At 38.3% G+C, this 461,373-nt stretch carries 413 protein-coding genes, 6 tRNA genes, 5 pseudogenes and 2 riboswitches (1 of these 426 cut by a window edge); of the genes and pseudogenes, 241 read left to right on the plus strand and 183 right to left on the minus strand.

Annotated elements, in window-relative coordinates; translation table 11 throughout:
* The 4 genes from H9N25_RS21350 to hisS form a co-directional block, all read left to right on the plus strand.
* Positions 1–145: the 3' portion of a translation initiation factor gene (locus H9N25_RS21350; RefSeq protein ID WP_190327168.1), read on the plus strand. 230 nt of this gene lie to the left of the window's left edge; only the last 145 of its 375 coding nucleotides appear in the window; its start codon lies beyond the left edge, outside the window; it ends in the stop codon at positions 143–145.
* 212 nt (positions 146–357) lie between these two features.
* On the plus strand, positions 358–558 hold the full coding sequence (locus tag H9N25_RS21355; RefSeq protein WP_190327169.1) for a hypothetical protein: 201 nt from the start codon (positions 358–360) through the stop codon (positions 556–558).
* Positions 548–1,168, plus strand: coding sequence for a LytR/AlgR family response regulator transcription factor (locus H9N25_RS21360; protein ID WP_190327170.1), 621 nt, complete (start codon positions 548–550; stop codon positions 1,166–1,168). Before H9N25_RS21355 ends, H9N25_RS21360 begins: the two co-directional genes overlap by 11 nt.
* A gap of 150 nt (positions 1,169–1,318) precedes the next feature.
* Positions 1,319–2,851, plus strand: coding sequence for a histidine--tRNA ligase (gene hisS, locus H9N25_RS21365; RefSeq protein ID WP_190327171.1), 1,533 nt, complete (start codon positions 1,319–1,321; stop codon positions 2,849–2,851).
* Between the two features lie 106 nt (positions 2,852–2,957).
* Here the strand turns inward: hisS and H9N25_RS21370 are convergent, their stop codons facing one another.
* Complete coding sequence (locus H9N25_RS21370) at positions 2,958–3,695, minus strand: class I SAM-dependent methyltransferase (protein ID WP_190327172.1); 738 nt, start codon at positions 3,693–3,695, stop codon at positions 2,958–2,960.
* A gap of 157 nt (positions 3,696–3,852) precedes the next feature.
* Here H9N25_RS21370 and H9N25_RS21375 point away from each other — a divergent pair, with 157 nt between their 5' ends.
* Positions 3,853–5,151: an MFS transporter gene (locus H9N25_RS21375; RefSeq protein WP_190327173.1), complete on the plus strand. Its 1,299-nt coding sequence runs from the start codon at positions 3,853–3,855 to the stop codon at positions 5,149–5,151.
* Positions 5,152–5,507: 356 nt separating this feature from the next.
* Here the strand turns inward: H9N25_RS21375 and H9N25_RS21380 are convergent, their stop codons facing one another.
* Positions 5,508–5,888, minus strand: coding sequence for a VOC family protein (locus tag H9N25_RS21380; protein WP_190327174.1), 381 nt, complete (start codon positions 5,886–5,888; stop codon positions 5,508–5,510).
* A gap of 130 nt (positions 5,889–6,018) precedes the next feature.
* Here H9N25_RS21380 and H9N25_RS21385 point away from each other — a divergent pair, with 130 nt between their 5' ends.
* The 4 genes from H9N25_RS21385 to H9N25_RS21400 all read left to right on the plus strand — a co-directional run bounded on the left by H9N25_RS21385 (position 6,019) and on the right by H9N25_RS21400 (position 10,389).
* Positions 6,019–7,299 carry a replication-associated recombination protein A gene (locus tag H9N25_RS21385; RefSeq protein ID WP_190327175.1) on the plus strand — a complete coding sequence of 427 codons (1,281 nt, stop codon included), beginning with the start codon at positions 6,019–6,021 and terminating at the stop codon, positions 7,297–7,299.
* A gap of 66 nt (positions 7,300–7,365) precedes the next feature.
* Complete coding sequence (locus H9N25_RS21390; protein ID WP_190327176.1) at positions 7,366–8,838, plus strand: DUF5687 family protein; 1,473 nt, start codon at positions 7,366–7,368, stop codon at positions 8,836–8,838.
* A 2-nt stretch (positions 8,839–8,840) separates the two neighbouring features.
* Complete coding sequence (locus tag H9N25_RS21395; protein ID WP_190327177.1) at positions 8,841–9,533, plus strand: ABC transporter ATP-binding protein; 693 nt, start codon at positions 8,841–8,843, stop codon at positions 9,531–9,533.
* 178 nt (positions 9,534–9,711) lie between these two features.
* Positions 9,712–10,389 carry an OmpA family protein gene (locus H9N25_RS21400; RefSeq protein ID WP_184464836.1) on the plus strand — a complete coding sequence of 226 codons (678 nt, stop codon included), beginning with the start codon at positions 9,712–9,714 and terminating at the stop codon, positions 10,387–10,389.
* Positions 10,390–10,914: 525 nt separating this feature from the next.
* Here the strand turns inward: H9N25_RS21400 and H9N25_RS21405 are convergent.
* Positions 10,915–11,259, minus strand: coding sequence for a hypothetical protein (locus tag H9N25_RS21405; protein ID WP_167296109.1), 345 nt, complete (start codon positions 11,257–11,259; stop codon positions 10,915–10,917).
* Positions 11,260–11,363: 104 nt separating this feature from the next.
* On the opposite strand from H9N25_RS21405, the gene H9N25_RS21410 reads away from it, so the two are divergent.
* The 3 genes from H9N25_RS21410 to H9N25_RS21420 are packed head-to-tail and all read left to right on the plus strand — an operon-like array spanning position 11,364 to position 14,091.
* Complete coding sequence (locus H9N25_RS21410) at positions 11,364–12,401, plus strand: Gfo/Idh/MocA family oxidoreductase (RefSeq protein ID WP_190327178.1); 1,038 nt, start codon at positions 11,364–11,366, stop codon at positions 12,399–12,401.
* Between the two features lie 8 nt (positions 12,402–12,409).
* Positions 12,410–13,183 carry a M90 family metallopeptidase gene (locus tag H9N25_RS21415; RefSeq protein WP_167296111.1) on the plus strand — a complete coding sequence of 258 codons (774 nt, stop codon included), beginning with the start codon at positions 12,410–12,412 and terminating at the stop codon, positions 13,181–13,183.
* A gap of 17 nt (positions 13,184–13,200) precedes the next feature.
* The gene (locus H9N25_RS21420; protein WP_167296112.1) at positions 13,201–14,091 is read left to right on the plus strand and encodes a DUF6263 family protein; all 891 of its coding nucleotides are present in this window, start codon (positions 13,201–13,203) and stop codon (positions 14,089–14,091) included.
* A 124-nt stretch (positions 14,092–14,215) separates the two neighbouring features.
* Here the strand turns inward: H9N25_RS21420 and H9N25_RS21425 are convergent, their stop codons facing one another.
* The 5 genes from H9N25_RS21425 to H9N25_RS21445 form a co-directional block, all read right to left on the minus strand.
* Positions 14,216–15,202, minus strand: a complete 987-nt coding sequence (locus tag H9N25_RS21425; RefSeq protein ID WP_190327179.1) for an alpha/beta fold hydrolase — start codon at positions 15,200–15,202, stop codon at positions 14,216–14,218.
* A gap of 127 nt (positions 15,203–15,329) precedes the next feature.
* Positions 15,330–16,172, minus strand: coding sequence for a GIN domain-containing protein (locus H9N25_RS21430; RefSeq protein WP_167296114.1), 843 nt, complete (start codon positions 16,170–16,172; stop codon positions 15,330–15,332).
* A 4-nt stretch (positions 16,173–16,176) separates the two neighbouring features.
* Positions 16,177–16,551, minus strand: a complete 375-nt coding sequence (locus H9N25_RS21435) for a GntR family transcriptional regulator (protein ID WP_190327180.1) — start codon at positions 16,549–16,551, stop codon at positions 16,177–16,179.
* A 15-nt stretch (positions 16,552–16,566) separates the two neighbouring features.
* Positions 16,567–17,370 (minus strand): hypothetical protein, encoded by an 804-nt coding sequence (locus tag H9N25_RS21440; RefSeq protein ID WP_190327181.1) that lies wholly within the window; start codon positions 17,368–17,370, stop codon positions 16,567–16,569.
* A gap of 3 nt (positions 17,371–17,373) precedes the next feature.
* Positions 17,374–18,201, minus strand: coding sequence for an ABC transporter ATP-binding protein (locus tag H9N25_RS21445; protein ID WP_167296117.1), 828 nt, complete (start codon positions 18,199–18,201; stop codon positions 17,374–17,376).
* 212 nt (positions 18,202–18,413) lie between these two features.
* Between H9N25_RS21445 and H9N25_RS21450 the strand changes: the two genes are divergently transcribed.
* From H9N25_RS21450 to H9N25_RS21460, 3 genes and pseudogenes are all read left to right on the plus strand, one after another.
* The gene (locus tag H9N25_RS21450; protein ID WP_167296118.1) at positions 18,414–18,809 is read left to right on the plus strand and encodes a DoxX family protein; all 396 of its coding nucleotides are present in this window, start codon (positions 18,414–18,416) and stop codon (positions 18,807–18,809) included.
* A gap of 2 nt (positions 18,810–18,811) precedes the next feature.
* A pseudogene (locus H9N25_RS21455) lies at positions 18,812–19,801 on the plus strand (aldo/keto reductase).
* A gap of 95 nt (positions 19,802–19,896) precedes the next feature.
* Positions 19,897–20,976 carry an NADH:flavin oxidoreductase/NADH oxidase gene (locus H9N25_RS21460; protein WP_190327182.1) on the plus strand — a complete coding sequence of 360 codons (1,080 nt, stop codon included), beginning with the start codon at positions 19,897–19,899 and terminating at the stop codon, positions 20,974–20,976.
* A 129-nt stretch (positions 20,977–21,105) separates the two neighbouring features.
* Here H9N25_RS21460 and H9N25_RS21465 read toward each other — a convergent pair whose 3' ends face one another.
* On the minus strand, positions 21,106–23,418 hold the full coding sequence (locus H9N25_RS21465; RefSeq protein WP_190327183.1) for a TonB-dependent receptor: 2,313 nt from the start codon (positions 23,416–23,418) through the stop codon (positions 21,106–21,108).
* A gap of 623 nt (positions 23,419–24,041) precedes the next feature.
* On the opposite strand from H9N25_RS21465, the gene H9N25_RS21470 reads away from it, so the two are divergent.
* From H9N25_RS21470 to H9N25_RS21490, 5 genes are all read left to right on the plus strand, one after another.
* Complete coding sequence (locus H9N25_RS21470; RefSeq protein WP_190327184.1) at positions 24,042–24,614, plus strand: TlpA family protein disulfide reductase; 573 nt, start codon at positions 24,042–24,044, stop codon at positions 24,612–24,614.
* 113 nt (positions 24,615–24,727) lie between these two features.
* A complete protein-coding gene (locus H9N25_RS21475) occupies positions 24,728–25,231 on the plus strand; it encodes a GNAT family N-acetyltransferase (protein WP_190327185.1) in 504 nt (167 codons plus the stop codon).
* Complete coding sequence (locus tag H9N25_RS21480) at positions 25,231–25,713, plus strand: MarR family winged helix-turn-helix transcriptional regulator (RefSeq protein ID WP_190327186.1); 483 nt, start codon at positions 25,231–25,233, stop codon at positions 25,711–25,713. Before H9N25_RS21475 ends, H9N25_RS21480 begins: the two co-directional genes overlap by 1 nt.
* 63 nt (positions 25,714–25,776) lie before the next feature.
* Positions 25,777–26,835, plus strand: a complete 1,059-nt coding sequence (locus tag H9N25_RS21485; protein ID WP_167296125.1) for a nucleoid-associated protein — start codon at positions 25,777–25,779, stop codon at positions 26,833–26,835.
* A gap of 135 nt (positions 26,836–26,970) precedes the next feature.
* Positions 26,971–27,534 carry a transposase gene (locus H9N25_RS21490; RefSeq protein ID WP_223833467.1) on the plus strand — a complete coding sequence of 188 codons (564 nt, stop codon included), beginning with the start codon at positions 26,971–26,973 and terminating at the stop codon, positions 27,532–27,534.
* Between the two features lie 143 nt (positions 27,535–27,677).
* Here H9N25_RS21490 and H9N25_RS21495 read toward each other — a convergent pair whose 3' ends face one another.
* From H9N25_RS21495 to H9N25_RS21520, 6 genes are read right to left on the minus strand one after another with little or no spacing between them, the layout of a single operon-like run.
* Positions 27,678–28,982 carry a DUF58 domain-containing protein gene (locus tag H9N25_RS21495; protein WP_330221062.1) on the minus strand — a complete coding sequence of 435 codons (1,305 nt, stop codon included), beginning with the start codon at positions 28,980–28,982 and terminating at the stop codon, positions 27,678–27,680.
* Positions 28,983–29,006: 24 nt separating this feature from the next.
* The gene (locus H9N25_RS21500) at positions 29,007–30,065 is read right to left on the minus strand and encodes an AAA family ATPase (protein WP_223833468.1); all 1,059 of its coding nucleotides are present in this window, start codon (positions 30,063–30,065) and stop codon (positions 29,007–29,009) included.
* Positions 30,046–31,236, minus strand: a complete 1,191-nt coding sequence (locus H9N25_RS21505) for a DUF4350 domain-containing protein (RefSeq protein WP_190327187.1) — start codon at positions 31,234–31,236, stop codon at positions 30,046–30,048. Before H9N25_RS21505 ends, H9N25_RS21500 begins: the two co-directional genes overlap by 20 nt.
* Positions 31,233–31,961 carry a DUF4129 domain-containing protein gene (locus tag H9N25_RS21510; RefSeq protein WP_190327188.1) on the minus strand — a complete coding sequence of 243 codons (729 nt, stop codon included), beginning with the start codon at positions 31,959–31,961 and terminating at the stop codon, positions 31,233–31,235. The genes H9N25_RS21505 and H9N25_RS21510 overlap by 4 nt, the downstream gene beginning before the upstream one ends.
* Position 31,962: 1 nt before the next feature.
* Positions 31,963–32,847 (minus strand): hypothetical protein, encoded by an 885-nt coding sequence (locus H9N25_RS21515; protein WP_190327189.1) that lies wholly within the window; start codon positions 32,845–32,847, stop codon positions 31,963–31,965.
* 1 nt (position 32,848) lies between these two features.
* Positions 32,849–33,802 (minus strand): stage II sporulation protein M, encoded by a 954-nt coding sequence (locus H9N25_RS21520; RefSeq protein WP_190327190.1) that lies wholly within the window; start codon positions 33,800–33,802, stop codon positions 32,849–32,851.
* A 200-nt stretch (positions 33,803–34,002) separates the two neighbouring features.
* Between H9N25_RS21520 and H9N25_RS21525 the strand changes: the two genes are divergently transcribed.
* Positions 34,003–34,746 (plus strand): RDD family protein, encoded by a 744-nt coding sequence (locus H9N25_RS21525; protein ID WP_169502641.1) that lies wholly within the window; start codon positions 34,003–34,005, stop codon positions 34,744–34,746.
* Here the strand turns inward: H9N25_RS21525 and H9N25_RS21530 are convergent.
* The 5 genes from H9N25_RS21530 to H9N25_RS21550 all read right to left on the minus strand — a co-directional run bounded on the left by H9N25_RS21530 (position 34,743) and on the right by H9N25_RS21550 (position 37,809).
* Positions 34,743–35,069, minus strand: coding sequence for a DUF2752 domain-containing protein (locus H9N25_RS21530; RefSeq protein ID WP_190327191.1), 327 nt, complete (start codon positions 35,067–35,069; stop codon positions 34,743–34,745). The two genes, H9N25_RS21525 and H9N25_RS21530, sit on opposite strands and share 4 nt — an antisense overlap.
* A gap of 6 nt (positions 35,070–35,075) precedes the next feature.
* Positions 35,076–35,564, minus strand: coding sequence for a DUF5684 domain-containing protein (locus H9N25_RS21535; RefSeq protein ID WP_167296134.1), 489 nt, complete (start codon positions 35,562–35,564; stop codon positions 35,076–35,078).
* 86 nt (positions 35,565–35,650) lie between these two features.
* A complete protein-coding gene (locus H9N25_RS21540) occupies positions 35,651–36,376 on the minus strand; it encodes an SGNH/GDSL hydrolase family protein (protein ID WP_190327192.1) in 726 nt (241 codons plus the stop codon).
* A 45-nt stretch (positions 36,377–36,421) separates the two neighbouring features.
* Complete coding sequence (lipB, locus tag H9N25_RS21545) at positions 36,422–37,150, minus strand: lipoyl(octanoyl) transferase LipB (RefSeq protein WP_407947442.1); 729 nt, start codon at positions 37,148–37,150, stop codon at positions 36,422–36,424.
* An 11-nt stretch (positions 37,151–37,161) separates the two neighbouring features.
* Positions 37,162–37,809, minus strand: a complete 648-nt coding sequence (locus H9N25_RS21550) for a 4'-phosphopantetheinyl transferase family protein (RefSeq protein WP_167296137.1) — start codon at positions 37,807–37,809, stop codon at positions 37,162–37,164.
* Between the two features lie 71 nt (positions 37,810–37,880).
* Between H9N25_RS21550 and dcd the strand changes: the two genes are divergently transcribed.
* From dcd to H9N25_RS21580, 7 genes are all read left to right on the plus strand, one after another.
* Complete coding sequence (gene dcd, locus H9N25_RS21555) at positions 37,881–38,417, plus strand: dCTP deaminase (protein WP_167296138.1); 537 nt, start codon at positions 37,881–37,883, stop codon at positions 38,415–38,417.
* A 715-nt stretch (positions 38,418–39,132) separates the two neighbouring features.
* Positions 39,133–40,035 carry a hypothetical protein gene (locus H9N25_RS24770; protein ID WP_223833469.1) on the plus strand — a complete coding sequence of 301 codons (903 nt, stop codon included), beginning with the start codon at positions 39,133–39,135 and terminating at the stop codon, positions 40,033–40,035.
* A gap of 26 nt (positions 40,036–40,061) precedes the next feature.
* Positions 40,062–41,822, plus strand: coding sequence for a carboxypeptidase-like regulatory domain-containing protein (locus H9N25_RS21560; RefSeq protein WP_223833470.1), 1,761 nt, complete (start codon positions 40,062–40,064; stop codon positions 41,820–41,822).
* 98 nt (positions 41,823–41,920) lie between these two features.
* A complete protein-coding gene (locus H9N25_RS21565) occupies positions 41,921–42,682 on the plus strand; it encodes an enoyl-CoA hydratase/isomerase family protein (RefSeq protein ID WP_169502638.1) in 762 nt (253 codons plus the stop codon).
* 165 nt (positions 42,683–42,847) lie between these two features.
* Complete coding sequence (locus H9N25_RS21570) at positions 42,848–43,729, plus strand: SDR family oxidoreductase (RefSeq protein ID WP_169502637.1); 882 nt, start codon at positions 42,848–42,850, stop codon at positions 43,727–43,729.
* 65 nt (positions 43,730–43,794) lie between these two features.
* A complete protein-coding gene (gene purD / locus H9N25_RS21575) occupies positions 43,795–45,066 on the plus strand; it encodes a phosphoribosylamine--glycine ligase (protein ID WP_167296141.1) in 1,272 nt (423 codons plus the stop codon).
* 11 nt (positions 45,067–45,077) lie between these two features.
* The gene (locus H9N25_RS21580) at positions 45,078–45,584 is read left to right on the plus strand and encodes an SMI1/KNR4 family protein (RefSeq protein WP_190327194.1); all 507 of its coding nucleotides are present in this window, start codon (positions 45,078–45,080) and stop codon (positions 45,582–45,584) included.
* 66 nt (positions 45,585–45,650) lie between these two features.
* Here H9N25_RS21580 and H9N25_RS21585 read toward each other — a convergent pair whose 3' ends face one another.
* From H9N25_RS21585 to H9N25_RS21595, 3 genes are all read right to left on the minus strand, one after another.
* Positions 45,651–46,277: a peroxiredoxin family protein gene (locus H9N25_RS21585; RefSeq protein ID WP_190327195.1), complete on the minus strand. Its 627-nt coding sequence runs from the start codon at positions 46,275–46,277 to the stop codon at positions 45,651–45,653.
* Complete coding sequence (locus H9N25_RS21590) at positions 46,238–46,804, minus strand: DUF4369 domain-containing protein (protein ID WP_190327196.1); 567 nt, start codon at positions 46,802–46,804, stop codon at positions 46,238–46,240. The genes H9N25_RS21585 and H9N25_RS21590 overlap by 40 nt, the downstream gene beginning before the upstream one ends.
* Positions 46,805–46,962: 158 nt before the next feature.
* A complete protein-coding gene (locus H9N25_RS21595; RefSeq protein ID WP_167296144.1) occupies positions 46,963–48,144 on the minus strand; it encodes a formimidoylglutamase in 1,182 nt (393 codons plus the stop codon).
* A 71-nt stretch (positions 48,145–48,215) separates the two neighbouring features.
* Between H9N25_RS21595 and H9N25_RS21600 the strand changes: the two genes are divergently transcribed.
* Together H9N25_RS21600 and H9N25_RS21605 are read left to right on the plus strand one after the other, a co-directional pair.
* Entirely contained in the window at positions 48,216–49,178 is a 963-nt protein-coding gene (locus H9N25_RS21600; protein ID WP_190327197.1) for an NAD-dependent epimerase/dehydratase family protein, read from the plus strand.
* Entirely contained in the window at positions 49,178–50,479 is a 1,302-nt protein-coding gene (locus tag H9N25_RS21605) for an HAD-IB family phosphatase (protein WP_190327198.1), read from the plus strand. Before H9N25_RS21600 ends, H9N25_RS21605 begins: the two co-directional genes overlap by 1 nt.
* Positions 50,480–50,541: 62 nt before the next feature.
* On the opposite strand, the gene H9N25_RS21610 is transcribed toward H9N25_RS21605, so the two are convergent.
* On the minus strand, positions 50,542–51,831 hold the full coding sequence (locus H9N25_RS21610) for a voltage-gated chloride channel family protein (protein WP_190327199.1): 1,290 nt from the start codon (positions 51,829–51,831) through the stop codon (positions 50,542–50,544).
* Between the two features lie 19 nt (positions 51,832–51,850).
* A riboswitch (Fluoride riboswitch) is annotated at positions 51,851–51,913 on the minus strand.
* Positions 51,914–51,977: 64 nt separating this feature from the next.
* Here H9N25_RS21610 and H9N25_RS21615 point away from each other — a divergent pair.
* Together H9N25_RS21615 and H9N25_RS21620 are read left to right on the plus strand one after the other, a co-directional pair.
* Positions 51,978–52,943 carry a tryptophan 2,3-dioxygenase family protein gene (locus H9N25_RS21615; protein ID WP_190327200.1) on the plus strand — a complete coding sequence of 322 codons (966 nt, stop codon included), beginning with the start codon at positions 51,978–51,980 and terminating at the stop codon, positions 52,941–52,943.
* A 145-nt stretch (positions 52,944–53,088) separates the two neighbouring features.
* Positions 53,089–54,153 (plus strand): branched-chain amino acid aminotransferase, encoded by a 1,065-nt coding sequence (locus tag H9N25_RS21620; protein WP_167296149.1) that lies wholly within the window; start codon positions 53,089–53,091, stop codon positions 54,151–54,153.
* A 168-nt stretch (positions 54,154–54,321) separates the two neighbouring features.
* Here the strand turns inward: H9N25_RS21620 and H9N25_RS21625 are convergent, their stop codons facing one another.
* The 5 genes from H9N25_RS21625 to H9N25_RS21645 form a co-directional block, all read right to left on the minus strand.
* Complete coding sequence (locus H9N25_RS21625; RefSeq protein WP_169502631.1) at positions 54,322–54,786, minus strand: DUF4920 domain-containing protein; 465 nt, start codon at positions 54,784–54,786, stop codon at positions 54,322–54,324.
* Positions 54,787–55,110: 324 nt separating this feature from the next.
* On the minus strand, positions 55,111–56,487 hold the full coding sequence (radA, locus tag H9N25_RS21630; protein WP_190327201.1) for a DNA repair protein RadA: 1,377 nt from the start codon (positions 56,485–56,487) through the stop codon (positions 55,111–55,113).
* Positions 56,488–56,883: 396 nt separating this feature from the next.
* A complete protein-coding gene (locus H9N25_RS21635) occupies positions 56,884–58,434 on the minus strand; it encodes an Rne/Rng family ribonuclease (protein ID WP_167296152.1) in 1,551 nt (516 codons plus the stop codon).
* A gap of 278 nt (positions 58,435–58,712) precedes the next feature.
* A complete protein-coding gene (locus H9N25_RS21640; protein WP_167296153.1) occupies positions 58,713–59,591 on the minus strand; it encodes a tetratricopeptide repeat protein in 879 nt (292 codons plus the stop codon).
* A gap of 9 nt (positions 59,592–59,600) precedes the next feature.
* Positions 59,601–59,903, minus strand: a complete 303-nt coding sequence (locus tag H9N25_RS21645) for an HU family DNA-binding protein (protein WP_025143406.1) — start codon at positions 59,901–59,903, stop codon at positions 59,601–59,603.
* Between the two features lie 170 nt (positions 59,904–60,073).
* Between H9N25_RS21645 and mutY the strand changes: the two genes are divergently transcribed.
* Together mutY and H9N25_RS21655 are read left to right on the plus strand one after the other, a co-directional pair.
* Positions 60,074–61,135, plus strand: coding sequence for an A/G-specific adenine glycosylase (gene mutY / locus H9N25_RS21650; RefSeq protein ID WP_190327202.1), 1,062 nt, complete (start codon positions 60,074–60,076; stop codon positions 61,133–61,135).
* A 56-nt stretch (positions 61,136–61,191) separates the two neighbouring features.
* On the plus strand, positions 61,192–61,629 hold the full coding sequence (locus H9N25_RS21655; protein WP_167296155.1) for a single-stranded DNA-binding protein: 438 nt from the start codon (positions 61,192–61,194) through the stop codon (positions 61,627–61,629).
* 132 nt (positions 61,630–61,761) lie between these two features.
* Here the strand turns inward: H9N25_RS21655 and H9N25_RS21660 are convergent, their stop codons facing one another.
* Together H9N25_RS21660 and H9N25_RS21665 are read right to left on the minus strand one after the other, a co-directional pair.
* On the minus strand, positions 61,762–63,192 hold the full coding sequence (locus H9N25_RS21660) for a DUF4270 domain-containing protein (RefSeq protein WP_190327203.1): 1,431 nt from the start codon (positions 63,190–63,192) through the stop codon (positions 61,762–61,764).
* A 22-nt stretch (positions 63,193–63,214) separates the two neighbouring features.
* Positions 63,215–64,039: a glycogen/starch synthase gene (locus H9N25_RS21665; protein ID WP_223833471.1), complete on the minus strand. Its 825-nt coding sequence runs from the start codon at positions 64,037–64,039 to the stop codon at positions 63,215–63,217.
* A gap of 149 nt (positions 64,040–64,188) precedes the next feature.
* Here H9N25_RS21665 and panC point away from each other — a divergent pair, with 149 nt between their 5' ends.
* From panC to H9N25_RS21685, 4 genes are all read left to right on the plus strand, one after another.
* Positions 64,189–65,034 (plus strand): pantoate--beta-alanine ligase, encoded by an 846-nt coding sequence (panC, locus tag H9N25_RS21670; protein ID WP_167296158.1) that lies wholly within the window; start codon positions 64,189–64,191, stop codon positions 65,032–65,034.
* Between the two features lie 160 nt (positions 65,035–65,194).
* Complete coding sequence (gene panD, locus H9N25_RS21675; RefSeq protein WP_055909206.1) at positions 65,195–65,545, plus strand: aspartate 1-decarboxylase; 351 nt, start codon at positions 65,195–65,197, stop codon at positions 65,543–65,545.
* A 4-nt stretch (positions 65,546–65,549) separates the two neighbouring features.
* Positions 65,550–66,527, plus strand: coding sequence for a lysylphosphatidylglycerol synthase transmembrane domain-containing protein (locus tag H9N25_RS21680; RefSeq protein WP_167296159.1), 978 nt, complete (start codon positions 65,550–65,552; stop codon positions 66,525–66,527).
* Positions 66,528–66,841: 314 nt separating this feature from the next.
* Positions 66,842–67,981 (plus strand): acyl-CoA dehydrogenase, encoded by a 1,140-nt coding sequence (locus H9N25_RS21685; RefSeq protein ID WP_190327204.1) that lies wholly within the window; start codon positions 66,842–66,844, stop codon positions 67,979–67,981.
* 65 nt (positions 67,982–68,046) lie between these two features.
* On the opposite strand, the gene H9N25_RS21690 is transcribed toward H9N25_RS21685, so the two are convergent.
* Positions 68,047–68,391 (minus strand): phage holin family protein, encoded by a 345-nt coding sequence (locus tag H9N25_RS21690; protein WP_167296163.1) that lies wholly within the window; start codon positions 68,389–68,391, stop codon positions 68,047–68,049.
* A gap of 18 nt (positions 68,392–68,409) precedes the next feature.
* Between H9N25_RS21690 and H9N25_RS21695 the strand changes: the two genes are divergently transcribed.
* The 7 genes from H9N25_RS21695 to H9N25_RS21725 all read left to right on the plus strand — a co-directional run bounded on the left by H9N25_RS21695 (position 68,410) and on the right by H9N25_RS21725 (position 75,668).
* Entirely contained in the window at positions 68,410–68,841 is a 432-nt protein-coding gene (locus H9N25_RS21695; protein WP_190327205.1) for a hypothetical protein, read from the plus strand.
* 121 nt (positions 68,842–68,962) lie between these two features.
* Positions 68,963–69,427, plus strand: a complete 465-nt coding sequence (rimP, locus tag H9N25_RS21700; protein ID WP_167296165.1) for a ribosome assembly cofactor RimP — start codon at positions 68,963–68,965, stop codon at positions 69,425–69,427.
* A 2-nt stretch (positions 69,428–69,429) separates the two neighbouring features.
* Positions 69,430–70,674: a transcription termination factor NusA gene (nusA, locus tag H9N25_RS21705; protein ID WP_167296166.1), complete on the plus strand. Its 1,245-nt coding sequence runs from the start codon at positions 69,430–69,432 to the stop codon at positions 70,672–70,674.
* Positions 70,675–70,736: 62 nt separating this feature from the next.
* On the plus strand, positions 70,737–73,829 hold the full coding sequence (infB, locus tag H9N25_RS21710) for a translation initiation factor IF-2 (RefSeq protein ID WP_190327206.1): 3,093 nt from the start codon (positions 70,737–70,739) through the stop codon (positions 73,827–73,829).
* A 64-nt stretch (positions 73,830–73,893) separates the two neighbouring features.
* Positions 73,894–74,175, plus strand: coding sequence for a DUF4143 domain-containing protein (locus H9N25_RS21715; RefSeq protein ID WP_223833472.1), 282 nt, complete (start codon positions 73,894–73,896; stop codon positions 74,173–74,175).
* Positions 74,176–74,580: 405 nt separating this feature from the next.
* Positions 74,581–75,042: an acyltransferase family protein gene (locus H9N25_RS21720; RefSeq protein ID WP_190327208.1), complete on the plus strand. Its 462-nt coding sequence runs from the start codon at positions 74,581–74,583 to the stop codon at positions 75,040–75,042.
* Between the two features lie 197 nt (positions 75,043–75,239).
* Positions 75,240–75,668 (plus strand): hypothetical protein, encoded by a 429-nt coding sequence (locus H9N25_RS21725; protein WP_190327209.1) that lies wholly within the window; start codon positions 75,240–75,242, stop codon positions 75,666–75,668.
* A 2-nt stretch (positions 75,669–75,670) separates the two neighbouring features.
* Here H9N25_RS21725 and H9N25_RS21730 read toward each other — a convergent pair whose 3' ends face one another.
* The gene (locus H9N25_RS21730) at positions 75,671–76,675 is read right to left on the minus strand and encodes a glycosyltransferase family 2 protein (protein ID WP_190327210.1); all 1,005 of its coding nucleotides are present in this window, start codon (positions 76,673–76,675) and stop codon (positions 75,671–75,673) included.
* Positions 76,676–76,876: 201 nt separating this feature from the next.
* Between H9N25_RS21730 and H9N25_RS21735 the strand changes: the two genes are divergently transcribed.
* A complete protein-coding gene (locus tag H9N25_RS21735) occupies positions 76,877–77,986 on the plus strand; it encodes a glycosyltransferase family 4 protein (RefSeq protein ID WP_190327211.1) in 1,110 nt (369 codons plus the stop codon).
* A gap of 35 nt (positions 77,987–78,021) precedes the next feature.
* On the opposite strand, the gene H9N25_RS21740 is transcribed toward H9N25_RS21735, so the two are convergent.
* The 6 genes from H9N25_RS21740 to H9N25_RS21765 form a co-directional block, all read right to left on the minus strand.
* The gene (locus H9N25_RS21740; protein WP_190327212.1) at positions 78,022–79,152 is read right to left on the minus strand and encodes a glycosyltransferase WbsX family protein; all 1,131 of its coding nucleotides are present in this window, start codon (positions 79,150–79,152) and stop codon (positions 78,022–78,024) included.
* 51 nt (positions 79,153–79,203) lie between these two features.
* Positions 79,204–79,998, minus strand: a complete 795-nt coding sequence (locus H9N25_RS21745; RefSeq protein WP_190327213.1) for a DUF5672 family protein — start codon at positions 79,996–79,998, stop codon at positions 79,204–79,206.
* Positions 79,999–80,008: 10 nt separating this feature from the next.
* Entirely contained in the window at positions 80,009–81,175 is a 1,167-nt protein-coding gene (locus tag H9N25_RS21750; RefSeq protein ID WP_190327214.1) for a glycosyltransferase, read from the minus strand.
* An 8-nt stretch (positions 81,176–81,183) separates the two neighbouring features.
* Positions 81,184–83,001 carry an ABC transporter ATP-binding protein gene (locus H9N25_RS21755; RefSeq protein ID WP_190327215.1) on the minus strand — a complete coding sequence of 606 codons (1,818 nt, stop codon included), beginning with the start codon at positions 82,999–83,001 and terminating at the stop codon, positions 81,184–81,186.
* Positions 83,002–83,258: 257 nt separating this feature from the next.
* Complete coding sequence (locus H9N25_RS21760) at positions 83,259–84,320, minus strand: glycosyltransferase family 4 protein (protein ID WP_190327216.1); 1,062 nt, start codon at positions 84,318–84,320, stop codon at positions 83,259–83,261.
* A 48-nt stretch (positions 84,321–84,368) separates the two neighbouring features.
* Positions 84,369–85,244, minus strand: coding sequence for a glycosyltransferase family 2 protein (locus tag H9N25_RS21765; protein ID WP_190327217.1), 876 nt, complete (start codon positions 85,242–85,244; stop codon positions 84,369–84,371).
* Positions 85,245–85,302: 58 nt separating this feature from the next.
* Here H9N25_RS21765 and meaB point away from each other — a divergent pair, with 58 nt between their 5' ends.
* Entirely contained in the window at positions 85,303–86,202 is a 900-nt protein-coding gene (meaB, locus tag H9N25_RS21770) for a methylmalonyl Co-A mutase-associated GTPase MeaB (protein ID WP_190327218.1), read from the plus strand.
* 43 nt (positions 86,203–86,245) lie between these two features.
* On the opposite strand, the gene H9N25_RS21775 is transcribed toward meaB, so the two are convergent.
* Both H9N25_RS21775 and H9N25_RS24780 read right to left on the minus strand, forming a co-directional pair.
* Positions 86,246–87,175 (minus strand): M24 family metallopeptidase, encoded by a 930-nt coding sequence (locus H9N25_RS21775; protein WP_223833473.1) that lies wholly within the window; start codon positions 87,173–87,175, stop codon positions 86,246–86,248.
* Between the two features lie 17 nt (positions 87,176–87,192).
* Positions 87,193–87,534: an aminopeptidase P N-terminal domain-containing protein gene (locus tag H9N25_RS24780; protein ID WP_223833474.1), complete on the minus strand. Its 342-nt coding sequence runs from the start codon at positions 87,532–87,534 to the stop codon at positions 87,193–87,195.
* Between the two features lie 171 nt (positions 87,535–87,705).
* Between H9N25_RS24780 and H9N25_RS21780 the strand changes: the two genes are divergently transcribed.
* The 8 genes from H9N25_RS21780 to H9N25_RS21810 all read left to right on the plus strand — a co-directional run bounded on the left by H9N25_RS21780 (position 87,706) and on the right by H9N25_RS21810 (position 99,784).
* Positions 87,706–89,049, plus strand: a complete 1,344-nt coding sequence (locus tag H9N25_RS21780) for an OmpA family protein (RefSeq protein ID WP_190327219.1) — start codon at positions 87,706–87,708, stop codon at positions 89,047–89,049.
* A gap of 97 nt (positions 89,050–89,146) precedes the next feature.
* Entirely contained in the window at positions 89,147–89,284 is a 138-nt protein-coding gene (locus H9N25_RS25360) for a DUF6728 family protein (protein WP_317039670.1), read from the plus strand.
* Between the two features lie 11 nt (positions 89,285–89,295).
* Positions 89,296–89,676, plus strand: a complete 381-nt coding sequence (locus tag H9N25_RS21785; RefSeq protein ID WP_167296181.1) for a RidA family protein — start codon at positions 89,296–89,298, stop codon at positions 89,674–89,676.
* Between the two features lie 2 nt (positions 89,677–89,678).
* The gene (locus H9N25_RS21790) at positions 89,679–90,581 is read left to right on the plus strand and encodes an EamA family transporter (protein WP_190327220.1); all 903 of its coding nucleotides are present in this window, start codon (positions 89,679–89,681) and stop codon (positions 90,579–90,581) included.
* A 6-nt stretch (positions 90,582–90,587) separates the two neighbouring features.
* Entirely contained in the window at positions 90,588–92,693 is a 2,106-nt protein-coding gene (recG, locus tag H9N25_RS21795; protein ID WP_190327221.1) for an ATP-dependent DNA helicase RecG, read from the plus strand.
* Positions 92,694–93,136: 443 nt separating this feature from the next.
* Positions 93,137–96,409: a SusC/RagA family TonB-linked outer membrane protein gene (locus H9N25_RS21800; protein ID WP_223833475.1), complete on the plus strand. Its 3,273-nt coding sequence runs from the start codon at positions 93,137–93,139 to the stop codon at positions 96,407–96,409.
* A 33-nt stretch (positions 96,410–96,442) separates the two neighbouring features.
* A complete protein-coding gene (locus H9N25_RS21805; RefSeq protein WP_190327222.1) occupies positions 96,443–98,317 on the plus strand; it encodes a RagB/SusD family nutrient uptake outer membrane protein in 1,875 nt (624 codons plus the stop codon).
* A gap of 180 nt (positions 98,318–98,497) precedes the next feature.
* Positions 98,498–99,784: an MFS transporter gene (locus H9N25_RS21810; protein ID WP_223833476.1), complete on the plus strand. Its 1,287-nt coding sequence runs from the start codon at positions 98,498–98,500 to the stop codon at positions 99,782–99,784.
* 323 nt (positions 99,785–100,107) lie between these two features.
* Here the strand turns inward: H9N25_RS21810 and H9N25_RS21815 are convergent, their stop codons facing one another.
* The 3 genes from H9N25_RS21815 to H9N25_RS21825 all read right to left on the minus strand — a co-directional run bounded on the left by H9N25_RS21815 (position 100,108) and on the right by H9N25_RS21825 (position 105,398).
* Complete coding sequence (locus H9N25_RS21815; RefSeq protein ID WP_167296185.1) at positions 100,108–100,323, minus strand: PLDc N-terminal domain-containing protein; 216 nt, start codon at positions 100,321–100,323, stop codon at positions 100,108–100,110.
* 19 nt (positions 100,324–100,342) lie between these two features.
* Positions 100,343–102,094 (minus strand): ABC transporter ATP-binding protein, encoded by a 1,752-nt coding sequence (locus tag H9N25_RS21820; protein ID WP_190327223.1) that lies wholly within the window; start codon positions 102,092–102,094, stop codon positions 100,343–100,345.
* A 100-nt stretch (positions 102,095–102,194) separates the two neighbouring features.
* Entirely contained in the window at positions 102,195–105,398 is a 3,204-nt protein-coding gene (locus tag H9N25_RS21825; protein ID WP_190327224.1) for a TonB-dependent receptor, read from the minus strand.
* Between the two features lie 439 nt (positions 105,399–105,837).
* Between H9N25_RS21825 and H9N25_RS21830 the strand changes: the two genes are divergently transcribed.
* Both H9N25_RS21830 and H9N25_RS21835 read left to right on the plus strand, forming a co-directional pair.
* Positions 105,838–107,001, plus strand: a complete 1,164-nt coding sequence (locus H9N25_RS21830; protein WP_190327225.1) for a hypothetical protein — start codon at positions 105,838–105,840, stop codon at positions 106,999–107,001.
* Between the two features lie 17 nt (positions 107,002–107,018).
* Positions 107,019–107,654, plus strand: a complete 636-nt coding sequence (locus tag H9N25_RS21835) for a hypothetical protein (protein WP_190327226.1) — start codon at positions 107,019–107,021, stop codon at positions 107,652–107,654.
* A gap of 163 nt (positions 107,655–107,817) precedes the next feature.
* On the opposite strand, the gene H9N25_RS21840 is transcribed toward H9N25_RS21835, so the two are convergent.
* Together H9N25_RS21840 and H9N25_RS21845 are read right to left on the minus strand one after the other, a co-directional pair.
* The gene (locus H9N25_RS21840) at positions 107,818–109,140 is read right to left on the minus strand and encodes an amidohydrolase family protein (RefSeq protein ID WP_223833477.1); all 1,323 of its coding nucleotides are present in this window, start codon (positions 109,138–109,140) and stop codon (positions 107,818–107,820) included.
* A complete protein-coding gene (locus tag H9N25_RS21845; RefSeq protein WP_190327227.1) occupies positions 109,130–112,150 on the minus strand; it encodes an amidohydrolase family protein in 3,021 nt (1,006 codons plus the stop codon). Before H9N25_RS21845 ends, H9N25_RS21840 begins: the two co-directional genes overlap by 11 nt.
* A gap of 112 nt (positions 112,151–112,262) precedes the next feature.
* On the opposite strand from H9N25_RS21845, the gene H9N25_RS21850 reads away from it, so the two are divergent.
* The 10 genes from H9N25_RS21850 (at position 112,263) to H9N25_RS21895 (ending at position 120,397) form a co-directional block, all read left to right on the plus strand.
* Positions 112,263–112,709, plus strand: a complete 447-nt coding sequence (locus tag H9N25_RS21850; RefSeq protein WP_167296189.1) for a cytochrome B — start codon at positions 112,263–112,265, stop codon at positions 112,707–112,709.
* Between the two features lie 372 nt (positions 112,710–113,081).
* A complete protein-coding gene (locus tag H9N25_RS21855) occupies positions 113,082–114,479 on the plus strand; it encodes an anthranilate synthase component I family protein (protein WP_190327228.1) in 1,398 nt (465 codons plus the stop codon).
* Positions 114,480–114,531: 52 nt separating this feature from the next.
* Entirely contained in the window at positions 114,532–115,122 is a 591-nt protein-coding gene (locus H9N25_RS21860) for an anthranilate synthase component II (protein WP_167296190.1), read from the plus strand.
* A 118-nt stretch (positions 115,123–115,240) separates the two neighbouring features.
* A complete protein-coding gene (trpC, locus tag H9N25_RS21865) occupies positions 115,241–116,023 on the plus strand; it encodes an indole-3-glycerol phosphate synthase TrpC (protein WP_190327229.1) in 783 nt (260 codons plus the stop codon).
* Positions 116,024–116,100: 77 nt separating this feature from the next.
* Complete coding sequence (gene hflX / locus H9N25_RS21870; RefSeq protein WP_190327230.1) at positions 116,101–117,291, plus strand: GTPase HflX; 1,191 nt, start codon at positions 116,101–116,103, stop codon at positions 117,289–117,291.
* Positions 117,292–117,381: 90 nt separating this feature from the next.
* A complete protein-coding gene (rbfA, locus tag H9N25_RS21875; protein WP_167296193.1) occupies positions 117,382–117,759 on the plus strand; it encodes a 30S ribosome-binding factor RbfA in 378 nt (125 codons plus the stop codon).
* Positions 117,760–117,764: 5 nt separating this feature from the next.
* On the plus strand, positions 117,765–118,394 hold the full coding sequence (gene trhA, locus H9N25_RS21880; RefSeq protein ID WP_190327231.1) for a PAQR family membrane homeostasis protein TrhA: 630 nt from the start codon (positions 117,765–117,767) through the stop codon (positions 118,392–118,394).
* 6 nt (positions 118,395–118,400) lie between these two features.
* A complete protein-coding gene (locus H9N25_RS21885; RefSeq protein ID WP_190327232.1) occupies positions 118,401–119,087 on the plus strand; it encodes a peptidoglycan DD-metalloendopeptidase family protein in 687 nt (228 codons plus the stop codon).
* Positions 119,088–119,353: 266 nt separating this feature from the next.
* On the plus strand, positions 119,354–120,007 hold the full coding sequence (locus H9N25_RS21890) for a TonB family protein (RefSeq protein WP_169502609.1): 654 nt from the start codon (positions 119,354–119,356) through the stop codon (positions 120,005–120,007).
* Positions 120,008–120,397, plus strand: a complete 390-nt coding sequence (locus H9N25_RS21895) for a hypothetical protein (RefSeq protein WP_167296197.1) — start codon at positions 120,008–120,010, stop codon at positions 120,395–120,397.
* On the opposite strand, the gene H9N25_RS21900 is transcribed toward H9N25_RS21895, so the two are convergent.
* The gene (locus H9N25_RS21900) at positions 120,386–121,258 is read right to left on the minus strand and encodes a diacylglycerol/lipid kinase family protein (protein ID WP_190327233.1); all 873 of its coding nucleotides are present in this window, start codon (positions 121,256–121,258) and stop codon (positions 120,386–120,388) included. The two genes, H9N25_RS21895 and H9N25_RS21900, sit on opposite strands and share 12 nt — an antisense overlap.
* 57 nt (positions 121,259–121,315) lie before the next feature.
* On the opposite strand from H9N25_RS21900, the gene H9N25_RS21905 reads away from it, so the two are divergent.
* Complete coding sequence (locus tag H9N25_RS21905; protein WP_190327234.1) at positions 121,316–122,287, plus strand: App1 family protein; 972 nt, start codon at positions 121,316–121,318, stop codon at positions 122,285–122,287.
* A 313-nt stretch (positions 122,288–122,600) separates the two neighbouring features.
* Here the strand turns inward: H9N25_RS21905 and H9N25_RS21910 are convergent, their stop codons facing one another.
* Entirely contained in the window at positions 122,601–122,969 is a 369-nt protein-coding gene (locus H9N25_RS21910) for a YccF domain-containing protein (RefSeq protein WP_190327235.1), read from the minus strand.
* A gap of 106 nt (positions 122,970–123,075) precedes the next feature.
* Here H9N25_RS21910 and H9N25_RS21915 point away from each other — a divergent pair, with 106 nt between their 5' ends.
* Positions 123,076–123,429 (plus strand): hypothetical protein, encoded by a 354-nt coding sequence (locus tag H9N25_RS21915; protein ID WP_169502607.1) that lies wholly within the window; start codon positions 123,076–123,078, stop codon positions 123,427–123,429.
* A gap of 155 nt (positions 123,430–123,584) precedes the next feature.
* Here H9N25_RS21915 and H9N25_RS21920 read toward each other — a convergent pair whose 3' ends face one another.
* Positions 123,585–124,784, minus strand: coding sequence for a DUF1501 domain-containing protein (locus H9N25_RS21920; RefSeq protein WP_190327236.1), 1,200 nt, complete (start codon positions 124,782–124,784; stop codon positions 123,585–123,587).
* A 136-nt stretch (positions 124,785–124,920) separates the two neighbouring features.
* Positions 124,921–126,363, minus strand: a complete 1,443-nt coding sequence (locus tag H9N25_RS21925; RefSeq protein ID WP_190327237.1) for a DUF1800 domain-containing protein — start codon at positions 126,361–126,363, stop codon at positions 124,921–124,923.
* A 73-nt stretch (positions 126,364–126,436) separates the two neighbouring features.
* Between H9N25_RS21925 and aat the strand changes: the two genes are divergently transcribed.
* On the plus strand, positions 126,437–127,069 hold the full coding sequence (gene aat / locus H9N25_RS21930) for a leucyl/phenylalanyl-tRNA--protein transferase (RefSeq protein ID WP_190327238.1): 633 nt from the start codon (positions 126,437–126,439) through the stop codon (positions 127,067–127,069).
* Between the two features lie 2 nt (positions 127,070–127,071).
* Here aat and H9N25_RS21935 read toward each other — a convergent pair whose 3' ends face one another.
* The 8 genes from H9N25_RS21935 to dapF form a co-directional block, all read right to left on the minus strand.
* Entirely contained in the window at positions 127,072–127,674 is a 603-nt protein-coding gene (locus H9N25_RS21935; RefSeq protein ID WP_190327239.1) for a TMEM175 family protein, read from the minus strand.
* Positions 127,675–127,781: 107 nt separating this feature from the next.
* Entirely contained in the window at positions 127,782–128,564 is a 783-nt protein-coding gene (locus H9N25_RS21940) for a 3-keto-disaccharide hydrolase (RefSeq protein WP_190327240.1), read from the minus strand.
* 64 nt (positions 128,565–128,628) lie between these two features.
* Positions 128,629–128,946: a YgaP family membrane protein gene (locus H9N25_RS21945; protein ID WP_184465033.1), complete on the minus strand. Its 318-nt coding sequence runs from the start codon at positions 128,944–128,946 to the stop codon at positions 128,629–128,631.
* Between the two features lie 134 nt (positions 128,947–129,080).
* Positions 129,081–131,972 (minus strand): DEAD/DEAH box helicase, encoded by a 2,892-nt coding sequence (locus H9N25_RS21950; RefSeq protein ID WP_190327241.1) that lies wholly within the window; start codon positions 131,970–131,972, stop codon positions 129,081–129,083.
* Between the two features lie 240 nt (positions 131,973–132,212).
* On the minus strand, positions 132,213–133,613 hold the full coding sequence (locus H9N25_RS21955; RefSeq protein ID WP_190327242.1) for an efflux transporter outer membrane subunit: 1,401 nt from the start codon (positions 133,611–133,613) through the stop codon (positions 132,213–132,215).
* A 10-nt stretch (positions 133,614–133,623) separates the two neighbouring features.
* Positions 133,624–136,800, minus strand: coding sequence for an efflux RND transporter permease subunit (locus tag H9N25_RS21960; protein WP_190327243.1), 3,177 nt, complete (start codon positions 136,798–136,800; stop codon positions 133,624–133,626).
* A gap of 48 nt (positions 136,801–136,848) precedes the next feature.
* Positions 136,849–138,018: an efflux RND transporter periplasmic adaptor subunit gene (locus tag H9N25_RS21965; RefSeq protein WP_167296209.1), complete on the minus strand. Its 1,170-nt coding sequence runs from the start codon at positions 138,016–138,018 to the stop codon at positions 136,849–136,851.
* 416 nt (positions 138,019–138,434) lie between these two features.
* The gene (gene dapF / locus H9N25_RS21970; protein ID WP_167296210.1) at positions 138,435–139,217 is read right to left on the minus strand and encodes a diaminopimelate epimerase; all 783 of its coding nucleotides are present in this window, start codon (positions 139,215–139,217) and stop codon (positions 138,435–138,437) included.
* Between the two features lie 315 nt (positions 139,218–139,532).
* Here dapF and H9N25_RS21975 point away from each other — a divergent pair, with 315 nt between their 5' ends.
* Positions 139,533–141,083 (plus strand): trypsin-like peptidase domain-containing protein, encoded by a 1,551-nt coding sequence (locus tag H9N25_RS21975; protein WP_167296211.1) that lies wholly within the window; start codon positions 139,533–139,535, stop codon positions 141,081–141,083.
* A 59-nt stretch (positions 141,084–141,142) separates the two neighbouring features.
* Here the strand turns inward: H9N25_RS21975 and H9N25_RS21980 are convergent, their stop codons facing one another.
* Positions 141,143–141,487, minus strand: coding sequence for a four-helix bundle copper-binding protein (locus tag H9N25_RS21980; RefSeq protein ID WP_190327244.1), 345 nt, complete (start codon positions 141,485–141,487; stop codon positions 141,143–141,145).
* Positions 141,488–141,752: 265 nt separating this feature from the next.
* Here H9N25_RS21980 and H9N25_RS21985 point away from each other — a divergent pair, with 265 nt between their 5' ends.
* Positions 141,753–142,256: a hypothetical protein gene (locus H9N25_RS21985; protein WP_190327245.1), complete on the plus strand. Its 504-nt coding sequence runs from the start codon at positions 141,753–141,755 to the stop codon at positions 142,254–142,256.
* A gap of 281 nt (positions 142,257–142,537) precedes the next feature.
* Positions 142,538–142,729, plus strand: coding sequence for a cold-shock protein (locus tag H9N25_RS21990; protein WP_010599638.1), 192 nt, complete (start codon positions 142,538–142,540; stop codon positions 142,727–142,729).
* Positions 142,730–142,818: 89 nt separating this feature from the next.
* Here H9N25_RS21990 and H9N25_RS21995 read toward each other — a convergent pair whose 3' ends face one another.
* Complete coding sequence (locus tag H9N25_RS21995; protein WP_190327246.1) at positions 142,819–143,940, minus strand: TlpA family protein disulfide reductase; 1,122 nt, start codon at positions 143,938–143,940, stop codon at positions 142,819–142,821.
* A 237-nt stretch (positions 143,941–144,177) separates the two neighbouring features.
* Here H9N25_RS21995 and H9N25_RS22000 point away from each other — a divergent pair, with 237 nt between their 5' ends.
* The 3 genes from H9N25_RS22000 (at position 144,178) to H9N25_RS22010 (ending at position 147,737) form a co-directional block, all read left to right on the plus strand.
* On the plus strand, positions 144,178–144,858 hold the full coding sequence (locus H9N25_RS22000; protein ID WP_190327247.1) for a succinate dehydrogenase cytochrome b subunit: 681 nt from the start codon (positions 144,178–144,180) through the stop codon (positions 144,856–144,858).
* 17 nt (positions 144,859–144,875) lie between these two features.
* On the plus strand, positions 144,876–146,855 hold the full coding sequence (locus H9N25_RS22005; RefSeq protein ID WP_167296216.1) for a fumarate reductase/succinate dehydrogenase flavoprotein subunit: 1,980 nt from the start codon (positions 144,876–144,878) through the stop codon (positions 146,853–146,855).
* Positions 146,856–146,966: 111 nt separating this feature from the next.
* Positions 146,967–147,737 (plus strand): succinate dehydrogenase/fumarate reductase iron-sulfur subunit, encoded by a 771-nt coding sequence (locus tag H9N25_RS22010; RefSeq protein WP_109929539.1) that lies wholly within the window; start codon positions 146,967–146,969, stop codon positions 147,735–147,737.
* Positions 147,738–148,235: 498 nt separating this feature from the next.
* Here the strand turns inward: H9N25_RS22010 and H9N25_RS22015 are convergent, their stop codons facing one another.
* The 7 genes from H9N25_RS22015 to H9N25_RS22045 all read right to left on the minus strand — a co-directional run bounded on the left by H9N25_RS22015 (position 148,236) and on the right by H9N25_RS22045 (position 154,425).
* Positions 148,236–148,634 (minus strand): energy transducer TonB, encoded by a 399-nt coding sequence (locus tag H9N25_RS22015; protein ID WP_190327248.1) that lies wholly within the window; start codon positions 148,632–148,634, stop codon positions 148,236–148,238.
* A 26-nt stretch (positions 148,635–148,660) separates the two neighbouring features.
* Complete coding sequence (locus tag H9N25_RS22020; protein WP_190327249.1) at positions 148,661–149,290, minus strand: TonB-dependent receptor plug domain-containing protein; 630 nt, start codon at positions 149,288–149,290, stop codon at positions 148,661–148,663.
* 5 nt (positions 149,291–149,295) lie between these two features.
* Entirely contained in the window at positions 149,296–151,281 is a 1,986-nt protein-coding gene (locus H9N25_RS22025; protein ID WP_190327250.1) for a M56 family metallopeptidase, read from the minus strand.
* A complete protein-coding gene (locus H9N25_RS22030; protein WP_147227562.1) occupies positions 151,278–151,655 on the minus strand; it encodes a BlaI/MecI/CopY family transcriptional regulator in 378 nt (125 codons plus the stop codon). Before H9N25_RS22030 ends, H9N25_RS22025 begins: the two co-directional genes overlap by 4 nt.
* Before the next feature lie 210 nt (positions 151,656–151,865).
* Complete coding sequence (locus tag H9N25_RS22035) at positions 151,866–152,507, minus strand: response regulator transcription factor (protein ID WP_190327251.1); 642 nt, start codon at positions 152,505–152,507, stop codon at positions 151,866–151,868.
* A 4-nt stretch (positions 152,508–152,511) separates the two neighbouring features.
* Positions 152,512–153,279 carry a sensor histidine kinase gene (locus H9N25_RS22040; RefSeq protein WP_167296221.1) on the minus strand — a complete coding sequence of 256 codons (768 nt, stop codon included), beginning with the start codon at positions 153,277–153,279 and terminating at the stop codon, positions 152,512–152,514.
* Positions 153,280–153,975: 696 nt separating this feature from the next.
* Positions 153,976–154,425 (minus strand): hypothetical protein, encoded by a 450-nt coding sequence (locus H9N25_RS22045; RefSeq protein ID WP_167296222.1) that lies wholly within the window; start codon positions 154,423–154,425, stop codon positions 153,976–153,978.
* A 318-nt stretch (positions 154,426–154,743) separates the two neighbouring features.
* Between H9N25_RS22045 and H9N25_RS22050 the strand changes: the two genes are divergently transcribed.
* Positions 154,744–154,974 carry a response regulator transcription factor gene (locus H9N25_RS22050; RefSeq protein WP_167296223.1) on the plus strand — a complete coding sequence of 77 codons (231 nt, stop codon included), beginning with the start codon at positions 154,744–154,746 and terminating at the stop codon, positions 154,972–154,974.
* 98 nt (positions 154,975–155,072) lie between these two features.
* Here the strand turns inward: H9N25_RS22050 and H9N25_RS22055 are convergent, their stop codons facing one another.
* From H9N25_RS22055 to H9N25_RS22070, 4 genes are all read right to left on the minus strand, one after another.
* Positions 155,073–156,641 carry a M28 family metallopeptidase gene (locus H9N25_RS22055; protein ID WP_223833478.1) on the minus strand — a complete coding sequence of 523 codons (1,569 nt, stop codon included), beginning with the start codon at positions 156,639–156,641 and terminating at the stop codon, positions 155,073–155,075.
* Positions 156,642–156,760: 119 nt separating this feature from the next.
* On the minus strand, positions 156,761–157,558 hold the full coding sequence (locus H9N25_RS22060; protein WP_190327252.1) for an ABC transporter permease: 798 nt from the start codon (positions 157,556–157,558) through the stop codon (positions 156,761–156,763).
* Position 157,559: 1 nt separating this feature from the next.
* Positions 157,560–158,468 (minus strand): ABC transporter ATP-binding protein, encoded by a 909-nt coding sequence (locus H9N25_RS22065; protein WP_190327253.1) that lies wholly within the window; start codon positions 158,466–158,468, stop codon positions 157,560–157,562.
* Between the two features lie 5 nt (positions 158,469–158,473).
* Positions 158,474–158,644, minus strand: coding sequence for a hypothetical protein (locus tag H9N25_RS22070; protein ID WP_190327254.1), 171 nt, complete (start codon positions 158,642–158,644; stop codon positions 158,474–158,476).
* Positions 158,645–158,993: 349 nt separating this feature from the next.
* Between H9N25_RS22070 and H9N25_RS22075 the strand changes: the two genes are divergently transcribed.
* Both H9N25_RS22075 and H9N25_RS22080 read left to right on the plus strand, forming a co-directional pair.
* Entirely contained in the window at positions 158,994–160,025 is a 1,032-nt protein-coding gene (locus tag H9N25_RS22075) for a sensor histidine kinase (protein WP_223833479.1), read from the plus strand.
* A gap of 60 nt (positions 160,026–160,085) precedes the next feature.
* A complete protein-coding gene (locus tag H9N25_RS22080) occupies positions 160,086–160,835 on the plus strand; it encodes a LytR/AlgR family response regulator transcription factor (RefSeq protein ID WP_169502595.1) in 750 nt (249 codons plus the stop codon).
* Between the two features lie 74 nt (positions 160,836–160,909).
* Here H9N25_RS22080 and H9N25_RS22085 read toward each other — a convergent pair whose 3' ends face one another.
* The 4 genes from H9N25_RS22085 to H9N25_RS22100 form a co-directional block, all read right to left on the minus strand.
* The gene (locus tag H9N25_RS22085) at positions 160,910–161,674 is read right to left on the minus strand and encodes a lysophospholipid acyltransferase family protein (protein ID WP_167296228.1); all 765 of its coding nucleotides are present in this window, start codon (positions 161,672–161,674) and stop codon (positions 160,910–160,912) included.
* 322 nt (positions 161,675–161,996) lie between these two features.
* Positions 161,997–162,551 carry an NUDIX domain-containing protein gene (locus tag H9N25_RS22090; protein WP_167296229.1) on the minus strand — a complete coding sequence of 185 codons (555 nt, stop codon included), beginning with the start codon at positions 162,549–162,551 and terminating at the stop codon, positions 161,997–161,999.
* A gap of 219 nt (positions 162,552–162,770) precedes the next feature.
* A complete protein-coding gene (locus H9N25_RS22095; protein ID WP_223833480.1) occupies positions 162,771–165,008 on the minus strand; it encodes an outer membrane beta-barrel protein in 2,238 nt (745 codons plus the stop codon).
* A gap of 56 nt (positions 165,009–165,064) precedes the next feature.
* Complete coding sequence (locus tag H9N25_RS22100) at positions 165,065–167,548, minus strand: TonB-dependent receptor domain-containing protein (RefSeq protein ID WP_190327255.1); 2,484 nt, start codon at positions 167,546–167,548, stop codon at positions 165,065–165,067.
* 240 nt (positions 167,549–167,788) lie between these two features.
* Between H9N25_RS22100 and H9N25_RS22105 the strand changes: the two genes are divergently transcribed.
* The 3 genes from H9N25_RS22105 (at position 167,789) to H9N25_RS22115 (ending at position 169,948) form a co-directional block, all read left to right on the plus strand.
* The gene (locus tag H9N25_RS22105) at positions 167,789–168,715 is read left to right on the plus strand and encodes a 2-hydroxyacid dehydrogenase (protein ID WP_190327256.1); all 927 of its coding nucleotides are present in this window, start codon (positions 167,789–167,791) and stop codon (positions 168,713–168,715) included.
* 158 nt (positions 168,716–168,873) lie between these two features.
* Entirely contained in the window at positions 168,874–169,332 is a 459-nt protein-coding gene (locus H9N25_RS22110; protein ID WP_190327257.1) for a hypothetical protein, read from the plus strand.
* 139 nt (positions 169,333–169,471) lie between these two features.
* Positions 169,472–169,948: an OsmC family protein gene (locus H9N25_RS22115; protein WP_190327258.1), complete on the plus strand. Its 477-nt coding sequence runs from the start codon at positions 169,472–169,474 to the stop codon at positions 169,946–169,948.
* A gap of 68 nt (positions 169,949–170,016) precedes the next feature.
* Here H9N25_RS22115 and H9N25_RS22120 read toward each other — a convergent pair whose 3' ends face one another.
* Entirely contained in the window at positions 170,017–171,897 is a 1,881-nt protein-coding gene (locus tag H9N25_RS22120) for a M1 family metallopeptidase (RefSeq protein ID WP_190327259.1), read from the minus strand.
* Between the two features lie 334 nt (positions 171,898–172,231).
* Here H9N25_RS22120 and greA point away from each other — a divergent pair, with 334 nt between their 5' ends.
* Together greA and H9N25_RS22130 are read left to right on the plus strand one after the other, a co-directional pair.
* Positions 172,232–172,705, plus strand: coding sequence for a transcription elongation factor GreA (gene greA / locus H9N25_RS22125; protein ID WP_047798983.1), 474 nt, complete (start codon positions 172,232–172,234; stop codon positions 172,703–172,705).
* A gap of 75 nt (positions 172,706–172,780) precedes the next feature.
* Positions 172,781–173,179: an HIT family protein gene (locus tag H9N25_RS22130; RefSeq protein WP_169502587.1), complete on the plus strand. Its 399-nt coding sequence runs from the start codon at positions 172,781–172,783 to the stop codon at positions 173,177–173,179.
* 57 nt (positions 173,180–173,236) lie between these two features.
* On the opposite strand, the gene H9N25_RS22135 is transcribed toward H9N25_RS22130, so the two are convergent.
* Complete coding sequence (locus H9N25_RS22135) at positions 173,237–174,097, minus strand: hypothetical protein (protein ID WP_190327260.1); 861 nt, start codon at positions 174,095–174,097, stop codon at positions 173,237–173,239.
* 174 nt (positions 174,098–174,271) lie between these two features.
* Here H9N25_RS22135 and H9N25_RS22140 point away from each other — a divergent pair, with 174 nt between their 5' ends.
* Entirely contained in the window at positions 174,272–174,913 is a 642-nt protein-coding gene (locus tag H9N25_RS22140; RefSeq protein WP_223833481.1) for an RNA polymerase sigma factor, read from the plus strand.
* Positions 174,910–176,094, plus strand: coding sequence for a porin family protein (locus tag H9N25_RS22145; protein WP_190327261.1), 1,185 nt, complete (start codon positions 174,910–174,912; stop codon positions 176,092–176,094). The genes H9N25_RS22140 and H9N25_RS22145 overlap by 4 nt, the downstream gene beginning before the upstream one ends.
* Before the next feature lie 6 nt (positions 176,095–176,100).
* Here H9N25_RS22145 and H9N25_RS22150 read toward each other — a convergent pair whose 3' ends face one another.
* The 6 genes from H9N25_RS22150 to H9N25_RS22175 form a co-directional block, all read right to left on the minus strand.
* Positions 176,101–176,382, minus strand: coding sequence for a GNAT family N-acetyltransferase (locus H9N25_RS22150; RefSeq protein WP_167296240.1), 282 nt, complete (start codon positions 176,380–176,382; stop codon positions 176,101–176,103).
* A 6-nt stretch (positions 176,383–176,388) separates the two neighbouring features.
* Positions 176,389–177,279, minus strand: coding sequence for a pirin family protein (locus tag H9N25_RS22155; protein WP_190327262.1), 891 nt, complete (start codon positions 177,277–177,279; stop codon positions 176,389–176,391).
* 531 nt (positions 177,280–177,810) lie between these two features.
* Positions 177,811–178,911 carry an NADH:flavin oxidoreductase gene (locus tag H9N25_RS22160; RefSeq protein ID WP_167296242.1) on the minus strand — a complete coding sequence of 367 codons (1,101 nt, stop codon included), beginning with the start codon at positions 178,909–178,911 and terminating at the stop codon, positions 177,811–177,813.
* A gap of 11 nt (positions 178,912–178,922) precedes the next feature.
* Positions 178,923–179,225 (minus strand): ArsR/SmtB family transcription factor, encoded by a 303-nt coding sequence (locus H9N25_RS22165; RefSeq protein WP_190327263.1) that lies wholly within the window; start codon positions 179,223–179,225, stop codon positions 178,923–178,925.
* 502 nt (positions 179,226–179,727) lie between these two features.
* Positions 179,728–180,261 (minus strand): hypothetical protein, encoded by a 534-nt coding sequence (locus tag H9N25_RS22170; protein ID WP_190327264.1) that lies wholly within the window; start codon positions 180,259–180,261, stop codon positions 179,728–179,730.
* A 95-nt stretch (positions 180,262–180,356) separates the two neighbouring features.
* Positions 180,357–180,755, minus strand: a complete 399-nt coding sequence (locus H9N25_RS22175; protein WP_190327265.1) for a winged helix-turn-helix transcriptional regulator — start codon at positions 180,753–180,755, stop codon at positions 180,357–180,359.
* 411 nt (positions 180,756–181,166) lie between these two features.
* On the opposite strand from H9N25_RS22175, the gene H9N25_RS22180 reads away from it, so the two are divergent.
* Both H9N25_RS22180 and H9N25_RS22185 read left to right on the plus strand, forming a co-directional pair.
* Positions 181,167–182,045 carry an oxidoreductase gene (locus H9N25_RS22180; RefSeq protein WP_190327266.1) on the plus strand — a complete coding sequence of 293 codons (879 nt, stop codon included), beginning with the start codon at positions 181,167–181,169 and terminating at the stop codon, positions 182,043–182,045.
* A 125-nt stretch (positions 182,046–182,170) separates the two neighbouring features.
* A complete protein-coding gene (locus H9N25_RS22185; RefSeq protein ID WP_190327267.1) occupies positions 182,171–182,974 on the plus strand; it encodes a helix-turn-helix domain-containing protein in 804 nt (267 codons plus the stop codon).
* 62 nt (positions 182,975–183,036) lie between these two features.
* Here the strand turns inward: H9N25_RS22185 and H9N25_RS22190 are convergent, their stop codons facing one another.
* The 4 genes from H9N25_RS22190 to H9N25_RS22205 all read right to left on the minus strand — a co-directional run bounded on the left by H9N25_RS22190 (position 183,037) and on the right by H9N25_RS22205 (position 186,246).
* Entirely contained in the window at positions 183,037–183,261 is a 225-nt protein-coding gene (locus H9N25_RS22190) for a CDGSH iron-sulfur domain-containing protein (protein ID WP_167296247.1), read from the minus strand.
* 84 nt (positions 183,262–183,345) lie between these two features.
* On the minus strand, positions 183,346–184,029 hold the full coding sequence (locus H9N25_RS22195; protein ID WP_190327268.1) for a GNAT family N-acetyltransferase: 684 nt from the start codon (positions 184,027–184,029) through the stop codon (positions 183,346–183,348).
* A 78-nt stretch (positions 184,030–184,107) separates the two neighbouring features.
* The gene (locus H9N25_RS22200) at positions 184,108–184,890 is read right to left on the minus strand and encodes an alpha/beta fold hydrolase (protein ID WP_190327269.1); all 783 of its coding nucleotides are present in this window, start codon (positions 184,888–184,890) and stop codon (positions 184,108–184,110) included.
* A gap of 102 nt (positions 184,891–184,992) precedes the next feature.
* On the minus strand, positions 184,993–186,246 hold the full coding sequence (locus tag H9N25_RS22205) for an ROK family protein (protein ID WP_190327270.1): 1,254 nt from the start codon (positions 186,244–186,246) through the stop codon (positions 184,993–184,995).
* 225 nt (positions 186,247–186,471) lie between these two features.
* On the opposite strand from H9N25_RS22205, the gene H9N25_RS22210 reads away from it, so the two are divergent.
* From H9N25_RS22210 to H9N25_RS22250, 9 genes are all read left to right on the plus strand, one after another.
* On the plus strand, positions 186,472–187,758 hold the full coding sequence (locus H9N25_RS22210) for a Gfo/Idh/MocA family oxidoreductase (protein WP_190327271.1): 1,287 nt from the start codon (positions 186,472–186,474) through the stop codon (positions 187,756–187,758).
* Positions 187,759–187,781: 23 nt separating this feature from the next.
* On the plus strand, positions 187,782–191,255 hold the full coding sequence (locus H9N25_RS22215; protein WP_190327272.1) for a DUF1080 domain-containing protein: 3,474 nt from the start codon (positions 187,782–187,784) through the stop codon (positions 191,253–191,255).
* A 26-nt stretch (positions 191,256–191,281) separates the two neighbouring features.
* Positions 191,282–192,739, plus strand: a complete 1,458-nt coding sequence (locus H9N25_RS22220) for a Gfo/Idh/MocA family protein (RefSeq protein ID WP_223833482.1) — start codon at positions 191,282–191,284, stop codon at positions 192,737–192,739.
* An 8-nt stretch (positions 192,740–192,747) separates the two neighbouring features.
* Positions 192,748–193,833 carry a Gfo/Idh/MocA family protein gene (locus H9N25_RS22225; protein WP_190327273.1) on the plus strand — a complete coding sequence of 362 codons (1,086 nt, stop codon included), beginning with the start codon at positions 192,748–192,750 and terminating at the stop codon, positions 193,831–193,833.
* Positions 193,834–194,058: 225 nt separating this feature from the next.
* Positions 194,059–197,787 carry a tetratricopeptide repeat protein gene (locus H9N25_RS22230; protein ID WP_190327274.1) on the plus strand — a complete coding sequence of 1,243 codons (3,729 nt, stop codon included), beginning with the start codon at positions 194,059–194,061 and terminating at the stop codon, positions 197,785–197,787.
* A gap of 266 nt (positions 197,788–198,053) precedes the next feature.
* The gene (locus H9N25_RS22235) at positions 198,054–198,452 is read left to right on the plus strand and encodes a winged helix-turn-helix transcriptional regulator (protein ID WP_167296256.1); all 399 of its coding nucleotides are present in this window, start codon (positions 198,054–198,056) and stop codon (positions 198,450–198,452) included.
* 312 nt (positions 198,453–198,764) lie between these two features.
* On the plus strand, positions 198,765–199,817 hold the full coding sequence (gene rsgA, locus H9N25_RS22240) for a ribosome small subunit-dependent GTPase A (RefSeq protein WP_167296257.1): 1,053 nt from the start codon (positions 198,765–198,767) through the stop codon (positions 199,815–199,817).
* 256 nt (positions 199,818–200,073) lie between these two features.
* A complete protein-coding gene (locus H9N25_RS22245) occupies positions 200,074–200,643 on the plus strand; it encodes a Crp/Fnr family transcriptional regulator (RefSeq protein ID WP_167296258.1) in 570 nt (189 codons plus the stop codon).
* An 80-nt stretch (positions 200,644–200,723) separates the two neighbouring features.
* A complete protein-coding gene (locus tag H9N25_RS22250; RefSeq protein WP_223833483.1) occupies positions 200,724–201,200 on the plus strand; it encodes a DoxX family protein in 477 nt (158 codons plus the stop codon).
* Between the two features lie 87 nt (positions 201,201–201,287).
* Here H9N25_RS22250 and H9N25_RS22255 read toward each other — a convergent pair whose 3' ends face one another.
* The 3 genes from H9N25_RS22255 to H9N25_RS24785 all read right to left on the minus strand — a co-directional run bounded on the left by H9N25_RS22255 (position 201,288) and on the right by H9N25_RS24785 (position 203,378).
* Positions 201,288–202,289, minus strand: coding sequence for an NADP-dependent oxidoreductase (locus H9N25_RS22255; RefSeq protein ID WP_167296260.1), 1,002 nt, complete (start codon positions 202,287–202,289; stop codon positions 201,288–201,290).
* 21 nt (positions 202,290–202,310) lie between these two features.
* Complete coding sequence (locus H9N25_RS22260; RefSeq protein ID WP_167296261.1) at positions 202,311–203,078, minus strand: SDR family oxidoreductase; 768 nt, start codon at positions 203,076–203,078, stop codon at positions 202,311–202,313.
* 81 nt (positions 203,079–203,159) lie between these two features.
* Entirely contained in the window at positions 203,160–203,378 is a 219-nt protein-coding gene (locus tag H9N25_RS24785) for an SDR family NAD(P)-dependent oxidoreductase (protein WP_223833484.1), read from the minus strand.
* 96 nt (positions 203,379–203,474) lie between these two features.
* Here H9N25_RS24785 and H9N25_RS22270 point away from each other — a divergent pair, with 96 nt between their 5' ends.
* A complete protein-coding gene (locus H9N25_RS22270; RefSeq protein ID WP_167296262.1) occupies positions 203,475–203,888 on the plus strand; it encodes a winged helix-turn-helix transcriptional regulator in 414 nt (137 codons plus the stop codon).
* 72 nt (positions 203,889–203,960) lie between these two features.
* Here H9N25_RS22270 and H9N25_RS25190 read toward each other — a convergent pair whose 3' ends face one another.
* The 7 genes from H9N25_RS25190 to H9N25_RS22300 all read right to left on the minus strand — a co-directional run bounded on the left by H9N25_RS25190 (position 203,961) and on the right by H9N25_RS22300 (position 206,113).
* The gene (locus tag H9N25_RS25190) at positions 203,961–204,083 is read right to left on the minus strand and encodes a hypothetical protein (protein WP_255524518.1); all 123 of its coding nucleotides are present in this window, start codon (positions 204,081–204,083) and stop codon (positions 203,961–203,963) included.
* Positions 204,084–204,147: 64 nt separating this feature from the next.
* Positions 204,148–205,197: an alpha/beta hydrolase family protein gene (locus H9N25_RS22275; RefSeq protein ID WP_167296263.1), complete on the minus strand. Its 1,050-nt coding sequence runs from the start codon at positions 205,195–205,197 to the stop codon at positions 204,148–204,150.
* 52 nt (positions 205,198–205,249) lie between these two features.
* On the minus strand, positions 205,250–205,441 hold the full coding sequence (locus tag H9N25_RS22280; protein ID WP_167296264.1) for a hypothetical protein: 192 nt from the start codon (positions 205,439–205,441) through the stop codon (positions 205,250–205,252).
* Between the two features lie 188 nt (positions 205,442–205,629).
* Positions 205,630–205,701: transfer RNA gene (locus H9N25_RS22285), tRNA-Glu, on the minus strand.
* Positions 205,702–205,732: 31 nt separating this feature from the next.
* Positions 205,733–205,808: transfer RNA gene (locus H9N25_RS22290), tRNA-Met, on the minus strand.
* 89 nt (positions 205,809–205,897) lie between these two features.
* A tRNA-Glu gene (locus tag H9N25_RS22295) sits at positions 205,898–205,969 on the minus strand.
* A gap of 71 nt (positions 205,970–206,040) precedes the next feature.
* Positions 206,041–206,113 (minus strand) — tRNA-Met (locus tag H9N25_RS22300).
* A 113-nt stretch (positions 206,114–206,226) separates the two neighbouring features.
* Between H9N25_RS22300 and era the strand changes: the two genes are divergently transcribed.
* The 4 genes from era (at position 206,227) to H9N25_RS22320 (ending at position 209,912) form a co-directional block, all read left to right on the plus strand.
* Positions 206,227–207,123 (plus strand): GTPase Era, encoded by an 897-nt coding sequence (era, locus tag H9N25_RS22305; protein WP_086548844.1) that lies wholly within the window; start codon positions 206,227–206,229, stop codon positions 207,121–207,123.
* A 16-nt stretch (positions 207,124–207,139) separates the two neighbouring features.
* Positions 207,140–207,646, plus strand: a complete 507-nt coding sequence (locus tag H9N25_RS22310; protein ID WP_190327275.1) for a TlpA family protein disulfide reductase — start codon at positions 207,140–207,142, stop codon at positions 207,644–207,646.
* Positions 207,647–207,800: 154 nt separating this feature from the next.
* Positions 207,801–209,102: a ribosome biogenesis GTPase Der gene (gene der / locus H9N25_RS22315; RefSeq protein ID WP_167296266.1), complete on the plus strand. Its 1,302-nt coding sequence runs from the start codon at positions 207,801–207,803 to the stop codon at positions 209,100–209,102.
* Positions 209,103–209,402: 300 nt separating this feature from the next.
* Positions 209,403–209,912: a GNAT family N-acetyltransferase gene (locus tag H9N25_RS22320; protein WP_167296267.1), complete on the plus strand. Its 510-nt coding sequence runs from the start codon at positions 209,403–209,405 to the stop codon at positions 209,910–209,912.
* A 69-nt stretch (positions 209,913–209,981) separates the two neighbouring features.
* Here the strand turns inward: H9N25_RS22320 and blaB1PEDO are convergent, their stop codons facing one another.
* The 5 genes from blaB1PEDO to H9N25_RS22345 all read right to left on the minus strand — a co-directional run bounded on the left by blaB1PEDO (position 209,982) and on the right by H9N25_RS22345 (position 214,946).
* Positions 209,982–210,698, minus strand: a complete 717-nt coding sequence (gene blaB1PEDO / locus H9N25_RS22325; RefSeq protein WP_167296268.1) for a PEDO-3 family subclass B1 metallo-beta-lactamase — start codon at positions 210,696–210,698, stop codon at positions 209,982–209,984.
* Between the two features lie 68 nt (positions 210,699–210,766).
* Positions 210,767–211,273, minus strand: a complete 507-nt coding sequence (locus H9N25_RS22330) for a GNAT family N-acetyltransferase (RefSeq protein WP_167296269.1) — start codon at positions 211,271–211,273, stop codon at positions 210,767–210,769.
* 106 nt (positions 211,274–211,379) lie between these two features.
* The gene (locus H9N25_RS22335) at positions 211,380–211,976 is read right to left on the minus strand and encodes a short chain dehydrogenase (RefSeq protein WP_167296270.1); all 597 of its coding nucleotides are present in this window, start codon (positions 211,974–211,976) and stop codon (positions 211,380–211,382) included.
* A gap of 76 nt (positions 211,977–212,052) precedes the next feature.
* A complete protein-coding gene (locus tag H9N25_RS22340) occupies positions 212,053–213,186 on the minus strand; it encodes a histidine decarboxylase (RefSeq protein WP_167296271.1) in 1,134 nt (377 codons plus the stop codon).
* Positions 213,187–213,338: 152 nt separating this feature from the next.
* Positions 213,339–214,946 (minus strand): S41 family peptidase, encoded by a 1,608-nt coding sequence (locus H9N25_RS22345; protein ID WP_167296272.1) that lies wholly within the window; start codon positions 214,944–214,946, stop codon positions 213,339–213,341.
* 190 nt (positions 214,947–215,136) lie between these two features.
* Between H9N25_RS22345 and murQ the strand changes: the two genes are divergently transcribed.
* The 9 genes from murQ (at position 215,137) to H9N25_RS22390 (ending at position 225,354) form a co-directional block, all read left to right on the plus strand.
* Entirely contained in the window at positions 215,137–215,940 is an 804-nt protein-coding gene (murQ, locus tag H9N25_RS22350) for an N-acetylmuramic acid 6-phosphate etherase (protein WP_190327276.1), read from the plus strand.
* 107 nt (positions 215,941–216,047) lie between these two features.
* Entirely contained in the window at positions 216,048–216,614 is a 567-nt protein-coding gene (locus H9N25_RS22355; protein ID WP_167296274.1) for a hypothetical protein, read from the plus strand.
* 37 nt (positions 216,615–216,651) lie between these two features.
* The gene (locus H9N25_RS22360; protein ID WP_190327277.1) at positions 216,652–217,407 is read left to right on the plus strand and encodes a Bax inhibitor-1/YccA family protein; all 756 of its coding nucleotides are present in this window, start codon (positions 216,652–216,654) and stop codon (positions 217,405–217,407) included.
* 113 nt (positions 217,408–217,520) lie between these two features.
* A riboswitch (SAM riboswitch) is annotated at positions 217,521–217,624 on the plus strand.
* Positions 217,625–217,757: 133 nt separating this feature from the next.
* A complete protein-coding gene (gene metH / locus H9N25_RS22365) occupies positions 217,758–221,459 on the plus strand; it encodes a methionine synthase (RefSeq protein WP_190327278.1) in 3,702 nt (1,233 codons plus the stop codon).
* Positions 221,460–221,533: 74 nt separating this feature from the next.
* Positions 221,534–222,487, plus strand: coding sequence for a methylenetetrahydrofolate reductase [NAD(P)H] (metF, locus tag H9N25_RS22370; protein ID WP_190327279.1), 954 nt, complete (start codon positions 221,534–221,536; stop codon positions 222,485–222,487).
* 135 nt (positions 222,488–222,622) lie between these two features.
* On the plus strand, positions 222,623–224,014 hold the full coding sequence (locus H9N25_RS22375) for a pyridoxal phosphate-dependent decarboxylase family protein (protein ID WP_190327280.1): 1,392 nt from the start codon (positions 222,623–222,625) through the stop codon (positions 224,012–224,014).
* A gap of 45 nt (positions 224,015–224,059) precedes the next feature.
* On the plus strand, positions 224,060–224,362 hold the full coding sequence (locus H9N25_RS22380) for a hypothetical protein (RefSeq protein ID WP_190327281.1): 303 nt from the start codon (positions 224,060–224,062) through the stop codon (positions 224,360–224,362).
* A gap of 77 nt (positions 224,363–224,439) precedes the next feature.
* Positions 224,440–224,853, plus strand: coding sequence for a tail fiber domain-containing protein (locus tag H9N25_RS22385; RefSeq protein ID WP_190327282.1), 414 nt, complete (start codon positions 224,440–224,442; stop codon positions 224,851–224,853).
* A gap of 141 nt (positions 224,854–224,994) precedes the next feature.
* Positions 224,995–225,354: a hypothetical protein gene (locus H9N25_RS22390; RefSeq protein WP_190327283.1), complete on the plus strand. Its 360-nt coding sequence runs from the start codon at positions 224,995–224,997 to the stop codon at positions 225,352–225,354.
* Positions 225,355–225,565: 211 nt separating this feature from the next.
* Here H9N25_RS22390 and thrC read toward each other — a convergent pair whose 3' ends face one another.
* The 4 genes from thrC to thrA form a co-directional block, all read right to left on the minus strand.
* The gene (gene thrC / locus H9N25_RS22395; protein ID WP_190327284.1) at positions 225,566–226,873 is read right to left on the minus strand and encodes a threonine synthase; all 1,308 of its coding nucleotides are present in this window, start codon (positions 226,871–226,873) and stop codon (positions 225,566–225,568) included.
* A gap of 85 nt (positions 226,874–226,958) precedes the next feature.
* Complete coding sequence (locus H9N25_RS22400; RefSeq protein ID WP_190327285.1) at positions 226,959–227,891, minus strand: homoserine kinase; 933 nt, start codon at positions 227,889–227,891, stop codon at positions 226,959–226,961.
* Positions 227,892–227,906: 15 nt separating this feature from the next.
* Positions 227,907–228,365 carry a DinB family protein gene (locus H9N25_RS22405; protein WP_190327286.1) on the minus strand — a complete coding sequence of 153 codons (459 nt, stop codon included), beginning with the start codon at positions 228,363–228,365 and terminating at the stop codon, positions 227,907–227,909.
* Between the two features lie 4 nt (positions 228,366–228,369).
* A complete protein-coding gene (thrA, locus tag H9N25_RS22410) occupies positions 228,370–230,823 on the minus strand; it encodes a bifunctional aspartate kinase/homoserine dehydrogenase I (RefSeq protein ID WP_190327287.1) in 2,454 nt (817 codons plus the stop codon).
* An 890-nt stretch (positions 230,824–231,713) separates the two neighbouring features.
* Between thrA and pckA the strand changes: the two genes are divergently transcribed.
* The 28 genes and pseudogenes from pckA to H9N25_RS22550 all read left to right on the plus strand — a co-directional run bounded on the left by pckA (position 231,714) and on the right by H9N25_RS22550 (position 257,431).
* Complete coding sequence (pckA, locus tag H9N25_RS22415; protein ID WP_190327288.1) at positions 231,714–233,309, plus strand: phosphoenolpyruvate carboxykinase (ATP); 1,596 nt, start codon at positions 231,714–231,716, stop codon at positions 233,307–233,309.
* A gap of 299 nt (positions 233,310–233,608) precedes the next feature.
* Positions 233,609–234,439 carry a MotA/TolQ/ExbB proton channel family protein gene (locus H9N25_RS22420; protein ID WP_025146310.1) on the plus strand — a complete coding sequence of 277 codons (831 nt, stop codon included), beginning with the start codon at positions 233,609–233,611 and terminating at the stop codon, positions 234,437–234,439.
* Positions 234,440–234,518: 79 nt separating this feature from the next.
* A complete protein-coding gene (locus H9N25_RS22425; protein ID WP_190327289.1) occupies positions 234,519–235,133 on the plus strand; it encodes a biopolymer transporter ExbD in 615 nt (204 codons plus the stop codon).
* A gap of 3 nt (positions 235,134–235,136) precedes the next feature.
* Positions 235,137–235,643 carry an ExbD/TolR family protein gene (locus tag H9N25_RS22430; RefSeq protein ID WP_167296287.1) on the plus strand — a complete coding sequence of 169 codons (507 nt, stop codon included), beginning with the start codon at positions 235,137–235,139 and terminating at the stop codon, positions 235,641–235,643.
* Between the two features lie 18 nt (positions 235,644–235,661).
* Complete coding sequence (locus tag H9N25_RS22435; protein WP_184466467.1) at positions 235,662–236,480, plus strand: energy transducer TonB; 819 nt, start codon at positions 235,662–235,664, stop codon at positions 236,478–236,480.
* 6 nt (positions 236,481–236,486) lie between these two features.
* Positions 236,487–236,714 carry a hypothetical protein gene (locus H9N25_RS22440; RefSeq protein WP_029274767.1) on the plus strand — a complete coding sequence of 76 codons (228 nt, stop codon included), beginning with the start codon at positions 236,487–236,489 and terminating at the stop codon, positions 236,712–236,714.
* Positions 236,715–236,722: 8 nt separating this feature from the next.
* Positions 236,723–237,634, plus strand: coding sequence for a PstS family phosphate ABC transporter substrate-binding protein (locus tag H9N25_RS22445; RefSeq protein WP_167296289.1), 912 nt, complete (start codon positions 236,723–236,725; stop codon positions 237,632–237,634).
* 145 nt (positions 237,635–237,779) lie between these two features.
* Positions 237,780–239,501, plus strand: a complete 1,722-nt coding sequence (locus H9N25_RS22450; protein WP_190327290.1) for a tetratricopeptide repeat protein — start codon at positions 237,780–237,782, stop codon at positions 239,499–239,501.
* 82 nt (positions 239,502–239,583) lie between these two features.
* Entirely contained in the window at positions 239,584–239,955 is a 372-nt protein-coding gene (locus H9N25_RS22455) for an NADH-quinone oxidoreductase subunit A (protein WP_190327291.1), read from the plus strand.
* A 207-nt stretch (positions 239,956–240,162) separates the two neighbouring features.
* A complete protein-coding gene (locus H9N25_RS22460) occupies positions 240,163–240,705 on the plus strand; it encodes an NADH-quinone oxidoreductase subunit B (protein WP_108197409.1) in 543 nt (180 codons plus the stop codon).
* Positions 240,705–241,205 carry an NADH-quinone oxidoreductase subunit C gene (locus H9N25_RS22465; RefSeq protein WP_167296292.1) on the plus strand — a complete coding sequence of 167 codons (501 nt, stop codon included), beginning with the start codon at positions 240,705–240,707 and terminating at the stop codon, positions 241,203–241,205. The genes H9N25_RS22460 and H9N25_RS22465 overlap by 1 nt, the downstream gene beginning before the upstream one ends.
* Positions 241,206–241,208: 3 nt before the next feature.
* Positions 241,209–242,423 carry an NADH-quinone oxidoreductase subunit D gene (locus H9N25_RS22470; RefSeq protein ID WP_131028078.1) on the plus strand — a complete coding sequence of 405 codons (1,215 nt, stop codon included), beginning with the start codon at positions 241,209–241,211 and terminating at the stop codon, positions 242,421–242,423.
* Positions 242,416–242,931, plus strand: coding sequence for an NADH-quinone oxidoreductase subunit NuoE family protein (locus H9N25_RS22475; RefSeq protein WP_190327292.1), 516 nt, complete (start codon positions 242,416–242,418; stop codon positions 242,929–242,931). Before H9N25_RS22470 ends, H9N25_RS22475 begins: the two co-directional genes overlap by 8 nt.
* A gap of 76 nt (positions 242,932–243,007) precedes the next feature.
* The gene (nuoF, locus tag H9N25_RS22480; RefSeq protein WP_057931423.1) at positions 243,008–244,375 is read left to right on the plus strand and encodes an NADH-quinone oxidoreductase subunit NuoF; all 1,368 of its coding nucleotides are present in this window, start codon (positions 243,008–243,010) and stop codon (positions 244,373–244,375) included.
* Between the two features lie 143 nt (positions 244,376–244,518).
* Positions 244,519–245,529 (plus strand): 2Fe-2S iron-sulfur cluster-binding protein, encoded by a 1,011-nt coding sequence (locus H9N25_RS22485; protein WP_167296295.1) that lies wholly within the window; start codon positions 244,519–244,521, stop codon positions 245,527–245,529.
* Positions 245,529–246,584, plus strand: coding sequence for an NADH-quinone oxidoreductase subunit NuoH (gene nuoH, locus H9N25_RS22490; protein WP_190327293.1), 1,056 nt, complete (start codon positions 245,529–245,531; stop codon positions 246,582–246,584). The genes H9N25_RS22485 and nuoH overlap by 1 nt, the downstream gene beginning before the upstream one ends.
* Before the next feature lie 2 nt (positions 246,585–246,586).
* The gene (locus H9N25_RS22495) at positions 246,587–247,090 is read left to right on the plus strand and encodes a NuoI/complex I 23 kDa subunit family protein (RefSeq protein WP_090504254.1); all 504 of its coding nucleotides are present in this window, start codon (positions 246,587–246,589) and stop codon (positions 247,088–247,090) included.
* A 130-nt stretch (positions 247,091–247,220) separates the two neighbouring features.
* Entirely contained in the window at positions 247,221–247,724 is a 504-nt protein-coding gene (locus tag H9N25_RS22500) for an NADH-quinone oxidoreductase subunit J family protein (protein WP_108197414.1), read from the plus strand.
* Positions 247,724–248,053, plus strand: coding sequence for an NADH-quinone oxidoreductase subunit NuoK (gene nuoK / locus H9N25_RS22505; protein ID WP_055908793.1), 330 nt, complete (start codon positions 247,724–247,726; stop codon positions 248,051–248,053). The genes H9N25_RS22500 and nuoK overlap by 1 nt, the downstream gene beginning before the upstream one ends.
* Positions 248,054–248,066: 13 nt before the next feature.
* Entirely contained in the window at positions 248,067–249,968 is a 1,902-nt protein-coding gene (gene nuoL, locus H9N25_RS22510; RefSeq protein ID WP_407947443.1) for an NADH-quinone oxidoreductase subunit L, read from the plus strand.
* 20 nt (positions 249,969–249,988) lie between these two features.
* Positions 249,989–251,451: pseudogene (locus H9N25_RS22515) on the plus strand (complex I subunit 4 family protein).
* 3 nt (positions 251,452–251,454) lie between these two features.
* Complete coding sequence (locus H9N25_RS22520; RefSeq protein ID WP_190327294.1) at positions 251,455–252,825, plus strand: NADH-quinone oxidoreductase subunit N; 1,371 nt, start codon at positions 251,455–251,457, stop codon at positions 252,823–252,825.
* Between the two features lie 47 nt (positions 252,826–252,872).
* Positions 252,873–253,532, plus strand: coding sequence for a DedA family protein (locus tag H9N25_RS22525; protein ID WP_190327295.1), 660 nt, complete (start codon positions 252,873–252,875; stop codon positions 253,530–253,532).
* A 2-nt stretch (positions 253,533–253,534) separates the two neighbouring features.
* The gene (locus H9N25_RS22530; protein ID WP_025146339.1) at positions 253,535–254,086 is read left to right on the plus strand and encodes an inorganic diphosphatase; all 552 of its coding nucleotides are present in this window, start codon (positions 253,535–253,537) and stop codon (positions 254,084–254,086) included.
* Between the two features lie 68 nt (positions 254,087–254,154).
* Positions 254,155–255,510 carry a hemolysin family protein gene (locus H9N25_RS22535; RefSeq protein WP_456238508.1) on the plus strand — a complete coding sequence of 452 codons (1,356 nt, stop codon included), beginning with the start codon at positions 254,155–254,157 and terminating at the stop codon, positions 255,508–255,510.
* Positions 255,511–255,518: 8 nt separating this feature from the next.
* Positions 255,519–256,223, plus strand: coding sequence for a 16S rRNA (uracil(1498)-N(3))-methyltransferase (locus H9N25_RS22540; RefSeq protein WP_190327296.1), 705 nt, complete (start codon positions 255,519–255,521; stop codon positions 256,221–256,223).
* An 86-nt stretch (positions 256,224–256,309) separates the two neighbouring features.
* On the plus strand, positions 256,310–256,927 hold the full coding sequence (locus H9N25_RS22545) for a DUF4159 domain-containing protein (RefSeq protein WP_167296640.1): 618 nt from the start codon (positions 256,310–256,312) through the stop codon (positions 256,925–256,927).
* A 3-nt stretch (positions 256,928–256,930) separates the two neighbouring features.
* Positions 256,931–257,431 carry an acetyl-CoA carboxylase biotin carboxyl carrier protein subunit gene (locus H9N25_RS22550; RefSeq protein WP_190327297.1) on the plus strand — a complete coding sequence of 167 codons (501 nt, stop codon included), beginning with the start codon at positions 256,931–256,933 and terminating at the stop codon, positions 257,429–257,431.
* A 176-nt stretch (positions 257,432–257,607) separates the two neighbouring features.
* On the opposite strand, the gene H9N25_RS22555 is transcribed toward H9N25_RS22550, so the two are convergent.
* Positions 257,608–259,287, minus strand: coding sequence for an SUMF1/EgtB/PvdO family nonheme iron enzyme (locus tag H9N25_RS22555; RefSeq protein ID WP_190327298.1), 1,680 nt, complete (start codon positions 259,285–259,287; stop codon positions 257,608–257,610).
* A gap of 684 nt (positions 259,288–259,971) precedes the next feature.
* Here H9N25_RS22555 and porV point away from each other — a divergent pair.
* Both porV and ispF read left to right on the plus strand, forming a co-directional pair.
* Positions 259,972–261,159 carry a type IX secretion system outer membrane channel protein PorV gene (gene porV, locus H9N25_RS22560; protein ID WP_190327299.1) on the plus strand — a complete coding sequence of 396 codons (1,188 nt, stop codon included), beginning with the start codon at positions 259,972–259,974 and terminating at the stop codon, positions 261,157–261,159.
* 21 nt (positions 261,160–261,180) lie between these two features.
* Positions 261,181–261,660, plus strand: a complete 480-nt coding sequence (gene ispF, locus H9N25_RS22565; protein WP_190327300.1) for a 2-C-methyl-D-erythritol 2,4-cyclodiphosphate synthase — start codon at positions 261,181–261,183, stop codon at positions 261,658–261,660.
* 6 nt (positions 261,661–261,666) lie between these two features.
* On the opposite strand, the gene H9N25_RS22570 is transcribed toward ispF, so the two are convergent.
* The 11 genes from H9N25_RS22570 to H9N25_RS22620 all read right to left on the minus strand — a co-directional run bounded on the left by H9N25_RS22570 (position 261,667) and on the right by H9N25_RS22620 (position 273,933).
* Entirely contained in the window at positions 261,667–262,125 is a 459-nt protein-coding gene (locus H9N25_RS22570) for a DUF1440 domain-containing protein (RefSeq protein WP_190327301.1), read from the minus strand.
* 139 nt (positions 262,126–262,264) lie between these two features.
* On the minus strand, positions 262,265–265,669 hold the full coding sequence (locus tag H9N25_RS22575) for a glycosyltransferase (RefSeq protein WP_190327302.1): 3,405 nt from the start codon (positions 265,667–265,669) through the stop codon (positions 262,265–262,267).
* Between the two features lie 428 nt (positions 265,670–266,097).
* Complete coding sequence (locus tag H9N25_RS22580; RefSeq protein WP_190327303.1) at positions 266,098–266,967, minus strand: pirin family protein; 870 nt, start codon at positions 266,965–266,967, stop codon at positions 266,098–266,100.
* A 70-nt stretch (positions 266,968–267,037) separates the two neighbouring features.
* Positions 267,038–267,568 carry a YceI family protein gene (locus H9N25_RS22585; protein WP_190327304.1) on the minus strand — a complete coding sequence of 177 codons (531 nt, stop codon included), beginning with the start codon at positions 267,566–267,568 and terminating at the stop codon, positions 267,038–267,040.
* A gap of 179 nt (positions 267,569–267,747) precedes the next feature.
* Positions 267,748–268,335: a Crp/Fnr family transcriptional regulator gene (locus tag H9N25_RS22590; protein WP_190327305.1), complete on the minus strand. Its 588-nt coding sequence runs from the start codon at positions 268,333–268,335 to the stop codon at positions 267,748–267,750.
* 12 nt (positions 268,336–268,347) lie between these two features.
* Positions 268,348–268,506, minus strand: coding sequence for a FeoB-associated Cys-rich membrane protein (locus H9N25_RS22595; protein WP_082458743.1), 159 nt, complete (start codon positions 268,504–268,506; stop codon positions 268,348–268,350).
* A gap of 201 nt (positions 268,507–268,707) precedes the next feature.
* The gene (locus tag H9N25_RS22600) at positions 268,708–269,895 is read right to left on the minus strand and encodes a hypothetical protein (RefSeq protein ID WP_190327306.1); all 1,188 of its coding nucleotides are present in this window, start codon (positions 269,893–269,895) and stop codon (positions 268,708–268,710) included.
* A gap of 99 nt (positions 269,896–269,994) precedes the next feature.
* Complete coding sequence (locus H9N25_RS22605) at positions 269,995–270,822, minus strand: type 1 glutamine amidotransferase (protein WP_190327307.1); 828 nt, start codon at positions 270,820–270,822, stop codon at positions 269,995–269,997.
* 7 nt (positions 270,823–270,829) lie between these two features.
* Positions 270,830–271,930 (minus strand): carboxylate-amine ligase, encoded by a 1,101-nt coding sequence (locus H9N25_RS22610; RefSeq protein ID WP_167296311.1) that lies wholly within the window; start codon positions 271,928–271,930, stop codon positions 270,830–270,832.
* A 28-nt stretch (positions 271,931–271,958) separates the two neighbouring features.
* Positions 271,959–273,038, minus strand: coding sequence for an ATP-grasp domain-containing protein (locus tag H9N25_RS22615; RefSeq protein WP_190327308.1), 1,080 nt, complete (start codon positions 273,036–273,038; stop codon positions 271,959–271,961).
* A 187-nt stretch (positions 273,039–273,225) separates the two neighbouring features.
* Positions 273,226–273,933, minus strand: a complete 708-nt coding sequence (locus H9N25_RS22620; RefSeq protein WP_167296313.1) for an esterase family protein — start codon at positions 273,931–273,933, stop codon at positions 273,226–273,228.
* Between the two features lie 182 nt (positions 273,934–274,115).
* Between H9N25_RS22620 and H9N25_RS22625 the strand changes: the two genes are divergently transcribed.
* Positions 274,116–274,928: an alpha/beta hydrolase gene (locus H9N25_RS22625; protein ID WP_190327309.1), complete on the plus strand. Its 813-nt coding sequence runs from the start codon at positions 274,116–274,118 to the stop codon at positions 274,926–274,928.
* A 104-nt stretch (positions 274,929–275,032) separates the two neighbouring features.
* On the opposite strand, the gene H9N25_RS22630 is transcribed toward H9N25_RS22625, so the two are convergent.
* Entirely contained in the window at positions 275,033–275,710 is a 678-nt protein-coding gene (locus H9N25_RS22630; protein ID WP_190327310.1) for a TIGR02117 family protein, read from the minus strand.
* Between the two features lie 142 nt (positions 275,711–275,852).
* On the opposite strand from H9N25_RS22630, the gene H9N25_RS22635 reads away from it, so the two are divergent.
* Positions 275,853–276,299: a VOC family protein gene (locus H9N25_RS22635; RefSeq protein ID WP_167296316.1), complete on the plus strand. Its 447-nt coding sequence runs from the start codon at positions 275,853–275,855 to the stop codon at positions 276,297–276,299.
* A 3-nt stretch (positions 276,300–276,302) separates the two neighbouring features.
* On the opposite strand, the gene H9N25_RS22640 is transcribed toward H9N25_RS22635, so the two are convergent.
* Positions 276,303–276,662, minus strand: a complete 360-nt coding sequence (locus H9N25_RS22640; protein ID WP_190327311.1) for a DUF4180 domain-containing protein — start codon at positions 276,660–276,662, stop codon at positions 276,303–276,305.
* 227 nt (positions 276,663–276,889) lie between these two features.
* On the opposite strand from H9N25_RS22640, the gene typA reads away from it, so the two are divergent.
* The 7 genes from typA to H9N25_RS22675 all read left to right on the plus strand — a co-directional run bounded on the left by typA (position 276,890) and on the right by H9N25_RS22675 (position 284,623).
* Positions 276,890–278,695: a translational GTPase TypA gene (gene typA / locus H9N25_RS22645; RefSeq protein ID WP_167296318.1), complete on the plus strand. Its 1,806-nt coding sequence runs from the start codon at positions 276,890–276,892 to the stop codon at positions 278,693–278,695.
* A 255-nt stretch (positions 278,696–278,950) separates the two neighbouring features.
* The gene (locus tag H9N25_RS22650; protein WP_190327312.1) at positions 278,951–279,511 is read left to right on the plus strand and encodes a Crp/Fnr family transcriptional regulator; all 561 of its coding nucleotides are present in this window, start codon (positions 278,951–278,953) and stop codon (positions 279,509–279,511) included.
* Between the two features lie 63 nt (positions 279,512–279,574).
* The gene (locus H9N25_RS22655; protein WP_167296320.1) at positions 279,575–280,153 is read left to right on the plus strand and encodes an NAD(P)H-dependent oxidoreductase; all 579 of its coding nucleotides are present in this window, start codon (positions 279,575–279,577) and stop codon (positions 280,151–280,153) included.
* Between the two features lie 157 nt (positions 280,154–280,310).
* Positions 280,311–281,237, plus strand: a complete 927-nt coding sequence (locus tag H9N25_RS22660) for a lysophospholipid acyltransferase family protein (protein ID WP_190327313.1) — start codon at positions 280,311–280,313, stop codon at positions 281,235–281,237.
* 89 nt (positions 281,238–281,326) lie between these two features.
* Entirely contained in the window at positions 281,327–282,241 is a 915-nt protein-coding gene (locus H9N25_RS22665) for a lysophospholipid acyltransferase family protein (RefSeq protein ID WP_190327314.1), read from the plus strand.
* A 30-nt stretch (positions 282,242–282,271) separates the two neighbouring features.
* Positions 282,272–283,462, plus strand: a complete 1,191-nt coding sequence (locus tag H9N25_RS22670; protein WP_190327315.1) for a serine hydrolase domain-containing protein — start codon at positions 282,272–282,274, stop codon at positions 283,460–283,462.
* A gap of 117 nt (positions 283,463–283,579) precedes the next feature.
* Positions 283,580–284,623 (plus strand): hypothetical protein, encoded by a 1,044-nt coding sequence (locus H9N25_RS22675; protein ID WP_190327316.1) that lies wholly within the window; start codon positions 283,580–283,582, stop codon positions 284,621–284,623.
* Positions 284,624–284,723: 100 nt separating this feature from the next.
* Here the strand turns inward: H9N25_RS22675 and H9N25_RS22680 are convergent, their stop codons facing one another.
* From H9N25_RS22680 to H9N25_RS22695, 4 genes are all read right to left on the minus strand, one after another.
* Positions 284,724–285,284, minus strand: a complete 561-nt coding sequence (locus tag H9N25_RS22680) for a type 1 glutamine amidotransferase domain-containing protein (protein WP_190327317.1) — start codon at positions 285,282–285,284, stop codon at positions 284,724–284,726.
* 74 nt (positions 285,285–285,358) lie between these two features.
* Positions 285,359–286,048, minus strand: coding sequence for a hypothetical protein (locus H9N25_RS22685; RefSeq protein WP_190327318.1), 690 nt, complete (start codon positions 286,046–286,048; stop codon positions 285,359–285,361).
* Between the two features lie 3 nt (positions 286,049–286,051).
* A complete protein-coding gene (locus H9N25_RS22690) occupies positions 286,052–286,798 on the minus strand; it encodes a glycosyltransferase family 2 protein (RefSeq protein WP_167296327.1) in 747 nt (248 codons plus the stop codon).
* 126 nt (positions 286,799–286,924) lie between these two features.
* Positions 286,925–288,205, minus strand: a complete 1,281-nt coding sequence (locus tag H9N25_RS22695) for a glycosyltransferase (protein ID WP_190327319.1) — start codon at positions 288,203–288,205, stop codon at positions 286,925–286,927.
* Positions 288,206–288,279: 74 nt separating this feature from the next.
* Here H9N25_RS22695 and H9N25_RS22700 point away from each other — a divergent pair, with 74 nt between their 5' ends.
* The 3 genes and pseudogenes from H9N25_RS22700 (at position 288,280) to H9N25_RS24790 (ending at position 293,939) form a co-directional block, all read left to right on the plus strand.
* Complete coding sequence (locus H9N25_RS22700) at positions 288,280–291,474, plus strand: S41 family peptidase (RefSeq protein WP_190327320.1); 3,195 nt, start codon at positions 288,280–288,282, stop codon at positions 291,472–291,474.
* Positions 291,475–291,663: 189 nt separating this feature from the next.
* On the plus strand, positions 291,664–292,413 hold the full coding sequence (locus H9N25_RS22705) for a class I SAM-dependent methyltransferase (protein WP_190327321.1): 750 nt from the start codon (positions 291,664–291,666) through the stop codon (positions 292,411–292,413).
* Between the two features lie 252 nt (positions 292,414–292,665).
* Positions 292,666–293,939 (plus strand): annotated as a pseudogene (locus H9N25_RS24790) (rhomboid family intramembrane serine protease).
* A 6-nt stretch (positions 293,940–293,945) separates the two neighbouring features.
* Here the strand turns inward: H9N25_RS24790 and H9N25_RS24795 are convergent.
* Positions 293,946–294,362: a discoidin domain-containing protein gene (locus H9N25_RS24795; RefSeq protein ID WP_223833486.1), complete on the minus strand. Its 417-nt coding sequence runs from the start codon at positions 294,360–294,362 to the stop codon at positions 293,946–293,948.
* Between the two features lie 101 nt (positions 294,363–294,463).
* Positions 294,464–295,396, minus strand: a complete 933-nt coding sequence (locus H9N25_RS24800; RefSeq protein ID WP_223833487.1) for an alpha-L-fucosidase — start codon at positions 295,394–295,396, stop codon at positions 294,464–294,466.
* A gap of 163 nt (positions 295,397–295,559) precedes the next feature.
* On the opposite strand from H9N25_RS24800, the gene H9N25_RS22725 reads away from it, so the two are divergent.
* Together H9N25_RS22725 and H9N25_RS22730 are read left to right on the plus strand one after the other, a co-directional pair.
* Complete coding sequence (locus H9N25_RS22725; protein ID WP_190327324.1) at positions 295,560–296,237, plus strand: hypothetical protein; 678 nt, start codon at positions 295,560–295,562, stop codon at positions 296,235–296,237.
* Between the two features lie 58 nt (positions 296,238–296,295).
* The gene (locus H9N25_RS22730) at positions 296,296–296,703 is read left to right on the plus strand and encodes a hypothetical protein (RefSeq protein ID WP_190327325.1); all 408 of its coding nucleotides are present in this window, start codon (positions 296,296–296,298) and stop codon (positions 296,701–296,703) included.
* Positions 296,704–296,760: 57 nt separating this feature from the next.
* Here H9N25_RS22730 and H9N25_RS22735 read toward each other — a convergent pair whose 3' ends face one another.
* The 7 genes from H9N25_RS22735 to fumC all read right to left on the minus strand — a co-directional run bounded on the left by H9N25_RS22735 (position 296,761) and on the right by fumC (position 301,766).
* The gene (locus H9N25_RS22735) at positions 296,761–297,528 is read right to left on the minus strand and encodes a ThuA domain-containing protein (protein WP_190327326.1); all 768 of its coding nucleotides are present in this window, start codon (positions 297,526–297,528) and stop codon (positions 296,761–296,763) included.
* 40 nt (positions 297,529–297,568) lie between these two features.
* Positions 297,569–298,003 carry a low molecular weight protein-tyrosine-phosphatase gene (locus H9N25_RS22740; RefSeq protein ID WP_190327327.1) on the minus strand — a complete coding sequence of 145 codons (435 nt, stop codon included), beginning with the start codon at positions 298,001–298,003 and terminating at the stop codon, positions 297,569–297,571.
* A gap of 2 nt (positions 298,004–298,005) precedes the next feature.
* Positions 298,006–298,428, minus strand: coding sequence for a hypothetical protein (locus H9N25_RS22745; protein WP_190327328.1), 423 nt, complete (start codon positions 298,426–298,428; stop codon positions 298,006–298,008).
* Positions 298,429–298,550: 122 nt separating this feature from the next.
* Positions 298,551–299,357, minus strand: a complete 807-nt coding sequence (locus H9N25_RS22750; protein WP_190327329.1) for a S1/P1 nuclease — start codon at positions 299,355–299,357, stop codon at positions 298,551–298,553.
* 1 nt (position 299,358) lies between these two features.
* On the minus strand, positions 299,359–299,874 hold the full coding sequence (locus tag H9N25_RS22755) for a fumarate hydratase (RefSeq protein ID WP_190327330.1): 516 nt from the start codon (positions 299,872–299,874) through the stop codon (positions 299,359–299,361).
* A gap of 7 nt (positions 299,875–299,881) precedes the next feature.
* Positions 299,882–300,232: a hypothetical protein gene (locus H9N25_RS22760; protein ID WP_167296340.1), complete on the minus strand. Its 351-nt coding sequence runs from the start codon at positions 300,230–300,232 to the stop codon at positions 299,882–299,884.
* Between the two features lie 136 nt (positions 300,233–300,368).
* On the minus strand, positions 300,369–301,766 hold the full coding sequence (gene fumC, locus H9N25_RS22765) for a class II fumarate hydratase (protein WP_167296341.1): 1,398 nt from the start codon (positions 301,764–301,766) through the stop codon (positions 300,369–300,371).
* Between the two features lie 199 nt (positions 301,767–301,965).
* Here fumC and rsgA (H9N25_RS22770) point away from each other — a divergent pair, with 199 nt between their 5' ends.
* From rsgA (H9N25_RS22770) to H9N25_RS22830, 13 genes and pseudogenes are all read left to right on the plus strand, one after another.
* The gene (rsgA, locus tag H9N25_RS22770) at positions 301,966–302,886 is read left to right on the plus strand and encodes a ribosome small subunit-dependent GTPase A (RefSeq protein WP_190327331.1); all 921 of its coding nucleotides are present in this window, start codon (positions 301,966–301,968) and stop codon (positions 302,884–302,886) included.
* Between the two features lie 90 nt (positions 302,887–302,976).
* The gene (locus H9N25_RS22775) at positions 302,977–303,930 is read left to right on the plus strand and encodes a Smr/MutS family protein (protein ID WP_190327332.1); all 954 of its coding nucleotides are present in this window, start codon (positions 302,977–302,979) and stop codon (positions 303,928–303,930) included.
* Between the two features lie 169 nt (positions 303,931–304,099).
* The gene (locus H9N25_RS22780; RefSeq protein WP_167296344.1) at positions 304,100–304,399 is read left to right on the plus strand and encodes a hypothetical protein; all 300 of its coding nucleotides are present in this window, start codon (positions 304,100–304,102) and stop codon (positions 304,397–304,399) included.
* Positions 304,400–304,536: 137 nt separating this feature from the next.
* Entirely contained in the window at positions 304,537–308,013 is a 3,477-nt protein-coding gene (locus tag H9N25_RS22785; protein WP_190327333.1) for a preprotein translocase subunit SecA, read from the plus strand.
* Positions 308,014–308,236: 223 nt separating this feature from the next.
* Positions 308,237–308,614, plus strand: coding sequence for a PEGA domain-containing protein (locus tag H9N25_RS22790; RefSeq protein WP_147227821.1), 378 nt, complete (start codon positions 308,237–308,239; stop codon positions 308,612–308,614).
* A gap of 265 nt (positions 308,615–308,879) precedes the next feature.
* Positions 308,880–309,323, plus strand: coding sequence for an SPOR domain-containing protein (locus H9N25_RS22795; RefSeq protein WP_167296347.1), 444 nt, complete (start codon positions 308,880–308,882; stop codon positions 309,321–309,323).
* Positions 309,310–310,492, plus strand: a pseudogene (locus H9N25_RS22800) (M20 metallopeptidase family protein). The gene H9N25_RS22795 and the pseudogene H9N25_RS22800 overlap by 14 nt, the downstream one beginning before the upstream one ends.
* A 107-nt stretch (positions 310,493–310,599) precedes the next feature.
* Entirely contained in the window at positions 310,600–311,541 is a 942-nt protein-coding gene (locus H9N25_RS22805) for a hypothetical protein (protein ID WP_167296349.1), read from the plus strand.
* A 109-nt stretch (positions 311,542–311,650) separates the two neighbouring features.
* On the plus strand, positions 311,651–313,219 hold the full coding sequence (locus H9N25_RS22810) for a serine hydrolase (RefSeq protein ID WP_190327334.1): 1,569 nt from the start codon (positions 311,651–311,653) through the stop codon (positions 313,217–313,219).
* A 77-nt stretch (positions 313,220–313,296) separates the two neighbouring features.
* Positions 313,297–313,896, plus strand: a complete 600-nt coding sequence (locus H9N25_RS22815) for an SGNH/GDSL hydrolase family protein (RefSeq protein ID WP_223833488.1) — start codon at positions 313,297–313,299, stop codon at positions 313,894–313,896.
* A 127-nt stretch (positions 313,897–314,023) separates the two neighbouring features.
* Positions 314,024–316,003 carry a DNA primase gene (gene dnaG, locus H9N25_RS22820; protein ID WP_167296352.1) on the plus strand — a complete coding sequence of 660 codons (1,980 nt, stop codon included), beginning with the start codon at positions 314,024–314,026 and terminating at the stop codon, positions 316,001–316,003.
* Positions 316,004–316,080: 77 nt separating this feature from the next.
* Entirely contained in the window at positions 316,081–316,446 is a 366-nt protein-coding gene (locus tag H9N25_RS22825; protein WP_167296353.1) for a YraN family protein, read from the plus strand.
* A complete protein-coding gene (locus tag H9N25_RS22830; protein ID WP_190327335.1) occupies positions 316,424–317,506 on the plus strand; it encodes a glutaminyl-peptide cyclotransferase in 1,083 nt (360 codons plus the stop codon). The genes H9N25_RS22825 and H9N25_RS22830 overlap by 23 nt, the downstream gene beginning before the upstream one ends.
* An 88-nt stretch (positions 317,507–317,594) precedes the next feature.
* Here the strand turns inward: H9N25_RS22830 and H9N25_RS22835 are convergent, their stop codons facing one another.
* From H9N25_RS22835 to H9N25_RS24805, 3 genes are all read right to left on the minus strand, one after another.
* On the minus strand, positions 317,595–318,125 hold the full coding sequence (locus tag H9N25_RS22835; RefSeq protein ID WP_190327336.1) for a DUF4251 domain-containing protein: 531 nt from the start codon (positions 318,123–318,125) through the stop codon (positions 317,595–317,597).
* 97 nt (positions 318,126–318,222) lie between these two features.
* Entirely contained in the window at positions 318,223–318,855 is a 633-nt protein-coding gene (locus H9N25_RS22840; protein ID WP_167296356.1) for a prealbumin-like fold domain-containing protein, read from the minus strand.
* 90 nt (positions 318,856–318,945) lie between these two features.
* Positions 318,946–319,890, minus strand: coding sequence for a TfoX/Sxy family protein (locus tag H9N25_RS24805; RefSeq protein ID WP_223833489.1), 945 nt, complete (start codon positions 319,888–319,890; stop codon positions 318,946–318,948).
* A gap of 89 nt (positions 319,891–319,979) precedes the next feature.
* On the opposite strand from H9N25_RS24805, the gene H9N25_RS22850 reads away from it, so the two are divergent.
* From H9N25_RS22850 to H9N25_RS22865, 4 genes are all read left to right on the plus strand, one after another.
* Positions 319,980–320,588 carry a ribonuclease HII gene (locus tag H9N25_RS22850; RefSeq protein WP_167296359.1) on the plus strand — a complete coding sequence of 203 codons (609 nt, stop codon included), beginning with the start codon at positions 319,980–319,982 and terminating at the stop codon, positions 320,586–320,588.
* A gap of 21 nt (positions 320,589–320,609) precedes the next feature.
* The gene (locus H9N25_RS22855) at positions 320,610–321,812 is read left to right on the plus strand and encodes a glycosyltransferase family 4 protein (RefSeq protein ID WP_190327337.1); all 1,203 of its coding nucleotides are present in this window, start codon (positions 320,610–320,612) and stop codon (positions 321,810–321,812) included.
* Positions 321,813–322,011: 199 nt separating this feature from the next.
* Complete coding sequence (gene gcvT, locus H9N25_RS22860; protein WP_190327338.1) at positions 322,012–323,091, plus strand: glycine cleavage system aminomethyltransferase GcvT; 1,080 nt, start codon at positions 322,012–322,014, stop codon at positions 323,089–323,091.
* Positions 323,092–323,179: 88 nt separating this feature from the next.
* Entirely contained in the window at positions 323,180–323,896 is a 717-nt protein-coding gene (locus H9N25_RS22865) for a 2-phosphosulfolactate phosphatase (RefSeq protein ID WP_167296362.1), read from the plus strand.
* Here H9N25_RS22865 and H9N25_RS22870 read toward each other — a convergent pair.
* The 4 genes from H9N25_RS22870 to gldB all read right to left on the minus strand — a co-directional run bounded on the left by H9N25_RS22870 (position 323,893) and on the right by gldB (position 327,857).
* Complete coding sequence (locus H9N25_RS22870; RefSeq protein WP_190327339.1) at positions 323,893–324,810, minus strand: outer membrane beta-barrel protein; 918 nt, start codon at positions 324,808–324,810, stop codon at positions 323,893–323,895. The genes H9N25_RS22865 and H9N25_RS22870 overlap by 4 nt on opposite strands.
* A 73-nt stretch (positions 324,811–324,883) precedes the next feature.
* Positions 324,884–325,678 (minus strand): M12 family metallopeptidase, encoded by a 795-nt coding sequence (locus H9N25_RS22875; protein WP_167296364.1) that lies wholly within the window; start codon positions 325,676–325,678, stop codon positions 324,884–324,886.
* Between the two features lie 313 nt (positions 325,679–325,991).
* A complete protein-coding gene (locus H9N25_RS22880; RefSeq protein ID WP_167296365.1) occupies positions 325,992–326,762 on the minus strand; it encodes a patatin-like phospholipase family protein in 771 nt (256 codons plus the stop codon).
* Between the two features lie 60 nt (positions 326,763–326,822).
* On the minus strand, positions 326,823–327,857 hold the full coding sequence (gene gldB, locus H9N25_RS22885; protein WP_190327340.1) for a gliding motility lipoprotein GldB: 1,035 nt from the start codon (positions 327,855–327,857) through the stop codon (positions 326,823–326,825).
* Between the two features lie 30 nt (positions 327,858–327,887).
* Between gldB and H9N25_RS22890 the strand changes: the two genes are divergently transcribed.
* Together H9N25_RS22890 and H9N25_RS22895 are read left to right on the plus strand one after the other, a co-directional pair.
* The gene (locus tag H9N25_RS22890) at positions 327,888–328,562 is read left to right on the plus strand and encodes a porin family protein (RefSeq protein ID WP_190327341.1); all 675 of its coding nucleotides are present in this window, start codon (positions 327,888–327,890) and stop codon (positions 328,560–328,562) included.
* A 49-nt stretch (positions 328,563–328,611) separates the two neighbouring features.
* On the plus strand, positions 328,612–330,252 hold the full coding sequence (locus H9N25_RS22895) for an NAD+ synthase (RefSeq protein ID WP_190327342.1): 1,641 nt from the start codon (positions 328,612–328,614) through the stop codon (positions 330,250–330,252).
* A gap of 154 nt (positions 330,253–330,406) precedes the next feature.
* Here H9N25_RS22895 and H9N25_RS22900 read toward each other — a convergent pair whose 3' ends face one another.
* The 8 genes from H9N25_RS22900 to rsmI form a co-directional block, all read right to left on the minus strand.
* Positions 330,407–330,823 carry an OsmC family protein gene (locus tag H9N25_RS22900; RefSeq protein WP_086548955.1) on the minus strand — a complete coding sequence of 139 codons (417 nt, stop codon included), beginning with the start codon at positions 330,821–330,823 and terminating at the stop codon, positions 330,407–330,409.
* 213 nt (positions 330,824–331,036) lie between these two features.
* Complete coding sequence (locus H9N25_RS22905) at positions 331,037–331,786, minus strand: M57 family metalloprotease (RefSeq protein ID WP_167296370.1); 750 nt, start codon at positions 331,784–331,786, stop codon at positions 331,037–331,039.
* A gap of 141 nt (positions 331,787–331,927) precedes the next feature.
* Complete coding sequence (gene lspA, locus H9N25_RS22910; protein ID WP_190327343.1) at positions 331,928–332,434, minus strand: signal peptidase II; 507 nt, start codon at positions 332,432–332,434, stop codon at positions 331,928–331,930.
* Between the two features lie 6 nt (positions 332,435–332,440).
* Positions 332,441–332,902 carry a DinB family protein gene (locus H9N25_RS22915; protein ID WP_190327344.1) on the minus strand — a complete coding sequence of 154 codons (462 nt, stop codon included), beginning with the start codon at positions 332,900–332,902 and terminating at the stop codon, positions 332,441–332,443.
* Positions 332,895–333,173: a hypothetical protein gene (locus H9N25_RS25365; protein ID WP_330221064.1), complete on the minus strand. Its 279-nt coding sequence runs from the start codon at positions 333,171–333,173 to the stop codon at positions 332,895–332,897. The genes H9N25_RS22915 and H9N25_RS25365 overlap by 8 nt, the downstream gene beginning before the upstream one ends.
* The gene (gene lnt / locus H9N25_RS22920; RefSeq protein WP_330221065.1) at positions 333,170–334,519 is read right to left on the minus strand and encodes an apolipoprotein N-acyltransferase; all 1,350 of its coding nucleotides are present in this window, start codon (positions 334,517–334,519) and stop codon (positions 333,170–333,172) included. The genes H9N25_RS25365 and lnt overlap by 4 nt, the downstream gene beginning before the upstream one ends.
* Positions 334,520–334,623: 104 nt before the next feature.
* Positions 334,624–335,277 carry a PH domain-containing protein gene (locus H9N25_RS22925; RefSeq protein ID WP_167296374.1) on the minus strand — a complete coding sequence of 218 codons (654 nt, stop codon included), beginning with the start codon at positions 335,275–335,277 and terminating at the stop codon, positions 334,624–334,626.
* Positions 335,278–335,315: 38 nt separating this feature from the next.
* Positions 335,316–336,029 carry a 16S rRNA (cytidine(1402)-2'-O)-methyltransferase gene (gene rsmI, locus H9N25_RS22930; RefSeq protein WP_190327345.1) on the minus strand — a complete coding sequence of 238 codons (714 nt, stop codon included), beginning with the start codon at positions 336,027–336,029 and terminating at the stop codon, positions 335,316–335,318.
* 98 nt (positions 336,030–336,127) lie between these two features.
* On the opposite strand from rsmI, the gene serS reads away from it, so the two are divergent.
* A complete protein-coding gene (gene serS, locus H9N25_RS22935; RefSeq protein ID WP_190327346.1) occupies positions 336,128–337,399 on the plus strand; it encodes a serine--tRNA ligase in 1,272 nt (423 codons plus the stop codon).
* A gap of 253 nt (positions 337,400–337,652) precedes the next feature.
* On the opposite strand, the gene H9N25_RS22940 is transcribed toward serS, so the two are convergent.
* The 5 genes from H9N25_RS22940 to fabV all read right to left on the minus strand — a co-directional run bounded on the left by H9N25_RS22940 (position 337,653) and on the right by fabV (position 341,824).
* Positions 337,653–337,967: a hypothetical protein gene (locus H9N25_RS22940; protein WP_190327347.1), complete on the minus strand. Its 315-nt coding sequence runs from the start codon at positions 337,965–337,967 to the stop codon at positions 337,653–337,655.
* A gap of 98 nt (positions 337,968–338,065) precedes the next feature.
* Positions 338,066–338,752: an SIMPL domain-containing protein gene (locus tag H9N25_RS22945; protein WP_190327348.1), complete on the minus strand. Its 687-nt coding sequence runs from the start codon at positions 338,750–338,752 to the stop codon at positions 338,066–338,068.
* A gap of 587 nt (positions 338,753–339,339) precedes the next feature.
* Positions 339,340–339,792 carry a cold-shock protein gene (locus H9N25_RS22950; protein ID WP_190327349.1) on the minus strand — a complete coding sequence of 151 codons (453 nt, stop codon included), beginning with the start codon at positions 339,790–339,792 and terminating at the stop codon, positions 339,340–339,342.
* A 202-nt stretch (positions 339,793–339,994) separates the two neighbouring features.
* Entirely contained in the window at positions 339,995–340,534 is a 540-nt protein-coding gene (locus H9N25_RS22955) for a GNAT family N-acetyltransferase (protein ID WP_190327350.1), read from the minus strand.
* A gap of 96 nt (positions 340,535–340,630) precedes the next feature.
* On the minus strand, positions 340,631–341,824 hold the full coding sequence (fabV, locus tag H9N25_RS22960; RefSeq protein ID WP_190327351.1) for an enoyl-ACP reductase FabV: 1,194 nt from the start codon (positions 341,822–341,824) through the stop codon (positions 340,631–340,633).
* Positions 341,825–342,163: 339 nt separating this feature from the next.
* Here fabV and H9N25_RS22965 point away from each other — a divergent pair, with 339 nt between their 5' ends.
* Together H9N25_RS22965 and H9N25_RS22970 are read left to right on the plus strand one after the other, a co-directional pair.
* Positions 342,164–342,871, plus strand: coding sequence for a DUF2490 domain-containing protein (locus tag H9N25_RS22965; RefSeq protein ID WP_190327352.1), 708 nt, complete (start codon positions 342,164–342,166; stop codon positions 342,869–342,871).
* A gap of 85 nt (positions 342,872–342,956) precedes the next feature.
* Positions 342,957–343,847: a hypothetical protein gene (locus tag H9N25_RS22970; protein WP_223833490.1), complete on the plus strand. Its 891-nt coding sequence runs from the start codon at positions 342,957–342,959 to the stop codon at positions 343,845–343,847.
* Between the two features lie 107 nt (positions 343,848–343,954).
* On the opposite strand, the gene H9N25_RS22975 is transcribed toward H9N25_RS22970, so the two are convergent.
* The 5 genes from H9N25_RS22975 to H9N25_RS22995 form a co-directional block, all read right to left on the minus strand.
* Positions 343,955–344,731 (minus strand): nucleotidyltransferase domain-containing protein, encoded by a 777-nt coding sequence (locus tag H9N25_RS22975; RefSeq protein WP_190327353.1) that lies wholly within the window; start codon positions 344,729–344,731, stop codon positions 343,955–343,957.
* 86 nt (positions 344,732–344,817) lie between these two features.
* Entirely contained in the window at positions 344,818–345,264 is a 447-nt protein-coding gene (locus H9N25_RS22980; RefSeq protein WP_190327354.1) for a DinB family protein, read from the minus strand.
* Positions 345,265–345,497: 233 nt separating this feature from the next.
* On the minus strand, positions 345,498–346,229 hold the full coding sequence (locus tag H9N25_RS22985; RefSeq protein ID WP_190327355.1) for a head GIN domain-containing protein: 732 nt from the start codon (positions 346,227–346,229) through the stop codon (positions 345,498–345,500).
* Between the two features lie 125 nt (positions 346,230–346,354).
* On the minus strand, positions 346,355–348,010 hold the full coding sequence (locus H9N25_RS22990; protein ID WP_190327356.1) for a M1 family metallopeptidase: 1,656 nt from the start codon (positions 348,008–348,010) through the stop codon (positions 346,355–346,357).
* A gap of 191 nt (positions 348,011–348,201) precedes the next feature.
* Entirely contained in the window at positions 348,202–350,073 is a 1,872-nt protein-coding gene (locus H9N25_RS22995) for a CocE/NonD family hydrolase (RefSeq protein WP_190327357.1), read from the minus strand.
* 240 nt (positions 350,074–350,313) lie between these two features.
* Here H9N25_RS22995 and H9N25_RS23000 point away from each other — a divergent pair, with 240 nt between their 5' ends.
* The 10 genes from H9N25_RS23000 to H9N25_RS23045 all read left to right on the plus strand — a co-directional run bounded on the left by H9N25_RS23000 (position 350,314) and on the right by H9N25_RS23045 (position 361,749).
* Positions 350,314–351,150 (plus strand): DUF6515 family protein, encoded by an 837-nt coding sequence (locus tag H9N25_RS23000; RefSeq protein WP_190327358.1) that lies wholly within the window; start codon positions 350,314–350,316, stop codon positions 351,148–351,150.
* 196 nt (positions 351,151–351,346) lie between these two features.
* Positions 351,347–352,507: an esterase-like activity of phytase family protein gene (locus H9N25_RS23005; protein ID WP_190327359.1), complete on the plus strand. Its 1,161-nt coding sequence runs from the start codon at positions 351,347–351,349 to the stop codon at positions 352,505–352,507.
* Positions 352,508–352,531: 24 nt separating this feature from the next.
* Entirely contained in the window at positions 352,532–353,197 is a 666-nt protein-coding gene (locus H9N25_RS23010; protein WP_190327360.1) for an HAD family hydrolase, read from the plus strand.
* Positions 353,198–353,619: 422 nt separating this feature from the next.
* Entirely contained in the window at positions 353,620–354,171 is a 552-nt protein-coding gene (locus tag H9N25_RS23015; protein ID WP_190327361.1) for an outer membrane beta-barrel protein, read from the plus strand.
* 268 nt (positions 354,172–354,439) lie between these two features.
* Positions 354,440–355,063 (plus strand): DUF2306 domain-containing protein, encoded by a 624-nt coding sequence (locus H9N25_RS23020; protein WP_190327362.1) that lies wholly within the window; start codon positions 354,440–354,442, stop codon positions 355,061–355,063.
* Positions 355,064–355,394: 331 nt separating this feature from the next.
* On the plus strand, positions 355,395–356,801 hold the full coding sequence (gene lpdA, locus H9N25_RS23025) for a dihydrolipoyl dehydrogenase (protein WP_190327363.1): 1,407 nt from the start codon (positions 355,395–355,397) through the stop codon (positions 356,799–356,801).
* 194 nt (positions 356,802–356,995) lie between these two features.
* Positions 356,996–358,543 carry a choice-of-anchor I family protein gene (locus H9N25_RS23030; protein ID WP_190327364.1) on the plus strand — a complete coding sequence of 516 codons (1,548 nt, stop codon included), beginning with the start codon at positions 356,996–356,998 and terminating at the stop codon, positions 358,541–358,543.
* A gap of 418 nt (positions 358,544–358,961) precedes the next feature.
* The gene (gene thiD / locus H9N25_RS23035) at positions 358,962–359,780 is read left to right on the plus strand and encodes a bifunctional hydroxymethylpyrimidine kinase/phosphomethylpyrimidine kinase (protein WP_190327365.1); all 819 of its coding nucleotides are present in this window, start codon (positions 358,962–358,964) and stop codon (positions 359,778–359,780) included.
* Positions 359,777–360,430 carry a TenA family protein gene (locus tag H9N25_RS23040; RefSeq protein ID WP_169502545.1) on the plus strand — a complete coding sequence of 218 codons (654 nt, stop codon included), beginning with the start codon at positions 359,777–359,779 and terminating at the stop codon, positions 360,428–360,430. The genes thiD and H9N25_RS23040 overlap by 4 nt, the downstream gene beginning before the upstream one ends.
* Positions 360,431–360,540: 110 nt before the next feature.
* Positions 360,541–361,749, plus strand: coding sequence for an MFS transporter (locus H9N25_RS23045; RefSeq protein WP_169502544.1), 1,209 nt, complete (start codon positions 360,541–360,543; stop codon positions 361,747–361,749).
* A gap of 370 nt (positions 361,750–362,119) precedes the next feature.
* Here the strand turns inward: H9N25_RS23045 and H9N25_RS23050 are convergent, their stop codons facing one another.
* The 5 genes from H9N25_RS23050 to H9N25_RS23070 all read right to left on the minus strand — a co-directional run bounded on the left by H9N25_RS23050 (position 362,120) and on the right by H9N25_RS23070 (position 369,499).
* Positions 362,120–362,923, minus strand: coding sequence for a hypothetical protein (locus H9N25_RS23050; RefSeq protein ID WP_190327366.1), 804 nt, complete (start codon positions 362,921–362,923; stop codon positions 362,120–362,122).
* A gap of 207 nt (positions 362,924–363,130) precedes the next feature.
* Positions 363,131–366,325: an efflux RND transporter permease subunit gene (locus H9N25_RS23055; protein ID WP_167296399.1), complete on the minus strand. Its 3,195-nt coding sequence runs from the start codon at positions 366,323–366,325 to the stop codon at positions 363,131–363,133.
* A 64-nt stretch (positions 366,326–366,389) separates the two neighbouring features.
* Positions 366,390–367,457, minus strand: a complete 1,068-nt coding sequence (locus tag H9N25_RS23060; RefSeq protein WP_167296400.1) for an efflux RND transporter periplasmic adaptor subunit — start codon at positions 367,455–367,457, stop codon at positions 366,390–366,392.
* A gap of 2 nt (positions 367,458–367,459) precedes the next feature.
* Positions 367,460–368,800, minus strand: a complete 1,341-nt coding sequence (locus H9N25_RS23065; protein ID WP_169502541.1) for a TolC family protein — start codon at positions 368,798–368,800, stop codon at positions 367,460–367,462.
* 87 nt (positions 368,801–368,887) lie between these two features.
* Positions 368,888–369,499, minus strand: coding sequence for a TetR/AcrR family transcriptional regulator (locus tag H9N25_RS23070; protein WP_167296402.1), 612 nt, complete (start codon positions 369,497–369,499; stop codon positions 368,888–368,890).
* Positions 369,500–369,666: 167 nt separating this feature from the next.
* Between H9N25_RS23070 and H9N25_RS23075 the strand changes: the two genes are divergently transcribed.
* From H9N25_RS23075 to H9N25_RS23110, 8 genes are all read left to right on the plus strand, one after another.
* Entirely contained in the window at positions 369,667–370,101 is a 435-nt protein-coding gene (locus tag H9N25_RS23075; RefSeq protein WP_223833491.1) for a sterol desaturase family protein, read from the plus strand.
* A gap of 140 nt (positions 370,102–370,241) precedes the next feature.
* Positions 370,242–371,828, plus strand: a complete 1,587-nt coding sequence (locus H9N25_RS23080; protein ID WP_190327367.1) for a vitamin K epoxide reductase family protein — start codon at positions 370,242–370,244, stop codon at positions 371,826–371,828.
* A gap of 154 nt (positions 371,829–371,982) precedes the next feature.
* Positions 371,983–372,261: a hypothetical protein gene (locus H9N25_RS23085; RefSeq protein WP_190327368.1), complete on the plus strand. Its 279-nt coding sequence runs from the start codon at positions 371,983–371,985 to the stop codon at positions 372,259–372,261.
* A gap of 139 nt (positions 372,262–372,400) precedes the next feature.
* Positions 372,401–374,587, plus strand: a complete 2,187-nt coding sequence (locus tag H9N25_RS23090) for a peptidase domain-containing ABC transporter (protein WP_190327369.1) — start codon at positions 372,401–372,403, stop codon at positions 374,585–374,587.
* A 26-nt stretch (positions 374,588–374,613) separates the two neighbouring features.
* Positions 374,614–375,897, plus strand: coding sequence for an HlyD family secretion protein (locus tag H9N25_RS23095; protein WP_190327370.1), 1,284 nt, complete (start codon positions 374,614–374,616; stop codon positions 375,895–375,897).
* A gap of 89 nt (positions 375,898–375,986) precedes the next feature.
* Positions 375,987–376,193 carry a hypothetical protein gene (locus tag H9N25_RS23100; protein WP_190327371.1) on the plus strand — a complete coding sequence of 69 codons (207 nt, stop codon included), beginning with the start codon at positions 375,987–375,989 and terminating at the stop codon, positions 376,191–376,193.
* A 128-nt stretch (positions 376,194–376,321) separates the two neighbouring features.
* Positions 376,322–377,338, plus strand: a complete 1,017-nt coding sequence (gene murB / locus H9N25_RS23105) for a UDP-N-acetylmuramate dehydrogenase (RefSeq protein ID WP_190327372.1) — start codon at positions 376,322–376,324, stop codon at positions 377,336–377,338.
* A 128-nt stretch (positions 377,339–377,466) separates the two neighbouring features.
* Positions 377,467–377,997, plus strand: a complete 531-nt coding sequence (locus H9N25_RS23110; protein WP_057931296.1) for an RNA polymerase sigma factor — start codon at positions 377,467–377,469, stop codon at positions 377,995–377,997.
* A gap of 374 nt (positions 377,998–378,371) precedes the next feature.
* Here H9N25_RS23110 and H9N25_RS23115 read toward each other — a convergent pair whose 3' ends face one another.
* Positions 378,372–379,853: a phytoene desaturase family protein gene (locus tag H9N25_RS23115; protein WP_190327373.1), complete on the minus strand. Its 1,482-nt coding sequence runs from the start codon at positions 379,851–379,853 to the stop codon at positions 378,372–378,374.
* Positions 379,854–380,070: 217 nt separating this feature from the next.
* Between H9N25_RS23115 and H9N25_RS23120 the strand changes: the two genes are divergently transcribed.
* The 3 genes from H9N25_RS23120 (at position 380,071) to H9N25_RS23130 (ending at position 381,907) form a co-directional block, all read left to right on the plus strand.
* On the plus strand, positions 380,071–380,601 hold the full coding sequence (locus H9N25_RS23120; protein WP_190327374.1) for a hypothetical protein: 531 nt from the start codon (positions 380,071–380,073) through the stop codon (positions 380,599–380,601).
* 1 nt (position 380,602) lies between these two features.
* Positions 380,603–381,292 carry a lycopene cyclase domain-containing protein gene (locus tag H9N25_RS23125; protein ID WP_190327375.1) on the plus strand — a complete coding sequence of 230 codons (690 nt, stop codon included), beginning with the start codon at positions 380,603–380,605 and terminating at the stop codon, positions 381,290–381,292.
* Between the two features lie 372 nt (positions 381,293–381,664).
* On the plus strand, positions 381,665–381,907 hold the full coding sequence (locus H9N25_RS23130; RefSeq protein ID WP_167296409.1) for a cytochrome b5 domain-containing protein: 243 nt from the start codon (positions 381,665–381,667) through the stop codon (positions 381,905–381,907).
* On the opposite strand, the gene H9N25_RS23135 is transcribed toward H9N25_RS23130, so the two are convergent.
* Positions 381,894–382,721 carry a helix-turn-helix domain-containing protein gene (locus H9N25_RS23135; protein ID WP_190327376.1) on the minus strand — a complete coding sequence of 276 codons (828 nt, stop codon included), beginning with the start codon at positions 382,719–382,721 and terminating at the stop codon, positions 381,894–381,896. The genes H9N25_RS23130 and H9N25_RS23135 overlap by 14 nt on opposite strands.
* Before the next feature lie 85 nt (positions 382,722–382,806).
* Here H9N25_RS23135 and H9N25_RS23140 point away from each other — a divergent pair, with 85 nt between their 5' ends.
* Genes H9N25_RS23140 through H9N25_RS23150 form a run of 3 tightly spaced genes read left to right on the plus strand, consistent with a single transcriptional unit; the run spans position 382,807 to position 386,792 of the window.
* A complete protein-coding gene (locus tag H9N25_RS23140; RefSeq protein ID WP_190327377.1) occupies positions 382,807–384,144 on the plus strand; it encodes a TolC family protein in 1,338 nt (445 codons plus the stop codon).
* Between the two features lies 1 nt (position 384,145).
* Entirely contained in the window at positions 384,146–385,204 is a 1,059-nt protein-coding gene (locus H9N25_RS23145) for an HlyD family secretion protein (protein ID WP_190327378.1), read from the plus strand.
* Positions 385,197–386,792: an MFS transporter gene (locus tag H9N25_RS23150; protein WP_190327379.1), complete on the plus strand. Its 1,596-nt coding sequence runs from the start codon at positions 385,197–385,199 to the stop codon at positions 386,790–386,792. Before H9N25_RS23145 ends, H9N25_RS23150 begins: the two co-directional genes overlap by 8 nt.
* A gap of 211 nt (positions 386,793–387,003) precedes the next feature.
* Here the strand turns inward: H9N25_RS23150 and H9N25_RS23155 are convergent, their stop codons facing one another.
* Complete coding sequence (locus tag H9N25_RS23155) at positions 387,004–387,924, minus strand: PfkB family carbohydrate kinase (RefSeq protein ID WP_167296414.1); 921 nt, start codon at positions 387,922–387,924, stop codon at positions 387,004–387,006.
* A gap of 144 nt (positions 387,925–388,068) precedes the next feature.
* Between H9N25_RS23155 and H9N25_RS23160 the strand changes: the two genes are divergently transcribed.
* Positions 388,069–388,145, plus strand: a tRNA-Asn gene (locus H9N25_RS23160).
* 100 nt (positions 388,146–388,245) lie between these two features.
* On the opposite strand, the gene H9N25_RS23165 is transcribed toward H9N25_RS23160, so the two are convergent.
* Positions 388,246–389,148, minus strand: a complete 903-nt coding sequence (locus tag H9N25_RS23165; RefSeq protein WP_223833492.1) for a PhzF family isomerase — start codon at positions 389,146–389,148, stop codon at positions 388,246–388,248.
* A gap of 280 nt (positions 389,149–389,428) precedes the next feature.
* Between H9N25_RS23165 and H9N25_RS23170 the strand changes: the two genes are divergently transcribed.
* Positions 389,429–389,551, plus strand: a complete 123-nt coding sequence (locus H9N25_RS23170) for a hypothetical protein (protein WP_255524660.1) — start codon at positions 389,429–389,431, stop codon at positions 389,549–389,551.
* 227 nt (positions 389,552–389,778) lie between these two features.
* Here H9N25_RS23170 and H9N25_RS23175 read toward each other — a convergent pair whose 3' ends face one another.
* The 8 genes from H9N25_RS23175 to H9N25_RS23210 form a co-directional block, all read right to left on the minus strand.
* Positions 389,779–391,152, minus strand: a complete 1,374-nt coding sequence (locus tag H9N25_RS23175) for a TlpA family protein disulfide reductase (RefSeq protein ID WP_190327380.1) — start codon at positions 391,150–391,152, stop codon at positions 389,779–389,781.
* Between the two features lie 48 nt (positions 391,153–391,200).
* On the minus strand, positions 391,201–392,694 hold the full coding sequence (locus tag H9N25_RS23180; RefSeq protein ID WP_190327381.1) for a PKD-like family lipoprotein: 1,494 nt from the start codon (positions 392,692–392,694) through the stop codon (positions 391,201–391,203).
* Positions 392,695–392,713: 19 nt separating this feature from the next.
* Positions 392,714–393,478, minus strand: coding sequence for a DUF4843 domain-containing protein (locus H9N25_RS23185; protein ID WP_190327382.1), 765 nt, complete (start codon positions 393,476–393,478; stop codon positions 392,714–392,716).
* 15 nt (positions 393,479–393,493) lie between these two features.
* Positions 393,494–394,153 (minus strand): RagB/SusD family nutrient uptake outer membrane protein, encoded by a 660-nt coding sequence (locus H9N25_RS23190; protein ID WP_190327383.1) that lies wholly within the window; start codon positions 394,151–394,153, stop codon positions 393,494–393,496.
* A complete protein-coding gene (locus tag H9N25_RS23195) occupies positions 394,135–394,914 on the minus strand; it encodes a RagB/SusD family nutrient uptake outer membrane protein (RefSeq protein WP_190327384.1) in 780 nt (259 codons plus the stop codon). The genes H9N25_RS23190 and H9N25_RS23195 overlap by 19 nt, the downstream gene beginning before the upstream one ends.
* Positions 394,915–394,926: 12 nt before the next feature.
* On the minus strand, positions 394,927–398,016 hold the full coding sequence (locus H9N25_RS23200) for a SusC/RagA family TonB-linked outer membrane protein (protein WP_190327385.1): 3,090 nt from the start codon (positions 398,014–398,016) through the stop codon (positions 394,927–394,929).
* Complete coding sequence (locus tag H9N25_RS23205; RefSeq protein WP_190327386.1) at positions 398,009–399,106, minus strand: FecR family protein; 1,098 nt, start codon at positions 399,104–399,106, stop codon at positions 398,009–398,011. Before H9N25_RS23205 ends, H9N25_RS23200 begins: the two co-directional genes overlap by 8 nt.
* Positions 399,107–399,217: 111 nt before the next feature.
* Positions 399,218–399,757, minus strand: a complete 540-nt coding sequence (locus H9N25_RS23210; protein ID WP_190327387.1) for an RNA polymerase sigma factor — start codon at positions 399,755–399,757, stop codon at positions 399,218–399,220.
* Positions 399,758–400,081: 324 nt separating this feature from the next.
* Here H9N25_RS23210 and H9N25_RS23215 point away from each other — a divergent pair, with 324 nt between their 5' ends.
* From H9N25_RS23215 to H9N25_RS23240, 6 genes are all read left to right on the plus strand, one after another.
* Positions 400,082–400,405 (plus strand): ArsR/SmtB family transcription factor, encoded by a 324-nt coding sequence (locus tag H9N25_RS23215; RefSeq protein ID WP_167296643.1) that lies wholly within the window; start codon positions 400,082–400,084, stop codon positions 400,403–400,405.
* 5 nt (positions 400,406–400,410) lie between these two features.
* A complete protein-coding gene (locus H9N25_RS23220) occupies positions 400,411–400,878 on the plus strand; it encodes an SRPBCC domain-containing protein (RefSeq protein ID WP_190327388.1) in 468 nt (155 codons plus the stop codon).
* A 6-nt stretch (positions 400,879–400,884) separates the two neighbouring features.
* Positions 400,885–401,265: a DoxX family protein gene (locus H9N25_RS23225; RefSeq protein ID WP_190327389.1), complete on the plus strand. Its 381-nt coding sequence runs from the start codon at positions 400,885–400,887 to the stop codon at positions 401,263–401,265.
* A gap of 18 nt (positions 401,266–401,283) precedes the next feature.
* The gene (locus tag H9N25_RS23230; RefSeq protein WP_190327390.1) at positions 401,284–401,556 is read left to right on the plus strand and encodes a hypothetical protein; all 273 of its coding nucleotides are present in this window, start codon (positions 401,284–401,286) and stop codon (positions 401,554–401,556) included.
* 12 nt (positions 401,557–401,568) lie between these two features.
* Positions 401,569–402,153, plus strand: coding sequence for a YdeI/OmpD-associated family protein (locus H9N25_RS23235; protein WP_190327391.1), 585 nt, complete (start codon positions 401,569–401,571; stop codon positions 402,151–402,153).
* A gap of 673 nt (positions 402,154–402,826) precedes the next feature.
* Positions 402,827–403,393 (plus strand): DUF4256 domain-containing protein, encoded by a 567-nt coding sequence (locus H9N25_RS23240; protein WP_190327392.1) that lies wholly within the window; start codon positions 402,827–402,829, stop codon positions 403,391–403,393.
* Positions 403,394–403,400: 7 nt separating this feature from the next.
* On the opposite strand, the gene H9N25_RS23245 is transcribed toward H9N25_RS23240, so the two are convergent.
* Positions 403,401–403,901, minus strand: a complete 501-nt coding sequence (locus tag H9N25_RS23245; protein WP_190327393.1) for a GNAT family N-acetyltransferase — start codon at positions 403,899–403,901, stop codon at positions 403,401–403,403.
* Between the two features lie 446 nt (positions 403,902–404,347).
* On the opposite strand from H9N25_RS23245, the gene H9N25_RS23250 reads away from it, so the two are divergent.
* From H9N25_RS23250 to H9N25_RS23295, 10 genes and pseudogenes are all read left to right on the plus strand, one after another.
* Positions 404,348–407,599: a TonB-dependent receptor gene (locus H9N25_RS23250; protein WP_190327394.1), complete on the plus strand. Its 3,252-nt coding sequence runs from the start codon at positions 404,348–404,350 to the stop codon at positions 407,597–407,599.
* Between the two features lie 685 nt (positions 407,600–408,284).
* Entirely contained in the window at positions 408,285–408,443 is a 159-nt protein-coding gene (locus H9N25_RS23255) for a hypothetical protein (protein WP_167296429.1), read from the plus strand.
* A gap of 261 nt (positions 408,444–408,704) precedes the next feature.
* Entirely contained in the window at positions 408,705–409,274 is a 570-nt protein-coding gene (locus H9N25_RS23260) for a helix-turn-helix domain-containing protein (RefSeq protein ID WP_167296430.1), read from the plus strand.
* 222 nt (positions 409,275–409,496) lie between these two features.
* Entirely contained in the window at positions 409,497–410,387 is an 891-nt protein-coding gene (locus H9N25_RS23265) for an alkaline phosphatase (RefSeq protein WP_190327395.1), read from the plus strand.
* A gap of 256 nt (positions 410,388–410,643) precedes the next feature.
* A pseudogene (locus H9N25_RS23270) lies at positions 410,644–411,863 on the plus strand (DUF5690 family protein).
* A 219-nt stretch (positions 411,864–412,082) separates the two neighbouring features.
* Complete coding sequence (locus H9N25_RS23280; protein ID WP_190327398.1) at positions 412,083–413,243, plus strand: TIGR03364 family FAD-dependent oxidoreductase; 1,161 nt, start codon at positions 412,083–412,085, stop codon at positions 413,241–413,243.
* 103 nt (positions 413,244–413,346) lie between these two features.
* Positions 413,347–415,842 (plus strand): SusC/RagA family TonB-linked outer membrane protein, encoded by a 2,496-nt coding sequence (locus tag H9N25_RS23285; protein WP_223833493.1) that lies wholly within the window; start codon positions 413,347–413,349, stop codon positions 415,840–415,842.
* 44 nt (positions 415,843–415,886) lie between these two features.
* A complete protein-coding gene (locus tag H9N25_RS24810) occupies positions 415,887–416,573 on the plus strand; it encodes a hypothetical protein (RefSeq protein ID WP_223833494.1) in 687 nt (228 codons plus the stop codon).
* A 10-nt stretch (positions 416,574–416,583) separates the two neighbouring features.
* Entirely contained in the window at positions 416,584–418,008 is a 1,425-nt protein-coding gene (locus H9N25_RS23290) for a SusD/RagB family nutrient-binding outer membrane lipoprotein (protein WP_223833495.1), read from the plus strand.
* A gap of 343 nt (positions 418,009–418,351) precedes the next feature.
* Positions 418,352–418,428, plus strand: a tRNA-Asn gene (locus tag H9N25_RS23295).
* Between the two features lie 136 nt (positions 418,429–418,564).
* On the opposite strand, the gene H9N25_RS23300 is transcribed toward H9N25_RS23295, so the two are convergent.
* Positions 418,565–419,539: a helix-turn-helix domain-containing protein gene (locus H9N25_RS23300; protein ID WP_190327399.1), complete on the minus strand. Its 975-nt coding sequence runs from the start codon at positions 419,537–419,539 to the stop codon at positions 418,565–418,567.
* Positions 419,540–419,720: 181 nt separating this feature from the next.
* On the opposite strand from H9N25_RS23300, the gene H9N25_RS23305 reads away from it, so the two are divergent.
* Positions 419,721–420,905, plus strand: coding sequence for an FAD-dependent oxidoreductase (locus tag H9N25_RS23305; protein WP_190327400.1), 1,185 nt, complete (start codon positions 419,721–419,723; stop codon positions 420,903–420,905).
* Positions 420,906–420,986: 81 nt separating this feature from the next.
* Here H9N25_RS23305 and H9N25_RS23310 read toward each other — a convergent pair whose 3' ends face one another.
* Positions 420,987–421,706, minus strand: a complete 720-nt coding sequence (locus tag H9N25_RS23310; protein ID WP_190327401.1) for a LytR/AlgR family response regulator transcription factor — start codon at positions 421,704–421,706, stop codon at positions 420,987–420,989.
* A complete protein-coding gene (locus H9N25_RS23315; protein ID WP_208398988.1) occupies positions 421,703–423,376 on the minus strand; it encodes a histidine kinase in 1,674 nt (557 codons plus the stop codon). The genes H9N25_RS23310 and H9N25_RS23315 overlap by 4 nt, the downstream gene beginning before the upstream one ends.
* Before the next feature lie 109 nt (positions 423,377–423,485).
* On the opposite strand from H9N25_RS23315, the gene H9N25_RS23320 reads away from it, so the two are divergent.
* A complete protein-coding gene (locus tag H9N25_RS23320) occupies positions 423,486–425,861 on the plus strand; it encodes a TonB-dependent receptor domain-containing protein (RefSeq protein ID WP_190327402.1) in 2,376 nt (791 codons plus the stop codon).
* Positions 425,862–426,101: 240 nt separating this feature from the next.
* Here the strand turns inward: H9N25_RS23320 and H9N25_RS23325 are convergent, their stop codons facing one another.
* Positions 426,102–426,515 (minus strand): VOC family protein, encoded by a 414-nt coding sequence (locus H9N25_RS23325; protein ID WP_167296440.1) that lies wholly within the window; start codon positions 426,513–426,515, stop codon positions 426,102–426,104.
* A 261-nt stretch (positions 426,516–426,776) separates the two neighbouring features.
* Here H9N25_RS23325 and H9N25_RS23330 point away from each other — a divergent pair, with 261 nt between their 5' ends.
* Positions 426,777–427,931 (plus strand): aspartyl protease family protein, encoded by a 1,155-nt coding sequence (locus tag H9N25_RS23330; protein ID WP_190327403.1) that lies wholly within the window; start codon positions 426,777–426,779, stop codon positions 427,929–427,931.
* A 126-nt stretch (positions 427,932–428,057) separates the two neighbouring features.
* On the opposite strand, the gene H9N25_RS23335 is transcribed toward H9N25_RS23330, so the two are convergent.
* Entirely contained in the window at positions 428,058–428,672 is a 615-nt protein-coding gene (locus H9N25_RS23335; RefSeq protein ID WP_169502520.1) for a hypothetical protein, read from the minus strand.
* Positions 428,673–428,881: 209 nt separating this feature from the next.
* Between H9N25_RS23335 and H9N25_RS23340 the strand changes: the two genes are divergently transcribed.
* The 5 genes from H9N25_RS23340 to H9N25_RS23360 all read left to right on the plus strand — a co-directional run bounded on the left by H9N25_RS23340 (position 428,882) and on the right by H9N25_RS23360 (position 434,465).
* Entirely contained in the window at positions 428,882–429,700 is an 819-nt protein-coding gene (locus tag H9N25_RS23340) for an SDR family NAD(P)-dependent oxidoreductase (RefSeq protein WP_190327404.1), read from the plus strand.
* Between the two features lie 75 nt (positions 429,701–429,775).
* Positions 429,776–430,666 (plus strand): helix-turn-helix domain-containing protein, encoded by an 891-nt coding sequence (locus tag H9N25_RS23345; RefSeq protein ID WP_167296444.1) that lies wholly within the window; start codon positions 429,776–429,778, stop codon positions 430,664–430,666.
* A 275-nt stretch (positions 430,667–430,941) separates the two neighbouring features.
* The gene (locus H9N25_RS23350) at positions 430,942–432,003 is read left to right on the plus strand and encodes a sensor histidine kinase (RefSeq protein WP_190327405.1); all 1,062 of its coding nucleotides are present in this window, start codon (positions 430,942–430,944) and stop codon (positions 432,001–432,003) included.
* Positions 432,000–432,692, plus strand: coding sequence for a LytR/AlgR family response regulator transcription factor (locus H9N25_RS23355; RefSeq protein ID WP_190327406.1), 693 nt, complete (start codon positions 432,000–432,002; stop codon positions 432,690–432,692). The genes H9N25_RS23350 and H9N25_RS23355 overlap by 4 nt, the downstream gene beginning before the upstream one ends.
* An 18-nt stretch (positions 432,693–432,710) precedes the next feature.
* Positions 432,711–434,465 carry a CocE/NonD family hydrolase gene (locus tag H9N25_RS23360; RefSeq protein WP_223833496.1) on the plus strand — a complete coding sequence of 585 codons (1,755 nt, stop codon included), beginning with the start codon at positions 432,711–432,713 and terminating at the stop codon, positions 434,463–434,465.
* Between the two features lie 225 nt (positions 434,466–434,690).
* Here the strand turns inward: H9N25_RS23360 and H9N25_RS23365 are convergent, their stop codons facing one another.
* The gene (locus tag H9N25_RS23365) at positions 434,691–435,479 is read right to left on the minus strand and encodes an AraC family transcriptional regulator (RefSeq protein WP_190327407.1); all 789 of its coding nucleotides are present in this window, start codon (positions 435,477–435,479) and stop codon (positions 434,691–434,693) included.
* Positions 435,480–435,572: 93 nt separating this feature from the next.
* Between H9N25_RS23365 and H9N25_RS23370 the strand changes: the two genes are divergently transcribed.
* The 14 genes from H9N25_RS23370 (at position 435,573) to H9N25_RS23435 (ending at position 459,613) form a co-directional block, all read left to right on the plus strand.
* The gene (locus H9N25_RS23370; protein WP_223833497.1) at positions 435,573–436,730 is read left to right on the plus strand and encodes an SDR family oxidoreductase; all 1,158 of its coding nucleotides are present in this window, start codon (positions 435,573–435,575) and stop codon (positions 436,728–436,730) included.
* A gap of 37 nt (positions 436,731–436,767) precedes the next feature.
* Positions 436,768–438,303, plus strand: coding sequence for a SulP family inorganic anion transporter (locus H9N25_RS23375; protein WP_190327408.1), 1,536 nt, complete (start codon positions 436,768–436,770; stop codon positions 438,301–438,303).
* A gap of 537 nt (positions 438,304–438,840) precedes the next feature.
* Entirely contained in the window at positions 438,841–441,855 is a 3,015-nt protein-coding gene (locus H9N25_RS23380) for a SusC/RagA family TonB-linked outer membrane protein (RefSeq protein WP_190327409.1), read from the plus strand.
* 31 nt (positions 441,856–441,886) lie between these two features.
* The gene (locus H9N25_RS23385) at positions 441,887–443,404 is read left to right on the plus strand and encodes a RagB/SusD family nutrient uptake outer membrane protein (protein ID WP_223833498.1); all 1,518 of its coding nucleotides are present in this window, start codon (positions 441,887–441,889) and stop codon (positions 443,402–443,404) included.
* Between the two features lie 10 nt (positions 443,405–443,414).
* Positions 443,415–444,611: a fasciclin domain-containing protein gene (locus tag H9N25_RS23390; protein ID WP_223833499.1), complete on the plus strand. Its 1,197-nt coding sequence runs from the start codon at positions 443,415–443,417 to the stop codon at positions 444,609–444,611.
* A 36-nt stretch (positions 444,612–444,647) separates the two neighbouring features.
* Entirely contained in the window at positions 444,648–445,736 is a 1,089-nt protein-coding gene (locus H9N25_RS23395; protein ID WP_190327411.1) for a DUF5007 domain-containing protein, read from the plus strand.
* A gap of 21 nt (positions 445,737–445,757) precedes the next feature.
* The gene (locus H9N25_RS23400; protein ID WP_223833500.1) at positions 445,758–448,907 is read left to right on the plus strand and encodes a SusC/RagA family TonB-linked outer membrane protein; all 3,150 of its coding nucleotides are present in this window, start codon (positions 445,758–445,760) and stop codon (positions 448,905–448,907) included.
* A gap of 11 nt (positions 448,908–448,918) precedes the next feature.
* The gene (locus H9N25_RS23405) at positions 448,919–450,442 is read left to right on the plus strand and encodes a RagB/SusD family nutrient uptake outer membrane protein (RefSeq protein ID WP_167296453.1); all 1,524 of its coding nucleotides are present in this window, start codon (positions 448,919–448,921) and stop codon (positions 450,440–450,442) included.
* Positions 450,443–450,579: 137 nt separating this feature from the next.
* Positions 450,580–451,218, plus strand: a complete 639-nt coding sequence (locus tag H9N25_RS23410) for a hypothetical protein (protein ID WP_190327412.1) — start codon at positions 450,580–450,582, stop codon at positions 451,216–451,218.
* 33 nt (positions 451,219–451,251) lie between these two features.
* Positions 451,252–452,871: a DUF5008 domain-containing protein gene (locus H9N25_RS23415; protein WP_190327413.1), complete on the plus strand. Its 1,620-nt coding sequence runs from the start codon at positions 451,252–451,254 to the stop codon at positions 452,869–452,871.
* Positions 452,872–452,893: 22 nt separating this feature from the next.
* Complete coding sequence (locus H9N25_RS23420; RefSeq protein WP_190327414.1) at positions 452,894–454,597, plus strand: DUF4983 domain-containing protein; 1,704 nt, start codon at positions 452,894–452,896, stop codon at positions 454,595–454,597.
* A gap of 30 nt (positions 454,598–454,627) precedes the next feature.
* Positions 454,628–456,070: a PA14 domain-containing protein gene (locus H9N25_RS23425; RefSeq protein ID WP_190327415.1), complete on the plus strand. Its 1,443-nt coding sequence runs from the start codon at positions 454,628–454,630 to the stop codon at positions 456,068–456,070.
* A gap of 12 nt (positions 456,071–456,082) precedes the next feature.
* Positions 456,083–456,928 (plus strand): PKD domain-containing protein, encoded by an 846-nt coding sequence (locus H9N25_RS23430; protein WP_167296458.1) that lies wholly within the window; start codon positions 456,083–456,085, stop codon positions 456,926–456,928.
* 255 nt (positions 456,929–457,183) lie between these two features.
* On the plus strand, positions 457,184–459,613 hold the full coding sequence (locus H9N25_RS23435; protein ID WP_407947461.1) for a glutaminase family protein: 2,430 nt from the start codon (positions 457,184–457,186) through the stop codon (positions 459,611–459,613).
* Positions 459,614–460,253: 640 nt separating this feature from the next.
* Here H9N25_RS23435 and dinB read toward each other — a convergent pair.
* A complete protein-coding gene (gene dinB / locus H9N25_RS23440) occupies positions 460,254–461,354 on the minus strand; it encodes a DNA polymerase IV (RefSeq protein WP_190327417.1) in 1,101 nt (366 codons plus the stop codon).
* Between the last annotated feature and the right edge of the window lie 19 nt (positions 461,355–461,373).

A 461,373-nucleotide genomic window follows, 5' to 3' on the forward strand; every position in this document is an offset into this window, starting at 1 on the left:
CAAATGTGGTGTAGGTGGCTCTGTTAAAGACGGAGAAATCATGATCCAGGGCGATGTACGCGATAAAGTAATGGGCATCTTGCAGAAGGATGGGTATAAAGTGAAGAAAGCCGGGGATAGTATAATATGGTTAAATTATAATTAAAAGCGGTGTCATCCTGAGCGTAGTCGAAGAATCTTTTTTAGCATTCATCGCGAGTATGAAAGATTGCTTCGTTGTTCCCCCTCGAAATTGACGTCCTCTTAAGATACTAAAAAACTCCCTCTTAATCCTCATCAAAACCTACCCAATACTCAATATTGGTTTTTAAATGTATACCGAGAAACTACTTTCGCTAAACATTTAAATCAATCAATATGAAACAGTTATTATTTTTATTCTTTTTTATCATTTCTTTCGGCCTACAGGCTGCCTATGCAGAATTTTTGAATCTTGGTGCGGCAGAAATAATAATGCTTTTGGTTGTAGGCTTTTTTGCTTTGACCTTCGTTGTAGGCTTTATTTTTTTATGTTTATACCTAATTGGACGTGTTAAGTCTGCTAAAAATGAAAAATAAGATAATCTTTGGGTTGGTTTTTATCCTTGCCTACGATATTCAGATTGCCTACGCCGATTTTCTAAATATGGGGAGTGCGGAAATAATAATGCTCCTGGTTGCAGGCCTTGTCTTTTTTGGATTTTTTGGTGGCATTTTTATGCTGATCTACTTTTTGATTAAAAAAAATCGTAATACGCCGTTAAACGCTGCTCCGAATACAGTAGCCATAAACTTTGTATCTCCACTTGCTTATCAAAACCCTACAGTTGAGGAAAAAAGTGGTAAAAAAGAAACCATAAAAGTAAATGCCAGAATTGCTTTGCCTCAACAGAACGAAATCAGGTATGTTAATATTGATGAAATTATAAGGTGTGAAGCGGATAACAATTATACCAACTTCTTTTTTAGCGACGGCGGTCAGCTGCTGATTTCAAAATCATTAAAAGAATATTCAGATCTGCTTAAACCACAAGGTTTTGTGCGGACACATCAAAGCCATTTGGTTAACCCGAAATTTGTGAAAAGTTGGCTTAAGGAAGATGGTGGAACGCTTTTAATGGATAGTGGCGATAAAATTCCGGTGAGTAAACCAAACCGGGAATTGGTGAAAGAAATTTTGGGAAAGTAGTTTTTTCTTTGATCGTCATTGCTGAGAAGGCTTTTTCAGCCGGCGAAGCAATCTTACAACAACTGATTCGTGCTTAAGATTGCCTCGTCGTTCCTCTTCGCAATGACGAAACTTTATTTTTAAACATTACATTTTTGTACTTTTGCGGCTATGTCAGTTATTAAACCCTCATTAGCAAAAGGTACCCGCGATTTTACTCCGGTTGAAATGGTAAAACGCAACTTTATTTACGATACCATTAAAACGGTTTTCAGGAAATACGGTTATGCCGAAATCCAGACTCCAAGTTTCGAAAATCTTTCAACTTTAACCGGAAAGTATGGCGATGAAGGCGACAAACTGATTTTTAAAATTTTAAATAGTGGGGAATATTTGAGCCAAAAAGTTTTAGATAAAGTTAGTCATCTAAAAAAAGAATTTGAAGATGCACAAGGCTACCTTGCTGAAAATGATGATTCTAATCCTGACAAAATAGTAATAGGAGGAAATGCTTCTGTAGTATTTGGAAATAATGAAGAGTTTACTAAACTACAACGAGCAATATCCCTTTATAAAAATATAAGTAAAACTGTTCTTACAGATATTTCCGAAAAAGCCCTTCGTTATGATTTAACTGTTCCCTTTGCCCGTTACGTGGTGATGCATCAAAATGATATTACTTTACCATTCAAAAGATTTCAAATCCAACCTGTTTGGAGAGCAGATAAGCCTCAGCGAGGTAGATACCGCGAATTTTATCAGTGTGATGTGGATGTGGTAGGCTCAAAAAGTCTATTGAACGAAGCTGAATTTATTTTAATCTACAATGAAGCTTTAAGCAAACTGGGCTTGAAAGATTTCAGCGTAAAAATCAACAACAGAAAAATTTTATCAGGTATTGCTGAGATTATTGGTAAACCAGATTTAATTATAGACATGACAGTAGCCATCGATAAACTGGATAAAATCGGTTTAGATGGTGTAAGTAAAGAACTTTTAGAGCGCGGTTTTACCGAACAGGATTTAGAAAAACTTCGCCCGGTAATTTTGTTAGAAGGTTCTAATGAAGAAAAACTGGCCAGCTTGAAAGAAGTTTTAGCTCAATCAGAAACCGGTTTAAAAGGTATTGCCGAAATAGAACAGGTTTTTGAATATGTAGATAGCCTGATTGCTTATGGTTTGCCTTTAACGGCTAAATTGGAACTCGATATCACTTTAGCACGCGGCTTAAATTACTATACCGGCTGTATTTTCGAAGTTAAAACCAACGAAGTGGCTATGGGCAGCATTGGTGGTGGTGGTCGTTACGATGATTTAACCGGTATGTTCGGTTTAAAAGATTTAACGGGAGTTGGTGTTTCTTTCGGTGCCGACCGCATTTATGATGTATTGGAAGAACTTAACCTTTTCCCTGCCTCAGCAGAAGTTGGCACAAAAGTGTTGATCAGCAATTTCGATGCAGAAGCTGAAAAATATGCTTTGCCGATTGTTCAGCAATTTAGAAATGCAGGGATTTCAGCAGAGTTGTACCCAAGTTCTGCGAAACTAAAAAAACAAATGGCTTATGCAGATGCGAAGAACATCCCTTATGTAATTTTAATTGGTGGTGATGAGATTGCTAGTGGCGAACTTACGTTAAAGGATATGCAAAGCGGTGAGCAGAAGAAACTTACTGTTTTGGGTATTCTGGAGTTGTTGAAATAACGTCGGTTTTCACCGCAAAGTATACAAAGGTTTTCGCAAAGAAGCGCAGAGGATCGGTTATGTACCCGCTTTGTGCACTTTGCGCTTGCCTTCTTTTCCTTTGCGGTTAAGCGAGTCTCCCAATCCGCAATAAAACCGGGAAACGAACATCTTTCTCCGCATCATCGCCGCAGGCTTCTTTTAGTTCTGTAAACATATACTCTAATGGGTTGCGTTCATTCGCCTTTTTATAATGCTGCAAAGAAGACCAGGTATTTAAATAGCCAATTAACTGGTTAAAATTCCAGGTGGTTTTAATCTGAAAATGAGGAGCAATGATCTCTTCAAAGGGAAATGGGATGGTTTTATAACCTTCTTCAATATAACGGCGTTCGCTATCCCAATATTTACCCAAAATATCTTCGTAAAGTTTATGTACAGCCTTATCCACTTTTTTATCGATAAACATTAGTCCATAACCAATCACTGCAAAAAGGCCATCTGGTTTTAGTGTTCTTTTTACTTCGGCGTAAAATGCCTCAAAATTAAACCAATGGATGGCCTGCGCTACGGTAATTAAATCGAAACTATCATTACCAACCGAGGTTTGTTCGGCAGGTTCAACTTTGTAGGTAATATTTGGCAATTGTAAAGCATTTTTTAATTGATTTTCGCTGATATCCGTTGCATAAACGGCATCGAAATGTTGGGCCAATACACGGGCAACCTGGCCGTTTCCTGTAGCACAATCCCACGCTGTTTCTTTGTTTTTTACCATGCTAAGCAGATAATCGTACATTTCCTGTGGATAAGTTGGTCTGTAAATGGCGTAATCGGCAGATTGGGTAGAAAAGTTATCTTTCATTGTTGTAATGATGAAATTCTGAATGTTGGATGGTGAGAATGGCGTCAAGTTGAGAAATAATCCCGTTCTTTCTTTATAAAATTATTATATTTTTGATTAACAACTACTGTTGATTTAAGTTTCATTCATTCAATATTCAACACAATTATTTTCTAATATGGAAAAAGCATTACAACAGGACGGAATTAAGGATGTAGAATATAGGCTGAAATCTATATTTGGTGGTTCAGTTGGTAATCTTGTGGAGTGGTACGACTGGTATACCTATTCTGCTTTTGCGCTTTATTTTTCTCCTGTCTTTTTCCCGAACAGTAATCCTACTGCCCAATTATTAGATACCGCAGGTATTTTTGCTGTAGGTTTTTTAATGCGGCCTATTGGTGGCTGGCTGTTTGGCAGTATTGCCGATAAATTAGGCCGAAAACGTTCGATGACACTTTCTGTACTGATTATGGCAATAGGATCATTAATTATCGGTTTAACCCCAGGTTACAAACAGATTGGAATTGCAGCCCCATTATTGCTCGTTTTTGCCAGATTAATCCAAGGTTTGAGTACTGGTGGCGAATATGGAACTTCTGCCACTTACCTCAGCGAAATGGCCACCAAAAAACACCGCGGATTTTATTCAAGCTTTCAGTATGTAACCTTGATTGGTGGACAGCTGTTGGCTTTGGGTATCCAGTTAATCTTACAGAACTGGTTGCTTACACCTTCCGAACTACATGAATGGGGCTGGAGGATTCCATTTTTTATCGGCGCCATACTCTCTTTTATTGCTTTGTATCTGCGTAGACATATCGACGAAACCTCGGCGTTTAAAAGCAAAAACTCAGCAGACAAAAAAGGGGGCATTGCGGTACTGATGAAATATCCAAAGGAAGTTTTTACCGTAGTAGGCTTAACTTTGGGCGGAACGATTGCCTTTTATACATTTAGTACTTACATGCAGAAATTTCTGGTCAATACGGTCCACCTCAGCAAAGAAACCTCCACAACTTTGTCGTTTATTTCGTTATTGGTTTTTGCCATTATGCAGCCGCTGTTTGGACTGTTATCTGATAAAATCGGGCGTAAACCTTTATTAATCGGTTTTGGTGTGTTGGGCAGTCTATGTACCTATCCAATTTTAACAGGCTTGGCAGGAGAAACCAATACCACTATCATATTCTTGATGATGATTGGCGCTTTGATCATTGTGAGCGGGTATACGAGCATCAACGCAGTAGTTAAGGCAGAGCTGTTTCCGGCCGAAATCAGGGCTTTGGGCGTAGGCTTACCTTATGCCTTAACTGTTGCCATTTTTGGCGGAACTGCAGAATATTTTGCGCTATGGTTTAAAAATATCGGACACGAGAGTTATTTCTACTGGTATGTAACCGGATGTATTTTAATCTCCCTGATTTTATATACTACTATGAAAGATACGAAACACCATTCGAAGATTGAAGATTAGACTTTTTGTACCATCTGTCGTCATTTCGAGCGGAGTGCAACAGAATGGAGAAATACCCATTGTTAAATGTAATTGCAGATTTCTCGAATAGTTTAATCATTTTTTAAAACCGTTATTTTTTGGAAAGCAGTTGCGGTAGCCTTTGGGCAAGAGCAGTCCCGCTCCCGCTTCTGCCATGAAATATCGGCATCTCGCTTTGATTGGGTTTAGGTGGCCAAATGCTGCTGCTATAGGTGGAATAAACCCAACAGTAGCGAAAATCCTTTTTGTTGATCCTTCGATAAACTCAGGAAGACAGGCACAAAAAGATTGTAGCGAATGGCGGGGCCGGCGGAACCGAAGCACTTTCTAGGAGCCTACAAATAATTACTCACTTCAATTAAATTCATATCCGGGTCACGGAGGTAAATAGAGATAATTTTCCCATTGGCGCCGGTGCGTTCTACGGGCCCTTCCTCAATTTCGATGCATTTTTCTTTAAGTTCCTGCATCACCTCACGTAGTGGAAGATCGGTAATAAAACAAAGATCAGCTGTGCCGGGCATGGGTTTGAAAGCTTTTGGTTCAAACTCACTTCCATATTGGTGCAGGTTAATTTTCTGATTCCCAAATTTCAAAGCCTTTCTGTTTTCGCCAAATTCAACAATTTCCATCCCTAAGGCAAGGCTGTAAAACTTACAGGTGCTTTCTAAATTGGCAACCGTTAATACAAGATGATCTAAGTTTTTAATGTCCATAATAATTAAATTAGAACTAAAGCATTCGTCCTTTTGTTTTAGTTAAATCAATATTAAGGATTTATGCTTGCGATATTTGGTTAGTAAATTATCGACAAACAAAATACTCAATTTTTATATATTTACCATTATGCAAAACCTGCCTCCTTTAGCCGAACGTATGCGCCCTCAAAATCTAGATGAATATGTTGGTCAACAACATCTGGTTGGAGAAGGTGCGGTGTTACGCAAGGCGATAGAGAGCAGTCAGCTACCCTCCATGATTTTTTGGGGACCTCCAGGCGTAGGTAAAACAACTTTGGCCTATATCATTTCGCAGGCATTAGATCGTCCGTTTTTTAACTTAAGCGCCATTAACAGCGGTGTGAAAGATATTCGGGACGTAATCGATCGGGCCGCACAGCTGAAGGATAGTTTTTTAGGCCTACCCATTTTGTTTATCGATGAGATTCACCGTTTTAGCAAATCGCAACAAGACAGTTTGTTGGGTGCGGTAGAGAGGGGTTTGGTTACCTTAATTGGCGCAACAACCGAAAATCCATCTTTTGAGGTGATCTCCGCTTTACTTTCCCGTTGCCAGGTTTATATTTTAAAATCCTTAACCGAAGCGGAGCTAGCGGGTTTATTGGAAACAGCCATTAAAAAAGATAGCATTCTCTCAGAGAAGAATATTTCCATAAAAGAACATGAGGCCTTAATTCGTTTATCGGGTGGCGATGCAAGGAAATTATTAAATGTGCTCGAAATTGCCATTAACGGCATTGGTGGGAATAAAATCGTACTCACAAACGAAAATGTGCTGGCACACGCACAGCAGAACCTTGCGCTGTACGATAAAGCGGGAGAGCAGCATTACGATATCATTTCGGCCTTTATTAAATCCATCCGTGGCAGCGACCCGAATGCAGCCGTTTATTGGTTGGCCCGGATGATAGAAGGAGGCGAAGATCCACTTTTTATTGCCCGTAGGTTATTGATCCTGTCTTCAGAAGATATTGGCAATGCCAACCCTAATGCCCTGCTTTTGGCCAACAACTGTTTTACCGCAGTAAATGTAATTGGCTACCCGGAGGCGCGGATCATCTTGTCGCAGTGTGTAACCTATCTGGCCAGTTCGCCTAAAAGTAATGCATCTTATGAAGCCATTAACAAAGCACAGGCTTTGGTTAAACAAACAGGAAACCTACCTGTACCGCTGCATATCCGCAATGCACCAACCAAACTGATGAAAAATATCGGCTATGGGAAAGATTACCAATATTCGCACGGATATGAAGGTAATTTTTCGCCACAAGAATATTTTCCAGAAGAATTAAGCGGTACCAAACTTTACGATCCGGGGAAAAACGCTGCAGAAGAGAAACTGCGCGAAAAGCTAAGGCAAAATTGGAAAGACAAATACAAATATTAGTGTAACATTTTCTCTCAAATACATACTAATAGATATATTGACTAAAATCAAACACCTAAACTAAATATGCTGAGTACTTTTTTAAGCCATCAAAGAAAATCTTTCTGGCGTTCGCGAAACAGGGGCAGTAGCATTGCTGGCCAAATTGTTTTGGGTTTTTTTATGCTATATTTTTTCATATTGGCACTTGGTGCCGGTTTTGGCATGTCTCATTTATTGGCCTACTTTTTCCCAAATCAAGATGTAATTAAAAGCTTCAATGGCATTATTCTCTATTATTTTGCATTCGATTTTATCATGCGCATGCAGTTTCAGGAGTTGCCAACGTTGAGTATCATTCCGTACCTGCACCTCAAAATACAAAAGAGTAAGATTATTAAGTTTTTAAATGTTAAGGCACTGTTCTCGGCATTTAACCTTTGGCCATTTTTTATCTTTCTTCCGTTCTGTTTCATCAAAATTGCACCGAGCCTTGGTGCAGTTACCACCATCATGTATATCGTTTCGATATTTTCGATTATGATCTTTAACAATTATATGGTGTTGTATATCAAGCGGAAATCGATCACCAATACACTTTATACCTTCTTGGGCTTGGTTGTTATTGCTACGTTTGCTGCTTTAGAATATTATAAGATTATTTCAATCATGGCCGGTTCCGATTTTGTGTTCAGGGCCATTGCAGCTCATCCTTATTATGCTTTTGCATTTACTTTGGCTGCTATAGGTATATTTTATTTCAACTCCAGTTTCTTGCGTAAAAACCTATATGTAGAAGAATTAAGCAGCAAACAGGAGAAGAAAGGCAGTACCGATTATGCTTTCCTGAACCGTTTTGGCAAGGTTGGCGAACTGGCTGCTTTAGAGTTAAAATTAATTCTCCGTCACAAACGCCCCCGCTCCGCGGTTATTATGGGGTTCTTTTTTCTCTTTTACGGGTTTATTTTTTATAAGGAAAAAGCAATAAATCACAATGCTTTCGGGCAAATGATGTTTGGTGCTATTTTCATGACAGGTGTTTCTATCATTATTTATGGCCAGTTTATGTTTGCATGGCAAAGTGCCCATTTTGATGGAATATTAGCCAATAAAATCAATTTTAAAGATTACATCAAGGCTAAGTTTTTACTATTTACCATTGGCTGTACCATTATTACCTTATTAGCGAGTTTTTACGGATTTTTAAGTCCGAAGCTATTACTCTTACACCTGGCTGCTTATTTATATAACATCGGTTTTGGAACGGTAGTGGTGCTTTATCTTGCTACCCTAAATTATAAAAGATTAGATATTACCAAGGCGGCAAGTTTTAATTACCAGGGCACAGGCGCTACACAATGGCTGTTAATGTTTCCTTATGCGCTTACCCCAATATTAATTTATGTGCCATTTGGTATACTCAACAAGCCTTATTGGGGATTGGTTGCCGTTTCTGTTTTTGGCCTTGCGATGTTATTGTTACGCGGCTTTTGGGTGAATTATATTGCAAAAAGATTAGAGTTACAACGTTATAAAATAGCCGAAGGCTTTAGAGAATAATTATGATTTTAGAAGTTAAGAATTTACAAAAAGTTTATGGCGATAAAACCGTTGTAAACATCGAAGATTTGCAGATTGCTGCTGGCGAAACCGTTGGCTTAGTTGGAAATAACGGCGCTGGTAAAACCACTTTCTTCCGAATGCTTTTAGATTTAATCCGCCCAACTAATGGCGAGGTTTTATCAAAAGGCGAAAATGTAATGCACAACGATAACTGGAAGAATTATACTGCATCATTTTTGGATGAAGGTTTTCTGATCGATTATTTAACCCCTGAAGAATATTTTATTTTTATTGGAAGTTTAAATAACTTAAGTGTAGCTGATGTTTCGGCTTACCTGAGCCAATATGGCGAGTTCTTTAATGGAGAAATATTAAACAGTGGAAAATACATCCGCGATTTTAGTAAAGGAAATCAAAATAAAGTTGGTATTGCAGCTGCACTGATGCAAAAGCCAGAAATTTTAATTTTAGATGAACCTTTTGCTAACCTCGATCCAACTACACAGATACGTTTAAAGAAACTACTGAAAGAGCAAACAGGCAACATGACTACCTTTATTTCTAGTCACGATTTAAATCATGTTACCGATGTTTGTAACCGTATTATCTTAGTTGAAAAAGGGCAGGTAATTAAAGATTTTAAAACAGACGAAAATACATTAAAGGAATTAGAGAATTATTTCTCTGCCTAGTTTTTGTACTAAGAATGATACATTATAGAAGAGTCTCCATTTATCGGGACTCTTTTTTTATATGTGTATTGTTTGTGTTTTTAGTGAATTTTGGTCAAAATGGACAGAAAATACAGTTTGGTTACTTTTTGGCATTGTGTTTGAATATAACGGGTAGAAATTATAAATCTAGATTATTATGAGTATTTCAAAAGTAAGAATAGCAACATTAAGTATAGGGTTAGCAGTAGGATCGATGGCATTCCAAAGTTGTGATAGTTTAACTAAAACACAAAAAGGAGCTGGTATTGGTGCTGCAGCTGGTGGTGTTATTGGTGCATTGATCGGTAAAAAAGCCGGTAATACAGCAGTAGGAGCCCTAATTGGTGGTGCTATTGGCGGTACAGCGGGAGCTTTTATCGGCCGTAGAATGGACAGACAGGCAGCTGAAATCCAGAAAGCTATTCCTAACGCAGAAGTTATTCGTGAAGGTGAAGGAATTATTGTGAAATTTGATAGTGGTATTTTATTCGATTTTGATAAAACCGCTTTGAAAGATGCAGCTAAAACAAACATCCAGAGTTTAGCTTCTTCATTAAATCAATATCCTGATACTGATATTAAAATTATTGGCCATACCGATAGCCGCGGTACCGAACAATATAACATGGGCCTATCTGAAAGAAGGGCAGCAGCAGTAAAAGCTTACGCTGTTTCGCAAGGTGTTCCTTCAAATCGTTTAGTTACAATTGGTAAAGGTTTTTCTGAACCAATTGCTGATAACGAAACTGATGCTGGCCGTGCAGCTAACCGTCGTGTAGAGATTGTAATCGTTGCCAACGATGCATTAAAAGCAACTGCACAAAAACAAGGATAATACCGCAATTTCCCTCTACCTATGAGGTCATTATAAATGCAGCCCTGGTGTACATTCACCGGGGTTTTTTTGTGTTTTGTGATGTTGCTGCTGTGCGACAAATGGCATAAACGGTTGCGCGCGCCCTATTATCTAACACAAGGTTGTATATTCCTGTTGGTTTTGAAAAGCAGGTTACTGTGTGTATCGGTTTCGATAGTCCCGCCATTCGCTTTACCTCTCTGCGTTCGGTGCCCGCTGCTGTCGGGTTTGGTTAACTTAAGGCGGTGGCGCTTGGGGAGGGTTGGATTACTGCGCTGGCCGTGGGGCAACTTTGTAAGTTTTTCTAGCACCTGCAACCCTAAATAGCTGCACCAGCCCCCCGAATTTAAACGGGATTGAAGCGGCATCCTCCGTTCCGGTTTTTCATCGGAATCGGAGATACAGCGAAAAGCCCGGCTGATATTAAAAAAAGTAGATGGCCCTGCTTTCCAAAACCTATAAATAGATCGTGTCGGATGGTAAGATCCAACACCACGATAGGTTCTAAGAATAAATATCTTCGAAATAACTTACCACAAGCGATTTCATCAGCATTTCCTGCTCAAGCATGGTATAAGGTGGAATGGCTTTAATTAATTTCCAATGCGGCCAGCCGTCCTGATCTAGGCCCTCTAGCTCATAGAATCCCATTTCACTCAATAAACGACAGGTAGCAATATGCATCAACTCTTCTTTTTGGCGTTTGCTGTATTTCTTTGGCCCTTTGCCCAGCTCCTGAACGCCGATTAAAAAAAGCATTACTTTTAAATCAGGAAAATCAGATTCAAATTCCTTTGAAATCCTTTCCTGTAAAACTTTCCACTTGGCATTAATCTCCGACGGCTTCATATCTGACAAAGATAAGGTAAAAAGGTGTAAGGCCTAAGTAAAAGCTTTGCGGTTTTAACTTAAAGCTTGATTGGTAATTGTATTTTTAACTACATTTATAACCTATGGATACGAATATCAATAAAACAATTAATGCGGGTTTATTAGCTTATGGCATGTCAGGAAAAGTTTTTCATGCTCCTTTTTTGCAGGGACACAGCGGATTTAATTTAAAGGCAATAGTAGAACGCAGCCATAAAAACGCAGTGAATGATTATCCAAATATTACAAGTTATAATAGTGTTGATGAACTCTTGAATGATGAGGAAATAGCGTTAGTGGTAATTAATACCCCAAATAACCTGCATTATGAACATTCGAAAGCTGCATTAAATGCACATAAACATATTCTGGTTGAAAAACCATTTACGGCAACGGTTGCACAAGCAAAAGAACTTTTTGAACTTGCCGATAGTGTAGGAAAGCAAATCTTTTTTTATCAGAACCGCCGTTGGGACAGCGACTTTACCTCAGTGAAAAAGGTAATTGAAAGTGGCAAGCTGGGGAAACTGATTGAGGTTCATTTACGTTACGATCGTTACCGCAATGTAATCGGGCCAAAGGTATTTAAAGAAAATCCGGTAGAGGCTAGCGGACTTTTATACGATTTAGGCCCACATCTGTTAGATCAGGTGATCTGTTTATTTGGCAAACCTTTAAGTTACCACAAAATTTTAGGTAAAAATAGGGTAGGTACTTTGGTTGATGATTACTTTTCGATCCAGCTAAGTTATCCAGATAGTTTGAATGTTTTTGTTACTTCGAGTATGTTGGTGGTAAGCCCGCAGGCAGGATTTGTTTTACACGGCATGAACGGAAGTTTTATTAAACAGAGAACCGATATTCAGGAAGAGCAACTTTTGGCGGGTATGAAATTAAGCGATCCGGCTTATGGTATCGAATCTGAAAGCAAAGATGGTGTGTTAACTACTATTGATGCAGATGGCAATAAAACGGAGGAAACCATTCCTTCCGAAGTAGGTAGCTATCTGCCACTTTTCGAAGCTGTTTATCAAGGCATTGTTAACAATAAGCCTTATCCTGTGACCCGCGAAGATGTTTTAACACAAATGGAAATTATAGAAAGCCCCATAACCGCATAAGCCTGATCATGAATTCTCTCCCATTTGTATACCTGATTCCAATTTTTTTGATTGCCCTTTATTTAATCCTGAAGAAAAAGAAAGTTGCGATAGAGCCTTTAACCGATGTTGATAAAAAAATACTCGACGACTATGTAGGCTATTACCATAATCTGGATTCGACAGATAAACTGAGGTTTGAAGAGAAAGTAGCTGCATTTTTCAGTACGGTTAAAATTGAGCCGGTAGGTTTAGAAATGACCACACTGGATGAACTGCTGATTGCCTCTAGTGCTGTGATCCCGATTTTTGGTTTCGACGATTGGCAATACAAAAACTTAACCAGCGTTTTGTTATATCCCGATGCCTTTAACAAGGATTTTCAGTTTGAAGGGGGTGAAAGAAACATTATGGGTATGGTGGGTACAGGTTATATGAACGGGCAAATGATTTTATCTCGATCGGCACTGCGCCATGGTTTTTCTAAAAGTGCAGGGAAAGAGAATACCGCAATCCACGAGTTTGTGCACCTTTTAGATAAATCAGACGGTGCAACAGATGGAGTACCCGAAAATTTAATGGCCCATGAATATACTTTGCCCTGGATTAAAATGATGCGTGAGGAAATTGAAAAGATTGAAGAAAATAAATCGGATATTAATCCTTATGCCATCACGAATGAGGCCGAATTTTTTGCCGTAGTTTCAGAATACTTTTTCGAAAAGCCCGAACAGCTTAAAGATAAGCACCCTGAATTGTACTTTCAGTTAAGCCGTATTTTTGCGCAACAGCCTGCAGGTTAAAAATGATAAATTAACAAATGAAAATATTTGCAACAGTTATCTGTAGTTTGATCGCCATCAGCGCCTTTGCGCAGAAAACCTATGTGCTAAGGCAAAATTACCCGACAGGGAATAAGTATAACTTCTCGTTTATTTCAGATCAGCTTATTAAACAGAAAATTGGTAGTAGGAGCATTAATTCAACGCAAGCCATCGGTACCGATTATACTTTTGATATCACAGAAGGGCACAATGGCGATAAAGATATAAAGGTAACCTACAACAGGTTGTTTATGAAATCGACTGCAATGGGGAATACCATGAACCTGGATTCGGATGAGGCAGACAGTACCAAAAAAGGTCCGTTTGCAGGTTTTAAAGGCGCATCTTTTTATATGACAGTAGCTTCAAACGGCGGAATTAAAACCGTAGCTGGCATTGACATGATGCTAGATCGCGTAGCGGCAAAAATGACTACCGATACGGTTAAGCTGAAGGCCATAAAAAGTGCATTAGGAAAGCAATTTAGTGCCGATATGGTTAAACAAACCATGGAATCGTCTTTTAAAATCTATCCCGAAAAATTGATCAAAATAGGCGATAGCTGGACCGTTGATACCAAAATGCAAATGAGCATGCCCATTGAAACGATTACGCAATACACATTAAAAGAGGTAAAGGATGGTGTTGCCATTTTGAGTGTAAAGGGAAGCTTAATTTCGAAAGGAAATTTTGAAGTGATGGGCAATCACATGGAAACCGATTTAAAAGGTACAAACTCCGGAGAAACAGCTGTCGATTTAAAAACGGGTATAGTATTGAACAGCCACTTGCGCGTTGAACTTTACGGCAAAATGAAATCGATGGGGCAGGACATCGATTTCGAAATGCAAGGCATTAATAAAATTGTAGGGAAAGAGGTTAATTAGAAATTAAGTTCGCTATTCCTGCTGTCAGTCTGAGCCTGTCGAAGACCCTTATTCTTAAAAAAATCACGAAGATTTTCCTTCGACAAGCTCAGGATGACATCTTTTTTGATTTGACTTCTTCGTATTACAAACTACCTGTTAATGCCACTAAAAATTCAGTCGGAATTTCGATATGTGGAATGTGGCCACAAGCATCAAACTCAATAATCTTAGCACCAATAATTTTGGCTGCGGTTTGCTTTCCCAAAAGTTTATACTGACCGTGTAAAGCCTGTTGATCTGGCGTAAGCAGGCCTTTGCCGACGATTGTTTTGTCTTCCTTACCAATAAACAAAACAGTAGGTACCTTTAAATTCTGAAATTCGTATACTACAGGCTGTTCATAAATCATGGTATAAGTTAACGCGGCAACTTTAGCCCAGCGCGGGTAGTCGGAACTATTGGTTACCCCTCCCGCAATGCCCACCAGGTATTCGTATTCAGGTTTCCAATACGTAAAATAAGAGCCTTGGTAATACTTTCGTACGCTCTCAGCAGTGGTTTTAAGTTCCGTTTGATACTGTTGCGCAGTAGTGATATAAGGAATGAAAGTTTTATAATCTTCCAGTCCGATTGGATTTTCGAGCAAGAGTTTTTCAGTTGTTTCCGGGTACATCAAAGCAAAACGCGTAGCCAGCATACCGCCCATACTATGACCTAAAACCACGGTTTTTTGAACGCCTAAGGTATCTAGCAGTCGTTTATTCCAGCTAGCCATTTGGTGGAAACTGTAATGGATAAATGCTTTAGATGATTTACCAAAACCAATCTGGTCAGGTACGATTACACGATAACCGATGTTGGTTAAGGCTTTAATTACATTGCCCCAGTAATAACCTCCAAAATTTTTCCCATGGAAAAGGATTGCCGTTTTTCCATTGGCTGCTGCAGTTGGTGCAACATCCATATAAGCCATTTTAATATCCTGGTCTTCGGTATTAATAGGAAAGTATTTAACGGGATACGGGTATTTAACGTTATCAAGGGTGATAGATAGCGTATCTATTTTTTGTGCATGTACAAGGGTAAAAACGAACAGGCTGAGGGCAAGTAAAAGAAAATATCTCTTCATGATTGGTAATGATGTAAAAACTAAAAAGCTAATTGGCCCAAGTTAGACTTTTGCCAATTAGTTAGCTTAAAAATCATGCCCTTTTTACATAATCAGCAATTAAATGTAAGTGCCATGGCGATTTGAATTAATCTTTGAGCATCTGTTTCAAATATTTTACGGGCATCGCAATGGTTGTTTCATCTGATAGACTACCAGAAATTTTATCGATATTAACTTTGTCAATCTTAATTTCCGATTTTTCGAAAGTATTAATCGTTAAATTGCCAATGTTGCTTTTATCTTCTTCTCCTCCGAGATCAACGGTTGAATTCTTGCATCTTATATTTAACTTTTTATAAGAGTTGTTTTCCGAATAAAAAGTTGTACTATCCAGGTTGATGTTTAACTGTTTAATGTCGGGTTGATTAATTACTTTGCTCGATTTTCCATTATTTGTAAATAATGTAATGGGCGAGCCAAAACTGAGCTGGCCGGCATTTTTCATGTTAATATTTAAAGAATCACTTTTGGCTGTTAAAATCAGCTCTGAAGAATTAGTTAAATTGAGTTCGTCAACATTCCGACAATATACCAGTATTGTTATATCTGATCTATGATGGTGCGATGGCTGTGCTTTATCATCAAAATAAATTTGTAGTACGCCCACATTGTTTACACTAAAATTGATGGCGTCTTTCATCTCAGTAGGTACTTTTACCCCGAATACATCGCTTTTAATAAAATGTATCTGCAGAGCATTACCTCTAGCATCTGGAATGTTAATACTGGTAAACGGATTTTTTATAGGTACGGCAGTTCTGCCTTGGCTTTCCTTATCAAAGGGCTCCGCGTTTATTTCTTGTTCTTCAACAAAGCCACCACTAGTTGATGGCTTATAATTTATTTTGGCATTTATGGCCACAACAATTATTGGAACAATAATGAACAGTGCAGCAAGGGTGATTAATAATTTATTGCTTGTTTTCATTTTTTTAGGCGTTAAAATTTTCTTTTACAAACATTTTGTATTGGCTTTCCAGTTCATCAAAACCAATGTTAAGCAGGTAAATATTCCTGAAAAAGGTTGGCAGTTCATCTGTTATAAACTGTTGTTTGCGGTAGTTTCTTACATTGTCTATTGCCGCTTCCTCTACAAAAAAACCAATTCCTCTTTTATTGTTGATGATGTTCTTGTTTTGTAGCAGCTCGTAGGTACGCATTACCGTATTAGGATTTACTTCCATTTCTACGGCCAGTTCCCGCACCGAAGGAACTTTTTCATCGGCTTTCCATTTTCCGAGCAAAATATGTTCACAAACGTATTCTGCAATTTGAAGGTATATCGCCTTGTTATCTCTAAATTCCATATCTATACCTTTTAATTAAACTTCTTTTTCTTTTAAGCGGACGTAAGTAATTATCCAGATAAATAAGGTGACTAAGATGCTAGCCACAAATAGTATTATGAATACAAAGTCTCCTTCATTTGTGCCTGTATTGTACTTACCTTCCAGTAACCATTTCGCAGTTTTAAAGCCTAAAAAGATCACAAGTGTGAATAAGGCTGTTAAGGATAGAGCGGTTTTAACGTAATGAAAGCGATTAAAATAAACGGATCCCAGAAGAAAAATGCTAGAGAAGAAAAGTGGAAAAGCAAATAGGAATTTAGACCTGTTATCGACGGTTAAATCATCATAAAAAGAGCTAAAGCTCACCAATGTTAGTTTATTGGTGTTATAATCGAGCGCTTTTTGATTTTTCCATAGTTCGTTGATATAGTTAAGAAATATAGAATCAACTATATAAAAAATAAGTAGGTAACTTACTAAGCTGAGAATTACGGAGAAAAGAATTGCGCAAAAGAATTTCTCGGTAACAGAGGCTGGTGTCATTAATTCCATAATTGCTTTCGGTTTTTGCCCTAACGCACTAAAATAGGTGCTGGCTTCAATTGTTAAAAACAAAAAACCGATCGAAAGAAAAACAGGCATACGAAAGGCTAATTGAGCATGGCCGTTATCATTCCATACAAAATTTGATTGGTTGAAACGAGGGATGTTAAAGAGATAGAAGCCCACTACAATTACGGTAAGCACTATCAAACTCATCAAATAAATTTTTCCAAACTCCAGCCACTGTCTTTTAAGCAATAAGCCAAATCGATTGATATTAAATGTGTTGTTCATTGCTTAGCTGAATAAAGGTTTAAATTTGATTTTTTCTGCAAGTATGGCATTGAAAAGTAGCTCCATATCTAATTTGCTTTCTTCCTGGTGATAGTTGGGCATTACCGCATTATAACCAGAAAGTGATGCCTCTGCATAAATGATGCTATCATCGATTTCTTTGACTTTCTTAAAGGTTAACTTTGCTGTAATTTCTTCTACTGAAGCTTTAAGCGCAACGTCATTTTCGTCAAGCATAATCACCGTGTCGATCAAATTGTCCAAATCCCTAACCTGGTGCGTAGAGATGATGATACAACGTTCATCTGTCATAGCAGAAGCCATAATTTTTCTAAACTGAGCTTTAGAAGGAATGTCTAAACCGTTAGTAGGCTCATCCATAATCACCAGTTTCGCCTGTGTAGCCAGGCCAAAAGCAATAATTACTTTTTTCTTCTGCCCGTAGCTCATGTTAATGAGTTTCTGTTCAACAGGAATATCAAATTCCTTAATCAGATCTGTAAAATAATCATGATCGAAATTTTTGTAAAATGGAGCGTTTGCTTTTAAATAGGCTTCAATTTTTACTGAAGGCAAATAAAATTCTTCTGGAATAAAACAAATCTGCTCTAAAAGCGCAGGTTGTCTTTTGGCGGGGTTAAAGCCCATCACCTCTAATGTGCCACTCTGTGCATATACCAAACCGGCCAGGTTTTTTAATAGGCTCGATTTACCGGCTCCATTTTTTCCAAGCAAACCGTAAATATGGCCATTGCTTAACCGCATGCTCATATTTTTAAATAATGGCTTATGCTTGCTGTAGCCAAAATTAAGATTGTTAATATTTATCATATCTACTGTATTAGTTAAATAATACACTAATGTATGTTGTTGTTTGATGATCTCCAAATTATTTTGAAAAAAGTTTTGGGCTGAGCGAATAGGGGTTAGCGTTTTCACACTCATCGCGCTACGCCACGGGAAGGTAAAATATCAGTCTAATAATTGTTGCATTAAAACATCCTTAATGTGGAGATTGTATGTTTGTAGTATATTGATATAGTATGGATACAAAATGGGCATATTTACTTAGTCGCTTGGCAATAGGATTGAGTTTTTTCGGACATGGTTTGGTGCGTTTACCAAAACTTGCAGGTTTTAGTGGCTGGATGGTTGGGCAATTTTCGAAATCATATTTACCTGATACATTGATTATTCCCTTTAGTTATATTTTGCCGTTTGCCGAATTTATAGCAGGCTTAATGATCATATTGGGCTTATTTACTAGGCAAGGCTTATTATTTGCCGGAGTGATTTCGTTAGCACTGATTTTCGGAACAACGGTAATTGAAAATTGGGATGCGCTGCCTTCTCAACTCATCCATGTCGCATTTTTATCGGTACTACTTGCTTACCTGTCGCATAACAGTTATGCGGTTGACAAAATCATTAAAAAATAATTATGGAATACAGAAAAATTGGAAATTCAGATTTAGCACTTTCGGTAATCACATTCGGCGCCTGGGCAGCTGGAGGCTGGATGTGGGGAAGCACAGATAGAAACGATGCAATTAACGCAATTAAAGCAGGTTACGATTTAGGGGTTACATCAATCGATACCGCTCCAATTTACGGTTAGGGAGATAGTGAGGAAATCGTAGGCAATGCAATAAAAGGGATCTCGCGCGATAAATTACAACTGGTAACCAAATTCGGGATGCGTTGGGACCTGGCCAAAGGCGATTTCGGCTTTAAGAGCAAAAACAATGAGGGAAAAGATATCGATATTTATAAATATGCCGGAAAAGAAAGTGTGATTTATGAATGTGAGCAATCTTTAAAACGCCTGGGTACTGATTACATAGATCTTTACCAGATCCACTGGCCAGATACAACAACACCGATAAACGAAACTTTCGAAGCCGTGAGCAGGTTAATTGAACAGGGTAAAGTACGTTATGCAGGCGTGTGCAATTATAATGTGGCACAATTAAAAGAAGCAGATCAGACTTTAGAAATTATTTCCAACCAGATTCCATTTAGCATGGTAAACCGCGGTGTTGAGGAGGAAATTGTTCCATATTGTATTGAAAAAAATAAATCAGTTTTAGCTTATAGTCCGATGGAGCGCGGTTTATTGACCGGAAAAATGACTGCCGATTATAAATTTGAAGAAGGTGATCACCGTCAAGGGAATAAATTTTTCTCGCCAGAAAGTATCGAAAAAACAAATGCGTTTTTGGCTAAAATAAAACCGTTGGCCGACGAGAAAAATGCTACTCTATCTCAATTGGTGTTACGCTGGACGGTTGAACGCCCAGGCATAACCATTGCTTTGGTTGGCGCAAGGAATGAAAAGCAAGCTGTACAAAATGCAGAAGCCATAAACGTAAAATTAAACGCTGAAGAAATTCAGTTCATCAATACCGAATTAAAGAACGCTGGTTTTTAAACTTCAACCGCAAAGAAAGGAAGGAACACAGCGGTTAAAGTCTTCGATTTCTTTGCGAAAAAACTTTGCGTCCTTCGCAGTTAAACAAACAATATATGTCTAAATTATTTTCTCCTTTTACCATAAAGGATGTAACCTTAAAAAATAGAATTGTTATTTCACCCATGTGCCAATATTCTGCTGTTGATGGCTTTGCCAACGATTGGCACCTGGTGCATTTAGGAAGCCGTGCCGTTGGTGGTGCAGGTTTAATTATCCAGGAAGCTTCTGCAGTAACAGCCGATGGGAGAATTACCTATGCTGATTTAGGTATCTGGAAAGATGAACATGTAGAAAAACTGAAACAGATAGTTTCTTTTATTCATAATAATGGTGCTATCGCTGGCGTCCAATTGGCACATGCAGGTAGAAAAGCCAGTTGCGAAGTGCCCTGGAATGGCGGCGAGCAGTTAGCTGCAGGTGAAAATAGCTGGAAACCAGTTGCACCATCTCCAATTTCTTTTAAGCCAGGACAGGTTGAACCGCATGAATTAACGATTTCAGAAATTCAGGATATTGTTTTTGCTTTCAGAGCGGCGGCAAAACGGGCCCTTGATGCCGGCTATAAAGTAGTAGAAATACATGCTGCACACGGTTATTTACTACATCAGTTTTTTAGTCCATTGAGCAATAAACGTACAGATGTTTATGGTGGAAGTTTCGAAAACCGGATTCGTTTGGTAATCGATGTGGTTGAAGCCGTACAATCGGTATGGCCAGAGAACTTGCCTTTATTTGTTCGCATTTCTGCAACGGACTGGACGGAAGGCGGCTGGAACGAGAACGATTCATTACAATTAGTGGCTGTGTTAAAAGATCGCGGTGTAGATTTAATTGATACCTCATCTGGAGGAAATGTACCTGATGCTTTTATTCCTGCAGGACCAAACTATCAGGTTCCTTTTGCTGATAAGATTAGAAATGAAATTGGGATTTATACAGGTGCAGTAGGTGTAATTGTTGAGGCGCAGCAGGCAGAAGAAATTTTGGAGCAGGGCAAAGCTGATTTGATTTTTATTGCCCGCGAATCGTTACGTGATGCTTATTTCCCTACGCATGCAGCGCAAGTGCTTGGCGATGATACCGAATGGCCAAATCAGTATGTTAGGGCTAAGAGGGATACGTTTAAGAAATAATCATTGGTTCCAAAAAAGGGAAAAAGCCGGCATTTGTCGGCTTTTTCCCTTTTAAATCAATTATGATGTGGCTGGCACATAGAACCTCAATCCAATATAAATGGATGCCCGGTTTTTTTCTATTGTTTGTTATTTTACCAGTGTAAAAGGAACATACAATCCGAAAGTGATATTTCTGCCGGTATTATAAACACCTAAATTAGGATTCTCCTGATCAAAACGGCCTGGTTTAAATCTGCTTAAAGCATCGTAATATTTCTGATCTAACAGGTTATTGGCCGAAACAGATAGTTTGATTGGCTGTTTGCCTAAATTAAATGTAGCACCGATGCCTGCGTTTAATAGCGTATAACCACTGGTTGGCGTTTCAAAAACATCATCCACACGGGTTTGTTTAAATGCCGAGTTGATACCCACAGAAAGATATGCATCATTTGTGCCTTTAAGTTTAGGTTCGAAACGTAATTCATTTCTCAATGTTCCGGCAGGAATAAATGAAAGCGGTCTGTTTAACGTATTGTTCTGTGCATGAACGTATCCAAATGTATTTTCGAAGTGGATAAACGGAACAGGGTGGATGGTTAAACTTGCTTCAGCACCGTAAAGATTCGCGTTTACCTGTCCGTAACGGTAAACATCATAAAGTGTACCGTCAGCTACTCTTTGTTCGCCATTGTTGGAGGCATAAATATAATTGTGGATGTAATTGTTGTAAATACTTGCACTTGCACTTACAATTTTTCCTTCGTATTCCAAAGCAGCATCAACCTGGTAACTGCGCTCAGGACTTAAACCTGAGTTACCGATTTCGTATCTAAATGTACCTTCATGTACACCGTTCGAGCCTAGCTCTGCAGGGTTTGGCGCACGGAATGCAGAACCTGCATTGGCTTTAAAATTCAGCTCATCATTAAACTGATGGGTAAAACCCAATGCGCCACTTACATTGGAAAACTTATTTTTGAAAGGTGCAAAAAGCTCTTCTCCATCATCAAACAATTGTTTTCCGTTGTTTTTTCTAAAATCGTAACGGGCACCAATACTAAAGGTGCTATTTTCCCAATTTTTCTTCGCATAAGCAAAAGCACCTAAACCAAAAGTATCATAAGCTGGAATTAAAAATTCTGTTCCTTTATTTTGGCTATGTGCATCATCTACACTTACACCAAAAACGGGCTGCCATCCATTAGTTTCGTGGATATAGTATTTCAGGTCTGCGTTGTAAGTTTTAAGGTCGAAGAATAGGGCAGGATCTGGTCCATCTAATTCACGACGTTGGTTTTGTTGATAACCAAAATCAGCTTTCAAATTACCGTTACCAATAATGAAATTGTTATTTAAGGCGATTTTAAAGTGTCGGATATCTTGGCGAGGGTATTCTAACGCACGGTTTTTATAATCATCGTTGGTAAAAGCACTACCGTCTTCTTTCACAAAATTTCCATTGTCGTCTAAAGTTGGCTCATAAAAGCCAATATTGTTATGAAAGTTCGAAACATTTAAGTGGGTATAACCCCAGCTTTTATTTAAACCTACCATACCACTTAAATCGGTTTCGTTAAAGCCCGAATTAGGGAAGTAACCTGTTGGTGTTTTAAAAGAGTAAGCATTTTTATACGTTCCACGGGCTCTCCAAACAAATCCGTTTTCGTTACCATTTAACATTAACGAGTTAGCAGTAAGGCCATTATTGGTAGAGTAATTGGTAATAAATTCACCTTTAATCTGCCCTTCGGGTGCGGTACTTGGCTCTAATAGGTTAATTACGCCACCTAGTGCATCAGAACCGTACATTAACGATGCTGCGCCACGTAAAACTTCAACGCGGTCTGATTTAAACTGATCAATTTCAATACCGTGCTCATCGCCCCATTGCTGTCCTTGTTGTTTTATACCATCATCTAAAGTTACAATTCTGTTATAGCCCAAGCCTCTGATTACAGGCTTGGAAATAGATGGGCCCGTAGTAATTTGTGATACACCGGGTATTTTAGTTAACGCATCAATTAAATTGGTTGAAGGCTGTAAAAGCTGATCTTTGCCAATTACGGCAGAAGAAGCACTATTTCTTTTGCTGGTACTGCTGATCAAACTTCCGGTAATTACAATCTCCTTTGTTTCTATTGCAGTAGGTTGTAAAGAAAACGCTAATCCAGTTGCGCTGGCAAAGTTTACCACCTGTGTAGCTGTTTTATAGCCTACATAATGTACCTCAACCAGATAACTTCCTTTTGAAGGAAGGTTATTCAACGTAAATTCTCCGTCATTGTTGGTTACTGCCGAAACTTTTAAATCAGGAATAAAAATGGTTGCACCTGGCAACGTTTGTTTAGTGCTTGCATCAATAACCTTACCTGTTATATTCTTTAAAGCGGCAGCAAAAACGGTGCTGCTTAATAATGTATATAGAATTACTAAGCCAATAAGCTGTAATTTTTTCATGTGTTGTAGTAAATAAAAATGATTGAAAAACCAAAGCAATAGCATAATGAAGCTGGTTTTAGTTTCTCATATAAATAATTTGATTAAGCACGGATGCGCTTGAAAAGAAAAAATTAAGCTAAAGGGGGACCTCGTAAACAAGTACGCTTTATTTCGGTAAAGGCATTCTTTAAGGTAGACTCGGTTCGGCTAAAAATTTTGGCTGATAAGAAGATTCTGTAAATGTGGTGCGTTTGCACATAATTTTTTTCAAAACTAGCATTACAGATTAAACAGGTATCGCCATGGGCCTGCACATGGCTAACATGTTTACAGTTGACCTCTTTCTGCACAACCGGAAGCGAGTTATGGTGGTGAAGTACACTCCAAGGAGTTAAAGCAATAGCAAATACGATCAGCATAAATGCCGATAAATATTTGTTAATGTTTTGTCTATGCTTTTTCAACAGGCCAAAAGTAGTAATTCCTAAGCAATTATATATATTTACAAAGTAACATTGTATTTATACTGCTATGACCTGAGATCTAGTCGATGGTTTAATCAAAAGAAGATATAAATCTTAAAAAATTATAGCCATACCAATTATAAACCTATTTCCGTTATTGGTTGAAATAAAGAATTAATGAAATTTATCAGGAAAAATATATTCAATGCGCTATTGCTCATCATGCTTTTGGTAATTGTTTTTGTACCTGATGCAAAAGCATTTTTAATTAGGGGATTAATGGAAATCGGTTTTTATTCGCCAGAAGTTGAACACCCAATGGCAAGCACGATGGGCCTTAATGGAATTCAGTTTAAGGATTTAAAAGGAAACGTGATTGATCTTGGCGATTTAAAAGGGAAAGTTATTTTTCTTAATTTCTGGGCAACCTGGTGTCCGCCATGTAGGGCCGAAATGCCTTCGATTAACAAGCTTTACGCACAATTTAAAAACGATAAAGATATTGTATTCATTTTTGCCGATGCTGACGGAGATTTTGCGAAATCAGGCAAATTTATGTCCGATCGTAAATATGAAATGCCGGTTTATAAAGTAGAAAGCGATATTCCTGAAAAAGTATTTACTGGCGCTTTGCCTACAACTGTTATTTTCGATAAGCAAGGTAGATTGTCTTTCAGGCATGAGGGTGTGGCTAATTATGCAGATAAAAAGATTGTCGACTTCCTTAATAAATTAAAGAATACAAAATAACTTATGCAGTAACCAAAACATTCCTGATTCCTCCTAGAATTTGAGGTTCAAATGATATTTCTATTTATAATATATGTAGTTAACTACATATATTTGTTGGATAATATTTAGCAATGCAAAACGACTTTAAAATTGAACGGTTAGATAATCAATTCTGTGAAGCGATTATTGGGTTAATTCTGCCCATCCAACAAATAGAATTTAATGTAGATATAGACCTGGCAGCACAGCCAGATTTGTTGGATATCGAAAAAAACTACGATGGCTCTGGCGGTGCCTTCTGGGGTGCAAAATTAAATGGTGAATTGATTGGAACTATTGCTTTAATTGCCGTACCTGAGCATCAATCGGGGGCAATCAGAAAAATGTTTGTGAAAAAGGAATTCCGAGGGAAAGATTTGGGCGTTGCACAGGCTTTATTGAAAACACTGTTAGCCTACTGTGAGGGTAATAATCTGAATGAGGTATATTTGGGCACTAAAGACATATTGCAGGCGGCCTGCCGTTTTTATGAACGTAATGGATTTAAACCAGTTGCAATGGAAAATTTACCGGTTTACTTCCCCCGGATGGCTGTAGACAATGTTTTTTATAGCCTGGACTTAAAATCTGTTTAATGGAACAAAATGTAATTGATGCTTCTGGCTTATTGGCCATTTCTACCCGCTTGCAAAGGCTCAGCGATCAGATCCGTAAAGATGGCCTGTTGATTTATAAAGCATTCGGAATTGATTTTCAACCCAAATGGTTCCCTGTGCTTTATACTTTATATAAAAAATCAACCATGAATGTGGTTTCGCTGTCAGATGAAATCGGTTATGCACATCCTTCTACCATCAGTTTGTTAAAAGAATTGGAAAAGGAGAAACTGATCCGGTCTAAAAAAGATAAAGTAGATACCCGTAAACGTTTGGTTGAGCTTACAGAAAAGGGCACGGCACTTCTTTCTACCATGGAGCCTGTTTGGGATGTGATTATTAAAGCAACAGCAGAAATTACGAATACTCAAAATAACTTAATGAAGGCCATAGATGAAGTTGAAGCAACCTTAAGAGAAAAAAGCTTCTTAGAAAGAGCAGAGGTTTATATTAAGAAATGAGTGAAGGATAGAATGATTGAATGACGGAGAAGGTTAACCAATGATTTTACTATTTTTGCTCCCATGATTTCATTTTTCGAGGCTTCACTTAAGCAACTTTCTATCCACCATACAGGCAATAAATTGCTTGAAGAGTATTATAAATTATCTGATGCACCTTTAAAAATTGATGACGAAATACTGGGAAACCTGCTGATGCAGTATTTCTTAAAGCCTTTCGAAAAGGTAAATGAAGTCTACCGTTTTTATCATCCTAATGATAATTTAGAACTGAACGAAGTATTCCATTTTGCGCATGAAATTTTCGAAAACAATGAGCTTTTTCACGAAGATTCGCAGCAACTCGCCAAACATTTATACGATGTTGCCAACCACCCAAAAATTAAATCGGGTGAATTATATGTAGCTTATTTCGAAAAAGTGCAGATAGAAGGGGAGCAGTTGGACGTAATCGGCGTTTTTAAATCCGAAACAAAAGATACTTACCTAAAAGTTTACCCTGAACAGGATGGCTTTAATGTAAGTTACGAGCAAGAAGCCATCAGCATTAATAAACTGGATAAAGGCTGCCTGATTTTTAACGTTGATCAAGAAGAAGGTTACAAAGTGGTGGTGTTGGATCAATCGAAAAGCAGCAACGATTCTGCCGTTTACTGGAAGGATGAATTCTTGAAGCTGAAAATCAGGAACGATAGTTATAACCAGACCAATAATGTGCTGGGAGTTTATAAAAATTTCGTCACGCAGAAGCTGGATGATGACTACGAAATCAGCAAAGCTGATAAAATAGATCTCTTAAACCGCTCGATGAAGTATTTCAAAGAGAAAGAAACCTTTGATATTGAAGAATTCGGTAATGAGGTAATTGGCAACGCTGAAGGGATAGAATCGTTCAAAAATTACAAGAAAAACTATGAGCAGGAGTTCGAAAGTCCGATAGCTGATCATTTTGAAATAGCCGAATCTGCTGTTAAAAAACAGGCCCGTGCCTACAAAAGCGTGTTAAAGCTGGATAAAAACTTCCACATTTATATCCATGGCAATAAAGATATGATCGAAAAAGGTTACGACGATGATAAATCGATGAACTTTTATAAGGTGTATTTTAGGGAAGAGGAGTAGGTTTTAGTCTATAGTCCATAGTCTTCAGTCATGAGTCCGACTTTGGACTACAGACTAAGGACTCATGACTAAATCCCATTTCCTCGGTCTGTGTCCCCACAGACCGAAACTGAATTTTATTTTCTATTTTTAATAATGGAAAACAAAAATATTTTCAAACAAGACCGCAACTCAAAAATGCTTTTGGATGGAGTATATTTTTGGACAGACACGGTTAAAGATTGGAAAAAAATCTTTTCTATCGATAAGTATAAATTAATTTTAATCGATACTTTTAGGGAACTTGTAAATAGAAAAAAGGTTGTTGTTTATGCTTTTGTAATTATGCCAAATCATTTGCACTTGGTATGGCAAATGATAGCGTTAAATGGAAAAGAAATGCCTCAAGCAAGTTTTAATAAATTTACTTCCCATCAAATTTTTCAGGACTTAAAACTTCATCACTTTGATATATTACCATATTTTAAAGTATCTGATGGAGAAAGAAATTTTCGTTTATGGCAAAGAGATCCATTAGCTATTCTTATGGATACTCTGGATAAGCTTGAACAGAAAATAGACTATATCCATCTCAATCCATTACAGGAAAGATGGCAATTGTGCGAGAGGCCGGAAGATTACGAATGGTCATCAGCAAAATTTTATGAAACTGGAATAGATAATTTTGGCTTTTTAACTGATTATAGGGATCTTCTGTAGCTTTATTTCTATTTCGGTCTGTGAGGACACAGACCGAGGATTAGCGTGAGCTTGATCATCGGTTGTGAAGTCGATTTTGGACTCGGGACTGAAGACTTAGGACTAAATCCTTTGCTGTGCCTTTAACGCCAAATACTGATTAATCACATTAACAGTAAGTTTTTGGGGAGGGTAAGGATGGCTAAAATGCCATGTTTGTTGAGTTCCTTAACCATTAGTTTTTTCTCGTAGATAAATTTCTCGGCAATGGTTTTATGGTAAATGCCTTCTACATCTTTTGCAGGTTCTGTACTTAATTCTTTTAGTTCTGTATTTTCGAAAAATACCACAACCAATAAGTGATATTTAGCGATTCTTTTTAAGTAAGGCAACTGTCTTTGTAGGGCAGACAAACTTTCGAAATTGGTAAAGAAAACCAAAAGGCCCCTTTGTTTCACGACTGATCGTACCGCAGAATATAATGCCTCGAGATTACTCTCCAGGTATCTTGTTTTTTCTTTGTAAAGCACATTCATGATACTGCCAAGCTGAGAAGCTTTACGATCTGCTGGTACAACAGCGCCGATATTTTCAGATATGGTAATTAAACCTGCTTTATCTTCTTTGAGCATGGCCACCTTCGAAAGTGCAACCGTAGCATTTATGGCGTAATCGAGTAGGCTCAAACCTTCAAAAGGCATACGCATTACACGCGATTTATCAATAATACAATAAATATTCTGCGATTTCTCGTCTGTATAGGTATTTACCATTAAGCCACCTTTTCTGGCCGTCGCTTTCCAGTTAATGGTGCGGATATCGTCGCCTCCAACATAATTTTTAATCTGGTCAAATTCACTGCTTTGTCCAACTTTCCTGATTTTTTTAATCCCAAATTCTGTTAGATAGCGTGAAGCGGCCATCAATTCGTATTGGCCGAGATTAATAAACGAAGGAAAAACAGGCAGGATCTTGGCACCATCAAAATTATAACGGCGGTTAATTAAGCCCAGGGGCGAGCTGATGTACGCTCTAATAAAGCCAAAATCATATTCACCACGTTTTGTTGGACGCAGGTTGTAATAGATCGATTTTGCTTCAGCAGGTTTTAGGTGAAGTTTAAAATCTTTATCCCGGAGTTGAAACTGAAAAGGCACTTCATCAATCACCCTGGCATTTATCCCAAAACCATAACTGTTCCTGATCTCGATCTGTATCGGATTTTCATCGCCATTACTCAAACGTTTCGAAGTAATTCTTTTGGCATCAATCCCTTGGGTATTTCGGTATAGAATAAAAATATCTATAAAAAATAAAACAAATACGGCGCCAGTGGCAATTTCAGGGATATCGCCCAGCCAGGCAAAAAAGAATTTCAACAAAAAAAGTACAATACAGCAGCCTAAAACCGCGAATAAACGATCGGTTAGGAATAGATTGTTATAATATTGCTGAAAGATTTTTTTCAATGTATGGTTAATTGTAAATATTGGTTAATCGGTTAATTGTTTAAACGGGTTAACTGTAGTAGCCAACGGTAAACTGAAAATTGTCGACTGATAAATATAAACTAGCCTACCTTGGCACTTCAATTTTTTAATGATCTGATGTATAATATCGGTTGTGGTTAAGCCTTCCATTTCTTTTTCTGGTGATAATAATATCCGGTGAGCCAATACTGGGCCCGCAACTGCAATAATATCTTCAGGTGTAACAAAATCGCGGTTTTGAATAGCAGCAAAGGCTTTTGCACTATGTGCAATCGCTAGTGATGCTCTTGGCGAAGCACCCAGATAAAGTGATGAATTGTTCCGGGTTTCGTTTACGATTTTAGCGATAAACTCCAATAATTTTGGTTCAACAAATAAACTGCGGATGATTGCCCTAGCCTCTTTTATCTGTTGAACAGACAATACAGGTTTTACTTCGTTTAATAATGTTTTATTAACTAAGGTGTGTTGAGCCAGCAAAATTGCGGTTTCCTCCTCTAGCGAAGGGTATTTAATCTCTATTTTGAATAAAAACCTATCCAGCTGTGCTTCAGGGAGGCGATATGTTCCTTCCTGCTCAATCGGGTTCTGTGTGGCCAATACCATAAAAGGCTCATCCATAATATAAGTATGCCCATCAATGGTTATCTGGCGTTCTTCCATTACTTCGAACAAAGCCGATTGGGTTTTTGCAGGCGCACGGTTAATCTCATCAACAAGAATAATATTGCCAAAAATAGGACCCTTCCTAAATTCGAAATCTCCTGTTTTGGTATTAAATATCGGGGTTCCTAAAACATCTGAAGGCATTAAATCGGGGGTAAACTGTACTCTCGAAAATTGCGCATCTATCGATTTTGCAAGCAGTTTTGCGCTGAGTGTTTTGGCTACTCCGGGTACGCCTTCAATTAAGATGTGCCCGTCGGCAAGCAAACCAACAATTAAGAAATCAATAACCTGTTTTTGGCCGATAATGATATTTCCAAGTACATTTCTGATTTGATTTACCGCTTCATTTAAGGCACTTAAATCGGTACGTGGGTTAAACTGTTCTTGTTCCATTGCTTTGCGTATTTTTATAAAACTGTTCTATGCTTTCGTTTAAATTAATCAATTGGGTATCGCTTAAATCGCCCATTGTTGGCGTTTGGATAAAATGTTTGGTCAGGGTTTTGGCCAGGGCTTCGTTAATGCCTGTTTTCTCCATGAGTACCTGAGCAAATTTGCTGTCGATATCGTTGGTCTTTAGATAATACCTGCTCCTTAAGTACTCCATAAAGTAATTGATCTTTTTTAAGGCTATATCGAGGTTGTTCCGCTCGTGGTAATAAACACTGCCCACCACATTAACAAAGGCCAATGAAGAATTGGTAAGTGGATCGGCGATTGGGATAATTCTTTGCCTGCGCTTAATGTCGTACAAGACAAAAATTATCAAGCTAAATATGGCCAGATAATAGGCGAACTTCAGTTCAGGATGTTTAAAGAATACCCTGAGCATATCGGTAGTAGTGTTCTTTTGTGCAGAAAAATATTCATCAAAAATGAGCTGCTTATTTCCGTGCAAATAACTTAAGGTTTTAGCGGCATATTCTGCACCATATTTATTCAGCAGGTTAAAATTAGTGTAAAAACCTGGCTCGGCAATCAGGTAAAGATTACCCTTACCGTAAGTATAGCGGATAAAATTAGGCTTGTTATCGGCATTTATCCCAAGTATTGTAGTTTTACTGGTATCAACTTTACTAAAATACTGGCTGCCAATCCCTCTTTCAAAGCCGTAGTTTGCATCTGTTTTTAATTCTGGATTGGTAAAATTTAAGGTGCTTCCTTCGGGAGACATTGTGGTAGAAGTTTGTATTTTAAGTTCCTTACTTATTTTTCCTAAATCGTAAGTAGCAATAAATACATCATTACCTGTGCGCATATATTTTATCAACTGCTCAAGATCAGTTTTACTAATGTCTGTCTTTTGCGCAACAATTATATAAGCGGCTTTATTGAATTTTTTAGATTTTAAAGTGGTGTAAACAGCAGTTTTTGACTGTTGAACACTTGCCGATGGCAAAATATCTTTGATTCTATTGTATAAAATATATGTTCCGTAAGGGATTTTATCTTTAGTAGCATATGTTGGCGCCCAGTTTGTTGGCGTAGGCTTGTTATACTGCGCAATTAAATAACCCAAAATTAGAATGGAACCAATAATCAGATATAATTTGTAGCCCTTCATTTAATTTGGTTGTTAAACTGGTTAAACGATTGCTTAATAGGGTCGAATTTCACCTCATCAATAGGGAAATCGCCATACCAGATATAATCGAACTGTAGGGTAAGCTGGCTAAAATCGTTTCTCAGCTCTGGCTTACTAATTTCCATTAAATAATTATAATTGGTTTTATCGGGCTGCCATTGGATAATTTCAGCATCACTCAATTTTTTTAAGGCTCTCAGGTACAAAAGCCTAACAGCCAAACGGAATTTTCTTTCGGCAACTAATCGTTGTAATTCTTGTTCATAATCTATCTCGTGGATGTTTTCGGTAATTACATCATATGGAAGGATTGTTTCTTTCGGTTTTTTAGTAAAGATTTTTTCAGCACCGATAACTTTAACCACGATAAATATGATCAGCGCTATGCCAAGGCCTATAAAAATATACCTGGAAAAAATGTTAGATGCTGCTCCTTGAAAGAGGTCGCCGACTAAATTCCAGAACCATAACCAAAATTTATCCCAAAGTGATAGCTGTTGCTGGCCTATTTCGTCGTACTGAAACTCTTTTTGCTCTTTATAATTGCTTATGGCCTCTTTATCAAATTTTGATGCCACAACCTTACTGCTATCGGTTTTAATTACAGCAGTTACAGGCTTGGGTTTAGCCGTCTGCGCCTTGTTGATTACCGGAATAAAAAACAAAAGAGAAACAAAAAGATATCGGAATAGTGCACGCTGCATTTTAATATTCTTCAGGTCTGGTATCTACAGGTTTTTCGGTATTGCCAAAATTAGAAATCCGTTCCATTAGGCCGGTGTTTTCTTTTTGTTCAACCAAACTGAAATAAGCCAATGAAATGGTAATAATGGGAATGATGGTAAATACCTGGCATAACGACTGCAAAACAGTTGTAATCATGGTAAGTGTTAAAGACATATGTGGGGTTTTATGCGTAAACATACCAATCATATTGAATAAACTTGTAGGTAAAACAATCATGCTCATACAGGCATAAACAATAATCCATACTACGATCAGCGTACCGAAAGTAATCCAGAAATTATCTTTAATAATTTTGAAGCTCCTGTTAAATGAATAACCTAATGAACCATTTTCAATTACCATTATCGGGAACATCATGGCCACATAGGGGAATAGCCAGAAGCCAGGTACAAGGCAAAACATAAAGGCAATACATAACAGGATAATTAATAGGATAGAACTGCCAAAAATCCTGAAAAAATAATATTTAAAGTATCCCCATACTTCATCGGTGGTTGGCGTTTGGTTCCCTTTCTGCACGTATATAGCGATATAAGATAGTATGGCGACACTCATACTGGCATATGTTGCTAAAGAGAATAAAATAGATAGGAAATACTCTAATCCATATAAAGCTGAAAAACCTAAGCCTTTGGTATTCCTTCCATTACCAATGGTATTGATGATGTTAACCATTTTGTATTGTTGCAATAACATGGTTAACATACTAGCCAGTACAAATAAGCCACAAAATGTGAAATATATTTTAATGAGTGGCTTAAAATTTTGACGCATGAAGGTAAAGGTGTCGTTGATCACCTGTCCGAAATCTCTTCTTTTCTTAAATTCAATTTTCCCTAGCATGTTAATTTAGTGTTGCTTGTTTATTGTAGATTTTTATGGGGTATATAAATACATACCAAATAATGAAAGCTGCAGAAGATAACAGAATGAACATGCTTAGCCATAAAGGCATTTCAGTATGTCGGGTAACGAAACTTTCAAAGAATGCCGCAACTATAAAAATCGGTATCAGGCCAATTACAATTTTCAATCCATCTTTGGCCCCTTTTAAAACTGAAGCCATACGGGTATAGGTTTTAGGGAATAAAAGGCTATTGCCCAAAATTAAACCAGCTGCACCAGCCAAAACAATTGCCGATATTTCTAATGTTCCGTGAATCCAGATCACCAGAACCGATTGAAAACCCAAGCCCTTGCTAAAGAAGAAATATTGAAACGAGCCCAGCATTACTCCATTTCTGAATAATGAAACAATGGAGCCAAATGAAAATATAATACCCAAAACAAAGGTATAAAGCGCAACATAAATATTATTGACCCCAATTTGCATGAACATCATAAACTCATTACTTTGTTTATAAACCCCGAACGGATCGCCTTTGGCAATGTTTTCGTTGGTCATGTTTACATAACCATCACCCATAATCAATCGTACAAAAGTGTCGTCGTATTTGGCCGATAAAGCACCAATGGCACAAGAAACCAAGAAAAATGCCAATGCATAAAATACCTGTTTTCTGTGTTGTAGGAATATTAAGGGGAGTTCTGTTTTCCAGAAATGGATAAACCGGTTCGACTTTTCCTTTTTGTTTTTGTAAACCGACTGATGTAATTTAGAAGCTAAGCCATTAAGATAGGCTGTTGTTTTCGAATTAGGATAAAACGTTTTTGAGTAAGCTAAATCGTTAGTGATTTCGATAAACTGGTTGGCCACTTCATCAGGATTTGCGGGTTGCATGGAATCATAATGTTGCCACTTCTTCGAATTCTGTTTAACAAATAATGCTTCTCTCATTTATAGACCTTACCAAATCTTGGGTTAAAATAGCTAATTTTTTACGGAAATGAAACCAATATTGTTTTCAAATTGCTTAACCCACCAGAACAAATATACGTAGATGAACAATCCAAATATGAAAATATAAGAAAACTTTAGTTTAAAAAAAATAAAGATCAATCTACCGCTATTATCTTTAAAAAAAATTATGTTTGAATATGGATAGCATCAGAATTAGCACGGCTCAAAATATTGATATTGATTACGAAATTGCTGGCCTGGGCGAGCGTATAGCCGCAAGATGTATAGATCTGGCTGGATTTCTAATTCTTGCTATAATTACCCTGGTGATAATGGGAGCTGCCCAAATGGCAATGTCTGGAAGTGCTGCAATAGTTATTTTCTTTATTTTCCTGGCAATTTTTGCTTTCTACGATCTGGTTTGCGAAATCACCATGGATGGCCAAACTTTGGGAAAGAAGGTGTTAAAGATAAAGGTAATAAGCATTGATGGTACACAGCCAACCATTGGGCAGTATATTTTTAGGTGGTTATTTCGAATGATCGATTTTGGCTTTCCTTTTGGCTGGGGCGTTGTTGCACTGGTTTCTGTAGTGGTAACAAAAAATCATCAACGATTGGGCGATATACTGGCTAAAACAACGCTAATCAAAACTAAACCAAGAACCGAATTTTCTAATGTGGCCTTCAGTTTTAATTTACCTGAAGAATATGAACCACAGTTTAAGGAAGTACTGCACTTAAATGACAGAGATATAGAGCTTATTCATGAGGTGTTGACTGGTTATTACCAAACCGGAAATGCCGATTTAATTTATGCCATGGCAGCCAAAACCAAGGAACACATTTTTGTAACTATTCCGGGTGGGATGAACGAGTTACAATTTTTAGAGACCGTATTAAAGGATTATAATCACCTTACAGCCAATATGAGTGTTTAGCTAAAAAACATTTTGTGTAAATAGCTGATCATTACAAAATTACCAATTACGATAACCAATATTCTAAAGATAAAAGAACGTTGTTTGACTTGAAGTTTATATAGTAAGCCAGCTGAGATAAACAAAAACAACAGCGGAATGGTAGGCGGATAGAGCGACCAGCTTTTTGATAAATCACCTTGAATAAGGGCGATAAAAGATCTTTGAAAGCCGCAACCCGGACAATCGATTCCTGTTAAAGCTTTAAATGGGCAGGGGATTAAATGATTTTGCAGCCAATCAACCAGGTTGATTAAGCTGCAAAATATAAATATGATAAACATCCAGAATTAAACTGTAGGTGGAGGAGTATCGTTTGGAGTGTCTTGATTGCCGAATGGTTTGTTAAATGGATTATTTGGGTTATTGAAAGGATTGTTGCCAAAACCACCATTTTGTGCTTCTGCTGCCGATGGCCCTAAGTATTTAGCATCACTAAAACCTAAAATTGGCCAAAAAATGTATGGAAAGATAACCAAACCGACAGTAAAACCTTCTGATTTGCCAAAGCTCTTGCTTAGTAGGTTCGTTGCCCAAATTCCGAATACAATGTTTACGCAAGGGATAAGCATCCATAAAATCCAGATCATTGGTTTACCAATAATTTCAAGCAAAATAATTAAGTTGTAAATGGGGATAATAGCAGCCCAGCCTGGTTTTCCAGCTTTTTCGAAGGTTTTCCACATTCCGGCAATCAACAAAACAATTACCGCCAGGTAAATAATTCCGCCTACCAGACCAATACCTGCGGCTAGTCCACTTGATTCATACTCATTCATAATTTACTGTTTTTAAAGGTGATTAATTTAAATAGTTGAACTAAAATAAATTTTTTAATTTAAAAACAGCATAAACAAACGTTTAATTATTTCGATACATTGGCCACTTTTGGTAATAAAGCAGTTGCCCATTCTGTATACATTTTAGCACTTGGGTGCAATCCATCGCTCGCCACCAACGATAAATCTGTTGCAGCATTTCGAGATGCAGGGGTAATGTTGGTATAATTTACCCCTGCTGAAAGCGTGATTTCTTGGTTTGCAGCATTAAAGCTATCAATTTCATTAGCAATCGTTTGTGCGTTTCGCCCTGAGTTTTTACCGAAGGGCGTAGCCCCCCAATCTGGAATAGAAACTACAAAAACCTTATTCTTGTTACCTCCTGCAAAAGCGATTGCTGTTTGTAACAATTCTGTGAATTCCTTTTTGTAAGTGTTTATTGGGTAACCCCGGTATTGATTATTTACGCCAATCAAAAGCGTAACAAAACTATAGGTTCCTGTTAAATTCTCTTTTTTTATACCCGCCTGAAGTTCGTCTGTTGTCCAGCCGGTTACCGCAATAATTTTTGGATCAGCTATGCTGATGCCTTGAGTTTTTAATAAACTTTGAAGCTGATAAGGAAAAGATTCTGCCTGTTTAACCGATTCGCCAATGGTATAAGAATCGCCAAGTGCGAGGTAAGTGAAATTACGTTCTCCATTTGGTGAAACTGTTGATCGATCGATAATTGGTTCAGTAGGCATAGGCTGTTGTTTTGTACAGCCCGAAGTTAAGAAAGAAATTAAAATGGCGCTTAATAAAATCTTCATAGCTTAATCTACGAATTAGCGCTCGGTTTAGTTTTATCCAGTCAATTAAATCAGCTGCATTTTAAAGAGTTCGGCAATATGATTCTTTAATTTTCCTTTTACCTCTTCCATATCGAGATGATAACCGAGTTCTTTTGCTAAAGAAGTTACCGCTTTATCATCAATGCCACAGGGCACAATATTTTTAAAATAATCTAAATCTACATTTACATTAAAGGCAAAACCATGCATGGTAACCCAACGGCTGCAACGAACGCCCATGGCGCATATTTTACGGGCCTTTTCGTTATCGGCATCTAACCATACCCCTGTAAAACCTGGATAACGGCCAGCTTCTATTCCATAATCCTTTAAGGTAAGAATAACGGCTTCCTCTAGGGTACGTAAATATAAATGGATGTCGGTAAAGAAATTATCAAGATCAAGAATCGGGTAACCCACGATCTGTCCTGGGCCATGATAAGTGATGTCGCCACCGCGGTTTATTTTATAGTAAGTCGCATGTTTATCCTTTAATCCCTGGTCATCTAATAATAAATTTTCGGGATGCCCGCTTTTGCCTAAAGTGTACACATGTGGGTGCTCACAAAATACCAGATGGTTTGGCGTAGACTTATTGGTGTTGTTTACGCGGTTTTCTGTTTTAATGGCTACCGTTTTATTTAGTAAATCTTCCTGTTTATCCCATGCTTCCTGGTAGTCTGTTAAGCCCCAGTCTGCAAAAGTAGTTGGCACTAAACCTGCTGCAATTGCTTTTTCCGCTGTATCGTTCATCTCCATTTATTTTAAGAATTGCTGGCAACATAGCCTAGCATGTAACCGTCTTTTGTTTTAAAGTAATTAACGGTCAGCTCCCGCGTACCCGTTGGTAGCTCTACCAATGCATTTAAAGAGCCTTCGTTTTTTAACTTAAAAGGTTTAATATGGATATGTTGTTTAAATTCTAAACCTTTTTTTCCGTGCCATTTATAAATAGCCTCTTTAGCACACCAGGCCACGTATAAGCCATCGGTATTATCTCCGATCTGTTTTTGGGCAAGCTCTACATCGCTTAAAAACTTATGCTTAATGCTTTTTATTTTGTGCTTAATCATTTCAATATCAACACCCACAGCATGCTCTTTACTAATCATTACGGCAGCATAATCATAAGAATGGCTTAACGAAATATGATAATCGAAATTCACCAGATAGGGCTTGCCATGTTCATCAAACTGGCAATCGATATACTCGGTAGTATTCAGCATTGTTCTCAATAACAACCTTGTGCTTAGCCAATGTAATAACCGCTTACCACTGTTTAATGATGAAATAATATCATGTTCATGCTGCTTAAGCTGCAGTCCGGCCAACAATTCTTCTTCTGTTTCCTCAATTTTCCAAATTGCTAAAACAGCATGCTGATCAATATTTTTGTTGTAAATTATTGGCATTGATTAAATTGGAAATTACATGCAAAATTATCTTAAATAAATGATAATTTAGGCCAAAAATACGTATAAAAATGATATTATCTGATAGCAGGATATTAGAAGAAATTGAGAAGGGAACAATCATCATAGAGCCTTTTAAACGCGAATGTTTAGGAACCAACTCGTATGATGTTCATTTAGGTAAATACCTGGCTACATATAAAAGTCGTGTGCTCGATGCGAAGGCGCACAACGAAATCGAACATTTCGAAATTCCTAAAGATGGTTATGTCCTTTACCCAGGAACCCTTTATCTTGGTGTTACTGTAGAATACACCGAAACACACGGGCATGTGCCTTTTTTAGAAGGTAAAAGCAGTACCGGCCGTTTAGGCATCGATATCCATGCCACAGCAGGTAAAGGTGATGTTGGTTTTTGTAACACCTGGACATTGGAAATTTCGGTAGCACAACCTGTAAAAATTTATGCCGGAATGCCTATTGGCCAATTGATTTATTTTGTTGTTGAAGGTAAGATTGAAACAATGTATAATTCAAAAGGTAACGCTAAGTACAATAATAAAACCACCAGGCCGGTAGAAAGTATGATGTGGAAGAATAGGTTTTAGAGATTGCTTAATCGGTTAGTAGCCAATAGCTTATTGAAAGATGGTATCTTTTTCTTTTTTGGAAATTAACAGGCAGTGTGCTGTGGCTGCGGTAGTCCCGCCATTCGCTGTGGTCCCGATGGAAGAATCGAAAGCCGCCGCTGCTGTCGGGTTTTATGATTGGCGGTCTGCTTTCAGGCATTAAACCTTGTTCCTAAACCCGATTGCAGCGAACACGGAGTGCAACGCAGTAAAGCGTAAAGCGGGGCTGCCAACCTCCAAGCACCACAGGCCACTCATTTCCTAATCCTAAAGCACTAATATCACCTGAAGCGCAATGCTTCAGCACAACAAAAAGTTTCTACCTGTTTACGCTTCGCTTTCTCGTGCCTTGTTGCTGTAGGGTAACGCTGCAACGGGAGGAGGTTACAGCAGTATTTCATGTGTTGGGTTGCAAGGATTACAACCCCTTGTTTTTAAACCCGATTAAAGCGAACGGGACTGACGTTGTCAAATGCTTTAGACCATTCGTTTCTAAACTACTTAACATGTGACAATTCTTCATCTAAATGAAAATTAGCTTATAATGACCTTCATAGCGCTGCCATTTAATAAATAAAGCAAATTTGTAGTGGTTAACTAAAAACTTAGAAGTCCAACTAAATTTCATGGTAACTTCATAAAAGTATGCCCTAGGTTTTGTACCTTGACACGTATTTATTTGTTACCTAACCACATGAAACTCAAAATTACTCTCGCAATCAGTTTTCTATCTCTGCTTATTGTTTTTGGTGCATTTAAAATGGATGATGATCCGTTTAGCCAGCTCTTACAAAAACTAGAAGATTATACCAGTAAATATCCTCAAGAAAAGGTTCATTTGCATTTAGATAAGCCTTATTATGCCATTGGAGATGATATTTGGTTCAAAGCTTATGTTGTGAATACTAAGACTTCAGCGCCTTCGGGCATTAGCAAGATCCTGTATGTAGAGCTCATCAATGAAAAAGATTCGCTAAAAAAATTGGTTAAATTACCCATTATGGGAGGGATTACCTGGGGCGATTTTAAGCTAACAGATTCACTTGGCGAGGGCAATTACAGAATTAGGGCATATACCAATTACATGCGTAATTTTGGCACTGAATTCTTTTACGATAAGACAATTAAGATCGGAAATAGCTGGGCTAACAAAGTTTTTACAAAAACTTCTTACAATTTTACCAAAGAGAACAATGCGGATAAAGTAACTGCAACAGTTCATTTTGAAGATAAAAATGGTGTTGCTTATAGCGAAAATGAAGTAAATTATGAAGTCCAGTTAGATTATCGTACCGTTACAAAGGGTAAAGTTAAAACCAGTTTAACGGGTGATGCGGTAATTAGTTTCACAAACAATCAATCTTTCCAAAATAAATCAGGGAAGATTATTGCTACCATCACGCTGGATAATAAACAAAAAGTAATCAAATCTATTCCGATCACTTCCACGTCTAACAATGTTGACGTACAGTTTCTGCCAGAGGGAGGGACATTTGTTGAAGAATTGCCACAAAAAGTTGCCATTAAAGCGGTTAATGCCGATGGCCGCGGCGAAGATGTAGAAGGAAGTATAATAGACGAAGGGGGAATGAAGTAACCAGTTTTGCCACCAATTATTTAGGTATGGGTAACTTTGTATTTAACAATCAGGCCGGCAAGTCATATGCGGCAAAGGTTAAATTTAAGGATGGATCAGAAAAAACCTTGAAACTACCTGTGGCCGTTAAAAGTGGTTATGCACTTTCGGTAAATGCTTTAGATACAGGTAAAGTGGTGGTAAAAATTATGGCAAGTGCCGATCTTGTGAATGGCGATGAACTTAAAGTTGTGGCACAGCATGGTGGCAATGTATATTATGGCTCGAAAGCTAAAATGGATAAACAGGTACTAGTGGCCAATATTCCAAAAAAGAACCTGCCAACCGGTATTGTGCAGTTTACTTTATTTTCGAGCAACAATCAGCCTTTGGCAGAGCGATTGGTTTTTATTAATAACAAGGCCGAGTTAATTGACGTATCGATTAATACATCAGGAGTTTCTAGTTCGAAAAGAGGAAAAGCAGCTTTTACTTTTAATGCAACTAATGATAATAAACCCGTTTTAGGCAGTTTTTCGGTTGCTGTAACCAACGCAGCAAAAGTAACACCTGATGAAGATAATGAGTCGAATATACTCACCTCGTTGTTACTTACGTCTGATCTGACCGGCTACGTAGAAAAACCGAATCATTATTTTTTAAAAGATGATCTACAAACACAAAAAGAACTCGATAACCTAATGCTTACCCAGGGCTGGAGAAGATTTCTTTGGAAAAACATTATCAATAATGTTGGTCCGAATATTACCTACAAGCCCGAACAGTCTATTACCATTAGCGGAACGGTAACAAAAGGAAATAAGCCCGTGCCTGGTGGTAAGGTAATGCTAATGGCTACGAAAGGAACCATGTACATTTTGGATACGGTAACAAATGCCGAAGGAAAATTTGTTTTCGATAATTTAAGTTTTGGCGATAGTACAAAATTTGTGGTGCAGGCAAGAACTAAAACAGAAAGGAAATTTGTAGATATTAATCTTGATATTGTTCCGGGACAGATTGTAACCAAGAATAAAAATGGAGCCGATATCGATATCAATGTGAATAATACTTTGATGAAATATATTAAAGAAAGTGATAACTATTTTAATGAGATGACCCGTTTAGGTTTGCTGGAGCGGACCATTAAACTCGAAGAGGTTACGATTACCGAAAAGAAAAACCCGGCGAAAAATTCATCGAATTTAAATGGTGCGGGTAGGGCCGATTTTATTATGACAGCCGATCAGTTATCCACTTGTGTTACCTTATCTCAATGTTTACAGGGTCGTTTGCCAGGTGTAATATTTAGAGGGAATGTGCCATATCTGATGCGGAGCCAAGACACGCCAATTCGTATTGTTGTTGACGGGATGCAGATGGAGGCCGATTTTCTGGATAACGTTACCCCTATGGATGTAGAATCTATTGAGCTGTTAAAAAGTATCGGTAATACGGCAATTTATGGTTCGCAAGGCAGTGGAGGTGTAATTATTATCACCACTAAACGTGGCGACGGGGGAAGAAGTACTGCTCGTTATGCACCAGGTATTGTAACCTTTAATCCAAAAGGATTTACGATTTCAAGAGAGTTTTATTCTCCAAAATATGATGCGGCAAGCTCAAGCAGCCGGACTGATTTAAGAACCACTATTTATTGGAACCCACAGGTTGTTACAGATAAAGATGGGAAAGCACAATTCGAATTTTACAATGCAGATGAGCCTGGAACCTACCGCGTAGTAATAGAAGGAATAGATGCATTAGGGCATTTGGCAAGAAAAGTTTATACTTATGATGTTAAATAGATAAAAATAGATAAATTTGAATTAGTATGCATGCATAGTTTATGCTGTAGTGTATTTATCTTGATACTAGATTCTTAAATCTTGATACTATTTAAAATATGAATACAATAAAAGTAAGTGTTAAAGATCGCTTGGCAACTATCACATTAGATAGAGGGAAATCGAATGCCTTAAACCGCGAGCTGATTACCGAGCTTGATGATATACTTAAAAATATTGCCGCCGATGATAACATTGGTGGTGTAATTTTAACGGGAACAGCGCCTTTCTTTTCTGCAGGATTGGATTTGGTAGAACTTTATAACTATAACGAAGAAGAAGCTAAATCTTTCTGGCAGTTATTTTTGGGTTTTACAGCCAATATGGTTTCTTTTAAAAAACCAATGGTAGCTGCAATTAGTGGCCATAGCCCGGCTGGTGGATGCGTAATGGCTTTAGCCTGCGATTATCGGGTAATGGCAGAAGGCCAATATATTATTGGCTTAAACGAGGTTCCGGTAGGTATTATCGTACCCAATAGTATTTTTCACTTGTATGCCTTCTGGATCGGTAAAGCCGAAGCTACCCGCAGTTTACTTTCTGGTAAGTTGTATAATCCCGAAGAAGCTTTAAAGGTTGGCCTGGTAGATGAACTGGTAAAGAACGAAAGTTTGTTAACAGCAGCCGAACGCAAGATTAAAAAATACATGGAGCTTGAAAGCAATACCTGGTCGCAAAGTAAATTAAATATCCGCGAGGAATTAATTACTGCCGTAAGTGCCGATCAATCTGCTACTTTAGAAAAAATGTTAGCACAGTGGTGGTCGCCTGCAACGCGCCATATCTTAAAAACAATTTTAGCCAACCTGCAGCGGAAGTAGTTTTCAGTTCATAATTGATCGTTTTCAGTTTCTGGTGATTGCACCGCAATTAACCTACTCGAACAGTTAACCATCCCCAGCAATTTGGCAATATAACAATATCAACATTTAACCCGTTTAGCAATTAACCGATTTAAACAGTTAACCAATTAACCAACTTTAATTATGTTCAACTATAACTCACCAATGCTCCGAGAAGACGCTTTAAAAGGAAAAACCATTGTAATTACAGGTGGTGGAACGGGGTTGGGGAAAGCAATGGGCGTATATTTTTTGAAATTAGGTGCCAACCTGGTAATTACAAGCAGGAAGCAGGATGTACTGCAAAAAACTGCCGATGAAATGGAAGAAAAAACAGGTGGCAAAGTATTAGCCGTTGCCTGTGATGTTAGAGAAGTAGCACAGGTAGAAAACGTATTGGCCAAAACCTTAGAAAGATTTGGTTCGGTTGATGTATTATTGAACAATGCTGCAGGTAATTTTATCTCGCCAACGGAACGCTTATCAGCCAATGCATTTTCATCTATTATCGATATCGTTTTAAAAGGGACGGTTAACTGTACGCTTACATTTGGTAAACATTGGATTAAGGAAAAACAAGCGGCAACAGTCTTAAATATAATTACCACTTACGCATTTACAGGCTCAGCTTATGTTGTGCCCTCGGCCTGTGCAAAAGGTGGTGTTTTAGCCCTAACAAGGTCTTTAGCCGTAGAGTGGGGTAAATATGGTATCCGAACGAATGCTATTGCTCCAGGTCCGTTTCCAACCAAAGGTGCCTGGGAGCGTTTATTGCCAGGTGATTTAGCCAAAAAATTTGATTTTAAAAATCGTGTGCCTCTGAAAAGAGTTGGCGATCATCAGGAACTCGCCAATTTAGCGGCATTTCTGGTGAGTGATTTTTCAGGTTACATTAATGGCGAAGTAATTACCATTGATGGTGGCGAATGGTTGCAGGGAGCGGGGCAGATGAATGGTTTGGAAGCCATCCCGAACGAAATGTGGGATATGCTCGAACAAATGACAAGAAGTGCTAAGGGAAGCTAGTATTTGATGACAAGTCTTATTACTTGATACTCGCTACTTGTTACTAAAATATTATCTTTGCCCATATGAATATCTTACTTTTAGGTTCAGGCGGCAGAGAAAGCGCATTCGCTTGGAAAATGAGCCAGTCTTCGCACTGTGATAAACTAATTATTGCTCCAGGTAACGGTGGTACAGGGGCTTATGGTACAAATATCAACATCAATGTAAACGATTTTGATGCCATTAAAAAAGTAGTGCTTGCCGAAAACATCGAACTCGTTGTAGTAGGTCCGGAAGAACCTTTGGTAAATGGTATTCACGATTTTTTCCTTGCCGACAAAGCCATTGCGCACATCCCGGTTATTGGTCCTAAAAAAGAAGGTGCTATCTTAGAAGGAAGTAAAGATTTTTCTAAACAGTTTATGGAGCGCCATGGCATTCCTACTGCAGCTTCAAAATCTTTCACACCCGAAACTTTGGAAGATGGCCTAGCTTATCTGCAAAACCATGCTTTGCCGGTTGTTTTAAAAGCAGATGGTTTGGCAGCAGGTAAAGGTGTATTAATCTGTACCGAAACCATAGAAGCTCAGGAGGAATTAAAACTGATGCTTGGCGGTAAATTTGGTGCAGCTGGGGCAACAGTAGTAATCGAAGAATTTTTAAGCGGAATAGAACTTTCGGTATTTATTTTAACTGATGGTGAAAATTATATTACACTACCTTCTGCTAAAGATTATAAACGGATTGGTATTGGCGATACAGGTTTAAATACCGGTGGTATGGGCTCGGTTTCTCCGGTTCCTTTTGCCACACCAGAATTTTTGGCTAAAGTAGAAGAACGCATTATTAAACCAACAGTTGATGGTTTAAAGAAAGATAATATCGATTACACTGGTTTCATCTTTTTCGGACTGATTAAAGTAGGTGAAGAGCCATTTGTAATCGAATACAATGCACGTATGGGCGATCCTGAAACAGAGAGCGTGATCCCTAGAATTGAAAACGACTTGGTAGAGTTGTTTTTAGCTACTGCCAACAAACAATTAAACCAGGTAAGTTTGGTTATTTCTGAACAAACAGCTGCTACTGTAATGATTGTGGCAGGTGGTTACCCGGGCGATTACCTGAAAGGTAAAGCCATTACAGGAATCGAGAACTTACGTCATTCGAATGCATTCCATGCCGGCACGTTGTTAGAAAATGATGTGGTGAAAACAAATGGAGGAAGGGTAATTGCAATTACCAGTTTACAAAAAGATTTGTTTACTGCTTTACAATCTGCAACCGCTGATGCTGGCAGGATTTATTTCGATGGAAAATATTTTAGAGAAGATATAGGTTTTGACTTAGTTTAAAAGGATATAAGTTGAAAAAAGTACTCAAGAAGATTTCCGAAACAGCAATTAAACAAGGGGAGTTTAGTTTTACAACCGAGCAGGTCGAAGCAAAATGGCTAGGTAGCCAACCTGCCACCTTAGCCGAAATACAAGAAGCTGAAACAAAACTAGGGTTAACGCTACCATCGGATTATAAAGACTTTCTACTAATTACCAATGGGTTTACTACGCCAAATGAAAACGTTGACCCATCGTTTTCCAAAATAAGCGATATAGCGTTTTTAAAAGATGTTGATCCACAGCTGATCGAGATTTGGACAGAAAACGATGAGTTACTAGAAGTGGCTATTAAACTTGCCAGAAGTATTATTGTTGGTGGAGTAGACGAAGAGCAATATTTCCTTTTAATCCCTCCCATAAGCGAAAATGCCGATTGGGAATACTGGAAATTCGCATCATGGATACCTGGAGAAGACCCTTACGAAGGGCTTGAAAATTATTTCATTAACGTATTGGATTTTTTAAAATCTTCTTAATACGTTTTCCTATAAAACAAAGAAAGCCCCAATCAAAATTGGGGCTTTCTTTGTTTTAATGCTTTTTTATTTCGATTTACTTCCTAATAATTCTTGAAGTTTATCTTGTAAAGCCTGTTCCCTTAAGCCTTTAGCAATAATTTTGCCTGTTGGATCAATTAGGAAATTAGCCGGGATTGATTGGATGCCATACATTTGAGCCACTTCATTGTTCCAGCCGTTCAAATCAGATACATGTGTCCAGGTTAACTTGTCGGCCTCGATGGCTTTTTGCCACGCTGCTTTGGTTGTTCTGGTGTTTCCTCCATCCAATGAAACACCCAATACAGTAAAGCCTTTATCTTTAAATTTATTATAGGCAACAACTACATTAGGGTTTTCTTTACGACAAGGGCCGCACCATGATGCCCAAAAATCTACCAGTACGTATTTACCTTTAAAATCAGATAATTTAACAGGTTTTCCGGCGGTATCAACTTGAGTAAAATCCATAGCCATGGCACCTACAGCAGTTTTTCTTCCAGCATCGAATATTTGAGCAATTTTTTTACCGTTCGAAGTTGCCTTCAATTCTGGTGATAATGCAATAAAAGCCTTCTCTGCAGCAGCAGCCTGATCAGGATCTGAAGTCAGCTGGCTAATTGAAGTTAAGCTTATAAATGATTTTGGATTGCTGTTAGCAAACTGTAACAATAATGGGGCATCGCTGCAGCTTCTTTGTCATAACGAGCACCTAAAGCCTCCATAACGGCCTTGTCTTGTTTTTGCTGCGGCGTATAAGCCGCATATTCTGCATTAATTGCGGCAAGCTTATCTGCTACAGGTTTAGTTAATGCTTTTAATTTCTTTGCATCGTCATTAACTGGCGAACCGGTAATTGTTGCTTTCTTTAAAGAATCTGCCGCAGTCAGCTTTATGTTTCCTGGTTCTACATATAGCGATAAAGCATCTAATTTCTCGCCTTGTGCCGGACGGTTTACGTAAGGGTTTTTGTTTAAGAAAAGACTTCCTTGCGCAGGGCTCAACAATGATCCTTTAAATGCAAAGGCACCATTTGTTACTGTTGCAGAATCGGTGACATTTTTGCCGTCACCTTGATAGATCAGATAAACCTTATCTCCGGTTTTCAGTCCCTTTATATCGCCACTAACTGTAAATGGCTTTTGTGCCAAAGCTGCAAGAGGCAATAGTGCCATTGCAGATAATAATATTTTTTTCATGAGGTTAGTTTAATTCCGTCCAAATATAGAAATCTGTACGGCTAAAACGTAAATAGCTGTGTAAAATTATGAGATTTATTCGTTTAATTATTTAACGCCCAATAACATTCCTCATATATAATAGGATTTTTCTAATCCTACTTTGAACTTACATAAGTTTAGTTTAATTTTTGGTAGGTTCTCCACCATAAATCAGGCATTTCGCCATTAACAGCAGTCTGGTAATCATCGTATCGGCAAGGTACCAGATGGTAACGTTCGTTTTTAGATTGTCCTGATGGATAAGGGACCTGCATCCACCAACGGTCTGATTTTTTGCTTTTTACGAACATCATTTCTCCCGAACCATCTTTTAAACTGGTTCTGTAGATCATAAACTGCGATTTCGGAGTTAGTGGAAAATCCTTTTTACGGGCGTAATATCCATCCACAAAATACCATACCATTTGAGCAAGTAAAAAGGCTGTTTGTCCGTTGTTATCATAAGCAGGATTAAACTCGTAAAAACCAATTGAACTTAACTTATCGTTCATGCCTGCATAACGGGCTATGCGACAGGCCTCTTCGCCATCAAAACCATTTGGGGTGGTATTCGCATTTGCAGCAGCATCGGCAGATCGGATAGCACCAATATCAAAGCTAATCATGTTTGCATTGCGAATAATGGGCTCTGTTAAGGTAATATCCTGGGCAAACTCGCCCAAACGATGTACATCAAAATACAATTTGTCCATTACACTCAAACTTTCTTGATTTACAAAATAAGTTTGATAGCCCACATTGCTAAAATTGAAAAGGTAATTGGGTTGATGTAAGAAAATCTTGTTTAGGTAACAATCCGATCGGGTAGCAATTCCCTCATGGTCATCGTCGCCAATATCAAATTGATTATCAATAACCACCAGGTCTACTTTTTGTTCTAAATCTTCATAACCAAGGTATTGGCCATAGGTGAGGTCCTGTCCACCGCCAATAATGATCGGAATAATGTCTTTTTTGATTAACTCAGAAACCACCATTTTGATGGCAATGTAAGTGTCGGCAATGGTTGCGCCGTGTTTAATATTACCTAAATCGACAATCCTGCTATTAAAAGCACCTTCGTTGAGTTTGTAAAATTTCTCTCTAAAATAATCGGGTGCCAGGGCAGTGCCTTCATTGTTAACGGCACCTCTTCCATCAAGTACCCCAAAAATTGCCAGATCGTAAGTGTGTTCCTCAAAATCGGGAAACGATTCGGTGTAAATCTGTGCTTTTAACCCCAGCTGGCTTGTAAAAAATCCTTGCTTAGGTGTAAAACTATCGGGGTTTATAGGGGAAAAGAAATCCGTTAATGACATATATTTAAAACTCTCGGCTCAAATATCTATTTTTGAATGCGTATTTCCACATATAGCCCGAAAAAAATAAAATGATACTGGTAACCGGAGGAACTGGATTTTTAGGATCTGAATTAATTAAGCAGTTAACCGATAAGGGTTTAGCTGTTCGGGCCTTGAGACGGGAGCACTCTAAAATCCCTGCATTGATCGAAAATATTCCTTTGATTGAATGGTTTGAGGCCGACATTAATGAACCTTCTACTTTAGAAGATGCCTTTACAGGGATTACCAAAGTTTACCATTGCGCTGCATTTGTATCCTTTAATCCGAAAGATAAAAAGCAGCTTTTTCATGTAAACATAGAAGGCACTTCGAATATTGTAAACCTTTGTGCCGAAAATAATTGCCGTTTATTGCATGTAAGTTCAGTTGCTGCATTAGGAAATGCTAAAAAAGGCAATAAAATTACTGAAAAAGACTTTTGGGAATACGATGCCAAAGCTCATGCCTATGGTTTATCGAAATACGAGGGCGAAATGGAGGTTTGGCGGGGCATCACTGAAGGTTTAGATGCTATTATTGTCAATCCATCGGTAATTATCGGTAAAAATGCAGGCTTTGAAGGGAGCGGAGCAATTTTTAAACTGGTAAAAGGTGGTTTTCCATTTTATACAGATGGGGCTTCGGGTTTTGTTGATGTTGAGGACGTAGCCAAAGTGATGATTCTGTTAATGGATTCCGAAGTTTCGGGAGAGCGGTATATCATTTCTGCCGATGATTATCATTACAAAGAGCTGTTCGGCGAAATTGCGCAGGGTTTTGGTGTTAAGGCACCAGCAAAAGAAGCAAAACCATGGATGCTTGGAATAGCCTGGAGGGCGCTAAAATTCGCATCCATATTTACTGGCAAGCAACCTTCCATCACCAGAGATGCTGCAAAGAGCAGTTTAACCTTAAGTTATTACGATAATAATAAAGTAAAAGCGGAAACAGGCATTACCTTTAAGCCGGTTGCCGAAAGCATAAAAGAAATTACCCAACATTTAAGATAATGCCCAAACAAAAAGCCTATTACATCATCGATTTTGATAGTACCTTTACACAGGTAGAAGCACTTGATGAACTTGCCCGAATTTCGCTAAAGAACCACCCAGATAAAGAGGCGATTTTCCAAAAAATTGAAGATTACACCAATTTTGCCATGGAAGGAAAACTTTCCTTCTCCGAAAGTTTAGCCCAACGTGTTAAGCTTCTTGAGGCTAACGAAGATCATTTAAAGCAGCTTATTAAACATTTAAAAAAGAAAGTATCTACTTCTTTTTCGCGTAATGCCGAGTTTTTTAAGAAACATGCCGATGAGGTGCTGATTGTTTCTGGCGGGTTTAAAGAATTTATTACCCCTGTAGTGAGCCAATACCACATCAAAAAAGAAAATATTTATGCCAATACCTTTGTAACTACTGGCGATGGTAAAATTATAGATTATGATCATGCCAATCCTTTAAGTGAGGAAGGTGGTAAAGTAAAATTACTGCAGCATTTAAAACTCGAAGGCGAGTTATTTGGTATAGGTGATGGTTATTCTGATTTCCAGTTGCGAGAAAGTGGTATCATCAATAAATTTTTTGCATTTACCGAGAATATAGCCCGTGAAAGTATTGTTTCTAAAGCAGACCATGTAACACCAAGCTTCGACGAGTTTTTGTATGTAAACGATCTGCCACGCGCAATTTCTTATCCTAAAAACAGAATCCTTTGCCTGGTAATTGGTGAGGTTGACCCCATAACGATTTCTATCCTTAAAAATGATGGTTTATCAATTAGACATAAAACTTCATTTGAAGATAAATACGTAAAGGATGTGGGTATTATTCTTTTAGCTAATGGTGAAAAAATAAACGCAGAACAATTAAAAAACGCTGCCAAACTAAAAACTATCGGTTATTTAGGTAATGCGAAAAATAAAATAGACCTCGATTTATGTACCAAACAAGGTATTGTTGTTTTCGATGACCCTAAAAATAATCCACGTAATATCGATTTTATCCCGAAACGGGTTGCCGATTTTATGAATACCGGGGCAACTTATTTAAGTAGCAATTTTCCTAACTTACAATTGCCAAAAATTGATAAATCGCACCGCTTAATTCATATTCACAAAAACGTTCCGGGTATTATGGCCAAAATCAATACTGTTTTTGCAAAACACGACATCAACATTGTGAGCCAGTTTTTAATGACCAATTCTGAGATTGGTTATGCCATTACCGACATCAATACGCAGTATGATAAACAATTGTTTAAATCATTGAAAAAGATTGAGCATACCATAAAGTTTAGGGTGTTGTATTAATAATAGTCGACTAAAGGCTTTGACAACCTTCTTTGCATTGCAAAGAAAGTTGTCAAAGTTAGCTACCTCAAAAACTGATGCCTCTTTAGCAACAAATGTTTAGGTGCCCCTACGGTTTGTGAGCGATAAATCCCCGTATGGCCTGAAAATAAGTAAGCAGTAACGCAAGCTAAGGCGATATAAATTCCCGATGATACACCAAATAGCTCTACGCCCATAAAAATACAAGCCAAAGGGGTGTTTGCTGCCCCTGCAAAAACAGCCACAAAACCCATTCCTGCTAGCAGGCCAAGAGGTAAGGGGATAAAGAAACTCAAAAAACTACCGAGTGTGGCCCCAATAAAGAAAAGTGGAGTAACTTCGCCGCCCTTAAACCCTGCACTCAGGGTAAATGCAGTTAAAAACAATTTGATTGCAAATGTGTAATACGCTTCTTGTTTTACAAAAGATTCTGAAATGACAGGGATGCCCAAACCGATATATCGTGTATTTCCGATTAGGTAAATAATGCCAATTAAAACTAGTCCACCAATAAATGGCCTTAACGGTGGGTATTTAATTTTACTGAAAAGGCTTGATAAGCCATGGTTTAAGGTAGAGAAAGATCTTGCCGTGAGTCCAAATAATACTCCTGCACCTAAAGATAATAATAAATTGATCGAATTTATTTCCGGTACCAGGGAAATTGAATAATGGGTATGTCCAACACCCCAAGCCTTGCAGGCATAATCGGCAATAATTGCTGTAATAAATGAAGGAAGAATGGAACCATAAGTTAAACTTCCAATAACGAAAACTTCCAATCCGAATACGGCGCCTGCCAAAGGTGTTCCGAAAACAGAGGCAAAGCCAGCGCTGATGCCGCAGATGAGGATCACTTTTCGATCTCTGACTTTAAGTTTAAACAGTTTCGTAAACTGGTCTGCAAAGGCCCCTCCAATTTGCACAGCTGTACCCTCTCTTCCAGCCGATCCGCCAAATAAATGGGTTATAATTGTCCCCGCAAAAATAAGTGGCGCCATAATCAGGGGAATCACATTCTTGGGCGATTGTAATTCCTCAATTAAGAGGTTATTACCCTTTACAACTGCTGCGCCCCAATAATGGTAGGCCAGACCAATAATTATACCCGCAATTGGTAAAAAGGCGATCATCCAAATGTGCTGCTCACGGTAGTTGGTTGCCCAGTTTAAAGTTTCTAAAAACAGGGCAGAGGCAGAGCCAATAATCCCACCCAATATCGCAGAGATTAACAGCCACTTTAAAGTGCTCATTAAGAGTAATCCGAAGTCGAGTTTAATAAAATGTTTGATAGACAGAAGAAATCCTTCTGTTAGTTTTTTAACAGGCATTTGAATTCAATTTTAAATAAAAATCGTAGGAGTCATCAGCCTGTTTTGGCGGTTTTGGCGGTACTCCATCGCCATTGTTCCAAATGTATAAAATTTAGTTATTTGTTGCAAAATCTTTATCACCTTTGTGCAGCTAACTTTAAACCATGGATTTTACACCCGAAATAAAAGACAAACTCCACCAACTACAGGAAAAGTACACAGCAATGGGGCAAGATATGGCATCGTACCTCGATGGACTTTTATATGCCGATTTCTTAACCTATTGGGATTACATTCATTTGGATACTTTGCTGAGTTTGCAGAATCCTAAAACACCAATACCTGATGAAGAGATTTTCATCATGTACCACCAGATTACCGAACTTTATTTTAAACTTGCACTGCACGAATGCAGGCAGATTGCGGAGCATGAAAATTTGACTGTCGAATTTTTTACTGCACGGGTAAAACGGATCAATGCTTATTTTAATGCCTTAACTACCTCTTTTGAGGTGATGGTTGATGGTATGGAGAAAGAACAGTTCCTGAAATTCCGGATGTCGTTATTACCTGCCAGTGGATTCCAGTCAGGCCAGTACCGGATGATCGAGATCTGTGCTACAGATTTCATCCGATTAGTAGACAAAACAAAACGAGAAGAACTAAGTACCGCAACAATAGAAGAACAATTCGAAAATATTTATTGGAAATTCGGTGCAACAGAACTGGCTTCGGGCAAGCAAACTTTAACCCTAAAGCAATTTATTAAAAAGTATTCAGTTCAATTTTTGCAACTGGCCAAAGACCGTACTTTAACTAACTTCTCGGCTTTATATCATCAATTACAGGCCAATGGAGCCGATGTTTCTGCCCTTGCTGAAGAATTACGTAAGCTGGATTTATATGTAAATGTAGAATGGCCGTTGTCGCACTACAAATCGGCTGTACGTTATTTAGAGAAAGATCCCGTTGATATTGCTGCAACTGGTGGAACTAACTGGCAAAAGTATCTGCCTCCGCGTTTTCAGAAGAGAATCTTTTATCCGTTTCTATGGACCGATGTGCAAATGGAAGAGTGGGGTAAAGGCTGGGTGCTTAGTGTACTTAAAACACTCAAAAACAAAGATTAATATTGCAAAAAGCTATTAAAAAAGCCTGTTTTTTCTTAATTTGCGCAAAATAATTAATGACAGAATGAGTGAGTTATTGAATTAGAGAATGAGTGGGGAGAACACTCAATCATTCGATCATTCATCCATTCAAAATTCAAATACAATGACCGAGACATTAGATATAAAAATCACTAAAACAGATCAAACACGTTTGACTGTTACTGATTTTTCACAATTACCGTTCGGTAAGGTTTTTACCGATCACATGTTTACTGCCGACTATGAAGATGGCGAGTGGAAAAATTTACAGATTCTTCCTTATGGGCCGATTCCGATGAGCCCTGCAATTTCCGCACTTCATTACGGACAGGCAATTTTCGAAGGATTAAAGGCTTATCGCCAGCCAAACGGAAAAATTAGTGTCTTCCGTGCTGATAAAAACTTCGAACGTTTTAACAAATCAGCAGCGAGAATGTCGATGCCAGGCATTCCCGAAGAAATTTTTATGCAAGGTTTGGCTGCATTGATTAACGTTGATGAGAAATGGGTACCTAATCAGGAAGATTATGCTTTATATATCCGTCCGGTAATGTTTGCAATGGATCCCTATTTAGGTGTTAAGGCATCTGATACCTATAAATTTGCTTTGTTAACTACACCAACTGGTCCATATTACAGCAATGCATTAAAAGTTAAAATCGAAACTGAATTTACCCGTGCAGACGAAGGTGGTGTGGGTTTTGCCAAAACTGCTGGAAATTATGCGCGTTCGTTATATCCTTTCGAGCAGGCTAAAAAAGAAGGCTACGATCAATTGATCTGGACAGATTCGGTAACACATGAGTTTATTGAAGAAGCTGGAACAGCCAACTTGCTTTTTGTAATTAATGGTAAACTGGTTACGCCATCAGTTCGCAGTACTGTTTTAGATGGTGTAACGCGTGATACCATTATTAAATTGGCTAAAGATGCTGGGATAGAAGTAGAAGAACGCAGGGTTTCTGTTAAAGAAGTAATTGAAGGAATCGAAAACGGAAGCTTAACCGAAGCTTTTGCCGCAGGAACTGCAGCTACAGTAACGCATATAGGCGAAATGGGCTATAACGGTCAGATCTATAAATTAACTGATCCATCAACAAGACATATTTCTAATGGTATTGCTAAAAAACTGAACGATATCCGTTACGGCTTAGCACCTGATGAATTTGGTTGGAACTGGGTTTTATAATACGAAACCTTAAAAAGAAACCCCGATGTATATTCTGCATCGGGGTTTCTTTTTTTGTATTATCGTCATGCTGAATTTATTTCAGCATCTTAAGACCCTGAAATAAATTACCTTCGGTGAGCTCGCTAAGGCTCGGTTCAGGGTAACGATAGTGGGAAGAGGATATTCTTATTTATCCAAAATCACCACGCCTTTGGCTTCGAATGCCAGTTCCTTTTTAGGATCGGTAATTTTAGCTACTTCTTCAGGAGATTTTTTAGCGTCTTCGGCATAATGGCGTAAAGTTTCTACTGAGATGGTCTGTTTCTTCGCTAAGCCATCCAAAACCACTTTTTTGCCAACAATATCCATTGGCATAAAGAAAGCGTAATCTTTAAAAGTTACCCGCATTGGATCGCCATTAGGCATTTCTAATGTCATCCAACAGCCTTTTTTCTTACATACATCTACTACCTTACCTTCGATTTTCATATCGACAGTTTTTTTATCACCCATAGCAGCTTCCATTTTTGCAGCTGGTTTTACATCGCCTGGTTTAACTTCTTCTCCAAATTTTTGACCAGTATATGCGGTTTGGGCAAATGAAAATGCCGTAAATAGGCAGAAGCCCAAACTTAGAATGATTTTTTTCATGATTTTATAATTATCCGGTTATGATCTACTCAAAGTTATTTAAAATTTTTCTAAGTAGTGAAAACAAAAAATCCTCGCTAACATCCGTTAACGAGGAAAATCATCCCTATAATTGTATAAATCAAATTCTATGATTTACATATTAATTTTATAGGCAAACCAAAAACCAAAACTTTAATCTTTGCTTTGGTTATGATTAATATTCTTGTATTCAGTAAGTTATTTTTTTTATGCTGGTTTTATTAATAATCAAAGATGTTGTAGAAACGTAGAATATTATCTTCTTTGTGAGGAATGTTGTTGAGTTATTTCCCCACTCCTTTTTTATCCAAAAACAAGACCGAATACTTCTTCTATTTTACTCACTGCTTTAATCTCAAGGTTGTATTTTTCTGTTGCAATGCCTTTCAAATTGTATTTAGAGATGTAAATGGTTTCGAAACCCAATTTATCTGCTTCAGCAATGCGTTGTTCGATTCTGTTTACTGCTCTTATTTCTCCAGATAGACCTACCTCTGCAGCAAAACAATTTTTTGAAGACACTGGGATATCCTGATGCGATGATATAATGGCAATTAATATAGCCAGGTCAATCGCAGGATCTTCAACTCTAATTCCACCGGCGATATTTAAGAAAACATCTTGCGTACTTAACCGAAAGCCGCAACGTTTTTCTAAAACAGCTAAGAGCATATTCATTCTCTTGGTATCAAAGCCTGTTGCAGAGCGCTGAGGGGTGCCATATGCAGCTGAGCTTACCAAGGCTTGTGTTTCGATTAACATCGGCCTGGCGCCTTCTAAAGTGGCAGCTATAGCAATTCCGCTCAACTCTTCGTCTCGCTGTGATAACAAGATTTCAGAAGGATTGGAAACTTCTCTTAAGCCACTGCCTTGCATTTCGTAGATACCCAATTCTGCTGCTGCACCAAATCGATTTTTGATAGATCTTAAAATGCGATAAACATGGTGCCTGTCGCCTTCAAATTGCAAAACCGTATCAACCATGTGCTCGAGTATTTTAGGCCCTGCAATAGCACCATCTTTAGTGATATGGCCAATTAAAAAAACCGGCACACCGGTTTCTTTTGCAAAACGTAATAGTTCTGCGGTACATTCCCTTACCTGCGATACGCTGCCAGGCGTTGAATCGATATGTGCGGAGTGCAATGTTTGAATCGAATCAACCACCAGGATTTCAGGCTCAAGGATCTCGACCTGCTTAAAAATATTCTGGGTCGAAGTCTCAGTTAGGATATAGCAATCAGATGATGGACTTTCTTTAATCCGTTCGGCCCGCATTTTAATCTGTTGTTCGCTTTCTTCACCAGAGATATAGAGCAGCTTTTTGCCTTTTAAATTTAAAGCCAGTTGCAGCATTAAGGTCGATTTGCCGATGCCCGGTTCGCCACCAATTAAAACAAGCGAACCTTCTACCAGTCCACCGCCCAATACGCGATCGAGCTCTTTATCGCCAGTTAGTATTCTACGTTCTGTTGATGATTGAATCTCGTCTACCTTACTCGGTTTGCTAAGCTTTCGGCTGGTATTGTCGGTTTTCCAGGTAGGTACCGATGCCGGGCTTTTCTCTACGATCTCTTCAACAAAGGTATTCCATTGGTTACATGATGGACATTTACCCAACCATTTTGCCGATTCGTAGCCGCAGCTCTGACAGAAAAATGCACTTTTCGATTTTGCCAATTGATTAAAATTTTAGATTACGAATTTAACCTTTCAGGATTGAAAGTGTTTTTATTTTTTTGAACAATTAATCCTTTGCCCGAATTGCATTTTACTTCAAACCCCGCAGGTTTTCAAAACCTGCGGGGTTTGAAACATCACTATGAAATGCAGCGCCATTGTTGATAAACCTGATAGAACGGAAAGCCCGGAGCGAAGAATGAGTGAGGACTTGGAGGTATAGCGGGGCTAAGTGACCAAAACGCACTGGACAGTTGTTTTCCAAAAATATTGACCGCCTAAGTCATCTGAGCGCAACTTAGCGAGTCGCTTAATTAATATTGCAGGTTTGAATATGCTTAAACAAGAAAAGCCCGGATTTAAAAAATCCAGGCTTTCTGCTAAATGAGTTTTGAGTTATAATTTAATCTCTTCATCTTTTGCAGAGATGAAGTGAAACTCGGTTAAATAATATGATGATTGTGCCTTAACTTTAATCCATTGGCCATATTTAAAGAACCAGCGGCGTTGAAGGTTGAAAATGCCTTTTGTAATGTAAGCTTCGATGTATGGGTGTACGCAAAGTGTTACGCCTTTTTCATTCTGCTCTCTTAAGATATAATTAAGGTTGTTCTCAATATCATCCATTAAAACGATACTCGCTTTAATTTCTCCGGTCCCATCGCAGGCCGGGCATTTTTCTACCGTAACAATATTCATTTCCGGACGAACACGTTGTCTGGTAATTTGTACCAAACCAAATTTGCTTGGAGGCAAAATAGTGTGTTTGGCTCTATCCAATAACATCAGCTCACGCAAATAATCGAATAGTATTTTACGGTTTGTTGGTTTGTGCATATCGATAAAATCGATTACCACAATACCGCCCATATCGCGCAAGCGCAGTTGACGGGCAATTTCTTTAGCCGCCTCTTTGTTTACCTGTAAAGCATTCTCTTCTTGATTTTCTTTACTGGCAGTACGGTTTCCACTGTTCACGTCTATCACGTGGAGTGCTTCAGTATGCTCTACAACAAGGTAAGCACCACCTGGTAAGTTTACTGTTTTTCCGAAAGCATTTTTAATCTGCTTTTCTACACCAAAATGATCGAAGATGGGTTCTTTCTGTTTGTACAGTTTAACGATTTTTTCCATTTCAGGAGAAATATCGTGAACATAAGAACGGATATCATCGTACAGCTCTGGTGTACTTACGTAAACGTTTGTAAAATCAGGGTTCAGAATATCACGGATTAACGTTGATGATCTGTCCATTTCTCCCCAAACTCTTTTTGAAGGCTCGGTAGATGGCACTTTTTTAATGAAGTTTTCCCACTTAGCAATTAAATCTAAAAGATCTTTTTGCATTTCGGCAACCCCTCGGCCTTCAGAAACGGTTCTGATAATAACCCCAAAATTTTGAGGTTTAATACTTTCAATAATCTTTTTTAAACGATTACGTTCGGTATTACTTTTAATTTTTTTTGATACAGATATGGTATTGGAGAATGGCACCAGTACCACATACCTGCCGGCAATCGAAATGTCGGAACTTAAACGCGGACCTTTTGTAGAAATTGGTTCTTTAGCAATTTGTACAGGTAGGAGCATGTTTTTACTCAGCACATCAGAAATTTTGCCTGCCTTATTAATATCGGCTTCTAGCTTTAAATTATCTAATAATGTGCCTGTAACCGAGCCATTACGCTTGATCTTCGTTAGCTTAATTAAAGATTGCACCTGAGGGCCCAAATCAAAGTAATGCAAAAAAGCATCTTTTTCATAACCAACATCCACGAAAGCAGCATTCAGTCCAGGCATAATTTTTTTAATGCGGCCTAAATAAATATCGCCTACGGCGTAGTTAGTATTGATTTGTTCTTTGTGAAGCTCAACAAGTTGTTTGTCTTCAATCAACGCTATGGTAACTCCGGCAGGAGTCGAATTGATAATTAATTCTTTTACCAACAGCTACAGATTTAAGGCTTTCGCCTATTAACAAATGGATAGTAAATAAAAACAGTGATATAGCCAAAAAGCATACAATAAAAAAATCATATAATTATTTAAACCTCATAGTGCTTACTATGAGGTTTAACTGGCTTTATCAAAATAAGAAACTATTTTTTCTTATGTCTGTTTTTTCTTAAACGTTTTTTACGTTTGTGGGTAGCCATTTTATGTCTCTTTCTTTTTTTACCGCTTGGCATAGTTTTAAGTTTTAAATGTTTTTATTAATCTGTTAATTAATTTTTATTCTTTAGTTCAGCCACCTTCTTATCAATGAATGAAGATAAGGTTGAGTTAGCCGCTAATTTTTTGCTTGATAGGTAAGCATTTACTGCTTCTTTATTTCTGCCTAAATTTTCTAAAGCTGTTCCTAAATAAAAATAGGCTTCAGGGGTTGGAGCAACGGCAATTACGGTGTTAAAACGAGGAATTGCTTTATCAAACTGACCTGATTTTATCGAGAACAACCCTAAATTCATATTCGCCTTTACATTTTTAGGTTCTTTGGCAACAACTTCTAACAACATTGCAATACCCTGCATTGGTGCGCCTAAGCCGTTTACAATAGTTACACCTAAGCCTGTTTTAGCCTCAATGTTTGTAGAGTCTTTCTCTAACGCATTTTTATAAGATAGATTGGCTTTCTGCAATAAAACAGGCTGCGCGATGCTATCTTGTGTGCTTTCAAAAGCTTTTATAAATTGATTACCGGCAGCTAACCACGATTTTGATGATGGTTCGCCTTCGGCCACAATTTCTAAATACAGTGCAGACGGAGTAATTTGTTCAACATCGTCCCATTTCTGAGCCAGTTGTTTAGCAAGTTCAATCTTTTCTGCACCGTTTGCGCCTTTGTAGCTGTTTTCTAAAGCTGTAATATCTGTAGCCAAATTTTTATTGATTACATTTTTTGCAGCAGTAGATGAAGTTTCGAGGTTTAGTACCGAGGTTGTTGATGGAGAACCTGCTCCGGCCATTGGGCCACTTGAAGGCATTTTTCCATTTTCTTCTGTTGGTTTAACCAAACCCTTAATGTCTCTTGTAAATAAGAATGCAACAAGTAATACAATCGCTCCAATAACAATGGTTTGTTTAGATCTGATGTTGCTATTCATATATAAGACTTAGGCTTCTACGTTAATTTTTTTTGAATTACTTTTCACTTTATCAACAAATACTTTTGCTGGTTTAAAGCTAGGTACGAAGTGTTCTGGGATAATTATTGCAGTGTTTTTTGAGATATTTCTCGCAGTTTTTTGCGCTCTCTTTTTAACAACAAAGCTTCCGAAGCCTCTAACGTATACATTTTCACCGCCAATCATGCTGGTTTTGATAACCTTGAAAAATGCCTCAACTGTTTCCTGTACATCAACCTTCTCAATTCCGGTTTTTGTTGATATTTCTGAAATAATATCTGCCTTAGTCATATTTTATTATTTATTATATTATTATGTTTTAATATTACTACTGTTTTGGGGTTGCAAAAGTATTGCTTTTTAATGAGATAGGGAAATAAAAGATGATTTTTTTATCACTAGACTTATCAGGCAATTGCAAGTTTTTTTTTAATCGGATAAATAGACCGTAATTTGCAGCAATGACATTTCAAAATGAACTCATCAATTGGTACCTGATAAACAAAAGAGATTTGCCCTGGAGGCATACCAATGATGCTTATACCATCTGGTTATCAGAGGTTATATTACAGCAAACACGGGTAGAACAAGGGCTCCCGTACTTTAATAGGTTTTTAGAAAATTTTCCTACCGTTGCAGATTTTGCCAATGCTACCGAGGCCAAAGTTTTAAAGCTTTGGCAGGGCTTGGGTTATTACTCGAGAGGTAGGAATATGCATGCAACTGCTCAGATTGTAGTGAAAGATTACCAGGGAATCTTCCCAAATCTACATGATGAACTCTTAAAATTGAAAGGAATTGGAGAGTATACAGCTGCCGCAATCTCTTCTTTTTCATCTGGTGAAGCACGTGCTGTGGTAGATGGAAACGTATTTCGGGTGCTCTCCAGGTTTTATGGTTCAGCTACGCCAATAAACACTCCAGCCGGAAAAAAAGAGTTTTATACATTAGCTAATGATTTGCTGTATAAAGAAGACCCTGCCTTATATAATCAGGCTATTATGGAGTTTGGGGCCATGCAGTGTAAACCAAAATCGCCCAATTGCGGCATTTGCCCGCTTAGCCAGGAGTGTTATGCTTATAACCACGGCCTGGTAAATGTACTTCCGGTTAAAATTCGAAAAGCCGAGCAAAAACACCGGTACCTTAATTATTTTATTTGTGTTGAAGATGATAAAGTATTAATCAGGGAGAGACAAGCGGGAGATATATGGCAGCACTTATATGATTTCCCCAGTTTAGAAACAACCGAAAAATACGAGTGGAGCAATTCATCATTCGTCGATCAGGTAAAATCTGTATTCGGAAATAAGGCCGATTTTGCATTTATAAAAACCCAAAAACATATATTAACACACCAAATTATCCATATACAATTTTTTGCATTAAAAAATTATATATTTAACTTTAGTAAGCAAAAGGAACTTAATTGGGTTTCTTTAACTAAGTTAGATGAGTTACCGCAACCAAAAGTAATCCATGATTTTGTTCTGGAATATTTTTATAAAGACAAAATGGAGTAACTAACCATCTTATTCGGTGCGCATTTACAAAACGAAACAACTAACCAAAAATATTTATGTCTGGGATTAACAAAGTTATTTTAGTAGGCCACTTAGGCAAAGACCCTGAAGTGCGACATTTAGACGGTGGCGTAACAGTAGCCAGCTTTCCATTAGCTACATCGGAAACATACAACAAAGACGGTAAGAGAGTAGAACAAACAGAATGGCACAATATTGTGTTATGGCGGGGATTGGCTGAAGTAGCTTCCAAATACCTGCAGAAAGGAAAGTTGGTTTATATAGAAGGCAAGCTAAGAACGAGATCCTTTGAAGATAAAGAAAAGGTTAAAAAATATGTAACAGAGATTGTAGCAGAAAACTTTACCATGTTGGGTAGAAAAAGTGATTTCGAGCAAAGTCCAACAACACCAACGCATCAAAGCGCTGAGACTAAAATTGATGATGAATTTACAATTGGCCCATCAGATGAAAATGGAGATCTTCCGTTTTAATTTTAAGGGCTTAAATGAATAAAAAAAAGCTACCTGATGAGAGGTAGCTTTTTTTATGCGCTAAAATGAAGATGCAAAAAAAAACTCCTGCCGGTTTTGTTGGCAGGAGTTTTTTGATCAATACTAAAATAGTTAATTAATTTTAGTGTAGTAAATATTTAGCTTTATCTTATTTGCAGTTGCATCGCTAGCACCTATAATCGATCTTTCAGCAGATGTGGCACTGGATACTCTCTGAAAGTCGGTATAAGATGTAGGGGCTAAAAATGTGCCGTAATCTTCAATATTTTTATCAATCAGGCTCTGAACATAGCTGGTTACAATAAAGATATAACGTTTCTTTAACGAATCGAAATAACCGCCAAATAGTGCTGCCCCACCAGAAGCACTGCTTGAAAATGTGGTATAATCAGGTATATCGGCAGCTTGATGGGCAATATCCCAACGATATAAAGAAAGTCGCTGTGCGGCATTAAAAGGGTATGCTGGCGCACTTTCACCTAGCTCTACTACTAATTCTGCCTTATTGATAATTGCTTTCCCGTAAGTACCCTTAAAATTTGTCAATTCTGGGAACGTTAACTTGGTTTTTACGCCAGCTAAACCTTGTAAATAAGTTACGCTATATGGAGCCGAAGGATTTGGGGTTGTAATCTGATCCTGTACGGGTGTTCCGGCATAATCGTGTTTAATATTAGCAGCAATACCGGAAATTACATTTGCCGTTTGTGCACCATTCGTAACCATCCTTCCGATAGGGAAATTTACACTTGTAGTATCTACACCGTTTGATGAGTTGGTTTTTTTCCAAACCAGTTGAAGGTAAGAGTCAGCTCCCGAAAAGTTAATAAATGCAATCCCTCCAACACCAGTAGAAGAGGTTTTATTAATCTGTGCGTATAAACCTTTAAATGATTCTATAAATTTAGTGTCTGTTGCAGTTCCTGCAGTACCTAAGTTTAATATGGCATTTTGTATAAATGCCTTGTTTAAAGGGATTCTAATCTGCGCAGGCACGGTTTTTAAGGTATCAGCTTTGCCTGGAACAATATCTAATACTTTTCTTTTGGTATTTGGCGCCAGCTTACCCGTAAAGTTACCTAAAAGCGTATTGTTAATCGATTGTACATCAGAGCTTTTATAAGTAGTAACCTTATTGGCTAACTGATAAACATCAATACTGTATTTAGAATTGGTGGTATCACCGTAAAATTTGGTTAATGTAGATGTTGTATCAATTTTTAATACCAAAACTGCCGAGTCTAATACAGGAGAAGTACCGAAATCGTAACTTGTACTCACCGGGTAAACCGTTAATGCTAAAGCGGCTTCGGTTTTTCCAAAGACAGGGTCTACCATATATCCCAGCGGATAACGGTTTAATCCATAGGTATTGGCAGGATCTTCTTGTACAAGTTGAGACTTAACCGGAGATACGACCAAGGTTCCGGTAATGGCTGTAGACGGATCAACATCTAAACCCACACCATCGGGATTTTTGCATGATGCAAAAAGAAAAAGACCTATCAACAGGGTTAATAAGTCTTGTTTTGTAAATTTCATATTTAAAATAATAATACCTTAATTAAGCAAGTGAAACCAGTTCATCATTCGAAATTTCTTCATAAAAAGTATAGAAGTTTTCGAAATTCTCGGTTAAGTTAAAAGCTAATGTTGGCTTATTGGAATCTTTAACAAATTTTAACACATCTTTATCTAGGTTTTCATCTGCTAAAACTACTGCATCTGAGTGTGTTATCGCGCCAATGTGCATGCTGTCGCAATCAGATGGTAAGAATGCTTTCGTATCATCTTCAGTCATATTGGCCATTACTGCTTTCTTAGAAAAATTAGCATTTAATTTCTCCGTAAAGCCGTCCTCATAAATAGAATATACTACTTTAGAATTTTTAAAAGTAGGATCGTTTTTATAAGTCGTTTTAATATAAGCAGGGACTAATGCGCTCATCCATCCATGACAGTGAACGATATCTGGCGCCCAGCCTAATTTTTTAACAGTTTCCAATGCACCTTTACAGAAGAAAATCGTACGCTCGTCGTTGTCGTCGAAGAATTTTCCGCTCGCATCTCTAAATACTTGTTTGCGCTGGAAATATTCTTCATTGTCTAAGAAATAAACTTGCATGCGTGCAGCTGGGATGGAGGCTACTTTAATGATTAAAGGATTATCGTTGTCATCGATAATGATGTTCATTCCTGATAAGCGGATTACTTCGTGTAAACGATTTCTTCTTTCGTTGATGTTGCCAAATTTAGGCATCAAGATACGGATTTCGAATCCTTTTTCTTGCATTGCTTGTGGTAATTGGCGTGTGATTTCAGAAATTTTAGTAAGCTCGAGGAAAGGCGACATCTCGTGTGTAACAATCAGCAGCTTCGTTTTTGCCATCTCCATATTCTAAGAAAATATTAAGTTAAATAAAAGATAATGAGCTGCAAAGGTAAGCATAATAATACTATTTATCAATATAGCAAGCATTTGTTTGGTTTCGTTTAGATTAATTTACACCTTTACGGCTTTAATTTAGTTTGTCCAAATTGGAAATATTTAAAACCAAAGCAGCGCTTAAGGCTTTTTTAAAACCCTTAAAAGCATCAGGTAAAAAAATAGCACTTGTGCCTACCATGGGTGCCTTGCATAATGGCCACATATCGTTGATAAAACTGGCTCAACAGAATGCCGATATCATTATCTGTAGCATTTTTGTAAATCCAACGCAATTTACAGACCCTAAAGATTTAGAGAAATACCCGCGCCCTATAGAGCATGATTTAGCTATGTTAGCAGATGTTGGTTGTAACGGGGTGTTTATGCCTAATGTAGATGAGATGTATCCTGCCGGGGCCGATGAGGCCTGGCACATTGATTTGGGGAATGCCGAATTTCTATTGGAAGGCGAATTTAGGAAAGGCCATTATCAGGGCGTAACGCAGATTGTAAAAAAATTGTTTGATGCTGTTGAACCCGATGTGGCCATGTTCGGACAAAAAGATTTCCAGCAGGTATTAATGATTAAGAATATGCTGGCTTATTTTAAGCTGCCTATTACTATTATTACCTGTCCGATTATCCGCGAAGCCGATGGTTTAGCCATGAGCAGCCGAAATATCCATTTATCGGCCGATGATCGCAAGCATTCGCTCGTGCTGAGTAAATCGCTGCAGTTCGTTATCGATCATTTTAACGAATATTCACTGTCAGAATTAGAAGATAAGGCCAAATCATTCTACCATAATATAGATGGCGTGGAACTCGATTATTTTACAATAGCAAATGGCGATACGCTAGAACCAGCCAAATCAAAACATGAAAATAACCTGATTGCACTCGTTGCTGCAAAAGTAGGTTCGACCAGGCTGATCGATAATATGATAATTAAATAGAATCAAGACATCAGTATCAAGAATCCAAAGCCAGCTGAAAAAATCTTTCTTGGTGTTCTTTGTGTGGTTCTTTCTTTTAGCTTTAAGCTTTGGTCTTTCAGCTTTCTAGAAACTCCAAACTGATGACTGAAAACTCCAAACTGATTACTAACTTTGCCGAATGGTTATCACAATATTAAAATCGAAAATACACCGTGTTAAGGTAACACAAGCCGAATTGAACTACGTAGGCAGTATTACGATAGATGAAGATTTGATGGATGCAGCTAACATTATCGCTAATGAAAAGGTGCAGATTGTAAATAATAATAATGGTGCACGTTTCGAAACTTATGTAATTAAAGGCGAACGCGGTACCGGAACCATCTGTTTAAATGGTGCAACAGCCCGTTTGGCACAACTAGGCGACATTCTCATCATTATGTCTTACGGCTCATTGCCGATAGAAGAAGCCAAAAAATACAATCCAATATTGGTTTTCCCTGACGATAATAACCACTTGCTAAAATAACCTTGTGATATTCGACCTCAAAACAGCGCTAAAATATATCATCCTGTTTTTAATCGGGATAGGGGTTTTATATTTAGCTTTTAGAGGTCAGGATTTAGGAAAGATCTGGCAGGAAATTAAAACCGCCAACTACTTTTGGGTAATTACTTCTGCATTTGCAGTATGGATTGCTCATGTGTTACGTGCTTTGCGATGGCAAATGCTGTATAAATCCATTCATTACAAGGTGAGTTTCTGGAATGCCTACCATGCCGTAATGATCGGCTATCTGGCTAACCTCGCTTTACCGCGCTTCGGAGAGATTGGCCGCTGTTCGGTTATCCAAAAAGCCGAAAAGGTGCCCATGTTTGCTTCTATAGGTACCGTAATTACCGAGCGGCTATTTGATGTGCTGATGCTTTTTCTTACCAGTTTGGCGATGCTGGTTTTTCAGTATGATATTGTAGCCGATTTTCTTTATCAAACCATATATCTTAATCTTGTTAAAAAATTAAGTGCGATTAACTATTTGTGGTTGGTTGGTTTGGGTATCGTTATTCTGCTGCTCGTTGCTGTTGCAATATATTTTCTCCGTCAAAAATTTAGTAAAAAATTCTTACGCATTTTTGTAAGTCTGCGCCAGGGATTTGGCTCGTACAGTAAGTTAAAACGAAAAGGATTATTTTTAACTTATACACTAGGGATATGGCTTTTCTACTCACTTTCTATGTATTTCGCCTTTTCATCTATTCAAGCTACTTCGGGATTACATTTTAATGCTGCATTTACTGCAATTGTTTTCTCTGGCTTTGCTATGGCAGCCCCTGTTCAGGGTGGTATTGGTGTTTTCCACTGGATGGTTGCCCAGTCGCTGGTACTTTATTCCATTTCTTTTAAAGATGGGCTGGCTTACTCAACCATTATTCACTCTTCGCAGGTACTGCTTATTTTAATTTTAGGCAGCCTGAGCCTGTGTAAGATCTTATTCAATAGAACGCTATAAGTTTATTCTCCATGTTCTGATAAGGCTACTATAAGGGGTATTAGCTTAACCGGTTAAAGAAAATTAAATTGGATATAAGACGGGTTTTCTTTGGGCATAATTCTAATAATTCCGTCTGAGATCCCAATAAGGTCCGATGAAAGTCCGAAGAAGATCCGTCTTAATCCTTATGCTGTCTATAAGTTTTTCTCCTTTTTTAAGATTGTTTAATAAATTATAAAAGTACCACGAGATAAAATAAATTACTATGCAGCCATAGTAATTTCAATCAGAAATGCTACATTTGATTTACTAACCTTTTATACATAAATGTTATGCATTTTGAATTAACTGAAGAGCAATTAATGATCCAGCAGGCTGCCCGCGATTTTGCGCAGCAAGAATTAAAGCCTGGGGTAATTGAAAGAGACGAACATCAGAAATTTCCGGCAGAGCAGGTAAAAAAACTTGGAGAGCTTGGTTTCTTGGGGATGATGGTGAGCGAAAAATATAACGGAAGCGGACTCGATGCCATTTCTTATGTTTTGGTAATGGAAGAGCTTTCTAAAATCGATGCTTCTGCCTCTGTAGTGGTTTCGGTAAACAACTCATTGGTTTGTTATGGATTAGAGGCCTATGGTAGTGAAGCCCAAAAAGAAAAATATTTAAAACCATTGGCTGCGGGAGAAAAAATCGGTGCTTTTTGTTTGTCGGAGCCCGAGGCTGGTTCTGATGCTACCTCACAACGCACAACTGCAGAGGATAAGGGCGATTATTATTTACTAAATGGTACAAAAAACTGGATTACCAATGGTGGTACTGCATCAACTTACCTGGTGATTGCACAAACTCATCCTGAATTAAAGCATAAAGGTATAAACGCTTTTATTGTAGAAAAGGGAATGGAAGGTTTTACCGTTGGACCAAAAGAAAATAAACTCGGCATCCGCGGATCTGACACACATTCGTTGATGTTTAATGATGTTAAAGTGCCGAAAGAAAATAGGATTGGTGAAGATGGCTTCGGTTTTAAGTTTGCCATGAAAACATTAGAAGGGGGAAGGATCGGTATTGCCGCCCAGGCTTTGGGTATTGCACAAGGTGCTTTCGAGTTAGCTACACAGTATGCTAAAGAACGTAAGTCATTCGGGAAACCAATTTCTGAACATCAGGCTATTGCTTTTAAACTGGCCGATATGGCTACGCAGATTGAAGCTGCCAGATTATTGGTTTATAAGGCAGCATGGTTAAAAGATCAGGGCTTGCCTTACACTCAGGCTGGTTCTATGGCCAAACTGTTTGCTTCAAAAGTGGCTATGGATGTAACTATTGAAGCTGTACAGGTGCATGGCGGTTATGGTTTTGTAAAAGAATACCATGTAGAGCGTTTAATGCGCGATGCTAAAATTACCCAGATTTACGAAGGAACTTCTGAGATCCAGAAAATGGTGATATCGAGAGAAGTGATTCGTTAGTCCTCAGTCTGAAGTCGGTAGTCCTTAGTCTAATTGACTCAAGACTGCCGACTCTGGACTCAAGACTATTCCTTCTCCCCAACTACAGCACTAAATACCGCTTTAATCAAAGCTACTACAATTGCCAAAAACGCAGCTGCAATAAAGCCCGAAGTGTTAAAAGAGGTCATCATATTATCAACCAATAAGATCATCAAAACGGTAATGATAAATGATACCAGTCCAAGCGTTAAGAAATTGATTGGAAAAGTTAACAGCCTTAGGATGAATCCAATCGTTGCGTTTGCAAGTGCAATCAGCACTGAGGCGATAATGGCATTTCCGAAGCCATCAATAGCTACCCCTGGTACTAGCTTTGCGCCTATAAAAAACGCCAGTCCTGTTAAAAGGATTTCGATAATAAATCTCATAATTGTTTATTTTTGTAAATGTTTAAATGCTTTTTTAAATACCTGGCCGCAATTGCTGTTGTCTTATTTGCACCTTCATGTTCAAATACAAACAACAGACCAATAATTAAGTTTTCGAGAGATAGTTCATCAATAATAATTAAAAATATTGATGAGGCGAGCCTCTTACAGGTTAAAAATGCCTATAGGGCTAATGCAGACACACTTAATTTGGTTTCTGTTTTGATAAAACCGGGCGATTTAGACAGTATACAGGATGAACTGGAAGTGCCTGGCAAGGTTAAGGTACTGGGCGATTCAGTCGTATTTAATCCCGATCAGCCTTTTCTTAAGGGTAAAGAATATCTGGTTGAGAGTTACATCGGAATAAAATTTGCAACTGTTGGCGATCTGATTAGGGGGGATGGTAAGCAGAATTTAAAAGCACAGCAACAAACACTTAAACGGTAATAATCAGCATAATAATTAGTACAGGTGTTTGATTTTTTCTAAAAAATTACTACATTTGCATCGTAATCGAAGAAAAGAGAAGGGGACAGTGTCCCCTTTTTCTATGAAATCAGGTTAAAATATGCAGGTAGAAAAGAGAGTTGCAGCCCTCGTTGAGGAAAAAATAGCAGATCGGCCAGAGCTGTTTCTGGTGGAGGTGAAAATGTTGCCAAACAACAAACTAATTATCCATGTTGATGGCGACGAAGGTATTAGCATACAGGATTGTGTAGCCATTAGTAGGCATGTTGGTTTTCATCTCGAAGAAGAAAACGTGATAGAGCAGGCTTATAATTTAGAAGTTTCTTCGCCCGGTGTTGGTGAGCCTTTGAAATTAATCCGCCAGTACAATAAAAATATTGGCCGTACGGTAAGCATTAAGCTAAAAGAAGGGTTGAAAAAAGAAGGAAAACTGCTGGCAGTTACAGAAAATAATCTGCTGATTGAAGAATCGGTTAAAGAAAAAGGGAAAAAGGCGGTAGCAATTCAAACAGATGTTCCGTTTAATGATATATTAGAAACAAGTGTGTTAATTTCATTTAAGTAAAAATGAGTACTACAACAATTAATTTGATCGACTCTTTTCAAGAGTTTAAAGATTTCAAAAATATAGATCGCCCAACGGTGATCAGTGTGCTGGAAGAAGTTTTTCGTAGCATGTTGCGTAAAAAATACGGAACAGATGAAAACTGTGATGTGATCGTGAATCCGGATAACGGAGATTTGGAGATCTGGAGAACGAGGAAAGTAATGGAGGATGGTTTTTCTGAGGATGATGATTTAGAGATCGAGCTTGCTGAAGTTTCTAAATTGGATAACACTTTAGAAGTTGGTGATGATTATGTAGAACAGATTACCTTAGAAAGTTTTGGCCGTAGGGCAATTTTAGCTGCCCGCCAGACTTTGGTATCTAAAGTATTGGAATTGGAGAAAGATGAAATCTTCAAAAAATATAAAGACAGGGTAGGCGAAATTGTAACTGGTGAGGTTTATCAGGTTTGGAAGAAAGAAACTTTGGTTTTAGATGATGAAGGTAACGAACTTTTAATGCCTAAAACAGAGCAGATTCCTGCTGATTATTTCAAAAAAGGCGATTCTGTAAGAGCAGTAATCTCTAAAGTGGAAATGATCAATGCTAACCCGAAAATTATCATTTCGAGAACAGCACCAGAATTTTTGCAGCGCCTGTTCGAACAGGAGGTTCCAGAAATTTTCGATGGTTTAATTACCGTTAAGAAAATTGTTCGTGAACCAGGAGAACGTGCTAAAGTTGCTGTTGAATCGTACGATGACCGTATCGATCCGGTTGGAGCATGTGTAGGTATGAAGGGATCACGTATCCACGGTATCGTTCGCGAGTTGAAAAACGAAAATATTGATGTGATTAACTTCACTAATAACATTTCATTATACATTACCCGTGCTTTGAGCCCGGCAAAAATCACTTCCATTAAATTAGATGATGAAACCAAACATGCATCGGTTTACTTAAAACCAGATCAGGTTTCATTGGCAATTGGACGTGGCGGACACAATATTAAACTGGCTGGTAAATTAACCGGTTACGAAATTGATGTATACCGTGAAGCTGGAGAAGAAAGCGATGAGGATGTTGATTTAGAAGAATTCTCAGATGAGATTGATAGCTGGATCATTGATGAATTAAAGGCTATCGGTTGCGATACTGCTAAAAGTGTATTAGCACTTACAGTGGAAGATTTGGTAAAACGCACCGACCTTGAAGAGGAAACCATTAAAGAAGTGGTTCAAATTTTGAAGTCAGAATTTGAATAAGTGGTGTAATTGCCAAATAAACACTACTTTTGTATTAAATAAAAAACAATAACAGGAGCTAAATGTCAGACGACAAACCAATCATTTTAATTAAAGCTATTAAAGAACTTAATATAGGCATGGGTACGGCCGTTGAGTTTTTAAACAAAAAGGGATTCTCTGCCGAGAAGAGCCCTATGTTTAAACTTACGGGAGACATGTATAATGCCTTATTAAAAGAGTATCAGGGAGATAAGATCGTAAGAGAAGAAGCCAAACAAATAGTGATTGGTAAAATACGTCGTGACGAGCCTGAGACTGAAAAGCCAGTAGAAGCGCCGAAGAAAAATACCGATTTTGAGAAAAATGAAGAGATTTTAATTAAAAATGCTCAATCATTTACCCCTCCGGTAGAGAAACCAAAGGTTGTAGAAACACCTAAGGTAGAAACGCCAACACCAGCACCTGCGGCAGCAGTAGAGCCAGTAAAAGAAACTAAGGCAGAAGGTAAAGTTGAAGAGACCGGACTACCAGGAGTTAAAATTGTAGGAAAGATCGATTTAAATGATCTTAACTCAAAAACACGCCCGGCTAAGAAAGAAGAAACACCTGCTGCACCAGCGCCTGTTGTAGAACCGCCAGTGGTTAAAGCGCCAGAACCTGTAAAGCCAGTTGAACAACCTAAAGTGGAAGAAAAACCGGTTGAGGTTAAAAAGGAAGAAGCTCCTGTTGCACCTGCACCAGTTGCAGAAACACCAGTGGTTAAAGCAACTGAGCCAGTAAAACCAGTTGAACAACCTAAAGTGGAAGAAAAACCAGCTGAAGAAAAACCGGTAAATAACGAGCCTGAGGTTATCAAAGCACGTACCGTTAAATTAACTGGTCCGAATATTATTGGTAAAATTGTTTTGCCAACAACTCCAGATAGAAGAAACGGTCCGGTAGCATCATCTAGCGATAGTGAAGCCGCTAAACGTAAGCGTAAACGCAAAAAAACACCTGGAGCTCCTGGTCAACAAGGCCAACATGGTGGTCAAGGCCAGCAAGGACAGAATAATCCTGCAGGTCAGGGCCAGGGCGGCGCGCCAGGACAGCCTCGTCAACCTTATCAAGGTAACAGACCAGCTGGTGGTACACCATACCAAGGTAACAGACCAGCCGGACAAGGCGGAACTCCTTATCAAGGAAATAGGAATAACAACAATAACAGACCAGGTTTCCAAAATAGGAATGCTACACCAAGCGGACCTAAAGAAGAACCTACTGAGAAAGAAATTCAAGATCAGATCAAAGCAACACTTGCTCGTTTAAGTGGTGCGGGTAAATCGGGTAAATTTGCACAGCGTGCTAAATTACGTCGTCAGAAACGTGATGATGTAGCATCAAATGCAGAAGAGGCCGCAAACGAGCTTGAATCGCAATCGAAAATATTAAAAGTAACAGAATTTGTTACGGCTAATGAGTTAGCGAGCATGATGGATGTACCGGTTACCAAAATTATTGGTACTTGTATGAGCCTTGGTATGTTCGTTTCCATTAATCAACGTTTAGATGCTGAGACCTTAACCATTGTTGCCGATGAGTTTGGTTACGAAATCCAATTCGTTAAACCAGATGAAGAAGAAGATAATGTAATTGAGGAAGAAGATAACGAAGAAGATTTAATCGAAAGAGCTCCGGTTGTTACGATTATGGGGCACGTAGATCATGGTAAAACCTCGTTGCTGGATTATATCCGTAAAGCGAATGTGGTAGCTGGTGAAGCGGGTGGTATTACCCAGCACATTGGTGCTTACATGGTAACTACTCCTTCTGGTAAAAAAGTAACTTTCTTAGATACACCAGGTCACGAAGCCTTTACGGCGATGCGTGCACGTGGTGCTAAGGCGGCAGATATTGCCATTATTGTTATTGCTGCGGATGATGCAGTGATGCCTCAAACAAAAGAGGCGATTAATCACGCGCAGGCAGCAGGTGTACCATTGGTATTTGCTTTCACTAAAGTAGATAAACCAGGTGCAAATGCAGATAAAGTACGCGAGCAATTATCAGTAATGAATATCTTGGTTGAAGATTGGGGCGGTAAATATCAGTCGCAGGAAATCTCAAGCAAAAGTGGCTTAAATGTTGATTTACTTTTAGATAAAGTATTATTAGAAGCTGAATTATTAGAACTGAAAGCAAATCCGAATAAGAGAGCTACAGGTACTGTAATTGAGTCGGCTTTAGATAAAGGACGTGGTATTGTAACTACGGTATTGGTTCAGGCAGGTACATTAAGAGTTGGAGATCCAATCTTAGCAGGTAGTTACAGCGGACGTGTAAAAGCATTAACCAATGAGCGTGGTGCTAAAGTAGAATCAGCAGGTCCATCACAACCAGTACAGGTGTTGGGTATGCAAGGTGCACCTACAGCAGGTGATCGATTTAATGCTTTAGAAAGTGAAACCGAAGCACGTGATATTGCAAACAAACGGATGCAGTTACAACGCGAGCAGGGATTACGTACACAGAAACACATTACATTGGATGAGATCGGTCGTCGTTTAGCTATCGGTAACTTTAAAGAGCTTAACATCATTGTTAAAGGTGATGTGGATGGTTCGATCGAAGCTTTAGCCGATTCATTGTTGAAATTATCAACTGAGCAGATTCAGATCAATATCATCAGTAAGGGTGTTGGTCAGATTTCAGAGTCTGATGTATTGCTAGCTTCAGCTTCTGATGCGATTATCATTGGTTTCCAGGTTCGTCCATCAACAGGTGCACGTAAACTTGCAGAAGCGGAGCAGATTGATATCCGTTTATATTCTATCATCTACGATGCAATCAACGAGATTAAATCGGCGATGGAAGGTATGTTAGATCCAGAATTTGAAGAGAAAATTGTGGCTAACGTTGAGATCCGCGAAACATTCAAAATCACTAAAGTGGGTACCATTGCAGGTTGTATGGTATTGGATGGTAAGATTACCCGCAACAGCAAGATCCGTATCGTTAGAGATGGTGTTGTAGTGTATACAGGTGAACTGGCATCGTTAAAACGCTTTAAAGATGATGTGAAAGAGGTTAGTAAAGGTTACGAGTGTGGTTTAAACATCCAGAACTTTAACAACATCGAAGTTGGCGATATCGTAGAAGCTTACGAACAAGTAGAAATAGCTAGAAAACTGTAATTCTTTAAAAGAAATATATTCTTAAGTGGCCTTTTAAGGCCACTTTTTTTGTGCTAATAAATTTTTGACCTTAAAAATATCCGATAATTTTAAGTTGCTGCTCAAATTGAGGCAGCTTTACTATGCCGCTCATCTGCACATTTGGCGTACTGCCGATGGTAACGAAGTAGATTTTATTGTAGAAAAACACTTAAACAAGGGAATTGCTTATAAGGTGAAGTATAACGATGTTCAGCTTAAGCCAACCAAGTATAAAAAATTTCTGGGAGCCTATCCTGATTTCGATTTAGGATGTGTTTGTAAGATACTGACAAAAAATAATTCGATAGCGGCTATCAGGTTATAGCTTGTTAATGGAAAGATAAACCAACTTATCGGCATCAATAATATTGATGCCCTTTTTGTTGAAGAGAAATTATTTTGTTCTTTTTAAAATCAGATTGTATGATGATCTCGTAAATCGGCATATCATATAAATCGGCAATTTTATTTAATTGCGACATCAGCTGTAAAAAAGACAAACCAATCATAAGTGAAGAAAAAATTGTTTCACCAACTACAGGAACAAGGACTGAATTTATGCTTGATTCTATTTCTATTAAGAAAATGATGTTAAGTTAAAGTATTTGAATCATACGATATAGTTGATTATTACTGTAATATTTTACGTACATAAATGTTAAAAGAGTCCTGAATTAATTCAGGACTCTCTTTTTTATAGATATTTGCCCATCAACTACCAAAACATTGAATGAATACTGAATTAACGAAAGAAGTTACGCCTGTAAAAAAGAATTTTGATTTTGTTAACACCATTAGGTGTATCTCCATGATGGGTATTGTATTTGAACACAGCCACATAGTTCAGGCACCGATGTATAATACATTGAGTTCAACCATTACTGAAGCAGGTGTGATACAGTTTTTTAAATTCTCCACAATAGCATTTTTCTTAATTGGTGGTTTCTTGATAAACCATAAATTTCAGGAATATTCAGCGGGTCAATACCTGAAAAACAGATTCAAAAATACGGTAAGGCCATGGCTTTTTTGGATGTTTGTTTTTATTGCCGTTACAATGTTGGATAGATGGGTTGCCCATAGCAAAGGAAGCGATAGAGATTTAATGTTTACCGATTTTGGGGCCTATATTTCTGACTTTGTTTTTAGGGTGCTATTTTTTAGCCCTTATTGGTTTATCCTTAATTTTTAATCTGTATTAGTTTATTATTGTTATTTAAAAAATACCTTTACAATTATTGGCTAGGTATATGCTTCGGCATCATTTCTCTTGTATATAGTGTAAATTTATATTTTAATTGGTTCGAAACAACGCATACATCGGCTTTATTCGGTTTTGTTTTTTATCTGTGGCTGGGGGTATATTTAAACAAATACTATGCAGCAGTAATGAAGTTTGTAAAAAGTACCCGATGGGTAACATGGGGGCTTTTATTGATTTTAACCTTTGCTTTAGGAATTTGGGAATCGGTACACCTGATTGAATTAGGAAGTAAAGATGCCTATAATACACTGAGAATATCCAATATTATCTATTCATTTGTGGCATTTGGTGTTCTGTTAAAAATAGGAAATATTAAAATACTCGATCGCCTTAAGCCCCGCGAAACTACCTTCGGAATCTACTTGTTACATAGTATTGTTATAGAAAGGTTTTTGCCTTTGATTTTCCAACCACTGAAATTAGATGTTCAGCATTATAATGTGCTCGAGAATACTGCTGTGTTAATCATTCGGTTTATCATAGCATATTCTGTTAGCTATTTGCTATCTGCGTTAATTATTAAAACCAAAATGAAATGGACTGTTGGACAATAGCTTTAGTTCAAAACTGTTTTAATACTGTTTTTAAGTGCCCGTCTAAATTTTTTAAAACTGAAGTAAGCGGTTTCAAGTATCTTGCTTTTTAGATACCATTTTAGCGTAAATTCATCAATTTGACTGGATGTTAAAATCGCTATCCATTTATTAAATAAATACCGATTAAATATTTCTGGATTATATCTTTTGGAAATCTTGTTGGCTAGTGTAAGCTCATAGAATAGGAGCAAATAATCATTTAAGTGCTTTTTGTTAAGCGCCCAATTAAATAATTCTACATGTAGGTTTAGCCATCTTTCGTTATAAAGCAAACCTATGCGCTCTTGCATATGGCTAATGATCTTTCTTTCATTTGCTAGCCTTGTATCAGTATTTAGTGTAGAAGTATTGTTACTGTGTATACGGTAATCGATAAGGGTATTATCTAGATTAGCGACTTTATACTTTTCAGACATTCTTATAAATAGATCGAAATCTTCTGATATACTATAATTTTGATAGCCATTTATGCTGATAAAAGCACTGGTTTTGAACATCGTTGTAGAATTTACAAAAGGATTGCCGAATAACATAAACAAATCAACGTAATTGATTGGCACCATTAGCTTATCTCCAGTTTTATTATTCTGGTCGTCGATAATTGAGGCATGACCTCCACATAGCGCAATTTCTGGGTTAGCCAAAAGAAAGTGGTATTGGATTTTCAGACGATCTGAATGCGCAATATCATCAGCATCCAATATAGCTATATATTCGCCCCGTGCAAGTGTTAACAAGCGGTTGCGGGTATAAATTAATCCCTTATTTCCGTCATTGTGTACCAATCTGATTCTACTATCATTAAAAGAATCAACAATAGCAGCAGTATGGTCAGTAGAACCATCGTTCACAACAATCAATTCGAAATCAGAAAAACTTTGGGTTAATATGCTGTTTATAGATTGTTCGATATAATTAGCCTGATTATATGCGGCCATAAAAACAGTTATTATAGGTTTTCCCATTATTTTTCTTGTTGTTTATAATTTTTCTAGCCTTGGTTCGCTAAAATAAGAGATAACGAACGTGCTAAGAAATGATTATCCCAAATATACCAACAAACTAAATATTGATGTGTAATTACGATTAAATAAAGCCAATACATGTTTTTATTCTTTAAATTGCGCCTAATTTAAATTGAAGGAGCTTTTTAATTAAAGGATTAGATGAAGAAAATATTGTTTATAAGCCATAACTTGGGCAGAACGGGTTCAGAAATGCTACTTTGGTATTCTTTGATGAATTTAAACAGAGAAAAATTTTTGCCACTATTGTTTACAAAGGGGAAAGGCGTGTTAATCGATACTTTGCCAAGTGAAATTCAACATTTTCTGCCTTATAGAGAAAATCCTAAAAGATCTTTAAGGCTTCTGAGATCAGTCTTAAAAAAAGTTAAAATTGATTCTTTAGAGTATCAGTTGAATTATATCACCAAGAAAAATAATGTTGATTTCTGGTACGTAAATACCATCGTAATTCCTGAGGTTTATCCAATTGCCAAGAAACTAGGGATTAAAGTTATTACTCATGCACATGAGCTTCCTTTTGCTTACGATTTTATCGGTTATAAGGATTTAGAAAGCATCGTTACATCATCTGCAGCACTAATTGGTTGTTCTGAAGCTGTATGTAATAGGATTAGCGACATGGGACGACCTGATGTAAAGCTTTTATATGGTTTTATCGATTTAAGTAAAATCGTTTGTACAAAAACTGCTGCAGAAGTTAAAGCAAATACAGGTTTTGATAGAGAAGATTTTGTTTGGGCCATTTCTGGTAAAACAACATTGATAAAAGGTGTCGATTTTTTGGTTTCATTACTCCCTGAACTTCCGGGCAATATCAAGATTATCTGGATAGGGGGTGAGGAAGATACTGGCATATACTATTATGCAAAAAAGGCTGTAGAAAATAAATTTCCGGGGAGGGTTAGGTTCCTAGGAGCGCAAAGTGAAGAATATTATAATTATCTTAATTCTGCGGATGCCTTCCTATTACTTTCAAGAGAAGATTCTTTCCCGCTGGTAATGCTAGAAGCTGCTGCGTTAGGCAAGCCCATTGTAGGGTTCAATTCTGGCGGAATTAAAGAGTTTGTGAAAACTGATACCGGGATCGTTGTAGATACCTGGAGAACAAAAGACCTTGCCGATGCAATGATGGAAGTAAAAAATCATCCGGAGAAGTTTAATGTAGATGAGATCAAACGCCAAGCCTCCCGTTATGAAGTGAAAAAACAGGTGTCAATTTTAGAAGATATACTCAATAATGTAGATTAAATTTGCCTGAAACTGATCACCTATCGTTTTTTCCATTAAGGTTTTGCTTTATTTGATTCAAGTCCATTTTTTAAGGCCTGTAAATAGCGATGACCGTATTGTTGATCGGGCTCTAAATGGCAGCCTTCTGCCCATTCGTTCCAGGCGTTTATAAAAAACAAACGCTCTTCACCTTTAAAATGTTCGTTTGTATAACTGGCTGTATTTGTTACCCATTGTTGAAATTTTTCTGGACTTGAATTTACAAAAACTGTTGCATCTTTAGCCCTTCTTGCAGAGTTATCCCAACTAGGAAAAACAGAACGGAAATATTTATAGGGCTTAGGCGCTTTTTTAGTCATCTTATCCACTATCTCTTCATAGTCGAACACTTTATTGGCTAATAACCCACTTGCTTTAATAGCAGTTTTATGTAGTAATTTTCTTAAGAAATGACTAACAGGCTCTTTCTTGCTGTATTTCTGTAATGGGATAGAAAAATCTGGCGCAAACTCCATACTGGCATCAAAATCATGATATTGTGGGTCAAAATCATGCTTGAAATTCTCTACTCTAATTAGATAAAGGTCTTCAAACCCTGCTTTTTTTGCCTCGTCCCGCCATATTTTTACCGCCTCATTTATATTTGGATGAAGTTCTGATCTATACATGAGGTATACTGGCTTCCCATCTATTTTAATATACCTCTCATCTTTAAAAAAAGGCATTAGGTATTGAATGTGGTCAAAATCATCTTCCAGACCGTAGTTCTGTTTAATCAAAACATCGGCCTCCATACCATCCCAGCGCCTGGTCCAGTTTTCATTTGCCCAGCATAAACAAAAAGGGAAATCAGGTTTTTTTGATTTTAGCATCTGCTCTAGCGGGGTTTCCATTAAAAGCTTCCCATTAAACCAATAATGATAAAAACAGAAGCCGTAAACTCCATAAGTTTTGGCAAGGCTAGCCTGTTCTACCATGGTATCTAATAGCCGAAGATCGTAATAACCTAGGTCTGTTGGCAGATGTGGCTGATAATGGCCTTTGAATTTTGGTTTTGACTTAGTAACATTTGTCCATTCGGTAAATCCCTTGCCCCACCATTCATCGTTTTCCTTAAAGGGATGGAACTGTGGCAGGTAAAGTGCAATGGCCTTAAGTTTGTTTTCGCTGTTGGGGTTTTGCATAAATGGATAATGTTAGCGTAAGGTATGTTTAGTTTGTTGATTGTAAATAAATCAAATCGAATATCCGAAGTCTTTAAATATCGGCCTCCAGACATTGAGATTTTTGTTCCAGGCATGGCATCCAAAAGGGAGCGCGTTATTGGTGAGTTCGAAAGCCCTATCAACCGGTACTTCAAATGCAAAATACACGGCTTCCTTATATGACGGTATCTTCAAATTTTTTTTCTTTCTGTTGACCTCTATGCTCCAGAAAACATCCTCATTAAGGTTTGCAGCAGTATGTAATAAATATTCTTTTATTTTTTCCTGGAAGCGTTGGGTGAGAGTATAAAATATTTGTGTTCTACGTAGAGATAATCCACCGTTTCCAACTTTGTACTCCCGTTGGATATCAGTAGGCACTGAAGTGTTTTTTTTCTTGATATTGAATCTTCGGTGCACATAACTCAATACGCTGTTTTTTACTGCTTTTATAACATCGGGGTATTTATGTCTTAGCCATGGTGCACCTATATAATCCATGTTTTTTTGACACCAAATATTTAGATCATCTTTAAAAACAAAAGCATCTAATTGGTAAATTAAAATGTACTCATAGTCTAAAAATGCTTCATAAAATTCGCCGGCTAACATTAACCTGTTATAACCCGCGATATCCTTAAAATATGCATCATCAAAACTGATGAATTTTTCGAATGGATAGGGGGTATTAAAATTTAGAGAAGTGGGGTTTATACAAAATATCGGATGTGATTTAGCGAGAACTTTGAAACACTGTTGTAAGGAAATATCCTCCAAAGCTGTTGGCTCTTTATAAATAGGCACAATAACGGCAACCTTTTTCATACTGGATAAACTAAACTATTTTAAAAACAGTGTCGAGATATTTATAACAGTGTTCTTTTTCGTAATTAAGATTAAAAGTAGCCAAAGCATTTTCGGCCTGTTTTTGATACACAGATGCATCTGTTAGCAGTTTCATAATGTTATTCTTAAACTCAACAGCATCGTCACTCACCAAACAACCATTGTTGTTTTTGTCAATCAATCCATCTATACCTCTGGTATTACAAACCACCGGCATGCCGTAAGATAGCGCTTCAACTACTTTTATCTTAGTGCCGGTGCCCGTTAGCATGGGGCACAATGCAACTTTAGCATTAAGGTAATAGGTTGATAGATCTTCAACAAAGTTTACTGAGGTAATATTGGGTGCTTTGATAGAAAGATGCTCGTTAATCTGCCCAATCACACATATTTGCACATTGGCTGGTAACAATGGGTATACCTCATTAAAAAACCAATTAGCAGATTTTTGATTGTGTATGTTATCACTTGCAACATATATCAAATCAAATGATTTTTCTTCAATAGTGCCAATGCTTTTAGGTTTATCAAGCATCATTGGTGCTAAAACAATCTTGTTTTTACAAAACTGGCTAAAAATATACTGCTCTTCTACAGAAATAGCCAAAGCAATATCAAATAAGGAAATCCTTCTGATTTCTTCTTTAAAAGACTGCCCGATATTAACCTTTCTTTGAAGTTGGGCTGTTATAAAATCATGCGTGTCGATTACCGTTACTGCTTTTTTTGTTAAAGGATTGTGCTCTACCAAAGTAGCCCAGCTGGCATAGTTAATAAAGATATAATCGTAGTCGTTTTTTTTTAAGATTTTCTTGAAAGCGCGCTTAAACCTTAAGGTAACCAACTCCGGGAATTGAAGCGGAAAAAACCAGGCCTTATTTGAATAGAAAAAATTTGGCAGTTTATAAAAAAGCAGGTAAAATAAGATGTTTTTTTTTGCAGGTTTTTTTTTAATTACGTAAGTATGATCAGCAAGGTTAGCTTGTTCAAATGCTTTAATGTCTGTTTCGTTCCAGCGTCCGGTATAATATTCACTTACAAAATCAATTTCAAAATTTCTTGATTTAAAGTAGCCCAACATGCTTAAAGCCCTGGTTCTATTCCCCGCATTTTTTTTTAGTGGATTATCGGGCATAAAAAATAATACTTTCTTCATCTAAATGTTTAGTCGTTAAAGGCCTGCATGTCAATTAAACGTCTATATAAACCATTTTTATTCATTAATTCGTTGTGGTTTCCACTTTCTACAACTTCGCCTTTATCAATCACCACAATTTTATCAGCGTGTTGTATGGTGCTTAAGCGATGTGCTATAACGATTGAAGTACGGTTTTTCATTAAATTATTTAAAGCTTCCTGTACCAATTTTTCAGATTCTGTATCCAGCGCTGATGTGGCTTCATCTAAAAGCATAATTGGGGGGTTGGCTAAAACCGCCCGGGCAATACAAACCCGTTGTTTCTGTCCACCAGATAATTTATTACCCCTATCGCCGACATTAGTTTGATAACCATTTTCCGTATTGAGGATAAAATCGTGCGCATTGGCAATTTTCGCTGCTGCAATTACTTCTTCCGCTGTAGCATCAGGTTTAGCAAAGGCGATGTTATTAAAAATGCTGTCGTTAAATAGAAAAGATTCCTGGTTAACAATCCCCATTTGCGAACGGATACTTTCTACGGTAAGGTCTCTGTAATCATGGCCGTCGATTTTGATTGCTCCCGATTTTGGATCATGAAAACGTGGTAGCAGGTCCATTAATGTACTTTTACCTCCTCCTGAAGGGCCAACCAAGGCTATCGTTTTTCCTTTTTCAATATCGATGCTGATGTTTTTTAAAACCTGTTTATCTCCGTATGAGAATGAAACATCTTTTAAAATTAATGCGTTATTGAAATCAGTCAGTACTTCAGCGCCAGCTTTATTTTTAAGTGCTGGTTCAGTATCAATGAGGTCTAGTACGCGTTCGCCGGCTGCAATACCTGAGTGGATGCCGCTAAAAGAGTCAGCAAGCGCTTTTACAGGCTGCAGTACCTGAGAAAAGGTAGCTAAATAAACTACAAATTCTGCAGCTTCCAAATCGCCTTTTCCACTTAATATTAACGTACCGCCATACAAAAGGATAAATACAACAACTAAAACGCCTAAAGTTTGCGATACTGGAGAGGCTAATTGCTGCCTCCTGGCCATTTTTCTGTTTAAAAATGAGTAAAACTTGTTTTCAGAATCAAATCTTTCCTTTGCCCGTTCAGTAGCGTTAAAAGCTTTAATAATTTTTATTCCACTTAGCGATTCATCTAAAAAACCAATCATTTTTGCAAAAGATTCATGTGACTGAGTGGCTTGTTGTTTTAGTCTTTTTACAATTTTACTGATAATAAAACCAGAAACAGGGATAACTAATAATGAAAATAAGGTTAGTTTGGCAGAGATAGAAATCAACACGCCAATAAAGAACAGCAATTGTAACGGTTCTTTAAATACAACCTGCAATGTGTTTGTTACGGTAAACTGAACAACCTGTACATCGGATGCGACCTTTGAGATAATATCGCCTTTGCGCTCGTTATTAAAGTAGCCAACATGTAAATTCATTACATTGTTAAAAACGGTTTTACGTATGTTTAATAGGGTGTGTACACGTAAATCTTCCATAAAACGCTGCGAAAAATAACGGAAAAAGTTGGCGAGAAATACCGTTGCAATAATTATTATGCAGATTACTTTTAGTGCCAGAATTTTATCATCGGCAATAATTCCATTGATATATTCATTAAAGCGGCCTAATAAATCCCAGCTACTTTTCTGTTCTGCAACTTTAGCCGGATCACATTTTCCTAAAAAAAGTGCCTGCATTAGCGGGCCAAGTAATGTAAAAAGGAATGTATTAAAAAAAATCGCAAATAATGTCGTGATCAGATAAGGTATTGCAAATTTTTCAATCGGCTTCGCAAATGATAATAAACGAAAATAAGTTTTCATTAAGTATGGTATATAACGGAACTTAGGGAGTACCCAGCCGTAAAAAATTAAAATAAAGTTCAGGCAAATGTACGGTTTTTCAGATATATGAATAAGGACTCAGAGCTTTACCCAATTAAAATTACAATTATCTAATTTTAAAAGGAGCGTGCCGTATAATAAAATGATACATCAATGGAGACAAATTGATATTCATTGGACTGATGAATTTGTTATTCTGAAGTGATATAAAAAGTAACAAGGAAAAAACGCTATTTTTATCTATTATTCAAGCATTCCTGATATAAATTCAAATACTGCTTGGCTGCTATTTCCCACGAAAATTTTTCTGCCTGGGCAATTGCTTCTTTGAAGCGGTTATTTTGAACAAAATCTTTCATCCCATCTCTAAATACATCTTGCATGTGTTCAGGTTCGAAATTATCAAAGTAATAGGCAACATCGCCACCAACTTCGGGGAGTGAAGTGAATTTTGATAGAAAAACAGGTTTCCCAAAATGCATTGCTTCAATAATTGGCAAGCCAAAGCCTTCGGCAACAGATGGGAACAAAAAAGCATCACAATTTTTGTAATACCATGTTTTATCTTCATCAGAGATTGGCCCCGTGATGTGTACCCTGTCTAAACAATCATATTTTTCAGCTTCTTCTAAAATCCTTTGTTTATGCGGGGTTTCTTTACCCGAAATAACGAGATGAAAGTCATTCCCTTTTAATAAAGCAGGCAGCAGATGAAATCCTTTCTGTACCGATAATAATCCTATAGTAAATAAGAAAGGTTTTGGTGGAACAAAGCTCGGGTTATGTTTTTCATCTGCAATCAACTTATCTGCACCATTATAAATAACACTAACTTTTTCTTTGGCTTCAGGGAAGTAGTTAACAACATCATTCGCAACAAACTGCGATATGCATACAATTTTATCACATTGCGATACCAGTCTACCAAGTTTTTTTAAATAAACCTGGATTCTGTGCGGTTTGCTAAATTTTAAATGCACCTTGTTCATGTCGTGAACAGTCATTATTTTTTTTGCATTTACCCTGCTTGGTCTTAATCTGCAGGTTTGATCAGAGAGATGAACAACGTCAAAGTCATTTTTTCCCTTAAAGAATAGCCGATCTAACCTGGATAGATAAATGATATCAACCAAACCATTAAAAAGATATTGAGTGTGTTTAAAAAGATAAAATTTGAGCTTAAATTTCCCTTTGTTTTCTTGGATCAATGCATCGCCCAGCCCTTTTCCGAAGGAAAAATAACCACAATTGGCATCTTTCATCGAATCGAAGGTTACTAAGACATTGGGCTTTTTCATTAATAATGTAATTTAATGGTGCAAATATAGGCAGATTTAAATTGAAGCTTATTTTACAATTTTATAATTTCGGTATTCAAACAAGCGTAACCCGGTTAAATCTTCAATTTTTTGCAAAACGCTCCTTCGGAAATTCATTTTTGGCGTTTCCTTGGTTAAATCTTTTTCAAATTTCCAGTTTGCGGCTGCAATTCTTGTCTGCATTACTTTTGGATGGCTACCTTTAAAATGAACCAAACGATCGGCATTGTGCATATCGTAGGTTTCCTGTATGGGGTAGTTTTCTTCAATCCACTCTTCTGTTTGATAAAATTGGTTAAAATTTCGAACCTTGCCTTGCAATCCTTTAGGTGGTTTTACCCACCCGTAATGATAAATGTATGCATCAATTAATTTAACCCTGAGTTTTCTATCATTAATCCTAAAGCCTTGCGCATCGCGGTAGGAGTGTACGCCCGGCAGGTTTTTGATAATTCTAACTTCTCTTCTGTACCAGCGCCTTGATTCAGCGAGATAATCGTACGAAGCGTAAAAATGTTTATACTTTAGCAAGAGGGCCTCCACATTCGGATTGTTAAGCTCCTGCTCCATTTCTTTTTTAATCAGCGGAAGATAATCTTCATGGATGGCTTCATCACCTTGAATGTAGATCATCCAATCAGTATCCGATGGTATTTGAGCCAGGGCTTTGTTGGTTTCGTCGGCAAAAACACGGCCCCCTTCCCTCATGTTGTCATCCCAAACGGTATCAATTGTTCTGATTTTAGGATCGATGCTTTTAACCATTTCAGAAGTTTTATCTGTAGAGTTCCCCAACGCGACAATAAAATCGTCGCATAATGGAAGCACAGAAAGTATCGCTTCTTTTGCCGGATAATCGTTTACAATTGCATTTCTTAAAAAGGTAAAACCGGTAACTTTCATTATGGGGGCGCTTTGTAGCTAATAATTTTTGTTAATTTGTACAAAGATAGTTTTATTGATGAATACGCATCTATCCATTTTAAGCGAAGTAAAGGCGGGCAATTATAAGGTTTTGGCAAGAACATTAACACTTGTTGAAAATGATATTAAACCAGCCGATTCGATTTTAAGAGATTTAGATAGTCGGGTTAATGTGCCAGTTTTAGGTATTACCGGACCGCCTGGAGCAGGTAAAAGTACTTTGGTAAATGCCATAACCAATTACTTTACTTCTAAGGGGAAGCGCATCGCCATATTGGCTATTGATCCAACTTCTCCTTTTAATTTCGGTTCGTTATTGGGCGATCGAATCCGCATGGCTGGTCAGTTTAATAATCCAAACGTTTTTATCAGATCGTTAGCAACGCGAGGTGCTTTGGGCGGTATTTCTGCAAAAACCATTGAGATGGTTGATGTTTTAAAAGCAGCTAATTTTGATCTGATTATTGTGGAAACCGTTGGTGTTGGGCAATCGGAAGTAGAAATTGCGGGACTGGCTGACAAAACTGTTGTTGTTTTGGTCCCCGAATCTGGGGATGAGGTTCAGAATATCAAATCTGGTTTGATGGAGATTGCTGATTGTTTTGTTATCAACAAGGCAGATAGGGAAGGTGCAGATGTTTTTGCCAATAATTTAAAGAAAGTTGTTCATCAAGGCCCGAAGACTATCCCGATATTAAAAACAGTGGCCGATAAAAATACAGGTATTGATGAACTTTGTACATGGATAATCAAGCCGTCTGCTTTTGATCATAACCGAAAAGCTTTTCTGTTTGCAGAGAAAGCATGGAGACTCATTCAGCATGAGAAAATGAGGGGTATAGATAAAAAAAGGCTGCTAGAAAAAATTCAGGCAGCCTTAAAACAAGATGATTTTAATATTTATCGTTTTGCAGACGAGTTTATTCGTAATGGTTAATTGTTTGAAACGATTAATTGGGAACCGCTCACTGAAAACTGAACTAACTGTTCATAATCTCCTCAATTTCTTCCGCTTCTAGTGGTATATCGGCCATTAGATCTATATTTCCCTTTGCGGTGATAAGGATATTGTTTTCTAAACGGATGCCTAAGCCTTCTTCCGGAATATAGATACCTGGTTCAACCGTAAGAATGTTTCCGTTAGCAAATGGCGTATATCTTCCTGCAAAGTCATGTACATCTATACCCAGGTGATGCGAATTGCCATGCATAAAATATTTTTTATAAGCTGGCCACGCTGCGGTTTGGTTCTTTACGTCTACTGTAGAGATGAGCCCAAGATTAATCAGTTGTTCAGTCATAATTTCACCAACCTGTTCATGGTAGGTATTCCATATGGTCCCTTCGCCAATTAATTTAATCGATTCTCTCATTACATGCAGTACTGCATTGTACACATCTTTTTGTCTTTGCGTAAATCTGCCATTAACGGGGATGGAGCGGCTCATATCGGCATTATAATTGGCATATTCTGCACCAAAATCGAAAAGTATTACATCCCCATCTTTACATTCTTGGTTATTATCGTTGTAATGAAGGATATTAGCATTATGCCCTGAAGCAATGATAGGCGTGTAGGCATGGCCGGTTCCTCCTTGACGGATAAATTCGTGTATAATCTCCGCTTCAATCTCATATTCTTTAACACCAGGCTTGGTAAATTTTAATACCCTAATAAAAGCATCTCGGGTTATTGCCGACGCTTTTTTTGTTAGTTCAATCTCAACATCTGATTTAACTGCACGCAAATTTCGCATAATTGGTGCAGAGCGTTCATAATGATGCAATGGATATTTTGCTCTCATTTTCTCAATAAATCGGATATCACGATAAGGAACTTCATGGGCATACCTGTCATTTTCATTTGTATTTAAATAAATATGATCAGCATAGTTCACAATGCTATGCAAAATGTTATCAAAATCCTCTAACCAGTATACAGCTTGAATCCCGAGGCCACTTTAGCTTGCTCCTTAGTATACTTATATCCCTCCCAAACTTTAATATAATCATTAGTCTGTCTTAAAAACAGGACTTCTCTGTACAATGGATTAGGACAATCAGGAAATAATAACAAAATTGTTTGTTCTTGATCAATTCCAGATAAATAAAATAAATCAGGATTTTGCTTAAAAACGAAGTTCTGATCGCCACTTCTAGGAAATTCATCACTTGAATTGAATATAGATAAAGAGTTGTTTTTTAGGTATTTAGTGAAGTTTTTTCTGTTTAAAATAAATAATGACTGATTGATGGTAGGATATTTCATGAAAATGGTATTTTTATAAGGGTAATGGCCAAATGTAATAAAATGATTAATTACTGTGAAGTTTGGAACGGAGTTTGTATAAAAGTTTGAAAATTTAAAATTTTGTTTAATTTTGCGATTACTAAAAAATTAATCAATTAAATTGTTTAACCCTTAAAAAAGAAAAAGATTATGAATTATTCTACTTTAAAGAAAAGTGTTGCGCTTTCTTTAGTGGCATTAACAGGAGTTGCTTCTCTTGCTGTCGCTCAGGATGCACCTGCAACCACTTCTGCTGTCAAGGTATTTGGCGGTAGAGGACAGTACAGAACTTGGTCTATCGGTGTACATGGTGGTGTTTTAATGCCAGTTGTGGCTATCGGTGGTTCAAACGATTTCAACAAATGGGATGCTAACTTAGGTTACGGTTTAAACATCCGTAAACAATTAGGTCACTCATTCGGTTTAGAATTAAACGGAACTCGTGGTAAACTTTCAGGTAATAACGAAGGTATTACTTCATCAGTTAAAGATTTCGAAACTGAATTGCAATATGCTGTAGATTTACGTGGTGTTGTTAACGTAGGTTCTATCGATTTCTTACGTCGTGAGAACTCAGTAGGTTTCTTCTTAACTGCTGGTGCTGGTTACATGGCTTATGCTCCAAAAGTGAATTTATCTAATGGAACACAAATTGACTGGAAAGGTAAAGCTGTAGGTCCTGCTGATGACAGACATGATGCTAAAGATTACGTAAAAGGTTTCTACATTCCAGTTGGTGCTGGTGTTAAATTCAAAGTTTCTGAGCGTGTTAACTTTAACTTAGGTTACACAATGAACTTTGTTGATGCTGATAACTTAGATGGAGTTTATGCAAAAGGTCAAACTAAAGATAAATTCTCTTACGGTTATGCTGGTTTAGAATTCTCTTTAGGTTCTTCTGCTAAACCAACTTTAGAGTGGACTAACCCATTAGCTACTATGTACGATGAGTTAAAAGATCCAACTTTACGTCAAGAAGTTGAAGCATTGAAAAATCGTGTTTCTGCTGTTGAGAAATCTGTTGAAGATTTGAAAAAAGATACTGATGGTGACGGTGTTGCTGATCAATTCGATAAATGCCCAGGAACTCCTGCTGGTACTGCTGTTGATGGTTCAGGTTGTCCTCTTCCAAAAGTTGAGGCTCCTACTACTGCTCCAAGCACTGTAACAGGTTTCGAAAAAATCGGTTTCGATTTCAACTCTTCAGTTTTAAAAACTGAGTCTTACCCTACTTTAGATAAATTATCTTCAGTGTTACGTGAAAACGGTGGTAAAGTAACTGTAAACGGTTACGCTTCAAGCGAAGGTACTGCTGCATATAACTTGAAATTATCTAAAGACAGAGCTAACTCTGTTAAAACTTACTTAGTAAACTCTGGCGTTAACGCTAGTCAAGTTGCTACTAAAGGTAATGGCGAAGCTAATCCAATTGCTTCTAACGATACTGAAGAAGGTCGTATCCAAAACCGTCGTGTTGAAACTGCTAGAAACTAGTATTTCAATATAAGATTTAAAAAAGTCCCGATGAAAATCGGGACTTTTTTTATGCCTTTTAATTTTCTGTATTAAGCTTTTTAGCTAAGTTTGTATTATGTACTTCTTTAGAAAAAAGGATCCCAACAGGCCAAATAACATCAACCTTAGAATTATGCATTTTATCAATGCATTGGCCATCTTAATTTTTCTGGCAGGTATCATCTACAAGCTTATTCAGTGGCTTGCTAAATAACCCCAAATTGTATGAAAAAAATTATTAAAACAACCAATGCTCCAGCTCCAATTGGACCATATAGCCAAGCTGTACAAGCTGGGAACTTTTTATTCGTATCAGGCCAGGTGGCCATTAATCCAGAAAGCGGAGAATTAAATATTAGTAATATTGAAGAAGAAACACACCAGGTAATGCGTAACCTTAAAGCCGTTTTGCTTGAAGCAGGTTTAACCTTCGATAATGTAGTAAAGTCTACTATCTTCTTAAGTGATATGGGCACTTTTGCTCAGGTAAACGAAGTTTATGGACAATACTTTACTGCTGATTTTCCAGCTCGCGAAACCGTTCAAGTTTCGGTGTTACCTAAAAATGTTAATGTAGAAATCTCTGTAATTGCCATTGTAGGCTAATTTTGAGAGAAAGCAAAAGCAAATATTTTATATCTGGCATTGTTCCTTACATCATCTGGGGAACAATGTCTATACCTTTGCGTAACATAAAAGGTTTTCCACCTCACGAAATTTTATACTACAGGATATTTGTTTCCATAATCGTAGTTTGGGCTACCATTCTTTTATTCAGAAGAGAAGCATTAAAAAATGATTTGAATTTCTTAAAATCATTAAGCACCCGCAAGAAAACCAGACTATTACTGCTTACTGTAATATCATCATTTCTGATTACAGGAAACTGGTTTACCTACATTTATGCTGTAAATAGTGTGAGTTTAAAGGCCGCAGCCTTTGCCTATATGGTTTGCCCGCTGTTAACTGCACTCTGCGGATTTATCATTTTAAAAGAGCAATTAACGAAGGCTAAAGTTATTGCCCTGATCATTGCATTTATAAGCATTATCCTATTGGCAACAGGCTCTTTACATGAAGTTATGTGGGCTATTATCATCGCCTCTTTTTATGCCATATATGTTATTGTGCTAAAAGTGATTAAAGATGTAGATAAATTTAATTTTTTAGGCGTTCAGTTAATTTTATCAGGATTAATGATGCTGCCTTTGTATTCTTTTAACGCAGCACCTTTTCCCACTGAAACCTTCTTTTGGTTACATATATTTTTGATTGCCATTGTATTTACCATTATTCCGCTCTTTTTAAATTCGTATGCGCTATTAGGTATGCCTTCATCAGCCCTGGGTATTTTGATTTATCTTAACCCGATAGTTGCTTTTACCGTTGCATTTTTCTACTTTAAGGAGAAAATAGATCTGCACCAACTTTTTGCTTATTTGCTTTTGCTGCTATCGATCGTTATTTTTAATGCACAATTGCTAAAGAGTGTTGTTTACAAGAAACAGTAAAATATTTTGTTTAATTCGGTATTAGATACACCTGTTGAATTTTTGAAAGGCGTTGGGCCTAGCCGTGCCGATGTTTTGAAAAAGGATCTCGGCCTGTTCACTTATCAGGATATGCTTGCCCACTATCCTTTCAGGTATATCGACCGTACGAAATATTTCAAGATTAACCAGATCAATCCCGATACGCAGTATATCCAGATTATCGGGCGTGTAATCAGCAAAAAAGTAATAGGCGATAAAAGAGCGAAACGTATTATCGCTGTTTTTAAAGATGAAACCGGAATCATGGAATTGGTCTGGTTCCAGAGCCTAAAATGGGTTGACGATAATATTACTGTCGGTACCGCTTATGTGGCCTTTGGGAAACCAAGCATCTTTAACGGAACATTCAGTATTTCACATCCAGAAATGGAACTTTATCAGCGTAAACAGGTTGGACGAGGGAATTTAACCTTGCAGCCGGTATATAACTCCACTGAAAAGCTTAAAAAATTTAATCTCGATTCAAAGGGTTTACAGCGTTTAATCGCAGGTTTGTTAGATCAGATTATTCCTCAGGTTCCGGAAAATTTACCACAATACATCATTGATAAGTATCAGCTGCCAGATAAAAGATTGGCCTTGCTGAATATTCACTTTCCTAAAAATCAGAAAGATTTAAGTGCCGCTGAAAGACGCCTTAAATTTGAAGAACTATTCTTCATCCAGTTACAGCTTCTACATAATAAACATTTACGCCAGTTAAAATTTAAAGGGGTAACTTTTGAAAAGGTTGGCGAAAAAGTGAACCGATTTTATAACGAATTTTTGCCCTTTGAATTAACCAATGCCCAAAAAAGGGTAGTTAAGGAAATCAGAATCGATACACAACGTGGCGTGCAAATGAACCGGCTTGTTCAAGGCGACGTAGGGAGCGGTAAAACTGCGGTAGCGTTGATGAGTATGCTTTTGGCAAATGATAACGGCTATCAAGCTTGTATGATGGCTCCAACGGAAATTTTGGCCCGTCAGCACTATGCATCTATTACGGCGCTTGTAACCGACGATTTGGTGCGCGTTGCCATTCTTACTGGAAATACCAAAAAGAAGGAGCGTAACATTTTGCATGAGCAATTGGAGAACGGAGAAATCGACATTCTGATTGGAACGCATGCCTTGATTGAAGATAAGGTTCGGTTTAAGAACTTAGGATTGGTTGTGATTGATGAACAACACCGTTTTGGCGTAGAGCAGCGTGCTAAGCTTTGGCGGAAAAATATTATTCCACCACATATCCTTGTGATGACCGCTACGCCAATTCCGCGTACTTTGGCCATGACCTTATATGGCGATCTTGATGTTTCGATTATTGATGAACTACCTGCGGGCAGAAAACCTATAGAAACCAAACACCTTTTTGAAGGCCAACGCCTCAGGATGTTCGGTTTTATGAAGCAGGAAATCGCCAAAGGTAGGCAGGTTTATATTGTTTATCCTTTAATTAAAGAAAGCGAAAAATTAGATCTTTTGCACCTCGAAGCTGGAATTGAGCAGCTGAGCTATCAGTTTCCTAGGCCCGAGTATCAAATGAGTATTGTACATGGAAAAATGCCAAATGCTGATAAACAGTTCGAAATGCAACAGTTTATTGATGGCAAAAGCCAAATTATGGTAGCTACTACTGTAATAGAGGTGGGCGTAAACGTACCTAACGCTTCGGTAATGGTAATTGAAAATGCCGAACGTTTTGGACTTTCGCAACTACACCAGTTGCGTGGCAGGGTAGGCCGTGGCGCAGAGCAGTCTTTCTGCATATTAATGAGTGGGAATAAATTGAGTAGGGAAGGCAAAATTCGTTTAGAAACAATGGTAAGGACAAACAACGGCTTCGAAATCTCTGAGATCGATCTACAGCTTCGCGGTCCTGGCGATATTACCGGAACACAGCAAAGTGGTGTATTGGATTTGAAACTGGCCGACCTGGCCAAAGATCAGGTTATTTTGTCTGAAGCACGTAATACCGTAATTGAACTTTTTGAGAACGATCCACAATTGTTAAAACCCGAAAACGCAACCTTAAAAGCTTATCTGCAAAAATTAGAGAGAGGCATTTCTTTCGATAAGATAAGTTAGCTCATCAACCCCTCAAATTTTTCTAATTTTACAATAATATTTAACAATGTATTATTTATTCTACTTTGTGTAGTTTTGTAATTGTTTTTTTACGAGTCAACCCCTTATAATTATTATTTTACCCCCTTTTTTTACCCCCTAATATCCCTATCTTGCGTGTAACCAAGTATGAACTGTTAAGTCGACAAGTCTAAATAAGGGTACGTCTTATTGAGTAGTTTTTATTAACCTTAAGTAGTTTGTTTATCAGATAAGGGATTCATAATGGTTAACAGCGATTTATTGATCAATAAAGTAGAAGACTCTAATTTTCTTAGAGTGATTGATATCTGTAATTGACTCAATAGATCAAGTTTTAATAATGCAAATATTGACAGTTCATGATTACTCATGAGTATTAAATTGTATTACAATCAATATCTAACCAAAATAAATTGAAAACTATGAAAAAAAATCTATTGAGGACTTTTGCCAGAAGTAGCATGTTTCTTGTTTGCGGTGGTTGTCTCGTTTTTTCTCCACTTGCCGGCATGTCTGCCAAAGCATCATTACATGAAAAGGAACCTTTTGATTTTTACAAACTACCCCTCCAGGATATTATTGTGAAGGGGAAAGTTACAGATGCCAAAGGCCCAATTCCAGGTGTAAGTGTGAAGTTGAAAGGGGGCACAGCAACTACGGTTACCGATGGTTCCGGAAATTTTAGTATCAAGGTGCCTGAAGATGCAACGCTGGTGTTTACCTATGTGGGCTACGTAGATCAGGAAGTTCAGGTAAAGAACCAAACCAACATTAATGTCCAGTTAGTAGAGAATAACCAAAATCTTTCGGAAGTAGTTGTAGTAGGTTATGGAACACAAAAGAAAGCGGTTGTATCTGGTGCTGTTGCTTCGGTTAAAGGTACCGAACTGGCTAAATCTTCATCTGTAAACTTAACCAACTCTTTAGCGGGGCGTTTACCGGGTGTAACGGCATTACAGAGCAGTGGAGAACCGGGTTACGATGGCTCTACTATCAGAATCCGTGGTACAAACTCGCTTGGAAACAATAATGCACTGATAGTAATTGATGGTATTCCTAATCGTGCAGGTGGTATCGAAAGGTTAAATCCAAACGATATCGAAAGTGTATCGGTTTTAAAGGATGCTTCTGCTGCCATTTATGGTTCGCAGGCTGCCAACGGGGTAATTTTAATTACTACCAAATTAGGTAAATCAGGCAAGCCTCAGTTTTCTTACGATTTTAGTTATGGTTTACAACAGCCTACGCGGATACCTAAAATGGCCAATTCGGTGCAGTACGCTGAAATTTTGAATGAGCTGAATATCTTTGGTTCCGATATTAATCCAAATGAATGGTCGGCGGCATGGAATAGCTTTAAAACAACTGGTTCTTATCTTTCAACAGGTGGAAAAACGATTAATGCGGCCTATAAACCAGATGAAATGAGAAAATTAGGTGATGGATCAGATCCATTGCGATATCCTAATACAGACTGGTTTAAAACCACTTTTCAAAATTGGTCGCCTCAGCAAAGGCATAATGTTCAGATTAACGGGGGTAGTGAAAACGTAAAATACTTGGTTTCTTTGGGCTATCTGGATCAAGACGGATACTATAAAAATTCTGCTACGGGATATAAGCAATATGATATGCGTTTTAACCTGGAAGCAAAATTGAGCAAATATATTACCACAACTTTAGGGGTATCAGCCAGAGAAGAAGACCGTAATTTTCCAACAGTTGGAGCCGGTGATATCTTCAGGTTTTTAATGAGGGGAAGACCGACTGAAATCGCAATATGGCCAAATGGTCAGCCGGGAAGGGATATTGAATATGGTTATAACCCGGTAGTATCTACTACAGATTTAACCGGTTACAATAAAGATGTCAGAGATTATTTCCAAACTACAGGTAAGGTTGAAATTAAAATTCCTGGTGTTGAAGGATTAAAAGTAACGGGAACTGCTGCGATAGATAAATATTCTGGCAGACAGAAAAACTGGCAATTACCCTGGACACTTTACGATTGGGATAAAAAAACCTTTCAGGCCGATGGTGTAACGCCAGTATTAACGGGTACGATAAGGTCGCAATATACCGATCCAAGGCTTAGGGAAACTGCTGGTGGGCAATTGGCTATCAACCTGACTGGAATGATCAATTACGATAAAAAAATTAACGATCATACCATTGGTTTAATGGCTGGGGTAACCCGAGAAAAAGTAACCAACGACGGTTTTACTGCTTTTAGGAGATATTTTCTTTCATCAGCGATCGAGCAATTATTGGCAGGCGATGAAAAAGAACAATCTTTAGGAAATAACCCCGGTGATCCTAACAATTTATTTAATAGAGCCCGCTTAAGCTATTTTGGAAGGGCTGGTTACAACTATAAAGAAAAATACCTCGCCGAATTTTTATGGCGGGTAGATGGTTCATACATTTTCCCAACAGCCAGACGTTTTGGTTTCTTTCCAGGTGTGTCTGTGGGTTGGCGCTTATCAGAGGAACAGTTTTTTAAAGAAAATGTTAAGTTCGTAGATAATTTAAAATTAAGGGCCTCGTATGGCCAGATGGGTGCTGAAGCATACTTTGGAGATGCACTGCAAGAATACCAATACCTCAGCTTAATGAATTTTGGAACATATACGTTTAATGATCTTGTTACTAAAACGCTAACAGAAGGCAAAGTACCTAATTTAGATTTTGGATGGGAAGTAGCCAATAATATGAACATAGGTTTAGATGCATCCTTTCTAAAAAGCAGACTATCACTTGAGTTAGATTATTTTTATAACAAGAGAACAAACATCCTGATCAGTAGAGGAAGTTCCGTACCTGAAAGTTCGGGTATTGTAGACCGCTTACCGCCTGTTAACTTAGGAAAAGTAAACAATAAAGGATTCGAGTTTAAATTAAGTTATAACGATAGGGTTGGCGATTTAAATTTTGGTGTGAGTGTAAACGGTGGGTATGCAAAAAACAAAATTGTTTTTTGGGATGAAACCCCTGGAGCTCCAGAGTGGCAACGCTCAACAGGCCGGATAACCAATTCCTGGTTGGTATACGACTATGATGGTGTTTTTAAAGACCAAGCAGAAATTAGTGCCAATACATTAAATTATAGTGCGCTAACCAGCACCTTACGCCCTGGTGATATGAAGTTTAAGGATATTAATGGTGATGGCAAAATCAATGCCGATGATAAAATTCGCCTGGATAAAAACGGTACACCAACCTTTACCGGAGGTTTCAATTTAAACTTGCAATATAAAGGGTTCGATTTGTCGGTACTCGTTCAGGGGGCAACCGGCGGGATGCAGATTGTAGGTATAACCGAATCTGGCGATATTGGCAATTTCCTGGAGTGGTCATACTTAAACCGTTGGAGTATTGATAATCCAAGTTCGGTAAATCCGCGTTTATCTAACCGTGGAGCTACTTATTATACCGATAGCAACAATGCGCTAAATAATACCTATTGGTTGCGGAGCAATAATTACATCAGACTTAAAAACGTAGAGTTGGGCTATACATTACCAAATACCCTGGTAGAAAAAGTGGGACTGAACAGTGTAAGGGTATATACAAATGGATTGAACCTGGCTACCCTAGATAAAATTAAAATTTGGGATCCAGAATCAACCAATTCAAGTGGTCAGTACTACCCGCAGGCCAGGGTAATCAATTTTGGCATTAAAGCCGCGTTTTAAATGTATAGCTATTTATCAATTACAATCAAGAATATGAAAGCAATAAATAAAAATATAAAGCTCTATATATTAGTTTCGATTACTTTTCTTACAGTTTCTTGTAAGAAAGATTTCATGGATGTAAATCCGCCCGATAAAATATCTTCGGAATTGGTATGGAAAGATCCTGCACTTGCACAGGCCTTTGTAAACGATATTTACAATGGGTTGGGAAATGGGGGATTTTCAGAACAGATGCTGGCTTCAGTTTCTGACGAAGCCCTATTTACACATCCAACACGCGGTATCGATCTGATCAATAATGGAACCATTAACCCTTCTACCTTGGGGTGGATAGATGATACCTGGGCTTACAAACAAATGTATAACCGTATCAGGGCCTGCAACACTACTGTTGAAAGAATTGTAGGTGGCGATAATGGCCTGAGCAGCCAATCGTTAAAAGATCAGTTGTTAGGTGAGGCTTATTTCTTACGTGCTTATTTCTATCAGCAATTATTGCGTTATTATGGTGCTGTACCTATTATTACCAAAACCTATGCACTAACTGATGATTTTAAAATCAAACGTAATACTTATGAGGAATGCGTAAACTTCATCATTAAAGATTGCGATGAGGCCAATAGGTTGTTAACCGGCAAAACGCTAGATAAAGGACGTACCACAGCGCTTGCTGCTTTGGCCTTAAAATCAAGGGTATTAATTTATGCCGCAAGCGACCTGCATGACAGAGCAAAACTTACTTCTAAAATTACGGGTATTGCTGCCCAAAAACTAGATTTTTTAAGTTATGCGAGTGGCAGCCAGCCAGACCGTTACCGATTGGCACAAACAGCTGCTAAAGCCGTCATGGATTTGGGTACAGGTTATAAATTAAATCTTTCTGCTCCCACTACGGTAACAGATGGGCAATTAAATTATAAAAGCATTGCCATGGGCGGAGCAAGTAAGGCACCGGGTATAGATGCTACTGCAGCGTCAGAACTCATTTTTGCCCGTTATTTTATCATCCAGAACAATATTAAACATGCGCAGCAGAATGGTCCGAATGGTTACCATAATTGGGCCGGAAATACACCTATTGGCTTATTGGTTGATGATTATGAGATGAAAGATGGCAGTAAATTTAGCTGGGCAAATGCCACACAAAAAGCTAATCCTTATCAGGACAGAGACCCTCGTTTTTATGCAACCATTTTATATGATGGTGCAGGATGGAAACCACGCGATAAAGCTTCGGGTAATGTTGATCCGGCTAGCCAGATTCAGACCGGTATTTATGATTTAATGGACAACTCTGGTAGAATTGATTTTAAAGGTTTAGATACCCGTGGAAGTTCAATTGAAAATTGGAATGGCAGCTGGACAGGTTACTATTATCATAAATTTATCGATCCGGATCCAACTATTGTTGATGCTTCTATGTCGCAGAATGTACCGTGGCCATTCTTCAGGTATACCGAAGCCGTGTTTAATTTCATTGAGGCCAGTATTGAGCTTGGTGAATTAAATAAAGCGACAGAGTGGCTAAATAAAATCCGTTTCAGAGCAGGTATGCCAGCTGTAACCGCTACAGATCAGGATGGACTTAGAGAGGTTTACCGTCACGAACGCCGTATCGAAATGGCTTACGAAGAACAACGTTATCATGATACCCGCAGGTGGTTAATCGCTGGTGAAACATTGGGCAGAAAAACCACTTATATTAAGGTTACCGGTAAGTTTAAACCTGGCAAAACGATGTCTGCCCCTTATCATTACGACAATACCATTTATGATTATACCTATACCCCAGTTGTAGAAAATGCACAGGAAAATAGGAGTTGGAACGATAAACTTTATTTTAGGCCGTTTAGCCGCGATGAAGTAAATAAGAATAATTTGCTCGAGCAAAACCCTGGCTACTAAAAATTGCGCTTAATAACCCGATGGATATGTACAATCATATTCATCGGGTTTTTTATGTAATAGAATTTGAGATTTCTGATCTCAAATTTTTACTTTTCAATAGAAAAACAAGCAATCTTGGGTCTTTGTATATTCCTGTATTTAATTTTCAAAGCTTAGTTTTGCATATATTTTTTTCCTGTGGCAGATTCAGACCCCAACACCATTATTGCAAAACCAGATCCATTCGCAGCCTTGCGATATAAAGAATTTAGATCATTCCTGGGTATGCGGTTCTTTTTTACGCTCGCTTATCAAATGCAGGCTGTTGTTATCGGTTATCATATTTACGATTTAACACACGATCCATTAAAACTCGGTTTAGTTGGATTATGCGAAGCCATTCCGGCTATTGGGATTGCACTGTATGGCGGCTACATTGCCGATAAAAGTGAAAAACGTGGGTTGTTAATCAAGATATTTTCAGGTGTTTGGCTGGCTTCGGTTTTAATGCTGATCATTACCAGTAAATATCTTCACCTCCAGGAAGACCTCATTGTACTCATCATGTACGGATTGGTTTTCTGCATCGGCTTAGCCAGAGGATTTTTTGGCCCGGCAACATTTTCTTTAATGGCCAAAATTGTACCGAAAGAGTTGTACCCAAATTCGAGTACCTGGAACAGTAGCAGCTGGCAACTGGCCACCATTATTGGCCCATTAGTTGGGGGGCTGGTAAATTGGTTATGGGGAATAACAGCAGCATATAGTGTAATTGTAGGGCTTGTTACCATATCATTGATCTGCATATTTACTTTCAAAAAGCATCCAGCCACATATGTGCCTACTCAAAATATATTTCATAGTTTAAAAGAAGGAATCCAGTTTGTTTTTAAAACAAAGATGATGGTATGGGCAATGAGCCTAGATCTGTTTTCTGTCTTTTTTGGTGGGGCAGTAGCCTTGTTGCCCATGTTTGCCAAAGATGTTTTTCATTTAGGCTCATTTGGATTAGGTATGATGCGCGGTGCAGCATCTTCGGGCGCCGTAATTACCATGTTGGCCATGACCCGCTTTTCACCGATGGGAAAACCTTGGCGCAACCTATTAATCGCAGTAACCGGATTTGGCCTCAGCATTATTTGCTATGGTTTATCTAAAAATTTCTATTTAACATTATTCTTTTTGTTCCTGGAAGGGTCATTTGATAGCGTAAGTGTAATCATCAGACAAACAATTATGCAATTGCTTACCCCCGATGAAATGCGAGGACGGGTTTCGGCGGTAAACAGTATGTTTATTGGTTCATCAAATGAGATTGGCGAATTCGAGTCGGGTTTAACTGCTAAGCTGATGAAGCTAGTCCCTGCAGTTGTGTTTGGAGGAAGTATGACGATAGCTATAGCAGGTATTACCTGGTTTAAAACACGATCTTTAACCAAGTTGAGTTTGCAGGATATTAATGAACAGACTACTAAAGTTGCTTAGTTGCTAAAAAGCTCTCAACTTTAATAGTGAGTTTGCCTGAAAGTTGACAGTTCTCAAATTTAATCAACCGGGATCATCATGCAGAATTTATTTTTCAGCTATTTTTATTGCAATAATTAGGGCATGCCCCTAATCCCGATGAATCGGGAAAGGGTCGGGCTATCCGTTACAATCTTTTTTTGAAGAAAATTAAAAAAGGATTTCCACTGCTATCAGTCATGCGAACCCATCGCATTCCTTTCATGTGCTTAATTTTTGTGGTGTCTTTGTTTCTTCTTGATTAAAAACAAACATGGTTCATGCGGACACGGACCATGTTGAAATCAAAACTTTTTATTCTTACCCCACATCAGGTAAATAATCGAACCCAAAAATGGAGCAAGCAAGATAATGATGAACCACAATACTTTTACACTGAAGGCCATGGAGCTGTTTCTGGAAATGTGGTAAAGGGCTATCAAGATTAAAACCAACCATAAAACGGCAGGTATAATCACGAAAAGTGCCACCTGATTGCTGTTAATTTCTGCTAATAACATTTAAATAAATTTTAATTACTTAAACTTCAACAACTCTTTCACCAATTTGTTGGCGCCACATGGCTTGATATAAACCATTTTGTGCAATTAGTTCTTCATGTCTTCCCTGTTCAATAATATGGCCTTTTTCTAACACATAAATTTTATCAGCATGTTTTATGGTCGATAAACGGTGGGCAATCAAAATGGTAATGTGATCGGTTAAATCAGAAACCGAACGGATGGTTTTGGTAATTTCTTCTTCTGTAATCGAATCTAATGATGAGGTAGCTTCATCAAAAACCAAAATATCTGGCTGACGGAGCAGTGCCCTTGCAATCGATAAACGTTGTTTCTCTCCTCCTGAAACCTTAACACCACCCTCGCCAATTAACGAATCTAAACCCTTATCGGCACGGGCTAAAAGTGTTTGGCAAGCAGCCTGGTTTAATACTTTATAACACTCCTCATCGGTGGCGTTAGGGTTAACAAATAAGAGGTTTTCTCTTATCGTACCCGAGAATAACTGGGTATCTTGTGTTACGAAACCGATTTTCTCGCGGAGCGCATCCAGATCGATATGGTTGCTTGGAATGCCATTATATAAAATTTCACCGTCTTTTGGCTGATATAAGCCAACCAATAACTTCACTAATGTGGTTTTCCCAGAGCCTGACGGGCCAACAAAAGCGATAGTTTGTCCGTTATAGGTTTTGAAGGAAATATTTTCTAATGCATTTCTATTAGCCGTTAAGTGCTTAAAACCAACATTGCTAAAGGTTAAATCTTTAATTTTTGCGATCGAAGTTGGATTCTCTGGTTTTTTATCAATAGGTGTACTTAAAATCTTTTTGAAATTACCTAACGAAACTTCTGCCTCACGCCAGGTTAAAATTACATTGCCCAGCTCCTGTAGTGGTCCGAAAAGGAAGAACGAGTAAAAAAGAAAAGAAAAATACTGTCCGGCCGAAATGGTATTGTCGAAAATAAGCAAAAGCAAAACCAGCACCATTGTACTGCGGACCAGGTTAACTGTAGTACCCTGAACAAAACTCATGCTGCGTACATACTTCACTTTTTTAAGCTCTAAGCCTAGGATTTTATAAGTAGTTTTATTTAATCGATCAATTTCCTGGTCGGCCAAACCTAAACTCTTAACCAGTTCGATATTTCTTAATGATTCGGTTGTAGAACCTGCCAAAGCAGTAGTTTCGCCAACAATAGAGCGTTGTATGGTTTTAATTTTGCGACTTAAAAACCAGCTCACAAAACTGATGATCGGAATGGCTGAGAAATAAACTAAAGTAACTTTGTAGCTTACTGAAACTGAATATACGATCACGAAGATCATTCCGATTAAACTTACAAAAAGGATGCTGATAAAGGCAGTGATAAACTTCTCTGAATCTAATCGTACTTTTTGTAAAATACCCAAAGTTTCGCCACTGCGCTGATCTTCGAAAACCTGATATGGCAATTTTAAAGAATGCTGCAAACCATCGGCATACATTTTTGCCCCAACCTTTTGAACGATTACACTAGTGAAATAGTCCTGAAAGTTTTTAGCAATACGCGAAACCATTGCGGCGCCGATAGCCAGGCCTATTAAACCCAGCGAACCCCAAAGATATTGGCTATAGGTTAACGAATCTTTTTTGTTGATAAAACGGTCTAAAATCCGACCAGTGATATATGGATCTAAAAGCGAAAAACCAATATTTATGCCTGCCAGCAATAACGCTAAGGCCACAATCCACTTGTGGTGCTTCAGGTAGTTAAGTAATAATCCCATTAAGTTTTGTTGTTTATATTACAAACATAAAAAAAGGGAACGGATAAAAATCCATTCCCTTTTTTTATGACTTTAAGCTAAGAAAGTTAGCTAAACGTTATTAAAAACCGTAACGTAAACCGATTTGTATCTGCCAAGGGTTACCCGATGGAGTAACGATACCAGTATTGTTTACACGATAAGTATAAGCTTTGTTTGTAGCATCGAATGCGCTAACTGCATATAAAGCCTGGTTGCCCAAAGTTTCATTTACACCCCATTTTTTGTTAAGTAGGTTTGCAAAATTAAACACATCTCCAGAGAATTCAATACTATGCTTTTTATTTAATTGTAGTTGATAGCTTAACTTTAAATCAACAATACCAAAAAAATCATTCACGCCACCATTTCGCTCTGCTAGCTGACCAGAATATTTATTAATATAATCTTTTAAACTTTGGCTTGCATCTGGATTATCCAATAATGTCTGTAAGCCTGTACGGATATTTGCAGGAATATTTTGATTGTTTCTATCGAATACAAAAGCTAAATCATTTGTAGCCACAAAATCTCCATTAATATTGCCGCCAGCCAATAAGCTATAGCGTGTTCCACCAATACCAGAGTAACGAACACCTAATCTAAAGCCATAAAAACTTGGAGACGTTCCATAAATAACAACCTTATTACGGAATTGATTATCTGAATAAGACATTTTGCTCAAATCTCTTGGATCATCTTTAACAGGTAGAGATAAAGTAGCAGAGTTTGCCACGTTGCCATTATACGATGTATTATCTTTTGTATCGTTATAAGTATAACTCGCAGATATTTCTCCATCTTTAAAATAATTCCAGGTCGCATCTAAAACTATAGCGAATTGATTTACTTTACCTTTACTATTTAATTCTAACACACGGCCAAACTGATTCGTTAAACGACCGCCTTTCCAATCGGCAACACCATTACTTGCTGTAATACTTGACGTTGGTACAAATACGCCACGGTTACCTTCATTAGGTAAGGTAAAAAATGGATTTGCTGCCATATTTCTATCCACATACATATAGTTGTTACGGCCTAATGTTGCGTAACCCGTAATCCCAACCTTAAATTTATCGGTAATTAATTTACTGTATGATAAGTTGGCTTTATAAACCACTGGGATTTTTGCATCTTCTGCATAAGTATTGATAGTTGGTACCTGTAAAGTACTTAATGAAGGTGTAGCAACGGTACCATTTCTATAACCGATAAAGTTTGGTTTTGGTACATCAGCACCAAAAACATCAACTGTTGCTAAGTGTTTACCATCAAAAGTTAAGTTATTAATGGTTACATAATTATTAATATCCGATCCGAAAATACCCGCGCCAAATCGAACAAAGTCTGTTCGGTTTTCATTAATGTCCCAGTTGAATTGAATTCTTGGCTGAATTAAAAATTGCTTTAACGCATTGTCTGTTCTCACGCCAATAGCATCAAATAGTTGCTGATTAAGTGGCGATTTTGGATAAGCGCTATAATCGAGACGTAAACCACCTATAAAATCTAAACCTTTTGCTAATTTGGTTTGCATCTGGCCGTAAACAGCTGCATTCCAAATACCAGCTTTAACCGTTGGGTCTGCAACTAAAGGTACTTCACGATAAAATCTGTTTGGAGCAAGGTTATTAAAGTTTGTAATCGCCGGAACTTCGATCTTTTTTGTAGGGTCATTTGGAAAAGCGGGATCTTGAATCTGAGAAGTTGAATATTCGAAACGGCCATTAACTTCACTACCATAAAGAGATTTTGCATTAGTATACATCACATCAACACCAAATGTATATTTAACTTTATCGGTATTATAATAAAAATTATCTACCAATTGAAAAACATTATTGGTGAAACCTTCTTGTCCAAAACGGTGGCCGCCAATTTGTATTGCAGTAGAGATGCCTTTGGTACCGTCAGCAAGGTCAGATTTTATATTTCCTACAATTGCTCTTGGAATGGCGCCTGTTAATTCATCATTTTGCGTACTCGCCTGGAAAGTATATAAATGTTGTATTTTTAATTCGTTAGTGATTTTGCTGCTTATGGTTGAACGTAAAGTTGCCAATAAATTATTGTCAACATTTTTATCGTTACCGTAACTTTCGTAGAAATTTATCGCTGTGTTATCTGCTAAGCCTAATGGATTTCTATCGTTTGTGTAATTATCACGGATGGTTAATAAATTTCTATCATTAATTTGCCAATCTAAGCGGGCAAATGCAGCATCCGAACCACGCTTTTTATCGAAAGAACCATATTGGGGGGTATTTGCTACTCCATATTTAGTACGGGCAACATCCAAAAACTGCGCTAAAGTACTATTAGTGATTCTGAAACGGGCTTCATCAGCAGGGCCGTTAACATCGGCAATAATTAATGGGCGAGCATCTTTCTGATGATCTAAACCAACGAAATAATGTAATTTATCTTTAATAATTGGGCCACCTAAAGTAAAACCATATTGGTAGGTAGAGAAATCATTATTACGCTTTATCCCTCTAATATCATAACGGCTGGCTAACCAATCTGCACGGCCATAACCAAAAACACTACCACTTACTGTATTTGTACCAGATTTAGTTACAGCAGTTACTGTACCGCCACCAGCTCTGCCTAAAGTAACGTCGTATTGATTGGTTACTACCTTAAACTCGCGAACAGCCTCAATAGAAATTGAATATGGCGCACCGCTGCGGCTGGTTGTACTTCCTGCCGATGTTGGATTCTTTGCATTCATTCCATCAATGGTATAATTGGTTGATGAGCCTAACTGCCCCGAAATATTCCCACCCCGGCTTAAAGGAGATAAATCCATTAAGTTAGAAAAATTACGCCCGTTTACAGGTAATTGGTTCATTGTTTTGGCCGAAATCTCTGTAGAAGCGCCAAAGTTTTGAACTTTGTTCCTCAAACCCGAAGCCACAACTTGTACCGCGTCTAAATCCTGCGAAGCTTCCTGCATGGTAACGTTTACCCTAACCACATCGCCAAGGTTTAACATATAACCATTTCTGGTCTGCTCGCCAAAACCTACATAAAGGGCTTTGACCGAGTAAGGGCCACCCAATGGAAGCTCTTTAAAAGTGTACTCGCCCTGGGCGTTGGTAGATGTTTTAGTAGTGAAACCTGTTGAGTTGTTTTTGATCTGTACGGAAACACCAGGGATGGGTTTCTTTTGCTGATCGGTAATAACACCTGAAATAGATGCCTGGGTTGTTTGTGCTATTGCTGTATTATGGATACAGCAAAACAGCAGCAATACTGCAATAAGTAAATTTTTCATCATCTTTCGATTTTTTTAGCTGTTATGAAGCTTGCTTGAGCATGTTTGTTGTCGCAGCTCAAGCAGGTTTCATCATGATTAGTTTCTGATTTTTTATGATGACAAAGATGTTAATGTGCTGTTAACTGAATTCTGATTTAATATTAAGAATAGGTTTAGTACTTGATCGTTTTTATGGCTGATGTTAAAATAAAATGCGGCCGATAAATTAATATCGACCGTTAATGTTAAGGTAAGGTTAATTTCTTTCGCTTGATATTGATGTTAAAATTCTTTATTCTCGTTTTAGCAATAATGATTAAATTAGTGATATAGTTGCTCTGAAAATGGAATCTGTTTATCTTACATTTTCTGATTACATCAAATACAGAACGAATCTATTTCCCAGTTAAAATTATACCAAATAGTACTCATCAATTGCCGTTTATAAAATAATTTAAAGATGCCGACCAGTAATATAATAGCAGAAAAATATCCTAACCTTTATTTGGTTTATTTACAGCATTTGGAATTATATTACGCTACATCAGCTAACCAGCAAGAATATATAATCAATACAGATGGCGATATTATATATGAATTGCCCAAAAGCAGCCATTCAGCAAATTATTGGACTCATTTTTCTGGTAGATCTCTGGATAAATTAGAGATAGAGTTTAATAATAAAATTAACTACTGGATTGAAACTAAATTTGCTGGATCAGGAGCTTCCGCCAAGATTTTTAGTTATAAAAATGCTCAACTCGTTTGCTTGTTGGAAAACGATCTGATCTTAAATGCTACTCCCCTAAGTCCTGTAAAGTTGCTACTGCATATAGCCATTGATAAAAGTGCTCCTTTTTCTTTAACTCGAATATGCATTTATGATACGCAAAAGAATGAGTGTAAAGAGATACTCACAACAAATTACAAAGAAGACCCTTTTTTTGTTCATCGCGTTTTTGGATTAAATTATCTTTTTTCTGTATTTATCGAAAAAGTAAACGATAAAACAGGAGATTATGACCATGAAATATTCTGGTTGTATAGCCATGAGGGAGAGCGTTTGGTAAATTTTGATACCACAATAGGTCAAAATGGAGAAAAGACTTGGTTTGAACCAGGAAAAAGAGGTTTAGGGATCACTTATAAGGTGTTAGATAAACCTTTTAAGCTGTCGTCCTCTTGGTATCATAGTAATTACGACGTATGTAATGTATTACTAGATTGTGCGGGTAACTGCTTTGGCGATTTTTATCATATTGCAGGTCAGTTTCCTTCAGTCATCGGGAAATCCTCAACAAGGTACCCTAAATATCTTGATAAAAGGCTCCTGTGCCTTGGATTGCCAGACCATGAAACTTCTCTGCCTTATCTGGTTATCATAGATGAAAATAATAATCAAATACGAACCAAGTATCAATATCCCTGGATTTTTGCCTTTTCTTCTAACGCTATAATAAAGGATAAAAAGATATTTGGGAAAACATGTCTTGCGGTAATCAACAATGATAATGATGTAAAACTTATTGATTTAGATGGAAATGAAATAAAAAATGTCAGGCCAATAAAATTTAAATCAATGACAGTTAACTACGCCAAATTGTTTACCCTTCAGGTAAAATAATATTAACCTATGCATCAATGGAAATAATTTTGATCACAATAATAGCAATAGTAGTTATACTGGGATTTTTATACTATTCTCAAAATAAAGGTGTTAAAGATGGTGTTGAGAAGATGATCAATCAGGTTGAACGGATGTCGGATACAGAATGGGCAAGGCAGGTGAATGAAAAACAGATGCAACTTGAAAAAACCGTATTTAAAAATGTAGTAACCAAGGAATCTTTTGTTTATTTCGAGCAGGGTAATTTTATACGGTCGGGAAGTGATATCGCTCAGGCTAAATTTTTAAAAATTGTTGAAAACCAAACTTATATAGAAGAATTTTACACCGAACCTCGCTATTCAGTTGCAGGAAGATATAATACCGATTACTACATTATATATTATGATGGAAAAGCCTATGTATCATTGTCGCTGCTGCAAACTTTGTACCTTTTTGATGAATCGAAGTGGCGAAAAATATTGTATCCGGTGGAATTTATCGATGGATATGGCTATAATTTTTCTGAATTTTTAAAACTTTCTTTACCTGGGCGGCATCCAAATGAAAAATGGTTGGAAGATACCAGTACTGAAACCTGTAATAGACTATACTTTAAAGATTTGACTGTTGAAGAAATTTTAAGTGTACCAGCTAAAAATCCTCATTAGCGCATGCGTGCCGCTTATACTTACAAACTCCGTGTTTGGTGCACCAAACAAATAAAGTAATCTGCTAAACAAAAAACGGCCGGTAAATCAATACCTGCCGTTCTCATTTTAGGTTTTAACAATTAACCGATTTGAACAATTAACCAGTTAACCTTCTAAAAAACTACTTCTTCTCAGCAGTGTATTTATCGCTGAACTTCTTATCCAACTGTTTATGTAAATTGTCCAGGTTGATATCTCTGCCTTGAATAAAAGCCTGCTCCACTTTGTTGGTGCGCATATCTAAAGCATCGCCTGCAGAAATAAAGAAAGTAGCATCTTTGCCAATCTCAATACTGCCTGTAGTTTTATCAACACCCATCGCTTTGGCCGCATTTAAGGTAATGGTTGATAATGCTTTTTCTTTATCTAAGCCCCAGGCCGTAACTGTACCCGCCATAAAAGGCAGGTTACGTTGTTGCCAGTAACCATCAATACTTAATACCACATTTAAGCCTGCATTGGCCAATACCGCCGCATTTTTGTAAGGCATATTCACGTCATCATCATTATTATTGGGTAAAGCATGAGGCTGTTTCACCACCAGGGTAATGTTGTTTTCTTTTAAGAAATCGATAATCAGGTAAGCTTCATCAGCACCTGTGATTACCGGAGTGATCCCGAATTTCTTAGCGAAATTAACTGCCGCCACGATATCCTTCTGGCTATCGGCCGCGATAAATAATTTTTCGCTGCCGGCAAATACTTTCTTCATCGCCTCGAAACGGGTATTAATTACTTCTGGTTTACCCATTTCCGAATAGGCTTTTGCCTCGGCAAAGAAAGAAGTTAACTGTGCAATGGCTGCTTGCGTTCTTTCGGCTAAGCTTTCTGGCGATTGTTGTGGTCTGCCGAAACCACCAAATCCGCCCCTGAAACGTGGAGTAACGGGCCAGGTCATGTGCATGGCATCGTCGGTTTTAAGGGCAGCATCTTCCCAGTTCCAGGCATCAAGCTGAACTACCGATGAACTGCCCGAAACAGTACCGCCCTGTGGTGTTGGCTGCGCGATTAAAATTCCATTGCTGCGTAAAGTAGCCGGAACTTTCGAATCGGTATTGTAAGCCACTATAGAACGAATGTGCGAATTAAAATCGCCAATCTCCTGAAAATCCAATGTTGCTTTCACCGCTTCAATTTCTGTTAAACCTAAATTGGTGGTTGCAGCAATAAAGCCAGGGTAAATGTGTTTGCCTGTAGCCACAATGCGTATTACATCATCTTGCGGCACCTGTCCGTTAGCGGTAACAGAGATAATTTTTCCGTTGCCAAAAAGGATGGTTCCGTTTTCGATCACCGTTCCATTGCCTATATGTACGGTAGCACCCGTAATGGCGATGGTTTTGCTTTGTTTTTTAGCTGGCGATATGTTTGCCTGCGCAAAACACATCAGGCTTGTTGCTGATAAAGCCAGACTGAGTATATATTTTTTAGTGTTAGTGTGCATGTTCTTTCTCGGTTAATTCTGCTGAATAGTTTTCTAAAGTTTCGCAATTGTACAGGCGTGGTGCATCACCCAACGGGCGTTGTGTACGGCTGCCTTTACTTTTGCTCTCTAACATCTTTTGGATCAAGCGTGCTTTTTCTGTCTGTTGGGCTTTGATTACCTGAGCATCTTTCTCAATATCCCAGTAGGCAATACCATCTACAAAAGTTTTTTCTGCCCTGGCATAAATAGAAAGTGGATTGGCAGTCCAGATTACCACATCGGCATCTTTACCCGCTTTTAAACTGCCCACCTTATCGTCAATGTGCAGCATTTTTGCCGGGTTTAAGGTTACAAACTTAAAAGCATCTTCTTCCGGAACGTTACCGTATAAAACTGATTTTCCTGCTTCCTGGTTTAAGTGGCGGGCCATTTCGGCATCATCAGAGTTGAAAGCAGTTGTTACGCCAACATTATGCATGATTTTTCCGTTGTAAGGGATGGCTTCGGCCACTTCGTTTTTATAAGCCCACCAATCAGAAAAGGTAGAACCCGCAATGCCGTGTGCTTTCATTTTATCGGCCACTTTATAGCCTTCTAAAATGTGCGTAAAGGTATTGATCTTGAAGCCTAAGCTATCAGCCACATGAATTAACATATTAATTTCGCTCTGCACATAAGAGTGGCAGGTAATGAAACGTTTGTTGTTCAAAATTTCCACAATAGCATCCAATTCTAAATCTTTACGTACACTGTTGCCTTTAACCGATAGTGCTTTTTCGTATTCTTTTGCACGGGTAAATTCATCCACAAAAGTTTGCTCAACACCCATCCGTGTAACCGGGAAACGGGCACCTGTGCCAAAATTACTTTGTTTCACGTTTTCGCCCAAAGCAAATTTGATGAAACCATCGGCACCTGCAAATTTCAATTCCTCTGGCGATTTACCCCAACGCAGTTTAATCAATTGCGATTGGCCACCGATCGGATTGGCCGACCCGTGCAAAATTTGCGAAGTGGTTACACCCCCAGCCAACTGACGGTAAATGTTTACATCTTCGGAGTTGAGAATGTCGGCAACGCGTACTTCAGCAGAAACCGATTGTGCACCTTCGTTAATACCGCCTGCACCTGCAATATGCGAGTGCTCATCAATAATACCAGCGGTTACGTGCTTACCAGTAGCATCAATCACTTTAGCACCGCTTGCCGAAAGGTTTTTACCAACAGCTTTAATTTTTCCGTTTTCTAAAAGTACATCGGCATTTTGGAGGATTCCGTCTTTTTCGTTCGTCCAAACGGTGCCGTTTTTAATTAAAACCGTTTCTTGTTTAGGCAGTTCAGCATTTCCAAAGGCTGAGAAAGGATAAATTACCGGACCCATGGCCAAAGCGCTTTTTGGCTCTTCTTTTTTAGGTGTTTCTTTTGCGGCTTCTTTATAAGTTGCTGTAAACTTTCCCGTAGTACCATCAGCCAGAGCCGATTCGCCTTTGATGGTAACCGGATTTGCCGAAGTAATGTAACCGCTTAAACGGATATCACCCTTAGGATTTTTCTTTAAGTTGAAATTGATGCTTACCCAATCGCCATTCCTGGTAAAGGTTGCTGTGGTTTTAACACTATCTACACCAATTCTTTCTATTGCAGCTATAGATCCGCCACCCGTTCCGGTAATTTTTAGGGTTAAAGCACCAATACCGTCAACGTTTAAGTTGTAAGTGCCACGCACATCGCTCACATCCATTTTATTTACAATAAAACGTTTACCCTGTACCCAGTTTTCGAAAATAATGTTTCCGTTTTTGAACAGGTTATCAGATGAGATTAAAAAGTTGGCTACTTTTCCTTTTTCTAATGAGCCAACTTTATCGCTGATGCCCAGAAGTGAAGCAGGGATTTCGGTAACCGATTGTAAAGCTTGTTTTTCGGTTAAGCCATTTTCTATCGCGGTGCGGAGATTAGCCCAAAAATCGCGACTGTTTTCTAAGCCAAATGCCGTTAGGGCAAATTTAATGCCTGCTTTCTCCAAGCTGGCCGGATTGGTTGGTGCCAGTTCCCAGCCTTTCATTTGTGATAAACTTACATTTCTGGCTTCTGCAGGATCTTCAACATCATATGCTTTAGGGAAAGTTAAAGGGATGATTAAACTTGCGCCTGTAGCTTTAACCTCATTTATGCGTTGGTATTCATCGCCGGTAGATTTAATGATGTATTTCTTGCCAAATTCTTTTCCGATTTTATCAGCACGCAGAATGTTCTGCCACCCATCTACCTCAAAAATCTGCGGCATGGTTTGTTGCTTGCCAAATTCGTCTAGCGAGATGTTGTACTCATCTTTTTGTTTGCCATACCATTGTGCATCGTAATAGGTTTGGCGCAATAAAGCAATCGAACCCATTAATGAGGTTGGGTAATCGTTTGATGAAGTTCCTTTATTAAACGAATAATTTGCTGCGGTCTGGTCCTTTAAAAATACACTGTTGTCTGCACCTTCGTTTAAAGTTACTGCGGCCGAAACGCCACGCGCTATACCATCGCGATTAATTACGTTCACACTGCCAAAGCCTACTTTACGCAGTTCATCAGCTTTTTTGCTATCAGTAGAAAAAATGCTTTTTACATAAGTTTCAGGCCTGATTGATTCGTTCCAGCCGTAAGCACCTTTTTTGGTTGATACGAAAATAGATTGGCGCTGACCACCGAAACCACGTTGTTGCACAGGTACTTCGGTAAGTCCATAGTTGCTAAAGGCATCAACTAGTGATGGATAAACAAATTTTCCTTTAAGGTCGATTACTACATAACCTTTAGGTACGGCTAAGCCGGCACCAACACCTTGTATAGTTTGTCCTTTGATTAAAAGTGTGGCATTTGTTAAGGTTTGATTGGCATTAACTACTATAGTTGCATTGGTAAAGGCAAACATTCCTGGTCTGGTATCAAAAGAACCGTTAACAGGAAAGGAGCTTTGCTGTGCAAACAGAAATGTAGTAGAAAATACCAGCCCAATGGCGAGTAAAATTTTCTTCATAATAAGTTTAGGGTTTAATTTGTTTAAAACTAATATAAATAAGCGTTCAATCTATTGAATATCCTATTTTTTACAATTAATGTCTATTTTTGAATCATAGAAATTTATTGATATGAACGATATTTTAAAAAGTGCTCACTCTGGATGGCGCTATGTGGTTTTTCTTTTGCTAATTATTGCCGTTGTTAAGGCTTTGTCTGGTTGGTTTGGTAGTAAAACCTATACTGAAGGCGATAGAAAGTTAAATGTTTTCACGCTTATTAGCGCACACATTCAGTTATTGATTGGTTTGGTGCTATATTTTAGCGAAGGCTGGTATAAGTTAAGCAGTGCAGGTGCACCTGCAGTACGTTATTTTAAAATGGAGCACATCAGTATGATGATAATCGCCATTATTTTAATTACAGTGGGTAATGCTAAATCGAAAAAAGTTGCTGATGCAGTTGCAAAACACCGGACCATTTCGGTTTTCTTTGGCTTAGCGCTGATTTTGATCATCATAACTATACTGTTAATGGTAAAAGAAGTTCCAGGTAGATCGTTCTTTGGGGTTTCATAGTTAACCGCAAAGCACGCAAAGTTTTTCGCAAAGAGGCGCAGAGCCATTTATTTTTTGATCTTAGTCTTGGTGTACTTTGCGTTTTCACTCTGTATACTTTGCAGTTAACAGATATTTATTTTCATATTTATTTCCATTTTTCAAAATTCTTTATATTTTTGTTGCTCATGATCAACAATATACATACATGGCTTTGGCAAAGTAATTCGAACGAATTGCGCTGGCTGCGTATGAACAAAATATAGTTTATCAACCTAAACCTTATTAAAGAACCATTAAAGCCCGGCGTAGAACCACACGCCGGGCTTTTTATTGTTAAAAAATACGAAATGCAAACCTTAAGCCCTATAGCTTACACCATTTACCTTTATCATGTATAAAATTAATACGACTTACAAAAAAATGCTTGCTGATACCACAACACCAGTGAGCATTTATTTACGCTTACGTGATGTGTATCCCAACAGTATCCTGTTAGAAAGTTCTGATTACCACAGTCGCGAAAACTCTATGAGTTTTGTGTGTGCCGATCCGGTTGCCGGAATTATTTTAAAGGGATCGAGATTGGAGACTTATTTCCCGGATGGCGCTGTAGAGATTACCGAAAGTGAAAACCTGATTGAAGAAATTGCCGATTTTAAGGATAAATTCAGAGAAACTGAACTACCCGAGATCAAATTTATTTCGAGCGGCCTGTTTGGCTATTTTACCTGGAATGCAGTACAACATTTTGAAGATATAAAGTTTACTTCTGAAACTCCTGAGGGTGAAGAAATTCCAGAGATGCAGTACCATTTGTATCGCTATATTATCGCCATCGATCACTTCAAAAATGAAATTACTTTATTCAAAAATACTTTTGAAGGAGAAGAAGAGGGTGGGCTTGAAAAAATGGAATACCTGATCCAGAATAAAAATTATCCTGAATATAAGTTTCAACTTCGTGGTGAGGAAAGTTCAAACCTAACCGATCAGGGTTTTATGGACTTGGTAGAGAAACTGCAAAAGCATATTTATCGTGGAGATGTTTTTCAGATTGTACCATCAAGAGCATTTAAGCAAGCATTTTCTGGTGATGAATTTAATGTATACCGTTGCCTGCGTTCGATAAACCCATCACCTTACCTCTTTTATTTTGATTACGGGAATTTTAAATTGTTCGGTTCTTCTCCAGAGGCGCAGATTACGATCAAAAACAATTCGGCCAATATTTTTCCAATTGCCGGAACATTTAAGCGCAGCGGAAACGACATTGAAGATGCTGAACAGGCCCGTAAATTAGAACAAGACCCAAAAGAAAGTGCAGAACATGTAATGCTGGTAGATTTGGCCAGAAACGATTTAAGCAGGCACTGTAACCGCGTTGAAGTAAAATCTTTTAAAGAAGTGCAGTACTATTCGCACCTGATCCACCTGGTAAGTAAGGTGAGTGGCCATTTGCAGGAAAACGTAAGTGCTTTTAAAGTAGTTGCCGATACCTATCCGGCGGGTACCTTAAGCGGTGCACCAAAATACAAAGCCATGCAGTTGATTGATGAAAACGAAAAGCTGGGCAGAAATTTTTATGCGGGTGCAATTGGTTTTATGGGCTTCAATGAAGATTTTAATCATGCCATTATGATCAGAACTTTTATGAGCAAGAACAACGAACTGCATTATCGTGCAGGCGCAGGTATTGTGGCCGATTCTGTTCCCGAAACTGAAATGCAGGAGGTGAACAATAAAATTGCAGCCTTGCGTAAAGCGGTGAAAATGGCAGAGCAAATCTAGTTTGGAGTTGAGGGTTTTTAGTTTGGAGTAAAATCCACTAGTAAGAAATATAATGGAAAATATAAATAAGAAAACGGTATTAGTAATTGATAACTACGATAGTTTTACCTACAACCTGGTGCATTTAATTAACGAGGTAGGTTACGAAGCAGAAGTTTGGAGAAATGATAAATTTGATCTGGCCGACGTAGAAAAGTATGATAAAATTTTACTTTCTCCAGGCCCGGGCATACCGGAAGAGGCTGGTTTGTTATTGGATGTAATTAAAACCTATGCGGCAACGAAGAGTATCTTTGGCGTATGTTTAGGCCAGCAGGCCATAGCCGAAGTTTTTGGTGGCACTTTATTGAACTTGGGCAGACCAATGCACGGAATTGCTACACCGGTAACGGTAGTAGATGGCGACGAGCCTTTGTTCTGGGAATGCCCGCAAACCATCAATGTTGGCCGCTACCACAGTTGGGTGGTGAGTAAAGATAATTTCCCTACCTGTTTAAAAATTACAGCCAGAGATCATAAGAATGAGATCATGGCGTTAAGACATGAAACATTGGATGTGCGCGGCGTACAGTTTCATCCTGAAAGTGTGCTAACAGAGTATGGCAAACAGATGATGGAGAATTGGTTGACGTCGACCCCTTAACACTTTATTCATCTGGTCGTCATCCTGAACTTAATTCAGGATCTTACTGGGATTAGTTAACTTTTAGATGCTGAAACAAATCCGATAGCTATCGGATCTGCATGATGGATTAGTAAAAATGAACATATTAGATAAAATCGTATTACGCAAAAAAGAAGAAGTTGCCGCTGCAAAAGCCTTGGTTTCTGTTCAGGATTTAGAAAATTCGGTACATTTTAACCGAACGCCTTATTCTTTTAAAGAGTTTCTATTGGCCAAAGACCGTACCGGCATTATTGCAGAGTTTAAACGCCGCTCGCCATCTAAAGGTTTAATTAACGGTATTGCTGATGTTGCGGAGGTAACGCAGGCTTATAATGCAGCCGGCGCATCTGCACTTTCGGTATTAACGGATGTAGATTTCTTTGGCGGTAAAACCGACGATATCCTGGCGGCACGGGCTACAAATCATATTCCGATCTTGAGAAAAGATTTTATGATTGATGAGTATCAGATTCTGGAAGCAAAGGCCTGGGGTGCTGATATTATTCTGTTGATTGCCTCGATATTAACACCTCAACAGATTAACGATTTCGGAAAGTTTGCCAAAGGTTTAGGGTTAAATGTACTGTTAGAAGTGCATAACCTGGAAGAGCTGGAGCGAAGCATCTGCCCGAATTTGGATGCCATTGGTGTAAACAATAGAAACCTGGGCGATTTTACGGTAGATATCCAGACTTCGTTCGATTTAGTAAATAAAATTCCAAATGAATTTTTAAAGATTTCGGAAAGCGCGATCAGTAATCCACAAACGATTAAGGAGCTAAAAGTAGCAGGTTTTAACGGGTTTTTAATTGGCGAGAATTTTATGAAGACTGATAATCCAGGAACTGCTATTAGAGAATTTGTAACGCAGCTATAGCTATTTATAAACCTCGGAGGTTTTAAAAAACTGCGAGGTTTGGTTGGGCGCAAATTTCGTATCTTTGTATTAATTACATGGGAAAACAAAAATTTTATGATACTGCCATTGTGCAGGAACGGGCAATTTTAGTTGGAGTGGTTACACCAGGCGAAAAAGAAGCCCAAACAAAAGAATATTTAGATGAGCTGGCCTTTTTGGTAGATACAGCAGGAGGGAAGGTAGAGCAAGTTTTTACACAAAAAATGCTTAAACCAGAGCGTGCTACATTTGTGGGTACGGGAAAGCTGGAAGAGATAAAAGCTTATGTAAAATCAGAAGAAATTGATGTGGTAGTTTTCGACGATGAACTATCGCCATCACAACTACGTAATATCGATCGTGAGCTTGGAGTTAAGGTTTTGGATAGAAGCAATCTGATCCTGGATATTTTTGCCAACAGGGCCCAAACTGCACAGGCAAAAACACAGGTTGAACTGGCACAACTACAATATGTTCTACCACGTTTGACCGGTATGTGGACACACTTGGAACGCCAGAAAGGTGGTATCGGGATGCGCGGTCCGGGTGAAACGCAGATTGAGAGCGATAGACGGATCATTTTAAATAAAATCTCTTTGCTAAAAGAGCGTTTAAGGAATATAGACCGGCAGAACGAAACACAGCGTAAAAACCGTGGTCAGTTAATTCGGGTAGCTTTGGTTGGTTATACCAATGTTGGTAAATCTACCATCATGAATATGCTGTCGAAATCGGAAGTATTTGCCGAGAATAAACTATTTGCAACTTTAGATACGACTGTTCGTAAAGTGGTGATCGAAAATTTACCTTTTTTGCTTTCAGATACCGTTGGGTTTATCCGCAAACTGCCTCACCACTTGGTAGAATGTTTTAAATCTACTTTAGATGAAGTACGTGAAGCTGATTTATTGATCCACGTGGTAGATGTTTCGCATCCTAATTTCGAAGATCAGATTAATACGGTTAACGAAACGCTGAAAGATATTGGTGCGATTGATAAGGATATGATTTTAGTTTTTAATAAAATTGATGCCTATGTTTCGCCTGAAGTTGACGATGAAGAGGATGATGGCAAGCTTACTTTAGAAGATTTTAAGAAAAGCTGGATGAGCCACGATAAAGTACCTGTATTATTTATATCGGCAACAGAAAAAGAAAACTTAGAAGAGTTTAAAACATTACTGTACGATAAGGTTAAAGCTGCACACGTGGCAAGATACCCGTATGATAGTAATTTATTATATTAGATTAAATTCCGTCATTGCGGTGCGAAAATAAACCTTGTAGGTTTTTAAAACCGATAAGGTTTCATCATAAAGGCGATAGATAAATACATTATGGAAAGTAAACGTCAGCAGAAATTTGCAGGAGTATTACAAGAGGAGTTAGCACAGGTTTTTCAGCGGGAAGGTGCTGCGTTTTTGCCTAATACATTGGTAACCATTACGCGTGTTCGGGTTTCTCCCGATTTGGCAGTGGCCAAAGTTTACCTAAGCTTTTTAAACACCAATAACACCACGCTTTCTATTAACACTGTTAATGCACATTCAGGCGAAATCAGGTATAAATTGGGAAGCAGAATCCGTCATCAGGTAAGAGTGGTACCAGAGCTTACCTTTTTTGTAGATGATACTAATGAATACGTAGAACGTATGGACCATCTTTTCGATAAGATTGCTAAAGAACCAAGACAGAAGGACGAAGACAGTGAATAATCTTTGTGAGGAAGCTAAGGGAACCCGTTAATTTCTTCACTCATTTTATACCGGCATTAATTGCAATTCCGGCAGGCTATATATTGCTTCAAAAATGCAATACGCCTATTGAATATACTGCCGCATGGATTTATAGTATTGGCACTTTTATCCTTTTTGGCGTAAGTGCCATGTATCATGGTTATCCGGCTACCGATTATGGTGTACGCTTTTGGCAAAAATTCGATCATTGCTGCATCTACCTGATGATAGCAGGCTCTTACTCACCAACTGCTTTGCTGGTTTTTGATGGCTGGTTAAGGTGGAGTTTATTTGCCATTGTATGGATGATCGCTATAATAGGTTGCCTGCTTAAAATCTTTAACCGATTAAAGAGCACCGCTATATCTTTGGCTATTTATATTCTAATGGGCTGCTTAATTGTGCCTTTGTTGCAGAAAATGCTAGGTACACTACCTATTGGCGCAATTTTCTGGTTACTGTTTGGGGGCGTTTTTTACATCGGTGGAACTTATTATTATGCAAAAGATAAACAGCTGTTTAGTTGGATGCATAGCCATGAGCTTTGGCACTTGTTTGTAATTGGCGGAGCTTTAGCGCACTACATTTATAATTTCGTATACATCTTTAAATAGCTACAGATGCAAACTTTCGATCAGGTTATTCAATCAAATGCTGCTTTGATCCAAAAAGTTGTCGATTTTGATGTAAAACACGATCGGCTTTTGCCTTTGGATTTTACAGTGGCGAATACGGAATTAACAGATGAAATTTTAGATAATACTGATCTGTTTTCAAACTGGGTTAACGAAAAGCTAGCTAAAAACAATGCCCGTTACGGAATTGGCGGATATAATGAACACCGCACCATTTATTCGCGAAGCGTACATTTTGATACGGAAGAAGAACCGCGCAGGCTACATTTAGGTGTAGATATCTGGGGACCAGTTGGAACACCTATCTACAATTTTTACGATGCTACTGTTCAAAGTTTTGCCAATAACAACAATTTTGGTGATTATGGCGCAACAATCATCCTGGCCTACGAAATAGATGGATTTAAGTTTAATGCATTATACGGGCATTTAAGTCTGGCATCGTTAAATGGCTTGAAAGAAGGTGAATTTATTCCTGCCGGGGCTAAAATTGCAGTATTGGGAGCAAAGGAAGAGAACGGTAACTGGCCGCCACATCTTCATTTCCAATTGATCAAAAATATGGAAGGATTAAAAGGCGATTACCCCGGGGTTTGCAGGTTAAGTGAGCGCGAAAAATATCTGGTCAATTGTCCCAACCCGAATTTGATTTTAAAAACTACATTCTTTTAACCGCAAAGAAAATAAGGAATGCGCAAAGTTTATCAACCTAACTTACGGATCGTAATACTTGTTTTTGGCGCTATGTTTTATATGATCGTCATGCTGAATTTATTTCAGCATCTTTCCTGTTATTAAGACCCTGAAATAAATTACCTTCGGTGAGCTCGCTGAGGCTCGGTTCAGGGTGATGGCATTAAACTAAAAATCGCTCTCTTTCTCTGCGAAAAACTTTGCGTTCTTTGCGGTTAAACCTGAATAAACCGTAAATTAGTACAATGAAAAACCTGCTCACCTTTTGTTTGCTTTTTTGCTACTCCTTGGTCATGGGGCAGGTTCAGTTTAAATCGGGTAAAAGTGGTTTTACCAATTTCTTAAGGGAAAATACCATCTATCCCCAGTTTTCGAAAGATAATTGTATCCAGGGAACCGTAAACGTGAGTTTTAAGCTCAATAGCCAGGGTAAGGTTTATTTTTCGAAAATTAGTAAAGGAATATTGTCTGACCTGGATGAAGAAGCTTTGCGATTGGTACGTTTAAGCAGCGGTAAATGGCAGATTCCTGCGGGTTACGATACAACAGTTTCGATTGTGGCTCCGGTTAATTTTAAACTTTCGGGCTATAATTGTGAAGGCAAATCAAGTGAGGCCATTCAAGAAGCGATCCGTACCTATCTGGCTGAAGAAGGCTTGACCAACTCTGTCATTAATTTTTATAAAAACATCGATCAGGCTAAACCCGGACAGGAAGTTCAGATTATAGCCATTAAAAACCAACTGGGAATTGATGATGAATATTTGGACGACCGAATCAAAATGGGTTTAAAAAAAATAAAACAGGGCGATAAACAAGGTGCCTGTGAGGATTTTTTATTTGTTAAATATATGGGCAGTAAAAAGGCTGATGATTATTTAGCAAAGTATTGTAAGTAAATGAAGAATACCACCCGATTTTTTGCCTTATTAGATATTATCAGTATCGTTTTGTTAGCCAAACAATTTTGGCAGATTTTAACGCATTTAAACGAAATTCCCGATCAGGTACTTTCGCAGGCCAAAGTGGTATTACTATTGCCGTTATTCGTTTCGCTGTTTATCTCAGCAGCTGGTTTATTACTGAACAAGAAATTTGGATTTATCACCTATTATATTCAATTTCCGTTCCGTTTGGTGGTATGGGTATTTTCTATTGGCTTTATTACCTATTTACCAGAAGCGTTAAACCTCGGCGAACGGTGGTTCGATATTTTATTCCGCATCTGTTTTATTGCCGAGTTTTTCAGGCTGTATTTTACAATTAAAATTCATCGTTCATCCTTCTAGTACATCAGGTAAAACTACTGTTATGGCGGCAGGAAGAATTTTTGCTTCAACAGTGTTCACCCTGCCAATGTATTCCCCATCAATCTGGAAGTGCGCTTTATGTTTCGAAGAAATCTTAACCTCAGCGGTTTGAAATACTTCTATTTTTTTAGGGTTGAAGGGAAGTTTGGTGACCCATATCTTTAATATTTCAAGGTAGGAGTAATCTTTTACTAAAACCACTTCGAACAGATCGTCGTCTAATTTCCCGTCTGGATTTATCTTTAGCCCAGAGCCATACATGGTTGCATTGGCAATGGCCACCATGGCTGCTTTAGAGGTGATTATTTCGTTTTTAAGTTTCAGTTGTACTTCCATTCTACTATGGTTCCATAAGGCATGCCAGGTGGCCTTTGCATAGCCCAACATACCGCGTTGGGGTTGGGCATCAAATTTCTTTACCAGATAGGCATTAAAACCCAGATCAGATAAGTGGATACAGATCTCATTGTTAAGTTTAACCACATGAATTTTTTGCAAACGGCCTTCATCCAAAATGGCTAAAGCCTGTTTAATATCGGTGGGTATGCCTAATTCTTTCGCCATTCCATTGGCCGATCCGGCAGGGATTATGCCAATAGGGGTTTCGGTATGCAACAAACACTCGGCAACCAGTTTTAAGGTCCCATCGCCCCCAACGGCTACCACGCGATCTGCTTTTGCATTTTTAATCCTTTCTTTTATCTGCTCTAAAGAGCAGTCTTCTGGTAATTCGAAAAGATCGATCTCTGTTTCTTTTGTATCGAAATGGGTGGAAATTACTTCCTTCAAGTTAATATCATGACTGCCTGAGCCTGGATTGATGATGAATAATAATTTCATGTGTTACCTTATGGTTTACATCACAAACAACTTTTAATAAACTCTGTTTTAATACAGATGAATAAATCTGTTAGTGTTAAGGTATATCATGGCTATGGCCACGCGCATAATTTGGTCGTTTATGGCCATGTTTTTAAACGCAAGGCAAAAACACAGCAGGTTTACAGCAATAATCTGTTTGTTAATATCGTACATCTTTTAAAACTCTTTATCTTAAAACCTTATGCTTTTGTTGAGGTGCGTTTGCAATTTTTTGATCAGACGATTTACAATAAAACGGAAGGAGATGGCTTTTTTAAGTTCGAATGGAAAGCCGAAAATGATGTGCCTGCAGGCTGGCATTTTGTTAAAGTAGAAGCTATTGATAAGAACGGAAAAGTTTTAAGTGCAGGTGAGGGTAAGGTATATGTACCACATATTACACAATATGCTTTTATTTCGGATGTGGATGATACCGTGATGATTTCTCATTCGGCAACTATTGGACGGCGGTTAAGAGAGCTGTTTATCAAGAATCCACATACCCGCAAAACCTTTCCTGATGCAGCTAGTCATTATCAGCAATTGGCCATGTCGCATACCGAAGCAAATCAGCCCAATCCTTTTTTTTATGTAAGCAGCAGCGAATGGAATCTCTACGATTACTTGGTGGAGACTTTTAGGTTTAACAAGTTGCCTGACGGTGCTTTTCTTTTAAATACATTAAAACGGTGGAAAGATTTAGCCAGAACAGGTAAAACAGGGCATGAGGGGAAATTATTGCGGGTAATGCGAATTTTGGATGCTTTTCCCAACCAGAAATTTGTTTTCTTTGGCGACAACTCGCAGCATGACCCTGAAATTTATTCAACAATAGTGGAGAAGTATCCCGAAAATATTGAAGCGGTGTATATCCGTAATATTCGTCCTGAAAAAGAAGTAGAAACAAGACAATGGCTTAAAAAAGTTGAATATAAAGGGGTGAGGGCGTGTTTATTTAATAATAGCGCGGAAGCGATTGAACATTCTAAATCAATAGGATTGATCTAATAGTTTTTGGAGCGCAGTTGCTGTGCTCATCGGGTTCAATTGTCCCGCTTTTCTTCCTGCCCCGATGTAATATCGTGGGCATCCATTCAATCGGGGCTAGGTATAATGTTTTTTGCTAATGGGAACAGGCCACAGTTCAATAAACCTGCCATTCGGAGCCCATAAACACAGAACCCTGCTTTTCAAAAAAATTGCCTCGTTTTTTATGTTTTGGTAAGCCACCAAACACGGATGGGCAAGTGGAAGAACATTACGACCACTTTAAGATTCCCAATCAAGTTGGGAATGACGGAACTATGTAGATTTATCTAAATCAGGAAATCGATTTCCCGAATGGCGTAAAGGCCAAATTCATTAACTTAAAATGCTGGCGCCCGAATGGAATACCTATAATGGTAATGCAAAGTAAGATACCAAAAAACAAATGGGTTAAAGCAATCCAGAAACCACCACAGAAAATCCAGATCAGGTTCATGATGGTAGAAAGACAGCCTGTGTTTGATGAGGTATCGGTTATTTTGACCCCAAAAGGAGCTAGGCCCACAATTGCGAATTTAAAACATTGGATACCAAAAGGAACCCCCACAATGGTTAGGCAAAGGATTAATCCTCCAATAATATATTCGAAAAAAATAAAGATACCGCCAAAAATAATCCAGATTATATTGCCTAAAAAGTTCATTGTGTTTTTTAGTTTAAGATTTAATAACAGGAATTTTGTTACAGATTGTTAATGTATTCTACTTGGATTCTTCGTAATTTAGAATTACACACAAAAGAAACACAACATGAAAAAATTAATTCTTGCAGCGGCATTCGTCGCTTGCTTTGGGGTATCGCGCGCCATAGCCCAAAATGTAAATGGCGTAAAGCTAACCGATATCCACGTAGATTATATTCAAATTCGTGCAGTAAGAAGTTTTTTAGCCGATAAACAATGGATTGCGCTCGAATATGGACAAAAGGTAAGTGATTATAGCGAATTGTATATCAGAGATGATAATGCTAAAAAACTCGAGTTTAATTCGGCAATTGATGCCGTAAATAAAATGAAAGCGTATGGTTATGAGTTGTTTAGTGTTTACACAGAGCAGGTAGACCAATCTTCAAACAAGCCGGTATATGTGTTAAAGCGGAAATAAGAATTATTTTCGTGATAAATAAGAAGAGGCTATATTATTAATATCAATTTGTCATCCTGAGCCTGTCGAAGGACTTACTAAATGTATAGCAAGGCGTTTCGACAAGCTCAACGTGACAGATTCGTATAAGATAGCTTCTTCTTTTTAGTCTCAACTTATATAAAATCCAACGTATTAAACTTTTTATTCAGGATATCAGCATTGTTTACATCCAGCCACTTATCTAAAATGGTACCATAAACCTGCCTGAAATCCAATTGGTATTTTAAATCGCCGGTATCTAAGTCGCTTAAATTAGGTGCTGCATTAAAGATCCCTTGTTTCTTCAATTTCCCACCAAAAACAAACATATTATTTGCCGTTCCATGGTCGGTGCCGTTACTGGCATTTTGTTCTACCCTGCGGCCAAATTCTGAGAAGGTAATCACCAAAGTATCTTCAAGCTTATTGTTCGATTTTAGGTCTTTCAAAAAAGCAGCCATTCCTTCACTATATTGTTTAAGCAGATTACCTTGTTGGCCGGTTTGATTCACATGTGTATCGAAACCACTTAACGATACATAATAAACCCTGGTTTTTAATCCTGAAGAAATAAATTTAGAAACTGTTTTCAATTGGTTCGCAAAACCCGAAGTAGGGTAAGTAGATTTAGACTGATAAATTTTGGAAGTATTCTGTATATAACTGGCAGAGGATGAAGTTTCAATCATAGTTTTATACAAATAGCCTAAATTATCTTCGTCTAAATGTTCCTTATCATTCTGCAACATAGCCTTAAAAAATGGATCATTTGTATTGCGGAACAAAGTTGCAGGATCTTTTAATGCAATTCCTTTTTTAGTCTGGCCTTTCATTGCTAGAGAAAGTGAGTCATCAACTTCTATCGCGGTATAAGGGAATTTACAGGTTTGGCAATTGCTATCTAAATAACGACCAATCCATCCGGTTGATAAAAATTGATTACTATCGCTACCGGTTTGCCAGATATCCATCGAACGGAAATGCGAACGGTCGGGGTTTGGGTAGCCAACATCGTTAATAATGGTCATCCAGCCTTGATCGTAAATTTCTTGCAGGGCAGCCATGTTCGGATTTAATCCCTGCATATTGTTCAGTTTGATTACCTCTTCGGGTTTAATGGCAATACTATTTCTTTTTTGGTAGTAAATGTCGTTTCCGAAGGGAATAACCGTGTTTAAGCCATCATTTCCGCCAGAAAGCTGTACCACAACCAGGTTTTTATAGAGGCTCAATTCATCAAGTGCCATGGCCTCAAGTGGTTTCATAAAAGCCGGAACGAATAGCGAACCTGCTGCAACAAATCCTGTATTTCTTAAAAAATTTCTTCTGTTCATCTTGTTAGTGGTTAAGGGTGTTTTGGGTTTAGTGGTTCATGGTTTTATCAAACTATCAATCCCATTTACTTTAATAGCTTAGGTATTTAGCTTTTTGGCTATCAACCATGAACCATTAAACTATTATCCTAATCTTTTAGCACAACTGATACTCAGGCATACTTGTAATTTCTACTGCAGTACTTCGCAGTCCTTTATTATCGCTTACCATTGTTGTTATTTTGGTATTTAATTTCGGTTGCAATAAAAACTCAGTAAGCTCTAAAGGCGTTAATCCTTTTGGTAAGGTGTTTAAAAATTTGGGCCAATCTGCATTTGCGTTTACATAAGATTTTGGTTTCATATTGGCATTTGCATTGGTGGTAGCTGTCCGGCTTAAGGCAATTACGGCTTCATCTTCAGGATCAGCTTTACCACTAAAATCGATTTCACCATCATTTAAAACAAGCGAAGGAATCCGCATTCTTAACATTAACGATGAACTATCAATCCAACTTTGCCCGCCAGGCCAACCTGCAACATTAGGTGGGTTAAATAAATATTGCCCTAAACTGCTTTGTAGCTGTATTAAAACCTGTGGTTTATTATAGGTAACATAAAACTCACGGCTTAAACCCACCAAAAATTCGGCAGGTGATTTAATTTTTGTGCCTACATTCTCCGGACTATAAAACCAATCAGATGTAAACAGTTTTTTCATCATTGAGGCGATATCGTATTTCGAGTTGTAAAAATGGGTGGCAAGCTCTTTAATATGATCCTCATTTGGGTTGTCATTTACGAAGAATTTATATACTTTCCTGGCGATAAACTGTGCGGTTTCTGGTTTTTCGAGAATAATATCGATAATGTTTTCGCCTTCAAAATTCCCGATTTTACCGAAAAAGGTTTTTGTTCCCGCATCGTGCAGGTTTTGCCTGAAAATAAATGAACCATCTTTGTCGTACATCCAGCCGGTAAATGAGCGGGCAGATTCTTTAATGTCTTGCTCGGTATAATTTCCCCTCCCCAGGGTAAAGAGTTCCATGAGCTCGCGCGCGAAATTCTCATTTGGTTTACCTTTTCTGTTCTGCTGGTTATTTAGATATTGAAGCATTGCAGGCGACTTAGAAACCTCAACCAATAAGGTTTTAAAGCTGCCAAGGGCATTTGTTCTTTGGATGTTATTTAATTGTTGAGCAAAAAACGGGTTGTTGCTGCGGCAAGCAAAGTGGCCATGCCAAAAAAGCGTCATTTTTTCCTTTAACGGGGCATCGGTATTGATCATTTTTGTAATGAAGGCAATGTTCAGATCGCGGCTCACTTCGTTTTGTTCACGTATAATCTCCTGACGCATTTTCTTTTCTTCATCAGTCAATTCTTTTTTTGAGTATAAACCTGCCTGGACCAAAAGCTGTCGTCTCGATTCGTAATCGTTCACTAAATTAATAGGATCGTTTTTTTGAGAATCTTTAAGCAGATTGTCTACCACCTTCGTGAGGTTTTTCTTGCTTAATTTTTCTAGGTCTGCATAAGATATGCCGAAGCCTGCCCGGTTGTAAAGATGTTTTACTTTTATGAAATTATCTTTTGCGCTCATAATGAACTGTTTTACAGTATGACATATTTAAAACGCCAGGGTTTAATCTTTGTTTTCTTTCTTATTTTTGTTTATGTTTTTTCAGTTATTAGATGATAATCCAGGCTTTCCAGATCCGGCTTTGGCAGAAGAGGATGGTTTACTGGCCATTGGAGGAGATTTAAGTACGGAGCGACTGTTAATTGCCTATTCGAATGGTATATTTCCATGGTTTAGCGAAGGCGAGCCAATTCTCTGGTATTCGCCACACGAACGTTGTGTGATTTATCCTGATAAGATCAAAATCAGTAAAAGCATGCAGAAGGTTTTAAATCAGCAAGTTTTCAAGATCACCTTTGATCAAGCTTTTGCCGAAGTGATCCGCAATTGTGCAACTACTGAAAGGAAAGGGCAGGATGGCACCTGGATTACCAACGAAATGCAAGAGGCTTACATTAGCCTTCACCAGCAGGGCTATGCGCACAGTGTAGAGGTTTGGCTAGAGGATAAATTGGTTGGAGGCTTATATGGCTTAAAAGTAAACCGTGTTTTTTGTGGCGAAAGTATGTTTAGCCATGTAAGTAATGCCTCAAAAGCAGCATTGATTTTTTTAAGTAAAATGAATATCGATTTAATTGATTGTCAGCTGCCGAACGATCATTTAATGAGCTTAGGTGCCGAAATGATCGTTCGGGAATTGTATATGGAACTGCTTCAGGCTCCTTAATACTAGCGTTCGTTATCAATTAAACCTTGCTCGCGCATTGCATTTTCTATCCGTTTATCCGGAATAAACCAGATGCAGGCTACAATGAAATAAAGTGCAACGCCAATCCATGGGTTTATAAAACTTAGTGCAATGCCTCCGATATAAAAAAGTAATGAGAATTTCCCTTTCGCATCATTCCCAATGGCATGTACCACAAGCGAATGCTGACCTTCTGTTCTTTTGATTACGATTACCAACAGGGTGTAAGAAACAGCGGCAAGCAGGAGCACGGCACCATAAACCACCACCGGCCATAAGGCAAAATGATGCTCACCCATCCATCCGGCTGCAACTGGGAATAATGAGAGCCAGAATAAAAAATTAAGATTTGTCCAAAGCATTGATCCGTTTACTTTTTTAACTGCATGCAGTAAATGGTGGTGATTGTTCCAGTAAATACCTACGTAGATAAAACTTAAAACATAGCTGATGAATTTTGGAATAAGCGGTTTTAAACTGGCTAAAGTTTCGCCATGCTCAGGTACCTTGATTTCTAAAACCATAATGGTAATGATAATTGCAATTACCCCATCACTAAATGCTTCTAATCTGCCTTTGTTCATAAAAAAATCACCGTTACTAATCTGGTACAATTATCAATGAAATTATCTTATAAAACAAAACCTGCAAGCTTTTGGCCTGCAGGTTCTTTATTGTTGTTTTGTTGAAATTATAATTCTCTTACCCAGATGTTCCTGTAACTGATTGCAGGACTTGGATCGCCGTGATCTTGTAATTTGATTGAGGAAGGGCCATGTTTTTTATATTCAGGAGCACCGATATACCTAGTTGTACCCTTTAATACAAATCCGTTCTGTAAAAGCACACCGTTTAAAAATACGGTAACACTTGCTGGTTTTTGTACTGTTCCATCTTCGTTAAAACGTGGCGCATTCCAAATGATATCGTAATATTGCCATTCGCCTGGCTTTTTGTTCGCATTAGCTAGAGGAATTGCTTGTTTATAAACACTGCCTGTTTGTCCGTTCACATAAGTTTTGTTGTTATAAATATCTAAAATCTGGATTTCATAACCATCATCGCCTCCGCCAGTTGAGGCTAAAAACACCCCACTGTTCCCACGTCCCTGACCCTCGCCTGATATGTTTTCAGGAATTTTCCATTCTAGATGTAACTGGTAATCGGTAAACTTTTTATTTGTTTCAATGTTTCCAGTCCCTTTTTTTACAGTGAAAAACCCATCGTCTATAGTCCATGCTGCTGGTTTCGAAGGATCTTTAACCGAATGCCATGCGTCCAGATTTCTTCCATTAAAAAGAATTGTCGCATCAGATGGTGCATCTTGAGGTAATTTACCTGGCGTGACAATTTTAGGAACGGGCTCCCAAACCTCGGTTGTTTTTGGGTCATTGGCAGGATCTGGTTTTTTATCTTGTGCCATAGCTTGCCCTGCAAAAAATGCAGGAATAAATAATAGTGTATACTTGTTCATAATTGTGGTTTAACTTTCTAAAGTTAACCAGTTTATTAAGAAATGGAAACTGGTATTTAAAATTTTACCCTAAATCATCCACAACATACGTTTCACTTATAATCACTTCATCAGGAGCAATGTCTTCTTTTCGTTGTTCAGCTAAATCGCGCATAGGGCAATAGCCCGTAATACCACGGTACAGTAAGCCTGCACCAATTGCTGCACCGGTTAGGCCAATTACAGGATGCGAAAAAATACTGGTGATGCCTTTAAAAAGTAAATATGTTCCTGCAGCGCCAGATAACCAGCGTTCTGATTTCGAAACGTTTTCGAATAATTCTGGGTACTTCCAGGCTTCTTTAACATTGTTTATCGCGGTATTAAAATCTTGATTTGTCATGATGGTAAAATTTATGTTCTACAGTATAACAAGTTAAGTGGGAATGAGTTTTGAAAAGAAAATTAAATGTGGCCCATAAGATTTCTCCATTCCACTTCGTTTCAGTCAGGAGATGACGAGTTAATATTGATTGCCTAATTTAATATATCGCGTATATCTTCTTTGCTTAACGATTTAAAGAAACTTTCTTCAGTTGTAATTAGAGCGTTTGCGAGCGATTTTTTACGGTTTTGTAAAGCCAATATTTTCTCTTCAACAGTGTCTTTTGCAATAAATTTATAGATGAAAACCTTTTTATCCTGACCAATGCGGTGTGTTCTATCAATAGCTTGTTGCTCTACCGCAGGGTTCCACCAAGGGTCGAGGATAAAAACATAGTCGGCCTGGGTTAGGTTTAAACCCACACCACCAGCTTTTATTGAGATTAAGAAAACCTTCAGCTCGGTATTCTGCTGAAATTCAGAAACGATCTCGCCGCGGTTACGGGTTGCACCATCCAAATAAGCAAATGGAATATTCTCCTCTTCAAAATGTTTTTTAAAGATATCCAGGTGTTTTACAAACTGAGAAAATACCAAAACCTTATGCCCTCCTTTAAGTACATTATCCAGTGTATGAATGACGTTTTCGAACTTTCCAGAATCTGAAACATAGGTGCCATCAATCATTACGGGATGGTTGGCTAGTTGGCGTAAAGCGGTTAATCCTTGTAAGAGCTGCACTTGTTTCTGTGCGAAAGTTCCATCGTCCATGCTTTGCAATAAATCGTTGCGGTAGGCCGATTTTGTTTTTTCGTAATAAGCGGCCTGATCTTCACTCATGTCGCAATATATTACCTGTTCCGTTTTAGGTGGTAATTCTGCCGCCACTTGCTCTTTTGTTCTACGGAGTACAAAGGGCTTGATAATAGATTGAAGTTTACGCGCTTTTTCTTCGTCTTTTTTCTTTTCTATCGCTTGCACGTATTCTTCATAGAAAAATGCTTGCGTACCTAATAAACCAGGGTTTAAAAAAGTTAACTGTGACCATAAATCACTCACCGAATTTTCTACAGGTGTACCGCTCAAGATCAGTTTGTGTTTCGATTTTAAGCTTCTAACGGCTTTGAACGATTTGGAAGCAGGGTTTTTAATGTTCTGACTTTCATCCAGAATAATGTAATTGAAATAAAAGTTTTTCAGTTCATCTACATCTACCCTGGTTACGCCATAAGTGGTAATGATAATATCGTAATTGGCAAAATTGGCAACATCTTTATTTCGGTTGGTACCTGTATGTGCCAGTATTTTGAGCTTTGGTGTAAACTTTTTAGCCTCCGTTAACCAGTTGTAAATTAAAGAGGTAGGCATGATGATCAGCGAGGTTGTCTGCGTTTCAAGCAATTGGTCATCTTCTTTCACCTTTTGAAGCATGGCCAATGTTTGGATGGTTTTACCCAAACCCATATCGTCGGCTAAGCAACCGCCGAAATTGTATTCGCGTAAAAAGCTGAACCAGTTATAACCGGCTTTCTGGTAATCGCGTAAACTGCCTTTAAAATGAACAGGCATCTGAGTATCGGCGATATCCTCAAAGTCTGATAATCGCTGTAACTTGCGCTCAAGCGTAACATTAGCCAGGCTGTCTTCGGCCAAATCGTTAATGAGACCGATATGGTGTTTCTTTAATTTTAGCGTTTTTCCGGCCTCCGCCAAACTGAACAAACTGCCATATTGCGTAAACCATTTATCGGGAATAATGGCCACTTCGCCATCAGGCAATAAAAACTCGCGCTTTTTGTGTAGAATATGTTGCTTTAGTGAAAGAAAAGGAATCTGGTATTTCCCGAACCATACTACGGCATGGATATCGAACCAATCGTTTCCTTCTTTAACTTCAAGATCTATTTTACTGGCACCGAAAACGAATTTTTTCTGGCCCGTCGCCTGTTCAATTTCGTAACCTGCCGCTTCTAAAAGTTCAATGTGTTCATTTACCCAATTAATTGCCGCATAGCTTGGGTTTTCATCAGCTGAAATTACTTCCAGGTTGCTGAATAAAGAACTCGTTTTTTTTAGCCCTAATGATAACAGTAAATTGAACTGTTTTTTCTCCCACTCTGCAGAACGTTTGATGCGGTGGAAAATATAATTATCGGCTGTTTTTTCTAAACGTACAGTTACTTTATGTGCGTTTTCTACAGGGAAAGTGTATTCGCCGTATTTAAAGTACAACTGAATCTGAGAAAGTCCGCCATCCACATACAGCACTTTAATTACGGGTATAGCTTCAAATTGTTCGGTTCTAATTTCGAAACCTTCGGCATACACATGGTGTTTCTCTATTAAAGGGGCAACAAACTTTTCGAAATAAGTGGCTTCAGTTGTTTTGGGTATGGCAATAAAACGTTTATTTAAAAAGGGCTGCAGTTTTTTTCCTTCAATATCCTGATCAAAAAAGTATAATACATCGTTAAGCAGTAACCAGGCAGGTTTGTTGCTGATAATTTGCGCTTCTTTAAACATAAATTCGATGCGCAGGTTCTGATATTTGATGGTAGGAAAATAACGTGTTTCAGTTTCGTTCCTTCTGAAATGAAAAAGGATAGATGCGGGCTCTTCAGCCAGTTCGATTTTGCGCTCTACAGGCCAGCCATCTTTATCCATCACATAAAGTTCGTTTTTTACCTTTAAAAGCTCTAAAGCTTCTGCAAGTTTTTTCTCGATTTTAGGACGAACATTTTCGTAAAATTTATTGTCGAAAATTTTGGTGAAAAACTCAGTTGGCCTGATTAGTTTTTTATAATATTTTTTAATCAGCGAGTCTTGCTCAATGTCGTCTAAAATCTTGATCAGCTTATAATCAATATCACTTAAACAGGCATCAAATTCTTCTGCGGTATGCGTAAAAATCCGTTGGTAAGTAAAAGAAAAATCACCCTGTGGGTTGAGCTGAACAACGTGAGGCTCAATTAAATAGCCCAGGTACTCATGCTTGCACAAAGAGTACACTACTTTACAGGCTTTTGAACTATCGACACGTAACATTGATGGAGATAAAAATTTTTCTAAGCTAAGCGCTTAAAAAACTTTAAACTTACAATATTTTGCTGTTACATCAAAAATAAGTAACTGTTTTTGAGATAAAAATTATCAGTTTTTTTATCGGAATTTAAAAGAACGGTTAATTGCCTTGATTGTATTAGTTAGAAATGGGGCTAGCACACCAACATAAAACAAAAAAGGCATCCTGAAATCAGAATGCCTTAAAAACTTGTTAATTATTGTTTATTTCCAGCCACCGCCTAATGCACGGTATAGGTTTACCACCGACTGTAATTTTTGTAACCGATCATTAATGCCGCTTAATTGAGCCGTTAACAAACTTTGTTCTGAAGTTAAAACGTCAGTATAGTTTGTTGCCGAACTGTAGCGCAATAATTCTTTGGTAAAATCTACCGCTTTAGTTAGCGAGGCGATTTGTTTTGCTCTTGTTGCTTCTTTTTCTGAAGCCGTTTGGTAAGCGTACAAAGCATTCGATACTTCCTGTCCGCCGGTTAACAGCGTTTGTTGAAAGTTGTAAAAAGCAATCTGTTGATTGGCTTCAGCTGTTTTTAAACGTGCTTTGTTTGCGCCTTTTGCAAAAATGGGCTGCGTTAAACCGCCCACTAAATTATAGAAGATAGATTTGCTAAAGAAATCCTGTAATTGCAAGCTTGATAAGCCACCTGCTGCGGTAATGGTTAAAGCAGGATAAAAATAAGCTTTAGCTACGTTGGTGTTTTCGAAAGCGGATCTGAAACCAAATTCAGCAGCTATCACATCCGGACGGTTTTTTAACAGTTGTGCAGAAACCCCGGTTTGCAAATTCGCATAAGGAGCCTGTTGATCTAAGGTAGTACGGTTAATTGTATTTGGTGCTTTAGCAACCAAAATACTTAATGCATTTTCGGCCTCTTTAATGCTTCTTCTTAAATCAGGCAAGGTTACCTGGGCTGCATATAAATTGGCTTCACTCTGTACAACCGCTGCACCATTAACTACAGCGCCTTGTTTAAGCTCTTTCATGGTTTCTACATCTTTGGTCCTCACCTTAATGGTTTCTTCGGTAATGGCCAGCTGCTTATCCAGTGCCAACAAAGCATAATAATTATTAGCAATGGTCGCAATTAACTGGGTTTGAACAGCACGTTTTGCTGCATCGCTTTGCAATAATGTAGCATAAGCACCGCGTTTTGCGCTACTTAGTTTCCCCCAAATGTCAGCTTCCCAACTGGTGCTCAACTGTGCTTTGTAAGTTTGGGTTTCCAGGTTGATGTTAATCCCTGCTGGGAAATTCTGTGCTGCCGCAGAAGCTTTATTGTTGGTTACATTTACATCGGCCTGTAAGCTTGGTAATAATGCACCACGGCTTTGTATTAAAGTAGCTTCTGCAATTTTAATGCGTTCAATCGCTTGTTTCAAGTCTAAATTTTCATTTATCCCCTGCTGAATCAGCGACTGTAAAGTGGTATCTGAGAACAACGTTTTCCATTGCAGATCGGCAATGGTTGTTGTATCTGTTGTATTGTTATCACGGTATAAACCTTCGCTCTTAAGTTGCGGGCGCTCGTATTTTTTAGTTACGCAGGCACTTAAACTGAGGATGGCTAAACCGATTAAAATGGAATGCTTATATCTAAATTTCATGGTTTTAAAATTAATGTGGACGGTTAACCGCTAGCTCATACTCTTCTTCTGTTTGTTCGCGATCAATGCCTTCCTCAAAAGGAGATTTGTTACTTATTTTCTCCTGTAAGGTTTGGAAAACAATGAATAAGGCGGGAATTACAAATACTCCGAATATCGTACCGATTAACATACCGCCTACAGCTCCAGTACCAATTGAGGTATTACCTGCTGCTCCAACACCTGATGACAACATTAATGGCAGTAAACCCAGGATAAAAGCAAAAGAGGTCATCAAGATCGGACGTAAACGGGCAGTTGCACCATCAATGGCCGCGTTAACAATGCTCATTCCCTTTCGTCGTCTGTCTACCGCGTACTCTACAATCAGAATGGCATTTTTTGCGAGCAAACCCACCAACATAATCAAGGTAATCTGTGTGTAAATGTTATTGTCTACACCAAATATTTTATCAAAGATAAATACGCCGGCCAAACCGATTGGCAATGAAAATAATACAGCTAATGGCAATATATAACTTTCGTACTGCGCCGAAAGAAGAAAGTATACGAAGATTACGCAAAGCAGGAAGATAAAAATCGTTTGACTGCCACTGCTTACTTCTTCACGCGATAAACCCGAGAACTCATATCCGTAACCTGTTGGAAGGTGAATTGCGGCTTCTTCCTGAATGGCCTTAATGGCATCACCAGAACTAAAGCCTGCATTGGGGTTCCCAGTAACCGCAATTGAGGTATACAAGTTAAAACGTGAAATAGCCTGTGGTCCGTAAACTTTTTCTAAAGTAATAAACTCAGAAATAGGGGCCATTGTACCGCTCGAATTACGCACGTAAATGCTGGTTAAACTTTGTTGGTTGGCGCGGTACTTGGCATCTGCCTGATACATTACCCTGTACTGTTTACCAAATTTATTAAAGTTTGAGGCATAAACACCACCATAATAACCTTGTAAAACGCCCAATACATCGCTAACGGTTAGGCCAGCTTGTTTTACTTTTGCCACATTCACATCAATCTGATATTGTGGGAAATTCGGATTGAACGAGGTTGATGCATACTGAATTTCTGGACGTTTACTTAAAGCTCCTAAAAATGCATTACCCACTTCGTTGAATTTTTTAATGTCTCCACCGGTTTTATCCTGTAACTGGAATTCGAAACCACCACCAGTACCAAAACCCTGGATGGTTGGTGGAGCAAAGAAAATTATCTTCGCACCTTTAATACTAGCTGCTTTTGCAAATAATTCGCCAATAATGGCTTTAACATCGCGTTTGCGTTTATCCCATGGTTTAAGCCTTGCGATAACCATACCATAGGAACTACCCGAACCACTGATCAAACTTCGGCCAACAACCCTAAATGTAGCCTCTACTTCTGGTACCTTACTTACAATATCATTGATTTTTACAATAATTTTATCGGTTTCTTCCTGTGAAGTAGAAGGTGGCAAAGAAATGTCAGAGAAAATCGTCCCTAAATCTTCGTTTGGTACAAAACCTTTAGGCGTCGTATTCATAATCCACACTAACACCACTGCGAAAACAGCGATTCCTAACCCTGCCAGCCATCTTTTTTTACCCAGGAAGCCAACAGAACGTTTATATTTTTGCGTTACAGCATCAAATGAAGTATTGAAAGCAGTATAAAAACGCTGTAAGAAATTTTTACTTTTTTCGTGATCTTCTGCGTGTGGTTTTAAGAACATCGCACACAGTGCCGGACTTAATGTTAAGGCGTTAATTGCTGATAAAATAATCGCGATAGCCAGTGTTAAACCGAATTGTTTATAAAATACACCAGATGAACCTTGGATAAAACTTACCGGGATAAATACCGCTGCCATTACCAGTGTAATCGAAATAATCGCACCACTAATGTCGTCCATCGCATCTTTCGTCGCCTTTTTAGGGTCTTTGTAACCGGCATCGAGCTTGGCATGTACAGCCTCAACCACTACAATGGCATCATCTACCACAATACCGATGGCCAGTACCAATGCAAATAAGGTTAACAGGTTAATGGTAAAACCGAACAAACTCAGGAAGAAGAAGGTACCGATAATAGCCACCGGAACACTGATTGCCGGAATTAAAGTTGACCGGAAATCCTGTAAAAAGATAAATACCACCAGGAACACCAAAATAAATGCTTCGATCAAGGTGTGGATTACCTTTTCGATTGAGGCATCCAGGAAGTTATTTACGTTAACAACCGTTTCGTAATGAATGCCTTTGGGGAAAGAAGTTGCTGCTTTATCTAAAGTTTTAATCGAATTTTCGATTACTTCTTTCGCATTCGAACCTGCTGTTTGACTAATGGCAATACCTAGGGCTGGTTTACCATTAAACTTTACATAGCTGGCATAACTTTGCGCACCAAGCTCTATTCTGGCCACATCTTTTAGGCGAAGAATTTGTCCGTTTGCATTTGCCTTAATAATAATGTTGCTAAACTCAGTTTCCGTTTTTAAACGGCCGCTGTATTTTAACGTGTATTGAAAAGCCTGATTTCCCTGCTCGCCAAACTGACCTGGTGCAGCTTCGATGTTTTGCTCAGCAAGGGCTACGCTCACATCGTTTGGCACCAGGCCATAAACGGCCATTACTTCTGGCTTGAGCCAGATACGCATGGTATAATCTAAAGTACCAAATGCACTTGCATCACCCACACCACTAATCCGTTTAATTTCGGGTATGATGTTAATGTTGGCATAATTCTGTAAAAACTTCTGATCATATGATGGATCATCACTGTAAATAGCGAAAATAAGCAAATTACTCGCCTGTCTTTTTGCCGTGATTACACCCGATCTGGTTACCTCTGCGGGTAATAAACTGGTAGCCCTGGCTACACGGTTCTGCACGTTTACTGCTGCTAAATCGGCATTTGTGCCTAATTTAAAGTTGACTGTAATGGTTGCAGTACCATCATTACTGGCGCTAGATGTCATGTAGGTCATGTCTTCCACACCATTTATCTGCTCTTCCAGCGGAACAACAACACTACTCATTACCACATCGGCATTTGCCCCCTGGTACGAAGCCGATACCTGAACGGTTGGCGGTGCAATTTCGGGGTATTGCGAGATGGGTAAAGTTACGAGGCCTAATACACCTAATATTACAATTATAATGGATATAACTGTCGATAAAACGGGCCTATCTATAAATTTCTTAAACATAATTAATATTGATTACACTGCTAGAGTGTGATTTCACTGACTATATTGTTATTTTTTTATTTCAGCATAAACTGAATCGGTGTTTTTTACTTCAGGTTTAATTTTAGTCCCGTCTTTTAAAGATTGAAAGCCTTCTAAAATAACTTTATCGCCTACTTTAAGCCCTTTGGTAACTACGTAGAAATTACCTTTGGCCAATTCCATCACCTCAATTTGAGTATTAATCACCTTGGCCGAATCACCTAAAATGTAAACGAATTTTTTACCCTGTAAATCGATCGTCGATTTTTGAGGGATCAGAATTGCATTTTCAACATGTTGAGGAATTCTAACGGATGCACTTGCACCATTTTTTAATAAGAAAGCCGGATTAGGGAATGTTGCCCTTAAACTTGCCGAACCAGTACTGGTGTTAATCTGTCCGTTGATGGATTCGATTTTGCCGTTTTGTGCATAGATTGTTCCATCGGCAAGAACTAAACTTACCGGAGGAATGTTTTTCATTTGCTGTGCAAGTGTGTTGCCTTTGTAGGTGTTAGAAAAATCTAAAAGCTGCTTCTCGTTTAAAGAAAAATATGCATAAACCTTAGAAGTGTTAGAAACAGTAGTTAATGGTTGTGTGCTGCTACTGCTCACTAAACTTCCATTTCTGAAAGGGATACTGCCAACAACACCATCAACTGGGCTTTTAACCGAAGTATACCCCAAATTAACCTGTGCATTTACCAATTCGGCTTTTGCCTGTGCCAATGCCGCTTTTCTGCTTTGGAGTGTTAATTGAGCAGCATCAAGATCATACTTGCTGATGATGTCTTTTTCTACCAAAGGCCTGGTTTTATTTACTGTTAACTGGGCTGCATTAACATCTGCTTCTGCACTGCTAATGGCAGCTCTTGCTGTGCGTACCTGCTGTTCGTACTGTGGTGCATTAATGGTAAAAAGTAACTGACCTTTTTTAACTACCGCACCTTCATCCACTAATATTTTTTCGATAAAACCATCAACTTTCGGACGGATATCGATGTTTTGAATACCCTCAATTGTTGCTGGATAATCAGAATCTAAGGTTGTGTTTTGTGTGTTTACTGTAAATACAGGGTAAGCCTGTGGACCGGCTGCTGCTGCAGCGGCAGCTTTTTTAGCTGCATCGTTATTTCCGCAGGATGCCAAAAGCATACCAATGCTCATGCTAAAAAAGAGAGTTGTTACTTTTCTCATGGGTATTTTTGTGTGTTTAAATTTAAATTCCGGAATTAAGGGCGTTATCGAAATATTAGGACTTCGATTATTCGCCGATAAGTGCCCAAAAATAGAGCCTAAAAAAAAATAAATCTGTCCGAATTCTGTCATTTAATCAATCGATTGATTTATTTTGCGATTAAAAACATGTCGAACTTCCTTTAAAATGCTGTTATATATTGTATTATCGTATTTTTTGGCATGAAAAACAGTGTGTAAATATCTTGCGACAGATGTTAAAAGCTGTTAAATTCAAAGGAAATATACGATTTTATTGGAATAAATGTGGAGTATTTGAGGCAACAAATACATTGATGGTGTTTGTTTTACACGAGATATTCAGGGAGCGTTAAACCTATCAGGTTTTTAAAACCTGATAGGTTTGAGAAAGAAAACTATTCCACTTCTCCCTCAAAAACCAATTTGGCCGGGCCACATAAAAAAACATTGGTAAATGCCTTACCATCGTAATCGAATTCTATTTTAATATCGCCACCCAAAACTTTAATGGCTGTTTTAACATGGCCAGTTTGGTTTTTATGTTTTGCCATGGCCATGGCTACTGCTGTTACTCCGGTGCCACAGGCATAAGTTTCATCTTCAACACCGCGCTCGTAGGTGCGCACAAATAAATGGTCGCCTTTATCTTCAACAAAGTTTACGTTTATGCCTTTTTCTGCATAAGTTCCATTATAACGAATGTTTTTTCCTTCGGTAAAAACATCAAAGTCTTTTAAATCGCTTTGTAAAGCAACATAATGCGGCGAGCCGGTGTTTAATACATAAGCATCGCCATCTTTGGTAATGGTATCTACATCAATCATTTGTAAATCAACCCATTCGCCATTCTCTGAAATTCTGGCATAATGTGGTCCATCTACTGCCAAAAAGTTTGTTTCGCGGTCGATAATTCCAAGCTGTTTGGCAAAGGCAACAATACATCTGCCGCCATTTCCGCACATGCTACCCAGCTTACCATCTGCGTTAAAATAGTGCATCTCAAAATCATAATCCTCGTGTTTGGTAATAAACATTAATCCATCGGCACCAATGCCAAATCTTCTATGGCATAGTTGTTCAACTAATTGATTGTCAATATTTTTCAACGGACTCATGGTGTGGTCTATTAAAATAAAATCGTTGCCTGCGCCTTGGTATTTAAAGAAATTAATTTTCATGAAAGCTTCATTTTTTAATGCAATATTTGAGTTGCAAAAGGTAATTCGGGGTTTGTGTTTTTTAATTTAACATTTTTTAACACAAAACTAAGTGCTTTGAGGATACAAATATCGTTTATATGGTATTAAATTTGAATAAACTTACGAAAGAAAATTTGAGCAGATAAAAACTGCCTGAGCATTCTGCTTAAATCAAAGTGAAAATGCTCTCGCAAATAATAACATTTAACAAATGAATATTATAAGCTAACCAAACAATTAGCTAGCAAATCAGCTTATAATAAATCATGGCTTTAAAAAACACAATATAGAAACATGAAAAAAATATTAGGAATTACCGTGTTGGCCGCTTTTATAGGTGGGGCGGCAGCAATTGGAGGTTACAAACTATTTGAGCGTAACCAAACTGGCAGTACGATTACTGAAAAGCAGAACTTATACTTTGCCAATAATCCACTTAAGGTATCATCAGCAGGAACAGCAGATTTTACGCAGGCTGCAGCAGCAGTTGCACCTGGAGTGGTTCACATTAAAACTACATATGCGGCACAAAGCGGCGGTGGTAGAAGTTCTTCTCCGTTTGATATGATGGAAGATTTCTTTGGTGGCGGTGGCCGTCAGATGCAGCGTCAGCCTAGAGCAGCATCGGGTTCTGGTGTAATTATAAGTCAGGATGGTTATATCGTAACCAATAACCACGTGGTAGAAAATGCAGAGAAGGTAGAGGTGGTTTTAACAGACAGACGTAAAGTAGAGGCAAAAGTAATTGGCCGCGATCCAAATACCGATTTAGCATTAATTAAAGTAAATGCAACTGGTTTACCGGTAGTAAAAATGGGTAATTCGGATAATGTGCAGGTTGGAGAGTGGGTTTTAGCAGTTGGTTTCCCATTAGATTTAAATACAACAGTAACAGCTGGTATTGTAAGTGCAAAAAACCGTAGTATTGGTATTATTGGTCGCGAGCAACAAGGCAATGAAATTACAGAAGAGGAATATCGCGAATACCAACGTACTGGTAAAAGACCAGATCGTCCGGCCAATACCAGTATCGAATCGTTTATCCAAACCGATGCTGCTATTAATCCTGGTAACAGCGGCGGTGCTCTTGTAAATGCAAGCGGCGAATTGGTAGGTATTAACTCGGCAATAGCATCGCAGAGTGGATACAATCAAGGTTATGGATTTGCAATTCCGGTTAACCTGGCCCGTAAAATTGTAGATGATTTTATGAAATATGGTTCGGTTAAACGTGGTTACATTGGTGTTAACTTTGTACCATTAAGCGGTGAGGAAAAACCAGAAGGAATTAAAACCAACGAGATAAGTGGTTTGTATGTGAATGATGTGGTTGCTGGTGGCGGTGCTGCTGCTGCGGGTATTAAATCAGGCGACGTAATTAAAAAAGTTGACGGAGTAGTGATCAACGATTCGCCTGATCTTCAGGAAAGAGTTGGCCGTTTAAATCCAGGTGATAAAGTTAAATTAACCGTGTTGAGAGATGGGGCACTTAAAGATTACACCGTAACTTTAAAAGGAGAGGCTAGCGTAGGCCTTACAGCCAAAAATGCTACAGGTAAAGGTGTAGAAGTTTCGAAACTGGGTGCAACTTTTGCTCCGGCAACTCAGGCTCAGAAATCGAAATACGGTATCAATAGTGGAGTGGTGGTAACATCTGTTACTACAGGCAAGGCTTTTGATAATATCGGTGTTGAAAAAGGTTTAATTATTACTAAAGTTAACGGACAACCTGTAAATTCTGTAGCTGATGTACAAAAAGCATTACCTTTAGGCAGAAACAACATGGTGAGTATTTCTGGAGTTGGCGAGCAAGGTTCGTATAACTATAGTTTCCCTGCACAGTAATTAATTGTAATAAATAGTTTAAAAGGCTTCCCGAGTTTAACTTGGGAAGCCTTTTTATTTTAGTCTTGGTTGATAGGTTCGTGGTTGGCATGACAAGCATCTGCACATTCTTCGCAGGCCACCGCACATTGTCTGCAGTGTTCATGATCATGTTTGCCACACTCGGCCGCACAAAGCCCGCATATTTCTTCACAGAGCAATAAATATTGATGGCCAATAATTGAATCTCTTTGCAATAACCTGGCTGCCTGGGTACAGATATCTGCGCAATCCCTATCTAGTTTAATGCAGTCAATCATCATGTTGATGTCTTCTTCTTTTAAGCATGACGATGCACAATGTTCGCAAGCTAACGCGCAATCTAGTAAAGTTTGGATTAAACCATGGTTGTTCCTCGTTTCCATATCGTAAAAGTTTTGGTTATACCTGTTTTGTATATTAATAACCTGTTGGAAATTAAACTGTTTTAAAAAAATGAGATTTCGAAATGTTAAAATATCTTAAATAAGGAGCTGTTCAGCCAAATCTTCGTACTCAAACCAATATTCATCCGTTTTTCATAATCAAGACTTAGTTTCGCTATTTATCGATTGATAATCAGTCTTTACTGATACTTTGTAATTATTTTTTTATTGTTCCATATTAGAATCAGAACAAAAACCGAATATTATGGCTTTAGCTAGTATTAACCTCAGTGTAAAACAATATTTCAATTTCATGTGCAGAACTGATTTTGAAAGACGGATCTTTCATGATACTTATAAAGAATTTCAAAAAAGATCAAAAATATATAGCTTGGATCAACACCTGCATACCTTTTCTCAGATGCAACAAGCCAACGAAAAGGCAAACACGCTAAATCAAAAACTTCAATATTCAGTAATGAATAGTATTGCTGCCTTAGCACAGAAAATGCCTGTTCTAAATGATCTTGAGGATCGTCCGATTCTTTTCGATTGGGCCGAATTACATATTTATGATTCAGACCTGTTAAATAAGGCAGCGCATGTGGTTTCGATCACCTATACCAGTCCGAAATTAATTTTACACGAAATAGTTGGTGATTTATTAATCTTAAGCTATAATGGCAAAGAACACGAAACATTGGTAGTAAAAATTACCGAAAATCTGATAGTAAATTATGAGCAGCACGAAAGCCTGGTTTATAGCTAAATTTAAATCCCGATAGCCAGTATCGATTGCGATAGCAATTTATAGGTTGGGTTGGTCTTTGCTTTTTTCAGGTAGAAAAGCGGAGGCATAGGCCTGTTTTGAACGTGCCTTATTGATAAAACCAGGCAATATATGGAGTGGTGATGGATTAAATCAGGCCGCCAAATGAGGCTTAAAGGGCAAATTATCAATATATTTAGCAATTATTTATATAATAAAAAATAAAAAATTGATTTATAGGGATTTAACTCTATCTTTGGTGCAAATTAAAATACAATATAATGCAACAAGGAACAGTAAAATTTTTTAATGAAACTAAAGGTTTCGGATTTATCACTCCATCTAATGGCGATGCCGAAATTTTTGTTCATGCTTCAGGCTTAATCGATAACATTCGCGAGAATGATACCGTAAACTACGATGTAGAAGAAGGTAGAAAAGGCCTAAACGCGGTAAATGTTAAAGTAGCTTAAGAAAACTCAAACACATAAATCGTAAAAAGTCCCGATGCAAATCGGGACTTTTTTTATGGAATCAACTTTTGGATTGTCGATCCTCATATTTATCTGCCTGCCAAATTTTTGCTGATTTCACTGTCAACAAAATCTAAAGAAAGATCATTGTTGGTTAATACAGTACCATTTTTATCTACTAAAAAGAAGTAGGTAACGTTGTAATTGCTTAAATTTTTTGCATTTGGCGATTTCGCTCCCTGAAGATCTGAATATTGTGGCCAGGTAAGGTGATCATCCTTGATCACATTTACCCACCAGTCTCTTTTCTTATCGAACGATACCCCGATAAATTCTACATCTTTATTTTTATACTTTTCGTAGAGTTTAACTAATACCTGGTTGTTTTTTCTGCTTTTTCCACTGTAAGAAGTCCAGCATATAACCAGGTTTACCCTTTTAAGTATACTTAGGTCGAACTTTTTTCCATCTGGATTTTCTCCTTCAATATTAGGCATTTTACTTCCCGCCATCATCTGGTTAGCTTGTTTAATCTCTTCTAAAAGACTTTTGCCCTTTTTACTTTCCTGAATTTCCTTATCTAAACTGTTAAAAATCGATAAATAATTTTTGGGTTCCGAATCTGCCCTGCCTAGTTGTTCCAATAAAAAGAGGGTGTGCGCAGAACGGGGATACTTTTTGGCAAAGGCCTTTATGATATCCAATTGGAACAAGATTTTTTTCTCTCTCCAACGGTCTGCATTTTTAGCCTTTTCCATAATATTGCTTTGCGTGGCTTGGTCAAATTCCGATTCAACAATATCCAAACTGTCGAGCAGGTTTTTGCTCATATTATCTTTTAGTCTATAGAAGTCTATAAATTGTTCACCCTCTTTGTTTGGAACACTTTTTAAAGGATATGAATTAATGTTTTTTCCATCAAGAACGCCTTTGAAGCTGCCTTTGTCAAGATAGAAGTAATATTCTCCTTTGTGATCGCCATCCTCGGTTTTTAAAATGGCATAACCTTTTACCGGGATGTTGATTTTGAAGGTCTGGTTGGCGTTGGTAATGTTTTCAACTTTCAGTGTTTCTCCGTTTTCAGGACTTTGAATGATCATTACTGCATTTGGACCAAAGTTTTTGGTTTCGAAATTAAATGTAGCAGGAACTGGGTCGCAAGCAGAGAATAGACTGGCTAATAAAATAAGTAAATAGAGCTGTTTTTTCATGTTAATAATTTGATAGAGCAATATAACGAAAAACTTAGTTGAATTTCGGTGAAAATAAACTCATCTTCATTTTTTTATCATTAAGAAATAAATATTCCCATATTCTTTCACTTTCTTCCGAATATGCTTTAGAATGTTTCTAAATAAAAGTTTTATCGTTGTTTTGTCATATTCGTTTATAAATTAAACTCATAATTAGATACTTTTGCAAGAAATTTAGATATAAATCCTAATCAAATGAGTGGTTTCGGAAATGCATTTTCTTCATCAATAGGGAAGAAATTCATCATGGGTATTACAGGTTTGTTCCTGATACTTTTTTTAATTGTACACTGCGGTATTAATGCTTTAATATTTATTAACGACGGTGGTTTAACATTTAACGTAGGCGCACATTTTATGGCCACTAACTGGATTATCCGGGCTGGCGAGATTGTGTTGTTTATTGGTTTGCTTGCGCACATTTTTCAGGCGTTACGTTTAACGTTGCAAAATCAGAAAGCACGCCCGGTTAAATATGTCGTAAACGATGGTAAGGCAAACAGTAAATGGTATAGCCGTTCTATGGGCTTGTTGGGTACGCTTTTGCTGATCTTCCTGGTTGTCCACCTGAAAGATTTTTGGGTAGTTTCTCGCTTTACAGGAATCCCAACGGTTGATGCCAACGGACATGAAGATCTTTTTGCGGTAATGAAAGAAAAATTTCAGGATCCGGTAAGAGTTGCCGTATATATTTTGGCTATGTTTTCTTTATGCTACCACTTATTGCATGGTTTTGCTTCGGCATTCCAAACATTAGGATGGAACCACTCAAAATATAATGGTATAATTAAAGGAGCTGGCGTTTGGTATTCGGTTATTATTTCGATCCTTTTCACAGCCATGCCGATTGCAGTTTATTTCGGTCTTATTCAATAATTTTTAGCACAAAAGATATGTCAGATATTAATTCAAATATTCCAGAAGGCGAATTAACCAGCAAATGGACAAAATATAAGTCTTCTGTGCCTTTGGTTAACCCATCGAACAAAAGAACTATTGAAGTAATCATAGTAGGTTCGGGTTTAGCAGGTGCTTCGGCAGCGGCTACGTTGGCCGAGATGGGTTACAAGGTAAAATGTTTCTGTTTTCAGGATTCACCACGTAGAGCACACTCAATTGCTGCTCAGGGTGGTATCAATGCAGCAAAAAACTATCAGAATGATGGTGATAGCGTTTATCGCCTTTTCTACGATACAATTAAGGGTGGCGATTATCGTGCCCGCGAAGCTAACGTACACCGTTTAGCCGAAGTAAGTGCCAACATTATAGATCAGTGTGTAGCACAAGGTGTGCCTTTAGCGCGTGAATATGGTGGTTTGTTAGATAACCGTTCTTTCGGTGGTACACAGGTACAACGTACTTTCTATGCTGCAGGTCAAACTGGACAACAGTTATTATTAGGTGCCTATTCTGCTTTAGAACGCCAGATTGGTATGGGTAAAGTAGAAATGTATACCCGCCACGAAATGCTTGAGGTGGTTAAAATCGATGGCAAAGCGCGTGGTATTATCGCACGTAACTTAATTACAGGAGAAATCGAACGTCATTTCGGTCATGCGGTGGTATTAGGAACAGGTGGTTACGGTAACGTATTCTATCTTTCTACCAACGCGATGGGAAGTAATGTTACTGCGGCCTGGAAAGCGCATAAACAAGGTGCTTATTTTGCAAACCCATGTTATACGCAGATCCACCCAACTTGTATCCCGGTTTCTGGCGATCACCAATCTAAATTAACCCTAATGTCTGAGTCGTTGCGTAACGATGGACGTATTTGGGTTCCTAAAAAGAAAGATGATAACCGTAAAGCTTCAGAAATTCCTGAAGATGAAAGAGATTATTATTTAGAACGCCGTTACCCTGCTTTTGGTAACCTGGTTCCACGTGATGTGGCTTCTCGTGCCGCTAAAGAGCGTTGTGATGCAGGTTATGGCGTAGGTGCTTCTAAATTGGCAGTATATCTTGACTTTAAAGCAAATACAGAGCGTTACGGTAAAATCGAAGCGGCTAAAGCCGGTAACCACAACCCTGATAAAGAAACCTGCATGCGTTTAGGTACTGCGGTAATTAAGGAAAAATATGGTAACCTGTTCGATATGTATGCGCAGATTACTGGTGAGAATCCTTACGAAACACCAATGCGTATTTATCCTGCGGTTCACTATACCATGGGTGGTTTATGGGTTGATTATAACTTAATGACATCGGTACCTGGTTTATACTGTACTGGTGAGGCTAACTTCTCAGATCACGGTGCCAACCGTTTAGGTGCATCAGCTTTGATGCAAGGTTTGGCTGATGGTTATTTCGTTCTACCTTACACCATTGGTGCTTATTTATCGAAAGAGATTTCGGTAAAAGCAATTCCGACTGATCATCCTGCTTTTGTTGAAGCCGAAGAAAGAGCTGTAGGTATTTTAAATACACTGATCAATATCAAAGGAACCAAATCGGTAGATCATTTCCATAAACGTTTAGGCCACATTATGTGGGAGAAATGTGGTATGGCCCGCAACGAAAAAGGTTTAAAAGAAGCGATTGAAGAAATCAGGGCTTTACGTGCTGAATTCTGGAGCGATGTTCGTGTACCTGGAACAGCTGATGAGTTAAATACCGAACTAGAAAAAGCTGGCCGTGTTGCCGATTTTATCGAACTGGGTGAGTTGATGTGTATTGATGCTTTAAACCGTAACGAAAGTTGTGGTGGCCACTTCCGTGAAGAGTATCAGACAGAAGAAGGTGAAGCACTACGTGATGATGAGAACTATTCTTACGTAGCCGCTTGGGAATTTAAGGAAGGTGTAAACTTCGAACTTCACAAAGAAGAATTGAAGTTTGAAAATATTAAAGTAGCACAAAGAAGTTATAAATAGTAGCAAGAAATGGGTATCAAGATTTAAGTATTAAGTATCAAGATTGCAAACCGTCTTGATACTTGATATTCATTACTCGATACTAATAGTTGATACTTAAATCTCAATATCATGAGTACAGGAAATATGAACTTAACGCTAAAAGTTTGGCGTCAAAAAAATAACAAAACCAAAGGTGCTTTGGTAGATTATAAATTGGCCGATATTTCACCGGATATGTCTTTCTTAGAGATGTTCGATGTATTAAACGAACAATTAATTAACAAAGGTGAAGAGCCGGTTGTATTCGATCACGATTGCCGCGAAGGGATCTGTGGAATGTGCTCGATGTTTATCAACGGGCGTCCTCACGGACCAAAAGATTTGGTTACCACCTGCCAGTTGCACATGCGTTCTTTCAAAGATGGCGATACCATTGTGGTTGAGCCTTGGAGAGCTGCTGCCTTCCCGGTAGTAAAAGATTTAACGGTAGATCGTTCTGCATTTGACAGGGTTATTGCTGCTGGCGGCTTTATTTCGGTAAACACAGGCAATGCGCAAGATGCGAACAACCTGCCAATCCCTAAAATGCAGGCAGATGCTGCTTTCGAAGCTGCAGCTTGTATTGGCTGTGGTGCTTGTGTGGCAACCTGTAAAAATGCTTCAGCAATGTTATTCGTATCAGCTAAGATCTCTCAGTTGGCATTGTTGCCACAAGGTCAGCCAGAGCGTTACCGCAGGGTGCAGAGCATGGTTGCGCAAATGGATGCTGAAGGTTTTGGTAACTGTACCAATACTGGTGCTTGCGAAGCCGAATGCCCTAAAGGAATCTCTTTAGAAAACATCGCGCGTATGAACCGCGATTTTGCATCTGCAAAATTTATTTCAGAAGAAACCGTTTAAAAGATATACTGTGCACCCAGCTTAACTGCTGGGTTCTTGAGCCTCCACAACGTGGAGGCTTTTTAGTTTTTAAAGGGAACTACAAAACAATCATAAAATAGATAAAAATATCTGTTGAAGGCACATTATTAGTCTAATGCTGGTTAATAGACTAAGAATAAATAATCAATAAATTTTAATGATTTGTTAGCAAGCTGGCGATTAAAACTGATACACATTTAACATTTGCTAGCTGTTATGAAAACAAATGAAACTTTATATTTTGAAACCGAAACCTTGCACAACAAAGCTGACTCGAAATAAAAGTTTGCGAAAGTTGTAATAATCTTATGTTTGCATATTAAAATTTTGCATATTTAGAAATTTTATTCTGTAATATTTGCATATACATTAAAAATTTTATAAATTTAGTCCTCCGAGACAGGAGAGAAAACATAAAACCCCGGCAATTTTTGCTGGGGTTTTGTGTTTTTTAACAGAGCGTTAAGTTAGATTTTTTTAAGCCATGGTAAAATTAACTGCAATATTATATTTTACACGAACTGGTATTCCTTTCTGCTGAGCTGGTTGCCATTTTGGAGATTTTCTCAATACCCGTAATGCTTCCGCATCAGTTTCTGTCGTGAGTCCTCTAATCACTTGTACATCTGTTAGTGTACCGTCTTTTTCAACAATGAAAGATGCAAATATTTTACCTTGGGTTTTGTTTTTCTTGGCTGCGTCGGGATATTTCATTTCCTTGGCGAGGTAATCGTAAAATTTTGAAATGCCTCCAGGAAACGCTGGTTGTTTTTCAACAGATACAAAATCATAAACTTTGTTCGGATTGTTCTGCGCTTTTGCCAAATTAAAGCACATGGCGATGCCCGTTAGGGCTAAAAAGATTAGCTTTCTCATTGTTTTTTTATTAAAATGTTGATTATTTAGTTTTTCTTGGGCGTAGCTCTTGATTTTTTAGTGGTAATAATCACGACTCCATTTTTGCCCTTATCACCATGTAAGGTTCCTGCAGATGAGCCTTTAAGGACTTCTATCGATTCAATAGATTCCTGATCCAAACTTTTTATCTCTGAAACTTCTTTTCCGTCAATGATATAAAGTGGTTTTGCCTTGGGGTCAAAATCTCTATTTAGTAGGTCTCGCTTCCCAACAGGTGTTTCGCCGTTTGGTGGTGGAAGTACGCGAAATCCAGACACTTTTCCATTTAAATTAAGATCAATAGGTTTTATTGGTTTGCCCTTAAGCAGGTTGGAGCCTATAGTATTTTTGGTTTTAATTTCTATTACGCCCGCAAATCCATCCGATCCGTATTTCGCAACTGCCGAACTGTCTTTTAAAATATTAATTGCTTCTATATTGTCCTGATCAATTGCGCTTAAGGATGTTGTCCCCCTTATAAACTGTTTGTTCCCATCAATTATAACCAGAGGTTCTGTGCCAGCTATAGGTGTTCCTCTAAGCCTAAATCTAGGTGTTTTAGTACTATCTGCCTTTTGGGCAAAACCAACTAAACTAAAACCCATCATCATGGTAAAAGCGATTATATTTTTCATTTTAGTTAGAATTTTCTATTAAGTTCGAAAAAATTAATTGTTTTATCTATCGAAAGCTCTTTTGAGTCAAGTGGCCTGAAAGCGTTGCTTTTTGCGCCCTTACTGGTAACTAAAATGACGCCACCCTTGGCTTTTGGCCCATATAGATTCATTGCTGTTTGATCTTTTAACACTTCTATTGATTCGATGTTGTTTGGGTTTATCGCATTCAATTGACTGTTATCTGATAATTTAACACCATCTAAAATAACTAGCGCATCAAGATTTGTACCCTCTTTTAATCTAATCCGGTCGTTGGAAATGCTACCTGTTTTAGTCTCTTTTGTGGGATCGTTGATGGTGAAATTAACGTTGATATTATATTTTACCCTTACAGCTAGGCCATTCTGGATACCTGGGTGCCATTTTGGCGATTCTTTTAAAACCCTGATGGCCTCCTCGTCTGTGCCGCTTCCTAAACCACGTGTAATCTGGATATCTGTTAATGATCCATCTTTTTCAACTACAAAGCTGAGGAAAACCTTACCCTGCACATTATTCTCCTGTGCCAACTTAGGATACTTAATGCTGCTACTCAGATATCTATAAAACTTGCTTATGCCTCCCGGAAATTCTGGTTGTTTCTCGATTGAAACAAAATCATATACTTTATCTGTATTTTCAGATTTAATAGCGCTGGTTTCCGTTTCGGTGGTTTTAGGAAGATAAGATATGATATTAATCTTGTTCAGGTTTACATATCCATCAGATTTAGGCAATAATTTATTCTTAAACTCTTCCGAAGATTCTGGAATTTTAAAACTTACCGTTAAAGCATATTTGCCATCAGCTACGGTTTTAAATCCTTTATAGGATAAAATTGCTTTCATCACTTCTTCATCACAACCTGCTCCTAGTTCTATATTCGATGTAATATCGGTAACTCTACCGCCTTTTAGCTTAAATTTTATCTGCGTATTTCCTTGCACCTCATCGCTACTGGCTGCGTTTGGGTATTTAATATTTCTCGATAAAAACTGATAAAATCCCTTCCAGTTTGCATCTGTTTTGCCATCAACAGAAATTGTAGGTGTTATAACTGGCTTTTCAGGAGCAGTAACCATGTTTTCAACCATCTCGATCGGTTTCTCCATTGGGATTTGATCTGTAATGGACAACAATTTCTCATTTTTACGAACAGTAGCCGACGAAAACACAATCAGAATGGCAAATAAAGGAATAAAAATTCCATACTTCACAATAGCGATCTTTTTAGACCGCTCTTTATGAAGCATGAAAATTCTTTTTTTGATCAATGATTTTCCTAAGAATCCATTTGTTAAGGCATTTGGTGAAATACCAAACGACTTACTTAGTAATAGCATGGCATATTCAGCTTTATCACCCTGAAATTCTGCGGCAAGTTCATCAGCTAAAAACTCGTGGATATTTTTAATGGTGTTTTTGTAAAGATAAATAACCGGGTTTAACCAGGTAATAATCCCTATAATTTCGAAAAATAAAATATCTACGGTATGCCATTGTTTGATGTGTGCTTCTTCATGAATATCAATCACATCCATTTGCGGTAGTTGCTGATCAATTACTTTTTTGCCAAAAAAGGAGAAAGCCGAGCCAGCCTTATTTATAGTGATGAGTTTTTTAACTGCTAATAAGTTAAATACCAATCTACCTAAGAAGAACAAAATACCGGCACAATAGATATAAACGAAAGCATTTCCCCAGTTAAAACCAGTGTTACGTTCCGTTACAATTGTTGCCTGTGCTAATACGGCTTCCCAATTAACTGAAGTATAAACCTGTTGCGCTGCTTTCTGTTCCGTTAGCCATTCTAAACGGATAAATGGTATGCATAAAGACAAAACGCCCGCAGATACTAAATAAATGCGGTTTAAAGTGAAGTAGGTCTCCTTATCTAACAGTAATTTGTAAAAACCGAAAAAAACAATTAAGTATAAGTTCACCTGTAATAGGTAGTGGGCAAAACTCATTTTGGCTTATGTTTAATTTTATTGATCATTTTTAAAATTTCATCAACATCGCTTAAATCCAGTTTTTCTTCCTTAACGAAAAAAGAGAACATACTCTCTACCGAATTTTCGAAGTAATTGCCCAACAGTTTTTCTGTTGCATGGCGTTTATATTCTTCTCTGCTGATCAAAGGATAATATTGGTGGGCCTTACCGAAAGCTTCGTGACCAATAAAACCTTTGGTTTCTAAAATTCTAATAATGGTTGATACGGTATTGTAAGCAGGTTTAGGGAGGGGTAGCTCATCAATAACTTCTTTGACGAATGCTTTTTCCAATTGCCATAAAACCTGCATAATCTGTTCTTCGGCTTTGGTTAAATCTTTAATTTCCATAATAGTTAATAATAATAAGGATGACGGCAAAATACTTTGCCTTAGCTAAAGTTAAAACTAATTAGTTAGTTATCCAAATTTTATCGCATAAATTATTAGAAAAATTAATGAGCAAATTTTTTGTTCTACTTTAGGATTTTTCTTTGCGAAGAAGTGATTAAAGATAGATATTTATTGTATTGTAAATCAGGTTGTTTGTGTTTGTTTTGGCTAGATGGTGATCAGGTTGTTTTTGATGCCATAAACGACCAATCCTGTGCGCGATTTAATATTTAGTTTGGCAAAAAGAGATTCCCGATAGTTGTCTACTGTGCGCGGACTTACATTCATGAGGTCTGCAATTTCCTTATAAGTAAGTTCGGTACTGCAATATTGCAAAAATGTGAGCTCTCTTGCAGAGAATACCGGCTTTTGATCGCTGTCTTTCAGTGCCACTAAAAGTCTGCCAGATACCAACTCGTTTACATAAAAACCCTTGTTTACAATTACTTTAATTGCCGTTAACAGATCTGATGGGGTCGATTCTTTAAGCATGTAACCCCCGGCGCCAGCCTTAAGCATTCCAATAATTGCTTTTTCATCCTCGAGCATACTTAATGCAAGTACATGTACATTCGGATGATTCATTTTAATCCATTTAGTTGCTGCAAAACCGTCCATTACTGGCATATTAATATCCATTAATATGAGTTGAACTTGCTGGTTGTTGTTCATTTTGGCTTGGAGATCTAATCCGTTTACAGCCTCAAACGTTATATTTATTTCATCAAATTCTTCCAATAGGCTTGCCAATCCGGAACGGAAAAGCGTGTGATCATCAACAATAGCGATAAAAATACTTTGGTCTTGCATACAATTAAGGGTATGGAACTTCTATTGAAATGGAAGTGCCTTCGCCTGAAGCCGAATTTAATGTTAATTTTCCATTGATCATCTCAATTCTTTTAAAAATAGAATTTAGGCCCATCCCTGTTTTTTTTGATTTAATTTCTTCGGGATTAAAACCAACTCCATTTTCTACAACCCTTAAGTGTAAAATATTGTCTGTCAGGTATGAATCGAGTTGAATATGGGTTGCCTGTGCATGTTTTATAATATTATTGATAATTTCTTGCAGCAAACGAAGAATGATCAAGTCCTTGTTTGGCGAGGCAATTTGCAGATCAATGAGCAGGTTGTTGATTTTTAATTCGTAAGTACCGGCCTTATTAAGCCAGTTAATTTCCTGATCTATCGCATGACCAATGCCATTTTCTACCAGTTGCTCTCCATGTAATAGCTTGGCCAGCTCCCTTAATTCTTTAATGGATTTGTTAACAAGTGCTAATGAATTATCGATTTTCTTTTTGGCTTTTCCCTCATCATTTAAATTTATAGAGTTTAGTGTTAGTGTAGTAAGACTGAGCAACTGGCCAACATTATCATGTAATTCTGTAGCTATGCTTTGCATGGTTTGATCTTGTACTTCTACCCGTGCTTGAAGCATTTCGGATTCAAATTTTTGCTGCATATTCTGCTTTTCCAAAACGTGGTTCTTTTTATGCCGGTTGTACGATCTGATGTAGAGTAATAAGAATATTGGCATCAAAAGGAAAACAAATGATGCCAATAGTATGAGTGACATTACTTCCGTTGACGAGCTCTGCATATAAATGAATAGGCCCAAAGGCCGTATAGAAAAAAGTTAAGTGTTGTATAAATAATACTCCGAGTATTGTATTTTCCTAAAAATTTTTGCTGTATAATTTCATCAAAGAAATTAGCGAGTGTGCTGCCAAAATAAAATATCAAAGCCCCGCCAACCCACCAAAATGCAGGGTGAAACTTTAAATCAATATAATTTTCGTCTTTGAGTAACAAATAAAAATACAATAGGCCATAAATTACAAAAACCACAGAGGCTATACTTATCGTAAAAGCATTGTAAACGTTTATTCCGTATATGGAGGTGAATGTGATATAAATTAACATTATTATTCCATAGATTGTAATTATCCATTTTTTGATATCAGCATACTGTTTTATAAAAGTATGGAATCCGTAGGTAACGTACGATATTTCAAATAAAGTATAAATGTTATACACAAATAAATTTGTACGATAAGTTACCGCACAATACCTTCCAACAATCTCTGTTATCATTACTACTACAAGGTACCATATGCTTATCCGCCAAAATGGCGCTTTATCTTTAGATAAAAAGTATATGGCAAAACCAAGGCAAAGTAGCTCAATATATGAGCTATTAGTTGGAACAATAAATTTTAGGGCCTTAAATATGTCTATTTGTGTAGCAATTTTTCCTATCATAGAAAATGTATTACAACATCAGTTTACTATTATCATCACATAGTTGCGGACATAAGTCAGCTCTGTTTTCTGGATCGGTAGGTTGTGATATTGGATCGCCGTAATCTTTATCAATAAAATAATCAGTGCAGGGTTTACCATCAATTAATTTAGTAACCACAAGAAGTACAGTATTCATTTCAGTATAAGTTAAAGGGATTTTGTCGCCATATTCCAATTTGTTGATCTGATCAATGATTTCGCTGGTGTATCTTCCGAAATAAATTCTAATCCCGTCACCACCAAGGTCAATTATTTTTTTTGTTAAGGATGATATCTGCGCCGCAGGAAACCAGGCCGCTTCTGTATATGTACCTCTTTCTGTGTTCTGGCTCTTGCGAAAAGCCGCTGTCATCTGTTGTGCAATACTTACCGGGATGGTGTTATTTTTACCATCCTGCGTTAATAGAACTTGTGTCATAAAATTTGTTGGTTTTAACCCAAATATAAATAATAAGTAATAAGCTAATGAAAGATGAAAAATAAATTCTACAATGGCTCAAAGTGCTGTTTAATGATACCGTAAAAATACCCTTCTATTTAGGGCGTTTTACGCTAACCCCGAATCGCCACCTACCACTACTTTTGGTATACAATAACAACTGAATAATTTGTCATTGTAAAAAATGAATGCTATCTACCCTATGAAAACACATATTTTAGACCTATTTCAAAATAAGTCTATTTTTTTTAGTAGCGTTTAATTATTAGAAACATTAACCATTTAATTCTTTCAAAAATGATAAATAATATCCTGCTGCGGGAAAACCATAGTTCGATTAGCGAAAGGGAAGTCGAAATTGTGCACCTTTTATCAATGGGCTACAACAGTAAAGAAATTGGCGGAATGCTTTTTATCAGCGAGCATACGGTTAATACGCACCGAAGAAATATGGTAAGAAAGCTCGATCTAAAAAATTCTTATCAGTTAATTGTTTGGGCCTTTAAAGAAAGAATATTATCCCTATAAGGGTTAAAAATACATATAACCTCTCATTCTAAACAACAAAGCCTGCTATTTGATACTAAAGTCAAATCAGCAGGCTTTTGTTTATCGTTGTATTTTGTTTAAGGTCTTGCCGGTTGTGGAGCAGGCAGTTCTTTTCGTGGAATCTGTGCCTCGCGCTGCGAAGTATTGTAAACAAAAGAAGCGATGATGGTTGCCGCCTGTTTTAAATCATCCTCAACAAGTCTATCATAAGTATCCATATTGCTATGGTGGGTACGGGTATTGTAATCGGCAGGATCCTGAATAAACTGGAAACCCGGGATGCCTACGGCATCAAATGCCTGGTGATCGGTACCACCTGTATTATTGATGGTGATGGTAGTTGCACCAAGATCGTTAAAAGGTGTTAACCAGCTTTGGAAAATCGGACCAGCCGCTACATTGCCCTGTAAATATACACCGCGGATTTTCCCTGTTCCATTGTCAAGGTTGTAATAAGCTGATATTTTTTTCTGATCTGGCGTTAATACCATTGTTTTTGGATCGCCGAAATGTTTTGCTACATAGCCTCTTGATCCAAATAAACCTTGCTCTTCCGAGCTCCAAAGTGCAATACGGATGGTGCGCTTCGGTTTAAAATCTATCGCTTTTAAAATACGCATGGCTTCCATCATTACGGTAGAACCTGCTGCATTATCTGTAGCGCCCGTTGCCGCATGCCACGAATCGAAGTGCCCGCCAATCATTACCACTTCATCTTTTAGTTTTTTATCGGTTCCGGGTATTTCGGCAATTACGTTATATCCTTGAGGATCCTGGTCATAAAAAGAGGTTTTGATATCGGCTTCAATTTCTACAGGCTTGCCAGCACGTAAAAGACGCAATATATGCAAGAAATCTTCTGCTGCAACTTCAAGTTCAGGCGATACCGGTTTTGCATCTAAAGCATAAGAAGCACCGTTACTGGTGAAAAAAGTCCCCTGTCCTCCACGGGCATAAGTTAAAATTAAACCTACTTTTTCTTCTACCAACATGGCACTCATTGCCGCGCGGATTTCACGCATTTTCATCATCTGCGCCATTCTATCGGCCATTGGCCCGCCAGTAGGGCGTTGTCTTGGGCCTGCAGTTTGTGGTTTTGCTGCGGCCATTTGTGCCAGGGTAGTATCGGCATAGCGCGAAAAATCAGGTTTAACGCCACTTGCCAGTGGAGTGCCCTGATCCATCATAATGATTTTTCCGGCCAATTTTCCTTTATATTTTGCTAAATCGGCAACACTATCGGCCTTGATTAAAATTACCTGCGATTTGATCGGGCCATTTGTACCAGGTGTCCATGCTTTAGGAGAGGCAATAATGGTATGATAATAAGGGAGTGTGGTGGCAGCATAGTATTTATCAATCTGCCAGCCTTTACCGAAAGTTCCCCAGGCTTCGAGGTGTACATTTTTTAATCCCCAATCAGTTAGTTGCTTCACTGCCCAATCCTGTGCTTTTTTTAACCCCGGAGAATTTGATAAACGTGGACCACTTACATCAGTTAAATTAAAAGCAATATCCATTGCCTTCGAATTTTCCAGACCTTCCTTTCTTATTTTTTGTACTACAGCTGCATCAGGGGTATCTTGTGCAAAAGCCGAAAAGCACAGGCCAAAGGCCAATGCTGTGATTGTAAATTTTTTGATCATTTTATGAATAATTTGGTGGTTGATTTTGATCTAAAATACACTTTAAACCACTTCAAATTATTATCCAATGAGATTTTTACATGATTACCTTTCCAGGCCCAGAAATTTACATTTTGAAATTATTTTATGCTCTTTTTGGTAACGATAAAATAGCCAATGATGAAAAGGACTAAAGCATAAACCAAGCTTGTCCATATTTCTTGGGTAAAAATTGGGAATTCTAATGGATCAGTGTTTTTGCTTACCTTAGTAATCCTTAATGCAAGTGTTGGTAGCGAATAGGGGTTGAGGTAAGCGTATTTCCACCCTACGTTCGCGGTGATAATGCCCATTATGGTTCCAACAAAACCTATCCCCATTGGTTTAAGAAAATCGCCCCATATCAAACTCAGGATAAACTGAAGTGATAAAATACCTAAAGATGACAGGAAAAGTTTAGCATAAGAGTTGATGAGGATATTTTGTGGGTTGTATTGATTGAAATTATATTTTGGTACTAAAACCTGTAATAAGTGACCAAAGGCATAGGTGAGGGTGGCAAATAAGAATAAGCAGATCATGATTAAAAATACCGCGTACAAATATTTTGCAGCATAAATAGAGAATTTATTCAAGGGCTGAGCAAACAGCATTTTCCAGGTATCATTTTTATGCTCAATATTATTGACAGAAAAAGCCATAAATATGACATAAAAAGGCATAACCAATAAACCCATTACGCCAAGTGCTGCACCAATATAGTTGCCCCAAAGCATCATAGGCGGGTAATGCCTGGCCAAAATCTTTTCGGAACCCGAATAAAAACCGAAAGTGATTAAGGAGCATATAATAACGGGTAATAATATGGCTGCCCAAAAAGCTAAGGTTTTTCTCGATTTGTAAAATTCTGATACTAAAGAAATATAAAGAGCGTGCATGTTAGTTTGTTTTGGTAATGTCCAGAAATAAATTTTCGAGATCTTTTCGTTGCTGATAAATACTGCTCACCGTAAAACCATTTTGGATCAATAATGTGTTTAATTCTCCACTTTTTGGGGATGAAATAAATGGTAATGTAATTATCCTATCTGTTTTTGCCGAAATTTTATAACCCGACGCTATTAAAAATGAGCTTGCACTTTCAATCTTGTCGACTTCGATTTCCAGCATAGGTTTGCTCAATAAATGAAGTTCACTAATCGTGCCCTGAAATAATAATTGGCCTTTGTTTATAATGCCAACGTGGGTTGCTGTTCTTTCTATTTCTGCTAATAAGTGGCTTGAAACCAGTATTGTTTTCTGGTGTTTTGTGGCTAAATCGATCATCAGGTTCCGAACCTCGATAATGCCATTTGGATCTAAGCCATTGGTAGGCTCATCCAGTAGGAGTAACTCTGGATCTGAAATTAGTGCCTGTGCAATGCCTAGCCTTTGTTTCATGCCTAATGAATATTTATTGGCTTTTTTATTTGCTGCTTCTGCCAAGCCTACCAGCGACAGCATTTCATCAGCTTTTGTTTTTTTTATGCCTAACAGAATACAGCGGTTAACAAGGTTTTCTTTTCCTGTTAAATGCCCATAAATGGCTGGCTGTTCTACCAGAGCACCAATGCGTTTAAGGGTAGCGATGCGATTACTGTTTATTTCTTTACCAAATATAAAAACCTGATCGGATGGCGATTTGAGCAGGTTCAGCAGGATTTTTATGGTAGTTGTTTTTCCGGCTCCATTTGGACCTAAGAAGCCATAAATGCTGCCTTTTGGTACTTGTAATGAAAGATCTTTTACAATAACCTGGTTGCCGAAGTTAAAGTTTAAGCCTACAGTTTCGATAGCGTAATTACCCATTGTTTCTATTTGAAAATAGCACTTACTTGTTTCACAACGGCACCAGATGTTTTTGTAGGTTTTACAACTATTTCTGCATCATTCTGATTGGTGCTAACCGTAAGTGTTAAAATAATCATCATAAATACAGGTAATAATAAAAGTAAAAATGGTGATGTGTTTGATAACTTTTTCATGATCGATAGTTTTATTTGAGAGGTTGTGAAAATACCATCAGTAATTACTGTTTGATTTTTTAAGTTGATTGCTGATGACGTTTTCATTTTGTTTTCGTTTTGATGATTCAAAGAAACTCAAGAAAAACAACCTGCTAAAATCTATTATACCAAGTGTTCAAGATTCTAGATCAACAGACATTTTGGGCGTTTGTCGATAAAATTTGCCTATTGGGCCGTTGGTAGAAAAAAAATGCCCGTTGGTAGATTGTGTTCGGTTTAAATTGAAAGTTTATTTACTTTGGATGCATGAAGCTGATACGTGTTGTTTTAACTTGTATCTGCTTTAAGACCATTTAATGAATAACTAATGAAACAAAGCAGGGCCCCTTTAATTTTACATATTACATACTGGGGATTGATTTTTATGTTCCTGATCGCAATGTCTGCATTCAGGGAGGGTAGCGCAACAATGAAAGATTATTTTTTATCTTTTGGTGTAATCGGTATTATCAACGTTTCTCTTTTTTATATCAATTATATTTTCTTAATACCTGGATTGATCAAGAGGCAGAAAAAATACTGGATTTACTTCCTTTCATTCTTCCTGTTGCTAATTGCCGGTACGTTTTTGAAAACGGTGCTAGCGGTTCTTAATCCCGAAGAGCTATTGACCTATAGAGTTGAAAAAGAGGTACGCAATTTTTCTGTGAATAGCTTTGCATTGAATGCGGCCTTTTTCTCTGGTTTTTTCCTGATCAGCAGTTGTATCATTAAATTTATTATCGATTGGTTTTCTAGCGAGCGGGTTCAGCGTAATCTCGAAAACGAACGCCGCGAAATGGAGCTCCAGTTTTTAAAATCGCAGTTAAACCCACATTTTCTTTTTAACTCGCTCAATAATATCTATTCGCTGGCCTATCAGAAATCAGACAAAACCGCCGATGCCATTATGAAGCTTTCGGAGATTATGCGTTACATGATTTATGAGAGCAATACGCCAACTGTAGCGTTAAGTAAAGAAGTAGACTATTTAACCAGTTATATCGAACTACAAAAAATAAGGTTTAAAGATGGTGCTTATATAGAGCTTACCTTAAACGGCGAAATTGACAATCAAAAAATTGTTCCTTTAATGTTGATTTCGTTTGTAGAAAATGCATTTAAACATGGGGTAGTGAACGATCCGGCCGAACCAGTAAAAATCAATATCATTGCTAACCAGAAGATTTTGCATTTTAGTGTAGTAAATAAAAAGAACCAACAGAATAAAGATGCGCAGGGGGGCGTGGGTTTAACCAATGTAGAACGACGGTTACAATTGGTTTATCCTGATAGATATAAATTAAATGTTGTAAATTCGGCTACTCATTATACCTGCGAACTGATGATTGACATATAATCCGATAACTTAACACAAATCGGAAATAAAAAAATCATTAATTAAAAATAATAACCAAAAATGAACTTAAACTGTATTGTTGTTGATGATGAGCCCTTAGCGCTTGATATTTTACAGGATTATATTTCAAAAGTACCTTTTTTAACCATGGTTAAAAGGTGCGAAAATCCTATTGAAGCCTTGCAGATTGTACAGGGCGGAGGGATTGATCTTGTGTTTTTAGATATTCAGATGCCTGAGCTAACCGGAATCCAGTTTTTAAAAATTGCGGGTAATAAATGCCACTATATATTAACTACCGCTTACCCAGAGTATGCTTTAGAGAGCTACGACCTAAATGTTTCGGATTACCTATTAAAGCCAATTGCGTTCGACCGTTTTTATAAAGCGGTAGAAAAAGTTCACAATCAGGTAAAGCCGGTTGAAGCTCCTGCAAGTGTAGCACAGCCCATCGTTACACCTGCGCCATTTTCTGGCTCTCCAAATCCGGTTCAGGATTATATTTTCGTGAAAACGGAGCATAAGATTCAAAAAATCTATTTGCACGATATTTTATTCATCGAAGGTTTAAAAGATTACATTTCGATATTTACGAAAGATGAGCGCGTAATTACGCTACAGAGCATGAAGAAGATGGAAGAAGCTTTACCCCAAGGTCAGTTTATCAGGGTGCATAAATCTTATATTGTGGCTGTTGATAAAATTGAAAGCATAGAACGTAGCCGCATTACCATCAATCAAAAAATTATCCCGGTTGGAGATACTTACCGCGATGAATTTTTTAGGGTGATTGGAAATAAGAACATCTAACAGGGTGATGTAAGAAGGGAATTGTAAAATGAATAATGTGCGCCTGACATCAATCGATTAACCAAATAAAGCAATTAAACTGACTGGGAAGCGGGCTGTGCCATGGGTTGGCCCAAAGCCTTTCTGATTTCATTTTCTACTTCCAATGTAATATCGTTCGGCGGTTTTACTCCGGGTTCTATAGGTTTTAAAACTGTCCATTTTAAGGCATTTCCTGTGGATAATGGAAACTTGCCAAAACGAACAATTTTCCACGAATTTTCTATAGCCACCGGAACGATCAACGCATTCGGTACTACTTTTAATATCGTGGCAATACCTCCATACTGGAATGTTTTCAATTGGCCATCTTTTGCCCGTGTTCCCTCCGGAAAAATAACAGTGCTCCAATTATTCTCTTTCATTCTACGGCCAAGTTTTATAATTTCTGAAATGGCCTGCTTGTTGTCTTTCCGGTTAATGTTTGCTCCACCGCCCAGGCGCAGGTTAATAGATATGGATGGAATACCTTTGGTAAGCTCAATTTTAGAGATAAATTTTGCACTATGTTTCCTTAAGAACCAAATTAACGAAGGGATATCGTACATGCTTTGGTGGTTTGCAGCAAAAATAATCGGTCTATCCGTTGGCAGATCGTATTCGTTTTTAAAACTGATTGAATTGAAAAGGAAAATCTGGCAATAGGTTAGAAAAAAATTAAGGATGTCCACAGAAACCTTATGTGCTTTATAACCAAAAAGCTTAAAGCAAAGCCATTGTATAGGATGGAAGATACAAAGGGTTAATCCAAAAAAAATATAAAAAATAGGGCTTAAAATATATCCTAAAAGCTTACTCATCTGGTTGATTTAATAGATTGCAAAGATAATAATAAATTATTCTGGTTAATTACCTCGAATACAATTGGGCTGTGCAGCACATTGCAAATGGTTTAAAGCTATGAGCATATTTTTGTCATCTAAAACGGTCGTCTTTCCCGCGCATGCGGGAATCTTAAAGCGTATAGCATTACGATTCCCGCATGCGCGGGAAAGACGATGTCTCGAGAGGTATCATCTGCTTAAAATTTCTCTGTCAATTATATTGATTTTTATGAAATAAATCATCCCTGGAAATGACAGAGCCTAGGTTAATGTTATGATGGAATCTTAATATACGATTCTATAATTCGCCCGTCAGCATCATTAGTTTGGCTTTTAAAATTGCGGCTACGCTAATCGAATCCGTAATTTCTCCATTCATAACCATTTGATAGGCTTCAATAAAAGGCAATTTTTTAATCACAAGTTCCTCTGTTTCTTCGGGCATGGCGATGCCCTGGATGAGGCCAGTAGCAATGTAGATAATGCTTAACTCGTCGCTTACGGAGTTGGAAAGATGCATTCTTTGTATCTCTTTCCAGTTTCTGGCACTCATTCCTGTTTCTTCCAGTAGTTCTCTCCTTGCGCTTTCTAATGGCGCTTCGTGAAATGGTCCACCACCTTCAGGAATTTCCCAGCTATAGGCATTAATCGCATATCGGTATTGGCCAACCAACCAGGTATTGTAATCTTCATCTAAGGGGAGGATTCCGATAGCGCGATTTTTAAAATGAACAGTGCCATAAATCCCTTGCCCACCAGACGGATTAATGACCTGATGTTCGGTTAAACGAATCCAGTTGTTATCGTATTTTACTTCGCTCTCTAGCGTTTTCCAAGGGTTGATCTCTTCCATGCTGCAAGATAAGGAATATGATTATATCTTACTGGGGTTTTACAGGTTGAGGTGGGGGAGGGATTTTATTTACAGTAATTTTAGTGAAACGGTAATTTAGGCTAAAAGTGAAGTTTTGCGTGTTATTGGTCGAATAATTTTCCAGTCTGAAATTCTGACCTTCATTGTAAAAGGTATTGGTCCTGTTTCCTAAAATATCATTTATAGTTATGCGAAGATTTAACCGGTTACCAAAAAGACTTTCCGGGCCGAGAAATTAGAAGACATAGAACCTTTGTTCCGGCCTTGTGCATTGGTATTGTTGGCATAATTTAAATTCGATTCGAAAGCTGTTTTAAGTGGTAATTGCATAGACAAACCAATTGCGCCTCTAAAACTCAAACCATCCCGGTTTAGCGAACTATTTAATTGTGATTTATAATTGCTTTGGATTACGCTAAAATTTCCATTGGCCGATATCTTATTGGTAGGTCTATAATTCCCGATTAAGATAAGTGATAGCGAATTATTAGTGCCCACGTTATCGTAAGTGCTCTCAGATCTCGCTGTATTGGAGCCTGGAATTAAGGTAACTGTGCGATAGCGCTCTATAACGCCCTGACTGGTTGAATAAGAAAGCCGTGGATTAAATGACCATTTCTGGCCAAATGCCCCAAAATTAATATCGAACTGATGTGTATAAGCCGGCGATAGATTGGGATTTCCATACGAGATATTAAGCGTATCTACATTGTTTACCTGGGGGTTCAGCGTATTTTCTCTTGGCCGGTTCACACGGATACTATAAGTGGCACCAATATTATACCTTTTGCGGTAAAACCTGTTTAAAGATAGGTTAGGGAAAATGCTTAAATAAGGTTTTACATTATAATTCTGACCAGTAGATAAATCGAAAGCTACATCGGTAAGTTCTGCCCTAACTCCTGTTTTAATGCCCCAGCCAACCTTGCGGTAGTTATAAGATGCGTATGCAGCAGCTATGTTTTCATTGTATAAAAACTGGTTAGATAATTTGTTATTACGCACAAACCGTTGCGTTGCAAAATTAAAATTCTCGATTAACAAGTCATTATCGTTCTTTCTATAGTTAAAAGCCAACCCAGCTTCAATGCGGTCGCGTTTATTGAATATTGGTTTTTCGTAATCTAAAGTTACGTTTAGCCCCCTATTTCCGGTGTCGTTATTGTTTTGCTGTAAAGTTGGGGCCGATGTGCTGGGTTGGGCGTAAGTAGTGCTATAATCCCTAAAATCGATACTCTTATTGGTGTTGAAATTTAAACCTAAAGATATTTTACCTCCACTGGTATCCGTCTGAAGATCGTAATCTGCATTAAAAACAAAGTTATTACTGTTGCCATTACCCGTATTATGCTGATTGCGGAGGCGGTTTTCTATCCGTTCGTTGCTTAAATAATGAAGATCGGTTGTGGAATTTGAATTCGAATTGTTGAGGTTGTAATTGGTTGATAACCGTAAACTTTGTTGCGGATTAATGGTCCAATCTAAGCCCATTCTAAAATTCCCACCGTTGTTATGGTTGCGATAAGCCCCATATTGGTCATAATAGAAAGTTGTATCAGGAAAAAAGTTTTCGCGGAAATTGTGGCTATCACCTTTGCCAACATTATAACGGTAGGCTGCACTTCCATTTAAAGCATAAGATTTTCCGCGGTAAGAAGCATTTGCATTGGTATTGCCGTTACCTTGCAAGCCGTTCGAAATGCCTACATTACCGTTGAAGCCAACCTTAAAGCCTTTTTTCATCACAATATTGATAATGCCTTCACCATCGCCACTATATTTAGATGGTGGATTGGTAAGAACTTCTATCTTATCAATGGCATCAGAAGGAAGCACATTGAGTAGATCGGTGATGTTAGAGGTCATATAGTCGGATGGTTTCCCATCAATGAAAACCCTGGTATTTCTTTTTCCGGCAATGGTAGCATTGCCATCAATATCAACCTGCACCATGGGTACATTTTTTAATACATCTGTTGCAGTACTGCCTTCGGCCAATAGTGTAGAGCCCACATTGTAAGTTATGCCATCGGCACCAAATTCGATAGGTGGTTTTTGAACAGTAATGGTTACTTCCTGTAAAGAATTCTGATCCGAAGTTAGTTTTAATGCACCAAGGTTTTTATCGAAATCTTTTTCTGTGATGGCTATTCCATTTACTTTTAGCGGAGCATAACCAACAAAACTTACCCTGATACTATAATTCCCTGTTTTCAGATTTTTTATGCTAAAGTGTCCATCTTCATCAGTAGCAGATGTAATTATAGGCTGCTCAGATCCATCGATATAAACAGATATTACGGCAGATGGTATCGATAAGCCACCAACTTCTTCAACCACTTTTCCGCTGATTACGCCTTTTTCTGCGGCAAACGCAGTAATAGTGCTGAGTAAAATCAACAGGGTAAAGCAAAGCTTAGGTAAAAGTTTTCCCAATATCTGATTAATTAAAAAAAAGGTGTTTAGAAAATTTTTTCTAAACACCTTGGTTATTAAAATGATCCCTCATCAGGACGGTTATCCTGCTGGTCGTCTTTCTTCTTTTTGGTGCCGGTAAACGTTGTTTTTCCAAAGCGGTAAGAGAAGGTTAAATTTCCCATTGTTCCTTGAAACTGGCGCTCAAAATCAACAATTGTCGCCTTATCTTCGGTTGTCATGCTCCACCTTCTGGTGTTAAATACATCCCGAACATTGAAACTTAAGGATGCTTTTTTGTTCGGGAAGTCGTATTTGGCTCCACCGTCAACACCGTACATGGCGTTGCGTTTTCCCTGTGCCATCACTTCTGGTGCCCTGTAGTCGCCACGTACCTGTAGCGATAAATTTTTAACTACCGTTAAATTTCCGGTCAGGTTGGCGTTCCAGCTAAAGCCACTGCTTGATGGGATATCAAATCTTGCATCTCCGGCAAACTTAGCTTGATATAAGTTTACATTGGTCGTAAAATTTAAAGCTTTAATCAAATCGAAGCGACCGATTAATTCTACCCCGCTGTTAATCTGGTGTGATAAGTTTTGAGGGGTTGAAGTGATAATCCCATTAACAGGTGTACTTCTTACCCGTTGAATAACATCATTGGTTTGGCGAAAATACAAACTCGATGTTAAGGTTACTTTTTTCCAGTATTTACTGTATCCCAATTCGAACGAGTGTACATCCTCTGGTAATAAATTCGGGTTACCACCTCTATAGTTAAATGGTTCAGAAACGTCTAAAAATGGGTTGGTATCCCAAGGACGGGGGCGGTTTACGCGGCGTGTATAACTCAGTTGAAGCTGGTTGTCGCCTTTAAATTTCTGGGTTAAGAAAACACTTGGGTATAACCTTTTGTAATGGATATTTCCTTCTGCGGTAGTTAATACATTGCCTGTATAACCTTCTAAATGGGTGTCTAAACGTGCATCTTCACCCCTTAAGCCTAGTTGATAGCCAAAGTCTTTAATCTGATTCTGATAATTCAGATATAATGCATGAACCTGATCTTTACTATGAAAGTCGTTAATCAGTCTATTGTCTCTGGTAAAAACATCACTTCCGGGAAGTCTAACTTGAGCAAACTGATCGTTATCACCTAAACGAATCTGACTGCGGTAACCTACTTCAATTTTTCCGGCCCTTCCAACAGGCAGCGCATAATCAGTTTGGATATTGTAATTAGTGTTATTCCCGGTATTATTAATAAGCTGCAAACTATCTACATTTACCGTAGAGCCATTCGCATAAGTAGTTGTGGTAAGATAAGTCTGATCATTATTATTATCTCCTGTTGAATAGCCAAAGTTAAAAGTTAATTCTTCTTTAGGTTTTTTAAACTTCTGGGTATAATCTAAATTTAGATCATAGCTCTTTCCGTTCCCGTTATTGGTGTTATTTCTATTGCTGAGATTAACCGGATTCGAACCTGCATTTAATTGCCTCACATCGATATATTCATTTCGGTCGTTTTCTCTTGAATTAAAACCACCAGATAAGCTGACCACGCTTTTTGGCGTAATGTAGTAATCTATACCTGCTTTTGCATTATGGCCTTTATCTAAAGACTCTGAGTTGGTATGCTGATCAAGAAATGAAATCGAGCTTGTTGGTGTTTTGTAGGTAATGTCTTGAAAACCACCTCCAACGCGATTTCCGTAACGATAGCCATAGTTTCCATAAATATTTACCTTGCTGTTCTGAAAGCTTAAGTTGGTATTGGCATTATAGTTATTGCGGTTACCTGCAGTTAGTGCAACTGAACCGTTAAAACCCAGTTTTGTATTTTTCTTAAGTACAATGTTAATGATGCCTGATTGGCCTTCTGCATCGTATTTTGCCGATGGATTGGTAATAACCTCAACACTTTCGATAGAGCTGGCTGGGATTGATTGAAGGATCTGTGCCACATTACCGCCAGCGATTAAAGATGGCTTTCCATCAATTAGTACTTTAACACCTGTTGAGCCACGTAAACTCACATTGCCATCCATATCAGTAGAAACTGATGGTACATTCTGTAATAAATCGCCTGCCGAGCCACCTTCACTGATTACACTCTGATCTACAGCAAAAATTTTTTTGTCGATACCCATTTGCATGCCCTGTTTTTGGCCCGTTACGGTAATTTCACTCAGCACATTGCCTTTTGCCGGGTTCATTTTAATTTCACCAAAATTTAAGGTGCCTGTGGCAGTAGTAATGGCTATATTATCCCTAACCATGGTTTGGTAACCCACAAAACTTATTTTAAAGGTAAAGGTTCCCGTAGGGATATCGTTCATTACAAAAGCACCGTTTACATCGGTTTGTACAATTTTTGCATTTTTGGCCGTAGCCTTATCAATTAAAATGGCTGTAGCAAATGGAATGGTTTCTTGTGTTTTTGCATCTTTAAGTATTCCGGTAATTTTTGCTTTTCCGCTTGTTTGTGCGAAAAGACTAAATGATAAGCTTAAAAGTAAAAGGGTAATCTGTATTGTTCTCGATTGTAAAAGTCTCATTAAAAAATAAAATTTCGTGTGTTTTTGTAAAGGGAGACAAAGTAACGGCAACTAAGTTTAATTAATGAGCCGTAACTATTTTATTACAGCCATTTTATAGTAATATTTTTGTGGGTTAGCGTTCGGTTTGCGGTTGGCAATTGGCAGTTTTCAGTTTCTTGGAAAACAATGATGGAATATTACCGTTGAACGATCTTCAAAATGTTACTTTTGTTCATCATATTGAGCATAGAATAACAGATGAAAAAAATATTAATTGTTGATGATTTGCACCCTGCATTTAAAGATCAGGCCATTGCTATGGGTTACCAGGTTGATGATGAACCGCAGATTACCCGTCAACAAACATTAGATAAAATAAAGGATTATACCGGCATTGCTGTGCGGACGAAATTTAGAATCGATGCTGAGCTCTTTGCTGCTGCGCCGAATTTAAAATTTGTGGCCAGGGCAGGGGCTGGTTTAGATAATATTGATGATAAAATCGCCTTCGAAAGAAATATAGAACTGATTAATGCACCTGAAGGCAATTGTGATGCCGTTGGCGAACATGCTACGGGTTTGCTTCTATCACTAATGAACAATTTCCGCAGGGCCGATATGGAGATCAGAAATGGCGTATGGGATAGAGAAGGAAACCGAGGTTACGAATTGAAAGGCAAAAAGGTGGGAATTATTGGGTACGGCTTTATGGGACAGAGTTTTGCTAAGAAACTGGCGGGTTTCGAGGTAGATGTAATGGCTTACGATAAGTATAAAACGGGTTTTTCTGATGCTTTTGCCCGGGAGGTAAGTATGGAAGAGATTGTGAAACACAGTGATGTACTGAGCCTGCATATTCCCTTAACAGCCGAAACCAGACAAATGGTTGATGACGAGTATTTCTTTCATTTTAAAAAACCTATTTTCTTTATCAATACCGCGAGGGGCGAAATTGTTAATACGCCAGCAGTGTTGAGTGCAATTAAAACTGGAAAAATTTTAGGAGCTGGATTGGATGTACTGCAAGTGGAAAAATTCCCCGCATTGGGCGAGCAGGTTTGGTACGATGAACTTAAAAACAACGATAAGGTGATCTTAACCCCGCATGTAGGCGGTTGGACATTCGATTCTTACCGTAAAATTTCGGAGGTTTTGGCTGAGAAGTTAAGTGGGCTTAGTTTTTAATTTAAAGGAGGCTGTATCATAAATATAGAATTGTCATCCTGAGCCTGTCGAAGGACCTGTTTAAATTCCTCGATAAGCGTTTCGACAAGCTCAACGTGACAAGTTCGAATGATATCACAACTTATGATGCAGGCTCCCGGCGCTAAAATTAATATTTTATGACGCATACAGCTATTCAATCCAAAGATTATATTAAAAACATCGATTTCGAATATGTTGAAACATACTCTTTTCAACAGCAGGCCTACTATTCGGATGCCACTAGAAATACTGTGGCAATATCTTGGTATGATAACCGCATAACTGATCTGAATGGTAACCTTGATAGCTCTTCGGAAAAGATTAGTTCCTTCCGGCGTAATAGTCAGGATATGATTAAATTAAATCACATTTTAGAAACCGAGGTTGCAAACTTACCTTCTTGGATGTGTCTACCTATTTACAGGGATGCAATCATATTTTATAATAAGACCGGAGAAATTGTTTCTGCGCTTAATGTATGTTTCGAATGCTCATACATGGAGGATGATAAAGGGATTAATATTAATGCAGACGAATCTACATACGGCTTGCTAAAGTCCTTCTTAATCTCAAAAGGGCATAAAATTAGGGCATAATTTTTTCTAAAATATTTCTTGTGTTAAAATTGTTTCTTGAGATTGAGATATTTAAACATTCTTAGTCAAAAGGCTTGAAAAGTAGATTAATCTTGATAATATTTTCTTAAATTGGCTATACAATCTAACCAATTTTATCATGCCGAAAGATCATTTATATTCAACTACAGTTACTTGGACGGGCAATAAAGGCTCTGGTACAATGGATTACCGTTCGTACGATCGCGATTATTTAATTTCAGTAAAAGGTAAAGCCGATATTTCGGGATCGTCTGATTCTGCTTTTCTGGGCGATAAATCTAAGTACAACCCCGAAGACCTATTATTGGCTTCTATATCCAGTTGCCATATGCTCTGGTATTTACATTTATGCTCTAAAAATGAAATTGTAGTAATTGATTATAAGGATGAGGCTGTAGGTACCATGGAAGAATTGGCTGATGGAAGTGGCCGTTTTAGAGAAGTTACCCTGCATCCGCAGGTTTTAATTGCTGATAAAGCACATTACGAACTTGCAGCTTCGCTGCATCATGAAGCAAATAAAATGTGTTTTATTGCCAATTCATTAAATTTTCCGGTAAAACACGAACCTACTTGTAAAGCAGAAAACGGTTAACAGTTTTCAGTCTACAATTTTCAATTGGCAGTTAACCACAAGCTGTTAACTGCCAATTGAGAACGGGATTATTTGCTTTCCCAAACATTATCTTTCGGCGTAGCATCTACATAGATACCGTTATCTAAACCAATCGATTTTACTTTTTTAGTAGTGTTAAGCACTATGTTTACCTCTTTTTGATTCGTTTTCCAAACCACAGGTGTTTTGTGGATGGTGTCCGCTGTTCCATCGGTATAAGTAACCACCACATTAAATGGAATGGCAAAACCACCTACATTTTTAATGGTTACCGTCGATTTTCCTTTTGCTGGTGTAACCTTGGTAATGGTTAAATCAAGATAGTTGTTGGTGAAAAACCAGTTCTGGAAAAACCAGTTTAAATTTTGTCCAGATCCTGCATTCATCGAGTTAAAATAATCCCATGGAATAGGGTGTTTACCATTCCAGTTGCCCATATAGGTATGCAATGCTTTTTTAAACAGCTCATCACCAAGCATATCTTTTAAGGCCAGATAAGATAATGAAGCCTTACCATAGGAGTTATTCCCATAACCCGAACCCGAAACCTGGTCGGACATGGAAATTACCGGCTGGTCTTCTTCAGTAGATTTATCGTTGATATATTTATTTACCCTGAAGTTTTTATAAAATTTATCTGCCGCCTCTTTGCCATGTTCTGCAATGCCGATTAAATATTCGAATGTTGTGGCCCATCCTTCATCCATATAGGCGTAACGCGTTTCGTTAATGCCCATATAAAAAGGAAAGTAAGTATGTGCCACTTCATGGTCTTGAACCAGTTGTGCAAATACAGGATCGCCAAATTGCGAATCGTTAACCATCATCGGATACTCCATATCGGCAAAACCTTGAAAAGCGATGGTTTTTGTATAGGGATAGGGGATGCCTGGCCAATTGTTCGAAAACCAATCTAAAGCATTAAGATTGTATTTAACCGAGTTGATAAAATCTGTTCCGGTAGTAGGGTTGTAGGCAGCCTGGGCACTTGCACGGCGATTGGTCTTCTTATCTACAATTACACTTGCACCATCCCAAACGTAGTGGTTGCTCATGGCAAAAGTAACATCGGTAATGTGCTTTACTGCAAATTTCCAGGTATTCCAGTCTTTTTGTTGTGTTACTTTACCATCTTTCATTTCCTGCTCGGTAGCAATGTGGATTACTTCATCACCATTATATGATTTTTTTAAACGCGCAGAAATTTCAGGTTGTAATACTTCATCAGGGTTCAGGAAATCGCCGGTTGCATAAACCACATAGTTTTTAGGGGCTTTAATCGCGAATTCATAATCATTGAAGTCGTTGTAAAATTCAGCTCTATCAGTGTGTGGAATGCGGTCCCAACCGTTATAATCATCGTATACCGATATGCGCGGATAACTATAAGCTACAAAAAATGAGTTTGGATCAATCTGTCCCTCGCGACCACTTTCTTTTGATAATGGGTAGTTCCACTCAATTTTAACCGTAATTTTCGATTTTGGCAACAATGGTTTATTCAGCTTAACGTTTCCTACTGTTCCCCAATCTTTACTATCAACTTTATAAGTTACGCCATCAACAGAAAAGGAGGTAATGTTTAAACCCGTACTTAAAAAGTCTTCACTTACTGCACCGCTTCTAGGGGAAGTTGGTTTGTGTAAGTTGTTTACAAAACGGATTGCAAGGGTTTTTAAGGTATCGGAACTGTTGTTGCTGTATAAAATTTCTTCATTACCGCTAACCACTTTGGTTTCGGCATCTACCTTAATATCCATGTTGTATTTACCATGGTTTTGCCAATAATTTGAACCAGGTTTTCCATTCATAGCACGTGTACCCTTGGCATATGCTGCTTTAATATTCCGGGGCATATAAAGCTCCTGTGCCGAGGCCATATATCCGCCCAAACCGATTATCAGGGCAATAGAGAATAACTTTTTCATTTTTACGAATAATTTAAGCTAAAAATAGGACTAATGATTGAATTTTGAGTGAAGGAAAGCTGAATTTTGAAGTGTTTTATGACTAATTGCTGTGTTTTTGGTGGATCTCGCATATTCCCAGGTATGATTTGATTTGGAATAGATAATTGATCAAATGAAGAAGAGCAAGCTAAAAAAATACTGCATAAAGTTAAAAATGCTGTAAATCTTAATCTTTTATTTGCTTTTGTAATTTCCACATTTTATCTTCGTTATTATTGAAGCAAGACTATGTAGCAAACCAACTATATAGTCTTGTTTGTTTTTTATAGCGTTTGAATAAATTAATAGAGCAATGACAGAGGTAACATACTACACCCAAGAGGGGTTGGATAAATTGAAAGAGGAAGTACATTATCTAACCACCACCGGTCGTCAGCTTATATCTAAAGCAATTGCAGAAGCAAGGGATAAAGGTGATTTATCGGAGAATGCAGAATACGATGCCGCAAAAGAGGCACAGGGATTGCATGAAGCAAAAATTTCAAAATTGAAGAATACGTTGGCAAATGCACGTTTAATTGATGAGTCGAAATTGGATTTATCTAAAGTGCTGGCATTATCTATCGTAAAAATAAAAAATGTTAAAAACGGTGCTACGATGACCTATCAGTTGGTAGCAGAAAGTGAAGCTGATTTAAAAACCGGAAAAATTTCGGTTAAATCGCCGATTGCACAGGGTTTATTGGGTAAATCGGTAGGCGAATTTGCAGAAATTGAAGTACCTGCAGGTAAAATGCAGTTCGAAGTACTCGAAATTTCGAGATAAATGAATAGCGTTTGGCGATAGGCATTTTAATAATCGCTCACCGCCAAACGCTTTACCCTAAATCCTATACCTCAAATGACTGTTTTTTCAAAAATCGTTGCAGGCGAAATCCCTGCACATGTTGTAGCCGAAACTGTAGAATATTTAGCTTTTCTGGATGTTCAGCCTTTAACAGCAGGTCATGTTTTGGTAATTCCTAAAATCGAAACCGACTATATCTTCGATATGGACGAAGATTTATATGTTGGCCTGTGGATGTTTGCTAAAATTGTGGCGAAAGGTGTAAAAATAGCTTTCCCTTGCAAAAAAGTAGGTGTTTCGGTTATTGGATTGGAAGTTCCACATGCACATATCCATTTAATACCGATGAATAATGTAAGCGATATGAACTTTAGCAAAGAAAAATTAAAGCCAACAAACGAAGAGTTGGCCGAGGCTGCCGAAAAAATTAGGCAAGCTTTACTAGAAGTATAAAAAAGGCCGGCTGTGAAAACATCAGCCGACCATTCTACCCGCCTAACCCAAATATTTTTATGGCGCCGGAGCAACTGTAGCATTCAGCTGTAATACAGGCCAAGTTAAACCTGGACCTTTTCCAATTACTATGCCCAGATTATCGCCTCTTTTTACATCTGATATCCAATAGTACAGTGGCCATCCTTTATAAGTTAATTGTTTTTTGCCTATTGTGGCCACAGTAATTACGCCAACGTCAGCTTTTGCAACAGCCGAGGGCACGCTTAGTACTTCAGATTCATAAACTGGCCAAATGCCCTCTTGTGTAGCGCTCTTTGTATAAGTATTTACGCCGTTTTTATCTGGTGCAAAAGCGTATAAGGTGCGGCCTTTGCTATCAGTTAGGTAAATGGTGTTGCCAGTACCTACGGCATAAGTGCTGGTATAATTGGTATTGTTTCCAAACAACTGTGCATTTGCTAACATTAATGAATAATCGGGCTTCGCTACAAACCATATTCCACCAACCCCGTCACCTTTAATTTGTCCGGCGGCAGCATCACCTGCATAATAATAAAGCGGATAACCCCGGTAAGTGCTTTGCTTACGGCCATCAGTTCTCGTCACCTCACCAACTTCAGCTTTGTTCAGGTTTAAATCTGTACTGGCATCGGCAGAATAATAAAGCGGCCAGGTTGTTTCGCAGCCACCAACGCAGGTTGGCACACCTGCGGCATCAGATGCAAAAAAGTATAAGGTTTTACCATCTTTATCTGTTAATACCGATCCGAATTTAGCGTCGGTTGCCAATTGGATTCCTTTATTGTTGTTAACAGGTGGAGTTGTAGGTTCGTCTGAACTGTTTTTCTTGCAGGCTGTAATTACCATGGCTATACTCAATATAGCCAATAGGTTTTTTTTTAAGTAGATTAGCATAAGATTTTTGTATTTAGTTTTAAATTAATAAATTGTTATGCCGCTATTACGCCACCAAGTTGTAAATGGTTGCTTGCAGAAATGAGATTTTTAACCGAGATGGGCAAAATAAATTAGTTGTCAAAAAAAAGATTTTGTTAGGCAACCTTTCGTAATTTCTTACCGTAATATATTTTGAAAGGAGAGTTTGTGACCGCTAACCGCGACAGAGAAGATATTGTTATACAAAAGTATATTCAGGGCTGCATTAGAAATGAAAGAGATAGTCAAAAAGCACTATACCAACATTTCTATAGCTTTGCTATGGGTATTTGTTTGCGTTATGCAAACGATCGGTTGGATGCTGCGGGAATACTGAACGATGGCTTTTTTAAAGCTTTTAAGAATATTAATAAATATGAGCCTACCAAAGCTTTTTTGCCCTGGCTTGGACGTATAATAACCAATACAGCTATCGACTATTATCGTGCTAATCTAAAATTTGCTGATCACGTAGATATCTTGGATCATGAAAATATTGCGCAGGTAAGCTCTGTGTATGATAAATTAGCTTACCACGATTTATTGGCATTGGTGCAAAGGTTGAGCGCGGGCTACCGTACCGTTTTTAATCTATTTGCTATTGATGGATATACGCATGAAGAAATTGCCGAAATGCTCGGTATATCGGTTGGTACATCAAAATCGAACCTGTTTAAGGCAAGGCAAAAGCTACAGGAAATGTTAAAAGCTACAGAGTCGAAAACTTACCAGGTAAGGAATTCGGGTGTAGACAGGAACCTTTTAGAGGTAAGGTTAAACACAAATATGCAATGAAAGAGGGAAAAGATATAGATAAATTATTTAAGGATGGATTGGAAAATCCTGATCTTCCTTTTAATGATTTAGATTGGGATAATCTGGAGGAGAGATTGCATCCAACGCCAAAAAGGAGGATAGTGCCGCTAATTTGGTTAACTGCTGTGGCTGGGATAGCCGCAATGTTACTGGTGGTGTTTTTATTGGCTAAACCATCAAATAACGAAAACGAAGTGAAGGCTGTGATCAAAAAAGATCAAAGAAAGCAAAACGGTAATAAGCCAGAAAATAATACAGATAACTTAACCGAAATACCTACTAAACCAAACGATTCAACAGGAAACGGGGATTTAAGCCCATTGGCTTTAAATGCAAAAGCTACGGCTGATACAAATAAACAAGAGCACGCAATTGGGCATGGTAATAAAACCATTCAAAAAGTAGCTGGCACAACCGATGTTAATGCCAATATATTGGCCAATGTGCGCTACAAACCTGAGTTAAACTCAAAAACAGATCTTGTAGCATTTAAAGATCAAGATTTAACAACCACTATTGCGGTAGGAAAGCCTGAACAAATTAAAGCATTGGTTTTGAGGAAAAAATCGCGCGTTGTACTGAGTATTTTGGCTGCGCCTGATTTAACAAGTGTACAAAAATCAGGTAAAAGCAGTTTAAGTGGCGGTTTTGGTGTAGAAGCTACTCTTTTTTTAACAAAGAAATTAAGTGTTACTACTGGGGCAGTTTATGCTAAGAAAATTTACGATTCAGATTTTAGCCAATACAAGCCCAACAGCAATTACGTTTTTAAGGTAAACCCCGCAAATATTCATGCCAATTGCGATGTAATCGATATTCCGATCAATGTGAACTATAAGGTTTTTGACGGTCGTAGAAATGCTATTTCCATAAGTACAGGCCTATCCAGTTATTTAATGTTAAAAGAGAAATACAGCTATTCTTATAATGGCGTTTATCAAGGTCCTCAAAGCTATGAAGTCAGAAACCAGAACCAGCATTATTTAGGTATAGCCAATGTTGGTGTAGAGTTTCAGCACAAAATAAATAATAATTTAAGTATCAGCGCTAAACCTTTTATGAAAATTCCATTAACCGATATAGGTTATGGAAACTCTAGGCTGTCATCAACAGGTGTGGCCGTTTCGGTAAATATGAATTTATTTGGCAAAAAGAATTAGTTAAGATTAAAATAATACGTCTTGAATTTCTGGTGTTTTATCGAAAACACTTTTTGCAAACGGACAAAGGGGGAGGATTTTTATCTTGTTTTCTCTGGCATAATTTACAGTGGCCATCACTAATTTTTTTCCTACACCTTTGCCGGCAAAATCTTGATTTACTTCAGTATGATCAATAATGAATTTACCAGGGCCAGCCCAAACATATGCCAAAACGCCTGCTTGTAAGCCATTATCTAGGGCTTCGAACTGTCCTTTCTTTTCACCGTTAATCTGTTGTATTTCCATTATGGCTTATTTCTTAATATAAGGATTTTGATCTGGCAATGGCACAAAATCGGTTTCCCCGGGAACGGGTTTAAAACTTTGTTCCAACCACTTAATTTTAGCTTTTTCAATTAATGCTCTATCTGATGCAACAAAGTTCCAGTAAATGAAACGCTCTTCAGGAAAGGGTTCGCCGCCAAAAATGTAAACGGTGGTGTTTTCGTGCATGGTAAATTCGCAGAGTTTGGCATCGTTAGCAATTAAAATATGGCGGGGTTCGAAAATATGCCCATCACTCTCAATAGCTCCTTCTAAAATATACAACGCACTTTCTCCGAAGAGAGAACTGCCGATATTTACCTTTTGGCGATCGGTACTTTTTAACTCTAAAAAATACAGCGGACTATAAACAGGTACCGGCGATTTAAGGCCAAAAGCTTCTCCTGCAATTAATTTAAAATTAACACCATTCTGGGTCCAGTTTGGAATGTCTGCCTCTTCTACATGGCAAAACTCAGGTTCCATTTGTTCCAAATCTTTAGGTAAAGCCACCCAGATCTGTAGGCCATGGAGTATTTTATCGGTATGGCGAAGGTATTCAGGAGTTCTTTCTGAATGTACAATGCCACTGCCCGAGGTCATCCAGTTTACCTGCCCCGGTTTAATTACAATATCCGAGCCTAAACTATCTTTATGCGTAATCTCACCCTCGAACAAAAAAGTAAGGGTAGATAAACCGATATGTGGATGGGGTGGAACATCGAGGTTTTCATGATCACTCATTGCAGCGGGCCCCATATGGTCGATAAAAGAAAAAGGGCCAACCATTCGTTTCTCTCTGAAAGGCAGCAACCGGCCAACCATAAAATTACCAATATTTGCTGGTCTTTCTTCGATAATAAGTTTAATGTTCGACATGGGATAATCAATTTTAATGAGGTGAATTTAAGGAAAATTATCGTCAATGGCAGATTGTTTAGTAATATCTGGTGCCATGAAAAAAAGGCTTAGTTTGTTTTGGAAAGCAATAACAGAGGCTTTTAGGTTGTTGTAGTCCCGCTCCCGCTTCTGCCAATTTGAAGAAAATCGGCATCTCGCTTTGATCGGGTTTAGGTGGCAACGGCATTGCTACTGTCAGAAGTGAAATAAACCCGACCGACAGCGTTATCCTGATTTTTTCTATCAGGATTAAGCAAAGGGCGGGACTGGCGCAACCGAAGAACCATAGGCATTGCTTTTCAAATTATCAAGAAAATTTCCGTGCCCTCTGTGCTTCCGTGGCAGAAAAATTTCTAAATTCATTATGTTAACAGCTGACGGTGCAGGTAGATCTCTCCATTTCACTGCGTTTCATCCGATAGCTATCGGATCGAGATGACGATGCCTCCTTATCAAAAAAGCATCCCTTTCGAGATGCCTTTCTAAACTTAAAAAGAAAAATGAGGGAAATTATACCAATTGCATTAAAGCTTCTTTGCTAAAGCCTTTTAATTCTTCTGTACGGTTATTTTTAATTTTCTCTACCCAGTTCGGGTCTGCTAAAAGCGGACGGCCAACTGCTACTAAATCGAAGTCGCCGCGGTCCATTCTGCGTACCAGTTCATCTAGCGAGCTAGGTTGTGAACTCTGGCCTGCGAAAGCACCAAAGAAATCGCCATCCAAACCAACAGAACCCACTGAGATTGTAGCTTTTCCGGTTACTTTTTTGGCCCAACCTGCAAAATTTAAATCAGAACCTTCAAATTCAGGCTCCCAGAAACGGCGTTGCGAACAATGAAAAATATCAATTCCGGCTTCGGCCAATGGCGTTAACCACTGTTCCATTTCCTGCTCGTTTTTAGCTAATTTGAAATCGTAAGCAGCAGGTTTAAATTGTGATAAGCGGATAATTAAGGCGAAATCTTCTCCAACCCTTTTACGCACTTCTTTAATTACTTCAACGGCGAAACGGGTACGCTCTGCCAGCGTTTTACCGCCATAAATATCTGTACGGTTATTGGTAGCATCCCAGAAAAACTGATCAATCAGGTATTGATGTGCACCATGTATTTCAACAGTGTCGAAACCCAGGGCTTTAGCGTCTGCGGCAGCTTGGCCAAAAGCAGCTATGGTATCAGCAATGGCGGCATCTGTCATTGGTACTCCGTTTTCAAACCCCGGACTGTTAAAAGATGAGGGGCCTTCAAATGGTGCACTGGGTAACCAACCAGAAGCATGATTTGCATGAATACCCTGGTGCCAGATTTGCGGTCCCATTTGTCCGCCAGCCTGGTGTACGCTTTTAATTACGTTCTCCCAGCCTGCCAGAGCTTCTGCACCGTAAAAATGCGGAATGTTGGGATCTGCAGAAGAAGACGGACGATTAATTACCGTTCCTTCTGATAAAATTAAACCCACTTCTCCAGCTGCTCTTCTTGCGTAATACGCTGCAACCTCGGCCGTTGGTACACCACCAGGAGAAAAGGAACGCGTCATAGGCGCCATTACTATTCTATTTTTGACATTTAATGTTTTAAGGCTAAAAGGCCTGAATAAACTATCTGTGTTCATATGTTTCTAAATTATAATTCGGTATTGATGATTTCGCTTAATTTTTCTAAGCCTTCTTTATTGCGTTTGTAATAAGTCCATTGGCCCAGGCGTGTGGAACTGATTAAATCAGCACGCTGTAAAATAGACAGGTATTCGGAAATAGTACTTTGTGATAAGCCACTTTTAAGTTGAATCTGTCCAACGCAAACACCTACATTTTCAAAATCGGGATTTGGCTGTTCCGGAAAATGTAGCTCAGGCGCTTTTAACCAACCTAAAATCTGCAAACGTGTTTTGTTTGAAAGGGCTTTGAATATTTCTACTTGATCCATAGCACAAATGTATATCGACTTTTCCCGATATACCAATTAAAAAAATAAAGTTTACAATTGGATGTAAAACTGGGGGATGGTAAAATGAATTGGGTTACGTGCTGAAAGATTATTTGTTGCATACTATAAACTGATTTTAGAGAACGGTCGTCATTCCCGCGTAGGCGGGAATCTTAATGCAACGTACAAACCCTCCCGCGGTATTACGATTATCTTCGATGAGCACTTCGTGGTTCCCAATCAAGTTGGGAATGGCATATCGCTGTGATTGGTCGCTTGATTTTTTGATAAAAACCTCTTAGAATAAGAATTGGAGATCAGTGTTTTCTCTATTCCTGTGGCTAGTAATTAGGAAAAAAGATAAACGGTAAAATAGTCGAAAAAACAGCTAAAAAAGAACGGGGATAAATCATACCGACCTATCCCCGTCATCTAAATTAACGCTCTCATATATATAAACAACCAAAAAGGTGATTTATTATATTTGATGTAAAATATTTTTTTATTTTTTTTCTGCCGACTTTTTTGCCGCTGCTTTTGCTTTCTTTTCAGCTACTGGAGTCTCTTCGATTGCTTTCGCTGTTTTTTTTGCAGGCGCCTTAACTTTTTTAACTTCTACAGCCGGTTCTTCAATTGCTTCAGCTTTCTTTGTAGCAGGTGCTTTTGTTTTTTTAACCTCAGCAGGCACTTTTTCTGCTACAGCTTCTTTCTTCTTGGCTGGAGCCTTCGCTTTTTTAACTTCGGTAACTGGTGCTTCAACCACAGGTTCTTCTTTAACCTCTACTGCTTTCGGAGCATGGTCTTGCTGTAGATAGTTTGCCAGGATCTGTCGTAAATATACCTCTGGTTTCGGCATATTGATGATGGTTCCAGGTTCTTTATCCTGAGATTGTTTAATATAAGCCGATTTAATTTTGCCCCAATCTTTAGAGTAAAGTCTGATAAACATCTCTACAAATTGTTCATCTGTATATTTTTTAGGCAACCTACCCAGCACTGCCTGAATTTTTTCTTCTTTTTTATGTAATACCGCCATCGATTTTATTTTGTACAAAGATAGCCGAATTTTATCATTATCAGTTTTTTGCTGTTTTAGGCAAAATGGATAGTGTGAGAGATTGAATTTGGCGCTTAAAGAGAAGCTGTTATTTCTGCGGCAACCGATTCGGTTCTTCTATTTTTAACCAGCCGTTCGCGGTGTTTTAATCCCCAATCCCTTAGTTCATCAATTACCCTTTCAAGCGATTCGCTGTAGGGGGTAAGCTCGTAAGTTATGGTAACCGGAGTGGTAGAAAAAACCTTGCGCACTACAAATTCATTTAATTCCAGATCCTTAAGCTCTTTCGATAATATTTTGGGCGTAATTTCTCCAAGCGATTTTTGGATCTCATTAAAGCGCTGTGGCCCTTCTTGCAGGGAAAGAATCAAGGGGAGCTTCCACTTGCCATTTAACACATAGAGTGCGTCTTTTACCGCATTTAAACTTGCGGTACAGGTTTCTTTATTACGGTCTTCTTTTCTTGGTCCCATAATACAAAGGTATAAGCTTTCGTAAAGGATACTACTATCTTTTTGGATACTAGTATCTTTTGGATAGTAAAACTACCTGAGTTTGACCGTCGTACAACAAATGGTTACTTTTTTTATCCTTTCTGCATTTTTTATAGGCTTTTTTACTGATTGTTGATTTCTTCTTGGAACTCGATTTTTTTTCTTCTTTAGGGCATTAATATTGTTTACCAACGAATTTTTAACATCGTGCTTATTCTTTTTTCCACTTTTCTTTTGCCGTAAGTTGTATCTCTACTGATTAAAATAACAGCAGATTGTATTTAAAAGTTCTGATCAACCAATTGAGCTTTTTAACAAAGTAAATTGAGCCCTAAAGCAAAACTTTGCCTAGATTATCGACCTACCTTTGATTCATAAAATATAGAAAAAATGAAAAAAGTATGGTTTATAACAGGTAGTTCCCGTGGATTAGGACGTGACCTAACAGCACAGGTATTGGCAAAAGGTGACTTCGTTGCAGCAACAGCAAGAAATACAGCAGCTTTAAAAGATCTTGTAGAAAAATACCCTGATCAGATTTTTCCGATCACTTTAGATGTTACCGATTACGATCAGGTGTATTTGGCAGTAGAATCGGCTGTAGCCCATTTTGGTAAAATAGATGTTTTGGTTAACAATGCTGGTTTTGGTATTGTTGGTGCAGCAGAAGCTTTTACTGAAGAACAGGTGCGCAGTCAGTTGGAAACAAATTTATATGCACCGATTGAAATTACGAGAGCTGTATTGCCATTTATGCGCAAGCAACGTTCGGGCAGAATCCTTCAAATCAGCTCGATAGGCGGGCGGGTAGGGAATGCCGGGGTAAGTATTTACCAGGCTGCAAAGTTTGGGTTGAGCGGCTTTAGTGAATCCCTTGCAAAAGAGGTAGTGGATTTAGGGATTTATGTAACCTGTGTAGAACCTGGTGGTTTTCGTACCGATTGGGCTGGTGCCTCAATGTCGTATGCACCACATGTTGAAGGGTACGAGTCTACTGTAAAAAAACGCTCAGATTTTTTCCAAAGTGGTAACTTTATACCGATGGGTGATCCGCAAAAAGCAGCGAAAGCCATGTTGGCACTAGTAGAGAACCCTGAACCACCGGTACATTTGGTATTTGGAAGTGAAGCCATTGGAATGCTTAAACACGCCGATGCTGCCAGAACTGCCGAAATGGAGAAATGGATGGACATAAGTTTATCAACAGATCATGATGAAGCTGAGAATTTCTTAGCTACTGATTTGGGAAAATCTTTTACAAAGAGATAATTGGTTGTATCGTCATTCCCAACTTGATTGGGAATCTTAATGCATTACCAAGGCTTATTTGCATTAAGATCCCCGTCTGCACGGGGATGACGATGTCTCACTATAAATCCATAAATTTGATTAAGATGTCGAATCAAGAGAAACGTCCCCAGATCCTGTATTCCTGCTATGCCCAAAAAAGCAGCGAGGGCGAACAGTTTATTGCTAACCACTCTGTGGGGTTGGTTATTGCGGGTACTTCTGAGATTTTTATCGGTGGAGAAAAATTTGTTTTTTCTGATGGCGATTTTCGTTTTTTCAGGCGGAATCAATTGGCCCGGTATACCAAATACCCACTAGCAGGAGAAGAGTTTAAGTCGATTAGCATTAACATTGATCAGGATATTCTGCATAGCATCAGCAACGAATATGATTTGCATATGCAAAAGCCCAATCACGATATTAAAGGTCTGGCGTTAGAAACCAATGGCCTTTTGAAGAATTATATCGATTCGATATGGCCATATTTAGATGGAAATAACGAGTTTAATCAGGCTTTGATCGATTTAAAAGTTAAAGAAGCGGTAATGATTTTATTGCAGACCAACCCAATATTAAAAGATGTGCTTTTCGATTTTTCAGAACCTGGAAAAATTGATCTGGAAGCCTATATGAATGCAAATTATAAATTCAACGTAGATATTAACCGTTTTGCTTATTTAACGGGCAGGAGTTTGGCGACTTTTAAAAGGGATTTTGAGAAGATCTTTAACCTTTCGCCCAACCGTTGGCTGCAGAAAAAGCGCTTGAATGATGCCTATTATCTCCTAACCGAAAAAGGCTGGAAATCATCAGATGTATACCTCGAAGTTGGTTTTAAAGACCTGTCACATTTCTCTTTCGCCTTTAAAAAAGCTTATGGCATGGCGCCGTCAAGGGTAGGTGTTTAATTTATGCCGCTTTCAAAATATAAAAGCCCGTATGAGCAGGGCTTTTATATTTTTAATTGTCATTAAACCTTTTTTGGAGGAAGGTCGAAAGCTATTGCTTCATGCTCAAAATGGCCATTATGTGCACCATCGCAAAAAGGCTTGTTTTTTGATAAACCACAACGGCAGATCGAAAGTACTTCTCTACCCTGTAAGCCATAAGCATTTCCATTTCTATCTACAATTTCGAAATCGCCCTCAATTTTAACAGAGCCGTTATTGTTAATGGTAAGTTTTGTTTTAGACATGTATGTGTTAGTTTAGTGCAAAACTAAAGCATTGAAATGGTAATTTCTGAACGGTTTTCTATTTAGAAACATTCTCTTCTTGGTCTAAGCCTCTTTTTTAATGACGTAGGCAATCATATCAGTCCTGATCTCGAAACCCAATTTATGATAAAGTTTAATGGCACCCTCATTATCATTTCTAACGTGTAAAAACGGTATTTCCGAACGGAGCAGTATCCGTTTAATCTGTTCTTGTAAAATCTTAAAGGCATAACCTTTGCCTAAATGATCGGGATGCGTGCAAACGGCACTTACTTCGCGATAAGGGCTGGGATAGAACCGGTGCCCGGCCATAGCAGCCAATTTCCCATCAGCAAATACGCCTGTGTAATTACTGAGTTCTATGGTTTTGGCCAGAAAAGGCCCTGGTTTAGTCAGCTCTACCAAGTCGATCATTTCTGTAACATGTTCCAGATCAAGGTCTGTTATTCCTGTTGCATCTGCGGTTGGTACTTCCTTGCCGCGGAAAATAAATTGAAACATATCGATATGGGTTAGCAACTTCCACTGTGCAGGTATTTCGACAGGCGTTTTTGAGAAAAATACGAAAAGGCTTTCTGCAGGGCTGATCTGATAAAGGGTGTTTAGATTTTCCTGCGAATTATCTTTCAAACCTGCAAATGCGGTAATATCTTCGATATAATATTTTACCTCATCAAGGCCTTTTGCAATATGGCTATGTCCGGATGTTAAGGCATAATAAATTGGATTATCCAATAAGTGTTCCATCTGGCAAAGATATTAAATGCTAAATCAGACGAGGGTAATTTTTATGCAGATTAACCTAATACACTCATCGCCGCGTAACTATTGGTTTAAAAAAGTTTCCACCAGATGCGCCGTAATCTCAATCGTTTTGTTGCTTACATCCGGATTAAGGTTTTCGCCGATCATAGCACCGTGCACACCAGGCAAAATAACCAGTTGTGCATTGGCAATTAATCTCGACATTTTAACCACGTGTTCGGGCTTGATGACATCCTTGTCTGCCACCATTAAAAGTGTATCGGAGGTAATGCCCCTCAGGTCATCATCGCTCAGATCGATAAAATCGAGCATGCGCTGTTTGTCCTTTTCGAACATCGTTTGCAGTGCATTTTGATCTGGATTTACGGCTAAAAAAGCTGCTTTAAGTGGCTCGGGCATATGATCTATAGTTGCATCTCCAAAGCCATTATAAAAACCATCAATTAAGCCTTCGCGTTGATAATTGGCCGAAATGACGATGATTTTATTCACCACCGCCCGATGGTGCGCTGCAATATGCAAGGTTGTTGTTCCTCCGTTGCTGAAACCCAGGAAATTGGCTTTTGTTATTTTTAACTGATTTAATAAAGTGCTTACATCCTTTGCATCCTGCTCAAAAGATTCTGCCTGGTCACGGTCGCTGGTACGTCCATGTGCCTGAAGCTCGACAGCTATGACCCGGCCAGATTTTGCCAAAAGCGGAATAAGTTTCCCGAATGTGGACTGGATGGTTGAGCCGCCACCATGTATCAATACCAGCGGAATTTCTCCCTCGCCGTAAATTTCATAATACATTTTAATGCCATTTACGTTTTCATATCCTGCCTTTTTATATGCTTCCATCAGTTTTGGTTTAAAATTTTTGCTATACAAATCTAAATAAGCTATCGGAGAATAAAGTGTTGATAACAGACAAATTTAGGGTGGTTTGAGCCATTTGAAATATTACTTTTTAAGTTTTTTTACTTTTTTGGTGTAAGCTTCTAAAAATTGATCAATGCCAGTTGCTGCATATCCCAGTAACCTGGAGTTTTCGCCCAGCTCGGAAGAAACTATCGTTGTTTTTTCTCTAATCTGGGTCATGCAATAAGTGTTTATTGCCTGTTGCATGGGTAATGTGATGTATTGTTTGGCACCTGCAATTTTGCCGCTTAAAATAATCAGTTCGGGATTAAATAGTTGGATCAGAACGGCTATTCCTTTGCCCATATAAGTACCAACATTAGAGAGCAGCTGAATGGCATATTGATCACCTTTATTTGCTGCTTGAATAATCAAAGCGGGTTCAATTCTTTTGAGTTCTTCGTTAGAAAGCTTATTAAGCATCGAGTTCTTGCCCGATAAAATGCCTTCTTTTGCCATTTCCGATAGGGCATTCCCTGATGCGATGGTTTCGAGGCAGCCGTGTTTCCCGCAGTAACAGAGCGCGCCATTCTCCACAAAAGGTATATGGCCCAATTCGCCAGAGAAACCACAGGTGCCTTGCCTTAGTTTTCCGTCCATTATAATGCCTAAGCCCACGCCCCAATCCATTAACAATACCAGTACATTCTTTTTACCCTTTGCTATTCCGTGGGTAAATTCTGCCATTGATGAGCCATTCACATCATTTTGGATTACTACAGGCATATTTAGCATTTTTTCAAATGCAGCGCTTAAAGGAATATTTTCGCCATCGCTTAGGAAATAACTATAATTTTCTCCTTTTTCCGCATCAATTAAACCAGGCATGCCAACACTGCAGCCAATAAACTCCTTACTCCTAATACCTGCCGATTTTAAGATATCCTGAAGGTGTGTATGTAGGATATTGAAGAAATCAGTCCTGCTTTTTGATATAGGCACCGAAATAGTTTTAACATCCAATACAAAATTATAGTTGTTATCAATAATGGCTATTTTAGTATGAAATAATTCAATGTCGATACAGAGAATCAGGATCTTTTTATCTTTTAAACGATAAAGATCGGGTTTTCGCCCACCAATAGATAAACCATATCCCTTCTTTTCTATCCAGCCTTCATCAATCAGGCCAAGCAGAAGCTTCAGAATACTCGGCGTACTCATTTCCATGATCTCACATAAAGTAGACACTGACGATGGGCCTAAATTAAAAAGATACTTAATGAGCCTGTGCTTTTGGATTGATTGCTTTTCGCTGTTATGCGGAGTTAGTTTATTTAATAGGTTAAGATTCATATTGTTAATTGCACTATTTCGATAAATATAAATAACTTCTATTAAAAATTTATTAAAGTTTTTTTGATACGTAAAGAAATCAACGATGTTTTGTCTTTATAATAATTTCTTATTAACATTAACCTTATAATTTTAATCTAACCAGATCGATAAAACCTATGCTCCAGCATCCTAATGCTTTTGGAACCAAACTATCATGTAAGTTTTTACAACACCAGTAAACAAATGAAAACTAAAGAAGAACCACAAAATGAACAAAACACCAGACGCGATTTTATCAAAAAATCAGCAATTGGCCTGGCAGCATTTACCATTGTCCCAAGGTATGTATTGGGCGGACAAGGGTATCTTGCCCCGAGCGATAAATTAACTAAGGCTGTAATAGGCGTTGGGGGAATGGGTAGAGGCCATTTTGGCTACGAGGGCACCCAGGTGGTAGCCATATGTGACGTTGATCAGAACCACCTTAAACAAGCTGCGGCAATGTTGGATAAAGGTGTAAAAACATTTAGTGATTATAGAGAACTGATACAATTACCTGAAGTAGATATCGTGCACATTGCTACCCCACCACACTGGCATGGTATAATGGCTGTAGATGCTGCAAATGCAGGAAAAGATATTTGGTGCGAAAAACCAATGACCCATACCATAGGAGAAGGAAAAAGAGTAGTAGAGGCAGTAAAGCAGCATGGTAGAATGTTTAGGTTAAATACCTGGTTTAGGTTTAAAGATACTTTTTATGGAATGGGCACAACTGTAAAACCGATTAAAAAATTGGTAGATAGCGGTATGTTAGGCTGGCCTTTAAAAGTAACCGTAAGTAAACATACTGGCTACGATTGGAAATTTTACTGGGTGGGCAAAGATCATTTAGAGCCCCAGCCTATACCACCAGAATTAGATTACAATGCCTGGTTAGGCCCAGCGCCATATAAACCCTACAATTCACACCGTGTTCACCAAACTTTTAGAGGTTATTGGGATTATGATGGTGGTGGATTAAGTGATATGGGGCAACATTATATCGACCCGATTCAATACTTTTTAGGTAAGGATGATACCAACCCCATTTCTGTAGAGGTTGATGCGCCGCAACAACATACCGATGCGGTAGGCATTTGGCGCAGGATTACCTATACCTACGCCGATGGCTGCCAGATTATTTTAGACGGTGAAGGTAAAGATGCCAATGTACCTTACATAGAAGGGCCTAAAGGTAAATTGTATCCGGGTTTTAAATCTGATATTCCTGATCTGGAGCGTAAATTGGCACAATTCCCTGATCCTGATCCGGAGATCGTAGAATTTTCAGAATCGGTAAGGACGAGGAAGAAATTCGCTTTAAATGAAGAGAACGGACACCGCTCATGCAACATTGTAAATATTGGTTTGGCTGCCCTTAGATTGGGAAGATCGTTAAAATTCGACCCGGTTAAGCAAGAATTCGTAGATGATGAGGCTGCTAACAGATTAATTAATCCCGTAATGCGTGCACCATTTTCTATTTAAAACATCCCAAAATACAACCCATCATGAACAAAAAAATATTATTGGTGCTGTTAACCATGGTAATGCTTTCCAATGCATTACTTACGGTAACAGCCCTGGCTCAAGATAAAAAAGACGAGCGAACCACCGCCACCCGTATTGCCGATTTATTGGCGCAATTGCCAGCCAGAGATGCAGCGCAGTTAGAACGCAACATGAAAGAAGTTGCCGATTTAGGAGAAGATGGATATGTAACCCTAATTAGTGGTTTAACTGCTGCTGAAAAAGGAAACAACGCCCTTATTGAGTATGCAGTAGGTGGCTTTACTGCTTATGCGACCAAAACTGGTCAACAGAACTTAAAGAATATGGCTATTGGTGCTTATTGTAAATCCCTGGCCAAACTATCGGATAAACAGAACAAAGCATTTATCATCAGTCAGTTCGATTTGGTAGGAAATGATGCTGCGGTACCTTGTTTAACAGATTACCTTACTGATGAGCAATTGGCTGACGAGGCATCAAGGGCACTGGCCAAAATTGGTACTGCTTCTGCTACAAATGCATTGGTTAGTGGTTTGAGTAAGACAAATGGCAAAGCAAAAATTGCTATTGTAGAAGCATTGGGGCATACTAATGCCAAAGCTGCAGCAATTGCTATTGCGCCCTTAACTACTGGAACAGACAAAGCATTAACCAAAGCTAGTTTGTATGCCTTAGCCAATATTGGCGATGCATCTGCAAAAGAAATTCTGGTAAAAGCTGCTGAACAAGCCGGTTATAAATACGACCAAACCAATGCGGTTGCAGCTTTATTGGTTTACGCACAGAAAAACATAGCAACAGATAAAGCTGGAGTAGAAACAATAGCGAAAACAATATTAGAAAAAGCAACCGCTGATGACCAGGTAAACGAGCGTACTGCAGCTTTAAAATTGCTTTCGGCAACACAGACCGATCAACAGGCCTTGTTAGCAGCAATGACCGATAAGCATTTCGAATTTCGTGCGGCCGCGGTTAAATTCGCTGCTGATGGCATAAATGAAAGCAACAGTGCAGCCTGGGTAAGCCAGTTAAAAAAGGTTGATGCCCCAACTCAGGTTTCTATTTTAGACATGCTGGGCAATAGCAAAACAAAATCTGCATTGCCAGCCGTACTCAAACTGATTAAAAGCGACGATAAGCAGGTAAAACTGGCTGCAATTAATGCCGCTGTAAAACTTGGACAGGAAGAGGTTATAGACGACCTGTTGAAGTTAATGGGCAAAGGAGATACAGCAGATATTGCGGGTATTTCTAATGGTATTTTAAGAATGAAGGGCGAAAGTGTAGCCACTAAAGTTGGCGCTTATCTTCCAAAAGCTAAACCAGAAGTACAGGTTGCCTTGATTAATATTTTAGCTGCCCGTGCAGCAACCAGCCAAACAGAAGTTATTTATGCCGCGTTAAACAGTAAAAAACCTGAAGTACGAAAAGCAGCGTTCCTTTCCTTACAACATGTTGCCGTAGCAGAAAATAAAGCACAATTATTCGACCTTTTAAATAAAACCACCGATGCCGGCGAACTTACTGCTATACAAGACGCCATTATTGCTTCAGTAAAGGGATCAGCTGATAAAGAAGCACAAACCAATGCTATTCTTCAGCAAATGAGCAGTACCCCGGCTGATAAGAAATTGCTGTTTTATAAGGTGCTGGGCAGTTTAGGTGGCCAGCAATCGTTAAAATCTGTGTCAGAAGCTTATGTTACAGGCGATGACGCCACTAAAAAAGCTGCAATTGAAGCACTTTCCTCATGGTCGGACGCAGGCTCAACAGATGTATTGATCAGTATTGCACGTACCACCACCAATCCAGATTTTTTGAATCAGGCGATTGTGGGTTATTTAACTTTAGTCAGAAATACAAAGTATCCGGCCGAGCAACGTTTACTATTGTTGCGCAATGCGATGGCAGTGGCTAAAACACCGGTTCAACAACAGCAGATCCTTAAAGATACCGAACAGGCCAAATGTTTTAATGCGATTGTATTTGCAGGTCAGTATTTAGATAATGCTACTTTACAACAGGCTGCGGCAAACGCGGTGATGAATATTACCATGGCCGGAACTTACAATGGCGATATTGTAAAAGGCTTGTTGAACAAAACCATTACCGTAATTACCGGAGGCGATGCAGGTTACCAGAAAGAGGGGATGCGTAAATATATTTCTGAAATGAAAGCTGGCGAAGGCTTTGTTCAGGTTTTTAACGGCAAAGATTTATCTGGCTGGAAAGGGCTTGTAGCCGATCCGATCAAAAGATCGAAAATGGATGAAAAAATCTTAGCCGAAGCGCAAACCAAAGCTGATGCCGAAGCAAAGGAAAGCTGGAAAGTGATTAATGGCGAACTACAGTTTCAAGGTCATGGCAATAACCTGGCTACCGTTAAAAAATATGGCGATTTTGAAATGTTGGTAGACTGGAAAATCATCGACGATAAAAAAGGAGAAGGCGATGCCGGTATTTACCTGCGCGGTACACCACAGGTTCAGATCTGGGATCTTGCCCGTACAAAAGTTGGTGCTCAGGTAGGTTCTGGTGGTTTGTACAACAATCAAACGAACGAAAGTAAACCGCTTAAAGTAGCCGATAACAAGTTAGATGAGTGGAATACATTCAGGATCTTAATGAAAGGCGATCGTGTTACCGTTTATTTGAACGGACAATTGGTTACTGATAATGTAATCTTAGAAAATTATTGGGACAGAAGTTTGCCGATCTTCGCAGAAGAGCAGATCGAATTGCAGGCACATGGATCGCCGGTAGCTTACCGTGATATCTACATCAAAGAAATTCCTCGCCCAAAACCTTTTGAGCTAAGTGCGGAAGAAAAAAAAGAAGGTTATAAAGTATTGTTCGATGGAACCAATATGCACAGCTGGACAGGTAATACCACTGATTACGTTATCGAAGACGGGAACATCGCCATCCGGCCAAAACCAGGCAAAGGATCAGGCGGTAACTTGTTTACCAAAGAAGAATTTAGTGATTTTATTTATCGTTTCGAATTTCAGTTAACCCCGGGAGCAAACAATGGTTTAGGAATCAAAGCTCCTTTAGAGGGCGATGCTGCTTATGTTGGTATGGAACTGCAGATATTGGACAACGATGCACCGATTTATAAAGACCTGAAAGCGTACCAGTACCATGGTTCGGTTTATGGCACTATCGCTGCCAAAAGAGGGTTTTTAAAGCCTACGGGAGAGTGGAACTACGAAGAAGTAATTGCCAAAGGATCGAAGATTAAAGTGATCTTAAACGGCACCGTAATTTTAGATGGCGATATCGAACCATTTAAGAAAAATGGAACGCCAGACCATAAGGAACACCCGGGTTTACTACGTGAAAGTGGACATATAGGCTTCTTAGGCCATGGTTCTCCTGTTCAGTTCCGCAGCATCAGGATTAAAGATCTGAGCAAGAAAGAGCCAGCTCAAAAGGAAACGGATACAAAAGCTGCAGGTAAAAAGAAATAAGTTAAATTTAGCATTATAACAAGTTAATGATGATAGAAGATAAGGCAAATTCGAAAACCGAAAATTCGAGAAGAAACTTTATTAAAACCACAGCACTTGCTGCTGCCGGATTTATGATCGTACCCCGCCATGTATTGGGTGGGCCAGGTTTTCTAGCACCAAGCGATCGTTTACAAGTGGCCGGAATAGGTGCAGGTGGAAAAGGAGAAAGCGATATTGCCAGTATTGTTAAGGGAGGTAAAACTGATGTTGCGTTTTTATGCGATGTAGATGATAGAAGGGCTGCAACTTCTTTAAAAAACTTTCCAAAGGCAAAATATTACAAAGACTACCGTGAATTATTAGATAAAGAAGGCAAAAATATTGATGCCGTAACGGTATCTACACCCGATCATACCCACGCACAAATTGCCATGGCAGCCATGCAGTTGGGCAAACATGTGTATGTGCAAAAACCTTTAACGCACGATATTTATGAAGCCAGGATGTTAACCGAAGCTGCGAATCGCCATAAAGTGGTGACGCAGATGGGTAATCAGGGTGCTTCAGGCGATGGGGTAAGAAGACTTCAGGAATGGTATGATGCAGGCAGGATAGGTAAAGTACATACCGTTTACTGCTGGACCAACCGACCGGTATGGCCACAGGGAATTTCGTGGCCAACCGGAAAAGCCGAAATACCAAAAGAACTCGATTGGGATTTGTGGTTAGGTAGCGCTCCATACAAAGAATATGTAAATAAACTGGTTCCCTTTAATTGGAGAGGGTGGTGGGATTACGGCACCGGTGCCATTGGCGATATGGGCTGTCACTTAGTTGAACCTCCTTTTAGGGTGTTAGGCCTGGATACCCCAATCAGCGTAGAATGTAGCGTAGGAAGTGTATATGTTGATGAATTTAAGCGTGCCTATTTACCAGAAAGCTGTCCGCCATCAAGCCATGTAATTTTAACCTTTGCCAAAACAGCAAAAACCAAACATGAGGTTCAGGTGCATTGGATGGACGGAGGCATTAAGCCAGAACGTCCGGAAGAGTTGGGAGCTAATGAAAGTTTCGGCGATAATGGTGTGCTTTTTATCGGCACAAAAGGCAAAATGATCTGTGAAACCTATGGCAAAAATCCAAAGTTATTGCCACTGTCGCGCAATGAATCAGATAGAACGAAAATCACTATTCCGCGTATAGTTAATCAGGAAGAAGGCCATTATACTCAATTTGCAGAAGCCGCTATTGCCGGTTATGGAAAAATAGAACTGAGTTCGCCATTTGAAATTGCCGGGCCACTTACCGAAACTTTATTGATTGCCAATCTGGCTATTAGAGGTACAGATGTGCAGCGCAGAGATGCTGCAGGTAAAATCAGTTACCCAGGCAGAGATATCAAAATGCTTTGGGATAAAGTGAATATGAAGGTGACTAATTTTGACGAAGTAAATCAATTTGTGAAACGCGAATACCGCAAAGGCTGGACATTGGGCGTTTAAGATTTAGTATGTTGACAGAAAATAAGAATTTAAAGGTATTAGTAGTAGGCTGTGGCAATATGGGCGCTTCCCATGCCACAGCTTATCACATTTTACCAGGTTTTGAAATATGCGGATTGGTTTCTACCGGTAAAAGCAAAGAAAAGCTTAACGAAAAATTAGGTGGGCAATATGACTTATATACTGATTTTTACGAGGCACTCGAAATAACCAAACCAGATGCCGTTTGCATTTCTACTTATCCCGATACACACGAAGCTTATGCCATAAAATCTTTCGAAAATGGTTGTCATGTGTTTATCGAAAAGCCATTGGCCGATAGTGTAGAAGGTGCAATAAAGGTGGCAGAAGCAGCTAAAAAAGCGAATAAAAAGTTATTGGTGGGTTATATCCTACGCTATCATCCCTCATGGGAGAAATTTACAGCACTTGCCCAGGAAATGGGAAAGCCATTAGTAATGCGCATGAACCTGAATCAACAGAGTCATGGCCCAAAATGGACGGTGCACCGCAACCTGATGAAAAGTTTAAGTCCCATTGTAGATTGTGCTGTGCATTATATTGATATCATGTGTCAAATGACCCGTTCAAAACCTATACAAGTAAGTGCTATTGGTGCCAGGCTTACTGATGATATCCCTGAATGGAATTACAACTACGGACAGCTGCAGATCCGTTTCGAAGATGGATCCGTAGGTTGGTACGAAGCGGGTTGGGGTCCGATGGTAAGCGATAATGCTTTTTTTATTAAAGATGTTTTTGGTCCGAAAGGATCAGTATCTATCATGGCAAAAAAAGCTGGCGCAGCCGGAAACTCTGATAACATTGATGCGCACACCAAAACCGAATCGATTAAAATACATTATGCCGATTTAGATGCTCATGATGAGTTCAGCAAAGCCGATAAATGGGTAGACCTTACCGATGAGCCCGATCATCAGGAACTGTGCAACCGCGAGCAACGTTATTTCTTAAAAGCCATTACAGAAGATATTGATTTAACCGATGCCACTGAAGATGCTGTAAACAGCTTGAGGATTGCTTTTGCCTGCGATGAATCGGTAAAAACCGGTGAAATTATCCGGTTAACGTAGTCTTTCTCGTCATTTCTGTTTCCCCGATCGTCCTGCTGAACTTGTTTCAGCATCTTGCGCGATAATGATACAAAACTGCTTTCACGTTCTGTTTTGTCTGTATGATAACCTAAGGTGTGAAATATTATAATACAGGTTAAATCGAACTTTTAGGTAGGGCATTTCTCACTTATTTTTAATCTAAATTGCTTTGATTCAGATTTGTTTTTTTTCTATAATTACAAAATGAAATTTAAACTATTAATTCTCTCAATTCTTGTTTCTTCGTCTATTCAGGCACAAACAAATTTGAATCCAGGTTGGGAATATTTTTTTAAAAACAACCGGACAGCGGCACGCGATTTTTTTACCAAGGCAGCGCTAAAACCAGCATTTTCAGATGAAGCAAATGTTGCGCTATCTATGATGACAGAAATGGACCGTCCGAACAAGGAAGGTTTTAACTACTTAAATAAATTAGCCAATACCGCTAAGAATCCGCAACCATACCTTGTTGCACTTTGGAGCGATTTGCCCAATAATGCTTCGAGGATAAAAACGGCAGACCAATTAGAGTTTTATAAAAAACTGGCAGCGAGAAAAGATGTTGATGGCACCATTAATGCCCTGGCCTATGCATCGTTAGGTTCGCATTTCGAAGAGAAAAAGCAATATGCCGAAGCCGATCAGTATTTCAATAAGATTGGCGAAATCGAAAATTGGTTAATCACCGGTGAATATGAAAACATTTCGACCAGCGGTTTCGATAAACAGTACGATGATATTTTAGCTCACCCGGAACTTAATTATGTTTTTACGGGTAAAAAGAACCGAAAATTTAGCTGGAGAACGGTGCCTTACGTACGGCACGATAAATGGTTCGATTTTACTTATTATAACACTTACGAAAATGCATTACAGTTTGCCCAAACATTTGTTAACGCACCAGCAAGTACAACAGCACAATTAAGAATCGGTGTATCCGGATCGGTAAAGGTTTGGGTAAACGATCAGCTTTTAATCAGCGAATCTGAAGAAAGGAACAACGATCTTGATGCATACATCGTACCAATCAAATTAAATCAAGGTTACAACCGCGTTTTGGTACAGATAGGCGAGAGTTATGCGGGCAGATCAAATTTTATGTTGCGGTTAACAGATGCCAACGGAACGCCTTTAAACAACCTTTCTACTACGAGTACCCCGCAGGTATATTCAAAAGAAACAAACCCTGTTCCAGCTCAGCTAAAACCAGTTGGGTTTAAATATTTTGAAGATGCCCTGAAAGCAAAACCACAGAGCTATTTAAATCAGTTAATGATGGCCAAGCTTTATTTACGTTTAGGAAATGTGTTTGATGCGAGATTGATCCTGGAGAAACTTAAAAAGCGATTTCCTGAAAGCACCTATCTCAACCTAATGATGATAGAGCTGTTTGTTAAAGCCGATAACAGAACAGGTATAGAGACCCTGAAAGAAGAAATTAAAACACACGATCCAGAGTGTTCGCTAGCCCTGGAGCTTGTATATACAGAGCATTTTCAACAGAATGATTATGTGCGCGCAAAGGAAGTTCTAGCTAAACTGGAAAAAATTTATGGTGAGGATGAGTCGGTGTTGCTGAAAAAACTAAATATACTCGGACAGGAGAAAAAACAACCTGAAATTATAGCCTTGGTGGAGAAAATTTATCCTCAATATTTAAGTTCAGCAGATATTGTTAATCTAAAATACCTGATTGAAGTGCAGATTAGGAAGAACCCCAAGGCGATTGATATTTTGCAAAAATATATTGATGAGAATAACGATTATAAAGCAGCTAAATATGTAGCAAAACTACATCTGGATAAAGGAGAAACCGATGCCGGTATTGATATTTACAAAAAAGAATTAGCGAACGATCCGATCGGATTTGCGATCTATACTGACCTTGCAGGCATTTACTACCAGTTGCAACAATACGATGAGGCAGAGAAATTATATTTGAAAGTACTCGAGATCGATCCTAACAATGCATTTGTATATTCTCAGTTGGGTACACTGTACAATGCAAATAAACAGAAGGAGAAAAGTGTTAAGGCATACGAAAAGAGTTTACAGATTAACCCTAATAATTACACCGTTATCCAGTTGTTAAGAACACTTCAGGACAAAAAAGCGGTATTCGATTATTTCGACAAACCCGATGTTAAAGCGCTGGTGAGCAAAGCACCGTCTAAAACAGAATACCCAGATGGACAGGTTGTGGTTTTAAATAATGAAGTACAAAAAGTGGTTTATGAAAATGGTGGATCGGAAGAGAAGCACTTTTTTACTGCAAAAATACTAACCCAAAAAGGATTGGAAAGCTTTAAAGAATACGCTATTTCGTACAACAACGATCAGAATTATGCTGTCGAAATAGCTGAGGTAATAAAAGCCAATGGAACAAAAGTTCCTGCAGAAACCAATAACAATGAGTTGGTATTTACCAACCTCGAAATTGGCGATGTGATTAATATCCGCTATAAAATCGAAAACTTCCATGTAGGGGCAATGTCTACCCACTTCTGGGATTCTTTTTATTTTAGCGATGGTCTGGATAATCTTAATATTAAATATTCATTGTTAATCCACCGCGATAAAGCATTCAAATATGTTTTTTCACAACAGGATATTGCTCCGATTAAAACGGCAAAGGATGAATTTGACCTGTATGTATGGGAAAAGAACAAACAGGAAGCCTTAAGGTATGAGGATAAAATGCCTCCAATGGATGATGTAACCAATATGCTTTATTTATCATCTATTCCCGACTGGAAATTTATTGCAGATTGGTATGACAATATTGCATCGGCTAAGGCACGGAGCAGTTATGAAATAAAAACAATAGTAAACGATCTGTTTGCTGATAAAAGTAATTTGGATGATTTAACCAAAATCAAAACGATTTACAATTACATCGTTACCAACATTGCATACAGCTCCGTATCGTTCAGGCAGAGTGGTATTATTCCTCAAAATCCGGCAACAGTTATTAATACAAGAATTGGCGATTGTAAAGATGTATCTACGCTTTTTGTGAGTATGTGCAAGGAAGCTGGAATTACAGCAACACTGGCTTTGGCAAATACCAGAGACCGTGGACAAAATACACTATTGTTACCGAGCATCGAATTTAATCACTGTATTGCCAAATCTACAATAGGGGGGAAAGATTACTGGGTAGAGCTTACCTCCGGAACATTGCCTTTTAATACTTTCAGCAATACTTTTTTGGGATCCAATATCCTTGAAATTAATAAAACGAGTACAGCGCTAACTAAGTTTAACCCTGGCATAAGAGGAAAAAATATGATGGGTTACAAAACCGAGGTTAAGCTGGAAAATGCCGATATGACGATTAAAGAAACCAATTGGAATACCGGATCAATGTCTAGTTACATCAGAAGTGTTTTTAACGATTTGAGCAGTGCAGATCAAATCAAGAAAATGAAGGAGGAGCTAACTGGTGTCTATCCCGAAAACGAAATTTATAACCTTAGTTTCACCAACCTCAACACCTCAAAATCTACTTCAGATACCGTTGGGACAGCCTGTTCATATAAATTGCTTAACGTAAGCAAAAGTGTAGCAGGCATGTCGATATTCTCTATTCCATGGTCAAACAAATCTTATGCAACAGCCTTACAGGTGGTTTCACCAAGAAAATTTGGTATCGATCTTACCCAGTTATTTGGTGTTGACGAGTCTAACCAGGAATTATCATTAGAACTTCCAATCGGAAAAGCGATGGTACAGCCTTTTAAAGCCGTTCAACTAAGTAATGATTTTGTCGATTTTAAAATAGAAAGCGTACAGCAAGGGAATAAACTCGTTTTAAAGCGAAGTTTTGCATTAAAGAAAGATTATGTTCCTTTAGATAAAATCGATCAGTTTAAGGCATTTTATAAAGAAATGGCTGAAGCCGACGATCAGCAACTGGCAATGAAATAAATATTGATTTGCAAAGCCCGCTTAGCTGTTTAAGCGGGCTTTTGATTTTTAGTATCAAAGGCATTTTACCACACGCTAATCTCAGTCTCAGGAGCCCGTTGGCCCCTCGGGTGCTAAGGTGGTGGCTTTTGCCGCTCTCGCGGCTGCATCTGGCCCGGCTCCATGGCTAGAATGATGGCTAAAATCAGTTGCAACATAGCTTATGGCGACAGCATTTACCTCAAATTACTTTTACACAAGAACTTACCCTATGGTAAGTATAAAACATGGCTGCGATCAAAGAAACTTCAGTAATACAGGAAAACAAAAACAACGCTTTTTCAAATTGCCCTGTAACTTTTGTAATGGAAAGGATTGGCGGTTATTGGAAGCCGATTATTTTGTTCAACTTATTAACAGGAACAAAACGTTACAACGAACTCAAAAAATCTATTCCGACTATTACGGAAAAAATGCTGATACAATATTTGAAACAATTAGATGCAGACGGACTTGTAACAAGGAAAGCCAAACCTGTTGTGCCGCCTTATGTAACTTACGAGCTTTCCAAAAAAGGAAAAGAGTTAAGACCTGTTCTGTATGCAATGGCAGAGTGGGCAGTAAATAATAGTGGAAAACAATCCAAACAGTTTAAAAAACAAATGGAAGACTTCCCCGCAGAATGAAGTTATTCCCATTGACACTGAAAAGAACCGTGTTGGTGCGAACAGAATGACCACCGGCTTATTCAAAAGTGAAGGTCAAATATTATCTAAAGTATTGAATTAGATTTTTTTTATAGTTTTGTGCCTTATGCAAAGACAACTATTCACATATTATAGTTTGACGATTGGAATGATTGCCTAATTCTGGGTGTCTTGTTTCTAAAATCATCGATTTGGTAGTTCACTTATTACCAAAGGTGATTGGTATGGAGCAAAGCATTCGGATGACAGAGAGTTAAGCAATTTTATTTCATCATTTTAAATTAATAAACAGTGAATAACTTATCATTATATGGTTGGAACGATACTCTGTTCCAACTCAAACAAAACTCACCATACAAACATCTTTTTCATGGTCGTATCGCTGCAGTAAACAAAACCAATTATGAGGTCATTGCCGAGGGTGGTCGGTTGTTGTGTGAACTGGCAGGTAATGTACTTTATGGTAGACCATTATTTGAACTTCCGTGTACGGGCGACTGGATTATCTTTCAACCCTTTGACGATAATAAAGGGATAGTCGTTGATATTTTACCGCGTAAGCATACATTATACCGAAGAAAGAGCGGTACACTGTCTGACAGGCAAGCTATTGCATCGCATGTTGATAAGGCATTTATAGTACAAAGCCTTGATGCCAATTTCAGTGTTCGCCGAACGGAACGTTTTATGGTTCAGGTATTAGAAGAAAATATTCAACCGATTTTGATCCTCACTAAATCTGATTTGGAGTTTAATCTCCATCAAGTAGAGAGATCGCTTGAACATATTGGACGTCAGATGCCGATATTTTTTACAAGCATTTTCTCTCCTGAAACAATATTTCCTGTGCAAAAATTTATCAAGCAGGGAGAATCGATCGTATTTGTGGGATCATCGGGGGTTGGGAAAAGTTCTTTAATCAACGCATTGTGCGAACGGACAGTATTCTCTACATCAGAGATAAGTAAACACTCAGGCAAAGGGCGGCATACCTCAACCCGAAGAGAAATGGTGCTGATGGAGGATAGCGGTATTTTAATAGACACACCGGGCGTTAGAGAATTTGGGTTAGCCTCAGACAATTCTAAGACACTGGAAGAGCTATTCGATGTTGCTGATTTTGCAGCATCCTGTCGTTTTGAGAATTGTATGCATGTGGATGAACCTGGCTGTGCAGTTGTAGAAGCTGTAAACAATGGTCATTTAGCGCTGGAAGCGTACAATAGTTACCTCAAATTGCGGAAAGAATCCTGGTATTTTTCCACTTCTGAGCATGAAAAACGTAAAAGGGATAAGTCTTTTGCCAGAATTTCAGAGGAGGCTAAGCGCATAAAAAAACGTTAACCATTTACTCAATACAGGTGTTCCTCTTAATAATGGAACACCCGTATTAACCAAATTTAGTTACCAACTAAAACATAAGGGATCAAAATAAAACAACAAAAGAACCTCACTTGGTTAATTTGGCTTCTGCCAATAAAAAAAACGCTTGTTGTCTATTTAGGAAACCTATTGTTTTTATCAAAGTACAGATCATACAGCTTTTTGTAAAATTCGTAAATTTGGATTTTGTACGCACTTGAATAAGTAGTGGCATTTGATGGAACAGATAAGAAGATACTTTGAACAGCATTTTAAGTTGACTGATAAAGATTGGGAAATCTTTGCCTCACAATTGGTTCGCCAAGAATTTCCTAAAAAGCATATTATTTTAAAGGCCGGACAAACAGAAAACTTTCTTTCATTTATAGAAAAGGGTATTATCCGTTTTTACATCCCCAAAGAAGCATCTGAGCTTACTTTTGCGATTGCCTTTGATAATGGATTTGTAAGTGCCTATAATTCATTTCTGACCAAACAACCTTCTACCTATCATGTAGAAACACTTACAGCTACTGCCTTGTGGCGTATGTCTTATGATGGGCTGCAGACCGTGTATAGGGAAACTAAAATCGGAAACAGTATAGGCAGATGGGCTGCAGAAGACCAATTCCTTAAAAAAACTGAAAGAGAACTTTCCCTTTTAAATGATACAGCGGAACAGCGGTATCTCCGGCTTTTTTCAGAACAACCAAAACTTATCGAAAAAATACCATTAAAGTACATCGCCTCCTACATCGGGATTACACCACAAGCTTTGAGCCGTATACGCAGGCGTATTTATTTATAGTTTTATCTTTTTGTTTCTCTACCAATACTTTGAATTTATTAACCTGGGTTCATTGTTTCAGTTTGTAAATCTATTGACCTTTGAAAAAAAACAAAATGGCCGAAATAGTTTTACTTATTGTTTTCGTTGTAACTATACTTTTGATGAAAGTTACGCGTAGCGGACACAATTTTGCATTATCCGGAAGAATTGCAATGGCTGCAATGCTGGTCTTCACAGCAATCGGACACGTTCTATTTACCAAAGGCATGTCTATGATGCTGCCAGAGGCAATCCCTTACAAAATAGAGTTGGTTTATCTGACAGGTATTGTAGAGTTAATAGCCGCAATCGGACTTTTATTGCCCCGTTTCAGGGTAATGACTGCATGGTGGCTCATTGCCTTTTTTATACTATTGCTTCCTGCTAACATTTATGCTGCCGTAAAACATGTAGACCTTCTAAAAGCAACCTTTGAGGGCAATGGATTAAGCTATTTATGGTACAGGATCCCTTTACAGCTATTTTTTATCAGCTGGGTATATCTTTCAGCTATAAAAAAAGTCCGGAATGATTAATCTAAAAAATAAAAATACATGACAACAAAACGAGCTTGTTGGTCTGCTTGTTACTGACATATACAGGATTTTACGCAACTACCGCGATTATTTGATCTTAATAACAACTTTTCCTTTTGAACGACCGCTTTCAACATAGGACAAGGCCTCATTGGTTTGCTCAAACGAGAATATGGTATCAATAACAGGGCGGATAGCACCTTTTTCAATCAGTGAACTTATTTCTCCTAATTGCTTCCCATCAGCTCTCATAAAGAGAAACGAATACCCAACATTAAGCTGCTTGGCCTTTCTTTTTACCTTATTGCTCAAAAAGAACAGTACGAGTTTCATTAGCCATGATAATCCAGCTTCTTTTGCAAAAGAAACATCCGGTGGCCCTGAAATCGAAATCACTTTTCCTCCGGGCTTCAGCACTTTCAGTGATTTTTCAAGTGTTTCCCCATCCTGGCTGTTTAAAACCACGTCATAATCTTGAAGTATTTTTTCAAAATCGTCTTTTTTATAATCAATGATAACATCAGCCCCAAGACTTTTTACCAAATCAAAATTAGTACTACTTGTTGTTGTAGCTACTGTGGCTCCCAAATGTTTTGCCAACTGAATGGCAATTGTACCCACACCGCCAGCACCTGCCTGAATAAATACTTTTTGTCCTTTTTTAAGGTTTGCCTTTTCAATAAATGCCTGCCAGACCGTTAAGGCGACCAAAGGGATGGAAGCGGCTTCTTCCATAGAAATGTTTTTGGGTTTTAGGGCAATATCTTTTTCATTGATTGCAATATATTCTGCAAATGTGCCAATACTGTAATCTGCAGGCCGGGCAAAAACTGCATCACCAACTTTAAACCTACTTACTTTTGCTCCCACTTTTGTAACTATGCCGGCAACGTCGTGTCCTAAAACCAAAGGAAATTTGTAGGGAAGCAGCAATTTGAAATCACCACTTTTTATTTTGGCATCCAATTGATTTACGCCTGCAGAATGGATCTGAACCAATACCTCATTTTCTTTTACAACAGGTTCCGGTAATTCGGTAAATTGAAGCTTGTCTGTCTTACTATAACGGTTTATTATAAATGCTTTCATCTTTAACGCTTTTTATGAAAATTACTTTTGCAATATTCTGTTGTTTCTTTTAGGGTTTACTAAACCGAATGCTAATTTCGGGAAAAAGCGGTTGAGTAGGTAAATCAATTTCGTATCGCCTACACGAATGGTATACTGGTCTTTTTTAAGCCCTGCTATCAGTCCTTTTACCAATTTATCAGGACTTAATTTTTTTTCATCCCGTTCTGCGGTCATCTCCGTTGCGACAAGGGGAGGTAATAATTCAAACACCTTAACACTGCTGTTTAAAATCTGTAAGTGTTCCCTCAGAGATCGTGTGTAAAATGCCAATGCTGTTTTAGAGGCCGAATAAGTCGTTTCGAGCATTGAAGGTAAATAACTAAGTATAGAAGTTGTGTTAATGATAGCCCCTTCTTTCCTTGATTTCAACATATCCAGAAACAGATTGTTCAAACGTATAACACCAAGATAGTTGACATTCATTTCATAGGCCGCACCTTCCAAATGCTTGCTACTGGAAACACCTAAATTCAATGTTGCCGCTCCTACACCTGCATTATTGTATAAAATATCAATTCCTCCCATTTCCTTAACCTGGTTGAAAAGAGAAATAGCATCTTTTTCATTCCCCGCATCACTTTGAATGGTAATCAATTTCGGGTATAATGCTTTTGCTGCATTCAATTTATCCTGATTTCGTCCCGTTATAATAACACTGGCTCCATTTTCTAAAAATTGCCTTGCTGCCTCAAGTCCTATGCCCGATGCACCGCCTGTTATCAATACCGTTTTCTTCTCTAAATTCATTTTATTTCTAATTTTAATAATTCATAAACCTTAATTCTTATCAATATCGTATTACAGTAAGAATGTATAAGATTGTAAAATTTAACCCTTAAGTTTTGCCAATGCTTCCTGAAATGCCGAGGCATAAGCCTTTGCATCTCCTACCGGTACATCAAACTGATTGTTTTCTAAAGTAAGGCGTTCTTCACTACGCCCGTTAATAATGATTTTGTTGCCTGCAGCACTTAATTTTTTAGCGATTGCTAAACCTATTCCAGCACTTCTGCCGCTAATGAATACGGTATTTCCCGTTGATTTCATTGTTTCTAGTAATTTAATTTGTAATTTTGCTTGCAAAATACAAGTGCAAATATACGTTTATGCTTGCAAAAAGCAAGTGATTTTAAATATTATTTTATGAAGGATACAAAAAAGAGGTCGGACTGTCCTATTAGCAACTCGCTTGATATCTGGGGAGACAAATGGTCATTATTGATTGTTAGGGATCTCATGTTTTCAAAACAGTGTACTTATGGTGATTTTCTAAAGTCGGGTGAAAAAATAGCAACCAATATTTTGGCAGCCCGCTTACAAATGCTGGAAGAAAATGGGATCATCACCAAGTTAAGTCATCCCGATAGTAAAGCAAAAGTATTATACAGGCTCACCCAAAAAGGAATTGATTTATTGCCACTGATGGTTGAAATTAACCTATGGGCGGATAAATATTGCATCTTATCTGCAGAAAGGAAAGCGCTATTGGAAGAAATCAAAAAAGACAAAGAAGCATTTATAAAAACAAGTATAAAGGAATTAAAAGAGATTAATTAACTGGCTTATGGGAGTAAGCTTCAAATTTGAGATCAAAAATTGTAAATTCTGGATTATCAGCAGTACTATGTTTTAATCAAAAGCTACATCACTTAGTTTCTCATGATCTATGCTATCACTTTGCTCCATCCCTGAAATATTTTGGTGTGTGGTTCCTGGGGCTTTTGCAGACGTACTTTGCTTAATGCCTTTCAATAATCTTAGCCTGACAATTTTTTTCCTATTGTGGGCATTTCGGCAAAAATGGCCGCCCGTTCCGCTAGTTAATTGGTTTGTCCAGCCAGTCCAATATTTTTTGGATATAATCGACTTTTGATTTACTATCATTATTGTTAAGATAATGATCACATCCCACACAAGTTTCATACACCAAATTATTTTTACCAAGGCGAACAAAATCAAGCCACACATAATCCAAACTATAAATCGGCGAATTATGATCTGCAGATGCGCTAATTAAGTAGATGGGTATGTTCAACTTTCTGAGGTTCTCGAATGGTACCGAAGAACCAAAACTTGCCCATCTTTTGTAAGAATGGCCTCCAAACTCTTTTGTTATGTCGTTTGGATTTCTGTAAATATCTGTAACCTTTGTCATATAGCTTACGATACTATCCTGTGCAGCCTGTTGAGAAATCTCACCGCGTTGTGCTTTTATTCTCCATTCCAATATATCTCCGTAGAATTGATTTAATCCACTACCTACAACCGGAATTACGTGTGTAATGCGTTTTTCGGCGACGGCTAATGCCGGGACAACCTGCCCACCTTCAGAATATCCGTAAGCAATCAATTTAGTGTGATCCCAAAAACCATGCTTAATTAAATATGCAATAACTTTTTTTGTTGCCTCCACACGCCAGTATAAACTTAATCTTTTAGTGTATTCAGGGGAAAAATGGTAATTAAGTGTAACAGCTCTTGATACATTCTTTTGAAATTCTTCTACCCCCATATTCAAATCTAACGTGTCACAAAAAGCAGTACCAGGCTTCCCTAGTATTACATAGTGAAACTTATCTTTAGTTTTATCCAGGAGTAAGGAATTAAATGAAGTGGAGGTGGTTACAAATTTTTTACCTTTTATATACAGGCAGAGTGACATTCCACCGCTGCCATTTGTCTCAATAAATAAAGGCGATTTCCTTTTCAAGTTGGTCGTATCAACATAAAAATTTATAAGCCCTAATTTTTTATCCTCTATTCTGAACTCTTTTAATCCGTACTCATCCGGCGCAACTGATTGGGCTAATGCAGTGAAATTGTATAGGGCGAAAAATAGGCAGAGAATTTTTATACTAACGCTCATATAAAAATAAATATAAGACTTTTTTCAGCCACAACTTATTTTTCATTTCCAATTATTTTAAAGGACAAAAGTACCAACGTGCCACCTGCTTGTTTGGCTCAGCCTGTATTTTCAGTAACTGGAGCAATCCATTCTTAAGTTCCATGTTATATTTTAATATCGCCGGGCTTCCATCAAATGTTCCGGATACTTCTGCTTCTAACACTGAGATATCGCCATCCTGGCTGAAATCAAGCGGCTTCATTTTGGTTTGATACTTTACATTAGCCTGTTTGATCCATTCTTTTTTACTAAAAATAGTCAAATAAGGTCAATTGTAACAAGTATCAGAAAATCGAACACTTTAACGTGTTGTAAATCAACACAAAAGCCCGTCTGTTAAACGGGCTTTTGTGCACTTGTAAAGCTAAAAAGATTAACATTTCTGTTTCGTAGCCCGTAGGGGAATCGAACCCCTGTTTCCAGAATGAAAATCTGGCGTCCTCACCCCTAGACGAACGGGCCATTAAATAATTAGAGTGTCTTTCAACTCCTTTGGTAGCGGGGACACGACTCGAACGTGCGACCTTCGGGTTATGAGCCCGACGAGCTACCAACTGCTCCACCCCGCACTCTCATGTATTTTTAAGGGAAATACCAACCTTCAATTTTGCAGTATTGAAACTGATAAAAAAAACCGCTCAACTTTTGCGCGGTTTCGTAGCCCGTAGGGGAATCGAACCCCTGTTTCCAGAATGAAAATCTGGCGTCCTCACCCCTAGACGAACGGGCCATTTTCAATTTTAAATTTCCAGTTCTCAGCTTTCAGTTAAACTGATCACTGTAAACTGCCCACTGAATTAGTAGCGGGGACACGACTCGAACGTGCGACCTTCGGGTTATGAGCCCGACGAGCTACCAACTGCTCCACCCCGCACTCTATACAACTCGTTTTTTTCTTTGAATTAAATCCTTAACTCTGTTTCCGAATTGGAATGCAAAGATATAATTCGTTTCTTTGTGCTGCAAATTTTTTTAAAAAATATTTTAATGGCGCATAAAGCAGGTTTTGTTAGTATAATAGGTAAACCAAATGTAGGTAAATCTACCCTCATGAATGTGCTTGTAGGCGAGCGACTTAGCATTATTACCCCTAAGGCACAAACCACAAGACACCGCATTTTAGGTATCGTAAATGAAGAAGAATATCAGATCGTTTTCTCTGATACACCGGGTATAATTAAGCCAAAATACAGTTTACAGGAGAGTATGATGAGCTTTGTTAACGGATCTTTGACCGATGCTGACGTACTTTTATTTGTAACCGACATTAACGAAGAGCATGATGAGGAAGACGTTTTGGAGAAAATTCTGAACCGTAACATCCCCACAATTGTACTCATCAATAAAATAGACAAAGCATTACAAGAGCAGGTTGATGAGAAGATTGCTTACTGGCAGGAGAAGCTAAATCCGGTTGCTATTTATGCAATTTCGGCTTTGCATAAACACAATGTCGACGGATTATTGGATCGCGTGCTCGAAATGTTGCCCGAACATCCACCATATTACGACAAAGAAGATTTAACCGATCGCTCAGAGCGTTTCTTTGTTTCGGAGATTATCCGTGAAAAAATATTCCTTAATTATCAGAAAGAAATTCCTTACAGTACCGAGGTAATTGTGAAGAGTTTTAAAGAAGAGGAAATGAAAAATGGCAAAGGTGCCATGATCAGGATTACTGCAGAAATTGTTGTCGAACGCGATTCGCAAAAAAACATTTTAATCGGCACTGGCGGAAGTATGTTGAAAAAGGTAGGTACTGAAGCACGCTTAGAGATCGAGAAATTTTTAGATAGTAAGGTTTTCCTGGAAATGTTTGTGAAAGTAATTCCCGACTGGAGAAGCAAAAAGAATTATTTAAAAAGCTTCGGTTACGATAATTAATTTCGATTTTTAGGGTATGATGAAAAATTTAACATTTCTCTTGCTGTTGATCGGTACGACGGTTTTTGCCCAGGAATCAAACAATGGTAAAAAATTGTGGGCAAAATCTATCCTGAACGAAAAAGCGCCAGACCTGATTGTTGAAAAATGGATTTCAAAGCAGCCTGATACCAAAGGGAAGTTTGTACTGATCGATTTTTGGGCAACCTGGTGCGGACCATGCAGGGCATATATCCCTACATTAAACGATATTCAAAAGAAATATGCCGATAAAATTGTAATTATTGGTGTTTCTGATGAAGCGGCTGAAAAAGTAGAAGCTTTTAATAACCCTAAAATCAACTATTTTGAAGCCATAGATACTAAGGGGACTGTAAAAGATTCGCTCCAGGTTAAAGGCATTCCGCATGCTATACTTATCGATCCGAAAGGAATTGTAAGGTGGGAGGGTTTCCCCTTATTGCAAGGAAATCAATTAACCGAAGAAGTAATAAAAGGACTTTTAGAAAAGTATAAAAATTAATATTAACAGAGGTTACGAAAAATAACTGTACCTTTGCAGCCCGAAATAAATCGGTTAGTAGTTGATAGTCAATGGCTGATAGCCAAATAGTTTGAGCAGCTTGCTTAAACACCACGACCATTAACTATAAGCCATTAACTATCAAAAGAACACCATGAGTAACATTATAGCCATCGTAGGCAGGCCAAACGTAGGCAAGAGCACCCTTTTTAATAGACTAACAGAAAGCCGCAAGGCTATTGTAGATGATATGAGCGGCGTAACCCGCGATAGGCACTATGGTGTAGGCGAGTGGATAGATAAACAATTTACCGTAATTGATACTGGTGGTTATGTAGCCAACTCAGAAGATGTTTACGAAGCGGCCATCCGCGAGCAGGTAATGATTGCCATCGAAGAGGCCAGTGTATTGATCTTTATGGTAGATGTAACAACAGGTATTACCGATTTAGATGATGATATTGCTCAGGTATTGCGCAGAAGTAATAAGCCCGTTTTTGTTTGTGCAAATAAAGTAGATAATACTGCTTTATATAACGAAATCCACACTTTTTACGGTTTCGGTTTAGGCGAAGTATATCCACTGTCATCAATGACTGGTTCCGGAACAGGGGAGTTGTTGGATGAGGTTGTTAAGAATTTTGAAGATATTCAAGAAGAAGAAAACCAATTGCCTAAGATTACCATTGCTGGTCGTCCGAATGTGGGTAAATCTTCTTTGGTTAATGCATTAATTGGTAAAGAACGTAATATTGTTACCGCAAATGCAGGTACCACCCGCGATTCGATCAAAATCCATTATAACCAATTCGGTCATGAGTTTATGCTGATTGATACTGCCGGATTACGTAAAAAAACAAAAGTTAAAGAAAACTTAGAGTTTTATTCAGTAATGCGTACCATTAAAGCCTTAGAAGAAGCTGATGTTGTGGTATTAATGATTGATGCCGTAGAAGGGATTGAAAGTCAGGATATCAACATTTTCCACCTGGCCGAAAAGAACAAAAAAGGTATCGTAATTCTGGTAAACAAATGGGATCTGATCGAAAAAAATACGCAAACGATGAAAGCTTTCGAAGAACAGATTCATGAGCGTATCCGTCCGTTTACCGATGTGCCGATCGTTTTCACATCCGTATTAAACAAACAACGTATTTTTAAAGCAATAGAAGCAGCTTTAGAAGTTTATAAAAACCGTAGCAAGAAAATCCCTACATCTAAATTAAACGATGTAATGTTGCCGCTGATTGAGAAATTCCCACCACCGGCATTAAAAGGAAAACACATTAAGATTAAATACATCACGCAGATTAATGCTACTTCGCCAATGTTTGCCTTTTTCTGTAACTTACCACAGTACATTAAAGATCCGTATAAACGTTTCATCGAGAATAAATTGAGAGAAAATTTCGATTTTTCTGGTGCGCCGATCCAGATTTATTTCAGACAGAAATAGGTTGAAGGTTTAAAGGTAGAAGGCGTAAGGTCGATATGCCTAAAAAACCAATCTTATTTAAAACAGGGCTGCATTCCATAGCGAAAGCAGCCCTGTTTTGTTTTTTGTCATTCTGGATGATCATTTTTTACAGAACATTGGGGGCTGAAGTGATATTTATAGAGATCGTCATTCCCAACTTGATTGGAACCCTAATGCACTAAGCTTTAAGATTCCCACCTGCGTGGGAATGACGGCTAATATCTAGATCTGTGTTTATCCTCCTTATCTGTGGTCAGAAAATACCCTTACCTTTACCTCATGCAATTACAAGTTCTAAATAGCCAAGCAGCTGATATCGATGTCATTTTCAGATTTTATGATATGGCTATTGCCCATCAAAAGAAGGTGTTCAACAAACATTGGCAAGGCTTTAGCAGAGAATTGGTACAAACCGAGATTGGTGAAAACCGCCAATATAAAATCTTGGTTGATGGCGTAGTGGCCTGTGTATTTGCCGTTACCTTTAACGATCTGTTGATTTGGGGAGAGCGGGATCATGATGCGATTTATATCCACAGAATTGTAACCCATCCCGAATTTAGAGGCTATTCTTTTGTGAAGGAAATTATCAAATGGGCTAAAGATTACGCAGCAAAGAACGATATTAAATTTATTAGAATGGACACCTGGGCCGATAATAAAAAACTACTCGAATATTATACCGGTTGCGGTTTTGATTATGTTGGTGTAGTAACCATGGAAAAAACAGATGGACTGCCAAAACACTATGAGGGAATTAGTTTAAGTCTGTTTGAAATAGTACTGTGACCTAGTGGAAAACAAAAATACATTTGTCTTCAACAGTTTAGCAATAACGACCTGTTATGAATTAAGCCTTTATAATTTTCTCTCCCTCAACAGCTTTTGAGTATGATCTAAAGATTCCCTGTTTCCCCAGGCATCGTGTCCGGTAATAACAAATTTGGTGTCAGGATATTTCTGCTTTAACTTTTCGATGCTTTTTGGCCACGCGGCTAAATCAGCCTCTCCAATATAACCCAAATCATCTGCTTCGGTACTTTTAATCAGGCAGCCGCCGAATAAAACTTTGTCCTTTGGGAACCAAATCACCAGGTTATCCTTCGTGTGCCCTTTGCCCGCGTAGTAAGTGTTTATTTTATACTGGCCTACTGTAAAAGTAGTGTCGTTTGTAAAAGTGTAGGCTGCACGTGGCTCTTTGTTGGTTTTCAATATCTCATCGGTTAATTTATTGGTATAAGTTTTTATGCCTTTGCTTTTAAAAAATGCTAAACCACCTGCGCGGTCGCCATGCGAGTGTGTGGCAATGGCCAGTACTACCTTTTGGTGGTGTTTCGCCTGAATAGAATCCAGAAATGGCTGGAATTGTGTAGTATCCCAAGGTGCATCGATTACAACAACGCCTTTATTGGTAACCAGGTATACGGCATTTGCATCCGTTACGGCGCCTTTATAGGTACTGTACGTAGTATAAACATAAAGATCGCCAGTTAAATGTTTGATTTTTAATTTGGGATTTTGCGCAAAAGAGGCAAGGGCTGATAACCAAAGTAAAAAGGAAAAAAGATAACGCATAGGATAAGGTTTAATAATGAATTCCAAAAAGAATTGTCTTCAATGCAAACGAACGCAATTGATTTAAATTATTTTAATTCAATTTTCCAGCTTAACATATCATCAACTTCTCCAATATGGATAAAGTTGTTTTTTTCTAAAATAGAATAAGAAGCTACATTATCTTTTGTAGTGGCGGCAAAAACCGATTTCACTTTGGGCTGTTCCCTTGCCCATTCTATTAATCGGCCAACGGCTTCGGTCATAAAGCCCCTGCCTCTAAATTCCTCGTAAGTACCATAACCTATTTCTATTTCGCCATTGGGATCGGGCTCGCCAACAAAACAGATGTCGCCTACCATTCTATGATCGGGTTTAGAGATGATTGTCCATAAGGTATGGTACAGATAATCTTTATCCTTATCAAAAACGTTAGGTAAAATCGTTTGTTCCAGCGCATCATGAAGGGAAGGCGAAATATTTTTCTTTGTTGGCAAAAGGCCAAACTCTTCTTCAAGTGAATGATCATCTTTAATGTATTTCAAAAGCTGATCGTGTGTTAATGGTTTTAAAATGAGGCGTTCTGTTTCTATCATGTTTGAATTTGTTAGACAGACTAATATAAAACTTTGGGTTTTGAATAACCAAAATTTTAGAACAAGCTTTTGTTAAAAAACAATGTCTTAAAAGTGCCGAGCGTAATTAATAAACCTTTATTACCTGTCCTGTTACAATGCCCAGCACGCTTTTCTCGTAAGCTTTAACTACTTTCTCCATGGCAACCGGAATCTCGCCAGGAAAAGAATCGAAATAAGCAGGGGAATCTTCAACCACGTTGGGACTGATGGCGTTTATACGAACGCCATTTTCGAGTTCTGGGGCAGCAGCGAGAACAAAAGAATTTAATCCTCCATTTACTGCACTTAGTGCGGCACCGGCAGCTACAGGATGATCGGCCAATATACCCGAAGTTAGCGTAAATGAACCGCCTCGATTAATGTAATGCTGGCCGATAAGTACGAGGTTAACCTGACCCAATAGTTTGTCTAGTAAGCCACTCTTAAATGCTTCACCCGTCATCTGGCTTACAGGCACAAATGGGCCTTTTCCGCTGGTACTGATCAGGGCATCGAAAGCGCCAATCTGCTCGAACATGGCCTTAATTGATGCTTCCTTGGTAATATCTACCTGAACATCACCTTTGGTATTTCCTACGCGGATTATCTCGTGTTTTTGGGCAAAAGCTTCAGCTACTTTTTTGCCCAGTGTACCTGTTGCACCTACAATTATTATTTTCATAGAAACCTGTTTGATTTGTGTATACTAATTTAGTATTGTTATTAAACAGCTGGGGCATTAAAATGTTTGTATATCCTCAATCGTGCAACGCCATTTCCACTTCAAGGTCGGCAATCAAAAGATCGATATCCGATTGCATTACATTAGGCATGCAGATGATATGCGAATTTCCCTGTTCTGCTGCCAGCTGCCATTTTTTACAGATTGTTGCAGGTGGGGTAGGGAAGTTTACGGTAATGGCATTCACATTCCGCCACGCTGCAATACCAATTTCTTTAAGCTTGGTTTCCGTATAAGCTGCGGTTGCTAAACTGTGCATGGTTCTGCTTTTTAAACCTGCTATACCCAAACGTTTAATGGTGTGCCATAAAAATAAGGGGCTATGCCCATTTCTAGAGCCAGTAATGGTGGTGTCAACACTTCCGATATAAGCCACCGAACGGGCAATTCGATCGCGGTTCGATTTTTTTGCAACTACCACCCCGCAAGGCATGGGCGAACCAAAAAACTTATGACCACTAATGGCGATGCTGTCTGCACCATCTTCAAAGTCGAATGCTGGTCTTGGTTCAATTAATGCACTGTACGTACCAGAAAGTGCTGCATCGGCATGTATATAATAATGCTGGATAGCCAGTTTTTTTAAGATGCTTTTAATTTTGGCCACATCGTCACGTGCTTCGGTCATGGTGGTGCCAATATTGGCCATAATAATAACAGGCATATGGCGGTTCATCCGGATGGTGTGTTCAAGGTCTTCGTAATCGATTTCTCCGTTTTCCTGTGTACGGATAACAATGTTCGACATATTGAGTAAATGCAGGTTCTTTTGCACGCTATAATGTGTCGCTTCCGAATAATAAACCATTCCTTTCGGATGTAACTCGCGGGCAAGGTATAAGCCATATAGATTGCCTTCTGAGCCACCATTGGTTACATAACCCCACCAATTATCTGCAGGAGCACGGAAAAGTTCAGCAAAAAACTGGACTACTTCTTTTTCCAGCTCACGAGAGCCTACGCCGTAGGTTGAAGTAACGAAAGGATCGCCCAGGTTGTTCATCGGATATTTTAAAAATTCGGATAATGCCTGATAATCGAAATCTTTCGAAACGGGATAACCTAAAAATAAATCGGTTTGTTGCTTAACATTTTCCAATAGATCATTTAATACCTGTTGATCCTTTTCCTGTAATTTGCTCGCTTCCATAAAAGAGATGATTTGCTGCCAAAATTAGAAAAAACAGAATATAGTATTATTATTTTATTATAATTTAAGTATATTATTTTGTTTTTACTATTTTTAAGGAATTAAAATTCTATGTAGGCTGTAGATTTATCCTCGCAAAATATAAAATATGGCTACTGAAGGTTAAGGAGTGCTTGTCTTACCGCATTGTCGGTTTGATTTGCTGCCTTATAATAGCCTACATCGCCCAGATAGTAGCGACAAAGCAAGGCTTTAAGGTCATTTAAGATCACATTTTTCGAATTGTACAATTGAAAACGATCTATCGCTATGTTTTTACGTTGAAGAAACCCGATAAAATCTTTAAAATCATTATCGTTTATGGTGAAGATATTGATATTCTGTTCTACAAAACTGGCACTGTACTTATTGGTAAGTACATTAAACACGTAATCGGAAAGTACTTTCTTACTTACTAAATTACTGTAAAACTTATTGTAACCATTCGTGTCTAATCTCACAAATATATCTGGCTGGATACCGCCAATAGGCTTAACTTTTCTGTTCTGCTGAATATTTACACCTTCGGTTTTCTCAATAGAATCTTGAAAAGAAGTACGGTCTCCTGTAAGCTCTCCGTCCATCATCCGCTCGTCTAATTCATGTTTGTAAGCGTCGTAACCTTTTTTGTAAGATTTTTGGATACTCCGGCCAGATGGTGTGTAATATCTTGCGATGGTTAAGTTCAATGCAGAGCCGTCTCCAAAAGCAAATTGCTCCTGTACCAAACCTTTGCCAAAGGAGCGGCGGCCAACAATAATCCCTCGCCCCAAATCCTGGATAGCCCCTGCTACAATTTCGCTGGCCGAGGCCGTATTTTCATTAATTAAGACAGCCAGTTTGCCATTTTGAAAAGCGCCTGTTCCTGTAGAAAAATAATCGGTACGTGGCTCATGCTTACCCTGCGTATACACAATAAGTTTGTTCTCGCCCAAAAACTGATCAGCAAGTCCTGTAGCTGCAGTGAAATAACCACCTCCATTATCGCGCAGGTCAAGAATCAGCTTTTTCATGCCCTTTGCTTTCAGGTTGTTAGCCGCGACGGAGAAATCGTTGTCGGTATTAGCACCAAATTTACTGATTCGTACATAACCTGTTTCGTTGTTGATCATATAGGCGGCATCAATGCTGCTGATGTTTACTTTGCCGCGGGTAACCATGATTCGGTTACTTTGTGAAGCCCCCGAGTGTAAAAGCACTACGCTCACACCAGTTCCAGATTTACCTTTAAAACGACCAGTAAGTTGGTCTTTGGGTAGGTTTCGGCCACTTACTACTGCGGTATCGATACTCAAAATCTTATCGCCCAATTTAATTCCTGCCTGATAAGCTGGCCCATCCTTAACCACACTGGTAACCATCATGGTATCGTTAAGCATATAATATTCTATACCTACGCCTTCAAAATTCCCTTCCAGGTTATCGGTCATATCTTGCGCATCCGTTGGTGGCAGGTAAACACTATGTGGATCGAGTTGGTGTAAAACGCTGTCGATAGGTAAGTTTTGAAGCGAATCGGTATTGATGTCATCAACATAATTGCCATTGATGATGTGTAAGATCTCGTTTAATTTTTCGTCGCTATTGTTGGCTAACTGCGGACTTTTTTTAACGCCAAAACCTTGATCCTTAATGAATTTTATGCCCAAAAACATACCCGCTATTAAAATTACAGAATAGCTTAAAGCGATCAGTGCGTTATTACGGGTATTTTTTTTCATCAGCGTTACTGCAAATTTATGAAAATTAGCGAGTTGATATATTTTTTAACTGCATTTTCATGTCTTTTGTTTATAATATTTAACATTAATTAACGCAAGGAAGGCCTCGCTTGAAATTTATGACACATATTTTTGGATTTTTAGCGCAGTTTTTAGAAAGAATTTACCGAATTTTATCAAAATTAAATTTATGAATAGAGTTACCGAGCAAGAATCTAACTATGACCACATCGATCAGATGTCGGTATTAGAAGTTTTGCAGGGCATTAATAACGAAGATAAAACTGTAGCATTTGCAGTTGAAAAATGTTTGCCTCAGATTGAAAAATTAACGTCGGCAGTGGCTGGACGGATGAAAAAAGGTGGCCGTCTCTTTTATATAGGTGCAGGTACAAGTGGCCGTTTAGGTGTAGTAGATGCTTCAGAATGCCCGCCTACTTACGGTGTTCCTTTTGATTGGGTTGTAGGAATTATTGCTGGCGGCGATACAGCCATTAGAAGAGCGGTAGAATTTGCTGAAGATGATGCTGAACAAGCCTGGAAAGATCTTCAGGAATTTGAGATTAATGAAAAAGATTGTTTAGTTGGCCTGGCAGCATCGGGTACTACCCCGTACGTCATCGGTGGTTTAAACACGGCACGCAAGCATGGCATTTTAACTGGCTGCATTGTTTGCAATACCGGTGGGCCAATAGCTGCCGAATCTGATTTTCCGGTTGAAGTAGTAGTTGGGCCTGAGTTTGTTACCGGTTCTACCCGGATGAAATCGGGTACGGCGCAAAAGATGGTATTAAACATGTTAAGCACTACTGTTATGGTTCAGTTGGGGCGTGTAGTTGGCAATAAAATGGTCGATATGCAGTTAACCAATCATAAGCTGGTAGATCGTGGTACACAAATGGTTGCCGATGAACTGAATATAGGATATGAAGCAGCAGCAGAGTTATTAACCCGTTATGGAAGTGTGCGTAAAGCAGTTGAAGCCGGACATTAAAAAATGAGAGAATGCTTGAGTGATAGAATTAGAGGATGATTGATCTCAGCAGCAGTATCAAACATTCACTCATTCAAAACTCACCCATTCAATAATTAAAAAGAAGCATGCACGAAATTGAGCCTTATTATCAGTGGAGAGATGATTATATTTCGGCAGAAGATGAGCGTTCGCCATTTTACAATACCGAATATTCGGAACTTTACTTCGATAAGCAGATTTATAACTTTTTACTGCACCCACAATGGGATGAGTTCGGCTCGAATACCCTGTACATGAAGGTGTTGTACGTTGATTATGACCGCAGTTATGCCATTATAGAGTTTATAGGGGAATGGAACGATGCCATTAATAACGATATTATGCTGCTGAAACGCGATATTTTAGAGCTGATGATGGACGAAGGCATTAATAAATTTATCCTGATCGGTGAAAATGTGCTGAATTTTCATGCCTCTGATGACAGTTATTATGAAGAGTGGTTTCAGGAAGTAGAAGATGGCTGGATTGTTGGGGTAAATTTTCAGGAACACGTAATCACCGAGTTTCGCGATAATAACATCGATTATTACATTAACTTTGGTGGTGCATTTGACAATCTGCCATGGCGCACACTAAAACCACTACAGTTCTTTAAAAAAGTTGAAGAACTGCTGACAAAAAGATTAAACTAAATATTTATTTTTATATAGTTAAATACACAAATTTAAAATGGAACAACAAAATTATCAATATCAAGACAACAGTGTTTTTGTACAGGAAAAATCTGTTTCTAAAAAATTCTTTGCAAACGTTTTCTTATGGATGTTCGTGGCATTGAGTTTATCAACAGTAGCTGCCTATTTATTTGGTACCAATGAGCAGTTAATGCAATACCTTTTAAATATTAATCCAACAACTGGTAAAGTGAGCATGTCAATTTTTGGTTATGTAGCCATGTTTGCACCGCTTGGACTGGTTTTATTAATGGGATTCGGATTAAGTAGATTATCATTGCCGGCGTTAATTGGCGTTTTTGTACTTTATTCAGTGTTAACTGGAGTTAGTTTAAGTTTTATCTTGTTAACTTATACTTCAGGTTCAGTAGTGAGCTGTTTTGCAGGAGCTGCCGGAATATTTGGAATTATGGCATTTATGGGCTATACAACCAATATCGACCTAAGTAAATTTGGGCCGATTTTAATGGTTGGGGTAATTGGCTTAGTGATTGCCAGCGTAATTAATATGTTTATTCAAAGCGAACAGTTCAGTTTGTTTATGGCATTTATTGGTATCGCCATATTTACGGCATTAACGGCTTATGATGTGCAAAAAATTAAAAGAATTGGCGAAGGGATAGAAGCTAGCGGCGAACAGGTTCTTCAGATTGAATCTAAAAAAATGGCTATTGTAGCTGCACTATCTCTATACTTAGATTTCTTAAATATCTTCCTTTTCTTACTTCGTATTTTCGGAAGCAGAAAGTAATCATTAACAGAACAATATTCTTAAGGCCGCGCAGTTTTGCGTGGCCTTTGTAATTTTATTTGGTAGCAATGCGATAAATTTTGGAATTGATGTTGCTTTGTTGCATTTTTGTATGCTTATTAAGAAAGACGGAGGGATTAGACCCAACGAAGTCTTAGCAACCTGTAACCTACAAGGTGCTAAATTCTATTCTGCAAATAGCGGAAACAGATAAGTTTAGGATTACGATTCACGTACCAACTTTTTAAATAAGCCTTTTAGAGACTTGAGACTATAGATTTGAGATTTGAGACATTGCGTCTTATCCATGCTCATATCTAACGTCTCATATCTCAAATCTTACAACAAGAATGAGCATAAGAGAAGAATTAGAAAAACGTATTTTGGTGATTGATGGTGCAATGGGTACCATGATTCAGCGATATACCCTAACCGAAGAAGATTTTAGAGGGGAACGATTTAAAAACCATCCCTGTGATGTAAAAGGCAATAACGATTTGCTCAACATCACACGTCCGGATATTATTAAAACAATACACCTGGAGTACCTGGCGGCTGGTGCCGATATCATCGAAACTAATACGTTCAGTACACAGCGCATTTCCATGGCCGATTACCAGATGGAAGACCTTTCTTACGAGATGAGTTTTGAAGGTGCACGTGTGGCAAAAGAAGCTGTAAACGAATTTATGGCTGCAAATCCAGATCGTAAATGCTTTGTGGCCGGTGCTATTGGCCCAACCAACCGTACCCTTTCCATGTCGCCAAATGTAAACGACCCTGGTTTTAGGGCGGTTTATTTTGATGAACTGGAAGCTGCTTATTACGAACAGGTACGTGGTTTGGTAGATGGTGGTTCTGATGTATTATTAATCGAAACCATTTTCGATACGTTAAATGCTAAAGTGGCTATTGTGGCCATTAAAAAATATGAAGAGGTAATTGGCCGTAAACTGGAGATCATGATTTCTGGTACCATTACAGATGCCTCTGGAAGAACGCTTTCAGGCCAAACAGCCGAAGCTTTTTTGAACTCTGTAATGCATGCTAAACCATTAAGTATTGGTTTTAACTGTGCTTTGGGAGCTAAAGAAATGCGTCCGCATATTGAGGAGCTTGCCGCAAAAGCAGGTTGTTATGTTTCGGCCTATCCAAATGCTGGTTTGCCAAATGAGTTTGGAGCTTACGATGAGCAACCGCATGAAACGGCACATTTGGTAGACGATTTTATTGCATCAGGTTTTGTGAACATTGTGGGTGGATGCTGTGGTACCACGCCAGAGCATATTGGTTGTATTGCTAAAAATGCGAGGAAAGCCGAGCCGAGGAAAGTACCAGTGCTTGAGCCTTACATGCGTTTAAGCGGATTGGAACCGGTAACCATCACTCCAGAAAGCATTTTCGTCAATATTGGTGAAAGAACAAATATTACCGGATCCCCTAAATTCTCTAAACTGATCTTAGGTGGCGATTATGAGGCTGCATTGGCTGTTGCCTTACAACAGGTTGAGGGCGGTGCGCAGGTAATCGATGTGAACATGGACGAAGGGATGTTGGATTCGGAAGCGGCAATGACCAAATTCTTAAATCTCATTGCCTCTGAACCTGATATTGCTAAATTGCCCATCATGGTCGATTCATCCAAATGGTCGGTTATTGAAAATGGCTTAAAATGTTTGCAGGGAAAAGGGATTGTAAACTCCATCTCCTTAAAGGAAGGGGAGGAGAAATTCCGCGAAAGCGCCCGCAAAATTATGCAATATGGTGCTGCGGTAGTAGTAATGGCTTTTGATGAGCAGGGACAGGCCGATAATTATGAGCGTAGAAAGGAAATTTGCAAAAGAAGTTACGATATCCTGGTGAATGAAATTGGTTTCCCGGCAGAGGATATTATTTTCGATCCGAATATCTTAACCGTTGCAACAGGATTGGAAGAGCATAATAATTATGCAGTCGATTTTATAAATGCCACCCGTTGGATTAAAGAAAACCTGCCTCATGCTAAAGTGAGTGGAGGGGTTTCTAACATTTCGTTCTCTTTTAGGGGGAATAATGTAGTGCGAGAAGCCATGCACTCGGCATTTCTTTACCATGCCATTCAGGCTGGTTTAGATATGGGAATTGTAAATGCAGGGATGTTGGAGGTTTACCAGGAAATTCCACCCGAGTTGTTAGAAAGGGTAGAAGATGTACTCTTAAACCGAAGGGAAGATGCAACAGAGCGTTTAGTAGAATATGCTGATACTGTAAAATCGAAAGGTAAAGAGGTGGTTAAAGATGAAGAGTGGAGAAAAGGTTCTGTTGAAGAGAGATTATCTCATTCTTTAGTTAAAGGAATTGTAGAATACCTGGATGATGATGTAGAGGAGGCCAGACAAAAATATGCCCGCCCGATTCAGGTAATCGAGGGGCCGTTGATGGACGGGATGAATATTGTGGGTGATTTATTCGGTGCCGGAAAAATGTTCTTGCCCCAGGTGGTTAAATCGGCAAGGGTAATGAAAAAAGCCGTAGCCTATTTATTGCCATTTATAGAACAGGAGAAACTGGATAATCCCGATCAGGATCAAAACTCTTCCGCAGGAAAAGTATTAATGGCCACTGTTAAGGGCGATGTGCACGATATAGGAAAAAATATTGTGGGCGTGGTTTTAGCCTGTAACAACTTCGAAATTGTTGATATGGGCGTGATGGTTCCTGCGCAGGAGATCATTAAAAAAGCCAAGGAAATAAATGCCGATATTATTGGTTTAAGTGGTTTAATTACACCATCACTTGATGAAATGGTTCACTTTGCAAAAGAAATGGAACGCGAAGGCTTTACCATTCCATTAATTATCGGCGGTGCAACTACCTCAAGGATCCACGCGGCAGTAAAAGTGGCACCAAATTACTCTGGGCCTGCTATCCATGTGTTAGATGCTTCCAGAAGTGTTACGGTTTGCAGTACTTTAATGAATCCGGATACCAGAGACGAATATATTGCAGGCATCAGGGCTGAATATGATAAAGCCCGCGAAGCGCATTTAAACAAACGATCGGATAAACGCTTTAAAACCTTAGAAGAAGCACGTGCAAATAAATTTAAGATCGATTTTCAACCTAATCTACCTGTTCCGGAATTTACTGGTACAAGGGTCTTCGATAATTATCCTTTAGAAGAACTGGTTCCATATATCGATTGGACGCCATTTTTTCATACCTGGGAGCTCCGTGGTAGTTACCCGAAAATTTTCGACGATAAAAATGTAGGCGACGAAGCGAAGAAACTTTTTGATGATGCACAGACTTTATTAAAACGTATCCTCGACGAAAAATTGTTAACAGCAAGAGCCGTAATTGGTTTCTGGCCGGCAAATGCGGTAGGAGACGATATTCAGCTAACAGTTGCCGGTGATCAGTTGTCAAATGACTCCGAACTGAAAACTGAGAACTCTAAACTGGTAACTATTCATACCCTTCGCCAGCAGGCCGAAAAAGTTGATGGGCAACCTTACTATGCTTTATCTGATTTCATTGCACCGAAAGAAAGCGGAATTCAGGATTATTTTGGTGGCTTTGCCGTAACTGCAGGTATCGGCATTGATGAACTGGTGAATGAGTTCGAATCCAATTACGATGATTACAACAGCATCATGGCCAAAGCATTGGCCGATCGTTTAGCTGAAGCTTTTGCTGAGCGCATGCACGAACGCGTGCGTAAAGAATACTGGGGTTATGCACAGGATGAAAATCTGAGCAATCAAGAATTGATTAAGGAGGAATATGCAGGCATTCGTCCGGCCCCAGGTTACCCTGCCTGTCCGGAACATACTGAAAAAGGAACTTTATTCCAGTTGCTTGATGCAGAGAATAAAATAGGATTACACTTAACCGAAAGTTATGCCATGTATCCAACAGCGGCAGTAAGTGGGTTTTATTTCGCGCATCCCGATTCGAGGTATTTTGGATTAGGAAAAATTACTAAAGATCAGATTGAAGATTACGCCATCAGAAAGAATATGCCGATTGAAGAAGTAGAACGGTGGCTGAGTCCGAATTTAGCTTATTAAGCCCTAACCCCTAAAGGGAGAGGGAATTGTATACAAATTAAAATTTAAAGTCCCGATTATTCGGGATTAGGAGTATGAAGATTACAGAACATATAAAAAACGCAAAGGGTAAAACCTTGTTCTCTTTTGAATTATTGCCGCCTATTAAAGGGCAAAGTATACAATGGATTTATGATGCAATAGAACCATTGCTAGAGTTTAATCCGCCTTTTATTGATGTAACTTCGCTCCGCGAGGATTACATTTATAAAGAACAAGCCAATGGTTTGCTACAAAAGGTATCTTATCGCAAGCGTCCGGGTACTATTGCCATTTGTGCAGCTATTATCCATAAATATAAGGTTGATGCCGTTCCGCATCTTATTTGCGGTGGATTTACCAAAGAAGAAACCGAAAATGCATTGATCGATTTACAGTTTTTGGGTATCGATAATGTTTTGGCTTTGCGTGGTGATGCCCGTAAGGCAGATGGGAATTTTGTGCCAACTCTTGGCGGACACAGTTATGCTACAGATTTGATCGAGCATATCAAGAACCATAACGAAGGTAAATTTCTCCACGAAGATGTAGAAACCTTTAAAAGCGATTTCTGTATCGGTGTGGCTGGCTACCCTGAAAAACATTTCGAAGCGCCTAACATGAGTACCGATTTCAAATACCTGAAAAAGAAAGTTGAAGCTGGCGCAGAGTTTATTGTTACGCAGATGTTTTTCGATAATCAGAAGTATTTCGATTTTGTAAAGAAATGCAGGGAAAACGATATCAATATTCCAATTATACCAGGGTTGAAGCCTATAAGTACCTTATCGCAGTTAAATGTATTACCTAAAATATTTCATATTGATTTACCTGATGAGTTAACGGATGCGCTATCGCATGCCAAAAACAACAACGAGGCAAAAGAAATTGGTACAGAGGCCATGATTAAACAATGTAAAGAACTGATTGATTTTGGTGCCCCGGTATTACACTTTTATACCATGGGTCGCCCTGAGCAGACCAAAAAGATTGCGAAAGCTATTTTTTAAAGAAAAATCCGTTACTCTGAATTTATTTCAGAGTCTTAACTAAAAGATGCTGACCACGAAGTAGCTATTAGGCCTTTAAAATAATAAAAGCTGCTAATAAAATGAATTCAGCATAACTGCAAATTAAAAATAATCATGAATAATTTAAATACCGATCAACAAAACCTTGATGCCATCTTAACAGATGTTAAACAACAGGGAATAGATTATTTAAACCATATTCATGAACGTCCAACAGCTAGTGCTACAGATTTAGCAATCATTCGTGATTTAAACCAGCAAGGTATAGGTACTGTCGAAGCCTTGAAGCAATTTAACCAGCGTTTCGAGCCTATTATGGTGGCCTCATCCGGTCCGAGATACTGGGGTTTTGTAACTGGAGGAACCACACCCGCAGCCATTGCAGGCGATTGGTTATCGACGATATATGATCAAAACACGCAAAGTGCAAAAGGTAATGGCGATGTTTCTGCGATCATCGAACTCGAAACCATCCAGTTATTACTTTCGTTGTTTAACCTGCCCAAAGATTTTTTTGGTGGTTTCGTAACAGGTGCTACTTTATCTAATTTTACCTGTTTGGCTGTTGCCAGGCAATGGATTGGCAAACAATTGGGTAAAGATTTCGCAAGAGAAGGTATATCGGGTGCTGTAAAAGTGCTGTCGGCTACACCACACTCATCAGCCATCAAATCCTTATCGATGCTAGGCTTGGGAAGCAGTAACTTTATTCAGGTAAACGTAATGCAGGGCAACCGCGAAGCATTGGATGTTGCCGATCTGGAATTGAAAATTCAATCATTAAATGGTGAGCCTTTTATACTGATTTCCAGTGCTGGGACGGTTAATACGGTTGATTTTGATGACTTTGAAGCCATTAATGTTTTAAAAGGAAAATATAATTTCTGGTGGCATATCGATGCCGCTTTTGGTGGTTTCGCAGCTTGCTCGCCAAAACATAATCACTTGGTTAAGGCTTGGGAAAACGCGGATAGCATTACGATAGATTGCCACAAGTGGCTTAATGTACCTTACGAAAGTGCGGTGTTTTTTGTGAAAGAAAAACACCAGTTGCTGCAGGTAGAAACCTTTCAGAATTCAAATGCGGCTTATTTGGGTAACCCGATGGAAAATTTCAGCTATTTAAATTTCTTGCCAGAAAACTCCCGTCGTTTAAAGGCTCTGCCTGTGTGGTTTACTTTAACAAGCTATGGAAAACAGGGTTATCAGGAAATTGTTGAAAGTAATGTTGAAGTGGCCTTACAGTTTGCCGATTTCATCAATGAAAATCCAAACTTCGAGTTGTTAGCACCCGTACGTTTAAATACCGTTTGTTTTTCGTTGACAGATGAAAGTTTAGTCGCAACATTCCTAAATAAGTTAAACGCTGGCGGAAAAGTTTTTATGACCCCTACATTTTATAACGGGAAGAAAGGAATACGTGCTGCTTTTGTAAACTGGCGGACCTCAGCCGCTGATGTTGAGCTGGCTACGGCAGCTATGCTCGAAATTCTTACAGAAGTTTAACCTTAAAATTATTGTTTTAATACTATAGCGTTTATCTTTATACCGATGAAATTTGATGGCCTTAAATATGTATTGATTGCCTGCATTGCGATAGCTTTTTTCTTAAAAGTAAGCCATGCAGTTTCGTATTTAAGCTATTCTAGCAATAATGTTGAAGTTTTATCCACAAATGATAACGCAGCAGAGAAGGAAGAAAAGAAAGTAGAAACAGAATATGCGGTGCAACAGATCGTGTTTCATGGAGCATTATATTTTCCACTTCAAACTTCAAAAAAGGTGATTATTCCTGGCCATTCTTTCCAACTGGCTTATTTTCCAGAGGTTTTAACGCCGCCACCGTCCGTATAAATACACCTTTAGGTTTATTTTCTCATTTCGCAATAGCGGAATCAATTTTCTAGTTCAAAAATTACAAAATGATAGATATGAAACGAGCAATTTCATTTGCAGTGCTGTTAATCGCTGCCTCTTTAAAAATCAGTGCACAAGAAGTTGTGCAGAACAATGTTAAACCGATAGAAAATGCGCTAAATCAGGTTACCAAGTTGCAGCCCGTAAGTTTTAGTTATGATAAAGCCTGGGCCGAAAAACTGAAGTTATCTGCTAAACCACAATATGGTTTTGTGGGGGCTGATGCTAAAACTGCTTTTCCTGAAATTGTTTCTGTACAGGCAAAAAGTTATATGTCAGGTAAAAACGCATTTAAAAACGCTACTATTACCAAGGTAGATTACGAAAGCTTAGTCCCGCTTTTGGTTGCCAGTATAAAAGAGCAGCAAGAGCAAATAGAACAATTAAGGGCAGAAGTAAACAGTTTAAAATCTAGAAATACAAAGTAGTTTTTTTAGGTTTATAGTTGATTCAGGTCGGAGTAATATTCCGACCTTTTTATTTTTATAAATAAAAGGATCCTACGCAACGCTTTAATTTTTATTTTTATGTAATTAACCAATATAAATCTACTTTAAAAAACAATTCTTATGAAAAAGCTTATTCAATTATTCCTGTTTTGTACAGCGCTGGCTGTGTTACCCTTGCAAAATACTAAGGCTGAAATTAATGCCAGTAAATTTTTTAGCATCGGTTTAAATTTAAGTAATGGAACTGGTGATAACGGATCTATTTACCTGTACGGACCTACTCCTATTAGTGCTTATTTTGGCCCAAGTGGAGGTTCGTATGGTCCGTTGACGGCCGGCACCTATACTGTTATTATTTATACTGCAGCCCCAGGTTCGCGCACTTTTAGATTTAATGGACAAGCGATTACCACCAGCACTGGAAGTGCAACATTTAATAATGTTAGCATTACTTCTACAGCTTTCGCTTCTGTTAATTAAATAAATATTTTCAAGTTGGTCCGGATTTATAGTCCGGACCTTTGTGTTCTTTGGCTTTTTTGGTTAAGGATTACAAATCCCCACTAACTTCAGGTATTAATCTCATAGATACATCATTCCCGCATAGGCAAGAATCTTAATGCCTGTTAATTGCATTAGGTTCCTAATCAAGTTGGCAATGATCAACCTTCGAAATAACAATGTATACTTATTATCCTTTAAGCAAATAACTTTTAAACCCTTCAAAATCCACACTTAACTGATCTGCATGTTTAGGTTTACTTTCTAAAGTTTTTACCTGCTCAGGGATTTCGATTTTAGCCGCAATATCTGCAGGGAAAATATCCGGAAACTTACAGGCATGTGCAGTAGATAGGAAAACGGCAGCACTTTCGTCTGTAGGATTTTCGTTTCTGTATTTTTTAACTCCTAAATACGCAATAGCAGTATGTGGACACGCCACGTAGTTTAATTTACTATCAATTTCTTTGATACCTTCTAACGTTTCATCATCGCTAAAGCGGTAAGAAGTAACCACTTTTTTTATGGCTTCTACATCCTGATTAAATAGATCCATAATGCGCACCCAATTACTTGGTGCTCCAACATCCATCGCATTCGAGTAGGTTTGTGTTGATGGTTTTGTTTCGTATACACCAGTTTCTAAAAAGCGTGGTACAGTATCATTAACATTGGTAGCTGCAATAAACTGTTTAACAGGTAATCCTAGTTTGTATGCCAATAAACCAGCACCAATATTACCGAAATTTCCACTTGGTACTGAAAATACGACGTCTTTAAAACCTTGCTTTTTCAGTTGGGCGTAAGTATTGAAATAGTAAAATGTTTGTGGAATCAATCGTGAAATATTAATTGAATTTGCAGAAGTTAATCTGAATTTAGCATTCAGTTCCTCATCTGCAAAAGCCTGTTTCACTAAAGCCTGGCAGTCATCAAAAGTACCTTTAACTTCAATGGCCCTGATATTTTTTCCGTTGGTAGTTAACTGCAATTCCTGTATCGGGCTCACTTTTCCTTCTGGGTAAAGAATCGTTACCCTGGTGTTCGGTACACCTAAGAAACCTAAAGCTACTGCCCCTCCGGTATCGCCCGAAGTCGCAACCAGAACATCTAAAAGTTGTTCGCCATCTTTTAAGAAATAAGCCATTACGCGGCTCATAAAACGGGCACCAAAATCTTTAAAAGCTAAGGAAGGGCCATGGAAAAGTTCTAAAACAAAGGTTTTGTCATCAAGTTTAACAGCTGGTGCTTCAAAATTAACGGCATCATTAATTAAAGCCTTTAAATCCTCAGCCGGAATCTCATCTTTTAATAAAGTTGAAGCGACTTTGTATGCAATTTCAGGCAAAGAATACTGCTCAATATTCTGGATGAATTCGGGATCAAGCTGTGGGATTTCGACAGGCATATATAAGCCTTTATCTTGTGGCATGCTGTTAAAAACGGCTTCTTTGAAAGAAACACGTAAATCTTTATTGTTGGTTGAATATAGTTTCATTTTAATGGGGTTGAGGGGTGGAAGGTTAAAGGCTGAAAGGTTTCGGATGCATACCCTCCACCTTAAAACCTTCTACCTTCCAAGCTTAAATTACTTTTGGTCCTTCCGCGTTAACCGGAGATACAAAAGCTTTGCTGTTAATATTTATTTTATGTAAATGTTGCTGTTGCGATTTTGTTATTTTTCTGGCTGTTTCTTCATCTTGAGTTAATGCAAAAACAGATGGCCCCGAGCCTGAAATTCCGAAACCGATTGCCCCATTTTCCATCGCTAGTTTTCTCATTTCTTCAAAACCAGGAATCAAAATCGAACGTGTTGGTTCTACCAGAACGTCTTTCATGCTCCTTCCAATTAAATCAAAATCATTCATGAACAATCCACTTACCAAACCTGCAACATTTCCCCACTGGGTAACCGCATCTTTTAATGCTACTTTACTGCGGATCATTTGGCGAGCATCTTTAGTCGGTACATCTACTTCCGGGTAAACAATTGCTGCATACATGCCAGCTGGCGTAGGTAAAGAAATCACATCAAGCGGATCGTAACTTCTCACCAGTACAAAACCACCCAATAATGCAGGGGCAACGTTATCGGCATGGCCATAACCACAGGCAAGTTCTTCACCTTTCATGGCAAAGGGAACCAGAGCTTTGGTGGTTAATAAATCGCCCATTAATTTGTTAATGGCAAACAAACCAGCTACTGTACTGGCCGAGCTCGAGCCCAATCCACTACCAATTGGCATTTTCTTGTGCAGTTCAATTTCTACACCAATATCCAAACGGTTTATATGCTTTAAATAATGTTGAACACTGGCACTTACGGTATTTTTCGCTGCATCTAAAGGCAAACGACCATCATCGCCAGTAATTCTTTTGATCACCACGCCAGGTGTATCGGTAAATCGCATTTCAACTTCATCGCCAGGTTCGTTTACAGCGAAACCCAGTACATCGAAACCGCAAACTACGTTTGCAACGGTTGCCGGAGCGAAAACTTTTATACTATTTTTCATTATTAATTGGCTTAGCTATTTGTTAAGCGTTATTTGGTTTAAATGATATTTCAAATGCACTAAGTAATCATCGATAAAAAAAGAAAGGGTGTGCATTTCTATTTTCCCTTTTCCTGTGTCGCAGGTATTTTGAAGCTTTTCCTCTGGAATATTTTCAATTACCCGACTAATCTGATAGTTTAATAACTTCCAAAGCATTATAACTTCTGCAATAGCTGTCTCCTGGTAGTTTTGGTAGTTTACCCATTCATCCTGATGATAAATAATTTTAACCCCTTGTTCGTATTGTCCAACAACCAAACGACGGATGTTATTAACGGCACTATCTACCAAATGCCCTAACAATTCTTTTTTAGACCATTTTAAAGGCTGTGGTTTATCATTCCATGCCTCATCCGAAATATTTTCGAAATCAATCATCGCCTGATTAACCAGGTGAAGAATCTCGTTCTTTTTGCCTAAAACCGAATTCATATCGCTACTTATTTAAGGTACCTACGTTAATGATGTCGGCAAAAACACCTGCAGCGGTAACCTCAGCACCTGCGCCTGGGCCTTTTACCACCAATGGACGGGTTTTGTATCGGTCTGTAGTAAACGAAATAATGTTATCGCTGCCTGATAACATATAAAAAGGATGACTATCGTCGACCATTTGCAGACTGATCTCCACATTTCCATTTTCAAGTTTACCAATGTAACGCAAAACTTTTCCATCCTTAGCTGCTGTATTCTTCAAGTTTTCGAAGTAAGCGGCGTTTGTTTGCAATTCTGAATAGAAATCTTCAACAGATGTGGCATTTAAACAAGCCTCAGGCAAAATGTTATCGATTTTCACATCACTGGCTTCTAAGGGATAACCAGCATCACGGGCAAGAATCAGCATTTTACGCATAAAATCTTTTCCATTTAAGTCGTCGCGAGGATCTGGTTCGGTATAACCCAGTTCTTGCGCTTCCTTTACCGTTTCGTAAAAACCGGCGTCACCTTTAAAATTATTGAAGATGTAAGAAATGGTTCCTGATAAAATGGCTTCAATCCGCGCTACCTTATCGCCGCTCATCATCAGTTCGCGTAGCGTACGGATAATTGGTAAGCCTGCACCTACATTGGTTTCATAATAGAAATCTACGCCGAATTTACGGGCGGTATCTTTAAATGATTTATACTGGGCGTAATCTGCCGAGTTTCCTTTTTTATTACAGGTTACCACCGATATACTGCTTTCGAATATGCCCTGATAAAACTCTATTGGCGATTCTGCAGCTGTGTTATCTACAAAAACACAGTTTGGTAAGTTTAGGGCTTTCATTTTGGCAACAAAACCTGCTAAATCTGCCTGTTCACCATTTGTATTTAACTCCGCTTCCCAATTTTCTAACGACAAGCCGTCAGCATTGAAAATCATTTTTCGTGTATTACTGATACCCGTTACCTTAACTTGCAGATCGTTATTGGCTGCTAAGAAAGGCATCTGTTCTTTCAGTTGGTTAAACAAGGTTTTGCCGATATTTCCGGTGCCTAAACAGAAAACGTTCAATGTTCTTTTCAGATCGGTAAAGAAAGCATCATGCACTGCATTTACGGCTTTCGATAAATCATCCTTGCTGATAATAACTGAGATGTTATATTCTGATGACCCCTGAGCAATAGCCCTTACATTGATACCGTTGCGGCCTAAAGCGCTGAACAAACGTCCGCTCATACCTGGTGTACGTTTCATGTTTTCGCCAACAATGGCCAAAACTGAAAGGTTATTTTCAACTTCTGGTAGCTCTAGTTTTTTAGCATCTAACTCCAGTTCAAACTCTTTTTTGATTAAAGAAATCGCCTGTGAAGCATCTGTTGGTTTAACAGCGAAAGTAATGCTATGTTCTGATGAAGACTGGGTAATCAATACTACATTGATCTGTTCGCGCGAAAGCAGCGAGAATAATCTTCCGCTAAAACCTGCCTTACCCACCATGCCGCTGCCAGTTAGGTTAATAATGCTGATATGATCAATAGAGGAAATTCCTTTTATGGGTAAACTTGATGTTTTAACATCACTTTTGATATAAGTTCCTGCGAAATCGGGTTCGAAAGTGTTTTTGATCACAATCGGGATTTTCTTCATAAAAGCAGGGATCATTGTTGGTGGATAGATCACTTTTGCACCGAAATAACTCAGTTCCATAGCTTCGGTATAGCTAAGCTCAGGTAACGAGAAAGCCTTTTTCACAATGCGCGGATCAGCTGTCATCATGCCGTTTACATCGGTCCATATTTCTATTTCTTCTGCATTTAAGGCTGCACCCCATACCGCTGCGGTATAATCAGAGCCACCACGACCTAAAGTTGTTACCCTTCCTGTTGCATTGCTCGCTATAAAACCAGTAACAAAAAGTACTTTGCCTTTATTTTCCTGGTAGAAATTGTTGATCAGCATTTCAGTCAACTCGGTATCTACTTTCGCTTGCCCAAAATTACTGTCGGTTTTAATCAGGTCAGATCCATTAACATAAAGCGAATCACCAATACTTTTAGAAGCAATATGACTAATCATAAACGTAGAGCAACGTTCGCCGTAACTCAAAATCTGATCTTTGGTCTGCAAGCTCAGTTCGCGCAAATTGGCCACGGCCTGTAACAGATCTTCAAGCTCGTTAAAAAAGATCTTTAAGCGGGTAAACACAGGGTTTTGTGCTGCTGCAGGTAAAAGTGTGCGGATTACAGCAAAGTGTTTTGCTTCGATTTCTTTTAAATGAGCGTCGTAATCTTCCCCACGCTCGGCCATTTCGGCCATATCGGTAAGTAAATTGGTTACACCACTCATTGCCGATAATACAACTACCGGGCTGTTCTGCTGTTTTTCTTCGCCAACCAGGCGTAAGAGGGTTTTAATGTTCTCGGCCGAACCTACGGATGTGCCGCCGAATTTGAGTACTTTCATTAGTCTATATTGGTTTTAACTGTTTGATGCTGTGCGGATATTCATGGTTGCTCGTACAGGTTTCATTCAGCATGGGTTTAAAAAAAAAGCGTCCCGACTTTCATCGGGACGCTTTCTGTGTTTTATGTTTTTTCAATTTACAACAAATTAGCCCCGCTGGTTTATACCGGTGGTAATAATAATCGTTGTAATAATCGAAGTGTTAAAATTCATCTTGTCTTTGTGTACTTTGTACACCGTAAAGTAGGAGATTATTTTTTTAAAATGCAAATGTTTTTTCAATTTTATTTCGAAATTTCTATTAAAACGTTTAATTAGATAAGATAGCCGTATTTTCTGAACCCGAAACCAAATCATTCGCCTCTTGAGGAGTGTTTACAGGAGGGGTGCTTAGTAGGCGGTTTTAAATATTAGAAAAGATGCTGCCGTAATTATTCGGATACGGCAGTCCTGCTAACCGCTATAGTCCCGATGGCAGTAGTTGCTTATAAGTTGGTGGGATCGGGAGCTGCCGCTTTTATCAGGTTTAGTTAAATTTGGACTGTGGTGCTATTTAAGCTAGTTACCTTTCCGGCGTCTGATTCTCCTCCTTTGGAGCGCGCGCGTAAGGCGGGGTGGTTAATATAAGGCGGGGTGGTTAATATTTAATAAAGCGTCATTAATTTTCAAAACCTTACCCATTAAAAGTTTAAACCTGCTAAAACCATTTAATGGATTTTACTTAGTGTAATTTTTTAATTTTTTTTACCTTGTAAAATTGAGTGTAAATATCTGTAAATAAAATGTTTACATAATAGTGTATTTGCTACAATATGTAAAAATTTACGCTTCAAAACTAGTTTTTGTGGGTGATAAGTATTTACCTTTGCTGTACTAACTAACTTATTGTTATGAGCAAAAAGAAACTGCAAGCGCCAGATTTAAACTATTTAAATCTAGGTGGAAATATTGCTGTAAAGTACCAATTATCTCCAACGGAATTAATTGATGAAGCCTTATTAAATAAAGAAGGTATACTGGCTGCTTCAGGAGCGCTGGCGGTTGATACCGGAAAGTTTACCGGACGTTCTCCTAAAGACCGCTTTATTGTATGCGATCAAGTAACTGAAAATCAGGTTTGGTGGGGCGATGTAAACATTAAAATTTCTCCGGAGAAATTCGATCAGCTATTTTATAAGCTAACCAATTACCTTGAAGATAAGAAAATCTATGTCCGCGATTCTTCCGCCTGTGCCAATCCGGATTATTCGATATCGATCAGGGTAATTACAGAAACGGCTTATCAGAATCTTTTTGCTCATCATTTGTTTATCCGCCCGGAGGAAGATCAATTGGGTATCACACCAGAGTGGACCATTATTGCTGCGCCAGGCTTCTTGGCCGATCCTGCTATAGATGGAACCAGGCAGGGAAACTTCTCTATCATCAATTTTACCAGGAAAATGATTTTGATCGGGGGAACAGGTTATACCGGCGAAATTAAAAAAGGAATTTTTTCTGTTTTAAACTTTATCCTGCCAGTATATAAGAATACGTTATCGATGCACTGCTCTGCTAATGTGGGGAAAAATGGCGATACGGCTATATTCTTCGGCTTATCAGGCACAGGAAAAACCACTTTATCTGCCGATCCGGAAAGAGGATTAATAGGAGATGACGAACACGGTTGGGGCAAAGATTCGGTATTTAACTTCGAGGGCGGTTGCTATGCGAAATGCGTAGATTTAACCGAAGAGAAAGAGCCACAGATTTTTAAGGCAATCAAATTTGGTGCATTATTGGAGAATGTTAATTTTTTTCCGGGTACGCGGGAGGTTGATTATAGTGATATCAGTAAGACAGAGAATACCCGTGTAGCTTATCCTATAGATTACATTGATAATGCCATTTTACCATCAATAGCGGCTGTTCCGAAAAATATCTTTTTCTTAACTGCAGATGCATTTGGGGTGTTGCCTCCAATTTCAAAATTAAATGTAGAGCAGGCCATGTTCCACTTTATGAGCGGTTATACAGCAAAGGTTGCAGGAACAGAAACAGGGGTAACAGAACCTCAATTAACCTTTTCGGCTTGCTTCGGTAAAGCTTTCTTACCACTGCATCCATCTAAATATGCCGCATTATTAGGAGAGAAGATGGAAAAACACCAGGTAAACGTATGGTTGGTAAATACAGGTTGGAGCGGAGGCCCTTATGGCGTAGGTAAAAGGATGAAATTAAGTTATACCAGGGCGATGATTACTGCAGCGCTAAATGGAGATTTAGATCATAATAAATATAAGCAACACCATGTATTTAAATTGATGATGCCACTAAATTGCCCCGGAGTACCAGACGAAATTTTAGACCCCTCTAAAACATGGGGCAACCAGGAAGAATATTTTTTGAAAGCCTACGAACTGCAGGATGCCTTTACAGAGAATTTCAAGCAATTTGAACTGACAAAAGTACCAAAAAGCAGACACGAAGCGTTAAAATTATGTTAAATGCACTTTAAAATGCATTTTTTGAGCAAAAAATTTGCAATTCGATTTTTTTTTAGTTTTTATTGTGAAAGAATTGCCTCGGCTGGGGCAATTTTTTTGTTATACACCCTTGGTGGTTTACCGAAACTAAATTCTAAGTAACGATTTAATTGTTTATTGATTTATTAATTTGTAATTTAAAATCAATTTATAAATTTGTTTTTCGCAACAATTTCGGATAAGAAACGTTGAGTGTAGTACAAAAGAAAAAAAACAGCTAAAAATTAAAAACAAGAACTAAAACTAAAATTTCAAAAAAAATGGCAAACGCACCAAAACCAACAACTGTTAAAAAAGAGAGCTCTTCTAGTGCTTCAAATGTATTTGCAACATTCGTTATTCCAATTTGTATTGTAATTGGATTCTGTGTTTGGAGATTCGTATTCGGAGAAGGAAGTAACTTTATCGATGGTGACAGAGAAAAATTACCACTAGCTGGTAACTATCTTGGAACAGCTTACAAAGGAGGTCCTATCGTAGCGATCTTAGTTGGACTACTATTAGTAGTAATTGTATTCTCTATCGAACGTTTTATCGTTATTGGTAAAGCAAGTGGAAAATCTAGCTTAGATACTTTCATTCGCAAAGTACAAGGTTTATTAAGCGCAGGTAACATCGAGGCTGCAAAAGCTGAGTGTGATAAACAACAAGGTTCAGTTGCTAACGTAATTAAATCTGGTTTGAAAAAATACAGCGAAGTTGAAGCTGATACCAATATGGATGTAGAGCAATCAATCGTTGCTATCCAAAAAGAGGTAGAAGAAGCTACAGCTTTAGAAATGCCAATGTTAGAGCAAAACTTAACTGTAATTGCAACTTTGGTATCAATCGGTACATTAGTAGGTTTATTGGGTACAGTAACAGGTATGATCCGTGCATTCGCCGGTTTAGCAAACTCTGGAGCACCAGATCAGTCAGCATTAGCGGTAGGTATCTCTGAAGCACTTATCAATACTGCAACAGGTATCTTAGTATCTACTGTGGCAATTATCATGTACAACGTATTAACTTCTAAAATCGATAAGTTAACTTACGCTATCGATGAGGCTGGTTTCAGCATCGTTCAAACATACGCTAGTTCGCATAAATAAGAATTTTGAAAAAATTTTTACCGGCTTTATGGAAAACCGGAAAAAAGATCATCATTATTAAAAACTAGTAAAAAATATTATGCCTAGAATTAAAGTTAAAAGAACAAGTACAGTAACAGATATGACTGCCATGTGTGATGTGGCATCATTGTTACTTACTTTCTTCATCTTAACTGCTACAGCAAGGCAACCAGAACCTCTAGCCGTTTCTACCCCCTCATCTACATATGAGTTTAAGGTGCCGGTAGAAAACAATGCGATATTGACCATTGGGCAGGGGAAAGTTTTCTTTGAAGTAGCAGGTGTTAAAGTAAGAGCGAAAACATTGGAACTAATGGGCGAACAATATAAAATATCGTTCACGCCGTTAGAAGTACAACGTTTCTCTGCTATAGGGAGTTTCGGTGTGCCGATCCAGAGTTTAAAATCACTTATTGCGTTGAATGGAGCTGATCGTATGAAACCGGGTGTTCAAACCGGTATCCCGGCTGATTCTACAGATAATCAGTTAAATGCGTGGGTTTTAAATGCACGTAAAGCTACAAAAGAAATCAACAATCAGGATATGCGTATCAGTATCAAAGGTGATGCTAAAGAAGAGTATCCAGTTGTAAAAAAGATTATTGATGTGCTTCAGAAACAAAGTGTAAACAAATTTTTGTTGGTAACTAACTCTGAAGCTAAAAAGAAATAAGAAATGGCAGAATTAAACACGGGCGGGAAGAAAGCCACGCCAAGGGTTGATATGACCCCAATGGTGGATCTAATGTTTCTTTTGGTAACCTTCTTTATCTTAACAACTGTAATCTCTACGCCACAGGCGATGGATATTGCAAAACCGGATAAGAACGAAAAGTTACCTGAAAACAGGTTAGAGCTGAAAGCGAGTAAAACGATGACCATCTTATTGGGTAAAAACAATAAAGTTGCATGGTACATGGGAGTAGCTGGTGAAAGCGCACCAACAATCGAATCAGGATCGCAAATTGAAGATGCAATTGTAAAAAACAGGAAAAATGCTGATGCATCTGGAGTTGCTGGAGATTTTGTGGTATTGGTTAAACCAACATCAGGTTCTACATTCCAAAACTTTGTAGATATGATGGATGAACTGGAAATTCTTAAAGTAAAGGTTCGTCAGATTGATGATGATAATATCCTTGACAATGAGAAGCAGTTCATGAAAGAAAAGGGAATTTTATAATCAATAAAACCAGAAGTTATGTCGAAGTTAGATATATTCAGAAAAGAATGGCTTGAAGTGGTTTTTGCTGATAAAAACAAAAGCTACGGTGCGTACCAATTGCGTAAAACCAATGGTGCCAACACCACCAAAGCATTAATTATTGGATCTATTATATTTCTAGTGTTATTCTTCTCTCCAAAAATCTATAGCCTGATTAAAGGCTCAATGGATCAGCCGGATGAACAATTAAAAGCACAGGAAGTTATTTTAGCTCCACCTCCACCAGTTGACCCTAAAACGCCACCTCCGCCACCGGTAGAGCCACCGCCACCAAAAGTTGACCAGGTGAAAATGCCACCTCCAATTGTAAAACCCGATATCGAGGTTCGTGATGAACCACCTACGGTTGAAAAATTGAAGGAAGCTGATCCAGGTCAGAGAGATATCAAAGGTGACCCAACGGCAGAGATCAATATCGCTGAACCAGTAGGGGAAGGACCAAAAAGAGAAGCTGCTGTTGCGGTTGATGATAATAAAGTTTACGACTTTGTTAGTATCGAAAAACAACCAGAATTCCCTGGAGGTATCTCTAAGTTTTACGGATACTTAAGTAAAGCAATAAAGTACCCGCCAATGGCACAAGAAAACAACGTTCAAGGTAAAGTGTTTTTATCTTTCGTTGTTGAAAAAGATGGTAAATTAACTGATATCACAGTTACCCGTGGTTTGGGTAGCGGAACTGATGAAGAAGCCATCCGTGTATTGAAAGCTAGTCCACGTTGGAACCCAGGTATCCAAAATGGTAAGCCGGTAAGGGTAAAATACAACATCAACGTTAACTTTACATTGAACTAATAGTAGATGTTAAATTTTGATATTTTTAAGCAAAAATCGCCTAAACAGCGGTTTTTGCTCATTTTAGGCCTTGTCATGTTCGTTTTTTATGTGGTTTTAGGCTTTGCATTTATATTTTACGAACCAATTGCCCTGCGCTTAAGCACTATTCCACAATGGGGCCGCATCGCAATCGGTATCTTCTTAATTATTTATGCATTTGTAAGACTTTTAAGCCTTGGAAGGCGCGACTAATCAGCTCAATGAAAAATTTCCTTTTAATATTTTGTGTGCTCGCTTTACTTGTATCCTGCAAACGTAAAAATAAAGCCAATGCAGTTAAAGAAACCAGAACAAGCGGTACCTTAAAAATATTGGTTGACGAAAGTGTTGGACCGATTGTTCAAGATCAGATCGATATTTTTAGTTTGGATTATCCGGATGCAAAATTTCAGGCAACAGTAAAACCTGAAGAAAAATTATTGCCTGCCTTTCTTAATGATAGTGTAAGAGTAATTGTGTTGCCAAGGTTATTAACCAAGGCCGAAGAAAAATATTATAACCAACGGAATATAAAGATAAACACCTCACGATTTGCTGTAGATGGTATTGCTTTAATCACAAATCAGGGCAATATAGACAGTACAATTAACGTTAAAGATGTGATTGATATATTACAGGGAAAGAAATCAGATAAAAAATTGGTCTTTGATAACGCTTATTCAAGTACCTTTCAATATTTTAAAGAGTTGGCTAATATCAACCAGTTTCCAGCTACAGGTGTTTACTCTAAAAATTCCAGCAAAGAAGTAATTAAACTTATTGCTGAGGATAAGAATTTTATTGGTATTTTGGGCGTGAATTGGATCACGGGCAAGGATGCAGAAATGAGTGGATACCTTTCTCAGATAAAAGTGCTGGGTGTAAAGAATGTAAAAGGCAAGGTAGGAGATGATCAGTTCTATAAACCAACTCAAGATAACTTAATCAACGGTGTTTATCCTTTCTTAAGAAATATAAATATTATAGATTGCGAAGGAAGAGATGGTTTAGGCACAGGATTTGCAACATGGTTAAGAAGTCAGCGGGGACAATTGATTGTACTTAAATCTGGACTTGGCCCGCATAAGCTAATGCCAAGAGAAATAAATTTAACTAAAGAAAGTAATAAATAAATTATAAATTGAACCACGAAGTATTAGATATGATGCTTCATTATTGTTAAAACCAATGTTAGCTAAGTTTGGTTGGAGATTTTGGATAAAATAGAACTCACTCCAGCCCGATTTTAAAAACGTTTAAAAACAAAAAATTGATCCAATGAAAATTTCAAAGAAAGCAATAACCTTAAATGTAGGTTTGGTGTTGATGGGTTCTGCAGTTTTTGCTCAAAGTTTAACTGATGCGAAAAAAGCCATTGACGCAGAACAGTATCAGAAAGCTTCATCGATGCTTAAGTCGTTGGTAAGCGCTAAAGCCTCAGATGGCGAAAATTATTATAACCTAGGTTTGGTTTATCTGAAAACAGGTTACATCGATTCAGCAAGAGCCGTTTTCACCAAAGGTGTAACTGCTGATCCAAAAAATAACTTAAACTTAATTGGTTTAGGTGAAGCAGATATGTTGTCTAACAACCCAAGTTCTGCTAAAACTAACTTCGATAAAGCGGTAGCTTTGGCACCGAAAGATTACAAAACTTATTTGTATATCGGTAAAGCCTATTTAGCGCAAGATAAACCTAGTGATGATGTATCTAAACCTGATTTCACTAGTGCTTTGGCCAACATTACTAAAGCAGACGAATTAGATTCTAAAGATAAAGATGCTGAAGTTTTCTTAGCGCAAGGTGATGCCTATGCTTTACAGAAGAAAAACTCTGAGGCGTTAGGCCCATATTTTCGTGTAAACGATATTGATCCGACTAATAGAAGAGCCAAAACGCAGATTGGTAAAATGTACAAAGAATCAAGAGCTTTTCCTGAAGCTGAAAAAGAATTACAAGATGTAATTGCTGCTGATGCAAACTATGGCCCCGCATATCGCGAGTTAGGTGAGTTATACTTACAGTGGAGTAGCTTTGGTGTTGACAAAGAAAAAGCAGCTAAAGCGATTGAGAATTATAAAAAATACATGGATTTAACCGATAAATCTTTAGAATCTCAATTGCGTTATGCTCAATTCTTATTTTATGCTAAAGATTACAAAACATTAGAGCAAGTTGCAACCTCTTTACAAGTTCCTGCTAACGATCCTAAAAGTACTATTGTTTCAAGGATGAAAGGTTGGGCCGCTTATGAAAATGGTAATTATCCTCAGGCGTTAACTAGCTTAACTGATTTCTTTGCAAAAGAAAAGGATAAAACAAAGATTTTAGGTAACGATTATCTTTATTTAGGTAAAGCCCAAGTGAAGGCTGGTCAAGATAGCTTAGGTGTTCTTAATATCATAGAGGCTGCTAAAATTGATTCTACTAATGCTGATGCCTTAGCTGAGGCTGGTTTAGCGTTGTACAAAGCTAAGAAATACGGCAAGGCAGCAGAAATTTATACTTTAGCAACTAAATATAATCCAAATGGTAAAGGGTCATTAACTAATTACTATTATATAGGTCAAACCAGGTTCTTGGAAGGATATTTTGCTCAAAAAGATAAGAAGCCTTTAAATACGGCTGCATTGATTGAAGCAGATTCAGCATTGAGCCACTTAAATAAAGTTTCTCCTGAATTTGCATTAGGTTATTTTACAAGAGCTAGGATTGCCAATCTTTTAGAAGATAAAGCAAACCCAAAATATGCTTCAATTCCGTTTTTTGAAAAATATATCAGTTTAGTTAAACCAGAAGAACAAGCAGCCAATAAAACAAACCTTGTTGAATCTTACGATTACTTAGGTGCATACTATGCTGATAAGGATAAAGCAAAAGCTATCGATTTTTTAAATAAAAGTATAGCGCTAGATCCTCAGGGCCCTTTTGCAGCGGCTAAGCTAAAAGAATTGCAATCGCCTGCAACTGCTCCAAAAGTAAAAGGTAAAGGCAAATAATTAAAAAGTTAAATAATTTAGAAAAGGCAGAGTTTGGTTACTCTGCCTTTTTCTTTTACTTTTGCATCACAAAATAAAAATTATGCAAGCGCAAAGTTCCTCTATAGATTTTTTACCAATTATATTTCAAGTAATTGTTGCTTTAGGTTTTGTGGTAACCACATTGGTTGTTACCCACTTTTTGGGCCCAAAACGTAAAACGAGTGATAAGTTAGAAACTTTTGAAGCTGGTATTAAATCAGTAGGTAATGCACGCCAGCCTTTCTCTATTAAATATTTCGTGGTAGCCATCTTATTTGTACTGTTCGATGTGGAGGTAATCTTTATGTATCCTTGGGCAGTTAATTTCCGTGCACTGAAAATGGACGGAATGATTGAAATGTTCATTTTCATGGGGACATTGTTGCTAGGTTTTATCTACGTAATCAAGAAAAAAGTTTTAGACTGGAACTAGTTAATTGGCAGTTAATAGCCCTCGGTTTATAAACTTTAAACTAAAAATTGCCAACTGAAAACTGAATGTGTATCACTTACACTAACTCCTGGTAGTTTTTGTTATTTAGAAAGGTTCTAAATCGAGTGAAGCTAGTTTGTTTGCCTTTAAAATATTGTAAATTTGTTGCTCATTCTGCAAAGGGATGAGCATTTTTTGTTTATAAACATGAGTGAAATTAATATAGTTGATGCGCCTCCAGGAATAGAAGGATCTGGTTTTTTTGCCACTTCTCTTGATAAAGTGATTGGTTTGGCCCGCTCAAATTCATTATGGCCTTTACCTTTCGCAACTTCTTGTTGTGGAATCGAGTTTATGGCAACCATGGGTTCTCACTACGATCTTGGTCGTTTCGGTGCCGAACGCTTAAGCTTTTCTCCCCGTCAGGCTGATGTTTTAATGGTTATGGGTACTATCGCTAAAAAGATGGCTCCTGTATTAAAACAGGTTTATATCCAAATGGCAGAGCCACGTTGGGTAATGGCTGTTGGTGCCTGCGCAAGTAGTGGTGGTATTTTCGATACGTATTCTGTATTGCAAGGTATTGATGAGGTTATCCCGGTAGATGTTTACGTTCCGGGTTGCCCGCCAAGACCTGAAGCCATTTTAGATGGTTTTCAACGCATTCAGGATTTGGTGAAAAACGAATCTGGCAGAAGACGGAATTCTGATTATTACAAAGAACTTTTAGGTCAATACGGCATTAAATAATGGAAGAAACGACACTAAATAACGACATCCATGTTAAGCTGACCGAAAGGTTTGGCGAAAAAGTTACCGCTGTTTCTGAGCCTTATGGTTTATTAACTTTTGTAACTTATAAAGATGTTATCATCAATGTGCTTTCGCATCTTAAAAACGAATTAAAGTTTAATTTCCTTACCGATATTACTGCAGTTCATTACCCTGGTAAAGACCATGGAATTGCTGTTGTTTATCATCTACACAACATGGTAGAAAAAGTGAGGATCAGGATTAAAGTTTTTATTTCTGAGCAGAACCCAACTATCCCGACTGCAACAACGGTTTGGAAAGGTGCCAACTGGATGGAGCGCGAAACTTACGATCTGTTTGGGGTTAAATTTGAAGGCCACCCGGATTTACGCCGTATTTTAAATATGGACGATTTAGGTGTTCACCCGATGTTGAAACAATATCCATTGGAAGATCCGAACAGAGTAGATAAAAAAGACGAATTTTTTGGAAGGTAAACTATGAATCATAACCATCCGGTATTTACAGATAACGACCCGCAAAGTGAGCTGGTAACCCTAAACTTAGGCCCAACACACCCTGCAACCCACGGTGTTTTTCAAAATGTTCTGCAATTAGATGGCGAACGTATTGTTAGCGGCGTTTCTACTATTGGGTACATCCACCGTGCTTTCGAAAAGATTGCCGAACATCGCCCCTTTTATCAAATTACACCACTTACCGATCGTTTAAACTATTGCTCTTCGCCTATTAACAATATGGGCTGGCACATGACGGTTGAAAAGTTGTTGAATATTCAAATGCCAAAGCGTGTAGATTATCTACGCGTTATTGTAATGGAGCTTTCGCGTATTGCCGATCACATTATCTGTAATACAATTATTGGTCAGGATACAGGAGCAACTACCACTTTCTTATACTTATTCCAGTTTCGTGAACATATTTACGAAATCTTTGAAGAAGTTTGTGGTGCACGTTTAACCACAAATATTGGTCGTATTGGTGGTTTCGAAAGAGATTTTAATGATATTGCCTTTGCTAAAATTGATAAGTTTTTAAAGGAATTTCCTAAAGCATTAAAAGAGTTCGAAAATCTGTTAACACGTAACCGTATTTTTATTGATAGAACGGCAGGTGTTGCAGAGGTAACTAAAGAAACTGCTTTAGAATACAGTTGGACTGGTCCACTTTTACGTGCTACCGGTGTAGATTACGATGTTCGTGTAAGCGATCCATATTCTTCGTATCAGGATTTCGATTTTGAAGTTCCGGTAGGTACAAGTGGCGATATTTACGACAGATATTTAGTGCGTAATGAAGAGATGTGGCAAAGTGTTCGCATTATCGAACAAGCACTTGTGAAGTTAAAAACGGAACCAAAAGGTATTTTTCATGCCGACGTTCCTGAATTTTACCTTCCTCCAAAACAAGAAGTTTATAACAATATGGAAGCATTAATCTATCACTTCAAAATTGTGATGGGTGAGATTGATGCACCAAAAGCAGAAGTTTATCATGCTGTGGAGGGTGGAAATGGTGAATTAGGATTCTATCTGATTAATGATGGAGGCCGTACACCATACCGTTTACACTTCCGCAGACCAAGTTTTATAAACTACCAGATGTTTGCACCAATGAGCGAAGGCATGTTATTGTCTGACGCTATTATCAACATGAGTAGTATGAATATTATTGCAGGAGAATTAGATGCTTAAAGTAGAAGAACAAACACCTGTAGTGTTTTCATCAGACTTGCTGGCCAAGTTTGATGAAGTAAAAAGCCGTTATCCTGAAGGTAAGCACAAATCAGCTTTGTTGCCATTATTACACTTGGTACAGGCCGAATACCTTTGGGTGAGTACACCAGCGATGGATAAGATTGCCGAATATTTAAATATTCAGCCAATTGAAGTTTATGAGGTGGCAACATTTTATACCATGTACTTTTTAAAACCACAAGGTAAGTATGCCTTAGAGGTTTGCCGTACTGGCCCTTGTTGCCTGGTTGGTGCCGAAAAAATATTAAGCCACCTAGAAAATAAACTAGGTGTTAAGGAAGGTGAAGTTACTGCCGATGGTTTATTCAGCTTTAGAGGAGTTGAATGTTTAGCCGCCTGTGGTTTCGGACCGGTGTTACAGATTAGCCCGGAATATACTTTCTACGAAAACTTAACTACCGATAGTGTAGATAAATTGATTGAAGATTTAAAGAACAAGTCCTAAGTCTAGAGTCTTAAGTCGGGAGTCAATTTAGACTCAAGACTATGGACTATTGACTACAGACTATAGACTAATTAAAATGTCTCGAAAACTGTTACTTGAGCATATAAACGTACCGGGCATCAATACACTTGAAGTCTATCGCCAAAAAGGCGGGTATCGTGCTGTGGAAAAAGCCCTTAAAACTTTAACACCTGAAGAGATTGTTGAAGAAGTTAAGAAATCGGGCTTACGCGGTCGCGGAGGTGCGGGTTTCCCAACGGGGATGAAATGGAGCTTTCTGGCCAAACCAGAAGGTGTTGCACGTTATTTGGTGTGTAATGCTGATGAATCTGAGCCAGGGACTTTTAAAGATCGTTATTTAATGACATATATCCCTCATGCTTTAATTGAGGGAATGATTGTTTCGAGTTTCGCTTTAGGTGCAAAGGTTTCTTATATCTATGTGCGTGGCGAAATGATGCCTCAGATCCGCATTTTAGAAAAAGCCATTGCTGAAGCTAAAGCCGCTGGATGGTTGGGTAAAAACATTTTAGGTACTGGTTACGATTTAGAATTATATGTTCAGCCAGGTGGCGGGGCTTACATTTGCGGAGAAGAAACTGCTTTGTTAGAATCGCTTGAAGGTAAAAGAGGTAATCCGCGTATTAAACCACCATTCCCGGCGATTGCAGGTTTGTATGGTTGCCCTACAGTGGTGAACAATGTTGAATCGATTGCTGCAGTGGTGCCTATTATCAACGATGGTGGTGATGAATATGCAAAAATTGGTATCGGTAGAAGTACAGGTACAAAATTAATATCAGCTTCTGGTAATTTGGTAAAACCAGGTGTGTATGAAATAGAATTAGGCCTACCAGTAGAAGAATTTATCTATTCTGATGAATACTGTGGTGGTATTGCGAATGGTAAGAGATTAAAGGCAACGGTTGCAGGTGGATCATCTGTGCCTATTTTGCCCGCTAATTTAACCTTAAAATACGCTAATGGCGAGCCTCGTTTAATGAGTTACGAGTCTTTATCTGAAGGGGGCTTTGCTACTGGTACCATGATGGGATCTGGTGGTTTTATTGCTTTTGATGAAGATCAGTGTATAGTTAGAAATACCTGGAATTTCGCCCGTTTTTATCACCACGAAAGCTGTGGACAGTGTTCACCGTGCCGTGAAGGGACCGGATGGATGGAGAAAGTCTTACATAAAATTGAACACGGCCATGGTAAAATGGAAGATGTAGATTTATTGTGGGATATTCAACGCAAAATTGAAGGTAATACGATTTGTCCATTAGGTGATGCCGCAGCCTGGCCGGTTGCTAGTGCAATCCGTCACTTCAGAGATGAATTTGAATGGCATATTAAAGAGCCTGTGAAAAGTCAGAGCCAGAACTATGGTATTGCAAATTATGCAACACCGATTGAAAAAGCTCCGGTAACAGAAGAGAAATAAAATCCTAGGGTTGCAATTTGTGACCTTAAATTAGAACTAAAAAAGCGTCTCAGTTCGTGTCCTCACGAAACGAAAGCGAAAGAATTGGTTTGTGGAGACACAAACCAAGGCGAGATAAAGAAATAAAAAGAATATCATTAACCATGAGTGAAAAAGTTAAGGTTACGATAGATGGGATAACAGTAGAGGTTGATAATGGAACAACCATTCTGAATGCTGCAAGGCAGATCGGAGGGGATATTGTTCCACCAGCAATGTGCTATTATTCTAAATTACAAGGCAGTGGCGGTAAATGCCGTACCTGTATTGTAAAAGTGACTAAAGGTTCAGAGAAAGATCCTCGCCCAATGCCTAAGTTGGTGGCTTCTTGCCGCACAACCGTAATGGACGGCATGGAAGTGCTTAACATTACTTCACCAGAAGTTTTGGAAGCACGTGCAGGTGTTGTAGAGATCTTATTGATTAACCACCCATTAGATTGTCCTGTTTGCGATCAGGCTGGTGAGTGCGATTTACAGAATTTGGGTTATGAGCATGGTTTGCAAAAAACTCGTTATGAGTTTGAGCGTCGTACTTTCGAGCGTATTGATATTGGCGATAAGATCCAGTTGCACATGAACCGTTGCATTTTGTGCTACCGTTGTGTTTTTACTGCCGATCAGATTACCAATAAACGTGTTCATGGTATCTTAAACCGCGGCGATCACTCTGAAATTTCTACTTATATCCAACAGGCTGTTGATAACGATTTCTCAGGAAACGTAATCGATGTTTGCCCTGTAGGTGCTTTAACCGATAAAACTTTCCGTTTTAAAAACCGTGTTTGGTTTACCAAGCCTGTTGATGCACACCGTGATTGCGACCACGAAAAATGCAACGGTAAAGTAACACTTTGGTATAAAGGAGCTGATGTTTTACGCGTTACCGCCCGTAAAGATCAGTTTGGAGAAGTAGAAGAATTTATTTGCAATACTTGTCGCTTCGATAAAAAAGCAACTGCCGATTGGGTAATTGAACGTCCAACACACATTGATGATACTTCGGTAATTGCATCTAACCACTACGAAACATTAAAACCTTTGCACGTAATCCAGCCAAATGAGGCTTTACAGGCTGCGAATGAAATTGAATTACATAAAACAGTTAAATACTAATGGATAGCGCTTTTGTTATAGAAAAATTTATCCTGGTAGCTGTAATTTTCGGCATCAGTTTAGTTATTGCCATGTATTCTACTTATGCAGAACGTAAGGTGGCTGCATATTTGCAAGATCGTTTGGGCCCGGACAGAGCCGGCCCCTTTGGTATTTTACAACCATTGGCCGATGGTATCAAAATGTTTATGAAAGAGGAAATTATTCCTACCACATCAAACAGGTTTTTATTTATCGCCGGTCCGGGTTTGGCCTTGCTTTGTGCCTGTATAGGTACAGCGGTTATTCCTTGGGGCAGTCCGATTGAAATCGGTGGTAAAACCATTCCTTTGCAGGTTTCTGACATCAATGTAGGCGTTTTATATATCTTTGGTGTGGTTTCGTTAGGTGTGTATGGTGTAATGATCGGTGGATGGGCATCCAATAACAAATATTCTTTGTTAAGTGCAATCCGCGCGGCCTCACAGAACATCAGTTATGAAATTGCAATGGGATTGTCAATCATCGCTCTGTTGTTAATAACAAACTCCTTAAGTTTAAAGGATATTGTAGATAAACAACATGGTTTTTGGGCAGATGGATGGTTTACCTGGTATTTCTTCAAGCAACCATTGGGATTTCTAATTTTCATGGTATGTTCTTTTGCCGAAACCAACCGTGCTCCATTCGATTTACCTGAATGTGAAACAGAATTGATTGGTGGTTACCATACGGAGTATTCTTCAATGAAATTGGGTTTTTACCTATTTGCGGAGTACATCAATATGTTTGTCTCATCAGCGGTAATGGCAACTTTATATTTCGGTGGTTTTAATTATCCATTTATGGATTTAGCTGCTACTCATTTTGGCCAGAATTGGGCTTCAATTATAGGAGTGATTGCTTTATTCGGAAAAATATGTGCTTTCATCTTTTTCTTCATGTGGGTACGCTGGACTATCCCTCGTTTCCGTTATGATCAATTGATGAATTTAGGTTGGAAAGGTTTAATACCTTTGGCTATTGCCAATATTATAATAACAGGTGTTGTGATTGCGATTATTGAGAAGTTTTAATTATGGAATCATTAAGTAATAAGAAAAAAGTACTGGAACAAAAGCCATTGAGCTTTATGGAGCGCATGTACCTCCCGGCAATTGCCAAGGGTATGGGTATCACCATCAGTCACTTATTTAAAAAAGAGGCTACCGTAAGATATCCTGAAGTAGAACGCGAATTCTCGACCAACTTTAGGGGCATGCACTCGCTAAAACGCGATGAGAATGGTAAAGAGCGTTGTACAGCTTGTGGTTTATGTGCTTTATCTTGTCCGGCTGAAGCCATTACCATGATTGCCGCTGAACGTAAACCTGAAGAAAAACATTTATACCGCGAAGAAAAATACGCAGCGACTTACGAAATCAATATGTTGCGTTGTATTTTCTGTGGGTTATGCGAAGAAGCCTGCCCAAAAGAGGCAATTTACTTAGATGGCCCGATTGTACCTGCTGATTATTTACGTAAAGATTTTATTTACGGAAAAGATAAGCTAGTAGAGGCGCCATTAGAAATGAAAAAATAATTGGATAGTTCGTGAGTACACGAACCCTATAACTGAGATAATCGTCATGCTAAATTTATTTCAGCATCTCCTTTATAAGACCCTGAAATAAATTCAGGGTGACGAAATAAATAAAACAAATAACAAATTAATGAGTACACAAGTATTCTATTTCGTAGCCACATTAAGTATCATCTTTTCGCTGCTGGTGATTTTTGCAAAAAATCCTATCCACAGTGTATTGTACTTAATCCTTACCTTTTTTACCTTCACTGTTCACTATGTGCTGTTAAATGCACAGTTTTTAGCGGTGGTAAACTTTATCGTTTACATGGGGGCCATAATGGTATTGTTCCTTTTTGTACTGATGTTGCTTAACCTGAATAAGGAAACCGAGCCAAGTAAATCACCGCTGATTAAAATCGTAGGGGTTATTGCAGGTGGCTGTTTGGTGGTAACCTTAATCGGTTCTTTAAAATCGGCAAGTATTACCAGCCCGTTAATTTTGAAAAACCCAGGATTGGGATTGGTAGAAAATCTAGGCAAGGAGCTTTTTGGCCCATTCTTATTGCCTTTCGAATTGTCATCTCTATTACTGTTGGCAGCAATGGTTGGAGCCGTTTTATTATCTAAAAGAGATGAGGTAGAAGCATAATGGAAAATTTAACATCACAACTTCAGGGCGTTCCGCTAAACCACTACATCTATTTAAGTGCCATTATTTTTTCTATTGGCGTAATTGGTGTACTTACCCGTAGAAATGCCATCGTAATCTTTATGTCGGTTGAGCTGATGCTTAATGCCGTTAATTTACTTTTAACCGCATTTTCGGTTCATAGCAACGATCCATCAGGACAGGTTTTCGTATTCTTCATTATGGCTTTGGCAGCAGCAGAGGTTGCAGTTGGTTTAGCTATTATTGTAATGGTTTACAGAAATACGAAATCGATAGATATTAATGTTTTAAATCGCCTTAAGTGGTAAATATATAATAAGAATGACAATAGAACAATTGATTTGGTTGGTTCCGTTACTTCCTTTTTTAGGGTTTGTAATTAATGGGCTAGGCAGAAACTCTTTATCTAAAGGACTTGTTGGTATCATTGGGAGCGGGGTAATCTTCGCCTCCTTTATCATCAGCGTAGTTGTTTTCTTTAGTTTACAAGGCGACACACAAAAATCTCACGAAGTATTTTTATTCGATTGGATCAGTGCAGGTACATTGCACATTCCTTTATCTTTCCTGGTTGATCCTTTAAGCTCGATCATGCTTTTGATTATTACCGGAATCGGTTTCCTGATCCATCTATATTCTACGAGCTACATGCATGATGATGCTGGTTTTGGTAAATTTTTCTCTTACCTAAACCTGTTTGTATTCTTTATGCTTTTATTGGTATTGGGTTCTAACTATATCGTAATGTTTATCGGTTGGGAGGGGGTTGGTTTATGCTCGTACCTGTTAATCGGTTTCTGGTATACCAATAATGCTTATGCCTCGGCAGCTAAAAAAGCTTTCGTAATGAACCGCATCGGTGATTTAGGCTTTTTGTTAGGTGTATTCTTGGTCTTCACCACCTTTGGTAGTGTAGAATTCGCTAAAGTTTTCCCTCAGGCGGCTAATATGTTGCCAGGTAATGATACTTTAGTTTTAATCACCATTTTATTATTTATCGGTGCCTGCGGTAAATCGGCCCAGTTGCCATTGTTTACCTGGCTGCCTGATGCGATGGCCGGACCAACGCCAGTTTCGGCTTTGATCCACGCAGCTACAATGGTTACAGCTGGTATTTATATGATTGCCCGTTCGAGCATATTGTTCGATCTTGCTCCACTTACCCAGCACATCATTGCCATTGTTGGCGCCGCTACAGCTTTGGTTGCTGCAATTATTGCTTTAACACAGACTGATATTAAAAAAGTATTGGCTTATTCAACAGTATCTCAATTGGGCTATATGTTTTTAGGCTTAGGTGTTGGTGCTTATACTGGTTCGTTTTTCCACGTATTAACCCACGCATTCTTTAAAGCACTATTGTTCTTGGGCGCAGGTTCGGTAATCCATGCTATGCACCATGAGCAAGATATGCGTCATATGGGTGGACTGAGGAAGAAACTTCCTGTTACTTTCTTAACTATGCTGATCGGTACCATTGCTATTGCAGGTTTACCACCGTTCTCTGGTTTCTTCTCTAAAGATGAAATTTTAGCACATGCTTTCCAGGCAAGTCCAATACTTTGGGGAATTGGGGTTTTAACCGCATTCTTAACTGCATTTTACATGTTCAGAATGATGTTCTTAACTTTCTCTGGGAAATACCGTGGAACACACCATGAAGAAAGCCATGTACACGAATCGCCAACAGCGATGACTTTTCCTTTAATCATTTTAGCTGTTCTTGCAGCAATTGGTGGAGCAATCAACTTTCCCCATATTTTTGGTGGAAACGAGTGGTTGGCACATTGGTTAGAGGGAGCAGGGGTTGCGCAGCACGAACTGGATTTAAGCCATTCAACTGAGCTTGCGCTTATGGCTACTTCGGTTGTTGCAGCCATTATTGCTTTAGTTTATGCCTATGGCCGTTATGTAAAGGGAGCACGCGTTCCTGTTGCTGATGAAGCACCACGTTCAGCACTGGCAAAATTATCGTACAATAAATTCTATTTGGATGAGATTTATGATTTCCTGATTACTAAGCCATTAGATGCACTTTCGAAATTCTTTTACAGAATTATCGATAACAAATTTATTGATGGAATTGTAAACGGACTAGGATGGAGTACAAACGAGGCAAGTAAAGGCATCCGTTTGTTGCAAAGTGGAAACGTAGGTTTCTATATATTTATGATGGTATTCGGTATCGTCGCATTGTTATTATATACATTTTTATACATATAAAAAGGGTTCAAAATTAAATAATGGAACAACTTTTACTACTTATATTTCTTCCGCTTGTAGGTGCAATTGTTACTGCATTTGCGGGTAAGTCGGCTAAAATAGTTTCGACCATATTTTCGGTTGTTTCTTTAGGTTTGGCTTTGGTTATGGCCTGTAATTTCATTCCAAATGCAAGTACCCAGTTTGAGGTTAATTTGCCATGGATTGCAGATTTAGGTATCAATTTCCACGCAGGTATCGATGGCATCAGCATGCTTGTGGTATTGCTAACCAATTTATTGGTGCCAATTATTATTTTATCGAGTTACAACCATGAGTATAAAAATCCAGCTGCATTTTATGCTCTGATTTTGTTTATGCAGTGTGGCCTGTTATTGGTATTTACAGCATTGGATGCTTTCTTGTTCTATATTGGATGGGAAGCAGCATTAATTCCAATCTACTTTATCTGTGCTATCTGGGGAGGAAAAGACCGTATCCGTATCAACATGAAATTTTTCGTGTATACTATTGCAGGTTCGTTATTTATGTTGATGGGTATTATTTACCTATATCTTCAGAATCCATTACACAATTTTGATATTCAGGCTTTTTACGCTTTAAACTTAGATAATGCACAGCAGGGATGGATTTTCTGGGCTTTCTTTATCGCTTTTGCCATTAAGATGCCGATTTTTCCTTTCCATACCTGGCAGCCTGATACTTATACTGCGGCACCTGCACAAGGAACCATGTTGTTATCGGGTATCATGTTAAAAATGGGTATTTATGGTGTAATTAGATGGTTATTGCCAATTGTTCCGGCTGGTGTTCATGACTGGGGCAGGTAGTTATTATTTTATCAATCATCGGTATTGTTTATGCTTCGCTCATTGCTTTTACGCAAAAGAATGCTAAGCGTTTAGTCGCTTATTCATCTATCGCTCACGTTGGACTAATATCAGCAGGTATCTTCGCTTTCAATCAGCAAGGTATGCAAGGTGCAATGGTGCAGATGTTGAGCCATGGTATTAACGTGGTGGGTTTATTCTTCGTTTTAGATATCATCTTCGCACGAGTTAAAACCAATAAAATTGAAGAGTTGGGCGGAATTGCCAAAGTAGCTCCGCAGCTGGCGCTTACTTTTCTGATCATTGTTTTGGGCACCGTAGCTTTACCGGGAACGAACGGGTTTATTGGCGAATTTTTATTGCTAATGGGCGTTTATAATTACGGCATTTGGGCTGCCGCTATTGCAGGATTAACCATTATCTTCGGTGCTGTTTATATGTTACGTATGTACCAGAACGTAATGCTAGGCGAAACCAACAGCTTAACTATCACTTTTACCGATATTAAAGGAACCGAAAAATTGGTTCTTTATACTATATGTGCATTAATTATTGTTTTGGGTGTTTATCCAAAACCGGTTCTGCACTTAACAGAGGCATCTGTACAACATTTATTAGAACAGGTAAATCAAAAATTAAACACAGTAAATTAAGCAATGAATATTATTATAACCATTAGTATAACAGCTTTTATAGTGCTTTATGCAGGTTTGTTTAAGGCAAATAAAGCATTACTACCACTTACCGTTGTTGGCTTACTTACTGCACTAGGATTTACTTTTTGTGCATGGAATGGCAATGCTGTTCATTTTGGAATGATGGAGACAGATAATTTCGCTCTGGCATTTTCAGGTATTTGTATTGTGGGCACACTTTTTATCTTTTTATTAACACAGAACTATTTCCACGCTAAAAGCGATAACATAGCTGAATATTATACCTTAATTCTTTTCGCATTAGCGGGCATGATTATGATGGTATCGTATAAAAATATGGCCATGTTATTTGTAGGCTTAGAAATCATGTCGGTGAGTTTATACATTTTGGCGGGTATCCGTAAAAAGGATTTTGCCTCTAATGAAGCTTCCTTAAAGTATTTCTTAATGGGTGCTTTCTCCACAGGCTTCCTGTTATTTGGTATCACCTTAATTTATGGCGCTACGGGATCATTCGATTTAGATAGAATCCAGGCTTATTTAGTAAATAGTCAGGCAGTTTCTCCAATATTTTATCCGGGCGTTATTCTAATGATGATTGGTTTAAGCTTTAAGGTTGGTGCTGCCCCATTCCACTTCTGGACTCCAGATGTATATGAAGGCGCTCCATCTTTAATCACCACTTTTATGAGTACGGTGGTTAAAACTGCAGGTTTTGCTGCATTCTTACGATTATTTGCTGGTGCATTTGCACCACTTCACGATTTTTGGGTTGCGCCACTTATGGTGATTGTTTGTCTAACCTTATTTATCGGAAACGTAACTGCACTCTTCCAGAAGAACTTCAAACGCATGCTGGCATACTCAAGTATTTCACATGCTGGTTACTTATTGTTTTCGCTAATTGTACTGACCAAAAATTCTGGAAACAACGTATTGGTTTATGCAGCAGCTTATACCTTCGCCTCAATTATTGCTTTTGCGGTATTAATATTGGTGAAACAAAAAACAGGTAGCGATAGTTTCGACAGTTTCAATGGTTTGGCTAAACGGAATCCATTAGTAGCATTATGTTTAACTGTAGCCATGCTTTCATTAGCAGGTATTCCGCTAACCGCTGGCTTTATCGGGAAATATTTAATGTTCCTGAATGTAATGACCGAATATAAAACCTTACTTGTTGCATTCGCGATTTTAAATGCGCTGGTTGGCTTCTATTATTACTTTAGGGTAATCGTAGCCATGTGGTTTAAAGATGGTGCAGAAACAGAACTTTCAACGCCGGCGCAATACAAAGTCGTTTTGTTGGTTTCTGTTGCAATTACGTTAGTTTTAGGTATTTATCCTGCAATTATTTTAAACCTGATATAGGTATGCTGTTGTTTAATAATTATTTGTAGTTTTACGAATAATTGAATATGCACGATTTTTGGAATAACCTGCATCAGCTACTTGATCCCGAGAAATTATTGAGGGAGGGCGGTTTCTATCTCGTCGTATTCGTTATCTATGCAGAAACAGGCCTGTTTTTTGGTTTTTTTCTTCCCGGTGATTATTTATTGTTTTTAGCGGGAATGTTTGTTGCAACGGGCAAGCTTGATGTGAACATTGCGGTACTCTTGGCTGGTTTATGTGTTGCTGCAATTTCAGGTAATTTTACCGGTTATTGGTTCGGTCGTAAAACGGGCCCCGTACTGTATACCAGGAAAGATAGTTTCTTTTTTAAGAAGCGGTATTTGAAAGCCGCAGAAGATTATTATCATAAACAAGGTGCCTTTGCACTAATTATGGGCAGGTTTGTACCCATTGTTAGAACTTTTGCACCGATTTTTGCAGGAGTTGTGAAATTAGAGTTTAAAAAGTTCGCCTTATACAATGTTGTTGGTGGTGTACTTTGGATCTGTTCCTTAACTTTGCTTGGTTATTTTTTGGGCAGAAGGTTTGAAAAAGAAATTAACGATTATTTATTATATATTATTATTGGCTTTATCCTTATTACAACTATACCATTATTAATTACCTTTGTAAAAAGTAAAGTAGTAAGTGGTCCTGAAGAGGATAAAACAGATTTAAATTAAAAATGGCAAAAGACGATCATCACGCGTGGCATAGCGTATCTCCTGGGCACAATGTTCCAGAAATTGTAAACGCAATTATTGAAATTCCAAAAGGTTCAAAAGCAAAATACGAAATAGATAAAGAATCTGGTTTAATTAAGTTAGATAGGGTTCTTTTTTCATCAGTAATGTACCCGGCAAATTATGGCTTTATTCCGCAAACTTATTGCGATGATAAAGATCCATTGGATATTCTGGTGCTTTGCTCAGTAGATGTTTATCCAATGACATTGATCGAAGCGAAAGTGGTTGGTGTAATGCACATGGTAGATAATGGTGAACAGGATGATAAAATTATCGCGGTTGCTGCTCACGATATGTCGGTAAACTACATCAACGATTTAGATGAGTTGCCTCCACACCAAATGAAAGAGATTGTTCGTTTCTTTCAGGATTATAAAGCATTAGAAGATAAAAATGTAACGATCGAACATTTACTTGGTGTTCGTTATGCGCATAAAGTAATTAAAGAAAGCATAGAACTTTATAACACAACATTTAGAGAATTAGCTTAATGGATTTACCCACGGTCTGTTTGTTTTTAAATTTAGAGCTAAGTGCAATCCTGCCCGCAAACGTAGTTTTGGTTGCTGTACAAGAACCCGATACCACTTCTGTAGGTTGGCGATTATTCTTTGCATTATTTTTGGTGTTACTTAACGGATTTTTTGTTGCAGCAGAGTTTGCTATTGTAAAAGTTCGCGCATCACAAATTGAAATTAAAGCAAAAACAGGCAGTCGTGTAGGCAAAATGGCCAAAGGGATTATTCATAATCTTGATGGGTATTTGGCCGCCACACAGCTAGGCATAACGCTTGCATCACTTGGCCTAGGTTGGGTTGGTGAGGGCGTTATGCATACCATTTTCAAAAATCTTTTCGATAGTCTACAGTGGGGTTTAAGCGATGCTTCTATCCATACTGCCTCTACAATCGTTGCCTTTTCGCTCATTACAATTATGCATATTGTATTTGGCGAATTAGCACCTAAATCTTTTGCTATCCAAAGGCCTGTAGCTACGACGCTTTTCGTTTCCGTACCACTTCAATTGTTTTATGTGGTATTTAAACCATTCATTTGGACGCTAAATAGTCTTGCCGCCATTATCCTTAAGCCATTCGGAATCGACACCTCCAGCGGGCACGAATCGCTGCATAGCACCGAAGAACTTCAATATTTACTAGATCAGGGTAAAGAAAGTGGTGCGTTAGATAATAACGAACATGAACTGATTAAAAACGTATTCGATTTTAATGAGCGCGTGGTTAAGAATATCATGGTGCCCAGAACCAAGATTTCGGGCATTGAGTTAACTTCTCCAAAAGAAGAAGTGATTGATACGATTATTAAAGAAGGATATTCCCGCTTGCCGGTTTATGATGATATTATGGATAAAATTGTAGGGATTATCCATGCAAAAGATATTCTACCATTAGTTGCAGCAGGTAACCAGCACTGGACATTAAACGACATCATCAGGAAACCGTATTTCGTTACAGAAACTAAGAAAATTAACGATCTGATGAGCGAGCTGCAAAGTAACCGCATACAGATTGCTATTGTATTAGATGAGTTTGGCGGTACAGCGGGTATGGTTACCTTAGAAGATATAGTTGAAGAGCTTGTTGGAGAAATCCAGGATGAATACGATGAAGAAAAACCGTTGGTAGAAAAGGTTTCTGATAATGAATTTATTGTAAATGCATTTGCTACAGTATACGATGTAAATGAGCATTTGCCTCACGATTTACCAGAGGATGAAGACTTCGATACCATTGGTGGACTAGTTTCTCACGTTTTTGAACGTATTCCTGAAGTAGGCGAAAGTACTGAATCATACGGCTACCTGTTTACTATCCTTAAAAAGACAGAACAGAATATCGAAACAATCAAATTAGAATTGGTGATCAATAAAGCAGATATGGTTGATAATCATTAATTTCAACTATGCATATTTTTTATACACCAGATATAACCAAAAATACCTACACACTTAACGAAGAAGAGAGCAAACACTGTGTTAGGGTGCTTCGCCTTACCATTGGCTCAATTGTTAACTTAGTTGATGGAAAAGGGGGCTTTTACACTGCTGAAATTACTACCGATAATCCCAAAAAGGTTTCTTTATCTATTTTAAAAGTAGAAACGGAGTTTCATAAAAGAAATCATTACTTACACATCGCTGTTGCACCAACTAAAAATATCGACCGTATCGAGTGGTTTTTAGAGAAGGCTACAGAGCTGGGCATTGATGAGGTTACACCAATTATTACCGATAGATCGGAGCGAAGGGTAATTAAAGAAGATCGCCTCAATAAAGTGATTACTTCAGCCGTAAAACAATCGATTAAAGCTTATCATCCCAAATTAAACGATGCTGTTTCTTTTGATGCTTTTTTAAAAGAACCGTTTGATGGTGACAAACTAATTGCACATTGCATTGATAGCGGAGAAAAACAATACATATCCAAACTTGTAGTTCCACATCAAAAATATTTAGTTCTTATCGGTCCTGAAGGAGATTTCACACCTGATGAAGTTAATTTAGCTTTGAATAAAGGCTTTAAAGCATTAACTTTAGGTGATAACAGATTACGCACAGAAACGGCTGCTTTATCTGTTTGTTTTGAAATCAATTACCTTAACCGATAATCAGTTTGAAGTTTTCAGTTTTCAGTTTTCAGTTTTCCAAATTTCCGGCATTGGTTTTAAGCTTTGGTCTTTTAGCTTTAAGCTTGATGCTTTTCGCTTTTATTCCGCCAACCTACCGTATGGCTAAATTAAAGTATAACGGTGGTGGCGATTGGTATGCAGATAGAACAGCTTTACCCAATTTAATTGCATACTGCAATGCCAATATCAAGACTAATTTTTATGCTGAAGAAAGCATTGTTGAAGTAGGTTCAAAGGAGATCTTTAACTATCCATTTGTTTATATGACTGGCCACGGAAACGTAGTTTTTAACGATCAGGAAATTAAGAATTTGAGGCAGTACCTTACGGGCGGTGGCTTTCTTCATATAGACGATAATTATGGATTGGATAAATTTATCCGCCCGCAGATGAAAAAGGTATTTCCAGAACTTAGTTTTGTTGAATTGCCAGCTAACCATGCGCTATATAACCAGAAATTTAAGTTCCCGGGAGGTTTGCCTAAAATCCATGAGCATGATAATAAAAGACCCCAGGGATTTGCCTTGATTTACAAGGGAAGAGTTGTGTGTTATTACACCTACGAATGCGATTTAGGCAACGGTTGGGAAGACTTTGGTACATACCCCGAAGATACACAAGAGACACGGACAAAAGCGCTTAAAATGGGCGCTAATCTGGTTCAGTATGCCTTAACTCAATAAGCCATGTATAAAGTAAAAGTAAATGATCGGTTTTTATTCGAAATTGAGAATAAGGATTCAGCTTTTTTAGTAAATGGAGAACAGGTTCAGCTCGATCTAAGTACGCTTGGACCTAACAATACGCATGTTCTATACCAAAACAGGTCTTTTAACACAGAACTTGTTGAGATAAATAAGACTGAAAAAACCTGTAAAGTAAAAGTAAATGGGAATATTTATCAGATTAACATCGAAGATCAGTTCGATGTTTTGTTAAAACAATTGGGGCTCGATAATTTAGCCGCCAATAAAGTTTCTGAGATTAAAGCACCGATGCCTGGCTTAGTATTAAAGGTTTTGGTTGAAGAAAATGCTGAGGTAAAGAAAGGCGATAACTTATTGGTGTTGGAAGCGATGAAAATGGAAAATATTTTAAAATCATCTGCAGATGGGGTAGTGAAGAAAGTTTTGATCAAACAAGGTGATAAAGTAGAGAAGAATCAGATTTTAATTCAATTTAAATAACTCTTTCGCCTTTTTACCGTTAAGGTATTAAGCGCATTAAGGTTGGTTTCGGTAGAGATTTTTCTAATACCCTTAACTTCTTAATGATAAGGTGTTAACTAAGGAAGCCACCATACAAAAATAATAAAAACTATAAAGCATAAAAAAGTCCCGATTTAATGTCGGGACTTTCCTTTTTATTTACCTCTGCTTACCCTATAAGGTTTTTGAGGAGGGTTTTTGAAATTTCTTTTACCTACAGTACTAATTTCTGGAGCGCCAAGCATCGTCATAGCACAACGGAAACCGACTTCTGCTGATGATTCATCTTGTTGCATAAAACGGCGTGTTGCCGGGTTTAACCAGTAAGCCATATCATTCCAGGAGCCACCTTTATAAACTCTGGATTTATCGTTTACCAGCGTTACACCTTCTTCGTTAAGCAAAGTGTTTTGCCTGTCGCGATAACCCCTTTGATCGGCCTGATAGCTGGTTGATGCTACCGGAGATTGCGGATCAGTCGATTTTGAAATCGAATCAGAACGTTTCGCCTGCGCTTGTTTTTCTGCCCAGGTTTGTTTTCTTCCGGCATATGCATTTTCTTTAATCGGATTGCCATATTTATCTAATGCAATTTTCCCGCTTTGAGAATCTTCTAGTTTTTTATTGGTGAAGTAGTTACCGCGATAAGGATTAAATGCATCTGCATCAGTGAATGTACCGGTTCTGTACACATCATTAACCCACTCATTCACGTTTCCTGCCATATTGTATAAGCCGAAATCGTTTGGTGCATATTGAATAACCGGAACCGTTAAATCTCCTTTATCATTTAATGAACCGCCAACACCCATATAATCTCCAGGCGCTCTTTTAAAGTTGGCCTGAATCATACCCCTGGTTTTCTTTTTGGCCGAACTAACACCTAAACCATTCCAAGGGTAAATTTTATTCTGGTTGATATTCTCATATTCTGTATTGCCAATTAAGCCTAGCGCAGCATATTCCCACTCTGCTTCTGTTGGTAAACGATAAGGTTGCATAATTACACCATCCTCTAATGTTGCAGTTCTTCTTGGCTGACCATTTTTGCCTCCTGTAGTTGCAGCAGTTCCTCCTGCGCTTGTGGTAGCTGCACCAGCTTTTGTATTGTAGTCAATCGGTGCATTTTTACCTTTATCATCGTACTGCCCATTTAAATAGGCATCTGTATTAAATGGTTTGTCTGGTTTTGGAGTAGCTGCAGCCGTAGTAGCAGTATGGCCTTTTCCATTACCAGCTAAAGTTTTATAATCAGTTAAAATTCCTTTTTCGCGTAGAATAAACTCATTAGCTCTTGAAGTTCTCCATTCGCAGTAACGAGATGCCTGCTCCCATGAAACACCTACAACGGGATAATCACGATAAGCTGGGTGCCTTAAATAATTATCTACATAAGGCTCGTTATAAGATAATGCACGGCGCCATACTAAAGTATCAGGAAGCTCATTATAATAAAACTCACGATCTTCAGGGTAGTTATATCTGATCCAATGTAAGTATTCTAACCAATCGGTATTCGATACTTCTGTTTCATCCATGTAGAAAGAAGGTACGGTAACCTGTCTTTTGTAGTTGTAAATGTTTGGTTCAACACCTGCAACCTCGATGGCACTACCACCAACAACTAAAACTCCACCTTCAATTGGAATTAAGCCGGGCCCTGGAGCTCTCTTGTATTGAGTAGCTACAGCAAAAGCACCAGATTGGTTGTTTTTACTTTTCCTATCTGCATAAGGAATACCTGTTTTACTAGAACTCGCACTTTTTGAGCTACAACTCGAAAGCAAGGTGGCTAATGATAAACAAGTAAAAGAATATAGTAATAGTTTTTTCATATAGTACGTTGGGAATATTGCCCCTATAGGGATTCAATCGATAAAATTAAACAATTTTAAATGAATATATAAATAATGTGATAATAAAATATCGATTATATTTTTGAGTGATAACGTATTATTTTAAAGCGTATTGTGTCTGTCTGTTTTTTAAATGATTTTAATGCTAAATAATTATAAATAAGGAAGATAAAACATGGGTTTGTGGCAGTTTGGTGTTGGTTAATACTAGCACAACTTAGAGATTTCAAAAAATATTTTTATTCTGGATCTGTATAAATCGAGCGCGTATTTTGTGGAAATTTATATTATCAGAATCGCCGTAAGCCCATAATTTAATCCACAGCAAAATAAGCCTAACGATTAAGGGTTTACAGTGATTGCAAATAAATTAACCATATTAGAGTTTTAAAATTATAGCGTTCAAATCGGGTAAATTAAAATAATCGTAATGATATAAAGAGAAAATAAAGAGAAAAATGAATTCGATTTATAGTGCTAAGTTGTTATTAACCTTGTGTTTGCATTTTTTGCAGTCACACCGATATGTAAAAATCGTAGGTTTAATTAGTAAATAATCATAGAATTCGTAATTTGGTAAAATATACGGTTTGGTTTTACGTTACAGAATATATTCTCCAGTTATTGCTAAATACCCAAATCTAAAATTACGTACCTTAAAGGATGAATTTCAAGTACATTAGTAAACTTGCTTTTTCTGCACTCTCAATGGCCTTGGTGTTTGGTAAAACAAATGCCCAAGTAACCATAGGCAATACCCAAACAAACGGTAGCGAGTCGAATAATATTATCACGGCAGTTCCGTTTCTGCTCATTACACCTGATGCCCGTGCCGGAGCAATGGGCGATGCTGGCGTGGCTGTTCCTGGTGATGTAAACTCTTCAAGTATAAATGCGGCGAAACTTGCCTTTTTAGACAAACCTTATGGTTTTTCTATTTCTTACAGCCCATGGTTAAAGAGTTTGGTGCCAGATATTAATCTTGCTTATCTGAGTGGATTTTATAAATTAGATGATCGTAATACCATTGGAGCATCGTTGAGGTATTTTTCTTTGGGTTCAATTCAGCTTACAGACATTAACCAACAGGATCTTGGGATCGCCAATCCGAATGAATTGGCGTTTGATGTTTCTTTTGCACGTAATTTTGGTAATGAATTTTCATTAGGAACTTCATTAAGATATATTTATTCTAATTTAGCTTCAGGTCAGTTTTCATCTTCCGGGCAAGTACACGGTGGAAATGCTGTAGCGGTTGATGTTTCAGGATTGTACAAAAAAGCGACTACATTATTTGGTAAACAGGCTATTCTTTCTGCTGGTGCTAATATTTCCAACATAGGAACTAAAATGAGCTATTCTGATGGAGGAGAGAATTTCTTTTTACCCACCAATTTTAAACTAGGAGGAGCGTCTACAATCACGATGGATGATTTTAGTACTTTAACTTTCGCCCTCGATTTTAATAAACTTTTGGTGCCAACACAACCTATATACGATTCGAACAACAAAATCGTAAGTGGAAAAGATCCAAACCGATCGGTTCCTGCAGGAATTTTTGGTTCGTTTAGTGATGCTCCTGGTGGTTTTAGTGAAGAACTGAAAGAAGTTGGAATTTCTACCGGATTAGAATATTGGTACAACCAACAGTTTGCTGTTAGAGCTGGTTACAACTACCAAAGTCCAATGAAAGGCGATAGTCGCTATTTTACCTTAGGACTTGGGTTAAAATACAACGTTTTTAACATCGATTTTTCTTATTTAATTGCAAATGCACAGACTAGTCCACTTGCAAATACCTTACGTTTTGGTCTATTGTTTAACTTTGGCGAGAATAAAAGCAAAAGATAAAAAAGATTAAAGCAAATAAACATGAAAATTAGAGTAGGTTTCGGATTTGATGTGCATCAATTAAAAGATCAACATCCTTTTGTTGTTGGTGGCGTTACATTAGATCATCATAAAGGTGCTTTTGGCCATTCGGATGCCGACGTTCTTCTTCACGCCATCTGCGATGCACTTTTAGGTGCAGCGAACCTTCGCGATATTGGTTTTCATTTTAAGAATACAGATGATAGGTGGAAAGGTATCAGTAGCATTATCTTATTGAAGGAAACAGTTAAATTGCTGGCCGAAAAAGGATGGCAAATTGGCAATATCGATGCGATGCTCTGTTTAGAAGCGCCAAAAATTAACCCTCATATTCCTGTTATGCAGCAAAATATTGCTGATGCAATTGGAATTTCTACTGATGATATTTCGATAAAAGCAACAACCAATGAACAAATGGGCTTTATTGGTAGAGAAGAGGGCGTTGTTTCTTATGCCGTCTGCCTGATAGAAAAACCTTAACTAACATTAGAATTTTTTCGCTGTTAAATAAGAAATCGGCAAGCCAATACAGAAAATTAAAATAACAATATTTAAAATTGCCCTTTCGTAGTGAAATGGTGCAGCTGGTATTTTGGTTAGCGGAACAATTAATAGAGTCATGATGGTCCACACTACAATGCCATAAATTATTCCCGATAGGATGATATTTTTTCGGAGAACAGGCATTTTTGTTGATGCTATTGTGAAAACCAATGTAAAGCTAAAGGCAATAAAGTAGTGCAAAGCTAATCCGATAAGCGCGGTTTTAATACCCCCGGCAAAAGCTTCTGGTCCCATAATAGCGCTGGAGATGTATTGAAATACCCTCATAAAATTCATCTTTCCTAAAAATATTACTGCCGCCGTTCCATCTAATGTTCCAGCAACAAACGCAATTAATAAAACCTGTTTAAAGGAAAATGAGGTTTGGTTAGATTTTTCCATTAACAATAATAATGTTTTTTTTAAATAGCTTGTTATTAAATGTTTATGTTTTTTTAGGGTGAGGTGGATAGCCAAAAAAGCCAAGTTTTATAACACATTGGCTATTAAAACTTGGCTTCTTTTTTAAGGACTGGAAGTATTACGCTACCTGTTCCTTAACATTTCCTGTTCTTTTTATTGTACCCCAGGTTTCCAGTTCGCCCTTTATAGCTTTCCTGAACGAACGGAATAAGACAACATACATTAATTGTCTCCAGAAAAAACGTTGTGGGAAGATGTAAAGTAAATTTCTATACTTCTCTTTTTCCATGCGGAAAGCGATTGCAGCAAAAATCATATCTACCACTATAAAAATAATGTAATAGAAAAGTACCTGACCAAAACCATTATGCAAACTTAAAATCCCTGAAAATCCGGTTAGGGTTAAATTATTAATGGCGCTTAGTGAAAAGAGGCCACTAATTAAGGAAATGAGCATAAAAAGATCGGCAAGTGGTGAAAATAATGGTAATATGATCTGGTAGATCAAAATATTTGGCATACCTACCATTCCAAAATAGCCGTATTTCTTGTTCAGTAGTGTTTTTCTGTTTTTCCAGAAGCTTTGCATTACGCCAAAGCTCCAACGGAAACGTTGTTTAAGCAACATGCTCACCGTTTCTGGTGCTTCAGTATAAGCAATTGCACTGTCACAGTTTTTAACCTTGTAACCTGCCCTTAAAATACGCATGGTTAAATCGCAATCTTCGGCAAGAGTATCAATGGTAAATCCGCCGATTTCTAAAATTACCTTTTTTCTAAAGGCACCTATTGCCCCTGGTACAACGGTAATTGTATTTAATAAGTCGAAGGCCCGCCTATCCATATTTTGAGCAGTGATATATTCTATAGACTGCCATTTGGTAATAATGTTGTTGGCATTTCCAACTTTTACCGTTCCGGCTACAGCAGCTATTTTCTCACTATAGAAATACCGCATTAACTCGGTAACTGCATCGTTTTTCAATTGCGTATCAGCATCTATACATACCACAAAATCTGAACTAGCTTTTGATATGCCGTAATTTAAGGCCGAAGCTTTGCCTCCGTTTACCTTACTGAAAACCTTTACCTGAGGGTGGTTGCCAAAGTGTTCGTTAATGATTTCAAAGGTTTTATCTTTTGAACCATCATCCACAAAAATTAATTCAAAATCAGGATAGGTGGTTTTTAAAAGGCTATTGATGGTTTGAACTGCAGTAATTTCTTCATTGTATGCCGGAATGATAATGCTTACCTTTTCTGAAGGATGTTGTATTAATTTACCAATATTGCGTTTCGCTCTTTTTCGTTGTCTGATGGCCAAATAAGCAATAAATATGGTCCTTAAGATAGCAAGTACAATAGCAACAGAAAATATAATATTTAAAATCATGTTGCCATAATAAAAGAAATTGATAAAAAAGTAATCGCCAGAGCCTGAAAAACCACTATTTGCGGTAGATTTTACAGCAGGCATAAGTTCCGATCTTTTTTTACCCATTAAATCGCCAACCGTTGTAAACGTATAGCCCTTTGCTTTAAAGAATTTAATAATCCGTGGCAAGGCTGCAACAGTAGCTTCACGGTTTCCTCCGGCATCATGAAGCAAAAGGATATTGCCATTGTCTTGTTGTTTTACCACCTCGTTAAAAATCTGATCTGCAGTTTTACCCGGTTCCCAATCTTCAGGATCGATATATTCGCCGATATTGATGTAATTCTCTTTGCGGCTTTGTGCAACTGGTAAAATCTCGGAAATATTCTGTGGCTCTGCATCAGCGTTAAATGGTGCACGGAACAAAATTGTACTGTGGCCAGTAACGGCTTCAATTAACCTACGTGTAGCATTTAGTTCGAACTTTACCCGCCTTGGTCCAATGGTCGACATATCAGGATGGAAGAAAGTATGGTTTCCAATTTCATAACCATCATTATATTCCTGTCTTAACAGTTCCATATTTTTTTCGGCCATAATCCCAACCACAAAGAAACAGCCTGGTACTTTTTCCTGTTTCAAAATATTTAACACCTGGGGTGTATAAACGGGGTCGGGGCCATCATCAAAGGTTAAGGCAATTTTTTTATCGGCCTCCCCAAATCTTTTAATTACATATTGCTCTGGTAGTCGGGTATATTTTTGATCGGCAATAGAGAAATTGTCTTTATTTAAAGTAAATCTTACACTACCTGGTGTGGGGGTAGAAATCAGATCCAGAATTTCACCATTACCTAAGTAGGAGATGCCACCCATATTTAACGAAGCAATTTTGCGTAAATCGAATGGTTTTTTCTTTAAGGTATCTAAACTAAGATCATTGGAAATAAAAGACCATAAACGTTTATCTTCAGAGCCTAAACGCCATAACGCAACACCAGCAATATCCCAATCATCAGCTTTGCGGATTAAATTAAAATAGGTTGCGGCATCTGTAAAGTAAACTTCATGTTTAATTCCACTTCCATCGTTATAGGTATAATTTAAATTGGCCGAAGCAGGATTGTAGTTTATTTTGCTTTTGTAATTAACTGCAGCAGTCATTGCTTCTTCATAGGTTACCGGTTTGCCAATACTATTGTTTGGCCAATCGTAACCATAGCAGGCCAGGGCAAGGATTACTTTGCTGGCATCAACTTTACTGCAAATGTCATCAAGCTTTTCTTCTACCCATTCCTGGTGTGAAATATCACCCGCATTACTTTGCTCGGTATGCTGATCATAAGCCATTAGTACGAGGTAATCGTTATATTTTTGGAGGATTTCTGGTTTATAATCGTCGTTTTCGGGTGAAATATCTTGAGAAACAATCAGCTTTTCTGCGTGAAATTGGCTGTAAAGATTTTTCATAAAAGCGTTAAAGCTGTCACCATTTTCGAGATTAAGCTCCTCGAAATCTATATTGATGCCACGATAACCATATTTTTTGGTAATTGCGATGAGGTCGTAGATCAATTTTTGCTGTGCAGGTAGATCGTTCAACAACCGCCTTACCGCTGCGCCATCCCAATGGTCTTTATTGTAATTAGAAACTACTGCAATAGCCGATTTTTTAGCATTATGGATTACCTTCAAAGCGGCAGTATCGGCTTTATCAACAATAGAATCGCCATTTAAAAAGAATGATTCTGTAGCCACCATATCCAAATGGCCTATGTTGCGTTTTAAGTCAGATAATGATCTTTCTTTGCTTGCGGCCCAACTTACATAAAAAGCCATGTTGATCCTTTTATTATTGCCGTGATGGGTTAAAATGCGATGTTCACGATCTTTTTTGATTTTTTGAAGTTTCGATTTTTCGATAGTGAAATCTTTGTACTGTTGCGATTTCTTTAGCTTCTCTAACTGTTTTTGTGTTAAAGGCGTATTGGTGTTAATAAACGGTAAATTGGGTGCCTGCACTGAAGATAAGGTATACACCACGCAGATAATTGCGATAATAAAGACTAAAAAAAATGTACGACTTACCCAGGTAAATGCATGCCAGCGTCTTTTAGTCTCAGTTTGAAATATTTGTTTTCCGGACATTTTTCTGTTCTGATTTATGATCAAATGTCACTAACGAATATGAAGATTGGATGAATGATTTAAAATTAAGCGTTGCGAGATTAGATCGTTAGTTCTTCTCGAAGATAATATTTTTATTGATCTATTTATCAACTGAAAAATGAATTTTTAGACCTTTTGCATCATTAAGAAATTAAGGTTTTCTAACGTAAATTAAAATGCGATAATAGGAAAACAGAAGAGCATTGACAGATTATATGTTTTTTCGACTAAGGCTCTTCAACGGGCTTAGACTGACAATACTGATCATAACTTAATGATATTAGAATGTGTTGCAATATAAAGGCAAAAAAGCCGACAATTTTACAAGAAATGCCGGCTTTTTAATCCATATAAAATGAGGTCTTATATAAAAGGTGCTGAAACAAGTCAACAGCACTATGGTCAGTTTACTCTTCTAAATAACCAAATCTGCCCTGATTGTAATCTTCGATGGCTTGATGTATTTCGGCTTCAGTATTCATTAAAAACGGACCATACTGAACAATCGGTTCTTCTATGGGTTCTCCACTTAAAATCAAAATAACACTGTTTTCTAGGGCTTCTATTTTAATTTCCTCACCTTTATTTTTGAAGTGAACGAAATTATCAGCTACCGCAGTTTCAGATCCATTTATTTTAATCGAACCTTCAATCACCATAAATCCGGTGTTAAAATTTTCAGGGAAGTTAAATGTCGCTTTACCACCTTTATTTAACCGTGCATTATACAGTTCGATTGGTGTAAAGGTACTTGCATTGCCTTTTAAACCATTATAATTACCAGCAATGATCTCGATTTTTCCTCCGTTTTCTGGAAGATCAAAGTGAGTCATGTCGGCCTGTTTAACTGCTTGATACTTTGGCCTAGCCATTTTATCTTTAGCAGGTAAATTAATCCAAAGCTGAACCATTTGAAAAGGTCCTCCTGCTAAACTGTATTGCGCTTCATGATATTCTTTGTGCAATATTCCACTCGCAGCAGTCATCCACTGTACATCACCTGGATAAATCACCCCGCTGTTTCCAGAACTATCGTGATGCGCAACAGCACCATGATAAGCAATAGTTACTGTTTCGAAACCCCTGTGCGGGTGAACTCCAACGCCTCTTGGTTCTTTCCTGGCAGAAAATTCAATCTTTGAGCCATAATCCATTAGGAAAAACGGACTCATGTTGATTTCATAACCACTTGGAAAAAAATTGTGTACCCTAAAGCCATCGCCAACCATATGCGGGGCAGGGGCTTTTAGTACTTTTTCTATTTGTTTTGTTTCCATGATTGGAACCTTTCTGTTATGCGCTTGGCGTTTGGCGGATAATCTACGCTTATCGCCAAACGCCTATCACTTATACATTTTTTACAAACTGTAATTCGCCTAAAATGCGAACTTCTTCGCTTACCATTACACCACCAGTTTCTAATGCAGCATTCCAGGTTAAACCGAATTCAGAGCGGTTAATTTTTCCGCTTAAGGTAAAGCCTGCTTTGGTATTTCCCCAAGGATCGGTAGCAATACCACCAAATTCTGCGATTAATTTTACTGGTTTAGTTTCACCTTTAATGGTTAAGTTGCCTTTAACGATATAATCGCCTCCATCTTTTTCTACCGAATTAGATTTAAATTCAATGTGTGCAAATTTTTCAGCATCGAAAAAATCGCCACTTTTTAAATGGTTATCACGGTCGGTATTTCCGGTATCAATTGAACCGATATCACCTTTGAAAGAAATTTCTGCATTTTCAAATTCATCACCTTCTGATGTTAATTCTGCAGTGAAAGATTTTAAACTACCAGTTACAGTAGTAATCATTAAGTGTTTTACTTTAAATTGTAATTCGCTGTGGGTTGGATCTAATGTCCATTTTGTAGTTGCCATATCTTTTGTTTTTTGAGATGTTTAATATTTACAACACAAAAGTACAGCGCAGGTTTTTACTACAGATTGATGTATGGTAAGAAAGGGAAATAATTGAATGAGAGAAGGATAGAATGACGTATTGGTGAAAAGTTGTACGTTGAAAGGTTAGATTTGAAAAAGCCATTCACTCATTGAGTCTATGGCCTAAAATGTTTATTGGCCAGTTCCTTTCTTACCCGGCTTAACGATTCGGGTGTAATGCCCAGATAAGAGGCAATCATCCATTGTGGTACGCGGAGGGTAAGGTTGGGGTATAGTTTTATAAAATCGAGGTATCTTTCTTCGGCCGTAGCACTTAATAACATGTTAATTCTTTTCTGCATAAAGCGGATCGAATTATTAAGCAGTTTGATTTGCATGGGCTGTAAGCATGGCACTTGCCTGGCAGCTTCCTCCATGAAATTGTTAGGCATTAATATGGCTTCGGTTGCTTCGATGGCATCGATAAAAAATATTGATGGCTCATTGTTCATGTTGTTACGGTCAGAAACCAGCCAGTTTTCGGGGGCAAACTGAAGGATGTGCTCTTTGCCTTTCGCATCAATTGAGTACGCCCGTAATAAACCTTTTCCTACAAAATATCCGTGTTTGAAATTATCGCCAGTATATTGAAGTATTTCGTTTTTTTCGAATTTTTTTACCTTTAAAGCAGATGATATGCTTTCGAACTGCTCATCAGTTATCTCTATTTTTTCCTGTAAGTATTTCTGGAACTGATGAATCATAAAGGTACAATGTTATTTTTTTACGGGCTTAATATCGGAAAAATCTACACCACATTTGCAATTGCCGCCACAACCGTCTTTTTTTACCTGTAAAGATTTAAAAACCAAACGGCCAACATATACCAATGCTACCGCAAAAAGTAAAAAGACTAAAATCGTTTGAATATCCATAATGCAAATATAAAGGGTTTTAGGCTGAAGCCGTTCAAGTGAATGTAAATTATTGGATCAATGTTTAACCGCAAAGCTTTTCGCTAAGGTTGCTAAGCTTACGGATGTCTTTGCTAGGGTTTATTTGGTGAAAATTAAGACCTAATGTTATTAATGTGCTTTGCGTCTTTCTTTTGCATTCTTTGTGGTTGTGGAAAGAATTTACTCCTCCATAAAACCTACAGTACCACCAACCCAATCAAAATCGGCATTGTAACGTACGCCGATCATTTTACCACGGCTTAAGCGGGCCAGATTAATGCACAGTTGGGGTTCGCCACCATCAGGCCATAAATACATCATCCTTACTTCTGCCTTTACGCCACCATCAGGTGCCTGTACAGCTGGCTCGTAATTTACCTTTCTTTGTAAAATCCAGTTTTCCGGATCTTTTATATTAGTAATGTCCGTTTCACTAACATCGATAATTACGCCCATCCCAGCAAAAGAGAATAATGGCTTAAGTACGTAGTTCTCTAAATCTTTAGGAATTGCAGTTAATTCATTTAAAAAACGTGTTTCGGGTACAAACTCACTTTTCAAGAAGGGCATGGTATATTTGCTGATTCGATAAAACCAGTTTGGATGTGTTACCCATTCCACATCGAGTTCTTCACGTGGATCGAAACTATTTTTAAAAATCTCGGTATTATTGGCCACTTCGTCAAATATCAAGCGGTTATAAATTCTTTTTAACTGGATTTTTTTACCATCTTCTTCGTAAAAGAGCTGTTTGCCTACTTTTTTAATATCTTCCAATGCCAAGATTTTAATACCCAACATTTTTTGGGTAACAAAAAAATCAATAGCTGTTTTTTGATGAGGTGCATCTACATCCATCAAGGCCACTTCTTCTGGCTTGTGAGCGCCAATAATAACTTCTTTAAGCAGCTTGATGTACCCTTCCTCGTTAAAGCCGTTTAAGAAATGATTCACAGAGCTATCAATTTCAAAACCTGCCTTAAAAGTTTTTGCTAAATGATGCTGAAATCCATATAAGGAAGGGAATCCTTGCATTTCGATCAACATGGGGGTAAGTTCTCCTGCTTGATTTTTACAAATGCCGAAATCGAAAGTTAAAAAGTGTGGTTGCTTGTTCTCATTAGGGACGTTCCAATCTGTTGGAATCGACTTTTGGGTAAGTGCCTTAAAGTTGGGTTGCTTAATTAGCTTGATAATTTCTTCCCCTGCTTCAATTAACTTTTGTTTTAACCGCTTCGGAATAAATATCGGGGTTTCAGCAACGCGAAAAGGAATTTCAGGATAACCTAAACCAAGCTGGGTTAAAAAAGCCTGGTACTTTTCTCTAGTAAACTGTTGATTGTATTTTTGGCGTTGAGCAGGTATCATATGTTTTTATAGTTTTCGTCATTGCTAGGCACGAAGCAATCCTAGAACCATCGCTAAAGCATTAAGATTGCTTCGTGCCTAGCAATGACGGCTATTTGTTTATACCGCTTGCAAATCCCCAATTGCTTTTTGCAAGAAATTAGGTAAGATAACACTTTGTGTAAGTACAATTCTTGCCGGATCGTCTAAACTGTTTAACATATCCAGGTATTTTTGTTCGCCATGCAGACCGATGATTGCTTTTTTCTTTTCTTCTTGAAGTAAGTACATTTTCATGCCCACCGGATCAGCTTCTGGATGAAACTGCGTACCGATGATTTCTTCAGAAAAGCGGATCGACATCATGCAACGTTCTAAATCCACATGTTTACGCTCTTTTTCAATGGCTAATAATTTTGCGCCTTTTTTCTCGAAAGCAGCAAAATCTGGCTCGATCACTTGCCAATCTCTGCTGTCTACCGAAAAGAAAGGATTGGTAATGCCATTAAAAATTTCGTCTTTTTCTCCTTCTTCTGTTAAGTTTATAGGGAAAATACCAAAAGCGTTCGACCGTCTTTCGGTTACATTACCCAACTCATATTTTCTACAAGCCAATTGGAAGGAGTGGCAGATCAAAAAAGCATACTTTTTTCTTTCGTCATTTTTATGGTTAAAAGCTTCTATCTGATCTAAGAGATTAAAGAAGTCATTTTCCCATTGTTCGCCCTTACTTTCAATAGGGCTGCCTGGGCCACCACTAGAAATATAAGCATCGTAACCAATGTGTGGTATTTCTCCTTTTTGCCTTAAATCGAAAATATCAAAGCTTAGATCGATATTGTTTTCGTTTCTAAAACGGGATAAAATTTCCTGAATTCCCCGCATACCCTGATTAGGTGCACCGTTATTCATGTCAACAACGGCCACCTTTAAGCTCCTTTTATCCATTATAAAATTACTTTGCGCCTATAAGTGTTTGAGTAGTAATGTAATCTACCACCGCCTCAAAGTTACCAGTTTGTTGGTAAACCGCCAACTGCCTATCTGCGCCTGTACCATGCTCCAATATTTTATGCACATAATTAATGTCATCACGGCAGCCTAAATCATCCACCACATCATCTACAAAATCTAACAGTTCTAAAATAAGGTTGCGGCAGTTCACTTCCATTTCTTTCCCGAAATCGATTAGGTTCCCATCAATTCCATAACGGGCAGCCCGCCATTTATTCTCATTGATTAATGCTCTCGAATAGCTGATAAACTCCATGTTCTGCAAACGCAGTTTGTATAGTTTGGCACATAATGCCTGAAATAATGCCGTAAAAGCCATTGTTTCATCAATCAACATCGGGCAATCGCAAATGCGGAACTCAACAGTGTCGAAAAACGGATGCACACGGATATCCCACCAAATCTTTTTTGCATTGTCCATGCAATTGGTTTTGATGAGCAGTTTTACATAATTATCGTAATCCTCAATGCTATTAAAAATATCAGGGATACCAGTACGTGGAAATTTGTCGAAAATTTTAGTGCGAAAAGATTTGTAACCCGTGTTCCGCGATTCCCAGAATGGCGAGTTGGTTGATAAAGCAAAAACATGCGGTAAAAAATACCTCACCTGATTGGCGATGTGAATAGCCAGTTCGCGCGATTGGAAACCAACATGTACATGCAGACCAAAAATGAGGTTAGAACGTGCAGCTTCCTGTAGTTCGTTCACAATCTCATTATAACGGGGATGTTCTGTAATTAACTGCTTTTCCCAATGCGAGAAAGGGTGAGTGCCAGCGGCCCCAATTCTTAAGCCCTGCTCTCCGGCTAGCTGCGAAACCGTATAACGCAGTTGAGAAATCTCTTCGCGTGCTTCGGTGGTGGTTTTACAAATACCGGTTCCAACTTCTACCACAGCCTGGTGCATTTCTGCTTTAACCTGGTCTTTGTGAATTTTTTGGGCGGCTTCTACAATTTTTTGCTCGTGCGAAGTGAGCTCTCTGGTAACGGGATCAATTACCATATATTCTTCTTCTATGCCCAGCGTAAATTCGTTCATTCTTCTATTGATTAAAATTAAATCCCAGTTATTTTTTTGCTGCCGGTTTTTTAGGTTTTGCAGCTGTTTTTTCTGTTGTTGCAGTCTTAACCTTTTCTGTCGCCGTAACTTTCTTTGGAGTAGTTGTTTTAGCCACTTTTGGTGCAGTTTTAGCTATTAACGGTTTGCCTCCAACTGACAATTTAATATATTCGCCCCAGGTTAAATTATCTTGTCCGTCTTTTTGTGCTTTAGCTCTTTCTATGGCGTAATTTGCCGTAGTTTCTACTACCCAATCAAAATTTTCCTGACCAACACTCTTAATGTCGGCATCAGGGGCAGGGTTACAGAAATCGATTGCAATAGGTACACCATTACGCACGGCAAATTCAACAGTATTGAAATCGTAGCCCAAATATCTGCATAACTTTAGGGTGTATTCTTCTACTGTTTTAAGCAATTTCGGATCTGGCGATTTACCTTCCGTTGCATAGCGTAAGTGATGCGGATTACGTGGATCATACTGCATAATACGCACATATTTGCCACCTATACAATAACACCTAAAATATTCTTCGAAAATAATTTCTTCCTGCAAAAGCATTACCAGTTGTTGGGTGCCGCTGTGTTTATCAAAAAAATCTTCTTTATCATGAAGTTTATAAACATCTCTCCAGCCCCCACCATCATAAGGTTTCATATACGCCGGAAAACCTACATACTCGAAAATCGCATCCCAATTTAATGGCATTTCCAGGTTAGAAAAAGATTCGGATGTTGTTCCGGTTGGATGTTCTCTTGAAGGGATTAAGGCCGTTTTGGGTACGGGAACACCAATTTGTTCGGCCAGGGCATTGTTAAAAAACTTTTCGTCGGCGCTCCACCAAAATGGATTGTTGATTACGGCAGTTCCTGTAATGGCAGCATTTTTTAATGAGGCGCGATAGAATGGTACATCTTGCGAAATCCGGTCGATAATTACCGAATAACCCAGCGGCGAATTTTGAAATATCTTATCGATTTTAACAGCTTCGGCAGTAATGCCTTTTTCTGCTTTTTGATTAATTCTTTCGATTACGGCTTCAGGAAAAGAGCGTTCCTGTCCAAATAAAATCCCTATTTTTTTCATAGTTTTAATTGTCTTTCAATCGTGATAAAGCGATCATGAGCCTTTGTAGTTGGTTACACTTGTTTGCTCATGATGGTTTCATTGGTAAGTATTGAGTTTAATTGTTTAACTGGTTAATCGGTTAATTGTTTGATAAAATTATATCCTAAATCGACTCGGGACTTAAGACCGCCGACTTAGGACTAAACTAAAGCTGTGCAATATAATCCGGAAACATTTCTCTCCAGATGGGCCAATCGTGATCTGCATTTTGTCTGATATCAAGCCAGTGATTGATACCCTTTTTATTTAAAATATTGGATAAACGCTCATTATCGGGCCTGCACATATCACGGTCTGTTGTGCCCAAAACAATTTTCATATAATGTAGCTCGGGGTTACTGTTATTCAGCAGATAATCAACCGGGTTGTTGAAATAAACATCGTCATTGTAAAAACCGTCTAGCTGGCCAGAAATATCGAAAGCCCCGCTCATACTAAACATGTGGCTTACCAACCAGGGGTGTCTGAAAGCGAAATTTGCTGCATGATAACCACCAAAACTACAGCCAGCAGTAATAATTTTGCTGTGCCCGGTTTCGTGCCTGGCCAGAGGGGCTACCTCTTCCAATAAATACTTGTCGTACCAGATGTGGTTTTTAACCCTGTCGGCAGGATGGATACTTTTGTTGTACCAGCTTAATTTATCAACACCATCAGGGCAATAGATCTTAATTTTTCCTTCATTGATAAAACCCTCAACAGAATCGATCAACTTGAAATCCTTGTTTTCAAAATATCGACCCATGCTTGTTGGGAACAGTAGGATAGGGATGCCACCGTGACCAAAGATGAGCATGTCGATTTCGCCACTTAAATTCGGGCTGTACCATTTCTTATGTTCTTCTTTAACCATAATAAAAATTGAATGATTTAAGGTATAAATTAAAATCTACAAAAAGAATTGTTTAAGCAGTAAAATGAAGCAAATTAAATGCGTATTGTAAAAATTAACCTATGATAATTAATAGTTTACGGAGATTTGTACCTTTGCACCCTAATTCTGAGGCGATAGCCATGTGATAGGGGATTTTGAATATGATGTACACCACAATTTTATCCGTAAAAGTTAATACCAGTAACTTTAAAATACCCTCGGCTTATTTAAAGCATGAGGTAGAAATAGATATTTACGCACCCGAAGGTATTTTAGGAAATGAGAAAATAGAGCTTCTTTTATTAAATGATGGGCAGGATGTGGCCAGAATGGATTTTAGCCGGATTTTGGAAGAAGCCCACCACGGCAAAAGAAACCATAGGTTGGTTGTGGTAGCCATTAAAGCATCAGCAGATCGTTTAATGGAGTATGGTGTTGCGGGGGTGCCCGATTTTAAAGGACGTGGTGCGAAAGCCAGTTTATATACTGATTTCGTGATTAAAGAACTTTTGCCTTTTGTTAAAAAGAAAATTGCGATGCCGATAACTGGTAAAGTAGGTTTTGCTGGTTTTTCTCTGGGTGGTTTATCTGCATTCGATATTGCTTGGAATAATCCTGCTGCTTTTGATGTTATTGGTGTTTTTTCAGGAGCATTTTGGTGGAGAAAAAAAGACCTGGCCGAGGGGTATACCGATGCCGACCGTATTATGCATCAACAACTGGAAAATACTTCTACTAAGCCAGATATGAAATTCTGGTTAATGACCGGAACGGAAGACGAAAAGGCCGACAGGAACAAAAATATGATCATCGATTCGATAGACGATACGATCGATATTGTTAAAATACTTCTAAATAAAGGTTACAAACGGCCAGAAAATGTTTTTTATTACGAAAAAGTTGGTGGCAAACACGATGTTCCGACCTGGGAAAGTGTAATGCCAGCTTTTTTAGATTGGGCATTTGAGGTTTAGTGATAGAATCGATTAGTATCGCCGTCATTCCCGCGAATGCGGGAATCGTAATACAAGCGCTTTAAGATTCCCAATCGAGTTGGGAATGACGACCGTTAGTGTGGCTACTCATATTTCAAAAAAATACCAGTATCAAATATCGTCCATAAACAGCTCCGCTGCCCGCAAGCTTTTAGCGCGGCATTTGCCCAGGTATTACAGGTTTTAAAAATGCTGTAACTTCCTTTTGCTTCGTAAAAGGCATCACCAATGTCATAATGGATGTTCGATTTAACATTGATCAGATGTCCGGCTTTATCTTTTTTGAAACTATTTAAAATATAATCGATCAGTTGCAGATATTGCGCTTTGCTGATGATAATTTTCTTGCAGTTCGCATCTTCCAGTATATTTTTGTAATAGGTGGTGTGCATGGCAGATGTGCTTAAACCCGAAATGGCCCTTAACCCATTGCTAAGTTTAAGGTCTGAAAATTCTGGCGTTTCGAGGTAGAATTTCTTATCGCCCCAGCCCATGGCCAAATATTGATAAGTGCTATCGGCTTCCAGCGTATTTTGATAACTGATTTCTTTTGTCCAGTTTATTTCGGCGTTGACCGCCGGAACCACAATATCAGTATGCACACCATTCGTCATGATGTAGATGGTAACCTCTTTTGGGTTTATAGGATTGGCATTTATGGTAATGCGTGAGCAACAAAAAGCAGCTAGGAAGTAAATCCCAAGCAATGCGATAAAAACAATTAAAAATCTGCCCGTATATTTTAAAACCCTTTTGTTCATTCTTTTCTGGTTGTTTCAATTAATATACCAATGCCATTTTGGGTAACCCAATTTGCAAAATAATTTCGACTATCGATTTTATTGATAGCGGTATCGAAAAACATGATTTTTTGCGGTTGCAAGTTATTCCTACCTTAACAGCATGATAAAAGGATTATTTGAAACACATATTTATGTCGAAGATTTAGCAAGATCGATCGATTTTTACAGTAATACATTGGGCTTAACACAGTGCCATTACGAAGAAGAACGTAAAATTGCCTTTTTTTGGATCGGAAAACCCCAGGAAGCCATGTTGGGGATTTGGGAAAAACCTAAAGACGAAATCGATATCAGGCATTTTGCTTTCCGTTGTGAGGTGGATGATGTGCTGAACAAATCAGTTCAATTTCTTGAATCTAAAAATCTTCAGCCTTATAATTTTCTTAAAAGTGGAAATCGCGAACCCATGGTTTTTGCCTGGATGCCCGCTTTGGCTATTTACTTTAACGATCCTGATGGGCATGCACTGGAGTTTATTGCCATTTTGGAAGGAGAAGCTAAACCAGAACTGGGTGTAATTTCTTATCAGGAATGGTTAAACATGTAAATTTCATTCAGCTAGTTTTGTTAGCGCTTCAGCTGTCGAACCTAAAAAATTGATGTGTTTGCCTTTATTGCTTTCGTAAATAAAATCTTTAATGCTTTTACTTTGATATGGACTAAAATCGCCAATAATGGCCAGGCTTACCCGATAATTTGAAAACTTTTGAAGGATTTCACCGGCTATTCCGTTTTTCAGGTCGAAGAAGGCGGAAGTAAGATTATGTTCTTGTATAATGATTTTATCAAAACCCTGGTAATATAGGTTCCCCAATAAGTCTAATCCATCGGCTGCATCATTAATAATAATTTCTTCAGAAATAATTTCTGCAATATTGATGTTGTTTATGGTGTGCGTTTCAATTTTCATCTTTAGGTATGTAAATGGCAGGTGTTGTATTTTGTCGTGGCTAATTTAAAGATTATGTTTTCTTTTAAACATTTGTTCAAACCCGTAATTGATTGAAAAAAGAAGCATACTGCCTTTCTGTTTAAAAATGAGATAATTGCAACATTATCATCGTATTAAATAGTGACAGATATAGTAGAAAATCCATTTCAAAACACTATCTTTGCGCCAAATTTGAGGCGCATTTTATGCAAAAGATTAGAAATATAGCTATTATAGCACACGTTGACCACGGTAAAACCACGTTGGTTGATAAGATTTTACACTCTTGTTCTATTTTTCGTGACAACGAACAAACAGGAGATTTGATATTGGATAACAACGATTTAGAGCGCGAGCGTGGTATCACGATTGTATCTAAAAACGTATCTGTTCAGTACAAAGACGTAAAAATTAACATTATTGACACTCCTGGTCACGCGGATTTTGGCGGTGAGGTAGAGCGTGTTTTGAAAATGGCAGATGGTGTACTTTTACTTTGCGATGCTTTTGAAGGTGCAATGCCTCAAACACGTTTCGTAACGCAAAAAGCTTTGGCACTGGGTTTAAAGCCAATTGTGGTGGTAAACAAAGTGGATAAAGAAAACTGCCGCCCTGAAGAGGTTTATGAGCAGATTTTCGAATTGTTCTTTAACCTTGAAGCAACTGAAGATCAATTGGATTTTCCTGTAATTTATGGTTCATCTAAACAAGGATGGATGAGTACAGACTGGAAAGTACCAACTACTGATATCTTCGCTTTGTTAGATGCAGTTGTGGCAAACATTCCGCCTGCACCAATCAACGAGGGTACATTGCAGATGCAGATCACTTCGTTAGATTATTCATCTTTCGTTGGTCGTATCGCAATCGGTCGTGTACATCGCGGTACAATTAAAGAAAACCAACCGGTTACTTTAATTAAACGCGATGGTAAAATCGTAAAATCAAGAGTAAAAGAACTTTATACTTTCGAAGGTTTAGGAAAAATCCGTACTTCAGAAGTAAGTTCAGGTGATATTTGTGCTGTTGTAGGTATTGACGGATTTGATATTGGCGATACTATTGCTGATTTCGAAGCACCAGAACAATTACCGGTAATTAGCATTGATGAGCCAACAATGAACATGTTGTTTACCATTAATAACTCTCCGTTTTTTGGTAAAGAAGGTAAATTAGTAACCTCTCAGCGTATTAAAGAGCGTTTGTACAAAGAGATGGAGAAAAACTTAGCTTTAAAAGTTGTTGAAACAGCTTCTCCAGATGCTTGGTTAGTTTATGGTCGTGGTATTCTCCATTTATCTGTATTAATCGAAACGATGCGTCGTGAAGGTTATGAGATCCAGGTAGGTCAGCCTCAGGTTATCATTAAAGAAATTGATGGTAAGAAACATGAGCCGATTGAAACTTTAATCGTTGATGTTCCGGGAGAAGTTTCTGGTAAAGTAATCGAATTGGTAACTCAGCGTAAAGGTGAGTTGTTGATTATGGAGCCAAAAGGCGATTTACAGCACTTAGAATTCGAAATCCCTGCACGTGGTATCATTGGTTTACGTAACAACGTTTTAACTGCTACAGCAGGTGAGGCAATTATGGCACACCGTTTCAAAGCTTACGAGCCTTGGAAAGGTACAATCCCTGGTCGTTTAAACGGTGTACTGGTTTCAATGGAAAAAGGACAAACTACAGCTTATTCAATTGATAAGTTACAAGATAGGGGCCGTTTCTTCATCGATCCGGGAACTGATGTTTACGAAGGGCAGATTATGGGTGAACACATCCGTGATAACGATTTAGTAGTAAACGTAGTAAAAGGTAAAGCATTAACCAATATGCGTGCTTCTGGTACTGATGATAATACACGTATTGCACCAGCAATTAAATTCTCTTTAGAAGAAGCTATGGAATATATCCAGGCTGATGAGTATATCGAGGTTACACCGCAAAGCATGCGTTTACGTAAAATCTTCTTAACAGAACAAGAACGTAAAGTTAAAGGAAAGCAATTCGCTTAGACCTATATCCCTACAGGGGAGTTAAAATACATATCACTAAAGCCTCGATGTAAAATCGGGGCTTTTTTGTGTTTAATGGCTTTGTTGGAGTTGGTAACTTTAATCATAAATGGGCGCTGAAGTTGTCAATCCTTCGTTCCGTTAAATACCCGATGAAGGATCGGGTGATACCGCTTCAATAAGGTTTAGGTTTGTTAAGGCTGTGGTAATAGGTTCCTTAAGTTTTGCTTATCTTGCCCCTGCAAAATTTTTACCATGCAAACTTACCTTCAATCCTTTAATATTCTTTCGCCAGCAGAAATAGAAATCTTTAGGGTTAATGCTGTACCAAGAACATTAAAAAAAGGAGAATTCTTTATTACCGAGAATAAAATTTGTGAGGAAGTTGCTTTTATTAAATCGGGTATTTTGCGTTCTTATTATACCGCTGCCAGTGCCGAGGAATATACCTACTGCCTCACTTTTCCCAATCAGTTTATGACGGCCTATTCTTCACTGATTACCGGAAACCCAACTGTTGAGAATATCCAGGCGATGAGTGATGTAGATTTATTGATTATTAAAAAGGAGGTTGTAGATGCCTTGGCCGAATCGAGCATAAATGGATTGAAATTGTTAAAAATAATAGCTGAACAGCAATATCTTCATTTGGAGAAACGTGTTTTCATGTATCAAAAAAATGCTGCTAAGGCACGTTATGTTGAACTTTTTAAAAGCCATCCCGATTATATCAAAAAAATTCCGGTAAAATACCTGGCATCTTTTCTGGCTATTACCCCAAGGCACTTAAGTCGGCTCCGAAAAGAAATTATTTAAGGACATTTGTCTGCCTGTTGAGCAAAAAATCAGGGTTAATTTTGTGCTGTAAATAAAAGCAACATGAAAAATATTTTAATCCTAAATGGGCATCCAAATAAAGATAGTATCAATTTTGCATTAGCCGAGGCCTATTATAAAGGCGCTAAAGATTCGGGTGCAAATGTTTCGTTAATCCATATTGCCGAATTGGTATTTAATCCCAACCTGGCCTTCGGTTATCGTCAAAGAACAGAATTAGAACCCGATTTGTTATTGACCCTAGAAAAAATCAAAACTGCTGATCATTTGGTTTGGATTCACCCTGTATGGTGGGGAGGTATGCCAGCCATAATGAAAGGTTTTATCGATCGTTTGTTTCTACCCGGAATTACTTTTCAATACCGCGAAAATAGTGTTTGGTGGGATAAGCTATTAAAAGGAAAAACAGCGCGTATCATTACCACATTAGATCAGCCATCCTGGTATTATCGCCTGTTTTTTGGCCGACCGAGTGTTAATCAATTAAAGAAAAGTGTATTGCAGTATTGTGGTGTAAAACCTGTTAAAGTTAGCTATATAGGCATTGTTAAAAATTCTACCGAAAACCAACGTTTAAAGTGGCTTAATAAAGCGTTTTTACTAGGTAAATCTTTCGGGTAGCGAGTTGTAGGTCAAAATGAATTGTTGGCTGTTAAGGTAATTTTGTCATGAATTTTTCATAAAACCTTTAGGAATAAAAAATTAACAATTGTATGGCAGTTGATGTTCTTGTGACTTTTAATTTTGCATTTTCAAAAGCAAACTAATCGTCCCAATCATGATTAATAAAGGGTTATCCAAGGTGGGTATATTTTTATTAAATGTGCTCTCTCTGTTGCCGCTATTTATCTTATACAGATTGGCAGATGCTTTTTATGTATTAATATTTTATGTTTTCGGCTACCGCAGAAAAGTAGTTAAAGAAAACTTGATTAATGCGTTTCCCGAAAAAAGTACCTCAGAAATTAATGATATAGAAAAGCGTTTTTATAAATTTTTGTCTTCACTTTTTATTGAAGTGATCAAAATGAAAAGTATTTCTAAAAAGGAATTAAACAAAAGGGTAAAGTTTAAAAATACCGATCTGGTAGAAGCTTATCTCAAAAATAATGAAAGTGTACTTTTCTGCTCATCACATTACGGTAATTATGAATGGGTGTGCATGGCCATTGGTTTAAACTTTTCGGGCGAACATTACCCTATTTATAAGCCGTTGAGTAGCGAAGCTTTTAATAATTGGTTTTTGACCATGAGAAGCAAATTTGGCAACCGTATGGTGTCAATGCGTCAAACCTTAAGGGCTATCCAATCGAGCAAAAATAAACCAACCATGTTTACTTTTGGAAGCGATCAGGCACCTTCGAAGGATGAATCGAACTATTGGACAACTTTTTTAAATCAAGAATCTTCCATCCAGTTAGGAGTTGAGAAAATCGCCAGAAAAACAAATCGCCCGGTGTTTTACCTTAAAATAAATTATTTAAAAAGAGGATATTACGAAGTAGATTGTGTGCCGATTTGTTTAAATCCTGCTGAAACTGCCGAATTTGAAATCACCGAAATGCATACACACTTTTTGGAAGATATGATTAAAGAAGCACCGGCTTACTGGTTGTGGAGTCACCGCAGGTGGAAATATAAACCAGAGCAGAAAGTTCAGAAAGTGGTGGTAAGGGATCAGGATATCATGGATGCCATAGTTTAAGCTTTTTGCGTCTATAAATTAAAATCTAACATTTTTGTGGCATAATTCTTTGCGTTGCTTTTTAATTTAGCAATTCAACTAATTCTGGTATGATTAAAAAGGGGATTTCCCATTTGGGAATATTTTTTTTAGGCGTATTATCTCTGTTTCCACTATCTGTTTTATACATTCTGGCCGATGGAGCTTATCTACTGCTTTATTTTGTTTTCGGCTACCGTAGGAAAGTGGTGAGGGAAAACCTGTTAAATGCCCTTCCTGGTAAATCATTAAATGAAATCATTCTTATCGAAAAACGTTTTTACCGCTACCTGGCTTCGCTGATATTTGAGATTGTAAAAATGAACGGGATCTCAAAGGAAGAAATAGAAAAACGTTTCATTTTTAAAAATAAAGCTCAGGTTCAGGCCTATTTAGACCGCGGCGAAAGCGTATTGATCTGTTCGGCACATTATGGTAACTGGGAATGGGGGACGCTGGGCATCGGGCTCAATTTTCAGGCAGATCATTACCCCATTTACAAACCCTTAACCAACCCGATATTCGATAACTGGTTTAAAAAAGTAAGAAGCAGATTTGGCAATAAGCTTATTGCCATGCGGCAGACCATGCGTGCTTTGCAAGCCAGTAAAGGTAAACCCAGCATCTTTAGTTTTGGTAACGACCAGGCACCTTCTAAAGATGAATCGCATTATTGGACTACTTTTTTGCATCAGCCCAGTTCGGTACAATTGGGGATAGAAAAAATTGCTAAACGTACCGGTCAACCGATATTTTATTTTAAGATAAATGTACTTAAGCGGGGTTTTTATAATGTAGATTGTGTTCCATTATGTTTAAACCCGGCTGAAACTGCTGAGTTTGAAATTACCGAGCTGCACACCCGCTTTTTGGAACAGATGATTAAAGAGAAACCGGAATATTGGTTGTGGAGCCATAAAAGATGGAAATACAAACCAAAAACGGAAACTGCTTTTATTGGAAATGAAATGTTAAAACAGGCATAATATTTATATTTGTGAATATTGTGCCTGTAAATGAAAACGTTCAAAAAAATATTACTGCTGCTGATCTATGCATTCTTTTTATCATTGTTTGCCTTATTTCTTTGGAAACCGTACCTCTTAAATGTATTAAAATATAGGACACCAAATGCCGAAACCTATAAAATTTTTCCGCAAGAAGTTTCTCATAAGAGTGATTCTGCCTTTCATTTTGTCAGGGCAGCAAAACCACGCAATGATTTGGATACTTTGCATGTACAGGATGGAAATAACCGGTTGATTCCATTAAAGACTTATTTAAAAAACGGGCAGATCAATGCCTTTATCGTGATCAGGAATGATAGTGTACTGTACGAAAGATATGATAAGGGATATTGCGATAGCACTTTAAGTACCATGTTTTCGGGAGCAAAAAGTATGATTTCTATTATGATTGGCCAGGCATTGGCCGATGGTAGTATTAAAAGTCTGAATGATAAGGTAACAAGATATATCCCTGAATTAAAATCGAACCCGGCTTTTGAGCAGATTACTTTAAAAAACCTGTTGGATATGAAATCGGGACTCGAGTTTCAGGATGCTTTGGGCGGGATTATAAAAGCTTTTTTTTCTGACGAAGCCAAATATTATTATACTGATGATATGCAGGCCCAATTGATGAAAGTAAAATTAGTTAACAAACCTGGTACGGTTTGGGTGTACAAAAGCATCGATCCGATTTTATTGGGCTGGGTTCTAAAAAAGGCGAGCGGCAAATCGGTGGCCGAGTATTTCGAAAGCCATGTATGGAAACAGATCGGAGCCGAATATAACTCAACCTGGGGCCTGGATCAGGTAAATGGCTTAACCAATACTGCCAGTCGTTTTCAGGTAACGGCGATAGATTTAGCTAAAATAGGCCGCCTGTATTTAAATAAAGGTAGGTACAATGGAAATCAGATTGTTCCTGAAAACTGGGTAAATCAATCGATCAACATTGGTAACGAAACTCCTGCATCAGCAAAAGGCTGGCAAAAATCTGCACATCATTACCTTTGGTGGATTCCGCAAGAAGGAGATCACGGCGATTATGCGGCAGAGGGTATGCTTGGCCAAAGGTTGTATATAGATCCGAAAACAAATACCATTATTGTGCAGTTTGCCGATCACGGTGCAGGGAATTATCCCTATCGAAAAATCAGTAGGTATTTGAGTGGATTGCCATTCAGTTATCCGAAGTCTTAACCGCAAAGTTCGCAAAGAAAAAGGAGCGCAGAGAACGTTAAGGGTTTTTCCATGCCTTCTTCGCGTAAAACTTAGCGGCCTTTGCGGTTAAATTTTTAAATAGTACATTGCCTTTGCATGGAAAACAACGATGTAAAAATTTCAAAAAAGAAGCCGATTTTTCCGGTTACACCTGCTTTGCAGAAATATTTGCGCACTTACCAACGCGAAGCGAAATTACCCATTGGTTATAACGATTTAATGCAGTTTAATGAAGCTTTCCCGTTAATGGATAAGTTTGGTAAAGATTCTCTTTGGGAAGGTCCGATATATGCACAGGATTTAATCGAAACATTGCATGATGGTTTAAAGGAAATTTATGCAAATCTTAAAGCATCGGGTAACCTGCGTATTGTTGAACATAAGTACATCGATAAAATAGAATATTGCACCTTCGGAAATACCCACCCCTTTCGCATCCGTATTGTAAACCGTTTAAATGATGTTTACGATTACTTCTACATTAAAAAAGCGGATGCCTCTCGAATTTACGGTTTAGAAATGGAAGAAATCCTTTCGCCGAATCAGGTAAATTACCTGGTAGATGGCGATACCCTGGTAGAAGAACACATTGCAGGGATTCCTGGTGATGTTTTTACAAAAGGACAGTTATATACACCAGAATTTAACCCTACCCGCATAGCAAAAGAGTTTGTGAAGTTTAATGAACGCTGTTTGATTATGCTTTTGGGAGATATGCGTGCCTATAATTTTGTGGTACAGATTACACCCGATTTTGATGATATCCAGTTTCGTATCCGGGCTATAGATTTTGATCAACAGTTTTACGAAGGCAATTTAAAAGTTTATCTACCTCAGTTTTTTAAAGAGAATCTGCCTTATGTAAAAATGAGCATGGAGCAATTAACGGAGAAAACCGTACTGCAATATCAGCAGGAGGAACGGTCGTCAATTGTACATCGCGTAAGGAGCGAACGTCATCGCTTAACCGATCTTCGTGATGTTTCGAACAAAGAAGAATTAACCACACCCGAAAATATCGCCTTGCTGAAACAGGGTATGAGCGATTATTTTAAGGATGCGAATTATCTACAGTGCAAAACCATGACGGATATTATTGAATTGAATATCAAAAATATTATTAGGCAGGTTAAGCTATAAGTGGCGTCAGATGTTTACCATCTGACGCTACCAAATAAATAAAAACGGTAGGCAAATTGCCTACCGTTTTTGAGTGAATCTAGAAAGAGCGTCGAAAGTTTTAGGCGTGTTGCCCTTCGTGAACACCTTCAGCAAATTCTTCTACAATTTTATCGTTAAAAGCGGGTAGATCTTTTGGCGTACGGCTGGTAACCAAGCCTTGGTCAACTACTACTTCCTCGTCTGACCAGATAGCTCCGGCATTAATTAAATCCTGCGAAATGTTTTTTACTGAAGTTAATTTTCTGCCCTGTACCACATCGGCATTAATCAACGTTTGTGGACCATGGCAAATGGCGGCAACAGGTTTCCCGTCGGCAAAAAATGATTTTACAAAAACCAATGCATCTTCGTTAATACGTAACTGATCTGGATTTATTACGCCGCCTGGTAAAAGTAATCCGTTATAATCATCAGCATTTGCTTCCGATATGGTTTTATCTACATCAACTTCTATCGACCAGTGATCGTGATCCCAGGCTTTTATTTTTCCACTTTTTGAGGAGATAATGTGAACGGTTGCGCCCTCTTCTTTTAACCTTTTAACTGGTTCGGTCAATTCTACTTCTTCAAATCCGCTTTCTGAAAGTACAGCAATGATGCGGTTACTTAATTGTCCCATAATCTTTAAATTTTTAATAGGTGATATATTAAAGACAGTTGGGAAAAATTATTGTTTTTAGAAATTTGAGATTACTAAAAAATCTCAATGGTTGTTTTATTGTCTAAGTTTTGAAAATGAAATGCATCAAAAATCACTCTGCTCACTATAGTTTTAATAAAAATAGCATCTTTAAAATTATCCAAACCATAAGTGAAAACTAGTGAATCATCGTGTTTTTCCTCTTTAAAACCGATTGATTTAAGTACAGCCCTAGCGTTTTTATCTAAAATGTGCTGTTTTTTAAGCTTTTTTATATTGGTAACTGATAATAAAATTTCCTTATCCGTGCGTTTAAACAATATGGCCAATTTATTTTCTTTTTTTAAGTTGAAAATAAATCCTTCATTCTTCTGTTCTACCAAATCAAATATGGCATCATCAAACTCTTGCCCATCGTTAAAATAACCTAGTTTATAACTATTGAGTTGGTCTAATTTACGATCAATCTGAGCAAGCATCTGGGTTCTGTACTCATCAGATTCTTCCTGCTCACTTTTTTTAACGAAAAAATCGATTGTCCTTTTTAATCGTTCTTTTTCTTGCGTATATGGATCAATTAATGATTTAATCAGTTCAATCTGGCGCTGTATCCTATTGAGATTTTTAGAATTTAAGCGAATTGCTTTATAATCACCATCAATCCGATCTTCTTCAATTATAGACTCGATTAATTTTTTTTCCTGTTCATAGATAGAAAGTAGCTCGTTAATTTCTTCATTCATAAGCTAATCGTTCGTTCTACGGTGCTTAACAAAATACAGAGCCAGATTACCTGCAATGATAATATGATTAAAGATATTCGGTATTAAGCCATAATACTTAGTGAAAATTTTAAAACGTTCTTTTAAACTTTCGCGATGTTTTTTCTTGCTCATGCCACCAACCAGGTATTTGGCAACGTAACGGTGAACATTAACAATATTAGATGCCTTTTTTGCCGCTTTGATGATCCAATCAATATCTGAACTGTACTTATAGGTTAAATCGTATGGCGTAACAATACTGCGGCGGATATAAATGGCCTGGTGGCTGATGTTCATGCCATATTTAAAACTCGTCCAGTCGAATTCTTCTGGGGCTTCATGCCTTCTTCGGCCTAAATTTTCCCAGTTGTCATTGTACATTTCAGTTTCGCCGTAATAAATGTCGGCACCGGGGGCAGAGGCAAAAACATCTTCTACTGTTTGTTCATCATAAATCTCATCACCCGAGTTCATAAATAAAACATAATCGCCTGTTGCTAATGCTAAACCTTTGTTCATGGCATCGTAAATGCCTTTATCAGGTTCTGATACAATTTTTGTAATCTGATCTTTATAACGCTCAACAACCTGCAAAGTGCCATCGGTTGATGCGCCGTCTATTACAATATATTCAATTTTTTTATAGGTCTGATTAAGAATAGAATGGATGGTACGTTCGATATCGCGAACGTTATTATATACAATGGTGATGATTGTTAGCTTTGGCAAGGGATGGCTTTTTTGGATCGGTATAAATTTAATAAAGATTGATCAAATTTTTATTTGTAGAATAGAAAATGAGATTTTGCCAACCAAATTGCAAATAGAACTTTAAAATTTTATTAAAATGTAGCGTTACTTCGGTTGTAAATCAATCAATGTTTCGTAAAGATGGATATGTTCTGCGGCAATTACTTCTTCCAAGAAATCGGTTAAAATACTTAACCTGGCTGCTTTTTGGATCTCTTCTTTATTTGGGCGATGGTACAGCCACTCAATGCCGTTTGCCAAATCTTCAGCATTCTGATATTCGGCCAGATAGCCATTTTGCATGTGTTTAACCATGTCCGGAATCCCACCGGTAGTAAAAGCAACAACAGGGGTAGCGCACGATAAACTTTCCATCACGGTATTGGGTAGATTATCCTCCAGCGAGGGTGTAATAAATGCATCTGCAGCAGAATAACATTTTGCTAGGTGATCATCTTTGTTAATTGTGCCTAAAAAAGTGGTTTTGAAAGGAAACTCAGGCATTTCGGCATTCTCCTTATTTCCAAAAATAACCAACTCAATATTTTCTTTCTGTATTCCTGCCCTACGCGACAAAATTTCCAGCGCTTCGATTAAATAGGGAGTCCCTTTATGCTTGTCGTTTTTTGAAGGCATAAATCCGCTCATCAAAACAAATTTATCTGGATTAATCTTCAGGATTTTCTTAGCTTCTGATTTAACATAGGGCTTGAAAATTTTCGTTTCTATTGTATTCGGGATAACTGTAGTTTTTCTTGTGCCCAACAAACTGCTGAACTTTACCGAAGCCGCCATCCACTTGCTAGGCGCTACAATATGGAAATTTAATTCAGTGTAAGCTTTCTGCTTGCGCACCCAGGTTTTGTGCGAAATATCATTTTTACCGCTGATTTTCAAAATCGGGCAATTGCCACATTGTTGATGAAAGTTTTCGCATCCATAGCGCACGTGGCATCCGCCGGTAAAAGCATTGCTATCGTGAAAAGTCCACACAATCGGTTTTTCCAGTTCATCAAGCTGCGCTAAAAACTTGGGGTTTAAGAAGCCATGGTTTACCCAATGCAGATGGATAATATCAGCATTTTTAACATCTGGGTGGTTTATAACCGAACGGCCAAACCACTGCAAACTAAATGGCGTTTTTACAGATTTACTGAGCCATTTGGCAAAATATCTTTCCGATAAGATGTTATAAATGGCTTTGGCTTTCTGCAAGGGTGATTTGCTAAAGGTATCAATCTTAGGATTTTGACCAAATTTATAGTAAACCAATACTTTCGAATCGATTCCACTAGCGTTTAATGCGTCACTTAAGCGCAAACAGGCACGTCCTGCTCCGCCATTTCCATCGTAGGTATTTAGGTGTACTACTTTCAAATCAATCAAAAATACATTTTATTGTTTACGAATATAAAATCTGTTGCGTATTTTGAGGCATCAAAAGCCAAACAAAATAAATCATGATCAAATCCCTGTTGAAATCGCTAGCAACATTAGCTTTTTTGTTGCCCATTTATTCCTTAGCCTACAGCCAAACTTATTTTGCAGCATACCCTGCTTTAACGCCAGATGCACAAACAATAGTATTTAGCTATGATGGTGATATCTGGAAAGTACCGGTAAAAGGAGGTGTAGCTTCGAGAGTTACCGCCATGCAAGGTGAAGAAATCAATCCGAAAATATCTCCCGATGGAAAATGGATGGCTTTTTCTTCTAATCAATTTGGTAATTATGATGTTTATGTGATGCCTCTAACAGGTGGCGACATTAAACAATTAACTTTTAACGATGCTGCGGATGAAGTGGACAACTGGAGTTGGGATTCGAAAACAATTTATTTTACATCTGGTCGGTACAATTCTTTTTCGAGTTATAAGGTAAGTGTAAACGGCGGTACGGCTGTTCGTTTATTCGATAATTATTTCAACACTACACACCACATTGCCGAATCGCCAAATGGGGAACTGTTTTTTAACGATACATGGGAGAGTTACCGCTTTGCAAACCGTAAACATTACAAAGGGGCCTATAATCCCGATATCCAGTCGTACAATCCAAAATCGAAAAGTTATAAACGCTATACCGATTACATTGGGAAAGATTTCTGGACGAGTGTTGATCAAAAAGGAAATATCTTTTTCGTATCGGATGAAGGCAATGAGGAATACAATCTCTACACTTTTATAGGTGGCAAGAAAACAAGCCTGACCAATTTTGATACTTCCATTAAACGCCCTTTTGTTTCGGCTAATGGAACAACGGTTGTGTTTGAGAAAGATTATCAATTGTACACCTACGATGTAGCTTCTAAGAAAACAGAGAAAATCAATATTAGTACCTCACGCAATCAAGTATTGAGTAAAGAGCAAGAGTACGATGTGCGAGGCAATATTTCGGCATTTGATGTTTCTACTGATGGTAAAAAGATGGCATTTATCTCGCGAGGGGACGTATTTGTAAGCGATGCCGATGGAAAATTTATCCGTAAGATTACCAACAGCGGGGAAAGGGCGCTAGAATGTAAATGGTTGGCTGATAACAAAACCATCCTGTTTAGTCAAACAGCTAATGGCTATCAAAACTGGTTTACCATTACCGGCGATGGTAAAGGCTCAATAAAACAGCTCACTAAAGAGAAAGCAAACGTACGGGATATCACTTTAAACAAGACCAAAACGATGGCCGTGTATCTGAGTGGCAGAAACGAACTTAAACTGATGGATCTTAAAACTTTCGATGCCAAAACTTTAGTGACTGACGAGTTTTGGGCCATACAGAGCTCGGCACCAAGTTTTTCGCCAAATGACGAATATGTGCTTTTCACTGTTTACCGGAATTTCGAGCAGGATATCATGGTACATCACATTAAAAACAATAAAACCATTAACTTAACCAATACAGGTGTTACCGAAACGGGTCCGGCATGGTCGCCAGATGGGAAATATATTTTCTTTACCAGCGCCCGTACCAAGCCATCTTATCCAACCGGCATGTCGAACGCGCACATTTATCGAATGGCGTTGAACGATTACGATGAGCCCTACCGTTCAGATAAGTTCGATGATCTGTTTAAAGAAAGCAAACCCGCACCAACCGATGTTAAGCCTGCACCCGAAAATAAAAATGATAAAAAAGCAAAAACCGATACGGCTAAAAAGAAAACCGAAGTTAAGCCTACACCTAAACCCGCTAACGTAATTACCATTAATATTCAAGATATCTTGGATAGAATAGAATTGGTTGGTCCTTCGTTTGGCGGCCAGTACGGAACAGATGCTTATGCTAAGGGCGATAAAACCTATGTTTTTTATTCATCTAACCATGAAGGTGGTGCACCAGGTCTTTATCGCACCACTATTGAGCCTTTTGAAGCTAATAAAACTGAAAAAGTTGCTGATGGGGGTGATTACTCCATCATTTTGGCTGGGGATAAATTTTTCGTTTTATCGAGAGGTATAATCAACAAATATACCTTAGAAGGGAATAAACTTGATCGGGTAGACCATGGTTATAAATTTACCAGAAATCTAAATGCCGAGTTTAATCAGATGTTTTACGAAACCTGGGTAGGTTTAGATGAAAATTTTTACGATGAAAAATTTCATGGCGTAGATTGGGATAAAATGAGAACGCGCTATGCGGCTTATCTGCCTTATGTAAATAACCGCAGTGACCTGAGGATTTTATTGAATGATATGCTGGGCGAACTGAATTCTTCGCACATGGGCTTTAATAGCTCAGGGGCAGAGGAACGTAAAAACCTTACTTACATCACTAATGAAACGGGGATTATCTTCGATAATGAAAACCCTTTAAAAGTTGAACGTATTGCCGCTAAAGGCAATGCTGCACACACCGGAACTAATATTTTGGCAGGAGATATTTTGACTGAAGTAAACGGTGTTAAGGTAGATGAAAAAATAGACCGCGATTATTATTTTAGTAAGCCATCGCTGGATAAAGAAATCATTTTAACTTTTAAACGCAATGGAAAAGATGTTTATGTAAATGTACATCCTGAAAGTTCTGGTACTTTGCGCGGAAACCTTTACGATGAGTGGATTAGCCAAAACCATAAAAATGTAGATAAATGGAGCAACAACAGGATTGCTTATTCTTACATGAAGAACATGGGCGGTGGCGAATTGGAAACTTTCCTTTTGGATATGGTTGCACAAGAAGAAAATAAGGAAGCCATTATTCTCGATCTACGTTACAATACCGGAGGAAACGTGCATGATGATGTACTGAAATTTCTTTCTCAGCGCCCTTATTTACAATGGAAATACCGCGGTGGTAAAATGGCCCCACAAAGTAATTTTGGCCCTGCAGTGAAGCCGATTGTATTGCTAATTAACGAGCAGTCTCTAAGTGATGCTGAAATGACTGCTGCAGGTTTTAAACAATTAAAATTGGGTAAGATTATCGGTACAGAAACCTATCGATGGATTATTTTTACTTCAGCTAAAGGTTTGGTTGATGGTTCTTCTTACCGTTTGCCATCGTGGGGTTGTTATACTATGGATGGCAAGAATATTGAAAAGGAGGGTGTTAAGCCAGATATCTTCGTTAAAAATACTTTTGAAGACCGCCTGGCAAATAAAGATCCTCAACTCGAAAAAGCAGTAGCAGAGATCTTGAAAGATTTGAAATAAGGCTAGTTAACCATTCAAATTGTAAAGCATTGTTTTATTGCTGGACTGTTATATTGTAACAGTTCTTGCAATAAAACAACTTTGCTTCTATTCACTACCAAACAATAACAACAATTTGGCAATCCAGCAAGGCAAACCTTTCAACTTTAATATACTTTCCGTTTCTTTGAGGTTGGAATTATTTAAAACATGGCAAATTTATTAACCGACAGGGCTTTTTGGGTAAATTATTGGGAAAGTAAAAAAGGACTAGCGGTTCAGTTACCTTCAAATTATTTATTTCATCAGCAACTGGCAGATGTTATTCAGAAAGATAATGTTAAAACCGCTATCGAATTGGGTGGTTTCCCTGGTTATTACGCCGTATTCCTAAAAAAATATTTTCAGCTTGATGTTACCCTGCTTGATTATTTTGTTCATCCACCGGTTGTAAACGAGCTTTTGGAAAAGAACGGCTTAGCCGAAAAGGATATTCACATTATCGAAACCGATCTTTTTAATTACACACCTGAAAAGCAGTATGATCTTGTGCTAAGCTGCGGTTTAATTGAGCATTTTAACGATACTGCCGATATTATTAACCGCCACATTGCTTTTGTAAAACCGGGCGGTACCTTGTTTATCACGTTACCAAATTTTAAGGCGGTAAACGGCTGGTTCCAAAAGAATTTCGATAGAGAAAATTACGATAAACACAATATCAATAGCATGGATCCGGCACTGTTAAAGTCGATCTGTGAGCAAGCCGGGCTTAAAGAAGTAAAATCGGGTTATTTTGGTCGTTTTAGTGTGTGGTTGGAAAATGAAAGTCAGAAATCTGCAGGCGTTCGCCTATTTAAAAAGGCAGTTTGGCTGACTGGAAAAGTATTTACAAAGATTATTCCATTCGAAAGCAAAAATCTATCACCTTATATTATCTTAGTAGCGAAAAAAATATAACGCGCTATGTTAATCAGTTGGGGGTACTCACCTAAAATTGAAAAATTTATTCCTTTAGCCGATTTTCCGGCAGATAAATATCTAATCATTGCCAGGCAGGCCATCGAAAATCTCGGCTGGAGCCTTAGTCACGTATCAGAAAGTGGGCTAATTGCTTACACGCCAATATCCTTCCAATCGTATAGCGAGGAAATATCTATCCGTATCCATGGGAATTTCGCAGTAGTAAAAAGTGAGTGTGTAGGTATTCAAATGCTTTTCAATGATTACGGTAAAAATGATGCAAACCTTGAGAAGTTTTTTCATGAATTTGAATATGTAGAGTTTCATCTCAAAGATGTTTGGGAAGAAAGTTTACAAAAGTTTCACCAGTTTATTGCAACTCAGGATGATCAGTATTTTGAGAAAGCGCCTTTAGCAACAAAAAACAAGATCAAAAATGTGCTGTTCCTGTTTTTTCCTCAAAAAGGTTATACAGCTACGCCAATTTTGGTACTTCTAAATATCTTTTACTACATAACACTTGTTCTTTTCTCGATAGTGTACCTGAGGTATCAGTTTGTAAGAAATGGAAGCAGTTATGATCCCGATTTTATAGAAGAACTAAAAAAGATAGCGTTAAATTTTGGGGTTAATCAGCGTAATCTCGTATTGGGCGGCGAATATTGGCGTTTAATTAGCTATCAGTTTATTCATGGGTCTAAGTCGCATTTGTTTTTTAATATGTATGCCCTGGTTTACCTTGGTTTAATGATCGAGAATAAACTGGGCTGGAAAAAATATCTATTTATCTATTTGGTTAGCGGTATTTGTGGAGGGCTGTTGAGTTTGATTTTTCACCAAGAGGGGTTATGATGGGTGCGTCTGGAGCCATTATGGGCTTGTATGGTGCTTTTATTGCGCTTCTGCTTACCAAAACTTTCGAACCGAAAGCCACCAAAGCATTGTTGGTAAGTACATTGATTGTTTCCTTACTGGTACTGGTGAACGGTGCTTTTGGCCAAAGGGTAGATAATGCCGCGCATATTGGCGGTTTTGTATCTGGATTTATTTTTGCTTATCTCCTTAATTATAAATGGGACAAAACATTCGAAGTTAAAATCTGGACAAGGTATGCCGTTTCGATCCTTTTATTCCTGATGTTCTTTAGTGGGGTAATTTACTTTAATCCAAAGTACGGCACTGAAGAATACCGCAAATTAAGCGATACTTTTAATGGTAATTTGCGATCGCTTAATGGTATTATGAACTTGAAAATTTCTTTGCCAAAAGATGTTAAATTAGCTTCTATCAAACAAGATGGTATTATTCCTACCGAAAGAAATTTGGTCGTGATTAAACAGATGCAGGCTTTAAATTTAAGACCTGAGGATGTTAAAGAGCGCAATGAAAAAATAAAACTGAGTAAAGCATCCTATCGGGCCGTGATGCTCATGTACAGAGACATCAAGGCCGATAGCACTTATCGTTACAGTAAAGAAACTTCTACCGCGTTAGGAAGTGTATTCGAGATACTTTACAAATAGATCAACTTATCCAGCTTTTTTATATAACCCAATTTCACTCAGTGTAATACAAACCGGAGATTTTGTAATATTTATTTTTACTTTATTAGTGGTAACCTGACTATCCAATTTAATTAAGCGTTTTGCACCAATGCTCGTGCCATCGTAAACTTTTTTCCAGGCATTGTTTTCAAATATTTCAATAGTATAAGCCTCTATTCTCTGCCCCAAAGGAATGTACTCTTGTAGGCTAATGATATCAAAGGTTTTAGCTGCTTTTAAATCTAGTTCTAAACTTGCCTGATGGATATCGTCCTGAGTAGCCCAGTAACTCTCCCTTTTTCCATCAAGCAGGGCATTAACATCATACTTTTTGCCTCTGCTATTGCTTGCTTTAATCGATGCATTTTTGGCCAGGTTATTCTCGAAAGTATGTTTAACCATATTGCCAAAAGTTTTCAGTGCCGCAACGTCATCATTATGAAGTTGACCGCGGGTATCGGGTGCTAAACCAAGATCTAAACCTGCACCACGGCCAACACTTTTTAAATACAGATCGAATAAAGTTTCTGGGTTTTAGGTTTTTCGTTGGCATGGTAAAACCATCCTTTTCTTAAAGGAACATCACATTCTGCCGGCATCCAGAATTTACCATTTCGTATTCCTTCAGGACTTTGCGGATAATTTGCCTGACCGGGAACGGCTTCATTTTTTCCATCCGGGGCCATCGGTGTAAAAGTTGCCCATGAGGTTGGCGCTGCATGACCATCTTCATTGCCTACCCAGCGGATATCTAAACCGATATCGCTAAAAATATTGGCCATTGGTTGCATTTTACGGGTAATGGCCCAGGTGTTTTTCCAATCGTAATAGGTAGTGTTATCTATAGCGCGTTTTTCTTTAGCGCCGCCATAATAGCCATCTCCCCCATTAGCACCATCATGCCAGCTCATAAAAAGTTCGCCAAAATTGCTGTAAAGTTCTTTTAACTGGGCCTGATAAATGGCCAGATATTTATCGGTACCATAAAGCGGATTGTTCCTGTCCCATGGTGAGCAATAAACGCCAAATTTTAAACCGTTTTTACGTACAGCCTGTTCTACTTCTTTAACTAAATTTCCCTTTCCCCCTCTGAACGGACTTTTACTGATATTATATTCAGTCGTTTTAGTTGGCCATAAAGCAAATCCATCATGGTGTTTGGCTACTAAAATAATCCCTTTCAAACCACCTGCTTTAGCGGCTTTAACGATCTGCTCAGCATTAAAATCTGTCGGATTGAATGTTTTTGGGTCAGCATCACCATAGCCCCACTCTTTATTTTCGAAGGTAGTTGGTGTAAAATGGATTAAACCATAAACCTCAATATCATGCCAGGCCAACTGCCTGTTTGATGGTAATGCACCATAAGGTTGAGGAGGTGTTTGGGCATAAATAGCCGACGAAAGAAGCAAAAAAAGAATCAATAACCGTTTCATAATAGTATAGCTTAGATAAAACTAAAGTACAAATAATTCCCATTGGTAAGGTAAGAGTTAACCGATATTTAACCTCCTGAAAATGTAAACACGAAATTATTTTTACATCTTGATCGTTACATGGATTCATCAAACATTTAATTTCAGTTTACGTTAATTAGTTATGAACGCTTTTATCCAGACCCCTCCCGATGGAGGTACAATATATACAGAAACTAACCTTAGTCAGCTTTTCCCTGAGCCATTTAATACCATAACAAGTTGCTTCTTTTTAGCTATTGCGGTGTATTGGACAATAAAAATTTGGGGTAATTTTAAACAGCATACCTTTCTAACCATTGTCTTGGTTTTACTTTATATAGGCGGAACAGGAGGGACTACTTACCATGGGCTAAGGCGGTGGCCAATCTTTATCATGATGGATTGGATGCCGATTATGCTTCTGTGCCTTTCGGCTGGTGTCTACTTTCTTTCTAAACTAACCAAATGGTATTTTGCTGTTTTAATTGTAGCGGTATATGCTTTCTTTCAATTTTATGTCCGAAAGCTTTTTAATAATGGCGATTTTCAGATTTTCATCAATATCAATTATGCTTTTATGGCCGCGCTGGTTTTATTTCCGGTATTTGGCTATTTAATCAAAACGGAGTGGAAAAATGGCAAATGGGTTGGCTTTGCCCTAATTGCTTTCATATTCGCACTAACTTTCCGTATTGCCGATAAATGGGATGTGTTTGCAATAGGCACGCACTTTTTATGGCATACTTTTGGGGCTGTAGCTTCTTTCTGTATGCTGAATTATATTTATTTGACTAACCTGAAAAAAGTCAGAACTTCATAAAATATTCATTCCTAAAAGGTGTAAATTGTTTATCTTAGTTAAATATATAACTGTTGAAATGAAAAAAATATTGATTTTATCTGCCTTCATATTGGGCCTGAACTTTGCATCAAATGCACAAAGTATTTTAAGTAAAGTTGGATCTGCTGCAGCGGCAAGCACGGGTTTCGATGTGTCAAGTTTAACCTCGGGCATTATTGGTAAACTTACCCCTTCCTTAAGTTTAACTCCGGCTCAAAAACCAAACGTAACTACAATTGTGAAAGATTTTCTGGTGCAGAAAGCAACAATTATGGCTACTCAAAAAACAGATCCTGCTGCTTATCAAAGCAAATTTGGTAAATTGTTTTCTGGATTGAAATCGAAACTGGGAACCGCTTTAACTGTTGCACAATTGGCAAAGTTTACTTCTTTAAAACCTGCAGCGCCTAGTGCAAGCAATGTACTTTCGCAGTTGTTTTATTAGGTATGAATTAAAGGTTGAGCGTACTGGCTAATTATTCCAGTAAGCTCAACCTTAATCTTATAATTTTGAATGCGCTTTGCTGTAATCTAATTTCTTTTGGTTGCCAATGGCATATTCAATACCGCCCCATAAATGGTTCTGAAATTTATCATCAGCCCAGCCTTCTTTAGTATGGCCCATACAAGTGTAGAAAGCTCTTCCGCCATCAAAATTGTGGTACCAGCTAAAAGGATGGAAATCGCCATTTTTACCACCAGTATACGATTTCTCGTCTAAGGTGATCAGCACTTTAATATCTGGATTGATATCCTTAAAGTTATATAGTTCATCCTTTCTCATCCATATCGAATCAGTAAGGAATTTAGTGGCTGGATGTTTTTTATCTTTAACAATAAATTTAGCTTCCTGAACAGCTGGATGACTGATGAAATAGGCGCCAGCCAATTTACCATACCAAGGCCAATCGTATTCAGTATCGGTTGCAGCATGTATGCCTACATAACCTCCGCCTGCCTGGATATATCTCTCGAAAGCTACCTGTTGTTTATTATCTAAAATATCGCCTGTTGTATTTAGAAAAATAACAGCGGCATATTTTTTAAGGTTATCTTCTGTAAACAGATCAGCATTTTCGGTGGTATCTACTTCAAAATGATGCGCTGTGCCTAATTTTTGGATAACTTCTTTTCCGGTTTCAATAGAGTTGTGCCTAAAACCTTTGGTTTTGGAAAAAACTAAAACCTTTGCCGATTTCTTAGCGGCAGTATAGCTTTGGAATAAAAAAACGGAGGCAATTAATAAACATAGGGACAGGTACTTTTTCATTTTTGTTAACTTGGTTAGTGATGGATATTGAGCTTTAAATTTAAGAAAGTTGTTTGATAATTTCTATACATCTTTCTTCAACCTGTCTGCAAACGGGGTTAAATAGGGCATTATCCCAATATGGGTCTGTAACTTCGTCGTTATCAAGAAAAAGTTTAACCTTTTTTCGTTCTTCCTCGCTTTTAGCAAGGTTTTTAACATCGGCTAAATTATTCCTGTCCATAACCAAAATCAGATCGTATTTAGCAAACATGGAGTGGTTAAATTGTTGTGCCCGCTGTTTGCTAATATCGTAACCAAGCGCTTTCGCTGCAGAAATACTCCTATGGTCGGGTGCTTTGCCGATATGCCAATTGCCTGTTCCTGCGGAAGCAATTTCCCAGTTTAAGTTTCGTTCATTTGCCAGATGGCGCATAATGCCTTCGGCCAGTGGCGAGCGGCAGATATTGCCCAGGCAGACCATTAAAATTTTCAATATTATTTAGATTTATATACAAAAACAAATGTATAAATAATTCCTCCTTGTGGTGGGGTAGAAGTGGTTTGGGTAAGTTTATCTCCACTTAATATGAATGGCGATTGTGGCGCATAAGATAAAAAAATCTGATCGCCATCTCTTCTCCAGGTTTTAATACTTGTATCAGGTTTCAAATCGCAAAGCGCACCATTGGAACCCGAAGTGTATGTGCCATCTTTAGAAAAAGAGATCATAGCGTTATTTATACAACTGCTTGGTCCCATCAGTTCTATATAGTTGGTGCTCGTTTTTTGGCCAATGGTCATTGCTGGGCTAACCGTAACCGATTCGATGCGCCAGTCTTTTTTTGTTAATGTTTTGTCGAGATCTTTTTTACAACCAAATGCCAAACAAACAGTTAAAATCAGTAGTAATTTTTTCATCGGTTTATAATTGTTTTTAGTTTATACCTCATAAACGAACCTCCTGGTTAATATGCTACACAGGCAAAAAAAATGCCCCAAGCTTGGTAACATTGGGGCATTTGATATTTTATCAGAAAGGCTTATCCATAGATATCGTTTAACATTTTCGCCAATCGAACACCACCTTTTAATAACTGCTCGTTAAGGGTGTCAACCCAGTCAAAATTATAACGGTAGCTTAATTTAGTATCAGGTTTGGTGTTTTCATAAATTTTATTGCAAATGCCGTACGATTCATAAATGCAATCTTTAAGGTCTGTGTTTTGCCAGTTATACAACTGAATTGCCGAAGGATGATTGATTGCCTTCGCATATTCTGTATAGCTTAACTGCTGGTATTCGATAAGCTGTTCATCCCAAACCCTGTGGATATTCGATTTTTCATTGAACCATAATACCGAAATGCGGTTACCGCCCAAATCATCCTTACGGGCAACATGCATAGGCTGGCACAAATCGCCTGCCAGGTGAACCAACACGCGTAGGGCTAGTTTTTTTTCGGTTGCAGTGCTGCTTGTTTTCTTTAAAATGGCAATTAAATCAGGGATTTTATTGTAAAGATTAGGTGTTTTTTCAGTGTCCAAAAATTGATATACACCATTTTTATCTAATCCTGCCGGAAGATTAACAAAATGCCAGTTGTACATATAGTTATAGGTAGAATCCGATTTAATAAAATCGCCCCAATTGGCCGACATGGCCAAAGTTTCATAACCTAAAATACTTTGAATAGCCTTGCGTGTTTTAGCCTTTAAATAACTATCGGCAATTTCTCCAACTACGCGATGACCAATTGTACCCCATGCATTTGCCTGAATAGGTAAATAGGCTAAAAAACCAATAGTTAAGGCAGAGGTTAATTTCTTTTTTATTGATGTTAAAATCATTTTATAATTCTTTTTGTATGCAGGTAATTTTTTCTTTAAGTGTCAGCTTAATTTCACGCTGATCGCTTAAACTTTCCAAAAATAACGAATCTGCAGATTTTTTTTTGATCAGGAAGTTCTTGTCGTACCTGCCGATGCGGTAACATCCCGATATTTTCTGTTTATAGTTAGCATGTGTAAAGGTGGCACCTATAAATAGGGTATCGCCTTTAACTACGTAAACACCTTTGGCATATTCTTTCCAAATACCATTGTTGTAGCAGGAATCTTCGTAAAAATTTACTTTGCTGTGGGTAACCATATCAATATAAACCGAATCGCAGGTAAATTTGAAATGGTGCTGTGTGTAGTTGCTCAGTTTATTGCTAAAAGCGATAGAATCTTCATTCCAAACGCCCTGCATAAAATCTTCGCCTTTACCTTGAATATTAGGTCGCGGACTACAAGCTACATGTAAGATAGATAATGTAAAAAGGATGATGTAGAAATTCTTTAAACCCGGGTGCAGCTTGTTCATTGTACTATTAATCGATGCTTTTAGGAAATTGATCGTGTGTTACAGTATTCTTTTTAATGGTATTGATAATCAGGATTAAAAAGCCGGCTGCAAAACAAAGACTGGCTATAAAGCTAATGACGCCAATTAAGGTATAATATTTAGAAACATCAGTATAAACCAAATGTCTATCTCCTAATAAAAAAGGCATTAAAACACTATAAAATAAGGTTGTTAGTAAAGCGATTCCTGAACCAATGGTCATTAAAATCGCCTCAACAGCAGATTTTTTTGATAAAAAATAACAGCAGGCACCAAATATGATAACTGGCGAAATGATAGATATCAAGTTGACTAATGTAGAGAGTAATGAATTCATTTTGCCTATGTTTTAATTAACCTGTGTTGTAAAGTCGGAGCGTCATGCTGAACTCGTTTCAGCATCTTTTAGTACTGGAAAGATCCTGATCCCGATTTATACCGGGATCAGGATGACTACCGTTTATGTAATTAGCTTATTTCAAGCTGCCTACCATATCTTCCGGGCGAACCCACTCATCAAACTGTTCGTTGGTTAATAATCCCAATTCTACAGCAGCTGCTTTTAAGGTTTTATTTTCTTTATGGGCTTTCTTTGCAATTTTGGCTGCATTTTCGTAACCCACATGCGGATTTAAAGCCGTAACCAACATCAAAGAATTTTGTAAATGTTTCTCAATTTCTGGCAAGTTAGCGGTGATTCCTTCAGCACATTTATCGGTGAAAGAAACGCAGGCATCGCCTATTAAACGGGCCGACTGTAAAACATTAGCGGCAATAAGGGGTTTAAATACGTTAAGTTCAAAATGACCTGACATTCCACCTACTGAAACCGCCACATCGTTACCAATTACCTGTGCGCAAACCATCGTTAGTGCCTCTGGTTGTGTAGGATTAACTTTTCCCGGCATAATAGAAGATCCAGGTTCGTTATCAGGAATCACAATTTCGCCAATGCCGCAACGTGGGCCAGAACTTAACATTCTTACATCGTTTGCTACTTTCATTAAAGCAACTGCAGTACGTTTTAAAGCGCCAGAAAGCTCTACCATTGCATCATGCGCTGCCAAGGCTTCGAATTTATTTGGAGCGGTAACAAATGGTAAACCGGTTAAATCGGCAATTTTTTTAGCGACTAAAACATCGTATCCTTTTGGGGTATTTAAACCTGTACCTACTGCGGTTCCGCCCAAAGCCAGCTCTGCAACCATTACCAAAGCATTTTTAATGGCTCTGATGCTGTTGTCAATCTGTTGTACATACCCCGAAAATTCCTGGCCTAAAGTAAGAGGCGTAGCATCCATAAAGTGGGTACGTCCGGTTTTGGTAATTCCAGCAAATTCCTCAACCTTTTTAGCCAAAGCGTTTCTTAAATGGGTTAAGCCAGGGATGGTATTTTCTACAGTAAGTTTATAGGCTGCAATGTGCATTGCAGTTGGGTAAGTATCGTTTGATGACTGTGATTTATTTACATCATCATTAGGGTGAAGTACTTTTTTATCGTCAGCTAATGAACCACCGTTAATCACATGAGCACGATTTGCGATTACTTCGTTACCATTCATGTTGCTTTGTGTACCAGAACCAGTTTGCCAGATTACCAAAGGGAATTGATCATCTAACTGTCCTGCAATAATTTCATCACAAGCTTTAGCAATTAAATCGGCTTTTTCTGCTGATAATACGCCCAGTTCGGTATTAGCAAGGGCAGCCGCTTTTTTCAGATATCCAAAAGCATGGATAATTTCTTTTGGCATCGAACCTTCCGGCCCGATTTTGAAGTTATTGCGTGAGCGTTCGGTTTGTGCACCCCAGTATTTGTCGGCTGGTACCTGCACCTCGCCCATGGTATCGTGTTCTATTCTGAAACTCATTATATTTTTGATTTTTGTTGTCGCAAATTTAGGTTTTTTGCCTTTTAAAGCGTTGGATTTATGTAAGATATTTAATGGATAACAAAATATATCACCGAAATGTCTCTATTCCTTTTTATTCTTCATCATTAATGTACAAACTTTTATCCTGGTTAGCCGCTTCTACCAATGGAATCATATTCATACCTTTACCGCAAATATGCAGGGATTAGTTATTAAATCTACAGGGAGCTGGTATAGTGTTTTGGCCGATAATGGCGAACGCTATGATTGCCGGATTGTAGGGAAATTTAGGATTAAAGGACTTAAAACCACCAATCCGATTGCGGTTGGCGACAGGGTGAAATTTGATCTGGAACGGGATAGCAACCAGGGTTTGATACACGAAATGCTGCCCCGTAAAAACTATATCATCCGCAAATCAATCAACCTGAGCAAGCAGGCGCAAATATTAGCTGCTAATTTGGATATGGCCATGTTGGTGGTTACACTTGCTTCGCCCCGTACTTCTTTGGGTTTTATCGATCGTTTTTTGGTTACCGCCGAAGCTTATGATGTGCCCGCTATATTGGTATTTAATAAACTCGATCTTTTTAGTAAAGAGGGATTAGAAATTCTCCAGGAGTTTAAAGATATTTACGAAAATATCGGCTATGCCTGTTACGAAGTTTCTGCTTTAAAGGGTATTAACATTCCTATTATTCAGGAGTTGATTACTGATAAGATTACCTTAATTTCTGGACATTCGGGAGTAGGGAAATCAAGTTTGATCAATGCTTTAATGCCCGATCGTGATTTAAGAACAGGAGAGGTATCAGATTGGAGCGATAAAGGACAACATACCACCACTTTTGCCGAAATGTTTGAATTACCACAAGGCGGGTTTATTGTAGATTCTCCGGGTATCAGAGAACTTGGTGTAATAGACATCGAAAAAGAAGAATTAGGCCATTTTTTTAGAGAAATCTTTAAAACTTCGCACAATTGCCGCTTTAATAACTGCAGGCATATTAACGAACCAGGCTGTGCCGTTATTGAAGCCGTAAATGAAGGTGAAATTGCGGTTTCAAGATATGAAAGTTACCTGAGCATTTACCACGGAAACGATACGCGACATTAGCCTCCAGCCCCTGAAAGGCGCTGAAAAGTTGAATAAATTAATAACTATTACTAAATATATGGAGATTCCCCTTTAGGGGATTTAGGGGCTATGAAATTCAAATTAGGAGATTTTGTGCGTTTTGTTGATGAAAAACGTGAAGGTTATGTAACCAAAATTATCGATACGCAAACTTTAGGGGTTACCGATGAAGATGGTTTTGAGATACCTGTTGCGGTGAGTAATTTAACTTCTGTACATGGGCATGGTGTGGTAGCTGAAGAATTAGATGCGCCAAAACCCATCCAGGTAAATGTCCCCAGCATTAACAAAATCGAAAATGGTATTTATATAGCTGTGGCTACCGATGATAAGGCTGGTAATGTAGTGCATTTTCATCTGCAGAACCATTCTCCAAATATTTTACTCGTAAGCTTAATCACCGAGCGTAAAGAAAAATATGCGGGTGCTTTTCATGGGGTAATTGAATCTTATGGCTCCACTTTAGTTTATTCTGCTTCCTTGGCCGATCTTGATCTTTGGCCAGAATTTAATTTTCAGGTTTTAGTGTTTAGCAAAGCTGATGTGAAACAAATCGATCCATTGGTAATCCGTAAAAAGTTTAGGGCAAAAGATTTTAGTACAGAGCAAAAGGAGTTACCTCAATTAAAAAACAAAGGTTGGTTGATCCGTTTGGATGATCTTGTTCCGGTTACCATCGATCCACAGAAGTTGAAGGAAAGTTTTTTCAAATCAACTGAAGAGAAAAAAACGGTAGCAGCCCCTCAAAAAGAAATCGATCTGCACATCGAGAAACTAAGAGACGACCATCATTTTTTAGAAGCTGATGAAATGTTACAGATACAGATCAATCATTTTCAAACTGCAATGGATGCAGCAGTTGTACATCATTTCGATAAAATCGTTTTTATCCATGGTTCGGGCAACGGTACCTTAAGAGATAAAATTCATAAATTAATTAGCAAAAATCCTCATGTAAAAACATATATGGATGCCAGGAAAGAAAAATTTGGTTATGGGGCTACAGAAGTGGTTTTTAAGTAACGGAGAAGAGTATTTCTTATGCGACCCGTCATTCTGAACTTGTTTCAGAATCTACCCAATGGATTAAACATTCTTCACCATTTTCAGAACGACAAGAAGATCAAGGTACGCTTTTTGCAACAATGTAATTTCTTTTTATAAAAGATTAAAACTAGCTTTGCCGCAATTAATGAAACACCTGGTTACCATATCGCTTGTATTTTTTAGCTTAACACATTTGGCAAAAGCCGAACGTGTTGAAGGGCTAAGGATATTAAACGAATATTGCAATGAGCATAATATTAGCGTTAATGCAAGCGGCAAAACCTCGGTTCAACTAAACGAAGACCGTAACCCTTATTTATTATCATACACCACTTTAGCTTTAATCGGAACCCAGACCCCATTAAAAGTTGCAAAATATGTGAGTGTAAACCAGGTGATTGCTGATTTAACAATCAGGAAAAAACCGAAGAACAACAGCCCCTAAATTTTTTCGGAAAGATCTTTTTAGAAGATTTTACGCCCCATTTATATCAACAACTGCCAAACTGACTTAAGAAAGACAATGGCTTGGTTGTTGTAACACACCATTTTTCAATAATAAATACGATTTAAAATATTATAATGTTAGGATTTTTAGCGAAGATTTTCGGAAGTAAATCAGAAAGAGATATAAAGGCTATTCAGCCATTGGTTGTTAAAATTAACGAACACTACAGTAAACTGTCTGCGCTTAGCAACGACGAGTTACGTGGTAAGACCACAGAATTTAAAGACAAGATTTCTAGTTTTTTAACCGCTATTGACGAGAAAATTTCGGCACTAAAGGCTGAAGCAGAGAGCGAAGATTTAGATCTTCACCAAAAAACAGCAATTTATGATCAGGTTGATGCCTTAGGTAAAGAGCGCGACACAGAGTTAGAGAAAGTACTTTTGGAAATCCTTCCGGAAGCATTTGCTGTAATTAAAGAAACTTCACGCCGTTTAAGCGAAAACGATTATTTAGAGGTTACCGCAACCCAGTTTGATAGAGATTACGCGGCAAGAAAAAACAATGTTAAAATTGTTGGCGATAAGGCGCAATGGGCTAATAAATGGGATGCTGCCGGAACAGAAGTGGCCTGGAACATGGTACACTATGATGTACAGTTAATTGGTGGTATTGTATTACACAGCGGTAAAATTGCCGAAATGGCTACCGGTGAGGGTAAAACCCTGGTAAGTACATTGCCGGCTTATTTAAATGCGTTGGCCGGACAGGGTGTACATATCGTAACGGTGAATGATTATCTGGCTCGTCGTGATAGTGAGTGGAATGGACCATTATTCGAGTTTCACGGCTTAACTGTTGATTGTATTGATAAACATGAGCCGAACTCTGAAGAAAGAAGAAAAGCTTATGCCGCAGATATTACTTACGGAACCAATAATGAGTTCGGGTTTGATTACCTGCGTGACAATATGTCGCAGACGCCTGATCAATTGGTACAGCGCAAGCTGCATTTTGCAATGGTGGATGAGGTCGATTCGGTTTTGATTGATGATGCCCGTACGCCTTTAATTATTTCTGGACCGATTCCACGCGGAGATGAACATGAGTTTTATGAATTAAAACCACGTATCGAACGTTTAGTGAATGCACAGAAAGCTTATGTAACACAAGCATTAAACGAAGCGAAAAAATTAATCAACGCAGGCAACAGCGGAACCGAAGAAGGTGAAGGCGGTTTAGCTTTATTACGTGCATACCGTGGTTTGCCAAAAAACAAAGCTTTAATTAAATTTTTAAGTGAAAGCGGTGTGCGTGGTCTGTTGTTGAAAACAGAAAACCACTATATGGCAGATCAGTCTAAGAATATGCCAAAGGTAGATTCTGAATTGTATTTCTATATCGATGAGAAGAATAACCAGGTTGAATTAACTGAAAAGGGTATTGAGTTAATTACTCAATCGGGTGAAGATCCACATTTCTTCGTATTGCCAGATGTTGGTACCGAAGTAGCAGAATTAGAAAAATCTGATCTTCCTTTAGAAGAAAAAGTGATTCAAAAAGACGCTTTAATGCGCGATTATTCTGTTAAAGCAGAACGAATCCATTCGGTTAACCAATTGTTAAAAGCTTATACTTTATTCGAGATTGATGTGGAGTACATCATTGATGAAGGAAAGATTAAAATTGTTGATGAGCAAACTGGCCGTATTATGGATGGCCGCCGTTATTCTGATGGTTTACACCAGGCAATTGAGGCCAAAGAAAATGTAAAGGTTGAAGATGCTACCCAAACTTATGCAACCGTAACCTTACAGAACTATTTCCGTATGTACCACAAACTTTGCGGTATGACAGGTACAGCAACAACAGAAGCTGGCGAGTTTTGGTCGATCTATAAATTGGATGTGGTTGAAATTCCTACCAACAGAAATATTTCGAGGATTGACGAGCAGGATTACGTTTATCGTACCGTTCGTGAAAAATATAATGCTGTTGCAGCAGAGATACAATACCTTGTTTTCCCGTATTCTCATTACGAGACTGAATACGAAACTGATAAAGAAGGTAATGTAAAACAGAAAGATGGAAAACCGGTTATTAAATATGATCAAACTGGCAGACCAGTACCTAAATTAGATGCCAAAGGCGGTTTGATCCCTGCAGTGAATCCTGAAACAGGGCAATTGGAGCCAAAAGCTGGCCGTCCGGTATTAGTGGGTACAACCTCTGTAGAGATCTCAGAGCTGTTAAGCCGTATGCTTAAACTCCGTGGTATTAAACACAACGTATTGAATGCTAAAATGCACCAGAAAGAGGCCGATATTGTTGCCGAAGCTGGTCAGGCAGGAACGGTAACCATTGCAACCAACATGGCTGGTCGTGGTACCGATATTAAATTGGGTGCAGGTGTTAAAGAAGCTGGCGGTTTAGCTATTGTAGGTACTGAGCGCCACGAATCCCGTCGTGTAGACAGGCAGTTACGTGGTCGTGCAGGTCGTCAGGGCGATCCGGGTTCGTCACAGTTCTTCGTTTCATTGGAAGATAACTTAATGCGTTTATTTGGTTCAGAGCGTATCTCTGGTATCATGGTACGTATGGGTATCGAAGATGGCGAAGTGATCCAACACTCTATGATTACCAAGTCTATCGAGCGTGCGCAGAAAAAAGTAGAAGAAAATAACTTTGGCATCCGTAAACGTTTATTGGAGTACGATGATGTGATGAACTCACAACGTACCGTAATTTATGCTAAACGTAAAAATGCCTTGTTTGGCGAACGTTTAGATGTAGATATGAACAACATGGTTTTCGATGTTGCTGAAGATATCGTAAGTGAATATAAACAAGAAGGAAATTACGATGGTTTCAAGCTGGAGGTAATCAAAAACTTCTCTTTAGATACAGCCATTACAGAAAAAGAATTTTCTTCAACCAATATCCCTCAGTTAACTGAAAAGTTATTCGAAGAAGCAGAAGCATTTTATGCACGTAAATCTGAAGCGATTATCCAGCAATCATTACCAGTTTTAACGCAGGTTTATCAAGAGCGTGGCGAGCACATCGAACAGATTGTGGTTCCGTTTACCGATGGCATCCGTGGTATTCAGGTAGCAGTTGATTTGAAGAAAGCAATCGATAATAAAGGAAAAGAAGTAGTTCGTTCATTCGAAAAAACCATTGTTTTAGCATTAATCGATGATAGCTGGAAAGAACATTTACGCGAAATGGATGATTTGAAACAATCGGTACAAAACGCGGTTTATGAGCAGAAAGATCCGTTGGTAATTTATAAAATGGAAGCTTTCAACTTGTTTAAAAATATGCTTAACGCGGTAAATAAAGAAGTAGTAAGTTTCTTATATAAAGGCGGTATCCCGGTTCAGCAAGAGCCAGATCAGGTAAGAGAGGCGCCAGCTCCGGTAAAACAGCCAAAGTTGCAAACTACTAAACAAGAGTTTGGCAGAGAAGAGCCAGGTATCGAGTTTGGCGATACGCGTGAGGCTGTTCCACAGCAGCCAATCCGTAAAGAAGCAACTGTTGGCAGAAATGAACCTTGCCCATGCGGTAGCGGCAAAAAGTACAAAAACTGCCACGGTGCTAATTTATAATCAAGATATATAATGTTTTACCAAGCCTCAACAAATGTTGAGGCTTTTTTTGTAACTAAATTTTTAATTCTCAAATTAACGCTTATATTTAGGGGCGGTCAATTTGAAATTGGTAGGCAATTTCTTAATGACTAGTAAACTTAAAAATGGAGTCTGGCAACCATCAAAAACGGGGCGTAACCGAAAGGCCATAAGAGTAGGAAATACACACAAACACACACAAATGAAAAGAATTTTTAACATTGCCGCTGTTTCAGCGACATTGCTGCTATCAAGCTGCGCCACTATTTTTACGGGTACAAAACAAACCGTTCAAATCAATTCTAATCCTCCAGCCGCTACTATCGAAGTAGATGGGGTTAAAGCAGGGGTAACACCCATGGCCGTACCTCTAAAAAAAGGATTTACAGGGCAAACCATCTCGTTGAAACTTGATGGTTACGAAACCAAGACATTCCAGCCCGTAACCACCTTTAATGCCGTATCTGTAGTAAATCTATTATTCATTCCTGGTTTTATTGTTGATATTGCTACAGGTGCAATGATGAAATACGATCCGACAGTTTATGAATTTACCTTGGAGCAAAAGAAGGCGAATTAAGAATATTTTACTGGAAATCATAATAAAAACCCCGGTTTCCAAAAGGAAACCGGGGTTTTTATTTGTAATCGTCACCTAGTTGATCGTCTTTTTAAATTAAGCATGCCCCTGGTTCAAAATGACGAATTGAAACCTTCCAAACAATAACGATTTGCTTAACCCATAAAGAATGCCGATTTTTGTAGCGATTTCGGCATTCTTGTTGTTAAGAAGAAATGAGATGATATTTTATTCATCTGCTCACTAAATGCAGGGGTTTGTACACATGAAAACAATACTAACTTTTATATGCTGTTTGTTCCTTTTTTTTAATGCTTTTGCGCAAAAAGGAGAGGTAACTGTTATAAAAGATCCTTTAATTGATAGTTTAATTGCCAAACGGTTACAGGTTTATAAAACTTCTGGCGAGGTAAAACCAGGTAAGCCGATTGTTTCGGCCTATGGTTACCGGGTGCAGATTTTTTATGGCTCAGATCGGCGCGAAGTTTTTAGCGAACAGGCCAGGTTTAAAGGTCTTTATCCTAAATTAAATACTTATCTTGTTTATAAAGAACCTAACTATTATGTTCGGGTTGGCGATTTTAGAACACGTTTAGAAGCACAACGCCTTATAAATGAACTCAGACCAAACTTCCCTACACTGTTTATTTTTAGGGAGAAAATTAATGCACCAAGTTTAGATACCACAACAAGTAATGATCAAAAATAAAATCCAAGAATTAGCCAATAACATTTTTAATGATGTTGTAGGCTATCGTCAACATATTCATGCCAATCCTGAATTATCTTTCAAAGAATTCGAAACTTCATTGTTCATCAAGGATAAATTGAAAAAATGGGGAATTGAATATACCGACTGTGCCAATACCGGTGTGGTAGGTTTAATTAAAGGGAACCAACCATCTGATAAAGTTATTGCCTTACGTGCCGATATGGATGCTTTACCTATCCACGAAGCAAACGACAAACCCTATCGTTCTAAAAATCATGGCGTAATGCATGCCTGCGGGCATGATGTGCACACGTCTTCACTTTTAGGAACAGCGTATATTTTAAACCAACTGAAAGATGATTTCGGAGGAACAATTAAATTAATCTTTCAACCTGCCGAAGAGTTGTTGCCGGCGGGGCGAGCATCATGATTAAAGAAGGTGTACTGGAGAATCCAAAACCTGATTATATTGTTGGACAGCACGTAATGCCATTGATTGATGCGGGTAAAGTAGGTTTTCGCTCCGGTATTTACATGGCTTCAACCGATGAATTGTATGTTACTGTAACCGGAAAGGGGGACATGGCGCCCAGCCCCATCAAAATATCGATCCTGTTTTAATTGCATCGCATATTATTGTTGCCCTTCAGCAAATTGTTAGCCGTAATGCCGATCCACGTTTACCATCAGTGCTATCTTTCGGTAAGGTAATTGCCAACGGGGCTACTAATGTAATCCCAAATGAGGTAAAAATTGAAGGTACGTTTAGAACCTTAGATGAAAATTGGAGAGATGAAGCGCACAAACGCATGAAAAAAATGGCTGAGGGAATGGCCGAGAGTATGGGGGGAAGCTGTGATTTTGATATCCATAGAGGTTATCCGTTTCTAATCAACGAAGAAAAACTAACCGCAAATGCAAGAACCTTCGCCGAAGAATTTTTGGGTAAAGACAATGTGGTTGATTTAGATATCTGGATGGCCGCTGAAGATTTTTCTTTCTACTCGCAGGTAACAGATGCATGTTTTTACCGTTTAGGTACTGGGAATGCAGCAAAAGACACACAATATTCTGTTCATACACCAAAATTTGATATTGATGAGGATGCTTTGAAAATATCAACAGGCTTAATGGCTTATATTGCTTTAAAACAACTAGGGAACTAAAGATGTAAAATGGAGGATGTGGGATGGATGAAGGAGTTAAATTCCCCATCTTCCGCAATACATTCCCCATTGTTCTTCTTTCATTTTACCTTTTACATTTACCTTCCATGAAAAAAATATTTTTCTATATACTATTTACGTCGCTCTTCTATAAAGGTTTTGCACAGGAAATCAACCGTTTTAATCCTGATACAGTTAAAACCATTACACTCGATTCGGCAGTAAATATTAAGGCCGAAAAGTTGAATGTAGAAACATTTATCAGAAAGGTGATGTACGATACTTCCTTTTATCAGTCGTTCAGGGATATGAAACGTTATACTTTTATTGCCGAAAACAGGATTTACAGTTACGATAAAAAGAACAAAGTTGATGGGAAAATTTACCGTAAAATCCGCCACAACAATAGTGGCCCCTATAAAATGGAGTATTTGGTAAAACAGGATACCGGGAAAATTTATAAGAAAAATGGCAAATACCAGCTTTATACCGTAGAAATGTTCGATTACATTTTTATGAATGCTTATAATACTGATTTTGTCCCCAATGCACCCAAGCCTGATGGAAAGGGAGGAACAAACGAAAGTTATAAAGACAAGCTCAAAACATTAATATTTAATCCTGGCCGTCCGGTAAAAGTGCCTTTTATTGGTAGTAAAACTGAAATATTTTCGGCCAATATGCGCCAATATTATGATTATGGCTTCACCAGCGGTACTTATCTCGATTCTATTCCCGTGTATCGTTTCAAGGTTTCAGTTAAGCCCGATTTAAGTAGCTGGACAAAAGATGGCATCATGATAAAAGAACTGGTTACCATTTTCGATAAACGGAATTTCAATATTTTGGGGCGTTATGTTGATATGAAGTACAGCAATATGCTCTTTGATTTTGATGTGCAAATGAATATAGAAATGGGCTATTTCGGAGAAGATAAATTGCCAACCAAAATTACTTATCAGGGCAATTGGGATTATCCTTTCAAAAAAGAAGAAAGAGCAAGTTTTTTAATCATACACAAAGATTATAAACTCGAAAAGGGCAAATAAGGATTCAGGATAACGGTCGCATAGGGGTAAAGAGTAAAAATAATCACTATGAATAAATATTAATCGAACTCAGGTTATTATCTTTAAACGATTATTTAAACCGATAAATATGCAACTCTTTTCTTCATTGAAATTTAAAATATCATTAGTTTTATCATTGTTTTTGGGTGTTCACGTGCATGCACAGGTGCTCACTTCAAAACAGATCGATAGTGTTGTAGAAAAAACATTAACAACCTTTAATGTCCCTGGAATTGCAGTTTCTGTAATCAAAGACGGTAAAATTATCCATTTAAAGGGTTATGGTATCAGCTCCATCAAAACCAATAAAAAAGTTGATGAAAATACCCTTTTTGGCGTGGCATCAAATACAAAGGCTTTTACAGCGGCCGCTTTAGGTATGCTGGTTGATGAAAAGAAAATTACATGGGATACAAAAGTTACTGATGTAATTCCGGAGTTTAAGATGTACGATGCCTACGTAACCAGTGAATTTACCATCCGCGATCTGCTCACGCACCGTAGCGGTTTAGGTTTAGGTGCGGGCGATTTAATGATCTGGCCAGATTCTTCAACCGTTAATAAAAAGCAATTGATCCATAACCTGCGTTATTTAAAGCCGGTTTCCTCTTTCCGTACCAAATACGATTACGACAACCTGATGTATATTGTTGCCGGCGATGTGGTAGCAAGGGTTTCAGGAATTACTTACGAAGATTTTATTGAAAGCAGGATCATTAAACCATTGGGCATGACCAAAACGGCAGCTTCGTGGTACCGCTTAAAAGACAAATCGAATGTAATTGATGGCCATGCACCTTACCAAGGGAAACTGCTTCCAGTAGGTTTAAGCTTTGGTGAGATTGCCAATGCCGCTGGCGGAATTTATTCGAATGTAACCGATATGAGTAAATGGGTAATGGCGATGATTAATGGTGGGAAATACGGTGAAACATTAGAAAAGAAATTATTCAGCCCTGCGGTAGCAAGAGAACTTTGGACCCCACAGACCATTATTGCAGGTGGTAATCCAGCAGCTTTTAGTAGTTATGGCCTAGGTTGGTTTTTGAGTAATGTAAATGGCAATTTTCAGGCAACACATACAGGTGGCCTATCAGGAATTGTAACCCAGGTAACGATTATCCCAGAGATAAAATTGGGAATCATTGTATTAACCAATCAGCAATCTGGAGCTGCTTTTAATGCCATTACCAATTCGATCAAAGATGGTTATCTCGGAATTAAAGGGCAGGATCGGATTAAAACCTATAATGATAACAGGCTTAAGAACGAAAAACAAGCCGATGAAATCGTGAGCAAAGTTTGGAACGATATTGCAGCCCAAGAAAAATTAGCAACGACTAAGCCTGATGCGAAAAATTATTATGGTACTTTCCACGATGCCTGGTTTGGCGATGTAACCGTTAGTGAGGTGAACGGCAAGATGCATTTTCAGGCTAAAAACGCGCCAAAATTAAAAGGCGATATGACCTACTTCAAAGGAAATACCTTTATTGTAAAATGGTATGACAGAAGTTTGGATGCCGATGCTTTTGTTAATTTTAGTTTAGATCATAATGCTTTGGCTGATGGATTTAAAATAAGTGCGATCTCGCCGTTAACTGATTTTAGTTTCGATTTTCAGGACCTGGATTTTAAAAAGACCGAAAAAAAATAACCCTAGCCAAATATACGATGAAGACATTATTTAAAACCAGTATTTTACTAAGCTTTTGCTTAATTGCATTAACATCAATGACATTTAAACCAAAACGGATTATCTTCTTTGGCGATTCGATTACCCAACAGGGCGTTTCAAAAAACGGATATGTAACCCTGATCAAAAAATCGCTCGATTCTACTAAATATGATGTAATCGGTGCCGGAATAGGCGGCAACAAGGTTTACGATTTATACCTGCGTTTAGAAGATGATGTGCTGAATAAGAAACCTGATTTAGTGGTGATTTATGTAGGCATTAATGATGTTTGGCATAAACAATCTTCTCATACCGGAACTGATTATGATAAATATTTAAAGTTTTATCAGGCTTTGATCAATAAAATTCAGGGTGTGGGCAGTAAGGTCGTATTGGTTACTCCATCTGTCGTTGGCGAGAAAAAAGATGGTACCAACGAGCTGGATGCCGATTTAAATAAATATGCTGAAGGAATTAGAACATTAGCTGCAAAAAATAATCTTCCCGTATGCGATTTAAGGAAGGTTTTTGCTGAATATGAGGCGAAAAATAATCCAGAGGATAAAGAAAAAGGCATTTTAACCGTTGATAGGGTACACTTGAACGAAACTGGTAATAAATTGGTGGCCGATCAGTTATTGCCTTTGGTAAAATAGTAGATTCTAAACCGCAGAGCGTGCAAAGTATTCCGCAAAGAACACAAAGAAATTTTTCTCTGTGTTCTTTGTGTTTTTTCTCTGTTATCTTTGTGGTTAAATAAGAAGAGGAAAGAGCTGTGCGTATATGATAAACCGCGAAACGATAGATAAGATAATGGATACCGCCCGTATTGAGGAGGTAGTTGGGGATTTTGTGCACTTAAAAAAACGCGGGACCAGTTTAATTGGTAATTGCCCTTTCCATGGCGAAAAAACACCTTCCTTTCACGTATCTGTAACTAAAGGCATTTATAAATGTTTTGGTTGTGGTAAAGGGGGCGATTCGGTGCGCTTCATTATGGATCATGAAAAATATTCATATCCGGAGGCACTTAAATTTTTAGCCAATAAGTACAATATAGAGGTTGAAGAAACCGAACTAAACCCTCAAGATGCCGAAGCACAAAGTGCTAAAGAAAGCCTTTACGTAGTTTCACAATATGCTGCAGCATTTTTTGTAAAACAGCTTTGGGAAACAGATGAAGGCAAGGGCATCGGCTTAAGTTATTTTAAAGAACGTGGCTTTAGAGAAGACATCCTTAAAAAATTTGAGGTGGGTTATTCTCCGGATGTATGGGATGCGATGACGCAAAGTGCAATCAACGCCGGACATAAATTAGAGTTTTTAGAAGCCACCGGATTATCGATCAAAAACGATAACGGCAAAATTTACGACCGCTTTCGTGGCAGGGTAATGTTTCCGATCCATAACTTTACAGGTCGGATTATTGGTTTTGGCGGTAGAACGCTAAAAACGGATAAAAATGTTCCGAAGTATGTAAACTCACCTGAAAGTGAAATTTACCACAAGTCGAATGTGCTATATGGTTTATTCCACGCCAAAAAAGCCATCCGCGATTTAGATAACTGTTACTTGGCCGAAGGTTATGCAGATGTGCTTTCGGTGCATCAGGCCGGCATAGAAAACGTAGTGGCCTCTTCGGGTACTTCGTTAACCGTAGAGCAGATTAAACTGATTGGGCGTTTTACCCAGAATATTACCATTTTATTTGATGGCGATGCTGCGGGGATTAAAGCCTCCCTTCGTGGTCTGGATATGATTTTGGAAGAAGGACTGAATGTAAAAATTGTTTCCTTTCCAGATGGTCATGACCCCGATTCTTATATGCACCATGTTGGGGCAGGCGCTTTTAAAACCTATCTCGAGCAGAATAGAAAAGACTTTATTTTATACAAAGCAAATATACTGCTTAAAGATGCGGGCAATGATCCGATCAAAAGAGCAGGCATTATCCGAGATATTGTAGAGAGTATTGCTAAAATTCCCGATCCGATTAAGGCTTCGGTTTTTATCAGAGAGTGTAGTAGCCTGCTCGAAATTGATGAGCACATTTTACTGAGTGAATTAAATAAAATGCGGTCGGCAAAGCTTAAAAAAAGCTTTGATAACAACCAGAGGGCAAATCCGTCTGCAGCTCCAAAAACCTATTCTCCGAGTCCACCAGAGTCGCTTGGCCCGCCAGATGATTTATGGGATGACAGCGTTGGGCCAATGAGTAATGAAGCACCCGTAGAAGAAAATGAGCATCAGGAAAAAGAAATTATAAGATTACTACTAGCTTTTGGGCACGAGTTTGTAAACTGGGATAAAATTGATGATATGTACATTGGTTCTTTTATTATGCAGAACCTGAGTGATGTAGAATTTGATGATCCACTTTGCAAAAGAATTATCGATTATTATAAATCAGAGATCGACAACGGCCGATTACCCACGTCGAACCACTTTGTTAAACACGAGGATAGAGATATTGCCGATTTGGCCATTACACTTTCAACCTCAGAATATGCGTTAAGCGAAAACTGGCTAAATAAACATCTTATTTATGTTAAGGATGAATCGATGAATTTAAAAGCAACCATTTTAGGCGGTATTTTTCACCTTAAAAAACGTAAAGTCGAAAAGATATTGATGAACTTGTTGAAAGAAATTAAAGAGGAAAAGAACGAGGATAATCAAATGATTTTAATGCAGCGTTATGGGGTAATTAAAGGGGTAGAAAGGGAAATTTCAAAGTTCTTAGGCTCAGTGATTGTTAAGTAACTTTACTCGACTTGAGCTAGAAAGGCTAAAATGATCATTATAATAAAAACATTAATTAGAACCAGTTTTAATCCTTTATGGCACTTCATAATGATTTAGGTAAAGCAGGAGAAAGTATTGCCAAACGGTATCTGGAAGACCAAGGATATGAAGTTTTAGATGAAAACTGGACGCATGGTAAGGCCGAGATAGATTTAATCGCTTATAAAAACGGCATTATGGTTTTTGTAGAGGTTAAATCCCGTAGTTCCATTGCTTTTGGCGAACCAGAAGAATTTGTGCACAAAGCAAAACAAAATCAGATGGAATTGGCAGCTAATGCCTATATTGAAATAATGAACCATCAAAATGATATTCGTTTTGATATTATTGCCATTACATTTACAAAAAATAAAGATTATAATTTAAACCATATAGAAGATGCGTTTTGGCCTGAAGATTAACCCCATTAAAAATTTCATATTTATCGGAATTGCACTTACATTCGTTAGCTCTTGTAAAGACAGTTCTACCACAACTTACCGTAGCTTTCTTTCCCCATTAACTGGTCTTAATGTGCCATTGGGAAACGAATTTGATGTTAAAGTGCAGTTTGGCGCTGAACAGAAAGTAGATTCTGTAGTGTATTTAATTGATACCGTTAAAGTGCTTTCAAAAGCCGATACTGCTGCCATCAAGCTTAAAACAGCAGGTTTGAAATTAGGTAATCACCTGTTAACAGCCAAAATATTTGGTGCAGGGAAATCAGAAGATCTAACCTCAAATATTAATGTGTTAGCGGCTCAGGCACCCACTGAATATACTTATAAAGTGATTAAGACCTTGCCCCACGATACTTCTTCGTATGTAGAGGGCTTAGAATACCATGACGGCTTTTTCTATGAAAGTGCTGGCGATTATGGCCATTCGAGCTTGCGTAAGGTAGATCCATCAACAGGGAAAATTCTTCAGAAAGCAGATTTAGATAAGCAGTATTTTGGCGAAGGTATAACCGTGATCGGAAACAAGATTATTCAGTTAACTTATCGAGAAAAAGTAGGCTTTGTTTATGATAAGGCTACTTTCAAGAAATTATCCGAGTTTTCTTATACCACTGGCAGAGAAGGATGGGGTTTGGCTTTTGATGGAGAGAAAGTATTGAATACCGATGGTTCCAACACGATCTTTTTTCTGAATAAGGATACCTATCAGAAAATTGGATCGATTGATGTTTTTGATAATAAAGGCCCAATCCAAAACCTGAACGAACTTGAAATTATTGATGGAAAGATTTATGCAAATGTTTACACAACGAATGAAATCATGATCATTAATCCAGAAACAGGTGCTGTTGAAAGCAAGATCGATTTATCAGGTTTGTTGCCTGCAGATTACTTTAAAACCCAAGACGCAAAAGACAATAATGTGCTAAATGGCATTGCTTATGATAAAGCAACTAAAAGACTTTTTGTAGCCGGTAAAAAGTGGCCACATATTTTTCAGATCGAGTTGGTTAAGAAATAATTTAATTATCGATATGTCACATTGAGCTTGTCGAAATGCCTTAATATGAGTTAAGTAGGTCCTTCGACAGGCTCAGGATGACAAACTTCTAATCCTGTTTCTTCGGCTCGTCTAAATAACCGTTAAAAATGATGGGTTGTTTATTTACACTACTAGCCGTTAAAGATGCATAACCATTGGTCGAGATATTAATGGTAAACCGGTAGTTTTCTCTTTTTACATCCTTTGTATTAATCTGGATAGTATAAACACCTTTTTTATTTTTCGATTCTGTGTAGGTAAAATCTTTTGAGGTAAATTTAATGCCACCCTGAGTAGGATCCATTGGTGCTTGGAAAGACCTTCCATAATAAGGCAGATAAGCAACAATACTGTCTTTGGTAACCTTTACATCATATTGCGATCCCGTTAGGTTTATTGTAGAGCCTCCCTGGCCGCCCGGCATCATCGCTAATACTCGGTTAATATCATTGTTCGACATCGGCATAGCTGAGTTGGCAACAAAAGTATAATTTTTATCCGCTACAATTTTTACTGTAGTTTCTTTATTGGTTTGGGCAAAAGATTGAAATCCGAGCGAAAGAAATGCAAGGCTCAATATTAAATTTAAACGTTTCATAATGTGTGTTTTAAATGTGTAACAATTTAAAGATGCACAGACTTGAAAGATTCCATAATGGTGCCAAAAAATGGAAGGTAGTGTAAATTTAACGATTTTAGTTTTTATATAAAGGATTTACCTTTTCAGAATAACTCGATTTGTATAACGGGTTGCTCTTTTCCGTTGCAGAAGCTCCCATTGCTGTGAATTTATAGGTGCCTACAGGAAGATTGTTGAGTTCGATTTCGCCATTTTCGTTCGTAATTAAAGTAATTAAATTGCCCCCGGGATTTTTGCCGCCTTTAACTATTATCCCGCCAATTGGTGATCCCGCCACCCGTGATTTAGGATTGGTAGAAGGTACTAAAATGATAAATTTATAATTCCCTGCACTGGCATTGTTAAACTCTATTTCCCCGTTTTGGTTGGTTACTAGTGTAATTGTGTTGTCTCCAGGGTTTTTAGCGCCTTTTACTACAATTCCACCAATAGGTTGTCCGGCAACAAAACTTACCTCTCCCGTGGTCACATCCAGTTTGCCTTTAATGGATTTCATAATACAAGGGAAATGGGATTCGGGATAATTTAGTTTACAATAATCACAATAATGCCCTTCGGGTGCCTGAGTTCTTAATTGTTGTGTACTTGTTTCTTTAGTTTCTGTTGATGTACTGCTTCTTTTAACCTGAGCAAGAATGGTAAATGAAATACATAGTAGAAATACCGCTATAAAAGCCTGTTTTTTCATAATATTTGATTAGTCAATATAAAATTAATCAAAAAATATGGCTCTTGCTAGTTTTTGAATGAGGAGTGGGGCAATAGATTGTGTTTCTGATTATTTCTTTTTAGATGCCTTGGCAAAAGGATTAAAGGCCAGGGCAAGGTTAACCCAAAAATCGAGCTCATCGTTTCGGCCTAAAACATCTTCTGATACCGAGATGTACCCCTTCATTGGTCTGCCACCCATAACCATCTGCTGCCAGCCATCTTTATCGGATAAATTTTCTAAAGTATTGGGGTCGAGCCTTACCATCATGCTATTTTTGGAGACACCAAGGCACATTTTACCGTTAACCATAAAAACAAGTCCGCTGAACATTTCTTTTTCCTCTACATCTTGTATATGCATTAAACGTTCGGCAACGCGAAGGGCTAGGGTTTCGTTATAAGCTCTCATAATTAATCCGTATGGTCTATGGTCTATTGATACAAATTTGATTCCTTTTGATGTGAAGAAATTTTTGAGGATACTGAACTTTTCAGTGCAGTTTTCTCCAACTTTTATTTTTTCTGAACTAAATTTCATGCGTAGGCAATCGAAGCAGATTTCGATATAAGAGATTACTTTTCTCTGATTGTTAAAGAATAAGATGGCATTGTGGGGGTCATAGCAGGACATTCTGTCTTCAATCACTCCATACTTTTTAGATCTATAACCATAATTAAAAAGTAAATCTGTCAGTTTATTAATGTCTGCTTTAGATAATCTGATTTCCTCCTTTACCATTCCGGTATCTAAAATTCCTTTTTTAATTGGCAGATGGCTTGAAAATTCAGATACTGTATCTTGAAAAGATATTAAAGAAATGAATACTGTCTGGTTAAAAGGATAAAGTAGTTGCCTTTGGGAAGGACTATATTTATCTCTGTGTACACATTTAGAATTGTACACCATTAACTTTGATTCCTCCTCTATTGAAAGATTTTTTAGGGGACCAAACTGCGCAATCACCGAATGACTGATAAATAACATCCATATTACGTTGAGAAATCTGAGCATATAGTAAGATAGGGTAATGCAGGCTTAATTAAAACAATTTAATCTTTTAACCTTCCTTTCGCAAATAATAAATTAATTAAATTTGCAACATGTTGTTAAACTGTTATCAGGAAGAATTATTAGAGGCCGGATGTGATGAAGCTGGAAGAGGTTGCCTTGCAGGACCTGTTTTTGCCGCAGCGGTAATATTGCCAAAAGGATTTGTGTTAGAAGGATTAAATGATTCTAAGCAATTATCACATGAGCAAAGGGCTTTGTTAAGGCCAATTATCGAAAAAGAAGCCTTGGCCTGGGCCGTAGCTTCTTGTGATCATGAAGAGATAGACCGGATCAATATTTTAAATGCGTCATTTCTGGCCATGCATAGGGCAATCGAAAAATTACATACCCAGCCGCAATATTTGGTAATTGATGGCAATCGCTTCAAAACCTATCCGCAGATTCCACATAGTTGTATTATTAAAGGCGATGGTAAATATTTAAATATCGCTGCAGCATCTATATTGGCCAAAACCCACCGCGATGAATATATGACGAACCTGCATGTCGATTTTCCGCATTATAATTGGCAGCAAAATAAAGGATACCCAACAATTGCGCACCGTAAGGCTGTAATTGAAATCGGTTTATCGCCGTTTCACCGCAAAACTTTTAATGTGAGCGACCCTCAGTTAGAACTGTTTTCAAAAAACACCTAAAATTTCGTATTTTACAACATTGTGAAAATACTGTTGATTACTAAGCGGGTTCCCTTTCCGCCAAATAGTGGTTATCCCATTGTGGTTTATAACACCATAAAAGGCTTGCTGCAACTTGGTGCAGATATTACTTTGTTTAGCCTCAATCCTACAAAAGGACGGATCGATATCGAAGATATCTACGATCCTATTTTTGAACAGATTAAATATCATACCTACGATTTAGATACCGATGTAAATGTATGGTCGGCATTTTTTAATATTTTTACGAACGAATCTTATAACGTTTCCCGTTATTATAGTGAAGATGCCGCGCGGCAGTTAGAGAACCTTCTACGCGAAAACGTGTTTGATATCATCCAATTCGAAGGTCTCTTTGTTGTTCCTTATCTCGATGTGGTTAAGGCAAACAGTAATGCCAAGCTCATCTATCGGGCACACAATATCGAATTTACGCTTTGGGAACGTCTTTCTCATTCAGAAAAATTTTTAATCCGCCGCAAGTATTTAGCTTTTTTAGCCCAGCGGCTTAAAGCATACGAAACCGATCAGATTAACCGTTTCCACCATATTTTTGCCATTAGTGAACCCGATCGGCAAAGTATATTAAGGTTTGGCTGCGAAATTCCGATGTCGGTTTTTCCCGTTGCAATCGATTTAGAAAAATATAAAGTAGATAAAAGTAAAACCAGTTTTCCTACACTGTTTCATTTAGGTGCAATGGATTGGCGACCAAACCAGGAAGGACTAGAATGGTTTTTGGATGATATTTGGCCCGATATCGAAAAGTTGAATAAGGATCTCCGGTTTTACATTGCAGGGAAAAACATGCAGAAACATTTCTTCGAATACGATTCAGAAAACCTGATTGTAGAGGGAGAAGTTTTCGATGCGGTAGAGTTTATGAATTCTAAAGCAATAATGATTGTGCCGTTAATTTCTGGGACCGGAATGCGCGTAAAAATTATTGAAGGAATGGCTATGAAAAAATGCATTATAGCGACAACCACGGCGGCTGAGGGAATTAACTGCAGGCACGGACATGATATTTTAATTGCTGACTCTGCAGATGAATTTTACCGCTCAATTTTGCAATGCATCATCAACCCTAAACGTTGGGTAGAAATAGGAGAGAACGCCCGGAAAACAGTGGAGAACGACCATGGTGTGCATTTGATCTCCAGTAAAATGCTGAAGATTTATGAAGAATTGGTGAGTGTGTAAGTATCTCTAAGAGATGCTGAAACAAGTTCAACATGACGGATGAATAGAAAAACCATCTAGAAACTCCTTAAAATTAACCTCAAAATTTTATCTTTTTCTTAGTACTTTTGCACCCCAAGAAGAATAACGAATAAAGTCGTCATAATTCACAGAATATCAGCTATACTGGCTTCATTATCATAAAAAATAAAATTTACGGATGAAAAACACCGCATTAACAGAAAAACACATCGCTTTAGGCGCTAAAATGGTTCCATTTGCAGGTTACAATATGCCTGTTACTTACGAGGGTATTAATGCCGAACATGCAACTGTTCGTAATGGCGTAGGTGTTTTTGATGTAAGCCACATGGGCGAATTTATTCTTAAAGGTGAAAACGCATTAGATCTTATTCAACGTGTAACCAGTAACGATGCTGCTAAATTATATGATGGAAAAGTTCAGTACTCTTGTTTGCCAAATAAAGATGGTGGTATTGTTGATGATCTTTTGGTTTACAAAATAGATGATAAAACCTATATGTTGGTGGTAAATGCTTCAAACATCGAAAAAGATTGGGACTGGATTCAACAATTCAATTCGAAAGATGTAGAAATGCACAATATTTCTGATCAAACTTCTCTTTTGGCTATTCAAGGACCAAAAGCAGCTGATGCTTTACAAAGCTTGACTGATGTTGATTTGGCATCAATGGAATATTACACTTTCGTTAAAGGTACCTTCGCTGGCGTTGATAACGTCGTGATTTCTGCAACAGGTTATACCGGAGCTGGTGGTTTCGAGATTTATTTCGAAAACCAATATGCCGATCAGATCTGGGATGCTATCTTTAAGGCAGGAGCACCGTATAACATTCAGCCAATCGGTTTGGGCGCCCGCGATACTTTGCGTTTAGAAATGGGTTTCTGTTTATACGGAAATGATATTGATGATACTACTTCGCCTATTGAGGCCGGTTTGGGCTGGATTACTAAGTTTTCTAAATCTTTTACCAATTCAGAAGCGTTATTGGCGCAGAAAGAAGCTGGGATTCAAAAGAAATTGGTTGGTTTCGAGATGATCGATCGTGGTATTCCGCGTCATGATTATGAAATTGCTGATGCCGAAGGAAATATCATCGGTAAAGTAACATCTGGTACCCAGGCACCTTCTTTGCAAAAAGCAATAGGTATGGGCTACGTTGCTAAAGATTTCGCTAAAGAAGGAACTGAAGTTTTTATTTTAATCCGCAATACGCCAATTAAGGCTAAAGTGGTTAAGTTTCCTTTTTATAAATAGATGAAGTATTAAGTATTAAGGATCAAGTAGCGAGATGAATTTGTCTTGCTACTTGATACTAAATACGTGATACTTTAATACTCCCCATATGTCAAAAAAAATAGAAGTATGTTTAACTCCAGCCTTGATCGATTTATACGATATCGAGCAGAGTATTGTGGTGGTTATCGATATTTTAAGAGCGACATCGTCAATTACCTATGGGATAGATAATGGTGCTGAAGCAATCATCCCTGTGGCTAACGTAGAAGATTGTTTAAACTATCGTAATAGCGGATTTTTATTGGCGGCAGAAAGAAATGGAGAGGTAGTCGAAGGATACGATTTCGGCAACTCGCCATTCTCTTATACCCATGAAAAAGTAAACGGAAAAACAGTCGTTTTAACAACTACGAATGGAACCAAGGCCTTGCATTTGGCACAGAAAAGGGCCCATCAGGTTGTAATTGGATCTTTTCTGAACTTAGATTCACTTTGCAATTATTTGAAAAGCCAGGATAAAAATGTGCTTTTGCTTTGCGCTGGTTGGAAAGATCAGTTCAATTTAGAGGATACCCTTTTTGCAGGTGCGGTGGTAAATAATCTCCGCCAAAATTTCGAACATTTTGATGATTCTAGCGTGGCGGCAGAAGATTTGTATGGCTTAGCTAAGGCAGATTTGAGGAAATATCTTCACAAATCATCACATAGCCACCGCTTGGCTCAGCTGAATATAGAAGAAGATGTTGTTTTCTGTTTGCAGCTAAATCTGTGCAAAACAATTCCGGTATTAGAGGGCGAACGTTTGGTGGCCTTAAAAAATTAAAAGCCAAAATTTAACCCCAGCAATACTGCATTTTTTCTGAAACTTGCGCCATTAAATTGAGTTTCCTCTGTTGGTTTACGATTAAAATAAGCTTTATCTACACCGGAATACGTGTTGATGTTATTGATCTTATAATCAACCTCTACCTGTAAGCTTTTGTTTAATGGTACAGCCAGGTTAATACCGCCACTTAACGAAAAGGAATTTGCTTTGTGTGTAAAACTTACTGGTTTTGCAAAATTGGGGATTAAATTCCAGTTGGCTTTTGCAGAATAAGTATAAAAACTACCTAAAACTGTAGCACAGATACTAAATTTCTGTGTTTTAAGAACGAGCTCTGTTCCAAAATCGAAGCCTTTATATCTTGCTTCATAGGTAGAGTTTAAGCCTTTACTATCTGGGTTATTTGCACTTTCTAATAGGTGAAATTTTTGCTGATTATATGACAGGCCAACAATCGGATTGATGTTAAATTCTCCAAATTTTAGAAGTTGATAACTGAGCTGTAAACTGGCATCGTATAAGTAACCTTTATTTGCGTTGAGCAGATCAAAATAAAAAGCACCTTGTCGGTTATCTTCTGCGTAATCGGTATCCTCTGCTTCGCCCTTGGTTATGCTGCTATATTGGTTGGTGGCTTTAACACTGAACCGTTTGGTAATGTTGTATTTGATATCTAATCCAAAACCGGGTCCCTTAAGATTTTTCCAGATTAATTCTGATAATATATTTGGATTAGCTCCGGCCGCATTGCCTGCAATAGACCAATCAAATTTAGATTGCTGGAGACCAATATAAGGCTTTATGTTCCATCGGTGTGGGCTATCTTGTGCGGATGCGACTTTACAGAATAGAACAAGGATTAAGCAGGCTAAAAATTGTTTGAAAAAGGGAATCCGAAAAGCGATGAGCATATCTATTTTTTATTTTATAACAGTAAAATACACATAGTGGCCAATTATACCACTATGTGTAATTATTTATTTTCTAAAATGGATATACTGAGGCGATAAATGCTTTATCAGTAGGAGATAATACGGTATTCCATCCCACTTCATAATCACCAATGGTTAATTCGTTTGGAACCGAATAGTGCATGATCGAATATTTATCATAAGCGCTATAATTGGTTTGTGTTGTACTGTATTTTGCGAATAAATTATTGTCAACATCTGCTTGTGTCCAGTAATTTGGAGCAGCTGCATAATAAGCATAAACGGCTGGTTTATCCCAAGGAATAGCAACCAAAGGATGCTGGTGTTCATGGATCATACCCAAAGCGTGACCGAATTCGTGTATCACCACACGGCTATACTCCGAATCTGCAGTGCTAGCTGTTAGCCAACCAAAGTTCATGGTAGCGCCAGTGCTCGGTGTAGATTTTCCAATGTAAGACCAAGATCCATCCCCGCTTACGAAACTTACCCTGATTTTAGCGGTATTATCGTTTGTTACAAAATTGAATTTAATGTTCGCGTATTGTTCCCACTCTCTGGCATACTGGATCACTTTGGTTCTGATGGCTGAAGTGCTTCCATTTAAACTTACTTTAATCGTCGTTCCAGGAGTCCATTTTGTCGATTTTAGAACGGCACCTCTTGGGGTAGTACCATCTAAAGATCTTTCTGTACAGATCTGAATATTACCAAGCGGATTAACAGCAGCTATTTCTGGTTTTTCTAAATTTGTAGTTTCTGTTGGTCTTTCTTTCTTACAAGCGTATAATACTGTAGTTAGCGCAAGGGCAGTTAATAAGGTTTTATTTAATTTTAAAAATTTCATGTTTTAGGTTTTTTAGGTAAAAAATAATGATCTGTTTTTGGCTGGAAATCAAGTTAGAAAATTGTGAAAACAGGAATTCTTCTTCTTTGGAAAAGAATAATGAGGTTGAAAAACATAGATAGACAATTAGGTTATTTTCCTGTACATATGTGAAGTATAATCCTAAAGTAAAATATTAATATGTTACTACCAAGAGAAATGTAATATTTTTATTGCATAAGTGTATTATTTACACTCGATTTATCTGTTTTATAAAACTATATTTATGTAGTTTTAATACTGCAATTTGGGCGAAACGATATTTGGATGAACCTTATTTGGTAATTAATTCAGAAATTGTTGGGCTGTTTTTAATTGTAATTAGTGCTTCTTCGTGTGCCAGCCAATAAATATCTTCTGCACGTTTCATGTCGAATGTACTAATAGCTCCTAAACCTTTTGGTTCTATTAATACATTACAGAATTTGGCTTTTCTTTCCATGTCATGGTTGATAGACATTATACCTGCACGGCCCATTAAATTGGTAATACCTGTAATTTTATCAACTGGTTTGAGGTGGTTACAGGAAGAGCCTATAATGAAATCGCAGTTATCCATTAAGGGTTCAACCGGGAAATTATTTAAAATGCCACCATCTACATACATCTGACCATCAATCATAATGGGTTTAAAAATGCCGGGTATACAACTAGAAGCATGAATGGCCCTGATAAGTGGTCCTTTTGTGAAATAAACCAATCGGCCTTCACTAAAATTTACTGCGGCAATGGTTAGTGGAATTTTAAGCTTCTCAATGGTATCATCAGGAAAGTATTCCTTTAAAATTAAAGCTGTGTTTTCGATATTAATTAAACCTAATGAGCCTACTGCGGGTCTCACAAAGCGCCAAAGTTTTGTTTTTAAGAAAATATTTAATCCCTCTTCCGGATCTATGCCTGCTGCAAAAAAGGCTCCTGCTATTGCTCCTGCACTGGTACCGCTAATATGACTAAAGGTAATGCCCAAATTGCTAAACGCCTTTAAAACGCCTAAATGTGCTATTCCCCTAATACCACCACCTGATAATACAATGCCAACTTTCATTTTTTTGAGGTTAATTGTTTAAACTGGTTAATCGGTTACCTGATAACTGGCAACTGAAAACTATTTCCGTTGTTTCGGTTTATACTTCGATTGATTTAAAATTTTCTGTGCATCGTTATCTGCCATTAATTGTTGTAAAGTAACATCAGGGTGCACTTTCATATATTTCCTTACAATTTGCCAGCCTGTCCATACACCCAATTTTGGTGCCGAATCTCTATTTTCGCCTAAACCAGGGGTAAAAGGTCCTTCTGATAAAAATACCTGGATCTTTTGGTAATCGGTTTCATATAAATAATTGTTCTCCAAAAAATATGCCCAAATATCACCTTCAAAATTTTGCGCCCAATCCAATTGTTGCTGGGTGTATCCAATTTTGGTAGAATCGGCTATGTTTTCAGGCAATACCTGATCTAGAAAATATAAAACCTTTCCCTGGAAAATCATTTTAGATAAGAGGGTTCTATTCTCATCAGGCTCAGCAAAAAGTTCCTCGTGGGCATATGTTTCGGCCACACGGGGTACAATATATTCAGGCGCAAATCTTCTCGAAAGGTATAAGGGTACACTTTGCACAATGGCCCTGTAAAATTTACTGTCTTTGCCAAGGAACATATCCAAACCAATGCCCAAATAATTGTCTCCTACCGGCATTTGGTAGGCAAAACCTGATGCGAAAGAAATAAATTTTGGAATTTTCGCTTTTGGATAATAATATTTAATGTATTTAAAAGTTTCGTTTAGTCCCTCTTCCTGTACTTTTAAGTTTGGAAAAACGCTATCTACTTCTTTACTGAGATCGGTATAGGCCTGATCGCGATATAAATTGGTTAACGATTCGGTACTTGAATATTTACTGTCTAAAATCTGGCGGATAAAATCATCATAGAACATGCCGTACTTCGAAGCAAGTTGTTTATCTACGGCAATAACATCTTTATTTTTTCCGGCAAATAGCTCGTTATCAAATCTTTCTATTTTAATGTTTACCGGTATATTACTTACATCGGGCCTGTTGCTTTGCCTACAGGAAATAAATGTGATGGCAAAAAGAAAAATTAGATAAATTTGCCAGTGTTTTACGTTATACATCATGTACAACAAATATATATAAACACCTATAGCATGAAAAGAATATCGACCATTTTAATTTTATCTCTTTTAAGTATTGGCGCATGGGCGCAAAATTCTCCTTTAACCAGTTACGGTTTTAGGTTAGGTTTAACCGCTACCCCAACTTTTGGTTGGATTAAACCGGAGCAAGGAAAAACAGACGGAATAGCTTTGGGCTTTTCTTATGGCCTAATTGGTGATTTTAATTTTGCCCCGAATTATAGTTTTTCTACTGCTTTAACCATCACCTCAATTAATGGTAAAAGTACGGAGGCCAATGTTTTACCTTATTATGCAAGCAGTAGCAGTACAACACCGAAAGCTTATGATTTAAAGTATAAACTACAATATGTAGACTTGCCTTTAACCATTAAACTAAAAACGGTAAAGACTGATGGAAAACGCTGGTATGGCCAGTTTGGATTATCAAGCTCAATCAATATCAGTGCTAAGCAAGATGCTGTAACGGGTGGAGCTGTTGTTGGCGATAATTTAAACGTATCTGATAACATTAAACTTTACCGTGCCGGATTAATTATCGGTGGTGGTGGCGAATTTGATATTTCAGGAAATACCAGCATTGTTGCCGGCTTAACTTTTAATAATGGTTTCACCAATATTGTAACAGATAAAGCCAGAGATGTTAGAAATCATTATTTGGCGCTTAATTTCGGCGTATTCTTTTAATCGGAATATTTGTCTTGATACTTGATTCTCATTATTTTATACTACAACCATGAAAATAGCGCTAGCACAACTCAATTACCATATCGGAAACTTTGAGTCCAATACTAAAAAAATAACCGAAAATATTCAATTGGCGAAAGATAAAGGAGCTGATCTGGTTGTTTTTGCTGAACTGGCTATCTGTGGTTACCCGCCAAGAGATTTTTTGGAGTTTGATGAGTTTATCGCATTGTGTGAAACTGCTGCTCTGGAAATTGCCAAACATTGTACAGATATTGCCTGTATTGTTGGCCTGCCGATTAAAAATGAGGTTTTACAGGGAAAAGATCTGTTCAATGCGGCCTATTTTATCGAAGAAGGAAAAGTTAAGGCCGTTGTTAAAAAAGCACTGTTGCCAACTTATGATGTGTTTGATGAATATCGCTATTTCGAACCTGCCACACAATTTAACTGTATCGATTTTAAGGGTAAAAAAATTGCCTTAACCATTTGTGAAGACCTTTGGAATATCAATGATAATCCATTATATGTATCAAATCCAATGGATGAACTGATTAAAGAGCAGCCCGATATCATGATTAATATTGCGGCATCTCCTTTCTCTTACACCCATGATGATGAACGTATAAAAGTACTAGCCGATAATGCAAAAAAGTATAACCTACCTGTATTTTATGTAAACCAGGTTGGCGCACAGACCGAAATTATTTTTGATGGTGGTTCTTTGGTTTTCGATGCTGATGGAACCATGAAGGCAGAAATGAAGTATTTTGAAGAAGATCTTCAGGTTTTTGACCTGGAAGAAGTTGAAAATGTGCGTAATAAATATCCCCAATCAGAACGATTAACAGATATTGAACAGATTCATGATGCTTTGATTTTAGGTATAAAAGATTATTTCAGGAAATCTGGTTTTGGTAAAGCGGTTTTAGGGCTGTCTGGCGGAATTGATTCAGCCGTGGTTTGTGCCTTGGCCTGTCGCGCTTTAGGACCAGAGAATGTTATGGCCGTTTTAATGCCTTCTAAATTCTCTTCAGACCATTCTGTTCAAGATGCTTTGGATTTGGTTAACAATATTGGCTGCATGCACGAAATTGTGCCAATTAAAGAAGTTGCAGAAGCTTTTGATCATATATTGGCTCCAGCTTTTAAAGGCTTGCCTTTTAACCTAACAGAAGAAAATATCCAGGCCCGAATACGTGGTATTATTAATATGGCTATGAGTAATAAGTTTGGCTATATTTTATTGAACACTTCTAATAAAAGCGAATGCGCCGTGGGATACGGTACACTATATGGCGATATGTGCGGTGCAATTGGTGTAATTGGCGATGTGTATAAAATGCAGGTTTTTGAGCTGGCGAGGTACATTAATAAAGAAAGGGAAATTATCCCGATCAATACTATTGTTAAACCACCATCAGCAGAGTTAAGGCCCGACCAAAAAGATTCAGATTCCTTACCTGAATATGAAATTCTGGATAAAATATTATATCAGCACATCGAAAAGAAACAAGGCTCGAAAGCCATCATTGCGCAGGGTTTTGATGAGGCCCTGGTGCTGCGGATTCTAAAAATGGTAAACATTGCAGAATTTAAGCGCTATCAAACACCACCTATTTTAAGGGTATCGCCAAAAGCTTTTGGTATGGGCAGAAGAATGCCGATTGTAGGAAAATATATGGCTTAGGTTGTTGAAAGGTTTAAGCGTTTAAATGGCGAACTGAAAACTGCCAACTGTTAATTTATTTTTAAATTTAGGTAGCTATAAAAACGTCGTGCTGAGATACGAAGTCCCGATTTCAGATGCTTCGTGCCTCAGCATGACAAAAAAGATTATTTATTTACGCTAAAGTAGCATCAACAGTAATCGTTGTGTTTAATAATTTAGAGATGGGGCAGTTTTTTTCTGCATCAGCTACTAACTCATCAAACTTTTCTTGTGTTAAATTAGGCACAGACGCGGTTAAGGTTAAGTGTGATTCTACAATTTCACCTTTAGATGGATCAAGGTTGATTTCGCATTTAGTTTCCAATTTATCAGCTGTAAATCCTGCTTCAGTTAAGTTAGCAGATAATTTCATGGTAAAACAGCCTGCGTGTGCAGCAGCAATTAATTCCTCCGGATTTGTACCAACACCTTCTGCAAAGCGAGAATTAAAAGAATATTGAGTATTATTTAAAGTGGTACTTTGTGTGGTGATGTTACCATTACCTTCTTTAATTGAACCTTGCCATACGGCCGTTGCATTTCTTTTCATGATTGGATTTTATTTTTAGATTGTTTAACACCTAAAGATAAAAATATGTTTGTTTAAAGGTGGCAATTCTTTGTTAAGAAATCCTTGAGTTAAAATCATTTTCAAATATTGTTAAAAAAAAAGCTGCTTCAAAGAAACAGCTTCTATTGCATTTACGATCTTTTTAAGTTATTTATCTGATTATTAAATTATAAAGGGTACAATATTATAATATTATAAAGGGTATAATACCGCGGTAGCCTGCTTATCCTTTGCTGATAAAACAGTAGCACCACTTCCACATTGTCCACCGTTCATTAATGATAAAGCATCGGTTCCACCAACCCCTGGAACATTAATGGTTGTAGATTGGTTGGTGTGTTTAAATGAAATGGTATGCCCAAATTCATGTGTTATGGTTCTCGTACGTTGCGCAAAAGAATTGTTTTGAATCAGGTTCTGATTAATCCAAACCGTATTACCAGCCTTACCGTTTGAGGTTGATAGATACGCCTGCCCGCAGGTAGAACTTCCAATTGTATTATCAACCTTAATCAGAATATCATATACCGTACCAGTTGTGATTACAAATTTGAGTTTCGAGTTCGGTACCGTATTCCATTGGTTAATAGCAGAATTAATTTCACTGGTCATGCTGGTTATAGACGGGTCGATTTTAATGCGGATGTTAGTACTGTTGGTTACAATATTTCCATTATAATACTGTTCTGTTATCGGTTTTCCATTATCCGCAGGAACTTCCATGGTTTTGCTAAATACGATATCGCCATCCACAACATAATTATCTCCACTTTCTACAATCTGTGCATCAGAAAATCCAAGATTTTTGATGTAAGCAAGAACTTTTTGATTTTGAACAGTTTCTTTTTCCTGATCTGCTGGTATCTCGTTTTTCTTCGAGCACGAGATCACCACTACTGAGAGCAATGCAATCAGCATAGTCTTTTTAAATAGGTTTTTCATAGTTTAGGTTTTTGGTTTAGATCGTAAGATGCTGCAATTGAGTATTACATGAATAAATATAACACAAAAAATACAAACATGTATTTTTGATGCATGTTTTTTTGTATTTATAATTAGTGTATCTTGATCTTGTCTTTTGCCCTAATCTATTTGTTGTTTTAGCCTATTACTTCTAATCGACTGAAAAAGTAACATGCCTACGCCAATCATAATCGAAATATCAGCAAAATTAAAAACACCGGTTTGGAAAATATAAAAGTCCATGTGCATAAAATCGGTAACCGATCCATGCACAATCCTATCATATAAATTACCAATACCACCGCCAATTAAAAAGCAGAGTGCAATTTGCATGCTAATGGGAAGGTTGCGTTTAACGAAAAGAAAATACAGTCCATACCCAAGAAATAACAGGGGAAGCCCAGTTAAAATAATTAATCTAAAAATATAGGGCATCTCATCGCCCAGACTTAAAAAGGCACCACTATTTTCTACTTTGGTTAAGGTGAAGCGATCTTTTATGATACTGATATGTTCGTAATCGCTAATCTCAGTACGTACAATTTTTTTAGAAATCTGATCGCAGCCAAAATTTAAGGTTAATAACAAGAGTAATACTGACCAGCGGAGGTTTTTTATTTTTCGCATAATTTTTTATCTGATTATATCGGCATCAATCGGTATGTAGCCTAAATGCCTGCTTAACGACATGATTTGCCCTTTGTGATGAAACTCGTGGGTAGTAACATGAGTAAATAATTTTAATGGATTTACTTTTAAAATCTCTCCATTTCTGTTCAACTCCATTTCCTGCAGCTCATTTCCTTTGAATTTTTCGATAAATAAGCCAATATACCCATCTACCTGGTTAAAATAAGTTTGGCAGTCGTGTAAAGCCTGATACCTTTCGAAAGGTAAAAACTCCTGTTCAATGCCTAAGGCTCTTTCACCAATCCATGCGCAATAGGTTTGGCAAATGTGGACCAATAAATTTCTGATGGAGCCTCTGCCAAACGAACTGTTGTTGGTTAAGAAATCCTGTTCAGAAATACTCCCAATGTAAGTTAAAAGGGTATTCCTGGATGATAAAATGAAATCGTATTGTTGTTTAAGCATGGCCTGGTTTCCTGATCCATTTTCTAAACGGAATGATCAAAGCTAAAAGAATGGCTGTAAGACTCAAGAATTTTGCAATAATATCTCCACTTTTTACATAGAAAGTAATCTCGTCATTCAGATTGATATTGGCTTTTAGTGCAGTTCTAGTCCACCATTTAGTGCTTTGTGTTACATCTCCGCGTTGGTTAATGAAGCAAGAAATTCCGGTATTTGCCGAGCGGGCCACATCGCGATGGGTTTCAATAGCTCTCAATTTGGCATACATCATATGCTGGTCTTTTCCTGAGGTATTCCCCACCAGCCATCGTTGGTAATAATGGCAATAAATTGTGCACCATCTTTAACCTGCTGACCAATCCAATCGCCCCATAAACTTTCGTAACAAACTACTGGTGCAGCACCGATACCACTTTGTGCATAAAGTACGCTTGGTTTTTCTTGCCATCCCCAACCACTTACGCTTCCACCTAATTGTGAAAATACGCCATCCATAAAAGAAAATACTTTTGGAAAAGGCATTTTCTCCGCTCCAGGAACCAATTTTGATTTATGGTAAAATTGAACGTTTGCAGAGTTTTCAACTTGCATTGCAGAATTGAAATTATCTAAAAACATCCCATCTGGATACTTCTTTGCAGATACTGTTTTCTTATTATTGTACCACCTAATGCTTTCAATTCCTGTAATTAAAGTGCCGTTTTTGTACTTGTTTAAGAAGTTTTGTAAATTGATAAAATCAGGATTGCTCCGGATTCTATCCTCATCCGCGTAATTCGGAATAGCGGTTTCCGGCCAGATAAAATATTCGGTATTGGGTTGTCCGATCGAGTCTGATAGGTGTGTCAATATCCTGATCTGCTCTGCCGGAGGGATACTCTCTAGTTTTAGATAAGGATCTATATTGGGTTGAACCACTACTACGTTACTTGGTGTGCCTTTTTGCGCTGCTGTAAAGTATTTGGTTAATGAAATGCCAATGGGAATAATTACTACCAAAAGCCAGATTCCTGTTGTTCTAAACCTTAAATAACCTGTTTGTGATTTAAATTTCTTATAAGCTTCAAAAGCCAGGATATTACTCACTAAAATCCACAGTGAGCCTCCGTAAACACCGGTATAATCATACCATTGTGCCAGCTGGTGCATTCCTGCTAAACCATTACCTAAAGTCATCCAAGGGAAGGCCAGGTCCCAGGTTTGCTGCAAATATTCTAAAGCGATGTAAAAGGCAACAAGTCCAAGGTAGGCGACCTGTTTATTTACGTATTTGCCTAACCTATAGTATAACCAAAAAGCAAAAGTCATTAAAAGCGCGCCTAATCCATAAGGAATTAAAGAAACAGGCAGGGCTACTGCTGTACCATTATAAGCACTTATGGCATTGTATACCCAATAAATTGATGCCGTATTCCAGACTAAAAAAGTTAGGCCCGCAGTTAAGAAAATTCTTTTTCCCTGTTTCTTTTCGATATTGCCTGAAATAGAATTAAGTGCAATGAATAAAGGCACCAGACCAATCAACAATAATGGTGTGGTAAAAGGCATTGGTGGCCAGGCTAGCCATAGTAAAAATGCACTTAAGAGGGCGAGGAGGTAAGTTTGTTTCTTGTTCATTTTAAGTGCTGGCGCAATATTGTCACCCTGAGCTTGTCGAAGGGCTAATTAATTATAATCTGGCGCTTCGATCGGCTCAACGTGACAATTTGAGGGGATTAGTTTTACAAACTATCTAAAATATTTGCTTTTTTTGCTTCATATTCTTCCTGCGTAATCAGGTGTTTATCGTACAAAGTTTTAAGCTTGCGTAATTTTAATGTGGTTTCGTCTTCCGGCTCTTCTACAACTTCAGCTATTTGAATAACAGGTTGTACTGGCTCAGGAGTTGGCTCGTAAGCAGGAATTTCAGCAAAGGGCTGTGCATTTAAATTAATGGGAGATGCCGTTGCACGGTTTTCTTCCAGTTTTTGCTGGCGGAGCATTTCCTTATACTCTTCTAATTGCTGGTTTGCAGCCTGATGCAATTTACGCGCCTGTACTTTCGGAATAAATTCGGTTACGATATTTTCGCCATGTTGTGGTACACAGATAAATTTAGAACCAAAAAATTCTTCTTTAAATGAAACCTCTTTAATGCTTTTCCAAGAAATGTCTTTAAAGTTCATGGTTAAGCCTAAATTACCTGGCTCGCAATAAAAAATGCGCTTGTTCGAAATCGCGATGCTATCCGGCAACAAGTTTACCGCTGGTTTTTTCTGTACGGCTAAATATAAAAGTTCTTCGCCTGCGGTTAAAAGGTCGTTTAATTTTCCAATAACTTTTTCAACCGCTTTTGGGTCTTGCTCGTCACTTAGAAATCTATCTATGCTAATCATAATATTTTTTAAAATTGATGTGTAGTTATGTTCAGATGCTAATCTTCGGCATCATCATATTTGTTTTTGTTCTTTGTTGCTGGTTTACCCGCTATGCAAATTACAAATTCTCCTTTTAAAGTATTGTTCTCAAAATGTGATTTTATTTCTACTAAAGTTCCGCGAACAGTTTCTTCGAACATCTTGGTTAGCTCCCTACTTACTGATGCCTGCCTGTCGGCGCCCAAATACTGCGCAAACTCTTCTAAAGTTTTTAATAAACGGTGCGGGCTTTCATAAAGTATAATGGTACGGTCTTCTTCGGCCAATTTTTTGAACTTTGTTTGTCTGCCTTTTTTAACTGGTAAAAAACCTTCGAAACAAAATGCATCGGCAGGTAAACCCGAATTAACCAGGGCAGGTACAAAGGCTGTTGCACCAGGTAAACATTCTACCGCAATACCATTTTTAATCGCTTCGCGTACCAGGAAAAAACCCGGATCGGAAATGGCAGGTGTTCCCGCATCAGAAATTAAAGCAATTTTTTGCCCTTCGTTTAAAAACTTGATGATTTCTGAAGTGGCTTTATGTTCATTATGCTGATGGTGAGAAAAAACCCTTTTATCGATGCCGAAGTGTTTAAGCATGGGGGCACTTGTACGGGTATCTTCAGCCAAGATTAAATCGCATTCTTTTAAGATACGGATTGCCCTAAAGGTCATATCCTCTAAATTGCCTATAGGTGTTGGTACGAGAAATAGTTTGCCATCCATATTTCATTTTGCAGTTTACAGTTAATGGTTTGCAGTTTTTTCCAAACTCCTTACCCCAAACTCCAAACTCTTGCTATCTTTGCTTAAAAAATTAAATAATGCTGCAAGTTAACTATATCCGCGAAAATAGAGAGAAAGTTTTAGAACGTTTAAGTATCCGTCATTTTAAACAACCGGAACTGGTAGATGAAATCATTAAAATTGATGAAGACCGCCGTTCTACACAAACTTCCTTGGATAATATTTCTGCTGAGGCTAATGCAGCGGCCAAACAGATTGGCGATTTAATGCGTACAGGTAAAAAAGAAGAAGCCGAAGCGATTAAAGCACAAACGGCTTCTCATAAAGAAAATATCAAAAACCTGAGCGATAAATTGAATGAGTTGGAAGCCGCTCAACACAATTTAATTGTTCAGTTACCCAATCTGCCTTATCATTTGGTAAAGCAGGGATCTACTGCCGAAGAAAACGAGATTGTTTTAACATATGGAGAGCCTGCTAAATTACCAAACAAGGCTTTGCCGCACTGGGAATTGGCTGCGAAATATGATATTATCGATTTCGAACTGGGCGTAAAAATTACCGGTGCTGGTTTTCCGGTGTATAAAGGAAAAGGCGCGAGGTTACAACGGGCGTTGATCAATTTCTTTTTAGATCATGCTACTGCAGCGGGTTATAAAGAAATGCAGGTGCCTCATTTGGTTAATGCGGCTTCGGGTTTTGGTACTGGCCAGTTACCTGATAAAGAAGGACAGATGTATCATTCAACTGTTGATGATTTATATTTAATCCCAACGGCAGAAGTTCCGGTAACCAATTTATACCGTGATGTAATTGTTAAAGAAGAGGATCTTCCTATTAAAAATACGGCTTATACCCCTTGTTTCCGTAGAGAAGCAGGCTCATATGGTGCCCATGTACGTGGTTTAAACCGCTTACACCAGTTTGATAAGGTTGAGGTGGTTCAGATTACACATCCCGATAAATCTTACGAAACTTTAGAAGATATGAGCCAATATGTGCAGTCCCTTTTGCAGGAACTGGGATTACATTACCGCGTGTTGCGTTTATGCGGTGGCGATATGGGTTTTACTTCTGCCATGACTTACGATATGGAGGTTTGGAGTGCTGCACAAGAGCGCTGGTTAGAAGTTTCTTCTGTTTCAAACTTCGAAACGTACCAGAGTAACCGTTTGAAACTACGTTTTAAAGGAAAAGAAGGTAAGGCACAGCTTGCACACTCATTAAACGGAAGTGCATTGGCTTTACCACGTATAGTAGCATCGATTTTAGAAAACTACCAAACCGAAAATGGAATTAAAATTCCAGAAGCTTTAGTGAAGTATACAGGATTTGATATTATTGATTAGTCTTCGATAAATCGTCATTGCGAAGCACGAAGATAACCGAACGAAGTGAGCTCATGAATGCCTTTAGAAACTACTGTACAAATGAATAATCTTAATGCTGTAGCAAAATGACGAAGGATCAAATTAAGGATATAAAAAAAGGATGAGATTGCTTCGTCGTTCCTTCTCGCAATGACGATATTTGCTCATAAAAAAAGCTTTGCACTACTGCAAAGCTTTTTGTTTTTATAGATAGAAGTGTTTTTTGCAATGATTATAAAATCAGGATCAATAATAGAATAATGATGATAATTGCACCAACTGAAAGGTAAACTCCTCCAGAAATAGCGCGGGCCTGACCTTTTAATTCTCTTAACTCACTACGTAAAGCTTTACGTTCTGCTCTCGTTAAGTTCGATTTGTCCATGTCTCTGATTTCTTCAACACGGGTTTTAATTCTTTCCAGTTTCACCGCTTGATCTGCAGATAATTCTGTTGGGTTTTTCGCAAGTTTGTCAGCTGCCTGAGCTGAATTAAAACTAATGCCTAAAGAGAAAACCAAGGCTAGCGTGTAGATGAATTTTTTCATAATATCTAATTTTTTTAGTGTTCGATCTCTAGATAACAAAAAACCTACCAAAAATGTTCTGGTAGGTTTTGAAAAGTATTAATTTAACTGTTAAATTCTTATTTGATCTCGAAAATGGCATTTACTGTGAAATTCAGCTTAATTTTTTTAAAATCAATTTCAGGTGCGCCAGCGGCATCAGCCATTTCAGCTTTCATCGCGTAATTTCTATAAACAGGTTGTATTACATTGTCTCCACCATCTTGTATTTCAATTACACCACCTAATTTATCGCCTAAAGCCTCTACCATGTATGCTGCTTTCTCTTTTGCAGCTAATAAAGCTTTAATTTTAAGCTCTTTTTTTAAGGTTTCAATTTTAGAATAATCATAACTTTCAATATTCGTATTGGCAATTCCTTTGGCATCTATCGATTCAAGTATGGCGTTGAATTTATTCAGATCACTAACTTTTAAACGATATTGTTTGCTGGCTAAGAAATCAGGATTTTTCTTTTTTTCTGTAGCATAATTCCAGCTGCTTAAATTGCTAATGGTTAAGTTTTCTTTTGCAATACCTACTTTTTGTACAGCGGCATACAATTGTTTTTCCAATTCTGTAATGTCTACTTTTTTCTTTCCGTTTAAGTATTCTTTAAGTGAAATGCCGATGTAAATAATATCGGGGGTAACTTCTGTTTCTGCGGTTCCGCTAACATTAATTTTTCTACGTAAGTCTACTTGTTGAGCCATCGCTGATGATAATCCTAAAAATGCAACCAGTGCAAGTGCTATTAACTTTTTCATATTTATTTTTCTTTGTGTGTACTGTAATGATGTAAACCGTGCACAAATTCCACACCGAGATTATCATTTTTTTTATTTTTTTTGAAATGAGCATCAGTACTTCAGGGCAAAACTGGTCCCACTATACACTTTAACCCCGAAGAAAAATCGGGGCTGCCATTGTTATCGGGTTTATTAACAAAGGATTATGCTGCTATCAAAAAAAAAACTATCAAATATTAGCAATTGCTACAGGAATAAGTTTTAACCTTGAAAATATTATTCTTTTTATCATGTAAATATTCATTCAATTATTACCTCCATTAAAAAAGTTATTGTTCTAACCACCTAAACGCGACAAAACGAATAGCCCGGAATGAAAGCGCAGCGAAATGAGGAAAATAGCGATGGCGGGACCGAATTGGCCAATGCATATTGAAGCCTGATTTTCTAAAATAAATAGAATGAGAGTAAAAATTATGCGCAAGGTTTTATGCTTAAATAGACGGAATTATAAATGGTTATAAAACCTAGCGCAGCAGAGTTTTCTGCAGAATTTTAATCATGTTTTGCAATTAAGAATTGCAAAAGGAATTGAATTGTGGTGATTAAACCTTTGATACTTTAACAGCTGTTGGTCCTTTTTGACCCATTTCTACTTCGAACGTAACTTTATCACCTTCTTTAATCTGGGTGATTAAACCGTTTGCGTGAACAAAAATACTGTCTTGTGTTTCAGTGTTTTTAATAAAACCGTAACCTTTACTGTCGTTAAAGAAAGTAACTGTTCCTTTTTTAACAGGATTTTCATCAACGATGTCTTCTTGTCTTGAAATACCAATCTGAATATCTTCCGTATTAATTACTTTCTTTTTCTTCGGATCTGGTGGAGTAGAAGAGATGTTTCCGTTTTCATCAACATAAGCCATCATATCTTCAAGCGCTAAACCTTTTTTTGCATTAGCCTGACGCTCTTCTTTTTTCTCTTGTTTGTCTTTTTGTTTTTTTAATCGTTTTTTTTCGTTCTCTTTTTTACTGTATGTTGCCTGAGATTTAGCCATATATTATTTAATTGTTTTGTTTTGAAAGGTGAGTGGAATGGAGAATTATACAAAGATAACAATACTAAAGCATAAACACGATTTTATTCGGTTATGCTCTTGTCATTTGGGCTTGCATAGTAAAGCATAGTTACCACAGAGGAAGAGGATGAACACAGATAAAGAAAGATATCGTCCGTATATATCTTGTGATTGATTCTTTTTACGATGCTTTATTTGCCCACTTATTTTTATCCACCTGATAAACAAAATTCCATTTTAATGGCTCACCATAATAGGCTACTTCTAATTCAGCAATTTTAACGGCTCCTAATTTCTCTGTCGCTTTTTGTGAACGAAAATTAGTAGCCCCAATATGTAAGATTACTTTATCTACAAATTGAAAAGCATAATCGAGCATCAAAGTTTTTAAAGCCTTATTATGCCCTTTGCCCCAAAACTCGCGGGCAATAAAAGTGTAACCAATGGCCACTGAACCCGCTGCCTCATCCAATTCGTAGTATCTGGAACTGCCAACAATTTTGTTGCTTTCTTTTTCATAAATGATAAAAGCACACTTCGATTCCATTGCTCCTTTAAAGAAATTTTCGAAAACCGCTCTTTTGTAACGATCTTTATTGGGGTGCTGCTCCCAGATCAACGGATCGGAAGCTACCGCAAAAAGTGCTTCAAAATCTTCTTCTTTTAAGGGAACTACTGTAATTAAATCGTTTGCTAATGTAGGCTGTAAATCGAAATTCATATGGTTTGAATGTAAAAACGGCTGGCTATAGGGCCAGCCGTTTATAATTTATTATTTAAGCCCCTGAAACAGGTTCAGGGTGGCGTATCTGAGTAGTTAGTTTACTAAACCTTCAATTTCTACTACTTCCTGGGCATCTTTTTGATAATCAACCTGATCAATTTCGAAACCAAATAAGCTTAAGAAATCAGATCTGTAACCTGGTAAATCACCTATTATTGGTAAAGTTTCGGTTGTTGCTTCTTTCCAAAGTTCGGCAACTTTAGCCTGGATATCTTCACGCATTTCCCAATCGTCGATTCTGATTCTTCCTTTCTCATCAACAGGAACAGGGTTGCCGGTATATAAACGATCTGCATATAAACGTTGGATCTGCTCAATTGTACCCTCATGCACGCCTTCTGCTTTCATTACTTTGTACAACAATGAAATATATAACGGGATTACCGGAATAGCCGAACTTGCCTGTGTTACCAATGCTTTATTAACCGATACATAAGCCTTGCCATTAATATCTTTTAATTTATCGCTGATTTTAAAGGCAGTTGCTTCTAAATCATCTTTAGCTCTACCAATGGTTCCTTTGCGGTATACCGGCTCGGTTAAAGCAGGGCCGATGTAAGAATATGCTACTGTAGTTGCACCTTCAGCAAGTAGATTCTCTGCTTTTAGGGCATCAATCCACATGGCCCAATCTTCGCCACCCATTACCGCAACGGTATTGGCAATATCTTCTTCGGTAGCAGGTTCGATAGAAATTTCGGTCACATTACCAGTATGGAAATCGACGGTTTTATTGGTATAAGTTCCACCGATAGGTTTTAAGGTAGAGCGGTGAAGCACTTCCGTATCAGGATGTTTCCTCACTGGCGATGCCAGGCTATAAATGACTAAATCAACCTGGCCAAGATCAGCCTTGATCAATTCAATTGTTTTTTCTTTAATTTCTTTTGAGAATGCATCACCATTAATGCTTTTTGCATATAAACCGGCAGCATGGGCTTCTTTCTCAAAGGCTGCACTATTGTACCAACCTGGTGATGCAGTTTTGCCTTCAGAAGGTGCCTTTTCGAAAAATACACCAATTGTAGAAGCTCCAGAACCATATGCAGCCGCAATACGCGAAGCTAAACCGAAACCGGTTGATGCACCAATTACCAATACTTTTTTAGGGCCATCTATAGCTCCTTTAGATTTTACATATTCAATTTGATTCTTTACGTTTTGTGCGCAACCATCAGGGTGTGCGGTTAAACAGATAAAGCCCCTCATTCTAGGTTCGATAATCATTTTTTGTTCTATTTACGTTTTGTAATGTTAAAATAAGTGCGATTTTAAGGGTATAGAAAATACCATAACGCCCAAATCTTTAACGAAGATAAATTTTTAATCGCTTAACATTAAATGAAATTTGTTTTAACCGCAATAGTCGCAAAGGTTTTCGCAAAGAAGCAAAAGAGATTGGTGCCATTTTTACTATCGTGGTAATGGAGAAAGGGCACAGGGAATGCATAGGTTGGCATTACTAAACATTTTATTAGGCACATGCACTTCTGACTCGAGGCTTCTTACTTTCGCATATTTCTCTTAATTTAGCGCCACACAGATAAAACCGGTTTATCTCTTCTTATGAAAAAAATAATATTGTCTGCCGTGGTGCTCATCATCATGGCTTCTGGAAATCTTTATGCGCAAACCCAACATCAAAATTCGGGTTGGTTTATGCTTCTAAATAACACCAAGTTTAATGATAAATGGGGGCTTCAGTTCGATGTTCAACTGCGCTCGGCTGATGACTGGGGTTATTTGAGAAATACATTGATGCGTCCGGCTTTACAATATTTTATTAACAACAAGCACAATGTAGCATTAGGGTATTTATGGCAAACTACACACACTGAATTGGAAGGAACTCCAGATCTTACGCTTCACGAACACCGCATTTTTGAACAGTATATTTATAACCATAAAATAAAATCGGTTTTTGCCAGTCACAGGTTTAGGGTAGAACAACGGTTCATCGGCCGTACTGGTGAAGATGTGTTTTCACAACGTTTCCGTTATTTTGTGAGATTAATCCAGCCCCTGCAAAAAACTCAGCCAACGTTTACAAAAGGACCATTTGTGGCTTTGCAGAACGAGGTGTTTTTAAATCTTCAGAATAAGGATAAAATTAACAATAGTGTTTTCGATCAGAATAGGTTATACCTGGCTGCGGGTTATCGTTTTTCGAAGCAGTTTGACCTGGAAGCTGGATATATGAACCAGATTACAAATGGCATTTCGAACAATACGGTTAATAATATTATTCAGCTGGCTGTTTACACGAGGTTTTAATGTTTTAAAGTCATTTTTTGTACAGCAACTCTTACAAATTGTTAAAGCTGTTGTAATTGACGGGTCTTTTTGCTCAATTTGCCGCGTGAAAAGATTTACCATCCTATTTTTAGCACTCTTGTTTGGCAAGCGCATGCAGGCACAAGAGATTAAAGCCGCTTCAACCAATAATACGCCAACTTCAAAAAGTTTATTCAATCCTGAACATAAAAGGAAATTTTCCCGTAAAGGCGATTTTTATTTTCACTGGGGATATAATAGCTCCTGGTATGGTAAAAGCGATATCAGGTTTCAGGGACCTAACTACGATTTTACTTTGAAAGATGTAGTTGCGCACGATAGACAATCGAAATTAAGCTGGGCCTATTTGAATCCTGGTTTGATCACTGTACCACAATATAATATCCGCGCCGGGTACTTTATCAAAGATAATTATAGTATCTCCATTGGTTGGGACCACATGAAGTATGTAATGGATATTCCACAAACTGTTGCAATTACTGGTCACATCGGGCCAAATATTTCTCCAACCAACACTCCTACAGGTAATTTAGCTGGCGATTACAATGGCCAAAGCATTAACGTTAAGGAGAGTATGCTGACTTATGAGCATACAGATGGTTTTAATTATGCCAATATCGAGATTGAACGTTATGACGATATTTGGGTTGCTCCAGGTGGAAATACTTCTTTAACCTTAGAAACCGGTTTAGGTGGTGGCATGATGGTTCCGCGTTCGGATGTACGTTTGTTCGGACAGGGCAGAAATAACCACTTCAGTATTTCGGGTTACGGTGTTTCTGCAAAAGTTGGACTTAAGTTTTATGTGTGGAAAAATATCTACCTGCAGAATACCACTAAGTTTGGCGCTACCAATTTAACCAATGTGCATACTACTGGTTGGGATGAGTACGACAAGGCTAGTCAGAAGATTAACTACATTGAAAATATATGGCTGATTGGGGTTCAGTTTTAAAAGATTTGGAAGGAGGCTTAAGCCTCCTTTGTTGTTTTGGTTGTGATTTAAAATTGCCACGGAAGATACAGTGAATGTTACATTATCTAATTTTTCATTCTGAGCAGCTATCTTTTTATTTTGGCTAAATATTGTATTACAGCATCTTCTGCCTTTTTGTTCTGCCTGATATTTTCAGTATACAGATCAATTCTCAGGTTTTTATAAAGCACTATCGCATTTTCTAACGCAGTAATTAAGGCTATCTTATTGTATTCGGCAATGGTACCTTTAAGTAAGTTAAAATCTTCGGCAGGAAGCTGCGATTCTACTTTACGCACTCCTCGAGGGAGGTTTTTGTTTTTGATGTGCAATAGAGGGCCAAACACCACCATCCTTAAAAAGCCGAAGAAATCTAAGGCTTCCAGATACTCACCTCTGCCGATTTTTAAGAGGGCATAATGCATCCATGTCCAAAAGCGGTCTTCAATCCACTGGTAATCTGGGTAGGGAAATTTAGCTTCAGTTTGATCAAGAATTTTCTGCAATTGATTGTCTCTGTCGATTAATAGCATAGGGTTTTCTACTCTTGAGGCAAATTCATCAAGTGTTACAAATTTAATGTCTACATGTAGTAATGGCTTGTCGTAAAGACAGATCAATACGCGCGGTTCGCCAACATGCTCTCCTGTAAATGCAGAAATTAAATTGCCAAGGCGATTGGCATATTGCAGCATTTTCGATTTATCTGTTGATATCTTTTCCCTAGTAACCAAAATGAGGTCGAGGTCTGAAAATTCGTCGATCTCATTGCTGAGCCAGGAGCCACCCACGGCTAAGCCAATAACAAATTCATCGCTTTTTAATATTTCGGTTGCGTGTTGGGCAAATAGTTGTTGTATCATGGGTAATTTTCATTAATATATCTACTAAAAAGATTACTTCACTCTAGCGCTCAGTCCCACGCTTCTGTTCGCAATGACGGATTGAATTAAATATCCAATAACCTTCGGTGATAATTAATCTGTCCTAAGTGATAGGCTAAATGTGTGGTAAGGTGGACGAGGAAGAATTCGGTTGATGTTTTCTCCTTAAATACCAGCATCGGGTATTCACTATTGAGCTGTTCTTCTGTTATTTTATCCAGCGTTTCGTTAACCGAGGTTAGGGTCTCTTCGATCATGTTAATAAGTTGCTGCTTCGGAATATCTTTTAACGAAAACTCCAGTTCGCGGTTGCGGATGTAATTACTGCCGCCCAAAGTTGCGCCAATATAAGTGTTGAGGTTTCCGATTAAATGCAGACAAAGGTTCCCAGCGGAATTTGCAATTCCCCTATCAATAAGCCATAAGGTCGATTCGACTTTGTACGATTCGATTTCGGATTTTAATTTGTTCAAATCCCGGTTGAAAAGTGTTTTTAAGGTTTGGGTAAGCATATGAAAATTCTTAAGGGATTATTTGAAATGTTGTTAGGCGAATATAAATATTTGAAGGCATAATTTAGTTTAATGTGGTTTTTTACAGCGTGTTTCTTGCCCGATTAAGTTGAGGACTTGAAATGATAGCGGGATTGACAGTTATACTGGCTTTGCTTTCAAAAGAAAATATTGGCCAACAAAAAACACCTACAATTTCTTGAAGGTGTTTCTCTATTAAAAAGGGCTTTAATTTATACTTTTCTTACTCCACCTGAGCCAATAACGGTTTTATCTACACTTGGATTACCGGAATAATTTACGCTTCCTGATCCGCTGATTACCGCTCTGATGCTTTCGCTTACCGCAATATTTACAGTTCCTGAACCACTAATGGTACTGTTTAAAGTTTTTGTAGAAAAAGATTTACCTGCAAAAGTTCCCGAGCTGCTGATCACCACTTTGGCATGATCTGCACCTCCTGTAATATTTATTGCTCCAGAACCACTGATTACACCACTATAGTTATCTACATCTGCTGTTGCTTTAATGCTTCCCGAACCGCTTACTGTTGTTGTTAGACTACCAGTGCTGATTTTTCCATTTACGGTTAAGCTTCCATCACCACTAACAGTTAAACTCGCTAATTCTCTGGCTGATACATAAGCTGTTATTTTTTTACCTTCGTATTTTCTGGACCAGCTTGTGATACTGGTTTGCGGACGAATAACTAAAACATGGCCTTTTACTTCGGTAACGATTGAGGCCAATGCATCTGCATCACCTTCTAAACGACAACTTTCACTATTACCCAAAGTTACAATTACGTTTATAGGGCCCGCTGCAGCAACTCCATTAAAATTTTTCACCTCCCTGTTGTCGCCGTTATTTTTTGAAGTGTTGATACTGATCTGATTTTTAGCAATTACATTGATACTAGAGGTTAATGTAAGGGATGCCAATAATATTGCAAATACTTTTTTCATGGTATAGATTTTATTTTTAGATAAATAATGAGCTTTTTCTTATAAGACGATGGTTTTGTTGAAAAGTTGCATAAAATGCGATTTAATTCTCTTATTAATAATTTTAGGCTTGACTTCTCTGAGATTTAGTTCCCCTTTTTTGTATTGATGTAAAACAACGGATCGTGTTTAAAGTTATCTGCATTTATGCTGGCATCTACTTTAATGGTTTTCCAATCGTTTGTAGGTTTAATCAAGGTGTAAGCACCTGTTTTTAGTGTTACACGAACAGGCATATCAAAACCTTTCACATCTGTTATCCAGCGATAAGATAAAGTGCCATTGTTGATTTTATATTCTAAAACAGGGATTTTGGTAAAACGTAAATACTGATCGAAAACTTTATCTAATTTAAGTCCGCTTTGTTTGGCTATGTAATTTTCGATCTGAGCAGTGGTTACCGTTTGATGGTAAAATGTTTTGTTTAATCCGCGGAGAATCTGTCTGAATTTTTCATCATTATTGATGAGTTGGCGAATAGTACTAATCAAATTTGCACCTTTTGGATACATATCGCCGGAGCCCTCTTTATTTACCCCATAAGGCCCAATCACAGGCACATCATTACGGATGATTTTCTGTAATCCAATTACATATTCGTTTGCAGCTGCCTTGTTCTCGGTACATTCGGTAAACAATACCTCCGAATAATTGGTGAAACCTTCGTGAATCCACATATCGGCAATGTCTTTTGAGGTGATGTTATTACCGAACCATTCGTGACCACTCTCATGGATGGTGATGAAATCCCATTTTAAACCATGGCCGGTACCGCTTAAATCTTTACCTAGATAACCTGGTTTAAATTGATTGCCATAAGCTACTGCACTTTGGTGTTCCATACCTAAATGTGGTGCCTGAACCAGTTTGTAGCCGTCTTTATACCACGGGTAAGGGCCAAACCAATATTCGAAACATTTTAACATGGGTTTAACATCGGCATCCCAATGTGGGCGGGCTTTGGCGCTATCGGTTTGCAGCGCCCAGTAATCAATACTGAGTTTTCCGTTTTCGCCATCGTAACTGTCTTGCCAGTGGGCATATTTGCCGATGTAAAAAGTTACATCGTAATTGTTGATGGGGTTAGCCACAAACCAATTGTATTGTTTGTAACCATCAGGTTTATCTACAGTATTTCTCAACCTTCCGTTAGATATTTCCTGTAAATTTTTAGGAACACTAATGCTGATTAACATACTATCTACCTCATCGCTCTGGTGATCTTTATTTGGCCACCATACACTTGCACCTAAACCCTGGCAGGCCACAGAAACAAAAGGATTGCCTGTTTCATCTTTTTTGAAGATAAAACCGCCATCCCAAGGTGGTGTTTTTGCTACCAAGGGATTACCCGAATAGAAAACCGTGAATTGATCTTTACTTCCTTTTTTTATTGCTTTAGGGAAGGTTATAAAAACCGCATTGTATTCTCGGGTAAAAGTTAAATCGGCACCCTTATATACTACCTTTTCTACTTTTAGGTTATCAAAAAGATCAAATTGTAGTTTAGTGAAATCTTGTGTGGCGGTAAAAGCAAATTCATTACTGCCGCTTACTGTTTTCTGGTCGATATCTATTTTCACATCTAAGTGGTAATAGTTGATATCGTAACAGGTGCGTAGGGGGGTAAGTGTTCCGCGGAGGCTATCAGCCCTTGAGTTTACCTGGTTTTTGCCGAGCATCTGTGCTTGTACAGCTGAAATACTGAAGACGATGGCAAGGATAAATAGTAACTTTTTCATTTGTTATGTTTTCTTGACCGTTAAAACGATCGTAAACTTTTAATTATCGTGAGTAAACGGGATTGATAATTTGAAGATTGTATCATAAGGCGATTTTACCTTAAATATTTAACAGACCCTTTGGCAAGCTCTCCATGGGGGGCTTGGACAGGATGACAAATCTATATTTATGATACAAGCTCTTTTGCCTTTTATTTTAAGACCGAAACAGTAATAAACGAGCTGTTATGCACATCATGATAAATTTTGTGCGTAGCTTTCTGGAAATCCTGCGGTTCTGCCTGATAGATATCCATAAATTTCTGCGGATTGCGGTCGGCTAAAGGGAACCATGAATTTTGAATCTGGATCATGATTTTATGGCCTTTTTTAAAGGTATGTGCTACATCTGGCAAAGGGTAATTTACTTTAGTGATGGCACCTGGAACAAAAGGCTCTGGTTTTTCGAAACTGTTGCGGTATTTACCACGCATAATTTCTCCGCGCACCAGCATTTCGTAACCACCCATAATCAGGTTTTTAGGGTTAGGCTCTGGGTTTGGTGCATCTTCAGGATAAACATCAATCAATTTAACTACATAATCGGCATCTGTACCAGTAGTAGAAACCACGAGATTGGCCAAAACAGGGCCGGTTAAGGTTATATCTTCTGTTAAAGCTTCAGTCTGGTAAGTTTTTACATCCGGACGGCGCGCAGCAAAACGCTGATCGTCGATCATATATTCGCGGGTACGTCTGGCCTGAATGCCATTCTGGTAAGGTACGGGGTTATTTGGATCGCTCACATATTCGTCCCAGCTATCAGTTCTGCCCACTTTTTCGAAACTGAGCTTCCCATTAGGTTGTAAATACAGGTTTTTGCTTTCTACCTCTTGTGGCGGCCATGTTTTGAACTTTTTCCATTCGTTACTTCCGGTTACAAAAATATTGGCTTCTGCTGCATTAAAATCGCCTTCACCTTTTAAATAATGTTTAAAGAAAGGCAGTTCGTACTGCTGTTGGTAATCGATACTGGTGGTTTTTCCGAAAGGGATATCGCCAAAATAAGAACCATCACTACGTACCCAGCCGCCATGGAACCAAGGCCCTGCAACCAGGATATTGTTAGCACCAGGATTCTGTTTCTCAATTGCTTTGTAAGTATCAAAAGTTCCATAGGCATCTTCAGCATCGAAAAAGCCACCCACCACCATCACCGCAGGTTTTACGTTGGTTAAATGAGGGGTAATTAAACGTGCTTTCCAAAAGGTATCCAGATTTGGGTGTTTAAATAAATCGTTCCAGAATTTAATGCTATCTGCAAAATATCGGTCTTTTAGGTTCTTAACCGATCCGGCTTCTAAATAAAAACGATAATTATCTTGAATGGGGAATTGAAAACCTTTAGGCCCTTTATCTGGCGTAATGGGTTTAGGCCTTGGCACGCCAAAACTGCCCATAAAGCTGAAAGCATCCATTAGGAATAATGTGCCACGGTGGTGAAAATCATCACCCATAAACCAATCGGTAACTGGTGCCTGAGGAGAAACGGCTTTTAGCGCCGGGTGTGCATTTGGCAATGAGGTGGTAGAATAAAAACCAGGGTACGAAATGCCGTAAATACCAGCATTGCCATTGTTGCCTTTCACGTTTTTAACCAACCAATCGATGGTGTCGTAAGTATCCGTACTTTCATCAATCGCTGTTTTAGATTTTTTTCCAGTTAGTTGAGGGCGGATATCGGCAAAAGTACCCTCGCTCATCCATCTGCCCCTAACATCTTGATATACAAAAATAAATCCCTCACGCATCATCGCCGGAAAGTTCCCCAAACTCAGCTTATATTTATCTTCGCCATAAGGTGCAACGGTATAGGGTGTACGGTTAATTAAAAATGGATATTTTTTGGTTTGATTTTTGGGTATATAAATGGAAGTGAAGAGTTTAACTCCGTCGCGCATGGGGATCTGGCGTTCTATTTTGGTGTAGTTTTCTCTAACATATGCCGAATCGGTTTGCTGGGCTATTAATTCATTAGAAATAAACAGACAAAATAAAAGACTGAAAATTCTTGTAAGGTTCATTTAAGCTAGTTTTTAGGAATAAAATTTAAATATAGTTGATTAACGATTGATTAAAAAAAATAGCTCGTAAAAGGTTTGTTAGTAAAGATGTATTGATGCAAGATGGATGGATTTGTGATGTTTTTACCATTAAAACCCTCCCTTCGTCATCACTTTATCAAAATTTAGTTAAATATTGTTAAGGGATAATCTTTTAGGAATTTTCATCGTCATATAGATAATCGACATAAACACAAAATAATGAATAGGTTATTAAATAAAGGATTGGTTGTTTTCGCTGCAGCAGCGATGATTGCAACCTTGAGTATCGAAAGTGTTTCAGCACAACGACCAAGTAGGAGCGGTGGTGGTGGCGGTTCTTTCGGCGGTGGCAGATCGGGCTCAATTGGTTCATCAAGAGGCGGTGGTTCCATTTCCCGCCAGCCATCTATGAGCGCACCAAGCAGAGGCAGTTTTTCTCCAGGTATCCGTTCTGGCAGACCAAGTTATGGTTATAACAGGCCAGGGTATCGTCCAGGATATGGTAGGCCAGGTTATGGTTATCGCCATGGTTATGGAAGGGCTTATTATTACAGGCCATATTATAGCTATTATAATTTTTACAGACCGTTTCTAGGTTTCAGAATTAGTGTATTGCCTTATGGCTATTATCCATTCTGGTATGGCCCAACCCAGTTTTATTATTCTGGCGGGTTATTCTATCAGCAAAACAACAGTCAATATGAAGTGGTAACTCCGCCAGTTGGTGCCGAGGTTCCGAATTTACCATCAGATGCAAACCTGGTTACCATTAATGGTGTTGATTATTACGAATACAAAGGCATTTATTATACTCAAAAAGAAAATGCTGATGGTAAAACTGTATACGTGGTTGCCGGAAAAGATGGAATTTTAAATACAACCGATGGACCGGTTGATACGCACAATATAGGTGATGTTATTAATCAACTGCCGGAAGGATGCAGAGAGGTAACCATTAAAAACGAAAAGTATTTTGTTTCGCCAGATGATGTTTATTATGAAGAAATAGTAGACGGAACAAATATTACTTACCGCGTAATTGGTAAGTTGTTTTAATATTAATTTTTATCGGTGTCAGGTGGTAACATCTGACACCATTTATAATTCCAGTAAATGCACAGTTGGATGGTAACATCCAACTGTATTGTTTAATATCTATAAGAAAGAGCCTATCTTCTTAATGTTCTCAATCTCTTAATGATAGACTTTTTGCAGCAAAAAATCCATATTTTTACGGTCTAAACATTTCGATTTGAAACCTGTATCGCAGCTCTTCTTTGTTTATTCGGTTCTTGCCATTGTCCTATCATCTTGTTCTGCAACAAAATATGCTGTGGTTAAGCAAAATGAAACCAGCATTTCGTCTGTAAAGTTTCTGGATGAATACATTATGCCCTTAAATCCAATTTTCCAAAATACGGTTGTTGGTGGTTTGTCGGGTATTGATTATGATGCAAAACAGAACCAGTATTATATGATCAGTGATGATCCATCACAGCATAGTCCGGCAAGAATTTATACTGCGCAGATTGACATTAGAGAGAATAAGATAGATACCGTTCGTGTAACTGGTGTTACTTATATGCTGCAGGAAAATGGGAAACAATACCCACAATATGGTACTGATAAAAGTGTAAAGCCTGATGGCGAATCGGTTCGCTATAATCCGTTAACCAAACAATTACTCTGGAGCAGTGAGGGGGAAAGGTTATTTAGGAAGGGAGATACTACGATTGTTCAGCCTGGTTTAACTTTTATTTCTACGGAAGGAAAATTTTTGGATACCATTCCAATGCCAAAAGGGTTTTACTTTACAAAAACCGAAAGTGGACCACGCAAAAATGCTTTATTTGAAGGTTTAACTTATGCAGACCAATACAAAACATTGTATGCCAGCTTAGAAGAACCACTTTACCAAGATGGCCCCCAGGCTGCTTTTGAATATGATAAAGCCTTAACGCGGATTTTAAAGTTTGATATAGTTACTAAAAAGAATATTGCCCAATATGCTTATAATCTTGATGCTATGCCTGTTAAGCCTACCGTAGAAAACGATTGGAATGTAAATGGGATTTCCGAAATACTCGCCATTAACAATCATACACTTTTGGTAATGGAAAGGGCCTGGGCCAAAGGCCACGACGATCATACCTTTATAAAACTTTATCTGGTTGATCTGAATGGTGCAGAAAATGAAATTAATAATGCATCGTTCCTTAAAAATCCTCCAAGGCCATTAACCAAAAAATTGCTTTTCGATTTTGATTCCTTAAACAGGCATATTGATAATTTTGAAGGTGTAACTTTTGGACCAAAATTGCCAAATGGACACTATTCGCTAATTTTTTGTGTAGATAATAATTTCGGGAAATCTCAGGTACAACAATTTTTCTTATTTGAGATTATTCCATAAGGATCATTCCTGTTAAAAATTATAATGAGTAAAATAAAAGCATTACTGTTTGATTTAGATGGTACATTAATTGACTCTGAAAAATTTCATTTCGATTGTTGGAATAAGTTTTTGTGTGCATACGAGGTAAAGCTTGATTTTAAGGATTGGTTAACAAATTACGCTGGAATCCCCCTGCCTAAAAATGCAAAGACTATAATAGACAGATATAAAATTGAGGAGGATTTAGACGGTTTTATCAGCAGAAGAGAAAAAATAACTTTTGATGGTTTTAGGACAACAGATATTCAGTTAATGCCCTTTGCATTAGAGTTTATTAAGTTTGCATACGAAAAAGGGCTTACACTAGCTGTGGTTACCGCTAGTCCTAAAATTGATGTTGAAGCCGTTTTTGAGCGTAATGGTTTGGCTAAGTATTTCAGTTTATTTATTACCAGAACTGATGTAAGTAAATCTAAGCCCGATCCAGAAAGTTACAATCTTTGTGTAGAGCGGTTAGGCCTTGAAAAAGATGAATGCCTTGTTTTTGAAGATACTTTAAACGGAGTTAAATCTGCTCTGGCTGCAGGCATAACCTGTTACGCCATTCAAAGCAATGTAAGGGCACATCAAAAACTAAAAATAGCAGACGAATTATTCCTCAGCTTTGCGAATGCCAAAGAATTTATGCTGCAAAGGGCATTAATATAGTCGCTTATTCTTTAAAGTAAGTATTCGTTTTTAATCAAATCACCTTTTTACTGGATACCGTTTAATGCATGTCAAAACCCATGCAAATCATAAACCCGGTTAATTCTAGGGTAATATAATCTGGTATAGCTATAAATAGCTATACGCAAAAAGGCTGTTTACAGCTATATATTAACATTCTTATTGGCTGTAATTTAGATTTTAAATTAATTTATGCTCTGGCAAGCCAAAACCGCAGATTTAAACGGGTTAAGGGGTTACCAATTAGCAAATGTTAAAACAGGTTTTACAGCTAATTAACCTTCCCATTAACAGTAGCAATTAAGTGTAAAATTATTTAAGAGATGCGTTTTTTGTGCCGCTAATAGGTTTTCTATGTGCTAATTTTTATTATCAATCTATTTATACAACAATTAAAAAAAATGAAAAAACACTTACAGCTTACCGCATTATTTATTCTTGTAGCATTAACCGGAATGGCCCAGTCTAAATCTGGCTCATTTAGTAAAGGCGATAACCTCTTTAACATCGGAGTAGGTATTGGTAGCCCATTTTTTGGTTCGGGTTATACCTCATCGTTACCTGTCAATCCATCAATTAGTTACGAAAGGGGAGTTTCTAATGCGATCAGTGTAGGCGGCCAGTTATCGTATGCAAGTTCTAAATACGAAGGCTTTAATAATAGTTATAGTTTTAAGCAAAATGCTATTTACATAGGTGCAAGAGGCTCTTATCATTTTAATGAACTTCTTAATGTTGATCCTAAATTTGACCTTTATGGTGGAGCAAGCCTTGGTTATGTTGCCGTTAGTGTAAGTGATAATCAAGGATCTTATGAGGGTACAGCAAGTGGCATGGGCTTTGGTTTGTATGCAGGAGGTAAATATTATTTAAAATCAAGTACCGCCCTATATGCCGAGTTAGGCTATCAAAGTCTCTCATTTTTAAACGTCGGAATTGCTTTTAAATTTTAAAGACGGAAGCTTTCGTCTTTAAACATTAAAGTGGGTACCAGATTGCGATTTTTTTAAAAAAAATTGCGGAAGAAGTAAAGGCAGAACTAGAAATTGAGTTTGTTAGTTGAGTTAATGTGATGGCTGGTAGCAATACCAGCCATTTTTATTGGCAATGCTCTTGTTTAACCAGAAAGAAATGTTCCTCTGCGAAAGAATTTATATTGCAAAAGGAATTGATTTAGTTCTTGGAAATTACCTAGCTTAGTATAAAGCAATAGAACTTTGTATGGTAAAAAAAGGATTATGGATTTTATTTGCAACCTTCGCATTGCTGATTGGGCTCTACCCAATGATTTATTTTTTGATGGACAGGAAATTTGGATTGTTAAATTCAAAGTCGGTTGAGTTGTTGGCCAATACTTTCTGGAACATTGGTTTTTATATGCATATCATTTTCGGAGGAATCGCTTTATTGATTGGTTGGACACAATTTAGTCCGAAAATGAGAAATAGGCGTATGGCACTTCACCGAAAACTGGGCAAAGTTTATGTGGTCGCTGTACTGCTTAGCGCATTAGCGGGTATTTATATTGGCTTTTTTGCAACAGGTGGGTGGATTTCTTCAACAGGCTTTATTTGCTTAGGCATCATTTGGTTTTACACTACCTTAAAGGCTTATTTATATATTAAACGCGGAGCAGTTGAACAACATCAAAAAATGATGGTTTATAGTTATGCGGCTTGTTTTGCTGCTGTAACATTAAGAATTTGGCTGCCAATTTTGACAATGGTTTATGGCGATTTTTCAAAAGCCTACCTGGTTGTTGCCTGGTTATGCTGGATTCCAAATTTGATTGTTGCCTATTTGTTAACAAGAAAAACAACTAATATTGATTCAGTTGTTCATTAGTCAATAGTTCATTTATAACTGGTTCATGGCTGATAGTATAATTGGTTAATTAACGCAAAACGTCAAAGACTTAGCCCAACTTAGCTATTTGTTTATTGCGCCCAACCAAATATTTTATAGTCTTAAAGTAAAATGTTTTTATGCTCAGTAATTTATCGATATTTTAACTTTATGAGATTATCCTGTTTGGCCTTAGTAATGACGCATTGTTTATAGTTATGAACTAATAAGCTATATACCGATGGCTATGATTGCAAGACTATTACCCAATCGACTTTCAGCTTTCCGCCTTTTTTCCCTACATTTGGCTAATCAAAATTCTCATAAAATTATGCAATACGATGTCGTTGTTATCGGTTCAGGGCCGGGCGGTTATGTAGGCGCAATCCGTTGTGCTCAGTTAGGTTTAAAAACTGCAGTTGTCGAAAAATATAAAACTTTTGGAGGTACTTGCTTAAACGTAGGTTGTATCCCATCTAAAGCTTTATTAGATTCTTCAGAGCATTTTCACAACGCTGCCCACACATTCACTACCCATGGTATCAACTTAAAAGATTTAAAGGTTGATATGAAACAAATGATTGCCCGTAAAGACGATGTTGTTGCTCAGAACACTGCCGGTATCACTTATTTGTTCAAGAAAAATAAAATCGATTCTTTCGAAGGTGTTGGTTCTTTTGTTGATAAAAACACCATTCTGGTAACTAAAGCCGATGGCTCTACAGAGACGTTGTCAGCTAAAAATGTAATCATTGCTACAGGTTCTAAACCAACAGCTTTACCATTTTTACCAATCGATAAAAAACGCATTATCACCTCAACTGAGGCTTTAAATATTAAAGAAGTACCAAAAACGATGGTCGTAATCGGTGGTGGTGTAATTGGTTTAGAGTTAGGTTCGGTATATGCCCGTTTGGGTACAAAAGTTTCTGTTGTTGAGTTTTTACCATCTATCATCAGTACTATGGATGCTGGTTTGGGCAAAGAATTGCAACGTGTGTTAAAGAAAACTTTGGGCATGGAGTTTTACATGGGGCACAAAGTTACCGGTGCTACCACTAAAGGTAAAACCGTAACCGTTACGGCTGAAACACCTAAAGGCGAATCCATTTCTTTAGAAGCCGATTATTGTATCGTTGCTGTTGGCCGTACGGCTTATAGCGAAGGTTTAGGTTTAGATAAAATCGGTATCACTGTTGAAGAAAGAGGTAAAAAAATTCCGGTTAATGAGCATTTAGAAACTTCTGTTAAAGGTGTTTACGCTATTGGCGATGTAATTACCGGTGCAATGTTGGCACACAAAGCAGAAGATGAAGGTACATATGTTGCTGAAACAATTGCAGGCCAGAAACCACATATCAATTATAACTTAATTCCTGGAGTGGTTTATACTTGGCCAGAGGTTGCCTCTGTAGGTTTAACCGAAGAGCAGTTAAAAGAAAAAGGTGTTAAATATAAAGCAGGTTCATTCCCTTTCAAAGCCAGCGGACGTGCGAAAGCGAGTATGGATACCGATGGTTTCATTAAAGTTTTGGCCGATGCCGAAACAGATGAAGTTTTAGGTGTACACATGATTGGTCCGCGTGCCGCAGATATGATTGCCGAGGCGGTTATTGCAATGGAATTCCGTGCATCTGCAGAAGATATTGCACGCACCTGCCATGCACATCCAACCTATACCGAAGCGTTAAAAGAAGCTGCTTTAGCTGCAACTGATAACAGAGCAATACACATTTAAAAATAGCTTTTAATCACGAGGCGTCATACTGAACTTGTTTCAATAACTGTTTAGTGAATGATAGAAAAATCCCGATATTTATATTGGGATTTTTTGTTTTTATTTCCTTTATATTTTCTTAATAAAATGATAACAATTAGCGCCTAAAAAACAGCATTTTAGCAATTTATTTTTGCGGTTCAGATATTAAAACCATGAACTGTAAAAAACTATTTGGTGCAATTCTTATTGCGTCGTTGGCAATTGCTGCCTGCAAAAAAGATTCAACTGATGATCCGATTGTAGATCCTCCAATTGAAGCTATCGTTCCTGAAAAAATCGACAGTTTTAAAGAAACTGCCTCTATTGATTTAGGTGGAGAATTCGCTTCAGAGATTTCTGCATACGATCCCTTAACGAAAAGATTATTTGTAGTGAGTAATGATGGGGGAACCAAAGTTGATGTGGTAGACATGAGCAAGTATCCAACTGTTACAAAATTGCAAACCTTAACCTTTGCAGCCAACGCTGGTATTAATAGCGTAGCAATTAGTAACGGTTTATTGGCAATCACTTTAGATGGAGCTGATAAGCAGGGCAATGGTGATGTTTTCGTGCTTAAAACGTCAGATTTATCAGAAGTTAAAAAAATTACAGTAGGTGCCATGCCAGATATGGTAACTTTTAGTCCAGATGGCAACTACATTTTATCTGCCAACGAAGGTGAACCGAACCTGGCTTATACGGTTGATCCTAAAGGCACTATTTCTATTATTAATATCAAAGATAATTATTCGGTAAAAACGCTTGATTTCTCGGCCTTTGAATCACAAAAAGCTACATTACTGGCTGGTGGTTTCAGGATTTATGGTTATAATGCGAGTTTTGCCCAGGATATTGAGCCAGAATACATTGCGGTAAGCAGCGATTCTAAGAAGGCTTATGTTACCTTACAGGAAAACAACGGTGTTGCTGAAGTTGATATCTTAGCAGGAACCATTACGAAGATTATTCCATTAGGTACAAGGGATATTAACCTGGCTGAAAATGCTTTCGATGTTAGTGATAAAGATGGTAAAAAAGTTTTGGGTACATGGCCAATAAAAGCTTATTACCTGCCAGATGCAATCTCTTATTTTACTGCTAATGGTACGGCCTATCTGGCGCTGGCAAATGAAGGCGATACCCGCCAGGACTATACACCAAAAGAAGCGAAAGAAGAAGTACGCGTAAAAGATCTGATGTTAGATCCGGCTAAGTTTCCTAATGCTGCAACCCTGCAGTTAGATGCGAATTTGGGAAGGCTTACTGTAACCAATACAGCTGGTTTTACTATGGTTGGTACAAACAAAGTGTATCAGGAATTATTTTCAACCGGAGGAAGATCTGTGAGTATTCTTAATGCAAATACAGGAGCTTTGGTAACCAACATCGGTAAAGACCTTGAGCAACACGTAATTGATGCCGGTAAATACGATGATGATCGCTCGGATAATAAAGGCGTAGAAGTAGAAAGTGTAACTATTGCACAAGTAAACGGACAAACTCTGGCTTTTATTGGTCTGGAACGTGCAGATGCAATCGCCATTTATGATGTGACCAGTCCAGCGGCACCAAAATTTGTTCAGTTATGCTCTACAGGCGATGCGCCTGAGGGTTTAATGTTTGTTAAACCAAAAGATAGTCCGAACGGCAGAAGTTTATTAATTGTTTCAAATGAAGGAGATGGTACCGTTCGGTTCTATCAGCCCGACAAAATATAGATGCTATCCCTTATTAATTATTATGTTTTTAGCCCCGATGTAAAATCGGGGTTTTTGCTTTTTAGAGTTGTCAATTTTAATGGGCCTTTCGCTGTTAAGTTGCCAACTTTTCGCTTATAATTCATTTCTATAAACGAAGAATAAAAACTAAGCACTATATTGCAAACAAAATAAAACTTTAGGGGTGCCTTCAAATAAGTTGGCTGAGAATATACCCATTTTATAGGTAGAAGATAAAAGATAAAAGGCGGAAGGTTAAAAACCCTATGCCCTACGCCTTAAATCTTATACCCTATAAATGAACCTGATCCGGATCATGCCGGCGTAGGAAATTAGTTTGTCTGCAAAAAAATTGCGTAAAAATGCATGCTGCATTTGAAGACTCCTGAAGTTGTACAACAAAATGAAGTCTTTAGCAATGAATTATATTAATGTATTAACAATAGCCGGCTCGGATAGTGGCGGTGGTGCAGGCATTCAGGCCGATTTAAAAACCTTTTCTGCCTTGGGCTGTTTTGGTACATCGGTAATTACAGCGGTAACGGCGCAGAATACAATGGGAGTGCGCTCAGTGCACGGCATCCCAGCCGAAATAATTAAAGATCAGTTACAAGCGGTATTGGATGATATAGCACCAGTAGCCATTAAAATCGGAATGATTAACCTGGCAGAAGTGGTTGGTATAATTGAAACAGAACTTAAGAATTACCTGCCGAAAGTACCTGTTATTTTAGATCCCGTTATGATAGCTACCAGTGGTCATAAATTGATAGCGCCTGATACTGTTGAGCAATTAATTAACAAATTGTTTCCTTTAGTAAGCCTGGTTACTCCGAATATTGATGAAGCGGTTATCCTTGCCGAACAACCCATTCATAACCTCGATGATATGATTGCTGCGGGTAAGAAAATTATTGAAAAAGGGGCAAAAGCTGTTCTGGTTAAAGGAGGGCATTTAATAGGTCCGGTAATTTATGATGTTTTAATTTGCGGAAGCGATGCTCCCGTTATACTCGAAAGTACTTTTATTGCTTCTAAAAATCTACATGGAACGGGCTGTACGCTTTCATCAGCTATAGCTGCCGAAATGGCTAAAGGCAAAACGTTGCTGGCTGCAATTAAAAATGCAAAAAACTACATTAGTCAGGCCCTGCAAGCAGGTAGTGAAGTAAAAACAGGTGAAGGTAATGGACCGCTAAACCACTTTTTTGAACCTTTAAAATTAATTATTCAATGAAGTGGAGCGACGATGCCTGGGAAAGGGTTAAACCCATCTATAACAAAATTTTAACCATGCCTTTTAACCTGGAGCTAAGTGATGGTACTTTGCCAAAGGAAAAATTTATTTTCTACCTGGCACAAGATGCCTATTACTTATTGGAATTTGGAAGAACTTTAAGCACCATTAGTGGCCGTATGCAAGACGCAGATTTGGTGATGGCTTTTGCCGGATTTTCTACAGGTGCCATTTTTGCCGAGCGTAGTCTGCACGAAAGTTATTTTGTAGAATTTGGTTTAGCAAACGAAGTGCAACCTACTCCATCTACACTTTTGTATACCAATTATATTCTTAGCCAGGCTGCGTACGCCAATGTAGAAATAGCAGTAGCAGCCGTTTTGCCATGCTTTTGGATCTATAAGGCAGTTGGTGACCATATTTTTGCACAACAGACCGACAATCAAAATCCCTATAAAAGATGGATCGATATGTATGCAGGCGTTGAGTTTGCTTCAGCAGTAGAAAAAGCGATTGATATCGCCGATCAACTGGCCGCGCAGGCTAATGCAGCAACTCAACAAAAAATGCTGGCAGTTTTTGAAATGGCAACCCGTTTAGAATGGATGTTTTGGGACAGTGCTTATGAACTCGAAAAATGGAAAATCTAAGATTTTAGCCCCATGAAGTATAAATATTTTAATAAAATGTTAAAAATTTGTGGGTATTTCCAATAGATTTAAAGAACTTTGCAGTTCATTGTATAATTTAAAACATCACTTTGGAAGAAAGCACGCAAGAACAGGAAATTTTAGATAAACAAGAAGATAAACCTGTATTAGCGCAAAGCTCTCCGAAACAAGTACGATTTGCCATATCTGCCTTTTACTTTATGCAAGGGGTGTGTTTTGCAAGTTGGGCCAGTAGGATTCCGACTTTTAAAGCATCAATGGGCCTAAACGATGCCGAACTAGGCTCTATTCTTTTTGCGCTACCTGCAGGACAGATTATTACGATGTTTTTTTCTGCAAAACTGACCACTCATTTTGGGAGCAAAAAAATGCTTCGGGCAACTGCACCGCTTTATGCTATTGCATTAACTTTTTTGGCCCTGGCTACCACTGGTTGGCAGTTGGCAGCCTTTTTGGTGCTGTTTGGTATAACGGGTAATCTTTGCAATATTGCTTTAAATACCCAGGGGGTTGCAGGCGAAAATTATTATGGCAAACCCATTATGAGTTCTTTCCACGGGGCCTGGAGTATTGGTAATTTAACCGGTGCTTTAATTGCTTTAGGTTTGGTGAATTTAAAATTGGGGATGTACACCCACTTCTGGATTATTGCCTTAATATCGCTAACAAATGTAGTGTTTAGTTCGAAAAAATTGTTAGACCATAATAATCGGCCCGATGCTCCTGTTGAGAAAACAAAATTTTTTACTATGCCACAAGGCATTTTAGTGCTGTTGGGCGTTATCGCATTTTGTAGTATGGCTACCGAAGGAACAATGTTCGATTGGAGTGCTATTTATTTCGAAGATGTGGTGAAATTACCACATAATAAGGCGATTATTGGTTATGCATCGTTTATGTTTATGATGGCGAGCGGAAGGTTTTTAGGGGTGTTTTTAATCGGTAAATTCGGGCGGAAAAATCTTTTGCAAATTAGTGGTGCCATTATATCGATAGGTATGGCGCTTGCCGTAATATTCCCGGAAATTGTCGTCGCCATTTTTGGCTTTATGCTTATTGGTTTCGGCGTTTCGAGTATTGTGCCAATGGTATATAGCATCGCTGGTAACAATAAAAAAGTGCCGGCTGGTAAAGCTATAACCATGGTTTCGAGTATTGGTTATTTCGCATTTCTGTTTGGCCCACCATTAATAGGCTATGTTTCGCAACTATCTAGCCTGCGTTATTCTTTCGGTATCATTTCCGTTTTTGGCCTGCTGATTACTTTTTTGGTCACGAAAATTAAGACTATAAATTAGGATTTCATTTCTTGAAAAAATATATCGATTATTTGGAGCGCCGTACCTGTACATAAAAGAGGGTTCCTTCCCGTTTTTCGCTTGTATGCTTCCTCGTTCCTCGTTGCTGCAGGATACCGCTTCAATCGGGGCTAAAGGGACACGACGGTTTTTTATTTGATCGGTGCATGGTGCACAAACCCCTGTTTCTAAACCTGACTGGAGCGAACACGAAGTGCAACGGAGTAAAGCGTAAGGCGGGACTGTTGCCCTCCAAGAACCACAGGCCAATCATTTCCTAATTTTAAAACAATCATTTTCATTTGGAGCACGCTGCCTGTACATAAATATCAAAAAGTTAGTAAGGATAGCTATGAAAATGCTTAGTAATCTACTCTTTCTTCACCAAACTGTGTTCTTTTAAGGCTGCAACCGCGAGCTCGATCAACCTTAAATTTTCTTCCAGATGCCCGTGCTGCACTTCTACATTGATATAAGGAATATTATTTTGCAGGGCATAAACCGAAAGAGAACCATCATTGGAGACAAATTTAGATTGAAGAATGACATTCACATTGGCCTTTTTTAAACTGCTGAATAATCTCGGCTCGGTTACATAAATAAGATCGTCTCCATCCATTTGGAAGTTGATGTAAACCGAATCGGCGGTGCTAGCTAAATCGTAACCTGGTAAATAAGATGAAATACCAAAGCCACCATCGGCATTGTTATGAAGGGTTAAAAAATAACCCGTAGCTTTTGGATCGTAAAAATCGACAATTTGCTTTCCTGCGTTTAAAATGGCTTTTTCAACTTCATTAGAGCTGAACTGATTTTTTTTTAACCTTGTATTTACACCTACTTCGGTATAAATAGCATTTGGATCTATCCGATATTGATCATCCATATAGGTGAAATAATAATCCCTCACTGCGCCATACTGACTGTCAATCAGTTCGCCACCGTACCAGCGGATATAATCAAAACCAGCCTTTACGCCAGTGTCCTCATTGTCATGTACCACTAAAAACTTTACGCCATTGGGTTTATAGCTGTATTTTACTAAGGTGATATCCAAATTACAAAGTTTAACGAAACTTGAGTCGCTACGCATTGCTGCAAAAACAGGTGGATGTTGAGCTTTTACAAGGAGCGTAGAACAGATTAGGAACAGGCTAAGAATGATTTTGAACATAATGCCTAATATACAATGTTGCGCCATTATTTGTTTGGAGACAATGTTGTATAATTATCTGGGCAGTAAAGTGGTGCTGCCTCTTTTCGGTGAAAGGACACAGAATGGTCCATGGGGAAACGAGCCATGTTAGCGTTCCGTTCGAAACTCCACAAAAAAGCCCCGATTTGGGGTCGGGGCTAAATTGATTGTTAATCTGGATGTTAATTAATGTCCGTGATCTAAATCGTATTCATTCACATCTTTATGATCATATGGTTCAACCATTAACTCATCGATAGTTTTTCCTTTTTTATTGAAGCCAAGGCGCTCTAACATCCTATCGAATATTAAGTATACCACCGGTACTACAATTAAAGTTAAAAACAATGAACTGGTTAATCCACCTACAATAACCCATGCCAAACCATTTTTCCATTCGGCACCTGCCCCGCTTGCCAAAGCAATTGGAAGCATACCAAATACCATGGCGATAGTTGTCATTAAGATTGGTCGTAAACGTGCGTGGTTGGCCAGCACAAGTGCTTCTTTGGTCTCTTTACCTTCGGCCTTTAGGTGGTTGGTAAAATCGACCAGGATAATCGCATTTTTCGCTACCAGACCCATCAACATAATTAAACCTAAAATGGTAAAGATACCGATTGAGTTATTGGTTAAAGCCAGGGCTAACAATGCTCCGATTACCGCCAGAGGCAGCGAGAACATTACTACCAGTGGATAGATAAAACTATCGTAAAGCGCAACCATAATCAGGTAAACCAAAATGATAGAAGCCAATAAAGCGATACCTAAAGTACCAAAACCTTCGCTCTGGTTCTCCTGATCACCCGCCCAGCTATAACTTACGCCAATTGGTGCTTTAAGCTTGCCATTTTTTTGCAGCTCTTCTAGTTTCGCCTGGAACTCTGCAACCACCGTTCCGGTTGGTCTACCGATTGACTGTGCCTTAACTGATACGGAAGTAGATTTATTTAAACGCTCTAACTGGCTCGGACCAGAACCTTCTGTAATGGTTGCAAATTGTGATAATTTGATCTGTGCACCAGCATTGTTTACAAAAATCAGGTTACGTACGTCATCAATATTCTGGCGGTTGAAGTTTTGATACTGGATATTAATATCGTACTCATACTCCCCTTTACGGTATTTACCATCAGTATTACCCGCAAAAGCAGTCTGCATGGTAGAACCTACAGTTTGCAAAGTTAGGCCAACTGCCGACATCTTATCGCGGTCTACCTGAACGTTAATCTCAGGCGTTCCTTTCTCTACCGATAATTTAATCTCTGTAGCACCCGGAATAGAAGCAAGTACCTTTTGTGCACCTTCTGCATATTTTAAAGCGCTATCCAAATCAGAACCCATTACCACCAGCTGGATCGGTGCATTTTCTGCAATACCCAAAATACTGATCGGAACAGTTTTTACTTTTGCACCAATTAATTCTTTAGCCAGTGCACGACTCATTTTGGTTGCGAAAATATCTGATGAAACTCCTTTACGCTGATCGCGTTCAACAAGTTTAACGTTAATTTCCGATTTATAAGCCGTTGCCTGTGTACCACCAAAGTCACCGGTTGATTGGCCTACAGTAGTAATTAACTGTGTAATTTCTGGTTGTTTATCTAAGAAAGCTTCAGCTTTTTGCGTTAAAAAGTTGGTTTGCTCTAAAGAAGCATCTTTAGGTAACTCCAACTGCACCAAGAACTCACCTTTATCTGATTTAGGGAAGAATTCAGAACCGATAAATCCGCCTACCAATAATCCACATGAGCTAAAAAACATCACCACAACAATAATTAATGTTAAGGCTTTGTGGTTTAACGACCATGTTAAAATGCTGGTAATCCAAAGGGTAAATTTCTTTAACTGTTTTTCGAACCAGAGAATGAAACGGCCAAATAAGTTTTTACCTTCAATACGTTCTAACTTACCAAAACGAGAGAAGATAAGCGGTACAATAGTAAATGACGCCACTAATGAAAGTAACGTTGCAATAATTACCACAATACAGAACTGGCGTAGGATGTTTGAAACTAAACCGGTACTTACCGCAATTGGGAAGAACACCACCACAATTACGAACGTAATGGATACTACTGTAAAACCAATTTCACGTGTTGCATCAGATGCTGCACGCACCTTGTTTTTACCCATCTCCATGTGTCGCTGGATATTTTCCAGTACCACAATCGCATCATCCACCAGGATACCTACCACGAGTGATAGCCCCAGTAGCGACATTAAGTTTAAGGTAAAGCCGAATAAGCTGATCCCGATAAAGGTTGCAATTAATGAAACCGGAATTGATACCATTACAATGATCGCGTTACGTAAACTGTGCAAGAAGAAAAGCATTACGAAAGCCACCAGGATAACCGCCAGAATTAAATCGTGGATTACCGCATCAGCAGATTCTAAAGTAAAGATTGAACTATCGTTTACAATTCTGATGTCGAGGTTATTAGCCTTGTATTCATCTTTAAGTTTAGCAATAATGGCGTGTACACCTTTACTCACTTCTACCGCATTCGCATCACTTTGTTTGATAATCTGGATGGCGATAGATGCTTTACGATCGATACGTGCTAGTTTTTCAGTTTCTTTTTGCGAATCCTGAACGTCGGCAACGTCACCTAAACGGATCTGTGCACCATCTTTGGTAGTGGTTAAAACCAGGTTTCTTAATTCTTCCATACTTCTGTATTTACCCGATAAACGGATCAATACATCTTGGTTCTGGGTTTTAACACTTCCTGTAGGGAAATCTAGGTTAGAACTCAAAATTAATTGCTGCACTTGTGGAACTGAAAGATTGTAACCTTGTAGTTTATCAGCAATTAACGAAACCTGAATTTCGCGTTCCGAACCACCAACTAAGTTAACCTGCGCAATACCATTTACCCTCGAAATTACAGGAGCAATACGTTTATCAATTAAATCGTAAAAGGTAATATCATCCATATTGGCAGATGCCGACATGGTGATAACCGGTAAATCGTCTAATGAGAATTTACTCAATGACGGCGTTTTAACATCTTCAGGTAATTGAGAAAGAATGGCATTAACCTTTCTTTGTGCATCATTTAAGGAAATATCGATGTTTGCTGCATCAGTTAAGGTAATCGTAACTGTAGATAAACTCTCAAACGATACAGAGTTGATCTTCTTGATGTTTTCCATTGATGATACGGCATCCTCGATCTTTTTGGTTACGGTGTTTTCAACCTCGTTTGGTGAAGCACCAGGGTAGATGGTCGAAATAGATACTACGTTGTTAGAGAATTTTGGAAGTAATTCATAACCCAACGAAAAGTAACTTAGTAGCCCAAGCAAGGTAAGTGCGGTAAATACCACAATCACCAGCGAAGGCCTTTTTATAGATATGTCTGTTATCTTCATTTTAATTAGTATTGCGTTTTGCGATTGGCGTATCGCGTTTTTAAAGCCGAAAAATTCCTCTAACCTACTTTACGATACTAACGGCAGCGCCCTCAGTTAAGTTAATCTGTCCACTAGTGATTACAGTTTCACCTTCTTTTAAGCCATCAAGAATTTCAACATTATCTCCTAAAATACGGCCTGCTACAACGTTACGGGTTTTAGATGTGTTGTTAGATTTATCCAACACGAAAACCTGATTGCTGCTCACACTTCCCACAAACGAAGTACGTGGAATGAGGATGCTTGGTGCTTGTTTAGGAAACTTAAATATGGCAGTTCCGTACATACCGGCTTTTAAAGTGTTTTTGTGGCTATTCTCAACTTCAATTTCAATTGGGAAGTTTAGTGTTGCATCAGCTTTAGCAGCGATGAAAGTTATCTTTCCAGAGAAATTATCAGTTGGGAAAACTGAAGATTTGATCTCGATCTGATCGCCGATTTTAAGATTGGCAACCTGCGATTCGTTCACGTTTACCTTCAATTTTAATTTAGAAACATCAACCAGTTCGAACAATTGAGTGCCTTGAGTATTTACGAAAGCACCAACTTCGATGTATCTTTTGTTCACAATACCGTTGATTGGCGATTTAATATTCGCATCACTTAATCTTCTTTGTGAAGCCTGTAAGCGAAGCTTTGCATTTCTTGTAGCCAGTTTAGCCTGGTCTAACTGCTGTTGGGTAACACCGCCAGTTTGAAAAGAGCTTTGGTATCTGGCCTCATCTTTTACTGCGTTCTGGTAGTTAGCTTCTGCAGTTTCTCTATCTGTATTGATAATTTCAGCATCAACACGGGCTAAAACCTGTCCTTTGCTTACACGATCGCCTTCGTCAACATAAATAGCTGTAACACGACCTGCATTTTCTGATAAGAAGTTAAGTTCTTGTTTAGGAATAAAGTTTCCGTTTGCACTGAAATCTAAATTCACAGCTTTTCTCTCTACCTGAGCAACACGAACGGCAACAGCGCCACCACCTTTGGCAATGAAAGCAGTTTTTTCTTCGTTCTTCTTTTTATTGTTGCTTAAAACATAAGCTATTGCACCAAGGGCAACAACAACTACGATAATTATGGTAATTACTCTTTTCATTTCTATTGTACTAGCGATTTAATATTTCCGTTTGATTTGATTAATTGTATTTCGGCTATTTTGTAATTCAATAAAGCCTGTGTGTAGCTGTTCTGTGCCGATGTAAGTGCATTTTCTGTATCCAGAAGATCGGTTAAAGAAGCCAAACCGTTGTTATAGTTGTTTTGGGTGCTTTTGTAGATTTCTTGCGCTAAATCGGCATTTTTACGTTGCGATTTAATGGTGTTGATGTTATTGCGCAATTGGATCTTCGCGTTCTCATAAGCCAGATTTAAAGAGTTTACAGATTCTTTTCTGTTTTCTTTCGCTTTTCTAATATCTACATCTGCCTGGCGGATTTTTGAACGCGTTAGAAAACCGTTAAAAATCGGCACTTTTAAAGTTAAGCCAATTGCCGATGCGCCATATCCGATCGCAGCAGCATTCGATTTTAAGAAATCGAAACCATCGCTTTGGCTCGAGTAGGTATAATTACCCGTTAAAGCCAGTGATGGGTAATATTCCGCAACATAAGCTTTTCTTTGTAGTGATAAAAGTTTATCCTGGTTATCTAAAAGTTTAACCTCTGTTCTGTTGGCCAGATCTATAGAATCTGTAAATACAGGTAAAGTAGTCACTTCTGTTAATTCGGTAGCAGGTAAACTGATCGGTGTAGAAACCGGCATGCCCATCGAAAATTTCAATTGATTTTCTAGTTGGGTAATCGCATTGATTACCTGCTCGCGCTGCGTGTTCAGGTTGGTTAGGTTCACACTAATACGGTCGACATCAATTTTTCTTGCCAAACCATTTTTATATTGGTTACCCACAATTTTTTCCACCACCTTTACATTTTTAATGTTGGTGTCGATAACATTTAACTGTTGTCTGTTTACCAAAACCTGGTAGTAATTGTTGGCCACCAGCTCGATTATCTGCTCTTCTGTTAATTTTGAAGTAAGGCTGTAATATTCCTCGCTTGATCTCGCAGCCTGTAAACCGGTAAAAACCTGTTGGTTAAATAACTGTTGTGAAAGTTGAACACCTGCGGTCGAATTCCAGTTCTGGCCCAGCTTAATCGCCTGTGTTTGTCCACCGAAATTTGCAACCAACTGGCCGATAATAGGGTTATAAGTTAAGCCTACGTTTCCAGTAAGCTGAGGTAAGGCCTGGGCCCTTACTTCTTCTACCTTATATCTTCCGCCTTCGATATCCAGTTTCGAGTTTCGGACTTTGGTGTTGTTTTGGAGCGCAAAGGTTAGCGCATCTTTTAAGGTAACTTGCTGCTGAGCAACTGCCAGCTGCGGTAAAACCGTACCGATTAGCAGTATGAGCATTAATTTTACCGTTTTTACTCTAAGCATAATGTATTGTTTTTTGTTTTTGGGTTCTTATCTATTTAAGTTTTTACCGAGCTAAAAGGTAATAAGGGGTCCTTTTGTGCTTTATATTTAGTCTGCGCACCTTAAACCCCGCACAAATATGGTCGTGAGGTTCTTTTGCTTTAGCGTCATTCTATTAAATGCTTTTTTATCCGGGAAAAGATCTTTACCTGTTTCCATAATACACATGGTACAAAGACCCATCAAGCTTTCCAGGTAAAGTTCTGCAACGTGTGCGGTATCATCGTGCTCTATTTCTCCTTTTGTTTTTGCCTGACTGAAAATTTCTGCAAAGAATTCTTTTTCGGAGCCTTTAAGTGCGTTTAACTTGCCTTTTATCACATCATCGTTTAATAGATCAGGAATACCTTCGTTAATTCTTAACATGTAATATTTTTGAAAAAAGGTATTTCTAACATCTATGGTGCTAAAAAGGATCTCTTCTAAAGGCTGATCGGGATTGTATTTCTTTTTGATCAACTCAAAGAAGTCGTTAAATACCCTTTCTATCACTCCAATTATTAAATGCTTCTTATCTGGGAAATAATAATAAAGCGATGGTTTGGAAACAGAAAGATCTTCTGCTATATCATTCATTGTGGTTTTACCAATACCAAAATGGATAAAGCGTTTTATAGCGCCATCAATAATTTGCTCTCTCTTTTTATCGGCTACAATCATTTTACTTTTCTACTTTCTGACTTTTTTAATATTTTAGTCAAAAATAGTGCTAAAAAATGATTTGTCAGGAAAGGTTTTTTGAAAAGCGCATTAAGCTTACAATTTTATGACATAATTTTGCTTCTTGATCTGTTTATATATCTTTACAAACCAATCATTTAGAAAATTTGTCTGTATTAATTAACATTTTAATTGTACTATTTACCATTATTTCCATGGAGTGTTTGTCGTGGTTTATACACAAGTATTTATTCCACGGTCCCCTGTGGTTTATGCATAAAAGCCACCATCAAAAGTCTAAATCCTTTTTCGAATGGAACGATTTGTTTGCCCTGCTGTTCGCAGTGGTTTCCTTATTTCTGATGTATAAAGACCGAAACAATTTCGGTTACGGATTTTTTATTGGTTTAGGGATTAGCATTTATGGTGTGATTTATTTCATTGTACACGATTGGTTTGTACACCGGCGTTTTACAACTTTTAAAAGTAATAGCGCCTATCTGCGTGCCGTGAGAAAAGCGCACCACCTACACCACAAAAGCAGGGGTAAGGATAAAGGAAAAGCTTTCGGACTACTGTTCTTTAATAAAAAGATTCAATAATAAAGTTAGTACGTCTTACTTTTATATCAATTATGGTCTATTTTATGTTGTAATTAAAAATAAAAAAATACATAATTTTATGACTAACGTATATCATAGTTGAAAAAAAATATTCATATTGTGGCATTAAATAATGCCTCATGATATTATTCAAAGCAACCAAATCAAATTTAGAAAGTGTATTAATATCTCTGATCAGGGCTCTGAAAATTAATGTTACGGCAAAAACTGTTGAAACATGTTTGTCAGACCATCCCGAAACGCCGAGTTTACTTGCTTTAAGCGACTGCTTAACCAGTTGGAACATCGAAAATCAGGCATTTGGGATACCGCGCGAGGATTATGATGTAAACGAGCTGTTATTCCCGTTTGTTGCCCATTTCCCAGAAAAAGGTGGGCGTTTTGTTCTGATCACTAACATTGCTTCTGGAGTAGTTCAGTTTTCTGATGAGGAACACAAGAACTCAACCATGCCAGAGAATGAATTTTTAAAACGCTGGGACGGTATCGCGCTTCATGCTGAGACATCGGCGATAAGTGGTGAGAAAGACTACAAACAAAATCAGTTTAAATACTTATTACAACGTCTGATATTACCAACAGGTTTAATATTATTAATCAGTATTTTAGGATTGATATTTTATCAACAAAATATATCGTGGTCTTCTGCAATCTTATCATTAACCAAATTAAGTGGTATAACCGTAAGTATTTTGCTGTTAATTCAGAGTATAAATTCAAACAATCCCTTTGTTCAAAATTTATGTAGTCTAGGAGGAAAAAATAATTGCAATGCTATTTTAAAGTCTAATGCTGCAAAAATTACTTCATGGCTAAGTTGGAGCGAAGTTGGCTTCTTTTACTTTACAGGCTCTTTTTTACTCTTATTGATTAATCCTGCCAATACTGCTACTTTGGCGTGGCTTAATGTACTTGCAATTCCATATACCATTTATTCAATTTCCTATCAATACAGAAATAAAAACTGGTGTATATTGTGCTGTACGGTTCAAGCATTGCTTTGGTTTGAACTTATAATAAATCTTACTTCCGGTTATTTGTTCATAAGCATTGATTTTTCACTTATTAATATTGCGCTTTTCGCTATTTGTTTTCTTTTTCCAATTGTGGTATGGTCATTTCTTAAACCTTTCTTTTTGGAATCTACACAACTAAAACCAATACAGCAACAGCTTAAAACATTTAAATACAATAGCGACCTATTTAAACAGGCTCTAACCAATCAACCTCGTTATGCCGTGAGTGATGAACTTTTGCCTGTTTTAATGGGGAACGCCGAAGCAGATACAGTAATTACAATGGTAAGCAATCCTTTCTGTGGACCATGTAGCAGGGCACATAAAACAATAGAGGAATGGCTGCAGACCAGAGATGATATTCAGTTAAAAGTTATTTTTAGTACGGCCGATCATGATCACGACTCAGGGACTAAAATGGCCCGACACATTACAGCATTGAGTTTAATGAATGATCAACAGGTAACAGAGAAAGCTTTAAATGCCTGGTACGATCAATCAAGTAAGAAATTTGAAAGTTGGGCAGAGCAATTTCCCGTAACAATTGTGGATGAAGTGGCGAACGTGACAGAAAAACACAGGGCTTGGTGCAAAATGGCAGAAATAACCTTTACACCAACGATTTTAATTAATGGATATAAACTTCCGGAACCTTATCGGTTAGAAGACCTAAAGTATCTGATTAACTAAAGAGAAATCTTAGTTAAACTAGTGTTTTAATTATTAGATTATTTGAAGTAGTGTAGGCTTGATAACGAAAATGCAGTTATAAAATACATTTCGCCAAAGTGGGGCTGCGTGAAGATCTGCAAATCTAAAGCAACAAATCTAAATTATTCTAGAAATGAAAAAACTTAATCTGCTCAGTAAGGCTGAGATGAAAAATGTGTTGGGCGGTGGTGTTCCCGGTGGTGAGCCATGCAATGCATCTAATGGAACCTTTTATCATGCGGTATGTATTTCTGGTTATTATTATCCAGACAATAGTCCTAATTCATCGCCAGTTTGGGGAACTCAACAGCCATATGATGTGGCAACATGGGATGCCGGTGCTCCATGTGGTGGACAATGTACGGGACAGTGTGTATCAACTTACGTATGCGATGATCAAACTGCTGTTTAATCAGTTCCTTTGAAAAGTAAATAGTCAACCAGGTTAATTATTATCCTGGTTGACTATTTCTGAAATTTATGATAAACAATGCTATTTAAAGCAGTAATATTAACATATTGGCATAGCACTAATTAAGCCTAACTACCTGTTGAAAAACTTCCCCATATATAAACAACCTGATCAAATGGACTGTGGTCCAACCTGTTTGCGCATGATCAGCAAATACTTCGGTAAAAATTTTAGTTTACAACGATTACGTGAAATTTCGGGAATAAACCGCGAAGGTGTTTCGTTATTAGGCATTAGCGAAGCTGCCGAAAAAATTGGTTTTCGTACAATAGGTGTTAAAGTTCCTATGAGTGAGGTTAAAGAAGTGGAGCTTCCGGTAATTTTGCATTGGGATCAGAATCACTTTGTGGTGCTCTATAAAATTAAAGGGGATAAATATTTCATCGCCGATCCTGCCAAAGGATTTATAGAATACTCGCAAAAAGAATTTTCTAAACACTGGTTAAGTACAAGTTCTCTCGAACAATATGAAGGTGTGATGTTAATACTTTCACCAACACCCGATTTTTATATTCAGGAAGGAGATAAAAATCAGGGGTTAGATATTAGTTACCTTTTAAAATATTTATATACATATAAACAGCTTGTAATACAGCTTTTTGTTGGTCTTGGTGTGGGTAGTTTATTACAGCTTATTTTGCCCTTTCTTACCCAATCGGTTGTCGATGTAGGAATTAATACCCGTAACCTTAATTTTATTTACATCATCCTCATTGCCCAAACCATGTTGTTTATTGGTCGCATGAGTGTTGATTTTATACGTTCATGGATTTTGTTACACATCAGTACAAGGATTAACATTTCTATACTAACTGATTTTCTCATAAAACTGATGAAATTGCCAATGGGCTATTTTGATACCAAAATGACCGGGGATATTTTACAGCGCATGAATGATCAGAAAAGGATTGAGAGCTTTTTAACCGGATCGACGTTAAATGTTATTTTTTCGATGTTTAACCTGGTTGTTTTTGCAATTGTACTGGCTTATTATAATGTTACCATATTTATTATTTTCCTGGTCAGCAGTGTGCTGTACAGTTTGTGGATTATATTTTTCCTGAAAAGAAGGCGTGCCCTCGATTTTAAACGCTTTGATATCTCGGCAAAAAATCAGAGTGCGGTTGTACAGCTGATTAATGGTATGCAGGAAATTAAACTGAACAATTGTGAACAGCAAAAACGCTGGGAATGGGAGCGCATTCAAGCAGGGCTTTTCCGTTTTAATGTAAAAAGTTTGGCACTCGGTCAATATCAGCAGGTAGGGACATTTTTTATTAATGAGGGTAAAAATATTCTTATTACTTTCTTGGTAGCTAAATCCGTTATAGATGGACAGTTAACACTGGGGGCAATGATGGCGGTTCAGTATATTATTGGGCAGCTGAATAGCCCCATTGAGCAAATGCTGAGTTTTATACAACAACTACAGGATGCTAAAATTTCATTGGAGCGTTTAAACGAAATCCGGGAAATGGATGATGAAGAGCCTATAGATAAAAAATTTATCAAGGATTTGCCACTGGATAAAAGCGTTAGCTTTCAAAATTTATCTTTTACCTACCCTGGTGCAGGAAACGAACCTGTTTTGTCGCAAATAAACCTGAATATACCTGAAGGTAAAACTACGGCTATTGTAGGGATGAGCGGAAGCGGAAAAACTACGATTCTTAAACTTTTACTTCGTTTCTATGAACCGCAAAAAGGAGATATTAAAATTGGAAACGCTTATTTGAACCAAGTAAGTTTTAAGTACTGGCGGGGATTGTGTGGGGTAGTGATGCAGGATGGCTTTATCTTCTCAGATAGTATTGCAAAAAATATTGCGGTTGGAGATGAATATCCAGACATGGCTAAATTAAAACATGCCATCCAGGTAGCTAATATTAATGATTTTGTGGAAAGCCTGCCTTTAGGTTTGGATACTAAGATTGGCTCGGAAGGTAATGGTGTTAGTCAAGGGCAGAAGCAGCGTATCTTAATTGCTAGGGCTGTATACAAAAATCCGGAATATATCTTTTTTGACGAAGCGACAAATGCACTCGATGCGAATAACGAAAAAGCAATTATGGAAAACCTGGAGAGTTTTTTCAAAGGTCGTACGGTAGTGGTGGTGGCACATAGATTAAGTACTGTTAAAAATGCGGATAACATTGTGGTATTAGATAAGGGGGTGATAATAGAGCAGGGAACACACGAAGAACTGACTTATAAAAAGGGAGAATATTATCAGTTGGTTAAGAATCAACTGGATTTAGGGTCTTAAATCGATAATACAATAAATTAAAGTAAATGCCTCAGGAAAATAGATATCAGGAAGTCAATAGTGAAGAAGTATATGATATTATTACTGCAGTTCCTTCGTGGATTTTGAGATGGGGTATCACTTTAATTTTTGCCATTTTAGGTGGGATTATTTTGCTCTCTGCGTTGATTGAATATCCGGATGTGGTTAAAACTAATTTGAAAGTTAATAGCTTGAATTCGCCTAAGCAGGTTTTAGCAAAACAAAGTGGCAAATTAACCGCTCTGCTGGTACAGGATGGGCAGATGGTTGAAGAGAACCAACCATTGGCATTTTTTGAAAGCACGGCAAATCCAAATGATGTATTAAAATTGACTGAACAGTTAAAAAAGTTTCAAAATAATCTTATAACCAATAATCTTGCTATTATCAATTTACCTACCGGTTTAAATCTAGGAGAATTGCAAGGTGGCTATCAAAGTTTTTATCAGCAATATTTACAGTATCAATCAACTCAAAAAAATGGTTATTACCTGAATCGAATGGCATATTTGGAACGCGATCTGAAAGATATCACTATACTGAAATCACAGTTGATTAAACAACAGAGTATACAAAAACAAGAGTACGCCAATAATGAAAAAGAATACAGAGCCTATAAACAGCTTTATGAGAAAAAAGTAATTTCGAGCAGCGAATTTTCTCAGCAGGAAAACAAATACCTTTCTTCGAAATATCCATTGCAGCAAACCGAAACTGCAATGATTAACAATGCTAGCAGTTACACTAGTAAAGAAAAAGAATTGCTCGATTTGAAACATACCATTGTTGAAGAGCAGGCTAAATTTCTACAGTCACTTAACCAATGTATAACTGAAAGCAATGCCTGGATATTACAACATATTTTAAAAGCACCTGTAGCAGGTAAATTAAGTTTCGCGGGCATTGTACAGCAAAACCAAAATATTCAAGCTAATCAAGAGGTTTTTATTGTCAATCCGGGCAATGCCAATTTTTTTGGTGAAATACAGATTCCGCAATATAATATGGGTAAAATACGCAAAGGTGAACGTACGCTGGTTAAATTAAAAAGTTATCCTTTTGAACAATATGGTATGATTAGGGGACGCTTAACCTTTATTTCGGATGTGGCCTATAAAGATAGTGTTTTCATCGCCAAAGTGAGCTTTGAAAAGTTTGAAAATAAAGACCCAAGTAGGAAAATTATATTAAAGAATGGTATGCAGGCAGATGCAGAAATCATTACTGAAGAAAGTTCGTTATTACAGCGTTTTTTTAGAAACATAACCAAGATGATGCATAGCCAGTAAAACAATGTGCAGATGAGTTAAAATACCGCTTAAGCAGGCTTGCGTGAAAGCCGGCAAACTTCAAAACAAATTTGCTCAGCAAAGCTGAAATGAAAAAAGTACTGGGAGGAAAAAAAGAAATGATGTGTGGTGTTTGCGATGGTAATCTTGTACCATTCGATTGTATGGGGAACATGGGTACAACTGATGCCAATGGAATATTTGTAGGTGGCCAATGGTCGCCAACCAACGGAGGTTGTTCAGGACCCGTTATGTATACCTGCGTAGGAGAAGTGGTTATGCAGCCATGTGCTTAATTTCCTGAATTTTTAAGCTATTCACAATGCAGTATATCCTGCATTGTGAATAAATATATATCTAGTCCATTATCATTAATTAAGTCAAGTACTATTTTCTTACTTTTGCAGCATAACCCAGAATCAATATGCTTCAAATCCAGAAAAATATTTCTTTAAAACCATACAACTCATTTGGTATAGATGTTAAGGCCAGTTATTTCGCTGAAATATTTTCTGAAGCAGATTTAGCCCGACTGTTTAAAAACGAGATCGTAAAATCTCAAAAACTCCTGATTATAGGCGGAGGGAGTAATGTGTTATTTACTCAGGATTATAATGGATTAGTTATTAAAATCAGCATCAAGGGTATCCAAACCGAAATGATTGATGGTAAAGTGTTGGTAACAGCCGGGGCTGGTGAAGTATGGAACGATTTTGTAAATTACTGTGTTGGGCATCATTTTGCAGGTGTAGAAAACTTAAGCCTGATCCCTGGCACAGTGGGTGCATCGCCAATACAGAACATTGGCGCTTATGGGGTAGAGCTGAAAGATGTTTTCGAAAGCTGTAGCGCGTTTGAAATTAAAACGGGAAAAATCAAAGTCTTTACTTACGATGATTGTCACTTCGGTTACCGTGAAAGTATTTTCAAAGGTGAGCTTAAAGGTAAGTATATCATTACATCTGTTACTTTTCGTTTATCAGCAGAAGCGAAAATTAATACCTCATATGGTGCAATTGAAACAGAGCTGTTGAACAGGGGAATCGAAAACCCAAATATTGCCGATGTTTCATCTGCCGTATCGCATATCCGTGTAAGTAAACTGCCCGATCCATCTACTATTGGTAATGCAGGCAGTTTCTTTAAAAACCCAGTGATCGAAAAACATGAATTTGCCGATATTGTGGCAAAACACCCCGATGTGGTACATTATCCTACAGCTGATGATAAAATCAAACTAGCAGCAGGTTGGTTAATAGAGCAATGTGGATGGAAGGGTAAGGTGGTTGGCCAAACAGGTACCTGGAAAAACCAGGCTTTGGTTTTAGTTAACCACGGACATGCAACTGGCACGGAAGTGTATAATTTTTCTGAACAGATTATAGACAGTATAAAGTCTACTTTTGGAGTCACTTTAGAAAGAGAAGTAAATATTCTGTGACGAAAGTTTGCTCTTAAGTAGTTGTACGCTTTTAACACCGTGCCAGAAAATTTTGGTACTAAGTTTGTTTGGTTTTAAGTGAATGAACAATAATTCATTTGTTTTTTTTCTACCTAAAGCTAAATATCATGACAAAATTTGAATTCAATCATCTGGTTAATCATCACTCGGTATCGCTTAGATCTTATGCTTTAAATTTTACGAAAGACGCAGAAGACGCAAATGATTTGGTTCAGGATACCATGCTGAAAGCGATCACTTATTACAATAAGTTTAAAGAGGGTACGAATTTAAAAGGTTGGTTGTTTACCATCATGAAAAATACTTTCATTAACAACTATCGCCGACTGGTGAAAACTAATACTTTAATTACACAGAGCGAGGATATTTCTTCTGCAAACCTTTCATATAGTGCAACTAAAAACCAGGCAGAGAGTAAATTTGTGCTGGGCGACATTGATAAAGCCCTATCACAATTGCCTGAAGAGTACTATGTGCCTTTTATTCGTTATTTTGAAGGATATAAGTATCATGAGATTGCAGATATGTTAGCTATTCCGATTGGAACAGTAAAAACACGTATTCACGTAGCAAGAGGAATCCTTAAAAAGTATTTAAAAACATATTCTAAAGAAATTGCAACATCAGAAGTGATGTAAACATTATTCTTAATTCCCGTTGAAGAACATTTTAACTTAAAAGCTCTGGCATTACCAGGGCTTTTGGTTTTTTAAATTTGATTTATAATTAGCGATATCAATAACCGTTCAGCTAATAGATAATGATGAATATTAGGAAACTTTTTGCTTTTAAGATGTTGAGGGCAGAAATATGGTAAAAGCAAAAGGCCTGAAAAAATCAGGCCTTATTTGCTTATCATATATTTGGTTAGTTGATTCTTATTTTTTCTTTCAACAATGTGCCTTCTCTCTAATTTCGAAACAAATACAAACCCCAAACGATTATGTGTTTTGAAGCTTTATTGCAGTATTTTTGTTTTGTGGTTATAAAGATAAGGGAAATTTTAAATTTGTCAAGCTTTTTTTAACTTTTTTTTTATTTCTTTTGCTACCACTTGTCCCGATATGATTGCAGGTGGTACACCAGGCCCCGGAACGGTTAATTGTCCGGTGTATAAAAAATTTGTTACCTTACTTTTCATTTTGGGTTTTAAAAAAGCAGTTTGTTTCAACGTGTTTGCTAATCCATATGCGTTTCCTTTAAAAGCGTGATAATCTGTTACAAAATCATTCATGGCATAACTGCGTTTAAACAAAATGTTGCCACCAATATCGTTTCCGGTTAAATCTTTGAAGCGATTGAGCAATAAATTAAAGTATTCTTCTCTTTTACTTTCGTTATCCGGTAAATCGGGAGCAACCGGAATTAAAAAGAAAAGATTCTCACAGCCTTCCGGTGCTACACTTTTATCGGTTATAGAAGGACAGCAGACATAAAATAGTGGTTTTGATGGCCATTGTGGATGGGTATAGATTTCTTTAGCATGTTGATCAAAATCTTCATCAAAGAATAAGTTATGGTGTAATAGATTGTTTAGCTTTTTATTTATCCCTACATAAAACAATAAGCAGGAAGGAGCCATGGTTCTTTTTTCCCAGTATTTTTCATTGTAATTGCGGTAAGGTTTATCAAACAAATGTTGGTCGATATAATGATAATCTGCATTGCCCACTACAAAGTCGCTTTTAAAATTTCCCTTATTCGTAATGACGTACTCTGCCAGGTTGTTTTTTACTTCAATTTTGGTTACTTCTGTATCGAAAATAAATTTTACACCTTCGCTTTCAGCTAGGTGCTGCATAGCGGCCACAATTTTGTGCATTCCACCCATTGGGTACCAGGTGCCTAACACAAGGTCGGCGTAGTTCATCAAACTGTATAATGCAGGCGTATGCTGGGGGGTAGCACCTAAAAATAGGACAGGGAATTCCAAAAGTTTCCTCAACTGCGCATTTTTGAACAATTGGTGCACATGTTGCCTCATATTACCCAGAAGTTGTAGTTTAATGCCGCTAAGGGCCAATCTCGGATCGAAATATTCCATTACGCTGTGCGAAGGTTTAAAAACATATTCGTTCATACCTACTTCGTACTTGTATTTGGCCTGATCGAGAAAATGTTTCAGGTTTTTGCTACTTCCTGGCTCAAGTTTTTCAAATAAATCGTATAAGTCGTCTAATGTTGCCGGGACATCAACAATATCTTTTTTGCCAAAATAAATTCGATAAGAAGGGTTTAACCTTTTTAGTGTGTAAAAATCAGAAGCAGTTTTACCAAATAGCTTGTAATAATTTTCAAAAACATCAGGCATCCAGTACCAACTGGGGCCCATATCAAAAAGAAAGCCGTCTTTTTGCCAGCTCCGGGCCCTGCCGCCAGCCATTTCGTTTTTTTCGATAACTGTAACATCACAGCCATCTTTAGCCAATAAGGCTGCCGCAGCCAAGCCCGCAAAACCGGCACCTATAATGGTAACCGTAGTTTTTTTCTCCATGGTGTAAATAAAGGAATTTTATTGCTTTTTGTTTTTGTTTTTTGTCATTCTGCAGTTGTCATTCTGATCATAGTGAGAATCTTTAATGCATGTTTTACCATTAAGGATTTAGGAATGTTAAGCGGAGTTATTTTAATATCCTTAATTTCTTAAATGTTAAAGAGCGAATATCTGTGAAGAGAACTTTTAATAGATTTCTTACATTTGCCAACATCTCATGATTAAACTACGCATTATATTTTTTTTGCTGTTTGCAGCAAGCCATACTACTTACGCTCAGTTATCTACCCAAGAAATTGCGATATTAAAAATTAATATGGTTAAGGCAGTAGAAGATTCGAAGCTAACCGACTCATTGTTTAATAAGTTGAGCAAACTGCCCAATAAAACAGCTTTGATAACGGGCTACACCGGAACCTTAGAAGCGCTTAAAGCCAAACACTCCTGGAATCCATACAACAAGATTAGGTATGTGAGCCGATCGCTTAAAACCATGCAAAAAGCCATTGATATGGATGAAGAAAATATGGAGATCCGTTTTATGCGGTTTTCTATTGAATTTTATACGCCCTCTTTCCTCGGTTTTAGTAAAGATTTAGCAAAGGATAAAAAAGAAATCGTTAAACATTATCAAAATGAAAGTTTTGGTCTTGCCGATCGCGAATTGGTTAAAAACGTAGCTAAATTTATGATCGACAGTAAAAAATGCAGCCCTGCCGAAGTTAAAATTTTGACAAAACACCTTTAGAATGAATTATACCTATCTACTTATTAACCTTGCTGTAATTTTTTTTCCGCTGGTTTTATCATTCGATAAAAAGGTTCATTTTTTTAGCAAATGGAAGTTTGTATTTCCTGCAATATTGCTTACTGGTGTTGTTTTTTTAGTTTGGGATATCTTATTTACTAAACTCAATGTATGGTCTTTTAATCCCGATTACTTAGTAGGCGTAAATCTTTTGGGGCTGCCCTTAGAAGAGATTTTGTTTTTTTTAACTGTTCCATATGCCTGTGTATTTATTTACGAGTGTTTAAACGTCTATTTTCAAAAAAATGACCTGCAAAAATATAGCCTCGCATTAAGTAATCTGTTTTTGGGACTTTGTGGGGCTATGTTATTTTTTGGTTATAACAGGTGGTACACGCTGATTAATTTTGGCTTTTTATTTATGGTACTGGCCTATGTAGAGTATGTAAATGTCGAATTCAGGTTTATGTATAAATTTTATAGGGCTTACCTGGTTTCGCTTATCCCTTTTTATATCGTTAATGGATTTTTAACATCTATCCCAGTTGTGTTGTACAACGATAAGCAAAATCTGGGTTTTAGAGTAGGTAGTATCCCTTTCGAGGATCATTTTTATTTAATGGGACTGTTGTTGATGAATATTTACCTGTACGAAGTTTTTAAGAGCAGGAGCAAGAAAATCATATCTTAATGTGCCGTTTTTATTTGGAAATGAAGGTGCGGTGATTCTTGGCGGTGTGTATTCCCGCCATTTATGGCTCCGATAGAAAAACCGGAGGCTGTCGCTACTGTTGGGTTTATTAACAGCGTAAGTGTACCTGCAACCCCGACAATGAAATGCTGTTTTGGCCACCTAGTCCCCTTGCCGTTGCAGGCGGGCTGAAGCGGTACCTGCCGCTATGAGGTGCGAGGCAGCGAAGCGTACAAGCGAAAAACGGAAAGAGCCGTATTGTTATGTTCAGGCAGTACACTCCAAAAAAAGCTCATTTATAACATATAAGCTTATATATTCTTTATTTCTGGTTAAAAACCTTTTCTCTATATTCAACGCGAAATTGATGCAATGAATTTACCCACTTATACCAAACAGCAGCTCGCTTTACGCAACGGACAGGATAAACCCCAGATCTGGGTGGCTTACAAAGGGTTGATTTACGACATGACCGATAGCAGGTTATGGCGAAATGGCAAGCATTACGAACACTGGGCTGGGCAGGACCTCACCGACGAATTGCCGGATGCACCACATACCGAGACTGTTTTTGAAAAGTTTACTCCGATTGCCATCTTGGTTAAACCAGGTTAATTTTAGTAAGGGTTGATTGCTTTAGCTCCTTAAATTCTGACGGCCTTTTACCTACCATTTTATAAAAAGTATTACTGAAAGAAGAAATGCTGTTGTAGCCCACCTGATAGGCCACTTCGCTAATGGTGGCATCGCTTTCCAATAACTTTTCCATCGCCTTAATCATTCTGGCAAGTTTCAGGTACTGGAAAAAAGAAGTATCTAAAGCCGACTGAAATAGTCTTGAGAGCGTACGCTCACTAAAGCCCATGGCTTTGCCCACACTTTCTAAACTCATGCTATCGTTGCCTAATCCATCTACAATATATCTTAACACCGGCCTTAAGCGCATGTTATCAGTGGTCGGTAGCGCAATGGGCAAGGGATGTTCGCTCACCACTGGCAGAATGTTTTTAAGTGTATTTAAAAAATCGTACTCGTGTGTTTTAGGTGCAATATTCCCATTCCAGCGCTCCGAAAAGAGGAACATCTCTAGCAAAAGGTTGTTTACCGGGTAAATACCAATCTGTTTGTAAAATGGGTTTTCATCATCTGTAGCGGTGTCAAAATAAATATTCCGCACAATAGCAGCATGATAACGGTGCTGCAAATGGTGCTCAACCCCCATGGGGATCCAAACATAGTGCCGGGCAGGCAAAAAATAAGATTTCTCTTTGGTGTAAAGAAAAATAATGCCACCCTCTACATAGGTAAGCTGTCCTTTTAAATGCTTATGGTCCTGAAATCGGTCTTCAAACCTGCTATGCCAAACATACATGGTTTCTGGTCTTTCGTCGATTGCAAATAAAAGGTCTTCGTTGCTAACTTTTATCATTTGGCTGGTTTGAATAAATATATGTCAGTTTAGATAAAACAAAGTAACAAATCTGTAGCGAAATTTGCATTATTAATTAACAGATATGATTTTTTTAAAGCGTAAAAGGATGTTTTGGGTGTGCATGCCCTTTCTTTTATTATCAATTTTTGTACATGCACAAACTGTTTCAGATCAAAGCAATTTTACCATCAACCAGGTTTGGGCAATGGCAGATAGCAACAATAAAAGGATTCAGCTGCAGGGTCTGAGTGTGCTGGCAGCAGATGCCCATGTAAAAGTGAGTAAAGCTGAACGATTGCCTGAAGTTGCTGCTGAAGGGGTTTACGCGCATGTTTTGCCCTTGCCAATTTACGAAAATGGATTGTTCCATACGCCAGGCCAGTTTCCGGTTGCGCCTACTTATTATAAAGCCAGTGCTGATGCTTATTTCAATATTTATAACGGTGGAAAAATCACAACGGAGATCAATGCTTCGAAAGTAGAAAGCGAATTGAGCAGGATACAAAAAGGACAGAATAAGCAGGAAATCCATTATATGGCGGCAGTTTATTTTTACGATGTATTCCGCAATATTTCGTACTGTGGCTTGTTGGAACAGGATATCCGCGACCGAGAAAAGCAATTGGCCGAAATTAACCAGCTGTATAAAAACGGTACGATATTAAAAAGTGATGTGCTGAGGGCCGAATTACGTCTTTCGAAACAAAAGATGTTGCTTACCGAGATCGAAAACAGCATCCGAATAGCTAAACAGAAGCTTAATATTTTAATTGGCAGGGCAGATGATGCGCCTTTAAATCCGCAGATTTCGGATCAGGAAACGGATGCCATTGCGTTAAAACAGGTTGATGAATATTTCAACGATGCCAAAGCATCTTCTTACAAAATCCAGATTTCGGAAAAGGAGCAGGTACTCGCGAAATTGAAACTCAAAAATGTAAAATCGAATGTGATGCCTTCTCTTGGTTTCTTCGGTGAATATGCATTTGCCTATCCGCAGATCCAGTTTTATCCTTACGCACTTTCGCTTTACAGTACAGGTATGGTGGGGTTAAAACTTAAAATCCCGATTTCTTCCTGGTATACCAATCAGCACAAAGTGAAAGAAGCAGAACTTAAAGTACATCAGCAGGAAGTAGAAGACGAAGATGTAAAGGATCATATCCGACAGGAAGTGCAGGAAAATTATATCCGATATAAAGAATCGGTGCAGCGCATCACATTGGCCGAAGAAAATATTAAACAGGCTACAGAAAGTTACCGCATTGTGCAGAATACCTATTTCAATCAACTGTCGCTTTTAACCGATCTGTTAGATGCCGAAACACAATTATTGCAATCGAAATTCGAACTGACCACCGCAAGAGTGAATGCGAAAATACAATACTATCAATTACAAAAAGCCGTAGGAAACTTATAAAATGAATACACAGAAGCAAAGTAAAGCCGATAAAATTATTAGTAGGATCACTACCATAATCGCACTCATCGTGTTGGCGGTGTTGGTAATATGGGGTGGGAAAACCCTTTTTGGCTATATGCAATACGAAGAAACCAACGATGCACAGGTAGATGAATATATTAACCCGGTAATAGCAAGGGTGAGTGGTTATATTAAGGCTGTAAGGTTTGAAGAAAACCAGGAAGTGAAAAAGGGCGATACGTTGGTATTGATTGATGATGACGATTATACCGTTCAACAAGACGAGGCTTCGGCTTCTTTGTTAAATGCAAAAGCACAGGTTTCGGTACAACAAAGCAATATTAAAACAGCACAAAGCACCGCTTTGGTTGCCGAGGCTAAAATTGCCGCTGCAAAGGCCAAACTTTGGAAACAGCAAACGGAATATAATCGCTATAAAAAACTGTTCGATGCAGAATCGGCTACCCGGCAACAGTTGGAAACAATTGAAAGTTTATTGCAGGTGGCACAGGCCGAATACCAGGCAGCCAAAGAAGATTATGCAACGGCTATTTCGAGAACGAATGATATTAAAGCGCAGCGCAACGTACTGGAATCTGAAATAAAAAGGAGAGAAGCCGTAGTGAAAAGAAATAACCTGAATACCTCTTATACGGTTATTGTGGCGCCTTATGATGGCAAAATGGGCAGAAGGACCATACAGGTGGGGCAATTGGTTCAAACCGGCCAAACAATAGCTTATTTGGTAGATAGAAGCGCAGGAAAATGGGTGGTAGCCAATTTTAAGGAAACACAGATTGCGAAAATGCATATTGGCGAAAAGGTTAATGTTGAGGTGGATGCTTTCCCGGGACAATCGTTTAGAGGTGAAATTGAATCGCTATCTGGTGCAACTGGCTCGAGGTTTTCATTGTTGCCACCCGATAATTCGACAGGGAATTTTGTGAAAATTGCGCAACGAATCCCGGTCCGTATCCGTTTAGATAAGCAGGAAAAAGGGATCGATGCATTAAGTGCCGGAATGAGCGCCATTGTTAAAGTGAAAAAAAATGACTGATCAATTGCCCATATTTAAAGCGAGGGTTCCTGAATGGCTGATCATATTGAGCATTTTTGCAGTGCTTTTATCGTCTGTTTTGCTTTTTGCACTGTCGACTGCCGATGGTACTGCTGCGGCAGGTTATTATGGGGCAAATGCATCGGATGTTCAGTTTTCTTTACTGATGTTTTATGCCGCGGTAGCTAGCTTTGCAGTGGTTGAGCGGCGTTTTTTTGCGAGGGTAGTTACTAAAGATTATTTGTTGATCTGTATTATTTTAGAAGTCCTGATTGCTTATTGGTGTTATCATACTCGCGAAATCCGGCTGATTTTTGCCTTAAGGTTTTTGCAGGGCATTGTAAACTGTGGTTTAACCAGTATTTCACTGAACCTGCTTTTTAGCAGGTTAAAATCGGAATATGCAAAAGAAACGGGTTACACCATTTTTTATGGAATGATTTTGTGTGTATCGCCGGTTACCGCCCTGTTCTCTGTGCCTATAGTAGAGAATTTTGAGTATAATGTGGTGTATAAGGCCATTATATTTTGTTTTTTGCCTAGTGCTATACTGCTTTTTTGTATAATGAACAGGGTACATATTTTACGCAAAACACCACTGTACAAAATAGACTGGATGAGTTTTGTACTCTTTGCTACAATGCTGGTGTTAATTGCCTATGTACTTGTTTATGGGCAACAGTACGATTGGCTTGATGATTCGAGTATTCTGTTCTCTATTTTTGCTATTCTGTTTTTGTTTCTGGTTTCTATAGCGAGGCAAAGGACTTTAAAAAGGCCAGCAGTTGATCTGAGTGTATTCAAATCAAGAAATTTTGCCATCGGAATTGTCTTTTTGGTGGTTCTTTATGTGATCCGTGGCGCTTTCAGCCTCACCTCATCTTACTTTATTACCGTTTTGGGGATGGATTCACTTCATGCCAACGAAATCATGATTTTTAATATAGGTGGAGTGGTTGTAGGCTCTGTTATTGCAATCCGTTTTCTCGTCCGCCAGAAACATTTAAGGGTACTTTGGGTAATGGGTTTTATATTTCTTTTTGTGTTTTTCTTATGGATGTGCCAGTTATTTGCAACTGAAGCCGGAACAGGAAATTTTTACCTGCCTTTGTTTATGCAGGGGGTGGGAGCTGGGATGGTGATGTCGCCGATTGTGATGTTTATTATGTCATCTGTTCCAGAGAAACTGAGTCAATCAGCATCTTCTGTAGGTATTTTTGTTCGTTTTTCTACTTTTAGCCTGAGTTTGGCCTTTATTAATTTCTATCAGTTATACTTTAAAGGAAAACATAATGATGATTTACGGAGCAGCCTAACTTTGCTGGATTTTAACCTGCCTGACAGATTGAAAATGTATCAAGCGGCATTAAGCAGTAGGGGGATGCCACGCGATGAAGCTGGGAAAGCCGCAATCGGTTTGTTAAACAAAGCCGTGCAGAAACAAACCTTTCTGCAGTTCTGTGTAAGCTATTACCAGTGGATTGCGGTACTTTGTCTGTTATCGATTATTCTTATCGCCTTGCAGCCGGTAATTAGTAGAACAGTAATTAACTTAAAGAATAAACAACCGGCAGCTGCTGGCTTTTAGGTGATTTTGCAGTTGTTCATGTCGTCACCCTGAATTTATTTAAGGGGCTTTATTTCAGAAAGGATGCTAAATAAATTCAGCAAAACAATCGAATTAAATGAACTGTTGGCAGTAAAAAAAAACGCAGATTTAAAAGAAGTTCATCTCTAAATCTGCGGTTTATTTATCTGCAATTAAAACTGCAAACCGTTAACTGAAAATTGCCAACTGATTATACTTCTATCGTAAAAGCACTTAAGCTTACAAATTCTTGAATTCTTGCCGCAACTTCTTCTTCGGTTAAATTTAATAATCTTTCTGTTCCAAATTTCTCTACGCAGAAAGATGCCAGTGCAGAACCATAAATGATTGCGTTTTTCATATTGTTGAAGTTGATTGTGCCTACTTTAGCCAAATAACCGATAAAACCACCTGCAAAGGTATCGCCCGCACCTGTTGGATCAAATACTTCGGCTAAAGGTAACGCCGGAGCAGAGAAAATCTGATCTTCGTGAAATAACAATGCGCCATGTTCACCTTTTTTAATGATCAGGTATTTTGGGCCCATTGCAAGGATTTTTTTAGCGGCTTTAACCAATGAGTATTCGCCCGATAACTGACGTGCTTCAGCATCATTAATGGTTAATACATCAACCATTTTAATCGTCTCCAATAAATCATCCATCATAATATCCATCCAAAAGTTCATGGTGTCCATTACAATTAATTTAGGGCGGTTTTTAAGGCGTTTAATTACCGTTTGCTGCACTTGGGGGGTTAGGTTGCCTAACATCAGGTATTCGCAGTCTTGATAGCTCTCTGGGATAATTGGGTCGAAATTTTCCAGTACGTTCAATTCCGTAATTAAAGTATCGCGGCTATTCATGTCGTTATGGTATTTACCTGACCAGAAAAATGATTTTTCACCTGCTTTAATTTGTAATCCTTCGGTATCAATACCATGTGCGGTGAAGGTGTCGATGTCTGATTGATGAAAGTCATCACCCACTACAGCTACAATTTTTGCTTTATTATAAAAGTAAGAAGCGGCTAAACTTGCGTAAGTTGCTGCACCACCAACAATTTTATCTGTTTTTCCAAAAGGAGTTTCAATAGCATCAAAAGCTACAGTACCTATGATTATCAGGCTCATATATATGTATTAATTTTTTTTTAAAATTTTTCACTGCAAATATTGCATAAATAATTTAAAAGCCCTAATATTGCATTCCCAAAACGAACAAGGGTATGTGTGCTGCAAAGTACAAGAAACCTCGTTTCAGGAAACAACCAGCACTCCTTCTTAGCTCAGCTGGTTAGAGCATCTGACTGTTAATCAGAGGGTCGCTGGTTCGAGCCCAGCAGAGGGAGCCAAAACCCGCAACGAAAGTTGTGGGTTTTTTGCATTTAGGACTGTGCAAGAAATTTATCCTAGTTGCAATGAGGGGGCTAAGAGTCAAAACTTTAGCTATCGCTATATTTTAATCTCCGTTTTAAACACTACTGTAGCATTCCCTTTTATCTTAATTATTGCAGGAAGGTCATTTTCGATTTTAACACTCACCTGTATCACTCCAGGCCTTTTCATTTTTTCGCCCTGTTTACCATTGAATTCGAATAGGCCATTCTTTGCATCAATGATTTTATTCTGTATTAAATATCCTCCAAATGGCCCGTTTGCATTACCTGTAACCGGATCTTCGTTTATTCCGATTGCCGGGGCAAACATTCTTCCATGTATCAATATGTCGTTATCATCCGAGTCGAATGTAAATACAAAATACCCATTACAATTAATCTGTTTGCTTAGATCAGCCAAACTGGGGTAGTTTGGGTTTAGATCATTAAGTTTTTTCCTGCTTTTTATCCCAATCATCACTTTTGAATGTCCTGTAGAGGCAATTTGAATAGGGCATTTTTCATCTATATCAGAATAATCAAGTCCTAAGGCGGCTAATGTTTTTTTAGTGGTGTTGTCATCGAATGTAGGACTGAGTTCAAATTTACCCTGGGTCATGATTACTTGGTAATCCTCCGTTTCCTTAACGATTTCAAAAGGAAGTGTACCAATCTGGGTTTTAAACCTTAAAATGCAAGAGTCTAAATTGTGTTCAATAGCTTTTGCATACATCGCGGCAATTGTAGCATGACCGCAAATCGGAACTTCTGCTAATGGTGTAAAATATCTGATTAAGCCATCTGAATCATGATCATCAGGTGAAAAAAGAAAAGCCGTTTCAGAATTGTTTAATTCTTTTGCAATCTGCTGCATTTGTGTGTCTGTCAACCCGTCTGCATTTACAACTACGCCAGCCGGATTTCCACTAAACCTCTCTTTTGTAAAAGCATCTATCTGATATATTTTAAAAGTTTTCATAATCTTTTCGGACTTTTTGCGGGCTTCTTCTCTGTAAATAATTTGCTTGGTGCGTATAGATCAAATATATCGAAATTTACGGGTAGGGCTGAGATTCTGGATAGATAAGATGGGTAACGGCTTAATTTATGACGATTTGTTGAAAAAGTAAAAAGACTTTTAATCAAACTTGTGTAGTTAAATGACTATGGTTTTTTGTAGTTAAATAGCTATATAATGAATTTAAGAAGAGATGTATTTCAGGCCACTGCCTGACCCTGCCAGGAGGGCCATATTATTGATGTTGGCTTCGCAATCTATAACGGCAGGTGCCATAGCGGCCAATTTTAACAAGGCAAGGCCAACTCTTTCAAAACGCCTGCAAATTCTTGCCGAGTGTGAATTGCTAGCGCAAAAAAAATGAAAGAAATTGCCGATTTTATTGATCCGAGCACACCTTTATCAGTTTTTACCAGAAGGTATTTTTAGATCATTTCGAAATACTCAAAGTTGTAATATAGGCTCAAATTTGGTTTGATTCGAGAAATTATTTAGAAAAACCCACAAATGCATTAAATGCATCTGCGGGCAGTAAGAGAATCAACTACAATCTCTTAGGTTAACTATGCTTGCTAAAAGAACACGCATTGGTTAATTATCGATTATTTTTTGAATAAGGTTTTTTAGTTCTGGATCTGATGGACGAGGGGCATCTGCCCTGATAATTTTACCAGTTTTATCAAAGATCATAAACCTTGGTATACCAGCAATTTTGTAATAATCCAAAATGTCTTGTCCGCCTGAAGAGAAAAGCTGTACTCCTGATAATTTTTTATCCTTAATCATATTCAACCATTTGGCTTTATCTTTTCCCGCATCAACCGAAATACTTATAAACTCAATGTTTTTCCCTTTCAAATCCACTTCAAGCTTTTGTAAATATGGTATTTCGTCTATGCAGGGTTTACACCAGGTAGCCCAAATATCAACAAACACATATTTGTCCTTAAAATCACTTAATGTTCTGTTTTTACCAGCCTCATCGGGATAGGAAAAGTTAAATGCCGGAGATCCTCCTTTATAAGTAAGCAGGGGTATTTTAATGGCGTTGATTTGTTTTTTTTGATGATCAGTGATAAAAAACTGAACAAAGTTCCTGGTTTTGGCATCAAATTCTCCTTCCGATTTAATACCCTTTAAATAGGAGAGTACAACATCACCCTTTAGCGTATCATTAGGAACAAATTTTAAGTCTTCCTCCAGCCAAGCAGTTTTAGTGTCTTTTAAATGAGCCTGGGTTTTATTCAGGTAAATTAAACTCAAAAGTAGCCGTTTCCCATATGGGTAATTGTAGATGAGAGAGGTGTTTTTGGCGAAATCGGATGCTTTCAATGTGGAATAAAAATCACTATATTCCTCAATTTTGGGGTGTGCTGTTCGTGGCGTTGATACAAAGTTTGTCGCCAGAATTGCAAGATCCAATTTAATAATATCTTTAATGGCGGCATCAAATTTTGCATTACCTGTCTGCTTCCCTTTTAAAAAGTCTTTTGATTCCTTAACCGTTATCTCCTGTGCTGGAAAATAATCTACAAAAGTGCTAAGGGTGTTGTCAAAATAAACCGATTTCTGCTCAAGTGACTTTGTTAGATTATACCATTTATTCAGAACCTGATTTTCTTTCGAATTTGATTTGCCGGAAAGGGTATACAACGTATCGTTTGTCAAGGAAATAGATAACCTGTCTTCCTTTTTAAGGTAAAACTTAAACTTTTTTTGAAGGCTTTGATCATTATCATATCCCAACACAAACAGACCTTCATATTCGGGATAAAAATAAAATCCAAAATTTCCAGCCTGATTAGGGCGCGCCTGGGCAATTTGTTCAAGCTGTCCGTCAAAGACCTTATACAATTTTACGGGCGATTCTAAATTTGTTGTTTCTCCACTAATCGTTACCTGGCTTTGGGCTTTAACACCAAGTATTAAAAGTAAAATGACAGTGATGTTTAAAATTTTTCTCATATATAATTTATTTTATTATTCTTTTATGCGGGCGGGGAGAAGCTTACATTAGCTTTTTGGCCGCTCCCTATAGCTTACACTTACAATTTTACCAAAGCCTGTATAAGCGCCCGTTAAACTTAAATCTGCATTAAGATTTGGAACTTTATACAACTCCATTTTGCCGCTATCTGTCGGACTACCCAGGCTATAGCTACATACTACCAACTTATTTGAAACACCAACTGTACTTTGTTTAAATACCTGTTGAAATTTTATCAAACTGATTTTATCAGTTCCTTTATCTATCATAAGCTTACTTGTTTTATTGAACATATCATATTCATATATTTTGGAACCAACATTGTAAAAGATATATCCGAAATCAGGATTAATTGCAAATTGCTCTGCCTTATCAATATCAGTCGCCAACATTTCCTGATAATAATTTTGCTTATATCCATCACCTGGATTAATCCGTGCCAAATAATATTTGGACGTTAGCTGGTTCTTTAAAATAGCAAAAGCTTCTCCTCCATTATAACTTGTATTATCCATAAAGACCAGGTCCATCCCAGTTTTGTTATAATCAAACAAAGGCTGGTCCGGCATTAGCGCACAAGACGATTCGCCATTAACATGCCTTACGAAACGTTGTTTTTCTTTATCAAATAAGATCGCACCAGCAGGATAATCTGAAGTTACAGTCGCTATAAAGGGCGAAGCAGGAAACACTTTATTTTCGCCTCTAACGATATTAATGGGCACACTATAATTCCTTGACCATGTATAAAAATAATAATAGTAGTTGCCCTGCGTATTTACATAAGAAACTTCCTCATCTGCGGCCTTTATAAAATCCACATGCAAATCAGAGGGTACATTTGAAGCAAATTCATAGGCTATTGCTAAAGTGTTTTTCCATGAAAATGTTTCAGGATCAATCTTCGTGGTCAATTTATCTGTTGTGATATAAATACCGTAGGTTGAGGGATTCCAAGGGTAACAATATATATCTAAAGGTTTTCCTGTAAGGGTAAGATTTGAGCCAGTAGTTTTTAAAACATCTTTTATCACATTTAAATTTTGATTAACCATATCCAATCTGGCAGTTCCGTTGATGTCATTTAAAACCATCCAGCCTTCATAAACCTCGCTGCTTACCTGTAAATCAAAGGATTTTGTAAAAGTGATCCCTGTTTTTTTGTCTGTAACATTATAAAAAACCTGGTACTGGCCTGAAGCAATGGTAATTAACACATTCAGGTTCTTTGTTTTTGCCAGGTTTTTTCGCTGGTCTTTGGGAAGCACCGAATAATCCTTAGTTAAAGCATACCATTCATAAGTATATTGGGCGGTATCGTTTTCATCTTTGGTAAATTTCAGTACCGGATTGATTACGAGCGGCTTTCCAATCTCCGCGGTATAACTTTTTTCAATCCCGCCAAAATTCACTTCGTTTATCGGCTGATAATCATAATTGCCCAAATCCTTTTTGCAGCCAGAAAAGCTGCCAATTAGTGTGAAAAGAACAATCGCTGTATAATATATATTTTTAAGCATCTTTTGGTTTTTATAATTGTTAAAAGTTGTCTCCCATCCTCATAGGTGTTCCATCTTCATCGTAAACGGTTTGGCCCGCTGCCGCCAGATCATTTAAATAGCGCTGTACAAAAAGTGCGAAATAATTCTCCTTGTTTAAAAAAGCCTGTCCGCCATCATTAAACTGACTAACCGTGAGCCCCAAAACATTGGCCATTAAGACTATCTTTTTTTTACTGAATTTTCCAAAAAAGTAGTTGGACCATAGAGAAGGCATACCGAAAATATCGTCCACTTTTATTTTGTAACCAATATAACTACGCTTAGCCCCTGTAGTAGTATTTGTCACCACTCCGGGCATCACTGTTTTGAAATTCTCGTTAGATACTAAATTGAGTTTTAATGTCAGGCGTTGATTAGCGATATCTATGGTTCTATGAAATTTTATTTTAATGGTATCCTGCAATTGATTTGGTTTAATCTCAAATTTCGTATTGACAAAATCAAAATGAACACCTTCTTTTGCTGTAGAGGTAGGATCAATCTCCAGTTTGTATTCTCTACCTGAAGCTGATACTGCTCCAATAATCTGTACAGGGAGACGGAAGATGGAATCTTTAACACTTTCTTTAGCAAAAGCAAAGGAGATAAGTGTACTATCGCTTACCGCGGAGCCTGAAGACTGGATGGCAGGTAAAAAATAAATGCCAACATCGCCATTATAAAACGGGAGGTCCTTCTTGCAGGCATTCATTACAACACTGGTAAGTAATATTAAGGAGAAAATATAAATTAATTTTTTCATACTGATTAGTGTGGTTTAACGTGGTGAAGTTTCTGATAGTGGTAAAGGAAATACATATTTAGCGGCATTCAAATAGACGGGCTGATACGGATTCCCAAACGGAAAGATCATAGATACTTTTTTCCTTTTGTAATAAAACCAGAGCTGGCCTTCTCCAAAAAATTCTTTGGTATATTCATTTTGCAGTTCATTACTAAAAGAAGCCGTTTGAGGTACATCTAAAAGTCCACGGTTATTTCGCACTGTATTTAAGTAGGAGAATGCAGTAGCATTGTCTGGTGCAGATTCTGCAGCAATATAATACACTTCACTTAACCTTAATAAAGGAACTAAAAATCTCGAAGGTGCCGACTTGTCTTCTACATCGGCATATTTATAAAATGTTTTATATGATTTTCCCGTTGGAGCAATTTTCCAATTAGGATTATACCGGTAATCGTTTTCATCTCCTTTGAATACATCGTTTAAGGCATCCGGCGAAGGAGCAAGAATAGACTTATCTGCTACATCAGCAGAAAAATAATTTTTTTGCACATCATATAAGCCCGGACTAAACAGGCTAAAAAGCAATTCCGAAGAAAATATCCGGTTTGGGTTCCTGCTTTCTGAGAGCACCTCGGTAGATTGGACCCAGGGAAACAATGACGTGTTTTCAATTACCGCCTTTGCTGCCAAAAATGCTGCTGCTTTATTCCCCTGTACAATAAGGCCCTTGCCTGAAGTCCTTTCACTGCAAAATAATTCATTCGTTGATTCCTGTTGTTCAGGTATGTTTGATTCTGACCACTTTGTACGCCATTCCGGATAGGATCGTTAGCAAGCAAGGACTCGGCACTATGAAGATCCGATAAAATTTTACCCATCACCTGGTTAGCGGGAAGTATTGGACCGTAGCTTGTTCCGGCAACAGTACTGTAAGGAATAGCAGGTTTAGTAGAGTCGGCTGAATTATATATCGGCCCATACATTCTCAGTAAGTCCAAGTGCATAAATGCCCTTAAGCCAATGGCCTCTCCTTTGAATAACGAATCTTCGCTGGCGGATAAAACAGCGCCTTTATCTGCATCAAGGTGTTCGATAAATTTATTTACATTCGTGATATTCACATACATGCTTGTCCAGATTTGGTCTATCGTGGCTTTAACATTTGCATTGTTATAATCATGGATGGAATAACTGTAAAGATCAGCGACCTGGCTATCAAAATTGTACCGCTGTGCAAAAACTTCCAGGATCGTACTGTTCAAATTTGCACCATATAATTTTTGTGTTGACATATCCAGATAAACACCATTGATAGCTGTGGCAAAGCCATCTTTAGTCTTAAAGATCTGTTCGCCGGTAAATCGGTCTTCAGGCTGCACATCCAGCCATTTTTTGCAGGATGAAAAAGCTACTAAAATGATCAACCCGATATATATAATTCTTGTATTCATGATTTTACCTTATTAAAATGAAGCATTTAGACTGAATGAAAACGATTTTGCATAAGGATAATCGATCCCACGTTCTCTTTTAACTGTAGAAAAATAAAACAGGTCGTTCATGTAAGCATTCAAAATCAAAGAGGAAATGCCTACTTTTTTTAACCATGTTTTCTGGTCGAACCTGTATCCCATGTTGATTGATTCACCACTTAACGAATTCTCTTGCTGGATGAACCTGGAAGAAATTGGGGTTGTACTAGTCAAAGAAATCCCCTTAAAACGGGCATTGTCTCCTGGCTTTTGCCACCGGTCGTATAATGCCCTTTTGTCCTGGTTCTCTGAAAGGCCCTGAAAACTGATATTCTCCACTTTTGAATACAGCGCATTATTAAAAATATCTCTGCCTAAAACATACCGCAGATAGATACCCAAACTGGCGCCCTTATAGTTAAAACTCGTGCTGATTACGCCCTCAATTAATGGAGTGCCTGATCCGGACTTTACAATATCGGCAGGATCATAAGTAAAAGTATATTCTCCATTTTTCTTCAGGAAAACCTCCCTGCCGGTAGCGGGATCGATACCTTTTGAGGGCACCGCCCAAAGATCATCCGGACTGTAACCATCCTTATAACGAATAAGAGAGTTGCTGTTGAGCTGTGCTGTATTTAAAGAAGCTAGGGTGTTATTAAAGTTACCATATTTGCTCTTATAAATAGAGCCCGTGTAACCGATTGTCCAAATTATCCTTTCGTTTGGTTTGTATATAGGAGAGAAATTAACGACAGCCTCAAGCCCCTTTGTGTCTAAATAACCAACATTTAACGGCAGTTTAGAGACACCGGTTGATGAAGGCAGATCTACCGCAACAACAAGTGGAGAAGTTTTTTTTCGATATGCATTAATCGTAAAATTGAGTTGGTTTCCCCACAATGCAATATCGGTTCCAATATTACTCTGTACTGTTTTTTGCGCTTCCAGGTTAGGGTTACCCAAAGTACTTAAGAGTACACCTTGGCCATAAGGGTTGATTCCTGAAAAATAATTGTAGGTATCAATGGAAGAATAACTGGAGAAATTTTGATTTCCCGTTACACCTATATTGGCTCTTAATCTGATCAGGGTGATCCATTTAATATCTTTTATACCCTTTTCATTGTTTACATTCCAACCTAGTCCGCCAGAATAATAGGGTGTGTACGGATTACTTGAGCCAAACGCTGTACTTCCATCGTATCGAATAGATGCATCGGCGAAGTATCTTTTATCGTAAATATAATTTGCGGTAAAAAGCAATGCGTCTGACCTCGATTTACTTTTTACAGATGATGGTCTCGAATTTGGCTGATAAGAATAAGCAAAACTTGGATTGCCATTGCTGGCATTTGGAAACCCAACCGCTGTATAGCTACCATATTGATTATTATCTTCTCTGATCTCTGCTCTCAGGTCAGTAGTTAAAGCATGCTTTTCTTTAAATACTTTCCCGTAAGATAACATCAAATATCCATTATAATTAAAATTATCTGACCTGTTGTTGGTATAACTTCCTTTTTCAAATGCATTTGTGCTATCAAAAATCGTATTTAGTGGAGAAATGAAAGTTTGACCAGTTGTAATTCCCTTTTGGATTTGAAATGCAACCTGAGCCAATAAATTGTCCGTTAGGTTCACTTTTACCTGAAATGCATTTTGAATAGCAAAGTTTTTAGAACCGTCGTAACTATTTAAAGCGGCATTGTAAAGTGGGTTGGTTACATCGTAATTTTTATCAAGTTGTATAATATTATATGTTTGCTCCAAGAACCTTAGGTCTGTCCCAAGTTTGCGATAATATGGATTTGCTTTCACGTAGGTACTGAACGATCCATACGGAGACTCGGTCGTTTTATATCCATTTATTTCTGTGGTGTTGGAAATGTTAAATTTTCCTTTTCGATAAGAGAGATCAATATTTGCGCCCCATTCATCCCGTCCGGAACCTTTCATGGTAGCCTTATTTGTTTTATAACTTGCGCCTACTCCATACTTAATAGCCTCAGCTCCGCCAGATGCATATAGGAAATGTCTCTGAGAGAACCCAGTTTGTAATGGTTCGCTTAGCCAATAAGAATTTACGCCTCTTTTAACCTCTTTCAACCGATTTGCGTACATCGCATCGAGGTCTTGCTGAAGATAGGCATTAGGAAACGAAAGGGTATACCTGCCCGCTAATTTTTCAAATTGAAGCTTTTCCTCTGCATTCATCATGTTATACCCACTCAGGTCAGGCAGTTCTACGCTTAAATCTGTCGTATAATTTAGCTGAAGCTCTCCAGGTTTCGGTTTTTTTGTTTCAATAACTACTACACCGTTGGATGCCTTAGAGCCATAAAGTGCCGTTGATGCTGCATCTTTTAAAATGGTGACAGAAGCTATACGGTTCATATCAATGCTGACTATCCTGGTTAACGAGGTCTCAAAGCCATCTAATATAAATAAGGGCTGATTGGGATCGGAGGCAAACTGATCTTGTAAGGTTGTTGATCCAATACTTGTTTTGCCACGGATTTCTATCTTCGGCAAAACATTTGGATTTGATCCCGCCAGGTTATTTTGTATCTGTATAAAAGAAGGATCCAGCGTTTTTAAACTTTGTATAATATTCTGGTTTCCAATAGACTTTAACTGCTCACCGGTGAACGTGGCTGTTGCCCCTGTGAAACCATTTTTGCTACGCTGTACAATACCGGTTGATATCTTCACCTCATCCAGGTCTTTAACGCTTTCTGTTAACTCAATCACAGATGAAAATGTTCCGCCAGGAATAATCTCCACATCAATCTCCTTATATTTGAAGCCAACGTGTTTAATCATAATTACATACTTTCCAGGAGGGATATCTGGAAAGATAAATACCCCATTTTTGTCGGTATAAGAGGTTTTAATCCTCTTTTCGGTGGTATATAAAACTACGGATGCACTAGCAACCACAACTCCTTTTTTGTCTTTTACAATTCCCCGTATGGTTGGTTCTTTATTCTGAGCCTGCAGGTTTAAGCCCGTTAAAATAAAAAAGAACATCAAGAGAAATACATTTTTTAGTTTCTTCTTAGTAACGTATTTAATCATTTAGTTTTAGTTTAATTGCTGGTTTTCTATTTATTAATTCATATTTAATTGTATAACCCATGGTTGTTTTAGAAACTGTGAGGTTGTTTAAAGCGCATATCATATTTAAAAATCCTGCAGGATCATCTCTTCCAAATTCATATTTTCCGCTAAACACTTTTTTCCTTATCGAATTTTTTTGATAGTCAATTTTGATGTTCAATTCTTTGGAAAGCACATTAAATACAGTTACTAAAGATTGGTTGTTAAAAACAATGGCATCGCTGGTTATGGTAGCTCCGTCGCCAGAAACTACCGGATCGGCGATTTTAATGGGGTCTTTCTGGACAAATTCACTCACTTTAGTCGCATAATTCTTTTTATTTAAAGAAAAACATTGCCCTGAAGTCAAATAAACAGTCGTTACTCTTGCTGCCAGCAGCTTATTATCTGGCTTAATAACAACCTTCCCTTCTATTAATTTTACCTTGATGAACCTGCTCCTATGATGTGCGGAAATCCTGAAAATTGTACCGAGTGCGGTAGTGGCTAAGTTGGAGGCATATACAGTAAAAGGCCTTTTTTTATCTTTATGTACCCTAAACAATGCCGCCCCTTTCAGAAAAATATCTCTCTTGTTTCCTATAAAGGGTAAATAACTAATCTCACTATAGGGCTCAATTTCAACAATCGACCCATCAGGTAAATCATATTTTTCTGTTCTGCTACTTTTATTTTTCAGCACAATAGGAGTCTTTTGCATTTTTAAGCTAATGTTGCCAAAAGACTGGTTGCGTGTCTGTTGTGATGTGTATTGGTATAAAATGACCGTCGACACGATTAATAGAACAGCCGCCGCATAGGAGAAGACCCTGATACGGGTATCTCTTCTGTTCTGTCGGTCAAAAATGCGATCCAAAATCCTTTCCATCATCTGCTCAGAAATTCTGTTGTCAATCTGTGGAGCGGATTCCATCTCCTCCTTTTCCACTTCATCCATGTAGGTGTTAAAGTTCACAGGAGCCTTTAAAAAACGGCTCACCGCGATTGCTTCTTCTTTACTGCATTTGCCGGCAAAAAATTTATCAATAAGGTTTTGATCAATTTGCATAATGGTATTACGTTTTTGAGCAGGGGTATCCCTAGCGCTTAAGAAAAAAAATTGAAGTAAAGTAATGGGTTAAACAACAAAGCATTTGTACCGCATTTTACTACGGTTAAATTACTTTTGAAGGATATAGATGAGAGCAATCCAAAAAGAAGAAAGTACGGCCTTAATTTGTTTGATCGCTTTTGAAACGTGGTATTCAACAGTTTTTGGAGAAATGGATAGTTTTTCGGCGATCTCTTTATGGGAGAAGCCATCGAACCTGCTGAGTTTAAAAACTTTTTTGCGCATAGGAGCCATTAATTCTAAAACATATTCAATAGCAGCTAGGGTATTTGTATATTCAGTAATGTTATCGGTTTGATCATTAACTTCTACCTTATTCAGGAGTTTTTGGTTAACTGCTTCCTTTCTGATCTGATCTATTAAAATTGTATAGGCCATTCTGGATATAATAGTATAAGCCGGGACCTCTAACGGTATAGATTTTCTTTTATTCCATAGGCGAATAAAGGTAAGCTGTACCACCTCTTCAGCCATATACGCCGATCCTGACTTTTTGAGGATAAAGAAATAAAGCTTTTTGTTGTACAAAGCATACAGGTGTTGAAATGCCGTTATATTTCCGGACTTAAGATCAGAAAGATGTTCCATTAAAATAATCCAATTTTGAATTTAAAACCAAGCCTTTTGAGGCTATGCAAAACAATTTCCCCCAGGTTTTTATATCCAGGTTTGATTTATTCGGCAAATGTATAAAAAAACTACTAAATCGGTAGATTTTATAGTTTTTATGTTGTGATGAATTGAATATTGCCTGGATACTGCTTTGAGGGGGCTTTTATTAATATTAGGAGGGCTTTCTTATTGGTGACGCCAAGCGCTATGACGGTCTGTTGAATAAAAGTCGAAAAAAATCTCTCAAAAATTTGCGTAGTTAAATGGCTACATTTATATTTGTAGTCAAATAGCTACATAATGAATTTAAGAAGAGATGTATTTCAAGCCATTGCCGATCCCACACGCAGGGCAATATTACTGTTGGTAGCCACACAATCGATGACTGCGGGCGCTATAGCCGCCAATTTCGATACCGCCAGACCGACCGTTTCCAAACACCTGCAAATTCTTACCGAATGCGAACTTTTAGAGCAAAAACAGAATGGGAGGGAAGTACACTACCATACAAATGCCAAAAAGATGAAAGAAATAGCCGATTTTATTGAGCCCTTCCGCAAAATGTGGGATGATAGGTTTAACAAACTGGAAGATATCATGAAAAATTATAAACCGACCAAATAGAACCAATGGAGCAGAAAACAAAAATAGCCGCCGAGAACGGTAAACAGGAAATCGTAATCACCAGGGAATTTGATCTTCCTGTTGAAATGCTTTTTAAGGCTTATGTAGAGCCCGAAATTGTTGCGCAATGGATGGGTACAAAAGTATTGAAACTCGAAAATAAAAAACATGGCAGTTATGTTTTCGAAACTTCAGATCATAAAGGGAATGTAGCCTTTGTAGCCAGTGGGGTAATCCACGAGTTGGTGCCCGAAGAGAAAATCACGCGTACATTCGAAATGGAAAATACACCTTTCGCCGCGCAGCTTGAGTTTTTAACATTCGAAAAACTAAGCGCTGATAGGAGTAAGCTTACCATGCATGTGATATATAAATCGGTTGGTGTAAGAGATCAGATCCTGTCGCTCCCCTTTGCTCAGGGCATCAATATGGCACATAACCGTTTGCAGAATATTGTAGGTCAATTAAAATAACAGATCATGACAAAGAGAAACAAAATTATCTATTGGATCGCCACAGTTTGGCTTTCCTTGGGCATGCTGTCTACGGGCATCGTGCAGTTATTAAAAATGAAAGATGAAGTAGTGCTTTTTACCCAGCTGGGCTATCCGCTCTATTTCCTCACTTTATTGGGCGTTTGGAAAATTTTGGGTGTAATTGCCGTGCTTATTCCTAAATTTACTTTACTAAAAGAATGGGCTTATGCAGGCTTTTTCTTTGCCATGTCTGGCGCTGTTTTTTCGCATATCGCAGTGGCTGATCATAGCTTTTCGGCATATTTTGGGCCGATGTTGCTATTGGTTTTAACGGTGTTTTCGTGGTATTTCAGGCCTGTAGAAAGAAAAATTGCTTTAAATTAGGCATAAAAATAAGTTGATATGGAACAGCGCAAAAATAGCACTGAACCAGATAATACTGCCATCAGGACCGCTTTGTGGAGGGCTTTACATATAAAATGGATGATAAGCCGCATATCCTCCATGATGAAATTGGTCTGCAACTGGTTGCATCCTGAAGAAGTGTTGGAGCTAGTCCTGTCAACAGGATTTAAAGAAGCTAAAACGATCTCCACAAAAGACATGGAACAATATTATTTCGCCAATGGACTTTTGCCAGCAAGTGGAGAGGTATTTTTATTGGCCACCACCTAAACGAATAGAAAAATGAATACGAACCCTAAAGTTGATTTTTATTTTAATAAAGCCAAAAAATGGCAGGAAGCAGTAATCTTATTAAGAACAATTGCCCTTGATTGTGGCCTAACTGAAGAGTTAAAATGGGGCTGCCCCTGTTACACTTTTGATGGAAACAACATCGTTTTAATTCACGATTTTAAAGAATATTGTGCCTTTTTGTTTTTTAAAGGTGCATTATTGAAAGATAATGAAGGTATATTGATCCAGCAAACAGAGAATGTGCAATCGGCAAGGCAGATCCGTTTTACCACTGCATTGCAGATTATAGAAATGAAAGCAATTTTAAGAGCCTATATTTTTGAAGCCATTGAAGTAGAAAAAGCAGGTTTAAAAGTGGATTTGAAAAAAACTGCAGAATACACCATTCCGGCTGAGTTTCAAAGTAAATTGGATCACATTCCTGATTTAAAAACAGCTTTCGAAGCCTTAACCCCAGGACGACAAAGAGGATACCTCTTATATTTTTCGGCGGCCAAACAATCTAAAACAAGGGCGGCTAGGGTTGAAAAATTTATACCGCAGATTTTGAATGGTAAAGGATTGGATGATTAGTTATTTGTGGCGTCAGATGTTTCCATCTGATACTGGCATAGTTATCCCGCAGCTTAACCGTTTTGCAATTCCAACCTCTAGTAAATTAACTACTCGCCTCAGGTAACATCTGAGGCACAATAAACCTCAAAACTAAAGTATTCATTTATTGAAATTGGAAAAGAACGTTTTGTTTTGAGAAATGAGCAGCTTGTAGTTCTTGGTGGTTTTTAGTTCTGCCATTCGCCGTAGCTCCAATAGAAAAAACGGAGGCTAATGCTACTGCCGGGCTTGGGGACAGCGGTTTTTGCGTCCTGCAACTTCAAAAATGAAATACAGCTGTAGCCAATTAGCCCCGGTTGAAGCATTACCCTGCAGCAACGAGGAACGAGGCAGCGAAGCGTATAAGCGGAAAACGGGAAGAAACTTATTGTTTTACACAGGCGTTGCGCTTCAAATAGAAGTTATTCATTTATTGAAATTGGAAAAGAACGTTTTGTTTTAGGAAATGAGCAGCTTGTGGTTCTTAGTCCCGCCATTCGCTGTAGTTCCAATAGAAAGAACCGGAGGCTGCTGCTAACGGGTTTAGGGACGGCGGTTTTGCATTAGGGGGGAAACTTATTATTTGTACAGGCGTTGCGCTCCATATATAAATTAGTATTTTTAAAATTAAGCCTGAGCACCTAAAATTGAAATGATAATGAGCAAGAAAGAACTATCTGTAGAACAAACGCATGAATTGCTGAATACGCTGAAAACCCGTTTCGAGAAAAATATGGGCCGCCATAAAGGTATCGAATGGACTAAAGTTGAAGAAAGGTTAATTGGCAGGCCTGGGAAACTCTGGATACTCGACGAAATGGAAGTAACCGGTGGCGAGCCCGATGTTGTTGATTTTGATAAAGAAACAGGCGAATACATTTTTTATGATTGTTCTGCAGAAAGCCCTAAAGGCCGTAGGAGTATTTGTTATGATTTGGAAGCTCTTGAATCCAGAAAAGAACATCAGCCAGAAAATAATGCTATTGATATGGCTGCTGGGATGGGTGTAGAGCTCTTAACAGAAGAACAATATCGCTTTTTGCAACAACTTGGACAGTTTGATACCAAAACATCGAGCTGGATTGTTACCCCTCCCGAGATCAGAAAATTGGGCGGTGCCCTCTTTGGCGATCGTCGTTACAATCATGTGTTCGTGTATCACAATGGCGCACAATCTTATTATGCGGCAAGGGCTTTCCGTGGTTTATTAAGAGTATAGCTAATGGTTACAACAACTTTTGATAGCAAAAGAAACGTAGTCCAGGGCGCTTGGCCAGGCCAATTTCGCCGCTAAAGGTATAACCCAGTTTATGGAAAAGGGCTTGTGTGGCTTTATTTTCGCTATTGGTATCTACCCTTAAAATGCTAATGCCGGCTGTTTTGGCTACTACCTCTGCCTGTTGTATTAAAGCCTTGGCAATGCCCTTGCCCTGCTGATCGGGATCTACAGCCAAACGGTGCGTAACAATGGCTTTTTCGGTAATGTCCCAACCAGCATCGGCATACTCAGGATCCTGATCTGTAGTAATTGCAGAAACACCAACAATTTCATTTTCCAGCTCTGCTACCCATAACTGATCGATTTTAATGTCGTTGGCAAATACTTCGGGGTTCGGATAATCGTCTCCCCACTGAAAATTTCCTGCAGCACGCATTAAGGGTACAACTTTGCGTACCAATTGCATAATTAATGGTATATCTTCTGTAACGGCTAATCTTATTATCATGAAGGCAAAAATAAGTTTTTTGGTCAACTGTTTAAATTGCTTAATCGGTTAATTATAGCCAAGCGCCAAACTGAGGTAACCGTTGGTTCATTTGCCTCTTGGTGATTAATCATTTGTTAACAACTGCAGGTTTGAGAAGTAATTAGCCAGTTAATCGCCGTTAAACGCCAAGTACTTAGCCCTAACTACTTAATCTTCTTTGTGATCCAGACTAAACACCCCAGACTCCCTGATGAGCAAATCTTCACACAATCTTCATCTTTATGACTGATATTTGAGCATATTGCTCTTCATCATATTCCGGCTTCTAAAAGGCTGTTAAGGAATTGTTTTCCTATTGTTTAATTCCAATTTTCATATTGTTAACTCAAGGTTAAACTTAATTTAATGTTAATATTGAATTAACATTAAGACTGTTGTTTTGTGCCAAAATAAAATAACAGAAAATGAAATCACGTATACTATCCCTAGTAGGTATTCTTGTGCTCCTGGTCACATTAGCTCAGGCGCAGGTTACAACATCTAGTATTAATGGAAAGATTAAGGATAACAAAGGTATCATCCCAGGGGCAACCGTTGTTATGGTGCACGTTCCAACGGGTACGGTATCTAAAGGTTCGTCAAACGAATCTGGGCTTTTCCGTATTGGCAACTTAAACCCGGGCGGGCCATACAAAATTACGGTAACCTTTGTGGGTTATAGCCCAGTAGTAAAAGAAAACATTTATTTAACCCTGGGTAACGATGTAAAACTCGATATCGATCTTCAGGAGCAAGGCAACCAATTGGCCGAAGTAAGTGTTAAAGGTCAAAAAGGCGGAACAAAATCTGGTGCCGGTACAAGCATTGGCGAAGGTCAGATTAAAACTTTGCCTACCATGAACCGAAGCTTGCAGGATGTAACAAGGGTTACTCCTCAAGGCAGTAAAGATAATACCTTTGGTGGAACCAATTTTAGGTACAACAACGTAACTATCGATGGTGCAATTAATAACGATGCCATTGGTTTCAGTCCTTCGTTAGGTGGTCAGAGTGGAAGCTCGGGTATGCCAGGAAGCAGTACACGTACCAATCCGGTTTCGCTAGATGCGATCCAGGATGTTACCGTTTTACTTTCTCCTTACGATGTTAAAGTAGGTAACTTTTTAGGTGGTAGTATTAACGCGGTTACTCGTGGTGGTACCAACGAGGTAGTGGGGTCGGTTTACGGTTATGGCCGTAACGCTTCGTTAATCGGTAGAAATAAAATAGGCGATAACAGCAAAGAGCCTTCTGCTTTTCACGATTACCAAACTGGTTTCCGCGTTGGTTTCCCGATTATTAAAGATAAATTGTTCTTTTTTACCAATGAGGAGATTACCCGTCGCCAGGATCCGGTAATTTTAGGTGCAGGATCGTCTGACATGAAATTGCTTACTGCAAGTGATGCCCAACAGATTTCTGATCGTATGGCAAGCGCTTACGGTGTAGATGCAGGCTCGTTCGGTAATTATAACATTTATTCACAATCTAATAAATTCTTTAACCGTTTAGATTGGAATATTAGTGAAAATACCCAGTTAACCATCAGAAATAACACCATTATTTCGAAAGCAACAAACTTAGAGAGAGATCAGCTTAACTTTAGGTTTGGCGGTATCGATTTCAGACAGAACAATAACCAAACCTCAACTGTTGCTGATCTGAAAACCCGTTTCGGTAACTTTGCTACCAACAATTTAATTGTGGGTTATTCTACAGTGCACGATTACCGTGATCCACTTTCTAATCCGGCTGTACCGCAAATCGAAATTGCTGCGAACGGAGGAACATTGTTTTTAGGTACCGACCGCGAGGCGAGTATTTTCAATATGAAACAGAATACGTTCGAATTTACCGATAACTATACTTATAACTCAGGTATACATACCTTTACTGTTGGTACGCACAACGAATTTTACAACATCAATTACGGTTTTGTAAACGCATGGAACGGTCGTGTGGCTTATAGCAGTATTGCCGACTTCCTGGCGAACAAACCAAACAGGGTACGTACAAGTTATAACTACGACGATAATAGTCGCGATAATATTATTGCAAACCCAACTGCACAGTTTAATGTGAACATGTACAGTGTTTATGGTCAGGATGAAATCCGCATCGGCGATCGTTTTAAATTAACACCGGGTTTACGTTTCGATATGGCAAATTTACCTAATATGCCATCGTTGAGCTCAAAAACGACCAACTCTCCGGTTGATGCCAATTACGGTACAACTTATACTTATACACAGCCATCATCAATTACAGGAAAATTCCTGAACAAAATCCAGATTTCTCCACGTATTGGTTTTAATTTCGATGTATTGGGTAATCAAAGTTTGGTTATGCGTGGTGGTACTGGTTTATTTACCAGCCGTGTGCCTTTTGCATGGATCGGTTATGCCTATTATAATAATGGTGTAAATTACGGCGCTTTTGATAAGTCGTATGTTTATGCAAATGCAGACCCTACCAAAATAGTAATGCCTGCACCTGGTTCTGATCCAATTAAAGATGCTTTAACGGGTAATGGCGAAGCAGGTTATGTAACCAACCAAGGTGTTAATGTTAAAGATGCAAGTGGAGCTACACAGGTAGATCTGGTTGATAATAACTTTAAAATGCCAAAAGCATGGAGAAGCAACTTAGCCTTCGATTATAAAACAGACGACCAATGGAAATTTACAGTGGAGGGAATTTTTAGCCAGGTGATTAAAGATGTACAGTTTCAGCAGATCAACTATGTAGATAATCCAAAATATATGGTTTATGATACGCAGAAACAACAGCCGATCTACTCTGGTGCGAAAATAAACCCACTATATACCAACGCATATTTATTATCGAACACTGATAAAGGTTATAAATACAGCTTAACTGCTCAGGTAAGTAAATCACTTCCTTTCGGTTTAGATATGATGGTGGCTTATACCTACGGAAGATCGAAAGATATTGCCAACGGTATCCGTAACTCTATGGAATCTAACTGGCAGTTAAACCAAGCACTTAGCCCTAACAACCCAGGTTTGGCCTATTCAAACTTCGATATCCGCAACAGGATTATCTCAACCATCAATTACAGATGGGATTGGCTTAAAAACGGTAAATATGTATCTAACTTCTCGTTATTCTTCAGCGGTCAGTCGGGTTCTCCATATTCTTTAGGTTTAGTAAACACCAGGATCAACGGAACCGGACAGACAGTAAGTTTAATGTATGTACCAGCCGTGGGCGAAACACAGAAATTTTTTGCCAATACACCTGATGGAATTGCACAGGCAGCAGCGTTTGATAGCTACATTAACGGTGATAAATACCTAAGCAGCCGTCGTGGTGATTTTACCGAGCGTAACGGTGCGCGTACCCCTTGGAATGTTCAGGCTGATTTCCGTTTCTCTCAGGATATTCAAGTGGCAAAAGGGAAACACCCACATATAGTTACAATAACTTATGATATTATTAACTTAACCAATTTGGTAAATAAGAATTGGGGAATCCAGTATTTCTCTCCTAATACTTATAACTCTATGGCTAGTATGGGTATCAAAGTTGCAACTGCGGGAACACCAACCGCTTACCCGGTTTATACCTTTGCACAAAAAGATGTAACCTCTTATTCAAGAGACTTCTTTGCATCACGTTACCAGATGCAATTGGGATTGAGATATAGTTTCTAATTTTTATTAACATCAATATACAACGGTCTGACCTTTAATAAGGTCAGACCGTTTTTTGTTTGGCGGTGATTTCCATCGTAATCATCCTATTTATGCAAAAGCCGTAAACCATAAACCTTATTGTAGTGAAAAGCCCGTAAGCGAGGCACGAGTGCGGACTTGTAATGGAAAGAAGGACTGCAGTTACCGATGAAATACCAACTTTCATTTTCAAATGATCGGAGCATATTGATTTTAAGCAAAGATCTCTCCGCTGTGCAATAATCGATACGATCATTCTTTTCAATTTGCCATTATAAGGGATATTTTATTGTATGAAAATCAATATGAGTGATGTCGGTAGGGCCCGAAAAACTTATTAGGCCGGTTTTAGGTAGAAGGGAGATCCGTGCTATGGCCTAGCTATACGGAAATGCACAATATCTTAAGTCGTTCATTTGTAAGTGATTTCAAAATGGCGTTAGTGGTAGCGGCGTGTAATGCCGTCGAGAACCCAAAGGCTCACCGAAGCTAAATCTGTCTGAATAAATCTCTCCGCTTCGTGGTGCTCAGTTCGGGATAACGACTATTCGAAAACGCAGAAAATCTTTCTGATATATCCAATTAAACCTTTCCTATGCTCTCCCCGTCAAAATAAAACACACAGCATAAAGCTTGATTTATTTTTCATTTAAAAAGTTAGGTTATGAAAAAAATTGTAAATGCATTGCTCTTATTGGTTATGGCGGTTAATTTTAGTGCATGCGTGGTAAGCGCACGTGCACCAAGGGCACATTGGGTGCGCGGGCATTATACTATTGGCCCTTATGGCGGTCGGTATTGGGTGCCTGGCCATTATCGTTAAAATCCTATCGGTCGGTGTCTCACCGACCGATTTTATAAAGTTATTTTTTGCATAAACCTTCTTAAATCTGCGGGGAAATTCTGCACTTTGGTTCCTTAGCCATTGCACTGATTATCGCAGAATTTACATCTCCCCGTTCTCTGTGCCTTACCTCTGTTTTCTCTGTGGTAAAAAGAATGTTTAAGCTGTAACTTATGCGATTGTTGATTTAGATTGTAGGAATAAAATAATACATTAGCATTATTAATACGATTTTAGCATATGCAAGATGAAATTCTTTTACAGATAAGCGGAAAAATTAAGGAAAGACGTAAAGAACTTGGCATTACCGTTCAGGAGCTTGCAGATAAAGCAGAAGTAAGCAAAGGCCTTATTTCTCAGATCGAAAACAGCAGAACTATCCCATCATTGATGGTATTGATGGATATTATTAAAAGCCTGCAGATAGATCTGAACAGCTTTTTTAAAGACATCAATTTTCATAAGAAAGATGCCCCCGTTCTGGTGAAACGAAAAGATCAATACCAGAAGTTCGAAAAGGAACAGGCAATAGGGTTTAACTACTCGCGTATTTTAACCAAGAATATTAAATTTTCTACTGCCGATTTTGTGCTGCTCGAGTTGGAGGTAAATGCGCATCGCCCAATGGTGAAAACGGAAGCCTTCGAATTTAAGTACATGATAGAAGGTAAAGTAGAATACCAGTTTTCGAAAAAGAAAATTATACTCGAAAAGGGAGACTCCATGCTTTTTGATGGAAGGCTTTCACATACGCCGGTTAACGTTGGTGATGGCAAAGCGCTAATGCTGGTTATTTATTTTTTTGAGTAATATTGTTATAAACAAAGTTTATTAATACTTAACAATTATCTACCTTCATCTTTATAAACCAATCTTAGGTTTGGTAATAGAAAAACATGAATATGAAACCATCATGATTTTTCAAGCCAAAAGGGATGAATAAACGGGTCAAGCCTTCTTGAGCACCGTAAAAACATCTACATGGGTGAAAAAACTGATTGTTTCATCACAATTGAACTAAATTATAAATTGATGAAAAAATTTTTGAAAAGTACTTTAGTACTACTTTGTTTATGTGTATTTGCGCAGGCACAATCTAAAAAAATTAAACACGTTGTCTTAATTGGTTGCGATGGTTTTGGTGGCTACGCTTTGCCAGAGGCGAATATGCCTAATCTTAAAGCATTAATGGCCAATGGCTCATGGACTACCCAGGCACGCTGTGTATTGCCGTCTTCAAGTGCGGTAAACTGGGCCTCTTTACTAATGGGGGCGGGGCCAACCGAACATGGTTATACCGAATGGGATAGTAAGGTGCCCGAAATTCCGTCTATTACCAAAACATCTTATGGTTTGTTCCCGGGAATATTTAGTGTAATCAGAGATCAAAAAAAACAAGCTAAAACAGCTATTGTGTATAGTTGGAGCGGAATTGGTTATTTGTTTGAAAAAGAAGCTGTAAATATTATCGTTAGTGGAAATGATAAAGATGATTTTTGTGCCGATACTACTGCTGCGATTATCAAAAAAGAGAAACCTTATTTTACCTTCCTGCATTTAGACGAACCTGATGGTACAGGGCATTCAATCGGTCACCGTACACCGGCTTACTATAAACAACTTGAGCTGGTAGACCAGCGGATTGGTAAAATTGTAAAAGCAGTTAAAGATGCAGGTATTGCTGATGAAACCGTTATCCTGGTTACTGCCGATCATGGCGGAAAAGGTAAAGGTCATGGCGGTAAATCGCTCGATGAGGTGCAGATCCCATGGATTATCTCGGGACCTGGCGTTCGTAAAAACCATGAATTAAAAGATGCGATTATTACTTACGATACAGCCGCAACACTGGCCTGGTTAATGGGTTTACAGCAACCGCAAAGTTGGAGAGGCAGGCCAGTGTTAGAGGCTTTTACGAAATAATATGCCAAACCCTAAACGGTAAAAATTTAACAATTTGATAATTTTGAATTTGTTTACTAATAATAAACAATGTTTACTATTGTGTTTTTAAATGAAATACATATGTTAATCAAATTAGTGGTGTTCGGTATGATAAACAACATAAGCAGATATTAGGATGGGTTTGCTTCATCTTGCCCGTAAAAAAGCACTTAATTGGCCTTATTGGTTAATTACAGTGCTTGGTGGTATAGCAGCATTTGGTTGTTATACCAGTATGTATGCCTTTCGTAAAGCTTTTGCTTCTGCTACTTTTGAGCACCAGGAATTTTTGCATATCGATTATAAAGTTTGGTTGGTTATTGCACAAATGCTAGGTTATACCTTAAGTAAGTTTTACGGCATCCGTTTCATTTCCGAATCGGGGAAAAGTAACCGGGCAAGGAGTATCATTTTTCTGATCCTATTTTCCTGGCTTGCCCTGCTCGGATTTGCCTTGGTGCCTGCTCCATACAATATTGTGTTTCTTTTCCTTAATGGTTTCCCTTTGGGCATGATATGGGGTTTGGTATTCAGCTATCTGGAAGGAAGAAAAACAACCGAATTTATGGGGGCGTTAATGTCGATCAGTTTAATATTTGCCTCAGGTTTTGTTAAAACGGTAGCGCGTACACTAATGTCGTTTGCTTCAGTAAGCGATTATTGGATGCCTTTTCTTACCGGACTGGTTTTCCTGCTTCCATTGTTCCTTTTTGTTTTTTGCCTGGAGGTTATTCCACCACCTTCAAAAGAAGATCAGGAGCTACGTACCAAACGGGTACCGATGGATGCGAAACAGCGCAGAAAATTTATCACTACGTTTTTGCCGGGTATTATTTTAACCATTATCATTTACGTACTGCTTACCTGTATCCGCGATATGCGCGATAATTTCGAAGTAGAAATCTGGAACGGCTTAGGTATTCATAATAACCATATCTACACGCAGATTGATACCCTGATTTCGGTTGTGGTATTGGTGATGATGGGGCTTTTAATCCTGATCAAAGATAACCTTAAAGCCTTCACTGTGATCCATATCATGATTATTTCAGGCTGTTTGCTAATTGGCGTAAGTACATTCTTTTTCGATAGGGGGTACATTGGGCCGGTAAGCTGGATGGCTATACTCGGGATGGGGCTATATATGGCCTACATTCCGTATAATGCTATTTTTTTTGAACGGATGATTGCCAATTTTCATTACAAAGGCAACATCGGTTTATTATGTACGTGGCCGATTCTATTGGTTATGTAGGTAGTTTTTCGGTATTGATGATGCACGAATTTGGCGAAACGAATATTAGCTGGATGCATTTCTTTAAACAGTGTTTGTTTGCTGTGCCACTCATTGGAGGGGCTTGCAGTGTACTCTCGCTGATTTATTTCAGGAGGAAAACTTTGGTTACAAATAAAAAGATGCAGACAACGGGAAAAATGGTTTTAACAGGGAAATAAAATGTGACTTCGGTTAATAATATACCTTTAAAAGATCTCCTGTAAATATTTTACTTTATAGTAGTCACCCTGAATTTATTTCAGGGTCTATTTAGTAGAAAGATGCTGAAACAAGTTCAGCAAAGATGATCTCATTATGTAATGGGGTTAAAAAATGACCATTATAATAAATCTTAACGATGTAAATAATTTTAAAAGCATCTTAAAAATAAACAAACAATGAATAAACATTTCGATCTTATTGTAATTGGTGGAGGTATTTTAGGAACATTCCATGCTTACCATGCTTTACTTTCGGGCAAATCTGTTTTACAGCTCGAAAAAGACAATTTTCCGGTAGGCGCTACCGTGCGTAATTTTGGCCAGGTGGTGCCATCGGGTATGGAAGCCGAATGGTTCGAATACGGTGTTGCTGGTTTAGAGATTTATAAATCCATCCAGCAAGAATTTGATATCTCCGTGCAGCAAAATGGCAGTGTTTATATCGCATCAGATAATGATGAGCAGACCCTGATCCATGAACTGAAAGCGCATTACGATACCATCGGTTACGAAACCGAATTGCTCAGTCAGCAAGCAGTTTTAAAGAAATATCCTGCTATTAAATCTTCTTATGCCAAAGAAGCTATCTTTTTTCCGAAGGAAATTAGTGTAGCACCAGATCAAATGATCCATCGCCTGCACGAATATATGCAGACTAAATTTGAACGGTACACACTTAAATACAATAGTCCGGTTACGGCCTGCGAAAGCAAAGGAACTGGTGTAGCGATTGGTTTAAGAAACAATAGCGAACTTTTTACAGCAGAGAAAGCCATTATCTGTAACGGTTACGAATTTAAATTGCTTTATCCTGAACTGTTTAGTGAAAGTGGTATTGTGGTAAGTAAGCTACAGATGATGCGTAGTATTCCTATGCCAGAGGTTACTTTAGCCGGTAATATTTTAACCGGACTAACCACCAGGCGTTACGAGAGTTTTGAGCACTATTGCCCTTCTTTCAAAAGCATTACAACTCCCGAACATTACGATGAATTGAAAAAATGGGGTATCCATATCCTGTTTAAAAAGGCTGCAGATAATACAATCATTATTGGCGATTCGCACGTATATGCCGACGTAAACCATTTCGATGAGCTTGGTTTCGATTTAAGCCATCATATTAATGAGCTCATGCTCGAAGAAGCGGCCCGGATTGTTAATTTTGATGTGCGCAAACTGCAAAATACCTGGGCCGGATTTTATCCGCAGCACGCAACAAAACACATTGTAACTTACGATCTCGACGATCGAATCCATATCCGTACAGCTATTGGCGGTAAAGGAATGACCGCCAGTGCAGGTTATGCTGCAGAAAGTATTAAGAAAATATTTAGTTAACAAATACTAAACAAAAATAGGGGTTTTTGTTAACTAAAAGTTGGCATTAGGCTAACATGTATATCTTATCATTGCATCTATAAAACTAAAAAATTATAGATAAATGAAACATCTCTACAAGATGAAGATGTGCATGGTAGCTTTACTGCTGTTGTGCCTCACGCCTTATTTTACTTGGGCACAAACAAAAATTGCTGGTCTGGTTAAAGACGATGCGCAACAGCCGATCCCTAGTGTTAGCGTACTGGTAAAAGGGACTAAAAAAGCTACTTCTACCGATCAGTCGGGGCGCTTTACCCTCGATGCCAAAGCAGGCGAAACACTTGTTTTTAGTTCGATCGGATTTTTGCCGCAAGAAGTTCAGGTTACGGGCGCAAACCTAACTGTAACATTAAAAACAGATTCGAAAAATTTAAACGAGGTAGTGGTTACCGCCCTCGGTATCCGTAAAGAGAAACGAAACCTGGGATATGCCATTCAGGAAGTAAAAGGTGCCGATCTGGTAAAAGCCAGAGAAGCTAATCCGGTAAACGGATTGGTAGGAAAGGTTGCTGGTTTAACTGTTGGTGTATCTTCAGAGCTTTTGGGCCGCTCGTCGCTTTACCTTCGTGGCAATGATGTTAATTTGGTAGTGGTAGATGGGGTGCCGATCAATTCGGATACCTGGAACATCAATCCCGATGATATCGATACTTATACTGTGCTTAAAGGCCCTGCAGCTGCTGCGCTTTATGGCTACCAGGCTTATAATGGTGCATTATTAATTACCACTAAAAGAGGTAAGCTAAGCGATAAGGGTTTTACAGTAGAGTTAAATTCGAGCACCCAATTTAACAAAGGATTTATCGCTTTGCCGAAAAGCCAGGATGAGTATGGGCCAGGCGAGCACAGTGCTTATGCTTTTGGCGATGGAAAAGGCGGTGGTTTAAATGATGGTGATTACGATATCTGGGGGCCAAAATTCGATGGTCAGTTGATTCCTCAATATGACAGCCCGATTGTAAACGGTGTGCGCCAGGGTACGCCATGGGTAGCACGTGGAAAAGATAACTTAAAGCGTTTTATCCAAACGGGGCTGCTTTCTGCCAACAACATTGCCTTATCTTCTGCAACAGATAAGTATAATTTAAGGGTTTCTATTTCCAATAATTATCAAAAAGGAATTATACCGAACACACAATTAAATATCAACAACTTTAATGTGAGCGGTTCGTATAATATCAGTCCGAAGCTAAGAGCAGAAGCCTATATCAATTACAGCCGTCAGTTTTCTGATAATATCCCTGATGTAAACTATGGCCCTAACAGTATAATTTATAACATGACCCTTTGGGGTGGTGCCGATTGGAACATCGACGATATGAAAAATTACTGGCAGCCAGGCAAAGAAGGGATCCAGTCTATCTATGCCGAATACCAACGTTACCATAATCCTTATTTTATGTCGTACGAATGGTTACGCGGACATAAAAAGAACGATATTAACGGTTATGCGTCATTAAACTATAATGTAACCAAAGGATTGGATGTGCTGTTAAAAACGCAGATTTCGACTTACGACCAGTTAAGGACAGAGAAAATGCCATTTTCTGCTCACCCTTACGGACGTGAAGAAGGTTTGGGTGATTATAGGGAAGACCGCCGTAGCATGTTCGAAAACAATACCCAGTTGATATTAAAATTTAACAAAAACGTTGGTGATTTATTCGAAATCAGCGCTTTTGGTGGCGGTAATGCCCGTAACTTCAGTTACAATTCGAGTTTTACCACTACAGACTATTTAAACGTTCCGAACGTATATAACTTCTCGAACTCTAAAAACCCGGTAAAAGCCTTCAATTTTAACTCTAAAATGTTGGTGTTAAGTGCTTTTTACTCGGTTGATTTAAGCTTTAAAAAGTATCTGAATATCAATACCACAGGTCGTGTGGATAAAAACTCTGCACTTCCGCCGCGTAATAATTCAGCATTTTATCCTTCAGTTTCATTAAGTTCGGTAGTTTCTGATTATGTAAAAATGCCTGCTTTTATCTCTTTTGCAAAAGTAAGGGCATCGTATGCCAATGTTAAAGACCCTGGTTTGGGTACACAGGACTTTATCGGTGCAACGCCATTACAAAGTTATCCGGTTGGTTATGGCGCTGAATATACTTCGTCATATGGTGGCCCTGGCTATGGTCTTTCTTCGCCATACAGCATCAGGCCAACCTACAATAACCAAACAGGTGCCTATTATACCAATAACCTGATCGACCTGAATGCGGTAAAAGCTCAAAGCCGGACCAATTACGAAGGCGGTATAGATCTTAAATTCCTTAAAAACAGGTTAGGTTTCGAAGCTACTTATTTCAGGTATGTTGATGGGCCGAAAATTATCAGACAAAATATCTCAGCAGCTACAGGCTACCAAACCAATACCATCAACGGCCGTAAAACGCAAAACAGTGGTGTGGAGTTAAGTTTATCAGGCACGCCAATTTTGACTGATAAATTTGGTTGGGATGTTATGATCAACTGGTCTACCTACAAACAGATTTACAAAGAACTTGCCCAGGCGAAACCTCAGTTGATCAGTTCTTTAAAACCGGCGATCGTATAGACAATATCTACGGTTCTGTTTTAGCCAAAACACCAAGCGGACAGGTGATTCATACTTCAAGCGGAACGCCGATTTCGTTACCAGTTAGCCAGCTGTTAGGTCATGCCGATCCAAACTGGGTGTGGAGCATCGGTAACAAATTCAGGTATGAGAATTTCTCTTTCAGTTTCCAGTTAGATGGTAAAGTGGGTGGAGTAATGCAAGATTATGTGCGGTTAAAATCGTTCCAGGGCGGTCGCCAGATCGAAACTATCCAGGGTAAAATGGGCGAAGCCAGATACCAGGATTACCTGCGTGTAAACGATCCTACATATAAAGGTACATGGGTAGGCGATGGTGTAGTTATTGCCAATGGGGGTAAACTTAACTTCGATCCGGTTACTGGTGTAATTACCAATTACGGCGACCTAACTTTTGCGCCAAATACCACTCCTCAGCTTTTGCAGGATTATCTGGGTGTTTTTTATGGTGCCAAAGAAAACACCATGATGAGCCGTACCTACGCCAAATTACGCGAAGTAACTTTTGGCTACCAGTTACCTAAAAAATTATTGGAGCGCACGTTTATCAAATCTGCCAATATTTCGGTAGTTGGACGTAACCTGTTGTACTTTATCAATTCTACCTATAACGATGTTGATGTAGATCAGTATTCGGGTAGAGAAGGGACTTCTACGTTGCAAACACCAACTACCAGAAGTGTAGGCTTTAACCTTAATGTTACTTTTTAATCGCTAGAACATGAAATCAATATATAAAATACTGTTCCTCTTCATCATTGTTGCTGTTTGTGGCGGATGTAAGAAAGAATTTGAAGAAAATTTTAAAAATCCAAACCAGGCCGAAACCGTTCCGCCGAACTTATTATTGAACGGTATTTTGTTCGATATGTATGAAGCACCTTTTTCGGGCTCAGAAAGATGGAATCAGTACACTGCTGCCAACTATTTCTACTATGCAACCAATAATTACGATTGGACAGGCGCTTCTTTAGATTATACTACCCTAAAAAATATAGTAAAGATGGAAGAAGAAGCCAACCGTTTAGGTGGTGCAGTAGCTAAACCTTACCTGGCTTTGGCTAAATTCTTTAAAGCGTATTTCTTTGTGAAAATGAGTTTGAAAGTGGGCGATTTACCGATGACGGAAGCCTTAAAAGGTTTTGCCAACCTTACTCCAAAGTACGATACCCAAAAAGATATCTTTAAACAATCGTTAACGTGGTTAGAAGAATCGAACAACGATTTATCGGCTTTAATTATTGCGGGCAATAAAGAATTAAAAGGCGATATCTATCTTAAAAATGACCTGGTTGCCTGGCAAAAGGTTGTAAATACCTTTAAATTAAGGACTTTGATCAATTTGAGTACAAAAGCGGATGATGCAGACTTACAGGTAAAACAACAATTTGCTGCGGTATTGGGCAACCCGACCAAATATCCGGTTATGGAAAGTATGGCCGATAACCTACAGTTTGTATACAACGAAAGTTTTAATAAATACCCGAACAATAAAGATAATTTTGGTAACGATGCTTTGCGTTATAACATGGCGGGTACTTATTTAAATACCCTTTCGAGTTATAAAGATCCTAGGGCTTATATGGTTGCTGAGCCGGCAAGAGGAGTAGCGGAGGCCAACGGTTATGCCATTACCGATTACCGGAATTTTGTGGGAGCAAGTACGGGTGAAGATCAGGGTGTGATGTTGGATAAGGTACAAAAAGGTTTGTATTCGCTTATTGGCCGTTATAGGTATTATAGTGGTTATACTGCCGAAAACACCTTCATTATTTCTTATCCCGAGCTCTGTTTTATCAAAGCGGAGGGTATTAACCGTGGCTGGGCTACAGGCGATGCCGAAAGCTGGTATAAAAAGGGTATCCAAGCCTCTATCGGTTTTTATGGTATCAAGGATGGCGTTAATGTGGTTACCTTTCTTAAAAAAGATGGTAAACTTGGCGAATTCGAAACTTACAATGTAAACTTCACTTTCGAGACAGATTATTACGCACAGCCTGTAATAAAATATGCTGGCAATACAGCTGAAGGCTTAAAGCAGATCCTTACCCAAAAATACCTGGCCTATTTCCGTAACTCTGGTTTTGAAGCTTATTACCAGTATCGCAGAACGGGTATCCCGAATTCCAGGTGGGTCCAGGTATAGGTAATAGCCAAAGGATTCCGAAACGTTTTCAGTACCCTACTATTGAAAGGACAACTAACGGCGAAAACCTAAAACAGGCCTTACTCCGTCAATATAACGGAACTGATGATATTAATCTGGAACCGTGGATCGTTAAACCTTAATTGAATTGTTAACAATTTGATATTCAGTTTGAAGTATGGAAAACAATCCTCCGCTATAAAGGGAGGATTGTTTTCTTAAATAATAATTGAATTAATTTTTGCATAAATAGTTTAAAAGCACTAATATTGCACTCCCAAAACGAACAAGGGTATTTAACTGCAAAGCGTAAATAAACCTCGTTTTAGGAAATAACCAGCACTCCTTCTTAGCTCAGCTGGTTAGAGCATCTGACTGTTAATCAGAGGGTCGCTGGTTCGAGCCCAGCAGAGGGAGCCAAAACCCGCAACGAAAGTTGTGGGTTTTTTGCATTTAGGGCTGGGCGAGAAGTTTATCCTGAATTACGGTATATCGCAGATATAACTATAAAAAATCTAGTACACGTAGCCATTTTGCCGAAAAGCCCACCTTAGCTTCAACGTTTCACCTGACTAGGGGTAATGGAGAACTTTTTCTTAAATGCATTACTAAAGTGCTGCAATGAACAGTAACCCAATTCAAATGCTATTTCTGTAGCTTGTTTTTTGCCTTCGCGCAGATCGTTTTTTGCCAACTCCAAACGTAAATCAGATAAATAAGAAAAAGCTGTTTGGTTAAACATTTCTTTAAAACCCCGCTTCAGTTTGTATTCATTTATCCCTGCTATTTTTGCCAGTTCTACCAGCGAAGGTGGCGACTCCATATTTTTAACTAAATAATCGCGGGCAAATACAATTCGTTCTTTGTCGTAATCATGTTTGATGTATTCAGATTTTGAATTTTGAAGGTTATCAAATGATTCCGCCTGCAAAACAAGTAGTTCAATCGTTTTAGAAAGAAGAAATAATCGCTTTAATCCACCCCAATAATCACAATTCAAAATCGAATGAATACAGGTCTGTAAAGGCAAATCGATATTTAAATTAGTACTTAGAAAAGCTACAGGTGTTCCCGAAACTATTTTGTCTGCAAACTGCTTAAGCGATTCATTTCCATCTTTTGATATGGACAAAAAAGCATCCTTTTCAAATTGAATCATAAATGATTTCATCCGCAGTTCATCAAACTTCATTTTGCCTTCGGCTTTGGTGCCATAGAATAAATTGTGCTGGTTCCCATTCAACTCAAAAGAATTGCTCATCCCATCCTGTTTTATCGAAGTTCTTCCCTGCAGATTAAAGTGCATGGTTACCAGCTCCGTATCTCCTTTCCAATCCAGTTCGGTTGGTTTATCAAGATCGGTTTCGGAGTAAAGAATCTTGATGCCATCAAAAAGCCATTGTTTAGCTCTTAATTGTCCAAAAGGGATGTCTATTTTAAAGGTATCTTCTTTAAAAGCCTGATTATTGATATTACTTTCATCAAAGGTCATTTTAAATGCCTTGTTATCATTTCTTAACTCAAATCCCATGCTCCCTAATTTACTAGTTTAACTCCTTTATTTGCAAGCTCATTTTTTGATAGTCAGATAATTTTGAAAAAAATCCAATAAAAAGCGGCCCGTTGGCATAAGCTGAAGTATCTAAGAGTGGCGATATTTTTTGTGCTAAACCTTTTACTGATACGGGGATTAAAAATAAAAAAGCAAAACAATGAATAAAAAAGCAATCATCATAGGAGCCGGTGTTGCAGGCCCAATACTGGCTTTACAACTAAAGAAAATAGGTTTTGAGTCTGAAATATTTGAATCGAGATCAGAACACAATACAAAAGAGGGCGCCTTTTTGGGGCTCACGCCTAATGGCCTGAATGTATTGAAAGAATTTATTGATTTGGAAGCGCTCAAAGAAGATTACACTCCAGGCTCAATGAAATTTTTCAATTCCAAAGGAAAACAAATAGCTGAACTGGGTACGGCTTACCAGAAACAGCAATATGGTGTTGAAACAATTCAGCTAAAACGCGCAAACCTTAACAAATACGCGCGAAAGGCAGCAATTGATGCCGGCATAACCATAAAGTACAACAAAAAATTTATTAGCTATGATGAAACAGATGGACAGGTAACAGCCCGTTTTGTAGATGGGACAACAGCAACGGGCGACATAATAATTGGCTGCGACGGAATGTTTTCTGAGGTCAGAAACCAATTGTTCCCTGAAGCTTCCGTAGTGGAGTACACAAAGTTGATCTCTACAGGCGGGTATGCAAAGATTCCCGAGCTTTCAAAACCGCTGGATTCTATACGGATGACCTTTGGCGAAAGGGGATTTTTTGCTTATTCAGTTTCTGATAAGGGTGAAGTCTGGTGGTTCAATAATTATTTTAGAGCAGCGCAACCAAAGCCGCAGGAAATAGAGAAAACATTAAAAACTGAAATTCAAGACCATTTAATTGAGGTTCATAAGGACGACGATCCTTTATTCTCCAAAATAATCAAAAACAGTCATGAAATTATTGCTTATCCTATTTATGATGTACCTAAGCTTTCGCATTGGTACAAAGGCAGAATTTGTCTAATTGGAGATGCTGCACATGGCATTTCTCCACATATTGGACAAGGGGCTTCACTGGCATTAGAAGATACTGGTGTAATTGCTGACCTTTTAAAATCATGTAATGACTATGGAACTGCATTTCAGATGTTTCAATCGGAACGCCAGCCGAGAGTAGAAAAAGTAATAAAAAGCGCAAGAAAAGTAGGCGATACCAAAACAAAAACGAATCCGATAGCAGCATGGTTCCGCGATCGCTTAATTGGCTTCTTTATTGGCAAGCAAATTCAACAACTTGACTGGATTTATGGTTGGAGCCGCTCAGATAAGAGTAATAGTTAATGTAATAGGACAACAATAGATCGTCGAAACTTAAGAGGCTAAATGCGACTAAAGATTTTAGTTAAAACAAGGTTCGCTGGTTTAACTGTGGTTTTTCTCCTCTTGTAAAGCAATCCGTTCTCTAAAGGCCTTATATCGCGATCGGCCAATGGGTAAAATTTCTCCGTTTTTAAGCTTTAATGCATATTTGGTGCCCGAAGAAATTAAGATCTGCTCTGTTTGTTTAATTTGAACCAGGTATGATTTATGGATCCGTTCGAAACCAGCAGGCAAAATCTGCTCCAGCGCATCAAGCCCCTTATCGTGCAACGTACTGCTGCCATCCAGCAGATGCAGTTCGCTGTATATGCCTGCACCTTTAATATAGTTGAGCTGGCTAAGCTCGATGAGGTGGACGCTGCCGTTTTTTCGTACGGTGAGATAGCGCAGGTTGCTGCTAAGTTCTTTTTTTGTGGCTGTTGCCCTACTAAGCGCTAGTGTAAGCCGTTCCTGATCGAAAGGCTTTGGAACAAAATCGAGTACGCCTAACTCAAAAGCACGCAGTGCATTTTCGGTATTAGCCGAAACCACTATGGTTTGAAAAGTGCGCGAGGTTAAAGATTGCAGTACCTCAAAACCATCTTTCCCGTTCAGGTTAAGATCGAGCAATAAAATATCAATACTGTTCTTTTCCAGAAAATCTATTCCCTTTTTAAGCGAATCGCAGATCTGGATTACAGCATTACCTTCGAAATGAGCGGCTGTCATGCGCTCAACCCTTTTTGCTATCCGTGCTTCATCTTCTATTATCAGTATCGTCATTTTAATTTGTTGCTTATTTTAATGATACTCGTCCAACCCTGTGGCGAAGCGGCGGATGAAAATTGCCAGTAGCCCGGGTAACTTTCTTCGAGCCTGGCTTTAATGTACCTAAAACCGTTTCCTCCGCTGCGGTCTGCTTGTAGTTCCCTGTTTTTGCCAAAGGTTTCGAAAGTGTACTGGCAAAAATCATCGTTTTGAGTAAAAGAAAGTTTGAACCTGATGGTGCCGTTGTCTTGTGGTGTATTGTGTGTAATACCGTTTTCGAGCAGGGTATGGAAAATGGCCGGAGGTATGGTTGCCGAGGTCATAATTCCGCTGTCTTCCCATTCATAATTGATTTCTTTTCTAAAACCCATCACTTTCAGGTGCATCTGGCATAAAGCAATTTCCTGTCTGATTGGGATTAAACTCTGTTCAGATATGGCATTCATGATATCAAACTCGTTGGCCAGTGCCTGAATAAATTCGGTTCCTTTTTTAGGCGATTCTTCTACCCAGTCGATGAGCGAGGTTAGGGTGTTTTTGATGAAATGTGGCTGGATATTTTTCTTTAAAAGTTCGAGTTGTAATCTCGACGAAAGCAGCAGCGAATGAGAATGTTCCTGTTCTATCTTTTTCATCTGGATGGTGTGCAGATAGAGCATGGCCAGCACAATAAAAGTATAAAAGATAAATATGCCAAAATCGTAAAGCAGATAATAATTCATGCCGGCACTGGCTAAAATGCCTGCCATTAACAGCCAGCTGCCTTTTTGTTTCCGGTAAACAGCATCAAATGCAATAAGCAACATGGTAAACCACATGGTTCTGCTATAATAAATGGCCGATAGATCGTAGTGGCCATAATTGCGGATGTAAATAAATAGCAGCACACCAAAAAGCAAGCAAAGGAGCAGGTATTTTCTTTTAATGCCAAACTGGATACAGAAGTAGAGGGGCACCAGGAGCGAAATGGAAAAAGTTAGCCACCCGATTACTTCCATCCGAATAAAGAATTTTGGATAGGGGATTTCAATATAAAATTTAAGGTACTCGGTAATTAGGAGCGAAAAGAAGAGCAGGCAAATTACAGAAAAGATGAGCACCGGATATTGTTTTTTATGGCTGTTGAAATACAGAAAAATATAATACAGCGAGGCTACCAGAAAAGCGCCTGCCATGATAAACATAAGTGAAGAAATAAGCAGCGGCCTGCGGATGAGGTTAACGTAGGTATCGAGCTTTACGCCCACGCTACGTTGCACCCCGGGGTAACTAAACTGTGTGCTGCGCAAGGCTACGGTATGCTTGCCCGGTTTGGAAAGCGAATCTGGAACAGGAAGAATTATAGTTTCGTTACCCGGAATTTCATCAACAACGGGCGAGCCCGGTTTTCCATTGATCCCTATTTTAACCCCATCCCAATAAATTTCGTAAGCCCCAAAAGCAATTACCTGCAGGCCCAATGCACCTCCGCTGTTGGCAATCAGTTCGGTTTTTTCCCTGATCCAGAAAACCTGCCGGCCGGTGGAGCCACGCTCTTGTCGCCAGCCGGTTTCGTTTAAGTTTTTGGCAGCCCAGGTCACATTATCGCCTGTTTTAAATATAGGATCGTATTCTTCGTACAATACCTGCCGTTTGCACGAGCAAAATAAAACTGTGGAAAGTATAAACAGGAGAATACGTTTCATAATTCAAATGTAAGGTAAAGATAAATTGACTTGATGCATTTCAAAAGGATATAGAGCTGTTTGCATGTTTTTTTATTTAGCTATCAGCAGGGAGGATTAATCTTGCAGTATGAAACATATCGCTATCACCTTTACCCTCTTTATTTGTTTTTGGTTAAACAGTACCGCACAATTAAAAGAGCGTTCGTTTTCCGGTCACGTTAAAGAGAAAACAACCAACGCTGCAATACCTTTTGCAAGTGTTACCATTTTAAATGAAGCCGGTAAAGTACTGGTATCGGGCATGGCCGATGATAAAGGAAAGTTTACTTTGGGCACCACACAACAAGGCAAACTTAGCATCGAATTTAGTTTTATGGCCTACCACAAAGTAAGCGTAACAATTGAGGCTGATAAGAATAAAGCTGATTTGGGAACTGTTTTAATGGAGCCTGATACAAGGGTGTTAAACGAAGTATCGGTTACGGCCGAAAAAGCAGCCGTAAGTTTAAAGTTAGATAAAAAGGTTTTTGAGGTTGGAAAAGATATTCTTTCGCAATCGGGTTCGGTAACCGAATTACTGGCGGGGGTACCCTCGGTAAGTGTTGCGCCAGGTGGCGGCATAAGCCTTCGGGGAAACAGTAGTGTATTGGTGCTGATTAACGGCAGGCGGTCTGGTTTAACTGCCGGAACAGCGCTTGAACAATTGCCCGCCGACCAGGTAGAAAGGGTAGAGGTGATTGCCAATCCTTCTGCACAATATGATGCTTCGGGCTCGGCAGGGATTATTAATATTGTGCTAAAAAGAAATAAAAAAAGTGGTTTTAACGGGCAGCTTAGGCTGGTGGGCGGTATTCCGAACGACAGCCGGATTTCGCCGAGTTTAAATTATAAATCGAATAAATTAAATCTCTTTTCAACCGTTGGGCTAAGGTTTTCTGATTATGTTGGTTTATACAAAACCAACCAAAAGGTAAATCAGAATGGTTTTAACAGTATGCTTAACCAAAGGCAGGATGAAAACCGCCATGACGATGGAAGGCTGGTTTATTTCGGTGCCGATTATCAGCCGGATAGTTTAAATACCATTACCATTGCCTACCTGCGCAATGCCACAAAAGACCACGACAAAACAACATTGGCTTATAATTATTTCAGTTCGGTTCCAGATAGTGCGCTTGTGCGCTCGGGCGAATCGTGGGAAAACAGGAATTACAATCAAATTGAATTTAATTACACGCGGCTCTTTAAAAAGCCTGGGAAAAAGTTAACGGTAGATATGCAGTACGATTTCTGGAACAGTGCTAAAAACTGGAATCTTGCTACGAGCAAAATATCGCCATCGGTTGAGCAACGGCCCGAAATTAGCACAAGTAATAATGGTTCGAGCAGAGATTTTGCTGCGCAAAGCGATATGGTTACCCCCCTAAATAACAAAGCTACCTTAACCTATGGCATTAAAGCCGAAAACCGAAGGGTAAACAGCGATTTCCTTGCGGAAGGAAGAACCGGGGACGGCTGGACGGTAATTGATAACATTGACAATGGTGTGGGTTACAATGAGTTTATTGGAAGTGCTTATTTACAATTCAACAGTAAAATCAGCCATTTTTCTTATCAACTGGGGCTACGTAGCGAATATACCGAAGTACGTATAGACGATCGGAGAGATGTATATGATAGTAAAAAGGATTATTTAAAACTGTTTCCAACCCTGCATTTGGGTTACGAAATGAGCAAGAGCACTTCGCTGCAGTTCAGCTACAGCAGACGCATTAACAGACCGGCTTTAAACAACCTTTATCCTTTTAATGAAATAACCGATTACAATTCGAGATATGCGGGCAATCCTGGTCTTAATCCATCCTATGCCAATGTATTCGAACTGGGTTTGCTAAAACGCATGGGTACGCTTATTATCAATCCATCGCTGTACTACCAGCACAATACCGGGGTAATGATCGATTACAATTACCGTGAAAACGGGCTTTTTATTTCCATGCCTATCAACATTAAACAAGAAGAACGCTCAGGGGCAGAACTTTCGGTGCTCTATAATCCTTATAAATGGTTACAAATGAATATGGAATTGAATGTTTACCACTTCAGTCAGGCTGGGGTGTACGCCAGTCAGGATTTCGCTTTTTCGGGTAATACTTATACATCCAGATTAGGTACTCAGGTAAAATTGCCCAATAAATTTAGTGTGCAGGCCCGTTATAATTTTACCGGTGCAGTTAATAATGCACAGAGCAGCATGAAAGCAATCCATTCGATCGATGCGGGGGTTGGTCAGAACTTTTTAAAAGATAAGGCTAGCCTGTTGTTCGATGTGAGCAATTTGTTTAACCTGCGCAAATTTTCTACAACTACAACGGGGCAGGGTTTTAGCATTACGCAGGTAAATAGTCCCAATGCGGCCAGGTATCGACTCACTTTTGTTTACAGGCTTAATTTAAGCGATGGTCAGGGAGTTAGGCAGGCCAAGAGCGGAAATAGAAGTTAGGGGAACGTATTTTTACCATCTAACATATACAAGGTTAAGAATGACCAAGTCGGTTAGGTGTACAGGTAATTTCTTTAACAATTAAAACATATAGGCCCACTTTGGGAAAATTGTTCTTATATACAACTTATATGTCTGCAATGTTTTTTTGTTTTAGGACATCGCAATCGATAATCCCAAACAAAAAGGCAAGTGCGAAAAATCCGTCACTTGCCTTTTTTACCTAAGGTTATATATAAATTAACCCTGGTGCTCAGGCGCTCCATTAGGGTCCATCCAAACATATTCCCAATGGTGGCCATCAAGATCGTCGAAACTATGTTGGTACATAAAGCCGTAATCGGTAGCCGGATTAGGTACTGTGGCACCAGCAGCTACCGCTTTATCTACCATTTCGTTAACGGCATCCTTACTGTCAGCTGATAAGGCAATGGAAGTTTCTATTGCTTTGTGGGCATCGATGATTTCTTTTTGGGTAAAAGTTTGGAAAAAGGTTCTGGTAAGCAGCATAACGTAAATAGTATCGCTGATGATCATGCAGGTTGCTTTCTCATCGGTAAATTGTGGGTTAAAAGTATAACCAAGTTTGGTGAAAAATTCTACTGATTTGTTAAGGTCGCTAACAGCCAGGTTCACAAAAATTTGAGTTGCCATATTGTTTTCTAATTTAGTTTATTCAAAGGTATAATAAAGCCAGGTAGGTATTAATGTGCAAAAACGACAAGTTAAGGGGTTAATCGCGACTTATGCGAAATTTAATGAAATTGGAATGCCCGCTTAAGACAGTCACTCAAAAATTTGCATAAGGTTTTAAAATGATTTGTAATTCTTTTTATCTTTAGTTTTGGTTTCCGATGGCGGCCATTAAATACCAACTCCTTACAAGCCCTAAACCTTTAAAACCATTAATTGCTCATGAAACGAATATTGCCTATTTTAACAGTCTTGCTACCACTTTCTGCTTTAGCTCAACAGAAATTACCAGTTGTAAAAGCAAGTATTGGCCAGGCAAAAATTTACGAAGAGAATAACGCTGTATCGAGCTGGTATATCAATCCAAAAATAAAACTGGACGTTTTTACCACTGGTAAGTTCACAAAACCGAAAAGCATAAAATTCAAAACTGATATTGATTCGATCGTTTTTAACATCAGCCCCGGGCAGAAAAAGGAGTTTATTGTTTTGTTAAACGGAAAAGACTCGTGCCTCACCCAAATTACCGCTCCTGTACTAAAAAACTTCAGTAAGGTATCGCCCGAAATTCACGACTCAATACCTTTTTTTGTAAATAAATACAACACGAATTTTTTGCCGGTTGTTTTTAACGGTACTGATTCCCTGTTAATGAATTTTGATTCGGGAGCAAATGATATAGATCTTACCACCGCTGCATTGGCGAAAAAAGTGAAGTCGAAACCCAAGCTTTATAACACAGATTATGATATTAAAATTGGAAACCATATTTATAAAAGCAAAATTTATGATATCGAATTAGCTGGGAATGAAGTTGATGGTCTGGTGGGATGGGATATATTCGACGGAATGATTGTAGCGTTAGATTATGATCAGAATAAAATGATGGTACATTCTACCATGCCAAAGCAGATTTTACAGGATAAACAATACACCAAGTTTAAGATCACTTATATTAAAAACAAACCTTTTATAGAAAGTGAAATTTCGCAAAGCGGAACCAAAAATAAAAGCCTGTTTTTCTTCGATTTGGGTTACCAGCGCACGGCTATGCTTGATAACGATTTGCTGAGGGAAATGAAGTTTCCAACCGAGAAGATGGAAATTATAAAAAAGGTAATTATGCACGGAATAAAAGGTAATGAGATACCGGTAACCACGGTAAAACTTCAAAGTTTGAAGATTGGTAATTTTGAATTGAAAAATGTGCCAGCTCAGGTGATGGAGCAAAACAAACCCATGCCTGGTGTTAATGTTCATTACCTTGGAACGGATATTCTGAAAAGATTCAATACAGTTTTTGATTTTCAAAATAATGTGATCTATTTAAAGCCAAATCATCTTTATGATGTTGCTTATGCAGACCAAAAAACTTAATAATAATTTTAATCGCAAAGATGACGAAGTGAGGGCGCAAAGAACACAGCCTTAGGTCATTTCGACTGAGGTGCACCGATTGGAGATCTTTTAAAATGTGACTTTTCAGTCTTTTTGTATTACCTATTAATCAATAAATTGAATCTGTTGTACTAAATAAGCCTTCCCAAACTTCTGCGGATCGTGTACCACAGTAGCTTTAATGGCCTTCCACTTTGGCCGTTGCCCTTTTTGCCAGTTTGCACGGATTTCCTGTGCATTTAGCCAGATTTCTTCAAGCTCGTTCTGAACGGTACTATTTGCATAAGTGAGCTGTAACTTATCTGGAATCATATAATAATCGGCTCCTGTTTTGCTTAACCTAATATTCGGTCCGCCAACAGCGTAATTGGTAATGAGCTGCACGGTGAAAGATTCATTTCCTTTATACTGTTCTTTGCTAATTATCTTTTCGAAAATAAAGTAATATTCAGGTCCGTCTTGAAGTGGCTCTTTATCGCGGTTGAACCTGGCTTTAACTCGGTAAGTATAACCGGGTTCCCTTTGATCAAAACCCCAAAGCGAAGCACCCGCGTCTACATTGCCGGGCAACTTTAAAAGCACATCATTATCTGCAGCATAACGAGGGCTTACCAGCAATTCAACTTCCTGCCCATTTTTTAAGTTCAGCGGACCATATCTTTCCGATTTTTTACAAGAAACAAGTGCAAAGGCTACAAAAAGAAAAAGTATGTTTTTCATAGGTGAGTGGTTTTTAGATTAATAGTTCTGATATAAAACGTAATAATACCGATAAGCGCTACACATATTGATAATCTTTCAGGGTATTGTGGAGCATTAAAACTGATAATTTAGCTAAACCTTAAAATGTGCTAATAGTCCCGTGTTTTGTATAAATGGGTCTTAATACTCTACAATACCTTTGTTATCAATATTTAACAAAGAAAAAAATGTCGAAAATAATTTTAATTACCGGTGCTTCACGTGGCTTTGGTAAAATCTGGGCAAAGGCCCTTTTAGAGCGTGGCGATAAAGTAGCTGCAACCGCAAGAAATATAGCGGATTTAAATGATTTGGTAGAAGCTTATGGCGATGCCGTGTTTCCGCTTCAATTGGATGTAAACGATAGGGATGCCTGTTTTGCAGTAGTTGAAAAAGTTAAGGAGCACTTTGGCCGTATAGATGTATTGATCAATAATGCGGGATTTGGTTTATTTGGTGCCATAGAAGAAACAACCGAACAACAGGCCCGAGCACAAATGGAAACCAATTTTTTTGGACTGCTGTGGGTAACACAAGCAGTTGTTCCGGTAATGCGCGAACAAAAAGCTGGGCACATTATCCAGGTTTCTAGCTTCCTGGGCTTGGTGAGTTTGCCCATACTAGGTTTGTATAATGCCTCTAAATATGCGGTTAACGGCCTAAGTGAAACCTTGGCTACAGAAGTAAAAGGTTTTGGCATTAATGTAAGTTTAATCGAACCAAATGGTTTTTCTACCGATTGGTCGGGTGCTTCAGCTTTCCAAACAGAGCCGCTAGAGGCATATGCTCCAGTTAAAAAGGCGTTTTTTGATGCTTCAACACCCGATAGCTGGGGTAAACCAGAAGCAACGGTACCCGCTGTATTGGCATTGATCGACAGTCCTAACCCCCCTTTACACTTCTTGTTGGGTAAAGTGGCTCTCCCAGGTGTTAAACAGGTTTATGCAGAACGTTTGGCTGAATTTGATGAATGGGCTGAAGTAGCGGCCAATGCACACGGTCATTAATAAATCATTTAAAACCTTTAACTACAAGCTGTACAGAGTAATTGTGTAGCTTGTAGCTAATTACCATTCAAAGGGATGAAACACTATAAAAATTTGGCCGAATTACATAGAGAAAATGCATTTCCGCCGCCCGAGAATCCATTGTTTAGCATTTACAAATGCGACCACATGTGTAGCATGGGCGACCGGGAGTTTACAAGCGATTTCTATATGATCGGTTTTAAAAAGATTATTGCAGGACAAATCCTTTATGGACGTACAAAATATGACCACGAGAGCGGTTCGATGATGTTCTTTAAACCCCATCAGGTAATCGAAATGAAAAACCTGGAGATGGATGAAGACGGTTTTTTGATTTTTATTCACGAAGATTTTTTGAATGGACACATGTTGCATGATACCATCAAAAAATACCACTACTTCGATTACGAAACCAACGAAGCACTGCATCTCTCGCCTAGTGAAGAAAGCACAGTATGGGAGCTGTATCATAAAATTGAAACCGAATACCACAATAACCAGGATGAATATAGCCGCGAATTGATTTTGGCCAATGTAGATACTTTGCTTAAATACAGTCAACGTTTTTACAAAAGGCAATTTCTTAACCGCACAGAAATTTCGGGCAAAACAGTAACCAGGTTTAATGAAGAAATAAATAAATACGTTGCTAATGGATTATTGGCTACTAAAGGTTTGCCATCAGTGCATGATATGGCAGCGCGTTTAAACATTTCGGCAGGTTACTTAACAGACGTTTTAAAACAGGAAAGCGGAAAAACGGCTTTAGAACATATCCATATTTACCTGATAAGTGAAGCAAAAAACCGTTTGATCGGTGAAAATAGGTCGGTTTCGGAGATTGCTTATGCATTGGGGTTTGAGAACCTTTCTTATTTCTCGCGTTTATTTAAAAAAGAGGTTGGTATTAGCCCAAATACATTTAAAAAGCAGTTGCTGAATTGATGTTTTCGTGCTATTGTTGGTCAGGATTTACACTCGCCTTTTTAACTATTTATTTGTCCCCCAGATATAGAAGATGAGCGCAGATTCCATTATTCATCTCTTACACTCCCCCCTGACCACCAAGCGTACAAAGACATATTTTTTGTACAATAAAGCCCAACCCCCAGACTTCCGGCTGCTGATTAAAACACACTCATCCCCCAAAAACCTACGTTCCTGTACTTTATCTTTTTTCTTAAAATTAGTTTTCGTTGCTTTGTTTAGCGCAGAAAATTTTGGAAAAGAAATCCTATATATCGCTTTATTGGAAATGCCAGCTAATCGGTTGGTCGGTAGCTGCTTTGTACTGGACATTTCAAGGTTGGACCGCTGCTGGTCATTTTAGATTCGATCTGGCTGTTGTTCAGTTTGTTTCGGATGTGGCGATGTATATTCTGATTACACATTTGTACCGTAATTTTGCAAATAAAAACAATTGGCAAGATCTGGCGCTTGAGAAGCTGATCTGGCGAATGTTGATTGTTATTCCGGTGATGGGTATTTTTTATACCTTGGTTACCATTAGTAAGTTGTATCTGGTGAGGCAGCTGTTTCTAAGCCATCCATCACAGTCATATACCAGTTTTTTTACTGTAAATACGGCGGGTATTTTTATTGCCGGTATCCGTTTAATGGCCATATGGCTTTTAGCCTATCATCTTTATCACTACGCGAAAAGAGAAGTCAGGTTATCGGTAGAAAATGCCAGGTTGGAGCTTAGTTTTAAACAATCGCAACTAGACAACCTTTCCGCTCAGTTAAACCCTCATTTTTTATTCAATGCGCTCAATAATATAAAGTCCTTAGTGTATACCCGCCCCGATGCTGCAGCTAGGGCGATCGACCTGCTAAGTGAACTGTTGCGTAGTGGGCTATATAAAGGTAGTACCATGCTCATTAGGTTAAATGAAGAAGTAGACCTGGCGAGAGATTACCTGGAGCTGGAAGGTTTGAGAATGGAAGAAAGATTACAGTATGAGTTAGACATCGATATTTCGCTCTCTGGAGTGATGGTGCCACGTCTGTGCATTCAAACATTGGTAGAAAATGCGGTAAAACATGGCGTTGCATTAGAGAAACAAGGTGGAAAGATTAATGTAATCATTAACGAGCAGGATGGATTGGTTAGTATCCGTGTTTTAAACCCTGGTAAATTGGAGCAGGATAAAAGGGCTGCAGGAATTGGGCTTAAAAACCTAAAAGAACGACTCGATCTCAGTTACCAGCACCGTGCATCTTTCAGCCTTTATCAAATGGATCAGCAGGTTTGTGCTGAAATTAAAATCCCGATCAGATGAATAATGTTAGGACACTAATCATCGACGATGAACGAGGAGCAAGGCAGGAACTGATCAGAATGCTAAAAAGCTATCCTCAGGTTACGGTATTAGGTGAGGCTGCCAATGCGGATGAAGCCGAGAAGCTAATCGGACTTTTAAAGCCCGACCTGATTTTTTTGGATATACAGATGCCTGGCCGTTCGGGTTTCGATCTGCTGGAAAATTTGATACACGTACCAGAGGTGATTTTTGTAACTGCTTTCGACAGTTATGCAGTACAGGCTTTTGAAGTAAGCGCCATGGATTACCTGATGAAACCTGTACGGGAAGAACGCTTTAAAAGTGCAATTGATAAAGCTATAGAAAAGATTGGCACGAATGATTGCGCAGCTATTTTTGTAAAGGACAGGGGCAAACATCACCTCATAAAATGGAAAGATGTGCATTTGATCGAGTCGGTAGAGAATTACGCGCGACTCTTTTTTGGCGGTGAACAGGTATTGCTTAAAACTTCGTTAAATAGACTGGAAGAAAACCCCAATTGCCAAAGGTTTTTTAGGGCTAGCAGAAGTATATTATTTAATATCGATTATATCAATTTGGTGAAAAAAGATGATAATGGCACTTTCGTAGAACTTAAAACAGGAGAATCGATCAGGATCTCAGAACGCCAGGCTATTAAATTCCGGAGCCTGATTAAGCTATAAACATTAAATTTTTTAATTATGAAAATGAACTTGGTAAAACTGGGTGTGGCTGCGCTATGCCTTGTAATGGGACTGGAAACTTTTGCACAGCAAAAACTAACCTTGCCCGATAACAGTAATTATATCATCAACGATAGTGTGATGATTAAAACAAAATACGGCATTACTTTATCTGCAGTAGTGGTAAGGAAAAAAGGTATGCCGCAGAAATTGCCTGCCGCACTCTTTTATTTTATCTACTCCAACACCAATAGAAGTTTGATGGAAGCCAAATATGCCGCCGATCATGGTTATGTTGGCATTGTTGCCGATGCAAGGGGAAAACGGCTTAGTCCTGATGCGCCAGGGCCTTACGAACATGAAACCAAAGATGTAAATGCAGTTATCGATTGGATTATCGAACAATCATGGAGCGATGGCAGGGTAGGGATGTATGGTGGAAGTTATTCGGGTTTTGCACAATGGGCAGCGGCTAAATACCTGCATCCAGCGCTAAAAACCATTGTGCCCTATGTTGCAGCTATTCCGGGACTTGGTTTGCCCATGGAAAATAATGTTTTTTTAACCGCCAATTACCAATGGGCCTTTTATATTACCAATAATAAATATACTGATGATGCCATAAATAACGACAATGCGCGCTGGCGTAACATGAGGTTTAATTGGTGGAAAAGTGGGGCTGCTTATAACAAGATCGATAGCATTGATGGCACACCAAACCCATGGCTACAGAAATGGCTTAGCCACCCCGATTACGATGCCTATTGGCAGTCGATGGTGCCTTACGGTAGCGATTTTAAACACATCAATATTCCAGTGCTCAGTATCACCGGCTATTACGACGATGGGCAGGTTTCGGCATTAGAATACCTGCGCGAACATTATAAGTATAATCCATCAGCCGAACATTATTTAATTATAGGCCCCTATGATCATTTTGGGTCGCAGATAGGTGGAGTAGCCAAGCTGAGGAGTTATGAGGTAGATTCAATAGCACTGATCAATACCCGCGAAATCACTTTCGAATGGTTCGATTATATTTTTAAAGGCGGAAAGAAACCTGGACTGTTAAAAGATAGAATCAATTTTGAGGTAATGGGCGCAAATAATTGGAAACATGCTCCTTCACTGGCAAAGATGGAGGACTATCGTATCCGGTTTTATCTGGATAGTACAGCGAACGGAACGATGCTGTCGGAGCAAAAGCCAGCTAAAGAGGTTTTTATGAATCAACAAGTTGATCTGGCAGATAGAATTAAGTTCTACAATGATTATTATCCCGATCCCATTATAAAAAAAGAAATCGAAAGATCCAACGGACTGTTTTTTATCACGAAGCCATTTGATAAAGCTGTTTCGGTGTCAGGAGCCCTAGAAGGACAGCTTAAGGCCATCATCAACAAAAAGGACATGGATATAGGCCTGGTGTTGTACGAAGTTACACCCTCAGGCGAATATTTTCAGCTCTCTTATTATTTAGGAAGAGCCAGTTATGCATACGATATGAGCAGAAGGAGCTTGCTTAAACCTGGGAAATTAGAAACGATACCTTTTTATAGATCGAGAGTATTCAGCAAGCAGTTGCAAAAAGGGAGCAGATTACTTTTAGTACTCAATATTGATAAAAATCCTTTTGCACAGATTAATTATGGAACTGGTAAGGATGTAAGTAAAGAAACCATAAAAGATGCAGGCGTTCCGCTCAAAATTAAATGGTCTACACAGAGTTTTATAGAACTTGGTTTTTCGGTAGATGTTAAAGATTTGTTTTAAATAATGCGACGGGTCTGGATTTGCAGTCCAGACCTAAACGCTAAGGATTTGCAATCCGTTTTTAATTATTTATCACCCAGATCTAGAAGATGAATGCAGAATCAATTCCATCATCGAACATTATTAAATCACTAATGCTCGAAGCGAACAAAGGCATGTTTTCTTTTACAGCACATACTTCGGACTTCTGACTTGCGACTTCGCACTACTCCATCTTACATCACTTCAGACTATTCGCATCAGTTTACTCACATGGCTTTCGTCAACCAGGCCAAATTCTGCAGCAATTTGTTTCAATCCAAATCTTCTGCTATCTATTCGCTGTTGAATTAAATTTTTACGGTAATCATGGATGTATTGGCGTAAGGTTATACCTGTATTTCTTTTAAAGTAAGGGCCTATATAATCTTCTGAAAGATTAAAATGTGCTGCCATTACATTCGCTTTTAAATTTTTAGGCTGGTAAATATATTTGTGCAGGTAACAGAAGATGGCTTGAATGTCTTTTGAGCGCTGTGCATTACTTTTTATTTCGGGCATATTGCGCTGCATGATAGCAGCAAGCACTAAGACCTGTGTCCAGATTAAAGCTTCATTTTGCATCATGTTTATATTAAGTGATAGGATGAGCGCAATGATGTTTTCTACAATCAACAGGTCGTCGGCAGTAAAATTAAAACTTAGAAAATGTGTTTCACGGCTTTTGATCAGGTATTCCAGGCATTGTAAGTTTGCGGGGTTAATCCCCTTTTGATGGATGTATATATCGGTAAACTTGATGTAAATGAAATGTGTTTTTTCATCAATTTCGAAATGGTGCTCATCTTCCGGGCCAATTAAGAATAGATTTCCTTTTTCGTAAACAACTGGGATTTCGTTAATGATATGCTGGCCAGATCCATTTTTAATGTAAATCAGTTCGTAATGATTGTGCCGATGCACAGGATGCTGCCATTTGCTTACTTCAAATTCTGAAATAACAATAGGCTGAAATTGGACATATCGCTTCATCATAGATTTATACAAATCTATCATACTATTTTACAAAAACATATCTCTGGTTTGTCAAGATCTTTACTGCACATAAATCAATTTAAATTAAAAGACATGAATAAAAATAAAACAGCATTGGTTGTGGGGGCAAATGGTGTAATTGGCGGTAATTTAATCAGCCATTTAGAAAGCCTTGGCGATTGGGATATTATCGGTTTATCGCGTCGGGGTGGGACAGATACAGATAAAACCAGGTACATTTCTGTAGATCTGCTCGATTTACAGGACAGTAAGAAACAATTGAGCTCCTTAACCAGCATAACACATATTTTTTATGCCGCGTATCAAGATAAATCTACATGGGCAGAGCTGGTAGCACCTAACCTGGCGATGCTTGTAAATGTGGTTAATACTATTGAAAGTATTGCGAAAGACTTACAGCACATCAGTTTAATGCAAGGCTATAAAGTATACGGGGCGCATTACGGTCCTTTTAAAACACCCGCAAAAGAAACCGATGGCGGACATATGCCTCCGGAGTTTAATATAGACCAGCAACAGTTTCTTGAGGCACAACAAAAGGGTAAAAAATGGAATTGGTCTGCGCTCCGTCCATCAGTAGTTGCAGGTACCGCATTGGGCAATCCAATGAATTTGCTTTCCGTAATCGCGGTTTATGCATCTATATCCAAAGAATTGGGTTTACCTTTACGCTTTCCAGGTAAATTAGGTGCTTACGATAAACTTTTAGATATTACAGACGCCAGATTATTGGCTAAGGCAACGGTATGGGCGGCTACAAACCCTGCATGTGCCAATCAGGCTTTTAATATTACCAATGGTGATCTGATTCGCTGGAACGACCTTTGGCCTAAAATTGCAGCTTATTTTAAGATGGATACTGCCCTCCGCTTCAAATGCCTTTGCAAACCATTATGGCTGATAAATCGGCTTTGTGGACACAGCTGCAAGAAAAACATAACCTGGTTAAACACAGTTATGAAGAAGTGTCAGCATGGGCATTTGGTGACTTTGTTTTTTCATGAGACTACGATTTCTTCTCAGATGGTACCAAAGCCAGGCGGTTGGGTTTTCACGAATATATCGATACCGAAAAAATGTTTTTCGATCTGTTTGACGAACTTAAACGCAAAAAAGTTATCCCGAACTAGTTTTCTGGCCTTACAGATTTGTTATCTGTTGATAGAAATTATTAGTCAGCTGATGCTGACCTTATTCAGCGCTATTTTTATTATAGAACTAATGTTCTAATAAAGTTGGATATTTGCAGCTACAAATAATTTAACTGATGAAGCCCTACCTGCAACTTTTCGATTTTTCTAAGAAGATAAATTATAAAACTGAAATTCTTGCAGGTTTAACAGTGGCCATGACCATGATCCCCGAATCGTTATCGTTTGCCATTCTTGCGGGTTTCCCTCCTTTAACAGGTTTATACGCTGCTTTTATTATGGGTTTGGTTACTGCCGTTTTAGGCGGCAGGCCAGGTTTGGTTTCTGGTGGTGCAGGTGCAACGGTAATTACGCTCATTGCTTTAATGAAAAGCCAGGGTATAGAATATGTTTTTGCAGCAGTAGCATTAGCGGGCGCAATCCAGATTATGGTTGGGTTGTTTAAACTGGGGAAATTTGTAAGGCTGGTTCCGCAGCCGGTAATGTTTGGCTTCGTTAACGGTTTGGCGGTTATTATTTTTATGTCGCAGCTAGAACAGTTCAAAACTCTTGTTAACGGTAAGATCGTGTGGTTAAGTGGCACTCCTTTATATATTATGCTGGCTTTGGTATTGCTCACGGTGGCAATAGTGATTATTCTGCCTAAAATAACCAAGGCCATTCCATCCTCACTGGTGGCTATTATTGTGGTTTTTCTTATTGTTTTAGGTTTTGGAATTGATACCAAACTGGTTAAAGATATTGCTTCAGTAAATGGTGGTTTTCCGCCATTTCATATTCCGAAAGTGCCGCTGAATCTGGATATGCTGAAGATCATTTTTCCCTATTCACTCATTATGGCAGGTGTGGGCTTAACAGAAGGCCTGCTTACCCTGAATCTGGTTGATGAAATTACAGAAACCAAAGGTGATAGGAACAGGGAAAGTATTGCACAGGGAATTGCCAATATTACAAACGGCTTTTTTACAGGTATGGGCGGTTGCCCAATGATTGCCCAAACGCTGGTTAACCTCTCAGCAGGTGCCAGGGCACGGTTGTCGGGTATTATTGCGGCTTTAACTATATTGGTAATTATTTTGGTGGGCGCTCCGGTAATAGATCGGGTGCCCATGGCTGCCTTGGTTGGTGTAATGATGATGGTAGCCATTGGTACTTTTGAGTGGATGAGCTTTAAAGTAATTAATAAAATGCCTGTACAGGATATTATCATTGGTATCCTGGTGGCTGTAATTACAATTTGGTTGCATAATCTGGCACTTGCCGTATTAATAGGCGTAATTATTTCGGCACTTGTTTTTGCTTGGGAAAGTTCTAAGCGAATACGTGCCAGTAAATATACCGATGCCAGTGGTGTAAAGACCTATGAAATATTCGGCCCCTTGTTTTTTGGATCGATTGCTAATTTTAATGAGCTGTTTGATGTGGCCCATGATCCCCAGCACATCATAATTGATTTTAAGCATAGCCGTGTTTTTGATATGTCGGGTATTGATGCGCTGAATAAACTAACCGAACGCTACCGTTCGGTTGATAAAGAGCTCCAATTAAAGCACCTGAGTAACGACTGTAAACGCTTGTTGAAAAATGCTGATCAGATTATAGCGGTGAACATTATAGAAGACCCTACCTATCGGGTAGCTACCGAAAGATAAATAATTTAACCTTTCGTTTAAGGTATAAAGCACCATTATAGCTAAGCTGGTTTTTGCGGGCTATAATAGGCTAACGGCGATGCTTTTGCCCAAACTTTTGTTAGGCATTTAATTTAATTGTTTTCTTCATATTTCATGTTTTTACTAAAACGTTTAAGTATTTTAAAGAAATAGCAACAAAAAATTGTTCGAATTATTGTAATTGCGGGTTGAAAATATCCTTATTTACTGTTTTATAGGATGTTACTTTCTTAAATTATTTTGATAATATTTATTTTTTTACCTGTCTGGTTGACAATTATTTTGATAGAATTAAATATTATTGCCCTGTTTTATAAAAATTTCATAAAAATGACAATTCGTTATTAAAACGTTTTAGTATATTATATATTTGAGTTAACCAAATCCTAAATTTTATGAGAATCCTTAACTATTACTACCGAAGTACCTGTCTTTTTAACCTGGGACATATCTTGCCGTTTCCGAAAAAATAAGTTTTAGCAAATCATTTTTTTACCAATTAAAGATCCATTAACTATGCGATACTTATGGGCGTGCCTTGGCTTTTTTGCAGCGTTTACATTAAACGTTTTACCAGTTTTTTCGGCAGGTAAAAAGCTTCATAAAGGCCTAACAACCAATCTTCTTGTTCTACAGGATACGACTAAAATTAAGTTAGTTTCCTTAAAAGATTCATTGAGAAAAGACAGCTTAAACCAGATTAAGCAAAAAACACTTTACAATAAGTTATCTGGTGGTGTACAGAAAAACACCAGAGATTTATCTCTTTTCCCCGCCATTTCCTTACAGCAAAATTTAAAGGGCAATTATGCAGGCCTGTACGTTCAGGAGCCATCAGGCGAACCTGGTACCATACAGAATATGTTTTTAAGGGGAGCCCCCATGCCGCTCTTATCTAAAAAGGATGTATATGCCTCACAGCCATTGGTGGTGCTGGATGGGATCCCGCTCATTGGCGAGCATCCATTCGCTTTTGATATCCAGCAGTACGATTTCAACAGGATTGGTCCGGCTACTAATTTGCTCAGTACCATCGATATTAACAATATCGCATCGGTAGAGGTATTAAGCGATTTAGCCAGTACCGCTATTTATGGCCCGCGGGGTGTAAATGGGGTAATCCTGCTTAAATCTAAAACGCCTGATGGCATTGCGCGTAGCATTAGCTTTAACTCGTACATCGGTATGGTGCAAAAGCCAACCGTTAATACCATTAATGGTAAGTACGAAAATGCATTCAGACAACGCTTTTACGACATCTATACCACAAATGGCAGGTACTCTGACGACGAGGCTTACCCGGTTTATCTGAGCGATTCATTAAACAATGTATATAGTGGTAAATCAGACTGGACCGATTTATACTATAAAAATGCACTGGTTTATGGCATCAATTTAGGCTTAACAGGAGGTTCGGATAGGGCAAGTTTCAGGTTCTCGCTGGGTAATACCAAAAGCGAGGGGGTAGCCGATGGAACTGGTTTAGACCGTTACAGTGCTATGTTTAATATTAATATGAAACCTGTTAAATGGTTATTGTTTTCTGCAATGATTAACGGTAACCGTTTAAACCGTAACCGCAACAGAAGTTTAAGAGACCGTTTTGCACAGATTAATTATTTCCCGGATTTAAGTGCACCACTGTCTCCCAATAAAGATTATTATGCCAGTTACCTGAACGAGTACACTAAAGGTTTCGACGATAATAAAACCAATAGCATACAGGGTTTTGCCAAGCTGGTAGGGACTTTGGGTAAATTTAAAATAAGCTCTTCGTTCAACGTAGATTATAATGAAGGTTACCGGGATATTTTTTATGCCCGTACATTATTGCAGGGAAATAGCTACGCTTCCAACTACTACGGATTTAACCAACGCTTAATGATGGACAATAAGGTTACTTATGATCTGAACCTTAAAAACGTGCATGATTTCCATTTTGAGCTGGGCCAATCGATGATGTGGGATATTTATAAGTACAACTATGCTTATGCTTATAAAGGTGCCAACGATTATATCAAAATTAACTTATTGGATTCTAAACCTAAAAATGATGATGGTTCAGATAACGGAGCTTATTTAACACCGGTTGCCTTCCCAAGAGAACTTACTTACCGCTTTTTAGATAAAACAGTGGATAACCTGCTGTCATTTTATGGTAAGGTAAATTATTCGTACAACAATAAATATTTCGTTTCGGGCACCCTGCGCTTAGATGGTTCGTCTAATGCGCAGCCAACCAAACGCTGGTTTTATTCTCCGGTAATTTCTGCAGCATGGAATGTTAAAAACGAATTGCTGAAGGATAGCAGGTTGGTTGATGATTTAGTTTTAAGAGCGAGCGTTGGCCGTTTAGGCAGGACATTTATCTACGATAACTACGCACAGGGACCACAATATACCGCATCAGTTGGTTATACCGGAAACTTAACGGTACCGGGCTACAATGCTATTGGTGTGCTTACCAGGCCTTACTCTTTTGGTTGGGTAGGATATAACGTGCCATGGTCGTACTCTGATCAGTTAAACATTGGTGTAGATGTGGCGATGCTTAAAAACCGCCTGCATGTATCGGCTGATTTTTATACCAAGGCCGAGAAAAACCAGTTGCTGGGCATCCCATCATATGCTGAATATGGTTACAAACAATCGATAGAAAGCGGCCTGAACATGAGCAATACCGGGGTTGATTTAACCATTAACGCATTGGTAATTGCACAAAACAAATTCTCGTGGAATTCGGCCCTTAACCTGAACCACAACAGCAATAAGTTAACGGCATTGCCAAGAGGCTTAAACGAAATTATTATCGGTAACCGGTTCTTAAAAGTAGGTCAGCCGGTAGATCAGTATTGGTTATTGGAAAACGAAGGTATTTACACCGCAAATAACCAGGTACCGGTAGTAAACGGACAGCCATTAAAATACAATGGTACTCCATTAAAAGCTGGCGATCCACGCTGGAAAGATCAGAATGGCGATAACATTATCGACGAAAGAGATAAAGTATTGAAAGGCCATTCGTTACCGGTTTTATCGGGTGGTTTCGATAACGCTTTTACCTACGGGAACTGGAGCTTAGGTACCAACCTGTATTTCAATCTGGGCCGCAAACTGATTAACCAGGATATGGCCAATCGCTTTGATTTTGTAAACCGCGAGGGCAATACGGATATGACATCGGTAAAAGAAATTACTTTCTGGGAAAAAAGGGGCGATTACAGCAAATATCCGCTGTATAACCCATGGAGTACTGTAATCCCTTACCGTACCGATCAGGATTTGTTTTTAGAAAATGCTTCATTCCTAAAACTGAGATCTGTTTCACTTGGATACGATTTGGGAACCGTATTGAAAAAGAAGAACATCAAAATCAACAAGTTTTTTGTATACGGATCGGTTAATAATGTATTTGTAATTACCCCTTATACCGGGCAAGATCCTGAGCTGGTAAGTTACGATGGTATTGATACCGGTTATGGTCAGCCTATACCAAGAACGTATACCCTGGGTGTTAAAATGGAATTATAATATGGAAAGCAATACGAACAAAACATCAACAATGATGAAGAAGATATTATACACATTTCTGTTGGCTATAGTGGTTTTATCAGGTTGTAATAAAGCCCTTGAAACCGATTCGACCCGCGTTGTGGGCGAGAAAAACATGTGGAACACAGTTGAAGATGCAAGAGCAGGTATTATGGGCGTTTATGCACTTACCCGTGCTGCACTATCTGATAACAATGGACACTGGATTTATGGTGATGTAAGAACAGGCGAATTTACAAGTCCTAAAAGACAAGACCTTAAAGCCATCATCAGTAATAATTTAAATGCATCATACCCTGTGGTAGAATCACTTTCTGATTGGACCCGGTTTTATGCCATTGTTAACGGAGCAAATGTTTTTCTGGAAAATGTTGCCCATGTTAGGGCTACCGATAAACGTTACTCGGATAACAATATGACAGTAGATATGGCACAAGCCCGGTTTTTAAGGGCTTTTGCTTATTTTTACATGGTACGTATCTGGGGCGATATACCTTTCATTATCTCCTCAAACGAAGGGGTATTTGAAAATAAGCCGCGTGAGAGTCAGGCTAAGATTTTAGCATGGGTAGAAAGCGAAATGTTAAGGGCCGCTGCCGATCTGCCATACATTTACAGTGGAGGAGATATTCAGCAACCCAGCAATTACTACAACGAAGACAGGACCCGTTGGGGTGGTGCACTAGCCACAAAAGTTACGGCCTATGCCGTTTTAGCACATGTTGCCGCCTGGACAGCCGATTATTCGAGCGTGGCCAAATATGCCAAATTTGTAGAAGACAATTATGGCAGAAGCGGTGGCGGTTTTACTTCAGTAACCGATTTAAGCAACTCGAACGGATTTTTCTATAATAAAAACTTCAGGCAGATGTTTGGCTTTAACTCCGATTATGGCCACATTGATGGTTCATCAACCGGTCATATTGAAGAACTGACACTGGCTGAGCCAATCATTACCAAAGCGATACCAGATATTTATTTGCCTAAAGATTCCATTTTAAAATACTTCAACCTGCCGAAAGATGAAAGATTTGCTGTTGATACTTTAGGGCAGTCAAAATTCGACAGGTATTTCACCAACTTAAATGGTAAGTACCCCATCTTCAGTAAAATAAAGGTAATTCAGGGTGGGGGTACCGATCCGAACTTCAGGTACTTTACCAGCGCTTTAATTTTTACCCGCTTAGAAGATATTGTGCTTTTGCGTGCCGAAGCTTTGTCGGTATTAGGCGATCAGGAAGGGGCTAAAAACGAATTGCTCCAGGTAATAACCAGAAGGGTAACCTCAGGAACAGAGGTTGTGATAGACCTAACCAAGGTTGATATTCTCAAAATGATTTTTGAAGAAAGGCACCGCGAGTTAATGGGCGAAGGACAGCGCTGGTACGATATGATCCGCTACAATAAAATCAGACAGAACGATGCCAAATTTATGACCCTGATTAATTCGGGTGGCATTTACTGGCCAATTTCGCGTAAGCTTTTATTGCAAAATAATTTATTAACACAGAATACTTACTGGCGCTAACAATAAGGATATGAAACCATCATCAGCTTTCAAATTGCGCAACGAAATGCTTAAGCGCTTGATGGCTTCATTACCATTAAAATACAATCATAATCAGATGAAAAAATTTGTAAAATATGCGGGAGCCATAACCATGCTTTTATTGCTCGCCCTGGTGTATTCGGCCTGTAAAAAGAACGGCGGCTATTACGATGCTACCGATGAGACCGCGCCGTTTTCGGGAAATATATACGAATATTTAAAAAGCAAGCCTGGTGTTTACGATTCGCTCATTGTAGCGGTTGACAGGATGGGGCTGAAAAAAACACTTACGGATAGTAATGTGACTTTGTTTGCTGTTACCAATCCTAGTTTTCAACTGGCTTTGCGCAACTTAAATACCTTAAGAAAACAATCAGATAAAGATCCTTTGTTCCTATCGAATATTGATGGTGTACAATTGGATACCATGATTTCTTACTACATCATCAGGGGTGTAAAACCAACCGATTCTTTAAAACTACAGGATGGTTTGAACTTAACCAGTGTAAAGGTTGCTTACCCCATGCATGCCAAATCGGTAAAAGGATCGGCATCGGGGCAGGTAGGTGCCGGACCTGAAGTAATCGAATTCAGCAATACCAAAAAAAGCAAGTTTATCAGAAACTGGTCTACCAGTACAACGGCTTCCAATAATATCCGCACCAAAAACGGAATTGTACATGTAATCAGCCCCGATCACCTTTTTGGTTTCGATGGCTTTGTTACCCGTTTAACCTTTGTGCCGCCACCACCAAACTTAATGGCTACCGTGGGTGGTACTTTCTCTACCAACCGCGAAAATGGTGGTGGGCCAACCAGTGGCGAGAACTCCAAAAAAGTAATCGATGGGGATGACCACACCAAGTTCTTATGCGATTTGCAGGGCTTCTTAACCATGCAGTTTAAGCTTAAAACGCCAGAAGTATCGTCGGTTTATACGCTAACATCGGCTAATGATGGAGTAGAAAGAGATCCGAAAGCCTGGACTTACGAGGGCTCTCAGGATGGTGTAACCTGGACCGAACTGCACCGTGTTACCAACTTCTTCTTCGAAGAAAGGTACCAGCAAAAAGTATTCAGGTGTACCAATACCGTGGCCTACCAATATTACCGCGTAAATATTACCGAGTTAAGAAGTGGTGGTGTATTCCAGCTGGCCGAATGGACAATTAATAAAACGAAATAGATGATGGAGTACGGAAAAAATAAATTAGAAAAACTTATGAAGTCAATCCTAAAAAAGGAACATCTTTTTGTAGCGTTTGCGCTGGTTGTTTTGAGCGGATGTAAAAAACTGTACAATTTGCCTGACGAAAAAGATTACTTAAGTAATAATGTAAATTTTAGCAATAAAATTCTCGAGCCAATTATTGGTCGTAATAATTTAATTGGCGGCTTTAATGGCGATAATTCAACAGCCCCAATCACTTTCGAAATTGTTAATGCAAGATTTGGAGATGGCCGGCCGGTGAGCGATATTTTTCAAAGGGTACCTACTTACGTTTGGACTGCCCCTTATACGGGTTTAGAAAAAAGCCTGGCCGAAATCGAAGCCAAAAGAAAACTGGAGGAGCATTCGCTATTGGAAATCCGTTCTTCAGGGCAGTTTATTTTATGGGCATCGGCAACCAATCAACTCATCAGCCCAAGGCCAACAGATAGTACCAATTTTTCGCAGGATACCCGTTTTTTCGATGTAAAAGTTAAAAATACAGGTGGAGAGCGATTAATTAGAGACTTCCAGATCAGGCCATTCAGAGAACGCCCTTACGAGCCATCTAACGATTTTAATGCTTACACGGGCTTGCCTGCCCCTGATCCTAAATTTCCGCTTGATAAAAAACTAAGAGATTATATCCGCCCTTATTTAAACAACGTAATCGGAGCTAACAGCAATAAAAACCTGGTCAGCAATAACGATCAGAAAGATGTGGTGGTTTACATCCGCCCGTTTACAGGTGGCAACGGACACTCTTTACGAATAAAAGTTTTAGATAAAGATTCGGTAGAAATTAATCCGGTAAAATTCAACGAAACCGTGTGGGATAAAATGATACATGGTTTTAACATGCAGAAAACCGATAAATACGTACAGTACGATGTGGCTTATCCAATTCCGCTGGTAGAAATACCAACCTCGTACGCTACGGGCGGTTCGAGGGCAAAGGCCGAGCTGAGTTACTCGAGAGGTTCATTCGGTGGTGGACGTATCATTGCCAACTTCGGTATCGATTTCGCCATTTATAAGGCAGGCGACTGGGAAATTGTATTTCATTTTAAAACAGATAACCCAAAATTTGTCAGCGAGTAGGCAATATTTTAAGCTAATATTATGAGAAGAAATATACTTTTTTATGCATTGCTTATAGTATGCATAATGTTAGGCACAAGTGCTTATTCGCAAGAAAAATTCATTATTGTGAATGGTACAGTTTTAGATAAAGAAACCAAGCAAGGGGTACCTGGGGTTTCGGTAATTTTAGAAGCCACCAATAAAGGTTTAACCCAAACCAATGGCAAAGGCCAGTTTAGCGTAAATGTACCGGTTGGCGGAACGCTTATATTTAAATTTTTAGGTTTTAATACCCAGAAAACCAAAATTACAGGGGCCACTAATATTACGGTAACCATTAGCGAAGACCGCAAAGCGCTTGATGAGGTAATTATTGTAGCTTACCAAAAGAGAAGTAAAGAAACCACTACTGGTTCGGCTACTTTAATACAGGCCAAAGAAGTTCAGGATATTCCGGTATCAAACGTAGAGCAGCTTTTGCAGGGTAAAGTTCCTGGATTAAACATTCAGAACAATACCGGTGCACCTGGTTTCAGGGGTTCGGTACAGGTGCGTGGTCTTTCGAGCTTAAGTATTTCTGGTAGCGGTAACGAATCTTTCCTGCAACCTACATCACCATTGTATATTATTGATGGTGTGCCTTTAGATGCCGATAAAGCTGCCGAATTTGGTTTTCAAAGCCAGGGCCCAGGGGTTAGTCCGCTTTCATTAATCCCCCAAGAAGATATCGAGAATATCCAGATCCTGAAAGATGCCCAGGCTACTTCCATGTATGGTTCACGAGGTGCTTACGGGGTAATTATCATCACCACCAAAAGAGGTAATTCTAAGGTGCCACGTATCAGATATGTAACCAATGCCTTTGTTAATGCGCCACCTAAATTGCGTGAAACTTTAGGTGGAAATTCTGAACGCTCATTAAAAATTCAGCAAATTATCCTCAATGCACAAAATGTAAACGATATCCGTAACATTTCTAACACACCGTTTTTAGCCGATAGTTTAAATGCCTACTGGAACAACTCTACCGATTGGCAGAACGTATTTTATCAAACTACCTACAATCAGAGTCATAATTTGGCCTTAGATGGTGGCGACCCTAAATTTAACTATAAAGCCAACGTAGGTTATTATACCGAAAAAGGGGTAATTAAAAATACAGGTTACGACCGCTACAACCTGAACATGAATATGGAATTTAAACCAAACGATAAATTCAGGTTCTTTGGTTTCATTAACGGTTCGGTAGGTAAGCAGAATAAAGGTGATGGCGTTGGTTTGTTGCAATCGGGTGTTGCTGCTAATGGGCAGGCTTCTACCTTACTGCCTCCACCTTCTTTCTACCAGGCTTCCGGAGGTGTATTATCGGCTTTACAAACTTTAAACGATAACAACTCGCGGAACTTACGTACCAACGTAGAGGCACGTTATGAATTTATACCGGGTTTGGCGGCTTCTTCTACTTTAAGTTACGATTATACTTCCGATACCGAATCAACATTTACGCCGGCTGCCGCCAATGGTCAGTATGCCAAGCTATACGATTACGTGGGTAGAAACTTTCAGTTGTACAATCGTAATGGTATTACTTATGCCAAAACCTTTGGCGAAAAACACAACATTTTCGTAAATACCTTTAACGAGATTTATAAGCAAGGTGCACAGGCCGGTATTACCCGTCAGGAAAGACTACCGAACGACCAGTTACAAGGTCCTGTAGGTTACGATGATTATAATTCGAGAGGGGGCGGTGTACTGAGCAATTACAGAAATGCAACCATTGCATCATTTGCCGGATCACTTTCTTACGATTACGATAAAAAATATGTGGCCGAATTTTCATATCGTTTAGATGGTACCTCATCAAGTGGATTGGAGAATCCATACTCTAAAAACCCATCTATAGGTTTAAGGTGGAACTTTAACAAAGAAAACTGGTTAGCCGATTTAAAATGGCTATCGTATGGTAGTTTGAGGTTAACCTGGGGGCAAAACATTGTACCTACTGGAAACCTGCAAAGTATTTATGGTATTTATAATCTTAATGGCAACTTTAACAACAACCCTACTATTGGTATCAATTACGATCTTGTTCCTAATCCGAACCTTAAACCAACCACCACTACCCAATATAACCTGGGTTTCGATTTAGGTTTGTTTAACGACAGGCTATCGTTAAACTTCGATACCTATTACAAAAAGGTAGATAACCTGTTGTTTGATAGATTTTTATCAAACACTACAGGGTTTAATAAGCTGGCCAGTAACGATTTGGGTATTGCCAACTATGGCAGCGAGCTAATGGTAACATTCAGGCCGGTAACAAGCAAAAACCTGGATATTTCGGTATCGGTAAATGGTGCGTTAAACCGCGATGTACTGTTAAAACTTCCGGCCGAATACAACGGTCAGTACATCAGGTTCGATGGTTCGGGTTATTTACAGCACAACGTTTTCCGTGTAGGCAGAAATACGCTCTCAAACTATTTAAGAATTAACCAGGGCGTTTACAAAACCGATGCTGATGTACCTGTAGATCCGGTTACCGGAAAAAGGTACCAGAGCAATGGCCAGTTTTTCTTAGGTGGCGATCCGATTATTAAAGATGTTAACGGCGATTATATTTTAGATAACCGCGATTATGAAATTACCGGCAATTCGCAGCCTCTGGTTACAGGAGGTTTATCTACCAACATCAGGTATAAAAACTGGGGTTTAAATGTGTATGCAACCTATACTGCAGACCGGACGATCTTAAACAATGCCCTGGCCGATAGGATTGCCATTATGCGTAACCCTTTCTCGCTAACCTCGGTAGTACCTTTAAACGATCTGAATATCTGGAGAGCACCTGGCGATGTAGCTAAATACCCTTACCCTTATGATTATGCCCGTTTCGATCAGATTCAGCCTCTGCGTGCCGACCAAACCCTTTGGCAGGAAAGCGGAAGCTATTTAAAAGTGAGTAACGTAACACTTTCTTATATGTTCAATAAAAAATGGATCAGCAGATTTGGCCTGAATCAGTTGCGTATTTATGCTTCTACCAACAACCTGATTACCTTTTCGAAATATAGTGGCCCTAACCCAGAAAACGTAACCACATTAGGTCGCGATATTTCAAACGGTTACCCGGTTCCGCGTACCTATAACCTTGGTTTAAACTTAGAACTTAATACAGGCAACTAATCAATATTATTATGAAAAAAGTTATCATTTATACTATAATTATGGCGGCAACTTTCTGTTTGCCTTCCTGTAAAAAGTTTTTAGATGTACAGCCACTCGATAAACTAACCGGAAACAATTTCTTCCAGTCAAAAGAAGACGTGGTGGCCAACATTTATAATTTATCCCGCATTGTTTTTAGCAAGTACAACGAAACCCACTTTATTGGTGCCACTGGTGAGTACCGTTCAGGCGAAGTACTTTATGAGAGTCAATCGGATTTAGCGCCCGCCCGTGAGTTTGTAGAGATTTTAGGTAAAAACAACCTCTTATTTTTAATTTCTGGCGGCAGGCCATGGGATTTCTACAATTTTAGCCGCATTACCGACTGGACAGCTTATTACCAGGCCATTCAGGGGGCCAATATTTTAATTGCGAAACTGGATGAAGGCATTCCAGGTGTATCAGAAAGTGAGAAAAATTCGTTCAAGGCCGAAGCAGCATTTATCCGCTCGCTGAGCTATTTCACCATGGTACGTTTATACGGCAATGTGGTGTATTATACCGATGCATTTCACTCTGCAGCGCAACCAAGAGAGAACTTTGTTTCAGTATTGAATAAATGTATCGCTGATTTAAAAACTTATAAAAACAGTATCGCCTGGACTTACACCGACCCATCATTAAAAGGAGTACGTGCAAGCAGGGGCAGTATTGTGGCGCTGATGATGGAAATGAACATGTGGAATGCAGGTTTCGATCCTAACAATGCCCAGAAATACTATCAGGAAACAGCCGATTTAGGTAAAGAGCTCATTGCAAGTAATGCGTACCGTTTATTGCCAATTAACGAGTGGGCAACCGTAGTAAAAGGACGTTCGGATGAAAGTTTATTTGAGTTTTACCGCAGTATTAACTATGGCGATGCAAACGCAAATATTGCTCCAATTGCGGATATGTTTCTTCACTATCCGTATAAAAGACCAGAATATACCCACCGTGTAAGTTTTGCTTATTACCGTGGAGAATACATGCAAAAACTTTTTCAGGATGGTAGCGACAAGCGGATTACCAGCTGGTTTAATGAAGATATTTTCGCCGACAACGGAAAGTTCATGATGCTGAAGTTTGCACAGAACTCCTTCTCTACCGGCGAGGAAGATGCCAACCCCGATAACACCTTCATGGTTTTCAGGTATGGTGGCGAAATATTACTGGCTGCCGAAGCACTGGCCAACCTGGGCGAAGATGCAGAATCGATCAAACTGCTAAATATGGTTAGAGATCGTGCACAAGCCTCTAAATATACTGGCGGAGGCGGTTCGGCCCTTAAAGATTTTATCTTTTACGAAAGATCGAGAGAGCTGATTGGCGAAGGTCACCATTATTTCGACTTGGTACGTACCAAAAGAATTTTAAGTAACCAATGGTCGTACAATGTACTAACGGCAGATAAATTTAGCCGTGGTGCATGGACCTGGCCAATAAACTCAAGTGCACTAAACAACAACCCGTATATGGTACTAAACGAGTACTGGGTTAACGGCGGTAATTAATTTGATTAAAAAAATTAAGAAGAAGATATGAAAAAGCTAATGATGATATGTGCAGCACTTTTACTCTTGTTAAACGCTTGTAAACGTGACGAATATTATATTGATGGGGTAGGGCCAATCCCGATTATCAGGGCAGTATGCTGCAGTACCTGAAAGATAAAAAAGTTCCGTTCGATACCGTAGCGCAAGTTGTTAAGCTGGCCGGTATGGAAGAGCAGTTCAGCAAAGAAAACTTTACTTTTTTTGCTTTCGACGATGATGTGATTAAAAGGACCATTGGCGATATCCATACCAACGACAGGAATAAAAACCCAAGATTACTTTCTTTAAACCAGATGCTTTACGAAGCTGGAAAGGATACCGTGAAAACGCTTGATCAGATTAACCCGCTAATTTGGCGCAAATACCTGCAACGCTACATGTTTAAAGGAGTAAATGCATTAAAAGATTATCCGCAGATTGACATGGATTTAAAAAGCATTTATCCAGGTGCCCTTCATTACGATTATAACAACGATGTTTCGAACATAGGGGTGGTGTATAACAGTGCCAATGGGATTAAGTACATCGGCTACAGGCAATTGGTGTTTTCATATATACCTGATATTTCAAAGCCGAACGACAATTGGTACATCAGTTATGTAGCATCATCAGATATCAAGCCTACCAATGGTATGGTGCACACCTTGCGTTACCAGGGTGCATACCTCGGATTTAGCCTCTATGAGTTTTTTAACGATGTGTACAATACCGGTTTAACACCAAGTAACAAATAATTAGCCTGTTATCATTTTAAAAAAAACAAAAACATGAAAAAAATAAAATACATGCTAATCGTATTTTTTCTTTGCGGCCTGGTTATTCAGGGATGTAAAAAAGAAGAAGAATTGGGTAGCGATCCCTATGCAGATGGAAAGGCTGCTTTGGGTATTGGTATAAGCCAGACTTTACCGTCTGTACCTGCAGAAGGCATTGTAGGCACAACGGTTACCCTTAAAGCTACCGGACTTTTAGCCTATAAAGATCAGTTAACCTTTATGTTTAACGGCGAAAAAGCACAGGTGTTAAGTGTAACCGCAAGCGAAATTACCGTTAAGGTACCCGATGCCGGCAGTACGGGGATTACTTCAATTGCCATTGGCGATCAGTTAATCCTTGGTCCGCAGTTTACGGTAACAGGTATTATCAAAAATGATATTACCTGGAAAGCAACAGCAGGTGCAAACGGTTACGTAAGCCAGTTTTACGAAATGCAGGATGGTCGTGCGTTGGTAATTGGTGCTTTTAATAACTACGATAATAAAGGGATTATTACCAACATTAATCGTATCGCCAGAACATCGTTGGATGGCGATTACGACCGTACCTTCAGAACGGGCAGAGGCGCTAATGGTTCATTATCGCGGGTAATCGAAATCGGTGGAAGGTTTATCATAGCCGGCGGTTTTAGCGGTTACAATCAGCGTACCGAAAACATCAGTAACATTACCAGTTTATACCCTAACGGTGCGATAGATACCATTAAAATACAAACCAAAAAGAAACCAACATTAACTGATACCGTTACCCAAAAATGGTTTCCGAAATTTAATGGCGGTACCAACGAATTTATCAGCCGCATTTATCCGCATCAGGGAAAAATATTGGCAACAGGTAATTTCAGGTACTATGTAAAACGTACTTACGATAAAGATAATTATGATTTTACACGCGATACGGTTATTCTGGATAGTACCGAAATCCGCCAGATTTTAAGATTCAATTTAGATGGTTCGCTGGATAAAACCTATCGTTTTAATACCGCAACCAATAAAGGTAATGTAAGTGCAAATGGCCCTATTGATACCTATATGCATACCGATGCAGCCAACTTCGAAAAACTAATGGTTTTTGGAAACTTCAGTACTTTCGATGGGCAACCCGCTGTAAAGATATTAAGACTGGCAGTCAACGGAACGGTTGATCAGAGCTTTAATCCAGGTAGTGGGGTAGATAATGGAATAACATCGCTTACCTATAATGCCACCACCAGAAAATACTTCATTACTGGGGCATTTACAAAATACAATGGCAAACCTGTAAACGGAATGGCACTCATTAATGAAGATGGTAGTCTGGATGAGTCTTTCAATGCCAGATTCTTTGAAGGTGGCTATCCTTACTTTGCCCGCCAGATTTCGAACGGGTTGATTGTAGTAAGCGGCGATTTTAAAAAGTACAACAATGTAACGAGAAATGGTTTTATGGTGCTTACGCCAACAGGACTGCTTGCGCCTGGATATAATACCACCGGACCATTTTCTGGTGGCCTTTCTGATGTGATTGAAACCAAATCTGCCGATGGTAAAAAAGCATTATTGCTGATTGGTGGCTTTTATCGTTTCGATAATCAGCCCTATAACAACATGGTAAGAGTAACTATTGAATAAGCGTAGTTAAACATAAATTAAGATGAGCACAATAAAAAAATATAAATTATTGATTGGTGTAATGGCCGCAATAATTGCAACCGCGATATTTTCTTGTAACAAAGATTTCGATAGGACGCTTACCGCTAAAGATGGTACTGATACCACAAAGGTAAGGTATGGCAGCCGCAAGGTTTTGTACCTGATTGTTGATGGCGCAAGAGGACAATCTGTAGCTGCGGCCAATATTCCCAATATTACCGCTTTACTGCCAACTTCTATTTACAGCTGGGTGGCTTTAAATGAACCGGAGGCTACGCAGAATGCGAGTAATTGGGCAAATATGTTAACCGGGGTAAAGAAAAGTAAAAGTTTGGTAAATGATGACGCGCTGACCAATAATAACCTGCAGAATTATCCGATTATTTTTAAACGGATTAAAGAAAGCAGGCTACAAACTAAAATTGCAGCTTATACCTCTTCAGCAGTATTTAAGAGCTTAACTACTGGGGCCGATATCAGCGATCTGCTAGCTGGCGATGACCAGGTAAAAGCTGCGGTAATTAACCAGCTCAATACCGATACTGCTTCGGTAGTGGTAGGGCATTTTACAGATGTAGATAAATCCGGTATTGCTTCTGGTTATGACAATTCATTTCCTGCCTACAAAGCAGCTATAGAGAAATTTGATACCCAAGTAGGGGAGATCATTTCTGCTTTAAAAAAGCGTAAAAACTATGCAAACGAAGATTGGTTGGTGGTAATTGCTTCAAGCGATGGAGGTGCATTTACACTTCCTCCAAATGCTGACGATCAAACCATTTTTAGTAAAACAGCCAACAATGCTTTTGTGATTTATTACAGTGCAAGCTATAAGAAAAGAATCCTTGTGAAGCCATTTACCGGCAACAGGTACTTGGGTAAAACGGTTAAACTGGTTGGGCAGGATATTAGGGCGGAAATTGCAGGAACCGATGCCAATGTTTATAATATCGATGATACCACCAAAATGACCATTGAGCTTAAGGTGAAGAAAAACAAAGATCAGTTTTTCTGGCCAAGCATTTTGGGTAAGCGTAACGAATGGTCGAGTGGGCACCCAAGTGTGGGGTGGGTAATCTATCTCGAAGACCGTTACTGGTATTTTGAGTGGAGAGGTACAAAAGATGGCGATTATAGGCAATGCAGAGGCGGCGACCTCATTCAGGGGCGTTGGGAAAACCTTTCGGTTAAATTAGAGCAACGTGGCAATCAAAGATTTATCCGTACCTACACCAATGGTACTTTTAACAACGAGTTGGAAATAACCGCTTCAGGCTCACTGGCCAATACTAATGCACTTAAACTGGGTTATCTAAATGGACAGGGGCACGGAGAACCTGATGTATATGTTAGTGATATCCGTTTCTTTAAGTTAAGTGTGCCAGATGGGGTAATTCAGCAGTATGCTTGCGAAACCGCTATCGATCAAAGTCACCCATCTTATAACTATTTAGTTGGCTACTGGCCAGCTACCGATGGAAATGGCGATAAAATGATTGATCTTTCATCTCAGGCACGCGATTTCAAACTGCAGGGAGCATATGTTTGGGAAAACTTCAACGATCTGATCTGTCCGCCTTCTGCCAGTACTTTGGCGGTGCTGGTTCCCCAAACATCCGATATACCCGTTCAGGTAATTAACTGGTTAAAAATAGCCAACAAGCAAACCTGGGCGCTTGACGGAAGAGTTTGGTTAGATCAATAAAATTTTGCTGATCATTTAAAAATATCAAAAATGAAAAAAATTATATACGCCCTGTTAATAGGTTTAACCATCATTGTTGGTGCCTATTCATGTAAAGAATCGCAGATAGAAGATTTGAAACTGCCCGATCCGGCCGGTAAAAGCATTACAGGTGAAGGGATTGTGGTAGGCAACGTAACGATGGATAACCAGTTTGTAAAAGTGCCTTTCAAAATCTCCCTTTCGGGTATTGCTGAAGAAGCTTTTCAAGTAGGTTTAACCTTAAATAATGATACTGTTACCCAGTTAATCAATAACGGAGGCTTAACCAATGCGGTACTCATGCCATCGGCAGCAGTAGAATACCCCAATGTAATTAATGTAACTTACGGTACCGATAATGCCGAGGGTGTAGCCATTGTGCGCAGATCTGTACTGGAACGCTACCTGGGTAAGAAAGTGGTTTTTGCCTTAAAGCTATCGGCACCGGGCAAAGGTAACAAAATTGCCAGCGGTAAATCTACAATTCTGGTTATCATTAATACCTCCGATTTATTAAAACAAAGTGATGTGCATTATCTTACTTTTCAAGGCGGTGGTACTTATACCGTTACGCAGGGACCAAATTATCAGGTTGGGCCTGCAGGGGTTACCATTCCATTGATTATCAGTTTGGATAATGCGCCTACAACAGCCTTTAATGTTAAGATCAAAGATAATATCGATACCATTGCCTCCTTACTTTCTGCAGGTACACTTATAAATGCTGTTCATCTGGCGGCTAAAGATTTTACCCTCGATACTTTGGTAAGGTTTAACACCGGGGCAAGCAATGCAATAGTCAGATTGTCCATTCCATGGCCGGTTTTCGATGCCAACATTGTAGCCAATAAAAAATTCGCCTTTGCTTTAAGTCTTAGCGATAATACCAACCATGTTATTCACCCCACAAAAGGTAAAGTAATTGTGGTGGTAGATCCGAGTGTAAACCTCGATAACAACTCTCCGATTATTGGTAACGGTACTGGTTTAATTGCGAAATACTATACCAATACCCAGTTGGCCCCTGATGACGGACGTGAGCCTTTTGCTACCCGTATTGATGGTACAATAGAGTTTTCGGGCGACGGATGGCCGGACAACGTTAAAAATACCGCCGGAGTATCTTTAAGCAGGGATAATTTTGCCTCAAAATGGAGCGGAGAGTTCCTGGCACCCGTAAGGGGCGATTATATTTTCTATCAAACCCGTTGGGATGATGGATCGCGGTTATATATTAATGGTAAAGCTATTATTGACGATTATACCACACAGTGGGATAAACCAGAGAGAAAGGCCACTATCCGTTTAGAGCGTGGTATTAAATATAGAATTGAAGCGCATCACCGCGAAAATGTGGGCGGCCAGCAGGCTTATCTCGAATATGAAGTACCATCAGCAGGTATAACAGGTAAAAGGGCGATTCCAAGAACACAATTATTTCCAACCCCATAAACATAAATAGATATGAAAACTAATATGAAAAGATTATGGAGCATCTGTACCGTGTTACTCCTTATCATGGTGTTAATGGTAAAGTGCAAAAAGAGCAGTACGGAAGAGGTTGTTCCGGTAGTAGAAGAGCCTAAACCACTGGTAGCATTCGATTATAAAATACCAGACCCGGCAAAATACCAGGAGGTGCAATTTACGGCCGACCCAAAAAATTATAAAACTTTGTTGTGGCAGTTTGGTGATGATAGTACTTCGGTTGAAGTTTCGCCTAAACATGTGTATCGTTTTCCGGGGACTTACCGGGTAATTTTAACCATCCGTAATGGACAGGGCTACGCTGCAACTAAAGAGATTAATCTGAAAGTGGTTGACCCTAATTTCGATCCAACCAAATACGGCGAAAACTACATGAAAACCATTGGCGGTAAATTTTCGGTTAACCTCGAGGCAGGTGCCGGTCCCAATTCTGCTGAGGGATCTAGTAAACTTGTCGATCAGGATATCAATACCAAATTTTTGCAGGCTGGTTTTGATGGTACGCAACGTTGTACTTTCGAACTTAATACCCCACAAGTAGTGGGTGCCTATACCATGACTTCGGGTAACGATGCCGCCGACCGCGATCCGAGATACTGGATTTTACAGGGATCGTTAGATGGTATTCAGTATACCGATCTGCATACCGTAACAGTGTGCCCATGGGCAAATGAAAATAGCGGGCCAAGCAGAAAGCAAACCAAGCTTTTCCACTTTGATAATTATATAGCCTATAAATTTTATCGTTTGTATATCAAAGCAAACAGGGGTAGCCGTATATTTCAATTGGCCGAGTGGACAATCAACAAAAAACAGCCTTAGTTTAAATAGGTTTTACACACAATTCGAGAAATACATGGAGCCTAAAAACTTCATGTATTTTTTTGAGGTTTTAGTTTTAAATGTCATTTAGACAATTAAAAGTCGACTTCCTCTGCAAAAATTAAATTATATTTTATACATTAGTAAAACGTTTAACTAACGCTGTATCTAACCATAATATAAATTCAGATTTCAATACACACACAAATTATGAACACAACCAACACTTTAAAATTTTTAGGCATACTGGGCTGCATGTTTGTAGCCAGCTTGCTAAAAGCACAAGAGCGAAAGGCGCCAGCTTATCCCTTAATTACGCACAATACCTATTTTAGTATTTGGTCTAACACGGATAAATTAAACGAATCTTCTACCCAACATTGGACGGGTGCCGATCATTCTCTTTTAGGAATGATTAATGTGGATGGTGGTATTTATCGTTTTTTAGGTAAAGAAACCACTGCCTACAAAACGGTTGTACCTGCTTCAGATGAAAAAGCTTACGAAGTAAAATATACGGAAACCGAGCCTGTGGGGGATTGGAAAGCTACAAATTACATGGCCAATAACTGGCAAACAGGTGCTGCACCAATAGGAGACGATGCCAAAAATGTGAAAACATTGTGGAAATCGCACGATATCTGGGTAAGAAGAACCTTTAACGTAGCTAACCCTGCATCAATAAACGAACTGTTTTTAAAGATCAATCACGATGATAATATTGAGGTTTACCTAAACGGGAAGAAAATATATACCAAAGAAGGTTGGACCAATAATTTCCAATACATTGCCTTAAACAATAGCGATAAAAATGCCTTAAAAGCCGGATCGAATGTAATGGCCATCCACCTGATTAATACTGCCGGGGGGCGTTTTCTTGATTTTGGTTTAGTAGACAAATTAAAGGATAATGCCGAAAAAGTACAGATAGCTAAACAAAAAAGTGTTGATATTAATGCCACACAAACCATTTATAACTTTACCTGCGGTAAGGTTGATTTAAAATTAACTTTTACCTCTCCTTTGCTCATGAACGATTTGGGTTTATTTGCACGTCCGGTTTCTTACGTCTCCTATCAGGTAAAAGCAAATGATGGTAAAACCCACCAGGTAAAAGTATACCTCAGTGCATCGTCAAACATTGCGGTTTACCGCCCTACTCAAGAAGTTACAACAAGTAAATATAACACGGCCAAATTATCGGTATTAAAAACGGGTACAGTAGAACAGCCAGTTCTTCAGAAAGCAAGTGATGATATGCGCATTGATTGGGGTTACTTTTATGTGGCTGCGCCAAAAACAAGCAATGTCATCCAGTTTGTAACGACCGAAAAAGATGCTGCTGATGCTTTTAGAAAAGGAAATTCGGCTTCAACGGCTAAACAGGGTAAAATGCTCGCATTAAATACCGTTATCCCTTTCGGACTGGTAGGTAAAGCTGCGGTAGAAAAATATGTTGAATTGGGTTATGATGAAATTTATGCTGTTCAATACTTCAATAAAAATTTAAGGCCGTGGTGGAATACCTCAGGTAAAGAAACCCTCGAATCACAACTAAGCGCTGCTGCAGACGAGTACAAAACCGTGATTCAGAAATGCGAGGCTTTTAATCAAAATTTATATGCTGATGCCTTAAAATCAGGTGGTAAAGAATACGCAGATTTATGTGTTTTAGCTTATCGCCAGAGCATTGCTGCACATACTTTGGTAAAGAGCCCGCAGGGTGAAATTTTATGGTTATCTAAAGAAAACAACAGTGGTGGTTTTATTAACACTGTTGATGTAACTTACCCTTCGGCGCCATTATACCTGATTTATAACCCGGAGTTATTACAGGGCATGTTGAACGGGATTTTCTATTTCAGCGAAAGTGGAAAATATCCTCACCCTTGGGCAGCACACGATTTAGGTACCTATCCTTTGGCAAACGGACAAACTTATGGCGAGCCAATGCCTGTAGAAGAATCGGGTAATATGATTATTTTAACTGCAGCAATTGCCAAAGCACAGGGAAATGCCAATTATGCCAAAGCACATTGGAAAACCTTAACCACCTGGGTTGATTATTTAACCAAAGAAGGTTTAGATCCAAAAACACAACTGTGTACCGATGATTTTGCTGGTCACCTGGCCCGCAATGCCAATTTATCTGTAAAAGCAATTGTAGGTATTGCCTGTTATGCCCAAATGGCGAAAACATTGGGATATGATGATGTGGCCAAAAAATATAGGAACATTGCCGAAAGCATGGTGCCAAAATGGATAGAAATGGCCGATGCAGGTGATCATTATGCCTTAACTTTTGATAATAAAGATACCTGGAGCCAGAAATATAACCTGGTTTGGGATAAGGTCCTGGACTTAAACCTCTTTCCGCAGAAAATTTATGATACCGAAACCAAATATTACCTGACTAAACAAAACAGGTACGGTATTCCGTTGGATAGCAGAAAAGCCTACACTAAAAACGACTGGATTTTATGGACGGCCACTTTTGCCCCGACCCAAAAAGAATTTGAGGCTTTGGTGCATCCGGTATACAAACATGCCATTGAAACCGAATCGAGGGTGCCGTTAAACGATTTTTATGATTCGAATACGGGTATCCGCGATAACTTTAAAGCCCGTAGTGTAATCGGTGGTTTTTACATGAAAATGTTTGCCGATAAATTAGCTGGCAAATAAAATCTTATCCCTTAAAATTAACAATCAAAGGTTCTGCATTAAATTGTAGGACCTTTTTTATTCCCGACATGGTACATGTCGTCACATAACATGAGTTTTGGGTCTTAATTTCGTCATTGCGAACTGAAGAAGAGGCTTTGCGTAGGAGTGAAGCAATCTTTTATTCCCTAATCCCTTGGTCTGTGTCCCCACAGACCTACATATACACTTTTATATATGCAGGCAAGAAACATACTTAATGGCAATTAGAATTAGGAAATGGTTGGCCTGTGGTTCTTGGCGGTCGTTGGTCCCGCTTTACGCTTTACTCCGTTGCACTACGTGTTCGCTCCAATCGGGTTTAGTAACAGGGGTTTCTGCACCTTATAACCCCCACAAATGAAATACTGTTGTAGCCACCTAGCCCCGGTTGAAGCGTTACCCTGCAGCAACGAGGTACGAGGAAGCGAAGCGTAAAAGCGTAAAACGGGAAGAAACTTATTGATTTGTACTGGCCTTGCGCTCCAAATGAAAATTGGTGTTTTTAAACTAGGAAATTATCCTATCGGTTGGTGTCTCACCGACCGAAATAAAATCATAGCGTTTGTTGTAAGATTACTTCTTCGGCTGAAATAGCTCATCGCAATGACGATTTATCTGATTAAAACTCAAACTCCAGCTGATTACTTTCTGGCTTTTCTATTTCTACATCATCATAAAACCGAGATAAGGTAATACCTAACAACCGTACCTGTGTCAGGCCAATAGCAGCCTCTTCCAAAAGTTTTATCGCTTCAGTATAAATTATCTCTGCTTTGTTTATCGGTGCAGCAAAAGACCGGCTGCGCGTAATCAATTTAAAATCGGCAAATTTGATTTTTAAGGTTACCGTTTTTCCACTGAGTTGATATTTTTCCAAACGTTTGGCCACGGTTTCACTGATCTGTTTCAACAGATCGTGCATCACCGAATCTTCATTGGTATCTTCAGGAAAGGTATCCTCTGCACCAACTGATTTGGTTTCGCGATGCGACTGAACTGGGCGTTCATCAATACCACGAACAATTTTATAATAAAATCTACCCGATTTACCGAATTGGGCTACAAGCTGGGCTTCTGTTAATTTTTTTAAATCTGCACCTGTATTAATCTGCATGGCCTTCATTTTGGCACTGGTAACCTTGCCTACCCCGAAGAATTTTTCTACCGGGAGTTTTTCCATAAAAGCTTCAATCTTCGATGGGCCAATAAAAGTTAGACCATCGGGTTTATTCATATCTGAAGCTACTTTGGCCACAAACTTATTGATGGATACACCTGCCGAAGCGGTTAAGTTTAACTCATTTTTAATCGCATCTTTAATAGATTGAGCAATATCAATAGCCGACCCGATTCCGAGCTTGTCTTCCGTTACATCAAGGTAAGCCTCATCCAATGAAAGGGGTTCTATAATATCAGTATACCGACTAAAAATTTCCCTAAGCGCTTTCGAAACTGCGGTATAGGCATCAAAACGTGGGTATACGAAAATTGCTGTCGGGCAAAGCTGGTAAGCTTTACTGCTCGACATTGCCGAGCGGATTCCATATTGCCGGGCTTCGTAACTGGCTGTTGAAACCACACCACGGCTATCGGGCTTGCCACCAACCACTAAAGGTTTTCCCCGGTATTCAGGAAAATCGCGTTGCTCTACAGATGCATAAAAAGCATCCATATCGATATGAATTATTTTTCTTAAAACCGGTGGAATTAAATCAGACATGCAATGACCTAAATTTCGT

The organism is Pedobacter riviphilus (assembly GCF_014692875.1).
Classification (GTDB): Bacteria; Bacteroidota; Bacteroidia; order Sphingobacteriales; family Sphingobacteriaceae; genus Pedobacter; species Pedobacter riviphilus.

Bases quoted from the DNA above. Each gene is read 5' to 3' on its own strand.
- mutY (WP_190327202.1), top strand. From the start codon at position 60,074: ATGACATTTCAAAATGAACTCATCAATTGGTACCTGATAAACAAAAGA.
- H9N25_RS23305 (WP_190327400.1), top strand. From the start codon at position 419,721: ATGAATAAAAAAGCAATCATCATAGGAGCCGGTGTTGCAGGCCCAATA.
- H9N25_RS22595 (WP_082458743.1), bottom strand. From the start codon at position 268,506: ATGGATATTCAAACGATTTTAGTCTTTTTACTTTTTGCGGTAGCATTG.
- H9N25_RS22525 (WP_190327295.1), top strand. From the start codon at position 252,873: ATGCACGATTTTTGGAATAACCTGCATCAGCTACTTGATCCCGAGAAA.
- H9N25_RS21915 (WP_169502607.1), top strand. From the start codon at position 123,076: ATGAAAAAATTAATTCTTGCAGCGGCATTCGTCGCTTGCTTTGGGGTA.
- H9N25_RS21840 (WP_223833477.1), bottom strand. From the start codon at position 109,140: ATGCACACTAACACTAAAAAATATATACTCAGTCTGGCTTTATCAGCA.
- H9N25_RS21985 (WP_190327245.1), top strand. From the start codon at position 141,753: ATGGCTTTAGCTAGTATTAACCTCAGTGTAAAACAATATTTCAATTTC.
- H9N25_RS22745 (WP_190327328.1), bottom strand. From the start codon at position 298,428: ATGAAAAAATTACTACTGATTTTAACTGTTTGTTTGGCATTTGGTTGT.
- H9N25_RS22010 (WP_109929539.1), top strand. From the start codon at position 146,967: ATGAGTACAGGAAATATGAACTTAACGCTAAAAGTTTGGCGTCAAAAA.
- H9N25_RS22475 (WP_190327292.1), top strand. From the start codon at position 242,416: ATGCTTAAAGTAGAAGAACAAACACCTGTAGTGTTTTCATCAGACTTG.
- H9N25_RS22865 (WP_167296362.1), top strand. From the start codon at position 323,180: ATGTCAAAAAAAATAGAAGTATGTTTAACTCCAGCCTTGATCGATTTA.
- trpC (WP_190327229.1), top strand. From the start codon at position 115,241: ATGAACATATTAGATAAAATCGTATTACGCAAAAAAGAAGAAGTTGCC.
- H9N25_RS22405 (WP_190327286.1), bottom strand. From the start codon at position 228,365: ATGAATTCGGTTTTAGGCAAAAAGAACGAGATTCTTCACCTGGTTAAT.
- H9N25_RS22380 (WP_190327281.1), top strand. From the start codon at position 224,060: ATGAAATTTGATGGCCTTAAATATGTATTGATTGCCTGCATTGCGATA.
- H9N25_RS22665 (WP_190327314.1), top strand. From the start codon at position 281,327: ATGATTAAAAAGGGGATTTCCCATTTGGGAATATTTTTTTTAGGCGTA.
- H9N25_RS21920 (WP_190327236.1), bottom strand. From the start codon at position 124,784: ATGAACAGAAGAAATTTTTTAAGAAATACAGGATTTGTTGCAGCAGGT.
- H9N25_RS22600 (WP_190327306.1), bottom strand. From the start codon at position 269,895: ATGATACCTGCTCAACGCCAAAAATACAATCAACAGTTTACTAGAGAA.
- H9N25_RS21360 (WP_190327170.1), top strand. From the start codon at position 548: ATGAAAAATAAGATAATCTTTGGGTTGGTTTTTATCCTTGCCTACGAT.
- thrC (WP_190327284.1), bottom strand. From the start codon at position 226,873: ATGAAACTATATTCAACCAACAATAAAGATTTACGTGTTTCTTTCAAA.
- H9N25_RS21720 (WP_190327208.1), top strand. From the start codon at position 74,581: ATGAATACTGAATTAACGAAAGAAGTTACGCCTGTAAAAAAGAATTTT.
- H9N25_RS21420 (WP_167296112.1), top strand. From the start codon at position 13,201: ATGAAAATATTTGCAACAGTTATCTGTAGTTTGATCGCCATCAGCGCC.
- H9N25_RS21550 (WP_167296137.1), bottom strand. From the start codon at position 37,809: ATGCCAATAATTTACAACAAAAATATTGATCAGCATGCTGTTTTAGCA.
- nuoL (WP_407947443.1), top strand. From the start codon at position 248,067: ATGACAATAGAACAATTGATTTGGTTGGTTCCGTTACTTCCTTTTTTA.
- H9N25_RS23435 (WP_407947461.1), top strand. From the start codon at position 457,184: ATGTTTGTAGCCAGCTTGCTAAAAGCACAAGAGCGAAAGGCGCCAGCT.
- H9N25_RS24770 (WP_223833469.1), top strand. From the start codon at position 39,133: ATGAAACTCAAAATTACTCTCGCAATCAGTTTTCTATCTCTGCTTATT.
- H9N25_RS21990 (WP_010599638.1), top strand. From the start codon at position 142,538: ATGCAACAAGGAACAGTAAAATTTTTTAATGAAACTAAAGGTTTCGGA.
- rsmI (WP_190327345.1), bottom strand. From the start codon at position 336,029: ATGGATGGCAAACTATTTCTCGTACCAACACCTATAGGCAATTTAGAG.
- nuoK (WP_055908793.1), top strand. From the start codon at position 247,724: ATGGAAAATTTAACATCACAACTTCAGGGCGTTCCGCTAAACCACTAC.
- H9N25_RS22195 (WP_190327268.1), bottom strand. From the start codon at position 184,029: ATGGAACACTTATTGGATAATCCAATTTATTATGCCTTAACATCCGGA.
- H9N25_RS21380 (WP_190327174.1), bottom strand. From the start codon at position 5,888: ATGGACATTAAAAACTTAGATCATCTTGTATTAACGGTTGCCAATTTA.
- panD (WP_055909206.1), top strand. From the start codon at position 65,195: ATGGTTATCACAATATTAAAATCGAAAATACACCGTGTTAAGGTAACA.
- H9N25_RS21835 (WP_190327226.1), top strand. From the start codon at position 107,019: ATGGAAATAATTTTGATCACAATAATAGCAATAGTAGTTATACTGGGA.
- H9N25_RS22990 (WP_190327356.1), bottom strand. From the start codon at position 348,010: ATGAAAAAGTTACTATTTATCCTTGCCATCGTCTTCAGTATTTCAGCT.
- H9N25_RS22760 (WP_167296340.1), bottom strand. From the start codon at position 300,232: ATGAATTCATTACTCTCTACATTAGTCAACTTGATATCTATCATTTCG.
- H9N25_RS22180 (WP_190327266.1), top strand. From the start codon at position 181,167: ATGAAAAAAGTATGGTTTATAACAGGTAGTTCCCGTGGATTAGGACGT.
- H9N25_RS21685 (WP_190327204.1), top strand. From the start codon at position 66,842: ATGCATTTTGAATTAACTGAAGAGCAATTAATGATCCAGCAGGCTGCC.
- H9N25_RS21425 (WP_190327179.1), bottom strand. From the start codon at position 15,202: ATGAAGAGATATTTTCTTTTACTTGCCCTCAGCCTGTTCGTTTTTACC.
- H9N25_RS23205 (WP_190327386.1), bottom strand. From the start codon at position 399,106: ATGCAAATTGATCAAAACCTTATTGATAAATTTTTTGCCGGCAAATGC.
- H9N25_RS23165 (WP_223833492.1), bottom strand. From the start codon at position 389,148: ATGAAAACTTTTAAAATATATCAGATAGATGCTTTTACAAAAGAGAGG.
- H9N25_RS21615 (WP_190327200.1), top strand. From the start codon at position 51,978: ATGGATTTTACACCCGAAATAAAAGACAAACTCCACCAACTACAGGAA.
- H9N25_RS22000 (WP_190327247.1), top strand. From the start codon at position 144,178: ATGAGTGGTTTCGGAAATGCATTTTCTTCATCAATAGGGAAGAAATTC.
- H9N25_RS22675 (WP_190327316.1), top strand. From the start codon at position 283,580: ATGGAAAACAACGATGTAAAAATTTCAAAAAAGAAGCCGATTTTTCCG.
- H9N25_RS21850 (WP_167296189.1), top strand. From the start codon at position 112,263: ATGAACGATATTTTAAAAAGTGCTCACTCTGGATGGCGCTATGTGGTT.
- H9N25_RS23180 (WP_190327381.1), bottom strand. From the start codon at position 392,694: ATGCTTAAAAATATATATTATACAGCGATTGTTCTTTTCACACTAATT.
- H9N25_RS22830 (WP_190327335.1), top strand. From the start codon at position 316,424: ATGCGTTTTGGCCTGAAGATTAACCCCATTAAAAATTTCATATTTATC.
- H9N25_RS21535 (WP_167296134.1), bottom strand. From the start codon at position 35,564: ATGAATGAGTATGAATCAAGTGGACTAGCCGCAGGTATTGGTCTGGTA.
- H9N25_RS22605 (WP_190327307.1), bottom strand. From the start codon at position 270,822: ATGGATAAAAGGAGCTTAAAGGTGGCCGTTGTTGACATGAATAACGGT.
- H9N25_RS21525 (WP_169502641.1), top strand. From the start codon at position 34,003: ATGGATAGCATCAGAATTAGCACGGCTCAAAATATTGATATTGATTAC.
- H9N25_RS22085 (WP_167296228.1), bottom strand. From the start codon at position 161,674: ATGAGTAAGCTTTTAGGATATATTTTAAGCCCTATTTTTTATATTTTT.
- H9N25_RS22335 (WP_167296270.1), bottom strand. From the start codon at position 211,976: ATGAAAATAATAATTGTAGGTGCAACAGGTACACTGGGCAAAAAAGTA.
- porV (WP_190327299.1), top strand. From the start codon at position 259,972: ATGAATTTCAAGTACATTAGTAAACTTGCTTTTTCTGCACTCTCAATG.
- H9N25_RS22500 (WP_108197414.1), top strand. From the start codon at position 247,221: ATGAGTACACAAGTATTCTATTTCGTAGCCACATTAAGTATCATCTTT.
- H9N25_RS21490 (WP_223833467.1), top strand. From the start codon at position 26,971: ATGGAAAACAAAAATATTTTCAAACAAGACCGCAACTCAAAAATGCTT.
- H9N25_RS22660 (WP_190327313.1), top strand. From the start codon at position 280,311: ATGATTAATAAAGGGTTATCCAAGGTGGGTATATTTTTATTAAATGTG.
- ispF (WP_190327300.1), top strand. From the start codon at position 261,181: ATGAAAATTAGAGTAGGTTTCGGATTTGATGTGCATCAATTAAAAGAT.
- H9N25_RS21375 (WP_190327173.1), top strand. From the start codon at position 3,853: ATGGAAAAAGCATTACAACAGGACGGAATTAAGGATGTAGAATATAGG.
- meaB (WP_190327218.1), top strand. From the start codon at position 85,303: ATGAATACGCATCTATCCATTTTAAGCGAAGTAAAGGCGGGCAATTAT.
- H9N25_RS23150 (WP_190327379.1), top strand. From the start codon at position 385,197: ATGACTGATCAATTGCCCATATTTAAAGCGAGGGTTCCTGAATGGCTG.
- H9N25_RS21500 (WP_223833468.1), bottom strand. From the start codon at position 30,065: ATGGAACAAGAACAGTTTAACCCACGTACCGATTTAAGTGCCTTAAAT.
- H9N25_RS24800 (WP_223833487.1), bottom strand. From the start codon at position 295,396: ATGAAACGGTTATTGATTCTTTTTTTGCTTCTTTCGTCGGCTATTTAT.
- H9N25_RS21460 (WP_190327182.1), top strand. From the start codon at position 19,897: ATGTCTAAATTATTTTCTCCTTTTACCATAAAGGATGTAACCTTAAAA.
- H9N25_RS23145 (WP_190327378.1), top strand. From the start codon at position 384,146: ATGAATACACAGAAGCAAAGTAAAGCCGATAAAATTATTAGTAGGATC.
- H9N25_RS22630 (WP_190327310.1), bottom strand. From the start codon at position 275,710: ATGAACAAAAGGGTTTTAAAATATACGGGCAGATTTTTAATTGTTTTT.
- H9N25_RS21665 (WP_223833471.1), bottom strand. From the start codon at position 64,039: ATGGCAAAAACGAAGCTGCTGATTGTTACACACGAGATGTCGCCTTTC.
- H9N25_RS23250 (WP_190327394.1), top strand. From the start codon at position 404,348: ATGAAATCACGTATACTATCCCTAGTAGGTATTCTTGTGCTCCTGGTC.
- H9N25_RS22620 (WP_167296313.1), bottom strand. From the start codon at position 273,933: ATGGTTAAAGAAGAACATAAGAAATGGTACAGCCCGAATTTAAGTGGC.
- H9N25_RS21755 (WP_190327215.1), bottom strand. From the start codon at position 83,001: ATGAAAACTTATTTTCGTTTATTATCATTTGCGAAGCCGATTGAAAAA.
- H9N25_RS22735 (WP_190327326.1), bottom strand. From the start codon at position 297,528: ATGAAAAAGTACCTGTCCCTATGTTTATTAATTGCCTCCGTTTTTTTA.
- H9N25_RS22205 (WP_190327270.1), bottom strand. From the start codon at position 186,246: ATGAATCTTAACCTATTAAATAAACTAACTCCGCATAACAGCGAAAAG.
- H9N25_RS24795 (WP_223833486.1), bottom strand. From the start codon at position 294,362: ATGGTTAAACATACTTTCGAGAATAACCTGGCCAAAAATGCATCGATT.
- H9N25_RS21405 (WP_167296109.1), bottom strand. From the start codon at position 11,259: ATGAAGCCGTCGGAGATTAATGCCAAGTGGAAAGTTTTACAGGAAAGG.
- H9N25_RS22680 (WP_190327317.1), bottom strand. From the start codon at position 285,284: ATGGGACAATTAAGTAACCGCATCATTGCTGTACTTTCAGAAAGCGGA.
- H9N25_RS21765 (WP_190327217.1), bottom strand. From the start codon at position 85,244: ATGAAAGTTACCGGTTTTACCTTTTTAAGAAATGCAATTGTAAACGAT.
- H9N25_RS21355 (WP_190327169.1), top strand. From the start codon at position 358: ATGAAACAGTTATTATTTTTATTCTTTTTTATCATTTCTTTCGGCCTA.
- H9N25_RS22150 (WP_167296240.1), bottom strand. From the start codon at position 176,382: ATGGAAATACAACAGATTAACGGTGAAAAGAAAGGACAGTTCGAAGCC.
- H9N25_RS21440 (WP_190327181.1), bottom strand. From the start codon at position 17,370: ATGAACAACACATTTAATATCAATCGATTTGGCTTATTGCTTAAAAGA.
- H9N25_RS22040 (WP_167296221.1), bottom strand. From the start codon at position 153,279: ATGTCACTCATACTATTGGCATCATTTGTTTTCCTTTTGATGCCAATA.
- H9N25_RS21470 (WP_190327184.1), top strand. From the start codon at position 24,042: ATGAAATTTATCAGGAAAAATATATTCAATGCGCTATTGCTCATCATG.
- H9N25_RS22640 (WP_190327311.1), bottom strand. From the start codon at position 276,662: ATGAAAATTGAAACGCACACCATAAACAACATCAATATTGCAGAAATT.
- H9N25_RS22520 (WP_190327294.1), top strand. From the start codon at position 251,455: ATGAATATTATTATAACCATTAGTATAACAGCTTTTATAGTGCTTTAT.
- H9N25_RS22270 (WP_167296262.1), top strand. From the start codon at position 203,475: ATGAAGGATACAAAAAAGAGGTCGGACTGTCCTATTAGCAACTCGCTT.
- blaB1PEDO (WP_167296268.1), bottom strand. From the start codon at position 210,698: ATGCGTTATCTTTTTTCCTTTTTACTTTGGTTATCAGCCCTTGCCTCT.
- H9N25_RS23365 (WP_190327407.1), bottom strand. From the start codon at position 435,479: ATGATGAAGCGATATGTCCAATTTCAGCCTATTGTTATTTCAGAATTT.
- H9N25_RS22870 (WP_190327339.1), bottom strand. From the start codon at position 324,810: ATGCTCATCGCTTTTCGGATTCCCTTTTTCAAACAATTTTTAGCCTGC.
- H9N25_RS21815 (WP_167296185.1), bottom strand. From the start codon at position 100,323: ATGTTATTAGCAGAAATTAACAGCAATCAGGTGGCACTTTTCGTGATT.
- H9N25_RS21845 (WP_190327227.1), bottom strand. From the start codon at position 112,150: ATGAAGAAAATTTTACTCGCCATTGGGCTGGTATTTTCTACTACATTT.
- H9N25_RS22750 (WP_190327329.1), bottom strand. From the start codon at position 299,357: ATGATTTTAACATCAATAAAAAAGAAATTAACCTCTGCCTTAACTATT.
- H9N25_RS23175 (WP_190327380.1), bottom strand. From the start codon at position 391,152: ATGAGAAAAATTTTAAACATCACTGTCATTTTACTTTTAATACTTGGT.
- H9N25_RS21750 (WP_190327214.1), bottom strand. From the start codon at position 81,175: ATGAAGAAAGTATTATTTTTTATGCCCGATAATCCACTAAAAAAAAAT.
- H9N25_RS22635 (WP_167296316.1), top strand. From the start codon at position 275,853: ATGATAAAAGGATTATTTGAAACACATATTTATGTCGAAGATTTAGCA.
- H9N25_RS21725 (WP_190327209.1), top strand. From the start codon at position 75,240: ATGAAGTTTGTAAAAAGTACCCGATGGGTAACATGGGGGCTTTTATTG.
- H9N25_RS22035 (WP_190327251.1), bottom strand. From the start codon at position 152,507: ATGCAAGACCAAAGTATTTTTATCGCTATTGTTGATGATCACACGCTT.
- H9N25_RS21610 (WP_190327199.1), bottom strand. From the start codon at position 51,831: ATGCCTGTTAAAAAACTAACAGAAGGATTTCTTCTGTCTATCAAACAT.
- H9N25_RS22340 (WP_167296271.1), bottom strand. From the start codon at position 213,186: ATGGAAGCGAGCAAATTACAGGAAAAGGATCAACAGGTATTAAATGAT.
- H9N25_RS22655 (WP_167296320.1), top strand. From the start codon at position 279,575: ATGAAAAATATTTTAATCCTAAATGGGCATCCAAATAAAGATAGTATC.
- H9N25_RS23100 (WP_190327371.1), top strand. From the start codon at position 375,987: ATGAAAAAAGTACTGGGAGGAAAAAAAGAAATGATGTGTGGTGTTTGC.
- thrA (WP_190327287.1), bottom strand. From the start codon at position 230,823: ATGAAAGTACTCAAATTCGGCGGCACATCCGTAGGTTCGGCCGAGAAC.
- H9N25_RS22400 (WP_190327285.1), bottom strand. From the start codon at position 227,891: ATGAAAAATAGTATAAAAGTTTTCGCTCCGGCAACCGTTGCAAACGTA.
- gcvT (WP_190327338.1), top strand. From the start codon at position 322,012: ATGAAAAACACCGCATTAACAGAAAAACACATCGCTTTAGGCGCTAAA.
- fumC (WP_167296341.1), bottom strand. From the start codon at position 301,766: ATGAGTTTCAGAATAGAACACGATACCATGGGCGAGGTGCAGGTACCA.
- H9N25_RS22030 (WP_147227562.1), bottom strand. From the start codon at position 151,655: ATGGAAATTAAAGATTTAACCAAAGCCGAAGAACAGATTATGCAGGTT.
- H9N25_RS22210 (WP_190327271.1), top strand. From the start codon at position 186,472: ATGAAAACTAAAGAAGAACCACAAAATGAACAAAACACCAGACGCGAT.
- H9N25_RS22165 (WP_190327263.1), bottom strand. From the start codon at position 179,225: ATGGATCAAGTAGAAATATTCAAAGCCCTTTCAAACAAAACACGTTTG.
- nuoF (WP_057931423.1), top strand. From the start codon at position 243,008: ATGTCTCGAAAACTGTTACTTGAGCATATAAACGTACCGGGCATCAAT.
- H9N25_RS22060 (WP_190327252.1), bottom strand. From the start codon at position 157,558: ATGCACGCTCTTTATATTTCTTTAGTATCAGAATTTTACAAATCGAGA.
- H9N25_RS22840 (WP_167296356.1), bottom strand. From the start codon at position 318,855: ATGAAAAAACAGGCTTTTATAGCGGTATTTCTACTATGTATTTCATTT.
- purD (WP_167296141.1), top strand. From the start codon at position 43,795: ATGAATATCTTACTTTTAGGTTCAGGCGGCAGAGAAAGCGCATTCGCT.
- H9N25_RS21760 (WP_190327216.1), bottom strand. From the start codon at position 84,320: ATGAAAAAGCCCAATGTCTTAGTAACCTTCGATTCGATGAAAGATGCC.
- H9N25_RS22810 (WP_190327334.1), top strand. From the start codon at position 311,651: ATGCAACTCTTTTCTTCATTGAAATTTAAAATATCATTAGTTTTATCA.
- H9N25_RS22610 (WP_167296311.1), bottom strand. From the start codon at position 271,930: ATGAACGAATTTACGCTGGGCATAGAAGAAGAATATATGGTAATTGAT.
- dcd (WP_167296138.1), top strand. From the start codon at position 37,881: ATGATATTATCTGATAGCAGGATATTAGAAGAAATTGAGAAGGGAACA.
- H9N25_RS21820 (WP_190327223.1), bottom strand. From the start codon at position 102,094: ATGGGATTATTACTTAACTACCTGAAGCACCACAAGTGGATTGTGGCC.
- H9N25_RS23200 (WP_190327385.1), bottom strand. From the start codon at position 398,016: ATGATTAAATACGTTACTAAGAAGAAACTAAAAAATGTATTTCTCTTG.
- H9N25_RS22965 (WP_190327352.1), top strand. From the start codon at position 342,164: ATGAAAAAAATAATATTGTCTGCCGTGGTGCTCATCATCATGGCTTCT.
- H9N25_RS22260 (WP_167296261.1), bottom strand. From the start codon at position 203,078: ATGAATTTAGAGAAGAAAACGGTATTGATAACAGGCGGTGCATCGGGC.
- H9N25_RS23235 (WP_190327391.1), top strand. From the start codon at position 401,569: ATGAATACGAACCCTAAAGTTGATTTTTATTTTAATAAAGCCAAAAAA.
- H9N25_RS23080 (WP_190327367.1), top strand. From the start codon at position 370,242: ATGATATTATTCAAAGCAACCAAATCAAATTTAGAAAGTGTATTAATA.
- H9N25_RS22980 (WP_190327354.1), bottom strand. From the start codon at position 345,264: ATGCTTACCCAAACCTTAAAAACACTTTTCAACCGGGATTTGAACAAA.
- H9N25_RS22145 (WP_190327261.1), top strand. From the start codon at position 174,910: ATGAAAGAGGGAAAAGATATAGATAAATTATTTAAGGATGGATTGGAA.
- dinB (WP_190327417.1), bottom strand. From the start codon at position 461,354: ATGTCTGATTTAATTCCACCGGTTTTAAGAAAAATAATTCATATCGAT.
- H9N25_RS22110 (WP_190327257.1), top strand. From the start codon at position 168,874: ATGACGCATACAGCTATTCAATCCAAAGATTATATTAAAAACATCGAT.
- metF (WP_190327279.1), top strand. From the start codon at position 221,534: ATGAAGATTACAGAACATATAAAAAACGCAAAGGGTAAAACCTTGTTC.
- H9N25_RS23085 (WP_190327368.1), top strand. From the start codon at position 371,983: ATGAAAAAACTTAATCTGCTCAGTAAGGCTGAGATGAAAAATGTGTTG.
- H9N25_RS22245 (WP_167296258.1), top strand. From the start codon at position 200,074: ATGGAACAGATAAGAAGATACTTTGAACAGCATTTTAAGTTGACTGAT.
- serS (WP_190327346.1), top strand. From the start codon at position 336,128: ATGCTGCAAGTTAACTATATCCGCGAAAATAGAGAGAAAGTTTTAGAA.
- H9N25_RS21745 (WP_190327213.1), bottom strand. From the start codon at position 79,998: ATGAAAAAGGTTGCCGTTATTGTGCCTATTTATAAAGAGCCAACAGCT.
- H9N25_RS22495 (WP_090504254.1), top strand. From the start codon at position 246,587: ATGGAATCATTAAGTAATAAGAAAAAAGTACTGGAACAAAAGCCATTG.
- H9N25_RS23245 (WP_190327393.1), bottom strand. From the start codon at position 403,901: ATGATAATAAGATTAGCCGTTACAGAAGATATACCATTAATTATGCAA.
- H9N25_RS21645 (WP_025143406.1), bottom strand. From the start codon at position 59,903: ATGACTAAGGCAGATATTATTTCAGAAATATCAACAAAAACCGGAATT.
- greA (WP_047798983.1), top strand. From the start codon at position 172,232: ATGACAGAGGTAACATACTACACCCAAGAGGGGTTGGATAAATTGAAA.
- H9N25_RS24780 (WP_223833474.1), bottom strand. From the start codon at position 87,534: ATGAAATATCCTACCATCAATCAGTCATTATTTATTTTAAACAGAAAA.
- H9N25_RS22775 (WP_190327332.1), top strand. From the start codon at position 302,977: ATGAAATTCAAATTAGGAGATTTTGTGCGTTTTGTTGATGAAAAACGT.
- H9N25_RS23280 (WP_190327398.1), top strand. From the start codon at position 412,083: ATGAATAAACATTTCGATCTTATTGTAATTGGTGGAGGTATTTTAGGA.
- H9N25_RS22975 (WP_190327353.1), bottom strand. From the start codon at position 344,731: ATGATACAACAACTATTTGCCCAACACGCAACCGAAATATTAAAAAGC.
- H9N25_RS23390 (WP_223833499.1), top strand. From the start codon at position 443,415: ATGAAACCATCATCAGCTTTCAAATTGCGCAACGAAATGCTTAAGCGC.
- H9N25_RS21505 (WP_190327187.1), bottom strand. From the start codon at position 31,236: ATGAAGGGCTACAAATTATATCTGATTATTGGTTCCATTCTAATTTTG.
- H9N25_RS23385 (WP_223833498.1), top strand. From the start codon at position 441,887: ATGATGAAGAAGATATTATACACATTTCTGTTGGCTATAGTGGTTTTA.
- H9N25_RS22310 (WP_190327275.1), top strand. From the start codon at position 207,140: ATGATGAAAAATTTAACATTTCTCTTGCTGTTGATCGGTACGACGGTT.
- H9N25_RS23315 (WP_208398988.1), bottom strand. From the start codon at position 423,376: ATGAAACGTATTCTCCTGTTTATACTTTCCACAGTTTTATTTTGCTCG.
- H9N25_RS22555 (WP_190327298.1), bottom strand. From the start codon at position 259,287: ATGAAAAAACTATTACTATATTCTTTTACTTGTTTATCATTAGCCACC.
- H9N25_RS23070 (WP_167296402.1), bottom strand. From the start codon at position 369,499: ATGATTGTAGCCGATAAAAAGAGAGAGCAAATTATTGATGGCGCTATA.
- H9N25_RS21450 (WP_167296118.1), top strand. From the start codon at position 18,414: ATGGATACAAAATGGGCATATTTACTTAGTCGCTTGGCAATAGGATTG.
- H9N25_RS22065 (WP_190327253.1), bottom strand. From the start codon at position 158,468: ATGGGTAATTACGCTATCGAAACTGTAGGCTTAAACTTTAACTTCGGC.
- H9N25_RS21655 (WP_167296155.1), top strand. From the start codon at position 61,192: ATGTCTGGGATTAACAAAGTTATTTTAGTAGGCCACTTAGGCAAAGAC.
- H9N25_RS23395 (WP_190327411.1), top strand. From the start codon at position 444,648: ATGAAGTCAATCCTAAAAAAGGAACATCTTTTTGTAGCGTTTGCGCTG.
- dapF (WP_167296210.1), bottom strand. From the start codon at position 139,217: ATGAAAATTAATTTCTTTAAATACCAAGGCGCAGGCAACGATTTTATT.
- H9N25_RS21855 (WP_190327228.1), top strand. From the start codon at position 113,082: ATGTATAAAATTAATACGACTTACAAAAAAATGCTTGCTGATACCACA.
- H9N25_RS21780 (WP_190327219.1), top strand. From the start codon at position 87,706: ATGAATTATTCTACTTTAAAGAAAAGTGTTGCGCTTTCTTTAGTGGCA.
- H9N25_RS23290 (WP_223833495.1), top strand. From the start codon at position 416,584: ATGAAATCAATATATAAAATACTGTTCCTCTTCATCATTGTTGCTGTT.
- H9N25_RS23220 (WP_190327388.1), top strand. From the start codon at position 400,411: ATGGAGCAGAAAACAAAAATAGCCGCCGAGAACGGTAAACAGGAAATC.
- H9N25_RS23215 (WP_167296643.1), top strand. From the start codon at position 400,082: ATGAATTTAAGAAGAGATGTATTTCAAGCCATTGCCGATCCCACACGC.
- H9N25_RS23300 (WP_190327399.1), bottom strand. From the start codon at position 419,539: ATGGGATTTGAGTTAAGAAATGATAACAAGGCATTTAAAATGACCTTT.
- H9N25_RS21860 (WP_167296190.1), top strand. From the start codon at position 114,532: ATGGAAAATATAAATAAGAAAACGGTATTAGTAATTGATAACTACGAT.
- H9N25_RS23225 (WP_190327389.1), top strand. From the start codon at position 400,885: ATGACAAAGAGAAACAAAATTATCTATTGGATCGCCACAGTTTGGCTT.
- H9N25_RS23405 (WP_167296453.1), top strand. From the start codon at position 448,919: ATGAAAAAAGTTATCATTTATACTATAATTATGGCGGCAACTTTCTGT.
- H9N25_RS21560 (WP_223833470.1), top strand. From the start codon at position 40,062: ATGGGTAACTTTGTATTTAACAATCAGGCCGGCAAGTCATATGCGGCA.
- H9N25_RS21940 (WP_190327240.1), bottom strand. From the start codon at position 128,564: ATGAACAAGTATACACTATTATTTATTCCTGCATTTTTTGCAGGGCAA.
- murB (WP_190327372.1), top strand. From the start codon at position 376,322: ATGCTTCAAATCCAGAAAAATATTTCTTTAAAACCATACAACTCATTT.
- H9N25_RS22220 (WP_223833482.1), top strand. From the start codon at position 191,282: ATGATGATAGAAGATAAGGCAAATTCGAAAACCGAAAATTCGAGAAGA.
- hisS (WP_190327171.1), top strand. From the start codon at position 1,319: ATGTCAGTTATTAAACCCTCATTAGCAAAAGGTACCCGCGATTTTACT.
- H9N25_RS21785 (WP_167296181.1), top strand. From the start codon at position 89,296: ATGAAAAAAATTATTAAAACAACCAATGCTCCAGCTCCAATTGGACCA.
- H9N25_RS21640 (WP_167296153.1), bottom strand. From the start codon at position 59,591: ATGAATAGCAACATCAGATCTAAACAAACCATTGTTATTGGAGCGATT.
- H9N25_RS21590 (WP_190327196.1), bottom strand. From the start codon at position 46,804: ATGAAAAAAATATTATTATCTGCAATGGCACTATTGCCTCTTGCAGCT.
- H9N25_RS21895 (WP_167296197.1), top strand. From the start codon at position 120,008: ATGAAGAATACCACCCGATTTTTTGCCTTATTAGATATTATCAGTATC.
- H9N25_RS24785 (WP_223833484.1), bottom strand. From the start codon at position 203,378: ATGAAATCAACGGGAAATACCGTATTCATTAGCGGCAGAAGTGCTGGA.
- lpdA (WP_190327363.1), top strand. From the start codon at position 355,395: ATGCAATACGATGTCGTTGTTATCGGTTCAGGGCCGGGCGGTTATGTA.
- H9N25_RS22925 (WP_167296374.1), bottom strand. From the start codon at position 335,277: ATGATTAGCATAGATAGATTTCTAAGTGACGAGCAAGACCCAAAAGCG.
- H9N25_RS21905 (WP_190327234.1), top strand. From the start codon at position 121,316: ATGAATAAATCTGTTAGTGTTAAGGTATATCATGGCTATGGCCACGCG.
- H9N25_RS23320 (WP_190327402.1), top strand. From the start codon at position 423,486: ATGAAACATATCGCTATCACCTTTACCCTCTTTATTTGTTTTTGGTTA.
- H9N25_RS23400 (WP_223833500.1), top strand. From the start codon at position 445,758: ATGAGAAGAAATATACTTTTTTATGCATTGCTTATAGTATGCATAATG.
- H9N25_RS23135 (WP_190327376.1), bottom strand. From the start codon at position 382,721: ATGATAAAAGTTAGCAACGAAGACCTTTTATTTGCAATCGACGAAAGA.
- H9N25_RS23325 (WP_167296440.1), bottom strand. From the start codon at position 426,515: ATGGCAACTCAAATTTTTGTGAACCTGGCTGTTAGCGACCTTAACAAA.
- H9N25_RS21890 (WP_169502609.1), top strand. From the start codon at position 119,354: ATGAAAAACCTGCTCACCTTTTGTTTGCTTTTTTGCTACTCCTTGGTC.
- H9N25_RS22215 (WP_190327272.1), top strand. From the start codon at position 187,782: ATGAACAAAAAAATATTATTGGTGCTGTTAACCATGGTAATGCTTTCC.
- H9N25_RS22070 (WP_190327254.1), bottom strand. From the start codon at position 158,644: ATGAAAAAGTTATCAAACACATCACCATTTTTACTTTTATTATTACCT.
- H9N25_RS21600 (WP_190327197.1), top strand. From the start codon at position 48,216: ATGATACTGGTAACCGGAGGAACTGGATTTTTAGGATCTGAATTAATT.
- H9N25_RS22045 (WP_167296222.1), bottom strand. From the start codon at position 154,425: ATGACACAAGTTCTATTAACGCAGGATGGTAAAAATAACACCATCCCG.
- H9N25_RS22875 (WP_167296364.1), bottom strand. From the start codon at position 325,678: ATGAAATTTTTAAAATTAAATAAAACCTTATTAACTGCCCTTGCGCTA.
- nusA (WP_167296166.1), top strand. From the start codon at position 69,430: ATGAGTACTACAACAATTAATTTGATCGACTCTTTTCAAGAGTTTAAA.
- H9N25_RS23140 (WP_190327377.1), top strand. From the start codon at position 382,807: ATGATTTTTTTAAAGCGTAAAAGGATGTTTTGGGTGTGCATGCCCTTT.
- H9N25_RS21415 (WP_167296111.1), top strand. From the start codon at position 12,410: ATGAATTCTCTCCCATTTGTATACCTGATTCCAATTTTTTTGATTGCC.
- H9N25_RS21925 (WP_190327237.1), bottom strand. From the start codon at position 126,363: ATGAGCGCAAAAGATAATTTCATAAAAGTAAAACATCTTTACAACCGG.
- H9N25_RS22255 (WP_167296260.1), bottom strand. From the start codon at position 202,289: ATGAAAGCATTTATAATAAACCGTTATAGTAAGACAGACAAGCTTCAA.
- H9N25_RS21445 (WP_167296117.1), bottom strand. From the start codon at position 18,201: ATGATAAATATTAACAATCTTAATTTTGGCTACAGCAAGCATAAGCCA.
- H9N25_RS22445 (WP_167296289.1), top strand. From the start codon at position 236,723: ATGAAAAATTTCCTTTTAATATTTTGTGTGCTCGCTTTACTTGTATCC.
- murQ (WP_190327276.1), top strand. From the start codon at position 215,137: ATGAATAGAGTTACCGAGCAAGAATCTAACTATGACCACATCGATCAG.
- H9N25_RS21605 (WP_190327198.1), top strand. From the start codon at position 49,178: ATGCCCAAACAAAAAGCCTATTACATCATCGATTTTGATAGTACCTTT.
- lspA (WP_190327343.1), bottom strand. From the start codon at position 332,434: ATGCGAAAAATAAAAAACCTCCGCTGGTCAGTATTACTCTTGTTATTA.
- H9N25_RS22435 (WP_184466467.1), top strand. From the start codon at position 235,662: ATGTCGAAGTTAGATATATTCAGAAAAGAATGGCTTGAAGTGGTTTTT.
- H9N25_RS22440 (WP_029274767.1), top strand. From the start codon at position 236,487: ATGTTAAATTTTGATATTTTTAAGCAAAAATCGCCTAAACAGCGGTTT.
- pckA (WP_190327288.1), top strand. From the start codon at position 231,714: ATGAGCAAAAAGAAACTGCAAGCGCCAGATTTAAACTATTTAAATCTA.
- H9N25_RS23345 (WP_167296444.1), top strand. From the start codon at position 429,776: ATGAAACACTATAAAAATTTGGCCGAATTACATAGAGAAAATGCATTT.
- H9N25_RS25365 (WP_330221064.1), bottom strand. From the start codon at position 333,173: ATGATGTATGCCAAATTGAGAGCTATTGAAACCCATCGCGATGTGGCC.
- H9N25_RS22890 (WP_190327341.1), top strand. From the start codon at position 327,888: ATGAAAAGAATATCGACCATTTTAATTTTATCTCTTTTAAGTATTGGC.
- H9N25_RS22115 (WP_190327258.1), top strand. From the start codon at position 169,472: ATGCCGAAAGATCATTTATATTCAACTACAGTTACTTGGACGGGCAAT.
- H9N25_RS22020 (WP_190327249.1), bottom strand. From the start codon at position 149,290: ATGAAAAATATAATCGCTTTTACCATGATGATGGGTTTTAGTTTAGTT.
- H9N25_RS23050 (WP_190327366.1), bottom strand. From the start codon at position 362,923: ATGTTCAAAATCATTCTTAGCCTGTTCCTAATCTGTTCTACGCTCCTT.
- typA (WP_167296318.1), top strand. From the start codon at position 276,890: ATGCAAAAGATTAGAAATATAGCTATTATAGCACACGTTGACCACGGT.
- H9N25_RS21660 (WP_190327203.1), bottom strand. From the start codon at position 63,192: ATGAAATTTACAAAACAAGACTTATTAACCCTGTTGATAGGTCTTTTT.
- H9N25_RS23375 (WP_190327408.1), top strand. From the start codon at position 436,768: ATGAAGCCCTACCTGCAACTTTTCGATTTTTCTAAGAAGATAAATTAT.
- H9N25_RS22280 (WP_167296264.1), bottom strand. From the start codon at position 205,441: ATGAAGCCGCTTGATTTCAGCCAGGATGGCGATATCTCAGTGTTAGAA.
- H9N25_RS22355 (WP_167296274.1), top strand. From the start codon at position 216,048: ATGCACGAAATTGAGCCTTATTATCAGTGGAGAGATGATTATATTTCG.
- H9N25_RS22785 (WP_190327333.1), top strand. From the start codon at position 304,537: ATGTTAGGATTTTTAGCGAAGATTTTCGGAAGTAAATCAGAAAGAGAT.
- H9N25_RS23415 (WP_190327413.1), top strand. From the start codon at position 451,252: ATGAAAAAAATAAAATACATGCTAATCGTATTTTTTCTTTGCGGCCTG.
- H9N25_RS23000 (WP_190327358.1), top strand. From the start codon at position 350,314: ATGAATAGGTTATTAAATAAAGGATTGGTTGTTTTCGCTGCAGCAGCG.
- H9N25_RS22880 (WP_167296365.1), bottom strand. From the start codon at position 326,762: ATGAAAGTTGGCATTGTATTATCAGGTGGTGGTATTAGGGGAATAGCA.
- rimP (WP_167296165.1), top strand. From the start codon at position 68,963: ATGCAGGTAGAAAAGAGAGTTGCAGCCCTCGTTGAGGAAAAAATAGCA.
- H9N25_RS22780 (WP_167296344.1), top strand. From the start codon at position 304,100: ATGAAACACCTGGTTACCATATCGCTTGTATTTTTTAGCTTAACACAT.
- H9N25_RS22130 (WP_169502587.1), top strand. From the start codon at position 172,781: ATGACTGTTTTTTCAAAAATCGTTGCAGGCGAAATCCCTGCACATGTT.
- H9N25_RS23310 (WP_190327401.1), bottom strand. From the start codon at position 421,706: ATGACGATACTGATAATAGAAGATGAAGCACGGATAGCAAAAAGGGTT.
- H9N25_RS23110 (WP_057931296.1), top strand. From the start codon at position 377,467: ATGACAAAATTTGAATTCAATCATCTGGTTAATCATCACTCGGTATCG.
- H9N25_RS21595 (WP_167296144.1), bottom strand. From the start codon at position 48,144: ATGTCATTAACGGATTTCTTTTCCCCTATAAACCCCGATAGTTTTACA.
- H9N25_RS22590 (WP_190327305.1), bottom strand. From the start codon at position 268,335: ATGATTCATCAGTTCCAGAAATACTTACAGGAAAAAATAGAGATAACT.
- H9N25_RS23380 (WP_190327409.1), top strand. From the start codon at position 438,841: ATGCGATACTTATGGGCGTGCCTTGGCTTTTTTGCAGCGTTTACATTA.
- H9N25_RS21830 (WP_190327225.1), top strand. From the start codon at position 105,838: ATGCCGACCAGTAATATAATAGCAGAAAAATATCCTAACCTTTATTTG.
- H9N25_RS22575 (WP_190327302.1), bottom strand. From the start codon at position 265,669: ATGTCCGGAAAACAAATATTTCAAACTGAGACTAAAAGACGCTGGCAT.
- dnaG (WP_167296352.1), top strand. From the start codon at position 314,024: ATGATAAACCGCGAAACGATAGATAAGATAATGGATACCGCCCGTATT.
- H9N25_RS21805 (WP_190327222.1), top strand. From the start codon at position 96,443: ATGAAAGCAATAAATAAAAATATAAAGCTCTATATATTAGTTTCGATT.
- H9N25_RS21475 (WP_190327185.1), top strand. From the start codon at position 24,728: ATGCAAAACGACTTTAAAATTGAACGGTTAGATAATCAATTCTGTGAA.
- H9N25_RS23195 (WP_190327384.1), bottom strand. From the start codon at position 394,914: ATGAATACAAGAATTATATATATCGGGTTGATCATTTTAGTAGCTTTT.
- H9N25_RS22360 (WP_190327277.1), top strand. From the start codon at position 216,652: ATGGAACAACAAAATTATCAATATCAAGACAACAGTGTTTTTGTACAG.
- H9N25_RS25360 (WP_317039670.1), top strand. From the start codon at position 89,147: ATGTACTTCTTTAGAAAAAAGGATCCCAACAGGCCAAATAACATCAAC.
- H9N25_RS23210 (WP_190327387.1), bottom strand. From the start codon at position 399,757: ATGGAACATCTTTCTGATCTTAAGTCCGGAAATATAACGGCATTTCAA.
- H9N25_RS23120 (WP_190327374.1), top strand. From the start codon at position 380,071: ATGATTAAACTACGCATTATATTTTTTTTGCTGTTTGCAGCAAGCCAT.
- H9N25_RS23055 (WP_167296399.1), bottom strand. From the start codon at position 366,325: ATGAAGATAACAGACATATCTATAAAAAGGCCTTCGCTGGTGATTGTG.
- H9N25_RS21935 (WP_190327239.1), bottom strand. From the start codon at position 127,674: ATGAACAAAGGCAGATTAGAAGCATTTAGTGATGGGGTAATTGCAATT.
- H9N25_RS21485 (WP_167296125.1), top strand. From the start codon at position 25,777: ATGATTTCATTTTTCGAGGCTTCACTTAAGCAACTTTCTATCCACCAT.
- H9N25_RS22730 (WP_190327325.1), top strand. From the start codon at position 296,296: ATGAAAAAAATATTGATTTTATCTGCCTTCATATTGGGCCTGAACTTT.
- H9N25_RS21430 (WP_167296114.1), bottom strand. From the start codon at position 16,172: ATGAAAACAAGCAATAAATTATTAATCACCCTTGCTGCACTGTTCATT.
- der (WP_167296266.1), top strand. From the start codon at position 207,801: ATGAGTAACATTATAGCCATCGTAGGCAGGCCAAACGTAGGCAAGAGC.
- thiD (WP_190327365.1), top strand. From the start codon at position 358,962: ATGAATTATATTAATGTATTAACAATAGCCGGCTCGGATAGTGGCGGT.
- H9N25_RS22465 (WP_167296292.1), top strand. From the start codon at position 240,705: ATGGAAGAAACGACACTAAATAACGACATCCATGTTAAGCTGACCGAA.
- H9N25_RS22080 (WP_169502595.1), top strand. From the start codon at position 160,086: ATGAACTTAAACTGTATTGTTGTTGATGATGAGCCCTTAGCGCTTGAT.
- H9N25_RS22545 (WP_167296640.1), top strand. From the start codon at position 256,310: ATGCTTTTCGCTTTTATTCCGCCAACCTACCGTATGGCTAAATTAAAG.
- H9N25_RS23420 (WP_190327414.1), top strand. From the start codon at position 452,894: ATGAGCACAATAAAAAAATATAAATTATTGATTGGTGTAATGGCCGCA.
- H9N25_RS22815 (WP_223833488.1), top strand. From the start codon at position 313,297: ATGACATTTAAACCAAAACGGATTATCTTCTTTGGCGATTCGATTACC.
- H9N25_RS21945 (WP_184465033.1), bottom strand. From the start codon at position 128,946: ATGACAAATCAAGATTTTAATACCGCGATAAACAATGTTAAAGAAGCC.
- H9N25_RS22025 (WP_190327250.1), bottom strand. From the start codon at position 151,281: ATGAGTTTTGCCCACTACCTATTACAGGTGAACTTATACTTAATTGTT.
- H9N25_RS21530 (WP_190327191.1), bottom strand. From the start codon at position 35,069: ATGTTTATCATATTTATATTTTGCAGCTTAATCAACCTGGTTGATTGG.
- H9N25_RS22955 (WP_190327350.1), bottom strand. From the start codon at position 340,534: ATGAATTTCGATTTACAGCCTACATTAGCAAACGATTTAATTACAGTA.
- H9N25_RS22170 (WP_190327264.1), bottom strand. From the start codon at position 180,261: ATGGCGGTATTACATAAAAAAGAAGAAAAAATTCAGGCAGTGCTGGGT.
- H9N25_RS22650 (WP_190327312.1), top strand. From the start codon at position 278,951: ATGCAAACTTACCTTCAATCCTTTAATATTCTTTCGCCAGCAGAAATA.
- H9N25_RS22950 (WP_190327349.1), bottom strand. From the start codon at position 339,792: ATGGCTAAATCTCAGGCAACATACAGTAAAAAAGAGAACGAAAAAAAA.
- H9N25_RS22625 (WP_190327309.1), top strand. From the start codon at position 274,116: ATGATGTACACCACAATTTTATCCGTAAAAGTTAATACCAGTAACTTT.
- nuoH (WP_190327293.1), top strand. From the start codon at position 245,529: ATGGATAGCGCTTTTGTTATAGAAAAATTTATCCTGGTAGCTGTAATT.
- H9N25_RS23425 (WP_190327415.1), top strand. From the start codon at position 454,628: ATGAAAAAAATTATATACGCCCTGTTAATAGGTTTAACCATCATTGTT.
- infB (WP_190327206.1), top strand. From the start codon at position 70,737: ATGTCAGACGACAAACCAATCATTTTAATTAAAGCTATTAAAGAACTT.
- H9N25_RS22825 (WP_167296353.1), top strand. From the start codon at position 316,081: ATGGCACTTCATAATGATTTAGGTAAAGCAGGAGAAAGTATTGCCAAA.
- H9N25_RS21395 (WP_190327177.1), top strand. From the start codon at position 8,841: ATGATTTTAGAAGTTAAGAATTTACAAAAAGTTTATGGCGATAAAACC.
- H9N25_RS21510 (WP_190327188.1), bottom strand. From the start codon at position 31,961: ATGCAGCGTGCACTATTCCGATATCTTTTTGTTTCTCTTTTGTTTTTT.
- H9N25_RS22275 (WP_167296263.1), bottom strand. From the start codon at position 205,197: ATGAGCGTTAGTATAAAAATTCTCTGCCTATTTTTCGCCCTATACAAT.
- H9N25_RS22790 (WP_147227821.1), top strand. From the start codon at position 308,237: ATGAAAAGAATTTTTAACATTGCCGCTGTTTCAGCGACATTGCTGCTA.
- H9N25_RS22805 (WP_167296349.1), top strand. From the start codon at position 310,600: ATGAAAAAAATATTTTTCTATATACTATTTACGTCGCTCTTCTATAAA.
- H9N25_RS22580 (WP_190327303.1), bottom strand. From the start codon at position 266,967: ATGGAAACAAAACAAATAGAAAAAGTACTAAAAGCCCCTGCCCCGCAT.
- H9N25_RS21515 (WP_190327189.1), bottom strand. From the start codon at position 32,847: ATGCTAGGGAAAATTGAATTTAAGAAAAGAAGAGATTTCGGACAGGTG.
- H9N25_RS22135 (WP_190327260.1), bottom strand. From the start codon at position 174,097: ATGCTAATCTACTTAAAAAAAAACCTATTGGCTATATTGAGTATAGCC.
- H9N25_RS21410 (WP_190327178.1), top strand. From the start codon at position 11,364: ATGGATACGAATATCAATAAAACAATTAATGCGGGTTTATTAGCTTAT.
- H9N25_RS22700 (WP_190327320.1), top strand. From the start codon at position 288,280: ATGATCAAATCCCTGTTGAAATCGCTAGCAACATTAGCTTTTTTGTTG.
- H9N25_RS21730 (WP_190327210.1), bottom strand. From the start codon at position 76,675: ATGGGAAAACCTATAATAACTGTTTTTATGGCCGCATATAATCAGGCT.
- H9N25_RS22225 (WP_190327273.1), top strand. From the start codon at position 192,748: ATGTTGACAGAAAATAAGAATTTAAAGGTATTAGTAGTAGGCTGTGGC.
- H9N25_RS22430 (WP_167296287.1), top strand. From the start codon at position 235,137: ATGGCAGAATTAAACACGGGCGGGAAGAAAGCCACGCCAAGGGTTGAT.
- H9N25_RS22795 (WP_167296347.1), top strand. From the start codon at position 308,880: ATGAAAACAATACTAACTTTTATATGCTGTTTGTTCCTTTTTTTTAAT.
- H9N25_RS22375 (WP_190327280.1), top strand. From the start codon at position 222,623: ATGAATAATTTAAATACCGATCAACAAAACCTTGATGCCATCTTAACA.
- H9N25_RS21390 (WP_190327176.1), top strand. From the start codon at position 7,366: ATGCTGAGTACTTTTTTAAGCCATCAAAGAAAATCTTTCTGGCGTTCG.
- H9N25_RS23130 (WP_167296409.1), top strand. From the start codon at position 381,665: ATGAATTTACCCACTTATACCAAACAGCAGCTCGCTTTACGCAACGGA.
- H9N25_RS23060 (WP_167296400.1), bottom strand. From the start codon at position 367,457: ATGAAAAGAGTAATTACCATAATTATCGTAGTTGTTGTTGCCCTTGGT.
- H9N25_RS23030 (WP_190327364.1), top strand. From the start codon at position 356,996: ATGAACTGTAAAAAACTATTTGGTGCAATTCTTATTGCGTCGTTGGCA.
- H9N25_RS21540 (WP_190327192.1), bottom strand. From the start codon at position 36,376: ATGAAGATTTTATTAAGCGCCATTTTAATTTCTTTCTTAACTTCGGGC.
- H9N25_RS21825 (WP_190327224.1), bottom strand. From the start codon at position 105,398: ATGATGAAAAATTTACTTATTGCAGTATTGCTGCTGTTTTGCTGTATC.
- H9N25_RS23265 (WP_190327395.1), top strand. From the start codon at position 409,497: ATGAAAAAATTTTTGAAAAGTACTTTAGTACTACTTTGTTTATGTGTA.
- H9N25_RS23335 (WP_169502520.1), bottom strand. From the start codon at position 428,672: ATGAAAAACATACTTTTTCTTTTTGTAGCCTTTGCACTTGTTTCTTGT.
- H9N25_RS21910 (WP_190327235.1), bottom strand. From the start codon at position 122,969: ATGAACTTTTTAGGCAATATAATCTGGATTATTTTTGGCGGTATCTTT.
- H9N25_RS22585 (WP_190327304.1), bottom strand. From the start codon at position 267,568: ATGGCAACTACAAAATGGACATTAGATCCAACCCACAGCGAATTACAA.
- H9N25_RS21520 (WP_190327190.1), bottom strand. From the start codon at position 33,802: ATGAGAGAAGCATTATTTGTTAAACAGAATTCGAAGAAGTGGCAACAT.
- H9N25_RS22155 (WP_190327262.1), bottom strand. From the start codon at position 177,279: ATGTCGAACATTAAACTTATTATCGAAGAAAGACCAGCAAATATTGGT.
- fabV (WP_190327351.1), bottom strand. From the start codon at position 341,824: ATGATTATCGAACCTAGAATGAGGGGCTTTATCTGTTTAACCGCACAC.
- H9N25_RS21385 (WP_190327175.1), top strand. From the start codon at position 6,019: ATGCAAAACCTGCCTCCTTTAGCCGAACGTATGCGCCCTCAAAATCTA.
- H9N25_RS22185 (WP_190327267.1), top strand. From the start codon at position 182,171: ATGTCGAATCAAGAGAAACGTCCCCAGATCCTGTATTCCTGCTATGCC.
- H9N25_RS23095 (WP_190327370.1), top strand. From the start codon at position 374,614: ATGCCTCAGGAAAATAGATATCAGGAAGTCAATAGTGAAGAAGTATAT.
- H9N25_RS21690 (WP_167296163.1), bottom strand. From the start codon at position 68,391: ATGAGATTTATTATCGAAATCCTTTTAACAGGACTGGCGTTTTTTATA.
- rsgA (WP_190327331.1), top strand. From the start codon at position 301,966: ATGCAGGGATTAGTTATTAAATCTACAGGGAGCTGGTATAGTGTTTTG.
- H9N25_RS22470 (WP_131028078.1), top strand. From the start codon at position 241,209: ATGAATCATAACCATCCGGTATTTACAGATAACGACCCGCAAAGTGAG.
- H9N25_RS22120 (WP_190327259.1), bottom strand. From the start codon at position 171,897: ATGAAAAAGTTATTCTCTATTGCCCTGATAATCGGTTTGGGCGGATAT.
- H9N25_RS22105 (WP_190327256.1), top strand. From the start codon at position 167,789: ATGAAAAAAATATTAATTGTTGATGATTTGCACCCTGCATTTAAAGAT.
- H9N25_RS22450 (WP_190327290.1), top strand. From the start codon at position 237,780: ATGAAAATTTCAAAGAAAGCAATAACCTTAAATGTAGGTTTGGTGTTG.
- H9N25_RS22900 (WP_086548955.1), bottom strand. From the start codon at position 330,823: ATGAAAAGAAATGCAACGGCCGTATGGCAAGGTTCAATTAAAGAAGGT.
- H9N25_RS22175 (WP_190327265.1), bottom strand. From the start codon at position 180,755: ATGGGACCAAGAAAAGAAGACCGTAATAAAGAAACCTGTACCGCAAGT.
- H9N25_RS22530 (WP_025146339.1), top strand. From the start codon at position 253,535: ATGGCAAAAGACGATCATCACGCGTGGCATAGCGTATCTCCTGGGCAC.
- H9N25_RS22995 (WP_190327357.1), bottom strand. From the start codon at position 350,073: ATGAACCTTACAAGAATTTTCAGTCTTTTATTTTGTCTGTTTATTTCT.
- H9N25_RS21480 (WP_190327186.1), top strand. From the start codon at position 25,231: ATGGAACAAAATGTAATTGATGCTTCTGGCTTATTGGCCATTTCTACC.
- H9N25_RS23370 (WP_223833497.1), top strand. From the start codon at position 435,573: ATGAATAAAAATAAAACAGCATTGGTTGTGGGGGCAAATGGTGTAATT.
- era (WP_086548844.1), top strand. From the start codon at position 206,227: ATGGCGCATAAAGCAGGTTTTGTTAGTATAATAGGTAAACCAAATGTA.
- H9N25_RS22100 (WP_190327255.1), bottom strand. From the start codon at position 167,548: ATGAGACTTTTACAATCGAGAACAATACAGATTACCCTTTTACTTTTA.
- H9N25_RS23125 (WP_190327375.1), top strand. From the start codon at position 380,603: ATGAATTATACCTATCTACTTATTAACCTTGCTGTAATTTTTTTTCCG.
- H9N25_RS22075 (WP_223833479.1), top strand. From the start codon at position 158,994: ATGAAACAAAGCAGGGCCCCTTTAATTTTACATATTACATACTGGGGA.
- H9N25_RS22670 (WP_190327315.1), top strand. From the start codon at position 282,272: ATGAAAACGTTCAAAAAAATATTACTGCTGCTGATCTATGCATTCTTT.
- H9N25_RS21370 (WP_190327172.1), bottom strand. From the start codon at position 3,695: ATGAAAGATAACTTTTCTACCCAATCTGCCGATTACGCCATTTACAGA.
- H9N25_RS22160 (WP_167296242.1), bottom strand. From the start codon at position 178,911: ATGAACACAGATAGTTTATTCAGGCCTTTTAGCCTTAAAACATTAAAT.
- H9N25_RS22420 (WP_025146310.1), top strand. From the start codon at position 233,609: ATGGCAAACGCACCAAAACCAACAACTGTTAAAAAAGAGAGCTCTTCT.
- H9N25_RS22190 (WP_167296247.1), bottom strand. From the start codon at position 183,261: ATGTCTAAAACAAAACTTACCATTAACAATAACGGCTCTGTTAAAATT.
- H9N25_RS22685 (WP_190327318.1), bottom strand. From the start codon at position 286,048: ATGAATGAAGAAATTAACGAGCTACTTTCTATCTATGAACAGGAAAAA.
- H9N25_RS22570 (WP_190327301.1), bottom strand. From the start codon at position 262,125: ATGGAAAAATCTAACCAAACCTCATTTTCCTTTAAACAGGTTTTATTA.
- H9N25_RS21435 (WP_190327180.1), bottom strand. From the start codon at position 16,551: ATGGAATTTAGAGATAACAAGGCGATATACCTTCAAATTGCAGAATAC.
- H9N25_RS23330 (WP_190327403.1), top strand. From the start codon at position 426,777: ATGAAACGAATATTGCCTATTTTAACAGTCTTGCTACCACTTTCTGCT.
- H9N25_RS22235 (WP_167296256.1), top strand. From the start codon at position 198,054: ATGGCTGCGATCAAAGAAACTTCAGTAATACAGGAAAACAAAAACAAC.
- H9N25_RS21735 (WP_190327211.1), top strand. From the start codon at position 76,877: ATGAAGAAAATATTGTTTATAAGCCATAACTTGGGCAGAACGGGTTCA.
- H9N25_RS22755 (WP_190327330.1), bottom strand. From the start codon at position 299,874: ATGAACAAGCTGCACCCGGGTTTAAAGAATTTCTACATCATCCTTTTT.
- H9N25_RS22945 (WP_190327348.1), bottom strand. From the start codon at position 338,752: ATGAAAAAGTTAATAGCACTTGCACTGGTTGCATTTTTAGGATTATCA.
- rbfA (WP_167296193.1), top strand. From the start codon at position 117,382: ATGGAAAGTAAACGTCAGCAGAAATTTGCAGGAGTATTACAAGAGGAG.
- H9N25_RS22425 (WP_190327289.1), top strand. From the start codon at position 234,519: ATGCCTAGAATTAAAGTTAAAAGAACAAGTACAGTAACAGATATGACT.
- H9N25_RS23230 (WP_190327390.1), top strand. From the start codon at position 401,284: ATGGAACAGCGCAAAAATAGCACTGAACCAGATAATACTGCCATCAGG.
- H9N25_RS22550 (WP_190327297.1), top strand. From the start codon at position 256,931: ATGTATAAAGTAAAAGTAAATGATCGGTTTTTATTCGAAATTGAGAAT.
- H9N25_RS23240 (WP_190327392.1), top strand. From the start codon at position 402,827: ATGATAATGAGCAAGAAAGAACTATCTGTAGAACAAACGCATGAATTG.
- H9N25_RS22230 (WP_190327274.1), top strand. From the start codon at position 194,059: ATGAAATTTAAACTATTAATTCTCTCAATTCTTGTTTCTTCGTCTATT.
- H9N25_RS22725 (WP_190327324.1), top strand. From the start codon at position 295,560: ATGAACGCTTTTATCCAGACCCCTCCCGATGGAGGTACAATATATACA.
- H9N25_RS23430 (WP_167296458.1), top strand. From the start codon at position 456,083: ATGAAAACTAATATGAAAAGATTATGGAGCATCTGTACCGTGTTACTC.
- H9N25_RS23285 (WP_223833493.1), top strand. From the start codon at position 413,347: ATGAAACATCTCTACAAGATGAAGATGTGCATGGTAGCTTTACTGCTG.
- H9N25_RS23040 (WP_169502545.1), top strand. From the start codon at position 359,777: ATGAAGTGGAGCGACGATGCCTGGGAAAGGGTTAAACCCATCTATAAC.
- H9N25_RS22345 (WP_167296272.1), bottom strand. From the start codon at position 214,946: ATGAAAAAAAATACCCGTAATAACGCACTGATCGCTTTAAGCTATTCT.
- H9N25_RS24805 (WP_223833489.1), bottom strand. From the start codon at position 319,890: ATGCTCAGATTTCTCAACGTAATATGGATGTTATTTATCAGTCATTCG.
- H9N25_RS21885 (WP_190327232.1), top strand. From the start codon at position 118,401: ATGCAAACTTTCGATCAGGTTATTCAATCAAATGCTGCTTTGATCCAA.
- H9N25_RS21965 (WP_167296209.1), bottom strand. From the start codon at position 138,018: ATGAGAAAAGTAACAACTCTCTTTTTTAGCATGAGCATTGGTATGCTT.
- H9N25_RS22705 (WP_190327321.1), top strand. From the start codon at position 291,664: ATGGCAAATTTATTAACCGACAGGGCTTTTTGGGTAAATTATTGGGAA.
- H9N25_RS22905 (WP_167296370.1), bottom strand. From the start codon at position 331,786: ATGAAAAACCTATTTAAAAAGACTATGCTGATTGCATTGCTCTCAGTA.
- H9N25_RS22385 (WP_190327282.1), top strand. From the start codon at position 224,440: ATGAAACGAGCAATTTCATTTGCAGTGCTGTTAATCGCTGCCTCTTTA.
- H9N25_RS23260 (WP_167296430.1), top strand. From the start codon at position 408,705: ATGCAAGATGAAATTCTTTTACAGATAAGCGGAAAAATTAAGGAAAGA.
- H9N25_RS22390 (WP_190327283.1), top strand. From the start codon at position 224,995: ATGAAAAAGCTTATTCAATTATTCCTGTTTTGTACAGCGCTGGCTGTG.
- H9N25_RS22985 (WP_190327355.1), bottom strand. From the start codon at position 346,229: ATGAAAAAAGTATTTGCAATATTATTGGCATCCCTTACATTAACCTCT.
- H9N25_RS22455 (WP_190327291.1), top strand. From the start codon at position 239,584: ATGCAAGCGCAAAGTTCCTCTATAGATTTTTTACCAATTATATTTCAA.
- H9N25_RS23410 (WP_190327412.1), top strand. From the start codon at position 450,580: ATGCTGCAGTACCTGAAAGATAAAAAAGTTCCGTTCGATACCGTAGCG.
- gldB (WP_190327340.1), bottom strand. From the start codon at position 327,857: ATGATGTATAACGTAAAACACTGGCAAATTTATCTAATTTTTCTTTTT.
- H9N25_RS21960 (WP_190327243.1), bottom strand. From the start codon at position 136,800: ATGTTTAAGAAATTTATAGATAGGCCCGTTTTATCGACAGTTATATCC.
- H9N25_RS23015 (WP_190327361.1), top strand. From the start codon at position 353,620: ATGAAAAAACACTTACAGCTTACCGCATTATTTATTCTTGTAGCATTA.
- H9N25_RS23170 (WP_255524660.1), top strand. From the start codon at position 389,429: ATGTTGGCTTCGCAATCTATAACGGCAGGTGCCATAGCGGCCAATTTT.
- H9N25_RS23010 (WP_190327360.1), top strand. From the start codon at position 352,532: ATGAGTAAAATAAAAGCATTACTGTTTGATTTAGATGGTACATTAATT.
- H9N25_RS22090 (WP_167296229.1), bottom strand. From the start codon at position 162,551: ATGGAAGAGATCAACCCTTGGAAAACGCTAGAGAGCGAAGTAAAATAC.
- H9N25_RS23020 (WP_190327362.1), top strand. From the start codon at position 354,440: ATGGTAAAAAAAGGATTATGGATTTTATTTGCAACCTTCGCATTGCTG.
- aat (WP_190327238.1), top strand. From the start codon at position 126,437: ATGTTTTTTCAGTTATTAGATGATAATCCAGGCTTTCCAGATCCGGCT.
- H9N25_RS21995 (WP_190327246.1), bottom strand. From the start codon at position 143,940: ATGAAAAAACAGCTCTATTTACTTATTTTATTAGCCAGTCTATTCTCT.
- H9N25_RS23355 (WP_190327406.1), top strand. From the start codon at position 432,000: ATGAATAATGTTAGGACACTAATCATCGACGATGAACGAGGAGCAAGG.
- H9N25_RS22050 (WP_167296223.1), top strand. From the start codon at position 154,744: ATGATAAATAATATCCTGCTGCGGGAAAACCATAGTTCGATTAGCGAA.
- lipB (WP_407947442.1), bottom strand. From the start codon at position 37,150: ATGAACGATACAGCGGAAAAAGCAATTGCAGCAGGTTTAGTGCCAACT.
- H9N25_RS23065 (WP_169502541.1), bottom strand. From the start codon at position 368,800: ATGCTTAGAGTAAAAACGGTAAAATTAATGCTCATACTGCTAATCGGT.
- H9N25_RS21980 (WP_190327244.1), bottom strand. From the start codon at position 141,487: ATGGAAACGAGGAACAACCATGGTTTAATCCAAACTTTACTAGATTGC.
- H9N25_RS22485 (WP_167296295.1), top strand. From the start codon at position 244,519: ATGAGTGAAAAAGTTAAGGTTACGATAGATGGGATAACAGTAGAGGTT.
- H9N25_RS21570 (WP_169502637.1), top strand. From the start codon at position 42,848: ATGTTCAACTATAACTCACCAATGCTCCGAGAAGACGCTTTAAAAGGA.
- H9N25_RS21565 (WP_169502638.1), top strand. From the start codon at position 41,921: ATGAATACAATAAAAGTAAGTGTTAAAGATCGCTTGGCAACTATCACA.
- H9N25_RS21625 (WP_169502631.1), bottom strand. From the start codon at position 54,786: ATGAAAAAAATCATTCTAAGTTTGGGCTTCTGCCTATTTACGGCATTT.
- lnt (WP_330221065.1), bottom strand. From the start codon at position 334,519: ATGAACAAGAAACAAACTTACCTCCTCGCCCTCTTAAGTGCATTTTTA.
- H9N25_RS23185 (WP_190327382.1), bottom strand. From the start codon at position 393,478: ATGAAAAAATTAATTTATATTTTCTCCTTAATATTACTTACCAGTGTT.
- H9N25_RS22055 (WP_223833478.1), bottom strand. From the start codon at position 156,641: ATGATCAAAAAATTTACAATCACAGCATTGGCCTTTGGCCTGTGCTTT.
- H9N25_RS21620 (WP_167296149.1), top strand. From the start codon at position 53,089: ATGACCGAGACATTAGATATAAAAATCACTAAAACAGATCAAACACGT.
- metH (WP_190327278.1), top strand. From the start codon at position 217,758: ATGAGCATAAGAGAAGAATTAGAAAAACGTATTTTGGTGATTGATGGT.
- H9N25_RS22460 (WP_108197409.1), top strand. From the start codon at position 240,163: ATGAGTGAAATTAATATAGTTGATGCGCCTCCAGGAATAGAAGGATCT.
- H9N25_RS22200 (WP_190327269.1), bottom strand. From the start codon at position 184,890: ATGGAAGCATATAAAAAGGCAGGATATGAAAACGTAAATGGCATTAAA.
- H9N25_RS22015 (WP_190327248.1), bottom strand. From the start codon at position 148,634: ATGAGAAAGCTAATCTTTTTAGCCCTAACGGGCATCGCCATGTGCTTT.
- H9N25_RS21465 (WP_190327183.1), bottom strand. From the start codon at position 23,418: ATGAAAAAATTACAGCTTATTGGCTTAGTAATTCTATATACATTATTA.
- H9N25_RS21695 (WP_190327205.1), top strand. From the start codon at position 68,410: ATGTTTAAATGCTTTTTTAAATACCTGGCCGCAATTGCTGTTGTCTTA.
- H9N25_RS21740 (WP_190327212.1), bottom strand. From the start codon at position 79,152: ATGCAAAACCCCAACAGCGAAAACAAACTTAAGGCCATTGCACTTTAC.
- H9N25_RS23255 (WP_167296429.1), top strand. From the start codon at position 408,285: ATGAAAAAAATTGTAAATGCATTGCTCTTATTGGTTATGGCGGTTAAT.
- H9N25_RS21955 (WP_190327242.1), bottom strand. From the start codon at position 133,613: ATGAAATTTAGATATAAGCATTCCATTTTAATCGGTTTAGCCATCCTC.
- hflX (WP_190327230.1), top strand. From the start codon at position 116,101: ATGGGAAAACAAAAATTTTATGATACTGCCATTGTGCAGGAACGGGCA.
- H9N25_RS22940 (WP_190327347.1), bottom strand. From the start codon at position 337,967: ATGAAAAAATTCATCTACACGCTAGCCTTGGTTTTCTCTTTAGGCATT.
- H9N25_RS22895 (WP_190327342.1), top strand. From the start codon at position 328,612: ATGAAAATAGCGCTAGCACAACTCAATTACCATATCGGAAACTTTGAG.
- H9N25_RS22540 (WP_190327296.1), top strand. From the start codon at position 255,519: ATGCATATTTTTTATACACCAGATATAACCAAAAATACCTACACACTT.
- H9N25_RS23360 (WP_223833496.1), top strand. From the start codon at position 432,711: ATGAAAATGAACTTGGTAAAACTGGGTGTGGCTGCGCTATGCCTTGTA.
- H9N25_RS23155 (WP_167296414.1), bottom strand. From the start codon at position 387,924: ATGAGCCTGATAATCATAGGTACTGTAGCTTTTGATGCTATTGAAACT.
- H9N25_RS21950 (WP_190327241.1), bottom strand. From the start codon at position 131,972: ATGTTACGTGTCGATAGTTCAAAAGCCTGTAAAGTAGTGTACTCTTTG.
- H9N25_RS21900 (WP_190327233.1), bottom strand. From the start codon at position 121,258: ATGAAATTATTATTCATCATCAATCCAGGCTCAGGCAGTCATGATATT.
- H9N25_RS22330 (WP_167296269.1), bottom strand. From the start codon at position 211,273: ATGATAGAAACAGAACGCCTCATTTTAAAACCATTAACACACGATCAG.
- H9N25_RS22915 (WP_190327344.1), bottom strand. From the start codon at position 332,902: ATGCTTAAACAACAATACGATTTCATTTTATCATCCAGGAATACCCTT.
- H9N25_RS21975 (WP_167296211.1), top strand. From the start codon at position 139,533: ATGAAAAAAATATTAGGAATTACCGTGTTGGCCGCTTTTATAGGTGGG.
- H9N25_RS22835 (WP_190327336.1), bottom strand. From the start codon at position 318,125: ATGAAACGTTTAAATTTAATATTGAGCCTTGCATTTCTTTCGCTCGGA.
- H9N25_RS22005 (WP_167296216.1), top strand. From the start codon at position 144,876: ATGTCAGATATTAATTCAAATATTCCAGAAGGCGAATTAACCAGCAAA.
- H9N25_RS23340 (WP_190327404.1), top strand. From the start codon at position 428,882: ATGTCGAAAATAATTTTAATTACCGGTGCTTCACGTGGCTTTGGTAAA.
- H9N25_RS23115 (WP_190327373.1), bottom strand. From the start codon at position 379,853: ATGGAGAAAAAAACTACGGTTACCATTATAGGTGCCGGTTTTGCGGGC.
- H9N25_RS22850 (WP_167296359.1), top strand. From the start codon at position 319,980: ATGTTGTTAAACTGTTATCAGGAAGAATTATTAGAGGCCGGATGTGAT.
- H9N25_RS21800 (WP_223833475.1), top strand. From the start codon at position 93,137: ATGAAAAAAAATCTATTGAGGACTTTTGCCAGAAGTAGCATGTTTCTT.
- H9N25_RS22615 (WP_190327308.1), bottom strand. From the start codon at position 273,038: ATGAAAAAAATAGGGATTTTATTTGGACAGGAACGCTCTTTTCCTGAA.
- H9N25_RS22320 (WP_167296267.1), top strand. From the start codon at position 209,403: ATGCAATTACAAGTTCTAAATAGCCAAGCAGCTGATATCGATGTCATT.
- H9N25_RS21400 (WP_184464836.1), top strand. From the start codon at position 9,712: ATGAGTATTTCAAAAGTAAGAATAGCAACATTAAGTATAGGGTTAGCA.